Origin of the sequence: Micromonospora sp. NBC_01796, assembly GCF_035917455.1 — a bacterium.
In the GTDB taxonomy this organism is placed as follows: domain Bacteria; phylum Actinomycetota; class Actinomycetes; order Mycobacteriales; family Micromonosporaceae; genus Micromonospora_G.
The window spans coordinates 7,723,210-8,184,582 of sequence record NZ_CP109078.1; the positions used below are offsets into that span (position 1 = coordinate 7,723,210).

Consider the following 461,373-nt stretch of genomic DNA (forward strand, 5'->3'; position numbering starts at 1 on the left):
CGCGCCCTCCACCGGCAGGTCCAGCACCTCCTCGATCCGCTGCAACGCCCCCAGACCGGTCTGCAACTGGGTGTAGGCGTTCAGCGCCTGTCCCAGCGGGAGCACCAGGAAGAACAGGAACATGATGAAGGCGACCAGGTCACCGACGCTGATCGCACCGGTCGCCACCCGGGCGCCCCCGACACCGAGGACCACCAGGAAGGCGCCCTGGACGGCGGTCATGCTGACCGGTCCGATCAGCGCCTGTATCCGGGCGACCCGCAGACCGGCCGCGTACGCCTGGGTGGCCGCCGTACCGACCCCGTCGGTCTCGCGCTCCTCGGCCCTGCTGGCCCGGATGGTGCGGGCCGCGGAGATCGCCCGTTCCACCGCCGAGGTCATCTCGCCGACCCGCGCCTGCGCCTGCTCGGACAGGCCGCGCACCCGGCGGGCGAAGAAGAGTGCGACGCTCAGGCCGACCCCTACCCCGGCGAGGGTCACGCCGAACAGCAGCGGGTCGAGCAGGATCATCGCGGTACCGGCACCGAGCACCATGACAAAGCCGGTGACGGTCTCGAACAGGCCGGAGGTCACCACCGCCCGCAGCAGGGTGGTGTCGGCGCCGACACGGGACAGCAGGTCACCGGTGCGACGCTGGTCGTACTCGACGATCGGCAGCCGGAGCAGGTGTCCGGCGAGGCGGTGTCGGGTGCCCAGGACCAGTCCCTCGGCGGTGCGCTGGAGCAGATAGTCGCGTACGCCGTCGAGGGCCGCGCCGACGACGAGCAGGGCGACCAGCAGACCCACCAGCCGGGTGACCGGCTGCGCGGCGCCGATCGCGTCGAGCACCTCGCGGGTGAGCAGCGGTTGGACCAGCGCCGCCCCGGCGCTGAGCAACGACAGCACGGCGACGACGAACAGGGTGCCTCGGTGCGCCCGCAGGTAGGGCAGCAGCGCCGGCAGGCCGACGCGCCGGGCGGTGGGGGGCGCGGTCATGGACTCCACCGTAACCGGGCCGACCAGCCTCCCGGCCCGCGCGACGCGCCGCCGGAGGGCACGACCTGGCGCTCCGGTCGGGGTCAGCAGGCGAGCACGACCTGGAGTTCCTGCCGTCGGCCGGCGGCCAGGTCGGCGAGGAGGACGGGGCCGTCGTCGAACGGCACGATCGCCGACACCAGGTGCTCGGCGACGAGTTCGCCGTACGCCCGGAGCAGGGCGACGGTCTCGCCGGAGAGCCGCTCGCGGTCCCAGGTCGGTGCGAGCCCGCGCGGCACCCGGCCGATCTGCGCGCAGCGCAGGGTGAGCCCGTTGTGGTGGAACTCCTCGCCGAGCCGGACCTGCTCCGCGCCGGACTGGTAGAACGCCAGGTCGACCACGGTCCCCTGAGGGCGTACCAGGCGCAGGGCCAGCCGCAGCGCACCGCCCTGCCCCCGGCACTGGAACACCACGTCGGCGCCCCGGTCCCCCGGTCCGTGCGCCCATCGCGTCTTGAGCAGCACCGCCGGATCACCGAACCCCTGATCACTATCGGTCAGCGGGCCCGGGTCCAGCGTTTCCAGGCCGAGCGCGGCGGCCACCGCCCGACGCGTCGGGGTGGGATCGAGGACCACCACCGACGCCGCGCCGTGATGCCGGGCGAGCAACGCGGTGAGCAGGCCGACCACGCCGGCACCGGTGACCGCCACCCGGCGCCCGCGCACCCCGTCGCCGACGGTACGGACGTCCGGGCCGAACAGGTCCGCGGCGGCGTGCAGGAGCCCGTTCACGCAGATCGGACCCATGTGCGCGACGTAGATCCCGAGCAACGGGTCCAGGTCGCCGGGCAGTGGCACGAACCGGTCGACCAGCGGATCGGCCAGGTAGCCGGTGCGGTGCCCGTAGACCATCGCCCCGATGGTGCCCTCGGTGACCGCCGGGGTCCGGCTCTCGGTGACCTGGCCGACCTCCATGTAACCGAGCCGGTTCACCGGATAGGCGGCGGCGGGCTCACCCGGCTGGAAGAGCCCCAGGTCGGCGTTCCAGCCGGCCGAGAGGTACGGGTTGGTGCCCTTGACATAGCTCAGCTCGGTGCCGGCCGAGATCCCGGTGTAGAGGGTCCGGACCCGGTAGGTGTCGGGCCGCAGCGGCCCGGGTTCCTCCTCGCGGATCGCCACCTCACCCGGCCCGGACACCACGATCACCCGTTCAGGCATCGAGCCCTGATCCGACCCTGGCGCCGTGGGTGGCGGCCGCGAGCGCCTCGACCGCCGGGGCGATCCGTACCGGACGCCCGGTCGCCGCCGACCGCGCCACCGCGCACGCCAGCCGGTGGGTAAGCAACGCCTCCGGGTACGGGACCCGGATGTCGTCCCCGATGCCGCGTACGGCGTCGACGAAGGCCCGGTCCACCGCGATCCGGGCAGCCTCCGGATCGGCCGGCAGCCAACCCTCCCCGGCCCCGTCCCGCCACGCCAGGCCGTCCTCGCCGAGGGTCAGCACCAGCCCGTCCGCGACGATCTCCACCCCGGCCCGGTGCTTCCAGCCGAGGGTGCAGCCGGAGACCAGGGTGCCCACCGCCCCGGTCGTGAAGCGCAGACTCGCCGTGGTCACCGAGTCGATGTCGGCCCCGTCCACGTCCGGCGGGAAGCCGTCGCCGTACGCGCTCACCTCGGTCGCCTCCCCGGCCACCAGCCGGAGCAGGTCGAGCACGTGGGCGGCCTGCTCGACCACCGGGCCACCGGAGAGCTCCCGCCGGCTCCACCAGGACACCGGCGGCACCTTGTCCAGCCACGCACCGCCGACCATCCGTACCGGACGGCCGGCCAGCAGGTCCCACATCCGGTCCAGGACGGTCAGGTAACGCCAGTGGTGGCCGACCGCGGTGAGGATCCCCCGTTCGGCGACGAGGCCGGCGATCCGCTCGGCGGTCGCCAACTCGGCGGCGACCGGCTTCTCCACGAACATGGGCAGTCCGGCGGCGATCACCGCCTCCTCAGCCGGGCCGTGCGCGAACGGCGGAACGCAGACGTAGACCGCGTCCAGGTCCGCTTCCAACAGCGTGGCGACGTCCGGGTACGCCGGAGCGGCGTGCTGGTCGGCCAGGCGCTCGCAGGCGTCGGGCAGTACGTCGGTGACGCCGGTGAGGTGCACGTCGGCAAAACCGGCCAGGACCCGGGCGTGACGCTGCGCCACATTCCCCGCGCCGATGAGGCCAATACGACACCTGGCCATCAAACCGACCTCCGCTCAGGCCCCAGTGACATCATCGGACACCTGTTGCCACGACAGGGGCGACATCAAACGTTCATCGGGACGAGACAGGAAATAGCAGATTTTGGTGATCAATATGTTAGAGCGTCACCGGTTAGTCGGGTCCCCGTCCGGGAAATCCGCTAACGCTTCGATCGACTCATGACTTGGGGGTGGGCCTGTGCGGCACTCGCAAACGACCGTCTCACCCGTGGTGGAAGCCTGGTCCACGTACCGTACCGGCTCGGCTCGGCAGTGGACCGCGCATCAGCTCGGCCGGGCCAAGGGCGACACCACGGTCAGTGTGGTCATACCCGCTTTCGATGAGGAGGCGACCGTCGGCGCGATCGTGGCGACGATCCGCGAGCACCTGGTCGAACGGGTGGCACTGGTCGACGAGGTGATCGTGGTCGACTCCCGGTCCAGCGACCGCACCGCCGAGGTCGCCGCCGCCGCCGGGGCGCGGGTGGTCAGCCAGGACGAGGTGACCCGGGGGCTGCCCCGGCTCGACGGCAAGGGTGACGCCCTCTGGGCCGGCCTGGCCGCGGCGGCCGGTGACGTGATCGCCTTCGTCGACGCCGACCTGCGCGAGTTCCGTCCGCACTTCGTCACCGGGCTGCTCGGGCCGCTGCTCACCGACCCGTCGGTCTGCTTCGTCAAGGGCTTCTACCACCGTCCGCTGATCGAGGCGGGCACCGTCGAGCCGGACGGCGGCGGACGGGTCACCGAACTGATGGCCCGGCCCCTGTTCAACCTGTTCTGGCCGGAACTCGCCGGGTTCGTCCAGCCACTCGCCGGTGAGTACGCCGGCCGCCGCGAGGTGCTGGAGCGGGTCCCGTTCGTCTCCGGGTACGGCGTCGAGACGGCGATGCTGATCGACCTGCTCGAACTGGTCGGGCTCGACGCACTGGCCCAGGTGGATCTCGGCGAACGCCTGCACCGGCACCAGGACACGGCGGCACTGGGGCGGATGTCGGCCCAGATCATGCTGACCGCGTGGTCCCGGCTGCACCGGCAGGGTCAGGTCAGGTCGAAGACGCCGCCTGCCACCCTGCTCACCCAGTTCCGCCGGGGCGGCACGGAGACGCTGCCGAACCTGGAGCGGGAGATCGTGGTCAGCGACGTGTCGGTGCAGGAGCGCCCGCCGTTGATCCAGTTCCGCGAGACGATGCGGCGTTGGCAGGGCGAAGCGGTGCCGCAGTGAGCCGGGCCGGGTCCCGATGGGGCTGACCGTGCTGATGAACGCCGGACCGTGGCTGTCCGTACCACCACCGGGCTACGGCGGGATCGAGAACGTGGTCGCCACCCTCGTGCCCGAGCTGCGACGGCTGGGCGTACGGGTGGTGCTGGCCTCGGTCGGCTCCAGCACCCTGGCCGCGGACGAACGGCTGTCGGTCTTCGCCGACGGCCAGTTCCCGTCGTTGCAGCGGCCGTACAACCAGGTGTGCGGGATCGCCCAGGCGCACCTCGGCGGGGTGGTCCGGGCCGTACGCGGGCGCGACGACATCGACCTGGTGCACGACCACGTGGAGGCGGTCGGCCTGGCCACACTGGCGGCGATGGGCCCGGACGGGCCGCCCGTACTGCACACCCTCCACTGGGATCTGGGCAAGCACCCGGACCTCTACGGGCAGCTCGACGGCGGGGACCGGGTACGGGTCAACGGCGTCTCGGCAGCGCAGTTGGCCCGCGCCCCGGCGGCACTGCGCGCCCACTCGGTCGGTCACGTGCACCTGGCCACCCCGCTGGCCGTCGACGCGGACCGCCGGCCGGCGGTGGAGAAGGGCGAGCACGTGGTGGTGCTCGGGCGGATCAACCCGGGCAAGGGGCAGGACGTCGCCGCCCGGCTGGCCCACCGGGCCGGCTTCCCGCTGGTGCTGGCGGGACCGGTCGGCCCGTACCACCGGCCGGAGGACCTGGCCGCCGCGGACGAGCAGGCCCGCCAGAACCCGGACGTGCGGTACTGGGACGAGCGGGTGGCGCCGCACGTCGACGGGGTCCGGGTCCGGTGGGTCGGTACGGTCGCCGGCCGGGACCGTGACGACCTGGTGGCGAGCGCCCGCGCGACCCTGTTTCCGCTGCGGTGGGAGGAGCCGGGCGGGACGGCGGTGGTCGAGTCCCTGGCGCTGGGCACACCGGTGGTCGCGACCGCGCGCGGTTGCCTGCCCGAGCTGGTCGCGCACGGGCGGACCGGACTGCTCACCGACGACGAGGACGAGTTGGCCGACCTGCTGGTCGCCGCCAGCCTGATCGACCCGGACGAGTGCCGGCGGGAGGCGGCGCGCCGGTTCACCCCGGCGGTCATGGCGGAGCGCTACGTCGAGCTCTACCACCGGGTCCGGTCACTGGCCGGACCCGTACTGCGGGCCGCCTGAGCCGGCTGCGGAACAAGGGCAACACGGGCCGGCGGGGACGTTTGTCCGGTGGCGTACCGGGAATCCGGCCGGCCGGCGGACGGAGGTACGGCAATGGCCGGAGAGTTCCACGCCCCGACCGGCGGATCCACCGAGGCGACGCGCGGATCGTCCGGACCGGCGCTGGTCCGGATCTCGGCGGCGACGGTGGGAGCGGTGTTCCTGCTGATCGGTGTGCTCGGTTTCATCCCCGGTGTCACCACCGGGTACGACCGGCTCGGCTTCGCGGGGCACGCCTCCGGCGCCGAGCTGTTCGGGGTGTTCCAGGTGTCGGTCCTGCACAACCTGGTGCACCTGGCGTTCGGGCTGGCCGGGATCGCGCTGGCGCGTACGGTCGCCGGGTCTCGGGGGTTCCTGGTCGGCGGCGGCGCGGTCTACCTGCTGCTGTGGCTGTACGGCCTGGTGATCGGGCACGAGACCGCAGCGAACTTCCTGCCGCTCAACCGGGCCGACGACTGGCTGCACTTCGGCCTCGGGCTCGGCATGATCGGCCTCGGGCTGTTGACCACCCGCGCACCGGTCGACCGGTGACGGGGACCATTCTCCCCACCCGGCAGGTCCGAACGGGGACGGCCGGGGTCCGGTGTCGCCACGCCAGCCGGTCGGCGGGGCGGCACCGGAGGCCCGGTCCGGTGTGCCCTCCACCGGTTCACGGCCCGACGGTGCGATCGGGGCCCGACGGCTCGAAGATGCCGTCCCGAGGGGCGGCGTCCCGGTAGACCGAAATTTCCCGACCTGCCGGGTTTCGACCCGCGCAGACCGGGTAGCCACGCCCGTCCTTTCTGCGGTGATGACGGGGTGAGAAGCGATGCCGAAGCGGGTAACCACCGAGCCGGAACGCGAACGAGGGCCGATCGTGCTGGCACCGGCGCGCTTCGGCGGGTACCCCGGACCCATCAGGTCGTCGATCCGGGGCAGCCACCTGATCAAGCTGCTGGGCACCACGGACGCGAAGCAGATCGGCATCCTCTACCTGATCACCTCGTTCGTGTTCTTCATCCTCGGCGGCGTGATGGCGATGCTCATGCGGGCCGAGTTGGGTCGCCCAGGACTCCAGTTCCTCTCCAACGAGCAGTACAACCAGCTCTTCACCATGCACGGCACGATCATGCTGCTGCTCTTCGCGACCCCGCTGGTGTTCGCGTTCGGCAACTACGTCGTACCGCTGCAGATCGGGGCGCCGGACGTCTCCTTCCCCCGGCTGAACGCGTTCGCGTACTGGCTGTACCTGCTCGGCGGCTCGCTGGTGATGCTCGGTTTCCTCACCCCCGACGGGGCGGCCGACTTCGGCTGGACCGCCTACACCCCGCTGAGCCGGGCCCAGCACAGCCCCGGCATCGGACCCGACATGTGGGTGATCGGCCTGGTCGTCTCCGGCCTCGGCACCATCCTCGGCGCGGTCAACATGATCACCACGATCATCACCCTCCGGGCGCCCGGCATGACCATGTTCCGGATGCCGATCTTCACCTGGAACATCCTGCTCACCGCGGTCCTGGTGATCCTGGTCTTCCCGCTGCTCGCGGCCGCGCTGCTGGCGCTCTACGCCGACCGCCGGATCGACGCCCATGTGTACGATCCGGCCACCGGCGGCCCACTGCTGTGGCAACACCTGTTCTGGTTCTTCGGCCATCCCGAGGTCTACATCGTCGCGTTGCCGTTCTTCGGCATCATCACCGAGATCATTCCGGTCTTCTCCCGCAAGCCGATCTTCGGCTACAAGGGCATCGTCTTCGCCACCATCGCGATCACGGTGCTGTCGATGACGGTCTGGGCCCACCACATGTTCGGCACCGGGCAGGTGCTCCTGCCCTTCTTCAGCATCCTGAGTTACCTGATCGCCGTACCGACCGGGGTGAAGTTCTTCAACTGGATCGGGACCATGTGGAAGGGGCAGATCAGCTTCGAGACGCCGATGCTGTTCGCCATCGGCTTCCTGGTCACCTTCCTGTTCGGCGGGCTCACCGGCGTACTGCTGGCCAGCCCGCCGGTCGACTGGCACGTCACGGACACCTATTTCGTGGTGGCGCACTTCCACTACGTACTGTTCGGCACGATCGTGTTCGCGGCGTTCGGCGGGATCTACTTCTGGTTCCCGAAGATGACCGGGCGGATGCTCGACGAACGCCTCGGCAAGCTCCACTTCTGGACCATGTTCATCGGCTTCCACGGCACCTTCCTGGTCCAGCACTGGCTGGGCAACGAGGGCATGCCCCGCCGGTACGCCGACTACCTGCCCACCGACGGGTTCACCGTGCTGAACATGGTCTCGACGATCAGCTCGTTCATCCTCGGCGCCTCGACCCTGTTCATCATCTACAACCTGTGGAAGTCGTACCGGTTCGGTCGGATAGTGGCCGTCGACGACCCCTGGGGCTTCGGCAACTCGCTGGAGTGGGCGACCAGTTGCCCGCCACCGCTGCGCAACTTCGACCGGATGCCCCGGATCCGCTCCGAGCGCCCCGCCTTCGACGCCAAGTACGGCCCACTGGTGGCCGATCTCGGCCGGGATCTGCCGCAGCGCTCGACCAAACCGCCACAGGACATCGGGGACGAGTTGCACGCCGAGCAGCACCACGGCTCGGACAAGTCAAGCCCCGAAGGCGCGTACGGTGCCCGCGAGGCGACCCGCTGGCAGCCCGATCCGCGCTCGGGTGCCCGCCCGATCGAGGTCCCGGAGCCCGAGGAGGTACGCCGGCCGAGTTTCGAGCCGAGCGCGCCGGACGTGCACCTCGACAACGACCGGGGCGGCCCGAGCAGTGAGCACTGGCGTACCGGCCAACCGCCGGAAGAGGGCGGGAAGGGCTGAGTCGATGCCGGCGAGGTGGTGGCCCGGACCGGCGGGCGGTGGTGACGATCCCACCGCCCGGCGGTCACTCGTGCAGCGGTGCCAGTCCGGCCGAGGCGAGCGAGTGCCGTACGCCGGGCTGGGCCCGGGTCAGCTTCAGCGCCACGCCGCTGCGGGCGGCCGCGTCCCGGCCCGCGATCAGCGCCGCTATCCCCCCGGGCTCGAGCAGTCCCACGTCGACCAGGTCGACCACCACCTCGGTGGGCTGCCCACTGCTCACCGCATCGACGACCGCGCGGCGCAACTGGTCGCTGGTGTCGCGGTCGAGTTCGCCGCCGATCGCGATGACCGTACGATCACCGGACTGGCGGACCGACAGCCGGGTCTCCGGGGCGTCCGGATCCACTCCGCCGGCCTGCCAGGGTGCGGGGGCGTCGGCGAGCATGGCCTGGCGCAGCCAGGTGAGCGCGCGGGAGAGCAACCGGGAGACGTGCATCTGGGAGATGCCGAACCGGGCGGCGATCTCGGCCTGGGTCTGGTTGCCGTAGAACCGCATGGCCAGGATGCGCCGCTCCCGCCAGGGCAGCCGGCCGAGCAGGCCGCTGACGGTCACCCGGTCGTCCACCGACTCCAGGTCGGCGTCGGACTCCCCCACCAGGTCACCGAACTCGGCCGAGCTCTCCCCGCCGACCGGCGCGTTGAGCGAGGCCGGGCTGTAACCGGCGGCGGATTCGAGGGCCGCGAGGATCTCCTCCTGCGGGGTTTCGAGCCTCGCCGCCAGTTCGGCCACCGTCGGCGCCCGGGACAGTTCGCTGGTCAGCGCGGCGGTCGCCTGGCCGACCTCGAGGATCAGGTCGCGCAGCCGGCGCGGGACGTGCACCCCCCAGGTGCGGTCCCGGAAGTGCCGCTTGATCTCGCCGACGATGGTGATCGCGGCGTAGGCGGTGAACGAACCGCGTTCCGGGTCGTACCGGTCGACGGCGTTGACCAGACCGAGCCGGGCGACCTGTTCGAGGTCCTCCAACGGCTCGCCCCGCCCCCGGTAGCGGCGGGCCAGCCGGCCGGCGAACGGCAGCGCGAACCGGACCAGGTCGTCACGGGCCTCCTGCCGACGCTCGTCCGGCAGGCCCTCGATCCGTGCCGCGTACGCCAGCGCGGCCGCGTCGAGGTCCTCCAGCCCGCGCTCGTTCGGCGCGGGTGTGGGCGTGGTCGTGGGTGTGTCCGTGCTCGTGGTCGTACTCGCGTTCGTGGTCGTGCCCGTGCTGATCTGTCCGAACATCCGCGCCTCCCTCAGGAAGGTCCCCCACCCGGATTTACGGAACCGGCCAGTGACGCCCTCGCCACGGTGGACCGGACCGGAGCGCGAAGATCTGACCGGAAACAGCCCAACAGCGCCCGCTCACCATTTCGTCACGTAGCGCAGTCAACCGGTTGCAGTCAGCGACGTTCCCGCTCTGTAGGTACTCAATCACGGGACCGGACTTTCGCGGGATGTTTTGCCGGCGGACCCCCTCGACAGAACGGCGGATGCCCTCAACAGACCAACAGTCCGTGCGCGGTGCCGCTGGCCCGCAGACCGGCCAGGGCCTCCTGCACCCCGAGACGCGGCGGCGCCGGCAGGTCGTACGGCTGCCCGCGCAACACCTCGGTGGCGTGCCGGGTCGGTACCGAGGTGACCGGATAGCCCCGCGCCGCGATCCGGTCCAGGGCCCGGCGGCGGCGGCCGAACGACGCCACCGCCAGCCACTGCGGCAGTCCGGCCAGGGCCGGTGAACGCATGCCCGGCGGCTCGGGCAGCACGTCGACCGAACTGAACGCCGTACTGCCGGCCAGCCACCACTCCGCACCGGCCACCCGGCGACTGGTCGCGTTCTCGCACCAGTACGGCACCAGCCCCGCCCGGACCACCTGCCACGGGTCGATCAGCCGCCCGCACTCCACCACGCACCGGTCACCACTCTTGCCGGCGGCCCGCAGCCATCCCCGGTACACGTCCGCGGTCGACGCGCTGAGCGCCTCCGGCTCGGCGAAGAGCACCCGGTGCAGGGCGCTGTCGGCCTCCCGGACCCAGTCCAGCACGCTCTGCTCGAAGCCGGGCTCGATGCCGTGCTCGGCGTACCCCTGCGGACCGACCGGCGGTGGCGGTTCCCACCGCTGCGGATCGCCACCCGCGGTACGCAGCACCTGGTCCAGCGGCTCGCTGAGGATGCGGAAGTCGGCCGGCGTCATCCCGCTACCGGGACTGCCCAACTGGAACGCGTGTCCCTGCCCCTGGTCGGCGACCGGCCAGGTCCGTACGTCACGCAGCAGCAGCACGGGGGCACCCGGTGCCAGCCGCTCGTCGAGGAAGTTCCGGTACGCCTGCGGCAACTGCCGCCACCGCAGCACCAGGGACACGGTCGAACCGGCGAGCACCCCCCGTACCGCCGGGTCGTGCACCTGCCGGACCCGGATGCCCGGATTCGCCGCGACCAGCCGCTGCGCCACCTGGGCGCCGTACGCGTAGGACCCGGCCAGGTTGTCCACCGACCCCTGGGGCCACTGCACCGAGACCTCGAAACCGGCCGGAAGCCACGGCATGCCCAGGGCGGTGGCCAGGTGCACGGCGGCACCGCTGGGCGAACCGAGGACCACACCGGGAAACTCGCCGGCCGGATAGTGGTCCACCATCCACCGGGCCACCCACTCGGCGTCGACCTGCCCCACCTGGCGCACCGGCAGGGCCGCCCGACCGCCCGCGCGGGCCACCGCGGCCCGGCGTACCGCCTCCGGGGTGCCCGGAAACCGGGCCAGCATCGGCTGGTAGCCGAGATCGGCGCAGTCCTCGCCGCGCAGCGCCCGGGACGCCGCGGCGAGCAGCACCCGCGCCGGGCTGTCCAACGCCACTATCCGCCGCGGTCCGGGGACGTCGGGCCCACTCGCGGCCACCCATTCCTGCATCTCCCGCACCGGGACCCGCCCTTCATCCGTCCACTTGCCACACGCGGGCTTCCCGTCCGGATCGCGTTCAAACGACCTTTACGCAACCCTGCGTGACTAATCCGAGGACGGCACCCTTCTGGGCCACTGGCCCGTGAACGCACCGGCACGCCCCGGTCACCCGGTTGCGTACCGGGTGACCGCTTGCGTACCGCGCGTCGTCCCCGAACACGCGGGCGTGGAGTCGCCACCCGCACCCGCGACCCCGGTCAGGTCAGGTCGTCGCCGCCGTCGGCCCGCTCCCGGACCAGCTCGGCACGGGCCCGGCTGGCCACCTCGCCGCCGTCCTCCGCGCGGTCCGCCAGCAACCCGCGCAGGTCCGCGAACGGCTGGTCGGGCGGGGAGAGCGGCACCGAGGCGTCCACCACCGCCTCGATCAGGGTGGGCCGGTCGGCGGCGAGCGCCTCGTCCCAGGCCGCCCCCATCATCTCCGGCCGGTCGATGCGCAGCCCGTGCATGCCGAGCAGCCGGGCCCACCCCGCGTACGGGACGTCCGGCAGCCGCTGGGCCTCCGGCACCGCCACCTGTCCCGCCCCGCGCTGGGTCTGGCTCATCCCGGCCTGGTCACGGTTGTTCAGCACCAGCACGACAAACCGGGGATCGGCCCACTCGTGCCAACGGTTCGCCACCGTGACCAGCTCGGCCAGGCCGTTGAGCTGCATCGCCCCGTCACCGGCGAGGACAACCACGGGCCGGTCCGGCGCGGCCAACTTCGCCGCGATGCCGTACGGCAGGGAGCAGCCCGTGGCACCGAGGGTGCTGGACAGGTGTGCCGGCACACCCGGCGGCAGTTGCACGTGGCGGGCGTACCAGTAGGTCACCGAGCCGACGTCGACCGCGACCGCGCTGTCCCAGGGCAACCGGGGCGACAGCTCGCGCAGCACGTGCTGCGGGTTCATCGGCTCGGCCGGTGCGTCGGCCCGGGCCGTGGCATCGCTCCACCAGCGGTCGAAGGAGACCTCGATGGTCTCCCGCCACTCCCGGTTGGCCCGCTGCGGCACCCGGTCGAGCAGGGCGCGCAGCGTCTCCGCCGCGTCCCCGATCAACGGCACGTCCACCGGGTAACGGTTCGCCACCCGGCGGCCGTCGATGTCGATCTGGATCACGGCTGCCTGGCCGGGCATCGGGTAGTAGTCGGTCCACGGATCGTTCGTGCCGACCAGCAGGAGGGTGTCGCAACCGCCGAGCAGTTGCGCGCTCGCGGTGGTGCCCAACTCCCCCATCACCCCGGTGTGGAACGGCAGCCGCTCGTCGAGCACCGGCTTGCCGAGCAGCGAGGTGGTGATGCCGGCGCCGACCCGGTCGGCGAGGGCGACGATCTCGTCGGCCGCGCCGTAGCCGCCCTGCCCCACGAGCATCGCCACCCGCCGACCGGCGCCGAGCAACTGCGCCGCCGCGTTCAGGTCCTCCTCGTGCGGCATCACCCGGGCCGGGGGCAGCCCCGGCGCCATCGAGAACACGCCGTCCGACCGTGGCGGCAGATCGGGTACGGCGGCCGTCTGCAACTGCTGCGGCACGATCACGCAGGTCGGGCTCCGGGTCGCCACGGCGGTTCGGAAAGCCCGGTCGATCAGCGAGGGCACCTGCTCCGCGGTGCTCGCCACCCGGACGAACTCGCACACGTCGCTGAACAGGCGGAGCAGCTCGATCTCCCGGTACGCGGCGCCGTACGGGCCCTCCAACTGCTGGCCGACGATCGCCACCACGGGCTTGCCGTCGAGCTTGGCGTCGTACAGGCCGCCGAGCAGGTGGATCGCCCCCGGCCCCTGGGTGGCCAGGCAGACACCGACCCCGCCGCTGTACTTGGCATGCCCGGTGGCCATGAAACCGGCCGTCTCCTCGTGCCGCGCCTGGACGAAGGCGGGCTTGCCGCCGGCCCGTTGCAGCGCCGCGACGATCCCCTCGACGCCGTCACCGGAGGCACCGAAGACCCGCGGCACGTGCCACGCCCGCAGCCGCTCGACGAGCAGGTCCGCGACCACCCGGGTCGGCTCAGCCATCCGTCCTCCCCGGGGTGCTGGCGTCGGCGTACCGCAGGATCGCGCCCACGCCGTCGGGCAGTTCCGGCGCCTCGTCCGGCCCGAGTACGGTCAGCCCGGCGTCGGTGGCGACCAGTGCCCGGACCAGGGCGGCGTCGGCCCGTACGGGTTGCGGGTCGGCCACCGACATGGCGGTGAGCTGGTCCGGTCCGGTGGCGATGTCGGTCGGCTCCGGACCGATCCAGAGCTGGTCGGTGGAGGACGCGTCGTGGACCAGCAGCATGTTCTCGACCTGGCTGCGTTGCAGCGCGGTCACCACCGCGTCCATCCCGTTGCCGATCTGCTCCTGCATCCCGAACTTGTCCAGGGCGGCGTCGGCGTGCGCGGTCGCCACCTCGGCGATGGCCTGCACGGTCACGTCGTCGAGTGCGGAGTTGTCACTGCCGGCGGCCCGGAAACCCGCGTCGGTGTGCACGATCCGGTCCTGCCAGCGGGCCGGCAACTGGGCGGCGAGCATCGTCCGGGCCTGGGTGTCGCCTGCCACCACGACCACCTCGGCACCGACCGCGTCGGCGAGTTCGGCGGTGGCCGCCGCGGCGTCACCGGCGTTGCGTTTCCACGCGGTGAGGGCCGCCCGCTGGAAGTTCCCCTGCGACCATGCACCGGGCTTGACCCGACGGACCGGGAAGGTGTTGCCGCCGCCGACCTCGGCGCGTCTGGCCACCCCGCCGGCACTGACCCCGTCCACACTGGCTCCGGTGCGGTCGGCCAGTACGCGCACCCAGGGCACCTGTTCACCCCGCTGGGCGAGCAGCGGCATGGTGTGGGCCAGCGGTCCGTTCGCGGCGATGTCCTTCAGCGGCGGGGCGGACAGGTACTCGGTGAGCACCACCTCCCCGTCGGTGGCGAAGGCGGCGATGCCGTAGTCGCCCGCCATCGGGTCGTGTCCGCGTACCACGCTGTCGAGTGCCGCGACCGTCGCCGGGTCGGCCCGCTGCTGGGCCAGCCGTTCCCGCAGGGCGCGCCAGCGCAGGTCCAGCGCGGGCCGGGCGTCCTGACTGTCACGTGAGGCATCCAGGTAGACCGAGGCCCAGGGTCCCGGTCGGGCGTAGATCGGGCGCAGGAAGGACAGCTCCATGGTTGTCGACCCCTCTCCAACTCGCCGCTGGCATACCCGCGCCGTCCGGGTTGTCACCTGACCGCGATCACCGGAGGCGGGATTCACTCACTTTCCGCCCACCGGGGGCTACAGATACAATGCGTGAACCAAAGCGGACTCTCGGTGGTGAAAATGGACAGCGAGCTCTATCCCGAGCGAGTGGCGTACCGGCGTGGGCCGATCGTCACCGGCCGGGTCATCCGGTTGCTCGAGGGCTACTCACGCGAGATGCGGGTGCAGCAACCGATCGTCGTCGCGGTGCTCGCCACGGCCGGGGTGGCGCGGGTGATCCTGCTGCTGTTCGCCTCGCTGCTGCGGTCGGGGTCCGGAGCCGGGGCGCAGCGTCGCTGGAAGGAGCTGCGCAAGGGCCCGGAGTTCCTGGTCACGCCGTTGCGGATCCGGGACAGCGAGGGCGTGCTCTGCGAGATGGAGATCCACGGTCACCTGCCGCAGAGCGCCATCGAACCGGCCGACCACATCCAGGTGACCATCCGGCCGCAGAAGGACACGCAGCTCGCGCCGCGGGTGGAACGGATCGTGAACCTGACCACCGCGCAGCTGCTCACCCCGCGCCCACCGACCGTCTGGTCGCACCTGGGACCGGCGCTGCTGCTCCAGGCGATTTTCGGACTGCTGCTGATCGGTGCGATCGCCGCCTGCACAGTGGTCAACGGCTGACCGCGCCGGCCGAGCCGCCCGATGGTGACGGCGAGTCAGGCGACCGGAACCGGGGTCCGGGCCGGGGCGGGGTCGGACAGCAGGCCACGACGCCGGGCCCAGCGTTCGAAGCCGAGGGTGGCCAGCGGCGGGATCGCGCAGACCAGCGCCACCAGCGTCACCGACCAGCTCCATCGGCCCAGGCGGCTGACCAGCAGGACCAGTCCGACGTACGCGACGAAGAGTCCGCCGTGGATCGGGCCGAAGATCTGCACCCCGATCTCGTTCTCGGTGGGGCCGTACTTGAAGATCATCCCGGTCAGCAGCGCCAACCAGGAGATCGCCTCCGCGATCGCGGCCACCACGAACAGTTTCTGCGCCGTACGCCGCATCGACCCTCCTTCGACTTCCGACCCGTGATCGTACGCGAGCCCACGGTCGCCCCCGGCCGATACCGCCGTATCCGGGCTTCCCGCAGACCGGGAGGGGCCCGGTGGCGGGTGTGTCGGCTCGGTCCGGTCGGGGAACCATGTCGATCGAGACTTCCCTTGCGGCACCGGCCGTGCGAGGTTGGAACCACTCGGAGTAGCTGGATGGTGACCTGATGGGTGAAGAGGTTGGCCCGCGGACGTTCACGCGTGAGGACCGCGCGCGGTACCGGGAGAAGATCCGGCACTGCCTCGACGTCTTCGCCGAGATGCTGCGCGAGTCCCGGTTCGACGTCGACCGGCCGCTCACCGGGATGGAGATCGAACTCAACCTCGTCGACGACTACTCGATGCCCGCGATGCGCAACGCCGAGGTGCTGACCGCGGTCGCCGACCCGCAGTTCCAGACCGAACTGGGCCAGTTCAACGTCGAGATCAACGTCGCCCCGCGCCAACTCGCCGGCACCGGTACGGCCGACTTCGAATCCGACGTACGGGCCAGCCTGAACTCGGCGAACCTGAAGGCCCGTACGGTCGACACCCAACTGGTCATGATCGGCATCCTGCCGACGCTGCGGTCGGACCACCTCACCGTCGACGCACTGTCGGCGAACCCCCGCTACACCCTGCTCAACGAGCAGATCTTCGCCGCGCGCGGGGAGAACGTGGCGATCCGGATCGCCGGTGTGGAGCGGTTGGAGACCACCGCCGACACCATCACCCCCGAGGCCGCCTGCACCAGCACCCAGTTCCACGTACAGGTCAGTCCGGCCCAGTTCGCCGCGTACTGGAACGCCGCCCAGGCGATCGCCGGCGTCCAGATCGCGCTCGGGGCCAACGCACCGTTCCTGTTCGGCCGGGAACTCTGGCGGGAGACCCGGATTCCGCTGTTCGAGCAGTCCACCGACACCCGGCCGGAGGAAATCAAAGCCCAGGGCGTACGGCCGCGGGTGTGGTTCGGGGAACGCTGGATCACCTCGGTGTTCGACCTGTTCGAGGAGAACGTCCGCTACTTCCCGGCGCTCCTGCCGATCTGCGACGCCGAACAACCGGCGGCCACCCTGGCCCGCGGCGACATCCCCGCCCTGTCCGAACTGCGGCTGCACAACGGGACCGTCTACCGGTGGAACCGCCCGGTGTACGACGTGGTCCACGGGCGCCCGCACCTGCGGGTGGAGAACCGCGTGCTGCCGGCCGGGCCGACGGTGGTCGACACCATCGCCAACGCGGCCTTCTACTTCGGGCTGGTCCGCAGCCTGGCCGAGTCCGACCGCCCGCTCTGGTCGCAGATGTCGTTCAGTGCCGCCGAGGAGAACTTCCACACCTGCGCCCGGCAGGGCATCGCCGCCCATGTCTACTGGCCCGGTCTGGGCTACCTGCCGGTGACCGAACTGGTGCTGCGCCGCCTGCTGCCCCTGGCCCGCAGCGGCCTGGACCGGTGGGGGCTGGCGCCGGCCGAGTCCGACCGGCTGCTCGGCATCATCGAGCAGCGCTGCCTGACCGGGCGTAACGGCGCGACCTGGCAGGTGGCCACCCTGCACGAGCTGGAACGTGCCGGCGGACTCGACCGGTCGGCCGCGCTCTGCGAGGTGCTCCGGCGCTACATGCCGCTGATGCACAGCAACCAGCCCGTGCACGAGTGGCCGTACCCGGACTGACCCGGCTCAGGCCGTCAGGACCACCTTGTTGCAGTCCTTCTGCTTGTTCTTGAACATCTCGTACGCCTGCGGAGCCTCGTCCAGCGGCATCCGGTGGGTGACCACGAAGCTCGGGTCGATCTCGCCCCGGCGGATCCGGTCCAGCAGCGGCCGCAGGTAACGCTGGACGTGGCACTGACCGCTGCGCAGGGTCAGCGACCGGTTCATCAGCGAACCCATGGGAAACTTGTCGACGAACCCGCCGTAGACCCCGATGACCGAGACGATGCCGGCGTTCCTACAACTCATGATCGCCTCACGTAGCGCGTGCGGCCGGTCGGTCTCCAGCCGTACCGCCTGCTTGCCCCGGTCGTACGCGTTGATCGCACCCGACGGGTGGTGCGACTCCGTTCCCACCGCGTCGATGCAGGCGTCCGGCCCACGGCCGGCGGTCAGCTCCCGCAGCGCCTCGAGCACGTCGGTCTGCTCGTAGTTGATGATCTCCGCGCCGGTGTTCTCCTGAGCGATCCGCAGCCGTTGCGGGTACCGGTCGATGGCGATCACCCGCTCCGCGCCGAGCATCCGCGCGCTGGCCATGGCGAACTGCCCCACCGGGCCGGCGCCCCAGACCGCGATGACGTCGCCACGTTGGATGTCGCACATCTCCGCACCCATGTAGCCGGTCGGGAAGATGTCGGACAGGAAGAGCACCTGCTCGTCCCGGAAATCGCCCTCGATCTTGATCGGGCCGACGTCGGCGAACGGAACGCGGGCGTACTCGGCCTGCCCGCCGGCGAAACCACCGAGCATGTGCGAGTAGCCGTAGACACCGGCCGGCGCGTGGCCCATCACCATCTCCGCCAGAGCCGCGTTCGGGTTCGAGTTCTCGCAGACCGAGAAGAAGCCGTGCGTACAGGCGGCGCAGTGACCGCAGGCGATCGGGAACGGCACCACGACCCGGTCACCGACGCGCAGGTTGCGGACCTCCCGACCCAGCTCGACCACCTCGCCCATGAACTCGTGGCCGAGGATGTCGCCCTTCTTCATGGTCGGGATGTAGCCGTCGTACAGGTGCAGGTCGGAGCCGCAGATCGCGGTCGAGGTGATCCGGATGATGGCATCCCGATCACTGAGGATCCGTGGGTCCGGCACCTCGCGTACCTCGACGGTGTTGCGGCCCATCCAGCAGTTCGCTCGCATCGTGGCTCCCCCGTTCGCCGGACCGCTACCGATCCCTCATCCGGCCAGTGGCTGGGCCGGGCGCCGCATCATGTGTCGACGGAGATCCGTACCGTCCGGGCTGCTGTCCGACCGCACGATCTCGCCCGTCTCGATCACCTGCTTGAACCGGCGCAGATCATCCTTGACCTGCTGCGTCGGCTCCTCACCGAAGAGCTTGGCGACCATCCGTCCGAGCTTGCCGGCGGGCGGCGCGTAGCCCAGTTCCACCCTGACCTCGGTGCCCCGTCCACCGGGAACCGTGACGAACCGCACCCGGCCCGCGTTCGGCACCAGCGTGCCGGGCAGCGAGCGCCAGGCGAGCACCTCGGACGGCCGGTCCTCGACGATCTCGGCGTCCCAGTACACGCTGCGCCCCGCCGGCGCTTTGGCCGTCCACCGGGACCGCCCGTCGCCGCCCACCCGTACCGACTCCAGGTGGCGCATGAAGCGGGGCAGGTTGGCGAGGTCCCGCCAGAACCGGTAGACCTCGTCGGGGGGTCGGTTGACCGTCACCGACGCCCGCAGCCGCATCACCCGTCCGTTGGCCCGAGCGGCGCGGGTCGCCAACACAGCGGCGAAGAGGTCGAGCGCGGTGACGGCGCCGATGACGCCCGTGGTCACGCTCAGCCGCCGGCGCCGCTCGCGGTCGCCCGTCCTCAGGGCCAGACCGAGCACACTCAGGTCCATCGCGTCCCCGGCGACCCGGGTCCAGGTCCACAGCGCCGGCCGTCGCCCGCTGAGCAACCCGGCGGCACTGCCCAACTCGCGTGCCCCCACGCCTCGCAGGACGGTCTGGTGGTCCGGGAGGTGGTCCAGACCGGCGATCTCGGCGAGCCGGTCCGGTACGGCCAACAGCGCGACGCCGAGTCCGGCGCTGAGGACACCGAGCAACCGGGGCATCGGCCCCGTCCCCCTGGTGGCCACCTCGGGCGGTTCCTCCGCCGATCCGGCCCCGTCTGCGCCACCCACCCGTCACACCTCTCGCCGTGGCCCCGCTCGTCGAGCAGACCGACCCGGACGGCGGGTCGCCCGTGCTCGACGACCGCCGCCGTACGCCCTCACCACAAGCTAACCTGCGGTTCTTGGCGCGCCGGGTGAACGCGGAACAAGCACCCGACCGGGCCGGCGGCCATCCGGACCGGAGGTGGTCCACCCCCGCCGGTCATGGTCGAACGACGGTGGACGATCGACCCGATCGGAGGATGCTCGGTCACCACTGTGGAGGCGGTTGACGGACGCCCGGCCGAGGTGCCGGTGTCGTCGGTCACCTTCGGGCTTTTCGGGATGCGGATCCGGCCCGCGTGCACTTTCCTTGTACGTGGGGTCGCGTGCCGCGGTGTGGCGGTGGGACGGCCCGCCCGGCCGGTTCGGCCGCACCCCTTCCCGCTCTTCTTCTGCCGGCACCGGTGCCGGCATGCCCACTCTCGCTTGGACGGAGACGAATGTGACGCCCCGACGGGTCGGCGAGCACCTCGCGAACGGTTCAACCACCCCGGACCTCCCCTGCCGCCCCATCCCCACCTCGCGGCCGCACATCGGGCTGCCGACCGCCTCCGGCGGTCCGGTCGAGGGCCGGCAGCGGATTCTGATGCTCTCCTGGGAATACCCACCCGTCCTCGTCGGCGGACTCGGCCGACACGTCCACGCCCTCTCCGTCGCCCTCGCCGCCGCCGGCCACGACGTCACCGTCATCACCCGCCACGCCGACAACGCCCCCTACGAGGAATACGCCGACGGCGTCCGCATCATCCGCGCCCCCGAAGACCCCGTCACCTTCCCCCTCGCCACCGACTCCCTCCTCGCCTGGACCATGGCCTTCAACCACACCCTCACCCGCGCCGCCCTCCGCGCCAACAACACCAGCACCGGCTACGACGTCATCCACGCCCACGACTGGCTCGTCGCCCACACCGCCATCAACCTCAAAGAACACCTCGACATCCCCCTCGTCACCACCATCCACGCCACCGAAGCCGGCCGACACCAAGGCTGGCTCCCCGGCGACATGAACAAATCCATCCACTCCATGGAATGGTGGCTCAGCCACGAATCCAGCCGCGTCATCACCTGCTCCGGCTACATGCGCGACCAGGTCAACAACCTCTTCAACCTCCCCACCACCCAGATCGACGTCGTACCCAACGGGGTGGAGACGCACCGGTGGAAGGCGAGTGCCGCCGCTGTCGCCGCCGCCCGCAAGCGCTTCGCCGGAGACGGCCCGCTGGTCACCTTCGCCGGCCGCCTGGTGTACGAGAAGGGCGTCCAGCACCTCATCGCGGGACTGCCCCGGCTGCGCCGGGAGCACCCCGGACTGCGCCTGGTCATCGCCGGCGACGGCCCGTACCGGGGTGAGCTGGAGGCCGACATCGACCGGCTCGGGGTACGGGGGGCGGTCACCATGCCCGGCTTCCTCGGCGGATCGGACCTGCCCGCGATGATGGCGGCGTCGGACTGCTTCGCGGTGCCGAGCATCTACGAGCCGTTCGGCATGGTCGCGCTGGAGGGTGCGGCAGCCGGGGCCCCGCTCGCGGTCGCCGCCACCGGTGGGCTCGCCGAGATCGTCGAGACCGGGGTGACCGGGATGACCTTCGAGCCGAAGGACCCGGACGCGCTCGCGGACGCCGTACACGCCCTGCTGGCCGACAGTGACCGCGCGCGGGAGCTGGCCCGCCGGGCCCGGCGGATGGTGGCCGACGACTACGGGTGGGCGTCGATCGCACAGCGCACCGCCGCCACCTACGCCACCGCGATCGACAAGGCCTCGGCGTTCACCACCGAGCAGGCGGCGCACCGGTTGGCGCACGGCCGGCCGGTGCTGGACATCCCGGCGGGGAACCTGCTCGCCGCCGTCGGCGTGCGCTGACCGCAAAACGGTCCCGGTACGACTCCGGCCGCCGATGCCCGAGGGCGTCGGCGGCCGGTGGTGTCACGGCTCAGAGTTGTACCGGTGGCACCGTTCAGCGCTGGTCGACCGGGACGAACGCCCGCTCGCCGGCACCGGTGTAGAGCTGCCGCGGACGGCCGATCTTGGTCTCCGGGTCCGAGATCATCTCGCGCCACTGGGCGATCCAGCCGGGCAGCCGGCCGAGCGCGAAGAGCACGGTGAACATCTTGGTCGGGAACCCCATGGCCTTGTAGATCAGGCCGGTGTAGAAGTCCACGTTCGGGTAGAGCCGACGCGACACGAAGAAGTCGTCGGCGAGCGCGATCTCCTCGAGCTGCAGCGCGAGGTCGAGCAGCGGATCGGGCTTGTTCATCCGGGCGAGTACGTCCTGCGCGGCCTTCTTGACGATGGCCGCCCGCGGGTCGTAGTTCTTGTAGACCCGGTGGCCGAAGCCCATCAGCTTGACGCCCTGCTCCTTGGCCTTGACCCGGCGGACGAAGGCCTGAACGTCCCCGCCGTCGGCGCGGATGCCCTCCAGCATCTCCAGTACCGCCTGGTTCGCGCCCCCGTGCAGGGGACCGAAGAGCGCGTTCACGCCGGCCGAGACCGAGGCGAACAGGTTGGCCTGGCTGGAGCCGACCAGCCGGACGGTGGAGGTGGAGCAGTTCTGCTCGTGGTCGGCGTGCAGCACGAACAGCATGTCGAGGACGCGGGCGACAACCGGGTCGACCTCGTACTCCTCCGCCGGTACGCCGAACGTCAGCCGCAGGAAGTTCTCCACGTACCCGAGGGAGTTGTCCGGGTAGAGCTGCGCCTGACCGATCGACTTCTTGTACGCGTACGACGCGATCGTCGGCACCTTGGCCATCAGGCGCACGGTGGAGATCTCGACGTGCTCCTGGTCGAACGGGTCCAGGCTGTCCTGGTAGAAGGTCGAGATGGCGCTCACCGCCGAGGAGAGCACCGCCATCGGGTGCGCGTCGCGCGGGAACCCGTCGAAGAACCGCCGCATTTCTTCGTGGAGCAGCGAGTGCCGGCGGATCCATTCACTGAACTCGGTGAGCTGCTGGGCGGTGGGCAGCTCGCCGTAGATCAGCAGGTACGAGACCTCCAGGAACGAGGCCTTCTCCGCCAGCTGGTCGATGGGGTATCCGCGGTAGCGGAGAATGCCCGCATCTCCGTCGATGTAGGTGATCTCCGAGGAGCAGGCGGCGGTGTTGACGAAACCCGGGTCGTAGGTGACGTACCCGGTCTCCCCCAACAGCTTGCCGACGCCGATCCCGGACGGGCCCTCGACAGCGGGCCGCACCGGCATAGACAGTTGCCCGCCGGGGTGGTCGAGCTTGACATCCGTCATGTGGTTCCTCGCTTCGGCGGCAAAATCTTCGTTGAATTGCCTCTGTTCCTACGGTAATCGTGGCGCGGAACCAACACCTGGCCATGGTCGAGCGGTGAGGGATGCGTCACGCATCACCCCACTTGCGAAACTGTCGCCTTGAATGTCGCCTAAGTCACAGGCGTAACCGGCGCAACTCGGCACCGTCGCTGACCAGGAACAACTCCAGTTTGTTCGCACCGGGGACGAACAGCGACTCGTCGCTCACCAGGGCACCGAAGCGACGACCGTTCTTGTCCGGGTCGACCACCGGGACAACCGCCCCGATCCGGCCGTTGACCGCGACCGCGATCCTGGCGCCGGTACGCACCGAGTCCGGGACCGTGCCGCAGACCAGCGCGGGCAGCCGCCCGCCGTTCGGGTCGATGTTGTCGAAGGCGTCCCGATTGATCACGCTGACCCCGGTCCGGTCGTCGCTGACCGGCAGGTCAGCGACCCGACGCCCGATCAGCTCGGGTGACGGGGGCGCGGGCAGCTTCGGCCGGGCGGCGCCGCTGAGCACGTCGGCGAAGGTCTCGCCGGGGAGCTGCAGGGCGAACGTGGGCTGGTCGTGGAACCGTTTCTCCGTCCGCTCCCGGCTGACGTCCGGCGCGACCAGACCGTCGACCGACCAGGGAATCCGGACCTGCGCCCGGTCGGCGATGGTCGGCAGCAGGTCGACGTGCTCCCAGTTGCGGTCGTCGATCCGCCCGTCCCGCTGCCCCGGCTCCTTGACGAACAACGGTACCCAGGCCACCTCGCCGGGGGACCGGTCGATCGACGCCCGGCCCCGCCCCTGGACCCCGGGCGTGAAGCTGAGGCCGTGGTCGGCGGTCACCACCACCAGGGCGTCGTCGTAGAGCCCGGACTCACGCAGCGTACGGAGGGTCTCACCGATCAACCGGTCGGTGTACCCGAGTTGCAGCAGGTGACGCTGGCGGGCCAGTTCCACCCAACCGTCACCGTCGTTGGGCATGCCCGGCGGTGAGTCGTACCGCATGCCCGACGGGAGGTAGTTCCACGGGGTGTGCGGCATGAGCAGGTGCAGGAAGTGCAGCGTGGGCCGTTCGGCGGGACGCAGGTCGGCGAGGAACCGGGTGAACCGGGCCGGCTGGTTGACGTCCAGTTCTCCCCACCGGAACCTCGGGTCGGTCGGTGCCGGCTGTTGCTCCTGCTCCTCGAGTTCCGCCTCCTGGCGGGTGGCCTCCCGGTACGACGACTCCGGGTCGTCGGGTACGTCGACGGGCGAGACGATCTGGCGGAGCAGTCCGACGCTCTCCCGCAGCAGGACCTGGAGACCACCGCGGACCGGCGTTTCGCGCCGCGCACACTCGCTCGGCGGGCAGAGCTGGCTGATGCTCTCCTGGACCTTGAGGTCGTAGGTTCCGCCCAGCAGGGTGAACAGGTTGTCCGGGTACTGCGAGTAGTGCGGTGCCCGCGCCGACGACGGGTAGCGGCCGGTCAGCATCGCCGGCAGCGCGTACGGGGTCCACCCGCTCACCCCGGTGGCGTTGCGGTACCAGGTCGATCCGCCGGCCAGTGCGGCGAAGTTGGGGAACCGGGTCGCGTCGATCGTCCCGCCCTCGCCGAGCAGCGAGACCAGCGGCAACTCGTCCAGGACGAGCATCACCACCGGTGGATGGCTGGCCGACTCGTGCGCGGCGCCGGGACCCGAGCCGCGCTCGGCCGGCAGCACGACCGCCGAGGCCGGCGAGGCGAAGACGAAGAGCAGGACAAAAACCAGCGGGCCGGCGGCGGCGATCCGCAGTAGCTGTCCGGCCGCCCGCCAGCGCCGGTACGCGTACGCCCCGGCGGCGCCGACGAGCAGCGCGACCAGTGCCAACGGCAGCCCTCGCCAGGGCAGCAGGTGTTTGCCGACCTGGATCGCGAGCGCGGCGAGCAGCAGCCCCAGCGACACGGTGTGCACGACGCCCCGGACCACCGGCCCGATCAGCCGGGTGAGCGCGCCGACCCCCCAGACCAGCACCGGGATCGGGACGGTGAAGGCGGCCACCAGCAGCAGGATCTCCACCGGCCCGGCGCCGTAGAAGAGGAAGAAGTCGGGGCTGCGTCCGGTGACGTCGAGCAGCGGCTGGGTGATCACCAGCCCGCAGAGTGCCACGATCTCCAGGAACGCGGGAAGTTCCGAGCGCCACCAGCGGGACAGCCGGCCCCGGCTACGCGGGGTGGCCGGGTCAGCCACGCGGCACCCCGACGTAGAGCGTCCGGGTGCCCGACGGAAGTTCCTCCCGTGCGGTGATGTCGCACCGCCGGGCCAGCAACCGTTCGAACTCCTCCCGGCGGTAGTCCGGAAAGAGACCGGCCGGCTTGTTGGCCAGCAGCCGCCGGGCCATCGGGTCCTCCGGGTGGACGAACTCGGCCACCAGCCGACCGCGCGGACCGGCGGTCGCCAGGAATCCGACCAGCCAGTCGACAACCCGGGGCAGCGGCACGTTGCGGCCGATGGCCAGGTGGTGGATCACGGCCAGGGCGAGCACCGCGTCGACATCGGCGCGGGCCGCGAAGGAGGCCCGTTCGACACCGCCCCAACCCCCGCCGGGCGAGGGGTCGGCCAGGTCGAGCACCAGCGGCAGGATCCGCCGTTCACCGTCGGCCCGCAGGCGCCGGTAGAGGTGCTCGACCACCGCCGGATCGCTCTCCGCCGCCACCACGTACGCGGCGTGCCGGGCGGCGAGGCGGGAGTAGTCGCCGTCGTTGGCGCCCAGGTCGAGCACGAGTCGCGGGGCCGCCCCGGCCAGCGCCGACTCGACGAAACGCTCCTTGCGCTCCCGATCGGCGTCGGAGTAGCCACAGGTCTGGCGGTACTGCTCCCAGTGACTCGCCGGGGGCTGCCAGTCCAGCCGGCGGACCAGCTTCTCCACCGCCCGTACGCCCGACAGCACCAGGTCCCGCGAGAAGCCGGCGTCGCGCAGTTCGGCCCGGACCGTCCCGGTGCTCGCGTCGGCGTGCCGGGCCTGCATCGCGTCGTGCAGGTACACGTGCTTGAGGACGCCCGCGGAGAACCGGCGGGTGCCGCCGAAGACCCGGCGCATCTGGCCGGGTTCGACGCCGTCGATCCGGGATCGCAGCCAGGGCTGGAAGTCCAGGTCGAGGTGGGCCTGCAACATCAGCGGGTAGAGCAGGGTCTGGCAGAACTGCCGGTAGCCGGCCCAGGGCTCGCCGTCGCGCGCCCGTTCGAAGGAACCGATGTCGATGAAGACCGGCGTGGCGCCCCGCCACTGCAGGTTGTACGCCGAACCGTCCTTGGTCGTGAACCCGCAGTCCAACGCGGCGGTGAGGATCTCCAGGTGCAGCAGCGCCGCGTCCCGGAGCATCCCGAACGACCACTCGTACGGGTAGGAGACGAACGGTATCCGCTCGTGCCGCAGCACCGTGTCCCAGGAGGTGTCGTCGGGCATCGACAGGATGTCCCGGTCGACGGGTTCGGTGCCGCAGACCTTGCCGGCGGTGAGCAGGGGTGGGAAGAACTCGCTGGCCGCCAGCGCGTGCCAGTCCTCGGTGGCCCGCCGGTCGAGCCCGCGCAGCACCTGCCCGTCGAGGTAGAAGACCCGGTTGCCGGGGTCGCGGAACGAGCTCGGCTCCGCGCGTACGCCGGCCTCCGATGTGGAAAGTGGTGGCGGGGACATCTGCGACCGGGCCCCGCTCTCAGTCCTTCTCGGCCGGCTGCCGGCGCAACCGGCCGACCAGCCGGCGCCAGTACAGCTTGGCCGCGACGGCGACCCCGGCGGCACCACCGATCACCGCCTGCACGATGAGACTGCCGGATCCGGCATCCAGATAGGCCAGGTCCATCTCGGCCGCCCCTTTCATTTTCGTCCCGCATGTTGATACGTCGGACGGCACCACGAGCCCACCGCGCCGGCCGGGAGCCGTCCGCGTCGGCGTGTCGCGAAGGGTCGTCCAGTGCCGGCAACCCCCTGCTCATCTGGGCTTCAGGTGCCGTTAACCACACCGTACGCCGGAGATCGCCTGCTCGCACTCGCACTGCGGACCTGGTGCAGGGTGTCCGATTCGCACTCCACGAACGGGTGTCCGATTCCTTCAAGACCGGCGGCGACCGGCGACCCTAGGGTGGGGCAATGCCACCTCAACTGGATGTGATTGCCCTGGTCGTTGCCGACATGGGCCGCTCGCTGACCTTCTACCGCCGCCTCGGGTTGGAGATCCCGGCCGACTCGGACGGAGATCCGCACGTGGAGGCACTTCTTCCCGGCGGGCTGCGTCTGGCCTGGGACACCGCGGAGATGACCTCCTCGATCGACCCGAGCTGGTCCATGCCCACGGGCCACGGTCGGATCACTCTCGCCTTCCGGTGCGAGAACCCCGCCGAGGTCGACTCGGCGTACGCCGAGATGACCGAGGCCGGCTACACCGGGCATCTCAAACCCTGGGACGCCTTCTGGGGCCAGCGCTACGCCACCCTGCTCGACCCGGACGGCAACGGGGTGGACCTCTTCGCCCCGCTCACCTGACCGCGCCGAGAGCTCCAACCCGGTCTACCGCTCGCGGCTTCGGTGACCCGATCACCGGCACGATCCCGGGCGGCTAGGTGATCAGGTCGCGGGGTGGGACGCCGGTCAGCGCCCGGATCTCCCGGGACAGGTGCGGCTGGTCGGCGTAGCCGGTCCGTACCGCGGTGTCGGCGGCCGGCACTCCGGCCCGGAGCAACGCCACGGCCCGCTGCATGCGCAGGATCCGGGCCAGTGTCTTCGGCCCGTAGCCGAACAGCGCCCGGCTGCGCCGGTGGAGTTGGCGGGGGCCGAGGCCGAGGTCGGCGGCGGTGCCGGCCACGTCGTCACCGGCATCCAACCGGGCGACCACCGTACGGGCGATCGGGTCGGGGCCACCACCGTCACCCAGCCGGGCCGCCGCCACCGACTCCAGCAGGCGTTCGGGGCGGTCCGCGTACGCGACCCGCTCGTCGAGCTCACGGGTGCGGGAGTCGGACCAGAGCGCGGTGAGCGGGACCCGCTGGTCGCGCAGCTCGTACGCGGGCAGACCGAACACGGCTGGCCCGGTGCCGGGCGGGAACCGCAGTCCGACGTACCGCTCCCCCGTGGCGGTCCCGACCTGGGCGGTGGTGTCCGGCCCGGCCACCAGCAGCCCGTGCCGCTCCGACCAGATCAGGTCCATGCACCCGTCGGGCAGGACCCGGACCGGTGCCGCCCCCGGCGTCGCCGTGCTCCACCACAGGACGGCCCCGCGCACCAGCGCGGAGGTGGTCTCCCGGTACATGTCCCCCAGCCTGCCAGCACCGGCGACCGGCCTGGTCTGCGGCCCGCCGGGACCCGGCCAGGTGGGTCGGAATGCGGTGCTCGTGCCGCTGGTGCGTCTTCCGGCACTGCCGGTGTCCTGGAAGCCGACACTACCGAGGGTTACGGAGTGTCAGCCTGACAGCTATGACACGTTTCGCCGCGGGCAAGATTGAGGCCTTCGTCGGGCCGCCCGAACTCGGCGCCGCCGACGATCTCGAACAGGTCATCGTCGGGTTCATCGACGACGCCAGGGACTCCCTCGACGTCGCCGTACAGGAACTCGACTCCGAGCCGATCGCACAGGCACTGCTGGACGCCAGGTTCCGTGGTGTCGACATCCGGATCGTGCTCGAACAGGACTATCTCCGTACGGCCAAGGTGCCCAAGGTGGCGGCGCGCGCCGGCGAATCGGCGCAGGCCGCCCAGCGGCGGGTCCAGTGGGCGGCCGAACCCGGCGCCCGCAGTCTGGAGCCCAACCGCAAGATCATGGCCGCGCTCCTGCGCTGCGCCGTCGACGTCAAGGCCGACTACAACCCGGCGATCTTCCACCAGAAGTTCATCGTCCGCGACTACCGGAGACGGGCCGGAGCCACGTCGGCGGTGCTGTCCGGGTCGGCCAACTTCACCGGCACCGACTGCCACCGCAACCTCAACCACGTGGTGACCTTCCACGACGCCCGGATCTGCCAGGAGTACGCGGGCGAGTTCACCCAGCTCCGCGCCGGGCTGTTCGGTCGCGGCGCGCACGGGAAGGTGCCCCGGGCCTACAACCTCGGCGGGATACCGGTGAAGGTGCTCTTCGCGCCGGACCACGCGCCGGAGCTGGAGATCATGAAGCAGATGCTGAAGGCCACCGGCCGGGTGGACTTCGCCGTCTTCACCTTCGCCGGCTCGTCCGGCCTGGACGACGCCATGATCGCCCTGGCCGCCGCCGGCCGTACGGTCACCGGCGCGGTGGACCCGGGCCAGGGGGCGCAGCGGTGGGCCGCGACGCACGACCTGAACCGGGCCCAGATCGCCCTCTACGCCCCGATCAGGTCACCCGCGTTCGGCAAACTCCACCACAAGCTCATGACGATCGACGACAGTACGGTGATCGCCGGTTCGTTCAACTACACCGCACCCGCCAACCAGTACAACGACGAGAACATCTTCGTGCTCGGCAGCCCGTACCCGGATCTGCCCGCCAGCGAGGGCGGCCCGGTCGACCTCGGCCGGTGCGCCGAGCTGACCGGCTTCTTCCGGGCCGAGATCCAGCGGATCATCGACGCGGGCGAACGCTTCGCCGGGACGGGTTAGCCGGGACGGGTCGGGCGCTCCGGATCAGACGGTCACCTGGTCACGCCAGGAGTGCCGGGGCTCGTAGCCCAGCACCCGGCGGGCCTTGTCGATCGACATCAGGGTCTCGTTGCCGACGAGTTCGCGGGTCAGCGGGACCTCCGGGAAGAGTTCCGCGGCCAGTTCCGCGCTGGGACGGCTCATCACCGTGTCGGCGTTGGCGATCACAAAAACGTCGACCCCGGTCCCCTGGTGCTCCAGTCCGAGGCGGACCGCCTGGGCGCCGTCCCGGCAGTCGATGTACGACCACAGGTTCCACTTGCGCAGCCCGGGATCGGCGTCGAAGGCCGGGAAGGCGGCGTAGTCGGCCGGCTCCATCACGTTCGAGAACCGCAGGCCGATCATCTTGAGGTCCGGCTGCCACCGGCAGAGCTGCCCGGCGAGTTCCTCCTCCAGGTGCTTGACCAGCGCGTAGTTGCTCTCCGGACGGGCCGGGTACTCCTCGTCGATCGGGATGTACGGCGGCGGGGTGTCGAACGGCAGCCCGAGCAGCGTCTCGCTGGAGGCCCAGACCACGTTCCGGATCCCGACCGCGCGGGCGGCGGTGAAGACGTTGTAGGTCGCGGTGATGTTGTGGTGGAACGTCGCCGAGTTGGTCCGCAGGCCCGGTGCGGGGATCGCGGCGAGATGCACCACCGCGTCCACGCCCGCGTGCCGGTCGTCGATCGCGCTGAGCGCCTCGATGGTCTGGCCGTAGTCGGCCAGGTCCACCCTCGTGTACGGGCACCGCGATGTCGCGGGTGGCGCCGCGTCGAGGTTGACCACCTGGTAACCGTGGTCGAGCAGGTCGTCGACAACCGCCCGACCGAGCTTGCCGCTCCCGCCGGTGACCGCCACCCGGGTCACCACTGTGCCGCACCCAAACACGAGATCATGCGACCAACTTAGGGCCCGCCCCGCTGCTCCTGCGCCGGTGGGTTGACAAGAGCCGTCGACTTATCGATTATCGAGATATCGCTAATCGATAAGGTGGAGGTGTCTCATGAGATTCCGCAACCCTGACTGGCTAGCTGAACTGCAGGGTGTCGTGGTGGTCGCCCTGGTCGTCCTGGCCGGGATCATCGCGTTCAACGTCGTCACGCTCGCGGACGGCGGGCCCGTGACCGCCCGGGTTCCGGCCGATGCGGTAGCGGGCGTCGCCGATGCCACGGCTGGCCTGCGCGCCGGAGTCGTCGTCGACGGTGACGTCGAGGTGCGGGTCGCGGACCCCACACCGGGCCAGCTCGTGGCGTACCACCTGACCGTGCTGCCGATGTTGGCCGTCGCGGCGGCGGTGCTGGTCCTGCTCTGGACCGTGCTGCGCCGCGCCCGTCGCGGGGATCCGTTCGCCACCGGTACGGTCCGGCGGCTGCGCCGGATCGGTTGGGTCGCCCTCGTCGGTGGCGTCCTGGCGCAGCTCGTACAGCTGATCGCTTCGCTCGAACTGACCGCGCGGGTCACCGCGGACGGCGAGCAGTCCGCGACGCTGGACCTGACCCGGACCGGGTTGCTCCTGCTGCTGGGCTTCGGGTTCTTCGCCATCGCCGAGATCGTCAAGCGCGGACTGACGATGCGGACCGAACTGGAGACCGTGATCTGATGCCGCCCGAGGAGGATCACCGCGTCGACGTACATCTCGACAAGCTCCTGGCCGAACGCGGCCTGACCCTCACCGAACTGGCCGACCGGGTCGGCCTGACCCTCGCCAACCTGTCCGTCCTGAAAAACGGGCGGGCGCGGGCGATCCGGTTCAGCACCCTGACCGCGCTCTGCCACGAACTGGACTGCCAGCCGGGCGACCTGCTCACCGTCCGCCGATCCTGACGGGTAGCGGTCATCGGCCGCACCGGACCGCCATCCAGGACAGCCAATCGGCCGCCGGGGAAGGATCCCCGGCGGCCGATCGAGTGTGGCGCGGACGCTCAGAAGCCGAGCGCGGACCGTCCGCCGACCACGGGAATACGCAGTTCACTCTCGTTGGGCGCGACCCGCAGGCGGGTGCCGCCCAGCGGGAGCAGGGTGTACTCCTGGTCGCTGGAGAAGACCACCACGCCGATCCGGTGTCCGGCGGCGAAGATGTAGTCCTTGGGCTCCAGGGTCCACCTGTAGTCGTAGAACTTGCCCTGCTTGACCTTCTCGGTGCGGTCGGCGTCCTTGCGGTTCTGCGGATCCGTCCACCCTCGGGTCACCACGACGGGCGCGGCGGTCGACCCGGCCGGACCGTAGTCGACCAGGTAGGTGGTCAGGTTGGCGTCGGGTTTGTTGTCGATCGCCAGCCGCAGCCGCATCTCGGGCCGGCCGGAGAGCCGGACGTCCTGGGCGAGCACGGGCGAGGTGTAGGCCAACCGGTTCGGGCTGGCGGTGTCCGGCTGGGCCACCAACTGGGTCGGCGCGATGGTCCGCCCCTCGTCGACGAACCCCTGCTCGACCTTGCCCTTCGGCGGCTTTCCGGTGGTCAGGGTGCCGGGCTGGGTCGCGCTGGTCGCGGCGAGGCGCAGGTCGACCTCGCGTGCGCCGGGGTCGGGCCAGTTGGCGTACGTGGTGTAGGCGCGGTTCTCACGCTGGACCACCGCGGTCGGCTCGTCCATGATTCCGTTGCGCACCCCCCACAACCAGAAGTCGAACCAGCGGTTCTCGGTCTGCTTGTAGGTCCAGGACCTGCCGTCCGGCAGCGGTACGGTGGCGCCACTGCCGGGTCCACCGTGCCCGCCCTGGTGCAGCCAGATCTTGCGCGGTACGTCGTACCGGGCGAGCTGGTCCCACCAGCCGGCGAAGTTCTCGGTCTTGACGTTCCAGTCGTTGAGCCCGTGTACGACGAACACGCTGGCCTTCACGTCACGCGCGCCGCCGAGGTAGTCCCGCTCCTGCCAGAACCGGGTGTAGTCACCGGTGACCCGGTCCTGCTCCCTGGTGATCTCGGCGATCTCGTCGGCGCAGGTTCCCTCGGCTCGCGCCTGCCCGGCGGTGTACTGGGCCAGGATGTCGGCGTCCTCGCCCTGGTACGTGCCGGGGGCGACGACCAGGCCGTTGGCCCGGTAGTAGTCGTACCAGCTGCTGATCGCCGAGACCGGGATGATCGTCTTGAGTCCCTTCACCCCGGTGGTGGCGACCATGTTGGGCAGGGTGCCGTTGTAGGAGACCCCGGTCATGCCGACCGAGCCGGTGGTCCAGCCGGCGGTGACCGGAGCCCCGCTGGCGTCGAATCCCCTCGCCCGGCCGTTGAGCCAGTCGATGACGGCCTTGGTGCCGAGGGTCTCGGCCCGGTCGCCGCTGGTCGGGCAGCCGTCCGAGTCACCGGTGCCGATGCTCTGGCCGAGCACCACGGCGTAACCGCGGGGCACGTAGTAGTCGTCGAGCGATCCGGGGAGGTTGGCCTTCGCGATCGCGCGCTGGGCCTGCTCGCCGGCGGCCGAACGGGCACCGTTGCGGCCGGTCAGCCCGTTCTGCGGCAGCTCGTCCACCAGCACGCTCGGGTACGGCACGTCGTCCCAGGTGTCCTTGCGGTACGGGCTGTGCTCGAAGATCACCGGAACCTTGAAGCCCCTGGTGGCGGTCTCGGCGGGGCGGGAGATGTCGATCGCGACCCGGTCGAGGCGACCGTCGTGATCGGTGTCCAGCGGCGTCTGGACGAACACCCGCTCCTCGATCGCGTCGGCGAGCGAGAAGACCGGCTGGGTCATCCCGTCACTGACCACAATGGTCGGAGGGGGCGTACGGGTACCGGCGGCGGCGGGCGCCACGGGTGCGGTCAGGACCAGCGTGCCGGTCAGGATGGCGGTGAGCAGCACCGGGTGACGGGGTCGACGCATGGGCAGTTCCCTTCGATCGGGCTCGTGGCCGGAACCGGTCAGGGGGACGAATCGAGTTGGTTCCATCGGCCACACATGCTAGGCGCGTCGACGCCCGTAGTCGATCAATCGCGGGCGTACCGGGTTTCCGGTTGCCCGTACCGCAAGCGGGTACCCGGGACGGGAATCGCCGGTCCCGACGGGACCGGCGCGATGTCGGTGGCCACAGTGCACGGTCGGGCGGGGCCTACCGAAAAGCCGGGCGGTGAGGCCGGACGGGGTGGGCTCCCCGTCGGCTTCACCGCCCGGCGTACGTTCCGGCGGGGTCAGCCGCCGGGGTTCGACGGTGCCGGTGCCGGCGGCTGGTTGCTCGCCGGCGGGCCGCTGGGCGCGGGCGCACCGGCGGCGGCCGGCGGCGCGGCTGCCGGCTTCAGATCCTGCGGTACGGGCAGCGCGCTGCCCTTCACGTACTCGTCCCAGTCCATGTTCCAGGCGGTCCAGCCGTTGCCGTCCTCGAGCTGGACCTCGGTCCCGCGCACGGTCACCAGGTCACCGACCTGGGTTGTCCGCATCAGGAAGGCGGCGTTGGCGGCGGAGACGTTGGTGCAGCCGTGCGAGACGTTCGTGCTGCCCTGATCACCCTCGGACCACGGCGCCGAGTGGATGAACTCGCCGCCCCAGGTCAGGCGCTGGGCGTCCTGCACGGTGACGACGTACGGGTCGGCCGAGCCGGTCGTGTCGAAGACCGTCTGCTCGTGCTTCTCCATGATCACCATCTTGCCGCTGGACGTCGGGGTGCTCGACTTGCCGAGGCTGACCGGGATCTTGCGGACCAGCTTGTCGTCCTTGAACACCGACATCTGCTTGGTGTCGTTGTCGATGTCCAACGAGACCTTGCTGCCGATCCTGGCGGTGGCGGTCCGGTCGGCGTCACCGAACCCCTCCTTGCCCATCGGCACCCCGTCGAGCATGGCCTTGACGCTGATCGTCGTACCGGCCTTCCAGAAGTCCGGTGCCCGGTAGAAGACCTGCTGTCCGTCCTCGGTCCAGTGCCAGGCACCGGGCTGCGCCGGAGTGGTGGTGACAAAGAGCCGCTTCTGTACGTCGGCACGCTGTTCCTTGGGGACTCCCGGGTCGAAGTCGACCGTTACCGGCATCGCCACCCCGTACGTCCGTTTGTCCTGGAAATAAAGGGTGGAGAAGATTTCCCTGTCCGGCTTGCCCATGGTGGTGAAGTTGGTCGTCCGGGTCACTTCCTTGCCCGCGTCGTTGGTTGCGGTGACCTGCGCCGTATAGCGCTGTTTGTTCTTCAGCGCCTTGTCCGGCAGCCAGGACGAACCGTCCGTACGCAACGAGCCCGCGACCTTCCCACCCTTGTCGTCGGTGAGCGTTACCGCCGTGACCTTCCCGCCGGTGACGGTCAGGCCGACCTCGGTGCTGATCGGGAGGTCCTTCGCATTCGCCGCAGGACTGATCGCGAGTTGCGGCGGCGGAACCGCCGCCTTCGCGGCTTCCTTCTTGTCCTGCTCACTGGTGCACCCCACCAGGGCCAGTGACGCGGTAGCGACCATCGCCACCAGAATTGTGGCCCGACGCCTCTTTGTCATGATCCCCACCCCATTCCGCTAGCGTCTCGCCACATTGTGTAACGAGAGTCGCGGGCACCGCGTCGGTTCGGAACAGAAGAATCGAAGTGCGCATCGCGCATTCGAATTGATGCCGGACAGAACGCGTTGTTGCCGGACAGAACGCGGTTACCCGGTCCGGCGGCGGATAGACCAGTCGGATCCGGGTATGTCGGCGCGGTCCACGAGGCGGGATCACGGTCGGTCGGAGCAACCCGCCGACACGGGTGGGGCGGGATCGGGCACGATGGGCCTGTGACGGACGCGGTGATCTTTGACCTGGACGGCGTGATCGTGGACTCCGAACCGGTGTGGGAGGAGGTCCGCCGGCGCTACGTCGCCGATCACGGCGGCCAGTGGCAGCCGGACAGCCAACGCCGGCTGATGGGGATGAGCACCGGCGAGTGGGCCCGGTACCTCAGCACGGAACTCGGGGTGGACCGCTCACCACAGCAGGTCGCCACCGAGGTGGTGGACGAGATGGCCCGGCGTTACCTGGAGCACGTACCGCTGATCGCCGGTGCCGACGAGGTGGTACGCCGGCTCGCCGCGACCTGGCCGATGGGACTGGCCAGCTCGTCCCCGGCCCGGCTGATCGAGGCCGCGCTGCGGGCCACCGGGCTCACCGATGCCTTCTCGGTGACGCTCTCCACCGAACAGGTCCCGCGGGGCAAGCCGGCGCCCGACGTGTATCTGCGGGTGGCCGAGCGGCTGGGGTTCGACCCCACCCGCTGCGTCGCGGTCGAGGACTCCTCCAACGGCGTACGGTCGGCCAGCGCCGCCGGGACCCGCGTGATCGCGGTGCCGCACGCCTCGTACCCGATCGACCCGGACGCACAACAGCTCGCCACCCTGGTCATCCCGACCATCCGCGACCTGACCGACCAGGCCGTACGGGACGCGGCGCCGGGGGCGGGACCGAGCGACGCTTAAGGCGGATCGACCCTCCACCCCGTTGTAAACCGGATAATCTGCGCGTATTCGGAGAAACGGGGAGGTGCGATCGGTATGCCCGAGGAGACAGAGCGATCGTCGGTCACGTTGGCGGTGAACGGCCAGCAGCACCGGCTCCGGCTGGACAACCGGACCACCCTGCTGGACGCGCTGCGCGAGCATCTCGGGCTGATCGGGGCGAAGAAGGGGTGCGACCACGGCCAGTGCGGGTCGTGCACCGTACTGCTCGACGGGCGCCGGGTGAAGAGTTGCCTGATCTTCGCCGTGGCCGCGTCCGGGTCGGCGGTGGTGAGCGTGGAGGGCCTGGCCGACGGCGACGACCTGCAACCGCTGCAACAGTGCTTCATCGACCATGACGCGTTCCAGTGCGGCTACTGCACCTCCGGACAGCTCTGCTCGGCCACCGGCATGCTCGACGAGGTACGCAAGGGGTGGCCCAGCGTGGTGACCGGGGACCTCGCCGCCGGACCGGTCCGCCTCACCGAGGAGGAGATCCGGGAGCGGATGAGCGGCAACCTGTGCCGCTGCGCGGCGTACCCGCAGATCGTGGCGGCGATCCGGGCCACCGCCACGGCGGAGGCGGTGCGATGAGGACCTTCCGCTACCACCGGGCCACCGACCCGGCCGAGGCCGTACGGATGGTGGCCGGCGAGTCCGAGGCGGCGTACCTCGGCGGCGGTACGAACCTCGTCGACCTGATGAAACTGAGCGTGCAACGCCCCCGGCTGCTGGTCGACGTGACCCGGCTACCGCTCGGCTCGGTCGAGCCACTGTCCGACGGGGGCCTGCGGATCGGCGCGACCGTACGCAACAGCGACCTGGCCGCCCATCCCGTGGTCCGACGGGACTTCCCGGTGCTGACCCGGGCCCTGCTGGCAGCCGCCTCCGGCCAACTGCGCAACATGGCCACGGTCGGCGGCAACCTGCTGCAACGTACCCGGTGCGTCTACTTCCAGGACGTCGGCAAGCCGTGCAACAAGCGCGAACCCGGAACCGGGTGCTCCGCGCTGGAGGGCCAGAACCGGGACCTCGCCATCCTCGGCTGGTCGACGTCGTGCGTGGCCACCCATCCCTCCGACATGGCGGTCGCACTCGCCGCCCTGGACGCCCGGGTCGAGGTCCTGGAGCCGGACGGGGCCCGCGAGATCCCGCTGACCGAGTTCCACCGGCTGCCCGGCGACCGCCCGGACCTCGAGACGACCATGGCACCCGGTGGGCTGATCACCGGCGTACGCATCCCGGCTCTCCCGTACGCCCGGCACTCGACCTACCGCAAGGCACGCGACCGGGCCTCGTTCGCCTTCGCCGCCGGGTCGGTGGCGGCGGTGCTCGACCTGGACGGCGGCCTCGTCCGCGAGGTGCGGATCGCGTACGGCGCGGTGGCCCACCGACCCTGGCGGGCCCGGCTGGCCGAGGAGGCGCTGCGCGGTCAACCGGCCACGATGGAGAACTTCGGCCTGGCCGCGGACGAGGAACTGGCGGCCGCGCGTCCGTTGCCGAACAACGGGTTCAAGGTGTCGCTGATCCACAACCTGACCGTGCGTACGCTCGCCGACCTGGCCGAGGCGGCGACCCGGTGAGCGCCCCGACCGTCGGCCGTCCGCACACCCGGCTGGAGGGGCGGGAGAAGGTCACCGGCGCGGCCCGGTACGCCGTCGAGTACCCGGTCGACGGCGTCGTGTACGCCTGGCCCGTGCAGGCCGACGTGGTGCGGGCCGGGATCACCCGGGTCGGCGCCGACGCCGCCCTCGCCACACCCGGCGTGCTGACCGTGCTGTGGTACGCCAACGCGCCCCGGCTGCACTCGGAGACGAACGTCGACCTGTTCCTGTTGCAGCGACCCGAGGTGCACTTCCGTGGTCAGGTGGTGGCCCTGGTGGTGGCCGAGTCGCTGGAAGCCGCCCGGGAGGCCGCCGGCCTGGTCCACGTCGACTACGACACGCTGCCGCACAGCACCGTACTGACCGAGACGCATCCGGGCCTGTACTCACCCGACCACGTGAACCCGTCCTATCCCACCGACACCGCCCTCGGTGACTTCGAGGCCGGGTACGAGGCCGCGGAGGTACGGGTCGACCACGTGTACCGCACTCCGGCGTACCACAACAATCCGATGGAGCCGCACGCCGCGACCGCCCAGTGGCGCGACGGAACGCTGGTGGTGCACGACTCCAACCAGGGGTCCACGCCCGTCGCCCAGGTCCTGGCCGGGCTGTTCGACCTGCCAACGGACTCGGTGCAGGTGATCAGCAAGCACGTCGGCGGCGGCTTCGGATCCAAGGGCACACCGCGCTGCCAGTCCGTGCTCGCCGCGATGGCCGCCCTCGCGGTCGACCGGCCGGTCCGGCTGGCCCTTACCCGCCAGCAGATGTTCTCGCTGGTCGGCTACCGCACCCCGACCATCCAACGGATCCGGCTCGGTGCCGACGCGGACGGCCGGCTCGCCGCCATCGCCCACGACGCGATCAGCCAGACCTCCACCCTGACCGAGTTCGCCGAGCAGACCGCCGTCTACACCCGCGGCATGTACGCGGCCCCGCACCGGCGAACCACGCACCGGATCACCCGGTTGGACGTACCGACGCCGTCGTGGATGCGGGCACCGGGTGAGTGCCCCGGCTCGTTCGCGCTGGAGTCGGCGATGGACGAACTGGCGGTGGCCTGCGGGGTGGACCCGGTCGAACTGCGGATCCGCAACGACGCCCGGGTCGACCCGGAGGAGGGCATCCCGTACAGCAGCCGCAACCTGGTCGCCTGTCTGCGCGAGGGCGCGGAGAGGTTCGGCTGGGCGGACCGGGACCCGACCGTCGGCGTCCGGCGGCAGGGGCGCTGGCTGGTCGGTACCGGTGTGGCCGGGGGCAGCTATCCGGCCCGCGCCGGTGCCTCGTCCGCCTCGGCCCAGGCCAACCCGGACGGCACCTACGTGGTCCGGACCAACGCCGCCGACATCGGTACGGGAGCGCGTACCGCCCTCTGGCAGGTGGCCGTCGACGCGCTCGGCGCGCCCCCGGAACGGGTACGGATCGAGATCGGTGACAGCCGACTCCCACCGGCCCCGCTGGCCGGCGGCTCGACCGGCACGGCGTCCTGGAGTTGGGCCGTCAGCAAGGCCTGCCGGGCGCTGCGGGACCGGCTCGGCGACCGGCCGCCCACCCGGGAGGTACGGGTCGAGGCGAACACCACCCCGGAGACGAACGCCCTCTCGGCGGACCGCTCGTACGTGCGCTACGCCTTCGGCGCCCACTTCGTCGAGGTACGCGTCGACGTGGACAGTGGTGAGATCCGGGTCGGCCGGATGCTCGGCATGTTCGGGGTCGGGCGGGTGGTGAACCCGACCACCACCCGGTCCCAGCTCATCGGCGGCATGACCATGGGCATCTCGATGGCGCTGCACGAGGAGGGTCTGCTCGACCCCCGCTTCGGCGACTGGGTCAACCACGACTTCGCCTCGTACCACATCACCGCGAACGCGGACGTCGAGCGGATCGAGGCGGACTGGGTCGAGGAGGACGATCCGCATCTCAACCCGCTCGGGGTCAAGGGCGTCGGGGAGATCGGGATCGTCGGTTCGGCCGCCGCCATCGCGAACGCCGTGTACCACGCGACCGGCGTACGGATCCGCGAACTGCCGGTCCGGCTGGACAAGCTGCTGCCCCGGGTCACCGCGCTGCGGGGCTAGCGTCGGCGGGTGTCCGGCCACCGGCCGTCGTCACTGTCGATCGAGGTATCGATAACCACCAGTAGCGCGAATCCACCCGTTTCGCTACCATCCGTACCCGGAGCATGACCCGAGGTAGGTCTTGGTGTCGTGTCGCGCAACCGCACGTCATACGCGTCCCAAGCGAACGCGCCATCTGACGACAGGGAGCCCCCGGTGACGGAAATTCAGCAGGTGTCGAGCGCCCACGCCTACCCGTTCAACCCGCCCGAACGGCTGGACCTCGACCCGAAGTACGCCGAGCTACGTGAGCACGAACCGTTGACCCGGATCCGGATGCCGTACGGCGAGGAAGCCTGGCTGGCCACCCGCTACGCCGACGTACGGGTCGTCCTCGGCGATCCCCGGTTCAGCCGGGCCGCCGCCACGGCCCACGACGAACCCCGGAGCACGCCCCAGCGGCTGGCGACCGGCATCCTCAGCATGGACCCGCCCGAGCACACCCGGATCCGTACGCTGGTCGCCAAGGCGTTCACGGCCCGACGGGTGGAGCAGTTGCGGCCGCGTACGCAGCAGATCGCGGACGAGTTGGTCGACGGGTTGGTCCACACCGGTCCCCCGGCCGACCTGGTCGAGGACTTCGCCACCCCGCTGCCGATCCGGGTCATCTGCGAACTGCTCGGGGTGCCGGTCGCCGACGAGCACAAGTTCCACCTCTGGTCCGAGGCGATCGTGTCGACCACCTCGCTGTCCCCGGAAACCATCCAGGAGTACTACGGCAACCTGTACGCGTACATGGGTGGGCTGATCGCGCAGCGTCGCGAGGAACCCACCGACGACCTGCTCGGCGCGATGGTACGGGCCCGCGACTCCGACGAGGGGCGGCTGACCGAGGAGGAGATGGTGCAGCTCGCGGCCGGTCTGCTCGCCGCCGGACACGAGACGACCGTGACCCAGATCCCGAACTTCGTCTACACCCTGCTCCGTAACCCGCAGGAGCTGGCCCGGCTGCGGGCCGACCGGACACTGCTCCCCGGTGCGATCGAGGAACTGCTGCGCCACGTGCCGCTCGGCGCCGCCTCCGGCTTCGCCCGGTACGCCCTCGAGGACGTCGAACTCGGTGGTGTGCTGGTCCGCGCCGGTGAACCGGTGATCGTCGAACTCGGTTCGGCGAACCGGGACCACCGGGTCTTCGGCGACCCGGACCGGCTCGACCTCACCCGTGAGCACAACCCGCACCTGGGCTTCGGGCACGGCGTACACCACTGCCTCGGCGCGCAGCTCGCCCGGATGGAGTTGCAGGTCGCGATCGGTACGCTGCTCGACCGGCTGCCCGAACTGCGGCTGGCCGTGCCGGAGGCGGAGCTGCCCTGGAAGAGCGGGATGCTGGTCCGCGGTCTCAAGCACATGCCGGTCGAATGGTGAGCCCCGCCTGGCGGGTCCGGGTGGACTCGCGCCGCTGCATCGGCTCCGGGGTCTGCGCCGGGGCGGCACCGAAGCACTTCGTCCTCGTCGACGGGCTGTCCACCCCGGTCGCCGAGACGATCATCCCGGCCGACGAGGTCGCCGCCGCGGCCGACTCCTGCCCGGTGGAGGCGATCACCGTACGGGACTCGACCGACGACCGGTTGATCGCACCGGAGCCCTGACCGGCACCGCTCGGTGGGATCCGGCCGGTGGTACCGAGCCGGCCCGGATCCCACCGACGAGCGCTCACCGACCGACCGGTGTCTAGGCTGAGCCGGTGATCTACAAACTGTTGGCGGCGGCGGAATGGGCCGAAGCCGAGACCCGGGGTCGGTACGACGGTTCGGCGGTCGACCTCCAGGACGGTTTCATCCACCTCTCCGGCCGGGACCAGGTGGTCGAGACGGCGGCCCGGCACTTCGCCGGCCAGTCGGATCTCGTCCTGCTCACCGTCGACCCGGATCGGCTCGACCCCGACCTGCGCTGGGAACCGTCCCGGGGCGGCGCCCTCTTCCCGCACCTGTACGGACCGCTGCCGACCGGCGCGGTGGTGGCCGTCGCACCCCTGCCGGCTGACCTCCCGATCCCGGACGCGGTGGCCGCCCTGCTCACCTGAGCCCGGCCCGAGCCTGGCGCGCTGTCGGCCCGAGACCCGCTGGCCGAGCCTGGCGCGCCGCCGGCCCGAGACCCGCTGGCCGAGCCGGGTGGCGGGCCGGCGCAGCGGGACCAATCCACGTCAGCGCGTGGGTTGAGCGCCGCCGCGCAGGTCCTCCTCGATCCGCCGGGCGGTGGCGAGCAGCGGCGGCAGCAGTTCCCGGCGGATCACCTCGGAGGTGCCCCGGCTGGCGTGCGCCGACACGTTCAGCGCGGCGATGACCGAGCCGTCCTCGCCGTGGATGGGTGCGGCCAGCGACCGCAGCCCCTCCTCCAACTCCTGGTCGACCAGCGCGAACCCCTGGTTGCCGATCCGGGTCAGCGCGGCGCGGAGCTTGGCCGGGTCGGTGATCGTACGCCGGGTGAGCGGACGCAACTGCGCCGTGTCGAGGTAGCCGGCGAGCCAGTCGGCCGGCTGTCCGGCCAGCAGCACCCGCCCCATCGAGGTGGCGTACGCGGGGAACCTGGTCCCGACACTGATCGCCACCGCCATGATCCGCTTGGTCGGCACCCGGGCGACGTAGACCACCTCGTCGCCGTCGAGCACCGACATCGAGCAGGACTCGTGGACCTGCGCGACCAGCGCCTCCATGTGCGGCTGGGCCACCTCCGGCAGGCTCAGGCTGGACAGGTAGGCGTAGCCCAGTTCCAGCACCCGGGGCCGCAGCGAGAACAGCCGCCCGTCCGTACGCATGTATCCCAGCTCGACCAGGGTGAGCAGGAAGCGGCGGGCGGCGGCCCGGGTCAGCCCGGTCGCGCGGGCCACCTCGCTCAGGGTGAGCTGCGGGTGGACGGCGTCGAAGGCCCGGATCACCGCGAGCCCGCGCTCGAGGGACTGGACGAACTCCGGACTACGCGACGCCGTCTCGGTCGCCTCGGTCACCCATCCTCCTGTTGCAGAGTGCGCTGTGCGACCTTGAACGCCCGGTTCGCCGCTGGTACGCCAGCGTAGACGCCGACCTGCAGCAGGACTTCGAGGATCTCCTCGCGTGTCAGACCGTTGCGCAGCGCGGCGCGTACGTGCATCGCCAGTTCCTCCTCGTGCTGCAGAGCGGCCAGCATCGCCAACGTGATGCAACTGCGGGTACGCCGGTCCAGGCCGGGACGGGTCCAGATCTCGCCCCAGGCGTACCTGGTGATGAAGTCCTGGAAGTCGGCGGTGAACTCGTCGGTACCGGCGACGGCCCGGTCCACGTGCGCGTCGCCGAGCACCTGCCGGCGTACCGCCATGCCGGCCTCGTGCCGCTCACGGTCGTCCATCGGGCTCCCCCGGCGATCCGAAATGGTCCAGCAGCAGAGCGGTGACCGTCTCGGGCTGCTCGACGTTGGCCAGGTGGGCGGCGTCGGGCACCACCCGCAGCCGGGCGCCCGGAATCGTCGCGGCGATGAGTTCGGCGTGCGGCACCGGCGTCGCCGGGTCGTCGGCTCCGGCGACCACCAGTGTCGGAGCGGTGATCCGGGGCAGGTCCGGCCGCAGGTCCATCGCCCCGATCGCCTCGCAGCAGGCGGCGTACCCGTCGGCCGGGGTCGAGGTCAGCATCGCCCGGTGGGCGGCGACCACCTCGGGCCGCCGTACCGCGAAGGATGGGGTGAACCAGCGGGCGAGCACCGCGTCGGCAACCGCCCCGGTGCCGGCCCGGCGTACCGTCTCCGCCCGCTCCCGCCAGCCCTCCGGTGGGCCGAGCAGGGCCGAGGTGCAGAGCAGCGCCAGCCGTTCCACCCGCTGCGGGGCGTACGCGGCCAGCCACATGCCGACCATCCCGCCGAGGGACAGTCCCGCGTACGACACCCGCCGGATCCCGAGGTCGTCGAGCAGGTCCAGCAGGTCGGCGCCGAGACCGGCGATCGTGTACGGGGCGGACGGCGGTGCCGAGCCACCGTGACCGGCGTGGTCGTACCGGATCACCCGGAACCGTGACGCCAGTACGCCGACCTGCGGCCCCCACATCTGCCCGGTGGTCCCCAACGAACTGCCGAGTACGAGCACCGGCGCGTCTTCGGGACCGTCGATCCGGGCGTGCAGTCGACTCGTCATCGGCCTACCTCCCCTGGCGGGTCACCGGCCGGCCGCTGTTCCCGGTGCCGGGTCAGGGCGCGGTCGACGAAGATGCCCGCGGATCCCAACCACCGGTCCGGGTCGAGTGCCCGGTCGAGGTCGTCGTCGGTGAGCAGGGCGCGGACCGTCGGGTCGGCGAGCAACGCGTCCCGCAGCGTCGACCCGGAGCGGGACGACTCGGCGGCGGCTCGGGCGACCAGGTCGTGCGCGGCGGTACGCCCGACCCCGGATGCGAGTCGGGCGGCGACCGCCTCGGCCAGCACCAGGCCGCCGGTGGCGGCGAGGTTGGCCCGCATCCGGTCCGGCCGGACCCGCAGCCCGTCGAGCAGTCGCCGGGTCCGGAAGGCGACGCTGCCAGCGAGCCGGAGCAGGTCGAGCAGCGGTTCCCATTCCGCATGCCAGCCGCCGGCCGCCCGCTCGTGCTCCTGGATCGCGGCGGCGTACATCGTCGCGACCAGGTGTGGGGCGCGCCGGGCCGCCGCCGTGACGAGGATCGAGTCGACCGGGTTCTGCTTGTGCGGCATCGCCGACGAGCCGCCCCGTCCCGCCGCGCCGCCCTCGGCGACCTCCGCCACCTCGGACTGGGCGAGCAGGCCGACGTCGAGCGCGATCTTTCCGGTGGCCACGATCAGTCCGCCGAGCGCGGCGCTGAGGTCGAGCAGCGGTTGCCGTCGGGTGTGCCAGGGCAGCGGGGAGGTGGCCAGGCCGAGCCGGTGGGCGAGTCGGTCGGCCACCGCCGGACCGGCCGGTCCGAGGGCGGCCAGGGTGCCGGCCGCGCCACCGAGCTGCGCCGGCAGCCCGAGCCGGTCCGGAGGTTGACCCGGCCGGGCTTGCGGGTCGAGCCGGGTCCCCGCGTCGAGCAGGGGGTCGAGTCGGGTCCCGGCGTCGAGCGGCAGGTCGGGTCGGGTCCCGGCGTCGAGCAGGACGTCCAGCCGGGTCCCGGCGTCGAGCAGCGCGGTCAGCCAGCCGGCGGCCTTGAGCCCGAAGGTGGTCGGTGCGGCCTGCTGGCCGAGCGTCCGCGCCACCATGACGGTGTCACGGTGCTCGTGGGCGAGCCGGGCGGCGGCGTCGGCCGCGGCGTCGAGGTCCTGCCGCAGCGGCACCCCGGCCCGTACGGCCACCAGGACCTGCGCGGTGTCGAGCACGTCCTGGCTGGTCGCGCCGAGGTGCACCCACGGCCGGGCGTCGCGCGGTACGGCGGCGGTCAGCGCCCGGACCAGCGGGACCACCGGGTTGCCGGCGGCGTCGGCGTCCCGCCCGAGCGCGGCCGGGTCGAACCGGTCGGCGCGGCACTCCCGCCCGATCGCCCCGGCCATCGGTGCCGGCACGAGACCCTCGTCGGCCGCCGCCTCGACCAGGGCGCGTTCCACGTCGAGCATCGCCTGCAGCACGGCCCGGTCGGTCAGCTCGGCGTCCACCCCGGCTGCTCCGAACAACCCGCCGAACAGCGCGCCCCGGACCGGTGTCCCGGCCCCGTCGGCTTCGGCGCCGCCGGGCTCACCGGGTCGGTCCCCGGCCGGTACCGGGCCGAACTGCTCCCCGGCCGGTACGCCGCGCAGTCGCGCGGGTGGGCGGTCCTCAGACGGCGAAGAAAACGGTCTCATGCTCGCCCTGCAGGTGGATGTCGAAGTGGAACCCGTCGGGCGCGCCTCGGGCCACCAGGGTCGCACGGCGGTCCGGGTCGATACTCGCGAGCACCGGGTCGGCTTCGTTGCCCGCCGGTTCGTCGGGGAAGTAGAGCCGGGTCACCAGCCGGTGCAGCAGCCCCCGGGCGAAGACCGACAGGTTCAGGTGCGGCGCCTCGACTGTTCCATCGGGTCCGGGCAGCGGTCCCGGCTTGACCGTGCGGAGGGCGTACCGGCCGGAGGCGTCGGTGGGGCTGCGGCCGAAGCCACGGAAGCCGACGACCGTCGAACGGCGGGCACCCCGGGGGTCGTCCGGGTGGTCGAACCGGCCGTCCGGATCGGCCTGCCAGCTCTCGACCAGCGCGTCGACCACCGGTGCACCGGCACCGTCGAAGACCTGCCCGCGCACCCAGATCTCCCCCGGCGTGCCGGCCGGTACGACGTCGGGCCCGTCCGGCCAGAGCAGGCCGAGGTGCAGGTACGGCCCGACCGTCTGCGACGGGGTGGAGCCAGTCCGCTCAGTCATCGTCGTCGTCCCCGTCCTCGAAGGGCGTGCTGTCCCGGCCCCGCAGGACGATGTCGAACTCGAAGCCCAGCGCCCACTCCGGCTCGGAGACCGTGTGGTCGTACCGGGAGACGAGCCGTTGCCGGGCCTGCGGGTCGGGGATCGAGTTGAAGATCGGATCCTGGAAGAAGAGCGGGTCGCCGGGGAAGTACATCTGGGTCACCAGACGCTGGGTGAACGCCCGGCCGAACAGGGAGAAGTGGATGTGCGCCGGCCGCCAGGCGTTGAGGTGGTTGCGCCACGGGTAGGCGCCGGGCTGGATGGTGACGAACCGGTACCGCCCGTCGGCGTCGGTGATCACCCGTCCGACGCCGGTGAAGTTGGGGTCCAGCGGTGCCGGCCAGTTGTCCACCGCGTGCCGGTACCGGCCGGACGCGTTCGGCTGCCAGATCTCGACCAGGGTGTCGGGGACCGGGCGGCCGTCGCCGTCGCGTACCCGGCCGTGCACATGGATCCGCTGGCCGAGCGGTTCGCCGTCGTGCTGGCGGGTGAGGTCGTGGTCGAGCGGGCCGAGCCGTTCGGCGCCGAGCAGTGGTCCGGTGATCTCGGTGAGCCGCTGCGGGAGCAGGACCAGCGGCCGGGTGGGGGCACGCAACACGGTCGAGCCGTACTCGGGGCTGAGCAGCGGCGGATGCGTACGGTCGTCGTCCGGTCGGTACGTCGGCAGCACCAGGCCGGTCGGGCCGCGTCCGGTGGTTTCGGTCATCGGTCCCTCCTAACAGGCTTCGAGCACGACGGCCAGCCCCTGGCCGACGCCGATGCAGATGGCGGCCAGCCCGTACCCGCCGCCGCGGCGGTGCAGTTGCCAGGCGAGCGAGCCGAGGATGCGCGACCCGGACGAGCCGAGCGGGTGTCCCAGGGCGATCGCCCCGCCCTGCGGGTTGACCAGGTCGGGATCCAGTTCCGGCCACTGCGACAGGCAGGCCAGCGACTGGGCGGCGAACGCCTCGTTGAGTTCGACCACGGCCAGGTCGGTGAAGCCGATTCCGGCCCGGTCCAGCGCCCGCCGGGCCGCCGCCACCGGGCCGATGCCGAACAGTTCCGGTTCGATCGCGGTGACCGCCCGGGAGACGATCCGGGCCAGTGGCGCCCGGCCGATGGTGTCGAGCCCGGCTCGGTCGGCGAGGAGCAGGGCGCTGGCGCCGTCGTTGAGCGGGGAGGAGTTGCCGGCGGTCACCGTACCGTCGGGCCGGAAGGCCGGCTTGAGGCCGGCGAGCGCCGCGGCCGAGGTCGTCGGCCGCACGCTCTCGTCGCTCACAAGATCCGTTCCGGGTACGGCGCTGACCTCGTCGGTGAAGCACCCGTCCGCCCAGGCTGCGGCGGCCAACCCGTGGCTGCGCAGGGCGAACGCGTCCTGCGCCGATCGGGAGATCCGGTACCGGTCGGCCAGTTGCTCGGTGCACTCGCCGAGGCTGGCGGTCCACTGCGCCGGCATGTTCGGGTTGACCAGCCGCCACCCGAGCGTGGTCGAGTGCAGCGTCTGCGCCCCGGCGGGGTAGGCCCGTTCGGGCTTGGGCAGCACCCACGGGGCGCGGCTCATCGACTCGACGCCACCGGCCAGGCAGATCGAGGCGTCGCCGACCGCTATCGCCCGGTTGGCCGCGATGACCGCCTCCAGACCGGACCCGCAGAGCCGGTTGACGGTGGCGCCGGGCACCGACGGTGGCAGACCGGCGAGGAGTACGGCCATCCGCGCCACGTCCCGGTTGTCCTCCCCGGCGCCGTTGGCGTTGCCGAGCAGCACGTCGTCGATCCGGGCCGGGTCGAGATCCGGGCTGCGCCGCACGATCTCCCCCACCACGTGCGCTGCCAGGTCGTCGGGGCGTACGCCGGCCAGGGCGCCGCCGTACCGGCCGATCGGGGTGCGTACCGCGTCGACCAGGTACACCTCGCCGGTCATGGCGCACCTTCCAGGGTGGCGCTGAGGGCGCGCAGCGCGTTCAGTTCGGCCACGGTCGGCGCGGGTTCGGTGACGAGGTTGTCGGCGACCGCGAGCGGCCACCCGGTCGACGCGCGGGCCCGGTCGACGGTGGCACCGGGATGCAGCCGGGTCAGGGTCAGCTCCAGGGTGTCCGGATCGGGTTCCAGGACACCGAGATCGGTGATGACCAGGCGGGGCCCGCCGCCGCGCAGTCCGAGCCGTTCCCGGTCGCCCGGTCCGCGTCCGTAGCCGACCGAGGTGACGAAGTCGACCCGCCCGACGAACGTACGCGGGGTCTGCCGGACCACGACGATCACCTCGCGGCAGGAGGCGGCGATCTCGGGCGCGCCACCGGCCCCGGGCAACCGGACCTTCGGGTCGCCGTAGCTGCCGCCGATCACGGTGGTGTTCAGGTTGCCGAGGCGGTCGAGTTGGGCGGCCCCGAGGAAGCCGACGTCGATCCGGCCGGGCTGCAACCAGTAGTTGAAGACCTCCGGCACCGAGACCACCGAGTCGGCGGTGTCGGCGAGGATGCCGTCGCCGATCGAGAGCGGCAGCCGGTCGGGTTTGGCGCCCAGGCAACCGGACTCGTAGATGAGCATCAGGTTCGGGGCGTGCGTGGCGCGGGCCAGGTTCGCCGCTGTGCTCGGCAGTCCGATGCCGACGAAGCAGGACGTGCCGTCGCGCAGTTGCCGGGCGGCGGCGACGGTCATCATCTCGTCCGCCGTCCAGTCCGGATGTTCGGTCGTATCCAGGCCTCCACTCATTCCGACTCAACCGCTTCCAGCACGTGTCGCTCCATCCACTGGCGGAAGGTGTCCCGGTCCCGGCTGATCTCGTCCCAGCCGACGTAGAAGTTGTTGTCCCGGACCGAGTAGCCCTGGGCGTACGACGGGTGCGCGCCGCCGGGGACCTCGGCCACCGCGCCGACCACCCAGGCCGGCAGGATCACCTGACCCGGTACGGGTTCCAGCCGGTCGACGACCTCCTCGACGGTGACCAGGGACCGGCGGGCGGCCAGCACCGCTTCCTTCTGCACCCCGGTGATGCCCCAGAGCTGGACGTTGCCGGCCCGGTCGGCGCGCTGGGCGTGCACCACGGTGACGTCGGGCCGCAGTGCCGGTACGGCGGTGAGCAGTTCGCCGGTGAACGGGCAGCTGATGGTCCTGATGTTCGAGGTGTGCCGGGGCAGGTCGGTGCCGGTGTAACCACGCAGTACGGCGAACGGCAGGCCGGAGGCGCCGGCGACGTACCGGTTGGCCATTCCGGCGTGGCTGTGTTCCTCCAGGTCGAGCCGGCCCGGCCAGGAGTTCTGCACGGCGTCGCGGAACCGGTGCAGGGAGCCGACGCCGGGGTTGCCGCCCCAGGAGAAGACCAGCCGGTTCGCGCACCCCATGCCGATGAGCTGGTCGTAGATGACGTCCGGGGTCATCCGTACCAGGGTCAGGTCGCGCCGCCCCTGGCGGATGATCTCGTGTCCGGCGGCGAACGGGATGAGGTGGGTGAAGCCTTCGAGGGCGACCACGTCCCCGTCGTGCACCAGCTCCGCGATCCCCTCGGACAGCGAGACGATGTTCGCCATCGGCCTTCCGCCTCCTCGTTTCCGAGCCGCCGCCACGTGTTCGGCATGCGGACTGTCGTCCTCAATTCGAACGTAGCGGCCGGCGAGGCGTTCCGTCAACGAGGTCGCGACCCTCCCCAAGGGACGCCGGAGCCGTTGCGGAAATGTTGCCGCCGCAGGTCGGGATGAGGCCTTGACGTGAGGCTCACCACATGCCAAGTTCTAAATGAGAACAGCCGTTCGCCTTGCGAACACCACCACCACCGCTTCCGAACACCCTCGAGGGCTTCCGGTCGAGGCCCGCCCCCCTCGGTCCGTCCAGGACCACCGGACGCAGGAGCGACTCATGCGCCGTCTCATGGTCAGTGCCATCGCCGCCACCCTGATACTCGGCGTGGCCGCCTGCGGCTCCACCGAGGACACCGGCGACGACGGCGGGTCCGCCGGACCGGACAGGGTCAAGGTCGGCGCGATCCCCATCGTCGACGTGGCACCGCTCTACCTGGGCGAGGAAAAGGGTTTCTTCCGCGACCAGGGGATCGAGCTGGAGGTGGTCAACACCACCGGGGGTGCCGCGGCCGTGCCCGGCGTGGTCAGCGGCGAGTTCGACTTCGCCTTCGGCAACGTCGTCTCGCTCATCCTGGCCCGTTCCCAACGGCTGCCGCTGAAGGCGATCGCGGTCGGCAACTCGTCCACCGGCAAGGCCGACGCCGACTTCGGCGGCATCGTGGTACCAGCGGGCAGTCCGATCCAGACCGCGGCCGACCTCGCCGGCCGTACCGTCGCGGTCAACAACCTCAAGAACGTCGGCGACACCACCGTGCGCGCCTCCATCCGCAAGGCGGGCGGCGACGCCACCAAGGTGAAGTTCGTCGAGCTGCCCTTCCCCGACATGCCGGCCGCGGTCGCCGCCAAGCGGGTCGACGCGGCCTGGATCGTCGAGCCGTTCTTCACCGTGGCCCGCAACGAGGGCGCCCGGGTGGTCGCCTCGAACTTCGTCGACACCGCGCCGAACATGACGGTGGCGGCGTACTTCACCAGCGAGAACGTCGTCAAGGAGCGGGCGGACCTGACCCGCCGGTTCACAGCCGCGATCGAGACCTCGCTGAAGTACGCGCAGGAGCACCCGGACGAGGCCCGCAAGGTGCTGCTGAGCTACACCAAGATCGAGGCCGCGGTGACCGAGCAGATCACCCTGCCCGCCTGGCCCACCGAGATCAACCGCGAATCGGTGCAGGTCATGGCCGATCTGATGCTGACCGACGGGCTGATCAAGGAGAAGGTCGACATCTCGGAACTGCTCCCGTGAGTTCCGGATCGGGGCGCCGGGCCGGTGGCGGCACCACGCTGCTCGGCGTACTCGGGTTCGCGACCTTCCTGGCCGTCCTGGAGTTGGTGCCGCGCAGCGGGCTGGTCTCTTCCGACTACCTGCCGCCGCTGAGCCGGATCGCGGTCGCGCTGACCGACCTGCTCGGCGAACCGGATTTCTGGACCGCCGCCGGTGACACCGTCCGGGGCTGGTTCCTCGGTCTGGCCATCGCGGTCGCCCTCGGCATCGTGCTCGGCTTTGTCATCGGCACCGTGCCGGTGCTGCGCGAGTTCACCGCCTCGACGATCGAGTTCCTCCGGCCCATCCCGTCGGTCGCGCTGATCCCGCTGGCCGTCCTGCTCTTCGGCACCGACCTGCGCTCGGTGCTGCTGCTGGTCGTCTACGCCTCGTTCTGGCAGGTGCTGATCCAGGTGCTCTACGGCGTACAGGACGTCGACCCGGTCGCCCAGGACACCGCCCGTACGTTCGGTCTCGGCCGGTGGGCCCGGATCAGGTACGTCACCTGGCCGACCGCGCTGCCGTACCTGCTCACCGGGGTTCGGCTCGCCGCCGCGGTGGCGCTGATCCTGGCGATCACCGCCGAACTCATCATCGGCGCACCCGGCCTCGGCAACGCCATCGGTACCGCCCAGTCCGGCGGTGCGGTCGCCGAGATGTACGCCCTGGTCATCGTCACCGGACTGCTCGGGGTGGCGGTCAACGTGCTGGCCCGGCTGGTCGAGCGCTGGCTGCTCGCCTGGCACCCGTCGATCCGCAGCGAGGTAACAGCGTGACCGAGCGAAGCGAGGTGCCGGCGTGACCGAGCGAAGCGAGGTGCCGGCGTGAGTCTCGTACTCCGGATGGTCAGGGGGGTGTTGGCGGTGCTCGCCCTGCCGGTGGCGCTGCTGACACTCTGGTGGATCACCTCCGCCGACAGCACCACCTACTACCTGCCGCCGCTGTCGGAGATCCTGTCCATCTTCGACGACGTCTGGCTGCACTCCACCCGGCTCGCCGACGACGTACTGCCCAGTGTGCTGCGCCTGCTCACCGGTTTCCTCGTCGCGGTGGTGCTCGGCGTCGGGCTCGGCGTACTGATCGGCTCGTCCCGGGCGCTGCGCGCCTTCTGCGAACCGGTACTGGAGTTCCTGCGGGCGATCCCGCCGCCGGTCCTGATCCCGGTGCTGATGCTCTTCGCCGGCATCGGCGACTCGATGAAGGTGCTGGTGGTCGTCTCCGGCGCGGTCTGGCCGATCCTGCTCAACACGGTCGAGGGCGTCCGCGCGGTGGACGAGGTCCTCACCGAGACCTGCCGGTGCTACGGCATCCGCGGCCCGGCCCGACTCTGGCACCTGGTGATCCGCTCGGCCAGCCCGCAGATCGTCACGGGCATGCGCCAGGGCCTCTCGATCGGCATCATCCTCATGGTGATCAGCGAGATGTTCGCGGCCAGCAACGGGCTCGGCTTCACCATCATCCAGTTCCAGCGGTCGTTCGCGGTCACCGAGATGTGGACCGGCATCCTGCTGCTCGGCCTGCTCGGATACCTGCTCGCGCTGCTGATGCGGGTCTTCGAGCGGCGGGTCCTTCACTGGTACTTCGGGCTGCGTCAGGCGCAGCGAGGCGGGAGTCGATGAGCACCATGACCGAGACCCAGGCACAGGCACAGGCACAGGCCGACGGCGGTGTGCTGCTCGACGTACGCGGAATCCGCAAGGTGTACGACGGCCGTGGCCGGTCCGTCGAGGCCGTCCGTGACCTGACCTTCTCCGTCGGCCGGGGTGAACTGGTGTGCGTGGTCGGACCCTCCGGCGCGGGCAAGACCACCCTGCTCAAGTGCATCGCCGGACTGCTTCCGCCGACCGGCGGAGCGGTGGTCCTGGAGGGGAACACGGTGGCGGGTCCGCCGCCGGGCATGGCCGTGGTCTTCCAGGAGTACGGCCGCAGCCTGTTCCCGTGGATGACCGTACGGGACAACGTGGAGCTGCCGCTGAAGCAGAAGAAGCTGCCCCGTGCCCGTCGTCGGGAACTCGTCGAGGAGGCGCTCGCCGCGGTCGGCCTCGCCGACGTGCACACGGCCCACCCGTGGCAGCTCTCCGGCGGGATGCAGCAGCGGGTGGCGATCGCCCGCGCGGTCGCGTACGAGCCGCACATCCTGCTGATGGACGAACCGTTCGCGGCGGTGGACGCGCAGACCCGGGCCGACCTGGAGGACCTGGTCCGGTCGCTGTGGCAGCGACTCGGCGTGACGATCCTGTTCGTCACGCACGACATCGACGAGGCGGTCTACCTCGGCCAGCGGGTGCTGGTCCTGTCCAGCTCACCGACGGTGGTGCTGGACGACGTGGCAATCGACCTGCCGGCCGAGCGCGACCAGCTCGGCACCCGCTCGTCGCCCCGCTTCGCCGAACTGCGGGCCCACGTCTTCGGGCAGATCCAGCGGGCGAAGGACGGCCGGCCGGCCGAACCGCGATGACCACGGTCCGCGACGCGACCTGGGCGGTGCTGCGCGAGTACGGCATGCGCCGGATCTTCGCCAACCCCGGTTCGACCGAGGTGGCCTTCCTCGCCGACCTCCCCGACGACCTCGAGTTCGTGCTCGCCCTGCACGAGGGCTCGGTGGTCGGCCTGGCGACCGGGCACGCGATCGCCACCGGGGCGCCGGCCTTCGTCAACCTGCACACCACCGCCGGGCTCGGCAACGCGGTCGGCGCGCTGGCCACCGCCCGGGTCAACCGGGCGCCGCTGGTGGTCGTGGTCGGTCAGCAGGACCGCCGGCATCTGGCCCTGGAGCCGTTCCTCGCCGGACAACTCGACCGGCTCGCCGGACCGTACCCGGTCTGGGTGGACCAACCGGTGCTGGCGCAGGACGTACCGGCGGCGGTCCGTCGGGCCTGGCACGAGGCCGGCCAGCACCGGGGTCCGGCCCTGGTGGTGGTGCCGATGGACGACTGGTACGCCGACCTCGATTCGTCGCTGGGGCTGGCCGCCCCGACCGTCGTACGGCGATCGGGTTCGGCACCGGGTCCGGCCGCCGACGAGGTCGCCCGGCTGCTCGCCGACGCGTCCGCCCCGGTGCTCGTGGTCGGTGCCGGTGCGGACGACCGGGCGAGCTGGGACGCGCTGGTCGAGTTGGCCGACCGGCTGGACGCCCCGGTGTGGCAGGAGGCGTTCGGTGCCCGTGCCGGTTTCCCGCAGGACCATCCCCGGTTCGCGGGGCACCTGCCGGCCGGGCGGTCCCGCCTGCGTACGGTGCTCACCGGGCATGACGTCGCCGTGGTCGTCGGCACCGGCGCGTTCCGGCAGTACCCGTACGAACCGGGACCGTTGGTACCCGCCGGGATGCGGGTCGCGGTGGTTTCGGACGATCCGGCCGAGCTGCACCACAGCAGCGCCGACCTGGCCGTACTCGCCGACCCGGCGACGTTCTGCGCGGCCGTGGCCCGGCTGCTGCCGGACCGCCCGGTGGTGCCGGCGAGCGCGCGACCGGGGGGCGGCGACCTGCTCGACGCACCGGACGACGGGGAGCCGCTGCGGGCCGGGCACGTGTTCGCCGCGTTGGCCGCCCGGCTGCCGTCCGACGTGGTGCTGGTCGAGGAGACCCCGTCCACCCGCCCCCAACTGCACCGGATGTTGCCGGCCCGGCAACCCCGCGGTTTTGTCAGCGCGGCCATGGGCGGCCTCGGCTTCGGTCTGCCCGCCGCCGCCGGACTCCGCCTCGGCGACCCGAGCCGGCCGGTGGTGGCCGTGCTCGGCGACGGGTCGTCGCTCTACGCCATCCAGGGACTGTGGAGCGCGGCCCGGTACGGCTGCGGCGTGCTGTACGTGATCCTCTCCAACGGACGCTACGCGATCATGGATCGGCTGGCGGAGAAGCACGGCGGCAAGCCGCCCTGGCCGGCGTTCGACGAGATCGACGTGGCCGGACTGGCCCGCTCGTTGGGCTGCCCCGCTCGGCGGATCACCGCGTACGCCGACCTGCTGGCCGTACTCGACGAGGTGGTGCCGACGCTGGCCGACCGGACCGAGCCGCTGCTGCTCGACGTACAGGTGGCGACCGAACCGCACTTCGAACCCTGAGCCCGTTCCGGCAGGCCCAGCCCAGCCTGCCACCCGCGAGAAGGAGGACCCGGTGACTCTGCTCGACCCCACCACCACCTGGCACGGCAAGGTCTTCAGCGACGGCTGGGCCAAGGCCGACGGCGGCGACGCCGCGGTCATCGAGCCGGCAACCGGGGCCGAACTCGGCCGTACCGGAATCGCCTCGCCGGACGACGTGAGCCGGGCCTGTGCCCGCGCGTCCGCCGCCCAACGCGCCTGGGCGGCAACCGGTTTCGAGGAACGCGCGGCGGTGCTGCGCCGGGCCGGGCAGCTGTGGGAGCAGCACGCGGCCGAGGTCGGCGACTGGGTGGTCCGCGAGTCCGGGGCGATCCCGCCGAAGGCCGAGTTGGAGACACACATCGCGGCCCAGGAGTGCTACGAGGCCGCCGCCCTGCCGTCCCGCCCGCTCGGCGAGGTCATCCCGTCCACCTCGCCCCGGCTGAGCCTCGCCCGCCGGGTCCCGGTCGGTGTGGTCGGGGTCATCGCGCCGTTCAACTTCCCGCTCATCCTGGCTATCCGCTCGGTCGCCCCGGCCCTGGCCCTGGGCAACGCGGTGGTGCTCAAACCGGATCCGCGTACGGCCGTCAGCGGTGGGGTGTCGATCGCCCGGGTGTTCGAGGAGGCCGGACTCCCCGACGGGCTGCTGCACGTGCTGCCCGGCGGGGCGCAGACCGGCGAGGCACTGGTCGCCGACCCGCACGTACGGGTGATCAGCTTCACCGGCTCCACCGCCGCCGGTCGCGCCGTCGGCCAGGCCGCCGCCCGGCACCTCAAGCGCGCCCACCTCGAACTCGGCGGGAACTCGGCGCTGATCGTGCTCGATGACGCCGACCTGGACCTCGCGGTCTCCGCCGGTGCGTGGGGCTCGTTCCTGCACCAGGGGCAGATCTGCATGACCACCGGCCGGCACCTGGTGCACGAGAGCGTGGCGCAGCGGTACGTCACCGAGCTGGCCGAGCACGCCGACCGGCTGACGGTCGGTGACCCGGCCCGGGACCGGGTCGCCCTCGGCCCGATCATCGACGCGAACCAGCGGGACAAAGTACACGGCCTGGTGACGGAGAGTGTCCGGGAGGGAGCGACGCTGGCCGCCGGCGGCACGTACGACGGGCTGTTCTACCGGCCGACGGTGCTCGCCGGGGTCCACCCCGGCACGCCCGCGTTCGCCCGGGAGGTCTTCGGACCGGTCGCCCCGGTGATCAGCTTCGGCGACCTGGACGAGGCGGTCGCCCTCGCCACCGACACCGAGTACGGCCTATCGCTCGGCATCCTCAGCCGGGACGTGATGAAGGCCCTCGACCTGGCCGAGCGGATCCCCAGCGGGATCGTGCACATCAACGACCAGACCGTCGGTGACGAGGCGGTGGCCCCGTTCGGCGGCGTCGGGTCGTCCGGCACCGGGGCCCGGTTCGGTGGTGCGGCGGCGAACGTGGACGCGTTCACCGAGACCCAGTGGGTCACGCTGCAGGGTGCCATCACCCGGTACCCGTTCTGAGCCGCCGGGTCGCGCCGTGGCTGACGCTGCTCGGCGTACTCCTGCTGGCCCTCAACCTGCGGGCGGCGATCGCCGGCCTGTCCCCGCTGCTGCCCGACGTCCAGGCCGACCTGGACCTGGCGCGGGCGACGGCGGGGCTGCTGACCACGCTCCCGGTGCTCTGCTTCGGCCTGCTGTCCTCGCCGGCGGCGCTGCTCGGACGCCGCATCGGGGTGGAACCGGCGCTGCTGGCGGCCCTGGTCGGCGTCGTCGCCGGCAGCGTGCTGCGCGTATTCCCGGGAGTCCCCGCGATGATCGCCGGTACGGCCCTGATCGGTGCCGGGATCACCATCGGCAACGTGCTGCTGCCCAGCGTGGTGAAGCAGGACTTCCCGCACCGACAGGGCCTGCTGACCGGGCTGACCACGGCCGCGATGACCGGCGGGGCGGCGCTCGCGGCGGCGGTGACCGTCCCCCTGGCACACTCGGCCGGGCTGGGCTGGCGCGTGGCGTTGCTCGCCGTCGCCGCCCCGGCCGTGGTCGCCGCCCTGGTCTGGCTGCCGCAACTGAGTCACCGGCACGCCGCCCCGACGGTCACCGTCGGCGCCGCCGCGGTCCGGCGGGCACCGCTGACCTGGCAACTCGCCGCGTTCATGGCGATGCAGGCGCTGACCTACTACGGCGTGCTCGCCTGGCTGCCGGCGCTGCTGCGCGACCACGGGGTGTCGGTCGCCGGTGCCGGTTGGGGACTGGCGCTGTTCAACGTGCTCGGCGTCGGGACCGCGGTGCTCGCCCCGATGCTCGCCGTACGTCGGCCGGACCAACGCGCCCTGACGGTGGTCGTCTGCGCCGGCTGGGCGCTCGGACTGGCCGGGCTGCTGGTGGCACCGGGGGCGTACCCGGTGTGGTGCGCGATCGCCGGCCTCGCCCAGGGCGCCGGGATCGGCCTCGCGCTGACCCTGATCGTGCTGCGGGCGCGCACCCCCGAATCCGCCCGCGACCTGTCCGGCACCGTGCAGTCGGTCGGCTACCTCGTCGGGTCGACCGGACCGCTGCTGATGGGGCTGCTCCGGGACGCCTCCGGCGGCTGGACCCTGCCACTGCTCACCCTGCTGGTCGCGGTGGCGGTGATGACGTTCGCGGGTGCGGGCGCTGCCCGGGACCGACAAGTCTGAGCGAGGGACAGGGAGAAACCGATGCGTACCCAGGTTGGGATCGTGGGGGCGGGACCCGCCGGACTGATGCTGTCGCACCTGCTGCACCTGCGCGGGATCGACTCGGTGGTGATCGAACACCGTAGCCGGGACTACGTCGAACGCCGGGTCCGGGCCGGCGTACTGGAGCAGGGCTCGGTCGACCTGCTGCGCGACACCGGACTCGGTGACCGGTTGGCCCGGGAGGGAAGCCGGCACGAGGGGATAGAGCTGCGTTTCGCCGGGGAGGCGTACCGGGTGCCGATGACCGAACTGACCGGCCGGGCGATCACCGTGTACGGGCAGCAGGAGGTGGTCAAGGACCTGATCAGTGCCCGGATCGCGGCGGGTGGACGGATCGTGTTCGAGGTCGACGACGTCAGCCTGCACGGGCTCGACTCGTCGACACCGGTGATCCGGTTCCGGCAGGGCGGTCATGACGTGGAGTTGCACTGCGACTTCGTCGCCGGCTGCGACGGGTCGCACGGGACCAGCCGTGGCTCGGTCCCGGACGGGGTGCTCACCTCGTACGAGCGGGCCTACCCGTTCGCCTGGCTCGGCGTACTCGCCGCCGCCGCGCCGGCGGTCGACGAACTGGTGTACGCCAACCACGAGCGGGGATTCGCCCTGTACAGCCTCCGTTCCCCCGAGGTGTCCCGGCTCTACCTTCAGGTCGATCCGGACGAGCGGCTGGACCAGTGGCCGGACGAGCAGATCTGGGCGGAACTGCGTACCCGGCTGGAGACGGTGCCGGGCTGGTCGGTGAACGCCGGACCGATCCTGGAGAAGAGCATCACCCCGATGCGCAGCCTGGTGGTCGAGCCGATGCAGTGGGAGCGGCTGTTCCTCGCCGGGGACGCGGTGCACATCGTGCCGCCGACCGGCGCGAAGGGGATGAACCTGGCCCTCGCCGACGTGGCGCTACTCGGGGACGCGTTCGCCGCCTGGTACGCGAACGGCCGCGACGACCTGCTGCGCGACTACTCCCGTACCGCCCTGCGCCGGGTCTGGCGGGCACAGCACTTCTCCTGGTGGATGACCTCGATGCTGCACCGGCTGGACAGCCACGACCCCTACGAGGTGCAACTCCAACTGTCCACCCTGCGCTACGTCGCCACCTCCAGGTCGTACGCGACCAGCCTCGCCGAGAACTACGTCGGCCTGCCCGAGGTGTGACCGGCTGCCGCGGGGGCTCCCGGCGGGGTCTCCACCACCGATCGGCGGGTGATAATGCGACACGGGCCGAAAAAGGCACGCCAACTACGCCACACTGAACGCCATGAATGTGGCTCGTCCACATCCACATTCGTCGCGGAGGTGGCGCCATGGGTGAATCCGAGAACGCACTCGACGAACTCCGCACCGAACTCGCGGTCGGCGTACGGGCATATCTCGCCATGACCGACCACGGCTCGCCGGCCGGACACGAACGACTGCAACGGATCTGCGCCCAACTCGAATGGTTTCTCAACGGCCTGCTGCGGGACCACCCCGGCTGGACCCGCCACCGGTACGTCGACGGTCTGCTCCCCGAGTCCGTCGTGGTCACCTCCCCGCTCGGGCTGGAGATCCGGGCCATGATGATCTGGGGCAAGGGACGCAGCCAGTGGGTGGAGCCGTTCCTCGGCGCCCTGGGCGTGTCGCCCACGGTGGACCGGATCGAGTCGTACGAGTTCCGCTTCGGCGACGCGGGTCAGGGGCTCGGCAAGGTGCCGTTCCGGCCCCGCCGGCACCGGCCGGCCGACCCGGCGCGATGGCTGTTCACGCTGGCCGACGAGGCCGGCGCGGGCGGGCAGTAGTCGGACCGGCGCCGCCACCCGGCGCGCTATCGTTTCCGGGCGGTGGCCGGCTCGGCGTACCGCCGCTGCCCCCATACCGGCGGTGCTGGGCGGACAGCGGCCGACCGGCCGGGAGCAGGGACACGAACCCCGATGGGCGAACCGGACCGGGACGACCTCTCCGAGCGGCAACTGCTGGCGATCGCCGAGATGCTGGCCGTGGCCGAGCGGGAGCGGATCGAGGTCTGGCTGCGCGGCGGCTGGGCGATGGACTTCCTCCTCGGGTCACGGACCCGCACGCATGTGGACGTCGACTGGTTCTGCTGGGCTGCGGACGCCGACAGGTTGACCGACGCCCTGGCCGTGCTCGGCTTCCGCCCGACCGGCGGCGCACCCCGGGACCAGCAGCGTGACCTGGTCCGGGGCGACGTCGAACTGGGCATCGCCCTGCTCGACCGGGACGGTGCCGGTCGGGTGGTGGTGGCCGGCGGGCCCTATGCCGGTGAGCCGTGGCCTGCGGGCATGCTCGACGCGGCACCGGGCCGGCTCGCCGGTCTGACCTGTCCGGTCATCGCGGCGACGGCCCAGATCGAGATCAAGCGGATGATGCCGGTCTGGGTACCCGGCTTGGCCCGCCGGGACAAGGACCGTACCGATATCCTCCTGCTCCGCACGGCTCTCCCACCGGACTGACCGGCAGCACCCGCACCGATCGGCGCGCACCGTCGACGCCGACCGGCGTCCTCACCCATCACGAGGTACCCGTGGAACATCCGAACGTCGCCCTGCTCACCCGGTTCTACGCCGCCCTGGCCGCGGGTGACGGCGCCACGATGGGCGCCAGCTACTCCGACCGGGCCCGGTTCTCCGACCCGCTCTTCCCCGATCTTGACGCCCGGGAGGTGCGGGGCATGTGGTTGATGCTCACCGCGCGGGCGCGTGCCGGGGTCGAGGTCTCGGAGATCGTCGCGGACGACAGCGGCGGCTCGGCGCACTGGATCGCCACGTACCCGTTCGGCGGCCGGACCGTGCGCAACGACGTACGCGCCCGGTTCACCTTCGCCGACGGCCTGATCCTGACCCATCGCGACGAGTTCGACGTACGGCGGTGGGCGGCGCAGGCCCTGGGCCTCAAGGGACGACTGCTGGCGCTCACCCCGGCGGGCCGGCGGGTGCTGCGGCAGACCGGTCGGCAGCGGCTGGACGGGTTCCTGGCTGCCCGGGACTGAACCACCCGCGACGATGGGCACGCTCCCACGCATCCGTGTTACATTGACAGCCGTCACTGAATTGATGGTTGTCGTCGTAATTCGGGAGGGTGGAGATGAGAGGTCGCCTCGTTGTCGGGTTGGCCACCGCGTTCGGCGTCGGCGTCGCCGGGCTGGTCGCCGTGACCGCACCGGCAGCCGGCGGAGCCGGGGTCGCCGCGATCGGAGACTTCGACTTCAGCCGGCCCCAGGTGGTCGCCACCAACCTCCAGACACCATGGGGGATGGCCTTCCTGCCCGACGGAAGCGCGCTGGTCGCCGAGCGCAACAGCGCCCGCGTACTCCAGGTGCGCCCCGGGCAGACGCCCCAGCAGGTGGCCCTGATCTCCGGGGTCTCGGCGGGCGGTGAAGCGGGGCTGCTCGGGCTCGCCGTGTCGCCGACCTACGGCCAGGACGGGTACGTGTACGCGTACTTCACCTCCGCCAGCGACAACCGGATCGTCCGCTTCCGGCTCACCGCGGCACAGACCCAGCAACCGATCCTCACCGGGCTGGCCCGGGCGACCGTGCATGACGGCGGACGGATCGGGTTCGGTCCGGACGGGATGCTCTACGCCGGGGTCGGTGACGCCAACCAGACCGCCAGTGCGCAGGACCCGCAGAGCCGCAACGGCAAGATCCTGCGGATGCGGCCGGACGGGACCGTACCGCCGGACAACCCGACCGCCGGGTCGCTGGTCTACAGCCTCGGTCACCGCAACGTCCAGGGTCTGGCCTGGGACGCGCAGGGCCGGCTCTACGCCAGCGAGTTCGGGCAGAACACCTGGGACGAGGTCAACTACATCGTGCCCGGCGGGAACTACGGCTGGCCCACGGTGGAGGGCCGGGCGAACGACCCGCGCTTCCGCGATCCGATCGTCACCTGGACCACGGCCGAGGCCTCACCCAGCGGTGCCGCGATCGCGGGCAACCGGCTCTTTGTCGCCGCTCTGCGCGGTACCCGGCTGTGGACCGTACCGCTGACCGGCAACGGCGGCGCCGGCACCCCGGTCGCCCAGCTCACCGGTGCGTACGGCCGGCTGCGCACGGTGGTCTACGCCCCCGACGGCTCGCTCTGGGTGAGCACCAGCAACCGCGACGGGCGGGGTACGCCGGCCGCGACCGACGACCGGATCCTGCGCTTCCCGCCGCTGGACGCCACTCCTCCGCCCACCACCGCTCCCCCGACCACACCACCCACCACCGTCCCGCCGACGACGGCACCACCCACGACGGCGCCACCGACCACACCGCCACCGACCGGTCTCGGCTCCTGCACCGTCGGCTGGCAGACCAACCAGTGGGCCAGCGGATTCACCGCGAACCTGACCATCACCAACCGTGGCCCCGCCGTGAACGGCTGGACCCTGACCTGGGCGTTCGCCGGCACCCAGCAGGTCACCGGCGGGTGGAACTCGGTGATCACCCAGACCGGCCAGAACGTCAGCGCCCGCAACGCCGCCTGGAACGGCACCATCGCCACCAACGCGAGCACCACCTTCGGCTTCCAGGCGAACCACTCCGGCAACACTCCACGACCGGTCGAGTTCCGCCTGAACGGGACCCTCTGCGGCGCCGGCTGATCCGTCGTGCCGACTGATCCGTCGTGCCGGCCGGTCCAACGCCGGCACGACGGGCAGCCGTGTCCCGACGCACGCACACCGGCACACGAACCGAGAATCGGCCATTGCTGCACGCATGTCGGCCCGGTCCGGTTCGAATGATTCGAGAGACAACTATCACTGCTTTCATCGGGCTAGACCTATGCGATTGTTGACGAATGCGCGGCGGAAGATCAAACCGGCTGCTGCTGGTCGAGGATGACGCGGACCTCACGGAATTGCTCACCGAGACGCTGAGCGACGAGGGGTATGTCGTCGACCGCGCACCCGACGGTCAGCGTGGCCTGCATCTCGGACTGACCCGGCCGTACGACGTGATGGTCATCGACCGCCTGCTACCCGCGCTCGACGGGCTCGACCTGGTGGCCCGGCTCCGCTCACGGGCGGTCCCGGCGAGGACGCTGATGCTCACCGCGCTCGGTACGGTCGACGACCGGATCGCCGGGCTGGACGCGGGCGCCGACGACTACCTGGTCAAACCCTTCGACCTGGACGAGCTGAGTGCCCGGCTGCGGGCGCTGTGCCGGCGCACGTCCGACTCCACCGAGGTGCTGCGGATCGGCTCCGGGCTGCTCGACCTGGCACCGCGTGACGTCCTGCTGGCCGACGGCACCCGGGTGGCGCTGTCCTCCCGTGAGTTCGAGCTGCTGCGTGTGCTGGCGGCCCGGCCCAACGCCGTGCACCCCCGGAGCGAACTGCGCCGCCGTGTCTTCGACGAGGCCGCTGCCGCATCGATCGTGGACACCTACGTCTACTACCTCCGACGCAAGCTCGGCCGCACGGTGATCCGTACGGTGCACGGGTTCGGCTACCGACTCGGCACTCTCTGATGGAGTCGGCCGAGCGGATGATCGTCCGGCGGGCCCGGCTACGGATCGGCCTGCTGGTCGGCCTGTCCATCGGCGCGCTGCTGTTGCTGGGCGCAGGCATCTCGTACGCGGCCCTGGTCCAGAGCCAGGAGGCCCAGATCCAGCGTGAGCTCGAGTGGGGCACGACGTACGGCACGATCGCCGGCCCACCCGCCTGCAGTTGGATCTTCCGGTACGACGGCAGCACGGTGGACACCGGCACCAATCCCCCGCCCCCCGGCTTCCCGCTGCACGAGGCGCTGGACACCGTGGCCGCCACCGGGGCCACCGAGATCACCACCATCACCCGCAACGACACGGTCTACCATGTGCGTACGGAGGTCCGGGGCGACGCGGTGGTGCAGGCGGTGTTCGACGCGCGTTTCCAGCTCTCCGACCGGCGGCACCTGCTGCTCGCGTTCAGCCTCGCGGCGGCCGTCGGGCTGCTCGCCGCCGTGCTGACCGGTGTGCTCGTCGGCCGCCGGGCCGTGGCACCGCTCGCGGAGGCGCTCACCCGTCAACGCCGCTTCGTCGCGGACGCCAGCCACGAACTGCGTACCCCGATCGCCCAGGTGCACACCCGTGCCCAGTTGCTGGCCCAGCGGGCGCGTACCGGCGGAACGTCCACGGACCTGCACGACCTCGAACGGCTGGTCGGCACCACCCGGCGACTCGGCGAGATCGTGGACGACCTGCTCCTCTCGGCCCAGCTCGCCGCGGCTCCCAGCGGCCGGCGACCGAACCCGCCGGTCGACCTCACCACGCTGGTCGCGGCGACGGTCGCCGCGGAGACCGAACGCGCCGCCGAGCGCCAGGTCACGGTCACGGTCGAGACGCCCGACGGCCCACTGCCGGTACCGGGGGTCGAGTCGGCGCTGCGCCGGGTCGTCGGCGAGTTGCTCGCGAACGCGCTGATCCACACTCCCGCCGGTGGCCGGATCCGCCTGACGCTCCAGGCCGGCGACGGTTACGCCGAGATCGTGGTGGCGGACACCGGCGAGGGCTTCGACCAGGCGGACGCGCGGCGGATCTTCGACCGGTTCCATCGCGGGGCGGGTTCCGGCGACCACCGCTTCGGCCTCGGGCTGGCCCTGCTGCGGGAGGTCGTCACCAGCCACCACGGCACGATCGAGGCCGAGGGCTATCCGGGCCGGGGCGCGACATTCACGGTGCGGCTTCCCACGAGACGGTTCCCCGCGTCGGTACAGGGACAGCTTCGGGGCGTCCGGCGGCTTTTTGTGCGGCAACTCGGCGCCGACACGTAGCGGTTCGGCCCGTTCGTCGACGCGCCCGCGCAAAGTCACCCGGTGCGGCTGTCGAATGCCCACCGATGGTCTTCGCCATCGACGGCTTTGAAATCAATCTGAAAAACGACCTGTACAAAACTCCTATCCGCTGATCCGCGAGGAGGTCACTGTGCATTCCCTTCGTCTACCCGACCTGGTCACGTCCCTCTACCGGATAGTGGTCGGCCTGCTCTTCACCCTGCATGGCGCGTCGTCGCTGTTCGGCGTCTTCGGCGGCAGCCGTGGATCGGGTGACGCCATCCCGTTCGGCACCTGGCCCGGATGGTGGGCCGCGGTCATCCAACTGGTCGGAGGGCTGCTGGTGCTGGTCGGACTCGGTACCCGCCCGGCCGCCGTACTCTGCTCGGGCTCCATGGCGTACGCCTATTTCGTGGTCCACCAGCCGGACGACCTGCTGCCGCTGAACAACGGCGGCGAGTTGTCCGCGCTGTTCTGCTGGTCGTTCCTGCTGATCGCCGTGCTCGGGCCGGGACCGTGGTCGCTGGACCGCGGGCTGTCCGCCCTGCAGCGATCCCGTCGGTCGGAGCCTCAACCCGCGTCGGTGGCCTGACCCGGGGGACGGGCTCCGGTCGACCTCGTCGGCCGGCGGGCACCCCGGAGATCCCCGGATGTGCCCGCCGGCCCCGGTCAGCTCGGTTCGGACCGGCCGAACGCGCTCCCGGCGAGCACCACCGCCACCGCGAGCAGGACCGCCCCGGCGACGCCGGGCGCACCGAGCCGGTCATGCAGCAGAATCGCCGCCAGCAGGGCACCGGTCAACGGCTCCAGCAGCGCCACCACCACCGCCGTGCTGGCGCCCACGGTACGCAGGCCACGGAAGTAGAACGTGTACGCCAGCGCGGTCGGTGCGGCACCCAGGGCGACGAGCAGCCCCACGGTGAGCAGGCTCGGCTGGAAACCCAACCCGACCGTGGAGACGGCGAACGGTGCCAGGAGCAGTCCGCCGACACCGAATCCGAGCCCGACCGCGGCCTGCTCGTCCAGGCCGGCGACCGGCCTGGCGCCGAGTCGGGTGACGGTGGCGAAGCCTCCGGCGGAGAGGAGTGCCAGCCCCGCGCTGGCCAGTACGGCACTCGGTGCGTACCCGCCGGCAGGCAGGCCCACCAGCAGGCCCAGGCCGACGACGGCCAGGCAGACCGCGCCGATCATCCGCCGGCTCGCCCGACGCCGGGTGGTCGCCCAGTCCGCGGCCAGCACCAGCACCGGCGAGGTGCCGATGGTGACCAGGGTGGCCAGTGAGACCGAGGTCAGCGCCACCGCGCCGAAGTAACAGGCTTGGTAGAGGGCGAAGAGCATGCCCAGCACAACAATGCGGGACCAGGCCGGCCGACTGCGTGGCAACGGCCGACCGGACAACAGGAGCACGAGGACGAGCAGCACACCGCCCACCGCGAGGCGGTAGGTGGCGACCGCCACCGGGGACAGACCCGCGTGCCGGCCCAGCAGGCTGCCGAGCAGCCCGCCGGTTCCCCAGAGCACTCCGGCCAGGGCGAGATAGGACAGACCGACGCCGGTACGGTGGCGGGCGGCCGCCATCGGCGTTGACGAGACAAGCATGGGAAGACGCTCCTGCGACGAGAAGGAATTGGTCGCGGAAGCGGGGCACGACGAACCGGCCCGGATACGGGCGACGTCAGCTCAGAGGGCGTGACGTGGAGAGCGCACTGCCCCGCTCAGGAGCGGGGCGGCGGGGTGATCGGGAAGCGTCGGTGCACGGCGCCACTGTAACCGCAACCGCGCGCGGCGCGCATCCAACAAACCGCGCGCGGTCCGGTTGCCGGGCCGCGGATCACGTTCGACGGCATCGGGCGCCGCGTCGTCGGGGCGCCCGAGCCGGAACGGATCAGCGCAGTTCGGCCACGTCGAGGCGGCGCTGCATGCCACTCACCGCGTCGAGCGGGTCGAGGTCGGCGCGCGGCAGCACGTACCGGGCGGTCAGGGTGTCCACACCGGTGCCCCGAGCGCCGCTGGGCCGGTAGGTGACCGTGGCGGCGCCCGCCGAGGCAACCTCGACCACACCGGCGCGCCAGGTGCCGGAACGGAAGATCCAGACCGGGTCTGTCGGTTGGTAACTGTCGGTGGGTACCACGTCATGCGGGTCACGCTGGTTCGGGTCGATGGTCGGTGCGGCCATCTCTACCTAGCCTCCTGTCGTTGCGTGGCTTGTCGGGTGGTCAGCGCACGTGCGGGCTCGGTTGGCGGTAACCCCGAGCAGTTGTTTCGTCACGGGCCGACCCACCCTCCAATTACTAACCGTGAGTAACCGGGCACACCTACACAAGCGCTATCATGCTCGCTGTGCGATGCAGACGCAAGAGCAGATGCACGTGCAGATGACCATGCAAAGTGGTCGAGAGAAGGAGCGGTACCGCGCCGCCCACCTCCGCCCGGGAACAGGATCCCGGGCTGCGACCTGACCGACACCCGGCCTGTCCTGGCCGTTGAGAGAGACTTCGATGAATCAGCCATACAACGGGATCCCCGTCACCGAGCTACCGCCCATCGCCTGGCGGAAGAGCCGCCGCAGCAATCCCAGCGGGAACTGCGTCGAGCTCGCGGAGCTACCCGGTGGTGCGGGAATTGCGGTCCGTAACTCCCGGGACCCGAACGGTCCGGCCCTGATCTACACCTCGGCCGAGATCACCGCCTTCATCCTCGGTGCGCGCGACGGCGACTTCGACGACCTGATCACATGAGCGCCCGGACCCGGTGAGAATCGGGCTCTGCCGAGGGTGGGAGACCCGCTGATATTCGAGCCCTCCCGTTGATCCCGTACAGCACGCGGTCATGGCATGCTTACGCCGCAGTAAAGCCGGCCGTCCTGGCCGCGCGCAGTATCGGGAGGTAGGTGCATGACGACTACACGGCCCGACGGCGAGACCGCCACCGGTCCCACCGTGTTGCGCATGCTGCTCGGCGCACAGTTGCGCCGGCTCCGCGAGGCGAACGGGGTCACCCGGGAGGCCGCGGGCTGGGAGATCCGGGCCTCCGAGTCGAAGATCAGCCGGATGGAGCTGGGCCGGGTCGGCTTCAAGGAACGTGATGTCGCGGACCTGCTGACCCTCTACGGCGTACATGACGACGGTGAACGCGCGGTGCTGCTCGGGCTCGCCCGCGATGCCAACGAGCCCGGCTGGTGGCACCGGTACGGCGACATCCTCCCCCAGTGGTTCCAGTCCTATCTCGGGCTGGAGGCGGCGTCGTCGCTGATCCGTACCTACGAGGTGCAGTTCATCCCCGGCCTGTTGCAGAGCCGCGACTACGCCCGTGCGGTTGTCCTGCTCGGCCATCGGGCGGCCGCGAGCGAGGAGGTCGAGCGTCGGGTCAATCTGCGGATGGCCCGGCAGCAACTGCTCACCCGCCCGGATGCGCCGCAGCTCTGGGCGGTCGTGGACGAGGCCGCGCTGCGCCGGCCGATCGGTGGCCCCGAGGTGATGTGGGGCCAGATCAACGCGTTGATCGAGGCCACCAAACTGCCGAACGTCAGGCTCCAGGTGATGCCGTTCGCGTCCGGTGGGCACGCCGCCGCGGGCGGGGCGTTCAGCATCCTGCGTTTCCCCGACCGGGACCTGCCCGACGTGGTCTACATCGAACAGCTCACCAGCGCGCTCTACCTGGACAAGCGGGACGACGTCGACCACTACGCCGCGGCGATGGAGCGGGTCTGTGTGGAGGCCGAACCACCGGCCCGTACGCCGGACATCCTGGCCCGTATCCTGGCCGACCTCGACCGCTGAGCGACAACGAGCTGACGCGTTGGATCTGCCCCCCTCCGCCGCCGGACGACCGGCACTCACCGCCGCGGACCTGCCCCCGGCCATCCGCGACCACCTGCTGTCCCGTACGGGCGCGAGCGAGCCGGTCAGCGGCTACCTGTACGACCCGGCGGTGGCGATCCGTCGCGCCACCGAACTGCGGACGGCACTGCCCGACTGGGCCCGGATCTGCTACGCGGTGAAGGCCAACTCCTATCCCCCGCTGGTGCACGCGCTCGCCCCGTACGTCGACGGTTTCGAGGTCGCCTCCGCCGCCGAGGCGACCCTGGCCCGACACGTGCAGGCGACGCTGGACGGACAGGTGCCCTCGACCGGTTCGTCGGCGCGCGGTGACGGCGGGCTGATGGTCGCCGCCGGGCCGGCCAAGACCGAACGGCTGCTGCACCGGCTGGTCGACCTCGACGTCGACCTGGTCAACGTGGAGAGCGCGCTGGAACTGCACCGCCTACAGGTGGTGGCCGATCGGCTGGACCGCCGGGTGGACGTCGCCCTGCGGGTCAACCCGGCGACGGTGTCGGTCAGCGGCGCACTGACCATGGGCGGCTCGGCCACCCAGTTCGGCATTCCCGAGGCAGCGGTGCCGGACGTGTTGCGGCTGGCCGCGACCCTGCCCCGGCTGCGGGTGGTCGGCTTCCACGTACACGTGGTGGGCAACAACCTCGACGCCGCCGCGCATGCCGCGTACGTGGCCTGGTGCCTGGACTGGAGCCGGCGTACCGCCGAGGCGTACGGGTTGGACCTGCGTTTCGTGGACGTCGGCGGTGGGCTCGGGGTGCCGTTCGGTGGCGAGCAGCCGTTCGACGTCAAGGAGTTCGGCAGCCTGCTCGCGGATCTCGCACCGCCGCCGGACTGTCGGGTGCTCTTCGAACCGGGGCGCTACCTGGTCACCGACGCCGGCTGGTACGCCGCAGAGGTGGTCGACGTGAAGCAGGCGTACGGCACCTGGTTCGTGGTGTTGCGCGGGGGGATCAACCACTTCCAGTTGCCGACCTCGTGGGACATCCCGCACCGGTTCGCGGTCCTGCCGGTGGCCGACTGGCCGCATCCGTACCCCCGCCCCGAGGTACGCGAACAACCGGTCACCGTGGTCGGCGAACTCTGCACCACCGAGGACACCCTGGCCCGGGACGTGACGGTCACCGCCGTCCGTGCCGGCGACCTGATCGTCTTCCCCATGGCCGGCTCCTACGGCTGGGAGTTCGCCATGCCCTCCTTCCTCTCCCACCCCCCAGCCACCCGCACCCTCCTCCCCTGACCGCCGAACACCCCGTTGATCATGAAGTTAGCGACCCGCCAAGGGCCGGAACCCGTCGCTAACTTCATGATCAACGCAGTCAAGGGGGCCGGTGGGGGTTAGAGGCGTTCGAAGCCTCGGTGGCGTTCCCAGTCGGTGATCGCGTGGGCGAACTCGGTTAGTTCGGCGTGGGCGGCGGCGGCGTAGTGGGTGACCACTTCCTGGCCGAACGCGTCGTGGGCGAGGGAGCTGTTCTCCCACAGGTGAACGGCCTCGGCCAGTGATCCCGGCAGGCGGGGCAGGTCGGTGGCGGTGAAGGCGTTGCCGGACTGGGCCGGCGGCAGTGGCAGTTCCCGGTCGATGCCGTGCAGGCCGGCGGCGATGATCGCGGCAACCACCGTGTACGGGTTCGCGTCGCCGCCGGCCACCCGGTGCTCGATCCGCAGCGAGTCGCCCGTACCGACGACCCGGATGGGGCAGGTGCGGTAGTCCCGCCCCCATGCGACACCGGTCGGGGCGAACGCGCCCGGCGCCAACCGCTTGTACGAGTTGATGTTCGGTGCCTGAAGCAGGGTCAGCTCGCGCAGCCCGGCGAGTTGCCCGGCGACGAAGTGCTCCATCAGCGGTGACATGCCCGCCCTGTCCCCGGTGCCGTCACCGGCGAAGACCGGGGTGCCGTCGACGTGGCGCAGCGACAGGTGCACGTGGCAGGAGTTGCCCTCGCCCTCGTCGTACTTGGCCATGAAGGTGACGGCCAGGCCCTCCTGGGTGACGATCTGGCGTACACCGGTCTTGTAGAGCGCGTGGTTGTCGCAGGTGGTGAGCGCGTCCGCGTACCGGAAGACGATCTCGTACTGTCCGGGGTGGACCTCGCCGCGCGCGGACTCCAGTTTCAGGCCGGCCCGGGTCATCTCGCGCCGGATCCGCCGGAGCACCGGGTCGACCTCGGTGACCCCGGCGAGCGAGTAGTCCACGTTGTGCCGGGTGGCGGTACGCAGACCGCGGTAGTCCCGGTCGTGTGCCTCCTGGAAGCTGTCCCGGAACAGGATGAACTCCAGTTCCGTGCCGGCGTAGGCGGTCAGTCCCCGCTGCGCCAGCCGGTCGAGCTGGGTCCGCAGCACGTGCCGTGGCGCGAAACCGAGCGGCCGACCGTCGGGCCGGTGCGCGTCGGCGATCACCAGTGCGGTGCCCGGATCCCAGGGCAGCTCGCGCAGCGTACGGATGTCCGGGGTGAGGTTGAGGTCGCCGAAGCCGGCGGCCCACGGGTCGACGGCGTACCCCGGCCCGGTGTTCATCTCCACGTCCACGGCGAGCAGGTAGACGCAGGCGGCGAAGCCGTCCACGAGGACCCGCTCGCAGAAGTGTTCGCCGTCGAGCCTGCTCCCCTGCAACCGCCCCTGCAGGTCGGGTACGGCAACGATGACGTTGTCGATCCGACCGGCCGCCACCTCGGCCCGCAGCCGCTCGACCGGCATCGGGAACGGGTTCGGATCCGTGCTCATCGGGCCCGCTCCGGGTCCGACGGGGAGCCGGCAGAGGAGCCGGCCAAGAAGCCAGCCAGGGAGCCGGGCGGGGGCAGGTGCAGCGGGTTCGGGACCGGGGCGACGTCCAGGTGGAACGAGGCGTCCCGTTCGGCCCGGTCGTGGTAACCACCGGGCAGCAGACGTTCCCGGTTCAGGCAGACCCGGCCGAACTCGGCCGCCAGCAGGTCGAACCGGTCGAACCGGTCGGCAAGTTCCGGGAACCGGGCCTGGTACGCCACGATCTCGGCCCGCGCCAACCGCCAGAACTCCTCCTCCGGCACTTCGAGCTGCTCGGCGCAGAGCGGGGCGAGGTAACGGAAGTGGCACATCAACAACGACTTGACGATCGACCCGGACAGTTCCTCCGCACCGAACCGCATCAGTACACCGAGCGCCTCGGCCGGCAGGTCGGCGTACTCGGGCAGGTCCTCGTCGAGCAGTTTCATGTCGTCGACGAAGTCCTTCACCGCCAACCGGACCGGCACGTCGGCGTGGTCGTAGACGACGATCGCGTTCTCGCCGTGCGGGTTGAAGCCGATGCCGTACCGGTAGAGCAGGTGCAGCAGCGGGGGCAGCACGGCGGCGAAGAGGGCGGCCAGCCAACGCGTCGGCGCCAGCCCGGACCGTTCGACCAACTCCGCGACGAACGCCCGGCCGGCCCGGTCGACATGCAGCAGCGCGGCCAGCGTACGGGCCCGCTCACCCGGGTCCAGGCTGCCCGCCACCGGCTCCCGCCAGATCACCCCGAGCAGTTGCCGGTACCGGTACGGCGCCTCCGGCAACGCCTCGAACACCGGATGCCGGACCGCCACCGCGGCAACCTCGCCGGGCAGGATGACCCGGCACTCGTCCCGCAGGAACGGATCGGCGTCCCGGATGGCGTGGATCCAGGTGGTGCCGTGCGGGGCGGCGTGCACCAGCTCGGTGGGGATGCCCCGGTACACCATGGTGTTGAGGATGGACAGCGGCAGCTTGACGTCGAACCGGTCCGGCCGGGACACGTTGCCGAACGTACGGATCGACTGCTGCGCCCGGTAGGAGTCCGGTGCCTCACCCAGGGGCACGATCTGCCGCCGAGCCACCTCCGCCGCGAACAGCGGCAGCACCACCTCGTCCCACTGCCACGGGTGCACCGGGAGCCAGACGTACTCGGCCGGGTCGAGCCGCCGACCGGCGAGCAGGTCGGTGAAATGCCGCCGGGTCGGGCCGTCCAGTTCCCGCTCGCGCAGCGTCGCCTCGTCCAGCCCCGGTACGCCGTGGAAGCTGGCCAGGTCCCGGTGCACGGCCATCCAGTGCAGGGGATCGGCGTGGCGGGACTCGGGGGCGTACCGGGCCCGGTCGGCGTACGAGAAACCGACCCGGCCCTTGTTCGCGAAGATCCACGGGTGGCCGGTCTGGTGGCCCTCCAGTTCCAGGTGCGGCAGCTCGGCCAGTTCCGCGACCGGTAGCCCGGTCTCCAGCAGCCAGGCGTCGGCGGAGAGGGTCGCGCTCAGCTCGCCCACGGTCAGCGCGGTGACCGCCGGATCCAGCCCCCATGCCCCGTGCAGGTCCAGCAGCAGGCGGTACGGGTCCGCCGGCTCGTTTCCGTCGTCGGCGACCCGGACGAGGGAGTCGGGCTCGATCCGCCAGGAGTCCATCGCGGTCGGCCGGCCGACGAACTCGTACCCGACACCGGGTAGGACCGGCACCCGGTAGCGGCCGTCGCCCAGCGGCTCCGGGGTCAGTGCCTGCTCGAAGGCGAGTTCGGCGACCATCTTGGCGGCGAGCGTGCCGCAGACCCGTTGCCAGGTCCCGGGGGCCAGACCGGGTGGGATGAGCATGTCCATCTCAGTCTCCGTCGACTCGGGCCGGGTGCAGGGGGTTGGCCAGGGTGCCGTACATGACGTCGAACTCGGCGTCGCGTTCGGCCCGGTCGTGGAAGCCGCCGCCGAGCAGTTGCTCCCGGTTGAGCGCCACCCGCCCGAACTCCGGCCCGAGCAGGTCGAACCAGGCGAACCGCTCGGCCAGTTCGGGAAAACGCCGGTGGTAGGCGTCGATCGGTTCGCGTACCAGGGACCAGAACTCCCGCTCCGGTACGCCCAGATGCCGCTCCACGATGTCGGTGAAGAACCGGAAGTGCCCGGCGCAGATCGCCGACAGGATCGAGTGCGCCAGGTCGCCGGCCGGCCAGCGGTGCAGTCGGTCGCGGGCCTCGGCGGGGATGCGGGCGTACTCGGGCAGGTCGAACGGGAGCAGTTCGACGTCGGCGCCGAAGTCCTTCAGCGCGATCCGGCTGGGTCGCTCGGCCGCGTCGCTGATCAGCACCACGTTCTCCCCGTGCGGGGTGAACGAGGCGCCGTAGCGGTAGAGGTAGTGCAGCAGCGGCGGCAGCAGCGCACCCAGGTACGACCGCAGCCACTCCCCCGCCCCCAGACCGGAACGGTCGACCAGCTCCCTCACCACCGCCCGCCCGTCCCCGCCCTCCAGCAGCAGGGTGGCCATGGTCCGGGCCCGCTCCCCCGGCTCCAGGTAGCCGTGCACCGGCTCCCGCCAGATCGCCCCCAGCAACTCCTGGTACTTGTACGGGGCGTCCGGCAGATCCCGGTAGGTCGGGTGCGGCACGGTCACCGAGGCGACCTCGCCGAGCATCGCCACCCGGCACTCGTCGCGCAGGAAGGCGTCGCCGTCGCGCAGGTCCTGCAGCCAGGTGGTGAGCCGGGGCGCGCAGGTGGTCTGCGCCTCGGACAGGCCGCGCCAGACCAGGGTGTTGCGGATCATCAGCGGGACCTTGACGTTGCGCCGTCCGGGTCGGTCCAGGTTGGTCAGGGTGCGGATCGACTGCAACGGGCGGTACCGGTCGGCGCTCTCGCCGAGGTAGACCACGCTGCCGTCGGCGATCTGCCCGGCGAACAGCGGCAGGATCACCTCGTCCCACTGGAACGGGTGCACCGGCAGCCAGACGTAGGCGTCCGGGTCGCCGCCCCGGTCGCGTACCCGATCGGCGAACTCGGCGCGGGTGGTCGGGTCGAGTTCCCCGGCGAGCAGGGTCTCCCGGTCCAGCCCCGGTACCGAGCTGAACCGGGCGAGCGCGGGGGTGACCGCGAGCCAGACCAGCCGGAAGTCGCCGGCCGCCTCCGGGGTGAACCGGGCGGTGTCGGCAGCGGAGAAGCCGAGCCGTCCCTTGTTGAGGAACATGCACGGGTGGCCGGTCTGGTGCGCCTCCAGGTCCTCGTGGGACAGGTCCGCGAGGTCGGCGGCCGGAATCGCGCGGGCGTGCAGCCGGGCGTCGGCGGCGTGGGTGGCGGTGAGGTCGCGGATCAGGTCGGCGAGGACCGCCCGGGTCAGGCCGAGCACGTCGCCGGCGTCCACCACGAACCGGGTCGGGTCGGTCGCCGGTGACTCGTTCGCGCCGGCCCGCCGTCGCAGGCTCTCCGGCCGGATCCGCCAGGCGCCGAACGCGCCCCGGCGGGCCCGGAAGGCGTAGGTCACCCCGTCGGGCAGGTCGAGGCACCAGTTCTCCGCCGGGCCGTCGGGGCGCGGGGTGACCATTTCCTCGTACGCCATTTCGGCGATCGTGCGGGCCAGCAGCGTACGCCCGGCGGCGGTCCAGTGCTCCGGTACGAGGTGCGGCGGTGGTGCGGTGGCGGGCTCGACGGGCACGGCGCTCCTTCGTGGGGGCGGGTTCGGTGACCAGGGGTGGGCCCGGCGCCTACCGGTGGGTGGCGGCCGGCGGGCGGAGCTTCAGTGCGCCCGTGCGTCCGGCAGGTCCCGCTCGACCGCGTCCTCGGGTACGCCGAACCCGGTGTACGCGGTCCGGGCCGGCAGCCGGTACGCCTTCCCGCCGGTGACGGCGTTCAGGATGGTGGCGCTGCGCCAGGCGCCGAGCCCCAGGTCGGGTGTGCCGATCCCGTGGGTGTGCAGTTCGGCGTTCTGGACGAAGAGCGAGCCGGTGATCGCCGGGGTGAGCGACACCCGGTAGTCGGCGTCCACCCGGTAGCGCCCCTGGGCGTCCCAGAGCACCTGGTCGGCCAGGGGTTCGAGCAGCGCCGGCCGGCGGGCCCGGTAACCGGTCGCCAGGACCACCCGGTCCGTACGGAGGGTGAACGACCGTTGCTGGCGGGTCTCCCGGCAGGAGAGCAGGTAGCCGTCCTCGGTGGCGGTGGCGGACTCCACCGCGACGTTCGCGGTCAGCGCCACCTCGGGCCGGTAACCGCCGACGGACCGCTCGTACAGCAGGGTGTGGATCTCGTCGATGGTTTCGGCGCTGATCGCCTTGTAGAGCTGCCACTGCTCGGGGACGAGCCGGTCGCGGGTGGACTCCGGCAGGTCCCGGAAGTAGGCGGTGTAGTCCGGGGTGAAGTGCTCCAGCCCGAGTTTCGAGTACTCCATCGGGGCGAAGCCCGGCGACCGGGTGAGCCAGCGCAGCCGCCAGCCCTGCTCCGGCGCGCGGCGCAGCAGGTCGAGGAAGACCTCGGCGCCGGACTGGCCGGATCCGACCACGGTGACGTCGCGGGCACCGGCGAGTGCCGGCTGCCGGTCGAGGTAGTGCTCGGCGTGGAAGATGTGCTCGCCGACCAGGTGGGCCAGGGACTCGGGTACCACCGCCTCGGTGCCGACCCCGAGCACCACGTGTCGCGCGGTGATCCGGCTGGTTCCACCGGTCTCCGGGTCGGTCAGGTCGATCAGGAACCGTCGGGTTTCGGTGGACCAGCGCAGCCGGTCCGCCCGGGCACCGAACCGGCAGGAGGGCAACGATTCGGCGACCCAGCGGCAGTAGTGGTCGTACTCGCGGCGCGGCACGTGGAACCGCTCGGCGAAGTAGAACGGGAAGAGCCGGTCGTGCTCGCGCAGGTAGTTGAGGAACGACCACCTGTTGGTCGGGTCGACCAGGGAGACCAGGTCGGCGAGGAACGGCACCTGCAACTGGGCGCCCTCGAGCAGCAGGCCGGGGTGCCAGGCGAAGTCGGGGCGGGCGTCGACGAAGAGCGTACGCAGGCCGGCGATCGGTTCGGCCAGCGCGGCGAGTCCCAGGTTGAACGGCCCCAGGCCGATCCCGACCAGGTCGTATCCGGTGTCGACCGGATCGGGGTCGGTGACTGTCGGTACGGCGTCGGTGCTCATCGGCTGGCTTCCTCCGGGGTGTCGCTGGTCCTCGCCCTGGGGGCGACGGCGTTCGGTGCCGCTGCACCGGGTCGCCGCGTACCAGTCTGCTGCTCGGCGGCGGCCTGCTGCTCGGCGGCACCGGCCCGGATCACCAGGTCCAGCAACGCGTCCACGTCGGCACTGGTGGCGTGGGGGTTGAGCAGGGTGAGTTTGAGCCAGACCGCGTCACCGACCTCGGTGCGGCCGACCACCGCCGACCCGTCGGCGAGCAGGCGCCGGCGCAGGGCGGCGTTGACCCGGTCGCCGCGCGCACCGGCCCGGTAGCGGAACACGACGGTGGTGAGCACCGGCTCGGCGGCCAGTTCCAGGTACGGACTGGCGGCGATCCGGGCCGCCGCGTGCCGGGCCAGGTCGTGGCACGCGTCGACCAGCGCGCCCAGTCCGTGGCGTCCGAGGGCGCGGAAGGTGACCGCGAGCTTGAACGCGTCCACCCGCCGGGTGGTGCGCAGCGAGTGTCCGAGCAGGCTCGGGTAGCCGGCCGCCTCGTCGTCGGCCGGGTTGAGGTAGGCCACCCGCCGGGACAGCGGCGCCAGCGCGGCGGCGTCGGCGGTCAGGAACACCCCGGCGGCGACCGGTTGCCAGCCGAGCTTGTGCAGGTCCAGCGCGACCGAGTCGGCTCCGGACAGGCCGTGGAGCAGGCCGGCGAGTCGGTCGGAGAAGAGCGCCCCGCCGCCGTACGCGGCGTCGACGTGCAGCCAGGTCCGGTGGCGGGCGGTGATCTCGGCGATCTCCGGCAGCGGGTCGACGCTGCCGAAGTCGGTGGTGCCCGCCGTCGCCACCACCGCCGCCGGTACGCCACCGGCACGCACGGTTGCGGCCAGCCGGTCGGCGAGCGCCGCCGGGTTCATCCGGTACGCCCGGTCGACCGGCACCGGGACCACGGCTTCCTCGCCGAGGCCGAGCAGGGCGGCGTTGCGCCGTACCGAGAAGTGGGCGACCTCGCTGCAGAAGTAGCGCAGCCGCGAACCGACCGCGCCCAGCCCGACGGTGGCCGCGGTCGACCCGGTGGTGGCGAGCACCGCGGCGTCGCGGGCCAGCAGCAGACCCATCAGGTTGGACTCGGTGCCACCGGTGGTGATCACACCGCCCGAGCCGTCGGTCGGGTAGCCGACCAGCCCGGCCAGGGTGGCGATCACCAGTGGTTCGAGTTCGGTCGCGGACGGGCCCTGGTCCCAGGAGTCGAGCGACGGGTTCAGTGCGGCGGCGGCCACCTCGGCGGCCACCGCCACCGCCAGCGGTGGGCAGTGCAGGTGCCCGGCGCAGTGCGGGTCGGCCGGATCGGCGGTGCCGGCGGCGAGTTCGGTGGCGAGCGAGGCGAGCGCGGTACGCGCACCGGTCCCCCGGTCGGGCAGGAGTGCACCACCGGTCGCGGCGGCGACGGCACGGGCCACCTCGGCGGGCGTACCGGCGGGAAGCGGGCCGCCGCGGCGGTGCGCACCGAGCCGGAGCGCGTCGAGCGCCACGTCGACCAGGGGACCCAGGGCGGAGGGGCCGTCGGCACCGCCGGCCAGTGCCGTGTCCAGCGGGTCGTAGGAGGGCTGCCGCTGCTCGGTCATCGCCGGGATCCCGGGTAGCCGGAGCTGGCGACGCGGACGGCGTCGGCCAGCCGGGCGAGCACCGCGTCGACCTGGAGGTCGGTGATGGTCAGGGGCGGGAGCAGCCGGACCACGGCGTCGTGCCGGCCGCCGAGTTCCACCATCAGTCCACGGTCGAGGCACTCGGCGCGGATCCGGCGGGCGAGGTCGGGGGCGGCCGGGCGGGCGCCGATGGCGTTCGCCGCCGCGTCCGGCTCGACGATCTCCAGGCCGATCATCAGACCCCGCCCGCGTACGTCGCCGATCGCGGGCTGCTGTCCCTGCAGCAGCCGCAGTTCGCGCAGCATCCGGTCGCCGACCGTGGCGGCCCGCTCGACCAGTCCGGACTCCCGGACGTGGCGTACGGTCGCCGAGCCGGCCACCATGGCGAGCTGGTTGCCGCGGAAGGTGCCGGTGTGCGCGCCCGGCCGCCAGGTGTCCAGCTCCTCCCGGTACGCGATGACGGCCAGCGGCAGGCTGCCGCCGATCGCCTTCGACATCACCAGTACGTCCGGCACCACACCGGAGTGCTCGACCGCCCAGAACGCACCGGTACGGCCGACCCCGGTCTGCACCTCGTCCACGATCAGCGGAATCCCCTGCGCGGCGGTGATCCGGCGCATCTCGCGCAGCCACCCGTCCGGGGCGGGCACGGTCCCGCCCTCGCCCTGTACGGGTTCGAGGATCATCGCGGCCGGTGGCACCACACCGGAGTGCGGGTCGGTGAGCATCGTCTCGGCGTACCGGGCGGCGAGGTCGGCGGCCAACGTACCGCCGAGGCCGAACGGGCACCGGTAGTCGTACGGGAAGGGCAGCCGGGTGACCTCGATCGCGGCTCGCGGCAGCGGCGACTTGACCCCGACGTTGGCGCTGACCGCCAGCGCGGCGGCGGTCATCCCGTGGTAGCCGCCGGTGAAGGCGAGTACGCCGGAGCGTCCGGTCGCGATCTGGGTGAGCTTCAGCGCGGCTTCGACGGCGTCGGTGCCGGCCGGTCCGCAGAAGTGCAGCCGCCAACCGTCGGGTCCACCGGGCATCGTGTCCAGGAGCGTGGTGGTGAACTCGTCCTTCTCGAACGTGCCGAGGTCGAGTACGTGCAGCGGGGCACCGGAGTCGAGCAGTCGGCGGATCGCGTCGACGACCACCGGGTGGTTGTGGCCCAGCGCGAGGGTGCCGGCGCCGGAGAGGCAGTCGAGGTAGCGTCGGCCGTCCGCGCCCTCGACGACCATCCCGTCGGCGCGGACGGGCACGATCGGTAGCGTGCGCGCGTAGGTCCGGGCGGCGGACTCGCGATCCTGTTGGCGGCCCAGCACGTCGGCGACGGCCTGGGCGGCAGGCAGGGATGACGGGAGTTGCGAGACGACCACGATGCCTCCAAGGTTAGCCTCACCTAACTACCACATCATGACGACCGCAGGCATCTCGGACGGGCAGCTTTTCGGTAAATGTCCGAAAAGTCATTTGGAATCGCCCATCCCTCGTCACCCGGCTTCCGGTCGCCGGCAGCGGTGGACCGCCAGCTCCGACCCCGTCCCGGGTCCGTCCACTCGCGATCATGCGCCCATCCTGGCACGCCCTCCCCGACCGCGTTTCTCTCGGTTGTCCGTCGGCATCGGATCGCCGCTCGGGTCGGGCAGAAATGCACCGACGCGACGAAATAATGGCGAATACGTTGCAAAGCGTTCGACGATGAGCGAAACTCTGGGAGTCACAATGTACTCACCTATCAATTGCCCATGGGGGCGCCGAGATGGCCAAGCAGGTAATCACCGTACTCACCGACGACCTGGACGGTGGTAAGGCCGACCGCACCGTCGAGTTCGGTCTCGACGGGGTCAACTACACCATTGACCTGTCCGAGAAGAACGCGGGCAAGCTGCGTAAGGCACTGGACGGCTTCATAGCCGCGGGCAGTCGAATGGGCCGTAACGCCGTCGAGGGCCGGGGCGCAGGTCGCCGTGGCGCGCGAGGCACGACCCGGACCGATCGCGATCAGAACCGCGCCATACGCGAATGGGCCACCAAGAACGGATACGACGTTTCCGAACGGGGCCGGATACCGGCCGAGGTGGTGCGCGCGTACCAGAGTCATTGAGCTCGTACGGCGGCGATTAATCGTGTCCCGAGCGGCCGAGGACGAGGTCGGAATCCGACCCCGCCCCGGCCGGCCGGGGCGACCCACCGGGTGACACCATCCGGACGCGCAAGATTCGCTCAAGACTCCCGCCGTGGGCTTTCCCGTGGTGACCGGCCGATCCACGCTGTTGGAAACCGGCCCAGGTCCTGCGGGGAGCGAGTCGATGGCGACGATAACCCAGCTCGGTTCGACAACCTCGATCCGCGACAGCGTCAACCCGCCGTGGCTCGACTGGCCGGATCTGGTCGAGGCACTGGAGGTCGCGGCTCTCGTCCGCTGCACCCCCATCGGCACCACCCCGCAGGCCCGTCCGGCGGGAACGCACGGCGTACACGGGGTGCTGGTGGCCGAGTTCAACCAGCAGATCGCCGCGCACCGGATGGCGTACCTGCTCGGTCGCCTGGACCTGCCGGTCACCCGGGAGGCAACCGTCGCCGGGCTGCGCCGACGCTACCAACTGCACCGGCTCTACCTGCCGCACGATGATCGGGCCGCCTACGGGGCGTTGATGACGGCGGCCTGGAGCCAGGGCCGCGCGGCGATCCTCGACCCGACCGTCAGCGGCGGATCGAGCGCCCGCCAACTCTGGCGCCCCCGGCTCGCCGGGGCCGTCTGGCGCTCGGTGCTCACCGCCGCCGGACGCCACCTGCACAAGAACATCCTCGGCGTACGGGTCGCCGACCACGACCTCGCCGCCATGCTCATCCGGGGCGCGCAACTCCTCGATGCCCGAGCCGCCCTGCGCCGCCGGTCCGGCTGCTTCCTGATCAGCGTGGACGTCGGGCCGGACACCGAACGCCTGCTGGGCGCGGTGCGCTCGGGTGAGCAGTTCGACCTCGCGGTGTAGGGCGGTGGGTTGACCGTTCGGTCGGTATGCACGACGGATCCGGGTGGGCCAGACTTGCCGCGGCGACCCCTACTTCCGCCGGAGATTACGACCCGTGCCCCTCACCCCGCCGCCCCCGGACGGGTCTCCACGCTCGGCCCGGCGGGCCGTTTCCGCTGTCTGCGCCGCCATCCTGACGGTGCTCGCGGCCGGCTGCGCGGACGCGCCCGAGAAGCCGGTGCTGATCCGGATCGCCACCGGTAGCCCCACCGCGGTCTACTACGCGTTCGGCCAGTCGCTGGTGACGATCATCAACCGGGAGATCCCGGGCGTACGGGCGAGCGTGGTGGTCACCGCCGCCTCGGCGGAGAACGTCGAGCTGGTCTCCCAAGGCGGCGCCGAACTGGGCTTCACCCAGGCGGACACCCTGCCCGCGACGGCCGGCGCCTCCCCCGCCGTCCTCGGGGTGGCCCGGCTCTACGACGACCTCCTGCACCTGGTGGTCCGCGCCGACCGGCCCATCCGCCGGTTGGCCGACCTGCGCGGGCGCACCGTCTCGGTCGGCGCGCCCGGGTCCGGTACGGAGATCACCGCCAACCGGTTGCTGGACGTCGCCGGCCTGACCCCCGGTTCGGTGGACACCCGGCGGCTGGGGTTGGACGCCTCGGTCGCCGCACTGGAAAGCGGTGAGATAGACGGTTTCATCTTCTCCGGTGGCCTGCCGGTCCAGGCGGTGGCCGAGCTCGTCCGGCGGACACCCGCCCGGATCGTCGACCTGGGCGAGTGGACCGAACCGCTGCGCCGGGACTACAGCCAGGTCTACGTCAACCGCGACATCCCCACCTCCGTGTACGGGCTGCCGCCGGTCACCACCGTCGCCGACCCCAACTACCTGGTCGTCTCGGCCGACCTGCCGCAACACCTGGTGTACGAGTTGACCCGGTTGCTGATGGAACGGCGGATCGAGCTGGGGCGGGCCCATCCGGCGGCGGGACGGATGAGCATCCAGTCCGCGATCGCCACCGCGCCCCTGCCCCTGCACCCTGGTGCCGCCGAGTACTACCGCGCCAGCAAACCCTGATCCGCGCCTACGCCGGGTCGTCCGGCGTACGGAACCAGAGCGCCGCGTCCAGCCCGCGCGGGATCGCCTGCCGCATGGTGAGCCGCCCCCCGGAGACGTCCACCAGCACCGCGACGATGGTCAGGCCCAGACCCGCGCCGGAGATGTTCTGCGCGTCCGCAGCCCGCCAGAACCGTTCGGTGGCGTGTTTGAGCTGCTCCGAGGTCATGCCCCGACCGTTGTCGCGGACGTGGATCGCCACCCCGCCATCCAGCCGGTACACCGACACGTCGACCCGTCCGCCGTCGTCGGTGAACTTGACCGCGTTGTCGATCAGCGCGTCGAGGGACTGGTCCAGGGCGGTCGGCGCGGCGCTCGCGTACGCGGGGCCGCTCGGTATGTTGACGGTGAGCTCGATGGACCGGCGCCGGGCCAACGGCAGCCAGGCCGTCACCCGCGACACCGCCACCGCGGCCGCGTCTACCACCACCATCTTGTCCGCGCCCCGCTCGGCACGGGCCAGGGTGAGCAGGCCGTCGAGCACCTGCGCCAGCCGGTCGCTCTCCTCCAGGGCGAGCCGGTGCTCGGTCCGGCCGTCCTCGTCGGTGACGCTCGGCCCGAGTTCCTCCACCCGCAGCCGCAGCGCGGTGAGCGGATTGCGCAACTGGTGGCTGGCGTGCGCGACGAACGCCCGCTGCCGTTCCATCGCGTCGGAGAGCGCGTCGGCCATGTCGTTGAAGCTGGCCGCCAGCCGGCGCAGTTCCGGTGGCCCGACCCGATGCGGTGCCCGGGCGGCCCGGTCCCCGGCGGCGATCTCGTGGGTCACCGCGTCGAGTACGGTGACCGGCCGCAGCACCCAGCCGGCCAGCCGGAACGCGGTGAGTACGCAGGCGAGCAGGGCGAGCGCGCCGATCGCGGCCAGCGCCAGCCACCAGGTGAGCGTGGTGCGGCCGATCCGGGACGTCGGCGAGGAGATGATCACCGTGCCGAGCACCTCGCCGCTCTCGCTCACCGGCACCGAGACGACCAGCGGCTCGTCACCCCAGGGCCAGACCAGCCCCGGCGCGGCGGACTGCTGTCCGGCCAGCGACGCCCGGGTGGCGGACTCCACCAGTTGCGCGTCCGGGCGGTACTGCGGGGTACGGATGACCACCGTACGGTCCCGGTCGACGAGTGCGGCGTGCAGGCCGTACAGCTCCGCGTATCGGTCCAGTTCCGCGCTCACCCCGCCGGTCGCCCCGCCGCGCAGGGCCGGCCCGGACAGGGACGAGAACCGGGTCGCGTCGGCGAGCCGGTCGGCCCGGACCCGGTCGGTCTCCGCGGAGGCCAGGGTGAAGGCGAGCGGGATCTCCAGCGCGACCAGCACCAGGACCATCAACAGCAGGTAGCTGAAGACCAGACGGCGACGCACGGCAGCTCCCGGTTACCCGACCCGGAGCCGGTAGCCGACGCCCCGGACGGTCTCGACCAGGCCGGGGTCACCGAGCTTGGCGCGCAACGAGCCGACGTGCACCTCCACGGTGTGCCGGCCGGTCCAGGTGGTCTGCCAGACGTCGAGCAGGATCCGGTCGCGGGGCACCACCAGTCCGGGCTGGCGGGCCAGCGACATCAGGATGTCGAACTCCTTGCGGGTGAGCGCCACCGGCACCCCGTCGATCTCGGCCGACCGGGCGGTCACGTCGATCCGGATCCGGCCGGCCTCGATGACCGTACGCTCCGGGGCCGTGTACGCGCCCCGGCGCAGCACCGCCTCGATCCGGGCGTGCAGTTCCGCCATCGAGAACGGCTTGACCACGTAGTCGTCCGCGCCCACGCGCAACCCGAGCACCCGGTCGCGCTCCTCGCCCCGGGCGGTGACCGCGATGATCCCGATCTGGGGGCTGCGCTGGCGCAGTGTCCGGCACACCTCCACCCCGTCGCCGTCGGGCAGGGTGAGGTCGAGCAGGACCAGGTCGCACGGGGCCGCCGCCAGCGCCGCCGCAGCCGTGGCCGCCTGTTCGATGTCGAACCCACGGCGGGTCAGCGCCGAGGCCATCGCCGCGGCGACCCGGCTGTCGTCCTCGACCAACAGGATGCGCACACGCCCTCCCTCACGCCGACTGCCCGCTATTGTGCCGGTCCGCCGGCCGGGCGTTCGCCCCCGGCCGTCACCGACAAACCGGATGCCGCTGATAAACGCGCACCGGCCGGGTATGTGTGGCCGGTGAAGACGACGCGGCGGCCCCGGTGACCGCCGCCGTTCCCGCCTGGGCCTGGCCGGCGCTGGCGGTCGTCATCGTGATCATGCTCGCGGTGGACCTGCTGCTGCACCGGGACAACCACGTCGTCGGCCTGCGCGAGGCGGCGATCTGGAGCGGGATCTGGGTCGGTGCCGGTGTCGCGTTCGGCGTACTGCTGTGGTGGTGGCAGGGATCCCGGTCCGGCACCGCGTACTTCGCCAGCTACCTGATCGAGAAGACGCTCTCCATCGACAACGTTTTCGTCTTCGCGCTGATCTTCACGTATTTCGCGGTACCCGCCGCTTACCAGCACAAAGTCCTGTTCTGGGGAGTCGTCGGCGCGCTCGGCTTCCGGCTGGCATTCATCTTCGCCGGCGCCGAACTGCTCCGTACGTTCTTCTGGACCGCGTACATATTCGGCGCGTTTCTGATCTACACCGGCTATCAGATGGGGTTCAAGCACGATCGGAAGATCCAGCCCGAACGGAATCCGGTGGTCCGCCTGGTTCGCCGGATCCTGCCCACCGATGCCAGCTACCACGGCAGCCGGTTCGTCACCCGGCACGACGGTCGGCGTCGGGTCACGCTGCTTTTCGTGGTGCTGGTCGCGATCGAGGCCAGTGATCTGATTTTCGCGGTCGACTCGATCGCCGCGATCCTGGCCATCACCACCGACACGTTCGTGCTCTGGTCGGCGAACGCGTTCGCCATTCTCGGCCTGCGGGCGCTGTATTTCTGCCTCGCCGGCCTGCTGCGCCGGTTCAGCCGCCTGCACTACGGTCTGGCCGTGCTGCTCGCCTTCGCCGGGGTGAAGCTCATCCTCGCCGAGACCCCGGTCGGAAAGCTGCCGATCTGGCTGACCCTGACGGTGATCGTGGCGACCATCGCCGCCTCGATCGGGTGGAGCCTGCTGGCCGGCCCGCACGGGTCCCGGCCGGTGCCGCCCACCAATCGGGACGGCCACCGGTGAGCGGTCGAGCCGGACCTGCATAGAGGAAGATCACATACCTGGGCCGGCAGCCCGTACGGAGAAACGCTGGCAGCATGGTCACCGACGTCGGACCGAGGGAGAGAACATGGCGGAACAGGAAGCGTTCGGAAAGCCAGCGGCGGGCAGCGCCCAGATCGGGGTCACCGGACTCGGCGTGATGGGGCGCAACCTCGCCCGCAACCTGGCCCGCCACGGCTATCCGGTGGCGGTGCACAACCGCTCCGCCGACCGTACGCGGAGCCTGATCGCCGAGCACGGCGACGAGGGCGAGTTCGTGCCGGCCGAGTCGATGGCCGACTTCGTGTCGTCACTGTCCCGCCCGCGTGCGGTCATCGTGATGGTGAAGGCCGGCGGCCCGACCGACGCGGTCATCGAGGAACTGATCCCGCTGCTCGAGACCGACGACATCGTCATCGACGCCGGCAACGCCCACTTCGCCGACACCCGGCGCCGGGAGGAGACGCTGAAGGCGCACGGGCTGCACTTCGTCGGCACCGGTGTCTCCGGCGGCGAGGAGGGCGCGCTGCTCGGCCCGAGCATCATGCCCGGCGGTTCGGTGGAGGCGTACGCCAAGCTCGGACCGATCTTCGAGTCGATCGCCGCGCAGGTCGACGGCGTGTCCTGCTGCACCCACGTCGGACCGGACGGTGCCGGGCACTTCGTGAAGATGGTCCACAACGGCATCGAGTACGCCGACATGCAGCTCATCGCGGAGGCGTACGACCTGCTCCGGGACGGGTTGTCCGCGACGCCGGGTGAACTCGCCGAGATCTTCCGCACCTGGAACGAGGGGGACCTGGAGTCCTTCCTCATCGAGATCACCGCCGACGTGCTCGGTCACACCGACGCCGCCACCGGCAAGCCCTTCGTCGACGTGGTGCTCGACCAGGCGGAGCAGAAGGGCACCGGGCGGTGGACCGTACAGAGCGCGCTGGACCTGGGCGTGCCGATCACGGGTATCGCCGAGGCGACCTTCGCCCGCTCGCTGTCCGGGCACGCCGACCAGCGGGCCGCCGCCCGTGAGCGGTTTGCCGACGCCGGTGGCAAGGCGAGCATCGGTGACCGGGACGCGTTCGTGGAGGACGTCCGCAAGGCGCTCTACGCCTCGAAGGTCGTCGCGTACGCGCAGGGCTTCGACCACATCCAGGCCGGCAGCGACGAGTTCGGCTGGAACATCGACCGGGGCGCGATGGCCACCATCTGGCGGGGCGGGTGCATCATCCGGGCCCGGTTCCTGAACCGGATCCGGGAGGCCTACGACGCCGACCCCGAACTGCCCACGCTCCTGGTGGCACCGTACTTCGCGGACGTGGTGTCGGACGCGATCGAGAGTTGGCGCCGGGTGGTCCGGTACGCCACCGAGGTCGGCATCCCGACCCCGGCGTTCTCCTCGTCGCTGGCGTACTTCGACGGGCTGCGTCGGGGACGGCTGCCCGCCGCCCTGATCCAGGGTCTGCGGGACAACTTCGGCGCGCACACGTACCAGCGGGTCGACCGGGAGGGTTCCTTCCACACGCAGTGGGCCGGCGCCCGTACCGAATCGGCGTCCTGACCTCGACGGCCCGCCGGTGTCGTGATCTCACGGCACCGGCGGGCCGATCGTCTCTCCGCTACCCGCCTGGGCGTTCCTCCACCAGGTAGCCGTTCTGCAGCAGCCAGTTCACGCTCAACGGGGCGGGTGCACCGGGTACGTGCCTGGACTCCAGCTTGTACTGCAGGCCGAGGCCGAGTTGTTCGAACCACGGCGCGATCGGCCCGGAGTCGACCTGGAACGCCCGCAGTACGCAGTAGAGGTGGTAGTTGCTCGCCGGGGTCCCGGTCGGGGTGTTGAGGTTCTGCGGTGGCAGTGCCCGCTGGAGGAACAGCGTCCGGGCCGGTGCCAGGTAGGCGCCGCCGGGGTAACCGAACCGGTCCACCCGGCTGCCCGCCCGCAGGGTCTGCACGAACCGGACCGGCTCGCCGTGGACCACGAGGAAGCCGTCGGCGGGCGGGTACGTCCAACTCCCGCCGCTGCGGTACCTGGCCACGAAGTCGGGCTCGCTGAGCCCGCCGAACCGCCGGTAGCCGAACAGCAGCGGACCCACCGGACGGTCCTCCGGCAGCGCGGCCGGTCCGAGTTCCGGACGGGTGGGGTCGTGGAACTGCTGGGTGGGTGGTGCCTGGTCGGGTGTACCCGGCCGGCAGGCCGAGGCGGCGGGGGCCGTGCCGGCGTACGCGGGCAGCGGCGGCGCGTTGACCAGGAGGACCGCGACGAGGGCGGCGGAGGCAAGCGAACGGATCTTCATAAACCCCCCAAACCGGGCTGACATCGCGGTCAGTTAACTGGACGATCACCCAGGGTCGTCCAGTGAACTATCGGATTACCGTCAATTCGCCCATCATGGAGGCAGCTGTGGTTGCCTGCGCACTGAGCCGCAGGGGCAGCTTCAGCGGAAGCGGCGCCGCAGGCTGCGCCGGTTCAGCCCCGGCGCGGTGGTCTCCAACCGGCGCCGGAGCAGGTCCCACTCCCGCCGACGCTCGTCGGTGACGTCGCGCAGGGTGATCGACACACCGGGCGGGCCGGGCTCCGCCCGCAACGGCCGGCATTTCACCTCGACCAGGACCCGGCTGCGGTCGGCCCGGCGCAGGGTCCACTGCACGACCGTCCCGGCCGGGTCGTCGTCCGCGCGTACGCCGCTCAGGGCGCGGTCCACCTGGTCGTGGTCGTCCGGGTGGATGATGTCCCGCCAGGTGGCGAACGCCTGCGACTCGATGCCGAGGAGCCGCCAGAGCGCCGGGTTGGCGTAGTTCACCCGGTCGTCGTCGCCGACGATCAGGACACCGTCGTTGGTGTTACCGGCCACCAGGTCCAGATACCGGTCCCGGTCCTGCCGGTGGGCCGCGCCGGTCACCGCCAGCCGTTGCAGGGCGAGCGTGGCCTGACCGGCGGCCACCTCGATCACGTCCCGCGAGACGGCGAGGGTGTCCCGGTCGGCGGCCACCAGGAGGGCCGCGCCCGCGCGACCGACCACCGACTCGGCACCGGGGGTCAGCGATGCCACGATGGTGGCCGGCAGACCGCCCAGCGGCTCGACCAGCACGGCGGGCAGCAGCCGGGTCTCGAGCAGCAGGCTGCGCCGCCGGGTGTTGTTCGTCGGCAGCGGCTGGTCCAGATCCACCCTCGGCGACCAGACGAAGTCGATGTCGTCGGTCCGGCGGCCCGGCGGCCGGTACAGCGCGAAGACGAGACGGTGCGGGGTGCCGGCCGGCATCATCTGCGCGACCATCACCCGCAGCGCCTCCCCTACCTGGGCACTACCCGTCGCGCCGACCAGGCTGGTGCAGGTCTCCCGCAGGTGCCGCTCCCGGCGTACGGCGTGCCGGTGCTTGTTGCGGGCGTCGACCACACGGGTCACCACCAGGACCGTGCTGAGCCCGGCCACCACGGCGATCACCACTCCGTCGAGGACCGCACCGGCGACCGCCTCGGCGAACAGAACCACCGCGGCGGTCAGACCGGCCAGTGCGACCAGGCCGACCCGGGTCCCGGCGGTCTCGTCCGGCGGCACGTCGACCCGCGCGGTCAGCCGGGTCATCGAGGGATGCAGCGCCGCGGCACCCCAGGCGAGGTAGTGGACCAGCCAACCCAGCTCCGCCGGCCCACCGGGCCGCCACCCCGAGCCGAGCTCGGCGACGGCGTAGGCGGTGTCCGCGGCGAGCAGCCCGGCCGCTCCCACGGCGAGCAGCAGGACCGCCACGTTGCGCGGCGCCGCGACCGCCAGCCGCACCATCACCACCAGCACGAGCAGACCGCCGAGTACGTGACTGACCAGCACACACTGCTCGACCCGGGAGAGGTCGGTGCCGGGCAGCGCCGGTGCCACCACCTGGGTCCAGCCGACCAGACCGACGGCGAGCACCACCGCGAGCAGGTCGGTCAGGCCGGAGCGGTCACGGATGACCGCGCTGCTGCGGGTGAGCTGCACCAGGGCAGCGGTGAGCAACGGGAACAGGGCCACGTACAGACCGTCGGCGAGCAGGGTGGCGACCTGCCCGGAGGAGGTCGCGGCGACCGCGTACGCGACGTCACCGGCGGCCAGGACGGCCAGGCCGGACCCGAGCAGCAGCCACGGCGCGGGTCGCGCGGGCCGGTGCCGGCGGATGCCGTACGCCACGGCGGTCACGCTGGCCGCGCCGATGGTTCCCCAGAGCATCGCCGCCGCGGCGGGGAGCAGGAAGACACCCAGCCCGAGGGCGGCGGTCAGCGTGACGAAGCCGATGATGCGGCGCTGCGGCAACCGGAATCCTCCCACCCGCGCCGCCGGGCAGCCGCCCAACCGCGGTACACGTGTTGCACCGGCCTCGACGGCGGGCTGTGGCGTACGCATCCGTTCCCCCGCGGCACCGACTATGCCGTACGGGACGCAGTGGGTGGAAGGAACGCGCCGGAGCGAAGTTCGGCACCTCGTGTCGGGTGTGGAGCGTGCCCACGCGCACCGTCGCGCCGAGTACGCGCGTACACGTGTCGATGATCCACCAGATATCAGTGAGTGGAACGTGGTTCGGCGTCCTGGGCCTCGCCCCGACTTTCCCACGGCGGACCGATCGGTCCACATTAGATGATCGATTCTGGCCGACCTTGCCCAGGTCATTGGCCTTTGATCTCCACCTACCCAACAGAAATAGCGGGGTGTTATGGATCAACATCAGACGGTAGTGTGCCCGATGAGCGGCATGAACACCCTTACATGGCATTAGTTCTTATTGTTGTCATCATCCTGTCCGAGCCTTGTCACGACCCGGAGGATAAAATGGTGGATACGGGACAGTCTCCAAGTGCAGCCCCCACGCCCGTGCCGGATCCACCACCATCGAACCGAGCGACCCGGTTCCGGCGGACCCTGCTCCGCCACGACCTGCCCGCGTCGTTCGTGGTCTTCCTCGTCGCGGTCCCGCTCTCCCTGGGCATCGCGGCGGCCTCCGGCGCGCCACTGCTCGCCGGCATCATCGCCGCGGTGGTCGGTGGAATCGTGGTCGGCGCCCTCGGCGGCGCTCCACTACTGGTCAGCGGTCCGGCCGCCGGGCTCTCGGTGATCGTGGCGGACCTGGTGCTCCGCCACGGCTGGATGGCCACCGCCGCCATGGTCACCCTCGCCGGCCTGGTCCAGATCGTCCTCGGCCTCAGCCGGTTCGGCCGGGCCGCGCTGATGCTCTCCCCCGCGGTGGTGCACGGCATGCTCGCCGGCATCGGAATCGTGATCGCCCTGAGTCAACTGCACGTGGTGCTCGGCGGCGCACCGCAGCGCTCGGTCTGGGAGAACCTCCGTGAGCTGCCAGCCCAGCTCGTCGGCTACCACGACGCCGCGGTGCTGGTGGGTGTGGTCACGGTCGCCGTACTGCTCGTCTGGCCCCGGCTGGTCCGGGTGTCGTACCTGCCCGCGCCGCTGGTCGCCATCGCCGTGGCCACCGCGATGGCCACCGGCCTGGGGCTCGATCTCACCCGGGTCGCCCTGCCCGACGATCCACTCAGCTACCTGACGCTGCCCCGATGGCCGGACGCTCCGCTGACCGACGTGCTCTCCGGGGTGTTCCTGCTCGCCGTGGTCGCCAGCGTGGAATCCCTGCTCTCGGCGGTCGCCGTGGACCGGCTGCACGACGGCCCACGGGCCAGGCTCGACCGCGAACTGATCGCCCAGGGGGTGGCGAACTCCGCCTCCGGGGCACTCGGCGGGTTGCCGGTCACCGGCGTGATCGTCCGCAGCTCGGCGAACGTGGAGGCCGGTGCCCGTACCCGCGCCTCGGCGATCCTGCACGGGCTGTGGATCGCCATCTTCGCGCTGCTCCTGGCCAGCGTGCTGGAGCTGATCCCGATGTCCGCCCTCGCCGGAGTCCTGGTGATCGTCGGGCTACGGCTGATCAGCGTGGCCCACGTACGCGACCTGATGCGGCACCGGGAGTTCCCCGCGTACGCGGTCACCGTGGCCGGGGTCGTCTTCCTCGACCTGGTCACCGGCGTACTGCTCGGGATGGCGGTGGCCCTGGTCTCGGCGCTGTACCGGCTCACCCACTGGCGCATCGACGTCGACCGGCGGGGTGCCGACGACTGGCTCGTGCAGATCACCGGCACCCTGCTCTTCCTCGGCGCCGGACGGCTCAACCAGGAACTGCGCCGGCTACCGCCCGGTGCCCGGGTCCACCTGGAACTGCGCCTGGACTTCCTCGACCACGCCGCCTTCGGGGTGATTCAGCAGTGGCGGGCCGGCTACGAACGCAACGGCGGTCAGGTACGGGTGGAGGAGTCGCTGAACGGCTGGTTCGACCGGGCGGTACGCGACCGACTCGGCAACCGCAAGAGCCTGCCGGAACGGCTGCCGCGCTGGCTCGCCCCCTGGTCGCACTGGCAGGCCGGGGCCCCAGCACCCGCCCGCCCCGAGACCGGGCACCCGGCCGGCTCGTCCGAAACCCCCGCCACCGGCGAGATCGGCGGCAACATGCTGGTGGGCGTACGGGAGTTCCAGCGCCGGGTCGCCCCGCTGGTCCGGCCCTACCTGACCGAACTGGCCCGGGACGGGCAACGCCCCGACGAACTCTTCATCACCTGCGCCGACTCCCGACTGGTGCCCAACCTGGTCACCGCGAGCGGGCCGGGCGACCTGTTCTGCCTGCGCAACATCGGCAACATCGTGCCCCGGCACGGCACCCCCGGCGACCACAGCGTCGGCGCCGCGATCGAGTACGCGACCGACGTCCTGCAGGTCTCCACCATCACCGTCTGCGGGCACTCCGACTGCGGTGCGATGCGCGCGGTCCTCCAGGGCGGAGTGGCTCGGGAGTCGCACCTCGGTTCCTGGCTCAGCCACGTACGCCTCGGTGGGCGACGCGACGACCGGCGTGGGCCCGGGGTGCCACCGCCCCGGGACGCGGCCGGCCCGCCCCACGATCCGGCCGCGCTGGAACGCCAGGCCCTGGCCAACGTCGCCCAGCAGCTCGCCAACCTCCAGACCTATCCGAGTGTCCGAAGGCGGCTCGACGCCGACCGGCTCACCCTGGTCGGTCTCTACTTCGACCTGCACGAGGCACGGATGTACCTGGTGGACGCCGGCAACGGTGCCCGGCGTCCACTGCCTCTCTGAACGGTCCGACTCTCTGAACTGTTTCGCTGGATCAACCACGGCGCCCGGGGCGGCGTACCCGGCGAGCCGACCGCCGGGGGGATTGGCGGAGGACGCTCACCGGGTACGCCGCACGGGCGAACCGCCCGCAGGGCACCTGTGATCAACACAAGCACGGCGGGACGGCGGTCGGCACCGGTCTTGACGTGATCACTACGTCGCCGGCCCCGGCGCTGACGCCGCCACCACACCCGCGTCAAGAAGGCGTCGGGATCACCGGGCCGGGCGTGGTGAACGCGTGAAGATCCGCGACCCGACCCCGTCGGAGCGCCACGATCGGCACATGCACAGCCCGACCCTGCCCCGCCGTACCGCGACCACCGATGGCGGCGGGACCGCACGGCCACGACCGGTGGACCTGCTCACCCGGACGCCGTCCCGGATCGAGGCGCTGGTCTGCGTACGGCTGGCCGCCAGCACCGACGGTGGCCGGTTCGCCCGACACCTGCGCACCGACCCCCGGGTGGTCGCCGCGTGGTGGGTGGCCGCCGACATCGACCTGATGGTGCGGCTGTCCTGCGCCGGGCTCCCCGAGTTGAACACCGCCGTCGCCGACCTGCGGCTGCGCGGCGGGGCCTCGGAAACCGTCACCCACCTGCTCCTGCGCCCGCTCGACATTCCCGAGCAGGCCACCGCCGACCCCGAAGGCGAACCGTCATGACCCTGGCCGAACTCATCCCCTCGCTGCGTACGTCACTCCCCGCCCACCTGCACGGCGACGTGTGGCCCTCGATGGCCCACCGCGACGAGCACGGCGAGATCTCGGTCGGGGAGGTGCATCTCGGCGAGCTCGCCGAACGGTTCGGCACCCCGGCGTACGTCCTGGACGAGGCGGACGTACGCCGTCGCTGCCGGGAGTACGCGGGCGCGTTCGGCCCCGCCAACGTCGTGTACGCGGCGAAGGCGCTGACCTGCCGGGGCGTACTGCGGTGGATCGCCGACGAGGGACTGTCGCTGGGCGTGCACTCGGCCGGGCAGCTCGCCACCGCCGCCGCCGTCGGTTTCCCGGCCGACCGGATCGTGCTCCAGGGCGACGCCAAGAGCCCCACCGACCTGGCCGCCGCGCTGGACTACGGTGTCGGCACCATCGTGATCGAGTCCGGTTCCGAGATACCGCGTCTGGCCGCGCTGCTGCGCCGCCGGCAACGGGTGCTGCTGCGGGTGCTCCCCGACTGGGACAACGGCCGGGTCGAGACGATGTCGATGCTGCCCGCGGCACCGGTCGCGGACCGGTTCGGGGTGCCGGCGGCCGGCACCAGCCTGGACGAGATGGTTCGCCGGATCACCGACCAGCCGATGCTGGAGCTGGTCGGGCTCGACTTCTTCCTCGGCTCGCAGACCTCCCGGTTCGGCGGCTACGAACGGGCGATCCACCACCTGGTGGCGACCATGGCGACCCTGACGCAGCGGCACGGCACCCAGCTCACCGAGATCAACATCGGGGGTGGGCACGCCGTACCGGGCACCGACGCCGACGGGCAGTTCGCCCTCGACGCGTTCGCCTCCCGCGCCCGCAAGGTGCTCCGGGTCGCCTGCGACGAGCACGACCTACCCGTACCGCGCCTGGCGGTGGCGCCCGGTCGGGCCATCGTGGCGCGAGCCGGCGTGGCGCTCTACCGGGTGCTCGCCGTACGCCGTGACCCGGACGGGCACCAGCTCGTCGCGGTTGACGGCGGGCTGAGCGACAATCCCCGCCCGGCCCTCTACGGCGCCCGGTACACCGCCGTCCTGCTCGGCCGGCTCAGCCGCGCGCAGGACCAGCGGACCACCGTCGTCGGACGGCACGACGAGCCCGGGGACGTGCTCGTACGCGACGCCCCACTGCCGGGTGACCTGCGCCCCGGCGACCTGCTCGCGGTGCCCTGCTCCGGGGCGTACCAGCTCAGCCTGGCGTCGAACTACAACCTGGTGCCCCGGCCGCCGCTGGTGGCGGTCAACAACGGCCGGACCCGGCTGCTGGTACGGGCCGAGACGGTGGACGACGTACTCGCCCGCGACCTCGACTCCCCCGGCACGGACTGAGTGCCGTCGGCCAACGGTGGCACACCCTGCCACCGTTGGCCGATGCCGTGTTTCAGCGGGTGGCGACCGTCAGGCTCCGGTGTGGACGGTGTCGGTGCTCGGGGCGGACTCCCCCTGCGGTGCACCGGACGCCGCCTCGGCCCCCGCCGGTTCCGGGTCGGCGAACGCCTCGACCGGGATCCCCGGCCAGCGGGCGAACGCGGTGTCGAGGAAGTACTGCTGCCCCGGATCCCAGGTGTGGCCGGACTCGCGCCGGTGGTAGACGTACCCGAACGGGTGGGTCCGGTAGATCACCGCGCCGTCGCGCCGGAGCCGCTCGATCACCCCGTAGTCGACCGACCTCGGCACCGGCCGCCAGCCGCCGACGGCTTCGAGATCACCCCTGGCCAGCAGCATGGTCCCGCCGGCCACCATCTCCCCGGTGGACTCCGGCACCCCGGACGGACGCCGTACGGTGACGCCGAGGGTCTCCAGGAAGACGAACTCGGTGCCCTTGCCGACCAGCGTGGCCCCGGAGTAGTGCCGGGCCAGCACCAGGTCCCAGACGTGCTCGATGCCGTAGCTGTCGTCGTCGTCGAACTTGGTCACCAGGCTGCCCCGAGCCCGCCGGGTCGCCTCGCCGAGCGCCGCACCGAACCCGGTGCTGCCGGGCACCGGCACGATCTCGTACGGGCGGCCGGACTCGGCGAGCATGGTCGCCACCTCGGCCGGCAGTTCGATGCCGTGCAGGCAGAGGATGAGCTCCAGCTCGGGATAGGTCTGGTCGATGATCGCCTTGACCGCACCGGCCAGCATCTCCGCCCGGCGGGTGGCCAGGATCGCGCTGACCGACGGCGGGCGCCGCAACTCGGGCAGGGCGTCGGCGGTCACCCGGGGCAGTGCGAAACCGGCGGCGTGACCGCGCATGGCGGCCCGGCGCTGCCGTACGCTGCGCGACTCCAGGGCCAGCGGGTCACCGGTCGGCAGTGGCGTGGTCAGCAGCTCCCGCAGCTCGGGCTGGATCAGCCCGGCGACCCGTGGCGGCAACTCCGGTACGCGCAGCAGCGCCCCCGTCATCGCCAACTGGACCAGCAGCGCGGCGGTGTCGACCGGCCGCTCGTCGGTCAACGGCGGGCAGTCCACCCCCTTGACCAGTCGCAGGGCGGCCAGGGTCGCCGCGTCCAGGCCGGCGCCGCCCAGCGGGTGCCGGTCGGCCTCGCTGCGCGCCCGTCGGGCCCGCCCCCGCGCTTCCAGTTCGAGCCGCAGGGTTGCCGCCTCGGGCTGATAGGAGCTGGCCCGCCGCCCCCTCGGGTTGATCCGGCGGGCGTCCACCAGGACCACCGTCCCGCCGTCGGGGCCCTGTACGTCGTGCCGACCGGCCGGCACCGCCACCGCGTACGGGTGGTCCTCGGCCGGCTCGCCCGGCTGCGCCACCCTCGGGTCGCGCAGCACCACGTCATGTGCCCGGATGTCGGTGCTCAGCGGCAACTCGCCGGCCACCACGGCCGCGCCGAGCTGCCCCGGCAGGTACGCCGGCAGCCCGCCCTGGCTGGTCAGGCTCGCGCTCACCGGTGCGGGCAGCGGTCGGGCCGGGCCGAACGCCTCCACCGAGGCGCGCACGATGTCGCGCAGCGGGACGGGTCTGCGCAGCCGGACCCGGACGGTGGCGGGGCCGCGTCCCAGCCGGGGCAGGGCCACCCGCTGCCGGACCAGGTGGTCCAGCGGGCCGATCCGGCCGGACCAGCCGCTGCGCGGCGAACGCCAGTAGGCGACGACGATCCGGGCTCGGCTGGTCGGGGTCAGCGTCTCGGGGTACTCGGTCAGGAGATCGCGCAACCGGTCCAGCGTCCCGGCGAGGACCAGCACCCCACGGGAGCCGGGGATCCTCAGCGTCCGCAGGCCGACGAGGCGGCCCAACCGCTCGCTGAGCACCGGCGGTGGACCGTTGACCAGTCTCCACGTACCGCCTGCGTTGGCGCCCCGCGACTCAGTTGTGGCTTTCGGCATGCCTCATCCTGTTTTGATCGGTGACCGTCGAACCACTCTACGCGGCGCGGGAGAACCCGCCTGCGGGCGCCGTCCGGTCAACCGTTGCCGTACCTGCCACGCCGTCATGAGCAGCTCGAACAGTTGGTACGCGCCGATCGCGACCAGGCGCTGCTTCAACCCGTCGTTGCCGGCCGCCACCGGTGCACCGCCCGCAGGCAGGTGCCGGCGGTACTGCGCGGTGATCCGGGCGAAGAACGTACGGCGCATTTTTCCGGGCACCCGGCTCGCGTGTCCGAGGACCTGGAGGCAGTGCCAGATCATCCGCTGGAAGATCACCGGGCGCAGGGTGGTGAAGTCGCCGGGGCGGGAGTCCATGTACTCGAAGACCCGGTCCCACTGGTCGAACACCTCGAGGTGACGGTCGCTCACCGTACGCGTGATCGCCCCCTGCTGCCGCTGCCGGTACGCGTAACAGTCCCGGTCGAGCAGGCTGATCCGTTCCGAGGCGAGCATCAGCGGCAGGATGAACGCGACGTCCTCGTACCAGCCGGGGCCGAAGGTGATGCCGGTCCGTACCAGGAACTCCCGCCGGATGACCTTGTTGCAGGCGATCCAGAGGTGGTTGAGCAGGCCCGGAACCTCGGCGAAGGTGAAGGTCTCCGGCACCGGTCGCCCGCCGTGCACGGCGGTCACCGGATGGTCCTCGACCCGGCCGTCCCAGTAGACCCGGGCGTACCCGGTGACGAGGAGGTCGGGTGTGGTCCGGGCGAGCCGGTCGGCGACCGCCTGCAGGGTGCCCGGCGGCAGCCAGTCGTCGCTGTCCACGCACCAGACGTAGGTGCCGGTGGCCTGCCGCAGGCCGGTGTTGCGGGCCGCGCCGAGTCCGACGTTGCGGGGCAGGGTGACCACCCTGATCCGGCTGTCCAGGGCCGCGTAGCGGGCGAGGATCTCGGCGGAGCCGTCCGGTGAGGCGTCGTCGACCGCGATCACCTCGAAGTCGGTGAACGACTGGTCGAGCAGGGAGTCGAGGCACTCCGCGAGGTACTCCTCGACCCGGTACACCGGAACGATCAAGCTGAGCAGGGCCACCGCTGTCCACCTCCGGGTGCATGGGGCGGACCCAGCCTCAGGTAGCCGGAAGGCGCGGCAGCGGACAGTACGTTAACGCGGGGTGACCAGGTAACGACGGCTGACCGGCCGGTGAACCCGGCTTGCCGGAATCCGGGTCATTCCGGCCAGTGTCCGCTCGGGCCGGTCGGTCGCCGGATCTCCCGCTCAGGCCGGTCGGTCCGGGCGCCGGGCGAGCAGCGGCAGTGGTTTCGGCTCGACCAGCGGGGGCGGGTTGGCCGAGGCGGCGGTCCGGGTGAGCAGTGCCGCCAGCCCGGCCCTGGTGGCGACCACCAGCAGGCGGTCGGTGCGGACCAGCGGTCGTCGGTCCGGCAGCGACCAGAGGGTCTGCCCGACCCGTCCGGTCCGGACCGCGATCAGCCGTACCTCGTGCGGCCGGCTGACCTCGGGGCAGAACTCGCCCTCGAGCGCCGACCCGGCGCCGACCGGTATCTCGGCGACCAGCAGAACCCGCCGCCCGACCGAGACCGTGTCGATCACCTCGCGGCCGAGCAACGCCGCGGCGAAGGCCGGCGCGGCCAGGTAGGAGACGCTGCGCGAGATGTTGATCCCGAACGACCGCCGGATCCGACCGGCGAACTCCTCGTCGAACAGCCGCAGCACCACCCGCAGCGGCGGTCGCGGGTCCGCCACCGGTCCGCCCCGGTCCTGGTCCGCCCGGTGTACGGAGCGCGCCAGCAGCGCGGTCTCCAGGTTCGTCACGTCGTCGGCGCAGAGCACCACCAGCGCCCGGCAGGTCTGCACCGACGCCGCCCGCAGCGTCTCGGCGCTGTTCGCGTTCCGGATCAGCACCGGGATGTCGAGGTCCCGTGCGACCTGCACGCCTCGGGCGTCGGCGGTCCGGTCGATGGCGACCACACCGATCCCGAGGGCGTGCAACTCCTCGACCACCCTGGTACCGATGTTGCCCAGCCCGACCACCACCACGTGACCGGAGATCGGCTCGGTGAGTACGCCGGCCGCGAGCGCCAGCCGGACGTTCACCACCAGCCCGACCAGCAGCACGGTGACGGTCGGGATCAGTGCCACCCCGGCGAGGACGAGGACGAGCTGGACGACCTGCTCCCCGGCCGACCCGGTGAGGTCGGCGTCGGCCCCACCGAGGGCGGTGACGGCGGTCAGGTAGGCGGCCTGCCAGAAACTCAGGTCGCGCAGCACGGTGAGGGTGCCTGTCCCGACGAGCAGCAGCCCGGCCACCGAGCCGAGGGCGAGTCGCAGCTTGCGGTCGAGCAGCAGCCTGGTGGTCCGCAGCGGGCGCCGCCGACGCCGCTTGACCGGCCGAGGTCGGGGACCGGTGACCCGCGCGAGTACGAGGTCCGCGTCGCCGTCCCGCTCCGGCAGGGTCACCGGTCCGGCCTGCCCGCCGGTGACCGCCAGCCCGCAGAGGATGTCGTCCGGATCGGCGACCCGGTCCCGGTTCACCGCCATCAGCAACTCGTCGGGCAGCCGCACGTACCGTGGGGTGTCGTCGCCGAGCGCGGCGGCGACGAAGGCCGGCGCGGCGATCTCCGACCCGGACAGCACCTCGCAGTCGCCGAGCATCGCCGCGACGCCCTCACCGAGCACCGGGTTGAAGATCCGGACCACGATCCGGACGGTCGGGCTGACCTCGCGGGCCATCATCGCCGCGTCGACGTTCTCGATGTCGTCCCGTCCGACCAGCGCGAGTGCGGCGGCATGCTCCACCCCGGCGTGCCGGAGCACCTCCTGGCTGAGCCGGGGCGCGACGACAACCACCGGGCGCAGCGCCGGGTCGCCGTTCTCCGGGCGGAGCCCGGCGATGTCCGGCGCCTGGCCGGCGGACATGGATCCGAGGATCACGGTGACCGGCGCGTGGTAGGTGTCCATCAGCTCGGCGACCAGTCGGCGGGCGAGCGGATTGTCGCCCCAGACCACGAAGTGTCCGGCCCGCGCGGGCCCGGCCGGCTCCGGGGGCGCGCCGGTCCCGGACGGCTCCACTGCGGGCGGCGGGTCACCGGACACGGGTCGATGATAGGCAGGCCGGGCACGAGGTCCGGTCGGTCCGTCCACCGAGGATCGTGCCGATCCGGAGTGTCATTTCGAGTTCGGGCCCCGGTCATCAGCCGGGTGAGAGGTGTTCAGCGCCGCCCGTGCTCCGCTCAGGATCTGCGGGCGGGGAGCCGATCCGTGCCGTCGTAGGCGGTCCGGGCCTGCTCGACCCGGCCCAGGTTCGCGTCGGACCACTGGGCGAGGGTGTGGAACAGGGGGGCCAGGCTGCGCCCGAGTTCGCTGATCTCGTACTCCACCCGGGGCGGAATCTCCGGGTGGTACGTCCGCACCACGAGACCGTCGCGTTCCAGTTGCCGCAGCCGCTGGGTGAGGACCTTCGGGGTGATGGTGGCGATCCGGCGTTCCAGCTCCACGAACCGCTGCCGGCCGTGCTCGTTGAGGGTCCAGAGGATCGGCGTGGTCCAGCGACTGAAGACGATGTCGACCACGGGCCCGATCGGGCAGGCCAGCTCGGGATCGCTCGCCGCGTTCGGGCGGGTGACGTCGCCGCCCATGCCGGGCCGTGCGTCGCCGGAGCCACTCATTGGATTCCCCCAGGGTAGTCACTTTCCTGTAGGTACCTACTATACCGAGGCTGTTAGCTTCGCTGGGTCACGGCGATGACCTGGGTCTTCGCCGCTGATCCGGCGCCGCCCACCGGTGGTGTCGGCACCCGAACGGGGAAGACTGGGAGCTGTTCATGATCGTGGTAGCGGGAGCGACCGGAAACGTCGGCCGACCACTCGTAGCGGCACTGAGCGCGGCCGGTGAGCAGGTGACGGCAGTCTCGCGGGGCACGGCCGATCCGGCAACACCCCCGGGGGTACGTCACCGAGCGGCCGACCTGGCCGAACCGGAGACCCTCCGACCGGTGCTGGACGGGGCCGACGCGCTGTACCTCCTCGTCTCCGGCGCCGGGGCGCACCTCGACCCGTACAAGATCCTCGACGTCGCGAAGGCGGGCGGGGTGCGTCGCGTGGTCCTGCAGTCCTCCCAGGCCGCCGGCACCCGACCGGCGTCCGTGTCCCATGCACCGCTGCTGCGGATCGAGGACGCGCTGCGGCAGTCGGGGCTGGACTGGACCATCCTGCGACCGGGCGGCTTCGACTCCAACGCCTTCGCCTGGGCCGACGGGATCCGGGACCGGCGGACGGTAGCCGCCCCGTTCGGCGACGTGGGGCTGCCGACCATCGACCCCGTCGACATCGCCGAGGTCGCGGCCGTGGTGCTGCGCGACCGCGGCCACACCGGTCGGACGTACGAGCTGACCGGGCCGGCACCGGTCTCGTCCCGCGAGCGGGCTCGGGCGATCGGTGACGCGCTCGGTACGCCCGTACGGTTCGTCGAACAGAGCCGGGACGAGGCGCGGGCCCAGATGCTGCGGTTCATGCCCGAGCCGGTCGTGGACGGGACCCTCGCCATCCTCGGCGAGCCCACGCCCGCCGAGCAGCAGGTCAGCCCGGCCGTCGAGCAGGTCCTCGCCCGAAAGCCCCGCACCTTCGCCGACTGGGCCGCCCGCAACATCGACGCGTTCCGCTGACCCACCCGCCCTTCCCGAAGACGCTCCCGCACCGGACGGGTACCCGACGACCGCTCGTCCGGTGCAAGAGTGGGCGCATGGCGATCACCATTCGGGAGGCCGTGCAGGCGGATCTGCCGGCACTGCTGGCCCTGTACGGGGAACTGCATCCGAACGACACCCCGCTCCCGCCCGATCGGGCCGGGTCGATCTGGCGGGAGATCACCGCACAGTTCGGGCGTACGGTCCTGCTCGCCGAGGTGGACGGGGCGCCCGCCGGCACGCTCGACTGCACGGTGCTGCCGAACCTGACCCGGGGCGGGCGGGCGTTCATGCTGGTGGAGAACGTCGTGGTGGCCGCGTCCGTACGCCGTCTGGGGGTCGGCCGGGAGTTGCTCGCGGCGGCGGTCGACCGGGCCCGGTTGGTCAACTGTTACAAGATCCAGTTGCTCTCGCGGCTGAGCCGGGACGAGGCGCACGTCTTCTACGAGTCGTGCGGGTTCCGGCAGATCGCCGCGGGTTTCCGCCGATACCTGGACTGAAACGGCCGGTTGCGGGGGCGTGAACGGGACACCGGGGATCCAAGGGTCGGGACGGAGCGGACGACCCGTCGGAGCAACTCGACGCTGGACTAACCTTGGCCTCTGGTCGGGCTCTATGGCGCGCTCGCCGCTGATCAACGCAACGGACCGCAACGGACGGAACAAAGATCATGATCGACCAGGCCAAGACACGCGTCCTGCTGCTGGAGAACATTCACCCCGACGCGGTCACCCGGCTGGAGTCGGAGGGATTTCTCGTCGAGTCGCTGCGCAACGCGCTGGACGAGGACGAGCTGATCGCCCGGATCGAGGGCGTGCACCTGCTCGGCATCCGCTCCAAGACGCAGGTCACCGCCCGGGTGCTGGCCGCCGCGCCGCAGCTCGTCGGCGTCGGGGCGTTCTGCATCGGCACCGACCAGATCGACCTGGCCGCCGCCTCCGCGGCCGGCATCGCGGCGTTCAACGCCCCGTTCTCCAACACCCGCAGCGTGGTCGAGCTGGCCCTGGCCGAGATCATCATGCTGGCCCGGCGGCTGCCCGAGAAGAACGCCGGCATGCACGCCGGGGTCTGGGACAAGGCGGCCAACGGCAGCCACGAGGTCCGCGGCCGGACGCTGGGCATCGTCGGGTACGGCAACATCGGCGCCCAGTTGTCGGTGCTCGCCGAGAACCTCGGCATGCAGGTCTACTTCTACGACACCGCCGACAAGCTCGCCCTCGGCAACGCCAAGCGCTGCGACAGCCTGAACGAGCTGCTGGAGGTGGCCGAGACGGTCACCCTGCACGTGGACGGCCGGCCGGGCAACAGCGGCTTCTTCGGCGAGGAACAGTTCGCCCGGATGCGCCCCCGCAGCCTCTTCCTGAACCTGTCCCGGGGCTTTGTCATCGACTACGCCGCCCTGCGCGACCACCTGGTCAGCGGGCACCTGGCCGGCGCCGGCATCGACGTGTTCCCGCACGAGCCCAAGGGTCGGGGCGACGAGTTCACCTCGGAGCTGCGCGGCCTGCCGAACGTGATCCTCACCCCGCACATCGGCGGGTCGACCGAGGAGGCGCAGGCCGACATCGGCGGGTTCGTGGCCAACAAGCTGGCCCAGTTCGTCAGCGAGGGCAACACCACGCTGAGCGTGAACCTGCCCGCTATCCAGCTCCCGGCGGCAACCGGGACCCACCGGATCGCCCACACGCACCACAACATGCCGGGTGTGCTCGCCCAGGTGAACAGCATCCTGGCCGAGCACGCGGTGAACATCGAGGGCCAGCTGCTCGGCACCCGGGGCGAGTACGGCTACCTGCTCACCGACCTCGGCGCCGGTTACACCGAGGACGTCGTGCTGCAGTTGCGGGCGATGAGCCAGACGATCCGGCTGCGGGAACTGTCGTGAGCGACCTCGAAGAGGACCTGAGGGCCATCGTCGGGCCGGCGCACCTGCTGGTCGACCCGGACCTGCGCGACGCGTACGAGACGGACTGGACCCGCCGGTTCTCCGGGACCGCGCGTTGTGTGGTCCGCCCGGCGGACACCGCGCAGGTGGCCGCCGTGGTCCGGACCTGCTCGGCGGCGGGTGTGCCGATCGTGGTCCAGGGCGGTAACACCGGCCTGGTCGGCGGCGGCGTGCCCGGCGGCGGCGAGGTGCTGGTCAGCCTGACCCGGTTGACCGGGCTGGAACCGGTCGACGACATCGAGGGCCAGGTCACCGTCGGTGCCGGCGTCACCCTGGAGAAGCTCCAGGCGCACGCCCGCCCGGCCGGACTGGACGTCGGCGTCGATCTGGCCGCCCGCTCGTCGGCGACCATCGGCGGCATGGTCGCGACCAACGCCGGTGGCATCCGGGTGCTGCGCTACGGCAGCATGCGCGACCAGCTCACCGGCCTGGAGGCGGTACTCCCCGACGGCACGGTGATCACCAGGCTCGCCGGCCTGGCCAAGGACAACACCGGGTACGACCTGACCCAGTTGCTCGCCGGCAGCGAGGGCACCCTGGCGATCATCACCCGGGTACGCCTGCGCCTGGTCCCGCTGCTGCCCGCCCGGGCGGTGGCCCTGGTCGCCGTCGACGGCACCGACGCCGCGCTCACCCTGCTCGCCGCCGCCCGCGGTCGCCTCTCGACCCTCGCCGCGGCCGAGATCTGCTTTCCCGAGGGCATGGACCTGGTCCGGTCCTATGGCCGCCTGCCCGCCCCGTTCGACACCGACTATGCGGCGTACGTGCTGCTGGAGTGTGCCGGGCACGCCGATCCGACCGACGAGTTGCTGGACATGCTCGGCGACTGCGCGGCCGTCGAGGATGCCACGGTGGCCTCGGACGCGGCCGGTCGGGCGCGGCTGTGGGCGTACCGGGAGACGCACACCGAGGCGATCAACACGGCGGGTGTGCCGACCAAGCTCGACATCTGCGTACCCCTGCGCGAGTTGGCCGGGTTGGTCGCGGTCCTGCCGGAGACGGTCGAAGCGGTCGCGCCGGGTGCCCGCACGATCCTCTTCGGTCACCTCGGTGAGGGCAACCTGCACGTCAACGTGCTGGGCGCGGGTGACCTGGCCGAGCAGGTGACGGACGCGGTGCTCCGGCAGGTCGCGGCCCGGCGCGGCAGCATCAGCTCTGAACACGGTGTCGGTCGGGCGAAGGCCGAGTGGCTGTCGCTGTCCCGCTCTCCCGAGGAGATCGACGTCCTGCGCCGGATCAAGTCCGCCCTGGATCCGGCCGGTCTGCTCAACCCCGGCGTCCTGCTCTCGAAGTAGCGCAGACCGTGGCGAACCGGTTCCTGCACCTGGCCCGGCACGGCGAGGCGATCGACGAGGGCCGGCTCACCGAGGCCGGGCAGCAGCAGGCCAGGTTGTTGGGACGGCGGTTGGCGAACGTGCCGCTAACCGCCATCCACCACAGCCCACTCCCCCGCGCGGTCCACACCGCCGAGTTGATCGGTGAGTCCCTTCCGGACGTACCGTTGTGCGCCGAGGACGTGCTCGGCGACTACATCCCGCCGGTCCCCGACCCGGACGCGCTGCCCGAGGTCTACACCCGTTTCCTCGACGGCGTCACCCCGACCGAGTACACCGACGGTGCCCGCCTCGCGGCAGCCGCGATCGAGCGGTACGCGCTGCCCGCCGTGTCCGAGCCAGCCGGGTCGGACACGCACGAGCTGATCGTGACGCACAACTTCCTGATCGGGTGGTTCATCCGGCACGCCCTCGACGCCCCCGACCACCGCTGGCTCGGACTCAACCAGAGCAACTGCGCCCTGACCACGATCCTCTACCGCCCGGATCGCCCGCCGGCCCTGGTCCGCTTCAACGACATGTCCCACCTGCCGGCCGAACTGCGCTGGACCGGATTCCCGTCGGACCTGAACATCTAGCTGTTGTCGCAGCTCTCGGCGGCTTTCCGCTCGAAGGTCCGCCGCGACATGATCTCCGACTCGCGCCGGCTGACCGGGGCGAGCACGTCGTCCGCGCCGATCCGGCCCAGGTCATCGGTGGTGAAGTGCACCGGCGCCGAGTCCCGGCCACTGTGCCCGCTCAGGCTGTACCGGACTCCGGGTGTCAGCTCGGTCAGCGACACGGTCCGGGCCGACTGCCCCTCCGGGGGTTCGGAGGTCGGATCGCCGGTCTGCCACCCGACCGGGGGCGTACCGAACAGCGGCGCCTCGACCACCTCGCCGGCCGGTTCGCCGCTGACCCTCCACTCGACCAGCGTGTCGACCCTGCCCGTCGGGGTCGGCCGCGCGGTCTCGTCGTTCCGGTAGACGCTGATCTGGGCGAAGTCACCGCCGCAGGTCACCAGGATGGCCAGTGGTCGATCGTCGCGCATCGCGAGCGCGGCCACCGGCTGCGATCCCGGTGTGCATGCCGTGAGCGTGCCGACGAGCAGTGCCGGCACCATCATGAGCTTTATTCCCCGCATGGTTCAACGGTGCCGACGTGAGATCACGACCGAACCTCGGCCCGGCGTCACTGACGACACACGAACATGGACCGTGTCGGACCTGCTCACCGGAAACAGGCTACGTACGGATGTCCGAGTCTCGCCGGCGCAACCAGTACGCCACCACGGCAGCGCCCAGCAGAGGGCCCCACACCGGGAACGGGAACAGCAGCAGGCCCAGCAGAACCCCACCGAGGCCGCTGCCATTGCCGTCGCTTTCCACGCTGCTCAGTACGAACCCCGGCGACGCCATGCACGCCGCTGTGGCCACCAACCCGCCCGGCACAACCGCCACCATCGGCGGCACGCGACGGCCACCGAGCCATGGCGCCCACCTCGGGACCACCTCTCCCCACCGGCGGATCAGGCCCAAGGTCAGCACCGTGCCGACAACCGCTGCCAAACCGAGCGACGCGCCGTGCACCCGGACGGCGGATTCGTCGAACCGTGGGTCCAGGTCAACCGGCCAAGGAGTCAGCCAGGTCATACGCAGCAACGCGTACGGCAATGGACACAACGCGGCGCCGATCGTGGCCACCCTGCCCCACCGCCGCACGCTCTCCGGCTCCGTCCACGCCGGCCGGGCCGGGTCGCCGCCACCCAAGGCCGCCGCGTGGCGTAACAGCCGGTAGGCGACCCAGCCCCAACCGGCCGCCACGGCCGCCATGCCCAGTCCCCACCCGATCCGCACGTTGTACGAGGCAAAAGCGCGGATGACATTGCCCGCGTAGCGGGGCAGGGTGCCGGGCTCCACCACGCCGGTCATCACACCGACGACCGCCGCAGCCCCAGTCGCGGCCGCAGCCACGTAGCCGCCCCGATGCCCACGCACGCTGGCGATCACGACAGCGGCCACCACAACCACGGGGCCGACGAGCGCGATCCCGTAGCCCAGCGAGGTCATCAGCGACACGTCCGACATCACCAAGGCGAAGAACACCGCCTCGGCGACGGCGACCATTCCGGCCACCCGCACCGCGGCGACGCGGGAGCCGGCGCGCGCCACGACCGCTGCAACGAGCAGACCGACCACCGCTGCGGCCAGCAGCATCGCACCGGACGCCCGATGCTCGATGAGGTGCGTCACCGACACCTTGACCCGGTCGGCCGAGCCGAACGGGAAGCTCGACGGGCGGGCGCTCCACAACGCGCCCACACCAGCGGCTAGCAGCGAGACAAAGGCGGCCACGGCAACCGGCCAGCCGACATCACGGACACGAACGGCACCGGCGTGAGCTGCGCTCCACTGTGCATCCATACCCGCCACGCTAGGAGCGCCGATGCGTCAATTCCTCCCCCGCCGGAGGGAGCCGGATCCCCCGGAATCGCGAGACGGTGGCCGTACCAACCGCCCCGGTCCTGGCCGGGGATCGCAATCAGCACGTCCGGTACCGCGCTGACGAGACGAATCGCGGTGTGATCAGGCGTGGCCCGGGTCGCGTCCGGCGAACGCGGCAAGGCGGTCGTACACCGGGGCGTCGTCGGGCACCGTGACCTCGGGTCCGAAGGCCCCGCCGTCCGCCTCGGTGCCCCGGAACTGTGGCCGCAGCGCGTCTCGGATCCAGCTCAGTGCGAGCTGCCCGATCTCCGGGTCGAGGTCGGTCGACTGACCGGTTGCCCTGGCCAGGTCCCAGGCGTGCATCGCGAACTCGGCGATCTGCTGGTCGACCGGAAAGCTGGCCGGTACCTCGCCCATCCCGGGCAGTGTGATCGTCCCGGTCAGGTCGCCCGCACCACGCCACGCGTCGAGCAGTTCGGCGGCCCCCTTGCCGAAGACCGCACCCCGGTCCTGGGTCACCACCGGGGCCACTTCGGACCAGTCCGGCTTGCCACCGGTCGCCGTCAGGGTGAACTGGTGCAGGTCATGCACCACGTGGTCGCCGAGCTGCGCCACCGTCCACGACCGGCACGGCGTCGGCAGATCCTGCTGGTCGTCGCGCACCCGGCCGAGGATCTCGCCGACCTGGTCCAGCGCTCGCGACAGCAGGACAATCGGCTCGTTCTCCGTCGCCATGAAAAATCTCCCTGGTCGTGATGGGTATCTACCGAGAGTCAGACAACCACATCCGTACGACAGGGAGGGCCCCGCGCGTCTGGCACAGTTTCGCTATGGCAGAACGAAGGTCACCGTTGATAGTCGCTGTCGCGTGGGGGGAGATCGAGGTCGAAAATCTGGGTACGTTCAAGGACGTCAAGCTCTACCCGGGTGGCGGTCGCGCGTGGGACTGGTCCGAGACGGGCACCAGCCACTCACCCGGAATCCGACCGGCCGACGTGGCGGAGCTGATCGACAACGGCGTAACGGTTGTCGTCCTCGCCAGCGGGATGGAAGAACGGCTCGGGGTGACGGACGAGACGCTCGACCTGCTGAGGAGCAGGGGCATCGGCGTACACGTCCTGGAAACCCGGGCGGCGGTGCGCACGTACAACGAGCTGGCGGCGTCGGTCCCGGTCGGGGCGCTGTTGCACTCGACGTGTTGAGCCCTGCACACAGAAGGGCGTACGCCCTGGGACCGGTGCTGTCGATTCCGGTCCGGTCGTTCGTCGGAGGAGTGAGGACGAACCATATCCGATTGGAGAATCCCATGGCGCAGTACGCGATCCTGCTGTTCGCGGACGCCCCCGCCGACGCCTCGGACCTGACTCCGGAGGAGCAGGAGGCACACCAGCGGCACGGCGAGGACGTGGAGAGGTTCGGCGGCACCATGCTGGCGGCGTTCGCGCTGCAGCCGAGCACCACGGCGACCTCTGTCCGCGGTGACCTCGTGACCGACGGTCCCTTCCTCGACACCAAGGAGGTCATCGCCGGCGTCTACGTGATCGAGGCCCCCGATCTGGACGCCGCCCTGGAGATCGCCCGGCGCAACCCCGCCACCCGGCAGGGTGGCGGGGTCGAGGTGCGCCCGGTCGCGAACGGTTTCGTCGGTCCACCGACCGCCGGTGGCTGACGGACCGGGTCAGGACAGGGGTCATCGGGCACCGGCTACGTTCACCGGCAGACGACCCCCACGCATCCGTTCAGGTCGCCGGTGGAGACGTTGCCGCCGCCGTCGCGCACGCTGCCGACCGGCAGCGCCTCGATGCCGTGGTCGGCATTGCTCTGGGTACGGTTCCCGGTGACCACGATGTCGCTGCCGACCGGGACGTTCGTGTGCAGCCCGTCGTCGTTGGGGCGGCCGGCGGCGTCGTTCTCACCGGAGGCGTAGCCGTTGGCCGTGAACCGGTTCCCGGTGACGCTGATCCGGGCCGGCGACCCTCCGATCGCGGGGGCCTCGAAGAACAGCCCGTTGCCCCCGTTGTCGGTGAAGGTGTTCCGGGCGACGGCCAGTCCGTCGATGACCGCGAGGAGGCCCACCCGCACGTACATTCCGTAGAAGTGGTTGGTGAACTCGTTCTCGATCACCCGCGTGTTGCGCGCGGGCCCATCGATCACCAGCCCGAACTCGGATGCCCGCAGGCGGTTGCGCTGGACGGTGACGTCTTCGACGGCGATGCCGAGCTGGATGGTGCCGCCGGTGAGGTCGTTGCCGGTGATGGTCACCGCATTGGACTCGGAGACCCGAATCCCGCTCTGGGTGAGGTGGTTGTCGCGCACCACCGTACGGTTCGCCTCCGATGCGGTGACGCGGCCGCCCCGGAAGATGTTGTCGGCGATCAGTGATCCGTGGGTGTTGATGCTCAGGTCGATCCCGCCGTGCACCCTGACACCGCGAATGGCGATCCCGGTGGAGTTCGTCGCCACCACTGCCGGCGTACCGCTCGCAACCGCTTCTATGGCACCGTCGTCGATCCGCAGACCGGAGACGGACTCGGCCTGCACACCGCCGTCGTCCCCCGGTGAGTCGGAACCGTTGCGGAGCAGGCGTACGTTCTCGATGACCGTGTTACGGGTGGAGTCGAGGGTGACCCCCCACGCGAAGTCGATGATCGCGCCGTTGCGGATGCGAAGTCCACTTCGCTGGGTCGCGGTGATACCGACACCGCTGGTACGCGGGCCGCTGATGACATGCTGGTTGAGGTCCACGGTGACGCCGTTCGCGCCGATCACCAGGGCGTCGCCGGTGCAGCGCAGATCGGCCCGCAGGGTCACGTCCCTGGTGATGGTGTCACCGCAGCGTACGGGCGGGGCCGCCACGGCCGACGCAGGCGTGGCCGACACCGTCAGACCTGCGGCGAGGAACAGGATCGTTCCGGTATGGAGCAGCTTTCGAACACTGAACATCTCTCTCACCTGCGCAAACTCGGAGGGGCCAGAAGAGAGAGATTAGTTACGCTCAGTGATCGAGTGGTGACTCAGTCGTCTAGCCGACCGCAACGGGCCGGACCACATCTTCACAGCGCCCGCACCCGACCTGCACCATCGACCGATCGGGCCTCCATACGATCTGATCATGCCGTTGACGCTGCCCACCCATCCCGTCGTCGTTGTCCTTCTGAAACGGTGGCGACCTCGCTGGTTCGACGGGGTGGCTCTGACAACCGGTGCGATCGCCCCCGATGTCGCCTTCGCCGCCGACGGTTACGGTCTGACGATCCACAGCCACGCGTGGCACGCCCCGCTGTGGTGGGCGCTGCCGCTGGCCCTGGTCGCCACCCGGCTGATCCGCTGGGCGGCGCCGACCGTCGCCGCACACCTGCCGGCGGGCGACCTGCTGGCGCTGCGCGACTACGGCGTACTCGGCCTGGTGCGTCATCGGTGGTGGGTCAGCGCGACCTCGGCGCTCGTCGGGGCGGCCAGCCACATCGGGTGGGACGCGTTCACCCATCCGAGCGTCGACCGGGGTCGCGTCGCCTTCCCGGTCCTCCACACCCAGGTATGGTCGGGCGTCCCCTGGTGGGAGTTCCTGTCCACCGCCTCCGACGTCTTCGGATTCATCGTGGGCGTGGCACTGCTCATCCACATCGGCCGGTCACGTCTACTGCGACGTTGGCACGGGTCGCCGCCGTCGATCGCGCCACGGCCCGTTCCGTTCTGGTCCGTCGTGGCCCTGGTGTTCATCCTCGGCCTGGCCCTACTGCCGATGCAGCCGGTCCGGTTGTTCCACGACCAGGCCGTACGGGTGATGCTGATCGCCGTGATCGCACTGCTGGCGGGTGCCGGGGCGACACAGGTCCGTACGGCCGAACGGGGTACGGCGACCGGGTGACCCGGTCGCCGTACCCGATGGTCACTTGCCAGCGTTGCGAATACGGCGGATCGTGTCGCGGTACCAGAGGGCGCTGGCCTTGGGCGTACGGACCTGGGTGTCGTAGTCGACCCGGATGATCCCGAACCGCTTGTCGTAACCGTAGGCCCACTCGAAGTTGTCCATCAGGGACCAGGCGAAGTAGCCGCGGATGTCGGCACCCTGCTGGCGGGCGAGGGCGACCGCGCCGAGGTGCGACACGAAGTAGCCGATCCGGTCGTCGTCCTGGACGAATCCCTTCTCGTCCGGCTCGTCGTCGAAGGCGGAACCGTTTTCGGTGATCACCATCGGCAGGTCGGGGTAGTCGCGGCTGAGGCGTACCAGCAGCTCGGTGAAGCCCTCGGGGACGATCTCCCAGTCCATCGCGGTCCTGGGCCGACCGAACGGCACCTCGCGGCTCACCGGCAGTCCGTCGGCGTCCTCGGTGCGTCCCTGCTCGTCCACCCCCGAGTGCTGGGTGCTGAAGTAGTAGTTGACGCCGAGCACGTCGATCGGGGCCGAGATGATCTCCAGGTCACCGTCCTGGACCGGCAGCTCGATCCCGCGCGCGGCGAGGTCGGCGACGATGTCCTGCGGGTAGCGGCCGTGCCGCAGCGGGTCGAGGTAGATCCGGACGCCGAGCCCGTCCGCCCGGCGGGCGGCGTTCACGTCCGGCTCGCTCTCGGTCGCCGCGACCGAGGTGCTCATGTTCAGCGTGATGCCGAGGTCGATCGGGCCGGGCGCCGCCGCCCGCATCCGCTGGGTGGCCAGCCCGTGTCCGAGCAGAAGATGGTGTACGGCGTGCATCCCGGCCTCGAAGTCCCGCTTGCCCGGGGCGTGCCGCCCGTACGCGTAACCGAGCATCGCCGAGCACCACGGCTCGTTCAGCGTGGTCCACGTCCGTACCCGATCCTTGAGCTGGTCGAAGACGAGCATCGAGTAGTCGGCGAACCGGTAGGCGGTGTCCCGCGCCGGCCAGCCGCCCGCGTCCTCCAGCTCCTGCGGGAGGTCCCAGTGGTAGAGGGTGACCCACGGGTCGATCCCCTGGGCCAGCAACTCGTCCACCAGCCGGTCGTAGAACGCCAACCCGGCCGGGTTGGCCGGCCCACGGCCACCCGGCTGCACCCGTGGCCAGGCCACGGAGAACCGGTAGGTGTCCACCTCCAGGTCGCGCATCAACCCCACGTCGGAGGGCATCCGGTGGTAGTGGTCGCAGGCGATGTCGCCGTGCTCGCCCTTGTGGACGGCGCCGGGGACCCGGCAGAACGTGTCCCAGATCGAGGGGGTACGCCCGTCCTCGGCGACGGCACCCTCGATCTGGTACGACGAGGTCGCCACGCCCCAACGGAAGCTGGCGGGCAGGCTGTCGATCGGGTCGGGTTGACCGCTGGCGACGCGGGCAGGATCGAGTGTCGAGGCGGTCGTGTCCATGGCTCTCCTGATCGGGTGTGAGTACTGGTGTCGGGCTGGTGGGTGCGCGGCAACCGGTGACGGTGGGCCGCGCGCGGCGCGACGGGGAACAGTCGGCACCGCCCGGTCACCCCCGGCGGACCACGACGGATTCACGGGTGGGATGCAGCCAGCAGGCCACGTTCCGGTCGGCGGCCGTACCCTCCTTCGGCACCCCCAGCACCGGGATCTCGGTGGCGCACGGGTCGAACGCCTTCGGGCAGCGCGGGTGGAACGAGCAACCGGTCGGCATGCCGCGCAGGTCCGGCGGCGAACCGGGGATGCCGCTCAGTTCACGGCGCGGTCCGCGCAGCGCCGGGAAGGAGTTCAACAAACCCTCGCTGTACGGGTGCAGCGAGTCGCGGTAGAGCGCCGCCGCGGGCGCCTCCTCGACGATCCGTCCCCCGTACATGATCGCGATCCGGTCGGAGAACTCGACCAGCAGGGACAGGTCGTGGGTGATGAACAGCACCGAGAACCCGAGCCGTTCGCGCAGCTCGACGAGCTGCCCCAGGATCTGCCGCTGCATCACCACGTCGAGGGCGGTGGTCGGCTCGTCCATGATGACGATCTGCGGCTCCAGCGCGAGCGCCATCCCGATCATGACCCGCTGGCGCATGCCGCCGGAGAGCTGGTGCGGGTAGCTGTCCAGCCGGTCGGCCGCGATCCCGACGAGTTTGAGCAGTTCGCGGGCGCGGGCCAGCCGCGCGGCGGGACTCGTCGTCGGCTCGTGCGCCTTGATCACGTCCATGAGCTGGGTGGAGACCTTGTGCACCGGGTTGAGCGAGTTCATCGCCCCCTGGAACACGATCGAGGTCTCCGCCCAGCGGAACCTGCGCAGTTGCGCCGGGCTGAGGGTCATGATGTCGATCGGTTCGCCGCTCGGCGGATGGTAGAGGACCGAGCCGCCGCTGATCACACCGGGCGGGGGCAGCAGCCGGGTCACCCCGTACGCCAGGGTGGACTTCCCGCTGCCGCTCTCGCCGGCCAGTCCCAGCACCTCGCCCCGGTGCAGGGTGAGGTTGACGTCCCGGACCGCGCGTACGGCCTGGTCGCCGAGACCGTAGTCGACGTTCAGGTTCTTGATCTCCAGCACGGGTCGGCTCATCGCCCGGCCGCCTTTCCCTCGGCGTTGCTCAGCACGGCGGCACCCCGGGGCGCCGGTGGCGGACTCGGCGGTGCGGCGAGTACCGGGGTGAACCCGACCCGCATCCGGACGACTCGACCGTCGGCCGTACGCACCTTCGCCTTGCCGCTGCTGCGCAGCCGGGGACTGACGAACTCGTCGATGCCGAAGTTGACCAGCGACAGCGCGGTGCCGAGGATCGCGATCGCCAACCCGGCGGGTACGAACCACCACCAGGCGCCCTGGGCCAGGGCCTGCTGGCTCTGCGCCCAGAACAGGATGGTGCCCCAGTTCCACTCGGAGATGGTCGAGATCCCGATGAAGGCCAGGGTGATCTCGGACATGACGGCGAAGATGACCGTGCCGACGAAGTTGGAGGCGATGATCGCGGTCAGGTTCGGCAGGATCTCGAACCCGACGATCCGCCAGGTGCTCTCCCCGCTGGCGCGGGCCGCCTCCACGTAGTCGCGTCTGCGCAACGAGAGCGTCTGGGCGCGCAGCACCCTGGCTCCCCAGGCCCACGAGGTCAACCCGATGACCAGGGCGACAACCAGGTCACCGGCGGAGGAGATGGTCGAGGCGACGATGATGACCAGCGGCAGCGCCGGGATCACCAGGAACACGTTCGACAGGGCGGACAGGCTCTCGTCCGCGGCCCCGCCGAGATATCCGGCGGTGACCCCGATGACCACCGAGAGCACGGTGGCGACCACTCCGGCCAGGAAGCCCACGAAGATGACCCCGCGGGTCCCGACCAGCACCTGGCTGAAGATGTCCTGGCCGAGGTGGGTGGTGCCGAACCAGTGCGCCCCGGACGGCGGCGCGACCAGGTCGGGTCCGCGCCCGGACGGGTCGTACGGTGCGATCCACGGGCCGATCACCGCGATCAGCAGGAAGATGCCCAGGATGACCAGCCCGGTCGCGGCCTTGGGATTGGCCACGAACCGGAACTTGCGGCGACGGGCGGCGGGCGGCGGCGTGGCGTCGGTCACCGCGCCGGTGGGGATGACGGCGTCGATGCTGCTGGTGGGGATGGCCATCGCTCAGCCCTCCTTGCGGGTTCGGGGGTCCAGGGCCAGGTACGCCAGGTCCGCCAGCAGGTTCGCCAGCAGCACGGAGAGCGTGATGATCAGGAAGACGCCCTGCATCAGCGGGTAGTCCTTGGCGCCGACCGCCTGGAAGAGCTGGAAACCGAGGCCGGGGTAGGAGAAGACGATCTCGACCAACAGGGTCCCGCCGACGATGAAACCCAGTGACAGCGCGAAGCCGGAGACGTTCGGCAGCAGCGCGTTGCGGGCGGCGTAGCTGACCGCGACCCGGCGCTCCGACAGGCCCTTGGCGTGCGCCACGGTGATGTAGTCCTCGGCGGCGACGGTGACCATCATGTTGCGCATGCTCAGGATCCACCCGGAGACCGACGAGATCAGGATGGTGAACGCGGGCAGCAGGCTGTGCTGGATCGCGCTGCCGATGAAGTACTGGTCGAACGCCGGCACCAGGCCGGGTTCGTAACCACCGGAGGACGGGAAGAAGCTGCCCGGTCCGGCGAGCAGGGCGATCGAGATGAGCCCGAGCCAGAAGTACGGCACCGACGACAGGAACGTGGTCGCGGGCAGCAGGCCGTCGATCCACGAGCCGCGCCGCCAGCCGGCCACCACACCGAGCATGGTGCCGGTGAGGAAACTGATCACGGTGGTGATGCCGACCAGGGCCAGGGTCCAGGGCAGGCTGTCCGAGAGCACCTGGGAGACCGGCGCCGGGAAGAACGTGAACGACAGCCCCAGGTCACCGCGGAAGAGCTGGCCCCAGTACTCGACGTACTCCTGCCACATGCTCTTGTCCTTGTCCAGACCGAACAGGACGTAGAGCGACTGCATCGCCTGGGTGCTGATCTGACCCTGGTAGCGGGAGATCAGCGACTGGACCGGGTCACCGGGGATCATCCGGGGGATGAAGAAGTTGATGGTGATCGCGGCCCACGCGGTGAACAGGTAGAACGCGATCCGTTGCAGCAGGAATTTCACGAGACCACCGTCCGTACCTCGCGCGCGGCCGAACCGGGCGTCTCGGTGTTCTCCGGGTCGTAGAGCCAGCAGGAGGCCCAGTGGCCCGGCTCGCCCTGCACGGCCAACCGGGGCGGCAGCGTGGTGGAGCACCGGGGCATGGCGCTGGGGCAGCGGGGATGGAAACGGCAGCCGGGCGGCGGGTCGATCAGGCTGGGCGGCTCCCCACCGCCACGGTCCTCCGGGGTGGCGGCGGCGGCCTCCGTGGGCGAGCCCTGGATCCGGTCCGGGTCCGGCGCCGAGGCGATCAACAACCGGGTGTACGGGTGTGCCGGCCGCTGCGTCACCGTTTCGCTGTCGCCGCCCTCCACCATCCGGCCGGCGTACATGACCAGGGTGTCGTCGGCGAAGTAGCGGGCGGAGGCGATGTCGTGGGTGATGTAGAGGATGGCCAGGTTCAGCCGTTCCTTCAGATCGCGCAGCAGGTTCAGCACACCCAGCCGGATAGACACGTCGAGCATCGAGACCGGTTCGTCGGCGAGCAGCACCTCGGGGTCGGCGCCGAGGGCGCGGGCGATCGCCACCCGCTGGCGCTGGCCGCCGGAGAGTTCGTGCGGGAACTTGTCGATGTAGCGCTCGGGCGGGGTGAGGGCCACCCGGCCGAGCAGCTCGTGCAGCGCCTGTTCCAACTCGGCCCGGGTGTTGCCGCCGTGGCCGTGGATGCGCAGCGAACGGGTGAGGTGGTAACGGACGGTGTGTACGGGGTTCAGCGAGGCGAACGGGTCCTGGAAGGTGAGCTGCACCCGTCGGGCGTACGCCCGGAACCGCCGGCCGCCGTGCACGGTGGTCGACTCGCCGTGCAGCCGGATGTCGCCGGAGGTGCGGCGGTAGAGCTGGGCGAGCAGTCGGGCCACGGTGGACTTGCCGGATCCGGACTCGCCGACGAGCGCGGTGACCCGGCTCCGGCGAAGCACCAGGTGCACGTCGTCGACCGCGTGCACCACCCGCCGCTCGCGGGAGAGGAGGTCCCGGACCCGCCGTCGGACCGGGAAATGTTTGGTCAGGCTTTCCGCCTCCAACACCACCTCGGTCAGGGCAGGGGTGGAGGTCTCGCTCGTGGTCATGCCGGAGCTCCTGTCGAAGAGAGCTGATCCCCGCGCGGTACTGCTCCCCCGCGCGGCTGCGCCGCCTCCCGGGTGCCCTGTACGGCACACCCGGGAGGCAGCGCGGACGGATCAGGAGTTGGGCTTGAGGTGCAGGACGACGTCGACCGCGTTCGGTTGCGTCGGCTGCGCCGGCGCGTACGGGTTCTGGTCGTCCGGCCAGCCCACCCAGTTCTTCGTGACGTAGGCGCCACCGGCGTTGTCCGCGCCGACCGGGATCATCGGCATCTGCTCGACGAAGATCTTCTGGAGCGTGTTCATCGCGGTGGTACGGGCGGCGTCGTCGGGGGCGCTGGCGTAGTCCTCCAGTGCCTTGGTCGCCTCGGGGCTGTTGAACCGACCGAAGTTGCCCTGCGGCGACGCGGTGCCGATCGGCTTGAGCAGCCGACCATCCATGATCGTCTGGTAGATGTCGTACGGGGTGGCGCCACCGTTGGTCCAGCGGAAGCTGGCCTCGAAGTTGCCCTCCTCGACCGAGGTGAACCAGGCGTCCTGGTTGGCCTTCTCCACCGTCGCGGCGATGCCGATCTGGGAGAGGTTGTCCTTCACGATCTCCAGGCTGGTGATGTAGTCGGACCAGCCGGCGGGGTCGCTCAGCTTCAGGGTGACCGGCTTGCCGGTCGGGTCCTTCAGGACGTTGCCCTCGAGCTTGAAGCCGGCACCGGTGAGCAGCGTCTTGGCACCCTCGACGTCGACCTTGTGGGTCTGGCCCTTGTACTCCGGGGCGATGAACGACTCGCCGGCCGGCAGCGGGATGCCGGTCACCGAGGTCACCTCGGGGTGGAAGTACGCCGCCTCGGCCTGGACGAAGATGTCGTTGCGGTTGATCACCATGTTCATCGCCCGGCGCAGGACCGGGTTGTCGAACGGCTTGCGGGTGACGTTGATGTAGAGACCGTGGATGCCCAGTACGGACGCCGGCCACACCTTGTTGAACTCGGGGTTCTTGTCCACGTAGACGGTCTTGTAGTTCGGGATGAAGACGAAGCTCCACTCCGACTCGCCGTTGGCCAGTGCGGTGGTCTGCGCGTTGTTGTCGTTGTACGACGTGTAGCGCAGCTCCTTGACCTTGGGCAGCTCCTGCCAGTAGTTGTCCCGCACCGTCAGCGTGGTGGTCTGCGGCGTGAACGACTTCAGCGTGTACGGGCCGGTACCGACCGGGTTCTTGTTGATGTCGGTGGCCGGGTCGGCGATGGTCGACCAGATGTGCTTGGGCACCATCGGGATGGTGGTGAGGATCTTGTGCTGGTTGACGAACTGCGGCGCGCCGAAGTTCACCGTGACCGTGTTACCGCTGGTCGTGATGTCCTGAAGCGGCAGGGCGTTGATGTTCAGCGCCTCGGTCTTCTTGATCAGCTCCCAGGTGAACGCGACGTCCTCGGCGCTGAACGGCTTGCCGTCGGACCACTTGACGCCGTCGCGGATGGTGAGCGCGAGGGTCTTGTAACCGTTGGTCCACTCCGCCTTGGTGGCCAGCCACGGCTTGCCCGCGTCGGACGGGCGGATCAGGTTATCCATGATCAGCGGCTCGTAGATCATCCAGCGGTAGCCGAGGGACGCGGCGGACGCGGAGGTCAGGAACGGGTTGTGGTTCTCGGTCTGCGGACCGTTGGGCATGCCGATATTCAGTACGGACGGGGCGTTGTTCCCGTCCCGGTTCGCGTTCGGGCTGTCGCCGCAGGCGGCGAGCACACCGACCGCCATCACGCTGGCGAGGGCGACCGCGAGAGTGCGCCTGACGTGCATGTATTCCTCCCTGTGTCGTGGTGGTGAGGGTGGTCATGGGATGAGCGGGAAAGGCGTTCTGACAGGTGCCGGCCGATCGGTAGAGCGCTCTCACGATCGGGTAGGCGGGTCCGGAGGATCTTGGTTGCGGTGGGGGGTGAGGTGGGGTGGAGCCGGTGGGGTGGTCCGGTGGAGCCGGGCGGACCGGTCGGGGGTGGGAACCGGTCGGGGTCGGGTGGGGTCAGGCGGGAACCATGGTGGAGGCTCGGACGATCAACGTGGTGGGTAGCACGTGCGGGGCGTCGGGCAGCGGGGTGCCGTCGAAGTACGCGAGCAGCATCCGCGCCGCCGCCTCGCCCATCTGACGCATCGGCTGGTGCACCGTGGTCAGCGGCGGATCGGTGTGCGAGGCGTACGGGATGTCGTCGAAGCCGACCAGTGCGACGTCCTCCGGCACCCGACGGCCCGCCTCCCGGATGGCCAGCAGGGCACCGGCCGCCGACAGGTCGTTGTGGGCGAACACGGCGTCGAACTCGACCCCGTCGGCCAACATCTGCTTGACCACCGCCCGACCCCGGTCGAAGGTGAAGTCACCCTCCACCACGAGCCTCGGGTCCAACGGCAGGCCCGCCTCGGCGTAGACGTCACCGAACCCGGCCATCCGCTCCTGGGTGCAGCCGAACGGTTCGATGCCGGTGATGACCAGCGGCCGGCGTCGGCCGAGTTCCAGCAGGTGGCGGGCTGCGGCGGCGCCTCCGCTGCGGTTGGTGGTGGCCACCGAGGGGAAGAGCGGCTGGTGGCCACGGTCGTCGATGAGCACCACCGGCAGGCCGCGGGCGTGCAGGTCGGTGATGTAGTCGAGGGTGCCCTCGGGCTCGATCACCAGCAGGCCGTCGAACGACTTCGCGGAGACCTGCGAGGCGAACTGCCGCATCGACTCCTCACCCCGGTTGCAGGTGAACAGCAGCAACCCGTAGCCCTCGGTCTCCACCACGTCCACCGCGCCCTGCAGCACCTCGCCCATCCAGGGCCAGGTCAGTGACGGGACCAGCATGCCGACCACCCGGGTACGACCCCGGGCCAACCCGACCGCCCGCGCGCTCGGTACGTAGCCCAGTTCCTCGATCACCCGGCGCACCCGCGCCGCCGTCTGCACGTCGAGTTCACCCTTGCCGTTGAGCACCCGGGAGACCGTGGTCTTGCTGACCCCGGCTCGGGCCGCGACGTCGGCGATGGTGATCGGCACTGGGTGCCCCTTCGTGTCGGGACGGTTAACGGCTGGTTCGGAACCGGTTGCGGAAGCGGTTCCGGGCCGAGTCAACCGGAGTGACGAGGGCCACGTCAATCACGGTCGCGTAACAAAACTGATTTCTAAACAAACCTTGCAGTTAGCTGGACGGGCGTGTTACCTCTTCATCACCGTCGATGCGCGCAGCCGCATCACGGGCTCCATCCCGACGACCACGGGCATCGCACCCCGGCCGACCAGCGCTTGCGTCCCCACCGGCCGTGGCCCGTCCTCGTCGGCCGGGCGGTGACCGCCCGCGTCGAACGGGCGCGGTGCGCCCCACCGTCCGCCGAGAAAACTCCTCGCGGAAGGGGAAATTCTGTGCCATCGACAGCGACTCCACCGCTCGTCGCACCCACCCGCCCCACCGGACCGACCCGCCGACGCGCGATCCAGGCCACCCTGCTGGCCTGTTGCCTGGTCGCCACCGGGCTGGCCGTGCTCCGGGCACCCGCGGCCTTCGCCGCCGGCGAGCAGGTCAACATCTGGCTGACCACGACCTCGGACGCCCGTGGTCGTACGGTCACCCGTGGCCTGCAACCGCAGACCCCGATCGCCTTCGCCGCCAGCAGCGGCACCGGCAACCAGACCCTCACCGTCAACGAGAACACCACGTACCAGCAGTTCGAGGGGGCGGGGGCCTCGTTCACCGACACCGCCGCCTGGCTCATCAACGGCAGCGGGGCACTCAGCCAGAGCACCCGGGACACCGTGATGCGCCAACTCTTCGACCCGGTGAACGGAATCGGCCTCAGCTTCACCCGCAATCCGATGGGCGCGTCCGACCTGGCCCGGTTCAGCTACTCGTACGACGACACGTGTTGCGATCTCAACGACTTCTCGCTCAGCCGGGACAGCGACGTGATGGCGTTGACCAAGCAGGCCAAGAGTCTCAACCCGGCACTGAAGGTGATGGCGTCTCCCTGGAGCGCGCCGGGTTGGATGAAGGACAACAACAGCATGACCCAGGGGTGGCTGCAGTGGCAGCACTACCCGACCTACGCCCAGTACTTCGCCCGGTACGTGCAGGGCTACGCCGCCCAGGGCGTGAAAATCGACTACGTGACCGCGCAGAACGAACCGACCTGCTGCGCGGGTTACCCCTCGATGCAGTGGAACGCCGCCGGGTTGCAGGAGTTCACCAAGAACCACCTCTACCCGGCGTTCCGCAACGCCGGGATCAACACCAAGGTGCTGGTGCACGACTGGAACTGGGACGGTTACCAGGAATGGGCCGCCCCACTGGTCAACGACCCGGCGATCCGCAACGACCCGCTCTTCGGCGGAATCGCCTGGCACGGGTACGGCGGGAACGTCAGCACCCAGACCACGGTGCACAACCAGTTCCCGAACGTGAACGCGTACATGACCGAGCACTCGGGCGGCGACTGGATCGCCAACCAACAGACCGAGGACATGCTGAACCTGGTCGACTACACCCGCAACTGGGACCGTAGCTGGATCAAATGGAGTCTGGCGCTGGACCAGAACCAGGGTCCGCACAACGGCGGTTGCGGTACCTGTACCGGCCTGGTAACCGTGCACAACGGGGACAGCCGGCACGGCCAGGTCGACTACACGATCGAGTACTACACGATGGGGCACCTGACCAAGTTCGTGAAGCCGGGCGCCTACCGGATCGACTCCACCGGCAACGCTTCGGTGCTGAACGTGGCCTGGAAGAACCCGGACGGTTCGAAGGCGCTGATCGCGTACAACAACACCGGCAGCACCCAGAACGTCAAGGTGAACTGGGGAAACCAGTCCTTCACCTACCCCCTGCCGACGAAGACCTCGGCCACCTTCACCTGGGGCGGGACGCCCGGCACCGGGCCGACCACTCCCCCGCCCTCGGGCCCGACCGGACAGATCACCGGGCTCGCCGGAAAATGCGTCGACATCGCCGGCGCCAGCTCCGCCGACGGCACGGCGGTGCAGTTGTACGGATGCAACGCAACGACCGCCCAGCGGTGGACCCGAGCCGCCGACGGAACCCTGCGCGCACTCGGGAAATGCCTCGACATCAGCGCCGGGTCGACGGCCAACGGTGCCCGCGTGCAGCTCTACACGTGTAACGGCTCCGGTGCCCAGCAGTGGACCTGGACCGCCGGGCGGGACCTGGTCAATCCGCAGGCGAACAAGTGCCTGGACGTGACGGGTAACACCAGCGCCGACGGCACGCCGCTGCAGATCTGGAGCTGCACGGGCGCCGGAAACCAGAAATGGACCCTCCCGGCTTAGTAAGCGCGGAGCACTTCGTACCGTACCGGCAGCCGCCGGCGCCCACCGAACCGGGAGGGCGTCGGCGGCTTCGCTTATGCCGGTCGGAGGAGTTTCCGGGCCGCTCCGGACGCCCGCGCCACTCGGGCAATGGGGGGAACGTTGCGAAATCAGTGATTGATGAGTCAAACTCATCACCTGGAACCCCATTGTTCACGTGGAGTGATCAACCATGGCTAAAAAGGTAATCACCGTCCTGACCGACGACCTCGATGGCGGCGAGGCCGACCGCACCGTCGAGTTCGGGCTCGACGGCGTCAGCTACACCATTGATCTGTCCGAAGAGAACGCGGGCAAGCTCCGCAAGGTGCTCGACCCGTACATCGCGGCAGGAACCCGCGTCGGTCGCGGCGGCGTGGAAAGCCGTCGGCCGGCTCGGCGCAGCGGCAACGCGGCACCGACCCGCAGCGACCGCGACCAGAACAAGGCGATCCGCGAATGGGCGTCGAAGAACGGCTACGACGTTTCCGAGCGCGGCCGGATTCCGGCTTCCGTGGTCGAGGCCTACAACAACCACTGAGCGGGCGGCTCAGGAGGTACGGATAACACGGGAGATGCCCGGCGGGGCATCCCCCGATATCGACCGCCTCCGGAGTCGGGCCCGGCCTACCCATCGTCGGTGAGCCGGGCTCGCAAGCCCATGCGCTGGAAATTGCACCACACCAAAGATCCCCGACGACGGTTCCGTACGCACTGCGACTCCACCCGTCGTCACCGCAACCGGGCATACGCGGCGTAACGAACCGAGACTGAAACCCGACGGTCGCATGCCGGGTACGCATCCCGCGACGGTTACCCGGCGGCAGATCACGGGCACGTTGACCAGGCATTCCTGCCGTTCTGAGGCAGCGCCATTCGGCCCGTTTGCAGTAGAACGACATCCCGGTGACCGGGCACACAATGTCACCTTGCCGACCCGGTATTCGCTATCCCGGCAACGGAAGCGGCTCCTGACTCGAGTGCACACCACTCATTGAAGGGAGTCGACCTTGTCTGCCAAGGAACCGACCGGGGAAGCATCTTGCTCGGCGCAAGCCGCCGAGGGAGCTGCGCTATCCGGAGGTGGTCGGTCCGCCGCTTGACCCGCGACCGTGGTCCCGACCAGCATGGACGGATGCGCGCGGTCGTCTTCGACTTCTTCGGCACCCTGACCGATCCGGCGGCCGAGTCCGAGCGCCGGGCGGCCTTCGGCGACACGGCGGCGGCGCTCGGCGTACCGGCCGAGGTGTTCTGGGCCCGGATGGGCAGCACGTTCACCGCACGCGCCACCGGCCGCTACGGGGGCACCGCCGCGACGCTGCGCGCGATCGCCCGCGAGTGCGGAGCCGACCCCGACGACAACCAACTGGACCTGGCCGTACGCGTACAGCACGACGGTGCGGGGCGGGTCCGGCGTCCCCGTACCGGTGTTCTCGACCTCCTCGGCGAACTGCGCATCCGAGGTTTCCGGCTCGCCCTGCTCAGCGACTGCGCCAGTGAACTGTGCGAACGGTGGGACGACACCCCGTACGCGCCGTATCTCGACGCCACCGTCTTCTCCTGGCAGGAGGGCTGCCGCAAGCCGGATCCACGGCTGTACGCCACCGCCGCCGCCCGGTTGGGCGTACCGGCGGACGGGTGCTGGTTCGTCGGGGACGGTGGCAGCCGGGAGCATTCGGGCGCCCTCGCCGCCGGTATGCGGCCGGTGCTGGTGACCAATGCGCTGGTGCCTTCCTCGGCCGGTCACCGCGACGACCCCGATCCGGTCCGGCCGGAGCATGTCGTCGACGATCCGGCCGAACTGCCCGCGCTGCTCGGGTGGCCGACGTCCGGGGTCCACGCCGGCCGGCAGCCGGACCCGGTGGGCTGAGCCAGCCCGCCACCGGCGCCCGACGGTGTTACGTCAGCGGGTCGGCAACGAGATCACGGCGAGGAGCAGTCCGTGGTCGACCAGCCAACGCCCGCTGAACCCGGTGAGCGGCACACCGTCGACCAGCGGACCGGGCACCAGCAGTACGGCGGTGAAGGTGCCGGCCGGGTCGACCTCGATCTCGGCCTCGTGGAAGTCCAGCCACCGCCGGGCGAGCGGGAACCAGGCCTTGTAGACCGCCTCCTTGGCACAGAAGAGCAACCGGTCCCAGCAGATCGACGGATAGGCCCCGGCGAGTTGTGCCAGCCGGGCGACCTCGGCCGGCAGCGCGACCGCGGCGAGCACCCCGGACGGCAGCGGCTGGTGGGGTTCGGCGTCGATGCCGATCGTCACCAGGTCGGTGGTCCGGGCCACGGCCGCGGCCCGGTAGCCGTCGCAGTGGGTGATGCTGCCCACCACACCGGCGGGCCAGCGCGGTTCGCGTTGCGGGCCGGGCAGCAGTGGCGCCGGTGGAAAGCCCAGTTCGGCGAGGGCCTGGCGGGCGCAGCGGCGGGCAGTGACGAACTCGTTGCGTCGCTTGTCGACGGCGTTGGCCAGCAGTGCCTCCTCCTCGGGAAAGAGGAGTCCGGGCAGGCTGTCGTCGAAGGCCTCCACGGCGACCACCGGCGCGGAGAGCAGTCGTTCGATCACCGGGGCGACTGCCCGTCGCCGAGCAGCCGGACCGGTATCCGCGGCGGCTGCTCGCGGCGCTGCCATTCGCGCGGATAGCCGAGCGAGACCTCCTCGAACCGGACCCCGTCGTGCCAGGTGGTACGCGGAATGTGCAGGTGGCCGTAGACCGCCACCGCGGCCCGGAAGCGCAGGTGCCAGTCGGCGGTCCGGTCGGTCCCGCACCACTGCGCGAACTCGGGGTACCGCAGCACGTCGGTCGGCTCGCGGACCAGCGGATAGTGGTTGACCAGGACGGTCGGGATGTTCGGGTCGCAGGCGGCGAGCCGGCGTTCGGTCTGCTCGACCCGCGCCCAGCACCACTGTTCCCGGCTCGGGTACGGGTCGGGGTGCAGCACGAACTCGTCGGTGCAGACCACACCCACCTCGTACGCCCGCGCCAGCGACGCCTCCTTGGTGTGCAGGCCCGGCATCCGGAACGAGTAGTCGTAGAGCAGGAACAGTGGCGCCACGGTGACCGGACCGCCGGTGCCGCGCCAGACCGGGTACTCGTCCTCGGGGGTGACCACGCCGATCGACCGGCACATCCGTACCAGATGCTGGTAGCGCGCCTCGCCGCGAAGCTGGACCGGATCCTCGGCCGGTGTCCACAGTTCGTGGTTGCCGGGCGCCCAGATCACCTTGGCGAACCGCCCGGCCAGCCCGGTCAGGACCGACTCGATGTCGGCGGCCATCTCCCCCACGTCGCCGGCCACGATCAGCCAGTCGTCGTCGGACTCCGGCCGCAGCTCGTCGGAAATCCGGCGATTTTCCTTGTAGGCGACATGAAGGTCACTCACCGCGAAAAGGTGACCGGTCACCGGCATGCTCCACTCTTCACCGCACCAGCCTCGCATCCCGGCGGCACGAACGCGATATTGACGCGAGTCAGGTCACGCGGGCGCGGCTCGGGGGTGCCCGGACGCCCCGCCGGCCGGATGTCACGATGGATGGGTGCGTCAGCTGCCCGCCGGGTCCCGGCAACCGCGAACGCTCCGACCGGAGCCGCAGCGCCCCGCCACCCCCGGCCCGAACCGGTGGGCGGGCCGTCATGCCTGAGCGGACGGGCGGGCGCCGTTGGTCGACGCCGAGCGGCTGCGCGTTGACCGTCTGTCGCGGCTGCTGTTGCGGCTCCGCGCGCAAGCATCCGGACGTCGACCACGCCCGCCAGGTCGTCCGGCTCCGGGCCGAGGTCGGTGCCGAGCATCGGGTACGCGTCACCGACGACTGCCTCGACGCGTGCGAGCGGTCGAACGTGGTGGTCGTACATCCGTCACCGGCGGGGCGGGCGGCCGGTGCCCGTCCGGTCTGGTTCGGCTTCGTGCTCGACGACACGGCGGTGGACGACATCGCCGCCTGGGTACGCGCCGGTGGCCCCGGCGTCGCCCCGCTCCCCGCCGTCCTGGAGCTGTACGCGGTCGCGCCTCCCGGTCCCGCCGCCCGGCGCTGACCCGGGCGCACGGAACTAGCGGTCGGACTCCCGGCCGGCCGGGTGGATGCCTGCCGCCGCCAGCAGGGCCGAGGCGGTGAGCAGGCTCAGTCCGTCCAGCCCGGTCGCCCGTACGACGCTGCGGGCTGCCGCCCCGTCGTAGACGATGGTCAACTGCTTGGCCAGCGTCTCCGGGTCGGTGGCGCCCGCGACCCGCGCGTGCGCCTCGAAGTAGTCGGTCATCATCTGCTTGAAGCGGCCGGCGACCAGGCTCGCCGGGTGGATCGGGTCCCGCAGTTCGGCGGCGGCGCTGACGAACGGGCAGCCGAAGAAGTCCGGTTCCGCCGCCAGTTTCTCGAGGTGCTCGAAGACGTGCAGGATCCGCTCGCGCGGGGTGAGGTCGGCGGCGGGGTCGGCGAAGTAGCCCGCGACGCTGGCCGGTCCGCAGGCGGTCAGGCTCTCCGTCAGCAGCTCGTCCTTGGTGGCGAAGAACTGGTACATCGACTTCTTCGAGATCCCGGCGGCCTGGCAGAGCTTGTCCACCCCGGTCGCCGTGATGCCTTCGCGGTAGAACAGGTCGGCTGCGGCCCGGAGCAGCCGTTCACGCGGGGCGAGCTTGGCGGTCGAGGTCATATCCGCAGCCTACCCGCCATCTCGGCAACTGCAAACCGATCGGTTTGCAACTGGAAACAGATCGGTTTATAGTCGGGAAACAGATCGGTTTCCTCGCCTCAGGGAGTACCACCATGAAGATCCAGGACTCAGTAGTCTTCGTCACCGGCGGCAACCGTGGCCTCGGCAGGTCACTCGTCGAACAGGCCCTCGCCCGCGGCGCGAGCAAGGTCTACGCCGCCGCCCGCGACCCGAAGACGATCACCAACCCGGACGTCGTCCCGGTGGCCCTCGACATCACCGACCCCGAATCGGTCACCGCCGCCGCCCGCCTGGCCGGTGACGTCACCATCCTGGTGAACAACGCTGCCATCGCGATCAGCGCCGGGTTCCTCGACTCCAGCGTCGACGAGGTCCGCCGCGAGTTCGAGACGAACTTCTACGGCCCGCTCCATGTCACCCGCGCCTTCGCCCCGCTGCTCGTCCGCAACGGAGGCCACCTGCTCAACATCCACTCCGCGCTCTCCTGGCTCGCGATCAGCGGCTCGTACAGCGCCTCCAAGGCGGCCCTCTGGTCGATGACCAACTCCCTGCGGCTGGAACTGCAACCGCAGGGCGTCGGCGTCACCGGCCTGCACGTCGCGTACGTCGACACGGAGATGGCCGCCCACATCACCGGTCCGAAGACCTCCCCGGCCGAGGTGGCCCGGCAGGCGTACGACGGGATCGAGGCCGGGGCCGCCGAGATCCTCGCCGACGACGTGACCCGCAGCGTCAAGGCCGGCCTCGCCGCCGACCTGACCGCGCTCTACCCGCAGCTCGCCGGCGCCTGACCTGGTGGCCCCGCCGGGTCAGTAGTTCTCCACCGCGTTGACCCTGCCGGGCCAGTACCGCTGACCCGGGGCCGCCCGGTAGTGCTCCCACCGGGGCGAGTCGCCCTGCGGGTGGTCACCGAGAATGGTGACCCGCTGGCCGCGCCGTGGCTCGGTGTAGTCGTTCACCGCGTAGTGCATGGTGACCCGGTTGTCCCACACCGCGACGTCACCGGCCCGCCAGCGGTAGCGGCAGGTGAACTGCGGTCCCTCGGAGAACTCGAACAGGTACTGCAGCAGCGCGTCACTCTCGTTGCGGCTGAGCTGCGGGATGTGCGAGGTGAAGAGGCGGTTGACGTACAGCGACCGGCGGCCGGTTTCCGGGTGTACGCGTACGACCGGGTGTTCGGCCCGGCTGGTGAACTCGTTCCCGATCCTGATCACGTGGATCGCGGTCAGCCCGTCGAGCAGTTGCCGGATCGGCGCGGAGAGCTGCTCGTAGGCGAGGTACTGGTTGGTCCACATCGTGTCGCCGCCGGCACCCGGAGACTTCACCAGGTGCAGGATCGAGGCCAGCGGCGGGCTCTGGTGGAAGGTCATGTCGGTGTGCCAGACGTCGACCTTGCCGCCGTTCTCGGAATCGATCACGACGATCTCGGGCTGGCCGTCGAGCCGGGGCAGGTACGGGTGCAGCTCCACCTCACCGAACCGGCGACCGAAGGCGACGTGCGCCTGCGGCGTCAGCCCAGTCTGGCCGACGACGAAGATGACCAGGTGTTCCAGCAGGAGCCGGTGCAACTCCGCGAAGAGTTCGTCGGTCAGGTTCGTCAGGTCGATGCCGTGGATCTCCGCGCCCAGCGCGCCCGCGATCGGCCTGACGTCGAGCGTGGTCCCGGCTGAAACCGACATGTCCGCCTCCGGCCTCGAAGAACGTCCCCCGTTCGATCGACGAATCATTCCACGGCATCGGGCCACCCGCCAGAGGATCGTGATCCAGATTGGACGGTCCAGGTAGCGGGGTCGGGGACCTTGACGGCGGTCCGGGTCCGGTGCAGCATCGGATCTCCGCGCCGGGGACGTACCAGCGGAACGAGGACGGGGAAGCCGTGCGCATCCTGCTGACCAGCCAGCCGATCTACTCGCACCTGGTACCCGCACTCGTACCGCTGGCCCGCACGGCACAGGCACTGGGGCACTGCGTCGCGGTGGCCACCGCCGGTTCGATGGCGGACGAACTCGCCCGGCACGGCGTACCGCACCTGCCGCTGCCCAATGTGGCCGGCCAGGATCGGCTGCGCAACGATCCCCGCCTGGCCGAGGAGTTCGGCCTGCCGCAGCGCCTGCTGACCGAACGGCGGACCGTCGATCCGGTGGCGGCGGAGCAGATCGCGCGGGCGTACGCCGGGCCGATCGCGCTGCGTTTCGCCCATGACCTGTTGGACGTGGCCCGGTCCTGGAAGCCGGACGTGATCGTGCACGAGCCCGCCGAGTACGGCGGATACCTGGTCGCCGAACTGCTCGGCATCCCGCACGTGACGCTCGACATCTCGCCGTACGCGATGCGCGAGCTGCCCCTGGTGAGCGCGACTCTCGACGCGCAGCGCGAGGCGCTCGGGCTGGCCCCGACCGGCGACCCGCTGCACCCGCACCGGTACCTGCGCGCCGGCCTGGTGCCCGAGGGTTGGTACCCGGACGAGCTGCGGCTGCCCACGGCCCGCCACTACCGGGCCCCGGCGGGCGAGGACGCACCGCTCGATCCGGTCATCGCCGCGCTGCCGGCGGACCGGCCGGTGATCCTGGCCAGCCTCGGTTCACTGGTGCTGACCCTGCCCGGCATGGCGGAACTGCTGCCGCCGCTGGTGGCGGCCCTCGGCTCGCTGCCCTGTCACACGGTGCTGACCCTCGGCGGCCGACCCGAACTCGCCGACCTGGTCGGCACGCCACCGGACAACGTCCACCTGACGCCGTTCGTGGCGCAGCGGACGCTGCTGCCGGCGGTGGACCTGTTCCTGACCCACGCCGGTTTCAACGCCGTCCACGAGGCGGTGGGCGCCGGGGTGCCGATGGTGGCGTTGCCGGTCTTCGCCGACCAGCCGGCCAACGCGGACCGGATCGCCGAACTCGGCCTGGGCGAGCGGCTCGACGTGGCCGAACTGGCGGTGTCCGATCTGGTCGAGACCTGCACCAGGGTGCTCGACGACCCCGGCTACCGGTGGCGGGCCCGGGCGATGCAGCGGCGCCACCTCGGCAGCCCCGGCTTCGACCAACTGGTCGCGGACCTCACGGAGCTGGTCGGTCGGTAACGCCCGGTGCCCGCCGGCGACCCGTCGGCGGGCGGGCCCGGTGCGTACCCGAAATCGGCCGTCACCAGGTCGGGCAGCGACCGCCGGTGCGCCCCGGTGTGCAGTTCCGGATGACCCGGGTACGCCTGCGACAGGGCCCGATCATAACGCTCCGGATAGGGGACGACGCTTTCCGGACGCCGGATTCGACATTGGCTCGGACGCCGATCCGTTGACCTATCAGGGCTCCGAACTGGGATGTTCCGATTCGATCAGAGAGTGTGGATCTTGCCTGATTTGGACAGAGAGGAGCCATTAACCAAGGTCATACGCACTTGACCCGGACAGCCGCCAATTATTGCGAGATCTCGGTGTTGATACTGGTTTGTTACGGACTCAATACCATCGAGAAACTTCTTTACCCGATGCAGGGCCGGTGGTACGGTCGCCGTAATTCAATTGATCCACAACGGACACAGCCGCGATCCCGCTAGCAAGGAACATCAGCCCATGACCGCCATTGCCGGTACGGATCCGCGCGACTTCCTGAAGGACCTGGCCTCCGGTCGCGCCGGGCAGCTCCTACGTGACGCACTAGATCACAGATGGCCAGCGACGACAGACCCCATGGACCGGTTGTCGACTATACATCGTTACGCTCTGCTGCCGGCGGGAAAACTGATCCGGCCGATAATGATGCTGGAGTCGGCGGGTGCCGTGGGTGGTCGACCGGAGGATATTCTCCCCGCCGCACTCGGTCTGGAATACCTGCACGTCGCAACGCTGGTCCACGACGACATCATCGACGCCGACGAGGTCCGGCGCGGTCGTCCCGCCGTTCCCTCGGTATACGGAATGCCGGACTCGATCGTGGCCGGGGACGCGCTCATCTTCACCGCCTTCGAGGCGATTACGGAATGTCGCGCCGCCGGGGTGTCGGACGCCGCGATCGGGACCGCGGTCGCGATCCTCGCCCGGGCCGGCACCGACCTGTGCCGAGGTCAGGTATTGGAGGCCCAACTGGTCGGTGATCCCGGCGTGGCGGTGGAGACCTACGTGGAGATGGTCCGCCTCAAGACCGGTGCGCTGTTCCGGGCGGTCTGCCAGATCGGCGCCACCCTCGCCGGTGCCGACCCCACCCGCTGCGCGGAACTGGCCAGCTACGGCGAACACCTCGGCATCGCCTTCCAGATCCGTGACGACCTGCTGGCGTACACCACCCCGGCGAACGAGTCCGGCAAGTCGCCCGCGAACGACCTGGCGAACGGACGGCCCACGTTACCGGTGCTGCTGGCCTACCGGGCCGGTGACCCGGACCAGCGCCGGAGACTGGTCGAGGCGTTGAAACGGCGGTCGGCCGACCCGGCCGCACTGGCGGGCTTCCACGAGCTCCTGCACGAGACCGGGGCGCTGGACAGCGCCCCGGAGCACATCGCCGTACACCTGGACCGGGCCCGAGGAGCGCTGTCCACACTGGAGTCCTCACCCAGCGTCTCGGTGCTCGCGGGCATCACCCGGTGGGCCACCGCGCGGGAGTGGTGAGGACGCCATGGCCACCACAACCGGCCGCCGGCTACGCGGCGCCCTGCTCGCGCACGTACAGACCTGGCGGCCGTACACCCTGTGGTACGTCGGGCTGCTCGGACTCGCCGGCGCGGGGCTGACCGGCGCCCGGCACGACTGGCGGTGGCTGCTCGCCGCCTGGGCCGCACCGACGATCGGCTGGCTCGGCGGGCACTACCTCGGCGACTGGTTCGACCGGCGACTCGACGCGATCGGCAAACCGCACCGGCCGATCCCGTCCGGCAGGCTGCACCCGACCGTCGCCCTGGTCTGCGGAATCGGCTGCCTGACCGTGGTGGGTGCGCTGGCCGTGGCGGGCGGGCCCCGTACCGAACTGGTCGCCCTGCTGGCCGCGGGTGGGATCGTCGCCTACAGCCGGGGGCTGAAGGCGCGGGGGCTGGCCGGAAACCTGGTACGGGGAGTGCTCGGCGCGCTGGCCCTGCTCTACGGGGCGTTGCTGGCGCCCGGACCGTACCTGTGGGTGCTGGTGCCGTTCATCGTCGCCATCTGGTCCCACGACACCGCGTCCAACCTGGTCGGCACCCTCCGCGACGTGGTCGGTGACCGGGCCGGTGGTTACCGGACCCTGCCGGTGCAGCACGGCAACCGGGTGGCGATCAGCACCGCCACCGGCTTCTACCTGCTGACCCTGGCCGCCGCACTCGTCGGTGGTCTGGTCGCGCCCGCCGGTGCGATCCATCCGGACGGCCGGGTGCTCTACCTCGGTCTGCTGGCGGTGATCGCCGTGGCCGGCCTGGCCATCTTCCGCACCCTGCACAAGCACCGGACCGACCTGCCGGTACGCACCGCGCTGCGCGCCCACGAACTGCTCGTACTGGAGCGGATCGGGCTGGCCGGGGCGCTGGTGGCGCTCGGCTTCGGGGTGGTCCGGACCGCGGCGCTCCTGCTCCCGATCCTGGTTCTCACCTGGTGGACCCAGGCCAGGATGCGCGTCGGTTACGAACTCGGGCCCGTACCGGTGGGGGCAGCGACAGCGGACCCCGATCCGGCAACATCAATGCCGCCGGCAGCCGCCGGTCCCGGCAAGGCCCAGATCGACCTCGTGGCCCTGCCCCACCTACCGGAACACAGCTGAAGGAAGCCCGCATATGCAATCGGTCCACATCGACCAGATCACCCGTGCCATCTCCGCCGGAGCCGAGGAGATGTTCCGGCGCCAGCGCCCGGACGGTGCGTTCACCGACTCGCCGCCCGGTTCCGTACTCGGCACCTCGGGGTCCATCGCCGCACTGCACGCCGCCGACCCGACCGGCTCGGCCGCGCTGATCGAAGCCGGTGCCGAGTGGTTACGCCGGCAACAGCGACCCGACGGCGGCTGGGGCGGGGTGGCCGGCGCCGACACCGAACTGGTGCCCACCATCATCGCCACCGCCACCCTGCACCACGTCGCTCCACAGCGCAGCGAGGAGGCGGTCGCCGCCGGCCGGCGGCGACTGGCCGAACTCGGCGGGGTGGCGGTCATCGACGACCTGGCGGTGACCGCCATGTGCAAGCAGTTCCTGGCCCTCGCCGGGCTTCCCGAAGCGGGCCAGTTGCGCCGGCTGCCGCTGGAGCTGGTCCTGTTCGACAAGGTACGCCGGGAGCGGATGTCGTTCCGTACCGCGCCGTTCATCGGGATGGCGCTGCTGCAGACCCGTACCCTGCCGCCGCCCGGTCCGCTGCGCCGGGCGACCCGCCGGCTCGCCCTGCCGACCGCGCTGCGCCTGCTGGAGACGATCCACCGGCACGAGGGGCAGACCGGTGTGCTCAGCGAGGACCCGTGGCCGGCCGCACTGGTCAGCCTCGGTCTGACCCACGCCGGTGAGGCCCCGCACCTGGTCACCGCGATCACCGGTTTCCTCCGCGAGGCGGTCCGCCCGGACGGGTCGTGGGACGCGGTCGCCAACCTCGACCTGACCCGCTCCGGTTTCGCCGCCACCGGGCTGATCGCGGCCGGCTACGGCGACGACCCCCGGCTGGCCACCACCCGCGAACTGTTCCACCGCAACCAGCAGGCCGAACCGTTCACCGTGCTCGGGGTGCCGGCCGGCGGCTGGAGCTACTCCGGCCCACGAGGCTGGCCGGTCACCCTGGAGTCGGCCGAGATCCTCTCCGCGCTGGCCCGGCTGCCCGGCCACGACGGCGACCCGGTGCTGCGTACGGGCCTCGACTGGCTGGTCGATCGGCAGGACCAGCGCGGGTCGTGGAGCCTGTGGGTACGCGACACCAAGCTGCCCAACGACGGGCCCTGCCCCGGCATCACCAGCCAGGGCATCATCGCCCTGCGCGACGCCGGTCACGCACCGGACAGCCCCCCGGTGGTGTCCGCCGCCCAGTGGCTGCTCACCCAGCAACGCCCGGACGGCTCCTTCCACAACCTCTGGTACCGCGACTTCACCACCGGCACCGCGATCGTGCTCGACGCGCTGGTCCACGCCGGACTCGGCGCCGACCCGGTGGCCGTACGGGCAAAGGAGTGGCTGCTCCGGGCCCAACTGGCGAACGGGTCGTGGGGTTCCGGCGGGGCGACCGACGACGGTTCGGTCGAGGAGACCGCCTGGACCCTGCCGGCCCTGCTCGCCGCCGGTGTGCCCGCCGGCGACGAGGCGATCCGGCGCGGGATCGGCTGGCTGCTGGCCGCCCAGGAGCCGGACGGCATCTGGCGGCCGAGCCGGATCTGCGCCTACATCCGGAACTACATGTACTACCCGAACGGTGCCATCGCCCAGTCGCTGGCGCTGCGGGCGCTGGGCACCTACCGGGCGGCGGTCGGGGCGGCTGCGCGTTGAGCTACGACGTGGTGGTCTGCGGCGCCGGGGTCGGCGGCCTGGCCAGCGCGCGTGCGCTCGGCGCCCTCGGGCTGTCGGTGCTGGTGCTGGACCGGCAGGCGGCACCGGCCGAGGTGGCCAAGGGTGAACTGCTGCAACCGGAGTCGGTCCGCATCCTGCACGACTGGGGTGCCCTGCCGGCACTGCTCGACGGCGGCGCGGTCCCGGTGAGCCGGCTCGCGATCCGGGACCCGCACGGCCGGATGCTGCTCGGCCTGGACTACGACGCGCTGCCCGGTGCGTACCGGCAGATCCTCTGCACCGGCTACGCCAACGTGCTGCGCGCGCTGGCCGGCACGCTCGACCCGAAGGTGGAGGTCCGCCGGGGGGTCCTGGTCGAGGAGGCGCTGCGCGACCCGACCGGCCGGGTGACCGGGGTACGGGTGCTCGACGACGGCAAGCCGGTGGAGATCCCCGCCCGGTTGGTGGTCGCCGCCGACGGGCTCTCCTCCCGGCTGCGCAAGTCGGTCGAACTGCCCGGTGAACGGCACGACTACGACCACAAGCTGCTCGCCTTCGACCTGCCCGGCGTCGAGGTGGCCGACGAGGTGAGCGCCTATCGCGGCGAGCACGGTCTGCGGCTGGTCTACCCGCTGCCCGGCGGCCGGTGCCGGCTCTACGTGCAGATCCGCGCCGACGAGATGCGCGGGCTCGGCGCGGACGACCTGGCCGCCTGGTGCGACCGGGTGCTGGCCGGGTTGCCGGCGCTGGCGCCGCTCGCCGGGGCGCTGCGGGCGAACCTGCGGCACCGGCAGATCCTCGCCGTCTACCGGCTCCGCGCGCCCCGGCTGGCCACGGCCGGACTCGCCCTGGTCGGTGAGGCGGCGCACGCCGTCCATCCGATGGCCGCCCAGGGCATGAACAGCTCCCTCGGCGACGCCGAGACCCTGGCCGACCTGGTCGGGAAGGCGGGCGGGAACGACGCCGGTGCGGTGGACCGGGCCCTGACGCAGTACCACCGCACCCGGCTGCGCCGGCTCGACCACACCGCGACGGTCAGCCACAACGCGGCCCGGATGCTGACCAGCACCACCGGGGTGGCGCGCCTGCTCGGCGGGCGGATGATGCGGCACACCGCCGGCAACCCGCGCCTGCTCCGGCTGACCACCGGCAATCTCGCCGGGGTCGACCTGCACCGGTTGACCCCGGTCGACCGGCTCTACCAACTCGGACTGCTCAGCGACCGGCGCGCGTACGCCGGCACGGGGCAGCCCTCGGCGAACGGCGGTACGACACCATGACCAGCACAGTGGACTCGAGCCGGGCCGGGCAGGCCACCGACGCGACAGGCGGGGCCGACCCGGCCGCACCGGCGCCGGAGGACCTCGCGATGAACGAGACGCCCTATCCGCCGCTGCCCAGCGTGCTGCGCGTGGTGCAGGAGGGGGCCCACCGGCTCAACCGGTACCCGGAGCACACCGCCGGCACCCTGGTCGCGGCGCTGGCCCGGCGGTTGGACGTACCACCTGCGGAGGTGCTGGTGGGGCCGGGCTCGGCCGGGTTGAGCCAGCACATCGTCGCCTCGCTCGGGCGCGACCGTACCGAGGTGGTGTATCCGGCGCTCTCCTTCGAGGGCTACCCGCTGATCGTCGCCAACGCCGGGTGCCGGCCGGTGCCGGTCCCGCTCGACGGTTACCGGCACGACCTGCCGGCGATGGCCGCCGCGGTGACCGACCGGACCCGGTGCGTGCTGATCTGCAACCCGAACAACCCGACCGGGGCGGTGCTGGGCCGCGCCGAGCTGGAGGACTTCCTGGGCAGGATCCCGCCGGAGGTGGTGGTGATCATCGACGAGGCGTACCGGGAGTTCGTCACCGATCCCGACGTACCGGATGCCCTCGATCTGTACCGGGAGCACGACAACGTCTGCGTCCTGCGTACCTTCTCCAAGGCGTACGGCCTGGCCACGCTGCGGGTCGGCTACGCGGTGGCGGCCCCGGCGATCGCGGCGGCGGCCCGGATGGTCGGGTTGGTCTTCTACCCCGGCGGACTCGGGCAGGCTGCGGCGCTGGCGTCCCTGGACGACGCCGCGGGTGCGGAGCTGGCCAAGCGGCGCGACGACCTGATCGCGGCCCGCACGGCACTGCGCGACGAACTGCTGGCGGCCGGTCTGCCGGTCGCGCCGAGTGAGGCGAACTTCCTCTGGCTGCCGCTGGGGCCGGCGGCGGTCGAGTTCGCCGCCCGGTGCCGGCAGGCCGGGATCCTCGTCCGCCCCTACCCCGACCAGGGCGTACGGATCACCGTCGGCTCGGCGGAGGCGAACGAACGACTGCTCGCGGTGGCCCGCGCCGCCGCCCCGGAGGTCTCCGGTGAGTGACCGACCGACCGGGGCCGTTCCGGCGGTGAGCGTGGTGGTGCCGGTGCTCAACCACGGGCACCTGCTCGACATCACCCTCGACGGATTCACCCGGCAGACCCTGCCCACCGACCGGTTCGAGGTGATCGTCGTCGACGACGGCTCGACCCCTTCGCTGGAACCGCTGGTCACGCCGTACGCGGACCGCCTGGACCTGACCTTCGTCCGGCACGACGAGAACCGGGGCCGGTCGGTCGCCCGTAACCGGGGCCTGCGGGAGGCTGGCGGTGACGTGGTGGTGTTCGTCGACGCCGACCACTGCCCGCACCCCGACCTGCTCCGCCGCCACCTGGACTTCCACACCGGACGCGACCACCGTCCGGGTGTCCTGCTCGGCCGCAGTGTGGCCGTCGACTGGGCCGCGATCGGGGCGCTGCGGGCGGGTCGCACCCCCGACGAGGCGATGGTCGGCGACTACCGGGAGGACGTCCGGGACTACCTGTTCGCGGCCGAGAACCACCGCCGCGACTTCCCCCGCGCCCCCTGGCTGTACGGGCACACCAACAACGCCTCGGTCGACCGGGCCACCCTGGAGGCGATCGGCGGCTTCGACGAGACGCTGGTGACCTGGGGCGGCGAGGACAACGACCTGTTCTACCGGATCTTCCACCAGTACGGCCGGTCCCGGGACACCTTCGAGTTCGGGGCGGACGCGCTCTGTTACGCGGTTCCGCACTTCCGGGCCTGGCCGGTGCTGATGGCGCAGCTCGCCGAGAACTACCGGTACCTCGCCGCCAAGCACCCCCGGTACGACATGGAACTGCTCGGCTACCCCGGCAACTGGGCCACCCTCGTCCGGCGGATCGCCTGGTTCGAGGACGCTCTGGAGGTCTGCCGCGAACACGGCCTCGGCCGGGTCGGCGATCTGCCCCCGGCGCTGCTGGACCGGATCGAGGGCGGCAACAGTCTCCTGGTCGGGTTCGGCGCGACCAAGCCTCGACTCGGTCCGGGCGCGGTCACCTTCGACTACGACGCCCCGCTGGGCGAGCGGAATCCGCACCTGATGGGCCTGCTGACCCCGTACGCCGAGCGGCAGTTCGACCGGGTGGTGAACGTCGACGTGTGGCGCTTCCTCAACCCGGAGGACCTCGGCGGTTACCTGCTGGAGTCGTTGCGGGTGGCGGGGCGGGTGGAACTGGTCCGTACCGAGGACCGGCTCCGGGCCGCCGACCTGCTCCCGCTCCCCTTCGTCGACGAGCTGGACTTCCTCCGGACGACGGTCGAGCCGTACTTCCCGGTGGAGATCAGCACGGTCGACGGGGTGACCGTACTCGCCATCGGCGGGGCCTGATGGTCACCGTACGGCGCCGGTAGGCGGCATCGGTGCGGGTGCTGATGACAACCTGGGGCTGGCGGTCGCACTTCTTTCCGCTGGTCCCGCTCGGCTGGGCGTTGCAGGCCGCGGGTCACGAGGTCCGGGTCGCCAGCCGGCCGGGACTGGTCGACGCGATCACCACGGCCGGGCTGACCGCCGTACCGGTCGGGGTGGACCTCGACTTCGCGGCGGTGTTCAGCGGGCAGATCGGCCGGGTCGCCGCACGGTCCGCCGGCCAAACGACGGATCCTCGCCGCCGACCAGATCCTGGCCCCGCCGCGACCGGCGCCGGGATGAAGCCGGAGATCACCCCGGATGGCGGGGTGGTCCGGTACGCCGACGCGATGCTGGACGACCTGGTGGCCTTCGGTCGGGTGTTCCAGCCGGACCTGGTGGTGTACGAGCCGTTCAACCTGGCCGGGGCGATCGCCGCGACGGCGCTCGGCGTACCGGGGGTGCGGCATCTGTGGGGGCCGGACTCCGGCAGCGAACTCGACCTCGACCCGGAGACGGTGATCGGGCCGTTGGCCGGCCGGTTCGGCGTGGACGTCGACCGGGTCAACCTCGACGGCGCCCTGACGATCGACCCGTGTCCTGCCCCGATGCAGGTGCCGTTGGGGGTGTCGAGCCGGCCCTCCCGGTTCGTGCCCTACAACGGAGTGTCCACGGTCCCGGACTGGCTGTGGGCGAACGACGCGGTCGGCGGGCGCGGGCGGGACCGGGTCTGTGTCACCTGGGGAACGATGATGGCCGGCGCCGAGCTGACCGGGTTCTTCGGTGCGCCGCAGGTGGTGGAGGCGATCGCCGCGCTGGACGTGGAGGTGGTGGTCGCACTGGACGCCTCCCAGCACGGCCGGCTCGGCGAGCTGCCGCCCAACGTACGGCTGGCCGCCGCGCCGCTGGCCCTGCACCTGCTCCTGCCGACCTGCCGGGCGCTGGTGCACCAGGGCGGCGCCGGGACCACCATGACCGCGGCGGCGGCCGGCGTACCCCAACTGGTCCTGCCCCAGGTCAGCGACCAGCACTTCAACGCCGGGCGGCTCGCCGTCACCGGTGCCGGCAGCTACCTCGCCGACGGGTCGGTGAGCGGCCCGGAGATCCGTGACCGGGTGGCCGACCTGCTGCGGGCCGATCACTGGGCCGAGGCGGCGGGGCGGTTGCGGGGCCGGATCGAGTCCCGCCCCACACCGGCAGACCTGGTCCCGGTGCTGCAACGACTCGCCGCCGACGCGCAACCGAGCAAGCAGGTGGTGAGCGCGCCGCCGTGAGCCGTCGGTGGCAGACCTTCGTACCCGCACCGTATCCGCAGCTCAACCCCAGGGCAGGTTACCGATGACCGACCAGCAGACGCCTATCCCGTACCCGTTCGCGGCACCGCCGACGATCTTCCACCCGTCCCCGCAGCTCGCCGAGCTGCGCGAGCACCGGCCGGTGGTGCCGGTGACCATGCCCGACGGCAGCCCGGCCTGGCTCGTCAGCCGGTACGCCGACGTCCGCCGGGTCCTCACCGACGCCCGGTTCAGCCGGGCCGCCGCGGTCGGGCCGGGCGGGCCGCCGAAGGAACTCGGCGTCCTGGAAACCGAGTCGCTGATCGGGATGGACCCGCCGGACCACACCCGGATGCGCCGGCTCGTCGCCCGCGCCTTCACCCCGCGCCGGGTCGAGCAACTGCGCCCGTGGGTGGCGAAGCTGGTCGACGAGCTGCTGGACACGGTCGAGGCGCAACCTCGTCCGGTCGACCTGGCCAGGCACTTCTCCACCCCGTTCCCGATCGCGGTGATCAGCGAACTGCTCGGCGTACCGGAGCACCTGCGGTATCTCTGCAAGACCTGGTCGGACACCATGATGGGCGACTGGAGCAAGGACCCGGAGGGCACCCAGGCCGCTTTCGACAGCTTCGCCGAGATGATCGACGCCAAGCGCGCCGAGCCGGGCGACGACCTGATCACCGCCCTGATCAGCGCCAGCGACGACGAGGACAAGCTCACCGAACGGGAACTCGTCTCGGTCTGCGTCGGTGTGCTCATCGGTGGTCACGAGACCACCACCAACCAGATCAACATGTTCCTGCTGACCCTGCTGCACCACCCGGAGGAGTTCGCCCGGCTCCGCGCCGACCTCGACGCGATCCCGCAGGCGGTGGAGGAACTGACCCGGTTCATCCAGCTCGGTGAGACCGGCGTGATGCTGCCCCGGGTCACCACCGAGGAGGTCGAACTGAGCGGGGTGGTGCTACCGGCCGGCTCGGCGGTGCTGCCGGCGTTCGTCGCGGCGAACCGGGACCCGGCCGCGTTCGCCGACGCCGACCAACTCCGGCTGTCCCGTACCGAGAACCCGCATCTGGGCTTCGGCGGCGGCATCCACCACTGTCTCGGCGCGCAGCTCGCCCGGATGGAGTTGCAGGAGGCGCTGGGCGGGCTGCTGCGCCGCTTTCCGAACCTGCGGATCGCGGTGCCGACCGACGAGTTGCGCTTCCGTCAGGGCATGGCCGTACGCACCCTGGAGACCCTGCCGATCACCTGGTAGCGGCAAAGGGCCCCTTGTCATACGGCAAGGGGCCCGGCCCTGCTACTCGGAGCCGTCGTCCTCGAGGTCGCCCTCGGTCTGGACGTAGAGCTCCCGGAGGGCGTCGAGGGTGGCCTGCTCGGGGTGCTCCCAGAGGTGCCGGTCGGCCGCTTCGAGCAGCCGCTCGGTAATGCCGTGCAGTGCCCACGGGTTCGACTCGGTGAGGAACTTCTGGTTCTCCGGGTCGAGCACGTACGTCTCGGCCAGTTTCTCGTACATCCAGTCGGCGACCACACCCGCCGTGGCGTCGTACCCGAAGAGGTAGTCGACGGTCGCGGCCAGCTCGAACGCGCCCTTGTAGCCGTGCCGGCGCATCGCGGCGAGCCAGCGCGGGTTGACCACCCGGGCGCGGAAGATCCGGGCCGTCTCCTCGCTCAACGTACGGGTACGCACCGCGTCCGGCCGGGTGCTGTCCCCGATGTACGCCGCCGGTGCCTTCCCGGTCAGCGCCCGTACGGTGGCGATCATGCCGCCGTGGTACTGGAAGTAGTCGTCGGAGTCGGCGATGTCGTGTTCCCGGGTGTCGGTGTTCTTCACCGCCACCGCGATCCGCCGGTACGCCGTCTCCATGTCCCCGCGCGCGGGGACCCCGTCCACGCCCCGGCCGTAGGCGTAACCGCCCCAGACCGCGTACACCTCGGCGAGGTCCGCGTCGTCGCGCCAGTTCCGGCTGTCGATCAGCGGCAGCAGTCCGGCACCGTACGCGCCCGGCTTGGAGCCGAAGATGCGCATGGTGGACCTTCGCTCGTCACCGTGCTCGGCCCGGTCGGCGAGGGCGTGTGCGCGTACGTAGTTCGACTCGGCCGGCTCGTCCAAGCCGGCGACCAGGCGTACCGCGTCGTCGAGCAGGGCCACCACGTGCGGGAACGCGTCCCGGAAGAAGCCGCTGATCCGCATGGTGACGTCGATCCGGGGTCGGCCCAGTTCGGCCGGGTCGATCGGTTCCAGGCCGGTGACCCGGCGGGACGCCTCGTCCCAGCGCGGCCGTACGCCGAGCAGCGCGAGGACCTCGGCGATGTCGTCACCGGCGGTCCGCATGGCGCTGGTGCCCCACATGGACAGTCCGACCGAGCGCGGCCACTCGCCGTTGTCGGCCCGGTAGCGGGCCAGCAGCGAGTCCGCCATCGCCTGCCCGGTCTCCCAGGCCAGCCGGCTCGGCACCGCCTTCGGGTCGACGGAGTAGAAGTTGCGGCCGGTGGGCAGCACGTTGACCAGGCCACGCAGCGGTGACCCGCTCGGGCCGGCGGCCACGTAACCGCCGTCGAGAGCGTGCAGCACCGCGGTCATCTCGTCGGTGGTCCGGTCCAGCCGGGGCACGATCTCGCCTGCCGCGAACTCCAGCACCCGGACGACCGGTTCGTGGTCGGCAACGGAGTCGCCGAGCACCCGCTCGCACACCTCGGCGCCGACGCCGGGGGTCCAGTCCCGCTCCTCCATCGCCAGCACCAACGCGCGGGCGGTCTCCTCGATCCGGTCCACCTCGACCCGGGCGGCGGTGCCGTCCTCGGTCAGGCCGAGCGCCTCGCGCAGGCCGGGCAGGGCGGCGACCTGACCGGCCCACATCTGCCGGGCGCGGAGCATGGCGAGCACCAGGTCGACCCGGTTCTGCCCGCTCGGCGCCACCCCGAGGACGTGCAGCCCGTCGCGGATCTGGACGTCCTTGACCTCGCAGAGCCAGCCGTCGACGTGCAGGATGAACTCGTCGAACTCGGCGTCGTGCGGCCGGTCGGCGAGGCCGAGGTCGTGGTCGAGCTTGGCGGCCTGGATCAGGGTCCAGATCTGGGCCCGGATCGCCGGTAGCTTCGCCGGGTCCAGGGCGGCGATGTTGGCGTGCTCGTCGAGGAGCTGCTCCAGCCGGGCGATGTCGCCGTAGCTGTCGGCGCGGGCCATCGGCGGGATCAGGTGGTCGACCAGGGTGGCGTGCGCCCGCCGCTTGGCCTGGGTCCCCTCACCGGGGTCGTTGACCAGGAACGGGTAGATCAGCGGCAGGTCGCCGAGGGCGGCGTCGGACCCGCAGGCGGCGGACATGCCGAGCGTCTTGCCGGGCAGCCACTCCAGGTTGCCGTGCTTGCCGACGTGCACCATCGCGTGCGCGCCGAACTCGTCGGCCAGCCACCGGTACGCGGCCAGGTAGTGGTGGCTCGGCGGCAGGTCCGGGTCGTGGTAGATCGCGACCGGGTTCTCCCCGAAACCGCGCGGCGGTTGGACCATCACCACGGTGTTGCCGGACCGCAGCGCGGCGAGCACGATCTCGCCGTCGGGGTCGCGGGAGGTGTCGACGAACAGTTCACCGGGCGCCGGTCCCCAGTGCCGTTCCATGCCCTCGCGCAGCTCGGCGGGGAGGGTGTCGTACCAGGCCCGGTAGCGGCTGGCCGGGATCCGGATCGGGTTGGCTTCGAGCTGTTCCTCGGTGAGCCAGTTGAGATCCTGACCACCGGCGGCGATCAGCGCGTGCACCAGGGCGTCACCGTCACCGGCGGTCACTCCGGGGAACGCGTCGGGTCCGTCGGCGGGGCCGATGTCGTACCCCTGGTCGCGCATGGCGCTGAGCAGCCGGACGACGCTGGCCGGGGTGTCGAGGCCGACGGCGTTGCCGATCCGGGCGTGCTTGGTCGGGTACGCCGACAGCATCAGGACGATCCGGCGGTCGGCCGGGGGGATGTGTCGCAGCGACCCGTGCCGGACCGCGATGCCGGCGACCCGCGCGGACCGTTCCGGGTCGGCGACGTAGACGGTCAGCCCGTCGGCGTCGATCTCCTTGAACGAGAACGGGACGGTGATGATCCGGCCGTCGAACTCGGGGATGGCGACCTGGGTGGCGGTGTCCAGCGGGGAGAGGCCGTCGTCGTTGTCCGCCCAGACGGCGCGGCTGCTGGTCAGGCAGAGCCCCTGGAGGATCGGCACGTCGAGGGCGGCGAGTGCGCCGACGTCCCACGCCTCGTCGTCGCCACCGGCACCGGCGTCGGCCGGGCGGGTGCCACCGGCGGCGAGCACGGTCACGACCAGGGCGTCCGCCTCGCCGAGGGTCTCCAGCAGGGCGGGTGCGGGGCTGCGTAGCGACGCGCAGTAGACCGGCAGCGGCCGACCACCGGCGTCCTCGATCGCGGTGCAGAGCGTCTCGACGAACGCGGTGTTGCCGGCGACGTGGTGGGCCCGGTAGTAGAGGACCCCGATCACCGGCCCGTCGCTGTTGCGGGCCGCGCGCTCCAGCCGCCCCCACTCGGGGGTCGGCACCGGCGGGGCGAAGCCGTACCCGGTGAGCAGGATCGTGTCGGAGAGGAACCGGTGCAGCTCGGTGAGGTTCGCCGGGCCGCCGTGCGCGAGGTAGGCGTGGGCCTCCGCGGCCACCCCGGCGGGCACGGTCGAGCGGCGCATCAGCTCCGCGTCCGGTGCCTGCTCACCACCGAGGAGTACGACCGGCAGCGCCCCGGCCAGCAGCGCGTCCAGCCCCTCCTCCCAGGCGCGGTAGCCACCGAGGATGCGTACGACCACGAGGTCGACGCCGTCGAGCAGGGCGGGCAGGTCCTCGACCGAGGTACGGGCCGGGTTGGCCAGCCGGAAGTCGGCGCCACTGGCCCGTCCGCTGAGCAGGTCGGTGTCCGAGGTGGAGAGGAGCAGGATCATCGGGCACCGCGCAGGGCGTGGCGTGACATGGTGGTTCCTCCCTCGGGGTCCGCGCCCCGGGTTCGTCGGTTGCGGCTCGGGGCGGGCCCGGACGGGTCCGCTCGATGCCGCGCGGTGACCCGGAGTCTCCTGGCTCCCGGATCGTCGCTCGCCCCGGTCTTCCCGCCCGTGTGGGCCGTGACCGTGTCGGGGTCCGCTCCCCGGTAACAGTGGCGGGACCGCGCCGGGATCACACCGGCTTCCTCCACCTGTCGCCGCGTTCAGCGGTTCTCACTCTCACGAGTCGGACCCCCGTTCGTCAAGCGGTACCCGACAGGGGTGAAGCTGCGCAGGCCGTAGTATCCGCCGGGTGTGGTCACCACGAGGGCGGTCGGCACCGGACGCCTGTCCGGGGACGAGACGCGTACATGCCGCCGCCGACGGCAACCTGGCCCGGGTACGGGTGCCCGGTGGGCGGCTGCACGCCGACCAGCTCGACGCGCTGGCCGCCGCCACGACCGAACTCGCCGACGGCGCCCTGGAGCTGACCTCACGCGGCAACGTCCAGCTCCGTGGCCTGCGGGCGGGTGCGGAGCGGGAGCTGGCCGCCCGGTTGTACGCCGCCGGGCTGCTGCCGTCGGAGAGCCACGAACGCGTACGCAACGTCATCGCTTCCGTACTCAGTGGTCGGGTGGGTGGGGGTCTGGTCGACGTCCGGGCGCTGGTCGACGCGCTGGACGAGGGGCTCTGCGCCGATCCGGCACTGGGCGGGCTGCCCGGTCGTTTCCTGTTCACCATCGACGACGGTCGGGGCGACGTGACCGGGTTCGGGGCGGACGTGGGGTTGCTCGCCGTACCCGGGGGTGCGGTGGCGGTGCTCCTGGCCGGCACCGACACGGGAGTACGGGTGAGCCCACCGGAGGCCGCCTCGACCGCCCTGCTAGCCGCCCGGTTGTTCCTCGCCGAGTCCACCGCGCAGCACAGCACCGCCTGGCGGCTGGCCGAACTCGACGACGGCGTACCGAGGGTCACCGCCCGCCTGCGTGCGGCTCTCGACCCGGCGCTCCTGGTGCCGCCCGGCGACCTGACCATCCCCGAGGCGCCGACGCGGGCACCGGTCGGGCCGGTGGCCCAGGTCGACGGGCGGGTGGCGCTGGCGCTGGTGGTGCCGCTCGGCCGGCTCACCGGAGCCCAGCTCGCCGCACTCACGGCAGCCGCCGGTACGGGCAGCGACGAGATCAACATCACTCCGTGGCGGACCGTCGTGGTACCCGATCTGAGCACCGGCGAGGCTGAGCGCCGGCTGGCGACACTTGCCGCCGAGGGTCTGGTGGCGGATGCCGCCGCCGGTTGGGTCGGGGTGACCGGCTGTGCCGGGCAGCCCGGCTGTGCGAAGGCACTCGCGAACGTACGGACCGACGCCACCCTGGTGCACGCCTCGGCGTCGCCGGGCGCGGGTGACCTGCCGGTGCACTGGGTCGGTTGCGAGCGGCGCTGCGGACGGCCGGCGGACCGGCATGTCGAGGTGCTGGCCAGCATCGAGGGTTACCAGGTCAGCCTGGACGGCCGACCGCGCCCGCGGTCGGCGACGCTGGAGGAGACCGCTGCCGCGATCGCGGCGGCACGGAGGGGTAAGTGATCGACTACATCCGCGACGGTGCGGAGATCTACCGCCGGTCGTTCGCCACGATCCGCGCCGAGGCGGACCTGTCGGGCCTGCCCGACGACGTCGCCGCGGTGACCGTACGCATGATCCACGCTTGCGGCATGGTCGACCTGCCGGCGGACGTCGACCACTCCCCCGGCGTGGTGTCGGCGGCGCGGGCGGCGCTGCGCGCCGGGGCGCCGATCCTCTGTGACGCCGAGATGGTCGCCTCCGGGGTGACCCGGACCCGGCTGCCCGCCGACAACGAGGTGATCTGCACTCTCCGTGACCCTCGGGTGCCGGCCCTGGCGACCGAACTCGGCACCACCCGCAGCGCCGCCGCACTGGAGTTGTGGGGCGACCGGCTCGACGGCGCGGTGGTGGCCGTCGGCAACGCCCCGACCGCGCTGTTCCGCCTGCTCGAGATGGTCGACGCGGGAGCGGGACGGCCGGCGGCGGTGCTCGGCATCCCGGTCGGTTTCATCGGCGCGGCCGAGTCCAAGCGGGCGCTCGCCGACCATGCCGGTGGGCTGGAGTACCTGGTCGTGCACGGGCGACGCGGTGGCAGCGCGATGACCGCGGCGGCGATCAACGCCATCGCCAGCGAGAAAGAGTGACCAGCGTGGACGGCGGCATGCCCGTGGACGAAACGGAACCGGGCCGCGTCACCGGACGGCTGTACGGAGTGGGGCTCGGACCGGGTGACCCGGAACTGGTGACGGTGAAGGCCGCCCGGCTGGTCGAGCGGGCGGACGTGATCGCGTACCACAGCGCCCGGCACGGGCGGAGCGTGGCGCGGACGATCGCCGAGCCGTACCTGCGGGACGGGCAGATCGAGGAGGCGCTGACCTACCCGGTCACCACGGAGAAGCCGGAGCACCCGGACGGCTACCGGGCCGAGATCGAGGAGTTCTACGCGGCGAGCGCGGCCCGGCTCGCCACGCACCTGGACGCCGGGCGGAACGTGGTGGTGCTCTGCGAGGGCGATCCGTTCTTCTACGGCTCGTACATGCACATGCACAAGCGGCTCGCCGGTCGGTACCCGACCGAGGTGGTGCCGGGCGTGACCTCGGTCAGCGCGGCTGCGGCCGTACTCGGGCGTCCGCTCGTGGAGCGGGACGAGATCCTGACCGTGCTGCCGGGCACGCTGCCGACCGAGGTTCTGGCGGAGCGGTTGACGGCCACCGACTCGGCGGCGATCATGAAGCTGGGTCGGACCTTCGGCAACGTCCGCGCGGCACTCGCGCAGGCGGGCCGGCTGGACGAGGCCTGGTACGTCGAACGCGCCACCACGGATCGTCAGCAGTCGGCCAGGCTCGCCGAGGTGGATCCGGAGACGGTGCCGTACTTCTCGCTGGCGTTGCTGCCGAGTCGGGTGCACGAACGTACCCGTGCCGAGTTGGCGGGTGCGGTGGCCTCCCCTGCTGCCGCCGGGCCGGTCGGTGTTGCCGGAACGGTGGGTGTCGCCGAGTCGGTAGGTGCTTCCGAGCTGGTGGCGGCCGGGATGGGTGAGGTCGTCGTGGTCGGGCTCGGTCCGGCCGGGCGGGAGTGGTTGACCCCGCAGGCGCAGGACGCGCTCGCCGTCGCCGACGACCTGGTCGGTTACGGGCCGTACCTGGACCGGGTGCCGGCCAACCCGCGCCAGCGCCGGCACGCCTCGGACAACCGGGTGGAGGCGGAACGGGCCGAGTTCGCCCTGGACCTGGCCCGGCGCGGCCGGCGGGTGGCCGTGGTCTCCTCCGGTGACCCGGGCGTGTTCGCGATGGCCGCCGCCGTCCTGGAGGTGGCCTCCGAACCGAAGTGGACCGACATTCCGGTACGGGTGTTGCCGGGTCTGACCGCCGCCCAGGCGGTGGCGAGCCGGGTTGGTGCCCCGCTCGGGCACGACTACTGCGTGCTGTCGCTGTCGGACCGGCTCAAGCCGTGGGAGATCATCGCGAAGCGGTTGAGCGCCGCCGCCGAAGCGGACCTGGTGATCGCGATCTACAACCCGGGGTCGAAGAGTCGTACCTGGCAGGTGGCTGCGGCGAAGGACCTGCTGCTGGCGCACCGGTCACCGGAGACCCCGGTGGTGCTCGGGCGGGACGTCGGCGGCTCGGGCGAACGCGTACGCGTGGTCCGGCTCGCCGACCTCGACCCGGCCGAGGTCGACATGCGTACGCTGCTGCTGGTCGGCTCGTCCACCACGCAGGTGGTGGAGCGGGGTTCCGGCGATCCGGTGGTCTTCACGCCCCGGCGGTATCCGGCCTGAAGCGGTTCCGGGATCACCGATCGGTCGGGGGGTTCGCGCGCGAGGTGCGGCCGGCCGATCGGTAACCCGTCGTGGCACTCAGGACAGCAGATCGCCGTCGGCGGCCCGTACCTGCTTGTGGAACCGCCAGTGCACGTAGAGCTTCTCGTGACCCACGCTTATCTTGGGCCAGATCCCCTTGACCGGTCCGAGCTGACTGTGCCGGGGGTGCCGGGCCAGCACCTTTGTCGGTTTGGTGCCGTTCAGGTTCGTTTCCAGGACCACGATCGCGTGATCGGTCACCGCGACGATGCGCCGCTTGGCCAGGGCGATCAGGCCGATGGCACCGAAGGAATTGGCTATCCAGGGATTCAGGCCACCCTGGGCCAGGAACGTGTGTCGCGGGATTTCGCCGGGTTCGAGAAACGGCGCCACCCGCGGACCGAGTTTGTCACTCAGTGCCATATTCATTGCCTTCTCTTCAAGATCCACTTGGGCGAGCATCGTATCTGATCAAGGCGTCGAGCTGGCATTCTCGCTACCGATGCCGGTGCCGGGCTCGGTAATCTGAGCCGATGACGGACCAGGTGACGTACCGGCGCCGATCGGCACGGGTTCTGCTTTTGGACGCCGCCGGTCGGGTCCTGCTCCTGAAATACCTGACCGATCCCGACAAACCCGGTCTCGGCCACTACTGGTGCACCCCCGGCGGTGGGGTGGACGAGGGTGAGTCACTGGGGCAGGCGGCAGCCCGCGAACTCCACGAGGAGGTCGGGCTCGCGGTCGACCCGGACCAGCTCGGCGACCCGGTCGCCTACACCGGCGGGTACGCCGACCTCGGCTGGGCTGCCGGCAACTTCCGCGACGACTTCTTCCGGCTCCAGGTCGAGTCGCACGAGGTCGACATGAGCGGGATGGCCGCGTACGAACTCACCGCGCAGGTCGGGCACCGGTGGTGGCCCGTGGACGAACTGGCCGCCTCCGGTGACACCGTTCATCCGATCGGACTCGCCGGATTGCTAACCGACCTGCTCACAGAGCCGCACCCGCGCGAAACCCACCAACTCCCCTGGCACCACGCCGAGGATGTCCGCTGAACGGTCGGCAATCCCGTCACCCTCACCGTTGAGCCCTCGATCGAGGTGTCCACCAGGTCGATTCCCTGGCGAGCACCGGCGGCACGGGCCGCCGATGCTCGCCACCCATCGGTCCATCTGGGAGGAGCCCCTGTCAGTGGGCCCTGGTCGCGGCCTTCGATCCTCACAGCGACGGCTAGCGCAGGCCCGACGGTGCCGCAGGTGTTGACAGAGCTCTCTGATTTCCAAGGCTAATCGACATCTGTAAGAGTCAATCTGAGATAGGGATTCACACTCTGTCGGACACCATGACTGCCTGCCGACGGAAGATCGTGCTGACGGCGGTGTCGGAGAGCGCGCCCTGATACAGCTCCAGGTCGTCGAGGCCGCCGTGCAGCCACTCCGTCGGACCCGCCGGGGTGGTCGCCCGTCCCACCAGCATGGAACCCGACGCCTGCCACGGCTTCCACGCCTGGTTGAGGTTCACCGTTTGGGCGAGCACGCCGTCCACGTACAGGCGGGCCTGGGACCGGGTGGCGTCGAGTACGCCGACCAGGTGGTGCCACACCGTCGGATCCGGGGCGGGCGCGACCGCGTACGTGGTCTTCGTGTCCGGGCCGTCGGCGTTCGACCGGACCTTGAACACCCACTCCCCGCCGTTGTCCGGCCGGTACGCCACCTGGAAGGCGCTGGAGCCGGTCGAGTCCTGCGACACCAGCGTCTGCGCGCCCTGGCCCTGGTCGACCTGCCCCCACACCGACACCGAGTACGACTGGTCGGTACGCAGCACCGGACTGTCCTGCCAGACCGGGTTACCGTCCTCGCCGATATTGGTCTGCGACCAGCCGTACTCTTTGGTCGCCAACCCGTAGTACGGGTCGGAGGGGTCATCGATCCAGTGGACGCCGTCGAGCCACAGCCCGTCGCGGTTCTGTCGCCAGTCGCCGGAGGTGCCCTGGGTCAACTGGAGGTGTCGACCGAACACGGAGTAGTCCGGCTCATCACAGCTGTAGGGCTCATCGGTCTGCTCGTAACAGTACGTACCCACGAAGTCCCACGTCCCCACCGTGAGCGGGTGCAGCAGACCCGACGCGTCCACACCGCCGGAATAGGGGTCCGAGGCGCGCTGGCCGAAGAAGTCCACCTCGCTGAGAGCGCGGTCGTACACCAGCACGTCGGCAAGGTTGCCCTGCCACCACGTGGACTCCGAACGCCCGAGCCGGAACTCACCCTGCGGGTCGTTGAAGCCGGCAGCGTTGGCGGCTGTCCCCTCCAGGATCCCGTTCACATAGAGCTTGAGCGTCTGGTCGGCGGTGTTGTACACCGTCGCCAGATGGGTCCAGAGGCCCAGCTTCGGGACCGAGGTGGACCGCGCCTTCGTCCACTTGACCTGCGGGCCTGCGGCCTTGGACGGCATCTGCACGGACCATCGGTTGATGTCCTTGCGGTAGCCGAAGGACAGCGAGTCGAGCCCACTGCTGTCCTTGCTGACGAGGGTCCGGTCCTGGGACTTGTCGCTCAGCCGGACCCAGGCCGCGATGGCGAAGGTCCCGGAGGTGTCCAGCGCGGCCGGCGACGCGCTCAGGTACGACGACTGCCCGTCGAAGTCGACCGCCTCCGCACCGATCATCCGGACGTCGTCCGCCCAACCGATGTTGACTCCGGTGAGCGGAGTGTCGAGCACCGCGCTCTGATCCTGAAGCGCCTGTGCCCGAGTCGCCCCGGGATACGCCTGCAGACTCCACAGCGCCGTCGGCGAAGCGGGACTGGGCACGGTCAAGTCGATCGAGCTGTAGCCCTCGTTGTAGTTGTTGTCGACGGCCGACACGTAGAGGGTGTTGATGCCGTAGTGCGGCACGATGATCGTCACCGTGGCCGAGCGGACGGTGGTGCCGATCGCGGCGACCTCGTTGGTGCGAGCGGTCCAGCCGTAGCGGAAAATCGTCACCGTCGGTTCGGTGGAGGAGATGGTGAACGTAGCTGGTCGGCCCGGACCAGCCGGCAGCGAGTCGATCGTCACCGTCACCGGCGGGACCAGGTTCGACGGCGGCGGATCCGCCAGTGCCAGGGTCGGCGAGCCCAGCACCACCGCCATTACGGACGCGACGATCGCGCCCCACCAGTACGTCGGACTTGCCGAACTGCGTGCACGACTGAACACCAAGACACTCCCCGTGAGGTCGACGATTGGGTCGATCGACGGTCGGCCGTCCCGCCAACCGTCATGATCGCGGGGACAAGTGTCACAGGCCTCGACGCCCGTACACCAGCGAATTCAGCGAACACATTGGACTGATCCCTAGCGGGTTTCGAGACCGCCGGCCGCGATCACTTCCCGGTACCAGTGGGCGCTGTCCTTGAGGGTGCGGGCCTGGGTGGCGTAGTCGACGTGGACGAGGCCGAACCGCTTGCTGTAGCCGTACCCCCACTCGAAGTTGTCCAGGAGGGACCAGACGAAGTAGCCGCGCAGGTCCACCCCGGCACTCATCGCCTCGTGCACCGCGGCGAGGTGGGCGTGCAGGTAGTCGATCCGTTCCGGGTCGGGGACCCGGCCGTCCGGCGTGACCCGGTCGACGTACGCGGCGCCGTTCTCGGTGACGTACATCGGGATGTCGCCGTAGTCGCGGCGGATCCCGAGCAGGACCTCCCGCAGCCCGGTCGGGTCAATCGACCAACCCATGTCGGTCACCGGTCCGGGGGTCGGGTGGAAGACGATGTCCTGCGCGGTCGGATACGGCGTGCCCGGGTCGGACTGCCCGGCGGGTGCCGCGCCGACCAGGTCGGGTTGGTAGTAGTTGATACCGAGGGCGTCGATCGGGGTGCTGATCACGGCGAGGTCGCCGTCCCGGACGAAGGACCAGTCGGTGATGCCGGCGGTGTCCGCCTGGATGTCGGCCGGATAGGCGCCGCGCAGCAGTGGGTCGAAGAAGATCCGGTTGAGCAGCCCGTCGATGCGACGGGCGGCGTCCAGGTCGGCGGGGGCGGTCGACACCGGTCGTACCCGGCCCGCGTTGAGGGCGATGCCGACCTGTCCGGTGGTCGCGGCGGCGCGCAGTGCCCGGGTGGCCAGACCGTGGGCGAGCAGCAGGTGGTGGGTTGCGGTCAGGGCGTCCCGGTGACTGGTCCGGCCCGGCGCGTGGCCGCCGGAGCCGTAACCGAGGAAGGCCGAGCACCACGGTTCGTTGAGGGTGTTCCACAGGCGTACCCGGTCGCCCAGCCGGCCGGCGACGGCGGACGCGTAGTCGGCGAAGTGGCCGGCGGTGTCGCGGTTGGTCCAACCGCCCGCCTGTTCCAACTCCTGCGGGAGGTCCCAGTGGTAGAGGGTGGCGACCGGGGTGATCCCGGCGGCGAGCAGCGCGTCGACCAGGCGGTCGTAGAAGTCGAGCCCGGCGGTGTTGACACCGGCGCCGCCGGCGGAGCGGATCCGGGGCCAGGCGACCGAGAACCGGTACGCGGCCAGGCCGAGTTCGGCCATCAGCGCGACGTCCTCGCGGTAGCGGTGGAAGTGGTCGGTGGCGGTCTCGCCGGTGCCGCCGTCCTCGATCCGCCCCGGTGTGGCGGTGAAGACGTCCCAGATGGACGGCGTACGGCCGCCCTCGGTCACCGCGCCCTCGATCTGGTACGCGGCGGTCGCCGCCCCCCACCAGAAATCTACCGGGAACCGTAGGTCGGCCCGGCGGTCGCCGGTCAGCGTCTCCGTTGCCCCGAGGATGGTCATCCGATCTCCAGCTTCTACGACGACGGACGTTCTACGACGACGGGCACGAGATTCCCGCACCGGAGAGCGCTCTCCGGCCGCTCTCGCCAGAGTCCCCGGAGCCGCCCTCGATGTCAAGAAGGGCCGGGCAGACATCGACGGATCTCTTGACATGCCGGAAAACTCGGCGTAACACTTCGAGCAACGGAGAGCGCTCTCCAATGAAAGCACCGATCCCACCCCCGCCGCGACCCCGTTGTCGTCGAGAGGCAGGAGTCCACCGTGTACCCGGTCCCCCCAGCCCCACCAGCCGGGCCGACAGCCGTGCCCCGACGCTGGCAGGTCCTGCTCCCGGCCGCCCTGCTCGCGCTGGTCGCGGCCTACCTGTTCGTGGCACCACCACCGGCCAGCGCTGCCGACGTCCTGCTCTCCCAGGGCCGTCCCGTCGTGTCGTCGTCCGACCAGGCCGCGGACACCCCGGCCACGGCGGCGGTCGACGGGAACCTCGCCACCCGCTGGTCGAGCCAGTGGTCCGACCCGCAGTGGATCCGGGTCGACCTCGGCGCCACCGCCACCATCAACCAGGTCGTCCTGCGGTGGGAGGGCGCGTACGGCAGCGCCTTCCAGCTCCAGACCTCACCGGACACCGTCACCTGGACCACTGTCTACTCCACCACCACCGGCACCGGCGGAACCCAGACCATCCCGGTCACCGGCACCGGCCGCCACCTGCGGCTGTACGGCACCGCCCGGTCCAGCGGCTACGGGTACTCGCTCTACGAACTCCAGGTGTACGGGACCACCGGCACCACCCCCACCCCGAACCCGACCGGCGGCTGCGGCACCGACAACGCCGCCCTCGGCCGTCCCGCCACCGCCTCGTCCGCCCAGGCCGCCGACACCCCGGCCGGTGCCGCCGTCGACGGCAACCCGGGCACCCGCTGGTCCTCGGCCTGGTCGGATCCGCAGTGGCTCCAGGTCGACCTCGGCACCGTACGGAGCATCTGCCAGGCGGTCCTGCAGTGGGAAGGCGCGTACGCCAGCGCGTACCAGATCCAGACCTCGACCGACGCGACCACCTGGACCACCGCGTACGCCACCACCACCGGCACCGGCGGCACCCAGACCATCCCGCTCGCCGCCAGCGGCCGATACCTGCGGATGTACGGCACCACCCGGGCCACCGGCTACGGGTACTCCCTCTACGAACTCCTGATCCGCACCGGCGGGACCAGCACCCCGCCTCCCACCACTGCGCCCCCGACACCGACCCCCACGGACCCGGTCCCCGGCAACTGGACCACGCTCTGGACCGACGACTTCACCGGGCCGGCGAACTCCAGCCCGTCGGCGGCGAACTGGCTGCTCCGGACCGGGACGCAGTACCCCGGTGGCGCCCCGAACTGGGGCACCGGCTCGGTCGAGACCGCGAGCGCGTCGACCGCGAACGTGCACCTCGACGGCGCCGGCCGGCTCAACCTGCGGGCGATCCGGGACGGTGCCGGCAACTGGACCTCGGGCCGGATCGAAACCCAACGGGCCGACTTCACCCCCCGCCCCGGTGAGCTGCTGAAGTTCAGCGCCGTGCTCAAGCAACCGGACGGGACGAACGCGCTCGGGTACTGGCCCGGCTTCCGGGCCACGGGTGCTGCGTACCGGGGCAACTACAACAACTGGCCGGGGGTCGGCGAGACGGACATCATGACCGACGTCAACGGACGCAGCCAGCTCTCCCAGACCCTGCACTGCGGCACCGCGCCGGAGGGGGTGTGCAACGAGTACAACGGCCGGACCAGCGGCCTGGCGAGCTGCACCGGATGCCAGACCGGCTACCACGAGTACGCGCAGGTCATCGACCGGACGAAGACCGACGAGGAGATCCGGTTCTACCTCGACGGCCGGCAGACCTGGGTGGTCCGGGAGAGCCAGGTCGGTGTCACCGCCTGGCAGGCCGCCGTGCAGCACGCCTTCTACCTCCGGTTCGACCTGGCCGTCGGCGGGTCGCTGCCCAACGCGGTCGCCGGGCAGACCACCCCGACCCCGGAGACCGTCTCCGGCGGCACGCTGAGCGTCGACTCGGTGACGGTCGCCCGCGCCACCGGGACCGTCCCGGCCGCGATGACCGACCCGGCCACCCCGGCCGGACCGAGCGTGGTCCGGGTGACCGGCACCCAGGGCAACTGGCAGCTACAGGTCAACGGCGCGCCGTACGAGGTGAAGGGGCTCACCTACGGTCCGCCGCAGGGGGCGGCCGACGGTTACATGCGCGACCTGAAGAACACCGGGGTCAACACGATCCGCACCTGGGGGGTGGACGACACCCAGACCCCGACGCTGCTCAACCGGGCCGCGCAGCAGGGCATCAAGGTGGTCGTCGGGCACTGGCTCAACCAGGGCGCGGACTACGTCAACGACACCGCGTACAAGACCGCGGCCAGGAACGAGATCGTGGCCCGGGTCAACGCGCTCAAGGGCTACCAGGGCGTCCTGATGTGGGACGTGGGCAACGAGGTCATCCTGACCATGCAGGACCACGGGTTGCCGGCCGCCGAGGTCGAGGCGCGCCGGATCGCGTACGCCCGGTTCGTCAACGAGATCGCGGTGGCGATCCACGCCGCCGACCCGAACCACCCGGTCACCTCCACCGACGCGTGGACCGGGGCGTGGCCGTACTACAGGACGTACTCGCCGGCGCTGGATCTGCTGGCGGTCAACGCGTACGGCGCGATCGGCACGGTCAAGACGGACTGGATTGCCGGCGGTTACACCAAGCCGTACCTGGTGACCGAGGCCGGGCCGGCCGGCGAGTGGGAGGTCGACCCGGACGCCAACGGGGTCGCCAAGGAGCCGTCGGACCTGGAGAAGCGGGCCGGCTACACGGCGAGCTGGAACGCGATCAAGGCGCATCCGGGAGTGGCGCTGGGCGCGACCGAGTTCCACTACGGACTGGAGAACGACTTCGGCGGGGTCTGGCTCAACGTCACCACCGGCGGTTGGCGCCGACTCGGCTACCACGCGCTGCGGCAGGCGTACACCGGTCAGGCGTCGGCGAACACCCCACCGGAGATCACCGCGATGACGGTCGGTTCGCCGACCTCGGTGCCGGCCGGCGGGCAGTTCACCGTCGAGGTGGCCGCGACCGATCCGCAGCAGGACCTGATCCGCTACAACCTCATGGTCAACAGCAAGCACATCAACGCCAACCGAGGGTTCGACCACGTCAGCTTCACCGAGACCGGCAACGGGCGGTTCACCGTACGGGCGCCGGAGCAACTCGGGGTCTGGCTGGTCTACGTGTACGCGTTCGACGGTCACGGCAACGTCGGCATCGAGCAGCGCTCGTTCCGGGTGGTCCCGCCGACCGTACCCGGCACCAACGTGGCGCTCGGCAAACCGGCCACCGCGTCGTCGTACCAACCGACCGGGCCGAGCGGGCCGCAACTGCCGTCGTACGCGGTGGACGGCAACTTCGGCACCCGCTGGGCGAGTGAGTGGGTCGGGGCGGCCTCGATCCAGGTCGACCTCGGTACGGTCACCACCTTCAACCACGTACAACTGGCCTGGGAGGCGGCGTACGCGAAGGCGTACCAGATCCAGACCTCGACCGACGGGGCCACCTGGACCACGGTCTACTCGACCACCAGTGGCAACGGTGGATTCGACAGTCTCGCCATCTCCGGCACCGGCAGATACGTACGGATGAACGGCACGGAACGGGCCACCGCCTACGGCTATTCGTTGTGGGAGTTCGGCGTCTACCGCTGACGTTTCCTCGGGGCATGGAAGGGATGGCGGGTGCCGGTGGGGCGCCCGCCATCCCCGCGTCGACCCGGATCGATGGGAAAGCGCTCTCCGTTCGCTGTGCTATAAATGCCGGCATGAGCATCGGTGCCGCGCTCGATGAGCGGTGAGATCCGGGCCGGTGCCCGGCTGCCCACCCTGGAGGACGTTGCCCGGGTCGCCGGTGTCTCCCGAGCCACCGTCTCGCGGGTCGTCAACGGGATCCGCAACGTCGACCCGCAACTGCACGAGGTGGTCTGGCACGCCGTCGAGGTGACCGGGTACGTGCCGAACCGGGCGGCCAGATCCCTGGTCACCCGTCGCACCGGCACCGTCGCCCTAGTCGTCTCCGACAACGAGGACCACGACGACGACCCGTTCATGAGCCGGTTCTTCGCCGACCCGTTCTTCGGCCGGGTCGTCGGCGGCCTGCTGAGCGTGCTGCGACCGCTCGGCATCCAGCTGGCGCTGCAGCTCGTCGGCACCCAGCAGGCCAGGGTCCGGCTCGTCGGCGACCTGCGACAGGGCCAGGCCGACGGGGCGGTGGTCCTGTCGCTGCACCCCGAGGACACCCTGCCCGCGCTGATGACCGAGGCCGGGCTGGCCGCCGTACTGGTCGGCCGGCCGGCGACCCCGCTGCCGGTGAGCTACGTCGACGTCGCCAACGACGCGGGCGCCGCCCTCGCCGCCGATCATCTGGTCGGCCGGGGCTGCCGACAGGTCGGCATGATCAGCGGCCCGGTCGACGTGCCGGCCAGCCAGGACCGGATCGCCGGCTTCCGCCGGGCGATGGCCCGGCACGGCCACCCGTACGTGCCGGCGGTCGCCGGGAACTTCACCCACGACAGCGGTGAGCAGGCGATGTACCAGCTCCGCCGGGAGCACCCGGGGCTGGACGGGGTGTTCGTCGCCAACGACCTGATGGCCCAGGGGGCGCTGATGGCGCTGCGTGAGGCCGGGTGCCGGGTGCCGGACGACGTCGCCGTCATCGGCTTCGACGACAGCTCCGCCGCCCTGGCCGCCCGACCGCCGTTGACCACCATCCGGCACCCGCTGGAGGACATGGCCGCGGAGAGCGCACGGCTGTTGCTGGCCCGGATCGACGACCCCGAGCAGCGCGTCACCTCGGTCATCTTCGACCCGGTCCTGGTCCACCGCCAGTCGGCATAACCCTCCCCCCTCCCACCCTCTCTCCCACCCTCTCTCCTCGTCGATCTAGGGCAAATGGTGGTGATCAGAGATCAATCAGCGACCATTTGCCCTAGATCGACGAGGAGGGGTGTGCGGCCAGCCAGGGTAGGGCGTCCTCGATCCTGGTGACCTGGTCGCTGGGCGGGGCGGAGGGACGGTCGACCATCACCACCGGGAGACCGAGCCGGCGGGCGGCGTCCAACTTCGCCGCGGTCATGGTGCCGCCGCTGTCCTTGGTGACCAGCACGTCGATGCCGTACCGGCGCAGCAGGGCCAGCTCGCCGTCCACGGTGAACGGGCCACGGTCCAGCACCACCGTGAGGCGGCGCGGCAACGGCGGCTCGGGATGGTCGACCGAGCGGACCAGGAACCAGTGCCGGTCCAGGTCGGCGAAGGCGGCCAGGCTCTGCCGGCCGGTGGTGAGGAAGACCCGCTCCCCCATCCCGGCGACGGTTTCGGCGGCGGCGGCCAGCGACGGGACCCGCCGCCAGGCGTCACCTGGCTGCGCGGTCCACCCCGGTCGGCGTACGACCAGCAGCGGCACCCCGGTCTCGGCGCAGGCACTCACGGCGGAGGCGCTCATCGTGGCGGCGAACGGGTGGGTCACGTCCAGCACCGCGTCGACCCGTTCCCGGCGCAGCCAGTCGACCAGCCCGGCCGGGCCACCGAAGCCACCGATCCGGACCTCGCCCTCGGGCAGCGCGGGGTCGGCCACCCGACCGGCGAGCGAGGTCACCACCCGCCACCGGGGCCGGTCCCGCACCAGCAGGGCGGCCAGGCGACGCGCCTCCCCGGTGCCGCCGAGCAACAGGACGGTCAGGTCCGCCACGGCCACCACCGCCTCTCCGATACGCGCGGTCGTACCCCCGGGTCGGTGACCGTCCGGGCGGCAGGCATGCTGAGCTGGTGACCAGCGGCAGGACCCCGACCCAGCTGCGGTACGGCTGGACGACCGGTGCCTGTGCCACCGCGGCGACCACCGCCGCGTACACGGCCTTGCTCACCGGCTCCTTCCCGGACCCGGTGGAGATCACCCTGCCGAAGGGACAGCGACCGGCGTTCGCCCTGGCCCGCGAGGAACTCGGCGACGGGCGGGCGTTCGCGGGGGTGGTGAAGGACGCCGGTGACGACCCCGACGTGACCCACGGGGCCCTGGTCTGCGCCACCGTACGCCCGGCCCCGGCCGGCGCCGGCGTGGTGTTCCAGGCCGGCCCCGGAGTCGGCACGGTGACCAAACCCGGCCTGCCGCTGCCGGTCGGCGAGCCGGCGATCAACCCGGTCCCCCGGGACATGATGCGCCGGGCGGTGACGGAGGTCGCCGACCGGCACGGCGGCACCGGGGACGTGCTGGTGGAGATCTCCGTCGAGGGCGGCGAGGAACTCGCCCGGCACACCTGGAACCCCCGGCTGGGCATCCTCGGCGGGCTGTCCATCCTCGGCACGACCGGCATCGTGGTGCCGTACTCCTGCTCGGCCTGGATCGACAGCATCCGGCGCGGCGTCGACGTGGCCCGCGCCGCCGGGCACCGGCACGTGGCCGCCTGCACCGGCAGCACCTCCGAGCGGGTCGCCACCGAGCTGTACGGGCTGCCCGACGACGCGCTGCTGGACATGGGCGACTTCGCCGGGGCGGTGCTGAAGTACCTGCGCCGGCACCCGATTCCCCGGCTCACCGTGGCCGGCGGCATCGGCAAGCTCACCAAGCTGGCCAACGGTCACCTCGACCTGCACTCCGGCCGGTCGCAGGTGGACTTCCGGGCCCTGGCCGAACTGGTCGCCGGGGCCGGCGGCGGTCCCGACCTGGTCGAGGGCGTACGCGGGGCGAACACCGCGCTGGACGCGCTGCGCCAGTGCCAGGCGGCCGGGCTGCCGCTCGGTGACCTGGTCGCCCTCGGTGCCCGCAACACCGCCGCGGAGGTTCTGCGCGGCGCCCCGGTCGAGGTCGACGTGGTGGTCATCGACCGTGCCGGCACCATCGTCGGCCGCACCCCCTGACCCGACCCGGTCGCCGGTTCTCCCGACCCGGCCCACCGACGGATCAGACACGGCAGCGGGTGGTCGAGTAGAGGTGGCTGTCGGGGAACGTGGCGGCGGTGAGGACGTCACCGACGATCACCACGGCGGTGCGGACGATGCCGGCGTCGCGTACCTGCTCGGCGATGTCGGCCAGGGTGCCGCGCAGGACCAGTTCGTCGGGGCGGCTGGCGCGGGCGACCACGGCGACCGGGCAGTCCGACCCGTAGTTGGGGACGAGTTCGTCGACCAGTTCCGTGATCCGTTGCACGGCCAGGTGCAGGACGAGGGTGGCCCGGCTGCGGCCCAGGGTGGCCAGGTCCTCCCCCGGCGGCATCGGGGTGGCGCGGGCCGCGGTGCGGGTGAGGATCACCGTCTGACCCACCCCCGGCACGGTCAGCTCCCGGCCGAGCGCCGCCGCGGCGGCGGCGAACGCGGGCACTCCCGGCACCACCTCGTACGGCACGCCGAGGGTGTCCAGCCGGCGCATCTGCTCCGCCATCGCGCTGAACACCGACGGGTCACCCGAGTGGAGGCGGGCCACGTCCAGGCCGGCGGTGTGCGCGGCGAGCAGTTCGGCCACGATCTGGTCCAGGTCCAGGTTGGCCGTGTCCACCAACCTGGCCCCGGGCGGGCAGTGGTCGAGCAGTTCGGCCGGCACCAGGCTGCCGGCGTAGAGGCAGACCGGCGCCGCCGCCAGTCGATCCCGGCCCCGGACCGTGATCAGATCCGCGGCGCCCGGACCGGCGCCAATGAAGAAGACCGTCATCGTTTTGCCACCGTCCACTGGGTCACCGGCAGCATCGGCCGCCAACCGGTGAAGTTGCCGACCGGCGCCGCCCGCTGGACCGCCAGCCGGATCAGGTCACCGCCGAGCCGGTCGTACGCGTCGGTCACCACCCGCTCCGACTCCAGGGTGACCGCGTTCACCACCAGCCGGCCGCCCGGCCGCAGCGCCTGCCAGCACCGGTCGAGCAGGCCCGGCACGGTCACCCCGCCACCGACGAAGATCGCGTCCGGTGGCTCCAGCCCGGCCAGCGCCTCGGGCGCGGCACCGCGTACGACATGCAGCTCCGGGACGCCGAGCGCGGCGGCGTTGACGGCGATCCGGTCCGCCCGTGCCGGCTCCCGCTCGATCGCCACCGCCCGGCAGGACGGGTGCGTACGCAGCCACTCGATCGCGATGCTGCCGGCGCCCCCGCCGACGTCCCAGAGCAGTTGGCCGGGGATCGGCGCCAGCCGGGCCAGGGTCACCGCGCGGATCTCCCGCTTGGTCAACTGCCCGTCGTGCTCGTACGCGTCATCCGGCAGGCCGGGGACCAGCGGGCGTACCGCCGTGTCCGGGTCGGCGTGGCAGTGCACCGCGACGATGTTCAGCGCACCGGTCGGCTCGTCCCATCCGGACGCGGTGCCGACCCGGATCCGCTCGTCCGGCCCACCGAGCGACTCCAGTACGGTCAGCGCGCTGCCGCCGTAGCCACGGTCGGTCAGCAGAGCGGCCACCGCCGCCGGAGTGGCACCGTCGGCGCTGAGTACGAGCAGCCGCCGGTTCGGGTGCACGGACCGGTGCAGCCGGTCCACCGCCCGCCCGACCACGCTCACCACCTCCACCTCGTCGGCGGGCCAGCCGAGCCGGGCACAGGCGAGCGAGACCGACGACGGGTGTGGCAGGACCCGTACCCGCTCGGGTCCGAGCAGCCGGGTCAGCGTCGTACCGACGCCGTAGAACATCGGATCACCACTGGCCAGTACGCAGACCGCCCGTTCCCCGTGTGCGTCGAGCAGGCCGGGCAGGGCGGGCAGCATCGGCGACGGCCAGGCGATCCGTTCCTGGTCGAGCGGCGCGGCGGCGGAGGCGCCGACCGAACCGGAGAGGTCCACGGGGAGCAGGGCGAGTTGCCGGGTACTGCCGAGCAGCACCTGGGCCGAGCGGATCGCGGCTCGGGCCGCCCCGGTCAGCCCCGCCCAGCCGTCCGCGCCGATCCCGACGACCGTCACCACCTCGGCGCGCTGGTCAGACATTGCCGAGCACGCGGGTGACCCGGATCTCGATGACCACCCGCTCCGGGTTCGGACGCGGCTGCCGGTAACGCTCGGCGTAGCGGCGCTCGGCGTCGGCCACCGACGCGGGGTCGTCCCGGATCACCGCGTGGCCTTCGAGGGTCGACCAGCGGCGGCCGTCGACCTGGCAGACCGCGACCGGGCCACCGGCAGCCGCCAGGTGGACCACCTTGCGGGAGGTACGCGAGGAGATCACCCTGGCCAGGCCGGTCTCGATGTCGTACGTGACCCCGACCGGCACCACGTGCGGGGTGCCGTTGGGCCGGATGGTGGTGAGCGTGCACAGGTGGCGTTCCCGCCAGAACTCCCCGAGCGCGCCGCCGCCCGGTTCGACCCGGTGATCGACCTTCCCGCCGGTCCGCTCCGTCATCTCGTCTCCTCGCTGTGCCGATCCCCGCCGTGCCGATCCACGTCATGCCGATCTTCGCCGCCCCGGTCCACGGCGGCACGGTGGTGACGGTACGTGTCCGGGTCGCCGGCCGGGGCGGCGACCGCCACCGTGGCCGTACCGTCGGTGTGCTTGGTGACCAGCAGGATCGGCTGCGCACCGGTGTCCCGTACGGCACGCAGGGCGGCGGCTTCCGCCACGCTCGGCGTACCGACGGTGACCTGTGCCAGGGCGGACGGGTGCGGCACCCGCTCGCCGGCCAACGCCTCCGCCGGGTAGCCCAGCAGGGGCCAGCCCCGGCGGGCGGCGACCTCGACCAGGGCCGGCGACGCGGCCCGCCGATCCACGGTCGCCAGGGCGGTCACCCGGGCCGGGTCCAACCCGTTGCCGGCGAGCGTCGCACCGATCAGCGTGTCGAGGTCGTCGGCGTGCACCGCCGACCGGGCCCCGACACCGACGATCAGCGACACGCGGCGACCAGGTTCCGGGCCAGCGACGGCTGACCCGCCCAGTGCAGATGCAGGTACGAGGCGTGCACTCCCCCGGCGACGAAGCCCTCCGGTGCCGCGTCCCGCCACGCCCAGGCGGGCGCCCGACCGGCTCGGGGGGTGATCGTGGTCCGGTGGAACTCGTGCCCGGTGACCCGGGTGCCGGTCGGCGCCAGCACACTGTCGGTCAGCGCGACCGCGTCCCGGTAACCCAACGTGAGCCGGCTGGTCATCACCGCCTCGGCGTCCAGGACCCCGCACATCGGTGCCCCGTCCAGGCTGCGGCAGAGCCAGAGCAGGCCGGCGCACTCGGCGGCGATCGGGGCGCCGGATGCGGCCAGCCGGGCGACCTCGGCGCGCAGCGGGGAGTTGGCGGTGAGCTGTTCGGCGTACACCTCGGGGAAGCCGCCGCCGACGACCAGGGCCGCCGTGCCGGGGGGCAGCGTCTCGTCGTGCAGCGGGTCGACCACGGCTACCTCGGCACCGGCCGCGCGCAGCAGTTCGGTGGTCTCCGCGTACCCGAAGCTGAAAGCCGGACCACCGGCGACCGCGACCACCGGGCGCGGCCCGGTCACGGCGACCGTCGGCGGCTCCCACGGTTGGACGGCCAGCGGCGGCGCGCTGCGGGCCACCCCGAGTACGGCGTCCAGGTCGACGCTCTCCGTGATCAGGCTGGCCAGCGCGGCCACCGATTCGAGTGCCTCGGCCCGCCGCTCCACCGCCGGCACCAGCCCGAGGTGGCGGGACGGGGCGGCGATCACCGCGTGTCGACGCAGCACCCCCAGCACGGGCGTGCCGACCTCGGCGCAGGCGTCCCGGAGCAACTCCTCGTGCCGGTCCGAACCGACCCGGTTGAGCAGGACCCCGGCGATCCGGATCGCCCCGGTCGCGGCCGAGCCGAAGGAGCGGAAACCGTGCACCAGGGCGGCCACCGAACGGGCCTGCGCGGAGGCGTCGACGACCAGCAGCACCGGCGCGTCGAGCAGGGCGGCGACGTGTGCGGTGGAGCCGAAGTCTCCGGCGCCGACCCGCCCGTCGTACAGGCCCATCACGCCCTCGACCACGGCGAGGTCGGCACCGGCCGCACCGTGCGCGAACAGCGGCCCGACCAGGTCCTCCCCGACCATGACCGGGTCCAGGTTGCGCCCGGGTCGGCCGGCGGCGAGGGTGTGGTAGCCGGGGTCGATGTAGTCCGGACCGACCTTGAACCCGGCCACCCGCACACCCCGTGCGGCGTACGCGGCCAGCAGCCCGGTCGCGACGGTGGTCTTGCCGTGCCCGGAGGCGGGTGCCGCGATGACCAGTCGGGGAACCGTCACCACTCGATGCCCTGCTGGCCCTTGCGGCCGGCGTCCATCGGGTGCTTCACCTTGGTCATCTCGGTGACCAGGTCGGCGAGGTCGACCAGATCCGGGTGTGCGTCCCGGCCGGTGATCACCACGTGCTGGTTGCCCGGCCGATCACGCAGCGTGGCGACGACGTCGTCAATGTCGATCCAGCCCCACTTGATCGGGTACGTGAACTCGTCCAGCACGTAGAAGCGGTACGCCTCGGCGGCCAGGTCGCGTTTGATCTGGGCCCAGCCCTCGGCCGCCTCGACCGCGTGGTCACGCTCGGTGCCGGGGCGCTGGATCCAGGACCAGCCCTCGCCCATCTTGTGCCAGACCACGGTGCCGCCCTTGCCGCTCTCCCCGAGCGCCCGCAGCGCGGTCTCCTCGCCGACCTTCCACTTGGGGCTCTTCACGAACTGGAAGACGGCGATCGGCCAACCCGCGCTCCAGGCCCGCAACGCCATCCCGAACGCGGCGGTCGACTTGCCCTTGCCCTGACCGGTGTGCACCGCCGTGACCGGCTGGCGGCGCCGCTCCCGGGTGGTGAGACCGTCGTCGGGGACCTGCTCCGGCTTGCCCTGGGGCATCTCAGGCCGCCTTTCCGAGAGTGTGCAGCGCGTCCAGCGGGACGCAGTCGGCGTCGAGCGCGGTGGCGAGCCGCCGGGCCAGCCCGAGCCTGATCGGCCCCGACTCGCAGTCGACCACCACGGAGGCGACGTCGGCCAGCGACGGCACGACGGTCAACGGGTCCGGACCGCTGGTCGCCCGACCGTCGGTCACCACCACCAGCAGGGGCCGGCGGCGCGGGTCGCGGCGGCGTTCGGACTCCAGGGTCCGGGCCGCCTGGCGCAGGCCGGCGGCGAGCGGGGTACGGCCACCGGTGCGCAGTTCGGCCAGGCGCAGCACACCGACCTCGTGGCTGGCGGTCGGTTCCAGCACCGTGCTCGCCCCGGTACCCCGGAACGTGATCATGCCGATCTTGTCCCGCCGCTGGTAGGCGTCGCGCAGCAGGGACAGGACGGCGGTCTTCACCACCCTCATCCGGCGGCGGGCCGCCATCGACCCGGAGGCGTCCACCACGAAGAGCACCAGGTTCGCCTCCCGCCCGACGTGCACCGCCTCGCGCAGGTCCGCGGCGCTGACCGTGCGGGCTCCGCGCCGGGCGGTGGCCAGCAGGGTGGCGGGCAGGTGCAGGCTGGTCAGCCGGCCGGCCGGCAGCCGGGCCCCGACCACCCGACCCCGCCGGGCGTACGCCGGGGAGCGGCGGCCGGTGTGCGCGCCGGTCCCCCGTCCGCGTACGGCCAGGGCGCGGGTCCGGTACGGGCTCGTCGCCGCGACCGTCGGCTGGTTCCCGGCGGTCGGCTGTTCCGTCGTCTGCTCCTCCGTCCGCTGCTCCGGTACGGGTTGTTCGGCCGGGTCGGTCTGCTCCGGTCCGGTGGCCTGCGGGGGCGGCCCGTCGGATGTGTCCGGCCCCCGGTCGGGTCCACCCGGTGGCGGGCCACCGTCGGGTCCCTCCGGCGGACCGTCGGGCGGCCCTCCGTCCGGGTCGTCGTCGGGTCCGGCCGGCGGGTCGGGCTCCGGATCGGCGTCCGCGCCGTGCTCCCGCAGCAACTCCTCGAGTTTCTCCTGGTCGGCGCCGGGCGGGTCGAGCGGGTCCCGGCGGCGGCGGTGCGGCAGGGCGAGCCTGGCCGCGGCGGCCACGTCGTCGGCGGTCACCACGTCCCGGTCGTGCCACGCGGCGAGCGCCACCGCCGTCCGGGCCACCACGATGTCGGCGCGCAGCCCGTCCACCCCGTACGCGAGGCAGATGGTGGCGATCCGGTCCAGTTCGTGGTCGGGCAGCCGCACGCCGGGCAGCCGTCGGCGGGCGACCGCGATCCGCTCGGCGAGTACGGCATCCTCGTCGATCCAGCGCGCCGCGAAGCCCACCGGATCCGTCTCGTACGCGAGCCTCCGCCGGACCACCTCGGCCCGGGGAGCCGTCTCGCGGGGCGCGGTGACCGCGACCACCAGCCCGAACCGGTCCACGAGCTGGGGGCGGGGTTCGCCCTCCTCCGGGTTCATCGTGCCGACGAGCAGGAACCGGGCCGCGTGCTTGACCGACACCCCGTCGCGTTCGACGTGCGCCCGACCCATCGCGGCGGCGTCCAGCAGCAGGTCCACCAGATGGTCCGGCAGCAGGTTGACCTCGTCGACGTAGAGCACCCCGCGATGGGCGGCGGCGAGCAGCCCCGGCTCGTACGCCTTGATCCCGTCGGCGAGGGCACGTTGCAGGTCGAGGGTGCCGACCACCCGGTCCTCGGTGGCGCCGACCGGCAGCTCGACCAGGGTGGCGCGGCGCCGCTGGCCGACCGCCCCCGGTTCGTGCGGGCCGTCCGGGCAGTCCGCGTCCGGGTTGGCCGGGTCGCAGGCGAACCGGCAGCCGGGGACGACGTCGACGTCGGGCAGCAGCGCCGCGAGCGCCCGGACGATGGTCGACTTGGCGGTGCCCTTCTCACCCCGGACCAGCACCCCGCCGATCGCCGGGGAGACCGCGTTGAGCAGCAGGGCCAGCCGCAGTTCGGCCAGGCCGACGACGGCGGAGAACGGGTACGGCGGGGTCATCGCCCGCTCAGGCGCGCAGAAGCCATGCTCAAGTCCCTTCCGCGGGTGTCCACGCCCGCGTGTGGCTGGGTGTCACCGAGCGGTCGGAGTCTCCTGACTCCCGGATCGACGCTCCCCCTCGACCTTCCGGCCGCTCGGCCGTGGCCCGTACGTGAGGGGTCGCTCCCCGGTCACAGTGGCGGGACCGCCCCGGACTCGCACCGGGTTCCTCCGCGCACCGCTCGTGCAGGCCATGCTGTCCCACCGACCGGTCCGCCGTCAACGTGACCACCGCGACCGCGCCGCGACCGGTTCGTCTTCCGTACCGACCGGGTAATCGATGGCCATGGCATTCTTCGGGGAACGTCGGCGGCCACCGGTGCCGCTCTTCGTCGGTACCGGGATCGTGGTGATCGTCGGGTTCGCGATCGCCACGGTCCAGGTGTGGCGCAACGACAACGCGTTGCGGGATCACGGTGAACGAACCACCGCCCGGGTGGTGGACGTCGGTGCGGGCAGGGCCAACCGGACCGAGGTCGAGTTCCGTACGCCCGACGGCCGGCAGGTGCGGGCGCTGATCGGTCAGGGCGACGAGGCACCCGGTCCCCGCCCCGCGCTCGGCGACGAGGTGCCGATCGTGTACGACCCGCAGGACCCGGAAGCCGACGTCAACGACGCCCGCGCCGGTGAGAACCACGACACGGCGTACCTGTTGCTGGGAGTGACCCTGTTCGGCGGGATCGGGGTGCCGCTGGCAACCTGGGCGCTGGTTCGGGCGAACCGGCGGGACAGGGTGGGCTGATGGTGGGGGGCGGGGCGCCGCCGGCCGAACTGCCGGGCCGGCCGTCCTCGGGTGAGCCGGCCTCCGACCCGTCATGGATCATGGGCCCGCAGCGGGCGCCGGGGCATGCGACCTGCCGGAGGTCGAGCACCGGGACGGGGAGACGGATTGAGCCGCGGAAGCATCCTGAGACTGGGCCTGCTCGCGCTGATCTGGGGGTCCGGCTTCCTCTGGATCAAGCTGGCACTGGACGGGTTCACACCGGTCCAGCTCGTCCTGTTCCGGCTCCTGCTCGGAGTCGCGATACTGGCACCCATCGCCCTGGTACGGAGGCTGCCCTTCCCGACCCGTCGCGTCATCTGGGCGCACCTGGCCGTCGCGGCGCTGTTCGCCAACGCGATTCCGTACACGCTCGTGGGTTTCGGCGAGCAGACCGTGGGCTCGAACGTCGCGGGTGTGCTCAACGCGACCACACCACTGTGGACGGTGCTGGTGGCCGTACTGGCGGGGACGGACCGGACGGTCAGCGTCGGACGCGGGGTGGGCATCGCACTCGGTTTCGCCGGGACCGTGCTGATCTTCACACCCTGGGAGTCGGCCGGCGACATCGCGAGTTGGGGCGGGCTGGCCTGCCTCGCCGCCGCCGCGAGCTATGGCGTCAGTTTTGTCTACATGGGCCGTCATCTCACCGGCCGGGGCATTCCCCCGATCATGCTCGCGACCTGCCAGCTCGCCGCCGGCGCGGCGCTGCTCACGCTCGCCCTGCCCTTCGGTGGCCTGACCGCGCCGACGTGGGGCGTGGTGCCGGTCGGCAGCCTCCTGCTGCTCGGGACCGCCGGGACCGGGCTCGCCTACGTACTCAACTACCGCCTCATCAACGACCTCGGATCAACCGCCGCGTCCACGACCACCTACCTCCTCCCCGTCGTGGCAGTCCTGCTGGGCGCCCTCGTCCTCCACGAACCCGTAACCCTCCCCACAATCACCGGCACAGCCCTGGTCCTAACCGCCATCTCCCTGGTCCAACGACGCGTCGATCATGAAGTTAGCGACGCCGCCGAGGCCGAAAACCCGCGCTAACTTCATGATCAACGAGGTGGGGTGGCGGGGTGGGTGGGGAGGCCGGGGGTTTGGGTGTCGATCGCCAGGAGGGCGCCGTCGAGGGGTGGGCGGGGGGTTAGGGCGTGGTGGGCGGTGGTGATGAAGAGGCGGGTCAGGGTTGGGCCGCCCAGGCAGACGCTGGTGGGTTGGGCGGTTGGTAGGCGCAGTTCGTGGTCGAGGGTGCCGTCGGGGCGGTAGCGGCGGACGGCGTACCCGCCCCAGAGGGCCACCCAGAGGTGTCCGGCGGCGTCGACCGTCATGCCGTCCGGGGCACCCTCGGCGGGGGCGAGCCGCAGGAACGGTTCCCGGCCGGAGAGGTCACCGGTGCGCGGGTCGACGGTGAACCGGTCCACCTCGCCACGGGGCGTGTCGGCCAGGTACATGGTGGTGCCCGCGGCGTCGAACGCGGGCCCGTTGGCGATGGTCAGGCCGGTGACGACGGGGACCGGCGCGCCCGAGCCGGCGTACCGGTAGAGGGTGCCGGCGCCGGGAGTGGTGTCGTACGCCATGCTGCCGGCCCAGAAACGGCCGTGCGGATCCGCGACCGCGTCGTTCATCCTGGCAGGTGAGGGGTTTGCGCTCTCCAGGTCGGCGACCTGACGGTAGCCGTCGGTGCCGGTGAGCGCGGCGATGCCGGTGCCGGTCGCGGCGAGCCAGCCGCCGGGCTGCCCGGCGATCGGCGCCACCGCACCGAGCGGGGCGTCCAGCCGGCGGAGTTCACGCAGCGGTGCGGGTGCGTCGCCGGTGGTCTCCAGCAGCCGGCCGGCGAGCAGGTCGACCAGGACCAGCCGGCCGTCCACCCAGCGGGCTCCCTCGCCCAACTCGAACCGGTCGTCGCTCCACGGGGTTGGCTCGGTGAGCCGCATCGTTTCCTCCACAGGGGTGCTCAGCGGATGGCGGGGACAGGCTTGCTCGGCGAATGGCTGGTCAGCGTACGGCGCTGCCGGGCGCGTGGTCGAGCAACGACAGTTCGGTACGGGTGGGCAGTCCCTCCCAGTCGCCCCGGGTGGCGACCGCGAACGCGCCGGTGGTGACGGCCCGGTCGAGCCGGCCGGCCACGTCGAGCCCGTCGAGCAGCCCCGAGAGCAGCCCGGCCACGAACGCGTCTCCGGCGCCGACGGTGTCGACCACCGGCACCGTACGGGCCGGGGCGTGCACACTGTCCCGTCCACCGTGGCTGGTGGCGCCCCGACCGCCGTGTTTCACCACCACCTCCGGCACTCCGGCGGCCAGCAGTGCGGCGACCGGATCCGGGTCGTCGGTCAACACGCCCAGTTCGTCGTCGGAGGCGACCAGGAGGTCGATCGAGGGCAGCAGTGGACGCAGCGCGGCGGCTGCCGACTCGACCGACCAGACGCGCTGCCGGTGGTTGACGTCGAGGCACACCGTGGCCCCGGCGGCTCGGGCCGCGTCGACCGCCGCCACCACCGCCGCGTACGGCTGGGTGCCGAGCCCGGCGGTGATGCCCGTGACGTGCAGGATCCGGGGTGTCGAGGCGGCATCGGCGAAGGCCGGCGACACGTCCTGCGGGCTCAACCGGGAGCCAGCCGACCCGGTCCGGTAGTAGCTGACCCGGCTGATGTCGCCGACCCGCGCCTCGAACAGGATCAGTCCGGTCGGGGCGTCCGGGTCGATCCGGGCCAGTCCCAGGTCGACGCCTTCGGCGCGCAGCGTACGGCGGATCAGCTCGCCCGGTTCGTCGGCGCCGGTCACCCCGATCCACCGCACCCGGTGGCCGAGCCGGGCCAGGCCGATCGCCACGTTCGACTCGGCACCGGCAACCGACAGCGAGAGCGTGCCGCCCAGCCGCAGCGGTGCCGCCGCCCGGAACGCCGCCATCGTCTCCCCGAGCGTCAGCACGTCGAACCGGGGAGAGTCGTCGGACGACGCGTCGAAGCCGGAAGCGGGGGCATCGGTGCCGGGTATCGGGGTGCCGGTCACGATGCGCCGCCGGCCGGGGCGATCGCCGTCACGGCGAGGAAGTCGGCCGCCCGTTGCCGGAGGGCGGCGAGGTCGCCGCCCCGGACCGCGTCGCCGACCAGGGGCGAGCCGACACCGACCGCGATCGCGCCCCGGTCGAGGTAGTCGCGGGCGCGGGCCGCGTCGACCCCGCCCACCGGTACGAACGGGGTCTGCGGGAACGGGTCGCGCAGGGCGCGCAGGTAGTCGGGGCCACCGACCGAGGCGGGGAAGAGCTTGACCGCGGCCGCCCCGCCGGTGGTCGCCTGGACCACCTCGGTCGGGGTGAGCGCACCGGCCAGCACCGGCAGCCCGAGCCGGGCGGCCTCGGCGAGGCTGGGCGCGAGTGCCGGGGTCACCAGGTAGGTCGCACCGGCCTCGGCGGCGTCGGCGGCCTGCTCGGCGGTGAGGACGGTGCCGGCGCCGAGGCCGTACTCGGTGCCGAGGGCGGCGCGGGCCCGGCGCAGCACCCCGAGGGCGTCGGTGCTGGTCAGCGAGACCTCGATCAGGTTGATCCCGCTGTCGGCCAGGGTCAGTACGGTCGCCAGCGCGGCGTCCGGGTCGCTTCCCCGGACGATCGCCAGCAGCCGGTGGGTACGCAGGGAGTCGAGCAGGTTCATCGGTGGTCGCCTCCGGGCGATCGACGGACAGAAGTGGATCAGTGGGCAGAGCTGGATCGATGGGCGGAGATGGTGAGCCGCCAGTTGACCTCGCCCCCGGCCGGCACCACCGCGACATCCACTCCGACACCGCCTTCGAACGGATCGGAGACTTCCGCACCGGCCTCGGAGCGGTCGAAGACGCTGCCGAGCATGGGTTCGACGCCGATGCTGCGGTACGGGCGGTCGGCGGGCCAGCCGCGCAGGTTGCGCCAGAGGGCGGTGGACCGGGGCTGGTCGGCGCAGTCGAGTCGCAGGGTGAGGATGTCCGTGCCGTCGACCACCCGTACCTCGGCGCAGCCGACGAGTACGGCGCCGACGGCGGTGCCGTCGTCCGGGCCGAGCCGGTCCAGCGGCAGTCCCGCCGGTTCGGGCCAGGCGGCGGTGTGCCACGGCCGGCCCGCCGGCCATCCGCCGTCGCCCGGCGGGGCGCCGGGACCATCCGACACCGTCGGGCGGACCAGCTCGGCGGCTTCCGGGTAGAGCCGGGTCAGGGTGCCGGCGGGCGCCACCAGCCGGGCTTCGGGGCCGAGGTCGAGCAGGGCGTGCGCGGCCCAGACGAACCGGTATCCGGCGGCGGCTCGCAGCCGGTAGTCGGCCACCACCACGCCGCCCTCGTCGGTCAGTCGGCGGGTGAGGGTGAAGTCGGGACAGTCGACGGTGGCGGTCCGGGCGTCCGTCATACGCCAGGGGCGGGACCAGGCGTCGCCGTGGTCCGGTATGCCCCGCACGGTCGGCACGCACTCCTCCAGCCCGCCAGCGTCCACGAACGGGCCGCCGGGAATGACCTGGTCACGACCACTGTCGGGGCCGGTCCAGAGCCACTGCCGGCCTCCGCCGGTGAGGCTGGTCCACCGCCCGCCGAGGCGGTGGTCGTACGCGACCCGCAACGGGATCGGTGCTGCCGGGAGCGATGGGCCGGTCACCATTCGGCGAAGGATCCGTCGTCGTGCCGCCACACCGGGTTACGCCAGGCGTGCCCCTCCCGGGCGGCGGACCGGACCGCCGCCTCGTCCACGGTGATGCCGAGCCCGTGCCCCTCCGGTCGGCGGATGTGCCCGTCGACGAACCGGAACGGCTCCGGGTCGATGACGTAGTCGAGCAGCTCGGCGCCCCCGTGGTAGTGCATGCCGATGCTCTGTTCCTGGATCAGGAAGTTGGGGGTGGCGAAGGCGATCTGGAGGCTGGCGGCGAGCGCGATCGGGCCGAGCGGGCAGTGCGGGGCGAGCACCGCGCCGTACGGCTCGGCCATGGCACCGATCCGGCGTACCTCGGAGATGCCTCCGGCGTGGGACAGGTCCGGTTGCAGCACCGCGACCCCGGCCTGGAGCGGGGTGAGGAACTCGGCCCGGCCGAAGAGCCGTTCCCCGGTGGCTACCGGGACGGGGGAGGCGGTGACGACGTCGTGCAGCAGATGCCCCTGTTCGGGCAGGAGGGGCTCCTCGACGAAGAGGGGGTGGAACGGGGCGAGTTCCGGCAGGATGCGGCGGGCACCGGCGGCGGTGGCCCGGCCGTGGAAGTCGATGGCGACGTCCCGGTGTTCGCCGAGCACCTCCCGGGCGGCGGCGACCCGGCGGACCACCCCGGCCACCTCGGCGGCGGTCGGGATGGCGGAGAGCTGGCCGGAGGCGTTCATCTTCACCGCGGTCATGCCGGCGGCGACCTGGGCGGCGATCGCGTCGGCGACCTCACCCGGGTCGTCCCCACCGACCCAGGAGTAGACCCGGACCCGGTCCCGGACCGGGCCGCCGAGCAGGGCGTGCACCGGGGCGCCGTACGCCTTGCCTGCGATGTCCCAGAGTGCCTGGTCGAGTCCGGCGACGGCGCTGGAGAGCACCGGCCCGCCCCGGTAGAAGCCGCCCTTGGTGAGCACCTGCCAGTGCTGTTCGATCCGCAGCGGGTCCTCACCGATCAGGTACTCGGAGAGCACCTCGACCGCGCTGCGTACCACTTCGGCGCGCCCCTCCACCACGGGCTCGCCCCACCCGATCAACCCTTCGTCGGTCTCCACCCGGCAGAACAGCCACCGGGGCGGGACGAGGAAGGTCTCGATTCGGCTGATCTTCACCGGGTGCCTTTCTGTTGACGTACCTTTTCGACGTCCGCGACGGCCTTGTCCAGCAGTCCCCGCATGGCCTGTTCGGCGGCGGCACTGTCCCCGGCGCGGATGGCGTCGACGACCGCGCGGTGGCTGGGTACCGGGTCGTCGTACTGCTCGACGCCGTGTACGAGGCGGTCACGTTCGGCGAGGCCGGTCTCCATCACCACCTCCATCCGCACCAGCAGCTCGTTGTGGGTGGCGGCGAGCAGCGCGCGGTGGAAGGTGAGGTCGGCGCCGACCGCGGCCACCGGGTCACCGTCGGCGGCGGACATCTCGGCCAGGGCGCTGTCGAGGCTGTCCAGGTCGGCGTCGACGGCCCGGGTGGCGGCGAGCCGGGCGGCGGCCGGCTCGATGATGCTGCGCACCTCGTGCAGGGCGTCGAGCAGGCGCGGGTCGGCACCGTCGGCGAACTGCCAGCGGATGACGTCGCCGTCGAGCAGGTTCCAGTCCGACCGGGGCCGGACGAAGGTGCCGCGCTTCTGCCGGGCGTCGACCATGCCCTTGGCGGTGAGCACCTTGAGCGCCTCGCGCAGCACGGTGAGACTGACGTCGAGCTCCTGTTGGAGGGCGGCGAGGTTGAGGGTCGCGCCCTCGGCGATCTCGCCGGCCAGGATGCGTCGGGCCAGGACCTCGACGGTCTGGCCATGGATGCCGCGGCGTGCGTACTGTGCCAATGCTCTGGGTGCCTTCTCGCTCGTCAGGGTCGATGGTTCAGGCCGAGGCTTTCACCGCGGTCCAGCCGCCGTCCACCACCAGGCTGGTGCCGGTGACGTAGGCGGCGTCGGGTGAGGCGAGGAAGGCCACGGTGGCGGCCACCTCGTCCGGGGTGCCGAACCTGCCGGCGACCGTCTGGGCGACGCTACGCGCTCTGTCCTCTTCGGACACACGATCCCACGCGGCGGTGAAGATCGGTCCGGGCAGCACGGTGTTCACCCGTACGTCCGGGCCGTACTCCACGGCGAGCTGGCGGCCGAGGGAGACCAGGCCGCCCTTGGCCGCCGCGTAGGCCGGATGTCCGGGCAACCCCACGAGCGCGTGTACGGAGGAGACGATCACGACCGCGCCCCGGTTCGCCCGCAGGTCGGGCAGGCAGGCGCGGACGCCGAGGAAGGTGCCGGTCAGGCAGACCGCGATCTGCCGGTCCCAGGATTCGCGGCTGGTCTCGTGCGCGGGTGCCACCTCGTTGAGATGGGCGTTGCTGACCAGGATGTCCACCGGCCCGAGCCGGTCGCGTACGGCGGCGACGGCGACGATCCAACTGTCCTCGTCGGCCACGTCGGAAATCACCGAATGTGCGCGCCCACCGGCCGCTCTGATCTCCTCGGCGAGGGGCTCCGCGTCACGCAGGTCGGTGAGTCCGACCGCCGCTCCTTCGGCAGCAAGCCGCCGGGCGACAGCCGCCCCGATGCCGCCAATTGCACCTGTGACCAGGGCAACCTTGCCTTCAAGCCGTCGCATATGCTGGCTCACCGTCCGCCGAACCTCGATGATCAAATCATTAATTACGAAGAAATCTTGACAGTCGCGGGCCCCAGATGCAACCTTCTGATCACACCGTTTACAGGACCGACACACCGCGATCCGTGACGCACCGTGTCGTTGAGGAAGGGACACACCCCCGTGAGCGACTTCGACCCCAGTCGTCGCCGGTTCCTTGGGCACGTCGGCCTCGCCGGCCTGGGCGTGCTCGGAGCGGGCAGCCTGGTCGGCTGCGCCAGTTCCGCCAGCAGCCCCGGCGGAAGCGGTAGCGCCACCGGCCCGATCACCCTCCAGTCGAACCTCTCCTCCCCGCAGGCCAAGGCCGCGATGGAGAAGATCATCGAGAACTTCAACAAGCAGGGCAAGGGCACCGCGACGCTGAACACCATCGCGTCCGAGACCTACCGCACCCAGCTACCGACGTACCTGACCTCGGCCAACCCGCCGGACCTCTACACCTGGTACGCCGGCTCCGTCGCCAACGACTACGCCAGCAAGAACCTCCTCCTGGACGTCTCCGACGTGTGGCAGGGGATGTCGGACTACCCCGAGTCGCTGCGGACCCTCTCCACCGACGCCTCCGGCAAGAAGATCTTCGTCCCGATGAACAACTACTGGTGGGGCTTCTTCTACCGCAAGTCGAACTTCGCCAAGTGGGGCGTACAGGAGCCGAAGACCTGGGCCGAGTTCATCACGCTCTGCCAGACCCTCCAGAGCAAGGGCATCCCGCCGATCGGCATCGGCCTCGGCGACACCCCGTGGGTCGCGTCGGCCTGGTTCGACTACCTGAACATCCGGATCAACGGGGCGCCGTTCCACCGCGAACTGCTCGCCGGCAAGCAGCGCTTCGACGACCCGAAGGTCAAGGCGGTCCTGGAGAAGTGGCGCGAGGTGCTGCCGTTCTTCGACCCGAAGGGCAAGGCGTACCCGTTCCAGGAGGCGACCACCGCGCTGCTGGCGGGCAAGACCGGGATGTTCCTGATCGGCACCTTCTTCGCCGACGCCGCCCCGAAGGACGCCCTCGGCGACCTCGACTTCTTCCGGTTCCCGATCATCGACCCGGCGGTCCCGGTGGCCGAGGAGGCGCCGACCGACGGCTTCTTCGCCAGCGCCAAGGCGGGCAACCCGACCGGCACCAAGGCGCTGCTCACGTACCTGGCCTCGGCCGAGGCGCAGGAGGCGTACGTCGCCGCCAGCTCGGGGATCGTGCTGCCGGCGAACCCGAAGGCCAAGGCGTCCGACTCGCCGCTGGTGGTGAAGGGCAAGGCGATGCTGGACAGCGCCAAGGAGCTGACCCAGTTCTTCAACCGGGACTCCAGCGACGCCCTCCAGCCCACCGCTGACACCGCACTGACCAAGTTCATCGACAAGCCCGACCAGATCGACGCGATCCTGCGCGAATGGCAGGCCGGAGCCGAGAAGGTCTTCAAGGGCTGATGACTTCCGTCGACGAGCGGGTGCTGGCGCCGGACGCGCCGGCACCGGCCAGCACCCGCCGGCGGCGGCGACGGGGCAAGCCCCTGTCGCCGCTGCTGGTGGCCTTCGTACTCGTACCCTTCGCGGTCGAGAGCATCTGGGTGTTCTGGCCCGCCCTGCAGGGATTCTGGTTCTCGCTGACCCGGTGGGACGGACTGGAGCCGCCCACGTACATCGGCTTCGACAACTACGCGGAGCTGGCCGGCGACGCGACCTTCCGGGGTGCGCTGGTCAACACCGTGCTCTGGCTGGTGCTCTTCGGGGGCCTGTCGGTGCTCGGCGGGTTCGGGATGGCGCTGTTGTTGCAGCGGGAACGGCGCGGGGTCGGGTTCTACCGGGCCGCGCTGTTCACCCCGGTCGTCTTCTCGCTGGTGGTGACGGCGCTGGTCTGGCGGGTCTTCTACCAGCCGGACGGGGTCGCCGACGAGCTGTTGCGCGCGGTCGGGTTGGAACACCTGATCCGCCCCTGGCTCGCCGACCCGGACACCGCCCTGTACGCGGTGATCCTGCCTGCCCTGTGGCGGCAGATCGGCTACGTCATGGTGCTGTTCCTGGCCGGACTGAAGGCGATCGACCCCGCCCTGCACGAGGCGGCCAAGATGGACGGCGCCAACAACTGGCAGCGGCTGTGGAACGTGACGATCCCCCAGTTGCGCGGGGTCAACGCGGTGGTGCTGTCGGTCATCGTGATCGACTCGCTGCGGTCGTTCGACATCGTCTGGGCGTTGACCCGCGGTGGGCCGTACCACTCGTCGGAACTGCTGAGCACCTACATGTACTCGACCGCGTTCCAGAGCCTGCGGCTGGGTTACGCGTCCGCGATCGCCGTCGTCATCTTCGTGCTCGCGCTCGCCGTCATCCTCGGCTACCTGGTACGCGCGTTCCGGGAGGACGCATGATCCGCGCACTGCGCACCGGCTCGTTCCACCTCGGCATGAGCCTGCTGTCGCTGCTCTGGCTGGCCCCGATCCTCTGGGTGGTGGTGATGTCGACGCGTACGTTCGACGACATCGCCGCCAACGGGGTCGGCAGCCTGCCGCACTCGTTCACGCTGGACACGTACCGCCAGGCCTGGACCGACGGCGGTGAGCTGCGCGCCCTGATCAACAGCATGCTGGTCACCGTGCCGGCGGTCACCCTCAGCCTGGTCCTCGCGGCGCTGGCGGCGTTCGCGCTGGCCCGCTTCCGGATCCCCGGTCGGCGCACGATCCTGCTGCTGATGCTCGCCGGAAACCTGCTCCCACCGCAGATCCTGCTCATCCCGGTGAGCAAGTTCAGCGAGCTGACCGGGACCTTCGACACCCTGTACGCGCTGATCGCGGTGCAGGTGGGCTTCGGGCTCGGCTTCTACACGTTCGTGCTGCACGGCTTCATGCGGGACCTGCCGAACGAGATCCAGGAGGCGGCGACCATCGACGGCGCCGGGCCGGGGCAGATCTTCGCCCGGGTGATCCTGCCGCTGACCCGACCGGCCCTCGCCGCACTCGGCGCGCTCTCCTTCACCTGGATCTTCAACGACCTGCTCTGGGCGATCACGGTGCTGCGTACGGACGACAACATGCCGGTCACCCCGGCCCTGCTCGCGTTGCAGGGGCAGTTCGTGTCGTCCTGGAACGTCATCGCCGCCGGTACGGTCATCGCCGCGGTGCCGACCCTGCTGGTCTTCCTGCGCTTCCAGCGCCACTTCGTGTCCGGCCTCGCGATCGGAGCGGTGAAATAATGAACCGGAATTGGTGGGCACGGCGATCGTGGGCTCGGCGGGAGACCCGATGAGCCGCGGTGATCAGACCCGGCGGGTGTGGACGCTACGGGGGGCGAGCACGGAGTACACCGTGGCGGTGCCGGAGGTCCCGGAGCACGGACGCTGGCTCGAACTCGTCGCCTGGGGTCCGCACGGCGTCAGCGACGGCCCCTCCCCCGTCGGCTACGACGGACCGACCCCGTTCCTCACCGCCGGTGACGCCGCCCCGATCGAGTACGCCACCGACGCCAACCGCCCGTTCACCGGACCGGATCTCGTGGTCGAGACGGCCACCGGCGACCGCCGGGTCTCCTGGCGTTGGAGCCACACCGAGGCCGACGCCGACCAGCGGCAACTCACCGTCGGCTTCGCCGACCCGGTCACCGGGCTGCGCGCGGTGATCCGCTACGAGATACCGGCCGGCACCGACGTCGTACGCCGGTGGGTCGAGCTGACCAACGACGGCCCCGCGCCGCTGCGACTGGTCCGGGCCGGCTCGGCCGGGTTCTGCGTACCCACCCCGCACGGTGCCCGGCTGAGCTACCAGTGGGGGCAGTGGGCCCAGGAGTTCCAGCTCGACCACGTCGACCTCGGCCACGGGGGCTTCACCATCGGCAGCGCCCAGGGTGTGCCGGGACACCTCTACGTTCCGTGGCTCGCCGTCCGGGACAACGCCGAGCCGGACGGCCCGACCTGGGGCATGGCGCTGGCCTGGACCGGTTCGTGGGAGATCACCGCCGACCGGGACACCGGTGGCCTGACCCGGGTACGGGTCGGCCGGAACCTGCCCGACGGCCCGTTGGACCTGCCCGCCGGTGCCAGTCTCACCCTGCCGGTGGCCGCCGGTGCCTACAGCCCGGACGGGTTGGACGGGCTGGCCCGGGTCTGGCACACCTACCAGCGTCAACTCGCGGGCGAGCGGCTCTCACCCCGGCCGGTGCTCTACAACTCGTGGGAGGCGACCTACTTCGCGGTCGACGCGGACAACCAGCTCGCGCTGGCCCGGATCGCGGCCGACCTGGGTGTGGAGACCTTCGTGGTCGACGACGGGTGGTTCGTCGGGCGCCCGGACGACCACGGCGGGCTGGGCGACTGGACCCCGGATCCGGCCAAGTTCCCGGCCGGCTTCGACAACTTCGTCAAAGAGGTACGCGCACTGGGCCTGAACTTCGGGCTCTGGGTCGAACCGGAGTGTGTCAGCCCCCGCTCGAAGCTCTACGCCGAACACCCCGACTGGGTGTACGCGATCGACGGTCGACCGATCACCCCGGTCCGCAACCAGTACCTGCTCGACCTCGGCCGGCCCGAGGTCGCCGAGTTCGTCCACTCCACCGTGGACGGTCTGCTGCGCCGGCACGACATCGGCTACCTGAAGTGGGACTTCAACCGGCCGCGTACGGAACCGGGGCGGGGCGGCGCGGGTGGTCGGGTGGACCTGGACGGGGCCCACGTGGCGAACCTGCACCGGATCTACCGGGACCTGCGCCGGGACCACCCGCACGTGGTGATCGAGGCGTGCGCCGGTGGCGGTGCCCGTACCGACCTGGCGATGGCGGCACTGTCCGATGTGTTCTGGCCCAGCGACAACACCGGCCCACTGGACCGGCTGGCGATCCAGTACGGCTTCCTGCACGCCAACGCGCCGCACCTGCTCAGCTCGTGGGTGACCGACTCCCCCGGACTGTTCGACCCGCGTCCCCGGTCGCTGGCGTTCCGGTTCGTGCTGGCGATGGCCGGGGTGCTCGGCATCGGGGCCGACATCCGGCACTGGAGTCCCGAGCAGCGTACGGAGGCCGCCGCCTGGATCGCCCGCTACAAGGAGATCCGCGAGATCGTCATGCACGGCACCGTGCACCTGATCGGCGGGCCGGACCAGTCCCGCTGCGCGGTGCAGTACACCTCCCCCGACGGCGGCACGGTTGTCGTGCTGGCCTGGCACACCGGCCGGCTCGACGGTGCGGGACTGCTGCCGTCCCGCCCGGTCCGGTTGCCCCTGCGCGGGCTCGACCCGGCGGCCCGCTACCGGCACGACGAGCGGCACTACTCCGGCAGTCATCTGCAGTCGGTTGGCCTTCCGGTGCACTGGACCGCGACCCACGACGCCGAACTGGCCGTCCTCCAGCGCGTCTGACGGGGGCGGCAAGGGCTCCCTCCCGTACGGGTGGGAGCCCTTGCCACTCGTACCCTCGTGCCGGAACGAGAGAAACGCTCGCGATCGGCCGGGAGCCGCGTGGCCGGGCCAATTTGATCGCGAATTTCCGGGCGTGTCCCTTGAGGATTGCCCGAATAGGAACCAATATAGGTGGTTTGAGACGGCAATCGGGCAGGAATCCGCGACGTTCCGTCGAACTAGTCGTTGGTACGGGTGAATCGGCTCACGCCAACAGGCGATCCACGGCGTGAGCGCCTAGCGTCCGGAACGGCCCTCATCACGGCCGGAGCACTTCCATACCGCTTTGCCCGGTACTTCGGGCCTGTGGCCGGCAGTTCAGGCCGCACCGCCCGAGATACGCATGTGAGCACCGGGCCGACATTGGAGCGATCCTGAACGTACGGCATCCGCTGCACCGATTCGCAGCTGGTACCACCGTCCTGACCGTCACCGCCCTCTGGCTCCCGCCGGCAGCCATCGGGGCCCGACCCGAACCGGAAGAACGCTCGACAGTCGAGACCAGCGCCGCTCTGGAGGCCTCAGCCGAGGCCCGACTGCTCGCCGCCGAACGCGCCGATCGCGCGGACCGGCTACCCAGGATTCCACCGGCACTCCCCGCCACACCGACGGCCACGGCGACGACGCCACCGAAGGCGAAGGCAACCAAGGAGAAGGCGAAGACCCCCAGCAGGGGCACCGCCAGTACGCCGAAGAGCACAAACTCCACCGCGCCGGCGCGGAAGAAGTCCACCGGCACCCCGAAGCCGGGTACCACGGTGAAACCCCCGTCCGGCGCCGCCGGAACGGTCGTCTCGTACGCGCTGGCCCAGGTCGGCAAGCGCTACGTCTACGGAGCGTCCGGCCCGAACAGTTTCGACTGCAGTGGCCTGGTCGCGGCAAGCTACGCCCGGGTCGGCATCAAGTTGCCGCACCAGAGCGGAGCGATCGCCAGCCGCGGCCGGCGTGTCCCAGCCGGGCAGTGGATGCCCGGAGACGTCATCTACACACCCGGTCACGTGGCCATCTACCTGGGCAACAACAGGATGGTCGCGGCGACGAAGCCCAGCACGGGGGTACGGATCGGCACGGTCCGGGGCGGAACCGCGTACCGGTTCCTGTAAAGCCCGGTAGGCCGATCGGCAAGACGGACCAACACGTGGTGCCCGGAGCAGTGCTGCTCCGGGCACCACCCCGTTCCCGGCCCGTGACACCAGGAGTGGCGGGCGCCGGTGATCCGGCGGGCCCGCCACGACCACAAAGACCACAACGAACTCCGCGACCGCAATCGTGACCCGAGTCACTCGGACCGGAAGCATCTACGCAACCCAGTGGAAACGCTGCGGCAACAGATGCCGATCCCGGCCGAGGAGACAACGATGACAGACGTTCGAGGCACGGCGGGACTCCGATCCCGTGGCGGCCCGTACTCACCCGGCCGTGGATCGGCGGTCCGGCGCCGCGCCGCCGCGCTGGTGTGCGTACCGCTGCTGGCCCTCGGGACCGTCGGCTGCGCCAAGGACGGAGACGACGCCGGCTCGGACGCGGCGGTGAAGTACCCGACCAGCACCCTGGAGCTGATGGCACCGGCCGCACCCGGCGGCGGGTGGGACAGCACCGCACGGTCGCTGCAGAAGGCGCTGACCGACAGCAAGCTGGTCACCGAGTCGGTCGAGGTCTACAACGTGCCCGGCGCCGGTGGCACGCTCGGCCTGTCCCAGCTCGTCACGAAGAACAAGGGTGACTCCCACCAGCTGATGGTCACCGGTCTCGTGATGATCGGCGGCGTGGTGACCAACAAGTCGCCGGTCAAGCTGAGCCAGGTCACGCCGATCGCCACGCTCACCGCCGAGCAGGAGGTGATCGTCGTCCCGACCGACTCGAAGTACACCACCCTGCAACAGCTCATGGCCGACGCCAAGTCGAACCCCTCGTCGATCAACTGGGGTGGCGGTTCGGCCGGCGGCACCGACCAGATCCTGGTCGGCCTGCTCGCCAAGGCGGCCGGCGCGGATCCCAAGGCGATGAAGTACATCGCCTACTCCGGCGGCGGCGAGTCCAAGGCGGCACTGCTCTCCGGTGACCTGACCGCGGCCGTCTCCGGCGCGAGCGAGTACTCCGACCTGGTCGCGGCCGGCAAGCTGCGCGCCCTCGCGGTCTCCGGCCCGACCGGCATCGACGTCGGCGCCGGCAAGCCGACCCCGACGATCAAGGAATCCGGGTACGACGTGGAGCTGATGAACTGGCGCGGGCTGGTGGCGCCACCCGGGATCAAGGCCGGTGAGCGGGCCGCCATCATCAAGCTGATCGACGACCTGCACTCCTCGGCGCAGTGGAAGCAGACCCTCACCGACCAGAAGTGGGAGGACTTCTACCGCAGCGGGGACGAGGCCAAGGCGTACTTCGAGAGCGAGAACACCCGGATCACCACGGTCCTCAGCGAGATCGGCCTGGCCGGTTAATGGCTCTGCCGACAACTGACGCACAGGGGAGGGTGGACCCGCGGGTCGCCCTCCCCCGGGCGCCGTGGGGACCCCGGATCCTCGGCGCCGTCCTGCTGGTGGTGGGACTGTTCCTCGCCTGGACCGCGTACGACTCGGCCGAGGGCGACTTCTCGGCGGACGGACCATGGCTGGCGCCACTGGTGGTGACGGCCGGCTGGGTGGTCCTGTCCGCCTGGTACCTGGTCAGCCAGTTCGTCCGCCCGGCAGGCTCGGCCGACGCCACCCCGACCACAGTGGAATCGACCGACGGCGTGGATCCGGCGCTCCGAACGGAAACGGTCCGCGAGCCGGCATCGGCCGACGGAACCGGTCCGGCCGACAAGGAACCGGGCGCCGGTACGGAACTGGCCGACGGTACGAACCTGCCCGACGGTACGGAGCTGGTCGACGAGACCGAGGCGACCGGGCCGGTGCAGGGGCTCACCCCGGTCCTGCTCGGCGTGGCGCTGCTCGGTTACGTGTTCGTCCTCGACCCGGTCGGCTTCGTGCTCGCCTCGGCGGTCTTCTTCGTCGCCGCCGCCCGGATCCTCGGCAGCCACCACTCGGTCCGGGACGTGCTGGTGGCGGTGCCCCTGGTCCTCGCCATCTATCTCGGCTTCACCCAACTGCTCGAGATCTCACTGCCGTCCGGAGTGTTGCCGCTGTGAACGTCTTCGGAGACCTGCTCAGCGGCTTCGGCACCGTGCTGGAGCCGCAGTACCTGCTCTACGCCGCGATCGGGGTCACCCTCGGCACCTTCGTCGGGGTACTGCCCGGCATCGGTCCGGCGCTGACCATCGCCCTGCTGCTGCCGGTCACGTTCAGCCTGGACGACCCGATCGGGACGTTCATCATGTTCGCCGGGATCTACTACGGCGCCATGTACGGCGGCTCGACCACCAGCATCCTGCTGAACACCCCGGGTGAGTCGGCCTCGGTGGCCACCGCCATCGAGGGTTACCAGATGGCCAGACGGGGTCGGGCCCGTGCCGCCCTGGCCACCGCGGCGATCGGCTCGTTCGTCGCCGGGACCATCTCCACCCTGCTGCTCACCCTCTTCGCCCGGCCGGTGGCCGCGCTGGCGGTCGAGTTCCGGGCGGCGGACTACTTCGCCCTGGCCCTGCTGGCCATGGTCGCGGTCACCGCACTGGTCGGCCGTTCCCTGGTACGGGGGCTGCTCTCGCTCAGCCTGGGGCTGTTCCTCGGGCTGGTCGGGCTCGACGGTCTCACCGGCCAGGCCCGGTTCAGCTTCGGCACCCTGGAACTGCTCGACGGCATCGACGTCGTGGTGATCATCGTCGGGCTCTTCGCCATCGGCGAGACGCTCTACGTGGCGAGCCGGCTGCGGCAGCTGCCCGAGCACGTCACCCCGCTGGAGCCGGGTCGGGGCGGCTTCGGCTGGCTCAGCCGGTCGGACTGGTCCCGCTCCTGGCGCCCGTGGCTGCGCGGCACCGCGGTCGGCTTCCCGTTCGGCGCCCTGCCGGCCGGTGGCGCCGACATCCCCACCTTCCTCTCCTACACCTTCGAGAAGTACCGCTCGAAGAACAAGGCGGAGTTCGGCAAGGGCGCGATCGAGGGGGTGGCCGGTCCGGAGGCGGCGAACAACGCCGCGTTCTCCGGCGTACTCGTGCCGCTGTTGACCCTGGGTATTCCGACCTCGGCCACGGCGGCGGTGATGCTGGCCGCGTTCCAGATCTTCAACCTGCAACCCGGCCCGCAGTTGTTCGACAAGTCACCGGAGTTGGTCTGGGCGCTGATCGCGTCGCTCTACGTCGGCAACGTGCTGCTGTTGGCGCTGAACCTGCCGCTGATCCGGCTCTGGGTGAAGGTGCTCCAGATCCCCCGCCCGCTGCTGTACGCGGGCATCCTGGTCTTCGCCACCCTCGGTGTGTACGCCGCCTCGAACGACATCACCCAGGTGCTGATCGCGTACGGGATCGGGGTGATCGGGTTCTTCATGCGGCACTACGACTTCCCGATCGCACCGGTCATCCTCGGCGCCATCCTCGGCCCGATGATGGAACTCCAGTTCCGCCGCACCCTCGTGCTCAGCAACGGGGACCTGAGCGTCTTCGTCACCCGCCCGCTGACCGCCGTACTGCTGTCGCTGGTGGTCCTGGCGGTGGTGGTCCCGTACCTGCCGAGGATCATCGCTCGGCTGCGGGGCAGGTCGGCCAAATCGGTGCAGCGTCTGGCCTTCGGCGAGGACGACTGAGACGGCACCGCCTCAGGCTCCGCCGGTCCACCGGTAGCGACGTTCCGGTCGGCCGGCGGAGCCGTACCGGAGGCTCACCCCGGCCTTGCCCGTACCGACGAAGTGCTCCAGGTAGCGGCGGGTGCTGACCCTGGACAGCCCGACCCGCTCGGCGCACTCGGTGGCCGACAGGTCGCCGTCGGCCTTGCGGAGCGCCTCGGCGACCAGGTCGGCGGTGGGCCGGGTCAGCCCCTTGGGCAGTTCGACCGGGGGTGCCGGGCGGAGCGCCACGAAGAGCCGGTCGACGTCGTCCTGGGCCACCTCGCGGGACCCGGCGAGCCCGTGGTGGGCGACCGCGTACCGCTCCAGCCGGTCGCGCAGGGCGTCGAAGCTGAACGGCTTGATCAGGTAGTGGACCACTCCGCTGCGCAACGCGGTCCGGATGGTGTTGACGTCCCGCGCCGCGGTCACCGCGAGTACGTCCACCACCGCGTCCCCCTCGCGCAACCGGCGCAGCACCTCCAGGCCGGAGACGTCCGGCAGGTAGATGTCGAGCAGGACCAGGTCCGGCCGGAGCCGGTCCACCTCGGCGAGCGCCTCGGCACCGGTGTGCGCCACCCCGACGACGGCGAAGCCCGGCACCCGGGTGACGAACCCGCACTGCACCTTCGCCACCATGAAGTCGTCGTCGACCACCAGCACCCGGATCATGCCGACACCCCTACCACCAGCGGCAGCCGGGCCACGAACGACGACCCGCGTACCTGCACACTGCCGCCCCGGTGCTGGCAGATCAACCGGATCAGGGCCAGGCCGAGGCCGTGGTGACCGAGCGACTCGTCCTTGGTGCTGTAGCCCTGCCGGAACACCTCCTCGACCAGCTCCTCCGGTACGCCCGGCCCGGAGTCGCTGACCGTCACGTGGACCTCGCCGTCGTGCACCCGTACCCCCGCCTCCACCCGGCCGCCCGGCCCGATCGCGTCCAGCGCGTTGTCGATCAGGTTGCCGATCACCGTCACCAGGTCACCGGCGAGCCGTTCGTCGACCACCGGGAGGTCCGAGTCGGCGGCGATCACCAGTTGCACACCCTGCTCGGCGGCGAGGCTCGCCTTCGCGATCAGCAGGGCGGCCAGCGCCGGATCCCGGATCAGGCTGGTCACGTCCCGGTTGAGCGCCTCGTGCACCTGGCTGGCCCGGGTGATGTAGCGGACCACCTCGTCGTGCTCGCCCAGCTCCACCAGCCCGGCGATGGTGTGCAGCCGGTTGCTGAACTCGTGCGCCTGGGCCCGGAGGGTGTCGGTGGTGTGCCGGCTGACGTCGAGTTCGCGGCGCAGCGCGGTCAGCTCGGTCCGGTCCCGCAGGGTCGTCACCGAACCGACCCGGCGCCCCCGTACCAGCACCGGCCGGCGGTTGAGCACCAGCACGCGGTCGTCGCTGAGCACGATCTGGTCCACCCCGCTGACCCGCCCGGTGAGTACGTCCCGCAGCCGGGGCTCCATCGGCTGGGCGTGCAGCGACTGCCCGACCGGCGAGGCCGGCAGCCCGAGCAGGCGTACGGCCTCGTCGTTGACCAGGGTGACCCGGTCGGCGGCGTCGGTGCCGAGCACACCTTCCTTGATGCCGTGCAGCATCGCCTCCCGGTGCTCGACCAGGCCGGTGATCTCGTCGGGTTCCAGGCCCAGCGTCTGCCGTTTCACCCGACGGGCCAGCAGCAGCGACCCGGCCACCCCGAGCACCCCGCCGAGCAGCAGGTAGGTGAGCAGGTTGGTGACCCCGGCGGCGAGCTGTTCGGGCAGCGTGGGGTAGACGTGGCCGACCACGATCAGGCCGAGGAAACCACCGTCCCGCTCGTCGAGTACGGGCACGTGCGCGACCAGCGCCTTGGACCCGTCGTCGACCACACCGACCCAGGACCGGCCGGCAAGCCCGTCGCTGGTGCCGAGGACAGCGGGTGTGCCCGCGTCCGGGCCGGTGACGAGTTTGCCGGTGGCGTCGGTGATCAGCACGTACGAGGCACCGGAGACCGCTCGGGCGCTCTCCGCGACCGAGGCCAGCGCCTCCTGTCCGGTCGGGTCGCCGAGCCCCAGCCGCACCGTACGGTTGATCGCCGCGTTCTCCCCCACCGACCGCAGCCGGGCGCCCTCCTCGCGCCGGAACGCGGCGTCGGACTCGGCGATCGACACCGCCGCGACCGCGCCGACCACCAGCAGCACGATGCCGAGCTGGAGCAGCAGGAACTGGCCGGCCAGGGACATCCGCTGACGCATCGCTCCTCCTCCGCCGGGGGGTCGGGCACGCACACGACGCCGGGACGGGCTGGGCCGGACCCGGATGGGCGTGGTGGGAAGCGTCCGCCCGACCGGCGCCGGAGTCAACCGCAAACTACCCGAGGCCCGGCTGGTGACAACCGGCCGTCGGACGAGCAGGATCGTCAGGTACCTCCGCCGGACGTCAGGTATCCGCACCGGACGGCTCACCGGCGGGACGAACCGGCAGAGGAGGATCGAAATGCGACGGCTGAGGCGCTCGGTCGCGTTCGGCCTCGCCGTGCTGCTGGTCGGCGTACCGGGGTGCGGCACCGGGCGGCCCGCCGGTGAACTGTCCGAACTGCGGGTGCTGGTGCCCAACGCGCCGGGCAGCGGCTACGACGTCACCGCCCGGATCGCCGCGAAGGCGCTCGAGGACGCCGGGGTGATCCGCGGGGTGGAGGTGTTCAACCTGCCCGGCGGCGGGGGCGTGGTCGGGCTGCGACGGCTGGGTTACGAGCGCGGCAACGGCCGGCTGATGATGCTGATGGGGCTCGGGGTGGTCGGCAGCCAGTACACCGGAACCGCCCAGGTGACGCTCCAGGACACCACGCCGATCGCCCGGCTGATCGAGGAGCCGGCGATCGTGGTGGTCACCCGCGAGTCGCCGTACCGGGACCTGGCCGAGCTGATCACGGCCTGGCGGGCGGACCCGGCGGCCGTACCGGTCGGTGGCGGGTCCTCGGCCGGCGGCCCGGACCACCTGGCCCCGATGCTGGTCGCGGACGCGGTCGGCATTCCACCCCGCAGGGTCTCCTACCGGCAGTACGACGGTGGCGGCGACCTGCTCGCGGCGATCCTGCACCACCAGGTCGCGTTCGGTGTCTCCGGGCTGAGCGAGTACGCCGACCAGATCACCTCCGGGCAGCTACGGGTCCTCGCCGTCACCAGCGAACACCGGATCCCCGGCATCCTCGCCCCGACCCTGCGGGAGCAGGGGGTCGACGTGGTGTTCAGCAACTGGCGGGGCATCGTCGCCCCGCCCGGACTGGCCGAGCGCGACGTGCTGGCGATGCGGGACGCGGTCGCCCGGTTGCACGACTCGGCGCAGTGGCGGACCGCCCTGACCAGGTACGGCTGGACCGACGCCTATCTGGACGGCGACGCCTTCGGCGACTTCCTGCGTACGGAGAACGACCGGCTCGACCACCTGCTGGGCGGGCTCGGCCTCACGGGCACCCGCACCGGCTGAGGGCTGACCGGTCAGTCGCTCACCACCGGACCGTCGTCGGTGGTGTCATCCTCTCTGCCCGGCCCGATCCGCATGCCCTGGTCGTCCTCGGACTCGACGCTGTCCGGGCGGTAGGGACCGATGCCGGAGAACCGGCCGGCACCGTGCCTGCGCAGGATCGCCTGCTCCACCACGTTCACCACGATGATCACGGCGGACAGGGTGACCAGCGCCGCCAGGGAGGGAATCAACGTGGCGACGGGGAAGAAGACCAGGCAGGCACCGGCGGCCAGCAGCCGACGCCAGGCCACGGTCCGGTGCAGTCGCCAGTGGGTGTAGGCGAAGGTGCCGAGGAACAGCGCGGATCCGCCGTAGAGCAGCGCGGCGTCTCCCATCCGCATCCCGGTCTCCGGCGTCCGGACCACCTCCGCCAGGCCGACGGAGATGACGATGATCCCGCAACTGAACCCCAGGTGCGCGTAGAGGAGGATCGCCCGCCGTACGTCGCTGCTCCCCTCGGACTGGACCACGGCCCGGCGGAACGCCCAGAGACCGTGGATGAAGTAGGCCCACCAGAGCCCGCAGGCGAGCGCGTACGACCCGGCGACCGCCAGGATCCGGTACCAGGTCAACGGCAGGCTGGAGGCGACCGCGCCGACCTGCACCACCGATTCGCCGAGTACGAGGATGAGCAGCAGCCCGTACCGGTGGGTGTAGTGCACGGGCCGGACCCGGAACCTGGCCAGTTGCCGGCGCAGCGCCAGCGGGCTGAAGATGTCCATCGCCGAGGCGGTCGCCCAGAGCACGATCCGGGCGGTGCCGTCGACGATCCCGCCGATCAGCAGCAGCGGCCCGGCGATCACCGCACCGACCCCGTACGGGCCGACGAAGAAGCCCCGCCACTCCCGGAAGTTGTTGAGCGCGAAGCCGGCGAGCAGCGCCCGGATGATCAGGTAGCTGACCCCGTAGAGCAGCCCGCGGTCGTCGAACGCGCCGGGGATGGCGAGGGCCAGGACGAGATTGCCGAAGCCGAGCGTGAAGATGACCACCCGGTCGCGGACGTTGCCGATGTCGCGCTGGTTGGCGTAGATGGTGACGCCGACCCACGCCCAGTACATCGAGATGAACAGGATGAGCGCCTGGGCGACGCCCAGCAGGTCGTGGTCGCGGAACAGTTCGGCGGTGATCTGGGTGACCGCGAAGACGAAGGCCAGATCGAAGAAGAGTTCTTCCCAGGTCACCCCCTTGTCCGACTGCCGCTGCCGCACCGAATCAACATACCGATCACGGTGCGTCGTCGGAGCCGGAGCGATCAGATCACTATCGTGGCGGGATGCCCGAACGAGACCCGTCCGTCGATCCGTCCGAGGGTCGACCCGACGGCCCGGCCGGTGGCCCGCTGCACGGTGTACGGGTGGTGGAACTCGCCGGGATCGGGCCGGGCCCGTTCGCCGCGATGATGCTGGCCGACATGGGCGCGGACGTGGTCCGGGTGGACCGGGCCGCCGACGTGCACCCGGAGCGGTTCGGCACCCCGCATCCGGACGTGCTCAACCGGGGGCGCCGCTCGATCGGGCTGGATCTGAAGGCCGACGGCGCCCGGGAACTCGTACTCGATCTGGTGCGTGGCAGCGACGTACTGCTGGAGGGGTTCCGTCCGGGGGTGACCGAGCGGCTCGGCCTCGGTCCGGCCGACTGCCACGGGGTCAACCCGCGCCTGGTCTACGGGCGGATGACCGGCTGGGGGCAGGACGGTCCGAACGCCGGGTACGCCGGACACGACCTCACCTATCTCGCGCCGACCGGGATCCTGCACGCCATCGGCCGGGCAGGCGAACGGCCGGTGCCGCCGCTCAACCTGATCGGCGACTTCGGTGGCGGCGGGATGATGCTCGCCTTCGGGGTGGTCTGTGCCCTGCTCGACGTACGGGCCGGCGGTGCCGGGCAGGTGGTCGACGCCGCCATCGTCGACGGCGCCACCCTGCTATCGACCGCCCTGCACGGGTTGCGCGGGCTCGGGATGTGGCGCAACGAGCGGGGCGCGAACCTGCTCGACGGCGGGGCACCCTTCTACGACACGTACGAGTGCGCCGATGGCCGGTTCGTTGCCGTCGGTGCGCTGGAGCCGCGGTTCTACGCCGAGCTTGTCGCCCGTACCGGCTTCCGGCCGCCGTCCGGGACCCGGCAGGACCGGTTCGATCCGGCCTCCTGGGCGGTTGACCGGGCGGCCTGGGCGGAGCTGTTCCGCAGCCGGACCCGGGACGAGTGGGCCGCGCTGCTGGAACACGGCGACGCCTGTGCCGCCCCGGTGCTCGACTGGGACGAGGCACCGGACCATCCGCACCTGGCCGCGCGCGGGGTGTTCGTTACCCACGCCGGTGCCGTCCAGCCCGCTCCGGCCCCCCGGTTCAGCCGTACGCCCGGCGCGATCCGCCGCCCGCCGCCGCACCCCGGCGAACACACCGACGAGATCCTCACCGACCTGGGCCTGCACCCCACCGCCATCGCCCACCTGCGCGAGGCCCGGACGGTCGCCTAGCTCGGCAAGGGGCCGGGCAGCGGTACGGCGGTGCCGGTGACGGCGATCCCGGAGGTGGGGTCCGCCGGGATGCCGACCGTGAGCACGCTGGGGCGGCCGAGGTCGGCGCCCTGGTAGACGGTGACCATCGCGGGCACGGTGACCAGCCCCAACTCGCGCAGGTAACCGCCGAACGCGGCCGCGGCGGCACCGGTGGCCGGATCCTCGAACACCCCGCCCGGCGGGAACGGGTTGCGCGCGTGGAACACCTCCGTCGACTCCCGCCAGACCAGGTCGACCGTGGTCCAGTCGTGGCGTGCCATCAGGGCGGCCAGCGTGGGCAGGTCGTAGTCCAGGTCGGCGAGCCGCTGCCGGGTCGCCGCCGCGATCACCGGGTGCCGGGCACCGGCGTACGCGACCCGTGGCGGCAGGGTCGGGTCGAGGTCGGCCGGATCCCAGCGCAGGGCCGCGAGCAGTTCGGCGAGGTCGGTGGCGTCGATCGGATCGGTACGCGGGGCGACGCTGATCAACGTCGCCGTGGTCGTACCGTCCGGGGCGGCGGCGGTGGTCACGTCGACCCGACCGGCGCGGGTGTCGAGGTGCATCCGTCCGGTGCCGTGCCGTTGGGCGTACGCGGCGGCGGTGGCGATGGTGGCGTGGCCGCAGAACGGCACCTCCGCCAGCGGGCTGAAGTAGCGGATGTCGAAGTGGTCGTCCCCGCGCGGCAGCAGGAAGGCGGTCTCGGAGTAGCCCACCTCGGCGGCCACCCGGAGCATCTCGGCACCGTCCACGCCGGTCGCGTCGAGCACCACTCCGGCCGGGTTGCCGCCGCTCGGGCTGGTGCTGAAGGCGGCGTACCGCTGGATTTCCATGATCGCGACCCTACGCGCGGGGTACGGGAGCGGCGACGGCCAATCGCCGTCCACTGGCTCGACGGACCCGCCCGGCAACCGGCAAGGATCCCCTGCTCGCGCCGCCGATGCCGGTGAGTACGAGAATGGTTCATTTTCACTCATCGTCTACGTTGCGAACACACCCCGGATTGTTGACAAACTTGAATGTATCGGGGGCCGTCGGTGGTCACTCCCAACCGATGCCGGCGGTCGCCGGACGACGACCGCGGGCAGGCAGATCACCGATCACGAGTCAACCCCGAACCCCTCCGTAGGCACCCATCCGCAGCCCTGGTGACGCCCGCCCCACGGCAGTCGGCTCCCATCCGCGTCAGCCTCCTTCCCTACCGCGACAAGTTCGGTTCGGACGGCACCACGATGGCAGTTCTCGCCGCACGCCTAAGGAGAGACACCATGCGGCTGATCCTCTTCAACACCCTGATGGGCGCTTGCGCCGGCATCGCTCTGCTCCTCGTACCGCGCTTCTGGGCGGTGGTCCGGGGTGAACGACCCCCGCTGCTGCTGCTCGGCAACCAGCCGGTCAGCCCGAGCGGCTGGGCGGCGACGTTCGGCATCCTCGGATTTGTCCTCACCTCGCTCGGCTTCGTCACGACGGTCTGGCATCCCTCCGCCCCCGCCAAGGACTACATCGACACGATCTTCGGCGAGCCGACCCTGCTGCTGGGCGTCATCCTGCTGGCCGCCGCCTGGTATCTCGGCCGGCGGCCGGACGGCGAGGAACTGGACCCGGTGGCGCTGCGGGCGGTGCTCGCCCCGGTGAGCTGGGTGGTGTTCTGGCTCGGCGTCATCCTGGTCTGGTGCACCCTGGCCATCATCCGGTTCAACGTCGTCGGCGCCGCTCCGGCGGAGGAACCGATCACCGGGCTGTTGCACGACTGGCCGATGGTGGAGAACCTCTTCTTCGCCCTGCTGCTGTACGGCCCCGCCGCGATCGGCTGTCTGCTCTTCCCCGTCGCCGTACGCGGCAACGGCCGGGTCTCCTGGCTCATCCTCTACTGGTGCTGGACCGTCGCCGGTTTCGGATTCGCCCTGTTCAGTGCGATGAACTTCTACACCCACACCGGAATGTTGATCAACCTCGGCACGGAGGGCGCCGACTACCGGTGGTGAGCGGCACCGACCCCGCGTGAACGCCCGGGGGCCGCCGGGTTCGCCCGGAGGCCCCCAGGATCGGTTGATCTAGCTGATCTAAGCTGGCCGAATCCGGGCCGGAATACCGGCCAAGGTACGGCGAATACGCGGAAATCGGGAGCCACCATGTACGACGCGATGCTCGCGGAGACGGTCACCCTCGCCGGGGCGGACGGGGACGAGATCGAGGCCTATCTGGCCCGCCCGCTGGGCCCCGGCCCGTACGGCGCGGTGGTGGTGATCCACCACATGCCCGGCTACGACGAGGCGACCAAGGAGATGACCCGTCGCCTCGCCCACCACGGTTACCTGGCCGTCTGCCCGAACCTGTACAGCCGGGAGGCGCCCGGCGCGAGCCCGGACGACGCGGCCGCCGCCGCCCGCGCCAACGGCGGGGTGCCGGACGTACGGCTGGTCGGTGACGTGGCCGGCGCGGCTGCGTACCTGCGGGGGCTGACGTCCAGCAACGGCAAGGTCGGCGTGATCGGGCACTGCTCCGGGGGCCGGCAGTCGTTCCTGGCCGCCTGCCAGTTGCCGCTCGACGCCGCGGTCGACTGCTACGGCGCGTTTGTCGTCGGTACGCCCCCGGAGGGCATGCCGGCGACGTTCCAGCCGCTGCTGGGCATGGCCGACCGGCTCTCCGCCCCGCTGCTCGGCCTGTTCGGTGCGGAGGACAAGTACCCGTCGCCGGAGCAGACCGAGGAACTGGAGCGGGAACTGACCCGGCTCGGCAAGACCTTCGAGTTCCACACGTACGAGAACGCCGGGCACGCCTTCTTCGCCACCGACCGGCCCAGCTACCGCCCCCAGGCGGCGGTCGACGGCTGGCAGAAGATCTTCACCTGGTTCGACCGCTACCTGAGCGCCTGAGGAGCCGGACATGTGCACCTACGTCACCGAGAAGATCGAGATCGACGGCAGCGGAAAGGGACCGACCGGCTGGTTCGGTCTCACCGGCGCCACCGTGTACGTCGACCACCCCGTGCACGCCCCGTACGAGCACACCGTGAACATCGATCTGGTGAATCCGGCCGCCGGTCCGGGCGCCCGGGTGGCGGTGGAGTTGACCGAGGAGTCGGCGCTGGCCCTGATCGCCGCGATCCAGGCGGCACTGGCCAGCGCCCCGCCCGGACTGGCCAGCGCGCCGCGTCCGGCGTCCTGATCCTCGGGAAGGGTCGGATCCGGTGCGGCGGAGCGGCGCAACCCGGAAAGTAAGCTTTTCCGCAGGCCTCGCCGCCGCGACCGGACGATCCGCGCTGATCGCGACCTATTGATCCGAACTGATGAGGACCCGGTGACCCAGACTGTCGACAACACCGCACAGGATCCCGCGGCTGCCGCCGCCCCGCTCTCCGCGCAGACCGGGCCGTACTTCGGCCGGTTCGGTGGGCGGTTCGTGCCCGAGGCGCTGATCGCGGCGCTGGAGGAACTGGACGCCGCGTACACCACGGCACTGGTGGATCCGGAATTTGTCGCCCAGCTCGACGAGCTGCACCGCAGCTACTCCGGCCGGCCGAGCATCCTGACCGAGGCGCCGAGGTTCGGCCAGCACGCCGGTGGTGCCCGGATCATCCTCAAGCGCGAGGATCTGAACCACACCGGATCACACAAGATCAACAACGTCCTGGGTCAGGCGCTGCTGACCGTACGGATGGGCAAGACCCGGGTGATCGCCGAGACCGGCGCCGGACAGCACGGGGTCGCCACCGCGACCGCCGCCGCCCTGCTCGGCCTCGAAGCCGTGATCTACATGGGCGAGGAGGACACCCGGCGACAGGCGCTGAACGTGGCCCGGATGCGGTTGCTGGGCGCCACCGTCATCCCGGTCACGGCGGGCTCGCGCACGCTCAAGGACGCGATGAACGAGGCCATGCGCGACTGGGTCACCAACGTGCACAACACTCACTACCTGATCGGTTCGGTGGCCGGGCCGCACCCGTTCCCGTCGATGGTCCGCGACTTCCAGAAGATCATCGGGATCGAGGCCCGGCAGCAGGTGCTCGACCTGGTCGGCCGGCTGCCCGACGTCATCTGCGCCTGCGTCGGCGGCGGGTCGAACGCGATCGGGATCTTCCAGGCCTTCCTCGACGACACCGAGGTCGAACTGGCCGGGTTCGAGGCGGGCGGCGACGGCGTCGACACCGGCCGGCACGCGGCGGCGATCAGCGGCGGCGCGCCCGGAGTGCTGCACGGCAGCCGCTCCTTCATCCTCCAGGACGAGTTCGGCCAGACCGTGGAGAGCCACTCGATCTCGGCCGGGCTCGACTATCCGGGCGTCGGTCCGGGGCACTCCTGGCTGCACGAGATCGGTCGGGGCCGCTACGAGGCGGTGACCGACGCGGACGCGATGGAGGCGTTCCTGCTGCTCTCCCGTACCGAGGGGATCATCCCGGCGATCGAGAGCGCGCACGCGCTGGCCGGTGCGCTCCGCGAGGGGCGCCGGCTCGGTCCGGACGGGGTCATCCTGGTCAACCTCTCCGGTCGCGGTGACAAGGACGTCGACACCGCCGCCCACTACTTCGGTCTGCTGGACGGCGCGCCCGCGCCGGACGCCACCTCCGCACCGGCCGGGTCGGCCGACGCGGCGCACGGAGAGGACGCGGCCAAGTGACCGTCCGTACGACCATCGAGAAGGCTCGGGCCGAGGGCCGCGCCGCACTGATCGGTTACCTCCCGGTGGGTTTCCCCGACGTCGAGACCTCCGTTGCCGCGATGCGGGCGATGGTGGCCGGTGGGGTGGACATCGTCGAGGTGGGCCTGCCGTACTCGGATCCGCTGATGGACGGTCCGGTGATCCAGCGGGCCACCGAGGCGGCGCTCGCGGCCGGTACGCAGACCGGGGACGCGTTCACCGCCGTACGCGGGGTGGTCGACGCCGGTGCGCCGGCGCTGGTGATGACGTACTGGAACCTGGTCGACCGGTACGGCGTGGACCGGTTCGCCACGGACCTGGCCGCCGCGGGCGGCTCGGGGCTGATCACGCCGGACCTGATTCCGGACGAGGCCGCGCAGTGGCAGGAGGCCTCGGACGCGCACGACCTGGACCGGGTCTACCTGGTGGCGCTGACCTCCACCCCGCAGCGGCTGGCGATGACGGCGAACGCGTCGCGCGGTTTTGTCTACGCGGCGTCGTTGATGGGTGTGACCGGTGAGCGCAACTCCGTCGGTGCGGGCGCACGGGACCTGGTCGAACGGGTGAAGGCGGTCACCGACGTACCGGTCTGTGTCGGGCTCGGGGTCAGCAACGGTGTCCAGGCCGCGCAGGTCGCCGCCTTCGCCGACGGCGTCATCGTCGGCTCGGCCTTCGTCCGCGCCCTGATCGACGCGCCCGACCGCCAGTCCGGCATCGCCGCCGTGGAAGCCGTCGCCAGGGACCTGGCCGAGGGCGTCCGCTCGGCCTGACCCCTCGCACGTGGGGTCGAAGGTCGGTGATCCACCGCCCTTCGACCCCGGCATGCAACTCAGGGCTCCCGCTTCGCTACCCGGGTCCAGCCGGTCCAACCACGCTCGGCGATCAACTCCCGCAGCCGCGCGACGGCGGGATGGGAGGCCTCGGCGAACGAGTCCATCAGGCCGACGAACGCCGCGTCGGGCGTGACCTCGTCCTGCCGGTCCAGGTCCCCGTTGGCCGCGGCCTCCTCGAACAGCTCGCTCATCAGGTCGGCGGTCTCGCGCAGCAACTCTTCGTCCTTCCAGTTCTCGGCGATCCGGGCGATGAGCCGGTAGAGCCGGAGGACTTTCGGGTCGGCCAGTTGGGCCACCTTCTCGGCTATCACCACCGGGATCACTTCCGGTCGTCGTGCCGCCATCAGGATCCACGCGTCGCGTTCAGCCTCGATGAGGGCGGTCGGCGCGCCGGTGGCACGCAGGCGGTCCAGGTAGTCGACCACCTCCTCGGGGACCGCCAGGGAATCGCCGGAGCCCAGCCGCGCGATCCGCCGCCGGTGCTCCTGCAGCGCGCGGATCTGCGTACGCAACTGCCGGTCGACCTCGGCGGTCGCGGCGGCAAACGTCTCGGGGTCGGCGTCGAGCAGCTCCCGGACCCGGGCCAGTGGCACGCCGGCCTCGGCCAGGGTCCGGATCCGGATGAGCCGCACGACCTCGACCACGTCGTACGTCCGGTAGCCGGAGGCGTCGCGCTCCGGCTCCCGAAGCAGTCCGATCTGGTGGTAGTGCCGCACCGCACGGATGGTCACGCCGGCGTAGGACGCCAGCTGTCCGATCGTCAGCATGGCTTCAGCCTGCACCAGGAGGACGCATTCTCAACTGATCCTGCGCCGGTAGATGGCCATGGCGACGCCGTACGCGACGACGAGGAGGCCGGCACACCAGGCGAGGGCGATCCAGACGTCCCCGCCGACCTGCTGCCCGGCGAACAGGCCCCGGATCGTGTTGACGATGGACGTCACGGGCTGGTTCTCGGCGAACGCGCGTACGGGGCCGGGCATGCTCTCCGTCGGTACGAAGGCCGAGCTGACGAACGGCAGGAAGATGAGCGGATAGGAGAACGCGCTCGCGCCGTCCACCGTCTTCGCGGTCAGGCCCGGGATCACGGCGAGCCACGTCAGGGCCAGCGTGAACAGCATCGTGATGCCGGTGACCGCCAGCCAGCTCAGCACGCCGGCTCCGGACCGGAAGCCCATGACGAGGGCGACCAGGACAACCACCACCAGCGAGATCAGGTTGGCGATCAGCGAGGTCAGCACGTGCGCCCACAGCACGGACGAGCGCGCTATCGGCATGGACTGGAACCGCTCGAAGATGCCGCCCTTCATGTCCAGGAAGAGGCGAAATGCGGTATAGGCGATTCCCGAGGCGACCGTGATGAGCAGGATGCCGGGCAGCAGGTAGTTCACGTACCTGCCCGACCCGGTCTGGATCGCACCGCCGAACACGTAGACGAACAACAACATGAATGCGATCGGCATGATCGCGGTCGTGATGATGGTGTCCGGGCTGCGGCTGATGTGGCGCAGGGACCGCCCGAGCAGGACGGCGGTGTCGCCGATAAAATGCTTGGTCATCAAGGGTCCTCAGCTGTTCGTGCCGTCGGGGCTGGCGGCGCCTACCCTGCTGTCAGTGCCGTGATCACCGACGATGGCGAGGAAGACGTCCTCGAGGGTCGGCTGCTTCTCGACGTACTCGACGGTGGCGGGCGGGAGCAGTTGCTTGAGCTCGGCGAGGGTGCCGTTGGCGATGATGCGCCCCCGGTGCAGGACCGCGATCCGGTCCGCGAGCTGTTCGGCCTCGTCGAGGTACTGCGTGGTGAGCAGCACCGTCGTGCCCTGCCCGGCGAGTTCCCGGACGGCCTGCCACACCTCGAGACGCGCCTGTGGGTCGAGCCCGGTCGTCGGTTCGTCGAGGAATATCACGGGCGGGTTCCCGATGAGGCTCATCGCGATGTCGAGCCGGCGGCGCATGCCACCCGAGTACGTCGACGCCTTCCGGGTGGCCGCGTCGGTCAGCGAGAAGCGGGCCAGCAGGTCATCCGCGATCCGGCCCGGTTCCCTGAGATGCCGCAACCGAGCGACCAGCACCAGGTTCTCCCGCCCGCTGAGGATCTCGTCGACGGCCGCGAACTGTCCCGTCAGGCTGATGGACTCCCGCACGCTCGCCGCCTGCGTGGCGACATCGAACCCGTTGACGGCGGCCGTCCCCGCGTCCGGCTTGAGCAGCGTGGACAGGATTCTCACGACCGTGGTCTTGCCCGCCCCGTTCGAGCCGAGCAGGGCGAAAATGCTCCCCCGCGCCACGTCGAAGTCCACGCCGCGCAGCACATGCAGATCCTTGTATGACTTCTCCAGGCCCTGGACCTGGATCACAGGCCCGCGAATTTGCTCGATCGTTGTCTGAACATCTCTGGACATGACGCCAGCATGCGGGGTTGACGCTGCGTCAGGGTCAAGCCCGAAAGCAGGTCAGGTCGTCTGCTCAGGTCCGGCTGCGGAGGCTCCGTGCCAGCGTGGGGATCATCACCGCCGCAGGGACGAGGTGTAGCGCGAGCAGCGCGGTGGTGGTCGCGGCGTTTGCCCCGACGAGAAGGGGCGGGACCAACGAGATCGCGGTCAGCGACACCGCCGTCCACACGAATCGCTCGGCGGGGCGAGCGCTCCAACGAAGAAGGACGACGGCAATGACGACGCCCACGATCGAGAAGACTCCGGTCACCACGGCGAACCCGGACAACGGGATCGTCTCGCCACCATCGGGGATCTCGAAGTCGACGCCGACGGCCTGGGCGAGCGCGGCGGCTAGGGTGGTGGTCAGCATCGCCGCGAGCGTGGCGACGAAGCCGGTGCCGGCGAGCCCGCCGAGCCGGTGGGTGCGCCTGGTCCGGCCCGATGCCGGGCCCGCGACGACCCCGGTGTCATCCATGCTGCTCATGCCGCTCATGCCTCCGTGCCGAGCGCCGGCAGGCGTTCCGGCAGCCCGAGCCGCGGGAACTGGTCGTCGTGGAACGTGACGATCTCGGTGATCGCCCCGCCGGTGACGCGCAGAACGTCGATCGTCAGCGGCAGGTACGCGCCCTCCTGCTCCCGCCACAGGTAGAAGGCGACGGTGGGCTGGCGGTTCACGGCGGTGGGGACGGCGCGCAGGTGCCCCAGGTCCTCGAAGCCGTCCGCGATCCAGTCGTTCACCACCGCGTCACGGCCGACGCACAGGCCCGGCGTGGGCGGCATCGAGCAGCGGACGTCGTCCCGCAACAGTGCGGCGAGCCCGTTCACGTCCGTGGCCACGCTGGCGTCGGTGAAGCGGCGTACCAGCTCACGCGTCCCGGCGTCCTCCTCGCCGCCGGTCCAGTCCTGCCGCTCGGCGGGCAGGTGCTCCCGCATCCCGGCGCGGGCCCGCTGCAGGGCGCTGTTCACGGAGTTGACGGAGTCCCCGAGGAGCTCCGCGACGTCCTTCGCCGGCCAGCCGAGCACGTCCCGCAGGATCAACACCGCCCGCGGGCGCGGCGCGAGGTGCTGGACCGCCACCAGGTACGCCAGCTCGATCGTCTCCCGCGCAACGGCGACGCTCTCCGGCTCGTCCGCGTCGCCCGCGGGCAGCTCGTCGAGCAGCCGGTCCGGGTAGGGCTGCAACCACAGCACCTCGCCGCCGGTCGCAGGCTCCGGGCGGCACCTGGCGAGCAGGTCCAGGCAGGCGTTGGTGGCGATCCGGTACAACCAGGCCCGGAACGTCGACCGCCCCTCGAAGGTCTCCCGCCGCCGCCAGGCACGCAGGAACGTCTCCTGCACGGTGTCCTCGGCGTCCTCGAACGACCCGAGCATCCGGTAGCAGTGCACGTGCAGCTCCCGCCGGTGCCGCTCCGCCAACCCCGAGAACGCCCGCTCGTCGACCTCACCCAGACCGCTCACGCCCAGACCGCTCACGCCCAGGTCCTCCAGCCGCGTGTCCGCACCCATCACATCATCCTTCCGTCTCGTCATGCCCCGTCGTACATATGACGGGGGCGAGCGGAAAAACTCATCACCAGGGTCGGGCGGGCCAAGCCATTCAGACGCTGCGTACCGCGGGCTCGCCGGCCTCCCACCACGCGAGAACTCGCAGCGCTCTGAGGGTGTTCCAACGGCTCGGCAGCCCCTTGCCCTCGTCGAGGGCGAAGTGGACGCGACCGGGGTGGACGTGGTCGAGCAACCAGCGCCCATCCGGCAGTTGCTTCGACCGCACCACTGCTATGGCCTCGGACATGCGGATGTCCGGCTCGGTGCCGGCGCGCCGGAAGTAGTCGAGCGCGCGGAGAACGTCATAGTGCCAGTAGTACGGAAAAGCGAACTCCGGATAGGCGGGCTGCACGACCTCGCCGGTGCTTCGCCGCCGGAACAGGCTCCGTTCGAGCAGGTAACTCTCGGCACTGCGTCGTGCCTCGCGTACTGCGGCGGACCCGCCGGTCGCGCGTTCGAACCCGAGCAGTCCGTCCAGCACGTTGATGGTCGTGTCGAACGACGAGCGCACCGACCCGTTCTCGGCCTCGCAGTTCCATCCTCCGTCCGCGAGCCGCTCCTTCAGGATCCGATCGACGATCGGCGCCACGTCCACCCCGAAGTAGGCGCCGGTCTCGATCGTCCGGCCGTTGATGCACGGCTCGACCTCACCGTCGAAGAACCGCTGCCCGGCGTGCTCCCACCGCGCGTGCTCGGCAACGAGCGCGACAGCCCGCCGCGCCGCCTCGGACGTCGGATCGAGCCCGAAGATCTGCAGGGTCTGCAGGGTGTGCATCGTCGTGGTCCACGGTTGACCCGGTTCGTCGCCGGTGTAGGACGCCGGGAAGAGGGCGCCGCCGTCCCACAACCCGTCGGCGCCGGCCAACTCCAGCAGGCGAGCACCCCATCCCTCGTGGGCCACCTGCGCCCGTTCACCGGCCACCTCCCGAGGTGACGCGTCGGTCAGATCGGACAACACCTGCCACCGCACCGCAGGATCGGAATCGAGCAACCAGTCGAGCACGTCCACGAGCCATAACTCCTTACTCGATGCCGGAAACACCCACTCCGCCAACCGGTCACGTCGCGGCTACTCGGAGGTCAACTGCTGCGTCAGCCGATCCAGGCCACCCTTGATCAGCCGTCCGTACTCATCATCACCAAGCACGGTCGCATTCTGCCCCAGGACCATCGACGGAGCAGACCCCGCGCCGGAGCTGAAGGAGCCAGGCGGCAACCGGACCGGGACGGCGCGATGCCGGCCCGGACCGTGCTGGTCCGGGCCGGCAGCGTGGGGTCAGACGGTGGCGTAGACCTCCAGCTCGGAGAGCTGGGCGGCGGGCCAGCCGGTGTTGGCGGTGAAGACCACGCGGACGTACCGGGCGGTGGTCGCGGGGAGCGGGACGGTCGCGGTGTTGCCGCTGGCGGGGTTGAAGGTGACGCTGCTCGGGCCGGCGACGGACGTGAAGGTCGAGCCGTTGGTGCTGCCCTGCACGGTGACGGTCTGGTTGCGGGTCGCCCAGGCCGATGACGGCGGCAGCTTCAGCACGACCCGGCGGACCGGGGTCGCCGTACCGAGGTCGACCTGCACCCACTGCGGGAAGGCGTTGCTGGGGCTCTCCCAGTAGGTGTTCGGGTTGCCGTCGACCACGTTCGACGAGCCGTAGACCTGGACGTGCCCGCTTTCGGCGGTGGGCCGGTTCGCCGCCAGGTTCGTGGTGGGCGGCGGGGCCGCGTCGGTGGTGACGGACACCGTGTTCGACGGCGACGAGACGTTGTTCGCCCCGTCCAGCGCGACCACCGAGAAGCTGTACGCGGTGGCCGGGCTCAACCCATTCACCGTGTACGACGTACCGCTCGGCGAGCCGACCACGGTGCCGCCCTGGCGTACCTGGTAGCCGGTCACCCCGATGTCGTCGACGGAGGCGGTCCAGGCGAGCGAGACACTGGTGGCGGTCTTGGCGGTGACGTTCAGCCCGCCCGGTGCGCTCGGCGGGGTGCCCGGCTCGCTGATGACGCCGCCGTACACCTCCACCTGGGAGAACTGCGCCGCCGGCCAGCCGGTGTTGGCGGAGACGGTGAGCCGCAGGTACCGGAGGTTGGCGGTGGCGAAGTTGACGGTGACCGTGTTGCCGGTGCCGGGGTTGAACAGGTAGCCGGTGGGGCCGACGACGGTGGAGAAGGTGGACCCGTTGGTGCTGCCCTGCACGGTGATGGTCTGGGTACGGCTCTCCCACCCGGTCGGCAGCCGCAGCACCACGCGGTTGACGCCTGCGGCGGCACCGAGGTCGACCTGGAACCACTGCGGCAGGCTCCCGCTGCTCTCCCAGTAGGTGGACGGGTTGCCGTCCACCGCGTTGCCCGGCGGGTACGGGCCGTTCTGGCTGCTGGCGGTGGTCGGCTTGCCGGCGGCGAGGTTGATCGGTCCGGGGCCGGGACCACCGCCGACAACCGGCTGGGTCGGGCGGACCGGGGTGAGGGCGAGCTGCCCCTTGAGCATCCGGCCACCGTCGGCGGTGATCCGCAGGTAGTAGTCGGAGGAGCAGGCCGTGCCGTCCTCGTCGAGTGCGCGGATGCCGGTCCCGGCCGGCACCCAGGCGGCTGTCTCGGCGGTCTTGGCGATCTGGTTGCCCTCGTTGTACTCGTCGAACATGGAGACGTAGAGGCCCTGTGCGCCGACCCGGATCATGTTGTAGAGGTGTCGCCAGTAGAAGTCGCCGTGGTAACGGTGCCCGGAGGACAGGTCACCGGGCATGACGCAGGGTTGGTAGTCGATCCCGTGGGCGTTGCAGTCGGCCTGGTCGGGGACGTTGACGTTGTTGTAGAACCAGTCCAGCCCGTCCAGGGTGCCGGTCCGGCCGACCATCCACGGCGAGATCATGTTGAAGGCGTGGTAGACGTCGAGGAAGCCGGGCCGGGAGTCGTTCACCCCGGTACGCCAGTAGGTCGGCACCCCGCCGATCACGTAGCAGCCCTGTGCCTTGAACCAGTTGATGACCTCGAGGCAGGGTGCCGGCGGGAACGGCCGGCCGCTGTCGTTGAAGCCGAAGCCCCAGATGCAGACCACCGGCTTGCCGTTCTGCCGCGCGTACGCCGGTGACGCGGTGAGGGCGGACATCTTCGTGGTCCAGTCGGTTTTCAACTCGGACTGGAAGTTCGTCCAGCTCGTCACGTCGTACATGATGTAGAACTTGCGACCGAACCGTTCCGCCGCGCTGCGGACCTTGACCGCCATGGCGTCGCGGGTGGGGCCCTCGTCGCCGAACGGGTTGAAGCGTTGCAGGGCGGCGGTGTCGCAGTTGTGTTCCTGCATCCACCGGAAGTGGGTGTCGACGGTCTGCTGGTCGTAGGAGGAGAACAGCGCCGCCGGCTGGCCGTTGCCGAGGTTGGGGTACGCGGTGTTGTAGGTCCGGGTGTACTCGCGGTTGTCCGGCCAGGACACGATAGTGGTGTTGCTCGGCGACGGGGACTGGAACCGGTCGCGGCTCCAGTGCCACCAGCCGCCGATCGGCGCCCCGTCGCCGGGGGCGGAGAACCAGCCCTGGTAACCCACGGAGATCTTGCCGACGACGTCGCCGGGCGGGCTGGCCGCGTACGCCGGCCGGGCGGCGGCGGCGAGCAGCTCTGACGTGGATACCGCGGCCAGCGCCGAGCCGGCCACGACCGATGACATGAACCTGCGGCGGGAGACTGCCATGGGTGCACTCCCTTTCGTGAAGGAGCGGGATCGGTACCGCGTCGTACCGGGGCGAGGGTGAGACAGGCGCGCGCCGGGGTGCCGGCCGCGGGGCGTCCGCCCACGGGCCGATCACGGTCATCCTGCCAGCTTTGTTCACATGACCGCAATACAAGGATCGATGTATGAAACATTTGGACGGGGTGGAGCAAAATCACGACCATCACCGTCCCTCGTGGCCGCCGGACGGCGACCCGCGATGCCGGGGGTGCAACATCGATGAATATTTACCCACGTCTTGTTTCTTCGGCATGATGCTCGTAACCTGCGATAAACATCGGATGCCTACCCGCCTTGGCCAGGGCTAATACACCGGATCGCCGCGATGCGGGCCGCCCTGGGCAGCGGGATAGCTCGGATGACTGGCGCGCGAGGAAGGTGACCCACCCGCCCGACCCACCCGTCCTCCTGGGGAGCAGACCGTGACCATGAGCAGATCATCGGCGGCCCGCCGCCGGATGTTCGCCGGTGTCGCCGCGGCGACGCTGGCACTCGGCATGACCGCCTGCGGCAACGACGACAGCGCCGACTCGACCGACCAGTCGGTGACCATGTGGACCTTCAAGAACACGCACGTCGCGGCCCTGCAGCAGGTCGCCACGGAGTTCAAGACCAAGACCGGGATCACCGTCAAGGTCGAGGCGTACACGCCGGACGACGTCTTCACCAGCAAGATCCAGAGCGCCGCGCAGACCGGCGACCTCCCGGACGTCTTCGAACTGCACGCCGGTGGCGAGGACCTGCGGATCGGCGGCGCCGGACTGCTCGGCGACCTTGCCCCCGACTTCCCGGAGTCGGCGCTGCAACGGTTCCTGCCCAACACCCGGGCGGCCGGCCTGGTCACCGAGAAGCGCCGGGCCGAGCAGGAAGAGGTCAAGGACGCCAAGGTCGGCAGCCTGTTCAGCGTGCCGTTCACCGCCGGCACCTTCGGCATCGTCTACGGCAACCGGGAGAAGATGAAGGCCGCCGGGCTCGACCCGGACAAGCCGCCGCGCACCTGGGAGGAGTTCATCGGCTACCTCGGGGCGACCGGTGCCGCCGACCCGAAGCAGGGCGGCCTGTCACTGGGCCTGAAGGTGAGCCAGACCGGTTTCAACTGGATCTACGAGCAGCTCGCCTTCGCGTACCTCGGCCAGGCCGGGTTCGAGGCGCTGTTCGACAAGGACCCCGCGCAGGGCTTCGCCAGCCCGGACGGTATCCGTACGCTCCAGCTCTACCAGCAGCTCAAGCCACACTGGATCGCCGGGGTGAGCGCGCTGGGCATCGACGAGGCCGACATCGCGTTCGCCCAGGGCAAGTCCGCGTTCAACGTCGGCGGCACCTTCACCCTCGCCTTCCTGGCCCAGAACGGGATGCCGGCGGAGAACCTGGTCACCTTCCCGATCCCACCGGCGACCGGCGGCAAGGTCACCGACCTGCGGCTCGCCCCGCTGGCCCTGACCGGTCTGTCGCTCAGTTCCCAGACCAAGAACCGGGCGGCGGCGGTCAAGTGGATCGACCACCTGACCTCCCCGGAAGGGTCGGGCGCGTTCGCCAAGGCGTCGCTGGACCTGCCGGCGACCGACCTCGGCGCCGAGGCCGCCGCCCTGCTGGGGCCGAAGCTCGCCGCGCTGCAGCAGTACTTCACCGGGCCGCCGGAGGCCACCTATGACGCCGCCAACAAGGGCTTCCGGCCGCCGGACTACGACGAGGTCCAGGTCGGCGACCCACTGGTCAAGTTCTCCCCGCTCGGCGAGACCGACCCGGCGGCCACCGCCGCGCAGCTCGACAAGGTGATCACGGCCATGTGGCAGAAGTCCGGCTAGGACGCACCGTGGCCATCCTGAACACGATCGACCCGTTGGGACGGCCCGGCGCCGGGCCATCCCAACGGCAACGCCGCCGCACCCGCCGGGCCGGCCGCCGGTCCCGGCGGCAGTGGCTGATCGGGTACGCCTTCGTCGCACCCGCCGTCCTGCTCTTCCTGGTGATGGGGCTCTACACCGTCGGCTACAGCGTCACGCTGAGCTTCGCCAAGTGGAACGGCTTCACCCCGAACTGGGAGTGGGTCGGGCTGGACAACTACCGCGACCTGCTCTACCGCGACCCGACCCTCGCGCCCGAGCTGCGGGCCGCCGCCTGGCACACCGCGATCGCGATGCTCGCCGTACCGCTCGGCACGGTGGCGGTGGCGCTGCCGTTGGCCGTACTGCTCAACACCATCCGGCGGCTGCGCGGCCTGCTCCGGTCGGTCTACTTCCTGCCGTACGTGACCACCGGGATCGCGGTCTACTACGCCTGGCGGTACGTCCTCGAACCGGACGGGGCGATCAACCTGCTGCTCCGCTCGGTCGGTCTGGGCAGCGTGGCCCGTCCCGAGGGCTGGCTCGCCGACCCGGACACCGCACTCGCCACCCTCATCGTGATCATCATCTGGGGCGGCGTGCCGGTGGCGATGCTGCTCTACCTCGCCGGGCTGCAGGCCATCGACCCGCACCTGACGGAGGCCGCGCAGCTCGACGGCGCCGGGGGCGTACGGGTGGTCCGGCACATCACCTGGCCACTGCTGGTGCCGATCACCGCGGCGATCACCCTGCTCGGGATCCGGGACACCATGCAGGGCTTCCAGATCTTCCTGCTGATGACCAACGGTGGACCGGGCGGGCACACCGACGTACTCGGTCTCCAGGCGTACCAGCTCGCCTTCTTCCAGAACCTCTCCCCCACCCTCGGCGTGGCCAGCGCGCTCGGTTGGCTCATCTTCCTGGCCGCCCTGCTGCTCACCGTCGTCAACGCCCGACTGCTGCGGAGCAGCCAGTGACCGTCATCCGACCGGCCGTACGCCGGCGCCCCTCCGTCGGCCACCTCGTCGCGTACGCCGCTCTCGCGCTGTACGCCGTGGTCAGCCTCTACCCGTTCGCCTGGATGGTGTCCGGGGCTCTGAAGAACCGCGACGAGATCCTGCGCGGGGGTCACCTGGTGCCCCGCCAGCCGACCTGGGACACCCTGGTGGAGACCTGGAGCCGGCTGCACTTCTTCGACTACCTGCTCAACAGCCTCCGGGTGACCGGGTTGACCGTGGTCGGCGTACTGGTCGTCTACAGCCTGGCCTCGTACGCCTTCGCGGTGCTCGACTTCCCCGGCCGCCGGTTCCTGTTCTGGTTCTTCGTCGCGCTGCTCTTCGTACCCGGCATCACCGTGCTGCTGCCGCTGGTGATCCTGGAGAACAAGCTCGGCATCCTCGGCACCCACCTGGGACTGGTCCTGCCGTTCGTCAACGGGACCGCCCCGCTGACGGTGTTGCTGCTGACCAACGCGTTCCGGTCGATCCCGCGCGAGCTGCACGACGCCGCCCGGGTGGACGGGGCCGGCGAGGGCCGCATCTTCTGGCGGGTCTACCTGCCGCTGAGCCGTCCGGCTCTGATCACCATCGCGGTGCTGACCGCCGTGCCCACCTGGAACGAGTACGTCCTGACCCGGGTGTCGCTCAACGACGAGTCCCGCTACACCCTGCCGTTGGCCCTGGAGATGCTCGCGTCGGGCAACGTGCCCCGGTACAACGAGATCATGGCCGGCTCACTGATCCTGGTGGTGCCGGTCATCGTGCTCTTCCTCGTCGCCCAGCGCTATTTTGTCAACGGCCTGACCGGCGCCGTGAAGGACTGAACTCCGGCGCCGGTCACACTCGACCGGGTCAACGCTTGATCGCCACACCCACCCAGGCCGGCGTTCCCTTGGCCCGCTCGACGTCGGCGGGCTCGACCAGGTCCTCCGGCTCGGGGCGCCAGAACGGCGGCTGGACCAGTCCCGGCTCCAGCAGGTCCCAGCCCTCGAAGAGGCGCTCGACCTGCTCGCGGGTACGCAACGCCACCGGCGCGGTCCGCTCGCTGTAGTCCTTCTCCGCCCGGACACCGGCGTCGGTGAGCTGCGGCGGCCGGGAGGCGTGCGAGATGACCACATAGGACCCGGCCGGTACGGCGTCGCGCAGCCGGGCGAGGATGCCCTCCGGGTCGTCCGAGTCCTGGACGAAGTGCAGCACCGCGACCAGCAGGATCGCCACCGGTCGGGTGAAGTCCAGACCCGCCTCGGTGGCCAGCCGCACCACCTCGGCCGGGTTACGCAGGTCGCCCCGGAACGCCGAGACCAGGGGCTGGTCACGCAGGATCTCGTTGGCCTGGGCGACCACCACCGGATCGAGGTCCAGGTAGAGCACCCGGGCGTCCGGCGCGACCTGGGCGGCGATGTCGTGCACGCTGCCCGGGGCGAGCAGACCGGCGCCGACGTCGAGCACCTGCCGGATCCCCGACTCGAACACGAACCTGGCCGACCGGGCCAGGAACGCCCGGTTGGTACGCACCCAGTACGCCAACTCGGGCTGCACGGTCAGCAGTTGGTTCGCCATCTCCCGGTCCGCACCGAACGTGTGTGTGCCACCACCGATCGCGTTGTAGACCCGGGCCAGGTTCGGTCCGGTCGGGTCCACCTCGTCCGGCATCCACTGCTTCTCCTCGGACCGCCCCATCGCTCCTCCTCCGGTCGACCGGATTGATCCCCGTCGCGGAAGACCATCGACCCGGTCGTTGGGAAGCCATCATCATGCCTGTCCGATGCCAGCGACAAAATCCGTCCCCGGCAACAAAATCCTTACTTGGCAACAAGTCCGGCAAGCCCTACCGGCGGGGCCGGTTGACGACCCCCATCGGGGTCGGGTTAGGTTAGCCATACCTTAGGAAAGAGGGAGGCTACCGTGACCCAGACCGCCGAGCGACCCACTTCGATCCAGCCGTACCGCGTCTTCGGCGTCGAGGTGTTACACGCCCGGAGGCTGAGTCCGAGTTTCCTGCGGGTGACCTTCACCGGGCCGGACCTCGGCGCGTTCGCCGACAACGGCTACGACCAGCGGATCAAGCTCATCCTGCCGCTGCCGGAGACCGGGCTGGCCGACATGCCGGACGGCCCGGACTGGTACCCGCGCTGGCGGGAGCTGCCGAACGAACGGCGCAACCCGATCCGGACGTACACCGTCCGGGCGGTCCGGCCACGGATGGCCGAGGTCGACGTCGACCTGGTGCTGCACGGCGACGGCGGACCGGCCTCACGGTGGGCCGTCGCCGCCCGGCCCGGTTCGACCGCGGCACTGCTCGGCCCGGACGCCGGTTACCCCGGCGTGCACGGCGGGCTCGAGTTCCACCCGCCGGTCGGTACCGACCGCCTCCTGCTGGCCGGCGACGAGACCGCCGTACCGGCGATCGGCTCGATCCTGGAACGGCTGCCCGCCGACGCGTACGGCGAGGCGCTGCTCGAGGTCCCGGACAGCGGCGACAACTTCCCGCTCACCGGGCCGCCCGGCGTACGGGTGACCTGGTTGCCGCGCGACGGCGCCGAACACGGCAGTCAGCTCGTTCCGGCCGTACGGGCGGCGGCCGGACGGCTGCGCGCCGGCTCGGCGACCCCGGCGCCCGTGGTCGAGTTGGAGGACGTCGACGTCGACACCGACATCCTCTGGGAGGTGCCGGTCGACGCCGACGACCATCGGCAGACCGGCGACGGCGACGTCTACGCCTGGTTGGCCGGCGAGGCGGGTGTGGTCAAGACGCTGCGCCGGCAACTGGTCGGCGAGTACGGGATGGACCGCCGGGCGGTCGCGTTCATGGGCTACTGGCGCCTCGGCCGTACCGAGCAGAACTGACACCGCCGGGTGACGGGAGGGCATCCCGTCACCCGACCGGTCGGCTGTCAGAGCAGGTGGATCCGTTCGGTGCCGCCGTCGCGGTTCTGCAGGGTGAGGCTCCCCCCGCCGCGTTCCATCAGCTCCAACACCAGGTTGTAGACGACCAGCGCGCGGTTGATCGTGTCGGTCTTGGTGTCCCTGGTACGCGTACAGGCCAGGTCGAGTGCGTCCACCGCGCGCGGGGTGAGGTTGACGGTGACCTTCACCAGTGACCGGCTGCCGTCACCGGCACCCGGTCCCGCTTCCCGTCCCCCGGCCACGGGTCCGTCACCGGTCGCACCCGCCTCGGACACCACCGGCCCGGCCAGCAGGGGCGGTCCCCCGAGGATCCCGCCCGGTCCGTCGGCCACCGCTCGCTCGTCAGCCACGCTTCGCCCATCAGTCATGGTTCGTCCGTCGGCTACCCGCGTCACGGGCACCGTCCTGCACCGGGGCCCCGGTCGCGAGCTGGCTTCCCAGTGCCGCCCCTGGTCGCCACAGCGCACTCCCCCGGTGTGATCACGGTTGTCCCCTCGATGACGACCGGTCCGACCATCGGACCGAGTTGGACCGTCCCCGGCGGCGATCGCCCCCACTCTCGCTCCCGCGGCGGTCGCCGGAGGTTATTCCCGCTACTGCGAAGTCTGCTGTCAGGAACACGACTAGTGGGACACATAGGACCCCGATTGACGTACCGGGTGTGCGACATCCACATCGGAGGTTGACAGCTATCACTGCGGCGTACTCATTGCGCCATTCCGTGGGTCACTCACACCGGCTGCGACGGCGGCCATTTCACCAGATGATCCCATCCCACGATCTTTATACCGAATTGCCGGGACACACTCGCCTCAACAGCACGGAGATCGGGGATTCAACCAGTCAATGTATGGTCTGTAGCGTCACGGTCACCCTAGGTGATCTTGACGAAACCGCACCTGGCCCACAAGCCTCCCTACAACCGAAAAGGAATCAAAGGGTGACCCAGCAAGACGGAGCGAGCCCCCGAGACGGTGATGACCCGACCAAGGCATCAGATCCGGAGGACGCACCGAGCAACCGGGGGTACGCGATCGACATCCAGATCAACAGGGACCTGGAGGTCGAGGTGGACACCGAGGCCGTACGGCACCTGGCCCCCGAGGACGACGACGACAACCCGGAAGGTCGGCATGCCGAACCCAGCAGACCAGCGCTTTGATTCCATGGTGGACCGACAGCGACGACTGAGGAGGATCAGGCGCAACGCCGGCCGCCATCCGGTCGGACAGATCACCCTCCGCCGGGACATCTATCGCAACCTGTCCACACGGTCGGGGGACATCGGACCGACCTGGACGCCCTGACCGGACCGGGACATCGGTCGCTCATTTGGGGAGGGTGAGCGACCGATTTTCTTCGTCACCGGGCATCCGTGACACCAATGCACCGCACCCGATGTACGTCTTTCGTCATCCTGGCCACTTACCGGCATCCTCGTTTTGACTGGTCCACTGAACCGGGCAGAACAGGTGCCCACGGTCGGCACCGAGCCGCACGAGACGGGATCGTCGATGCGCACCGACGACGACCGCGCGATCCACGTCACGGCCACCGCCCACGGGTCGAGGACCGGCGGAGCAGCGCAGACAGCGGCGGAGCCGGGAGGTCGCGTACCCGCGATCCGGTGGTAATTCCATCTCGGTCGACGGCCGTGACGCACGACATCCGGTTGCCGAAGGTCGCCGTGGGCGGCTTGTCCAGTCGACATTCGGGCCGCATTTGAAATGGCAATCATACCGACATAACCGGGCACCCGAGGCAATCGGAATGACGACTCAAAACATAGTCGCCGATCTGTGCCATACAGTAATTCCGCCGACCCCGCCACCCATCCGGGCAGCGTTTGTCGGACCCACTCCACCACCAATCGGAGGGAATTACCATGGGCACCGCACGACAGAATGCCCGACGCTCAGGGCCACGACTGATCGTCGGAACGGTGTTGGCGACACTGCTGACCCTGACCACCGCCGGCGCCGCCCTGGCCGGCTCGACGACCGACGGGGCCACGGTGGCGGCGCGTACCGACGCCTACATCCGGGACGTCGCCGGTGACGTCGGCACGGAACCGCACTACCTCAACCCGCTGTGGGCCAGCCCGGACATCAAGGTCTGCCCGACCGCGATCGAGTGCGCCACCAGCCAGAACCCGATCGTCGGCGTAACCAACTACGTCTTCGTCAAGCTGAACAACCCCGGCCCGTACGGCTCCGGAGTCAGCAACGGCACGCTGGAGCTCTACCGTACGACTCCGGGCGGCGGCGCGACCTGGCCGATCCACTGGACGCTGATCGGCGCGACCCCGGCGAGCGCGGCGCCGGGCGTCACCACGGTGACGATCCCGTGGAACGGCGTACCCGGTCCCGGGCACTTCTGTCTGCTGGCCCGGTGGGTGTCCCCCACCGACCCGATGACCTCCGAAGGTCCCAGCCACAGCATCAACGTCCAGTACAACAACAACCTGGCGTGGCGCAACGTCGACTCGGTCAACCCGGCCCCCGGAAGCCCCGCCGTGCGTCCATTCGCGATCGGCAACGAGACCGAGGTGCCGACCAGGAACGACCTCGTGTTCAACCAGCGGGGGGAACCATTCCAGAATGCCGGCGGCCGGATCGTCGCCGACCTGGGTCCGGTTCTGTTCGAACGGTGGGTACAGGCCGGACGGCCGGGCACCGGCATCCGCGAGGTCGGCCGCAACCAGGTGGAGATCGTGGCGGCGAACGCCAAGATCAGCGATCTGCTGCTGAACCCCGGTGAACGACCGGCGTTCAGTCTGATCTTCTCCACGACGACCGTGTCGTCGAGGCTCTTCACCGTCGACGTGGTCCAGTTCGGACCGGCCAAGGCCGGTGGGCCGAAGACCGACGTGGGTGGCGTGCAGTACCTGGTACGCACCGCGCAGCGGTAACGACAACAGCGGCGGGCCGGACGCGGAGCGGTGCTCACCCCAACCGGGGTAGGTCACCGGTCCCCCGTCCGGCCCTTCCGTACGCGCTCAGTCGCCGTCGGGTGCCTGGGTCTCCAGCACCCGGCCGTCGGAGAGCCGCAGCCAGCGGTCCACCCCGATCTCGGCGAGGAACCGTTCGTCGTGGCTGACCACCACGAACGCGCCCTCGTACGCGTTGAGGGCGCTCTCCAACTGACCGACGCTCACCAGGTCGAGGTTGTTCGTCGGTTCGTCCAGCAGGAGGAGCTGCGGCGCCGGTTCGGCGAACAGGACGCAGGCCAGGGTGGCCCGCAGCCGCTCGCCGCCGGAGAGCACCCCGACCGGCAGGTGGATGCGGGAGCCCCGGAACAGGAAACGGGCGAGCAGGTTCATCCGCTGCGCCTCCGCCATCCCGGGCGCGAACGCGGCCAGGTTCTCCGCCACCGTACGGTCCAGGTCCAGCAGGTCCAGCCGCTGCGACAGGTACGCGATCCGACCGTCGGCCCGTTTGATCTCGCCGCCCTCCGGCTCCAGGTCACCGTTGACCAGCCGCAGGAGAGTGGACTTGCCGGCGCCGTTGGGACCGGTCAGCGCGATCCGCTCGGGGCCCCGGATCGTCAGGTCGGCGCCGTCGCCGGCGAACAGGGCCAGGTCGCCGTAACGGACCCGCATCCGCTCGCCCAGGAAGACCGTGCGTCCGGCCGGAACCTTGGTGTCGGGCAGTTCCAGCACGATCCTCTGCTCGTCGCGCAGTGCGCGGCCCGCCTCGTCGAGCCGCGCCCTGGCATCGCTGACCCGCCCGGCGTGTGTCGTGTTCGCCTTACCCGCCGACTCCTGTGCGCCCCGCTTCATCGTCCCGGCGAAGATCTTCGGCAGACCGGCGTTCTTCAGGTTCTTCGAGGCGTTGCTGGCCCGCCGGTCGGCCCGCTCACGGGCCTGCTGCATCTCCCGCTTCTCCCGCTTGACCTCCTGCTCGGCGTTGCGGATGTTCTTCTCGGCAACCTCCCGCGCCGCGCGCACGGCCTCCTCGTACTCGGTGAAGTTCCCGCCGTACGAGCGGACCTCACCCCGGTCGAGTTCGAGGATGCGCTCCATCCGGTCGAGCAGGGACCGGTCGTGGCTGACCAGCAGCAGGCAGCCCTTCCACTCCTCGATCACGCCGTAGAGCCTGCGACGCGCGTCGAGGTCGAGATTGTTGGTCGGTTCGTCGAGCAGCAGGACGTCCGGGCGTTTGACGAGCTGTGCCGCCAGGCCCAGGGAGACGACCTGGCCACCGCTGAGGGTGTGCAGGCGCCGGGTGAGGTCGACGTCGCCGAGACCGAGGTGGTCCAGCTCCGCACGGGTACGCTCCTCGATGTCCCAGTCGTTGCCGATCGTGGTGAAGTGCTCCTCGCTCGCGTCGCCCGACTCGATCGCGTCCAGGGCCGCGAGCACCGGGGCGATGCCCAGGACCTCCGCCACGGTCAGGTCACCGACCAGCGGCAGGGTCTGCGGCAGGTAACCGAGCATCCCGTTGACGGACACGGAGCCGGTACCGGGTGTCAGCTCCCCGGCGATCAACTTGAGCAGGGTGCTCTTACCCGCGCCGTTCGGTGCGACGAGGCCCGTACGGCCGCCGCTGACGGAAAAGGACAGGTCCTGGAAGACCGGGGTGTCGTCGGGCCAGGAGAAGGAAAGGTTCGAGCAGACGATGAACGCATCGGACATGCGAGTGCCTTAGATGGTGATGCGGGCGTACCGGGGCCGCCCGGCGGGGAAACGGGGAAGGATCGAACGACAAAATGGCCACGTCGGCGCTGCTGGGCGCCCACCGGTGGCCGATCACTTCCGGGTATCACCCGGAGATGTCGTCGTCACCCACCATGTCTTCGTCTCCCTGGTTCCTGATCACTCGTAGGCCACTCTACCAGCCGGGGAGCTCCGCTCAGGGCGTGAGCGGTTGCCCGGCGACAGGGGCCGGTGCCGGGGCGAGCAGCCCGGACACCCTGAGCGGGTCCTCGACGTGGGCGTTGTGGCCGAGGCCGGGCAGGGTCACCGCCGAGGGCGACAGCACGGCCAACTGTTCCGCGGTGACCATCGGGTCGTGCTCTCCCCTGGCCAGCACCACCCGACCACGGGCCGCCGCGAGCAGGCCGGGCAGGTCGGGCTCACCCACCCCGAAGGCGGCGGGATCCAGCGCCAGTCGCCACCGCCCGTCCTGCGCCACCACCCCGGTCGAGATCGCCGGATCGTCCGGCGGCAGCAGACCGGCCAGCCCGGAGACCTTCAGGTGACGGTCGGCCGCCGCCTCGTACGAGTCGAACCAGGTGACCGGGCGTCGGGCGAGCGCACCGGCCCGGGCCAGTTCGTCGGCGCTCCACCGCACCTTGATGCCCAACCCGATCGCGGTCCGGACCCGTACGCCGAACCAGCCGCTGGCCAGGGCGAGTGCCAGCACCCCGCCGAGCGAGTGCCCGAGCACCACCACCGGCCGGTCCCGGTCGAGCAGGTCGGCGAGACCGCCGGCCAGGGCGCCGAAGGTGTAACGCGGCAACGGCTTCGCACCGCCGTGGCCGGGCAGGTCCGGCGCCAGCCAGCGGTCCGGCCAGTGCTCGTCGAGGTAGGGGCGCCACCGGTCCCAGACCGCGCCGGTCGCGCCGAGCCCGTGCACCAGCAGCAGCGTCGGCGCCTCACCGTTCTCGCCCGGGTCGCGCTGGTCCAGCCGTACGTCACCCATGCGCGGCAGTGTGCCATCCGCCCTCCCCCGCCGCCCGCTGCCGCTCTTCCCGCAGCATGGCGGCCACGGTGGGAGGTTGAGACTCCAGGGCGAGTCGCAGATTGCCGACCATGATCCCCGGCGCCCGCTCGAACCGGCGGGGCTCCTGAATGAGCTGTCGAACCAACAGCAGCCGCTGCCGACTGGCGAGCAGTTCGGCGTCCACCCGTCTCAGGGTCTGCTCCAACGTCGTTATCCGCTGCTGCATCTCGGCCACGTTCACGTGGCGTCCTTCGCAGCGCGCTCAGCTCGCTCCGATTCCCGGATGAGCATGGCCAGCGACTGCGGGCCGCAGTTCAACGCCAACCGCACCATCCCCGGCACCGAGTTGACGGACTCGGCCAGTCGCTTCGGGTGCTCGATGATCAGCCGGATGATGGCCAACCGCTGCCGGGCGATCAGCAGTTCCTCCGACACCTCCCGGTGCGATTTTTCAAGCCTCTCCAACTCGGTCTTCATGGCTGGTCCTCCCGCCCGGCCGCCCCCAGCGGGCTGCCGTCCTGTCATGGTGCGACTACACCTACTGAGGTGTCAAGATGGGCAGTCCCGCATGGGCAGCGCCCAAACGGGTACTCCCGATCATGCATACTCTGCCGGGCATGGCTGAGGTCCCTGGTCCGCTCGTCGGTCCATACGAGATCCAGCAGATGCTTGGCGTCGGCCGGACCCGCTTTAAGCAGATCGCCCTGCGGCCCAGCTTCCCGGAGCCGTTCCAGCGGCTCCACGGCATGCAGGTGTGGCTACGGGCCGACATTGAAGCGTGGATCGCCGAATACCGCCCGCAGCAGGCAGCCAGCGAGGACGACGAGTAGCCGGGGCGATGCGCGCCCCGTCGCCCCGTCGTCACGCCGGAAGCCCTGCCCCGGTATTGACTGCACGCCCGGACACGGCAGAGCCGCGCGGAACGACAGGCCTCCGTCTGGAACGTATGACGCGGCAGACTCGTACATCATCAAAGATGTAGATACATCAAAGAAGATGTACGTCCAGATCGAGAGTGCCTGCCCCGGCGACGGAGGCATGCTCGCCGTCAGGGTGTCACGGCCGCCCTCGGCGCCGACGGTCGCCCGCTACTGAGCGGCATCGCGTCATAGCCCCTCCCCGGCCGCAGCCCCGCAGCAAAGACGGCGAGGGCGCCCCACCGAAGTGGAGCGCCCTCGCATCGATCGCCCGGGACCATGGGCGATCTCAGGTGTTACGCCACCGCGAGCGCCGGACCGTCCAGCGTCTGCGCGTCTTCGACCTCCTCGGCCGGCCGCAGGGCCAGCGCGAGTACGTCCGCCACGTCGGCCAGGGTGTGCACGGTCAGCGCCTCGCGCACCTCGGTCGGCAGGTCGTCCAGGTCCGGCTCGTTGCGCGCCGGGATGATGACCTCGGTGAGGCCGGCCCGGTGTGCGGCGAGCAGCTTCTGCTTCACCCCACCGATCGGCAGCACCCGACCGGCCAGGGTGACCTCACCGGTCATCCCGAACTCCGGGTGTACCGGCCGACCGGAGGCCAGCGAGGCCAACGCGGTGACCATGGTGATGCCGGCACTGGGGCCGTCCTTGGGCACCGCACCCGCCGGTACGTGCAGGTGGATCCGGCGTCCGGCCAGCGCGTTCGGGTCGAGCCCGAACTTGCGGCCGTTCGAGCGCAGGTACGACAGGGCGATCTGCGCCGACTCCTTCATCACGTCGCCGAGTTGGCCGGTCAGGGTCAGCCCCGGCTCGCCCTCCATGCTGGTCGCCTCGATGAAGAGGACGTCACCACCGGCACCGGTCACCGCCAGACCCGTCGCCACGCCCGGTACGGCGGTGCGCTCGGCCGACTCCGGGGTGAACCGGGGTCGTCCCAGGTAGGTCTTGAGGTTGTCGGTGTCGACCCGTACCGGTTCGTCGGTCGTGGCCAGCGCGACCGCGACCTTGCGCAGGATCCGGGCCAGGGCCCGCTCCAGTTGCCGTACCCCCGCCTCGCGGGTGTACTCGGCCGCGACCTGGCCCAGGGCCTCGTCGCTGACGCTGAACTCCTCGGCGGTCAGGCCGGCCCGCTCGAGCTGCCGGGGCAGCAGGTGGTCACGGGCGATGGCGACCTTCTCCTCCTCGGTGTAGCCGTCGAGCGTGACCAGTTCCATCCGGTCCAGCAGCGGGCCGGGGATGGAGTCGACCACGTTGGCGGTGGCCAGGAAGAGCACGTCCGAGAGGTCGAGGTCGACCTCCAGGTAGTGGTCCCGGAAGGTGTGGTTCTGGGCCGGGTCGAGGACCTCGAGCAGGGCGGCGGCCGGGTCACCGGCGTAGCCCGCGGAGATCTTGTCGACCTCGTCCAGGAGCACGACCGGGTTCATCGAACCCGCCTCGCGCAGTGCCCGAACGATCCGGCCGGGCAGCGCACCGACGTAGGTGCGCCGGTGACCCCGGATCTCCGCCTCGTCACGGATTCCACCGAGCGAGACCCGGACGAACTTGCGGCCGAGCGCACGGGCGACGGACTCGCCGAGGCTGGTCTTGCCCACTCCGGGCGGACCGGCCAGGGCGAGCACCGCACCGGAGCCACGGCCACCGACCACCTGCAGGTTGCGGGCGGCCCGACGGTTGCGCACCGCCAGGTACTCCAGGATCCGGTCCTTCACGTCGCTCAGTCCGGCGTGGTCGGCGTCGAGCACCTCACGGGCCGCGGCCAGGTCGGTGTTGTCGTCGGTCCGGGTCGTCCAGGGCATTTCCAGTACGGTGTCCAGCCAGGTCCGGATCCAGCCGGCCTCCGGGGAGGCGTCACTGGCCCGTTCCAGCCGACCGACCTCGCGCATGGCCGCTTCGCGTACCTTGTCGGGCAGGTCGGCGGACTCGACCCGGGACCGGTAGTCGGCCGAGCCGTCCGGCTCGTCCTCGCCCAGTTCCTTGCGGATCGCGGCGAGCTGCTGGCGGAGCAGGAACTCGCGCTGGGACTTCTCCAGACCCTCCCGTACCTCCGAGTTGATCTGCTCGGTGACCTCCTGCTCCGCGACGTGGTCGCGGACCCAGCCGACGAGCAGTTCCAGTCGGGTGGTCACGTCGGGCGCGGAGAGCAGTTCGGTCTTCTGGGCCAGGGTGAGCCACGAGGCGTACCCGGAGGAGTCGGCGAGCTCGGACAGGTCGGTCATCCGCTCGAGGGCGTCGATGACCTGCCAGGCGCCGCGCTCCTGGAGCAGCGACGTGGTGAGGGCCTTGTACTCGCGGGCGAGTTCCTTGGCCTTGCCGGTCGGCGCGGGCTCGTCGAGCTCGGTCGCCTCGACCCAGAGCGCCGCTCCCGGTCCGGGCACGCCGGAGCCGATCCGGGCCCTGGACATGCCACGGACCACGGCAGCAGGCTCACCGCTGGGCAGCCGACCGACCTTCTCAATCAGGGCGATAACGCCCATGGAGCCATATTCCCCGTCCACCCGGGGCACCGCAAGAACTTTCTTGTCACCCGCCGCGCGAGCGGCGTCGACGGCAGCCTGGGTGCTCGGGTCGAGGGTCACCGGGATGACCATCCCGGGCAGCAGGACTGCGTCGGTCAGGGGCAGAACCGGAAGAGTTGCCATCGAACACCTGCCATCGTTTGAGTTGAGCCTGTACGACTCAAGTAACAAACCGTGCCCCGTGTTCCGCGTTGTGGCGCAGGCCACATCCGGGCCGGCGACGACCGGTCTGATCGTTCCCGGACGCCTCGACAGCCATCGGCCGGCTTCGCTGAGCGCACCTGTAACCTGCTCTGGTGAGCCAGCCGCCCCTCGACAACCAGCGGCAGGAACCCCGCGCGTTCGCGTACGGGCGAGGTAACCAGGCGGCGGGCCGCTACCGCTCGGCGGTCCCCCGCCCGGCGGACCCCTCGCCCACCGCCGCCGCACCTGTCCGGATCGGCGCCAACCGCCGACGCATCTGGCTCCTCGCGTTGCTGCTGGTCCTGACGTTGGGGGTGGGAGCGGCCACGTTGAGCGCCGTATTCGCCGGTCAGACCCCGACCGCGCTGGCACCGGACGGTGCCGCCAGGGCGCCGGTGCAGGTCGCGCCGCCGGCACCCCCCACACCCCGGACGACAACCCGACCGACCACCCCCGCACCGCCGACCCAGCCCCGGACCAAGACCGGAACCACCCGGAGCGCGACCGTGGCCACCACCTCGCCCATCGCTCAACCCGTCGTCGCACCGACCCCGGAGCCCGGCCAGGGCGGCGCCGTCGTCGTCTACCGGAACTGCAACCAGGCCCGCCGGGCGGGTGTCACGCCGCTGCACCGGGGCGATCCCGGCTACTCGGCCAAGCTGGACCGGGACGGCGACGGCATCGCCTGCGAGAAGAACAGGGACTGAGCCGGCCCGTACGGCATCGGCCCGGCCACCGGACGGTGCAACGCCGGTCGACGATCCGCTGCCCAGCGGCTCCGATCGGCTGTTTGTTGACCGCCCGTCCGACCGTCTCTAGGGTCCATAGAGGAATCCATCTTCACGATTCGCACGGGGTTGGCCGGAAGCTACGTGTTTTCGGCCGGATCGGGAGCACCAGATGCGTAGGAAACTTGCCGTTGTCCTGGCCGCCGCCATGTTGCTCACCGCCTGCGGCGGTGGTGGAGACGGCGAGAGCACCGACAGCGGGGCCGGGGACCAGGCCACGAAGATCACCGTCGGGGTGATTCCGATCCTGGACGTGGCACCGATCTACCTGGGCGTCCAAAAGGGATTCTTCGCCGACCGCAAGCTCGAGGTCAAGCTCGAACTGGCCCAGGGCGGTGCCGCCATCGTCCCGGCCGTACTCTCCGGCCAGTTCCAGTTCGGGTTCAGCAACAACACCTCGCTGCTGCTCGCACAGACCCGCGGGCTCCCCCTCAAGATCGTGGCACCGGGTCCCTCCTCCACCGGCACCCCGGGCAAGGACTTCGCCGGGGTGGTCGTGCCGGAGAGCAGCCCGATCAAGTCGAGCGCCGACCTGTCCGGCAAGTCCGTGGCCATCAACACCCTCAACAACATCAGCGACACCGTCGTACGCGAGGCGGTCCGCAAGGCCGGCGGCGACCCCAAGACGGTGAAGTTCGTCGAGCTGCCGTTCCCGGACATGCCGGCAGCGGTGGCAAACGGTCGGGTCGACGCCGCGTTCATCGTCGAGCCCTTCCTGACCATCGCCCGCAACCAGAAGGGCCGGGACATCTCCTCGGCCTACGCGGAGGCGACCCCGAACCTCTCGGTGGCCACGTACTTCACCTCGGAGGCTCTGCTCAAGTCCGACCCGGACCTGGTCCGGGCGTTCACCGACGCGATGGTGGAGTCGCAGGCGTACGCCTCGGCCCACCCGGACGAGACCCGTCAGGTCCTGTCCACGTACACCTCGATCGGGGCCGAGATCATCCCCACCCTGACGCTGCCCTCCTTCCCCGCGGAGATCAACCGGCAGTCCATCCAGGCGCTGGCCGACCTGGCCCTGCGCGACGGCCTGGTCACGAAGGCGCCGCAGGTGGACGCGCTCTTCCAGTAACCCGGAACGGAACCGTTCCCCGTCGCGCAGCCCGCGCGGCGGGGCGGTGGGAAGGAGACCGGAGATGGAGTTCGTCAGGAACCAGTGGTACGTCGCGGCCTACGGCAGCGAGATCGGGCGGGACCTGTTCTCCCGTACGGTCTGCGGAGAGTCGATCCTGTTCTGGCGTACCGAGGCCGGTGCGGTGGTCGCGATGACCGACCGGTGTGTGCACCGCCGCTTCCCGCTGTCCCAACCGCCGAGCCACCTGGTCGGTGACACCGTGGTCTGCGGTTACCACGGCTTCACGTACGGGGCGGACGGGATCTGTGTGGCGGTGCCGGGTCAGACCCGGGTGCCCCGGGCGGCGAGGCTGGGCTCGTACCCGGTCAAGGAGCAGGACTCCTTCGTCTGGGTGTGGATCGGCGAGCCGGCCGGTGCCGACGAGTCGACCATCCCCCGGGCACCCTGGCTGGACCTGGACGGTTACACAGCCGTGTACGGGATGGAGCCGCTGGCCGCGCGGTACGACCTGCTGGTGGACAACCTGCTCGACCTCTCGCACGAGACGTACCTGCACGGCGGCTACATCGGCACCCCGGAGGTCGCGAACACGCCGATCACCACGGAGGTCGACGAGGAGCGGGGCGTCATCTACGTCAGCCGGCACATGGACGACGCCGAGTGCCCGCCGTTCTACTCCCGCTCCACCGGGATCGAGGGCCGGATCGTCCGGTGGCAGGACATCGAGTACCACCCACCCTGCCTCTACCTGCTGCACAGCCGGATCGCCCCGGTCGGGGTCTATCCGGAGCCGGACGGCACCGACGAGCGCGCGTTCCACGTCGAGGTCGTCTACGCCATCACCCCGGAAACCGAGACCACTACGCACGACTTCTGGGCGGTGGCCCGCGACTTCGCCCTCGACGACCGGGAGGTCTCGGACTTCCTCGAGAACAGCAACCGGACCGTGGTGTTGCAGGACGTCACCGCGCTCAACCGGCTCGAACAGGTCATCGCCACCGAGCCCGAGGGCTTCCGGGAACTGAGCATAAACATCGATACCGGCGGGCTGGCCGCGCGCCGCATACTGAGGCGAATGGCGGCGGCGAGTGCACCCCAGGCGCAGGCAGCGGCGCGATGACCCCGGAGCCGACCAGGCTCACCGGTACCGGGATCTACCGCATCGTCTGGTTGCCCGGCTCCGACCGGCTGCGTGGCTACTGCTGGTGCGGGACGTCGCAGGAGGCCGAGGACCCGGTCGAACTCTGGGACTGGCTGCTGGGCCATCCCGAGCAGCACGGCAACGGCCCCGACCCGGACCGCCCGGTCCCACCCGTCGGTCGGCTCCCGGCCGGGATGCGGGCGTGAGGCACCAGGAGGAGCGGACATGGGCAGCACCGGCGCCGAGGAGGAGCTCGACCTGGTCGTCCGGCACCGGGAGCGGGCCGCCGAGGGAGTCGTACGGCTGACCCTCGCCGCGCCCGACGGTCGCGTGCTGCCCGACTGGAGCGCGGGCGCCCATATCGACGTGATCCTCGACGACGGGTCCACCCGCCAGTACTCGCTCTGCGGCGACGTCGACGAGGCACGGCAGTGGACGATCGCGGTCCTGCTGGAGCCGACGTCCCGGGGCGGATCCCGGTTCATGCACGACAACCTGGCGGCCGGCGACACCGTACGCGTGCAGGGCCCGCGCAACCACTTCGCGCTCGAACCGGCACCGCGTTACGTCTTCGTCGCCGGCGGCATCGGGATCACCCCGATCGTGCCGATGCTCGCCGCCGCCGAGTCCGCCGGTGTCCCCTGGCGGCTGGTGTACGGCGGCCGGACCCGCTCCTCGATGGCCTTCGTCCGCGAGTTGACCGAGCGGTACGGCGACCGGGTCGCGGTCCGGCCGCAGGACGAGACCGGCCTGCTCGACCTCGACCGGATCCTCGCCGACCCGGACCCGGCGACCCTGGTCTACTGCTGCGGGCCGGAACCCCTGCTGCTGGCGGTGGAGGCGACCTGCCGAGATCGGCGGCCGGGCACCCTGCGGGTGGAACGTTTCGCCCCGAAAGAGCAGGGAGCGCCGGTCCGGGCGGGTTCCTTCGAGGTCGAACTCGCACAGTCGGGCCTGGTGCTGACCGTTCCGCCCGACCGCTCGGTGCTGGAGACGATCGAGGACGCCGGGGTGGACGTGCTCTACTCCTGCACCGAGGGGACCTGCGGGACCTGTGAGACGAGCGTGCTCGCGGGGGAACCGGACCACCGGGACTCGCTGCTCACCGACGAGGAGCAGGCGGCCAACGACACGATGTACATCTGCGTCTCCCGGTCCCGGGGCCCGCGCCTCGTACTGGATCTCTGACCGGGAGCGGGCGAGTCACTCGTACGGGTGACGACGGTGATCCGGGAGGGTCACTGATTCCCCCTGGTCGGGGCGTCGCGGGGTGTTCTGATGGTGCTGGTGGTCGGACGCCGACCACCGGTTGCGGCACCAGCCACAGCACCTGCCCGACGAGGGGACGAGATGCGCAGACCCGTCCGAGCCGACGTGCGCCGGACCGGCGGCGGCGCGCGGGTGCGCCCACCGACCGGCACCGGCTGACCGGGGCCTCCGGGTGGACCAGCTCACCGACATCCTGTCCGACCTGTCCGGCTGGCCGCTACTGGTGCTGGTCGGGCTGCTCGCCTTCGGCGAGTGCGCCGCCTTCATCGGGTTGATCCTCCCCGGCGAGACGGCCCTGCTGATCGGCGGCGCGCTCGCCGCCACCGGACGGACCAACATCGCGGCGCTGGTCATCGTCGCGGCGGTCTGCGCGGTCGTCGGGGACAGCGTCGGATACGAGATCGGCCGGCGGACGGGGATGCCGCTGCGCCGCAGCCGGCTGGGCCGGTGGGTCGGCGAGGAGCGCTGGCAACGGGCGGAGACGTTCATCCAGCGCCACGGTCCGGCCGCGGTCATGCTCGGCCGCTGGATCGGCGTACTGCGGGCGCTGGTGCCGGCGCTGGCCGGGATGACCCGGATGCCGTACCGCCGGTTTCTGGCGTACAACGTGGTCGGCGGGGTGACCTGGGCGACCACGGTTGTCCTGATCGGGTACGTGCTCGGCGCCTCCTGGAAACGGGCGCAGGGATACCTCGGGGCGGCGAGCATCGGGATCGCGGCGGTTGTCGTGTTGGCGGTGATCATCCGCTGGATCGTCGTACGGCGCAGGCGCCGGCACGGCCGCTGACCGCCCCGACCCGGTGGCCTGCCCCGGCCACGCCGGCCCGTTCGCGTGACCTCGGTGACGGGTCGGCGACGCCGGGATGACATCTCGTCGACAACCTGGCGTCATCGGCGTGCGGTGACCGCCGACCACCCCTGGCCAGACGACTGCGGCCCTGGTCAACCCCCTCCTGCCGACTGACCCGCCGGTAGCCGCGCACTGCTACCAAGAACCCGTTCGGAACAGGATCTCCATACGGGAAATGGGGCACGGGTGCGATTCAAGGGACTGGCCGGTACCGCACTGGCGGTGGTGCTGCTCCTCACCGGCTGTACCGAAGACGGGCCACCGGACCCCGGCGCGTCCGCCGCGTCCGGCCCGGCCGGTACGACGCTGCGGATCGTGGCCGGGTCCGAGCAACAGTCGGTGATCGACACCATCGTCAAGCCCTGGTGCGACGCCAGGGGCTACCGGTGCCCGGTGACCTTCATGGGTTCGGTGGACCAGGCCCGGCAACTCGCCGCCGGTTCCGGCGAGTACGACGCGTACTGGTTCGCGAGCAGCGTGTTCCTCCAGGTCGGCGACCAGCGCAACACCCTGCAGGACGTCAAGCCGATGTTCCTGACCCCGGTGGTGTTCGCCGGCTGGCGCGGTGAGATGCAACGACTGGGGTTCGCCGGGCGTACGGACGTGTCGATCGCGGAGATCCTGACCGCGGTCGAGTCCGGGCGGACCCGGGTCTGGATGACCAATCCCACCCAGTCGAACTCGGGCGCGACGGTGCTGTTCGGCTTCCTGAACCACTTCGCCGGCAACGGCCCCCGCAAGCCGTTGACCCAGGACCAGCTCGACTCGCCCGCCGTGGTGCAGGGGGTGACCCGGCTGATCAAGGCGATGGAGCAGACCCCGCCGTCGACCGGCACCCTGATGACCGACTGCCTGGCCCGGCCGGACGACTGCCGGACCATGTTCACCTACGAGGACCTGGTGATCGAGAAGAACCAGGAGCTGGTCAAGGCGGGCCGGGAACCACTGGTGGTCGCCTACCCGCGCGGGTCCCTGGCGATCAGCGACGCGCCGCTCGGCTTCCTGCCGCACGGCAACGGCGACGACGCCGTCAAGCGACAGCTTCTCACCGAGTTGCAGGCGCACGTGCTCTCCTCGCCCGACGCGCAGGCGAAACTGCGCGGCCTCGGACGGCGACCGGCGGCGAGCATCGGTCTCACGCTGGACAACCCGGACCTGTCGGTGTTCAACCCGGAATGGGGCATCCAGGCCACCATCAACGAACAGGGAATCCAGTTCCCGGTGGCAGCCGTGATCGAGTCGGCGCTCAACCGCTACCAGACCAGCTACCGCAGGCCGGTCGCGGTGCACTACTGCCTGGACGGCAGCGGGTCCATGCAGGACAACGACGGGTGGACCGGGGTGAAGCAGGCCGCGGCGCAGGTCTTCGACGCCGAGCAGGCCGCCCGCAACTTCCTGCAGACCCACCCGCAGGACGTGACCAGCGTGACGATCTTCAACGGCGGCATCACCGGTGGTAGCCCGTTCACCGTCAGCGGCAACGATCCCGGTCAGCTGCACGGCCTCACCGAGGCGATCAACCGTTACCGCCCCGACGGCGAGACCAATCTGTACGGGTGCCTGCTCCGCGCCTCGGCACAGCTCGCGGATCCGTCGCTCGGTGACCGCAAGCGGCTGGTGGTGCTGATGACCGACGGGAAGTCCAGCCAGGGCGAGCGACCGCCGGCGCTCGACGCGCTCCGGAGGACCGGGGTGCCGGTGATCGCCATCGCGTTCGGGAAGGACGCCGACCCCAGCCAGTTGACCGAGGTCGCCCAGGCCACCTCCGGCGCGTTCTTCGAGCAGAACGACCTGGTCGCCGCGTTGCGTCAGGCCGCCGGCTACAAGTAGGGCGGGCCGGTGCGACACAAACTCGCCGCCCCGGCCGGGCTGGCCACCGGCGTCCTGGTCTTCGTCGGAGTCCTGCTCGCCACCCGGTCGGTGCTCTGGCCGGCACTGCTCGCCGTCGCGGGGGCGATCGGCGTCTACCTGATGGTCGACGACCGGTCCCCGGCCGAGGCGGCGGGTGACAGCTACCTGGACGAGGCGAACGCGAAGGTCGGGGAGGCGCTGCGCACGCTGCGCGACGTACGGCGGCTCAGCCGGGAGGTGCGGGCACCGGCGGCCCGCGCCAGCCTGGAGACCGCCTGCCGGCACGTACCCGAGCTGTTCGACCGGGTACGCGGCACCTCGCCCAACACCCTGTACTCGACGGCGAGCCAGATCGGCGCGCACCTGGTCTCCCTCGACGGGGCCGTACGCAGATACCTCGACATCCAGGGCTCACCACTGCTCTACCGGGACGCGGACGCGCTGCTGACCAGCGGGGACCAGGCGTTCCAACGGTTCGCCGACTTCACCCTGGAGAGCGTCCGGCTGGTCAACCAGGGCGACATCGGACAGTACGTGGCGAACCTCGACACGGTGGCCCCGCCGCGAATGCCGGAGGTGACCTAGTTGACGTCGTCACCAACGCGTCCCAGCGGTTCAATCGAGAGGAAGTTGACGTGAGACTGCCGAGTCTGCGGTTTTTCATCGGGCTGGGCGTGGTGATCGTGGTCGGTGTGGTGGCCGGCGTGCTGTGGCTGCGGTCCGGTCAGCCGGCGGCACCGGGTCAGGCCGCACCGGTGGCGATCACCTGCCTGGGCGGCTCGGAGAAGTCGGAGCTGATGGCCGATCCGACCGTCACCCGGATCCTGCGGGAGCGGTACGGCCTCACCGTCGACTTCCAGCATCTCGGGTCGTACGACCAGGTGCAGCTCTCCACCGACGAGCTGAAGGCCCGGAAGATCGGTTGCCTGTGGCCGTCGAGTTCGAGCGCGCAGAGCGTCTTCGAGGCGGGCCACCAGGGCGCCTTCGAGGCGTACCGGGCGGAGAACGTGCTGCAGTCACCGGAGGTCCTCTACGCCGGTCCTCGGGGCACCGAGGCGCTGGTGAAGCTCGGTCTGGTCGAGCAGCGGGACAACCGCTACTACCTGATCGACATGAAGTCGCTGCTGCTGGACTACGTGCTCAAGCACCGGACCTGGGACTCGGTCGGCGCCGAGGGGCTACGTGGGCCGATCTCGGTGTCGAGCACCGATCCGGCGAAGTCCAACAGTGGCTTCACGCTGGCCCAGTTGCAGTTGGCGATCGTGGCGACCGCTGACCCGTACGCGGCACCGAACCTGGCGCAGGCGCGTACCGCCCTGCCGACGATGCGGCAGATCTACGACGCGCAGGGCCTGCAGTCGCGTACCTCCGAGACCGGGTTCCGGGAGTGGCTGACCCAGGGTGGCGAGTTCAAGGCGCCGATCTACGCCGGTTACGAGAACCAGGTGATCCAGCAGGTCGTACGCGACCCGTCGGCCGCCGGGTCGCTGCTGAAGAACATTCGGGTGCTCTATCCCGACCCGACCATCTACAGCGACCACCCGATTCTCGCTCTGGATGCCGACAGCGCCCGGTTCATCGAGGCGATGAAGGACCCGGAGGTCCAGACGGTGGCGTGGCGCAGCTACGGCTTCCGGTCGGCGATCCAGCTCGGACTGAGCGACGTGGCCGATTTCCCGGACATCCCGCTGGCCGAACAGATCCGGGTCACCCCACCCCCGGCCGCGGACGTGACGCTGGCCCTGCTGGCCTGCGTCAAGGACGCCAAGACCTGTGCCTGACGGGGGCATCGACCCCGATGACGCACCCGAACGGGCGAGAAGCCCGATGACGCACCCGAACGGGAGAGGAACACGATGACGCAGGGCAGTGCCCTTCAGATCGACTTCGGCACCATCGTCGGTGGACCGGCCGACCCGCCGGCCGGCGCGGCCGACAGCGCCGTGGCCACCGCGCTCGCCTCGACCGAGCCACGGGCCCTGGTCTGCGCGGACCTGCTCAGCCCGGAGCAGCGGGCACAGGCCCGGGTGGTCGCGGAGAAGCTCTACCCGACGATGCTGGCCAGCACCAACGAGCTGGCGAACTTCGGCAGCGCCGCGATCGAGCAGGTCAACGCCCAGGTGACCCGGATCTTCCGGGAGGTCGGGCGGGTCGACATCCCGGAGCTGACGTCGATCATGCGTCAGCTCAACGACCGGATGCGGGGCTTCCGCCGCAAATACGACCCGTCGGACCCGAAGGTACGGGAGGCGTTCGACAAGTTCGCCGACTCGATCCGTGGGCTGTTCCGCAAGGGGCGCAACCTGCTGGAGATGCTCTTCGAGGAGGCCCGTACGGTGGAGCGCCAGCTCGACCTGGTCGCGGGCCAGCTCAGCGAGAAGCAACTCCAGTTGCGCCGCAACGTGGTGCTCTGCGACGAGTTGTACAAGGCCAACGAGGCGGCGATCGGGCAGCTCATCGGCGCGATCGCGGTGATGGAACTGGTGCGGGACGCGGCGGTGGCGGACGCGCAGTCGATCACCATCGACCCGGACGACATCCACCGGCGGGACTCCGAGGAACGGCTGTCCCGGGTGACCGAGTTCATCTCCGCCCTCGAGGTGCGGATCAACGAGTTCCAGCAGCGGCTGTTCGTCGCGTGGTCGACCTCACCGCAGGTCCGCAACATCCGTACGCTCAACTACGGCCTCGGGCAGCGGCTGGCCCTCCTGATCAACCTGACCATCCCGACGATGAAGCTGACCATCGCCCAGTGGGGTCTGCTGCTGCAGGCCAACCAGGCCGCCGGCATGCAGCAGGCGGTGGCCGACGGGGCGAACGACGTGCTGAGCGCGTACGCCGCCGCGTCCAGGACGGCGGTACCGCAGATCGCCAAGGTGATCCAGACGCCGACGATCCGGCCCGAGACGATTCTCGAGGTGGCGGACTCGATCGACGCCCAGGCGCGCGGAATCGAGGAGGCGGTCCGGTACGGCCAGGAGAAGCGGGCCGAGGTGGCGTCCGCGATCGTCGAGGCGAACGAGTCGATGTCCGCCTCGGCCCAGCGGCTGAGCCGGATCGTGGTGGACCTGGTCGCGAAGGCCCGCGACCCGCTGGTCCTGCCGGCTACGCCCGACCTGTAAGGGCGGCTCGGGTGGCCGCACCAGGCCACCCGAGCCACCACCGCACCGCGCCGTCGCCGAGCCACCACCGCGCCGAGCCGTACGGTCCACCGCGCTACTGGTCGTGACGGCGGGACAGGACGCACTCCATCGAGGCGTTGCGGAAGAAGTCCCGGGCACCCTGCGGGGTGGCCATGTCCCGGGGAACGGCGAGATGCTCGTGCAACTCGCGTTCGAACTCGCGTACCGCCTCCTGCTTGCTCATGTGCGCGGCGACCAGACCGAGCGGGCCCTCGACCTCGATCACCCGTACGGCCATCTCCCGGCCGACGAAGGCCATCGTGCCGAGCAGCCGCCCGACCAGCCGCCCGTCGTCGCCGAAGATCTCGAACTGTGGTCGCCCACTGATCCGGAACAGCTCCTTGACCTTCTCCTCGCTCCCCGGCTTGAGCGGGTAGTAGAGCGCGTGCCAGTTCGAACTCATCCGTTCTTCCTTCCTCGGTCGGCGCGGCGGCATCCCGGTCAGACCTCCGCCGTCACCGTCTCCATCTCCTCGTCCGCCCAGTCCCCGGACCCGTTCCGCTCGGGCGTGGGGTTGCGCGCCGAGGTCTGCTCGTGGACGACGAACCGCATCGACCGGGCCTCGGTCATGCACTCGCGCATCGGCTTGACCAGCTCCCGGTGGTCACTGCCGCGTTCCCAGTCCTCGAAGTGCTCCAACGACAGCCACTCACTGGTGATCAACCACTGCTCCGGGTCGGTGGTCGAGCGGCAGACCTGGTCCACCAGGTGTCCCGGCACCCCCTCGGCGACCTGGTAGCGGATCCGCTCGTACGCCCGGAGGAACTCGTCGGTCCGCTCCGCCGGTATCCGGATGAGGAACACCACCCGTCCCTTGCCCGATACACCCATCGCCGTCCCCTCCTGGCTCACTGGTCGCCACCGGCACGTTGTCCCGGCGGCTGGTAGGCACGGATCAACACGGAACTGTTGAAGCCGTCGAAGCCCCGCGCCCCGACCAGCGCGGTACGCACCGGCTGGGTGCGGGTCTGCCGGACGAAGTCCAGTTCGCAGCCGGGCGCGGGGCGGTCCAGCCCCGCGGTCGGCGGCAGCACCTGGTGACGCAGGGCGAGCAGGGCATTCGCCGCGTCCAACGCCGAGCCACCCTGGTGGGCCCGCCCGACCAGCGGTTTCTGGGTGGTCACCGGCGGGGAGTCAGGGCCGAACACGGTACGCAGCGCGGACGCCTCGGCCCGGTCGTAGCGCGGCACACCCAGCGCGTCGGGGAACACCACGTCCACCTCACCGGGTGCGCAGTCGGCCCGTTCCAGCGCCAGCCGCAGCGACCGGGCGTACTGGGTACCGTCGGCGGCGCCGACCCGTACGGTGTGCTGCCCGTCGTGGGTGGCGGCCCAGCCGGCGATCTCGCCGTAGATCGTGGTGACCCCACGGGCCAGGGCGTGTTCGAGTTCCTCGACCACGAAGACCGCGCCCCCCTCCGCCGGAACGTAACCGGAGGCGGCGACGTCGAACGGCCGGTACGCCCGCTCCGGGTCGTCGCTGTCGCTGAGCAGTCCGTTGCGGATCTGGCAGGCCAGGGCGTACGGGCTCAGCGGGCACTCGGTCCCGCCGGCGATCACCACCGGGGTACCCCGACGGATGATCCGGGCGGCGTGGGCGAGGCTGTCCAGCCCACCGGCCGCCTCGGCGACCAGGACCCCGCACGGTCCCTTGAACTGGTGGTGGATGGAGACCTGGCCGACGCTGGCCGCGTAGAACCAGGCGATCGACTGGTACGCCCCGACGGTGCGCGACGGCTGCCCCCAGAGCCGTTGCAACTCGCGCTGGCCGAACAGGTTGCCGCCGGAGGAACTGGCGAGGGTGACCGCGTACCCGTACGGGTCGGTGGCCACCTCCGGCAGACCGGCGTCGACGAGGGCGAGCCGGGTGGCGGCGAAACCGAGGTGGGTCCAGCGGTCGGTCTGCACCAGCCGGCGGTTGTCGGCGAAGGTGGCGGCGTCGAAGTCGGCGACCTCACCGGCCAGGGTGGTGGGATAACGGTCCGGGTCGAACAGGGTGATCCGGCCGATCCGGTTCTCCCCGGCCAGGACGCTCTTCCAGTGCGCGTCGGTGCCGATCCCGCTCGGCGCGACCACACCGATGCCGGTGATCACCGCCCGGGGCGTCACCGGTCCAGCTCCCGCAACCGTTTGAACACCATCGCCGACTGGAAGCCGCCGAAGCCGCTGCCGACCGACAGGGCCACGTCGACCGGCAGGTCGCGGGCGGTGTTCGGGATGTAGTCGAGGTCGCACTCGGGATCGCGGTTGGCCCAGTTCGCGGTCGGCGGGACCACGCCGTACTCGATCGCCAGCGCGCAGGCGGCCATCTCGATCGAGCCGATCGCACCGAGCGAGTGCCCCACCATCGACTTGATCGAGCTGATCGGCACCTGGTACGCGGCCGGGCCGAGCGAGCGCTTGAACGCGGCCGTCTCGTGCCGGTCGTTCTGCCGGGTCGCCGACCCGTGCGCGCTGATGTACGAGATCTCGTCCGGGTTGACCCGGGCCTGGTCCAGGGCCGAGCCGATCGCCAGCGCCATCTCGGCCCCGTCGGGCCGCAGACCGGTCATGTGGAAGCCGTTGCTGCGGTTGGCGTACCCGGCGACCTCGCAGTAGACGTGGGCGCCCCGGCGCCGGGCGTGTTCCAGCTCCTCCAGGATCAGCACCGCCGCTCCCTCGGCGAGGACGAACCCGTGCCGGTCCCGGTCGAACGGGCGGGAGGCGTGTGCCGGGTCGTCGTTGTCCGGGGTGGTCGCCTTGATCGCGTCGAAGCAGGCGACGGTCACCGGCGAGATCGGGGTGTCCGACGCACCGGTCACCACGATGTCCGCCTCGCCGTCGGCGATGAGCTGGTACGCGTACCCGATGGAGTCGATGCCGGAGGTGCACCCGGTGGAGATCACCTGGGCCGGTCCGTGCAGCCCGTGCCGTACCGCCACGTCCGCGGCCAGGCTGCTCGGGACCAGCGCCTGGTAGAGGTACGGTCCACCGCACTCGTGGTCGACCAGCCAGTCCGTGCCCGAGTTGCTGGCCACCACGTACTCGTCTTCGAGGGCCATGGTGCCGCCGACCGCCGAGCCGAGCACCACTCCCGTACGCAACCGGGTCGCGTCGGTCAGGTCGAGTCCACTGTCGGCCATCGCCTCGATCGAGCCGGCCAGCGCGAACTGGACGTACCGGTCGGCGCGGCGGCGTTCCCTCGGGGTGAGGCCGGCGACGACCGGGTCGAAGTCGCACTCGGCGGCGATCTGGGAGCGGAACGGCGACGGGTCGAAGAAGCTGATCCGCCGGGTGGCCGTCTGGCCGTCGGTGATGGTGGCCCAGAACTGTTTGCGGGTCGGCCCGCCCGGTGCGACCACCCCGATGCCGGTCACGACGGTGCGGCGTCCTGTCATGACGCGAACTCCGGCCGGGTCGGCGGGATGGCGGCGGATTCGGTGTCGACGTGCCCCAGTTCGGGGCGGGGCGCGAGCGGGCCGAGTTGGAAGACCACCTCGGCCGGCTCGTCGCCGGTGTTGCGCAGCCGGTGGCGGGTGTCGACCGGGATGAACAGCGCCTCGCCGGCGGCGACCGGTACGGGTCGGTCGTCGAGGTCGACGGTGATCGCGCCCCGGGCGACGTAGAGGAACTCTTCGCTGTACGGGTGGTAGTGCTCGGCGATCCGCTCGCCGGGTGCCAGGGTGGCCACTCCCATGAATCCCGAGGTGGCGCCGACGGTCTTCGGGCCGAGCAGCACCCGCAGTTCTCCCCCGCGTCGCTGGTCCGGTGGCACGTCCCGGGCGGCCACCACGTACGGCTTGCGCTCACTCATCGTCGCCCCCGGCGCGTACGTCGACGGCCCGCTCCCGCGCGGCCGCTTCGATCTGGTCACGGATGATGTTCATCTGGATCCTGCTGTTGCTGTTGATCCGCTCGGTCATCTGTGCGTTGTCGACCGGGGCGGTGGGTTTCATGGCGAAGTCCTGCACCCAGGTCATCCGGGTGCCGGCGGACACCTCGTCGTAGCGCCAGTAGATCCGCATGTACGCGAACGGCCCGGTCTCCACCCGGCGGGCGTGCACCTCGTACGCGGTCGGGTCCATCGTGCGTTCGCTGACCCAGCTCCAGGCGGTGCCGTTCTCGTCCGGGAACATGGTCAGCCGGAACAGCACCCGGTTCCCCCGCTGTTCGAGCACCTCCGCCAACTGGTACTCGGTGAACAGGGTGGGCCAGGTGGTGACGTCGTTGGTCAGGTCCCAGACCAACTGGCGGGGTGCGGCTATCACGATGCTGTTCTCCGTGTGCCCCGGCGGGTCCGTGCCGACGGAACTGACCGGCTCGATGGTGGTCACCCCTGCCGTGCCGACGGCGGACTCCGTGGTGGGTGCGGCGTCGACGTCCGGAGGCTCGGCGTCGGATCCGGTCGACTGCTCGGGCACGGTGGCCGGGTCCACCTGGCGGTCCACCAGTTCGGCGATCTCGGCGATGGACAGGTGCTTGACCTCCTCCGGGATCTGCACCTGGTACCGGTCGTTGACGACGGCCTGCAGTTCGAGCAGGGCGAGGGAGTCCATGCCGAGTTCCTCCAGGGACGCGGTGGGTGCCGCGGCGGCCGAGTCGGCGTTGAGTCCGCAGTTGCGGACGAGGATCGAGGTGATGTCCTCGGCTGTGGCCAGCCGCTTGTCCGCCCTCTGCACGGTCATCTGGGTCTCCTTGAACTCGACGAACGGGACTGGTCAGGTGTCGGAACTGGTCGGGAGTGGAGCGGGATCGGTCGGCCGTGGGGCCGGCCCGGTCAGGTGTGTCCCGTGCCGCCGGGGGTACCGCCGTCGCGCAGCAGGCGGTCGACGAGGTCGGTGGAGTAGCTGCCCTTGCGGAACCGGGCGTCGTCGAGGACCCGCCGGATGAACGGGATGGTGGTGTGCACTCCCGGTCCGGCGATGTCGAACTCGTCCAGTGCCCGTTCCATCCGGTCCAGGGCCAGGGCCCGCTCCGGCGCCCAGACGATGACCTTGGCGAGCAGCGAGTCGTAGTGCGGCCCGACCACGTACCCCGGCAGGCCGTGGGTGTCGACCCGGGTGAACGGGCCGCCGGGCGGTTGGAACCGGTCCAGCCGGCCGGGGGTGGGCAGGAAGTCCCGGTCCGGGTCCTCCACGTTGACCCGACACTCGATCGCGACCCCGCGCGTCTGGACCTCGTCCTGGCTGATCCGCAGCGGTACGCCGCTGGCGACGTAGAGCTGTTCGTGGACCAGGTCGACTCCGGTGATCATCTCGGTGACCGGGTGCTCCACCTGGATCCGGCAGTTGATTTCCATGAAGTGGAACCGTTCGGCCTCGTCCACCAGGAACTCGACCGTGCCGGCACCGCTGTAGCCGACACTCAGCGCGCCGCGCAGCCCGGCCGCCGCGATCGCCTCGAGGGTGGCGGCCGAGAGTGCCGGGGCGGGCCCCTCCTCCACCAGCTTCTGGTGGCGGCGCTGCACCGAACAGTCTCGGGTGCCCAGGTGCACCCCGCCGCCGTGCCCGTCGCAGAGCACCTGCACCTCGACGTGGCGGGCCTGGGGCAGGTACCGCTCCACGTACACCCGGTCGTCGGAGAAGACGGCCCGCGCCACGATCCGGGTGTGCGCGTACGCGCGGGCGAAGTCGGCACCGGACCAGACCACGGTCATGCCCCGACCACCACCACCGGCGGCGACCTTGATGATCACCGGATAGCCGATCTCGTCCGCGACCGCGCGGGCCTCCCCCACCGTGGCCAGGGTCTCGACGCTGCCCGGAAGCAACGGCAACCCCGCCTCCTGCATCAGCGCCCGGGCCCGGGACTTGTCCCCGAGCGCGGCCATCACCTCGGGTCGCGGGCCGACGAAGGTCAACCCGTTGTCGGCACAGATCTCGGCGAAGTCGGGGTCCTCGGAGAGGAACCCGTAGCCGGGGTGGATGGCTTCGGCACCGGTCTGCCGGGCCGCCTCGATGATCGCGGCGGCGTTGAGGTAACTGTGCCGGCTGGCCGCCGGTCCGATGCAGACACTCTCGTCGGCGTACCGGACGACGGCCGAGTCCCGGTCGGCGGTCGAGTGGACCGCCACCGTACGGATGCCCAGTTCACGACAGGCCCGGGCAACACGCAGGGCGATCTCGCCCCGGTTGGCGATCAGCAGCTTTTCGAACATCGGACACCGTCCTCGGCGTCAGGCGGATACCAGGGCGATCAGCGGTTGGTTGAACTCCACCGGTTCGCCGTTGCCAACGAGCACCTCGGCGACCTTGCCGGCGTGCTCGGCCGTAATGTGGTTCATCAGTTTCATCGCCTCGACGATGCCGATCACCTGCCCGGGCTCGACCAGGTCACCGACCTCGACGAAGGGCGCCGCACCGGGCTCGGCGGCCCGGTAGAACGTGCCGACCATCGGTGCGACCACCCAGTCGGGGGACTCGCGGTCGGCGGCGGTCACCACCGACCCACCGGCGACGGCGGACACCGCGAGCGTGGTGGGGCCGGCAGCAGACCCGTTCGGTGCCGGAGCACCGTGCCACTCGATTTCGAGTACGGCGCTGCCGCTGCGCATCCGGATCCGGCGCAGCGGCCCGTCCACCTCGGCCACCAGCCGGCTCGCCTGCTCACGCAACTGCGCCAACAGGTGCTCGTCGTCGGTCGTGTCACCCGTCATCGCGTGCCCACCGGCGGCGGGACCCGGCGGTTGCCGGCACCGAAGCTGCGGAAGCGTAGCCGGCGCTGGCGTACCAGGGTCTCCGCCGGTAGCCGCAGCAGCGGGGTGAGTGTCTCGACGACGGCCCGGCGCAGCAGGTCGGCGGCGGCCGCGGGATCGGTGTGCGCCCCGTGCGGCGGCTCCGGTACGACGCCGTCGACGACGCCCAGCCGGAGCAGGTCGGGTGCGGTGACCCGGAGCGCCCGCGCGGCACGCGGGGTGGCCGTCGGGTCATTCCAGAGGATGGCCGCGCACCCCTCCGGACTGATCACCGAGTAGACCGCGTTCTGCAGCATCAGTACCCGGTCGGCGACCCCCAGCGCGAGCGCACCGCCGCTGCCGCCCTCCCCGGTGACCACCGCGACGACCGGTACCGGGAGACCGGTCATGGCCAGGATGCTGTCCGCGATCGCGGCCGCCTGACCCTGTTCCTCGGCCTCGATGCCGGGGTACGCACCGGGGGTGTCGATCAGCGTCACGATCGGCAGCCCGAGCCGGACCGCCAACCGCATCACCCGTTGGGCCTTGCGGTAGCCGGCCGGGCTGGGCATGCCGAAGTTGCGGGTCAGCAGGTCCTTGGTGTGGTGTCCCTTCTGGTGCCCGACCACGACCAGGTGCTGGTCGCCGAGGCGGGCGAGGCCGGCGACGATCGCCGGGCAGTCGGCGCCGAGCCGGTCGCCGTGCAGTTCGGTGAAGGCGTCGAACGCGGTGGCCAGGTAGTCCAGGGTGGTGGGCCGGTCCAGGTGGCGCGCGGCCTGCACGGCCCGCCAGCCGTCCGGCTCGGCGAGCCGGTCCGGGTCCCGGATCAGCACCGACGATCCCGCCCCGTCGCCGGGTGCCAGTCCGGAGCCGGCCGGACCCACCCAACTGGGCGAACCGCCGGCCGAGTGGGACGCGTCGGCACCTTCGGCCCGGCGTACGACGGCGGACCGGGCGGCGTGTGCGGCGGCGAGCAGCGGCCGGAGCCGGGCGCGCAGGCCCCACCGCTCCACCACCATGTCGGCCTGACCGTGCCTGAGGAGGAACTCCGCGGTCTGGAAGCCTTCCGGCAGCGGCTGCCGGATGGTCTGGTGGATCACCCGGGGACCGGCGAAGCCCATCCGCGCGCCGCTCTCCACCACCACCAGGTCGGTGTTGGTGGCGAACGAGGCGGCCACGCCGCCGAAGGTCGGGTCGGTGATCAGACTGATGGTGAGCAGTCCCGCCTCGCGCAACGCGGCGATGGCCTGGCTGACCGTGGCCATCTGCATCAGCGACAGCACGCCCTCCTGCATCCGGGCGCCGCCGGAGGCGGTGACCAGCAGCAGCGGCAGTCCGCGGTCGAGCGCCCGCTCGGCGGCCCGGGTGATGAGTTCGCCGACGACCGAGCCGAGGCTGCCGCCGAGGAACCGGAAGTCCATCACCGCGAGGACCAGCGGGTGCCCGTCGATCCTGGCCTCCCCGCAGACGACGGCCTCGTCCAGGCCGGTGTCCGCACGGGCGGCGGCGAGCCGCTGCGGGTACGGCACCGAGTCGACGAACTCGATCGGGTCCACCGGGGCGACGTCACCGGGCAGTGCGGTGAAGCTGCCCGGGTCGACCAGTTGCCGGATCCGGTCGGGCGCGGCCAGCCGCTGGTGGTCGCCGCACTCGGGGCAGACGTCGAGGTTGCGGCGCAGCCGTTTGCGGTAGAGCAGCGAGGAGCATGACCGGCAGCGGGTCCAGAACTGGTCCGCCACGGCGTCGGTGGTGGTTGCGGTCATCGTCCGCTCCCGGTCACCGGGACCGACGCGTCCCACTGGTAGAAGCAGCCGGCGACCGCGTCGCGGGGCGAGCGCCAGGTCGACAGGTACGGCGAGATGTGCGGTCGCAGCCGCTCGCTCACCCGGACGAACTCGGGGTGCTGGCTGGCTGCCATCAGCCCGGCCGCGACCGGCTCCTCCGTCTCCAGCAGGTGCACGTAGAGATCGTCGAGGCGGTACAGGGATCGGTGTCGTACGCCGACGATGCCCGGCAGTTCCGTCTCGTCGGACTCGCCGAAAATCCGTGCCACCTCCGACTCGGCTCCGGGCATGATCTTGGCGACGATCAACGATCGGTGCATCTGCGACCTCCCAACAGTCAGTGCCCCGTGCCCAGCTCGGTTCGAGGGCGGGACGTGATGTGCGCGGAGTGCGATCGGACCATCGGGGCGTTTCCGGTCGCCGCCGCTGCGGAAGCGACGGCGCGTCCACAGAAACGCTGGTCACGATGCTCCGAGGACCGTCAACGTGATGTCACGGAGGTGGACCGCCCGGTGACCGGATCCGGTGACGTTGCGGTGACGCCGCGGTGGCGTGACCGGCGGATGCTGGATCGGGTACGGCGGTCGTACCGGGGCCAACGATTCGGGGCCCGGCCCAACGAGTCGACGGCACACCACGGCGCGCGGAAGTCAAAAGATCGCCGCTACGATTGACCGAGCATATGGGCAATTGCTACTCTTCGTCACACTTTCGGGGGCATGGAACAGTTCAACGACAGAGCCGTTGCATCACGGTCATGCCCAGCCACCCCGGGGGCACCATTCCCGGCCAGCGCGGTTCGGGACAAGGTTCCGGTGCAGGGGGTTCGACCATGACCTCTGACAGCAGCATGGCGCCCACCGTGCTCCGCCAACCGGTCCCCGGCCAGCACTCCGGGGCCGGGACCGTCCAACTCTTCCTGCTCGACGGCTTCCGCCTGCTGCACGGCGGGGCACCCGCGGTCGTACCACGCGGGCTGCAACGGGTCGTCGCGCTGATCGGGCTGCGGCCGGGCGCCACGCGTACGCACCTGGCCGGGTTGCTGTGGCCGGACACCCCGGAGGAACGCGCGCTGTCCCGGCTGCGTACGGCACTGTGGCGGCTGCGCCGCAACGGGAGCTGCCCGGTGCTCACCTCCGGCGGCGCGGTACGTCTCGACGCCCGGGTCGAGGTGGACGTGGACGACCTGGTCCGCGCCGCCGCCCGGGTACGCGAGGGCGGTGACCCGCGCTGGGCCGAGGGGGTGCTGATCGCCGGCCGGCACGACCTGCTGCCCGGCTGGTACGACGACTGGGTGCTGGTGGAGCGGGAACGGCTGCGTCAGTTGCGGCTGCACACGTTGGAGCAGATCGCCCGGGCGTACCTGCGCGCCGGCCAGCACGGTGAGGCGTTGCAGGCGGCGTTGGAGGCGATGCGGGCCGAGCCGCTGCGGGAGACTCCGCACCGGCTGGTGGTGCAGGTGCACCTCGCCGAGGGCAACGCGTACGAGGCGCTGCACGCGTTCTACGCGTACCGCCAGTTGATCCTCAGTGAACTCCAGTTGGAGCCGTCGGTCGCGATGCGGGCCCTGCTCGACGACATCCTCGCCCCGATCGGCGGCCCGACGCCAGGGCGGTACCCGTACTCCGCGCACCACCCGCCCCCGCCGCCGGAGCCCCGCCAGCCGCGCCCCGGCCCCGCGTAGGAAGGGGCCCTTCCTGTGCGGGATGCGACAGGAAGGGCCCCTCTTCCGCGATCAGGCGGAGGAACCGGTGGGGGTGCGGCGGGTCAGGACGATGCCGGTGGCGGCTGCTGCCGCGAGCATGGTCACCCCGGCCGCGGTCAGCACCGGGTCGGTGCCGTCCTTGCCGCCGTCGCCGGTGTGCGCACCGCCCTTGGGCGCCTGTCCGACGAAGAACGGGAGCATCATCTCGTTGTCCTCGTGCTCCAGGATGTGGCAGTGCCAGACGTACCGGCCGGGCAGGTCGAACTTCGCCTTGACCCGGGTGAGGTGGCCGGGCAACGTGACAACCGTGTCCTTGAAGCCGGACTCCGACGGGTCCGGGGGCGTCTGGCCGTCCGGCCCCCGACCGAGCACCTGGAACTGGACCTGGTGGATGTGCACCGGGTGCGCGTGCGGGGTGAAATTCCGGAACTCCCAGATCTCGGTGGCTCCCAGGCTCGGCTTGTCCCGGATCGGGTCGTGCCAGCGCAGCGGCTGCCGCGCGCCGGCCGCGTCCACCCCGCCGGCAAGGTGCGCGACCGTGCCAGCGGCCGGCACCACGGTCGAGTTCTGCACGTTGAGCGAGAACTGCCGGGTGCCCGACTCCTTGCCCAGCGGGGCGAACGCGGGCAGTTCCAGTTGCTCCGGCGGAAGGCTCCCGTCGGGTGCGACGAGCGAACCGACCAGGAACTTCATCACCTGTCCGGTGGTCGCGGGGTTGGCCACCGCGTAGTCGGTGCCGGGCGTACCGCCGCTGAACTCGTGGTCCGGCCCCTCGTTGACCAGGTACAGCGCGGTCCCCTCGGCGATGCCGGTGAAGTCGACGACCACGTCCACCCGCTCGGCGTTGCCGATCACCAGTTGCTCGTGCCGCACCGCCTTGGGCAGGAACCCGCCGTCGGACCCGATCTGCCAGATCGGTACGGCGGTGGCGGCCGGCCGGGCGGTCGCGTCCCCGGCGATCCTCAGTACGAGGAAGCGCGAGTTGCAGGCGTTGAGCAGGCGGAACCGGTAGCGGCGGGGCTCGACCTTGAGCACCGGCCAGGTGTTCCCGTTGACCACGATGGTCTCGGCGAAGAACGTCTGGTTGAACATCGGCGACACGTCGCTGTCCGGGATGTACGGCCCGTCGAACCCGTCGATCGCCGCCACGCTCGGGTACGACAGCGACCCGTCCTCGTTGAACGTACGGTCCTGGATGACCAGCGGAATCTCGTAGTACCGGGAGCCCGGCGGGTCGTTCAACGCCGGTGCCGGTCCGGGCAGGACACCCGGCGCGACGTCGGCGGGGCCGCCGCGCAGCAGGTAGAACCCGACCGGTCCGGCGTAGATGTTCAGCCGGGTCATGCCGAGGGTGTGGTCGTGGTACCAGAGCGTGGTGGCCCGCTGGTCGTTCGGGTACTGGAAGGTGGCCGAGCCGGCCTTCCAGGCCGCCTTGTGCTGCCGGGCGAAGGTCTCGTGGAACTCGTCGTAGAACTTGCCGACCGGGGCGTACCCGTCGGGGATGTTCCTGGCGGCGGGCAGGTACCACGCCTCGGGGTAACCGTCGTTCTCCGGGGTGGTGTGCGCACCGTGCAGGTGGGTGATCATCGGGACCGGGCCCTTGTACGCCTCGGGGGCCGAGGTGAAGGTGGGGCGGTGGTCCCGGTGTTCGATGCCGCCGCCCGGGTTGGCCCAGTGCAGGGTGGGGTCGACGGTCAGCAGGTGCGGCAGGAAGTTGCCCTTGTCGTCGACCAGTTCGTTCGCCCAGGTGATCCGGACCGGGCGACCGACCTTGGCCTCGACGGTGTACGCCGGCCAGGAGAAGGTGTTGCCGTGGCCCGGTGAGCCGTAGCTCCAGACCGTCGTCTTCGGGTAGCTGGGCGGCAGCACCTGCTGCTGGAACTGTCGTACGGCGATCCGGTACTCGTCGAGGGCGTGCTGCCCGCTCTGGGCCAGCGGTGGCATCACCGGTGGGATCACCAGGTCGGTGACGTACTTCGGGATGGTCGTGGGATTCAGCGCGGACACGGACCGGACGCTCGCGTACGCGCTCGCCGGGCGGCTCGCCGCCGGGATCACCAGTGCGGCACCACCTGCGGCACCGGCCGCGAGAAGTTGCCTTCGTGCAACCATGAGCCTTTCCACCTTCCGCCACTTCTTCGACACCATTTGGTTGGCAACAGCCCGTCCAAGGTCAATGTCCGACTTGGGCGAATCTTCCGGTTGAAAGTAACCGAGGAAGACTCGCGGTCAGCCACCTATCGGTGGATTCACCCCGAAGGCTTGAAGATGCGGAAAACCCGGCCATCGGCGGCACAAAAGGGCTCCACCAAACAACCCTGGGTCGCCGTCGGGACCCCAAACCCGGCACCGAACCCGGTTGACCCGGGCCACATCGCGGGTTAAGTTACTCTCGATCTGAGAAACACTCAGTTAGAGAATGATAGGCCGGAGGCAGGGCATGACCACCGAGCAGGAATTCCTCGACAACTACGACCCGCGTGCGTTCCCGGCGCTGGCCGTCACCGTCGACGTGGTCACCCTGACCATCCGCGACGGGGGCCTGCACGTACTGCTGGTCACCCGCGGGGCACCGCCGTTCGCCGGGCACCGTGCCCTGCCCGGCGGATTCGTCCGGGACGAGCCGCTCGAGGCGGCAGCGGTCCGCGAGCTCGCCGAGGAGACCGGACTGCATCCCGGCGAGGGCGCACTCGCCCGGCTGCACCTGGAGCAGCTCGCCAGCTACGGCGACCCCGACCGGGACCCGAGGATGCGGATCGTGTCGGTCGCCTACCTGGCGTTCGCACCCAGCCTGCCCGACCCGCAGGCCGGCTCCGACGCCGCCGCGGCGGCCTGGGTCCCGGTCGGCTCGGCCGGCGCCCTCGCCTTCGACCACACCGCGATCCTCGCCGCCGGACTGGAACGGGCCCGGTCCAAGCTGGAGTACACCCCGCTGGCCACCGCCTTCCTCGGCGAACGGTTCACCATCGGCGAGCTGCGCGCGGTCTACACCTCGGTCTGGGGCGAGGAACTGCACGCCGGGAACTTCCACCGCAAGGTGCTGTCCGTACCCGGCTTCGTGGAGAGCACCGGCGAGACCACCAGCCGGGGCGGCGAGCGCGGCGGACCCAGGGCCCGCCTCTACCGGGCCGGCGACGCCAAACTGCTCCACCCGGCCCTGCTCCGGCCGTCCCGAGAGGACGGTGTGCGATGACGTTCGCCGAGGCCGTCGCACTGGTCGACGCCGCCCGTACGCCGGGCGACCTGTTCCGTGGTGAGGACGCCGGGCCGACGTACCGGAAACTCGCCCGGCTGCTGCACCCGGACGCCGCACCGGCCGGTCGGACGGCGACCGCGACGGCCGCCTTCGCCCGGCTCGCCGGACTCTGGGCCACCCACCAGGGCCGGGGGGACGCGACCCTCACCACCCGGCGACACCGTTACACCCTCGGTGAACGGTTCGCCACCGGTGACCTGGCCAACCTCTACCGGGTCCGCTACGACGGCAAAGAAGCCCTGCTCAAACTGCCCCGCCAACCGGGCGCCAACGACCTGCTCGAACGGGAGGCGACCGCGCTCGCCACCCTGCGCCGCGACGGCGACCCGCAGCACCGGGCCTACGCGCCGGACCTGGTGGAGAGCTTCCGGCACGAGGACCCGACCACCGGCGTACGCCGCACCGCCAACGTGCTGTCCCACTCCCCCGGCCTGGTTCCGCTCACCGAGGTGGCACGGGCCTACCCGGACGGGCTCGACCCGCGCGACGCCGCCTGGATCTGGCGGCGCCTGCTGGTCGCGCTCGGCTGGGCGCACCGGGCCGGGGTGGTGCACGGCGCCGTCCTGCCCGAGCACGTGCTGATCGAACCGGACCAACACGGGGTAGTCCTGGTCGACTGGTGCTACTCGGTCACCACCGACGGCGGCTCGGTGCCGGCGCTTGTCGCCCACCGCCGCGACTGGTACCCGCCCGAGGTCACCAAGCGGGCACCGGCCACCCCGGCCACCGACATCCACCTGGCCACCGGCTGCATGCGCTGGCTGATGGGAAGCCGGGCGAACAACGCCCTGTTCCGCTTCACCCGCGGCTGCACCCAACCCAACCCGCGCAGACGTCCCCAGGACGCCTGGCAACTGCTCGGCGAACTCGACGAACTGCTGGAGAAGCTCTACGGCCCGCGCCGGTTCCGGCGCCTGCTCCTACCGACAACACCTGCCTGAGACACGACGAAAAGGAGAAAGATCATGGGTAGTGGACGCTGGTCAACCGACGTGTACGGCGCCGCCGCGAGCTACCGCGCGGCCACCGGACGCAGCGCGTTCGCGTACAGCGACAGTGGGGCGCGGAAGGTGCACGAACGGCTCGACCCGCGCGGGGTGGACGTACGGGAGAGCCGCGACAGCGACGAGCACCCCCGGTCGACCCCGATCGCGGTGCTCTTCGACGTGACCGGCTCGATGGGCAACGTGCCCCGTACGCTCCAGAGCAAGCTGCCGGAGCTGTTCGGCCTGCTGCAACGCAAGGGGTACGCGGCCGATCCGCAGATCATGTTCGGCGCGATCGGCGACGCCACCTGCGACCGGGTGCCGTTGCAGATCGGCCAGTTCGAGTCGGACAACCGGATGGACGACGACCTGGGCGCCATCGTGCTGGAGGGCGGCGGTGGCGGCCAGCGCACCGAGTCGTACGAGCTGGCGATGTACTTCATGGCCCGGCACACCAGCCTGGACAGTGTCGAGCGCCGGGGTCGGCGCGGCTACCTGTTCCTGATCGGTGACGAGCTGCCGTACCCGCAGGTGAAGCCGGCCGAAGTGCGGCGGTGGATCGGCGACGACCTGGCCGAACCGATCTCGGTCGCGGCGATCGTGGCCGAGCTGCGCCAGCGCTTCGAGGTCTACTACATCCTGCCCAGCGGGGCGAGTTACGCCGGTGACCCGGAGATCCTCGGTTACTGGCGGCGGCTGCTCGGCCAGCACGTGATCGAACTCGACGACCTCGACGCGGTCTGCGAGACGATCGCGCTCACCGTCGGCCTGGGCGAGGAGGCGATCGACCTGGCCGAGGGGCTGACCGACCTGGAGGACGTCGGGTCCACCGCGACCGGCTCGGTCGGCAAGGCACTGGCCACCATCGGTTCGGCGCGCGGCAGCGTGGTCCGTACCGATCTGCCCGGCGCCGGTCTGGACACCGACGGCCCGGACGACGGGCTGATCCGGCTGTGACCGGCGACGGCCGGCACACGATCGTCGTCGACCTCGGTTACGGCGACGCGGGCAAGGGCACCGTGGTCGACCTGCTCTGCGCGGACGGGCCGGTCGGCGCCGTGATCCGGTTCAACGGGGGCGCGCAGGCGGCGCACAACGTGGTGACGCCGGACGGGCGGCACCACACCTTCGCCCAGTTCGGGTCGGGCACCCTGCACGGGGTGCCCACCCACCTGTCCCGTTTCACGGTGGTCGACCCGCTCGCGCTGGCCGCCGAGGCGGAGCAGCTCAACGCGCTCGGCGTACCTGACCCGTTCGGGCTGCTCACCATCGACGCAGAGGCGCTGCTCAGCACACCCTGGCACGTCGCGGCGAACCGGCTGCGCGAGCTGGGTCGGGGCGCCGGGCGGCACGGCTCCTGCGGCATGGGCGTCGGCGAGACCACGGCGTACGCGCTGCGCCACCCCGACGCACCCCGGGCCGGTGACACCCTCGACCCGGCACGACTGCGCCACCGGCTGGCGGCCGTACGCGACCGCCTCACCGACGAGCTGGGTGAGCTGGGAGGACCGCCGCTGGACGAGGTGGTGTCGGTGTTCCGGGCGTTCGGCTCGATCGTGTCGATCGTGGACGGCGGGTCGACCCGGAAGCGGTTGCTCGACGCGGGGCGGTGTGTGTTCGAGGGGGCACAGGGGGTGCTGTTGGACGAGTGGTTCGGTTGGCACCCGTACACGACGTGGTCCACCACGACCTTCGAGAACGCGGAGACCCTGCTGGCGGAGGCGGGGCATGAGGCAATGCGGTTGGGGGTGGTCCGGACGTACACCACCCGGCACGGCGCCGGGCCGCTGGTGACCGAGGACGCCTCGTTGACCGCCGCGCTGCCGGAGCGACACAACGGCACCGGACGCTGGCAGGGACCGTTCCGGGTGGGTCACTTCGACGCGGTCGCCCACCGGTACGCGGTCGAGGTGACCGGTGGTGTCGACGCGCTCGCCATCACCCACCTGGACGCCCCGGACCGCGTTCCGGAGCTGGCCATCTGCCCCGCGTACACGCTCGACGCCCCGTCCGGGCCGACGCTGGGTCGCCTGGTGCCGGGCGGGCGGGGCGACCTCGCGTACCAGGAACGGCTGACCGCCCTGCTGGGCCGCGCCCGCCCGGCGCGGCTCGACCGGCCCGCACACTGGGCGTCCGCGATCGGCGCACTGCTCGACGCCCCCGTCCTGATCGAGTCGTACGGCCCGAGCGTGACCGACAAACGCGTGCTCGGCGGCGCGTTGGCCGCTTGATCGGGTCGTTTCGACTGTTCGGCCAGCTTGTCAACGGTCGATGTTCGGATAGACGATGGTCGCAGCACCGCCACGAGTCGAGGAGGGCGCGATGCCAGAGGTCATTCACCACCCACGGGTGGCATGGGACACCGCTCGGGTCGTCGTGGCCGCCGCCGAGGCCGACGAGGTGTTCGGTTGGCTCAGCGGGGAGGTCGCGACGATCCTCGGCCCCGAGCACCGACGGGAGCTGACCGACACCCGCGCCCGCCTCCGGTGGCCGACCGGGACGAACGCCGAGGCGGTCGAGGCCGGACGCTGGCGGGCCCGCCTCCAGGACGCTCTCGACGTCCACCCGGAGGCGGCCGAACCACTGCGTCGGCTGGCCACCACCGCCACCGCCCGCCTACGCGGCGGCTACTCCCGCTGAGGAAGCGTCCTCGGCCCGCACCACCGATTCCCTCGCCGATCTTGCACTTGTGGCGCCCGGATCAGGGCACTCATCCGGATTTGCGCGCCACCACAAGTGCAAGATCGTCACGCTTGCACGGTGGACGTGGCTGGAGGCACTGGGACAGGATGCGGGGATGCGATCTCGGATGGCCGGCATGTGGTGGGGTACCGCTGTCGAAGCGCCCGACCCCGGTGCCCTGGCGCGGTTCTATTCGGAACTGCTCGACTGGCCCATCGGCCACGAGGAGCCGGGGACGGCGATCGTCGCGCCTCCCCAGGGATCGGTCTATCTGGTGTTCCAACAGGCCACCGATTACCAACCTCCCGTCTGGCCGCCGATCGACGGCGAGCAACGCCCGATGATTCATTTCGACTTCCAGGTCGGCGACCTCGACTCGGCCGTCGCCGACGCGATCGCCCTGGGAGCCACGCTGGCCTCGGCCCAGCCGCAGGAGAACGTACGGGTCCTCCTCGACCCGGCCGGTCACCCCTTCTGCCTCTGCCTCGACCAGGAGTAGGTCCCCATGGCCATCGCGTGGAACGTACCGGGCCTGCCCTTCACCCTCTCGCCGTCGGCCGAGGCGGCTTGGACGATCACCGAGGCGCCCGCCACGGTGACGGGCTCGGCGGCACCCCAGAGCGACATCTTCATCGACCCGGGAGCCGACACCCCGCACGACGCCGCTTCGACGCTCAACGCGGTGACCCTGCTCGGCGTCCCGCCGGACGGTGATTTCCAGTTCAGCGCCCGCGTCACGGTGGAGTTCGCCGCCACCTACGACGCGGGTGTGCTGCTCCTGTGGATCGACAAGCACCACTGGGGCAAACTCTGCTTCGAGTTCTCCCCCGACGACGAACCGATGGTCGTCTCCGTGGTCGCCCGTGGCGTCGCCGACGACGCCAACGCCTTCGTTGTCGACGGCCGTACGGTGTGGCTGCGGGTGTCCCGGCTCGGCCCCGCCTTCGCGTACCACGCCTCGCTCGACGGCAAGGTCTGGCGGATGATCCGCTACTTCGCCATCAACGGCGCGTCCACGTCCGTCTCGATCGGCTTCGAGGCACAGTCCCCGACCGGTGACGGTTGTGCTGTCACCTTCGACAACATCCGGTTCACCCGCGAACGCCTGAGCGACCTCCGCAACGGCTCCTGAACCAGCGCGCGTCCTGGCAGTCCAGCGGTCGTACGTCGACGAACGTACGCTTGCCGAGTGGATCTCGGAGATCGGGCGCAGAACCTCGTTATGCCCCTGCTTGCCGGCCCTCTGCCCCGACGTTGGAGTCACGTGCGTGCCGTCGCGACCAAGGCGAGTGCCATCGCGGAAGTCCTACCGGAGCAAGACCGGTCGGTACTGATCGCGGCGGCGTGGCTGCATGACATCGGATACGCTCCGACCCTGGTCGACACCGGGTTTCATCCGCTCGACGGCGCTCGATGGCTCAGGTCGGAAGGCTTTGACGAACGCGTGATCTGCCTGGTGGCTCACCACACCTGCGCCCTGCTCGAAGCCGAGGAGCGAGGCTTGGCCCGTGAGCTGTCCGAGGAGTTCAGACAGGAAGAGTCAGCTACCGCCGATGCGCTCTGGTACTGCGACGCCACGACAGGGCCGGACGGACAGGACTTCGATGTCCTCGACCGACTCGAAGAGATCAGGACGCGCTATGGCCCTGGGACGTTGATTGCCCGCTTCATCGACCGGGCACAGCCGGAGATCATTGCTGCCGTCGAGCGAACGACCACGAGGCTGGCAAGGCTCTAGTTCTCAACTGCCGCAGGTGGTTACTCTGCGGGGGTGGGCCTGCCCCGTTTTGACGGACATCCGAGATCAGGGGACCTGGGGTCTCCGGGAGGATGTCCAGCATCATGGAGAGCATGGGAAAGAAGCGGCCGCGGCCTCGGCGTTCGTTCACGCCGGAGTTCAAGGCCGAGATCGTCGAGTTGTGTCAGCGTGGTGACCGCACGCTCCGGCAGGTCAGCCAGGACTTCGACCTGACCGAGACGGCAGTGCGTGAGTGGGTCAAGCAGGCCGAACTCGACACCGGCGTCCGCGCCGATGGGCTGACCACCGACGAACGGGCCGAACTCGCACAGCTGCGCAAAGAGAACCGCAGGCTGCGCGAAGACGTCGATGTGCTCAAACGGGCAACGGCTTTCTTCGCGAAGGAGACCCGGTGAACGTCTTCCCGTTCATCGCCGCGGAGCAGGCCGGCAAGCACAACGTTAAACGTGCCTGCGAACTGCTCGAGGTCTCCCGATCCGCCTACTACCAGCAGAAAACCGGCACCCAGTCGCAGCGCGAGCGGGTCGATGCCCGGCTCACCGACAAGATCACCGTGCTGCACGAACGGTCCAAGGGCACCTACGGGGCGCCGCGGATCCACGCTGACCTCACCGAACAGGGGCTACGGCACGGCCGCAAACGCGTCGCCCGGCTGATGCGCATCGCCGGACTCGCCGGCAAGAGCCCACGCCGCTGGCGCACGACCACAATCCCGGATCCGGCCGCCGGGCTCCGACCTGACCTGGTCGGCCGCGATTTCCGTGTTGATCCTGGCGTAATCGATACCCGCTGGTGCGGCGACATCACCTACATCAACACGTGGCAGGGCTGGCTCTACCTGGCCACTGTCATCGATCTCGCATCACGCCGGGTCGTCGGCTGGGCCGTGGCCGACAACCTCAAGACCGACCTGGTCGACGCCGCCCTCGCCGACGCTGTCGCACGCCGCCGACCCGAGCCCGGGCTGGTGTTTCATTCCGACCGTGGCACGCAATACGTCAGCGCCCAGCACACCCGCCTGGCACACCGTCACGACATCCGCCTGTCCGTCGGCCGGCGCGGACAGTGCTGGGACAACGCAGTCGCCGAGTCGTTCTTCGCCACCATCAAAACCGAACTCCTGCACCGCCAGGCCTGGCCCACCCACCAAGCCGCCCGCCAGGCCATATTCGAATACATCGAGGGCTGGTACAACACCCGCCGCCGACACTCAACCCTCGGCTACCTCAGCCCTGCGGCCTTCGAGACCACCAGCTCACAACCGCTACCGATCGACCGAGCCGCCTAACTAAGATCAACACAACGACCCTGTCCGTCGAAACGGGTCAAGCCCAGGGATATCCCGGCATCCCTGAGTACGTCCAGGTAGGCCTCGACTTCGGCTTCCAGCGCGGCAGACAGCGTCGCGGCATCCGAAAGGTAGTGTCCGATGCCGTCGAGCCTGATCATCCGGACCAGCAGTTGTCGATCGTCCAACGCGTCCGCGAGTTCGCTGACGTCGCCAATCGGGGCGACGGGGTCCTCGACACCGTGGATGAGCAGCACCGGACGCAGGACCTTCGTTGCCGCCACCTTGGCATCGCCACCGGCGAGAACGGCCGCGTGCGGTCGCTGGAATCGGGGCGCGGTGACCGTCCAACGCTCCGGGTCGACGATCGCCGACCGGGCGACAGCGAGGGTGAACGGCCCGTCCTCGCACACGGCCCGCAACGCCGTATAACCGCCGGCGCTGGCACCGGAGATGAAGACCGCATCGCGTCGCGCCGAACCGTTCTCGATCAGGTGTAGCGCGACGGTCCGGCAGTCCTCCACGTCGAAACGGCCCCAGTTGCCGTCCAATGCCTTCCGGAACTCCCGACCGTAGCCGGTACTCCCCCGGTAATCGACATCCACGACGGCAAACCCCCGGCTCGTGAAGAACTGCACCTCCCAGTCCAGCCGCAAATTGCTCTGGTGTGTCGGTCCGGGATGCGGCCTGACGATCAACGGCGTGGGGGCGCCACCGCTCGCAGCCGGATAAAGAGCCCGGTTACCTCAGTTCCGGCGGAACTGAAGCGCATGACCTCGGGTATCGAGAGCACCGCCGCCAGGTCCGCCCGGTCGGTGCCGGCTCGAATTATCTCGATCTTGTCCGAGCCGTCGGTTTCGACCAGTGCGACCTCCTGCGCGCGGGTCGGCGACGAGCCGATCAACGCGATCCGGCTGCCGAGGGCGGCCAGGTAGGGCTTGATCGAGGTGTACGGCAGTTCGATCCGTACGACCTCGCCATCTGGTTCTACGACCACGAGGTGGTGTGATGGGCCCCGTTGGACGACCATGCCAATGCGGTTCTCCGGCAGCAGGACGTAGTCGGCGTAGGTGGACTCCCAGGGCGCCCTGGCACAGTCGGCGTCCATCGGGGCGAGTGCTTCCGTGCCGCCCGCACTCCACCGGTAGAGATTCCACCAGCCGCTCCGGTCGCTGAGAAAGTACAGCCTGCCGTCCTCGCCCCACCGCGGCTGAACCGCCGACTCGCCCGGACCTCCGGCGACGCGTAGGGGCCGACTGATAGAGCCGTACGCCGTTCTGTCGGCGACCCAGACCTCGCTGGAATCCCACGGCATCACATCCCTGTCCCACTGCACCCACGCCAGCCGATCCCGGCCAGGGGTCGGCGAGGCGAGGAAGCCATCCGTCGCTCGCAACACTCGGCATGTCCCCGTCGCCGGCTCGATCGCAACCAGCTCGTCGCCGTCGTCGTCCTCCCGTACGCAGAGCAGCTCATCGCCGGAGCTGGCGAGGTCGCCGTACGAGTGAGCGGTCGCGGGGAGCCCGGTCGTGCCGTGGAGCTGTCCGGTCGAGGCGTTCACCATGACCATCCCGTACGACGGCAGCCAGCCATAGGGCATGCCGCCGTACGCGTGCAGCCTGCTGCCGACGCTGTCCGCCGGCAAATCGGAGACACGGGTCCGGGAGCCCGATGACGGCCGCCAACTCGCCACCACCACCTTGCCACTCTTCGGCGAGGACTCCACCCAGTGCAGGCCGCCAGCGAAACCGGCAAGCCAGTCGTAGGACGTGCGGCCCCTGGCCACCTCGTCTGCGGTGAGTGGCATCGCTGCGCTCATGACCTTCGCCCCTGCCTGCCAAGCTGCCCCGACCACAATACGGCCGTCGGGTTGGATGCGACGCGACCAGACGCACCGCTACCCGAGGTGGGGAGTGTCGCGATGTTGGGTGTAGTGATGCAGTCGCAATCGGACCGTGTCATGAATGGGAATGCGGTCGAATTCGATGGGATCGACATAGCGAACCTCAGTCGACTCGTCGCTGACCTTGATGGTGCCACCGATGGCGTGGCCGAGATAGGTGAGATTGAACTCCTGGCGGATCTCACCGTCGGCGTAGGCGATGACGTGGGCGGGATCGGTGTATACGCCGAGTAAGCCGGTAATCTCGATGTCGAGCCCTGTCTCTTCCTTCACCTCGCGGACCACGCACTGTTGCAGGGTCTCGCCGATATCCATCGTTCCGCCCGGCAACGACCAGTTGCCCGAATCCGAGCGGCGCTGCATCAGTATCCGGCCGCGCTCATCCGCGACGAGGGCGGAGCCGCCGGGGACGAGGCTGTTGGCCCTGGGGGCGGCGGGGTCCCGGTAGTAGTCGCGTCGACCTGTCACCTGTCCTCCGTCGGGTAGCGGGTGGTGGTCTGCCAGACCTGCTCGAACTGGTCGGCAAACGAGGCGAAGATGCCGTGCGGGGAGAGCTCGCGCAGGTGCAGGGCGGGGTGCTGGTAGCCGCGTGCCCTATAGAGATGTGGGGTGACGATCGCCTGGTGATCGAAGCGGAACACCGAGTTGTACAGGTGCACGGAGTGCAGCCCGATTTCGACGCCGGGCACGTCGTGCAGGGGTTCAAGAAAGTTCAGGGCATTGCGGATGCGTCCGGGCAGGGTCCCACCGATCTGTTCGAGATTGTCGCGCTCCATAACGTGGGCACAGTCCGGGTCGGCAAAGGCCAGGCGGACGCGAGCACCGGCGGCGCACTTGTCGGCGATACGAGCCATGGTGTCGGGCAACAGTTCCAGGATGAAGGGATAGGCGTACCCGAGTAGATCGATGCGCTTGGTGGCGCCGACCAACAGCGACGTCCAGAGGTGCTGGGGGATGTCGGCCCGGTGGGCGTACCCACCGATGATCTCTGCGGTTGCTTCGGCTCCGGGGGTGAGATCGGGGCGCGCTTGGGGCCACAGCTCGGCCTCGGTTTCACCCAGGGCGTCGGCGACGGCCAGGCGCGTGCGTTGGTGTGGAAGCCGGCCGTCATTGAGCCACCGGTTGACGGTCTTCACGTCGACGCCGACTGTTGCCGCCAGCGCGGCCGAATCGAGTTGGGCGCGCAGCATCGCCGTACGCAGCCGGTTGCTCATACGGCTCACGGTATCGGACGCAGCAGGGACATTTCGAGGTCAGAAAAGTGTCTGCCCAAGTGGCATTCGGGACGTTTGAGCGCCAGGTTGTCGTTCGTAGGGTCCACGAATGATGTTGCATCACCCGGCACGGCCGGGCTGGACCTGCAAGGACTGCGGTTTGGAATGGCCGTGTCCGCCCCGTCGAAAGCAACTCCTCGCGGAGTACGCCAGCAAACGGATCCCCTTGATGTTGTACCTGGCGGAGCGCTTCATCGAGGGCTGCGAAGACATGCCCCACGAGCCGGCGAGCAAGCTGTACGTGCGATTCCTTCGCTGGCCGCACTCCTCGAACGTGCCGAGCCCGCTCTCGCAGAACAACGGCGGAGAGGCTGGAGGAGCGTGTGTGGGTTCCGGAGCCGGGTGACGTGCTGCGGATCGACCGGCGGGCGTCCGTGCAGTTCGCCGGATCGCCCCCGCTGGTGTTCCGGGTGATCTCGGTGAGTAAGAAACCGACCTACGACGGCTGGGCTTGGATCACCGGATACGTCCTGGACCGGAAGGGTGCGGCGGTCGAACGGCGTGAGCTGTTCGTCCAGCCCGCAGGCGTCCAGTTGATCCCGCCGGCCACGGTCGCGGCACCGGCGCGGAGGCTGCGTGTTTGACATCCGGGTGCGGCTCGGCGCGGTACTGCGGATCGAAGCGGAGGACCGGTTCCGGCCGAGCGACGGGCCGGTGGCGCTGCGGGTCACCGGCGTGCGACTGGTGGCGAACCGACCCGAGCGGCACGAGTGGGTCTGGCTGGAGGGGGTCCGGATCCTGCCCGACGGCCGCTCCGGCGACCAGACGCAGATCCTCGTCCGGGCCAGTCTGCTGCCGGTCGAGCGACAACCGAACTGAGCGGTCAACCCGAGAAGGAGCGAAGTTCATGGGTACGTCGGAGACGTACGGATGCCGGTCGTGAGCGCGCGGGCGGTGGGTGTGACGCGTGCCGTACGACGGTTGTCGCGTCTGCGGCCCGAGCAGGTGCGGGCGGTGCGCTTCGGTCGCACCCGGCTTGGTCGGCGGGGGCTGGCCGAGGAGCAGGTGTACGCCTTCGTGCGGCAGGTGGTGGATGAGCTGATCGCCCGGGACGCCGCCGAGGCCAGTCTCCGCGAGGAGAACACCCGCTTGAAGGGGGCGCTGCGGGAGTGGCAGGCGCGGCATTCCAGGAGTCATCCGGACAACGCGGGGCACTGGACGGATTCGCGTTGACGGTGCACACCACGCGCTCGATGATCCACGCGCTCCTAGCTGTCGAATGGGCACCTCTGGGAACAGCTGAGAGCGCGTGGATCATGCTTCACTGCGGGCGCCGGCTAGCCGGTGGTGTCGCGGGCCCAGGGTAGGAGCAGGGTTTCCACCGCTACCACCAGGTAGTAGAGGGCGACGCTGAGCAGGGCGAGCAGGGCGATGGCGGCAAACGCGAGCGGGGTGTCGGCCGAGGCGGTGGAGAGTGCCACCACCGCGCCGAGCCCTCGGTCGGGGTTGTAGACCTCGGCGACGACGGCACCGATCGGGGCGAGCGAGATCGCGACCTTCAGCCCAACGAAGATCTGCGGCAGGGCCCACGGGATACGGAACTTGCGGTAGGTCCGCCACCAGGAGGCGCTCAGTGAGCGGGCGAGTTCGGTCAGCTCCGTCGGGGTCGACGCCAGCCCGGACATGGCCGAGACCACGAGCGGGAAGAAGCAGATCAGCGCCGCCAGGAAGATCTTCGGCTTGGGGCCGTAGCCGAGCCAGAGCACCAGCAGCGGTGCGATGGCGACCTTGGGCACCGAGTTGAGCGTGATCAGCAGGGGCAGGGTGGCCCGTTCCAGCGCGGGTGCGGCGGCCAGTACGAGGGCGAGGATCAGCGCGAAGACGACGGCGATGCCGTACCCCGCGAGGGTCCCGACCAGGGTCGCCCATGCCTCGCGCATGAGGTATTCGGGCTGTTCCAGGAAGCGGTCGACGATCTGCGGCGGTGAGGGCAGGAAGAACGACCGGATGTCGAAGACGATGGTCGCGCCCCACCAGGCGCCGATCGCGCCAACCGCGCCGAGCAGCGGGAGCCCGAGAAAGGCGAAACGCGTACGGGCTTGGCCGGTGCCGGTGCTGCTCATCCGGGAGCCCGGTCACGCCAGCCGACGGTGGAGTAGGTCAGGTGGCCGCGTACGACCAGCCGGGGATCGTGGACCAGCCGTTGCAGGGTCTCCAACTGCGGTTCGGTGAATCCCCGGGTCAGCATCTGGGTGCGTACCTGTGCGACGTTCGCCGCGACGAGCAGGGCGCCGGCGGTGCCTCCCGGCCAGGATCGGGAGTGGATGACCGTGTCCACGTCCACCAGACCTTCCGCGAGCATGACCGAGTGGATGTGCGCCGCCCAGGTCGAGTCGGTGCCGTTGCCGGTCAGGACCTGCCCCACCAGAGTCTCCTGGTAGGCGTCGATCAGGGCCTCGGCCTCGTCGTCGGGCGCGGCCAGGACCAGTTTTCCCGCCGAGGTCAGCCAGTCCTCGATCACCAGCACCCCGCCGGGCGCCAGGGCGTCGACCAGCCGGCGCATGACCTCCCGCCGCTGGGGCACGTGCATGAGCACCAGCCGTGCGTGGACGAGGTCCCACGGTCCGTCGGGCAGCGGGTCCTTGAGGTCGTGCCGGAGCACCGTGTAGCCGGGGTCGTCGGGGATGTGGCGAGGATTGAGATCGGTCGCCACCACCGTGCCGGTGGGACCGGTCCGGGCGGCCAGCCAACGGGCCACGCTACCGCCGCCGGCACCGAGTTCGAGGCAGCGACGACCGGTCAGGTCCCCCAGTTCGGAGAGCCGGGCGAAAGTGGGTTCGTCGAGCATCTCGGCGAGGAAGTTGTGCCGGTCGGCCGCCGCCGGGTCGTTGTTGTCGAAGGAGTACGAGGGTTTGTCCCCGTGGGGCGGCACCGACGGCCGGGTGGAGGTGGTCATGCGTACTCCCCGTTCAGGCTTTCGGAGTGAGGTTGAAGTCGACCACCGCCTGTGGCGCCAGGGCCTCCTTGACCAGCCCCAGATCGTGGATGACGGCGAGAGCCGACGTCACCCGCTGCTCGTCCATGGCGCCGAGTGGAGCCCCCGCAGCCGGCGCCACGTACGGCGTCATCGACGTGATCTCGGCCTTGGCCGCGTCGACGTTGGCCGCCGGCTGGGCCTTGAACAGGATCTGCGCCGCCTCGTCGGGGTGGTCGATCGTGTACCGCAGGCCCTTCATCAGCGCCTCCCGGAACCGCTTGCACAGCTCGGGATCGTCCTTGATGACCCGGTCCGACGCCAGGATGCCGTTGCCGAACAGGTCGGGCAGGTAATCGTTGTACGGCAGCAGGACCGTCTTCTTTCCGGCGGCCTTCTCGATCCCGGCACGGCCGATCAGAAACGTGCTGACCGCGTCGACCTGACCCGAGGCGAGCAGGGCCGGCACCTGCGCGGGGGCCGCGTTCACCCACTTCACCCCTGCGGCGTCAACACCGGCGAGCTGCGCGTACGCCGGAAAGAGCAGTTGGTTGACGGAGCTGGTCGCGGCGCCGATCCGCTTGCCGGCCAGGTCCTTCGGTGAGGTGATGCCGCCGCCCTCCAGGGCGAGGATGGCGACCAGGGTCTGCTGGTGCACGGCGGCGATGGCCCGGAACTGGTCCTTGTACTCGGCGTTGGTGCCGGCCAGGATCCAGGCGCCGATCAGGTCGATGTTCACGAACTGGGCTCGGCCTCCGACCAGCGCCTTGACGTTCTCGCCCGACGCCTGGCCGAGCTCGATCTCGGCATCGATGCCGGCCTCCCGGAAGAAGCCCTTCTCCTTGGCGACGAAGGCGAAGGCGTCGCGCCCGGAAGCACCGAACGCGGTCAGGTAGGTCACCTTGTCCGGTTCGTCGTTGCCCGCCACCCCGCTGTCGCCGCCCTCGGCGCCGGAGCAAGCGGTGGTTGCCAACAGGGTCAGGACCAGCAGACCGCTGGCCAGCGCACGGCTGTGTCGGAACATTCGTCTCTCCCCGCTACAGAACCCCGATGGCCTCGTGTCGTCTGTGTGGGCGGCGGCGTCCCTTGTCGAGCGCTCAGCAGGGAGGTGTACACCCGTACGGGGCAGGCACGAGGCAGCTATAGAGATATAGGGTATTCGATATCTTGGTCCTTGGGCGTCCCGAATGAGACTCCGCTCGGAGTTTCGGCCCGCTCACCACAGGGTTCCCTGACCCGGATGGGCGAGGTCCGGTGTGCGTAGTGCGTCGGGCGGGAGCGGAGAGGGCCAGATGTCGAGCGTGGGTGGGTTGGCCGATCGGTAGTGGTCGAGGTACCCGCGTACGACCGGTGACAGCGCATCCCACTCGCAGTCCTGGTCGACAACCTCGTACCACGCCACGTGCTCGATCCAGTACCGGTACAGGAACTGCTCGAAGTCCGGCGCGACCCAGCGCGTCTCGCCCAGGAAGTCGGTCAGGCCCGTCTCCCCAGCCTCCTCGCCCTCCTCCGGTTCGTGGTCCGAAGGGCTGCAGAGCACCGGTCCGGTGCCGTCCGACCCGAGGTAGAGGTACCAGTACAGGCATCCCTGCGAGTCGTGCATGAATCGCACGAGGTAGGCATGCTTCTCGATCGGGCTGGGAAAGGGTGTGGTCACCCGCCACTCGTTGCCGAGCGAGGGCACGGCGTGTTGCAGCCGAGCGCTGCCGATGAACGTGGCGAACGCAGCGGGCAGGACCAGGCCGTCCTTGGCCAGCAACCGGTTGAAGACCCGGACCGCCTCGGCCGTCAGGGGGTTGGGCGCCAGGTGGTAGTCGTCCGGTCCGGCCGCTCCCGTGCGAATCGCATCGCCGCACCCTACCCACCCGCCTTCGGCCACGAGCGGGACGCATAGACGGTGGGCCCGTCGGGTAGGGCTGGTGCATGGGCTCAGCACAACCACGGACAGATGAACATTCGGCAAAGAGAGGATGGTGGACGCGGCGACTCGATCCGGACCGCTCACTGGGGCTGCGGCTGACGCTCGCCTCGGTCGCGGCGGTGCTCGTACTCGTGCCGTTCTCGGTGCTGTCCCTGCTGGTCATCTCGGCCTGGTGGCCGCTGCGCAGCGTGGACGAGGGACTGGCCGAGTCGCTGCACGAGGAGGCGGTGACAAATTCGGGCTGGACCTCGGCGATGCAGATCTGGACCGACGTGTTCGGCCCTGGGCCGCTGCGGGTGCTGGTCCTGGCGGTGGTGGTCTGGTTGTGGTGGCGGGGCGCCCGCCGGGTGGCGCTGTGGGCGGTCACGACCATGATCGCCGGTGGTCTGTTGGGCGCCGGGCTCAAGCTGCTGTTCGGCCGGGGGCGGCCCGAGTTGCTCGATCCGGTGGAGCACGCGGCCGGCTACTCCTTCCCGTCCGGTCACGCGCTCACGGCGGCGCTGGCTGCGGGCGTACTGGTGCTGGTCTTCCTGCCCTTTGTCGGCGAGATCGATGAAACCCGGCGGCGGCGCGCGGCCCGCTGGGGGATCTGGGCCGCCGCCCTTGCGGTCACGGCGGTGACCGGACTCAGCCGGATCGCGCTGGGTGTGCACTGGCTCAGTGACGTGCTCGGTGGTTGGGTACTCGGGGCGGCGGTGGTGGCGGCCACGACGGCGGCGTTCGCCACCTGGCGGGGCCGGGTCGGACATCGCCCGAGCGACCCGTTGACCGAGGGAGTGGAGGAGGAACAGCACCCGGCCGGGTACGGCCAGGCGTAGTTTCGGCCTGCACCGGGTAGCTGAGGGGCCATGTCGATCGCGGCGATACCCCATGTACTTCGGCAGTTCACCACTCGCCTCCTGCTCCCGGTGGCCGTCCTCTACGGGGTGATGGTCGGCCTGGGGCTGCTGGTCACGAAGGTGCTGGACGACGTCTGGCCGCTCACGGTCGAGGACACGGTCAACCGACAGTTGGAGGCCGAGCGCAGCGGGACCGCGAACGGCGTCTCCCTGGTGTTCAGCACGATCGCCAGCACACCGGCGATCATCGCGGTGACCGCGGTGGTCGCCTGCGTCCTCGCGCTGACCCTGCGCCGGTGGCGGGAGCCGGCATTCCTGATCGGGGCGGTGACCGCACAAGCCCTGATCTTCCTGTTCACCACGTTGGCGATCGACCGGCCACGCCCGGCGGTCGAGCACATGGACGTGTCCCCGCCCACCTCCAGTTTCCCGTCCGGGCACACCTCGGCGGCCGTCGCGCTCTACTGCGGCCTGGCCCTCGTGCTGGCGCTGCGCGCCCGGCGTACGTCGACGAAGGTCGCCTGGTGGTCACTGCTGGTGGCGGTGCCGATCGGGGTGGCCCTAACCCGGATGTACCGGGGAATGCACCATCCCAGCGACGTGGTCGGTTCGTTCGTCAACGCCGGCACCTGCATCGTCATCATGGCGCGGGGCGTCCTGGACCGGACGGTCCGGTGGGGACGTGAGCACGTGCCGGGCAGGCGCACCGCCCGCAACCGCCAGCGGGTGAGCGCCGGGACCACGTAGCGCGTCCGTCCCTTGTAGGCTTCCGGCCGCTCGAAGTTGGTTCTGAGAGAGGCTGACGTTGCTCGCACATCTGCTGCCCGGCTTTCGAGAGGTGCGCGCACCTCTGATCGCGGGATACGTCTGGGTACTGGCGGTCTGGATCGCCGTCGGCGAGAGCATTCTCGACCTTCAGCCGTACCCGCCGGCGCTGGAGAGCCTGGTCCAGCTCGGTAACTGGCTCGGCAAGACGGTCCTGCTCGGCGCGGTCAGCGTCTGCGCGTACATCATCGGAATCATCTCGAACACGACAAACAGGTTGCTGGAGCCCCGGCTTCTGGCATCCGGTTGGGACCACCGGAAGGTCGTCGCCCTGGCTCGCGGCAGCGCGCTGCGCCGGATCGACTCCAGTACGCGCTGCCCCGGTCCCCGCTCGGTCAGTCGACCGCTGTTCGAGATGTTCCGCAAGCGGGCGATCGAGCGCTACTCCATCGCCGTCGACTACCGCGACCAGTGCCTCCAACTGGTCGACAGGGCGCGGCAGACCCTGCCGTCGCGGCACCCCGGCCGGGCGGTGCTGGTACCGGCGACGGTCACGACCGCCGACCTGGTGCAGCAGTACCCCGGACTGGACCACGCGATCGCGGAGTCGATGTACGGCATCGAACGCAAGGTCGCACTGGTGTTGCGGGATCTGGAGCCGACGGTGGAGCGCCTGATCGGTGCCGAGCCGGAGTTGCACGGCGAGTTCGACCGGTGGGTCGCCGAGGCACAGTTCCGCATCTCGCTGTTCGTACCCACCTGCGCGCTGGTGGGGATCCTGAGCTGGCGCTTCTCCCCGCTCTACCTGGTCGGCCTGGTCGCACCGGTCGCCCTGCTCCTGGTCGGTCGGCGCGAGCTGGTCAACGCGTACGCGAAGATCGCGATCTGGCTCTCGGCGGGCCGGGTGGGTTCGCCGGTCCTGGACGACATCCTGGCCCAGGTCGACCAGCACGACCCGCAGGCGGAGTCTTCTCCGGCCGCGGACCGTTTCGTGCTGCGTAACCTGCTCGGACCCGAGCCGGTCGGGGTCAATCCCCTCGCCTGGGCCAGAGCCCTGATGCCACGGGCCCGTCGCGGGTACGGCTACGAGTTCGACTAGGCCTGTATCGGAGTCACAGGTTCGCCCGCAAATCCGGCGACATCGGAGACCATCCCCGCCAGGATGGCCGGTATGGAAGAGGTTGAGGTCGTCGTCGCCCACAGCCAGCGCGCGACGCTGCGCGTCGGCGACGTGTTCCTGAAGGTCGACGGCGACCCGGCCCACGCCGACGTCGAGGTGCGGGCGATGGCCATGGCGCCGATACCGACCCCGGCGATCCTCTGGCACGAGCCGCCCGTGCTCGCGATCGCCGCCGTGCCGGGCAAGGCACTCGGCGTCCTCGGCGAACCGTCGGCCGCGTCGCCGGCGGCGTGGGCTGCGGCGGGTGCCGCCATACGGCGACTGCACGATGCGCCGTTGCCGCCGTGGCCGGGCCCGAGGCTCGACGACGTGGCGGCGGAACTCGACGGCGAGTGCGCGTGGCTGCTCGCCAACGCCGTCCTACCCGCCGAGGTGATCCGGCGCAACCGCGAGATCGCCGAGGCCGCGCTCCGGCCGTGGAAACCGGTGTTCATCCACGGCGACCTGCAGATCACCCACGTGTTCGTCGACGGCGACGAGGTCACCGGCGTCATCGACTGGTCCGAGGCCGCCCCCGGCGATGCCATGTTCGACCTCGCCACCCTGACGCTCGGGCACGAGGAACGCCTGGACGACCTGCTTGCCGGCTACGGCGCCGACGCGGACCGGGACGTGATTCGCGCCTGGTGGTCACTGCGCAGTCTGGTGGCGTCGCACTGGCTGATCGAGCACGGCTTCGATCCGGACGCGCCGGGATGCGAATTCGACGTGCTCAGATCCCGGATGCAGGAAACCTAGGGCCTGTATCAGAGCTGGGCCACGCCGCAGCCCGGCCTCGGCTTCGACACAGACCCCGGAACCCGTCCGGCGGTCAGGGCGCGCAAATCAGTGGCGCGGCGCCGCCGCGCGCCATTACCGTGCTGCCGAACCGAGTCGTCCAGTGAAGGACATGCCGTTGTACATCGCGTGAGACCTCCCAAGCGCTGATTTGTCGCGCGTCGCGCCTGTGCGCCGCGCTCCTTCTTGCTGCGGACTTCTCACTGAAACCGGTGTACCTCTGTGCTCAAAAACTGGATGGTCGTGCCCACCCGCCTGCCCCTTGTTCGCCGCCGTTGCCACGCGTGCGCGTCCGAGTTCTTCCGGGCAAGCGGCAAATTTCGCGTCAACGCAAACCACAAGCTCCTCGACGCCTGGCTCCTCGTGCTCTGTACCGCCTGCGGGGAAACCGCAAAGCTCACGGTCCTGGAACGGATGACCGTGCGGTCCGTACGACCCGACCTGCTGGATCGGCTGCACGACAACAACCCCGGCCTGACAGCCGAACTGCTCCAGGATCCCGTCGTGCAGCGACGCAATCGCATCGCCCTCGACTGGGACGACGCCTGGTGTCTCGACACCGGCGGGTCGGATCACCTGGACCACGAGGTGGTCGACGTCTCGGTCCGCTTCGCGGCGCGGATCCCGGTCCGGCCGGTGCGACTGATCGCCGAGGGTTTCGGTCTCTCCCGGGCCGAGGTCGAACGACTGATCGCCGAGGGGAACCTCGTTTCGGCGGTCCGGCTGAGCGGCAAGCTCTCCGGCGACTTCACCTTCACGCTCAAACGCTGAGCCCTGCGTGGGTCCTCGGGCCTGTCCGGCACGGTCGCCGGACAGGCCCGGGTGGCGCCGCGCTGACCAGCGCAGATCTTTGACATGCAGCCATCTGGCTGCCTATTCTTTGGGCAGCCGGATGGCTGCTTGTCCGGGGGAGGGCGAGGTGGCGCGTGGACGAGGTGTTCAAGGCGCTGGCGGATGCCAGCCGTCGCCGGCTGCTCGACAGCCTGAACGCCCGCAACGGCCAGAGCCTGCGTGAGCTCTGCGCCGGGCTGGACATGGCCCGCCAGTCGGTGAGCAAGCACCTGGCGGTCCTGGAGTCGGCCAACCTGGTGACCCCGGTGTGGCGCGGCCGGGAGAAGTTGCACTACCTGAACGCCGCTCCGATCAACGCGATCACCGAACGCTGGATCAGTCAGTACCACCGCGAGCGGGTGCACGTGCTCGCCGACCTGAAGAGGGCACTGGAAGAGGAACCCATGAGCGACCTGGAATTCGTCTACACCAACTACATCAGGACCACCCCGGAACGGCTCTGGCAGGCGCTGACCGATCCGGCCTTCACCAGCCGCTACTGGGGGGTGACGTTCGAGTCCGAGTGGCAGGTCGGTTCGACCGTCGCCTGGAACGTCAACGGCGTACGGATGGCCGACCACGCCCAGGTCGTGCTGGAGGCGGACCCGTACAGCCGGTTGTCGTACACCTGGCACACGATCACGCCGGAGTTCGCCGCCGCCTACGACATGAGCGACGAGTTGGTGGCCAAGATGGCCGGCGAACCGCGTTCGAAGGTCACCTTCACCATCGAACCGGTCGGCGAGATGGTGAAGCTGACCGTCACCCACGACGGTTTCGAGCCCGGCAGCGCCATCCGCGAGGGCATCCAGCAGGGCTGGCCGGAACTGCTCTCCAGCCTGAAGAGCCTGCTGGAGACCGGCGATCCCCTGCCCTCCCCCGACCAGGCCGCCACCCAACCGGCCTGACCGGGAGAGTCGGTCACCTACCCGGCCTCACCGACCGGCGGCAGGTCCGTCGCGACGGGCAGGACCAGGGCGGACGGGAAGTGGACGGAGATCCGCGTCGGCACCAGCCGGGTCGCCGTCGCCGCCGGCTCACCGCTGCCGGTGTTGCGGTTGAATCGCGGGTGGGCACCGCCGCTGATTTGCAGCCGGATCCGGTGCCCGACCGCGAAACGGTACGCGGTGGAGCTCATCGCGACGGTCACCGCCACCGGCCCGGTGGCGCCGGCCGGCAGGCGTACGAGCCCGTCGCAGACGTTGCGGGAACGTCCGCGTACGTCCACGTCGCAGAGCCGGGCGAAGATGTCCGCGTACCCGGTGTCGGTGCCGACCGCCAACTCGGCCGAGACGGGTCCGAGGATCTCGACCGGTTCGGTCAGCGGTTCGGTGGTGAACAGCAGGACGTCGGCGCGGGCCTCCAGGGCGCTGTTGTCCCGCGAACCACCGTCGCGGTTGAGCACCTGGCCACCCCGTGACGGCGTCGGGTCGGACGGGTCGTACCGGAACGACAGCGGCGCCGCCGTCTCCGTCGAGGCCCCGGTGTCCAGCCGACCGTCGGGGTGCAGGTACCAGTGGCGGCCGGGTCCGACCGGGGGCGGCCAGTCGGGCAGGTCGCGCCACTCGTCCGCACCACCGACGTGTACGCGTACGCGGGTCGGGCGCAGTCCGCTCCGGTCCCCGGTGAGATGTGCTCGCAACCAGGCGAGACTCTCCGGGTAGACGTGCGGCCAGCCCTGGTCGAAGGCGGAGGTGTGGGTCCACGGGCCGATGAGCAGGGACGCATCGCAGCCGGCCCGCCGCAGCCGGACGTACTGCTCGATGGTCTGGTCCAGGCAGAGGTCGTGCCACCCGCCCAGGAGGTTGGTCGGCACGGTCAACCGGTCGATAGCGCCGCCGAGGCCGGTCCCCTGCCAGTGTGGATCGTCCCGCTCCGGATGGGTCAGCGGCTCCTCGACGACCGGGGTCCGCTCGCCGACCGCGGGCACGTACGCGTCGATCAGCGGCAGGGTACGGGTGACCTTCCGCAGCCGTCGGGTCAGCCGCAGGGTCGCCCGGAGGAATGCGGATGTCCCCCGGCTCTGCCAGGCCAGGCCGACGCCCGCGACCAGCGCCGTCTCCAGCGCGAAGACGCCGCCCGGCCAGGCGGTGCGGTACGGGTCGTGCGGCGCCACCTGCACCACCATCGCCCGCAGCTCCGGTGGCGGGTCCACGGCCAGGGCCCACTGGGTGTAACCGAGATAGCTCGCGCCGACGGTGCCCAGCACACCGATGAACCAGGGTTGCCCGCGTAACCACGCCACGGCGGCCTGACCGTCGGCGGGCTCGTTGCGCCACCGGGCGAAGTCCCCGGCCGATCCGCCCGATCCACGACAGCTCTGCAGGACGACGTGGAAACCCTGTTCGGCGAAGCGGGCCCCGTACATCGCCGCCCAGGGGAAACCGCGCCCGTACGGCGTACGCAGGAGCAGGGTGGGGAAGTCGCCGTCGGCGAGCGGGAACCAGTGGTCGGCCGGGAGCGGGGTCCCGTCGGCGGCGGGCACCATCAGTCCGGGCTCGTACGCGATCTCGTACGGGGCCGGCGGCAGCCCGCGTTTCAGCATCTTCCGGGCGTACCAGGGTGGTCTGCGTCCGGTGTGTGCGTACGTGTTGGTCGGCACGGCGCCTCGTTTCCACTGGTCGAGGGGGACTTCTCGCAGGTGGGAGCGGTGATGGATTCCCGTACAACGTACTAGAATAGTGGTTGACCATAATGGGCGCCAGACCGCTCGGAGGGAGACACGATGGGCCGCGCACGTACGACCGGCGCAACCCGCGCGGTCGACCCCGAGACACTGTGGCTGCCACCCACCGGCACCCGGCTCGGTCGCCGGCCGACCCACAGCCGGGCCGAGATCACCGCCGCCGCCGTCACGATCGCCGACACCGAGGGTCTGACCGCGCTCACCATGCGCCGGCTCGCGACCGAGGTGGCCGTCGGCGCGATGTCGCTCTACACCTACGTGCCGGACAAGGAAACCCTGCTGGAGCTGATGATCGACCAGGTGGCCGGCGAGCACGATCTCCCCCCGCCCGGCGGCGACTGGCGGGACGACCTGCGCCGGCTCGCGCACGTGCAACGCGACATCATGCGCCGGCATCCCTGGCTACCGTCGGCGCTGGCATCCCGGCAGACCCTCGGGCCGAACACCCTGGCCTCCCTGGAGTACGCGCTCACCGCCCTGCAACCCACCAACCTCGACGGACAGCAGAAGATGGAAGCGTTCGCCCTGCTCACCGGCTTCGTGGCGAGTTACGTCTCGAACGAGGTCGCGCAGGAGCTGAACAGTCGTCGTACCGGCCGGGACCCGCAGGAGACACTCGCCGCCCAGGGCCGCTACCTGCACGCTGTCGTACGCGGCGGCGCGTATCCCCGGCTGGCCGAGGTGCTGGGTACGCTCAGCGGCGGAACGGTGTCCAGCTTCGACCGACTGCTCGACCAACTGCTCAACGGGCTGGTCCCGGTCGGTTGAAGCACCAACGCGACGTGGACATCGACGGGTCAACAACATGACGACCGGGCCGGTAGGCTGCGTCGGTGATTGCCTCGGTAGCCAATCCTGCGGTCAAGCTCCGGTGGGTCGGCCCCCTGGTGTCGATCCAACTGCTCGTCATCGCGGCCTACCTCTACGCCGCCGTCGCGTACCTCGTCAGCGACGCCGCGTACTTTCCGGAACAGTCGCCACCGGGCTGGTCCTGGCCGGCGGTCATCGCCGTCGGTGTGGGTTTTGTCCCGGCCATCATCAGTCTCGCGGTGGCGAGGCCGATCCTGATGTCGCCGCAGTCGCGTCGGGGCGGGTGGACGCCCCTCGCCGTCACCAGTGCCGCGACCCTGCTGATGTTGCTGGTCATGGCCACCCCGCCCGGCTGGGCGCTGTTCGACTGGTACGTGAGCTGAGCACAGCGGCGACCTCACGTCCTTCGGCAGCATTCCCGTACGGCGCTTGACTGAGTCCTGGGAGCGCTCCAGGATCGACCGGGGTCCGCTGCGGGGCGGACGATCGAGCGGGGTGGTGGGCAGATGCTGGCGGCGTTCGGGCTGACCGAGCTGGCGGAGCGGATCTACCTGGAACTCGTGTCCGGGCGGCCCGGCACCCTCGCCGAACTGGCCGGGCGGCTGGGCGTCGACCGGACCGAGGTGTCCCAGGCGTTACGGACCCTGGAGCAACCCGGCCTGGTGCACACCGTCGACGGTCGGTCCGAGGCGACCTCGCCGGACCTCGCCATCGACTCGCTGGTCATGCAGCGGATGCGGGAGCTGCAGGAGGCACGGACCGGGTTACGGGAGTGGTTGCAACGGCAGCGCGCCGCCGAGCCGGTGGACCAGGGCGTACACATGGTGGTCGGCGGGGCGGCGATCGGCAGGACGTTCGACCAGTTCCTGCGCGGGGCGCAGGAGGAGGTGCTGGGCTTCGACCGCCCGCCGTACACGGCCGAGTTCCACGACAACCCGACCGAACACGAGCTGCTCGGCCGGGGCGTACGGTTCCGGGTGGTCTACGACCGGCGGGCGTTGGAGCGGCCCAACGCCAGCGCGCACATCGGCGGCCTGGTCGCCGCCGGGGAGCAGGCCCGGGTCGCGCTCGACGTACCGGGAAAGCTCGCCGTCGCGGACCGTCGGGTCGCCCTGCTCTCCTTTCCCGGACGCACCGGGACCATCGAGCCGTGGGCACTGGTGGTACGCGGAGCCGCCTGGGTCGAGGTGCTGGTCGCCCTCTTCACCGAGGTGTGGGAACGGGCCACCCCGTTGCGGCTGGCGCCGGCGGCGGACGCCCTCGACGACGTGGACCGGTGGAGCATGCCCACCGCCACCGACCGGCAGATCCTCTCCCTGCTGATGACCGGGCTGCCGGACAAGGCGGTCGCCTCGCAACTCGGCATGTCCCTGCGTACGGTGCAGCGCCGTCTGCGGCAGCTGATGGACGTCACCGGCAGCGCCACCCGGATGCAGCTCGGCTGGTTCGTCGCCCGCAACGATTGGTTGTGAACCGCCCCGCCCCCACACGGCGGGGCGGTTCACGTCCTGGGGTGCGGTTGTCAGCCGCGCGGGGTGACCGTGACCGAGATCGTGATCGGTGCGGTCGTGGTCTTGGCGCTGTCACTGCTCACCAGCACGGTGGCGGTGTAGGTGCCCGGAGCCAACCCCGTGGTGTCGACCGTGAGATCGAGCTTGCCCTTCTCCCCCGGATTGACCTGCCCGGACTGCGGGGTCGCCGCCAGCCAGGGCACGTCGCTGTACGCCATCGACCCGTCCACGTGGTAGACGGCGGCGCGGTACGGCTGCCGGTTCGCCTGTCCGACCAGCCACAGGTCACCGTTGTTGTCGAGTTCGATCCCGGCACCGCTGAGCGGGTCCGGATCCGGGTCCGGGATCGAACCGATCGTGGCGCAGGTGTCCGGGTTCATCGCCCAGATCGCCTCGGTGCTGTCCTGGTTGATCCCCCAGAGCACGTTGCGCTGCTCGTTGAGGGCGAGACCGGTGATCCACGGGGTGGTCGGCACGCACTGGCCGAGCACCGCGCCCGGTTCGGCGTGCGACAGCCCGGCCAGGTGCTGGATCTTCCCGTCGCCGGCGAGGTAGAAGGTGTCGTCGGCGGACCGGTAGGCCAGCCCGTAGTAGAGCTTGCCCGCCCACGGGCCGGTGATCGTCTGCTTGACCTCGTAGGTGTCGGGGTCGAAGCAGACGATCGGCAGCGGGTCCACGATGGACATGCTCGGCCCGCACATCAGGTCCTTGCCCGGCACGTACGCCAGGTCGGAGGGCCAGCCGTTCATCGTCACGACGCCCTTGCCGAGTGACCTGCCGGCGGTGTCGAAGCGCTGCATCTGGCCCCAGAAGTAGCTGTCGGAGACCAGCAGTTCGCCGTTGCGGTAGCCGACCCCGTAGGCGTTGTAGAGGTCGGGTATCGGGAACGAGCCGAGCATCCGGCCGGGGGTGGTGACCGGTGGCGTCGGGGAGTCGATCTCCCTGGCGGTCCAGTTCGCCGGCAGACCGCCGTGGTTGTTCAGGTTGACCGACACGCTCCGGGTTCCACCGGCCGGCGCGGTCACCGCCACGCTGCTCTTCGCGGCGAGCAGCAGCGGGGTACGCAACGCGAGATCCTGCTTCTGCATCACCGCCTCGGCGACCGTGAGCGTCACCGCCGGCAGGTCGTACCCGGACCTGGCGGCACCGACCGACACCTCACCGGCCGGCACCTCCACCTGGTAGAAACCGTCCGCGTCGGAGGTCGCGGTGACCGGAGCCGCCCCGGCCGGGCTGATCCGTACGGTCGCGCCGGCCAGCGGTTGACGGTCGTTGGCGTCGGTGACGGTGCCGCGTACCAGGCCGGTGCCGGGGACGCGGAAGGTGACCGCTGCGGCCTCGTCGAGCACCGGGGCGTCGACCGAGTACGTCAGCGCCGCACCACCGGCGGCGTCGGAGATGCCCACGGTGGCGCCGGCGCCCGTACCCGCCGTGCCGAGCTTGCGGTACTGGAGGGTGACGGTGCCGTTCTCGCCGAGCAGCAGTTGGAAGTCGACCCGGGTCTGCGGTGCCTTCTTCAGCGCCGCCCTGGTCCAGCTCACCAGGAACTGCCGGTTCGGGGCGCTGCCGGTGACCCGGGTGCGGACCGTGGACTGGTGGTCGAGCACCAGGTCGTCCCAGTACGCGTAGACCGCCGCCGCCGGGACCGCCGGTGCGGGCAGGGCGGTGTTGTCGCCGCCGCCGGTCGCACCGAAGGCGACGTACCCGTTGCTGCTCACGGTGAGCTTGCGGTGCGGTTGACCGTAGAAGGTCACCGCGAACGGCAGGTCGACCGCACGGCTGGCCTCGTCGCCGGTGAGCGGCAGGACGCTGCCACCGGTCACCCAGGCAGCGGGGGCCACGCCGGCGGCGTACCCGTGGCGGTCGGTCTTCGCGGCGAGACTGACGTCGAGCGTCTCCTCGCCGTCGACGGTGAGCGGGACGGTCTTCGGCGCCAGCCAGCGGCCGTAGTCGACCAGGACGTCGTAGTCGGCCTCGGGGAGCATCCCGGCGTAGCCGCCGTCGGCCCCGGTGACGAAGGCGGGGAAGGTCTCCCCGGCCAGCGCCACCGTGGCGCCCGCGACGGGCTGACCGGCCGGATCCCGGACGATTCCGTGTACGGGGTGCCACGGCGCGCTGTCGGACAGGTCGACCGTGGCGGTGGCCGTCCCGTCCGCCGTCACCGTGAGCGTCTGCCGCTGCGTACGTTGCGCGAAGACGCTCGCGGTGAGCGTGTAGTCGCCGGCCGGGACCCGTCCCAGCTCGACCCGTCCCTGCCCGTCGGTGTGCCCGCTGCGGGTGAGCACACCGGAGGCGAGGGTGACCCTGGCGCCCGGCATCGGGCCGCCGGACCGGGTGGTGGTCACCACGACCCCGCCGACCTGTCCGGCCGGTGCCTGACTGACCAGCGCGTACGCGTCGAGCCGGCCCTCGCCGTAGACCCCGTTGTCGACGGCGGTACCGCCACAGCTCAGGTCCTCGACGTCGTGCGCGGTACGGTCCAGCAGCTCACGGGTGGTCGCCACGTCCCGGCGCAGGTTCGGCACCGCCGACCAGAGCAGCGCGATCGCACCGGTCAGGTGCGGTGAGGCCATCGAGGTGCCGTCGGCGGAGCCGTACTGGCTGCCGGGGAGGCTGGAGACGATCCCGACCCCGGGCGCGGTGATGTCGGGGCGGATCGCACCGTCGCGCGCCGGTCCCCGGCTGGAGAAGTCGGCGATGGTGCCGGTGCTGTCGGTCGCACCGACCGCGTACGCCAGCGGGCTGGTGCCGGGGTAGCCGGCGGTGCCGCAACCGGCCCGGCCCTCGTTGCCGGCGGAGAAGGACGGGAAGATGCCGGCGGCGACCCAGGTTTCGAGGATCTCCTCGTAGAAGTGGTTGCCGTCGTCGGCCCCGCCCCAGGAGTTGTTGATCACGTCCGGGGCGAGGTCCGGGCGGGGGTTCTCTCCGTTGTGGTCGGTCGGCGCGACCATCCACTGACCGGCGGCGAGCAGGGCGGCGTCGGAACAGGTATTGATCTCGCATCCCTTTGCCGCGATCCACTTCGCGCCGGGTGCGACACCGGTGACCGTACCGGCGCCGTCGTCGCCGAGGACGGTGCCGACGGTGTGCGTGCCGTGGCCGTAGTTGTCGCAGGGGGTCGAACCGCCGCAGAGGCCGGTCGGGTCGAACCAGTTGTAGTCGTGGGTGAAGCTGCCGTCACCGTTGTTGCCCCGGTACTGGCGGACCAGGGCCGGGTGGTCGTACTGGACACCGGTGTCGACGCTGCCGATGACGATGCCCTCGCCGCGTACGCCGTAGGAGTCCCAGACCTTGTCGGCGCCGAGCTGGGTGAGGTTCCACGGGAGCGTGCCGGCTGCGGTGGTGCTGCCGGCGGTCTTCACCGGGTCGGTCAGCCGGGTCACGCCGACCGGGCTGATCCGGGCGACCTCGGGCCGGGCGGCCAGTTCCGTCACCAGGGACAGGTTCCCGGTCACCTCGATCGCGTTCGCGATCCAGTACGGGGTGAAGCTGCTCCCCCGCTCGCGCAGCAGCGTACGGAGTCCACGCTGGGTCTTCTCCGCGTGCGCGACCTTGGTCTGGTAGACCTTCGTCGTACGGGCGACCCGACCGGCCCGGCCGGCGGTCCCGCGCTCGATCCGGGTCAGCTCCGCCTCGTCCAGTTTCGCCTCGTCGGCGAGCCGCACGAGGAAGGTCGTGCTGCTGCCGTCCGACAGCGACCGGAGCACCGGCACGTCCACCTTGCGGTTCGCGTCGGGTGCACTGGCCGGCGCCACGGTGACCGGCGGAGCGGCCACCGCCCCGGTGGGCAGCGCGAGCAACGCGCTCAGCCCGATCGCGGCCCCGCACACCCATCGTGGTGTGCGGCCTCTGAACCTACCCATCGACCTTCTCCTCCTCGGGCGGGCCGCACGGAGCGGGACGCCGCCGTCGCCGATTCTGGGCCGGTCGGCGCCCGGTTCGCGGGCGTGACCCATGGCGGATCAAGGACATGGCGGAACCCCGCCAGATTTGTGACGGGCAGGGACATCGGATCGCGGCGGAATCGGCCGACCCGTCACACGCCGGCAACATTGGCGGGCGGTCCGGACGCACCTGGACTCGCGCGGCCCTCGCTGGCGGGGTCGTCATCGGCAGCCGTCCGGCAGCCGGGCTTCGCTGGCCGACGTCGCGCCGCGCCGGAGGTCTCACCACCCGTGCCGGGGCGCCGACGGGGGCCGTACGCTGCTGGTCGTGCTGATCCTGCTGCCACCGTCGGAGGGGAAGACCGCGCCCCGGTCCGGCCGCCCGTTGAACCTGGACACGCTCACCCTTGGCGAGCTGAACCCCGGACGGGAACGGGTCCTGGACGCGCTGGTCGAACTCTGTGCCTCCGACGACCGGGAGCGGGCGCGTACGGTCCTCGGGCTGAGCGCGGGGCAGGACGGGGAGATCGACCTCAACGCCCGGTTGCGGACCGCAGCGGCCCAACCGGCGGCGAAGGTCTACACCGGGGTGCTCTACGACGCCCTGGACACCGGCAGCCTCACCGGGGCGGCCCGTACCCGGCTGCGGCGGTCGGCGCTGGTCTTCTCCGGCCTGTGGGGCGTGGTCCGGGTGGACGACCGGATCCCGGCGTACCGGTGCGCGATCGGGGTCGGCCTGCCGGGGGTGGGCGGGCTCACCCCGTACTGGCGGGGGCTGCTCGAACCGGTGATCACCGACGCCGCCGACAGCGGACCGATCCTCGACCTGCGCTCCGGCGCGTACGCGGCGATGTGGCGGCCGACCGGGCGTACCGCCGAGCGGACGGTCGCCGTACGGGTGCTGCACGAGCAGGTCGTCAACGGGGTGACCAGCCGATCCGTGGTGAGCCACTTCAACAAGGCCACCAAGGGGCGACTGGTCCGCGACCTGCTACTCGTCGGTGCGGCGCCCCGGACCCCGGCGAAGCTGGTGGAGGCGCTGCGCGACCTGAAGTACACCGTCGAGGAGCAGCCCGCCGCCGCCGGCAAGCCCCGCCAGCTCGACATCGTGGTCAGCGAGCTGTAACGCCGGCCCGCGAGAACAGCCTGGTCAACGAGCTGTGACGCCGCCGGTTCTCGACAACACCCTGGTCAGTGAGTTGCGGCGCCGATGGGCGTCAGTAGCGCCTCGATCCGCCGAGCGGCCTGGTCGACCGAGGTGGTACCGACGGCGGCGCGCAACCTGACCGCCCGGTCCCGGTAGCCGCGCTCGTCGAGCAGCCGACGCATCAGCGCAGCCGCCCTCGGTGGGTCCCACTGGGTCGACGGCAGCCACTCCCCCACCCCGAGCCGGCGCAGCCGGGCCCCGGTGTCCGGCTGGTCGAAGCTGTGCGCGAGCACCAGTTGCGGCACCCCGGCGGCGAGACACTGGGCGATCGTCCCGGTGCCGCCGTGGTGGACGACCACGGCCACCCGGGGCATCACCTCCCGGTACGGCAACCAGCGGAACCAGTGCACGCCGGTCGGCAAGGTCGCCGGGAGCAGTTCCCGGTACGGCGTCACCAGCAGCACCGTACGGCCGGCGTCGAGCGCGGCGGGCACCGATGCGGCGTAGAAGTCGTGCAGCAGCATCTGCCCGCTGCTCCCGGCGACCAGGACCGGTCGCACCTCGCCGGCCAGCGCCTCGGCCACCTCCGGCGGAAGCGGTGCCGGGTCGACGGGACTGGCCGGGTCGGCGGCTTCGGCGTCGAGCAGGAAGCCGACCTTCGCCACCCGGTCGGGGGTGGGGTCACCGGCGGCGTCGAACCAGCGCGGCCAGAGCCCGAGTTGCAGGTCGGCCGAGCCGAGCCAGGCGGTCCAGTCGTCCACCGGCGCCAGCCCGAACTCCGCCCGGAGCTGGTCGATCGGCCCGGCCAGGGCGGTCCGGTGCAGGTGTTCGGTGACCGGCAGCAGCAGATGCTGGGCCGGGGTCATCGCCGCCCAGGCCACCGGCAGGCCGAGCAGTTCCGCGGCGATCAGCGTCGACAGCCCCGAAGTGTGCCGGCCGACGAGCACGGTCTGCCCCGGTACGGCCAGCTCGCGCAGGGTCTCGATCTCCAGCCGGAGTTGGCCGAACAGGTTCGTCCGCCGGTAGTGCGCGAGCAGGTCCGGTGGGCTCGGCGACCCGACCCGGTCGAGCAGGATCCGGCGGGCGTCCTCGAGGTAGGCGGCGTACTCCTCGGGGGTGTCGATCGGGACGTATCCGAGACCGGCCCGGCGTACGGGCTCGGCGTACGGAGCGTGGGTGAGCAGGGTGACGTCGTGGCCCCGGCCGCGTAGCCCGGCCCCCAGGTGGATCATCGGCCACACGTCGCCATGGGTGCCGTGACTGACCAGCAGGACGGTTGCCACCGCGCGGCCTCCTCGTCGGTGCGGGGGCGGGACCCACCCGCCCGACACGTCGGTCCACGGTCCCCGGCGGCGCCGCGGACGCCACGTTACGTCCCACCCCACCCTGCGTCGATCGGCCTACGGGCTGCCGACCCGTACCCGGTTGTCCCATTGGCGGCCACCGCCGCCGCCCTGTCACCCTGGATCAGCCCACTGAGCAGGTGTTCCGCCACGTGGTGGCGCGGTCGGCGGTCGGCTCCATTCGGCTGCATCGGCTACATCGGCTACAACCGAAACGGCCGGCCAGCGCGTTACCGGGCAGGGTTTCATCGCGGCGGCACTCGGGCGAGGAGGGAGAAACAGCCATGGGCCAGGTCCGGCGCATGTTGGACGAGGACCTGGCGAATCATCCGGCGCCGCCGCTGGGCGACCTGATCGAGCAGGCGATGAAACAGGGCACCCGGATCCGGCGCCGCCGTCGGTACGCGGCGTGGGGAGCCGGCAGCGCGACGCTCGCCCTGCTGCTCGCGTTCGTACTGGCCCTCGGGCCGTTGGACCTCCGCACCCGGCAGTCGCGGTCGGCGGGCACCCCCGACCTGCCCTGGCAGCCGACCACGACGGCGAGCACCGCCCCGAAGACGAAACCGGCGCGGACGCCGGACCCCGTGGGCCCGACGACCCTGCAGCCGCCGCCGCGCGTTGTCGGTCGCGTCGGGATACCGCCCCGACCCGGTGGGCAGTGGCTCACCGCGACACCGGCGGGTCTGCTGGAACTGCTGACCCGGCTGCTCCCCGAGGGCACGACCAGCGGGTTCGCGGCGTCGACCACGGTGGCGAACTACGTGCAGGTGTACCTGGACCGGGGTGACGGACCGGGGATGTTGCGGCTGGAGGTCTTCCACCTCCCCGCGGGCGACGCCGAGCCGGTCGGGACGGCCCAACTCCAGGAGACCCCGAGCAACTGCGTCCAGGACAGGTACGTGTGGATCAACCACGGCGACGGGGTCGGGGTGTCGCTGGCGATCGCCACCTGCCTGGCGGCGGACGGGTCGGACAATCCGCCGGGCGTGGCCGCGCTCACCACCGACGAGGCGGTCGCGATCCTCGCCGATCCCCGCTGGGGGACGGAGTTGCCGGCCGAACTGGTGACCGCCGGAGCCGCCCGGTTCCCCGATCTGGCGCCGCTGCGATGAGCGACGACTTCGTGGAGTTCGCGCGGGCCGCCGCCGGTCGCCTGCGCGACACCGCATTCCTGATGTGCCGGGACTGGCACCTGGCCCAGGATCTGACCCAGATGACCCTGGCCAAGGTGTACGCGTCCTGGCGGCGGGTACGGGCGGCGGACAACCCGCACGCGTACGCGCGCACGATCCTCGTACGGCTCGTGATCGACCAGCGGCGACGGCACAGCTCGCGGGAGACGGCACTCGTCGTCCCGCCCGAGCAGGGCGTGACGTATCCGGCGGAGTTGCGGCTGACCCTGCTGGACGCGTTGGCGACGCTCCCGGCCCGGGACCGGGCGATCGTCGTCCTGCGCTACTGGGAGGACCTGAGCGTGGAGACGGTCGCCGACATGCTCGACGTCTCCACCGCCGTGGTGAAGACGCAGAGCATGCGGTCGCTGACCCGGTTACGTGAACTGCTCGGCGACAGCCGGCTCGAACTCTTCGCCGAGGACCGGCGCCAGCCGTTGCACCCGGTACGGTCCCACCCCCGAAGTGGACCGGCCTCGGGTGTCGGCTAGTTCCAGGTGAAACCGGTCCTGGTGCGCGGCCCGGACTCCTTCTTCGTGAGCCGGTCGGTGATCACGACACTGATGGCGATGCCTTGACGGTCCATGACGGCCTTCCCCCCTCGACTGCCGGGACGCGCAACTCGACGTCCCTGCCCATCAGGAGAAGGCCCGGCTCAGACAAGACGCTGAACGCCCGCTGAACATGTCGTACAGTCCGGGTCGGCCCGGTCCGGCACGCCGAGTACGGCGAACGCGTCGACCGCCGCGCGCCAGGCGGGTACGGCAACGTCGTGTCGCCCCAGCGCGCACTGTGCTCGGGCGGTCCCGTGCAGGGCGCGGGCCTGCTGGTAACGGTCGTCGACCCGGCGGACGTGCTCGAACTCCCGCAGTGCCGACTCCGGTTCGCCCGTGGCCAGCCGCAGCAGTCCGAGACCGTGGCGTACCTCCCCGCGCAGGGTCGGGTCGTCCACGACGGCACTGATCGCGAGTGCCTCGTTCAGGAGGTCGTTCGCCTCGACGAACTCTCCCCGCCCGGTACGGACCAGCCCGAGCCCGCACAGCGCCTCGCCCTCGTACCGCTGGTCGCCGAGGGGGCGGAACCGTTCGATCGCGTCCCGGAAGTGCCCGTCGGCGGTGTCGAGTTCGCCGAAGTGCCGGCGGACGTGCCCGAGGTTGAGCGTTGCCGCCGCCTGGCCGTAGCGGTAGCCGAGCTTGTCGAACAGGGCCAGCGCGCGTTCGGTGTGCTGGAGTGCCTGGGCGGCGTCGCCGAGACGAAGGTGGAATCCGCCCAGGGCGTTGTGCGCCACCGCCTCGCCGAACACGTCGTCGAGGTCCTGGCGCAGCGTGAGGGTCCGCAGGCCGTGCTCGACCGCGTCCCGGTAACGGCCGGCGAGGTAGTGCACGATCGCGATGTTCATCAGCGTCCGGGCCGCGCCCGCCTGGTCACCGAGCCCGTCGCGCAACACCACTGCCTGCTCGTAGACGGCCAGTGCGGCGGTGTAGCGGCGGGCCGTGTAGTGGGCCGCGCCGAGGCTGTTGAGCAGGTCGGCCTGGGCAAGGGTGTCACCGGCGAGGCGGGCGGAGGCCAGGCCCGTCTCGTGGGTCGTGGTCAGGTCGTCGACCAGGCCGAGGGCGAGCCAGTGCCGCCACACGGTGTTCGGCAGCCGCCATGCGTACTCGTGCAGGCCGAGGGCGGCGGCGAACCGGGGAACGGCGCCCAGGACGGGTCGTTCGACCTCCAGCCAACCGGTGGCGTCGCGTTGGTCGGCGAAGTCACCGCCGGTTTTGTCGTCGCCGGTGTCGGTTTCCAGGAGTGCGACGGCGGCGCTGGCGCGTGCGAGGTACCAGTCGAGGACCCGTACGGCCGCCTCGCGGCGCTCCTGCCCGGTGGCGAGACCGGCGGCGTAGACCCGCAGCAGGTCGTGCAGCCGGTAGCGGTCGATCGACGTCTCCTCGACCAGGTGACCGGAGACCAGGATGGCGAGCGGTTCGTCCAGGTTCGGGTCGTCGCCCGCTTTGGCTGCGGCGTGGACGTCGAAATCGTCGCCCGGCATGGCGCTGAGCCGGCGGAACAGGGTCGCGGCGGCCGGCGGTAGAGCCAGGTATGACCAGGAGAACACCGCCCGGACGGCGGTGGACGGGTCGTCGGGCGGGGAGAGCAGGTCGATCCGCCGCGCCTCGTCGGTCAACTGCTCGGCCAGTGCCGTCAGGGTGAACCCGGGCCGGCGTACGGCACGGTGCGCCACCACCCGCAGCGCGAGCGGCAGGCCGGCGCAGAGGTCGACCAGCCGACCGGCGGCCTGCGGTTCCGCGTCGACCCGCCGGTCGCCGACGATCCGGCGGAGCAGGGCCAGCCCCTCCTCGGTGGAGAGCGGCACCACGGCGACCGGACGGGCGCCGTCGCGGGCGGCCAGCCCGGCCAGTTCGGCCCGGCTGGTGACCACGACCAGGCAGCCGGCCGTGCCGGGCAGCAACGGTCGGACCTGTTCGGCCGACCGGGCGTTGTCGAGCAGGAGCAGCATCCGGCGACCGGCGAGCAGCGACCTGAACAGGGCCGACCGTTCCGCCTCGCTGTCGGGCACCTGTTGCGGGTGTACGCCGAGGGTGTGGAGGAACCCGGCGAGCACCGTACGCGCGTCGACCGGCTTGTCGGGTGCGTGGCCGCGCAGGTCGACGTAGAGCTGGCCGTCGGGGAACCGCTCGGCTACGGAGTGCGCCCAGCGCAGCGCCAGGGTGGTCTTGCCGACCCCCGGTGGTCCGACCAGCGTGACCAGCACCGGTGCCCCGGTCGCCTCGAGCAGGTCGTCCAGCGCGGCCAGGTAGTGCTCACGCGCGACGAGTTCGGCCGGGGCGGCGGGTAGCTGCCGTGGCACCGTCGGCCGCACCACCACGGCCGCGCTGGCGTTCCCGGTTGCCGCGGCGCTGTCGTTGAGCAGGAGCTGGTGCAGGTGCCTCAGGTCGGCGCCCGGTTCCACGCCCGCCTGTTCCACCAGCAGATCACGCAGGTCCCGGTACGCCTCCAGCGCCTCGACCCGCCGCCCGCACCGGTGCAGGGCGAGGATCAGCGCTCCGGTGAGCCGTTCCCGCCCCGGATGTTCGGCGACCGCTGCCGCCAGTTCCGCCATCACGTCGTGGTGGCGGCCCAGTTCCAGGTCGACGTCGAGCCGGTCCTCCAACGCGGCGAGCCGTTCCTCGGTCAGCGCGACGACCAGGCGGTCCCGCAGCGGGCCGGTCGCGGTGTCGGCGAGGGCGCCGCCCCGCCACTCGGCGAGCGCGGCGGTGAGCAGCCGCCGCCGGACGGCCACGTCGGCGCTGTCGCGGGCCTCGCGTACCAGGGCGCGGAACCGGTGCAGGTCGACGTCCTGCGGGTCGATGTCGAGCCGGTACCCGCCGCCGGAGTGGAGCAGGGTGGTGTCCGGCGTGGTGAACAGCTTCCGCAGCCGGGACACGTAGACCTGCAGTACGCTCCGCGCGCTCGTCGGGGGTTCGTCCCACAGGGCGTCGACCAGCCGTGCGACCGGCACGGTTCGTCCCGCCTCGGACGCCAGGACCGCCAGTATGCACCGTAGCTGCGGCCCCGGCACGGCAACGAGCCTGCCCCCGTCGCTCAGCTCGACCGGCCCCAGCATCGCCACCCGCACTACGCCTCCCTGATGACTCGCGTGCCCGACGGCATCCGCACCTCAGAATTGTCCATGCTGGAGTCCACCGGCCCGTTCTACCGAACGGCACCGACACATCCCAAGGCTCGGGACCGCTACTGGGCGTCCTCTTCGGCGAGCAGGAGTTCGATCTCGTCGTCGGAGAGTCGGTCGAGTTCGGCCAGGAGGTCGGTCAGCTCGGTTTCGTCGGCACCGTCGAGCTGGCGCCGACGGATCTCCCGGGACACCTCGGCGACCGTGAACGCCGGGGTGAACAGCAGGTCGACCGGCAGCTCGACCGCGAAGACCTCCCGTACCCGGGCCATGAACTGGACCAGTTGCAGGGACTGCCCGCCGAGGGCGAAGAAGTTGTCCTCGGGTGTGGCGGGCCGGACCGCCAGCAGTTCCGCCCAGATCTGCATCACCCTGGCCTCGATCGGGTCCTCGACACCCGTCGCCGCCGGCCCGCGGTGGCCGGCGAGGACCGCCGCCCGGACCGCGGACGGGTCGGTGAGGGTGGTGGCGATCCGCTCCACCACCCGCCAGGCTTCACGGTTTGTTGCGGGGGTCGCCCGGTCGGGCTCCACCAGGGGTGGGCGGTCGGTGGCGTCCGGGGGCCGCGCCGGCTGGTCGGATCCGCCGGGCCGATGGTGTACGCCGGCAGCCGCGCCCGCCGGCAGCAGGTAACCGATCCGGGTCGACCCGTCGGGTTCCGCCACTGGGGAGGTCCCGTCGTCGGCCGGCTCGGCGGCGATCTCGGCGAGGAAGTCGCGAGCGGGACCGTTGCGGGCGGTCGGAATGAGCGACAGCTCGACCGTGGTGGCACCCCGGTGCAGGGCCAGCTCGCCGAGGTGGGCGAGCATCCGGTGCTCGACTCCCCGGCCGAGCGCCCGGCAGCTCAGCAGGAACGTATCGACCCGCAGCAGGTCGCCGTCGAGCGCGTACCGCATCGCGCCGACCAGGCCGTACTCGCCGAACCGGTCCGCCACGGTCACCACCAGGCACTCCGGGTCACCGGAGCGCAGGTCGCGCACGTCCAGGCGTACGGGGGCGAGGTTGAACTGGTTGGTCCGGTGGGTGAGTTGGGCGACCCGCTCGTGCTGGTCGGGCCGGGCCGGGGTGATGTCGACCCGCAGTGCCAGGTTGGCGTGGAAGTCGGCCAGCGACATGCCGCTCTCGCGCAGTGCCCGGCGCTGGTTCTCCTGCTCGTAACGCGCGCTCCGCTGGCGGTCCTCGTCGGTCACCCGGTCGGTGTCCAGCGGCCAGCAGTGCCGCAGGAACGCCAGGGCCCGGCCCGCGTCGGCCGGGACCGTCAGCGCGAGCACCTCCGGGTGGGCGGCGCGGACCTCGGCGACCTCGATCGGGCTGTCGTCGAGGAAGACGAAGCTGTCCAGACCGAGGTTGAGTTCCTCGGCGAGCGACCGGAGGTTGTCCGACTTGGGCTGCCAGTCGACCCGGCTGGCGGTGAGGTGCTCGGGTCGGAGCACCATCTCCGGGTGGCCGGCGAGTACCGCGTCGACGTCGGCGGCGTTGTTGCGGCTGCACAGGCAGAGCAGCCGGCCGGCGTCCCGCTGGTCGACCAGGAGTTGCTGGAGCGCCCGGCGGTCCCGGTCGACGGTGATGCCACCGATTCCGTCCTCGCCGACGATTCCGGTCCACAGGGTGTTGTCGGCGTCGACCACGACCACCTTCGGCCGGGGGCTGACGATCGTGTGCACCGTACGGGCCAGCGCGGTTCCCAGTGCGGCGAAGAACTCGGGTGTGTACGGCACCCGCCCGAGCCGGTCGGCGTAGCCGTCGTGCGCCTCGGTAACCGGGTAGGTGCGGGTCAGGTGGGCCAAGCCGAGCAGGCGCAGGTGGGTGGTGCCGGTGACGCCGTCGCGTACCGCCCGCTCGGCGGCGTCACTCGTCCTCGGGTCGGTGCCGGGCGGGTCGGGGCAGATGGCGAGCAGCAGCGGGACGGTCGTCTCCCGGTCGGCGGCCCGCAGTGCGGCCACGAACCCGTCCGGGTCGGCGAGGTCGGTGGGCCGGACCGCGACGACGTTGACCCCGTCGCGGTTGGCCCGCAGTGCACCCTCGGGATCGAGCAGTTGCTGGAACACCTGACCGTACGGCGCGAAGCTGACCGCCATCGGCAGCGCCAGTTCCCCGGCCCAGAACCGGAGCACCTCGGCCAGCGGTTCGGCGGTGAACGAGGCGGCGACGCGTACCGTCAGCACGCGCGGGTCATCCAGAGGTGGCGGCGATCCGGGCGCGCAGCGACGCCGGCCGCATGTCGGTCCAGACCTGGTCGACGTACTCGAGGCACTCGCGCTTGGTGCCGGCCTTGCCGACCTGGCGCCAGCCGGCCGGCGGCGGGGTGCCGTCGCGCCAGATGGAGTACTGCTCCTCGTCGTTGATCACCACGACGTAGCTGGTGGTGTCCTCGTCTTCGTCGTACATCGCTTGCTCCGCCTCGAATCCAGGGGGTGAACGGGGCATGACCATCGGTACGGATCGCTGTGGCTGTGCACGTTTTCACTGCGGCCCGATGCCTGTCAAGTGTCTGTCGGCGGGTCGGAAAAACGCCCGAGAGCGAACCCAACTGTTAGGACAGTGATCTCTACTGTTAGGACTAATTACATATCGACGAAGTGCTCGTTACGGTGGGTGCCACGCGGGGGCGGCAGACGACCAGCACCAGGTACGCAGACGAGAGGGCGCCATGTTGACCCATCCGGTGCGCACCGACACCACGACCGTACCGGCGTTGCTCGATGCCCGTGCGGAGATCGAACCGGACCGGATCGCCCTGGTTGTCGACCACTCGGGGGAACCGGACGGCGGGCCGGACCGGTTGACTTTCGGGCAGTGGCGGACCCGCGCCAACTCGGTCGGGCACGGGCTGCTCGCCCGGGGAGTCCGGCGCGGTGACCGGATCGGCCTGCGGTTCGACGGGTCCGACTGGGTGGGCTTCGCGGTCGCGTACGCGGCGGTCACCTCGGTCGGCGGGGTCGCCGTACCGCTGCCCGAACGCGGTACCCCGGCACAGCTTCGGGACCTGCTCGACCAGTGCGGGGCCAGCGGCCTGATCCAGGGCACCGAGGGCGATCCCCGGCCACGGTACGGATGGACGGCCACCCTGGACGAGCTTGACCGGGGTCCGGCGGAACCGGTCGGCGGCCTGGTCGAACCGGCCGACCTCGCCCAGATCATCTTCACCTCCGGCACCACCGGACGACCGAAGGGAGTGACGGCCAGCCACGCCAACCTGACCTTCGGCCTGCTCCCCCGCCCCCGCCGACGACCGCTGGCCCACTCGCGACACTTCCTGCACGCGTTCCCGCTGGGCACCAACGCCGCCCAGACGATGCTGCTGCACGCCCTCGCCGCCCAACCGGCGGCGCTGGTCCTGCCCCGGTTCGAACCGGAACGGTTCGCCGCGCTCGTCGCCGAGTACCGGGTCGGGACGGTGTTCGTCGTGCCGGCGATGGCGATCGAGCTACTCAACACCGGCGCCCCGGAACGCCACGACCTGTCCAGTGTGCTGCTGCTCGCCTCGACCGCCGCGCCGCTGCCCGGCGCGGTCGCCCGCGCGCTGTGCGCCGCCCTGCCCGACGCCACCATCGTCAACAACTACACCTCGACCGAGGCTGCCCCGGCGCACACCACCGTGGTCTTCGACCCGGACCGACCGGCGGCGCTGGGACGTCCGGCCGCCGGGGCCGAACTCCTGATCGGCGACCCGGACGGCGTACGCCTACCGCCCGGCACCGTCGGCGAGGTGTACCTCCGCTCGGACACCCTCCCCCGCGCCTACTACGGCGACGAGGACGCCAGCGCGGCGGTGTTCCGGGACGGGTGGGTACGGATGGGCGACCTCGGCTACCTGGACACCGACGGCTACCTGCACCTCGTCGACCGGGAGAGCGACGTGGTCAAGTCCGGTGCGTTCAAGGTCTCCACCCCGCACGTCGAGGCGATCCTGCACGAGCACCCGGCGGTCGCCGACGCGGCCGTGGTGGGCGTACCGCACCAGACCATGGGGACGATGCTCGCGGCGGCGGTGGTCGCCCGTACCCCGGTGGAACCGGCCGACCTGCGCGTCTGGCTCGCCGAACGGCTCGCCCCGCACGAGCGGCCGACCCGGCTGCTGCTGGTCGACGCGCTGCCCCGCAACGACGGCGGCAAGCTGCGCAAGACCGAACTTCGGCAACTGTTCACCGCCGCCGTGGCACCGGAGCACCGGACACCGCCCGCGACACCGACCGAGGTGACCCTCGGTGCGCTCTGGGCCAGGGTGCTGTCGGCGGCTGAGGTCGGGCGGGACGACGACTTCTTCGCCCTCGGCGGGGACTCGTTGCGGGCCACCCAGCTCGCCACCCTGGCCACCGAGAGCTTCGGGGTGGCCGTACCGGCGTCGCTGGCCTTCGACCAGCCGGTCCTGAGCGCACAGGCTCGGTGGCTCGCCGACGCCACCCCGGCCGCACCCGCCGAGCCGATCGGTACGGACACCGTCATGGCGTACGACGAGGTGCCGCTGAGCGCGCAGCAGGAGAACTTCTTCAACTGGATGTACGCCACCGACGAGCCCCGTGACGTCGGCCCGATCAGCGTGGCGATCCGGATCCTCGACGACTTCGACCCCGAACTGCTGCGGCGCAGCCTGGACCTGCTGGTACGCCGGCACGAGTCACTGCGTACGGTCTTCGCCGACGCCGAGGGTAGGGCCGGCAGGGCGGGCGGGCAGCGGGCGTACGTCCGGCCGGACTGCCCGCCGAGGGTGACGGTCGTCGCGGCCGACGGCGCGGACGCCGAGGCCCGGCGGGCGGACGCCGCCACGATCGTCCGGACCGACCGGGAACACGGCTTCGACCTGACCACCGGTCCCCTGGTCCGGGCGGTGGTGGTCCGGCTCGACGCCGACGACCACGTGCTCGGCCTGGCCGTGCACCACCTGGTCTTCGACGGCTGGTCGATGGGGGTGCTGCTGCGCGAACTCGGGCTGGTCTACTCGGCGCTGCGCGCCGGCCGCCCGGTGGTGCTGCCGCCGCTGCCGGTGCCCTACCCGGAGGCGGTCCGGTGGACCCGCGAGCAGTGGCCCCGGACCCGCGAGTTCTGGTCCGGCCGACTCGACGGGGCGCCGACCGGGGTCGAGCCGTTTCCGGGCCGGCGGCGGGCGGTCCGGCTGCGCAGCGACTCGCTGGAGTTCCGGCTCGACCGGGAGGCCGCCGACCGGCTGCGCGGGTTCGCCCGCGACCGGGGCGCGAGCACGTTCATGGTGGTCGCGGCGGTCTGGGTGGCGGTGCTGTCCCGGTTCACCGGCGCACCGGAGATCATGCTGATGTCCCCGGTGCCGGGCAGGACCAGGCCGGAGTTCGAACCACTGCTCGGCTGTCTGGTGCAGTCGCTGCTGCTGCGGATCGACGCCCGCGCCGACCCGACCTTCGACGAGCTGCTGGACCGGGTACGCGGAACCGCGCTGGACGCGATCGACCACCAGTACTACCCGTACGCCGAGTTCTATCCCCGGTTCCCGAACTCCGCCTGGCTGCGGTTCGAGAGCTGGGGCGGGGTGACCCACTTTCCGGGGCTGGACTCGGAGCCGTTCGAGCTGCCGCGTGCGCTGGACGCCGACTGGCCGACCCCGAACGGGGAGCCGGATCTGGGGGTCCCGGAGTTGGCGATGCTCGAACAGCCGGACGGGTCGATCTCCGGCTGGCTGCTCTGGAACTCGTACGCCTTTGATCGGTCCACAATGGAGCGTTTGGCTGAGATGCTGGTCCGGCTGGGCGCGTACGCACCGGACCGGTCCGGTCGGCGGCTGTCCCAACTGACGGAGGCGATGTGACCACGGTGCAGATCCCCCGGCGCAACCGGCGCCCGGCCACCACCGCCCAGCACGGGATGTGGTTCACCGAACGGCTGGGTACGGCCGGTTCGGCGTACCACATGCCGGTGCCGATCCGGCTCGACGGCGAACTCGACGTGCTGGCGCTGATCGACGCCTGCGCGGCGCTGGTGGCGCGGCACCCGGTCCTCGGCAGCTCGTTCGAGGAACACGACGGTGAGCTGTTCTCCATCCCGGCACTGATCAGCCCCCGGGTCACCCTGACCACGGTCCCCGCACCGGAGCCGGAGGCGGAGGAGGAACTCGCCGAACTGGTCCGGGCGGAGACCCTGCGGCCGTTCGACCTGCGGCACGGGCCGCTGACCCGGTTCACCCTGTTCACCTCGGGACCCCAGCGGCACCTGCTGCTGGTTGTCGCCCACCACCTCGTCTTCGACGGCGAGTCCAAGGACATCCTGGTCCGCGACCTGGGCGAGCTGTACCGGGGCTTCGCTGACGGCCGTACCCCGGACCTGCCGCCGCTGCCCGTCTCGTACGCCGAACATGCCGGCGCCGAATCGGCCCGGCTCTCCGCCGAACTGGCCCCGGCCGGCGAGTTCTGGGGGCGGCACTGGCACGAGCCGGCACCGGTGGTCCTGCCGGGCCTGCGCCACCAGCAGCCGGCGGCGGCGCCCGGCGACACCGTGGACCACCTGTTCGACCCGTGCCTGCGGGTGGCGCTGGCCGGCACCGCAGACCTGCTCGGCGCGACCCGGTTCGAGGTGCTGCTCGCCGCGGTGCAGGCACTCCTGCACCGGTACGGCAACACCGAACCGACCGTCGCGGTGGACCTCGGCACCCGTACCCCGCTGACCCGCGAGTGTGTCGGCCTGTTCGTCAACGAGGTCCCGGTCACCGGCGCACCCCGACCGGACCAGACGTTCCGTGACCTGGTCGCCGCGACCCGGGCGGCGCTACGGGACCGGTACCCGTTCCGGACGGTTCCGGTGGCCCGGGCCACCGCCGGGGTGAAACCACGGATCGCCCTGGCACCGGTGTCAATCAGCTACCGGCGGCGACCCAGCCGCCCGCCGTTCGCCGGGCTGACCGCCGACGTCGAGTGGTTGGCGTTCAACCACACCGCCCGCAACGCCCTGCACCTGCAACTGCTCGACAGCCCGGAGCAGCTCGCCCTGCGCCTCCAGTACGGTCGGGACACCCTGGACCGGGCCGACGCGACTCGGATCGCCGGGCACTTCACCACCCTGCTCGCCGCCGCGACGGCGGCACCGGACACCCCGCTGGCAGACCTCGACCTGCTCGACGACCACGAATCCGACCTGCTGAGCGCCTGGTCCCGCCCCGCCCCGGTCGACCGGGGCCCCGCCGCACCGACCGGCACGCCACCGAGCCATCGCACAGAAGGCACCCTGCCCGAGCTGTTCGCCGCCCGGGCAGCGGCTGCACCCGACGATCCGGCGGTCATCTCCGGAGACCGAACCTGGACGTACGGGCAACTGTCGGCCGCCGTGGACCGGCTCGCCGCACGCCTGCGCGGGTACGGCGTCCGCCCCGGCGACCGGGTGGCCGTGCTCGTACGCCGGACACCCGCGTTGCCGGTCGCCCTGCTCGGCGTCCTCCGGGCCGGTGCCGCATACGTGCCGCTGGACCCGGACCACCCCGCGGCCCGGCTGGACGCGATCCTGGCCGACGCCGCACCGACGATCCTGGTCACCGACCAGCCGTCGACCGGCCTGTCCCACTCGTGCCCCACCCTCGCACCGCTCACCGACGACGAGCCGGAGCACGCGGGTGCCGACCTTCCCCCGCCGCACCCGGACGACCTGGCCTACCTGATCTACACCTCCGGTTCGACCGGGCAGCCGAAGGGCGTGCAGATCGAACACCGGGCGCTGGCGAACCTGCTGCTCGGGATGCGGGACCTGCTCGGCTCGGAGCCCGGCCACGGCTGGCTGGCGCTCGCCTCGGCCGCGTTCGACATGTCCAAACCGGAACTCTTCCTGCCCCTGGTCACCGGCGGCCGGATGGTCCTGGCGACCGAGGCCCAGACCAGGGACGGAACCGCGCTGCACCGGCTCGTACGCCGGCACGGGGTGACCCACGTGCACGCGACGCCGTCGACCTGGCGGCTGCTGCTGGACGCCGGTTTCGACCAGCCGGACGTGGTCGGGCTCAGCGGTGCCGAACCCCTGCCGCCGGCCCTGGCCCGGGAGGTGCGCAACCGGGTGGGCCGGCTGTGGAACCTGTACGGCCCTACCGAGGCAACCGTCTGGTCCACCGTCGGGGAGCTGCCCGAGGAGGTGGACACCGTCGGTATCGGCGAACCGATCGCCAACACCCGTCGGTACCTGCTCGACGGCCGGCTGAACCCGGTCCCGGTCGGCATCGCCGGCGAGGTCTGCCTCGGCGGGAGCGGACTGGCCCGGGGTTACCTGAACCGTCCCGCGCTGACCGCCGCACACTTCGTCCCCGACCCGTACGGGCCGGCCGGGTCGCGGCTCTACCGCACCGGCGACCTGGCCCGTTACCGGCACGACGGCGAGGTCGAGTTCCTCGGCCGGATCGACAACCAGGTCAAGATCCGGGGGTACCGGGTCGAACTCGGCGAGATCGAGGCGCACCTGGGCCGGCACCCGGACGTGCTCGACTGCGCGGTGGTGCTGCGCGACCGGGAGGGGACCGGCCCGGTGCTGGTCGCGTACGTGGTCCGGCGGGCCGGGGGCGGGGATCCGACGCCCGCCCGGCTGCGCCAGCACCTGGGCGGGACGCTGCCGGCGTACCTGTTGCCGAACCTCTTCGTCGAGCTGCCCCGGCTGCCACTGACCGGCAACGGCAAGCTCGACCGGCGGGCGCTGCCCGATCCGCCCGCCGACACCGGCACCGCCCCGGACCCGGCGGACGGGAGCCAGCCGGGTTACACCGGTGTGGCGCGGGAGATCTTCGAGATCTGGCGGCAGGTACTGCGGATCGACGACATCGGCCCGGACGACGACCTGTTCGACCTCGGCGGGCATTCGCTGACCGTCACCCAGATCGCCGCCCGGATGCGCCGACAGCTCGGCATCGACCTGCCCCTGCACGTCTTCTTCGACTCGCCGACCATCAACGGCCTGGTCGCCGCGTACGCGACGTCGACACCAGCGACGAGTTAGCGGCCGGAACGCCGCAGGAACCCACCACCGATCGCACCGTCCAACGAGGAGGCAAAGTCGTGCCATCCACCGCCGACCCTGACGCCGGCACATCGACGGCACCGGCGTCGCGTACCAACCTGGAGAGCGTGGTCGCGCTGTCGCCGCAGCGGCAGGCGCTGCTGGCCCGCCGGCTCGCCCAGCGGGGGTTGGCGGCGGTGACCGAGCCGGTCATCGCCCGGCTGCCGCGTACCGGGCCGGACCAGTTGTTCACCTGCTCGTCCGGGCAGCAGCGGATGTGGTTGGCCAGCCAGTTCGACCCGTCGGACCCGTCCTTCCACGTGTCGATGTCCCAGCGGTTCGGCGGTCGGCTCGACGTCGCCGCCCTGCGTCTGGCCCTCACCGACCTGGTCGACCGGCACGAGGTCCTGCGCACGGTCTATCTCGGCGCCGACGGTGCGCCCCGCCAGCTCGTCCGGCCGCCGGAGCCGGTCCCGCTACCCGAGGTGGACCTGCGTGACCTGCCGGTCGCCGACCGGGAACCGCAGGCCCGCCTGCTGGCCCGGCACGCCTTCGCGGAGCCGTTCGACCTGGCCACCGGGCCGGTGCTGCGGGCGACCCTGTACCGGCTGGCCGACGACGACCACGTGCTGATGATGACCAGCCACCACATCGCCATCGACGGCTGGTCGATCGGCAACGCGCTGCGCGAGCTGGCCGCCCTCTACACCTGGCGGCGCTCGACGCCCGAGTCCGGACCCGGCACGTCGCCCCCCGCCGGTCCGCCGCTTCCCGCGCTGCCGATCCAGTACGCCGACTACGCGCACTGGCAGCACGATTCCCTCAACGAAGGCGAGTTGGCCGACGGGTTGGAGTTCTGGCGCCGTCAGCTTGCCGCACCCCGTACCGATCCCGAGCTGCCGATCGCCCGCCGACGCGACCAGCCCGGCGACGGTGCCGGTGCCGGTACGGGTGGCAAGGTCAGCCTTTCGATCGGTCCGGAACTGCTCGACGGGCTGCGGGCGGCGGCCGGCGCGACCCGGGGGACCACCCCGTTCGTGACCCTGCTGACCGCGCTCAAGGCGCTGCTGGCCCGCTACCTCGGGCAGAGCGACGTCACCGTCGGTACGCTCGTCGCCGCCCGTACGCACGTCGAGCTGGAGCCGTTGATCGGCTACTTCGCCAACCCGCTGGCGTTGCGTACCCGGCTCGATCCCGAGCTGACCTTCGCCGAGGCGGTGGCCCGGGTACGCCGTACGGTCATCGACGGGTTCGCGTACCAGAGTGTGCCGTTCGACCTGGTGGTGCAGGAGCTGGCGCCACGGCGGGACGCCCAACGGCACCCGTTCTTCCAGGCCGCGTTGATCCTGCACAACTTCTCCGAGGGTTCCCGGCCGGACTGGCCCGGCCTGGACGTGCGCTGGTGGGACAGCGAACTGGACGACATGCTGTTCGACCTGACCCTGGTCGCGGTGCCGCAGCCCGACGGTGGGCTGGAGGCGACGTTCTCGTACCGGACCGAGGTCTTCGACGCCGCCGACGTGGAACGGCTCGCCGCCGGGTTCCGTCAGCTCCTGGTCGGGATCGCGGCCGATCCGGGGCAACGCCTCGGCGACGTGGCGCTGCTGACCCCGGCGGATCGGCAGCGGGCGCTGGTCGACTGGCAGGGGCCGATCCGGGAGCTGCCGCCGGAGGCGTCCACCTTCCCGGCGCTCTGGGCGCGATCGTGTGCCCGCTATCCGGAGGCGGTCGCGGTGGCGGCCGAAGACGGGGTGCTGTCGTACCGGGAACTCGACCGGCGGGCGAACCAGCTCGCGTACCGGTTGCGGGCCGGCGGGGTCGGGCCGGAGACCCCGGTCGGCATCTGCCTGGACCGTACGTCGGACCTGCTGGTGGCGGTCCTCGGCGTGTGGCGGGCCGGTGGCGCGTACGTGCCGCTGGACCCGGCCTTCCCCGCCGGCCGGCTGCGGATGATGGTCGACGACGCGGCCGTCCGGGTCCTGGTGACCGAGCAGGGGGTGGCCGACCGGATGGGCGAGCTGTGCGACGCGGTCCCCGAGCTGGTCCGCCTGGACCGGGATCGGGCCGAGTTGGACGGACTGCCGGACGATCCGCCGGCCGCGGACCCGCACCCCGACCAGCTCGCGTACACGATCTTCACCTCGGGCTCGACCGGCCGACCGAAGGGGGTCGAGGTCAGTCACGGCGCGGTCGGGAACCTGCTGCTGTCCTTCGGCGAGTCGCTCGCGCTTACCCCGGCCGACCGGCTGCTCGCGGTCACCACCCTCTCCTTCGACATCTCCGTGCTGGAGTTGCTGCTGCCTCTGGTGTCCGGGGCACGGGTGGTGGTCGCCACGAACGCGGAGGTCGTCGACGGCGCCGCGCTGCTGGCGCGGGCGCGGTCCAGTGGCGCGACCGTCCTCCAGGGCACCCCGGCGACCTGGCGGATGCTGCTCGCGGCCGGCGAACTGCCGACCTCCGTACGGCACCGGCTCTGCGGCGGCGAGGCGTTCTCCCGCGACCTGGCCGAACGGCTGGCCGGCGGGATCCTCTGGAACGTGTACGGCCCGACCGAGACCACGGTCTGGTCCGCCGCCGGGGTGGTCGACCCGGAGCCATCCGCCGGTTCGGCGCCGGTGACGATCGGGCCGCCGATCGTGAACACCCGGATCTACCTGCTCGACGGGCGGGGACAGCCGGTGCCGATCGGTGTCACCGGTGAGGTGCACATCGGCGGGGCGGGTGTGGCCCGTGGCTACCGGGGTCGACCGGGGCTGACCGCGCAACGGTTCCTGCCGGACCCGTTCGGTAGCGAACCGGGCGGACGGCTCTACGCCACCGGTGACCTGGCCCGGCACCTGCCCGACGGCCGGATCGAGTTCCTCGGGCGCGGCGACCAGCAGGTGAAGATCCGTGGTTTCCGGGTCGAGCTGGGCGAGATCGAGGTGGTGCTCCGCGAGCAGGAAAACGTACGGGACGCGGCGGTAGCCGCCTGGACCGACGGCGGCGACGGTGACGCCCGGCTGGTCGCGTACGTGGTGCCGGAGGCGGCAACCGACGCGGCACAGCTCTGGAGCCTGCTCCAACCCCGGTTGGTGTTGCGGCTGCCGGCGTACCTGATCCCGGCGACGCTGGTGGTGCTCGACGCGCTGCCACTGACCCCGAACGGCAAACTCGACCGGGCCGCACTGCCCGCCCCGACGTGGGGCGCGACCGACTCCACCCCGTACGTCGCCGCCCGTACGCCGGTCGAGGCGGCGATCGTGGGGATCTGGGAGGAGGTCCTCGGGGTGGAACCGATCGGGGTGGACACCGACTTCTTCGCCCTCGGCGGGCACTCGCTGCTGGCCGAACGGGTGCTGTCCCGGCTGCGCGCGTACTTCCAGCTCGCGGCGCCGACGCGGGTGCTGTTCGACGCGCCGACCGCCGCCGGGCTCGCCGCCGCGCTGATCGAGCTGGAACCGGTCCCCGGTCAGGTCACCGCCATCGCCGAGGTACGGGCCGAGATCGAGGCGATGTCACCGGAGGACGTGGCGTTGCTGCTCGGCGACGGTGGGGCCGGATGACCGGGCGGGCAGACGAGCTGCTGGCCGTCCTGCTGGCGCGGCGGGGTTTCGCGTTCACCGCGAGCCAGTCCATCCGCCCCGGTCCACGGGGACCGGAGTTGCCGCTCTCCCCCGCACAGCAGCGGATCTGGTTCCTCGACCGGCTCGGGGTGGGTGACTCGGCGTACCTGATGTCGGCCGCGTACCGGGTCGGCGGGGTGCCGGACGTCCCGGCGCTGACGGAGGCGTTGCGCCGGCTGGTCCGGCGGCACGAGCCGCTGCGTACCGCGTTCGTGGACCGGGACGGGCACGGGGTGCAGGCGATCCGGCCGGCCGACGACCCGGACGTGGTGGTGGCGCTGCCGGTGGTGGACCTCGGTGACCTGCCGGAGGAGGCGCGGGAGCGGGGGCTGCTGCGGCTGGCCCGGCACGAGCTGGCCCGCCCGTTCGACCTCGGCCGACCACCGCTGGTCCGGGGCACGTTGGTCCGGCTGGCGCCCGACGACCATCTCCTGCTGCTGGTCCTCCACCACATCGTCTGCGACGACGTCTCCCTCGACCTGCTCACCGGTGAGCTGGCCGCCACCTACAACGCGCTGGTCACCGGCCGCGAGCCGGCGCCGGCACCGCTGCCGGTCCAGTTCGCCGACTACGTACGCTGGCTGGCCGACCGTGATCCGGAGGTGCTGCGGGCGCAGGAGTCGTACTGGCGCGAACACCTCACCGGCGCGCCCGCCCTGCTGGAGTTGCCGACCGACCGGCCCCGTTCGGCACAGGTCGACGCGCCCGCCGGCAGTGTCCGGTTCACCCTGCCGGCGGAGGTGACCGTGGCCGTCGAGCGGTTGCGCCGGGACACCGACTGCACCCTGTTCACGGTCCTGCTGGCCGCGTTCACGGTGGTGCTGGCCCGGCAGAGCGGCCAGTCCGACGTGGTGGTCGGCGTACCGGCGGCGAACCGGTCGCTGCCGGAGCTGGAGACGATGGTCGGGATGTTCGTGAACACCCTGGCCCTGCGGACCGACCTGTCCGGTGACCCGACGCTGCGGGAGGTCCTGGACCGGGTCCGGCGTACCTGCGTCGGCGGGCTCGGGCACCGCGAGGTCCCGCTCGAACGGGTCACCGAGATCGTCGCCCCGGACCGGAGCGCCGGGCACCATCCGCTGTTCCAGGTGATGTTCGTCCTCAACTCCGGCGGCGGCGACGCGGCCGGTGGGCTCGCCCTGTCCGGGTTGACCGTCCGGCCGGCCGGGATCGGGAACGGCACCGCCCGGTTCGACCTCACCCTGGTCGTGGACGCGGGCGGCGACCGGCTGACCGGCCAACTCGACCACAACACCGGCCTGTACGACCGAACCACGGTCGAACGACTGGTCGACCGGCTCGAGCAGGCCCTGCGGTTGCTGACCACCGCACCCGACCGACGCCTGTCCGAGGTGGACCTGTTCACCGGCGCCGAGCGGCAACTCCTGCTCGGTGGCCTGCATCCTTCGCCCCCGCCGCCGGCCCAACCGGGGTTCGCCGACGACCTGGTGGCGGCGCAGGCGTCCCGTACGCCGGACGCCCCGGCCGTGTACGGCGACGGCGGCTCGGTCACCTACGCCGAACTCGACCGATGGGCCGACCGGATCGCCCGACGGTTGCGGGCGACCGGTGTCGGGCCGGACGTCCCGGTCGGGTTGGTGTTACCGGCCGGTCCGGCGGGCATCGCCGGGCTGCTCGGCATCCTCCGGGCCGGTGGCGCCTACCTGCCGCTCGACCCGAAGCACCCGCCGGAACGGCTGGTCGACCTGCTCGCCGACGCCGGTGCCACCGTCCTGCTCACCGCCGGCCCGTACGCGGACACCGTCGCCTCCTTCGCCGGCACGGTGATCCGGGTGGACGACACCACCCCCGCCCCGACCGACGCCCCTCCCCCACCGGCCCGGCGCCCGGAGCAGCTCGCGTACGTCATCTACACCTCGGGCTCGACCGGGCGGCCGAAGGGCGTGATGGTCACGCACGACACCGTGACCAGGTTCGCGGTGGCGTTCCGGGACGTGCACGGCTTCGGTCCCGGACAGCGGATCCTGATGATCCCCCCGCTGACCTTCGACGCCTCCGTCGGTGACATCTTCCCGGCGCTGGTCAGCGGCGCGGCCCTGGTTGTCCACCCCGAGCCGGCCGCGCTCACCGGACCGGCCCTGCTGGACCTCTGCGTCACACAACGGATCACCGCGGTCGACGCTCCCTCGGCACTCTGGCAACGCTGGGTGGACGACCTCTCCGGCCATGAGGTGCCGGCCGACCTGCCGTTGACCGTGATGATGGTCGGCGGTGAACGGGTGCCGGCAGACAAGGTCGCCGAGTGGAACCGCCTCACCGGTGGCCGGATCAGATTCTTCAACCACTACGGACCGACCGAGGCGACGGTCTGCGCCACCGTCCACGTCGCCGGCCAACCGGGCACCACGGTCGCGGCACCGGACGAGTTGCCGATCGGCCGACCGCTGCCGCACGTACGGGCCTACGTGCTGGATCCTGGCGGTCGGCTGCGACCGGTCGGCACTCCCGGTGAGCTGTACCTCGGCGGCGACTGCCTGGCCCGTGGGTATCTCGGCCGCCCGGAGCTGACCGCACGGGCGTTCGTACCCGACCCGTTCTCCGGCACACCGGGGGCGAGGCTCTACCGCACCGGCGACCTCGCGAAGGTACGCGCCGACGGTGAGCTGGAGTTCCTCGGCCGGGTGGACCGGCAACTCAAGATCCGGGGTTACCGGATCGAGCCGGCCGAGATCGAATCGGTGCTCGGCCGGCATCCCCTGGTCGGCGAGACCGTGGTGGTGACCCGTGACCAGCGCCTGGTCGCGTACGTGGTGCCGCGCGCGGGTGCCGCCGTACCGGATCCCGACGAGTTGCGTACCTTCCTCCGGGGCCGGTTGCCGGACTTCCTGGTGCCGGCCGGGTTCGTGCCGCTGGACCGGTTGCCGCTGACCGCGCACGGCAAGGTCGACCACCACCGGCTGCCGGCACCGGATCCCGAATCTGCGCACCCGTTCGTCCCGGCCGGTACGCCGACCCAGGCCCGGCTGGCCCCGCTCTGGGCCGCCGCGCTGGGCCGGGACCGGGTCGGCGCCCGGGACGGCTTCTTCGACCTCGGTGGGCATTCGCTGCTGGCCGCCCCGCTACTGGCCCGGATCAACCGGGAGTTCGGCGTCGAGCTGCCGCTACGTACGCTCTTCGACGCCCCGCACCTGGACACCTTCGCCGCCGTCATCGACTCCGCCCTCGCCGTCAGTGGGCGGCCAGGTCCGGTCGTCACCCCCTCGAAGGCGGACAGGGTCGACCTGTGGGCCGAGGCCGTGCTGCCGGACGACGTCTGCGCCGATCTCGGGCAGCTTCCGCCGGCCGACCACGATCCGGCGCACGTTCTGCTCACCGGGGCCACCGGGTTCCTCGGGGCGTTCCTCCTCGACGACGTGCTCCGGCACACCACCGCCGAGGTGCACTGCCTGGTCCGGGCCGGTTCGGTCGGCGCGGCCATGGTCCGGGTCGAACACAACCTGCGCCGGTACGGACTCTGGCGCCCCGAGTACGCGGCCAGGATCGTCCCCGTCCTCGGTGACCTGACGCAACCGCGACTGGGACTGTCCGCACCGGCCTTCGCCGCCCTCGGTGCACAACTCGACGTGATCTACCACAACGGTGGGGCGGTGCACTTCGTGCATCCGTACCAGCGGTTGAAGGCGGCGAACGTGGGCGGAACGGTCGAGGTGCTGCGGCTGGCCGGGCTGGGTCGGGTGAGCGCCGTACAGCACGTGTCGACGCTCGGCGTCTACCTCGGCCCGGTGGACGGGTCACGGACGGTCACCGAGGCCGATCCGCCGGACCGGCCGGACGGGTTGTGGGGCGGTTACAACGAGAGCAAGTGGGTGGCGGACCGGTTGGTGCAGGCGGCTCGGGAGCGGGGGCTGCCGGTGTCGATCCACCGGCCGGCGCGGGTCACCGGTCACGCCGGCACCGGTGCCGGCAACACCGACGACTACCTCAGCCGCCTGTTGAAGACGTTCGTCCAGGTGGGAGCCGTACCGGCGCTCGATTTCGAGGAGGATCTGGCGCCGGTCGACTACGTCGCCGCCGCGATCGGGCACCTCTCCCGCCGCACCGGCACCGCCGGCCGCGACTTCCACTTCTACAACCCCCGGACCATCGGGTACGCGGAGATCGTCGACGTCCTGCGCGAGCGGGGTTACCCGGTCCGGTCCCTGCCGTACGAGCGCTGGTACGCCGAGGTGGTCGAGGCGGCAGAACATTCGGCGGAGATCGGCCTCGGCCCGTTCCTGGCGGGGCTGCCGCCGACGATGGGTCCCCGGGAGCACCCGACGTTCGACTGCACCGGCACCGAACGGGCGGTGGCGTCGGCCGGGATCCACTGTCCGCCGGCCGATCGCGTACTGCTCGGGCGGTATGTCGACTTCTTCGTCCGTACCGGATTCCTGCCCGGACCCGGCTGACCGCCTGCGGCTAGACCTCGGCGTCGACCGGTTGCTCGAAGGAGATGTGGGCGAAGGCGAAGTCGGTCGCCAGTTCGTCCTGGCGCAACCGCAGCTCGGTCAGGTCCCGGCCGAGCTGTTCGCGGGCGTACAGCACGGGTTCGTCGTTGCCGAGCCGCTTGAGCTGTTCGCCGATCGCCGCCGCGGCCAGGTCCTCGGCGAGCTTGCCGGGGTCGACGCCGCAGGAGAAGCCGTGCTGCCAGACCCGGACCCGTTCGAAGAAGAACTGGTCGGCCCGCACCTCGAGCCAGGCCCAGCCCTCGGCCGGGCCGTCCGCCCAGCTCACGTGCAGGCTCCGGATGATCGGGTCGAAGACCTGGCGGCTCGCGTACGCGTCGACGGCGGCGGATCGGGCGACGGCGCCGAGGTCGTTGACGTACCCGCTGCGGCCGTCCGGGAGGCGGCCGATGATGTCCCGGTAGGTCTGCGGAGCCGGGTCGGTCGGGTCGCCGTCGTCCGCTCCGGTGACGTCCCCGAAGGCACGGGCGTCGAGGACGTAGTCGAGGATCCGGCGCCCGTTGCCGCCGTCGCCGAGGGTCGGCGACTCGATCCGCAGCAGTTGCAGGCCGACCGCGGCGCAGACGGCGTTGGTCATCCGGTCGTCCCGGCTGGCCTCGGGGCCACGGCCGACGCTCGCGCTCAGTTCGACCGCGAAGGTGGGGGCGACGCTGCGCTGGTCACCGACGACAAACGCGAACTGCGTACGGATCGCGGAGCTCCACTGGTGCGCGGTGATGCCCGGCGGACGACGGCGGGTGATCTGGCTGAGCTTCCAGTCCGGCTGCACCACGCAGCCGGCCCGCTCGAACGCTTCCCCTCGGGCGACGCGGGCCGCGTACTCGGCCGGGGGGAAGATCGGACGCAGCCACAGATCGTCGTCGATGCCGGTGTCTACCATGTATGTCGATCCCAAGTGTCGCAGCCGGGACGCCGTCCACCGCGGATCGGGTGGACAGCCGGTAACCATGCTAGGAATCCTCTCCCGTACGGGCGGCGGCAGGTTCGCAACCCGCCGAAGGGTCCCAGGTCAGCCGGCCCCGAGCAGCTTCTTGGCGACCTTCCCCATGGCGTTGCGGGGCAACTGGTCCACCAGGTGCACCTGACGGGGACGCTTGTGTACGGACAGTTGCCCGGCCACGAAGTCGATGAGCTGCTGGCCGTCGACCCCGTCCGCCACCACGTACGCGGTGACCTGCTCGCCGAGATCGGCGTGCGGGGTGCCGACAACGGCTGCCTCGGCCACCGCCGGGTGCGCCAGCAGGGCGTCCTCCACCTCACCGGCGCCGATCCGGTAACCGCCGCTCTTGATCAGGTCGGTGGAGGCCCGCCCGACGATCCGGTGCCACCCGTCCGGCCCGATCACCGCCACGTCCCCGGTGGCGAACCAGCCACCCTCGCCTACCCCGGCCGTCCCCGCACCGGCCGTCCCCGCACCTGCCGGCACTGCACCTGCCCGGGACGGCGGAGCACCGTCCGCGCGCAGGTAGCCGTCGAACAGGGTCGGTCCGCTCACCTGGAGTTCGCCGATGGACTCGCCGTCGGGCGGAAGCACCGCGCCGTTGTCGTCGACGAGCCGGGTCCGTACCCCGGTGACCGGGAGGCCGACCTGACCCGGACGCCGTTCACCGGCCGCCCGGCCACTGACCGTGATCAGGGTTTCGGTCATCCCGTACCGCTCCAGCGGCGGTTGTCCGGCCAGGGCGGCGAGCCGGTGGAAGACCGGCACCGGCAGGGCCGCGCTGCCGGAGACCAGCAGCCGGGCCGAGCGCAGCGCCCGAGCAGCACTCTCGTCACCACTGATCCGGGACCAGACCGTCGGTACGCCGAAGTAGAGCGTCCCACCCGCTGCCGCGTACGCCTCCGGGGTGGGTCTGCCCGTGTGTACCAGCCGGGAGCCGAGTCGCAGCGGCCCGAGCACCCCGAGCACCAACCCGTGTACGTGGAACAGCGGCAACCCGTGCACGAGAGTGTCGTCCGGCGTCCACTGCCAGGCGTCGGCGAGGGCGTCCAGGTCGGCGGCGATCGCGGCACGGCTGATCAGGGCGCCCTTCGGCGGCCCGGTGGTGCCACTGGTGTAGAGCACCAGCGCGGTCCGTTCCGGCGGGGGCTCGGGATACCGGGTGTTGGACCGGGTGGTCCGGCCGATCGGCAGCACCGCCGGACGGGGTGCCCCACCCGGCAGGGCGGATCGTTCGCCGCCGGGCAGGTTGTCAAGCAGGTCGGGCCGTTCGGTGAGGACCAGGTCGGCGCGCGAGTCGCGGAGCAGGTGGGCGAGTTCGGCCGGGCCGGAGTCCGGCGGGAGCGGCACCACCGGCACGCCGCTGATCAGCCCGGCGAGGACGCCGACGACGGTTTCGACGGTCGGGGTGGCGTGCACCGCGACCATTCCCGCGCCCCGGATGTCGCCGGCAACCGCCGTCGCCCAGCCGATCAGCTCGTGCCGGGACAGCCCGCGCCCGGCGACCACCAGCGCGTCGGAGTCGTCGGACGTTTCCGTGAGCAGGGCGTCCAGCAGCACCGACCGACACTCCTCGCCGCTTCGACTGACAGTGGTGCGGACAGTCGGCGGGTTGTCCCCGACTGTGCATCGCCGCAGCCAGGTGGGATGGGCAACTGGCAAGAGCGTAGTTCACATCCGGGAGCGACTGCCGGTAGTGCTGCCTGCGCGGCGGATGGCGCCTCCAGGAAAACCAACGCCTTCGACTCGTACATCTTCTTCGATGTAGGAACATCAAAGACGATGTAAGAGAATTACGCGTCATGCCTCCCGGCCGGGTGACGGTCGCCCACGGAGAGCGACGAGCACTAGCGGAGTCGGGGCAGGAGTTGCCGGGCGACGTCCAGGGCCCGACCGCCGCCCGTGGCACCGCCCTCGGCGTCCCACACCTCGGAGAGCACGCAGAGCACGAAGCCCCAGGCGATCACCCGTTCCACCGGTAGCGCCAGCCCGTCGGCGAGCTGTTCGATCCGGGCAGGTACGAGGGCGAGCAGGTCGTCGTCCCGCCGGGCCGGGTCCGGGTTGTAGAGCCACGGGCCGACCTCTGATCCGGGGTCGCCGACCACCCCGTGCGGGTCGATGGCCAGCCACGGTTCCCGTTCGGCCCGGAGGATGTTGTCGTGGTGCAGGTCGCCGTGGAGTACGACCCGTTCGGCGGCACTGGCGCACAGCTCGTCGAAGATCCGCCCGGCCCGTTCCACCAGGTGCCGGGGCAGCACCCGGTCGTCCGGGTACCGCCGCAGGTGGGCCGTGAACGCCTCGCCACGGGTCACGAGTTCGGGCAGCGGGCAGTCGGCCGGCGGGGTCCGGTGCAGTCGCCGGGTCAGCGTGACGAAGGCCGCCGTCGCCTCCTCGTCCCGCTCGGGTACGAGCACCCTGGCCTGCGTACCCGGGGCAGCCCGTTCCAGCAGGAGCGCTCCCCGTTCGGCGTCCCGGTCGAGCAGGCGTACGGCACCGCGCCCGTCGAAGGAGGTCAGCGCCGCCGCCTCGTGGAAGAGATGGTCGGACTCCGGCACCCCGAGCTTCAGCACGGCGGGTGTGCCGTCGCCGCGCCGGACCGGGGCGACCCAGTTGAAACTGAGCGCGTACGGGTCGCCGACCTCAAGGTCCCAGTCACGGGTGATCGCGGTGACGAGTGACGGCAGCTCGGTGAGCCACCGCTGCCCGGCCTCGCCCCATACTTCGCTGACCTTGCGCCGGAACACCGGTGGGATGGTCATATCGCGGAACATGCCGCAAATCCTGCCAGGCACCCGGTGGGACGCACCCCTGTCCGGACCGACGTCGAGTGTGGACCTTACCGTTCGGCCGACCGCAGGGCTTGTTTCCTCGATGTTCAATCCGTAACCTGCCGATTAAACATCCGATGCCTGTCGGGCACCTTACTGTCATTAGTCCGCTTTTATCCACCGACCGATAACCACCACCTCTTAGTACCTCGGATGATTCCGGAGGCCCCGTTGACACACCACCCCCGAAGAAGACGACTCGTCCCCCGTACGCTGCTCGCTGGCGTACTGGCCGCGGCTGTGGCCGTACCCGTGCCGGCCTTTGCCGGGCCGACGCCGCTGGCGGCCCCCGAGACCGGCCCCGCCGCGGCCGGGTCCGACCCCCTGACCCTCTGGTACGACGAACCGGCCGCCGACTGGGAGACCCAGGCGCTGCCGATCGGCAACGGCGCGCTCGGCGGCATGATCTTCGGCCGGGTCGCGAACGAGACCGTGCAGTTCAACGAGAAGACCCTGTGGACCGGTGGACCGGGCGCGCCCGGTTACAACTTCGGCAACTGGACCTCGCCCCGACCGAACGCCATCGCCGACATCCAGGCGCTGATCAACCAGAACGGGCGCATCTCCCCGCAGGAGGTGGCGAACAAGCTCGGCCAGCCCAAGAGCAGCTTCGGTTCCTACCAGAGCTTCGGTGACCTGTCGCTGCGGCTGACCGAGGACCCGGGCACGGTCCAGGAATACCGTCGCGAGCTGAACATCGGCACCGCGCTCGCCAAGGTCTCCTACGTCGACGAGGGTGTCCGCTACACCCGCGAGTATTTCGCCAGCAACCCGGACAACGTGCTGGTGGTCCGGCTCAGCGCCGACCAGCCCGGCAAGGTCGGCTTCACCGCCGGGGTGACGGCGGCGAACAACCGGTCGAAGACGACCACCGCCACCGGCGGCCGGATCACCTTCGCCGGGGCGCTCAACGACAACAAGCTCAAGTACGAGTCGCAGATCCAGGTCAACAACGACGGCGGGACGCGTACCGACGGGACCGACGGCACGGTCACCGTGGCCGGGGCCAACTCCGCCACCCTGGTTCTCGCCGCCGGCACCGACTACGCCGGTCAGTACCCCACCTACCGGGGCACCGACCCGCACGCGGCGGTCACCGGTCGGGTCGACACCGCCTCGGCGAAGTCGTACGCGGATCTGCTCGCCGCCCACCAGGCCGACTACAAGGCCCTGTTCGACCGGGTCAACCTCGACCTCGGCCAGGTGATGCCGAACATCCCGACCGACGAGCTGCTCACCGGCTACGACAAGGGCAACGCCGCAGCGGACCGCGCCCTGGAGAGCCTCTTCTTCCAGTACGGCCGCTACCTGCTGGTCGCCTCGTCGCGGGGCGGGTCGCTGCCGGCGAACCTCCAGGGCGTGTGGAACAACTCCACCAACCCGCCCTGGGACGCGGACTACCACGTCAACATCAACCTCCAGATGAACTACTGGCCGGCGGAGGTCACGAACCTCTCCGAGACCACCGCCCCGCTGTTCGACTACGTCGACGCGATGGTGGCGCCGGGCAAGGTCACCGCCCAGCAGATCTACGGTAACCGGGGCTGGGTGGTCAACAACGAGACGAACCCGTGGGGCTTCACCGGCCTGCACAACTACCCGCAGTCGTTCTGGTTCCCGGAGGCGGGCGCCTGGCTGGCGCAGTCGTACTTCCAGCACTACCAGTTCACCAAGGACGAGAAGTTCCTGCGTGAGCGGGCGTACCCGATGATGAAGGAACTGGCCCAGTTCTGGATGGACGAGCTGGTCGTCGACCCCCGTGACGGCAAACTGGTGGTCTCCCCCAGCTACTCGCCGGAAAACGGTGACTTCACCGCCGGTGCGTCGATGTCGCAGCAGATCGTCTGGGACCTGTTCACCAACACCATCGAGGCCGGCAACATCCTCGGTGGCGACGGCGCGTTCCGCAACGAGGTCAAGGCCGCCCTGGCGAACCTCGACCCGGGCATCCGCGTCGGCTCGTGGGGTCAGCTCCAGGAGTGGAAGCTCGACCTGGACAGCCCGACCGACACCCACCGGCACGTGTCGCACCTGTTCGCCCTGCACCCGGGCTCGCAGATCTCCCCGACGAAGAACCCGGAGATCGCCGAGGCCGCCAAGGTGTCGCTGACCGCACGCGGCGACGGTGGCACCGGCTGGAGCAAGGCCTGGAAAATCAACTTCTGGGCCCGGCTGCTCGACGGCGACCACTCGCACAAGATGCTGAGCGAGCAGCTCAAGGGCAGCACCCTGGCGAACCTGTGGGACACCCACCCGCCGTTCCAGATCGACGGCAACTTCGGTGCCACCTCGGGCATGGCCGAGATGCTGTTGCAGAGCCAGACCGGCGAGATCCAGGTCCTGCCTGCCCTGCCGAGCAAGTGGGCCAACGGCTCCGTCAGCGGCCTGCGGGCCCAGGGCGACAACACCGTGGACGTACGCTGGTCCGGCGGTGCCGCCGACGAGATCAAGGTGACCACCGGTCGCGCCGGCAAGGTGAGCCTGCGCAACTCGATGTTCACCGGCCCGTACACGCTGGTGGACGCGGCCAGCGGACGGAAGATCACCACCACCGGTGGCGGCGAGAAGATCACCTTCGAGGCCGTCAAGGGCCACACCTACGTGGCCACCTCCCAGGTCGACATCGCCATCGCGGCGCCGGCCACCCTGGAGGTCGGCCAGACCGCGCCGGTCACCGTCACCATCAAGGCATCGGGTACGACCACAGTCCCGGCCTCCTCGGTCAAGCTCGCCGTGCCGGAAGGCTGGACCGTACGACCCGGCCAGATCGCCACCCCGAAGCTCCGCCCCGGAGACTCGCAGGTCTACACGTTCACGGTCGCACCGACCCGGGAAGCCGAACCTGGCCCGTCCCGGATCGAGGCACGCCTGATCAACGACGCCTGGCGGGCCACCGCCAGCACCTCGATCGCCCTGCCGATCCCGCCGCCGTGCGACGTGCCGAACCCGGCCAACCCGCTCGTCGCCTGGGACCCAAGCTCGGGCAACACCATCGCGGACCGCTCCCCCAACGGGCGTACCGCGACGGTCCAGACCGGAGCCGAGTACGTCGCCGCCGGCCCCACCGGCAGCGCGCTGGCGCTCAACGGCCAGCGTTACCTGCGTACGACCCCGACGACGCTCGGCTACCTGAACACGGCCACGTTCGCGGCCGAGGTGAAGGTGACGACCACCGGTAGCTACCGCCGGCTGTTCGACTCCCAGCCGGGCGGCAACCCCGGCACCGACGGGATCCTGATCGACCTGACGCCGAGCAACCAGGTCCGCTTCATCGGCGCCGGCAACGGCGTGACCACCACGGCGACCCTGCCCACCGGCCGGTTCCTCGACCTGGTCATCACGATGGCCGACGACGGCGCGATCACCGTCTACGTCGACGGTCAGGTCGCCGGTACGGCGAAGGTCCCGGACGGCGGCATCATCGGCTGCGCGACCCGTGAGCTGCGGTTCGCCGCAGACCAGGACGGCGGCCAGCGGCTGACCGGTGAACTGGACCGGGTGGCCATCTTCCCGACGGCACTCCCCGCTGACCAGGTGGTCGGCTGGCAGGCCCGCGCCTTCGGCTAGGGCGCGTTTCATAAAGCACGGTGGGCAGGTTGAGGTCACGGCGTGGCGGTGATCGATAGACAACGAGGTCTCCGGTACTTGGTACAACGACCAAGAAGCACCATGCACCGGAGACCTCGTGGCCACCCTAGCGGTGACGAGGCGGCACGACCTGACCGACGCGCAATGGGCGGCGCTTGCCCCGTTGCTACCCGCTGCGCCGGTTCGGGGTCGTCCGCCGAAGTGGACAAGAAGGCAGCTGATCGACGGGATTCGGTGGCGGATCCGGATCGGTTCACCCTGGCGTGACGTCCCGGCCGAGTACGCGCCCTGGCCCACCATCTACGGCCTGTTCCGCCGCTGGCAGCGCGACGGCACCTGGGAGAAGATCCTCGCCGGGCTACAGGCCAGCGCTGACGCGGCCGGCCGGATCGAGTGGGACGTCAGCATCGACTCGATGACCAGCCGCGCCCACCAACACGCTGCCGGTGCCCGCCGGGACGGGCATCTGCAGAGAGAACCACCCGGCGGCATCCACGACGAGCCCGTCGATCACGCGCTCGGGCGGTCGCGAGGCGGGCTGACCACCAAGACGCATCTGGCCTGTGAACAAGGTCAGAAACCCCTCGCCCTGATCCTCACGGCCGGTCAACGCGGCGACAGCCCGCAGTTCATCCCCGTCCTACGCAAGATCCGGGTGGGCCGGCCCGGCGGTGGGCATCCCCGGACCCGTCCGGACCTCGTCCTGGCCGACAAGGCCTACACCTCGAAAAGCAACCGAGCCCACCTGCGTTCCCGCGGGATCAAGGCCTGCATCCCGAGCAAAGCCGACCAGGACGCCCACCGCAAAGCCAAGGGATCGAAGGGCGGTCGCCCACCCCGCTTCGACCCGGTCGTCTACCGGCAACGCCACGCCGTCGAGTGCGGCATCAACCGCCTCAAACGCCACCGCGGCGTCGCGACCCGATACGACAAACTCGCCGTCCGCTACCAGGCCGTCCTGACCATCACCGCCATCGGAGAGTGGCTCCGACCGGACTTATAAAACGCGCCCTAACCACCACCAGCACCAGCAGTACGCACACAGGGCTCCTGCCGACTCCCGTACCGGGAGCCGGCAGGAGCCCTGGATCATTCATAACGATTGTCGCCCGAGGAGATGTTCAAAAGACCGGCATACAAGGCGAACTTGCGCCCGAACCGATCCCATGATCGGGGACAGTATTCCCAGGAATATCCAACAAATAGTACATTTCCTCGCCGCTCGCCACTTACGACACCCCACACTTATGGGATCATGGCACCGTGAAGCACCTACAGGCAGTGCGTCAGAAACCAGACATTGACCTTGCTCTAGCCGAGGTTCACCTACAGTATGACCTCTTCTGTTTCGGCTAAAAATGAAGGCGGAGGGGCCTTTTGTGAGCGACAAGTTGGAGCCAAGATCCCGTCAACAAAAGGTGATCTCAGCTCTTGGCCGCGGGCGCTGGGCACTTCTAGTTCTGCTGCCAGCAGTAGTTGCGGCCTTCGGCGGATTCGCCGGAATGAAGACTGGCCAAACACGAGTATACTTCATTCTTATCACTATATTTGCGGCTTTGTCCCTCGCCTTCTTGAACGTCTGGAAAGAGATTCAGGCCAAGCGAGCACGGTCCTCTGCAGTCAAGGCGAAGGGTGCCCTGGCTGACGCACTAAGCCAGGCAGGAAAGCCACTAGTAACCGTACTAAGCAAGGTAGCCGACGCCGATGGCGAAGAGCGAAAAGCCCACGTCGGAACCCTAATGACGCTCACGCTTCAGATTGCCGCCAGTCAATGTGGCAGATTAACGAACAAAAAGTGCAATATACGGAGTGTAATCTACCAGTTCACTGAAGATGGGAGGCTGGTACGCGCCGAATGGCACGGACGACAAGGGAAAGCGCCACGCCTTGACTTCGAGGCCAGCAGAGGAAAAAACGACCGAGAAGTAATCGAGATTGCACAGGGCGAAGACTTCGTCCTGTGTTACAACATCGACAAGGACGCCCCTAGCCATATCGACGGCAAAGAATCACGGCCCTACAAATCCTTTCTTCAGGTCCCAATTCGAACAGAGCGCCGGAGCTTTGGCTTCTTATCTGTCGACTCAGACGTGCCCTACACCCTAACTACTGCCGACGTCGGATATGTGACGCTAATGGCACGAATAATAGCCTCAGCCCTCGCATTACTTGAGAGCAACACCACGAAACCAACGGAAGCCCGCAAGCCGACAGTTCCAAGCCAGCTAGTAAGGGGATCGAATGTCTAGGCAGCTACGCGATCGAAACCCCTCATCAACCACCCTCGCCCGGCGCCGGAGAGGTTCACGAGTACTCGTGGGGCTCGGCAGCTCGGCATCCGGCACGGAGGTCAAGCCCATAGTTTCCGCCGAGGAGCGTCAATTCCTTGAGGGCACGATTACCGGCGATGAATACATCCGTATTGGCGAGGAGAGGTCCGAGGAATTGATTCTCCAACTCCAAGACGAGCGAAGCAGAAGACCGACTCGGCTAATTGAATCTTTCGCTGCAGCGGCCGGCCTCGTATATGCACTTGTAGCGCTAGTCTCTTTCATCTTCGACTCTGCAGCGACAACCATTGCCGCAATGATCATCAGTAGCGTGTTCATAGCCGCCACGACTTTAGTTCGAAGTCTCAAATAGGAAAACCCAAACCGACGTTTTCAAGTTGCCCTGGATAGAAGCCACCCACAGATCGAGAATGTAAGCCATCAGGGCTGACCTTGGCGCGACAAAAGCTGATATATTGGCCGGGGATTACCATGGTTGGACAACCGAGCGACACAACAAACGATGCGTCCATCTACTGCAGTTACTAACTCGGAGCCAACCCGCAACAAGACCGCTACCGACCTAGACGGAAATGTCCCCTCCTGCTGGTCCTTCCCCCTGCTTAAAGCGGTTGGCCGCCTCCTGTGTCACTGCGTGCTCGAAGGTGCCATATTGTAAGCGGCGCCATCTCTGGATACGCAGCACCGCCATTACTTGACGGGCCTTACTACTGCAGCGACTTGTTGCCTTGCTCCATCTGCAGGTTTTCTCCCGACTAGGCGAGGCCCGTGTTCAAGTGTAACTTTCGGATCGAACGGTCGATCAGGGCGCCGTTGGGTCTAAGCCGAAAGCGAATACACGCCCCACGGCCCCATTGGCTCGATCACCCGAATCTCGTAGACGGACCCCACGTTTAGCATCAGCTCGCTCGTACCCAGGCGCAACTGACCGACGTACTGCGCGTCCTGCGCATCAACCAGGCGGTACTCGTGTCGCCCGAACAGATCGTTGTGGACTCGCCAGCCGGTGCCGTCGTGCTCTAGGCGGTACGTCTCGCCGCGGAGCATCCAGTGACGGAAGATCCCGTCGTTCCGCAGGGGCACACCGGTCGGCTGGTACATGGTGCGCGCGGCCATGTCGGTCCGGTATCCGGAGTCGTAGACGGGAACTTCCTCAACCGCCAGCACGCCCAGCATCGTTTGCGTAGCCATCACGCCGTCCCTTCGTAGATGATCTCGTTGCGGTCGCCAGGTAGTGCGGTGACAGACACCGCCACAACCTTGCCGTCTGCGGCCCTGCGGACCCTCGTGTGTTCGGTAACCGCGACGCCAGGGTCCAGGCCGAACAAGTCAAGCTCTGCGGCTGTGGGTGGCCGGGACCTGAGAGTGTCGCGCCAGGTCCGCCACCCGTGGCCAGCCGCTTCCAAGATTGCATACGTTCCTGGCAGCACGTCGGCCGGCAACTCGATCATTGTCCCAGCCACAAGGGAACGTGGGTAGTAGCTGTCCGACGTGGTGTGGAGTTGCCGATCGACGTACCGCAGTCGCCTACGAACGGTCACTGGCTCGCCTGGCGGCAGTTCGAGGAAGTCCGCGATGCGGCCGGAGGCGAGAATCGTCTCGGTGGTGATGACCTCGTTCGGTTCGCGTCCCTGCGCCCGGATCCCGTTGGACCAGGTGTCGGCCGGCGACGTGTCGATACGGGTGTTGCGCTCCGGCTCGGAGGCCACCCAATCCAGGGTTCGCTGGTCGCGAGTGGACCAACCCTGGCCCTGCGTGGAGACGATGAGCCCTTCCCTGGCAAGGGTTTGCAGGGCGGTCCGAACGGTCTGCCGGGAGACCTTGTAGCGCTTGGTGAGGTCGTGTTCGCTGGGCAGCTTCTGCCCGGCCGGCATCTGGACAACATCGCGGCGCAGGTCGTCTGCGACGCGGCTGAACAGGGTCACGGTCATCAGAGCTTCCGATCCGGTCGTCCTGTACGAACAACAATACGTACGGTGATGGCCTTGTGGCTGCGCTCACACCAATCCTAACCTCAAGTTACGTCCTGTCCGACAAGTTGTCACGGCTGACAGGACGTGAAGGGGTGTCCGATTCTCGGCTCCATCAGCATCGAGCCCACGCGGTCGCGACGCCCCTACCCAGTCCGGATGCGGTGACCTGGCGTACCCCCATTGCGTCAGGTCACCGCGTCCGCCGGAGCGGGTGCGGCGGTCGGTGAGGGAAAGTGAATCCCGGCCGCCGCGCCTCCAATCGCGAGGGGGCAACGGATGGCGTGCGAGCAGATCCAGCAAGTCCACCAGGCGAAACACGGCCCGCCGAGTCATTCCGGGCGGCAGCAGGCGTCGACCGACACCCGAGGACGGTCCTGAATGGGCAGGTGGCGGTGGTTCTGCGACGCGTATGAGCCGGATGACGACGGGATCGGTCCTGCGACTCAGTATCCAGAGCGAGCCGGCTACAAGCACCGGGAACACGAGCCGGTCACGGGAATGGGCTCCTCGCCGGATGGGCAGCCAGAGTCCCCGGTGGATCCCGAGGACATGAGGCTGGCTCGGCTGCGCGGCAATCGGGGTTGCCGGTTCCGCTACGGGTACAGGCAGCGACCGTGACTAGGCCCGCTGGGCTGCCGGAGGTGCCGGTCGGCACCGTACTTCGGCTCGGGGTTGGCGAGTGGTCGCACTGCCGTGACCTGCCGCCGAGTGCGGCCGTGGATGTGGTCGTGGTGCGGGTGCATCTGGACCGGCTGCACGTCCGGTCGGATGAGGTGTGGGTGACCGGGCACGCGCCAGAGTGCGCGTGGGAGTCGTCCGACTGCACGACCCCGTGCATCGAACTCCTGGTGCAGGTGACCGCGATCGTCCGCCAGGTGGCGACGCAACTGAGCAGCGAAAACAGTCCATCAGATGCAGTAACCGAGGAGGAGCAGGGGTGAGTACGCATAATCCGATGGGGCGTACGTGGCTTTGCACGGGTTGTGGGGGTGACTGGCCGTGTGCGACTCGGCGGCGGGAGCTGCGGGCCGAGTTCGATGGCAGTCGGGTGTCGCTCGGGCTCTACCTGGGTCAGTATTTCGTCGTCGCGGCCGAGGATCTGCGGCACGTGCCCAGCGGCTGGCTGCACAACCGCTTCGTCGGCTGGATCCGGCACGACGAGCAGGCGGTCCCGTACACCGCGGTTGATGTTTTGATCAGCTCTTATGAGCTGGCCAAGGCCCACTCCCCCGACCCCGGCGGACGCTGCCCCACCTGCGGCGAACAGACCGAGTGCTGGGTACGCATCGCACCCGAGGGACCGGGCTTTCTCCTCCCGCTCCCCTGATGTTCGGCCCGCTGCCCGAACCCGGCGACATCCTCCTGATCGGGGAACGCGCCAGCGTCCAGTTCGCCGGGGACCGGGCACTCACCCTTCGCCTCATCTCCCGCTCCCGGGAACCGACCTGCGACGGCTGGATCTGGCTCACCGGCTACGTCCTCGACCAACGCGGAAAAGCAACAGAAAAACGCGAGGTGTACGTCCAACTCGCCGGCCTCCGACCCCCACCGACCTCGGCGACCAAGCCTGTACGAGCGGCTGACCGGCGAGGTCGGCCGGATCGCCATCTTCCCGACGGCGCTCCCCGCTGACCAGGTGGTCGGCTGGCAGACCGCTAACCGCCACCAGCGGTACGCCTACAGGTCCTGCCGACTCGCGTAGCGGGAGCCGGCAAGAGCCCTTCGGGTTCAACCTCGTTGGTGGTCAAGCCGTCACCAGTGCATCGCATCGCTGATCGAGTACCCGCCCTGACGGACAGAGAAGAACGGCGGCGGGGCGGTGCACATCCGCAGCTCCGGCGAATCGTCCGGGTACGGACTCTGCACACCGGTGAACCCGACCAGAGTCCGCCGCCCCATGTCCGCAACGCTGAACCCGATCCGGGTGTCCATCAGCTCCTGAGCGTTTTCCGACGCGTCCACGACTCTCCCGGTGACCGTCGCCTGGTCGCCCGAGGCCATCATGCAGTCCACCTTGATCGAATACCAGACAACTGCGTCCTGCTCGACGAAATGGTGCCGCAGGTGCGCCGTGCCCCACGACTCGGTCGGGTACGGGCCGGGGTTGTCGTGGCGGGCGTGCGCGTCCACCGTGAACCGGATCTCGTCAGCCGCCGCCGGTGGAAACGCAATCAGCGCCGACCCGCGCAGGTGGGAGATCTCCGCGTCGGGTGCGGCGCTCGCCGCGACTGGCAGACACAGCACCAACACCATCCCGGCGGCAACAGCTACGGCTTTCCCTGACACCAACATCGCTTCCTCCGTAAGGATCTGATCGTTGTGCCTCCATCCTCCAAACGTGTGCTGTGACCGGACTGAGTACCACTCAGTTTTCGCTCAGATGACACAGAGGACGACACCCTTACTCCGCTGCCCGTACAAATGCCGATTTGCACATTCGCTGTGCCGCGCTACTGATCGGTTGCGGCTGCTCGGGTTTCGGACGGAAAGGCCGAGGGTAGGTAGCCGAGGTCTAGAGCAAGCGGCTTCTGGGGAGAACGTGATCATGGCCCGAACCGCGACCGTTACCGGGGCTGGCAATGGATTGGGGCGCGAGATCGCGCTTGGCCTCGCCGAAGCCGGTTACGGCATCGGCGTAGCCGACTCCGATGAGCCGGCCGCGAAGGGGCGAAGCGCTTCAGGTAGCTCGCGCGATCACGCCTCGGACCCCTGACTGCCGGACGTCTCCTGCCCGATCGGCGAGGCGGAGTCCTCCATCGGCCGCTGCCGGCCTCGCAACGCGTCGAACAGCGCGACCAGGGCCAGCACTCCGGCGACCACGCTCAGTCCGACCATCGGCGACCAGCGGGCCAACACTGTCGTGAGCAGCAGCAGGACCACCAGGCCGATCATCCGCGACCAGGAGACCCGGCCGAAGACCTGGTACTCCAGCCACACCCGGGCGGCGAGGAAGATCGCCGGACCGCCCACCAGGAACAGAAGCCACGTCGGCCGCAGCAACCCGTACGGGTCAGTGATCACCAGCTCGTAGCTGGCCGCGGTGACGAGCACGCTGAGCACGATCAACCCGTGCGTCCGTTCCGACGCCGCACCCAGGTGGCCGGGCATACGCGCCCGCCCCAACGCCTCGGTCAGCAACCGACCGGCGCGGTAGAAGTAGATCCGCCACAGCAGCACGCTGGTGGCGAACGCGACCGTGAAGGCGGCAGCCCGCACCGAGGAGTAGCTCGCGCCACTGAACACGGCGGCGATGACAATGATCGTCTCGCCGAGCGCGATGAGGAACATCTGCTGGTGACGTTCGGCCAGATGCTCCCCGGCGATCCGCCAGCGACTCACCGCCGCAGCCCCCAGCCACGGCAGCGGCCAGCCCAGAGCCCAGGCGACATAGTCCACGGTGAGCGCGGCAGCCCACAGCGGCAGGCGTAGCTGTTCCGGGCCCAACGCGCCGACCAGCCAGAGCGGTGCGGCCGCCGCAGCCCATGCGGCGAGCCGAAACGGCACCAGCCGTCGTGGATGGCCACGCAGTGCGGCAGCGACCACCAGCGGCCGCACCACCATCACCACCAGGTACGCGACCGCGAACGGCAACGCCCGCTCCTCCACCGCGCGCGGCAGCGTCACCGCCATCACCAGGGCGGCGAACATGGTGCCGACCACGACCGCCTGGATGACCGGCCGCTCCGGCTCGTAGCGACTGGTGATCCAGATGGTGTGCGACCAGATCAACCAGAGCGCCAGGAACAGCAGCAGGGTACGACCGAGCCCGGCGACGAGGGTCCAGCCGGTGTCGCCGCCGAGGTCGGCGAACCGTTGCGAGACCCGGGTGAGGGCGACAACAAAGGCCAGGTCGAAGAAGAGCTCCAAAAATGTGGCACGCCCCGAGCTCATCCCAGAGCGCAGCAGTGTGTCACCGCGTCCCGCCACCATTGTCCGCCCCCGTCTGCCCCTCGTGGCACCAACGAGTCGGCCGTCGACAGGTTGCGTAGGCCCCTGCCGACTCCGTATTCGCAGTCGGCAGGAACTCAGCCGTTGGCTCACGTTCTCGGCGACGCCCTCCGGCGGAGGGCCGTCCGCTCGCTCAGGCTCCGGCGGTGGCCAAGCCGGGCATCACCGGGGCGGCCGGCGTCCCGCGCCCGATTCGGATGTCCTGGGCGGCCGACACCTGGTTGATCAGCTTGATCAGGGACACGCCGGCCACCGCGCCGAGCACCGCCGGCACCAGGGTCGACGGCACGGCAGAAAAGTAGTAGTAGTCGACGTGCTTCTGATAGTCGTCGGGGCCGTCGAGGTCGGTCGGCAGTGCCAGGAAGTTCCAGATGTCGAAGATTGGGAGGGCCACTCCCGCGATCCCGTAGACCACCCAGCTACCGATCCAGATCCGTACCAGGGTTTGCGTTTTCGACGTCCACACGCTCTCCCGGACGATGTTCGCCACTACGCGCGGTGGAACGACAAGGTATACGAACGGCACCAGCCAGCCGGCGATCGCCCAGCCCTTGTGCAGTGTCGGCACGGCACCCGGGAACGCGTCCAGGTTGACCCGCGCCAGGTAGCACCAGACGATCATCAGCACAGCGGCGGCGGTCAACGGAACAACGAACAGCAGGCCGACCAGGCCCGTGCTGAAAAGAGCGCTGTCGATCGCGTCCGGGTCGAGGTCTCGCTTGGCGCGCTCAACCAACTGACTGTCCACGATCATCATGGCAGCGAGCAGCAGGTGAGCCACCACCGCGAGACCGAGCGCATTCGATGTCGCCCGTCCGACGCCGCTCAGACTGTACGTACGCGCCCAGGGAATGACCGCCGGGGCACCCGTCGGAGTGCGACAGACCGCGCACGACACGGTGGTCGACGCCTGTTCGGTATGACAGGTCTGACAGCGCATGCAGTGCCCTCCAATGTGGTCGGTCGCGTCAGCCTACGGACCCTCCGGAGCACCCCGACCCCCGCACCGCCGCTGACCGATTCCGCCGACGATCTTGCAGTTGTGGCGCCCCGAATCATGGCACTCATCCGGAATTGCGAGCCACCACAACTGCAAGATCGTCGCGCACTCAGCCGGGGTGGAGAGGGTGAGCAGGGTTTAGGGGGTTGTTGTGTTGTGCTTTGCGAGGAGGGTCGGGAGTTCGTCCAGCGAGTCGATGCGGAACAGGGACTGCTCGGCGACGGCTGGTAGGTCGAGGATGTAACCCCACGGGCCGCGCCGGATCAGGCACGTGTGCATACCGGCCTCGATGGCTGGGCGTACGTCGTTGTCGGGGCGGTCGCCGACGTACAGGATCGAGGACGCGTCGCCACCGCCGGCGCGGACGACGTGCTCGAAGAAGGCCGCCGATGGCTTCGCCACGCCCCAACCGGCAGACGTGCCGATCACGTCCACGGGAAGGTCGAGGGCACGGAGCATCGTCTCGGCATGAGCTGGTTGGTTGCCGGCCAGGCCCACGAGCAGGCCCTGATCCCTCAGGGAGGTCAGGCACGATCGCGCGTCCGGGTAGAGGTCTTCTTCGCCGAACGTCTCCGGTTTGCCGGCAGCCGCCCGAAGTTCGAGCTCGGTCGCGAGATCGAAACCGGGTCGGAAGACCCGGAACGGTTCCTGCCAGTCCAGACCCCGGGCGATCGCCGCGCCGAAAACCGCCGAGAACGTGTGCCGTGGAACGCCGAACCAGTCCGCCCACATCGCGAACTCGCGGGACTCGTCGAGAATTGTGCCGCCGATATCGAAAAAGACCGCGTCGATCACTGTCGTTCCCCCCGTTGGTCGTCGGCCATCAACCACTCGCCGGGCAGTGCCTGCCGTACGCGGGCTATCCCTTCGGATGAGGCCGCCCGCGCCCACAGCCACGTTGCGGCGTCGTCGCGCAAAACCACCCCGTCGCCGCCGAACCACCTCATCGGCCGTCCGTCCGGGTCCGCCCACAGCGGGTAGTCGGGCAACGGCAGCCGCCGGAACCCCCGCTCCAGGGCATCGATTGCCTGGTCGTCGAGTTCCCGGTTGTCCGCGAAGACCTCGCCGGACAGCATCCACTCCGACAGCACCATCTCCACGCACGCCATCGAGACCCGGTCCATGAACGGCCGCCAGAGTCGCTCGGCCGATCCGGACACCTCCGGGCGGAACACCGCCGGTGGATCGGGGTCGGCGAGGGCGGGCAGCGGGACGCCCCACTGCGCGCCGTGCTGGTTCTCCACCCGGAAGACCAGGACCTGGCCCGTGTCGTCCAGGTGCAGTTGCCCCGGGGCGAGCAGGTGGTCCTGCACCCGCGTCAGGTCGTCGCGCCTGCCGATCAGGGCGTACACCGCGTGCAGCGACGCCGGCAGCGGGAACCCCAGCCGGGCCTCAGCCGCCCCCAAGTCGTCCTGGTCACACCCGTCGCCGTCGACAACCGGATTCGCGTACGCCTCGGCGAACTCCCGGACGAACCGGCATGCTCCGGTGGCGTCACGAACGGCGGCGGCAATTCCCTTGTGGAGGTCGAAGCCGCTGTTCACGCCGCACACCATACCGAAGCAGGTGGGGCTGCCCGATCCGCCGTGACTCAGCCCGACGCACCTGCTCAGCCTGGCGCCGGCATCGAACGATGTGTTCGATCGACGTTAGGCGACGTAACTGATCCAAACGGGTGGGGCCGGTCCCGCAATTCCCTGGATACAGTTCCTTGACGATCTATTTCGCCGCAGATTGTCTTGAGCCTATTAGGAGCGTCTCATGAGCGACGAATCCGACAAGGTAGACGGCCAGCGAAAAGCCATCCGCGACCATATCGAGAAGTACAAGCGTTTCACTGTGCCGTACGAGAAGCAGACGGCGCGCAAGACGATCGAGCTGGCCCAGCGGGAGATCGGCAACCTGAGAAGGCGCAAGCCGAGCATCAGGGAATCGTGGGAGGACAACTGGCGCCCGTGAGCGGTCGGCACGGCGCGTCCGTCGTTGTTCGGCGAATCGACAAAGGGGATGAGCAAGATGGGGATTTTCAGCAAGAAGAAGAATGCTGCGACCGGCGCGGGCGAGATCGGCACCTTCACCTCGCCCCACTCCCTCGCCGACACCCTGGTGGTGGCCTACGGCGGGGTCGCGTCCCAACTGAGCGTCGCCGAACGCGAGATCCAGGCGCCGGGGCTCGCCGCCTCCATCTATCTCAGCCGCCTGGACGCGACGGGTCTCACCGTCACGGCGGGCAACAAGATCGAGACCTACTTCCAGTTCCGTGTCGATCTACAGGCGCAGGGCGACGGCTGCAAGGGTCACGCCACCTTCGACCGGCCGATGTCGGAGATCAACAGGTGGATGGGTAACGCGATCAAACTGACGTTCGGCCTGCGGAGCGCACTGACCGAGTGCAGCGTCCAGGTCGAGAACTGGCGGACCGGCTGAAGGCGGTGCTGGCCACCACTCGGGCCTGACCGAGATGACCCGCAGGACGCCCCGGCCCGCGGAGACCGCAACCCTGGCCGGGGCGCTCTCCTTCGTACGGAGGTCGATCACCATCTCGGGGGTGAGTGCCTTGCTCTGATCGTCTCACCATTCCCTCACTCCGGACCGACCCGGATAGTAGTTTCGATATACGAATGGTCGGGGGTGGCAGGGAGGTCGGCGTTTCCATGGGTGGCGAGCGGACGAACATGGAACTCATGCAGACGTTGGACGACGCCTGGAACAACCAGGATCTCGAAACGTTCAACAACCGCCACCACGAGGACGTGGTGGTGAGATGGCCTGGCAAGCCCGAAACCCATGGGCAGCACAACCACGAGGCCGAGGCGATCCAGTTCTTCAAGGCGTTTCCGGATCAGCACCTGGACAACCGCCCGTACAAGGTCCTGTTCGCCGATGGCGACTGGACCTGCTCGATCGCGCACTGGACCGGGACCATGTCCGGGCCGATGCAGGGCCCGGACGGCAAGGAGATTTCTCCTACCGGTAAGTCCTTCGCCGTCGACTTCTGCACGGTGGCACGGTGGGTGGACGGGAAAATCGCCGAGGAGAACCTGTTCTACGATCTGACGACCTTCATGAAGCAGATCGGGCTCGCCTGACGACCTTCGCCCGCAGCGCGTTCCCGAGTCAGGACTGTCCGCGCCGATCGAAATCCTCGGCGCTCGATCCGCCCGGCAGGCGGGTCTGGAAGTCGAGCACTCCGACCCAGGTCGGGCGGACCGCGATGCGGACCATTTTTGCACCGGGATGGTCGACCGCGGCGACGTTGGCGGCCCCCTGCTCGGGCCCGGCGTAACGGAGCTGGGCGAGTGCGTACTCCGGCACTATCCCGTCGACGTCGGTGACCTCCGCCCGGCCCCGGACCAGCAGCACCTCCGGCGGGGTGGAGGCGGCGTCGATGGTGACGGCCACCGCCGGCCTGGCCCGCAGGGCGGCGACCTTGGCTCCGCCGAAGGTGGACAGCACCACCTCGGTTCCGGTCCAGTGGAACAGCATCGGGAAGACCCGGGGTGTCCCGTCGGCGGCCACGTACGCCACCCGGGCCAGCTCGGTCGAGACGAGCAGGCGCTGCGCGACCGGGCTGTCCAGCAGACGTACGTCTCCCTGGGGGAGGCTCATCACCTGGTCGGCGTGCAGGACGGTCACCGGTTCGGTGCCGTCGAATCGGCGCTGGTGCCGGTCAGGTGTTCGGCCATCCGCTCGAAGGAGCTGGACCACCCCTCCTCCAGCCCCGCGCTCTCCGGACCGGCGGCGATCCCGGCGAGGTGGAACGTCATCTCCGTCTTGTCGCCGAGATCGGCGAAGGTGACGGTCACCAGCGCCTCTTCGGTTTCGGCCCGCGCGTCGTCCGGAACGGGTACGGCGAGCACCAGCCGCTCGGGGGCGACCACCTCCCGGCAGGCGAAAACCACCGGGTATTCGGCGCCGTCCTCGTCGCCGATCATGCGCAGGCGCCACTGCCCACCCGGTCGGACGTCCATGTCGATCGTGGACAGGGGTGTGGTGAGCCCGCGTGGCCCGAACCACCGGGCGACGTGTTGCGGGTCGGTCCACGCCTGGAAGACCAGGGCTCGTGGTGCGTCGAAGACCCGGGTGATCGTGAACTCCCGGGTCGGTTGACCGCTGTGGCTCGTGGTCTCAGTCATCCGTACCGTCCTTCTGTATCTCTCGCAGATGGTCGGAGAGGCGGTCGAAACTGCCCTCCCAGAACTGCCGGTAGTCCGCCAACCAGTCGGTGACCTCGCGCAGGGGCTCGGGGCGCAGCCGGCACGGACGCCACTGGGCGCTGCGGCCACGGGTGACGAGTCCGGCCTGTTCGAGCACCTTGAGGTGCTTTGAGACCGCCTGGAGGGTGAGCGGCAACGGCTCGGCCAACTCGTTGACGGTGGCCTCGCCCCTGGCCAGCCGGGCGAGGATCGCACGGCGGGTCGGATCGGCCAGGGCCGCGAAGGTGGCGCTGAGCTGCTGACTGGTGTCCATACCCTACTCAACCAAGTAGCTAATTAACCGACGGGTTGAATATACAGGCCAACACCGGTACGTCAAGGAGAACGAACAGAAGGATCAGGCTCCGACTACGCCGCGTCGCGGCTGAACAGTTGGACCCAGGTGCGGTGGGTGAAGCGCCAGCCGGCCTCGGTGCGGACGAATCGGTCGTGGTCCTCGCCGATGTTCCAGGGGGTGCTGATCGGTCGGCCGTCGGCGTCGTTGAGATACACGGTCAGCACGGTCACCCCCTCGGCGGTGTCGCGGCCGTCGGCGTCGACCCCGGTGGCGACGAAGCGCATGTTGGACGCGAGGTGTCGGATGCCCGGGAAGGGGTTGTTCCGTTCGAGTTCCTCGCCCCAGGCGCGGATCGCGTCGCGACCCTGGGCAGGCTGGCCGATGTCGAGTACGCCGTTCTCGGTGAAGAGTTCGTGCAGGGTGCTGGCCTGACCGGCGTCAACCCGCCAGCCGCTTTCGCCGACGAGGCGGGACAGGCTCAGATGGTCGGCGTCGCTGACGAGGCCGGGCAGGTGGGATTGTTGGTCCCTCATGTCGCTCACCACGTCTGTGCCGCTGCTCGGACGAGCATCTCGTTGACCGCGACGCGTCGCTCCCTGGTGACCATGTAGGCCACGGCGTCGGCTACGTCCTGTGGGCGTAGCGGCTCGATGCTTGCGATTTGCTGCATGACAGCCTCCCGTATGCCATCGCGCAGGTGCGTGGCCAGCTCGGTGTCGACCGTTCCCGGCGCCACCACACCAACCCGCACCCGCTTCGGTTGCAGTTCCTGTCGTATTGCCTCGGAGAACGCGTTCACCGCGGACTTGGTCAGGGCGTAGACCGCCTGCCCCGGCCGGGCGAAGCGACCAGCGGTGGAGCTGATGGTGACCAGATCCGCGACCCGCCGCGGTGAGTCCTGCGCGGCGTTGACCAGGTGCGGCAGCGCTGCCCGGGTCACATGCAGCACGCCCTCGACGTTGACCGCGATCATCCGGTCCCACTCCTGCGGCGGCGCGTCCTCGATCGGGCCGACGAAGCTCGCCCCGGCGTTGTTGACAACGGTATCCAGACGACCGAGATCTGCGACAAGCTGCTCGACTGCCGCCTTTGCCTGCTCCGGGTCCGTGATGTCCGCTTCCAGTACCAGTGCGGCACCACCGTTCGCCTTGATCTCGTCCGCGAGAGCACGCAGGCGTTCACCCCGGCGTCCCAGCAGCGCGACAGCGGCGCCGCCCGCCGCCAGGGTTTGCGCCGTCGCGGCGCCGATCCCACTGCTCGCCCCGGTTACCAGGGCCACAGTGCCGTTCAACGACTCGGTCATCGTTCGTCCTCCGTTAGCATCGTAGAAGCGGAGCACCGTCCGCATACCCTGAAGCATAAGCGGAGCATGCTCCGCTTGCGACCGCGTGGAGGCTTGTGTGACCGGAACAACAGGTAGCCACCTACGTGCAGACGCGAAGATCAACCATGATCGCGTCCTGGACGCCGCCCGGCGCGCGTTCGCTCGCGACGGCGCCGACGCCTCGCTAAGGGAGATCGCCAAGGACGCGGGCGTGGGTATCGGCACGCTCTACCGGCGCTTCCCCACCCGCGAGGATCTGGTCTGGGTTGTGTACCGCAGCGAGGTCGACCGGCTGTGCGGCACCGTTACCGACCTGTTGGTCCAACATCCGCCGGCCATCGCGCTGTACACCTGGATGCAATCCTTCCTCGATTTCCTCGCCACCAAGCGAGCCATGGCCGACGTACTCAAAGTCGCACTCGCCCGTGACGAAGACCAGCGGCTGGAGGTACGGGAAAGAGTCACCACCGCGCTCGCAACGCTGCTCGCTGCTGGCGCCGCGCAAGGATCCATCCGGGCGGACATCGCTGCGTTCGACGTGGTGATGGCGCTCGGCGGTATATCACTGATCGCCGGCGAGGCGGACCAGCGGGCGCAGGCCACCCGTCAGTTGGACCTCCTGATGGCCGCCCTCCGCCCCGTTCCTTCCGGGCCGCCTGCTGGCCGGCGATGAGCCGAGGTCGGATCGGGGCAGACTCCCGCGCTCCCGTGGCGGAGCGCTAGCGCAGTTCCTCCTGGCGTCTCCTCAAGAGCGCCGGGAACAGCCCTACCGTTCGTGTCGCTCCGTAGGACCCTCGCCGGCACCCTGCGGCGCTCGCTTGGCGGAGTCACGGCGGATCGCGTCGAGCAGTGGCGGGGAGTCCCAGGCCGGTTCCCCGCTGAACCAGCGTTGCAGCGCCGGAGACGGCGGACGTACGCCACCCAGCGTGTAAAGCGCGATCGCGAGCAGCGTTCCGCCTGCGGCCAGCCCGAAGCAGACCCAGAGAGTCATCTGGACTCCTGCCGCAGGGTTCTTCCCGACGGTCGCGGCGACATACAGCAGGATCGGCGCGATCATGAACGCGGCCACCGCCCGCAGCAGCTCGACGATCGCGAACACCCGCTGGAGAGCGGCGTTGCGCAGTGAGAAGCCGGCAATGAACAGTGCCGGGGTGACCGTGGCGCCGACGCCGGCCCCGATCAGTCCCGTTCCGATCAGCGTACGGATGGTGGTGGGTGGAACAGCGAAGGCGATGAGCGCGATGCCCGCGATGAGCGAGAGCGTCCCAGCCAACGCGAAATAATGGATTGCCCGCGTGGTGAACACCTTCGCGAACACGATCGCCGCGATCACCGCCCCACCGAACTCGGGGAGATAGAGCAGTCCCAGGTCCAGCGGCGAGTGTCGGTCCCGGAGCACGACGCCCGTCAACGCGATCGCGGGCAGGGAGGACGCCGCCGCGGACATGGCCACCACTATCCCGGCCACCGGTAGCGTGCTCGTCAGGGGACGCACGATCAACAGCGGACGCCGGGCCCGGTACTGCTGCACCAGCAGGATGATGATCAACGCCACCCCCACAGTCAGCGGCGCCAACGCGGTGGCGTCGAGACTTCGGTGAGGCAGGAACTGTGAGGCTCCGTAGAACGCGGACACACAGCCGGCGGTGGCCAGCACGACGGCAGTCGGGGAACGCGTGGCCGTAGGGTCGGCGGGCGGCACGTCCTGGAAGGTCAGCAGCGACAGCACCAGCGCCACGACGGCGATCGCCGCGATCACCCAGAACAACGGCCGCCAGGCGTTGGCCTCGGCTTGGATGCCGGCGATCAGCGGGCCGAGCGTGACCGCCCCGAAGATCGACAGGTTGAGGACCACCGCCGTCGGGCGGAGCTTCCCCGGTGGGAATCCCGTGACGAGCGGCGGCACGGCGGCGATCAACAAGAGACTGGTGCACAGGCCCTGAAGTACGTGCCCGACGATGAACAACGCCGGCCCGGTCGCCGCCGCCGCGAGCACCGAGCCGATCACGAGGATCGTGGTGTAGATGATCAGCATCCGGCGCTGGGGCAGATGCTGGGCGAGCTGCACCGACAGTACTGTGCCCAGCGCGTACCCGGCGTTGGCCAGGCCCTCGGCGAGACTCGTCTGCGCCGCGCTCATGCCGATCTGCCGGGCGATGATCAACATGAGCGGATCCAACGCGGCCGAGAGCACCAGGTACGGAACCAGCGCGGCGACGACCATCGCTGCCACCGCAGGGTAATGGCCGGCCAGCGGACCTTTCCTCGTCATCCGGCAGCCTCACCATCGGTCCCGGGGGCAGAGCATCACCCAGCACGGTCGATGGAGGCCACCCGACGTTCGCTAACCCGTGCCGGCGGCACCGATCATCCCATTCAAGATACTGTGCAAAAGGGTCGCGCGAATGGAATTGCGACGAGACGTGCACAACCAGCGGCAAATCCAGCTACCCACTGGCCTCGCCCGACGTGACGTCGCGTCGAGTAGGGGCTCAGTCGGCCTTCGAGCCGTCGCGTGCCCCGGTGACCGCGTCGGCGATGGCACGTTCGACCTTGCGTCCGGAGGCAACCTGTTGACTTAGGTAAACCTAAGTTGCACCATGAGCGAAGGCGCTACCCAGGAGGCACCGTGTCAGCACCGCTCTTCTCGTCGGTCATCCGTACCGCCAGTCAGGGCCCGCACGCCGAGGTCAACAACGCGGCGTTCATGACCAACCTCCTCGGTGGCCACCTCGGCGTGGACGCCTACGCCCGCTACACGGAGCAACTGCTGTTCGTGTACCGCGCCCTGGAGAGTGCCGCCGACCCGCTGGAGGACGACCCGGTCGCCGGGCCGTTTCTCCGGCCGGAACTGACGCGGGTGCCCGAACTGGAGCGCGACCTGGCGTACCTCCTGGGCGAGGACTGGCGTGACCGGGTCGCGCCACTGCCCGCGACCCGGCAGTACGCCGCCCGCATCGTCGAGGTCGCCTCGACCTGGCCGGCCGGGTACGTGGCACACCACTACACCCGGTACATGGGCGACCTGGCGGGCGGGCAGGTGATCCGGAGCATCGCGGAGAAGAGCTGGGACCTGGACCGCAAGGGCGACGGTGTCCGCTTCTACGTCTTCGAGGGGATCGACAATCCGGCGTCCTTCAAACGCGAGTACCGGGCGCTGCTCGACGCCCTCCCGGTGGACGAACCGGAGAAGCAGCGGGTCATCGAGGAGTGCCACGCCGCGTTCACCCTGAACGGCGCCGTCTTCGCCGAACTCGGCGCCCTCTTCCCGCTCGGCGTACGAGAGGCCGCCTCGCCGCCGGTCAGCACGGCCGTCTGATCCGGATCAGTCGGCGCGACCGCGGCCCGCTCGGGGTTTCGCCGAGCGCGGTGGCGCGGCGCGCATGTGGTCGCGGACGCGGCCGAGGATAGCGCCGAGGGCACCCAGGTCGCGCTGTTCGAGCGCGTCGAGCAGCAGCCGCCGGACGACTTCGATGTGGCCGGGCAGGACCTGCGCCACGAGCGCGCGGCCAACGTCGGTGACGGCCACGACAACACTCCGCTCGTCCTCCGCGGCGGGCGACCGGGTGACCAGTCCACGCTTCTCCAGCAACCCGGCCTGGTAGGTCAGGCCGCTGCGGCTGTAGACGAGACCGTCGGCGAGATCGGTCATCCGCAGTCTGCCTCCGGGCGCCTCGGCGAGGCGGGCCAGGATCTGGAACTGGACGTTGCTGAGGTCGCCGTCGGCCCGCAGGTGCCCGTCGACGGCGTGCTGTAACAGGCTGCTGACCTCCATGAGGGCGAAGTAGGCGCCGAGCTGCTCGGCATCCAGGGGCGCTGTCTCATGGCTCACTCCCACATTCTACTTGCTTCGAATTCGAAGCAGGCTGTAGTCTGCAACTGCTTCGAGTTCGAAGCAACTTCCAGAGAGGAAGCGTCATGAAGGTCGTCCGTTTCCACCGGTACGGCGATGCCGGCACCCTGCGCGTCGAGGAGATCGAGCAGCCCACCCCCGGTCCCGGGCAGGTGATCGTGCAGGTGGCCGGCACGTCGTTCAACCCGGTCGACGCCACCATCCGCGCCGGCCACCTGCGGCAGGTCTTCCCGGTGACCCTGCCGTTCACCCCGGGGATCGACGTCGCCGGCACCGTGACGGCGCTCGGCGAGGGCGTCACCCGGTTCGAGCCCGGCGACCGTGTTGTCGGGCTGCTGCCGATGACGGTCGACGGCGCCTCGGCCGAGTACGTGGCCGCCCCGACCGAGGTCCTGGCCGCCGCGCCGACCACGGTGCCGCTGGCCGACGCGGCAGCGCTGCCGGTCACCGGGCTCACCGCCTGGCAGGCCCTGTTCGAGCACGCCGCCGTCCAGCCGGGGCAGCGGATCCTGGTCCACGGTGCCGGTGGTGCGGTCGGTGGTTACGCGGTGCAGCTCGCCGTCCAGGCCGGCGCCACCGTCGTGGCAACCGCCGGACCGCGCAACACCGACCGGGTACGCGGCTACGGCGCCGACGTACCCGGTCGCGACATCGACGGCGTCACCGGGCAGTTCGACGCGGTGCTCAACTTCGCCCCGGTCCCACCGGAGGAGATGGCCGCCCTTGCCGGTCTGGTGCGCGACGGCGGCGTACTGGTCACGACCGCCACGCCCGGCCCGCAGGACGATGCGCGCGGAGTACGTTCGAGCAGCGTGTTCGTCCGTGCCGACGCCGAGCAACTCGGGACGCTGGTCGACCGGGTCGACGCCGGCAAGCTGCACATCCACGTCGCCGACCGGGTCGGCCTGGACGAGCTGCCCGAGGTCCACGCCCGCAACGACGCCGGAACGCTGACCGGCCGGACCGTCATCATCCCCTGAGCTCCCGCCCCACCCGTCCGCACGGACCCTCGGCCAGCGGGGCTCCCGTCGACTCCACAGCGGAGTCGACGGGAGCGCCGAGCCGTAGTGGCGTACGGCACTCGGTAACGGGCCCACCGGTAGGTGCGTGAGATTTTGCACTGACAGTGCACTTGCTTTGGTTTTCGGTCCTGTCTAGCGTCGGACCATGGCTGCCTCCTGGACATTCGCCGTGGCCCGTGACGACCTGGCCCGGACCACCCTGGTCGAGGGGGTGACGCCCGCCCCGTCCGAGGGCGAGGCACTGTTGCGGGTGGACCGGGTCGGGCTCACCGCCAACAACGTCACCTACGCGGTGCTCGGCGAGACGATGCGGTACTGGCAGTTCTTCCCGCCCGGCCCCCGGGGTCTCGGACCGCAGTGGGGACTTCCGCCGCTCTGGGGTTTCGCGGAGGTGATCGAGTCGACGGTCGCCGGGGTCGCACCGGGGCAGCGGGTCTACGGCTACCTTCCGCCCGCGGGTCACCTGGTGGTACGACCACAGCGGGTGGACGCGTCCGGGTTCCGGGACGCGAGCGAACACCGGGCCGACCTGCCCTCGCCGTACAACGTGTACCGGTCCGTCACCGGCGACCCGGCCTACCGGCCCGACCAGGAGGATCTGCTGATCCTGCTCAGGCCGCTGTTCTTCACCTCCTTCATGCTGGCCGACCAGGTCGTGGACAACGGCTTCCACGGCGCGACGACGGTGGTGCTGTCGTCGGCGTCCAGCAAGACCGCGTACGCCGCCGCGTTCGAGCTGCACGGTCGCGGCCCACGCCTGGTGGGGCTCACCTCACCCGGCAACCTCGCGTTCACCCTCTCCCTCGGCTGCTACGACGCCGTGCTTCCGTACGACGAGGTGGACAGCCTGGACGTGGTGCCGACCGTCTATCTCGACCTGTCCGGTGCGCCCTCGACCCGAACCGCCCTGCGGCAGCACCTCGGTGACCGGCTCGTCCGGGACATCGCGGTCGGTCTCACCAACCAGACCCCGAACGCCGACGCCGCCGGAGAGGTCTTCTTCGCACCGACGCAGATGCGCAAGCGCAGCCTGGACTGGGGCCGCGACGGACTCGACCGACGGTTCACCGAGGCCTGGCAGCGGTTCGCCGGGCTGGTCGGCGGGTGGCTCGATGTCCGGGTCGGTTCCGGCCCGGACGACCTGCGGCGGGCGTGGCTCGACGTCCTCGCCGGTCGTACGCCACCACGGGTGGGCGAGGTTGTCCAGTTGTGAGCGGTGCGCCCCCGGACCCCGGCTTCACTGAAGTCCGGCGCCCCGGATGTCCGTCTTCGTAGAATCGCCGCATGCCCAAGATCGTCCAGTTGCTGGCCTCGCCCGTGCATCGCTATACGGGACGTCCGGCCGACGGTCCGGCACCGGCGCCACCGTGCGAACTGGTCGAGGAGATCCGGATTCGGGAGGGTCTCGGGATCGTCGGCGACCGGTACTTCGGCAAGCCCGCGCACCGCGACGCGAGCATCACCGTGATGGCGCAGGAGTCGTTGCCGCCCGGCGCCGACCTCGTACAACTCAGGCGCAACATCCTCGTCTGCGAGGTGCCCGTCGATGACCTGGTCGGATCCGTACTGGTGTTGGACTCGGGCGACGGTCCGGTGCGGCTGCGGGTGAACCGGCGGGCCCACCCGTGCGCCTGGATGGACGCGACCGTCGCCCCCGGCACGTGGCGGGCGCTGCGGGGAAAGGGCGGCGTCCGCTGCACCCCACTCGACGACGGCATTCTGCGGATCGGCCCGGTCCGGGTCACGATCGAGAGCTAGCCGGCAGGGTGGCGCGGCGACCGTTCGGCCGCCGCGCCACCGTGCGGTTTTCCCGGGGTACGGACTCAGCTCGGGCTGCAGGAGACCGTCGGCCAGGTCCAGTTCCCGTTGGGCTGGATGGTGACGCCCCAGTTGTTGCCGCTGCCGTTGGGCGTGGCGCTCAACACCTGGGCGCTGGGATAGGTGGCGTTGACATTCCAGGTGGAGAGGACCCTCGCCGGGGACGGGACGTTCATCGTCACGGTCCAGGTGTTGGAGCCGGACACCGAGACGTTGAGGTTGTAGCGGTCGCTCCACTGCTGACCCGCGGACAGCGTCGCGGTGCAGCTTCCGCCGCCGCCACCACCGCCGCCTCCACCACCGCCGGAGCCGCCCAGCGTGATGTTCGAACTGCCGCTGCTCTGGTAGCCCTCGGTCGCCATGATCATGTAGTTGTGGTTGCCGAGACTCATTCCGTTACGGGCCCACGCGTCGAAGTGGTTGCCGGAGGTGATGGTTCCACCCGTCTTCTTCGACTGCCGGACACTCCAGTACTGGTAGAACGTTGCCGTACCGATGATCGAGGGCTGGTTGACGCGCTGCGTCTGGTAGATGTCGTACGTGCCGCCGTCGCTGCTGACCGTGCCCTTGTACGTGCCCGTCGGCCGGTAGGTGCCCCAGTTGTCGACGATGTAGTACTCGATGAGCGGGTTGGTCGTCCACCCGTAGAGGGTCAGGTACGCGTTGCCGGACGGGTTGAAGCTGCCCGAGTAGGTCACGCTCCGGCGTCCACCCGTACTCCAGCCCTTGCCGGCGACGAAGTTCCCGGTGTTGCGCCACGAGGTGCTGTAGTTGCCACCGGATCCCAGCTCCATGGAGACCGATCCGGGGCTGTCGGTCCAGAACGAATAGAAGTAGCCGTTGTTGGTGCCGGTCTGATTCGAGGTGATGGCCGCGTACGCGATGCCGGGCAGCATCGCGTTGGCCGCCATCATCGCTACCGCGCAGGCACCGCCGACGAGGAGCCGGGCGAGACCACGTCTGCGCGTTGTCGGGTGGGACGGGACGTCGTTCATGGGCGTGCTTCCTCCTCATGAGGGCTGGCGGGGAGACCAGGCAGCGCGGTACGACCGGCGGGACTCTGTCGGTGGCCGGGGACACGGCCACCGCGTCGGCGTCGTACAACGCGGGTGGGGTGGGCCGGTCGTCGTGCACTGGACGACCGATGGAGCGGGTCGCGGTGCGGGTGGTACGGATCGACGCTTGTCGACGTCAATCGATGGCGCCAGTATTGGTACGACCCTGTCGGATTGTCAACAACTTCCGGAAACATTACGGAAATCTGATCTTGGCTGGGTGCGAAGACAGGGAAAGCCCCACCTGCTCGTCGTTGGGATCAGAGTCAGGGGGTGAGCGAGAGACTCCCCCACTCGAAGGATCTGGATTCGCGTGTGTGGGCACCGAAAGTTCCGGAGACTTTCCGGGCCACACAAAGCCGAACGGCCCGCTCGATCCCTGTCCTGTGTGGACGGGGTGAGCGGGCCGGGTCGGGGTGCGGGTGCCGGTGGGGTCAGTCGAAGTTGAACACCAGCGGGAAGACGAGGATGACCGCCCAGGCCCAGACCGCGTACACCAGCACGTACCGGGTCTGCCAGCGTTCGAGGCGGGCGAAGGGCATGCGGCCACGTACGAAACCGAGGAACAACCAGGCCGACCACGCCAGGTTGGTGAGCAGGATGAGGTTCTCGCCCAGGGCCGCGGTCTTGTTGGGACTGAAGCCCCACTCGGTGATCCGGCCGGTGATCGCCACCAGCACCAGGACGTCGATGACCAGGGCACTGACCACGAGCGCGAGCTGCAGGCGGTCGAAGAGACCGGGCCGGGCCGTGAGGTCACGGGCCGAGATGGCGTACAGGAGCAGGCCGAGCACGACGACGAGCAGCAGGTCGAAGAGGATCAGCGCGTCGCGCTCGACGTCGATCCCGTTGGTGGTCCAGACGATGGCGACCAGGAAGGCCAGCAGGGTGGCCGCGAACAGGGGCGTGAAGACGCGGGTCAGCACCGGCGCCATGTTCTCGATGACGCTCTGCTTGGCCTCCACCAGCCAGGCCGCCACGATGATCGCGGCCATCGCGCCGCACGGCAGCAGCCACCCCTCGATGAAGCCCTCGGCGTTGAGACCGATGGCCCGGAAGGTCCCCGCCGTGAAGGCGGTGAGCACACCACCACCGAGTCCGATGAGGGCAAGGTAGATCAGCCACTCCCCGGTGAACCGGATGAAGTCCATCCGTCGCCGGTCCGAGCGCCAGTCGCCGCCCACGTAGGCGACGCCGACGACCAGCCACAGCGCGAGCGGCAGATGGATCGCCGTGAGCACGAGACTCTGCGAGTCGTCGGCCATCGGGTACGCGTTCACGGCGACGCCGCCGAGCACGAACAGCAACGCGAGCACCCCGACGGTCCGGGGTGCGACCCGGCGTTGCCAGACGAAGTACGCGGCCAGCGCCGGCAGCGCGAAGAGGCTGAAGTTGCGTACGAAGAAGGGGCCGTCGTCGTCCGAGATGTCCAGCCCGAACAGGGCCGGCACCTTGATCGCGAGCGCCGCGACCGCCGCACAGAGCACCATGACCGGCAGTTCGCGACGGGTACGGGCGGCGGCGGGCGCATCCGGCTCACCGGGCAGTACGAGCTGCTTCCACAACCGCTCGGAATGCTCCCGGGCGAACTCCCGCGACAGCTCGTCGAGGCTGCCCATGCGTTTGACCGCGATGAGGAACGCCTCGTCCGTGTGCAGGCCCGCCTCGGTCAGCTCGGTGACCCGGCTGCGCAGATGGTCCTCCAGCTCCTCGGCATCGGTGCGGTGCAGCTCCCGACGGCGCTGCATGTACGCCCGCCACTGCGCGATCTGGCCTTCCAGGTCGTTGTCGCTCTCGGCGATCACAGTCCCGCCTCCCACGCCGGGGCCGGGATCGGCCGGATGGACTGCGTCGCGCTCCAGACCCCCCGCAGGGCGTCGACAACCGCGGCCCACTGGAGGCGCTGCTCGGCGAGTTCGGACCGGCCCTGGTCGGTGATGCGGTAGTACTTGCGGCGGCGACCCCCGGGTGGGGTCTCCCAGGCCGAGTCGACGTGCCCCAGCCGCTCCAGCCGGTGCAGCAGCGGGTAGAGCAGACCGTCGGTCCACTCCAACTGCCCGCCCGACAGCTCGTTGACCTGCTTGAGGATCGCGTAGCCGTAGCTCTCGCCCTCCGCGAGGATCCCCAGCACGAGCGGCGTCGCCGAGGCCGCGACGAGGTCCTTGGTGATGTGCATGTGACCCCCTATACCTAGAACTGCAATGCATAGTAGTTCTAGGTATAGCAGCCGCGCAATCCCCGCCCACCTCACCCTCGGACTACGACTCGGCTGACAGCCCGACCAACTGGCGGCCGGCTTCGCGCTGCTCGGCGGTAGAGAGATCTGGAGCTGACGACGTCCTTCAGCGGCCGTACGGCCTGCGTGACCATCTGCGGACGATCGACGGGAGCGGCGGCGGCCTCCACCATGCCGGCTCGACCGGGCGGCATCCCAGGCGGCCGTCGGACCAGGACCGGAGTGCCCGGTCGAGCCGCTTGGGCCGCGCGCCGGGGCAGACCTCGAGGTTGACCGCGAGCGGGGTGCCGAACCAGCGGAGGTTCTCGCTGATCCGCCGCTTTGCCCGGGTGGCGATCCCCATCCTGGGCACGGCCGGACAGTAGCCCGCAGCCGCCACCCCTGACACGGGTGGGGGCTGGTCCCGCGCCTCAGCGAGCGGACCAGCCCCCACCGACCGACGCCCGATCCGGGCGCCGGGTCAGGCCGGAGTCGGCAGGTCCTCGAACTCGACGACCTGGCGCACCTCGACCTCGACCTCCTCGAACAGGTCGGCGTACCGCTGGGCGAACTCGACGGCCTCCGCCCGGTTCGCGAAGTTGAGCAGCGCGAACCCGCCGATGACCTCCTTGGCGTCGATGAAGGGACCGTCGGTCGCGGTCATCGCCCCACCCCGGGCCTTGCGGACCAGGGCGCCCCGCTCCGACGGGTGGACGCCCTCGGCCATTATCAAGATGCCCTTCTCGACCGAATCCTGGATGAACGCGCCCATCTTCTCCATGAACTCCTGGCTGGGGTTCCATGCCTCCGGCGCACGCTCGTCGAGCCGGTGCATCATCAGAAACCGCATTGCCACTCCCTTGCCATCTCCGGCTGAGGTCCGGTCAGTTCCCGGACGCGATGACCAGCCGTCTCATACCCGTCGAACGACGATCCGCCGATTCGACACCCCACCGAAAAAATTTTTCCCCGCGCCGGTACGCCGGGTCCTGGAGGTCACAGACCCGCGGTCCCGGTCAGGATGTGCCGGTCGAGCCGAAGATCATGTCGAGGTGGGCGTCCAGGACGTTCAGGGCCCGCTCGGCGGTGTACTGGCCGCCGAGCAGGTAGACGCCCAGCCCCTCCATCAGCGCAAGCAGGCCGGCCGCGGTGTCCTCGGTGTTCGTACCGGGCAGGATGCCGGCGAGGAAGCCGACCATCTGCGCGGTGTCCTCGCGCAGGCCGGTGGCGGCGGCCGGGCGTACGGCGGTGTAGGCGAGGAACGCCAGTGCCACCCGCCCGTCGTCGCGGGTGTGCTCGTCGAGTGGCAAGACAGCCGCGATGATCGTACGCAGCAGCGCCCTCGGGGACGGTTCCTCGCCCAGCCGGGCCACCGCTTCGGTGACCCGTACCTGGTTGCGCTCGCGTACGACCGACAGCGCGAACGTCATCATCTCGTCCTTGGTGCGGAAGTAGTGCTGCACCAAACCCGAGGAGACGCCGGCCTGGGCTGCCACGTGCCGCAGACTGACCGCTTCCAGCCCCTGCTCCGCGGCGACCCGCATCAGCGCGTCCGCGATGAGCGTCCGCCGCTCCTGGTGGTCGACCTTCTTGGGCATGGAATCGATGCTTTCACAGTGCCGTTTTGTCGGCGCTGACCGTACGCGCCTTCCGGACGAAGGCGTCGGGATCGTCGGCGTAGAGGCGCAGTTCGTCGACCGGTTCGGTCTCGCCGCCCGGCAGTACGAAGGTCAGCGGACGACGCAGCCGGACGTCGACGCTGGTCTGGCTGCCGACCACGATGTGCAGGACCCGGCGGTCGCCCACCTCCTCGACCTGGACCGACCTGCCCGAGGGCATCGAGCGGTAACTCCTGCTCACCGTCTCGATCTCCTGCCGCGGGACCGTGATGTCGATCCCCGCACCCACCCGCACCCGGATGCCCGTGTCACCGATAACGTGCGGGTGGATCTTGATGCTGGCAAAGAAGCCGATCATCCAGAGCAGGCCCCAGACGCTCAGCCCGAGCATGATCCACCGGGCCGGCTCCCAGGGCACGACGTTGCGGACGATCAGGTCGAGGATCGGTATCTCGACAACCGACAGGCCGATGAAAACCCCGAGGATCGGCTTGATCACCCCGAGGTAACCGAACGGTTCGTCGCCCGGAGCCAGCGGCAGCGGCCGACGCAGCGCCCACATGTACATGCTGCGCCACATCGCGGCCTCGGTCACCGCTGCCCGGCGCAGCAGCGCGCCGGCCTTTCCCCTGGTCGGGGTCCTGGTGTCGGTCGGGGTCCTGGTGACGGTCATGGTCGTCGTCCTCACTGCGGTGGCGGGTCTCGGGGTTCTGTCCGGTGCGGCGGGGTCGGTGCCCGGTCGGGTTCGGGTGGCGGGAGACGTCGTCGGTCACTCGACGGTGACCGTGCCGGCCACGCCGTCCACGGTGACGGTCTGACCGGTGGCGATCTTCCGGGTGGCGTCGGGGACGCAGATGACCGCGGGGATGCCGTATTCGCGGGCAACGGTCGGGCCGTGGGCCATCACCGCCCCGGTCTCGGTGACCAGCCCGCCCGCGGTGAGGAACAGCGGTGTCCAGCCGGGGTCGGTGGTCGCGGTGACCAGGATCTCGCCGGGTTCGACGTACGCGGTCGCCGGGTCGTGGACCACCCTGGCCGGCCCGGACACCCGACCCGGAGCAGCACCGACACCGGTGAGTACGCCGTCCGCCGCCGGTGCCACCGGCAGTACGGTCTCGACATCCGTGCCGTCGGACAGCAACGCCACCGGTACGGTCCTGCGGCGCGACTCCCGCCGGTGCACCGCCCTGCGGGAGATCACCGTGTCCCGGTGGTCGACGTTGCGGTGTACGGCGGCGTGCACCTCGTCGACGGTGAGGAACATGATGTCGTCCGGTGACTCCAGCAGTCCCGCGCCGGTCAGGTCGGCACCGATGAGCAGCAGTTGCCGGCGTACCTCCCGCAGCCGGTACAGGCCTGCGAACTTGCCCGCCTCCCGCAGACCGGCCAGGGAACGCGCGCGGCGCAGCAGGAATCCGGCCAGCCGGCCCCGTACCGGGCGACGGCGGCGGACCCGCGCGACGAGTTCGCGGAGGGTGGCCTCGGCCGTCGCGGCGGCACGTTCGAATCGCCTGTCGGGTGCCTGCTCGGCATCGGTGACCCGCAGGTAGTTGGCGATCACGGCGAAGACCGGGGTCGGATCCTCCTCCCACCGGGGAACACCGAGGTCGACCTCGGCGGCGCCACGGTGACCGTACTGTTCCAGGAACGCCGCCAGGCCGATGTCCGGGAGCGTTCCGCGTACGTACCGGGCGGTCAGTTCCTCCGGGGGCGTACGCAGGAGCAGCTCACGATGTTCACCGGCGCGTTGGGCGAGCCGCCACAGTGCCAGGTCCATCTCGATGGTGACGTTGTACGGCATCCCGCCGAGGACCGTGTGGATCTCGTCGGGGCGGGCGACACCCTTCAGGAGCTGGGCCGGCAGCGCGGCGGTGAGCATGCCGGTCACGACCGGCCAGATGATCTCGTCGGAGACGTCCGTCTGGTCGTGTGCCTGCACGAAGCTCAGCCGCTCGGCGGCGGTCCGCACCCCGTCCGGCGCGGCCGACCGGAGCCTGAGCCGCTCGATGGCGTCGAACATCCTCAGCCGTGCCGCGTCGGGCCGGGCCAGCGTCCGTACGATTCCGACCACCGCCCGCACGGCCGTACGCAGGGGTGGAGCACCGGCCCCGCGCGGACCCTGCGTGCCGTTGCCCTGCCCCGCGGCGAACCGGGGATCGGCCAGGATGTGTTCCATCGCCGCCTGCGCCCGGGGACCGAAGTCGACCGCCATGAGCTTGACCAGGCGTTTACGGGTGGACCTGCCGCGCGCCAGGTCGGTCAGGTCGCCGTAGAGGCGCCCGCCGATGTCGACGATCTCGACCCGCATCCCGAGCGCGGCGACCATCGCCGCGACCGTCGACTTCAGGGTCGACATTCCCATCGGGGTGACCGGTTGCAGCATGCCCTGGACGTGGCCGAACTCCAGGTAGACCCGGGGCTGGGGCCGGTCGGTCGGCGGGGGCGGCGGGAACAGCGTGGTGATCGGCCGCGACTGCAGCAGCCACAGGGTCCCCTCCCGGTCGAACGCCCACTCCACGTCCTGCGGGCGGCCGAAGTGACGCTGGAGCCGCTCCCCCGCCGCCCACAGGTCCGCCAACTGCGCTGGGGTCACGCAGCCCGTGGCGTCCTGCTCCGACCCGTCGAGAACGTAGTGGTCGACGTCGGTGACGCCGTCGACCACGGCCGTGCCGAGGCCGGGGGCCGCGTCGACCATCATCTCCGTACGTCTGCCGGTCAGCGGGTTCGCGGTGAACAGGACACCCGCCACCTCGGGGGCGATCATCCGCTGCACGACAACCGCCATCCGTACCGGCTCGTGGTCGACGTCGTGGGCGTCGCGGTACGCGACCGCGCGGGCGCCGTGCAGCGAGTCCCAGCATTTCGTGATCGCGGCCAGCAGTTCGGGAACGCCGGTGACGTTCAGGACGGTGTCCTGCTGCCCGGCGAAGCTCGCGTCCGGGAGGTCCTCGGCGGTCGCACTGGACCGCACCGCCACAAGACCCCCACCGAGCCGCTCGTACGCCTCGACGATCGCCGCCCGCGGGAGTACGCCCAGCCGGTGGGCCTCGGTGGTGACGCAGAACCCCGGCGGCACCCGTTCACCCCGCCGGATCATCTCCCCCAGACCGGCCGCCTTGCCCCCGACCAGATCGACCAGGTCGGCGGTGGCCTCAGCCAAGGCAAGCACGTGCATCTGCGGCCTCCCCTCTTCGCAATGCGACTGCATTGCATCCCACGATAACCGACATGGCAATGCGACTGCAACGCAAAAGAGGAGCGGAAACACCGCCGCCCACGGTGACGTGGACCGCAGGGTCGAGCCGTACCGTCTCGCGACCGCACACCGACGGTCGCGAGACGGGCTATCGGCTACCGGCTATCGGAAGGATGCGGCGTGGTCCACGGCCCACTGGGCGAAGGTGCGGGCCGGGCGGCCGGTCAACCGGGGCACCACGGCGGCCCACTCCTCGTTGACCGGGGCGGGCTCGCGGGCGGACCTGGCCCAGACCTCGAACATCCAGTCGACGAAAACGGCCGGATAACCGTCCCGGATCCACTGCTCACGGGCCTGCACCGGGTCGTCCTCCTCGAACCTGACCTCCTCACCGAGAGCCGCCCCGATCAGGCCCACCTGCTCGACCGTGGTGAGCGCCTCCGGCCCGGCGAACGTGTACGTCACCCCGGCGTGGCCCTCCCGGATCAGCGTCGCCGCGATCACCGCCGCGACGTCCGACTCGTGGACCGGCTGGGTCACCGCGTTGCCGTACGGGCGGCGTACCAGCCGCTCCGCGCGTACGGACGGGGCCCAGCCGAGCCAGTTTCCGGCGAACTCCCCCGGACGGACGTGCGTCCACTCCAGACCGGACCGCTCGGCGGCCCGTTCGACGGCCAGGTAACCGCGGGCGCCCCAGGCGTCATCGTCGGCAGCCGCACCGGAGAGCACCACCATCCGGCGTACGCCGGCCGCCCTCGCCAACGCGACCACCTCCTCCGAGGTCTCCGGAGCCGCCGGGACCAGGTACATCCTGTCCACCGACCGGAGCGCGTCCCGGATCGTCTCGGGCTGCCCCAGGTCGCCCGCGAACAGTTCCACCCCGTCGGGCAGCCCGGCCGTTGCCGGCGTACGGGTCAGCGCGCGGACGGGCTCGCCGGCCAGGAGCAGTTCGTCGACGATCCTCCGCCCCATGAAACCGGTGGCACCGGTCAGCAGGATCGTCATCCGGCTTCTCCCGTCCGTGCCAGCGGGCGGAAGTCGGTGGCGTGGTCGAGGGCCCACTGGGCGAAGGTGCGCGGTGGGCGTCCGGTGATCCGCTGGTAGGTGTCGGTGGGTGGCAGCAGGTCCGGCCCGTCGACGGCGGCGGCCAGCAGCTCGATCAGCCACTCGGCCGTCTGCCGGTCGTAGCCGTCGTCCAGCCACTGCGTACGGGCCTGTTCCGGGGTCAGCTCCTCGAAACCGACCGGGGTGCCGATCGCCGCCCCGATCGCGGCCACCTGCTCCGCCCGACTGACCTTCGCCGGCCCGGTGAGCGTGTACGCCGCGCCGACGTGCGCATCATCGAGCAGGGCCGCCACGGCCACGTCGGCGATGTCGGCCTCGTGCACCCACGGGAAAGCCGCTGCGGCGTACGGCGCACGCACCACCCGCTCATCCCGGATCCGCCCGGCCCAGTCCAGGGCGCCCACCGCGAGCAAACCCGGCCGTACGTGGGTCCACTGCGCGCCACTGGCCTCCACCAGCCGTTCGACCGCCCGATGGGCGAGCCGTTCCTCGGCGAGGTGTCGCCGCAGCGCGCTGATGTCGGGATCGTCCGGGGCGTCGTCGGAGTCGAAGTCGGCCGCAGCGGCCGAGTGCACCACGAACCTGCGTACGCCGGCCCGAACCGCCAGGTCCACGAACCCGGCGCCGGGCTCGCTGTCGACCTCGACGAAGGGAAACAGGTAGACCCGCTCGACTCCGGCCAGGACAGCCGGCCAGGTCTCGGGTCGCGTGAAATCACCCTCGACCGTCTCGACCCCGGTTCGCGGCGGGGCGGCCGACGGTCGGCGGGTCATCGCCCGCACCGGCCTGCCTGCGGCCACCAACCGGTCCACCACCTGACGACCTGTGTTCCCGGACGCGCCGGTCACTAGGATTGTCATGTTGCTCCTTTCCGGATCCCCTGAATGGCGCAATGGACCGCCGCCGTACCCGGCCAAGGTTCACGGCGGCGGTCATCCGGACGATAGGCGGATTTCCGCGACCTCGCACATAGCACATGTGTGCTAATGAGCGCCCGAGGTCGGTCTCGACAACCCCGGCGCGTGTTCGCGAGCCGCATCGGTGGAGACGGGTCGACGGGCCCCTGCTCCTGCTAGCGTCGTCACGTGAGTTCCGTGGTCAGGCAATCGGTGTCGGTGACGTTCACGCGTCGTCGGCGCCTATCGTGGCCGTCGGGGGTGCGAGCGGTCGGCTGGGTGCCGACGCGGCCCGCCGGGGTGATGCGGCATCCGGGTACGAACGGGTGGCTGTCGTCGTGGGGTACGAACGCGCACGGTGAGATCGCGGGTTGTCCGCCGGGAGACGACGTCCGCTGATCGCGGATGTCGCTGCGACCACCACCGGTGGTCGCCTTTCCCCTGTTCCGCCTCCCCCGTCATCGGATCGACACCGCCCGGCCGTGGCTGTCGCCGCCGTGCGGGGCGGTTACCCCATCACTCGCGAAGGTGCCTGGTTGATGCGCTCGCCACTTCCCCCCGTTCCCGGTCCACCGGCCACATCCGTGCCCACCGTCCCGGCATGCCGGTGACCGCCGTGGTGGTGACCCGGCTGAGCCGGGTGCTGCGCGGCGACGCCGTCGGTGGCGGGCTCCTGATCGTCGCGGCGGTGTTCGCCCTGGTGTGGGCGAACTCGCCGTGGGTCGGCGCGTACGAGTCGCTGCGGTCGGTCACGTTCGGCCCGTCCGGGCTGCACCTCGACCTGTCGCTGCACGCGTGGGCGGCCGACGGGCTGCTCGCGGTGTTCTTCTTCGTCGTCGGGAACGAACTCAAGCAGGAGTTCGTCGGCGGGGAACTGCGTGACCCTCGTCGGGCGGTCCTGCCGATCGTCGCGGCCCTGTCCGGGGTCGTCGTGCCGGCGGGGATCTTCGCACTCGTCACCCTGGGCAGGGGCGAGGCGGCGGCCGGTTGGGGCATTCCGATGGCCACCGACATCGCGTTCGCCGTGGCGGTCCTGGCCGTTGTCGGCCGCGGCCTGCCCGCACCGCTGCGTACCTTCCTGCTGACGCTCGCGATCGTCGATGACCTGGTCGCGATCATCGTCATCGCCGTGTTCTACTCCGCCGGTCTGGCGTGGCTGCCGCTGATCGCGGCGATCGCCCTGCTGGCCGTGTTCGGTCTGCTCCAGGCCGGACGCGGCCCGGCCGGCAGGCTGTGGACCGGTCCGGTGCCGGGTTGGGTGATCTTCGTGCCCCTGGCCGTGGTGATCTGGGCGTTGATGCACGCCAGTGGCGTACACGCCACCATCGCCGGGGCGGCGATGGGCCTGCTCATGCGTACGCGGGCCCGGCCAGGCGAGCGCATCGATCCGAGTCACCGTGTCGAGGAGGTGCTGCGACCGTGGACGAACGGCCTGGTCCTGCCGGTCTTCGCACTGCTGTCGGCCGGGGTCGCGTTCGGCTCACTCGGCGACCTGGTCGGTGAGCCCGTCGCGGTCGGGGTGTTCCTCGGCCTGGTCGTCGGGAAGGTGGTCGGGATCGCCGGGGGCGCGTGGCTGGCGACGAAGGTGTCACCGGCGCAGCTCAACCCGAGCCTGGGTTGGCTCGACATCATCGGCATGGCCCAACTCGCCGGGATCGGCTTCACCGTCTCGCTGCTCATCAGCGAGCTGTCCTATCCCGGCAACAGCCGGCTGGTCGACGACGCGAAGAGCGCGGTCCTGCTCGCCTCCGCCGTCGCGACCATCCTCGCCACCGTCATCCTGACCTGGCGTGGCTCCCACCATCGGGGTCGCCCGGCGCACGGCGGGCGGGTCGAGACGGCGGCCCGGTACGGCCCGGCCGACGGCAACGGGGCGCGGAGGTAGGTTTTCTGCTGGTAGGAGGAGACTGTGCCCGAACCCGACGCCACACCCGTCGACCCGGACGTCGACCCGCGCCTGCCCGACGAACACCGAGCAGCGCGCCCCGGCCCGTGGCCGGTCCTCGCGGTGATCGCAGTCGGCGGGATCATCGGGGCGGAGAGCCGGTTCGGTCTGCAACACGCCTTTCCGCACCCGCCGGGCGGGTTCGCCTGGGCCACCTTCTGGATCAACATCTCCGGATGCCTGCTGCTCGGCGTCCTGATGGTCCTGGTGACCCGGGTCTGGCCCGGCCGGGCACTGCTGCGCCCGTTCCTCGGCGTCGGAGTGCTGGGCGGATTCACCACGTTCTCCAGCTACACCCTGGAGGTGCAGCAGGCCGTCGCGGCCGACCACCTCCAGACCGCCGTGGCGTACGCGATCGGCACCCTGGTCGCCGGGCTGCTGGCGGTCTGGATCGGCTCGACCGTCACGACCGCGGCGGTACGACGGCTCGGGGAGGGACGATGACCGCTCTGCTCGTCGCCCTGGGTGCAGCCGCCGGAGCGCCGTTGCGCTACCTCACCGACCGCTGGATGCAGAACCGATTCGGTACCCGGTTCCCCTGGGGGACCCTGGTGGTCAACCTCGCCGGCTCACTGGTGCTCGGTTTCGTTGCCGCCCTGCCGGCCGCCTCGGCTCTCATGGCCTTCGCGGGAGTCGGGTTCTGTGGCGCGCTGACCACCTACTCGACCTTCAGCTACGAGACGTTACGGCTGTACCAGGAGGGCAGTCGCGTCGCGGCGCTCACCTACACCGGAGTCAGTGTCATCGGCGGCCTCGGCGCCGCATTCGGCGGTGTCGCCCTCGGCCAGACCTTGTCCGGGTAGCCGGAACCGACCACTCGACGACCGCGCCCGCTGACGAACATCGACGCCAAGGGTCGGGTCAGTCGCGTACCGCCAACGCCTGCTCCCGTAGGGCCTCCGCGTGCTCGTCGGCGGACGGCTGGTGCAGGTCGGCGACGAAGACGGCCACCGCCACCCCGTCCGGTCCGAGCACGTCGTGCAGCCGTCGCCACGCGAAAAGGTTGGGATGCTCGTACGCGGTGCACGCCTCGGCGGGGGCGAGCAGGTCGATCGCCCGCCGGAGCCCCTCCCGGTCGAGCCGGTAGGAGGCGGACCCGGCGCTGTGGCCACAGACCGTGGCGAGGACCGAAGCCGGCAGCGGATGGGCACCGACGTTGATCCGGACGAACTCGACCCGGTCACCGACCAGATGCCCGATGCCGTACGCCTTCGGGGTGACCCAGCCGGGGATCCCCGCCTCGAACCGCCGCCGCGCCGAGGCGATCTCCTCGACCGTTTCCCATCGTTCGGTCATGCCGGCCGGCCCTCCGAAAGGTCGAATCGTTGCGCGAACGCGGACATCTGGTCCCGTTGCTCCTGCGGATCGGCCGAGGCGGGACTGATCACGATACGGGTCACGCCCTGCGCGGCGAGCGCGGCGACGCCTTCGAGTGACATGTCGATGGAACCCCAGCGGGTGTATTCGAGGGTCTGCGGGTCGCGGCCGGACCGGGCGGCGGTCGACCGGACGAGGTCCCACTGGATCGCCCGCTCCTGCGCGGTGAGGGCACCGCCGGGAAAGTAGCCGTCGCCCCGGACCCCGGCCCGGCGAGCGGCCGGGCGGCTCGATCCCCCGACGTGGATCGGCAGGTGGGTGACGCCGAGCGGCTTCGGGTAGCTGCTCAGGTCGTCGAAGTCGAAAAACTCGCCGTGGAAGCCGACTCCCCTGTCGTCGCCTTCCCAGAGCAGTCGCAGCACGTCGATCGCCTCGTCGGCCCGCCGGCCCCGGCTGGCGAAGTCCACACCGAGCGCCCGCGCCTGACCGGGGAGGGTGCCGAGGCCCACGGTCAGCAGTCGCATCCGGCCCCCGGAGAGCACGTCGATGGTGGCGAGACGTTTCGCGAGCAGTACCGGGTGGTGGTACGGCAACAGCAGGACACCCGTACCGAGCAGGATTCGTCGGGTGTGCGCGGCGACGAAGTTCAGGCAGTCGAGCGGGTCGGCGTACGGCAGCGACGGCGGCACCGGCATCGCCCCGAACGTCGCCCCGGGGTAGAGGACAACGTGCTCCGGCAGGTACAGGGCCTCGAACCCGCACGCCTCGGCGTGCTGCGCGAAACCCACTATCCGGTCGGGGTCCACGCCGTAGAACGGAGTGCTGTAGCTGATCGCGAACTTCATGGTCATCCCTCCACCGGTCGCAGCGACGCTAAACCCTGCCGCCGGTGTCAAGGCAACCCACTGCTGCCGCCCGGACGGATGCGTACGGGCGGACAGATCCGGGTACCTGGCTGACAGCCGGCACGGGTGTGCGTACGCCTGCGACGATTCAGACAGATCCAGGGGGTGCACATGTTTCTGATCTTCGGCTTGCGCACGAGGGCCCAGCGGTTGGGGACGGTGCTGATGGCCTGCCGGGCGTGCGGACAGCCCGGGAACCTGCTGGTGATCCGCGAGGTCACCAAGCTGAGCCTGTTCTTCGTCCCCCTGATCCCGGTCAGGACGAAGTACGTGGTCCAGTGCGCGAATCCGTACTGCGGTGACCGGACGAAGGTGAGCGGTGGGGAGGCGCGCAGGCTGCTCGCCACCGGTGTCGGTTCGGCGCACTGAGCCTGCTCCGCCGACCGGTGCCGGTCAGTCCTCCGGGATCGAGTCGATCACCGAGACCAGTACGCCGCGCGCCTGCTCCAGATCGCGGATCATCCCGTCGACCCGCGCCTTCTCGACCAGCAGACTGGACCGGAGCGCGGGCGACGGCCGGCCCTCGAAGCAGGGCAGCAGTTCGGCGATCTTCTCGCTGCACAGAGCCGCCGAGTACAGCCGCTGGATCAACTCGACCCGGCCCACCGCGTCGTCGTGATAGCGGCGCTGCCCACCGGAGGTCCGTTCGCTGGCGAGCAAACCCTGCTGCTCGTAGTAGCGCAGCGAACGAACGCTGACACCGCTCGCGGTGGCGAGTTCACCGATCCGCATCGTCGCTCCGATCCCACACTTGCACCTGACACCGATGTCAGGTTCTAACATACGCGGCATGCCCGAGAACACAGGATCGAACGAGGTACGTCAACTCCGCGTGGTCGTCGAAGCGGCGGACTACGAGGCCGCCGTGACGCTGTACCGGGATGTGCTGGGGCTCCGGCCGGAAGCCGCCTTCGCGGGCGAGGGCGACGCTCGCGTGGTCATCCTCGACGCGGGCCGGGCCACCCTGGAACTCGCCAACCCGGCGCAGCGAGCGATGATCGACAGTGTCGAGGTCGGACGTCCGGTCAGCCCGCACATCCGCCTCGCCTTCGAGGTGGACGACACGACCACCGCGACGGACGCCCTGGTGGGAGCCGGCGCCGAGCTTGTCGCCCCGCCGACCCGGACACCGTGGAACTCGCTGAACTCACGGCTCGAAACCCCCGGCGACCTCCAGATCACCCTGTTCCAGGAACTCGGCGGGCCGCGTACCCGGAACGCGTCGCGGGGCGACGTGCCGTTCGCGCTGGTGGACGTGTTCGGCGACGCCCCGCTCACCGGAAACCCGCTCGCGATCGTGGACCTCACCGACTGGGATCAACCGGTGGACGAGTCCTGGTACCCGACCGTGGCCCGGGAGCTCAACCAGTCCGAAACCACGTTCATCCTGCCCGGCCGGGACGGCGCCGTACGGGAACTGCGTTCGTTCACCGCCGGCGGGGTGGAGGTCTTCGGCGCCGGTCACAACGCACTGGGCGCCTGGTGGTGGCTGCTGGACTCGGGGCGCCTGACCCACACCGAGCCCGGTACGGAGATCATCCAGCGGATCGGGGGCCGGAACCTACCGGTGGTGGTCAGGGACGACGGCCAGCTCGACATGCGTCAGACGGCACCCCGCTTCGGCGCGTACGCCGATCCCGATCTCGTCGCCCGCGCCGTCGGCCTCGGCCGGGACGACATCTCCGAGGTGCTGGCACCGCAGGTGGTGGACACCGGGGCGAACCATCTCATGGTGATCCTGCGGGATGGCGGGGCGCTGGCCGCTGCCACACCGGACAAGCCGGCGCTGATCGCGGTCGCGGAAAGCGTCGCGGCGCAAGGGGTCTACCTTGCCTGGCTGGACGGCACCGAGCCCCGGCCGACCGCGCACGCGCGGTTCTTCAACCCGGGGGTGGGACTCGACGAGGACCCGGCCACCGGCAGCGCGGCAGGGCCGCTGGCCGCGCTGCTGCACCGTCACGAACTGCTCGACGCCGACGAGGAACTCGTCATCGTCCAGGGCGAGACGATGGGACGCCGGAGCACCATCCGCGCGACCGTCGGCCGCGACAACGTGGTCACCGTCGCCGGTCGCGGTTTCGTGACCGTACGCGGAAGCATCCACCCGCCGGGTCCGGTCCGTCCGTAGCCGCCGGTGTCCTCGACCGGGGTTGCACGGAGGCAATACGATCGCATCGGGGCGCGATCGACGGGGGTCACAGTGCCTGACGGAGTCACGGATTCGGGGTCGGCGGACAGGATCGAGCGGTTACGGCGACCCTGGCGGCGGTGGCGGACCCACCGCTACGAGCGCGGCGCCCTGGGCTACAGCTCGTCCGGATTCCATCCGTACGCCATCCACCTGGCGAACCGGTCCGTGGACAGGTGGCGCCCGTTCGCCAGCAGGTACCCGGCCCGGTTGGCGCGTGCACTGGCGGTACAGGCGGCGTGCCTGCACGCACGCGGGCGGACCGGGGAGGCGTCGAGCGCCCTCGACGAATGCCTCGTCCTCTGCGCCCGTGCGCACGGACCGGCAGCCTCACCGGACCTGCGGCGCGCCGCCTATCTGCTGGCCAGGACCGGCCGCCCCGATGACGCGCTCACCCTGATCGAGCGGGTGGTCGGCGAGGCCCGGTCGGGTCCGCCCGGCGAACTGACCCACGCCCTGGTCGAGTACGGCCGTCAACTGGTGCTCCACCAACGGTTCGGCGACGCGGTCACCGTTTTGCTGGAGACGGTCACCCGGGACGTCCCGGGCAACGGTGCCGAGACCCAGGGGCGCTACCTCCTGCTCGTCGCGCTCGGCGAGTCCGGCAGGTACGACGAGTTGGAACGGTACGCCGCACGGGATCTGCCGCAGTTCGCCAAGCTCGCCCGGCTGAGCGTGATCGAGCGCAAGCGCTACGTCAGCCTGCTCGCCGCGCTGGCCCGCTACCGGTCGGCGGCCGGCGGCGAGAGCCAGGGCCGGGACACCGAAACGGTTCTCCGGACCCAACGGGACATCCTGCACCGGCAACTGGCCCGCCGGACGTCGATGTGGCGGGGAATCGGCACGCTCCTGCGACAGAAGCCGGACCGAAACACGCGGCTGGCGAACCAGGCGGAGCGGCTGGAGGCGGCGGTTGCCGCCGAGGTCGCCGAGGTGCGGCGGCTACGGGAGGCCGGCGACAGTCCCGCGCTCGCCGACGCACTGGCCGCGCTCGCCGAGGCCCGATGGCGTACGGGCGGGCAGCGCAGCGAGGCGCTCACCGTACAGCGGGAGGTGGTGGACCTGACCCGTCGCCTCGCCCGGCAGGAACCCGCCGGGTCGGCAGTGCCGCTGGTCGACCGACTGCGCCGATTCGCCGAGTGGGCCGAGGTGGTGGGGCTGCACGGCGACGCCCGAGCGGCACGGGACGAAGCCGACTCGTGGTCCGCCGGGGACCACCGGGCAGGAGACTCCTGAACGACCGGAGGAGCGCCCACGATCGGACGCTCCCCCGGTTGCCTGGTCATCCACTGCCGACCGGTGCCCCGACACCGATCCGCAGCGCCACTAACGGAACTGGACGTACGTTCTGAACTGCTTGCCGTCGTCGAGCGAGAGGACAAACTCGCGGCAGGTTCCGGCCCAGCTCCGATCCGTCTTCCACGGATAGGTGTAGCGGCCGTGTCCGCCCGCCGAGAGCTTCGAGTGGCCGGGCGTCTCCGCCTTGACCGGCAGCGGCCCCGGCGTCACCGTCCCATCCGGATTCACGGTTTCCAGGGTCGCGCAGTCGACCAGCCGGGAGTACGGCGAGTTGCTGGCGAGAAGGTCCCGATCGCGGTCATGGTCACCGCCGCGATCACGATCGTGGTTTCGGCCGAGGTCGAACTGCATCGGTGCGGTCGAGCCGGCCTTCACGCTGTTGAGGGTCGGCTTCGCGGACCGGTTGGTGAAGGGGCGCTCACATGCCGGGTGGGTGTCGTACGCACCGGAGTTGTCGTCTCGGCCGGTGGTGCCCTGGACCGCGCTGTAGCCGAGGCCACGGCGGGCGAACGAGGCCCACAGGGTGCAGTTGTTCTCGCCCCCGGTCAGCGCCGCGTCGGCGGCGATGATCGCGTCCCGGCCGACCACGAATCCGGGTGCACAGCCCTGGATCTTCAACCCGTCGATCACGAGTTGCATGGCGAGGTTGTTGCCGCCGGTGTCCCAGCGTCCGTACGCGTTGCGGTTGAGACCGTGCCGGTCGATCAGGTCCCAGGTCATGTCCCACAGCACGGCGGCCCAGCCGTGGCCGATCCCGTGCGGCGCGGCCAGCGAGGTGCCGTCGAGCCAGGCGCCGGTCTTGATGCTGTCGTAGGTGAACGGCTGGATCTCCATGTTCCGCGAGTACGGCCGCGGCCGGAAGCCGTCACCGGAACGGCTGTCGGCGAACTGGGCGTACTGGCCGTAGCCGCGCGGGCCTTCGGGGTCGTCGAGATCCGGGTTGATCAGCGACACGATCGCGAGGAAGTCGCTCCACCCCTCGCCCATCTGTTCCTGCCCGCTGAGGCAGTTGACGTTCGGGCCGCCGGTCAGCCGGTTCGAGACGCCGTGACCGTACTCGTGGAAGATCGTCTCCGACCGGAAGGCGGCGTCGCGCATCGCCGGGCGGTCGACGTTGCGGTGCACCCGCCCGGACGCCGGGAGCGCCGCCCGCAGGGTGCCGCCGTCGGCCTGGCTCACCATCACGGCGGGGATGCCGACCGATGGGCTCATCGAACCGTTCATCACCACCGGGGCGCCCGTCGCGTTGTTCACGACCACCACCGCGACCGCACCGGCGGTTTCGGCGTTGACCACCTGCGTGTAGTAGTTGCAGACGCTGGTGCGGTCGACCAGGGCGATCGACCCGGCCGGCAGGCTGTACGCGGTGCACCCGTCGCCCACCGCGTCGACGCCGTCGTCCACCGCGACAACCTGGCCGTTGAAACCGGCGTTGGTGGGCGCGGGGGTGAAGCGGGCGTACTCGGCCTCGTAGGTGGTGGCCCCGGCGCCCGAGCCGATCGTCACCGCGTTCGGGAGCCCGAACTGGTTGCCCGGCCACAGGAACATCTGCATCCGGGGTGCACCCCCGTCCTGGGCGGGGGTGGAGAAGTTGGCGTTGTTCTGGCCGGAGCCGTCCTGCGCCTCGCACCGGACGTCGTCACCGCCGACGCCGCCGCGTTCGTAGTTGTTGACCTGGAAGTTGCCGCCGACCTCGTTGAAGCCGTACCGGTAGGTCAGGTCGTGCACGATGTTGCACCAGTAGAAGAGGTTCGCCACCGCGGCGTCGGTGTAGGTCTGCGGCTGCTGGTTCAGGTCGGCCGGGAAGTTGAAGTCGAGCTCGGGGCCGCCGTCGGGCACGCTGTTCGGGTCGGGCTGGTTGTTGGCGTCGCGATCGGCGTACGCGCGGACGTTGTTGCCCTGCGTCGTACTGGCCTCCGCGCCCGCCACCCCGTCGGTGTCGTGCCAGCCGTACGGGGAGGCCGTCGCGTCGGCCGGGTTGGTCACCAGGCTGCGCGGCCCCTCGTTCGGGTCGTTCTTGGGGAACGTGAAGACGCGGTAGCTCGAACCGTCGTTGACCCGCTTGGGCGGGAACTGCGGCCGGACGTCGACCGGGCGGGTGGGTCCGTTCCCGGTCGGGCCGGTACGGCGCCCCAGGGTGCTGGCCAACTCCTCCGGCGCGTCGTGGGTGGTCCAGTCGTCCACGTTGAGCAGTGCGCCGGTCGTACCGTCGACGGTGGCGTTCCAGAGGTGGGCCTCGTCGGAGTCGTCGATCACCAGTTGCCAGGCGAGGCGAAGGCCGTCGTCGGTCCGCTGCCAGCCGAGCCGGGCCGGGATCGGCTGCCCGGAGATGCCGCTGCCGGAGACCACCGTGCGTCGGGCGGGTCCGGCGCCGCGGTCGAGCACCTGCGGGGCGGCCGTCGCGGGCAGGTCGAGGGCCTCGGCGGCGGCCTGCACCGCGGCGGGTGCGTCCAGGACCGCGCTGCCGGTGGGACGGTCCGCCAGGCTGGGGGTCAGGGTGTGGCCGACGAAGACAACGCTGCCGTCGCGGGCGAGGCTGACCGTGGCCGTCGCGCCGAAGACCTCCAGTTCCTGGAACCGCTGGGACAGGTTGACGTGGGTCACCCCGTTGTGCTCGCTGGTGTAACTGGAGGAGACGACCAGGTCACCGAGGTCGGCTGCGGTCACCCCGTACCGGGTGGGGTGCGTACGGAGGTAGTCGATCGCGATGCTCTCGGGCTTGCCCTGGTTCGGGCCGGTGAGGAACAGGGCGTTGCGGCCCTCCGTACCCGTTTCGCCCGTGGTGTTGTCCGGTGCGGCCGAGGCAGGCTGTGCCGCCATCGGTGTCAGTACCGCGACCAGCGCGGTGACCAGCAGAGATGCGGTGTGGCGACGGACCGGAGTGGGGTGTGGACTGAGTGGCACCGGTGCTCCATTCGTTGCGCGGGTACGAGGGCGCTGGAGATCACAGAGTGGGTTTTGACTGACAGTACGGATCACTTCACGGTCGGTCGTCCGACGGATGTTCAAAATCATCAATGTCCTCTGCTACGGCTGTCGGACCCGCCGCCCTCCGGACCCGACACTTCGCTCCGCGTCGGCCTTGACCCCAAGTCCTGTTGAGGTTTTAGCGTGGTTACCGATCGGCAGAGCCAGAGCCAGGGCCGGGCCGAACCGGGCCACGGTGGATCGAGAGGACGACACTGATGACCGGCAATTCCGCGACCACCGAGGCGCCACCGGCCGTGACGGTGCTCGGCCTGGGTGAGATCGGCTCCGCACTGGCGAGCGCCTTCCTCGCCGGCGGGCACCCGACGACGGTGTGGAACCGTACGCCGGGAAAGGGTGACGACCTGGTCGCCCGGGGAGCGCGGCGGGCCGCGACCGTCCACGACGCCGTCGCCGCCAACCCCCTCGTGGTGGTCAGCGTCAAGGGCAACACCGCCGCGCGCGAGATCCTGGAATCGGCCGGTGACGCGCTTGCCGGCCGCGCCCTGCTCAACCTGACCGACGGTACGTCGACCGAGGCGAAAGCCGTCGCGGGGTGGGCTGCGGAGCAGGGTGCGGAGTACCTCCACGGGCAGATCATGACGATCGCCCCCGGCATCGGGCACCCGGACAGCGTCGTGTTCTACGGCGGAGCCGACACGCTCCATGACCGCTACCGGTCGACGCTCCGGCTGATCGGTGGCCGCGGCACCCTGGTCGGCGCCGACGCCGGTCTACCCACCCTGTACGGAATGGCCGTGCACGGAACCATGTGGGGAACGCTCAACGGATTCCTGCACGCCGCCGCACTGCTGTCGAGCGAGGGCGTCGAGGTGAAACGGTTCCTGGAACAGGCCGGCGCCTCGGTCTCCGCGCTCCTGTCCCACCTGCCGTCGATCGCCGACGAGATCGACCGCGGCGAGTACGCGACCCCGTACGGCGGGCTCCGGCATCACCTGCCGTCGGTCGACGACCTGGTCCGGGAGAGCCGGGCGCGGGGTGTCGACGACGGGTTGCCCGACTACACCCGGACCCTGGTGGCCTCGGCGATCGACGCGGGCCACGCCGACGACAGCTACTCCCGCCTGGTCGAGCACTTCAGGAAGCGGTGAACAACGCCCGTTGTCGGCCGACGCGGACACGCGTGCTCGGCGACGGGCCGCTGCCCGCCGCCGAGCACGCGCCGGTTGACTGCTACTTGGCCAGGAAGGCGAGCAGAGCCTCGTTGACCTCTTCGGCGTGGGTCCAGAGCAGACCGTGCGGGGCCCCTTCGAGCTCGACGTAGTCGGCGTCGGGCAGGAGCTTGTGGAACGGGCGCGCGGTCGCGTCGATCGGGAGGATGTTGTCCGCCGTGCCGTGCAGGATGAGCACGGGTACGTCGATCTTCGGGATGTCGGCCCGGAAGTCGGTGATCCAGGTCGGTACGGCGGCGCTGGAGGCGTACCAGGAGGCTCCGGCGGCGACGTTCCAGCTGTTGCGCAGCGCCTCCTCGGACAGCCGGGTGCCGAGGTTCTCGTCGGTGTTGTAGAAGGACTTGTAGAAGTCCGTGAAGTAGGCGTACCGGTCCGCGGTCACCGCGGCGAGGATGCCGTCGAAGAGTTCCTGCGGCGCCCCGGTCGGGTTGTCCTCGGTCTTGAGCAGGAACGGTTCCAGCGACGCGAGGAAGGCCGCCTTCGCGATCCGCCCCGAGCCGTACGTCCCGAGGTAGCGGCCGACCTCGCCGGTGCCCATCGAGAATCCGACCAGCACGACATCGGTGAGGTCGAGCGTGTCGAGCACGGTGTTCAGGTCCGCGGCGAAGGTGTCGTAGTCGTATCCGGTGGTGGGCTGGCTCGACTGGCCGAAGCCGCGGCGGTCGTAGGTGATGACCCGGTAGCCCGCCTTGAGCAGGGCGGCGCTCTGCTTCTCCCACGAGTGCCCGTCGAGCGGGTAACCGTGGATGAGGACAACCGGCTGACCCGCACCGTGGTCCTCGTAGTAGAGGTCGATGCTGGTGCTGTTCTCGGAGCCGACGGTGATGAAGGGCATCTCTGCCTCCGATGATCCTGTGATCCTGCTGAGAACGGTCGTTCTCACCTCGTGGTAGTAGCCTAGACAACGATCGTTCTCCGCGCACCATCCGGAACGGGGTCGATCGGGTGAGAGGTGTCACCTCGAGCGAGGGAAGAGGAAGACGGTGACCGGAGAGAGCCAGCGGCCGGACGACGACGCCGTACGGGCGAAGGTGCTGGAGACCGCGGACCGGCTGTACTACACGTACGGCGTTCAGGCGGTCGGGATGGACACCCTGCGCGCCGAGTCCGGCGTACCGCTCAAGCGGCTCTACCGCCTGTTCCCCTCGAAGGAGTCGATCGTCGAACAGGTCCTGCTCGGCCGGCACGAGGTGTGGAACGCGCTGGTCGAGAGCGCGATCGAGACCGGCGATCCCCGTCAGCGCCTGCTGGCGATCTACGACATGCTGTCCCGCTGGTTCGACCAGGACGACTTCCGCGGGTGCATGTTCATCAACTCGTTCGGCGAACTCGGGTCGACCGCTCCCCGGATCGCCGAGATCGTCCGGACACACAAGGAGGGTTTCCAGGTACGCCTGGCCGAGATCGTCGCCGAGGCCGGGGCACCGCCCTCACTCGCCCCCCAACTGGCGATCCTCGCCGAGGGAGCCCAGACGACCGCCGCGATCGCCGGCACCAGCGAGGCCGCGACACACGCCCGCCAGGCCGCCGAGACACTCATCGACGCGGCCCTGCAGACCGGCAGGACCACCACCGGGTAGTCCGCCCGGACGACAGCCGGACGTCGGCGGCCCTGAGTTTCGGCGGCCATGACGGTGGACGGCCCCGGCGTGCGGCCCTCCCGGCTGTCAGATGGCGGGGTGCTGGTCGCGGACCGGGCTCAGCGACTCCAGCAGCGAGGCGATGTACAGGATCGTCGATTCCGCGTGCCAGTTGGCCGCCACCTGCACCCCGATCGGCATACCCTCGCTGCTCGTGCCGAACCGTATCGACAGGGCGGGAAGTCCGGTCAGGTTGAACGGAACGGTAGGCGTCATCAGCCGGAAGGCGTCCACGGTCTGGCCGTCGACGGTGAACTGCGTGAGTGCGTGCGCGTGTGCGGGGATCGATGTCACCGGGAGCAGCAGCGCGTCATACCGCTGGAAGTACTCCGCGAAACCGTCCCGCAGCCGCTCGACACCCTGCTCGGCCCGGACGTAGTCCTGCACCGGCGTGTCGGGTGTCGAGATCATGGTCTTCGAGTACGTGAACCTCTGGTCCTCGTGCCCCGCGGTGGCCTCCTGCATCGCCGGTTTCATCTCCATGACGTGCTGCCGGGCGAAGAGGTCGAAAGGGTTGTCCCGTTCGAGTGCCGGGATGGTCACGGCGTCGACTCGCATCCCCGCTCCCCGTAGGGCGTCGGCGGCCGCCTGCACCGTCGCGGCGGTCTCCGGGTCGATCGGGCCGAGTCCCGAGTCGACCAGCCAGCCGACGCGGACGGGCCGGTCCGGCGAGGCACCCAGGCCGGTGTCGAAGTCGTACGGAACGATGGAGAAACCGTCGGCACCGTCAGGACCGGCCAGCAACGAGTACGCCAGTGCGAGGTCGCGGACGGTCCGGGCCATGGGCCCGGCGTGCCAGTCACGACGCGGCTCCCGTGGCCAGGTCCCCGTCATCGGGATGCGCCCGTGCGTTGGCTTGAGGGCCACGACACCGGTGTCGGACGCCGGCCCGCGCAGCGAGATGGACAGGTCGCTGGCGAGGCCGAGTGGCGACATCCCGGCCGCGATCGCCGCGGACTCCCCGCCGCTCGAACCGCCGGAGGAGCGGTCGAGGTCCCAGGGGTTGTTCGTCCGGCCCGTCAGGAGGTTGTCGGACTCGATCCAGTACGCGAACTCCGGGAGATTGGTCTTCGCCAGGAGGATCCCACCGGCGCGCTTCAGCCGCGCCACGGCGGTGGCGTCGGTGTCCGGGACACGCCCCGCGAAGATCGGCGAACCGCGCTGGGTGAGCACCCCGGCGGTGTCGAACGAGTCCTTGACCGTGAAGGGCACGCCGTGGAGCGGCCCCACCTCCGCCCCCGACGCGAGTTCCTCGTCCGCCGCCCTCGCGGCGTCCAACGCACCGTCGGCGAGCGTGACCACGGCGTTGATCTTCGGATTCGTGGCCTTGATGCGGTCGAGGTGCGCCTGAACCACCTCGACCGAGGAAGCTCTCCCGGTGCGGATGAGCTCGGCGAGCTCGGTCGCGTCACAGCGGTTCAGGTCCGTGGTCATGATGGATTTTGGGGCGGAACCGAACCCGAGCAGGCACGTCGAGGCAGAATTTCGCCTCTCCGGGTGAATGCCGTCGCCTTTGGCGATGTCAGTCCTGGCTTTGTGCCATCACCGGGAGGTGGGGCCGGAACAAGGGTCAGCCACGCAGCAGGGCGATTGCGAGGGCGGCCATGAGTGCGGCGACCAGGCCGTCGACCACCCGCCAGGCGCCGGGACGCGACAGGGCGGGGGCGAGTCGGTGCGCACCGTAGCCGAGGGCGGTGAACCAGACCACGCTGGCCAGGACCGCGCCCGATCCGAACAGCCACCGGTTGTCGTACTGGTTGGCGACCGAACCCAGCAACAGCACCGTGTCCAGGTACACGTGCGGGTTCAGGTACGTGAAGGCAAGGCACATGGCGATCGTCGTACGCAGCGGAACCGGGCGGTGGTCGGTCGGCGTCAGCCTGTCGGGGCGCAACGCCCGCCTGGCCGCGAACAGCGCGTAACAGATCAGGAACGCGGCACCCACCCAACGAACAGTGCCGGCGACCGCCGGGCGGTCCGCGATCGCCGCGCCGAGGCCGGCGATCCCGACGGAGATCAGCAGCGCGTCCGACGCCGCACAGGTCAGCACCACCGGGAGCACGTGCTGGCGGCGCAGCCCCTGACGGAGGACAAAGGCGTTCTGGGCGCCGATGGCGGCGATGAGGGCGATGGAGGCGGTGAAGCCGGCGAGGGTCGAGGTCAGCACCGACCCGACGCTACGGTTCGGCCGGATCACACTCCAGCTAAAGATTTTCGTGCCCGATTAGCATCTCTTAACATGGCGCTCGACTCCGGCCAGTTGGCCGCACTCCAGGCGGTGGTGGACGAGGGCAGCTTCGAGGCCGCCGCCCGCGCACTGCACATCACCCCGTCGGCGGTCAGTCAACGGATCAAGGCACTCGAACAGGCCGCCGGACAGGTCCTGGTCCGGCGTACCCGACCCTGCCAGCCGACCGAGGCGGGTCGGCCCCTGGTCAGACTGGCCAGCCAGCTCGCACTGCTGGAGCTTGAGGCACTGGACGCCGCGCGTGGCCCGCTGACCGGGCAGCAGACCCGTACCCGGATCGCGGTGGTGGTCAACGCCGACTCGCTCGCCACCTGGTTCCTGGGCGCGCTGGCTCGACTGCCGAGCGACCTCGCGTACTGCTTCGACCTGCAACAGGACGACCAGGACCACACCGCGGACCTGCTCCGCGACGGGTCGGTGATGGCGGCGGTGACCGCGCAGCGGGTCGCCGTGCAGGGCTGTCGCGTGCACCGGCTCGGCGCCATGCGCTACCTGGCCATGGCCTCGCCCGAGTTGCACCGCGCCCACTTCGCCGCGACCGACATCACCTCGGCGCTGGCCACCGCGCCCATGCTCCGGCTCGACCGCAAGGACGAGTTGCAGCACCGCTTCGTCAACAAGGTCACCAGACGGCGGCTCGACCCGCCGGTTCACTACGTTCCGGCGGTGTCGGCGTTCATCGAGGCGGTACGGCTCGGACTGGGCTGGGGCCTGGTGCCCGAGCGGACCGCCCGCGAGGACCTGGCGGCCGGTCGGCTGATCGAGATCGCCCCCGGGCGGCACCTCGACACACCCCTCTACTGGCAGTCCTGGCGCCTGGAGTCGACCGTCCTGGCCACCCTGACCAGCGCCGTGCAGGCAGCGGCGGCGACGGCACTGCGCTGAGCCACCGCCCTGCCGTCGACGACGCGGCCCGGCGGCCGGGCGCTACCCGTTCCGGTCAGGGGTGCAGGCCGAGGTAGGTGATCGGACCGGCGTCGGTGACGTCGATGGGGTGGAAGCCGAGCCGGTCGTAGAACACCCGCGCGTTGGCGTTCGCGGTGACCATCCCGAGATGCAGGCCCGGTACGCCGGCCCGGCGCAGCGCCGCGGTGAACGTGTCGATCAGGGCCCGCCCGTGACCGGTGCGCTGGTACGCCGGCAGCACGTCGATGTGCAGGTGCGCGGGGTACCCGGCCAGTTCGGGCAGGACCATGCGCTCCGGGGTGTGCAGGAGGTGCGCCATGACCTCGTCCGGCGTGGTCGGCTCCCCCGCCGGTGGTGGATAGTCGTCGCCGACCCGGGGCAACCACTCGGTCCGGAACCGGCGGACGAACACCCCTGTGTCGGCGGTGCCGAGGACGTAGCCCACGGCCCGCCCGTCGTGGTCGAGCACGAACGCCAGGTCCGGCTCCAGATACGCGTACGGGTGGGCGAAGATGTTCGGCAGGACGCTCGGATCGGCGTACGAGCCGGTGGCGTCCTGTCCCGCGTCTGCCGTACGGATGCAGATGTCGTGCACCGCGTCGAAGTCACCGGGCCGGTACGGGCGGATCAGCATCGTCGCAACCTGCCGTTTCGCACAGACGGTCGAACCACCGGACGCCGGACGCCGGGTCGAGGTTTGTCGAACGGCCATCGTACGGTCCCCGGGTACGAGGCGCGGGACTCGTTCGCCCGGCCGCTGTCGATCAGGAGAAGCGCTCGATCGTCACCGGGATCAGCCCCTGTTGCCGCATGACCGCCGTCAGCCCCCGCAGCACGGGTCCGATCCGGTCCGCGCGCCTGCTTCCCAGATCTGCGGTCAGGTCCAGGCACCAGGCGACACCGGGACCGACCCGGCGAAGATCCCACCTGAAGTGGTCGTCGGCCACCCGAAGTTCGGCGCTGCCCGCCACCCGCGCCCGTGGATCGTCGGCGTCCGGAGACACTCTCATCTGCCACCGGGCCCGCAGCCTCGCCAGGCCGTCATCGGGCAGGTCGTTGACGAAGAGGATCCGGTAGAACCGAGTGCTGTGAAAGCCCTCGGGGACCTCGCCGGCCCCCAGCCGCAGCGGCGGTGCGGTCGCCAGCGATTCGGCCGCGCCGAAATGGGAGCGCAGCCTCTGTTCGTCAGGCAGGTCACCGCCACCGAGCCGGCGGTAGACCTGCACGACCTCGTCCCGGTCCGCCGTGGCGATCCGGCTACGAAGACCCGCATCCGTCCGTACGCGCCGACTGAAGGGTGCCGCACCCACCCAGCCGTCCAGGACTGTCCACCTCGCACTACCCAGGGCGAGCGCCGTGTGGTCACTGGCGAGTTCGAACTCCTCCACGAGGACTCCGACCGGCGCGGCGGGGGTTTCACCGTGGTGTTTCTCGGGCTGGATCAGGTAGTAGTCCAGGAACAGGTGCGACGAGGATGCGGGGACGTCGGTCCTCCGCGGTCGGCGTACGTCGGTCTCCATCGCCGCAACGTACTCCCGCCCGGACCGGTCACCACGACATGGCGACAGACCGACACAGACGCCGCTATCACCGCGGACCATGGTGATAGCGGCACCGGTCGTTCGTCGGACATCGGGATGCCTACGCCGCCAGAGCGAGCCCCTGCCAGCGAAGACTCCACATCCAATGAGTACGGCTCAATTGCTAGCAATGATCGATGAAGCTCTGCACATGCCCCGAGTCGAGGTAGTAGTCGCTCACATATCGCGGAGAGCCGATAGGGCTGTAGAGCAGGACCCAGATGTTGTAGCCGAAAACGGACGTGCCCGTAGTCCAGCAATCCATCTGCACAATGGTGCCATTGGGGAGAGTGTCGACGATACTAGCGCCGGTGCTTGGCGCCGAGCGGACGTTCAGGTTACCCGAAACGCCTATGATCTTGGCGCATCTGGCGCCGGAATCCCACCAGCAAGGTTCTGTCGCGGCGGAGGCCGGTGACCCGAACAGCAGGGTGGAACAGAGTGCCGCCACGACTGCGGACACAAAGAGGACAGAGCGTCTGGACATGATTCATCTCCCTGGGTGTGGCTGGAATGGCGTCATTCGTTGATCAGTGCGAGGTGCACCATGGACCCGACAACCAGGCCGCGCGTGGATCACGATCACCTCTGTCATCACGGACACAAGAAGTGCCGCGACCGACACCCGCAGACGCCTGAAACTCATCCATACCTCCAATACGCTCGACCACGAAGAAGCTTGGTACGAATGTGTTACGGACAGGACCACCGACACCGCAATGTCCACGGCCATGACCAACACGCGACGGCTCGGGCACGGCGGGCAGCATCACCCCGTCGCTCCTACGAGCGGATGCTGACCTCCGAACTCCCACCCCTTTCGCGTCTTGAAGAATCTTCGAGTTGTCGGCTACATTTCCGCTACAACGCGGACAGTGATCCCGCGTCGGCAGGGTGCGAGTACCGGGCACCACGGCGTTCCGGGGGCGCGGGTGGAGTTTCAGGTGCTCGGTCCACTGTCGGTGAACCGTGCCGATGGGCCGGTCGACCTCCATCACGGCCACAAGCCGATGCTGCTGCTGGCGATCCTGCTGGCCCGCGCACCCCAGGTGGTATCGGTCGACGAGTTGCTGATCGGCGTCTGGGGTGACCGACCGCCCCGATCCGCACGGCCCAACATCCACCAGTACGTCCATCGGCTACGCCTCGCGCTCGGCCCCGAGCGCATCTGCCGGCACCCGTCCGGGTACGCACTGCAGATCGCGGACCACGAATTCGACGCTGCCCGGTTCCGAGCGCTCGCGGCACGAGCCAAGGTCGATCTCGGCGACGCTCGTACCGAGGAAGCCAACCTGAGCCTGCGGTCGGCACTCGACCTCTGGCGGGGACCCGCGTTCGACGGTTTCCTCGACTGCGAGCTGGTGGCGGCAGAGGCCACCCGACTCGAGCAGCAGCGGTGGTCGGTCCGCGAGCGATGGACGGAGACCGAGCTGGCGCTCGGTAGGCACCGGGAGATGGTGGACGTCCTCAGCGAACTCGTGGACGCCCAGCCCTACCGGGAACTGCCTCGGGCCCAACTGATGCTCGCCCTGCACCGCAGCGGCCGGCGGTTGGACGCGCTGGACCTGTATCGCCGCACCCGGAACCTGTTCGTCACCGATCTGGGAGTGGAGCCCGGCGAAGCGTTGCGACTACTACACCAGCGGATCCTCGTCGGAACACCGACCGCCGGTGGCGGCGCCATCGGGAAATCGCAGAATCTCGGCACCCTGAACCAGTTGCCGCCACTGTCGGTCTCCTTCGTCGGTCGGGTCGCCGAACGGGCACAGCTCGTCGAGGCACTCATGGCCGGATCCGCCACGTCCCCGGCGGTGATCGGAATCTCCGGCCTCGGTGGACTCGGTAAGACGAGCATCGCGGTCTGGGCGGCACATTCCGTACTGGATGCCTACCCGGACGGATGCGTCTTCGCCGACCTGCGTGGCACCGACACAAGACCGCCGTCCCATCATGCCGTGCTCGGCGCGTTGCTGCGCGCCCTCGGAATCCAGGGCACGGAGTTGCCGCAGGGACGTACGGCGCGACTCGGCCTGTTCCGGGCGATGACGGCCAACCGTCGCCTGCTTATCGTGCTCGACAACGCCGACAACGAGGCACAGGTCCGTCCGCTGATTCCCGGCGGCCCCGGATGCGGGGTGATCGTCACGTCACGGCGCTTCCTGGCCGGGTTGGAGCGGACCCACACCCTCGAACTGGATCCGCTCACCGACAGCGAGAGTGCCGAGCTGCTACGGACGCATGCCTCCCCACATGCCATCGCAGACAGCACCGGTGTGGCGGACCTGATCCGGTGGTGTGGCGGGCTGCCCCTGGCGATCCGCATCGTCGCGGGTCGGCTGCGGTCACGGAACGCACTCAGCCCGAGTCACCTCGTCCGTCTCCTGCAGGGGGCCGGCAACCCGGTGGACGAGTTGCACCTCGGGGATCTCAACATCCGCAGCACGTTCATGCTCAGCTACCGGCGACTGGGGCCGGCCGCCGCCACACTGCTGGCCCATCTCGGCCGGCTGGGGTACGCGCGTTTCACCCTGGACACCTGCCTGCCGCTGGTGGACGAGACGCACGGGCGGGTCCTCGACGCGCTGGCCGAACTGGACCACGCTGGCCTGATCACGGGTGAGCATCCCGCTCGAGCCATCGGGGCCGCCCGTTACCGGATGCACGATCTCGTCCGGTCCTTCGCCGCCGCCCAGGCTCCGACCGGGTCGGGCGACGCCTACCGTGGCGCTCTGAAGCGACTGACGAGTCACTACATCGCGAGATTGTGCTCCAGCCGGGACTTCGTGCATGGCGGATCGCTGCACCACCTTCCGATTGTGGTTCCGCCCTCGCGACCCTTTCCCGACGAGGCCGCGGCGCTGGACTGGCTCGACGCCGAGGTGGACAACATCCTCGCGGCGATGCCGGCCATCGGCGAAGCGGGACTCCACGAGGAGGTCTGGCAGGTCGCCTACCTGTTGCGCCCGTACCTTCGCCTCAGGCACCGCTCGGATGACCGGCACACGGTCGGCAGGGCGGGCGTGGAAAGCGCTCGTCTCATCGGGAACCAGCTTGCCGAGGCTCTACTGCTCGAATGCCTGGCGACGGCACACCATGACGACGATCTCAAGAATCCGTCGGCCAAGCTGCACTACGAGCAGGCGCGACAACTGTTCCGTGCGGTCGGAAGCAACATCGGTGTGGCGACGTGCGAGGACCAACTCGGCACCTACTATCAGAACATCGGCGAACTGGAGCTGTCCGAGCAGCACCACCGCAGGGCGCTCGCGGTTCCGGAGTACACGAGCGACCCGGGCAACGGTTGCCGATCTCACATCAGCCTCGGCACCCTGTACGGCCGGCAGGAGCGATACCCCGACGCCGAGCGCGAGTTCACCACGGCGCTCACGCTCGCGATGGATGCCCACGACCAGTACATCGCGTGTTTCGCCCATCACAACCTCGCCTACCTCTACCGTCTCCAGGGACGGCGGGACGAGGCTCTGCTTCACGCGCACGCAGAAATCGAACTGGCGGTCTTCATCAGGAACAAGCTGCGCGAGGCACGCGCACGGGAATTGCTGGGTGACATCCACGGCGAGCACGACCCGAACTCGGCCACGACGGCGTGGCAGCGGGCGGTGGAGCTGTACGAGCAGCTCGGTAGCGATCGGGCCGACGAAGTGCGGTCCCGGATGCAAAGCACCGGGTAGGTCAGTCGTCGGCAGTATCGTTCACCGATCTGCTGGCCGCGGTGACGATCGGGGACGTGGTGGAGACAAAGCTGCTGGCGGCGGCGCGGTCGGGTGATCCGGATGCGTTCGGCCAACTGGTCGATCCGTTCCGAAACGAGTTGCAGACGCACTGCTACCGGATGCTCGGGTCGATGCACGACGCCGAGGACGCGCTACAGGAGTCGCTGGTACGCGCCTGGCAGGCCCTGGGACGGTTCGACGACCGTGGCTCGATCCGGCCGTGGCTGTACCGGATCGCGACCAACAGGTGCCTGACCCTGATCGAGCGTCGCCGTCGCCGGGAGCTGCCGACCGATCTCAGCCCCGGCGCCGTACCACCGGCGGAGGTCGCGTGGCTGGAGCCGTACCCGGATGCCAGGCTGGGTTGGGCGGACCAGGGGCCGGAGGCGCGCTACGTCGCCCGCGAGGGAGTGGAGCTGGCATTTGTCGCGGCGCTCCAGCACCTGTCGGCCGGGCAGCGAGCGGTGCTGATCCTGCGCGAGGTGCTCGGGTTCTCCGCCCGCGAGGTCGCCGACCTGCTGGACACCACGGTCGCGGCCGTCAACAGCGCGCTGCAACGGGCGCGCCGGGTTCTCGACGGTCGGCTCCCCCGGGTCACCCAGCAGGCGACCCTCGGGGCCCTCGACGACCGGACCGTACGGCGGCTGGCGGACCGGTACGCGACCGCGTGGGAGAACGGCGACGTCGACGCGATCGTGGCGATGCTCACCGACGACGCCAGGTACGCCATGCCACCGCTGCCACAGTGGTACGAGGGACACGACTCGATCAGGGCGTTCCTGCTCGAAAGGCCACTGACCGTGCGGTGGCGTTTCCTGCCGGCGTACGCGAACGGCCAGGTCGCGTACGGAACCTACCTGTGGGACGACGAGCGGGGAGTCTTCGTGGCGGCGGGGCTCGACCTGGTCGAGTTCCGGGGAACGAAGATCGCCGAGGTGATGTCGTTCCTGATGCCGGAGATCTTCGACCGGTTCGGTCTGCCCGACGAGGTTCCCGAGTAGTCCGCCGACGATGTTCCGGGAATTCTGCGCCACGCACTACGGGTTGCCCGCGGACAGGGCGGCGATCATGGTGCCGGGTTCGATGACGGCGGGCCGGTCACTGACCTGCCCGTCGCCGAGCTCGATCACCCGCCACACGCCGTCCGCCCGCAGCGCCAGGTCGACGGTCACGAACGGCAGACCCAGACCGGAAACCAGCGGTACGACCGCAGCCAGGTCAACCTCCCGGGCAGGTGCCTCGTCCGGGGTGTCCGGGTGCGGCCCCACCAGTACGCACACCCCGTCGACCCACCAGGTGCGTACCTCGGCGGTGGTGAACCGTTCGAATCGGCGCAGGACAAAACCGCCGACGAAGTCGTCCTCACGCAACCGGAGGAACCGGCTCGCCACCCGCCACGCGGCCACACCATCGGAGATGTCGGGAATGTAGGCCGCCTCGTGCCAGTGGTGCTTCATCGACTTCGTGTAGTCCCGGAGCACCGCCGGCCCCGCCCCCAACTCGGCGCGTACCCGGTCGAAGTCCGCCCGGTCCGTGCCCGTGGTCCAGGCCGATCGCGGCGTGACCTCGGCCAGCGCCGGATACCAACCGGGTAGCTCGTGTGCCCGCCGGTACTGCTCGCCGGTGGTCCGCAGGGTCACCCCCCTCCCGGCCAGCGCGTCGGCGAACGCGGCGTACCGCTCGCCGCGCAGCATCCAGCCCCGGTAGACCGCCGTACCGCCGCCCTTCACCGAGGCGACGGCCCGCTCGACCTCCTCGCCTCGGGCGAGTGCGTCGTGGTCGACCAGGCCGACATCGAGCCCGGCGGCTCGGGCGGCTTCCGCCTCCGGGGCGAAGTGTTCGTCCGGACGGCGGGGACGGAGAGGGTTCGCGGGCACCAGCAGCATCACGGGCACATTCTTCCGGTGACGGGCACCGGGTCTCCAACCGATATCGGCGGGGTCGGTCAGGCGATCGGGATGCCGCGTCCTCCGGTTGTTCCGGCACCGACAACACCGCCGGCTTCGACGGGTGCGTCAGTGGCGGTCGAGGCGTCGAAGCTGGCGTGGGCCCGACGGATGTCGGTGTCGTGGTCCACGGCCCACTCGCCGAGCGCGATGACGAGCGGGAGCAGTGACCTGCCGAGGTCGGTCAGGCCGTACTCGCTCCCCTGCCACTGCTGCACGGCGGCGGTCCGCCGGACGAGTCCGTCCCGTTCGAGCAGGCGGAGCGTACGGGTCAGCATCCGGCGACTCAGTCCGTGGATGGTGCGGTCGAGCTCGTTGAAGCCGTAAGCACGCTGGGCGAGCAGGGCGAGTACGAGCACGCTCCACTTCTCGCCGACCCGGCGCAACACGTCCGTCGCCGCGCACGCCGCCCGGTCATCCGCCGTGACCGGCAACGGAATGATCGCCGCCGTCCCGTCGGCCCCGCCCCGTCCGGGGAACATCGATGTGCCTTCTTCTCCGCCGCTGCCCACTCCAGCCATGGTGGTCAGGGTACGGCGGGATCACGGAGGGACAGCGATGAAGACAGTCCTTGTCAGCGGCGGCACGAGAGGCATCGGCAGGGGGCTTGTGCTGAGTCTGCTGGGTAGCGGTGACCGGGTGATGGCGGTCGGCAGTGGTGCCGCCAACGGTGCGGCGCTGGTGGACGAGGCCACACGTCTGGGGATGGCGGACCGGCTCTCGTTCATCCGGGCCGACCTCAGCTCGGTTGCCCGTACGGTGACGCTGATCGACGAACTGGTCGCAACGGAACCGGAGTTGGACGCCCTGGTACTCGGCGCGTTCCGCTACAACCCGCGTCGGATCATCACCGCCGAGGGCTTCGAGCACACGTTCGCGCTCTATGTGCTCAACCGGTTCCTGCTCGCCCGTGGTCTGCTACCGGCCCTGGAGCGGGCCGCCGATCCGGTGATCGTCAGCCTCTGCGGGACCGGTGGCATCCCCGTCGGGCGGATCCACTGGGACGATCTCCAGCTCAGCCGGCGCTACAGCGGATTACGCGCGACGATGCAGGCTGCCAGGGCCAACGACCTGCTCGGTGTCGGATTCACCGGCCGGCACCCGGACACCCGGGTCCGGTACGTGCTGTACAACCCGCTGTTCGTCGACACCGCCCTCGCGGATCCGTTCACCCAGCCCACCCGGGCACTGGTCAAGGGGCTCTCCCGCCTGTTCGCGGCACCGGTTGCGCAGGCCCTGCCGCCGATCCTCGGACTGCTGGCGACGCCGCCGGACGAGCCGCTGTCCGCGTACCGCCGGGGGCGCCGGGTCCGGCTGTCCGGATCGGCCTTCGCCCCGGACACCGCCGCCCGCCTGCACCGGGTGCTGGACGGGCTCAGTCCCGGGTAGCGGCGCGTACGGGGAAGCGTTACCGGGCTTCCAGTTGAGCGCTGGCGTACGTCGGTGGGCCAGCCCGAGGCGTCGGCCGGACCGGGCACCGGGCGAGGATCCGCCGCCCCGACGTGGTCACCCGCCGACCGGCTGCGGCTCTCGTTCGGCCGTGAGTTGCCGGGCACGCCGGACCTGCCGGATGCCCACGAGGATCAGGGTGATCGCCGCGACCGTGAAGGCGATGTCGCTGATCAGCTCCTCCGTCGCGGAGACGGGTCGCCACGGGGCCAGGTAGAAGCCGTCCCAGGCGTGGGTGAGCAGGGCACCCCCGGCCAGCGCGAGCCGGTGTCCCTGGTCCCAGCGTGGACTGCGGGACCAGCGCAGGACCAGCCAGGCCATCCCGGTGAGCACGGCGAGGCTGATGGCGACCCCGAGCCAGTTCTCCGGCATCCAGAGCAGGCGGGACGCGACGAGGGCGAGCAGCAGGACCAGTACCCGTCGCTCGGGCGCTCCGGCGCCGGGGCGGGTCGGGCGGTCCGGTACGCGGAACGCGGTCACGATGAAGGCGAGCGCGAGAACGGCGGCCACGGTGAGCTGGACCGCGCTGGCGCTGAAGCCCTCGGTCTCCTGGAGGTCGGCGTAGATGATGGCGCCGCCGAGCAGGTACAGACCAGCGGTCGCCACCAGACCGGGCGTACGCAACCACGGGGTCGTGCTGCGGCGGGGAAACAGGGACTCGATGACGGCGATCGGTACGCCGATGCTCCAGATGGCGTGTCCGGCGACGAACATCAGTCCGAAGTAGCCGCTCATCCGCAGGCCGGGGATGTGGGCGATGCTCTGGAAGTCCACCCCGGCGTAGTCGGGGTTGAACAGTGACTGGTCGAACAGGCCGGCCTCGATGACGCCGTAGGCCAGCCCGAGCAGCAGCATCGTCGCCCAGCCCCGGCCGGTACGGCGGGCCAGCTCGCGGATCAGCAGCGCGCCGCCGCCGTACATCGGTACCAGGAAGATGATCAGCGGCAGGTCGCGGACGGTGTGGCTGCCCATCACGTACTCGCCCACCCAGGGCGCGAGCAGGGCGAGCCCGAGAACGGGCAGCATCCGCCGACCGAGCCGGGGCGGCGGGGCCGGATCGACCGGCGGGGACTGCTGGGTCATACCGACGAGTCTGGATTCCTCGCGGTGACGCGCACTACGAACCGAAGTCTCGTACCGCCGCGACTTCGGTCTACCGCCCGGTCTGTGCGGCGTGGGATCGACGGCGGCAAGCCGGGACATCGTGACGGCGACGGATGGGGAACAATGTCGGGCGTGGAAGCCCTACGCCTGGTGTTGCTCTATGTCCACCTGATCGGTTTCGCCCTGTTGCTGGGCGGTTCGATCGCCCAGTACGTGAGCGGCGTGCTGCGGATCAATCCGGCGATGCTCTGGGGTGCGGGCATCCAACTCCTCTCCGGCCTGGGGCTCGCGGCACCGCTGCGCGACGGTGACGAGCCGTCGCCGGCCAAACTCCTCACCAAGCTGCTGATCGCCATCGCGATCTTCGTGATGGTGTTCTTCTCCCGCAAGCGGGACGCCGTCAACCGCGGCCACTTCCTCGGCATCATCGTGTTCACCCTGGCCAACGCGGCCGTGGCGGTGTTCTGGCGATGACAACCGGGCGCCAGCGCACGGCGACCCGATGACCGTGCTGCGGGTTCGCGGCCGGCTCGTCCGGCGCTGGTAGCCGCCCCGGCGTCGCCCCACTTCCGCCTGTCGCCGGTGCGGGTGACCGGCCACCTGGCAAACTGCCGGTCATGGATCGGGAGCGGGTGACCGAGTGGGTTGCGGCGTACGAGCGGGCGTGGCGTACGCCGGGGACCGACCCGCTGGCCACGATCTTCACCGCCGACGCGAGTTACCTGCAGGGGCCGTACCGGCAACCGGTGCTGGGGCTGCCCGCCATCGCGCGGATGTGGGAGGCCGAGCGCGAGGGGCCGGACGAGGCGTTCCGGATGACCAGTGAGGTGGTCGCGGTCGACGGTGACACCGCGGTCGTACGCGCCGAGGTGCACTACGGCGAGCCGACCAACCAGGAATTCCGCGATCTGTGGATCCTGCGTTTCGCCGACGACGGCCGCTGCCGTGCGTTCGAGGAGTGGCCGTTCTGGCCGCCGAATGCCGGGAACACGTCGCAGGAATAGCTCACCGAATACCGTCGAATCCGTGCCCGCGAATTCGATCGTATTCGTCGACCATTGCACGGTGGGTACCGGGACAAGATAATGGTGCCCGACCGGCCCGGCGACCCCCTCTGCGACCGGCGGTGATTCCGGTCAGTCGGCCGACACGGTGCCGATACCTCGCACAACCACCACTCCAGCGCCGATCGTTCCACTGGACAGCGCCGTACGTTCATCGGGGCTTTGATTTGGCACGGTGGTCAACCGATTGCGGCCGGGCATGATGTTCGGGGCCAGTCATGAGCGTACAACTGCCGAAAAGGCGCAGTCCGTGCTGGCCGAACGCCGAACCGGCGTAGAAGGAGGAAGTGTGCGAATCTCGGTTGCCCGAACAGTTGCGCTACTGGCGGCGTCCAGCGCGGCGCTTGCCATTACCGCCTGTGCGCCCCCGGAGAAGGAAAGCGCCGCGTCGAACAGCGACGCGGCCAAGGCCGTGAGCGTGAGCGACCTCGGTGGGCTCGACAAGCTCGTCGAGGCCGCCAAGAAGGAGGGGCAGCTCAACGTGATCGCGCTGCCGCCGGACTGGGCCAACTACGGCGAGATCATCAAGGCGTTCAACACGAAGTACGGCATCAAGGTCAACTCCGCTCAGCCGGACGCGTCGAGCCAGGACGAGATCAACGCGGCGAACCAGCTCAAGGGCCAGGACGGCGCCCCGGACGTGTTCGACCTCAGCGGCGCGGTGGCGTCGGCCAACACCTCGATGTTCGCCCCGTACAAGGTGGCGACCTGGGACGACGTGCCGGCGGCGCTCAAGGACGCCAACGGCACCTGGGTCAACGACTACGGCGGCTACATGTCGATCGGCTACGACGCGAGCAAGGTCCCGGCGCCGCAGAGCGTCGCGGACCTGCTCAAGCCGGAGTTCAAGGGCAAGGTGGCGCTCAACGGCGACCCGACCCAGGCCGGTGCGGCGTTCAGCGGCGTTGTCATGGCGGCGCTGGGCAACGGTGGCTCGGCCGACGACGTCAGCAAGGGCATCGACTTCTTCGGCCAGCTCAAGAAGGCCGGCAACTTCCTGCCGGTCGACCCGACCTCGACCACTGTCGAGTCGGGCCAGACGCCGGTCGTCATCGACTGGGACTACCTGAACGTCGCCCAGGGCGCCAAGCTCCAGGGCAAGCTCGACTGGAAGACCGTCGTACCGTCGAACGCGGTTGTCGGCTCCTACTACGTGCAGGCGATCAGCAAGGACGCCCCGCACCCGGCCGCAGCGCGGCTGTGGCAGGAGTTCCTCTACTCCGACGAGGGCCAGAACCTGTGGCTCGGCGGTGGCGCGCGTCCGGTACGGGCCGACGCCATGGTCAAGGCCGGCACCCTCGACCAGGCCGCGTACGGCAAGCTCCCCGTCACCAGCGGCGAGCCGGTGTTCCTGACCGACCCGCAGACCGCGAAGGCCAAGGAGAGCCTGGCGGCCAACTGGGCGAAGGCAGTGGGCTGACCGACGATGACCGTCGTTACGCCCCACCCGGACCCCGTGGCGCCCGCGCCCGGGGTCCGGCCCGCCCCGGCCGCCCGGCGCCGGATCAGCCTGCCGGGCCGTGACCTGCTCGGCGTCGTACCGTTCTTCGCATTCATCGTGCTGTTCCTGGCGATCCCCACCCTGGTGGTGGTGATCGGCGCGTTCACCGGCGACGGCGGCGGCTTCACCCTCGACAACCTGTCGGCGATCGGCACCTCGTACATCATGGAGGCGTTCGGGCGCAGCATCCTGCTCTCCGCCGTCACCGCCGCGATCGGCGCGGTCCTCGGCGGGCTGCTCGCGTACGCGTTGGTCACCGCCAAGCCCGACGGCGTCCTGCGCCGGGTCGTCACCTCGGCGTCCGGTGTCCTCGCCCAGTTCGGCGGGGTGACCCTCGCCTTCGCGTTCGTCGCCACCATCGGGCTGAGCGGGTTCGTGACGGTGTTCCTCCGGGACCACCTCGGCATCAACATCTACGCCCACGGGGTGTGGCTGTTCGAGCTGCCCGGCCTGCTGCTGGTCTACACCTACTTCCAGGTGCCGCTGATGGTGATCGTGTTCCTGCCCGCGCTGGACGGCATCCGTCCACAGTGGCGGGAGGCGGCGGAGAGCCTGGGCGGGTCGACCTGGCAGTACTGGCGAATGGTGGCGATGCCGCTGCTCGCCCCGCCGTTCCTCGGCTCGACGCTGCTGCTGTTCGCCAACGCCTTCTCGGCGTACGCGACCGCCGCGGCGCTGGTCAGCCAGGGCAGCCCGATCATCCCGCTGCAGATCCGGGGCGCCCTGACCAGCGAGGTGATCCTCGGCCAGCAGAACCTGGGCAAGGCGATGGCCCTCGGCATGATCGTGGTGGTCGCGCTGGTGATGTGGCTCTACGCGGTGCTACAGCGAAGGAGTTCGCGATGGCTGGGGTGACCCGACGCCGCGCCCGACGCCAGCGGGCCTTCCGCTGGACGATCGTCACCCTGCTCGGCATCTTCTTCCTGCTGCCGCTGGTGGCGATGCTGGAGTTCACCACCCGTGGCCCGAACGGCACGTACACCCTGGAGACCTGGAAGCTGCTGGTCGACTGGGGTCAGCTCGGCGAGACCTACCCGGATCTGGCGACCGGTGTCGTGAACTCGTTCGGGCTGGTGCTGCTCACCGTCGCGCTCACCCTGCTGCTGCTGGTGCCGACCGTCGTCTGGGTACGGCTGCGCCTGCCCCGGCTGCGCCGGCTGGTGGAGTTCCTCTGCCTGCTGCCGCTGACCATCCCGGCGATCGTGCTGGTGGTCGGGCTCGCCCCGGTGTACGCGTGGGTCACCTACTTCCTCGGCGGTTCGGCGCTCACGCTCACGTTCGCGTACACGATTCTGGTGCTCCCGTACGCGTACCGGTCGATCGACGCGGGACTGTCCGCGATCGACGTACGGACCCTGGCCGAGGCGTCCCGGAGTCTCGGGGCGAGCTGGGCGACGGTGATCTGGCGGGTGGTGCTGCCGAACATCCGCTCGGCGGTGCTGTCGGCCGCGTTCCTCACCGTCGCGCTCGTACTGGGCGAGTTCACCATCGCGTCCCTGCTCAACCGCAGCAACCTCCAGGTCGCGATCAACCTGCTCGGCAAGAGCAGCGCCACGATGTCGGTCGCGGTCTCGCTGACCGCGCTGGTGCTCGCATTCGTCCTACTGATGCTCTTGTCCCTCGTCGGCGGCGGCCGACGCCGGACTTCCCCGAAGGAGACACGGTGACCGGTACCACCAGCGTCGCCGCCGCGCCCGGCGAGCGCGACGGCGCCCGGCAGGGCGTCACGGTACGACTCGAATCGCTGCACCGCCGGTTCGGCAACACCTCCGCCCTGGACGGGCTCGACCTCGAACTCGCCCCCGGTGAGCTGGTCGCGCTGCTCGGTCCGTCCGGCTGCGGCAAGACCACCGCGCTGCGGGTGCTCGCCGGTCTGGAGGAGGCCGACTCGGGGCGGGTCCTGGTCGACGGCGAGGACATCACCAACCGGCCGGTGAACCGGCGCGACATGGGGATGGTCTTCCAGGCGTACAGCCTGTTCCCGCACCTGACCGCGCGGGAGAACGTGGAGTTCGGGCTGCGCCTGCGCGGCCGACCCGCCGCCGCCCGGCGGGAGCGGGCCGGCGACATGCTCGACCTGGTCGGCATCGGCGGTCACGCCGACAAGTACCCGCACCAGCTCTCCGGTGGTCAGCAACAGCGGGTGGCGCTCGCCCGCGCGCTCGCCATCCAGCCCCGGGTGCTGCTGCTCGACGAGCCGCTGTCGGCGCTCGACGCCAAGGTCCGGGTCCAGTTGCGCGACGAGATCCGCCGGATCCAGATCGAGGTCGGCACCACCACCCTGTTCGTCACCCACGACCAGGAGGAGGCCCTGGCGGTGGCCGACCGGGTCGGGGTGATGCGCGGTGGGCGGCTGGAGCAGTTGGGGCCGCCGGCGGAGATCTACCTGCGTCCGGCGAGCGCGTTCGTGGCCGACTTCGTCGGCCTCAGCAACCGGCTGCCCGGCCGGGTCGACGCCGACACGGTGGAGGTGCTCGGCGCCACCCTGCCACTGGTGGAGCCGGCCGACGCGCCGTCGGACAAGACCGTGCCGGTGACCGCGCTGGTCCGCCCGGAGGCGGTCGACGTGGTCGCCGATCCGGACGGCAGCGGGCGCGTACTCGCGGCCAGCTTCCTCGGCCCGATCAGCCGGGTGACGGTGACGATGCCGGACGACACCCTGGTGGTCGCCCAGGTCTCCAGCTCCCGCCTGACCGAGTTCACCCCCGGCACCCCCGTCCGCGTCACCCTCCACCCCTCCCCCGTCGCCCTAGCCCGCTGACCCGCGCTTCCCGCGCTTCCAGCGCTTCCCGCGCATGGGGCTCTTGTAGAGAAAGAGTGGCTATTCCGAGCTGGGTAGCCACTCTTTCTCTACAAGAGGGTGCACCTCAGGGGATGGTGATGACGATCTTGCCTCGGCCGTGGCCGGTTTCCATGGCGCGGTGGGCGTCGGCGGCGCGGGAGAGGGGGAAGGTTTCGCGGATGTGTAGGCGGAGCAGGTTGCGGTGGTGCAGGTCGACCAGTTCGGCCAGCCGGGCGGCGGAGCGCAGGGCGGGGGTGACCAGGATGCCGAGCGGTTCCGCCTGGTCGTGCTCGACCAGGGTGAGGATCCGCTTGCGGTCGGGCACCAGCTCCAGCGAGACCCGCAGCGCGTCGCCGCCGGCCCCGTCGAGCGCGGCCGAGACACCGCTGGGCGCGAGGGCCCGGACCCGGTCGGCCAGACCGTCCCCGTACGCGACGGGGGTGGCGCCGAGCCCGCGCAGGTAGTCGTGGTTCTCCTCGCGGGCGGTGCCGATGACGGTGGCGCCCCACAGTTGGGCGAGTTGCACCGCCACGGTGCCGACCGCGCCGGCCGCCCCGTGGACCAGCAGCACGTCCCCGGGACCCACGCCCAGGGTCTGGAGGGCGATGTGGGCGGTCTGCGCACCGGCGGTGAAGCCGCCCGCGACTGTCCAGGGCAGGGACTCCGGCTTGGGCGTGATCTGGTCGGCGGGGATGACCAGGTATTCGGCGTAGCAGTTGAGCTGGCCGAAGCCGAGCACCTCGGCGCCGACGGTCACCCCGGTCACCTCCGGCCCGACCTGGTCCACGATCCCGGCGAACTCGTTGCCGGGCACCCGGGGGAAACCGGGCCCGATACCGGGCGGGGTCCAACCGGCACGGACCGCGCAGTCGTACGGCTGCACCCCGGCCGCCTTTATCCGGACCCGTACCTGGCCGGTGCCCGCCTGCGGGGTCTCCAGTTCCATCAACCGGAGCACCTCCGGGCCGCCGAACTCGGTGAACGCGGCTGCTCTCATCGCCACACATCCTCTCCTCGTGGAGAGGACAGTCTCCGACCTCAACATTGGTTGAGGTCAAGCGTCGCGGACACCGCTGTCCCGCCCGGGCCGGAGCATCGCCGGATGCAACAGGGAGGCCTCCCCGCGCCGGTACAGCACCGCCGGCCGACCCGTCGGCGGAATCCGCCGCTCCTTTGTGGCCACCACGAAGTCGTCGACCCCGGTGACCTTGCGATGGAAGTTGCGCGGGTCGAGCCGTACGCCCCAGACCGCCTCGTAGACCGCGCGCAGGTCGCTGATGGTGAACAGTTCCTGGCAGAACTCGGTGGCCAGGGGCGAGTACTCCAGTTTGGCGCGGGCCCGGTCGGTGGCGTCGCGCAGCAGCACATGGTGGTCGAAGGCGAGCCGGCCGGGGCTGAGCAGATCGTCGTCGACCGGCGCCCACCGGGCCGTCGCGGCGTCCGTACCGGCGACCGGTATCGGCAGGTCCGGTGCGATCGCCAGGTACGCGACCGACGCGATCCGCCCACGCGGGTCCCGGTCCGGGTGCCCGTAGGTACGCACCTGCTCCAGGTAGAGCCGCCGACCGTCGATCCCGGTCTCCTCGGCGAGCTCGCGTACGGCGGTGTCGTCGAGATCCTCACCCGCCCGGACGAACCCGCCCGGCAGGGCCGGTTGGCCCTTGAACGGCTCCTTGCCCCGCTCGATCAGCAGAACGTGCAACCGGTCCTGACGGATGGTCAGGATGACCAGGTCGATGGCGATCCGGAACGGGCTCGGTGGACGGGCAGGCACAGTGCGAGGGTAACCATAGAGTCCGCCCGTACCCGTCAGGCGGTTCGCGGCCGGTGGGTGGGACGGACCCCGGTTCGCCCGAATCGGACCGGTCCGACCGCTCGACCGGCGCGGTCCGGCGGCGGCGGTCATGCCGGGCCCGTGCCGATCCCGCGCGGCCCGCCGCTGATCGGCGCCGGCTGCCCACTGGCCCAGATCAGGTCGAACTCGCTGGCGAAATGGCGGTACCAGATCGGATCGCGGCCGGCGTTGAGGGTGATCACCGCCTCCGGGCCGGCCGGCCGGTGGGAGTAGATGTCAACGGAGATCCGGCCGTCCACCTTCGCCGGGTCGACCAGGGTCAGGCCGAACGCCGGGACGAACTGGAGGAAACGCACCTCCAGCCGGCCGGTCACGTCGAGGCCGGCGGCCAGATGCTGCAACAGGTCGATGGTCGGTTGCAACCGGTGTTCGAAGACCCGCGCGTTGTCCGGTACGGCGTTGCGGCGGGCCGCCTCGCGAGGGCCGGGGCCGTCCGGGTCGAGGATGGCGACCCGGATCGACGCCCCGGCCGCCAGTCGCCGCTCCAGGTCGTGCAGGTGGCTGCGGATGGTCCGGCTCAGGGTGACCCCGACCAGGCGGATGTCCTCCGCGTCGTCGATCCGCAACACGGTTCCCGGGCCGGCGGCGGTGATCAACCGGTCGACGGACTCGGTCAGGCCCACCCTGCCCAACGACTTCGCCAGGTCCCGGATCGCGGAGTCGAGTCGGCGCATCCGCCGGCGGCCGGCCAACAGGTCGAAGACGATCAGACCGAGGATGGACAGGGTGGCGGCCGAGACGATCGCCGGGCTCGCCACGTCGAGAAGGCTGAGCAGGCCGACGGCCAACGCCAGGCTCGCGGTGAGGTACGCCTCCAACTCCCGACCCGCCAGTCGAAACCACCACGACCTGCGGGCGGGCGTACGCAACTCCTCCCGTCCCGGTCGCGGGCCGCCGGCCGGCCTCACTGTCCGGCCCCGGTCAACCAGAGGTACGGCAGCAGCCGTTCCATCACCGCCGCGGCGTGCCGGGCGGCGAGGTCGTGATGCTCGTGTCCCTTGTTCCGGTCGGCCAGATCCGAGATGCCCCGGATGGTCAGCCACCCGCGCAGCGTCTGGTCGACGTTGATCTCCTCGTAGAACGCCTGGGCCACACCGCCCGCCTCGGTCTCCACCGCGAGCGTCCGTTCGTTGAACCGCTCCAGGTAGATCCGGATGTCCGAGTCGGCATCGGTGATCACCGCGTCGCCGGACCCGACCGGACCACGGTGGATCCGGAAGTGCTCGTCCGGGTCGAGTTGGACGGTTCCCCGGTGCCGTACGAAGAACTCGTTGAGCCGGTGCAGCAGGACCGGCGCCATCGTCTGCGCCTGTCCCCGCCGCAGGATCCCGGTCGGTGTCTCCTTCCGGGCGTCGTAGTAGATCACCTCGTCGGAGATCACCACGTCGCCGATGTCCAGCCTCGACCTGATCCCACCGGCGATGCCGACCAGCAGGACGATCGGCGGCCGGTAGTGCTGGCGCAGGTCGCGGTAGGCGAGCGCGGCGGACCGTGGGCCGTGTTGCAGGGTCTGCATGGCGACCGTACGGAGGGTGCCGTGGTCGGTACGGACCGACGCCTCGTGCACCTGTGCCCCGCCGAACATCTGGTACGACGCGTAGTCCGTCATCCGGCCCAGCACGTCGACCACCGCCGACATCTCCTCCGGCAGGACGGTGAGGATGCCGATGTCGGCCCGCTGCCCGCCACCTCCCCGGTCTTCCCGGCCATGGCCGGCGGCCCGATGCCGGGGCGGTTCCGGCTCATGGTGGATCGTCTGGTTGCCGACGGCGGAACCACCGACGGTGATGCTGCCCGATCCGGTGACCAGCGCCCCGATGTTGCGGGTGCCGTCGCGGTCCTCCGTCTCCCCTCCCATCAGGCACCCGCGCCGGGTACGGGTGCCGGTGCTGCACCCTCCTGCTGCTGGGTCCCGATCGCGTCGCCGTACACGTTGATGCTGCCGCTACCGGTGACCACCGCACCGGCGCTGAGCAGGGTCATCGCCCGCTGCCGGTACTCGCTGGTGTCCACGCCCCGGCTCTGGAGGAAGTCGAGGATGGCGGCCAGGACCCGGCGTTCGATGACCCGCTGGTACTTCACGATGTCCTGGCTCTGGGTGTGGTTGCGGGTGTCCGGTGCGGTGCCCATCTCCCGGACGCTGGAGTTGGCCCCGTAGTCGTAGCCCAGGGCCAACTCACCCGCGGCGGGCGCGCTCGTCCGGGCGAACGAGGCGACCAGGCTGTCGTATCCGGCGCGGATCAGGTTGAACGGGGCCAGCGCGACGGTCAGCGGACTCCCGACGATGCCGCCGAGGATCCCCTTGACGTAGGCGGTCGGTCCGGTGCCGTCCACCTGGTCGACGATCCGGTACCGCTCGTTGCAGGGTGGCAGGGCCATCGAGGTCAGTTCGGTGTAGAGCGACTTGCCCTGCACGGCGAAGTGGACGTAGACGGTCGTGACCAGCTCACCGTGCCAGGAGACCACCTGGCAGACCAGGTAGTGCCGGGCCGGCGCGGTCGGGTACCGGACGACCTGGTCGACCTGTTCCTGCGGCAGGTACGGAACCAGCCGGCTGGCCTCCGTTCCGGCGAGGAACACCCGGTCGGAGACGGTGAGCCCCGGCAGTTGCTGTTCCGGGTTGGCGGTCCCGATCAGGCCCCGCAGGTGGTCCCGTACGTACTCGATGATGTCCTGCGCCTTGAACGGCGGCTGCTCGAACTCCCGTTCGGCCTCCGGCCGGTGCCGGCCGAGCGGGTCGGCGCCGCGGACCAGCCGCTGGGCGAAGCCCCAGGACTTCAGGATGTTGCCCGAGCCGATGAACGGCCAGTATCCGGCGTAGATGACGACGTTCCCGCCGCCCTGACGGTGGATCTCGTCGAAGCGCGGCGACGGCGCGGTGGTGGCGATCGGCTGCCCCGGCGCGAGCCGGTCGAGGTGCCACTGCCGCCACGCGCTCATGGCGACCGGCACCGCGATCAGCAGGGGCAGCAGGATAAAAACGCCCAGGGTCAGGAAGGTGTTGGCGGCGTAGGTTTCCTCGATGTCCTCGCCCGCAGCGAGGGAGGAGAGGATGAAGGGGAGGCTGAGCACCATCAGCGCGATCGTGGCGACCGTGTACTGGAGGAACAGCGTGAGGATCCGGCCGAGGACGGCCAGGCCGCTGGACGGTTTGTCGCTCTGCATCTCCACCGCGGTCTTGCGCAGGACCCGCCAGGTCGCGACCCCCAGGTGGATGAAGAGCAGCACGTTCAGGGCGGCGAGCGCGGCGAACGGTGCGGCACAGAAGGAGATGACCAGCAGGCCGACGATGATCGCGTCGCGGATGTTCGCCATCTTCGCCGCGCGCAGGCAGTGATCGAGGACGGTGATGACGTCGTATCCGTACGACGGTGCGACCAGTCGCCTCACCTGGTGGTAGACCTGGTTCAGGCTCGCCCGACGGAAGCGGTCGTCGAGGTACGCACCGGCGCTGAGGTGCCGGGTGGCGCTGGAGACACGGTGCACGGGTGCCGGGCCACCGTTGGTGGATCCGTCGGGGTAGGCGCCGGGTGGCGCGGGTGCGGCCCGGAACTGGTCGGAACCGGTCGCCTGGTGCGGGAGTTCTGGATTCGTCATGACGTCCATCCATCGACTGTCGATTGTGCCGGGAGGCTTGCCGGACCTGCGTCGTGGAGCTGGCGTTGCGCGGTCGTGCCGGACGACGGAGCGGTTGACGGTCGATCACCCGACCATTTTCGTCAGACTGACACTAAGTCGAAGGTAGAAGCCGATCCGAGTTCATGTCAAGTAGACGATTAGGTGTCGACCAGCGACAACAACCCCGGCCGGGTCAGCGATGCGCGATAACGTAACCACCGACAGTGATCGACTGCGTCGGGTGGGCGGTCGCCCGCCGACCCCGACAAGCCGGCGACCGGGTCCACTGTGCCGGTTCCGACCGGCTGATCGACGCACCCGGACGTGCCGGTCGGACACCGCCCCACCTCGGTCGATGGCGGAAACGATCCGTCCGCAAGGGACGCCGGCACCCACCTCCGGACCACCGTCCACCGCCCGTACCGAGTACGGCGCCGAGAATCCCCGCCATCGGTCTCCACCGGTCCGACCAGGCCAATTTCACACTTGACCGATCGGAATTGCCCGGATCCGGTCGGATCACCGACAGAACCACGTGGATCGATCGTTGACGGCGAGCGCCAGGCGTGGTCTGATCGCGGTCGCGAAGATATCTCGCATTCTGCGAGCCAGCAGGGAGGACAACACATGTCCATGTTCCGTCGTACCGCGCTCGTGGTCGCCCTCGTCGCGACCCTGAGCTCGGTCGATGCGCTGTCGGCCACCACCACGGCCCGATCCGGCGCGGCAGCCAGACCGGTCGCGGAGGTCGCGGCCCTACCGACCGCCGCGGTGGCGCTCGGCGACAGTTTCATCAGCGGCGAGGGTGCCGGGGCGTACACCCCGGTGGTCGACGTCAACGGCGTGGCCCAGGGCTTTCCGGGCTGGTCGGCGCCGAACAACAACGCGTTCTTCTGTCATCGGTCCGCCAACGCCTCGCTCAACCAGGCGAACCTGCCCGGCATCCAGAGCCGGTTCAACCTCGCCTGCTCCGGCGGCCAGCCGTACGACATCGCCACCGCCTCGGTCAACCGGGCGAAGGGCCGTACCGTCGCCTCGCAGCTCGACCAGCTCCGCGCGGTCGCGCAGACCCACGACATCGACCTGGTCCTGATCGGACTCGGCTCGAACAACAGCTCCTTCACCTTCGGCGACGTCGCGTCGAAGTGCGCCAACCGGTTCGTCGCCGACGCCTGGACCGGCTGGTGGGAGTTCTGGGCCTACCTCGGTGGCCCGGTCGAGCAGGCCCCGTGCAGCTCCGGTGACCTGGCCACCCCGGCACAGGTCAGCGCCGCCACCGCCGAGACGACCACCGCCGTACGGCAGTTGCTCAGCACCCTCGACCAGATCGACCCCGACGGCCAGCACCGGGTCGTCTTCCAGGACTACACCAACCCGCTCCCGTTCGACCTGGAGTCCAGGTTCCACGAGGAGGACGGCCGCGACGACAGCCGGGACAAGTTCCGTGACCTCGGCGCGGAGCGGTACGCGGCCGGCTGCCCGATCCACCGCGCCAGCCTCGCCGCCGGTCACCTCTTCTCCGGCAACCTCGGCTCGCTGGTCCAGTCGGTGCACAACACGATGCGGGCCGAGTTCCCCGGCGACGACCTGGTGTACCTCAACGTCCAGCGGGCCTTCGACGGCGCCCGGCTCTGCGAGGCGGCGAACAGCCCGGCCGGTACGCTCGCCACCCCGATCCGGCTCCAGGACGGGCCGACCGGCGTCTTCCTGCAGAGCCTCTCCGGGTACGACAAGATCGCCATCCAGCGGATCGCGAACAGCTGTGTGTCGTACTTCCAGACGTGCCAGGAGTCGTGGCACCCGAACGCCGCCGGACACGCGGTCCTCGGGCAGTGCCTGACCGGGGCAGCCGCCACGGTCAACCGCACGGTGGCCTGCGTACGGTCCAGCAACGGGGCGATCAGCGTCTCCTGATCGCTTCCCACCTCTGCGACGGCACCGGCCGCCGCCTCCCGCGACTTCACGGGGGACGGCGGCCGGTGGTGTTCAGGACAGTCCGGTCAGCTCCACGGGTTGGCGGGCTGGTCGTTGATGTGGACCCAGAACCGGGTGTTGGCCGCGCGGGGTCAGCCGGCCGTACCGGAAGTCCGGCCGCCCAGCGCCCGCGCCCGGTGCGCCGCGTCGGCGACGAGCCGCCGCAGCAACCCCGGCTCCACCCCCGCCCCGGCCACCACCGCCGGCAACAGTCCGTCGGGGTCCAGCTCCGGCAGACCCGGCGGTACGGGCGGCAGCGCGGCCACCGGCAGCGCGAACGCCTCCGTCGCGGCGACCCCGACCGGCCCCGCCCCGAACCCCGGCAACGGGCTCGGTGGCTGCCGTCGCAGGTCCCCGAGCAGCTCGGCGGCGCCCCGACCGCGCAGGAGCAGCAGCACGAACGGATCCGCGTCGATCAGCCACGCCGACTGGTAACAGAGCGCCGCCGCGTGCCGGCACGGGAACTCCCAGTCCGGGCAGGAGCAGTGCGGTTGCAGGTCGCCGATTCCGGGCAGCAGCCGTACGTCGACGTCGTGTGCCGCGTCGACCAGTTCCTGCGGGACGTCCCCGTCGAGCAGGGCGGCGAGGTGACCCGCCTTCGCCGTGATCGCCCCGAGCAGCCGCTCCCACTCCGGGCCGGTGAGCCGCTCCACCTCCACCACCGTCCGGTACGAGCCGCCCGCGTCGTCGTACACGGTGGCGGCGAGCCGCCCCGGGCTGACCGTGATCGAACCGACGTGCCCCCCGTACGCGAACCGCCGCCCCTTGCGGAGCTGGATGCTGTCCAGCGCGGTCTCCTCCATCGCGGTCAGCCAGGCCCGTCCCCACCACGACCGGGCGAAGCGCGGGATCCGACGCAACCCCTTCGGGAACGCCGGAAAGCCCAGCACCTCGCCGCCGCCACTGCCGCCGTCGGTCATGCCGTCTCCCGCAGGGTCACCAGTTCGGCCAGTTCGTCGTCGGTCAACTCGGTCAGCGCCGCCGCGCCACCGGCCAGGACCGCGTCGGCCAGCCCGCGCTTGTCGGCGATGGTCCGGGCGATCAGGTCCTCCACCGTGCCCTCGGCGATCAGCCGGTGCACCTGCACCGGCCGGGTCTGCCCGATCCGGTACGCCCGGTCGGTGGCCTGGTCCTCGACCGCCGGGTTCCACCAGCGGTCGTAGTGGATCACGTGGTCGGCGCGGGTCAGGTTGAGCCCTGTCCCGGCGGCCTTCAGCGAGAGCAGGAACACCGGGACCTCGCCGGCCTGGAACCGCTCCACCAACTCCTCGCGCCGGTGGACCGGGGTGCCGCCGTGCAACAGCCGGGTGGTGATCCCGCGCCCGGTGAGGTGCCGTTCGAGCAGCCGGGCCATGGCCACGTACTGGGTGAAGACCAGGGCCGCTCCCCCACCGGCGAGGATCGTGTCGAGCAGCTCGTCGAGCAGTTCCAGCTTGCCGGACCTGCCGCGCAGCCGGGGCTCCTCCTCGGCCAGGTACTGCGCCGGATGGTTGCAGATCTGCTTCAACGCGGTCAGCAGCGCCAGCACCAGACCCCGACGGGCCATCCCGGTGCTGAGCCGGATCTGCTCCAGGGTCTCCCGGACCACCGCCTCGTAGAGCCCCGCCTGCTCCGGTGTCAGGGTCACCGGCCGGTCGGTCTCGGTCTTTGCCGGCAGCTCCGGGGCGATCCCCGGATCCGTCTTGCGCCGGCGGAGCAGGAACGGGCCGACCAGCCGGGCGAGCCGGTCGAGGTCGGCCGCGCCGTCCGGGCGCACCCATCGCTCCCGGAACGCGGGCAGCGGGCCGAGCAGCCCCGGCGTGGTCCAGTCGAGGATCGCCCACAGCTCGGTCAGGTTGTTCTCCACCGGTGTGCCGCTCAGCGCCACCCTGGCCCCGGTGTTGATGGTCCGCAACGCCTTGGCGGTGTCCGACGCCGGGTTCTTGACGTGCTGGGCCTCGTCGGCGACGACCATCCCCCAGCGCTGACCGGCCAGCCGGGCGGCGTCCAGCCGCATGGTGCCGTACGTGGTGAGGGTGAACCCGTCGGCCGGGTCCAGATCCCGACCGGTCCCGTGGAACCGGCGTACGGGCACACCGGGGGCGAACCGGCGGATCTCCCGTTCCCAGTTGCCGAGCAGCGAGGCCGGGCAGACGACCAGGGTCGGCCCGGCGGTCTCCGGATCCCGGCTGCGGTGCAGGTGCAGGGCGATCAGCGTGATGGTCTTGCCGAGTCCCATGTCGTCGGCGAGGCAGGCGCCCAGGCCGAGCGAGGTCATCCGGGTCAGCCAGCGCAGACCGCGAAGCTGGTAGTCGCGCAGGGTCGCGGCCAGTCCGGCGGGTGCGGGCAGCGGCTCGGAGCCGCCGTCGGCGTCGACGATGCGCCGCCGCAGGTCCTCCAGCCAGCCGGTCGACCCGACCCGCACCGACCGCCCGTCGATCTCGACCGTGCCGGTCAGCGCGGCGCCGAGGGCGGCGACCGGGCTCAGCGCCGGCAGAACCCGTTGCCGGGCCCGGCGTACGGTCTCCGGGTCGACCAGGACCCACCGACCGCGCAGCCGGGCGATCGGCCGGTGCGCCTCGGCGAGTTGGTCCATCTCCGCCGCGCTCAGCGGGGTCCCGCCGAGGGCCACCTGCCAGTTGAACTCCAGCAGCCGGCCGTCGCCGAACAGCCCGCCGCTGCCGGCCGGCAGGTCCCGGCCGCCACCGAGCAGCGCGGTGGTGCTCAACTCGGCGGCCAGTTCGCGGGGCCAGTGCACCGCCACCCCGGCCGCCGCCAGCCGAGCGGCGCCGCCGCCGAGCAGGTCGGTGACCTCGTCGTCGTCGAGTACGAGGGTGTCCGGCACCGCGTCGTCGAGCAGGCGCCCCAGCGGCGGGAACACCCGCCCGGCGCGGCGTACGGCCAGGCTGGTGTCGGTACGGGCACTGTCCGACCGGCCCGCCCACGATCCCGCCCCGCCCGTCGGCGTCCAGAGCGCACGGGCGTCGACCAGCGAGCCGGGGTCGCCCCGGTCGGCGACCTGGAGCACCGCCCGCAGCGGCTGGGTGCCGACGTCGTCCGGATCGGCCTCGATCCGCAGCGACAGCCGGATCCCGGTGTCCACCGCGGCGATCTCCCCGGCCCAGTCGCGCAGTTCCGCGGCGGGTTGTGGTGCGTCGGCGGCGTAGGCACCGGTGGCGTCGGGGCGCCGGGGCAGGGTGTCGGCGACCGCGTCGAGGAACCGGCGTACCAGCGTCACGGCGTCGGGGAGCCGGGGCGGGTCCTGCTCGGGCAGTGGTATCGCCCGCGCGGTGGCCGGCATCGCGGCCCCGAGTGCGGCGACCCGCTCCAGGTCGGACTCGTCGAACGGGCCGATCCGCCAGGCGTCGAACCCGTCCGGGGAGATCCCCGGCAGCAGCCGCCCCCGGCCGACCAGGTGCAGGGCCTCGTCGGCGGCGGCACCCCAGAACACCGCCGCCGGGTGCGCCGTACCGTCGTCGCGGCGGGCCCGTACGAGCAGCGGCAGGGCGTCGCGTACGGGCAGCCGGCGGGCCTCGACCGTACGGGTGGTGACCGCCGTCGGGTCGGCCGGATCCGGGGTGAGCACGGTGAGCTTGCCCGGCTCGCCCACCGGCTCCGGTGCACCCTCGGCGGTCCAGAAGGCCACCGTCCCGGCGCGGGGCGGGTCGGCCGGTTCGAACAGGACGGCGCACCGGGTCAGCTCGACCCGGGGCCCCTCCCCGGTGGGATCGCCCGCCGCGACCAGCCCGCCGGTCACGCGCCCAGCCTGCGGTAACGGCGTACGGCGAGGGGGAAGAAGACCACGATCAGCAGGGTAGGCCAGAGCACCGCCATCAGCAGGGCGTGCTGGGCGATCCAGGAGTCACCACCCCACCCGGGGTTGCCGAACAGCTCCCGGGTCGCGGCGACGGTCGAGGAGAGCGGGTTCCACTCGGCGATCGCACCGAGCCAGCCCGGCATGGTCTGCGGCGCGGCGAAGGTGTTGGACAGGAAGCCCAGTGGCCACACCAGGATCTGTACGGCAACCAGCGCCTCCGGGCCCTTGGCCAGCAGGCCGAGCCAGATGCCGACCCAGAGCAGCGCGAAGCGCAGCAGCAGGAGCAGTCCGATGGCGGCGGCGGCGCGTACCGGGCCCTGGTGCCAGGACCAGCCGACGGCGAGCCCGCAGCCGATCATCAGGGCCAGGCCGACGACCGAGTTGAGCAGGTCGGCGGTGCCGCGACCGACCACCACCGCCGACGGTGCCATCGGCATCGACCGGAACCGGTCGGTGACGCCCCTGGCGGCGTCGGTGGCGACCGCGGCGAACGTCGTCTCCAGCCCGAAGACCATGGTCAGGGCGAACATTCCGGGCAGCAGGAACTCCCGGTAGTCGCCGCCGCCCGGCACGGTCATGCCGCCACCGAGCAGGTAGCCGAACATGAGCACGGTCAGCACCGGGAAGAGCAACGCGATGACGATCTGCCATGGCTGCCGGGCCCAGTGGGAGAGGTCCCGGTGGGTGATCGTCCAGCCGTCGGCGACGGCCCAGCGCAGCCGGCCGAGCACCGACCGGGCCGGGGGCGGGGCGAGGGTCGTCACGCGGTCACCTTCTTTTCGTCGGAGGCGGCGGTGCCACTGTCGGCGGTGGTGGCCGGGCGCCCGGTCAGGTGCAGGAAAACCTCGTCGAGGGTGGGGCGGCGCAGCGCGATGTCCTCGGCGTCGACCCCGGCGGCGTCGAGTCCCCGGACGACGGCGGTGAGCGCGGGGACCCGGTCGGCGACGGGTGCGCTGATCCGCCGGGTGTCCGGGTCGACCTTGGGCTCGGCGCCGGTGATCCCGGCGATCACCGAGGCGGCCACGGGCAGTTGGGCGCCGTCGGTGACCACCACGTCGATCCGGTCCCCGCCGAGCCGCGACTTGAGCTGGTCGGTGCTGCCCTCGGCGATGCTCCGGCCGTGGTCGACCACCGAGATCCGGTCGGCGAGCTGGTCGGCCTCGTCCAGGTACTGGGTGGTGAGCAGGACCGTGGTGCCGCCCGCGACCAGGCTCCGGACGGCGTCCCAGACCTCGGCCCGGCTGCGCGGGTCGAGCCCGGTGGTCGGTTCGTCGAGGAAGAGCACCGGTGGGGCGAGGATCAGGCTCGCGGCGAGGTCGAGCCGCCGGCGCATGCCGCCGGAGTAGCGGCCGACGGGTTTGTCGCCGGTGTCGGCGAGACCGAACCGGGCGAGCAGTTCGTCGGCCCGGCGCCGGGCGGTGGCGGCGGGCAGGTGGTAGAGCCGGCCGAACATGACCAGGTTCTGCCGGCCGCCGAGGATCTCGTCCACCGCGGCGTGCTGGCCGACCAACCCGATCTGGGTGCGTACCGCGACCGGGTCGCGTACGACGTCGTAGCCGGCGACCAGGGCCCGGCCGGCGTCGGGTCGCAGCAGTGTGGTGAGGATGCGTACGGCGGTGGTCTTGCCGGCGCCGTTCGGCCCGAGCAGGCCGTGCACCGTGCCGGGTTGTACGGAGAGGTCGAATCCGTCGAGTGCGGGGCGCCCACCGTAGCGCTTGACCAGACCCTCGACCTGTACGGCTGCCGCTGCCACTGCCATCCGGACCCCTTAAGATCGTACGGTGTACGGAGCAGACCGTACACCGTACGGTTGGCGAGTGCCAACCCGAATCGCGAGCGTCCCCGGGAGCGGCCATGACCACCGAGTACACCGGCAGCGGAGACCCGGCCCGGAGCATGGCCCTGCTCTGGCGCGGACCGGAGAAGCCGGCGCCCCGCTCCGGGCTGACCGTCGACCGGATCGTCGACACGGCGATCGAACTGGCCGACGCCGAGGGCCTCGCCGCCCTGTCCATGCGCAAGCTCGCCGAACGGCTCGGCGTCGGGGTGATGTCGCTCTACACGTACGTGCCGAGCAAGGCCGAACTGGTCGACGTCATGCTCGACGCGGTGCTGGGGCGGATGGACCGGCCGGACGAGGGTGACCTGGACTGGCGGACCCGGCTCGAACACATCGCCAGGGAGAACCTGACCACCTACCAGCGACATCCGTGGATGCTCGAGGTCGCCGTCCAGCGACCCCCGATGGGCCCGCACCTGATCGCCAAGTACGACTACGAGCTGCGGGCGCTGTCCGGCATCGGGCTGACCGAGGTGGAGATGGACTCGGTGCTCACCCTGCTGCTCGGGTACGTCGCCGGGGCGGCCCGGGGCACGGTGGATGCGGTCCAGGTCGAACGCCGGACGGGGATGACCGACGAACAGTGGTGGGCCGCCCAGGCCCCGCTGCTGGAGCAGGTCCTCGACCCGGACAGCTACCCGGTCGCGAGCGCGGTCGGCAGCGCGGCGGGCGAGGCGAACCAGGGCGCGTACGACCCGAACGGGGCCTTCGAGTTCGGCCTGGAGCGGGTGCTCGACGGGATCGAGGTCTTCGTCCGACGTACGGACCACTCCGCCGACCGAGGCCAGCCGGCGGAGTGAGGTCCGGGAACAGGTGGTCCTACCAGGGCAGGTCTCCGTGGCGATCGGAGAAGGTCCCGGTGGGTCCGTCCGGGCCGATGGTCGCCAGCCGCACGATCGCGTCGGTGCCCTCCTCGACCGTCTGGAGTCCGTGCCCGGTCATCCCGTGCAGGTCGGTGGTGCTGAAGCCGGGTTCGACGGCGTTGATCCGGATGTCCGGCAGGCCCTTGGCGTACTGCACGGTCAGCATGTTCACCGCCGCCTTGGCCGAGGCGTAGATGGGGAGCGCGTACGCGTGCTCGCCCCGTTCGGGGTCGTGCACCATGCCGAACGAGCCGAGCCCGCTGCTGACGTTGACGATCACCGGTCTGTCGGAGGCGTGCAGCAGCGGTAGGAACGCGTGCGTGACGCGTACGAGGCCGATGACGTTGACCTCGAAGACCCGCTCCGTCCGGGCTGCGGTGGCGTCGTCGGGCTTCACCATGCCTTCGAAGACCCCGGCGTTGTTCACCAGGACGTCGAGCCGGCTCTCCCGGCGGCTCAGCTCCGCCGCCGCGACGGTGACGGAGGCGGCGTCGGTGACGTCGAGTTGGAGGAACCGTGCGCCGAGTTCGTCCGCCGCCATCCGGCCGCGCAGCGGGTCGCGGGAGCCGATGTAGACGGTGTGTCCGAGGGCGACGAGGCGGCGGGCGGTCTCCCGACCGAGGCCCTTGTTACCGCCGGTAACGAGCGTGATGGTCATGGATCGTCTTCCTTCACGAGGTGGTGCCCGGCGCCGTCGGTGGGTCCACCGCGCCGGTGAGGGGTGCCGGTGCGGCTACCGGCCGATGGTGTCGAGTTCCGCGACCGCGTCGGCCGACAGCTCCAGGTCGGCCGCGGCGATGTTCTCCCGCAGGTGGGCCAGGGACGAGGTGCCGGGAATGAGGACCATCGCGGGTGACCGCTGGAGCAGCCACGCGAGCGCGACCTGCTGCTCGGAGGCTCCCAGCCGGGCGGCGACGTCGACGAGCGTGTCGTGCTGCAACGGGGTGAAGCCGCCGAGCGGGAAGAACGAGGCGAAGGCGATGTTCTCGGCGGCGCACCGGTCGAGCAGGTCGTCATCCTGGCGCCTGGCCACGTTGTAGAGGTTCTGCACGGTGACCACCGGCGCGATCGCCTGCGCCTCGGTGAGCTGGCCCGGGGTGACGCCGCTGAGCCCGAGGTGACGGATCAACCCTTCCTGGCGCAGCTCGGCCAGGGCGCCGAACTGCTCGGCGAGGGGTTCGTCGGCGGTGTCCTCGGCCGTGCCCACCCGCAGGTTGACCACGTCGAGGACGTCCAGGCCGAGGTGCTGGAGGTTCTCCCGTACCTGGGCCTTGAGGTCCTCGGGGTCCAGCGACGGGATCCAGGAGCCGTCCGCACCCCGGCGGGAACCGACCTTGGTGACGATCCGCAGGTCGGCCGGGTACGGGTGGAGGGCTTCCCGGATGATTTCGTTGACGACCACCGGACCGTAGAAGTCGGCGGTGTCGATGTGGGTGACCCCGAGTTCCACCGCCTCGCGCAGTACGGCGATCGCCTGGTCGCGGTCCTTCGGGGGGCCGAAGACGTGGGGTCCGGCCAGTTGCATGGCCCCGTAACCCATCCGGCTGACGGTGAAGCCGTCGATGCCGGTGAAGACGCCTCCGGTAGCAGTGCGGGTCATGTCGCCTCTTTCACGTCGAAAAGTACATTCAGGCTATCGACCCCAATAGCGGCCAGCTCGGTGTCCGCGCTACTGGGGTCGGCCCGTGTGCTCTTCGACTGTGCGCCCTCGCGGACGCGGGTGACTGAGTCCCGGTTTTCCTGGGAGTGGCAGGGCCACCCAAACCCGTCTAGTCCTGCCGTCCCTGCCACTTCGCGAGGAAGATGCGACCGAGGTAGCCGGTGATGATCCAGGCGCCGATCGCCGGGAGCAGCCGGAACTCCATCGCCCCGACGATCATCGCGATCGTGACCCCCAGCGCCACCGCCCCGACCACCAGGGTGACCAGGCCGAGGGCACCGGCCTGGAGCCGGTTGGCGGTGACCCGCCCGCCGGACGCCGCCGCGCCGGTTGAGGGCGCCGCCGTTCCCGGTCGGGGGATCTGCTCCGCGTCACGGGCGGGCAGGTCGACCCGCAGCTCTGCCGGCACCCGCTCGTCGATGTTCAGCGCCTCCGCGCCCCGGTACAGGGTGGGCTCGATCCGGACCGCGATCGCGTCGGTGCCGATGAGCTGACGCCCGCCGTCCGGCCAGGCCAGCAGGATCGCGCACTCGTCGAACCGTACGGTGTCCGGCTCGCCCTCCTTCGGTACCAGGCTGACCCCCGACTCCCCCACCACGAGCCGCGACGACACGTTGCCCAACCCCTGGTACGTCGTGCCGCGTACCGCCTCCTCGGAGCCGGTCGGCGCGGCGGTGAAGCCGGCCCAGTCGGCGGTACGCCCGTGCGGTGTCATCAGCAGCGCCGAGCCGAGCGCGACCCCGGTCACCTCGTGCACCTGCTCGACCGTCACCGCCTTCAGCTCCCGCACCAACTCGTCGCCGGAATGCAACGGGTGGCCGGTGAGCAGGTTGAACGCGGCTCCGGGCAGACGTGCGGCGTCGGCCTCGCCGGTGGCGAGCGACTCGGTGGACTTGCCGACCACGGCGGTCACGTCCGCCTCGTCGATCCGCCCCACCCGCAGCTTCGCCAGGACGTCCACGAACCCGCCGAGCACCGCGTCCTGCTTCTCCGGCAGCGCGTCGGCGATCGCGGTGATGACGGCGAACCCGTCGCCGCGCGGGTCGTAGTTCGCCGCCGCCGTGTAGGACAGCCCGCTGCGCTGGCGCAGGCTGCGGAACAGTTCCCGTTCGAGTACGCCGGTGAACACGGTGGCGGCGGCGGTCCTCGGCACCACCGCGTCCCACGCGGTCGCCCGCGACGAACCGTGGAAGAAGGCCGGGGTGACCGGCAACGCCGAGGACGCCACCGGTACGGTCTGCCGCTGTCCCGACGGCAGGTCGAGCGTCAGGCCCGGCGGCACGTCGTCGCCGGCGATCCAGAGCACCGCGTTCTCCCGGGTGAAGTACCGGGCCACCCAGTCCCGCAGGTCGTCGGCGGTCAGCCCGGACAGCCCCCACTCGGGATAGCTGAGCAGGCCGTAGTCGCGGGCGCCGTGCCGCCACAGCGACATCTGGTCGGTCGCCGAACCGTTCCGGCTGCTCCACTCCGTACGCAGGATGGTCTTCTCGGTCTCCAGCCGGTCGGTGGCGAGGTCCCGCAGGGACCGGCAGACCCCGACCAGGAAGGCGGTGATGTCGGCGGCCGACCCCTGCATGTGGAAGTACGTGATGACGCTGCCGGTGGCCCCGTTGTAGTGGTAGTCCGCGGTGCCGACCGGGAAGAGCACCAGGTGTTCCAGCAGGTGGGTGATGCCCCGACGGGCGAGCGTCTCGTCGGCCTGCCCGACCCGGAACATCAGCCCCGCGTGCATCGGACCGGTGGTTCCGGCGAGCAGGGTCGGTACGCCGTCGACCTCGGTCTGGCGGATCATCGCGCGCCACCCTTCTTCATCGCCCGGTCACGGAACTGGGTGAACAGGTCCACCGGGCTACCGAGGTAGACCCACGGTGTTTCGCTGGCCAGCGGTCCGAGCCCGGTGAAGATCCGGGCGGCCGGAACGTAGTCGTCCATCATCGTGAGCATGAAGGCGAAGGTGTTCTCCACCGCGACCCAGCCGACCGTCCTTCGGTACGCCGGATGCAGGATCGACCGGGCGGCCGCCTCCTGCACCTGCTCGCGTACCTCGGGCTTGCGGAAGTAGCGGGCCCGTTCGTCGCCCTTCAGCTCCAGCAGCGCGTGTTCGATGTGCGCCTCCAGGACGAGGACCGCGTTCGGTGCCCCTTCGGGCGCGGCGAGCATCTCCGTACGGGCGAAGCCGTGCATCTCCTCCAGCGTTCCGCTCCACTTCGGAGCGAGCTGTTGCAGGAGTTGGGACTGCGCGGGCAGGTGGTGCGGGTCGTGTTCGGCGAGCCGGTCGTACCGGCGGCGGGCTTCCGACTTGCCCAGTTCCAGTCCTCGGGCGGTGATCAGGCGCTGGGTCCAGATCGCCGCGTCGCTCGGGTCGTACGCGGCGGCGTCGATGAGTACCTGTTCGGCTTCGCGGAGGATCTCGTGGAAGCGGATGAACTGGAGCCGGCTGACGTTCTGTGCGCGTGCCCCGGTACGTACCTTCCAGGCCTGCTCGATCAGCCGGGAGCCCAGCAGTCCGGCGGCGAGGGTGTCGGACGGATCGGCGCCGAGCCGCTCCCGGGACAGTTGGTCGGCCGCCTCGGACTCTCCGGCGAAACGGATCAGCCGGGTACGTCCGGCCGTTTCCTGGTCGGCGAGGATCGCGGTCACACCGTCCCAGTCCCGGCTTTGCAGGGCGGTACGGAGGCGGGGCAGTTCGGGGTAGGCGGCGGCCGGATCCGCGGTGACGGCCAGGGGTGGGGCGGCGGGCATGGCGAAGATCATAAGCAGTACCGCCCCGATCCGGTGGCCCCGGGCATGACGCCCGGAGCGCGTCCCGGATCCGCGGTTCAGAGGGTCACGGGCAGGGCCGCGAGGCGCCAGGTGCCCGGATCGGGCAGCCGGCCGGACCCGGTAGGTGTGTCGGCGAGCGCGAGGTCCGGAAAGCGGTCCAGCAGCCGGGTGAGCGCGACCTCGGTCTGGGTCCGGGCCAGCGCCGCCCCGAGACAGAAGTGCGGCCCGTGGGCGTAGCCGAGGTGGGCCGACGCCTCGGTGGGACGACCGAGGTCGAGTGTTTCCGGGTCGGTGAAGGCGCGCGGGTCGCGGTTGGCGGCGGCGATCACGGCGGTGACCGGTTCACCCTTGCCGACCAGCACACCGGCGATCTCGACGTCCTCGCGGGCGTACCGGGGAATGGTTATCAACTGCGGCCCGGACCAGCGGGTCAGTTCCTCCACCGCGCGCGGCATCAGATCGGGTTCCCGGCGCAGCACCGCGAGTTGCTCGGAGTGGGTGAGCAGCGTCTGCACCGCGTTGGCGACGAGGTTGGTCGGGGTCTGGCCGGCGAGGACGAGGTGCCAGACCAGGGTGACGAGTTCGGTTTCGCCGAGCCGGTCGCCGTCGGTGTCCCGGACCTGGACGAGTTCGGAGATCAGGTCGTCGGCGGGCTCGGCCCGGCGCAGCGCGACCGCGGCTTGGGCACCGGCCATGATGTGCGGGATCGCGTCGGCGAACGCCTGCCCCCAGCCGGTGGCGACGGCGGCACCCCACTCCCGCCACTGTGGACGTTCGGTCTCCGGGATGCCGACCAGTTCGCAGATGACGTCCATCGGCAGCGGCCGGGCGAAGTGCAGGATCAGGTCCACCGGCCTGCCCCCGGCCCGTGCCGCGTGCTCGGCCAGGTTGTCGAGGAGCCGGTCGACGATCGGCTCGATCCGGGGCCGGAACCCGGCCGCGCGCCGCGCGGTGAACGCGGGCGACACCAGCCGGCGCAGCCGCAGGTGCTCCGGGCCGTCCATCTCCTGCATGGTCCGCATATAGGCCAGGCAGTGCTCGGGTACGTCGGGACGGGTGTAACTGTCGGCGGTCAGCTCGAACCTCGGGTCGGCGAGCATCGCCCTGGCCTCCTCGTGCCGGGTCAACGCCCAGACGGGTCCGAATCCGGGTGCCTGGATCCGCGCCAGCGGTGACCGTTCGCGCACTTCGCCGTACGCGGCGAACGGGTCGTGCAACACCTCGGCGTCGGTCAGGTCGATCTCCGGTACGCCGGGGCCCTCTTGTCCGGTACGGGTCACCACAACTCCCAATCTCAGATGTTCGCTTCATATGTTCACACCATCTGAGTGGTGACGGTATCTTGAGTCGGTACGGATGGCAACGCCGCGATGTGGGGGAACGATGGGCCGGCTCACCAGGGCGGAAATGCAGGAGCGCAACCGCGCGAAGGTGCTCACCGCCGCCCGGGACGAGTTCGTCGAGCGCGGCTTCCGGGACGCGAAGATCGACAACATCGCCGAGCGCGCCGAACTCACCCGGGGCGCGGTCTACTCCAACTTCCCCGGCAAGCGGGCGCTGTACTTCGCCGTCCTGGCCGCCGACGCCGAGCGGGTGTCGGAGCCGGTGTACCGGAGCCAGGGCAGCACACCGCGTACGGCACTGGGCGAGTTCGCCCGCGCCTGGCTCACCCGACTGCCGCTCGCCACCGACTCCTCCGGCGCCGCCCGACTCGGTACGGACCTGCTCCCCGAGATCCTCGCCGACGAACGGACCCGACTGCCGTACACGCAGTTGGTGCACCTCGACGCGATCCTGCTCGGGCTCGCCCTCGAACGGCTGCACCGCGCCGGCACACCTGCCCCCCGCCGGGTACGGGTGGCCGAGACCACGCTCACCACCCTGCACGGTGCGAGCCAGCTCGCCGCCGCCGCGCCCGGCTTCGTGGAGCCGTTCACCGTGGTCAGCGCCTGCGAGCAGTTCGCCGACCTCGCCCCGGACGACACCTGGGACGCCCCGCACCTGACCCAGGTACCGCCGCCCCGCACGGTCGACGAGCCGTGGGCCCCGCCCGTCGCGGTCGACGCCCTGCGCGACGCACCCGCGCGGTTGACCGGCGACGGGGTGGTGGCGGTCCTCGGCCTGCACCGGATCTCCGCCATCGAGGAGGCCGTACGCGCTGCACCGCCCGACGCCGAGGTCACGGCGGTCCTGGTCAGCGGCACCCCCGACGAGTTGATGGCACTGGCCCGACTGACGGTCGCCGAGTTCCGCGCCTGCCTGAGCCAGTCCTTCCCCTCGTCGAGCTGGCCACGGCTGCAGGTCGTACACGACCAGGACGGCACCCTCGCGGCAGCGGCCGGCGTACCCGCGGTCAGCGACGCCACCGAGACCGCCGTCGCCGTCCACGCCGGCCGGATCGTCGCCCGCGCGGAGGGCTGGGGCGCCTGCCACGCCGCCGCGTCGAGCCGCCGGCGGTAGGCACGGCCCGCTACCAGTTGATGCCCCGCCGTCACGGGCGGCGGTGGTCACGCCGACGGTGACACCGGGCGGCAGCCTGCGGTAGACGGATCGGCGTGGTCGATCTGCCGCCGGTGAATCTGCCGGTTCTGCCGCCCACGCTCCAGGTGCCATGGTCAGGGCGCGGCGAGGGCTGCCGCCCGGAGTAGTCGCGGGTGAGCCCCGTACAGCAGTGGTTTTCCTAGGCTTCGGCCACACCGGATCGACCGGTGCCGAACACGGGAGCAAGCATGCTGAGACTGCACCGCAGGGGGCGAGGACGGGTGTCCTCCATGATGGCCGGACTGACACTGTCGCTGCTGATCCCGGTGGGGGTGGTGGCGATCACGGGACAGCCCGCCCACGCCGCTCCGATCACCCGGGTCGGCGACTGGAACGGCGACGGCAGGACGGACGCGGGGACGTTCCGCCCGGCCAACGGCTACTGGTCCGTCGCGTACACCGGTGGAAGCAGGGTCAACCCGCTGCGGTCCGGCTGGGGCATCTACGGCGACGAGGTCGTCAACGGCGACTACGACGGCGACGGCCGGGCGGACGCGATGGTCTTCCGACCCAGGGACGGTAGCTGGTCGGTGGCATTCACCGGTGGCACCACCACCGCCGTACTCAAGGTCGGCTGGGGCATCCGGGGCGACATCCCCGTTCCCGGCGACTACAACGGCGACGGGCGCTCGGACATGATGGTGTTCCGCCGTACCGACGGCAGTTGGTCCGTGGCGTACGCGGGGGGCGGCACGGCGGTACTGCGCAACGGCTGGGGCATGGCGGGTGACATCCCCGTGTCGGGCGACTACAACGGTGACGGGCGGGCCGACATGGCCGTCTGGCGTCCCCGCGACGGAAGCTGGTCGGTGGCCTACAGTTCCGGTGGCAGCGCGGTCATCACGCCCGCCTGGGGGTCACTGGGTGACATCCCGGTCCCCGGCGACTTCAACGGCGACGGCAAGAGCGACGCCATGTTCTTCCGCCCCTCGACCGGAAGCTGGTACGTCTGGTACACCAGCGGCGGATACTCCTTCCCGCTCAAGGCCGGCTGGGGCATCGCCGGTGACCAGCCCGTTCCGGGCGACTTCGACGGTGACGGACGCACCGACATGGCGGTCATGCGCCCCTCGGACGGTAGCTGGTCCGTCGCCTACAACCGGCCCGGCGGCGGCACCGCCGTACTCCAGCAGGGCTGGGGCGTCTCCGGTGACGTGGCCCTACCGGCCGCGACCATCGCGGGAGTGCCCGCCCGCACCTACGGCGCCGACAAGACGGTCCTGTTCGTCCACGGCTATGACCTGCAGGGCTACCACGACTGCCTGGACTACTGGGGTGCGGCGATCAACGCCTACCGGGCCCGGGGCTGGGCCAGCCAGTATCTCCAGACGGTCGGCTACTACGGCGGGGACACCCGGTGCGACCGGGCAACCGGCACCGCGGCCGGGCGGAACACGCACATCGACGACATCGGCCGGGACTTCGCTTGGATGATCTACAACAACTTCTCCCGCTACGGCCGCCCGGTCGACGTGGTGGCGCACTCGATGGGTGGCCTCATCACCCGGGTGGCGATCGCCGGCATCGGGCGCGGTGACTTCCCGCCCTACCTGTTCGTCGAGGATGTCAGCACCCTGGCCACCCCGCACGGCGGCGCGTTCGACGGCATGCCGTGTATCGACAACCAGTGCGGCGACATGGACCCGGACTCGCCGTTCTACGCCAACTGGATCCGGCCCTACCCGAACCCGCAGGCGACCGGCGCGACGGACTGGACCGCGATCGGTTCGCGCGACGACGTCCTGGTGCTCGGTGACAGCGCGATGGACCTGGGCTCGTCCTGGCACCTGGGGCACAAGACCCTTTACCTGGCCGGCCAGGGAGTGACCCACAGCGCGATCACGGATCTCAGCACCGGCGGCTACGCCGCGGTGTCCTGTGACTGGACCGCCAGCTGCAACATGTCCAACTACTCGGGCTGGACGATGAGCTACAGCAAGCCGGCTCCGGTGCAGGTCGCGGCGTCGGGCAGCTTGGACCCGAGCACCGCATAGGCATTTCACCCGGGGGTACGGGGGTGCGCGGGCCGTGGCGGCACGATGCCACGGCCCGCGCAACACGTCGTACGCGCCGCGCCCAGCCGTCGGGCCTCCGGTCAGGCTCGTGTGCGGAACGGGGCAAGGGTCGCACGGATCTGGTCACCCGCGCCCCAGTCGTCGTCGAACTGGGCCAGCACGGCGAGGTGTTGTCGTAGCTGGACAATCGGCATGCGGGCCCGCCAGTCGGCATCAAGCGAGGTCAGGTCCGCATAAACGTCGAAGAACCGGTGCGCCTCGGGCGGGGGCGAGGTGGACCACACATGGGCGAGGTCGACCTCGGCCCACATGTAGGACACCGCCGGGTCGATCAGCGCGGGCTGCCCGTCCGCGGTGGCCAGGATGTTCTGTGCCCACAGGTCACCGTGCGTCAGACAGGCCGGGCGATCCGGCAGCAGGTCGGGCAGCCGGTGACACAGCCGCTCCAGCGCCGCTCGGTCCCCGCGGTCGAGTGCCGCCTCGACGCGCGGCTGCCCGAGCCATCGAAGCAGCCGGTGCTGCGCGAAGAAGGCATAGCCGTCGTCGTTCCAGGTATTGGTCTGACGGCGGCGGCCCAGCCAGTTGTCGCGGTGCCATCCGAAGCGAGGGTGGGTCGTGCTCGTGTGCAGGCGGGCGAGCAGGTGCGCGAACTGCTCCCAGAAGATCTCGCTGCGCGGCCTCGGCCGCAGCACCGACAACACCAGCAGTTCCCGGTTCGCCAGGATCACTTCGGGTGTCGCCACGCCGCCGAGCTCACGCAGGGCTGCCAGCCCTTCTGCCTCCGCGACGAAGACATCGTCGGCAGGCGCGTCGGTGAGGGCCTTGACGAACACCGGCGGCGCGTCCCGGCGGGTGGCTATGCCCGCGAGCGCCGCGAGCCCGCCCGTCGCCGGCTCCACCGTGACGACCTCGCGGATCCCGGCCCGGAGCAGGCTCTCACGCAGGAACGTCGTCGAGCGTGTCACGACGGACTCCTCCCGTCCGGGGTGCTTGCTCGCCAGCTCCGTCTTCTCCGTGGGCGGCAGCCACCGCCGCATCCGCTGGGACCCGACGGTGGCTGCATACTCCCACGAGCAAAACCCCCACGAGCAGGACCCACGTCACCACAGGTCCGGACGGATCTCCTGTTGGAGCCTAGGACAGGTGGGTGGGCTCCACCGGCGGCAGCGGGTCGGAGTAGACGACCGTGAGCGAGGTGTTCGCGGGGGTGAACCGCTTCCACTGGGTCTGGTTGGTCTCGCTCGCGGCGCGCAGCCCGACGGTGGCGGTGGTACTGGACGCGGACGCGCCCTCCTGGATCAGGTTACGCAGGGCGGCGCCGCCGAACGCCACGGTCCGCGGCGACTGCCCACACCCGCTGTACGCGGATGCGCTGACCTGGCCGAGCTGCGCCAACCAGGGCCCCTGGGTGCTCCAGGTCGTCGACGGGCTGATCGGGGCGGTCTGCCAGAACTGCACCGGGGTGGGCTGGCACGACCACGAGTGGTTGAGGAGGATCTGGAAGGTGGCGTTCTCGATGACCTTCCCCTGCAACGCCGCCGTGTCGAACTGGAACAGCGAGCGCCACACCCCGGTCGAGCCGGCGTCGGAGAGGTAACCGACCCTGGCCACACTGTCCAACCAGTACGGCTGGTTCGGGTACTGGCTGCTCACCGAGGTCCAGCTCGCCGAACCCAACCAGTTCTGGCTGAGTGCCGCGGCGTCGCCGGTGGGCAGCGAGAACACCGCTCGCCGGGTCCCGTCCGGGTTGGCGTAGACCCGCTGGGTGGCCGTACGCCATCCGACGATCTCCACCGACGCGCCGGTGGCCCGGGCGCGTGCCGCCTCGTCGGCGCCGGCCGGGGATGCCGCGGATCCGGCCGAGGCCGGTGCCGCCACCAGACCGAGCAACAGACCGGCCAGCACAGTGGACGTACCGAGCATCCGGCTCAGACTGAACTTTCGCCCCCGCATGGACATCGCCTCCAGGACATCTCTGCATCGGCGTCCACCGGTCGCGGGCGCCCGAGCGTGGAGCCTAGGGACGGGGTCGGCGGACCGGAAGGGTGGATCGACACGTTGACGCCAGAATGTCAGGCCGCTTGACGGACGAAACATCACAATCGATGATCTAGGCATCGGCGGTCGGTGACCAACAAACCACCGACAGGCAGACATGATGACCTACGGGGAGGTTGCCATGCCGGACGACCGCGGCCCGATCAGCGACCGCGAGCGCCGGATCGTCCACCTGATCATCGCCGACTACAGCGACGAGCAGATCGCCGCGGACCTCTTCGTCGCCGTACGGACCATGCAGCGCCAGTTGCGCCGCCTGATGGATCGGGTGGGGGCGCCGAACCGCTGTGCGCTCGGTGCGATCGCGGCCCACCGGGGCTGGCTCACGCCCGAGGCCCTCGGCGAACCCGACTCCCCGCACCGGCCGGAACACGCGCCGACGGCAACAACCCTGGCCGCCTGACGTACGCCGAGGCTCTCCCTCCCGGCGATCCCACCGCGCCCGCAACCTGGCGATGGCGGGCCGGAGAACCGGCCGGGTGAGGGTACGACCTGATGTGGGCAACCTTCGGCACATGGCCGGGTCGCGCCGCGGCACTGTTCCAGCCGGACGGGTGGACGAGAAGCCGGACCTGACCTGACCCCTACCGGCAGCGGTCAGCTACCGGCGCCGGCCTTGTCCACGATCGTGCCGAGCAGCGCGGCGAACTCCTTCGGGTGGGAGTAGAACGGGGCGTGGTTGCCCTCCGCGTGGTAGACGGCTCCCGCCCGCGCGGCCATCCGCTCCTCGACCAGGGCGACCACCGAGAGTTCGTCGTCCGGGATGACGTAGCTGCTGGAGATGGTCTTCCAGCCCACCTGCGTCACCGCCTCGAAGTCGGCGCGGATGGTCTGCGGGACCAGCCGGGCGCTGGCCAGCGCGGTGTCGGGGTTGTCCGGGTTCCCGTCGAAGAACGTGGCGGGCTGGTTGTTCTCCGGGTTCACCGGCGACCGCAGGCCCGCCAGGGAGTCCGGGGTCGGAACGCCGTGGATGGGGAACATCGCCTCACCGAGGTCGGGCATGTAGGCCGCCACGTAGACGAGGTGCACCACGTTGGGGGCGCCCGCGGTGGCCTGGGTGACCGGCATGCCCGCGTACGAGTGGGCGACCACCACCACGGGACCGTCGATGGCGTCGATCGCCGCCCGGACCACCCGCGCGTCGTCGAACATCCCGGGCAGCGGCTCAGGCCGGGACTCGTCCCGCACCGCGCTCGGCAGGTCGACCGTCTCGGTCCGCCAGCCTTCGGCGCCGAGTTCGGCCTGGAGCTTCTCCCAGACCCAGGAACCGTGATGACCGCCGTGTACGAGCAGGAGCGTCGGGCGGTCGGTCGGGAACGGCGTACTCATGATCTTGCCTCTCGGGGTGGGAGGTATGTCACTGATAGTCAGGTTTATGGCAATCGGACGCTGCGTCCGATCCGACTATACATACTTTCCCCGGCACACCCGCTGCCACTACAAGACGGCTGCGGTCGGGCAGAGCGCCCTACGATTGCCCGATGACCTCCACCCGCCGCCCAGCCGCGTCCCCGGAGCGTCGGGAGTCCATCGAGGCGGGGGTGATCGCCGCCATCGAGCGCCTGTTGAAGCAGGGCGCCAGCTTCACCGAGCTGACCATGCAACAGATCGCGGCCGAGGCGGGAGTCGCCCGATCCACCCTCTACCTGTACTTCCAGGAGAAGACCTCGGTACTGATCCCGATGTCGACCAGGCTCGGCGACGGCGCGTTCGACATCATCAACGGGTGGGACCCCCGCGAGCCCAGCGGTCTCGACGGGCTCACGGAGGCCCTGCTCAGGGTGATCGCCTACTACCGCGAACGCGCACACGTACTCGCCGCGATCACCGAGGTCTCCGGCTACGACCGGACCGTACGTGAGCACTGGCAGGCCGAACTCGGCAAGTTCATCGACCTGTCGCAGACCTGGCTGCGTACGGAGCAGGAAGCCGGGCGTACCTCCGCCGACCTTGACCCGCGCACCGCAAGTCAGGTCATCGTCCACGGCGGCAACCAGGCCATCGCCGACCACGTCGCCAACGGCGACCCCGCCCGCGACCGCATCGTGGCGCAGGAACTCGCCGCCAACCAGTGGTTCGGCGGCCTGCGCCGCTCCCAACCGTCGCCGTCATGACGCCACGTCACGCGGGCGGGCACGTCCTCAGGAGCTGAAGTCCTGCGCGGTGAAGATGCCCTTCCTCGCCAGGACAACGGGCTTGTGGAGCCTGCTCACGGTAAGGAACGGGATGAAACCCGGGTCGTAGAAGTCGCCTTGCGGATCGACGTTCTTGACCGCCCGGGACCCCGGCGCCGAGTTGCGCTGGAGCGCGTACCACTGGTCGATGACAAAGGCATCCGGACCCCAGGTCGAATGGTCACCCAACGCGCTGCCCTGTGCCCGGTCCACCACGATCAGAGCATGCGACGCCTCCCCCGGAGTGGCCATGAAACACACCTCGATAGTGCTAGTCGGGTTGAACAACTCCCTGAACATCGAGCCCAGATGTGCCACCACCAGGCAACAGATGTCCACGCACGTCCCCAGGCACACCCCCTTCTTCGCCGCGAGAAGGCGCTCCTTACCGACCCGCAGGTACGCCTTCCCCATGGCGGCGTAGATCTCGGCATCGGTCTTGTCCCGAAGTCCGGGGTCCAACCCGAGCTTGATCTGGGCGCCCAGGGGTTTCAGCTGCGCCCCCGGGCCCACGAGGCTCGGCGCCCAGGCGGTATACCCGCTCTGCGTCACCAGGTTGTTCTGGTTCAGCGTGTTCCACGGGTTGGCCACCACCACACTCGCCAGTACGGAGGAGCTGATCGCCTCCTCCACACCCGCCATGATCTGCGCCTTCGTCTTCACTACGGTGTGAACTGCCTCGGTCACGGCGAACTCCTCAGTCAGCACGGTTCGGGGAGGGGCGCCGCGCTCAACCTTCCAATGTGAACGCGGCTCAGGTATGTATACCGTCACCACTCGTGGCGACACCCTCACAAGTCGTATGAGAGACACCGACTGCGGACCGCCCGGACCTCCTCTCACCCGAGTTCGATGGCTTGCAGGTCCTGGGCGACGAACTGCACCGCCAGGTCCGGATCGTCTCCGGCGCGCTCGATCAAGCCTTCCACCGACCACAGCGCCGGCTGGCCGCCGTCCGACCCGGGGAAGTCGACCTCCAGGTGCAGGCCAAGCTCGAAACGCTCGGCGTACAGCGCGATCTCGGCTTCGGGCAGACGCGCGTGCAGGGCGTCGAACAGTTTGATGGCGAACGCGTCCCGGCGGGCACGAAGGACCGGATCACACTCGCGTAGCGCCTCCTCCACACCCCGGTCGGCAGGATCGAATTTTCGCAGCAGCGGCAGCAACGCGGGATCACCCAGGAAGGCCGCCGCGTCGAAACTGAAGACGTGGGCGCTCGCCTCGGCCAGCAAACCGGCCAGCAGCGGAAGCGCTCGGTGGTCCCGCCGCTTGGCCAGGCCCCGGATACCTTCCTCACGCGCCTCGCTGTAGCTGTCGCCGGTGCGCTCCCAGAGGGCCTGCCGGACAAAATCTCCGTCAGCATTGGTCTGCCAGCCGAGCCCGAACGTCGCCCAGTTGCGTACCTCCCGGTCGGGGTCGGCAGACAAAACGATCAACGCGTCCACGCCGGGACCGTCGACAGCGTCACCGATCACCGCAGGCAGGGAACACGCAACCCGATGACGTACGTCGGAATCGTCGTGCCGGGCTAGCGTGACCAGGACCGGCACCGCACGGGGATCGCAGGTGGCACCCAGAGCGCGGGCGATGGACCAGTGCACGTCGCCGTCGACCTCGGTGTCCGCCATCGAAATCAGGATGGTCGCCGCGCTTGCGCGGATCTGCTCGTGCCTCTCGCTCACGAGGCCGAGCAGGTCGCAGGCCGTGGCCCGCACCGTGGCGTCGGGGGAGGTCACCTGTGTGCCGGCCAGCTCGGCCGCTACCCGTTCCACCCCGGCCGCGCGGTCCAGCACCTCCCACACACCGTCGTAGTCCTCGGGGCAGGTGACCGTGCGCGCGATCCGCACCGCCTTGTCGAAGAGTTCGGCAACGTCGACGCCGTTCACCGCCGAATCGTGCCACAACCGGGTAGAACGGGTCCCTCCCCGCCCGGCGGGTGGAAAGTCACGCAGGTTGCCGGGCAATTCCACAGCGCGCCCGGCTTGACCTTGACACAGTGACAAGGTCTTCACTGGGGTCAGGGAGGTGGTCCCGATGACCATGCCAAAACAGGACACGGATGCGAATCGAGCCCTCCGGGGGCTGGAGCACAGCAGCTCGTCGGTACGGCTGCGGGCAGCGCTGGCGGTCGGCACGACACCCGACCCCCGGTTGATCGACAAGCTCATCGAGCGGTGCGCGATCGAGCCCGAGTTTTACGTACGCGAAATGCTCACCTGGGCACTCACCCGCCAATCAGCATCGCTGGCGGTCCCGAAGCTGATCGACGAACTCCGCTCGGAGCGTACGCAGGCACGAAGCCAGGCGTTGCACACGCTCTCCAAGATCGGGGATCGGCAGGCGTGGCCGGCGATGACCCGGGCGCTGCTGACCGACGCCGACGACGAGGTGGCGCGGAGCGCCTGGCGGGCAGCGGTCATACTCGTGCCCGCAGGCGAGGAACCCCAGTTGGCCGGAGTGCTGGCGACACAACTCGGGCGCGGCAACCGTGAAACGCAGTTGAGCCTGAGCCGGGCGCTGATCGCGCTCGGCGAGGTGGTCATGCCGACGCTGCGCGCAGCGATGACGGATCCCGACCCTCGGGTACGTCAGCACGCGATCGCCACGGAACGGCTGTCGCGCGACCCGGATGCCGGATTCGAGTACGCCGTCGATGAGGCGAAGCGCGTCATGGCCCTTGGTGGGACCGGTCAGGAGGGGTGACAGGCAGTGTTGATCGGTGATGTGGCGCGACGGTCCGGGGTCAGCGCCCGCATGCTCAGGCATTACGACACGCTGGGCCTGGTACGCCCGACGGGTCGTACCCACGCCGGCTATCGGGAGTACTCCAGTGAGGACATCCGCCGGATCTTCCACATCGAGAGCCTGCGGTCACTGGGGCTGTCGCTGCGTGAGGTCGGGCGCGCACTCGACGAGCCCGGCTTCACGCCCTCGGTCCTGGTTGACGACCTCATCGGGCAGACCCGGAAGCGCATCGCGGCTGAGACGGAGCTGCTCACCCGACTCCAGCGGATCGGTGCCGCGGAACCCGCCGGCTGGGAGGAGGTCCTCCAGATCGTCGCGCTGCTCCACGCGTTGGGGTCGGAGAGCGCCGGGAAGCGCCAGCAGGCCGTCCTGTCCTCCGTGGTTCCGGTGCCGGTGGAGGCACTGGTCGAGGCGGTGCTCAACGAGACGGACCCGAACGTCGCCGGAGCCCTCCGATGGGCGTTGGCGCAGTCGGGCGATGCCGGGTTGGCACCGCTGGCGCAGGGCCTCGGCGCACCAGCAGCCGACGTACGCAAACGCGCCGTTCAGTCCATCGCCGAGATCCCGAGCGGTGACGCGACCGTAGTGCTCCGCAACGCCCTCGCGAACTCCGACGTCGTGGTCCGCAGGTACGCGGCCCTGGCGCTCGGGGCACGCGGGGTGGCCGACGCGGTCCCCACGCTCGTGGACATGATCGTCGAGGAGACGAACGACGTCGACGCGGCCGACGCGCTGAGCACACTGGCGAGTGATCCCGCGTTGGCGGACCAGATCGCCACCAGGCTCGTTGACCGCCTCGCCCCCGGCACCGTCGAACCGCCCGCACGTCTACGGCTGACCCAGGCGCTCGCGGACATCCCGGGGACCACGACAACACGTGCGCTCGCGGATCTGTCGAATGACGACGACCGTGCCGTCGCCCTCACCGCCACGTACATCCTCAAACTGCGCGACACACGCTAACGAAGCTTCCCCGGACCACCATCCCAATCATCGGGACGATGCCGCTGACGCTGTGGCGGTCCACTGCCCCCAGAGGGGCAGCAAACCGTCACAGCCGGCGTGGGCGTCGGACGAAGTCGGTCAGTGGTGCTTGGCGAGGGTCACGAAGGCGCGCCACGCGTCCGGGACGAAGGTCAGCGCCGGACCGGTCGGGTCCTTGCTGTCCCGCACACCGACAACACCGGGAAGGTTCTTCGCCACCTCGACACACGTCGAGCCCCCGTTGTTACTACGGGTCGACTTCCGCCAGATGGCACCGGTCAGGTCCATAACGCTGCCGCCTTCCTGATCGCCTCGGGGGATCACCTAGTGGCAAACGCGTCCACGCTCGGCCGACTCAAGACCGCTTGGCAAGGAGTACGAACGCGCGCCACGCGTCCGGACCGAAGCTCAGCGTTCCACCATCGCGGTCCTTGGTGTCGCGCACCAACACCCGGCCGAACAGGTTGTCGGCAACCTCCAGACAGTTGCCGCCGTTCGTGCCCGACCTGGTCGACTTCCGCCAGACGGCACCAGTCAGGTCCATCACGCAACCGCCTTCCTGATCGGTTCGACTGATCACCCTGCGGCAGACGCGTCCACGCTCGGCCGGCTCACGGCCGCTTGGCAAGGGTCACGAAGGCGCGCCACGCGTCCGGGACGAAGGTCAGCGCCGGACCGGTCGGGTCCTTGCTGTCCCGCACACCGACAACGCCGGGAAGGTTCTTCGCCACCTCGACACACGTCGAGCCCCCGTTGTCACTACGGGTCGACTTCCGCCAGACGGCACCGGTCAGGTCCATGTCTTCGCTACTTCCTCGATAAGGTCTACGGTCTCCCGGCGGGGTACCGCATCGCTTCGGACACTCTCCCACCTGTCCTGAAGCATATCCAGATCCACGGCGCGGTCGGTGACGTGCGCACGCAACGGATTGTCCAGGTGCGCGGCCTCACCCTCGGGCCCCTTGGCCAGGATGAAGGCACCGGCAAGACCGGCGTGCATGCCGACCGATTCCGGGATCACGTGCAGGTGAACGTGCGGCATGTTCGCCATCTCGCGCAGGTGCTCGAACTGCTCCACCATCACGGCGGCCGGTCCGATTGCCCGCCGCAGCACCATCGCGTCGATCACGGCGATGAACTTGGGCGGCTGCTCACGGTGCAGGATCGCCTGCCGCTCCATCCGGGAGGCGAGACGCTGAGCGATTTCGTGCTCGGAGTACCGCCCGCCCATGCTGAGCACCCCGCGGGCGTACGCCTCGGTCTGGAGTAGTCCGGGAACCAGCGAGGGCTCGAACCATCGGAGCAACGTCGCGGCGCGCTCGTACTCGATCCACTCAAGCAACCAGGTCGGCGCGGCGCCGTCTTTGACGAGGTCGTCCCACGTGCGTACGAGCCGGCCTCGGGCGCCTACCGCGTCGTCGACGAGTTGAACGAAGTCGCCGGTCAGCGGGGCGCGGCCGGTCTCGACGGCGCTGACCTTCTGGGCCGAAAAGTGGATCCGCTCACCTAGTGCTTCCTGGGTCATCCCAGCGTCCATACGGGCCTGACGCAGTTCACGAAGGAGGAATTCGTAGGTAGACACGCTCACGTTCTCGACCTCTCTTGTCTTTTTAGATCAACTCGGGGTGGACACACGGACCGCCCGACAATCCTCGGTCCGGGCCGGAAGCATTCCGACAGTAAGCCCATCCACAGCAGAGTGTCACTAGCGGAACTGCTCGGAGCTGTCGGCAAAAGCCCGGGTGGGACTGCGGGGCCGCCCCGCGCCTTCCCCCAACCCGTATGTGCGGCGGGGCGGCCCCTTCCATTCCGGAGAGGAGACACCAATGCAGAACCACAACGATGATCAGCCGGCTGCGCCCGTACCGCCGCCGCGTGAAATGCCCCCGGACCTTCCGCCGGCCCCCGGCACCCGGCGGCGTCCGCGAAACGCCGGCCGATTTGGTACGGCGGACAATGCGTTGCCGAACGAGTTCTTCGCGGTCGGGGTTTCCGGCCGCGTCCGGCTCGACCGCACGGTCTGAGAGGTGGAGGAGTTACCGGTCGGTCGGCGGGTGGCCTACTGGCGGGGGCGGCGGAAGATGTCCCAGCAGCTTTTCGCCGACCGGATCGGTAAGTCCAAGAGTTGGGTCGACAAGGTGGAGCGCGGCGAACGCCGGCTGGACAGCCTTTCGACGCTCCACCATTTGGCGACGGTCCTACAGGTAAGCGTCGAGGCACTGCTCGACCGCACGGCGCACACCGCCCGCGTCAAGCCGGCCGGCTCGATCGACCTCGAAGCGGTCCGGATGGCACTCGCCCGCTTCGCCCCGGCAGCCGCCGGGACGGGTGGGTCCGGTACCGGTCCGCCGCTGGACGAGGTGAGCCGCTCGGTCGGGCACGCGTGGTTGACGTTTCAGCATGCCAGGTACGACACCCTGGTCAGCGTGCTGCCGAAGCTGCTGCGGGATGCGCGGGCTGCCGAGACGGGCCACGTCGGGAACAGTGCACTACGCGCCGCGCACCTGCTCGGGGAGGTCTACCAGGTGATCTCTTCGGTGACGCGGAAGCTGGGCGCGGTCGACCTGGCGCGGCTGGCCGCCGAACGGTCGATCGCCCTCGCACAGCGCGCGGACGATCCGCTGCTGGCCGGCACCGGGACGACCAGGTTCGCCAACGCGCTCCTGGCGGCCGGCGACAGTCGAGCGGCGTTCGAGGCGAACGTCGTGATGGCGCACCGTCTTGCGCCGAACGGCGCCACCTGGTCAGATCCGGACCGGGTCTCGGTGTACGGGTCGCTGCTGTTGCAGGGGGCGATGGCGGCGGCTCACATGGGCGACGATGCGAGCGTAGGAGAACTGCTCAGGGAGGCGAAGGTGGCTGCCGACAGGTTGGGCACCGACGACAACCGGTACCGGACGTCGTTCGGGCCGACGAACGTCGAGCTGCACCGCGCGGCAGCGGCGGTCGAGTTGGGCGAGGGTCGGCGGGCGGTGGACATCCACTCCCGACTTTCCCGGCGGGCCTTCGACCGGCTGCTGCCCGAGCGCCGGGCGCAGCACCTCCTCGACGTCGCGCGTGGCCACCTCATGGTCGGCGACCTGACCAGCGCCGGGGAGGCACTGTTGGAGGCCGATCGGCACGCGCCGGCCGAGATCCGGGGTCGGCCGGTCGCACATGACGTGATGACGGAGATCCTTCGACAGACCAGGGGCGTACCGCCCGCACTGGTGACGGAGTTGGCCGACCGGATGGGAGCACTGGTGTGACCGACGATCACGACCTCGGCGACGATCCGATGGGCGCCCCACACCGGCCGGGCGAGGACTGGCGTTGCCGGGACGACAACGAGGAATGGCCGTGCCAGGTCTTCCGCCGACGGATGTGGACGCTGTACCGGCACAACCGGCGCCAACTGGTCGAGGTGATGGGGCGTTTCCGGGACCGCGCGGTGGACGACCTGGACGACCTGAGCCGGGAGCAGGCCGACGCCCGGTTTCTCGGCTGGGTCGCCGATCCCCCGGTCCGACGCCGGTTGAGATCGGTCTGAGGCCGACGATCGACGGTCCACGGGATGTCTGCTGCGTGTCGGTGGCCTGTTGTACGTTCCCGCCCATGCTGGAAGGACTGACCCGGATCCGATGGGACGAGTTGGAGCACGCGTACGGCTCCGCCGAGGACGTGCCCGACCACCTGATCGCCCTGCGTTCACCGGACCCCGACGTACGGGAGAAGGCACGCTGGCACCTCTACGGCAACATCTTCCACCAGGGCACCCGGTACGAGGCGACCGCCTACGCGGTGCCATTCCTGCTGGAGCTGCTGGCTGACCCGGCCACTCCGGAGCGATCCGCCATCCTGGAACTACTGACCTCACTGGCGATCGGTTACGACGAGACCTGGCTCCCGGAAGGTTTCCCGATCGCGTCGTACCGGCAACGGGCCGCCGGCGGAGAGCTGCTGCTGGGCGCGGCACCGGAGCTGGACGACGACGAGGACAACGAGGGTCGCTACACCTACTACGGATCGCTCTCCGACGAGGACCAGCAGCGCTTGTTCGCGTACATCGAGTTGGCCGTACACGACGCGGTCCGGGTGGGGGCGCCGCTGTTCCGGGCCCTGCTCGGCGACGACGCGACCGAGATGCGCGCGGCGGCGGCGTACGCCCTGGGTTGGTTCGGGGAGGACGGGCCCGGCAGCGTGCCGGCGTTGGCCGGTGCGGCGGGCGACCCGGAGGCCGAGGTGGCGGCAACCGCCCTGGTCGCGCTCGGGTTGGTCGGCACCGGCAACGCCGACGCGGCCCGGACCGTCCAGGCGGCGCTGGCCGACCCGCGGGATGTGGTCCGTTGGGGTGCGGCGGTCGCCGCCGCCCGGCTGCACGGTCCGGCCGCCGATCCGCAGGTGGCCGCCGAGTTGCTGAGCTGGACGGGCGGGCAGAGCGACCGTCGGGCCGGCGTCCCGTTCCACGAGGGTGACCTGGCCGGGTACGCCGGCCTGGCGCTGCGGCAGCTCGGCGACGCGCAGGCCGACTCGGCCTTCGACGCGCTGCTTGCCCGGATTCCGGCGGTTTCGGGACCGGAGGCGCTTCCGGTGGTGAATGAGGCGCTGCGTTGGGCGTTCCCGGCCGGTGCGCTCGCCGGGGGCACCCCGGTCGAGCAACTCGACGACCGGCAGCGGCGCCTGCTGCGGGTGCTCGCCGACTCCCCCGGCACCTGGCGGTGGGGCGAACACGGGACGTTCGCCAACTTCACCATGATGCTCGGCGCGTACGGTCTGCCGCGCGACGTCGAGGCGATGCGCGGTTACCTGGCGTGAGCGGCGCGGGCCGCCGGGATGCGTGGCAGGGTCACCCGAGATTGACGTAACGTCACGGTATGTGGGATATGGGGTGGTGGCGGCGTACGGCCCGGTTTCACCCTTACGCCCTTGATGCCGCCGCGGCCGTCGGGCTGTTCGCGATCAGCATCGGCGAACCGCTGGTGGACCCCTCCCCCACCCGGATCGAGCTGAGCGCCGGCGAGATCGCCTTCAGCGCCATGGTCTGTACGGCTGTCGCGCTGCGTCGCCGCTGGCCGCTGCCGGTGTTGGCGTTCTGTAGCGCCGCCACCGCGGCCTCGATCGCGTTCGGCGCCGCCCGCAACCTCTCCACGTTCGCGGTCGTGATAGCCGTCTACACCGTCGCCGCGACCACGAACCGGGCCACCGCGGTCGTCGCCGGCACGTTCACCGCGCTGCTCCTGGTCGCCGGTGCCATCTACTCCTCGTCCAACGGCTCCTGGCTCGACTCCGAGAAGATCGTGCTCGCCCTCTGGAGCGGGCTGGCGACCGCCGTCGGTGACGCCGTGCGCAACCACCGGGACTACATCGTCGCGGTCGAGGAACGCGCCACCCGGGCGGAGCAGAGCCGGGAGGAGGAGGCGCGGCGGCGGGTCGCCGAGGACCGGCTGCGCATCGCCCGCGACCTGCACGACGTGATGGCGCACAACATCGCCCTGATCAACGTGCAGGCCGGGGTGGCCGGGCACGTGCTGCGTACCAACCCGGAGGCGGCCGAGCAGGCACTCGGGCACGTACGGCAGGCGGGCAGGGCGGCGCTCGACGAACTCGGCACCGTGTTGGGCGTACTGCGCCAGTCCGACGACACCGCCGCCCCGACCGAGCCGACGCCCACCCTGAACCGGCTTCAGGAGCTGGTCGACTCGTTCCACCGGACCGGGCTCGCGGTCAAGTGGCGGCTCTCCGGTCAGCCGTACCCGCTGGCTCCGGCGGTGGACCTGGCCGCGTACCGGGTGGTGCAGGAGTCCCTGACGAACGTGCACAAACACGGCGGCGAGTCCGCGCAGGTACGACTCGGGTACCAACCGGACGAGCTGACCATCGTGATCGAGAACGACGCGCCACCGGGTGAACCGGCCGCCGATCCGGTCGCGGGGACCGGGCACGGCCTGCTCGGTATGCGGGAGCGGGTGACCGCCGTCGGGGGCACCATGCACGCCGGGCCGGTGCCGGGCGGGTTCCGGGTCCGGGCCGTCCTGCCCGCGCGGCAGGAGAAGACGCCATGACCATCCGGGTGCTGCTCGCCGACGACCAGAACCTGATCCGGGCCGGGTTCCGGGTGCTGGTCGACTCCGCCCCGGACCTCGAGGTGGTGGGCGAGGCGACCACCGGCGTGGAGGCCGTCGCCCTGGCCCGGACAACCCGGGCCGACGTCGTCCTGATGGACATCCGGATGCCGGATCTGGACGGCCTGGGCGCAACCCGGCAGATCACCGAGGACGAGAGCCTGTCCGGCGTACGGGTGCTGATCCTGACCACCTTCGAGGTGGACGAGTACGTCCTCCAGGCGCTCCGGGCCGGTGCCAGCGGCTTCCTCGGCAAGGGCGTGGACCCGGCCGAGTTGCTGGACGCGATCCGGGTGGTGGCCCGGGGTGACGCGCTGCTCTCCCCGGTGGCCACCAAGGGGCTGATCGCCCGGTTCCTGTCCCAACCGGAGGATTCGGCCGCCACGGTGCCGGCACAGCTAGACCTTCTCACCGAACGTGAGCGCGAGGTGCTGATGCTGGTGGCCGCCGGGCTCTCCAACGATGACATCGCCGAACGGCTCGTACTCTCGCCCCTGACGGCGAAAACGCACGTCAACCGGGCGATGACGAAGCTCGGCGCGCGGGACCGGGCGCAGCTCGTGGTGATCGCGTACCAGAGCGGTCTGGTACGCCCCAGCGAACCCCCATCACGTTGAGTAGTCGATCCGATATACCACCTCTGTAGTACGTCAGGTGTCTACGGGCAGACGACGACGCGCACCCCGAGCAAAGGCGATGGTTGTTGCCATGCGCCGCTGGGTGCGGCACCGCCCCGACAAGGAGCACCCGACATGATCGAAGTGAAGAACCTGGGCAAGCGGTACGGCGAGAAGGTCGCCGTCGACGATCTGAGCTTCACCGTGCGGCCAGGCATCGTCACCGGCTTCCTGGGACCGAATGGTGCGGGCAAGTCCACCACCATGCGGATGATCGTCGGTCTGGACGCACCCACCTCCGGCAGCGTCACCGTCAACGGCCGCCGGTACGCCGACCACCCCGCGCCACTGCACGAGATCGGCGCGCTGCTGGAGGCCAAGGCCGTGCACACCGGTCGGTCCGCCTACCACCACCTGCTCGCCATGGCCGCCACCACCGGCATTCCCAAGCGCCGGGTGGACGAGGTTATCGACCTGGTCGGGCTGCACGAGGTCGCCCGCAAGCGGGCCGGCGGCTTCTCCCTGGGCATGGGGCAGCGCCTCGGCATCGCCTCCGCCCTGCTCGGCGACCCGGCCACGGTCCTGCTCGACGAGCCGGTCAACGGGCTCGACCCCGAGGGCGTCCGGTGGATCCGCAACCTGCTCAAGGACCTGGCCGCCGAGGGTCGTACCGTCTTCATCTCCTCGCACCTGATGAGCGAGATGGCGTTGACCGCCGAACACCTGGTCGTGGTCGGCAAGGGCCGCCTGATCGCGGACGTGCCGATGGACAAGTTCTGCGGCCTCTCCTCCTCCACCCGGGTACGCGTCCGCTCCCCCCAGTCGCACCGGCTCAGCGAGTTGCTCGTCGGCCCGGAGGTCGAGATCAGCAGCGCCGAGCGCGGCGTACTGGAGGTCTCCGGACTCAGCACCGAGCAGATCGGCGAGCGGGCCGCGCTGGCCGGCGTGACCCTGCACGAACTCTCGGTCCAGCAGGCCTCGCTGGAAGAGGCGTTCATGGAGCTGACCCACGACTCGGTCGAGTACTCCGCGACCACCCCCGAGCCCGTACTCGCCGGAAAGGCGGCCTGATGAGCACCGCGACCCTCGAGACCACCCGCTTGGTCTCCACCCCCGCCCCCCGTACGCGCACCCCCCGAACCGGACGGGTCACCCTCGCCCGGGTCATCCGCTCCGAGTGGATCAAGCTCCGGTCACTGCGGTCGACGGTGGTCAGCCTGCTCGCCACCATGGGCGTGGTGATCGCGCTCGGGCTGCTGTTCGCCGGTGTGGTCTCCGGTCGGATCGGCGGGGAGTCGCTGGGCATCGGCGCGGGCAGCACCGCTGACCCGGTCGGCGCCAGCCTCGGCGGGGTGCAGCTCGGACAGTTGATCATCGGCGTGATCGGGGTGCTCCTGGTCGCGGGCGAATACACCACCGGGATGATCCGGGCCACGCTCGCCGCCGTACCCCGGCGGTTGCCGGTGCTGTGGGGCAAGACCATCGTGTTCGGCGGCGTCACCCTGGTGGCGATGCTGGTCGCCACGCTCGCGGCGTTCTTCGGCGGCCAGGCCCTCCTGGGCGAGCACGGCGTCAGCCTGTTCGACACCGGTGTGCTCCGCGCGGTCGTCGGTGGGGCCGTCTATCTGACCGGGGTCGGCCTGCTCGGCCTGGCCCTGGGCGCGCTGCTGCGGGCCACCGCCGCCGCGATCGGCGCCCTGTTCGGCGCCATGCTGGTCGTACCCGGTCTCTTCCCGCTGCTGCCGAGTAGCTGGAACGACGCGGTCGGACCGTACCTGCCGTCGCACGCCGGGGAGTCCTTCATGGCGGTCACGCCGAGCGCCGGGATGCTCGGCCCGTGGGCGGGACTCGCGGTCTTCGCCGGTTACGTCGTCGTCGCCCTGGCCGCCGCCGCGATCATGCTCAAGCGCCGGGACGCCTGACGCCCCGCCACTGACGGGGCACCGAACCCGACCGAGCACCGCCTGCCACGACCACGTGGCGGGCGGTGCTCGTTTTTGTGCGAGCAGCCAGGCGCCCGTTGATCCGCAGCTCTCAATACATAATCAACCATCAATGCCACCAACCCGGACATCCTTTCCTTAAGCATCACATCAACTTTTGGTTACAGGTACAAAAGTTTTACGACTGGGTACGTAACTTTCGCTTTACATGACCGTCATCAATGCCTAGTCTTCGATGCCAAGGGTCGCCGGATGCGGGGGTGGCGCGGATGACGGACGCAGACGCAACGCCGATCGACAACGCATCCGACCAGGTCATGCTGCGGATGACCGGCATCACCAAGCGCTTCTTCGGGGTGACCGTGCTCGACCGGGTCGACCTCGACTGCCGCCACGGCGAGATCCACGCTGTGATGGGCGAGAACGGCGCCGGCAAGTCGACATTGATGAAGATCCTCGTCGGGGCGTACCAGCCGGACGGCGGGCGGATACTGATCGACGGCACCGAGGTGCAATTCGGCCACCCCCGGCAGGCCCTGGAAAAAGGGGTCAGCATCGTGCACCAGGAACTCAACCTGCTGCCCGAACGGACCGTCGCCGAGAACATCTTCCTCGGCCGGGAACCACGCCGGCGGCTCGGCGTCGACCGGCGCGCGATGGAGACCGCCGCCACCGAACTGCTCGCCACCCTCGGCGCCGACGACGTCATCGGAGCGCGTACGCCGGTCGGCCGGCTGCCGGTGGCCCAGCAGCAACTGGTCGAGATCGCCAAGGCGCTCTCCTTCGAGCCCCGCATCCTGGTGCTGGACGAACCCACCGCCGCGCTCTCACCGCACGAGGTGGACGCGCTGTTCACGCGCATCCGGCGGCTGCGGGACAACGGCCTGACCGTGCTCTACATCTCGCACCGGCTCAAGGAGATCTTCGAGCTGACCGACCGGATCACCGTCCTCAAGGACGGCCGGCGGGTCGACACGGTGGACACCGCACGGGTCGACACCCGCCGGCTCGTACAGCTCATGGTGGGGCGGGAACTCGACCACTACTTTCCGCCGAGGGCGACGCCGGAGCAGGTCGGGGAACCCCGGTTGACCCTGCGCGGCGGCGGCGCCGGGATCCTGCACGACGTCGACCTGGAACTGCGGGCCGGCGAGATCGTCGGCCTGGCCGGTCTGGAGGGGTCCGGGCGTACCGAGCTGGCGAAGCTCCTGTTCGGCGCGACCCGACTCACCGCCGGCACCCTGAGCGTCGGCGGGCGGACCCGGACGCTGCGCTCGCCCCGGCACGCGATCCGCCACGGCATCGGCCTGCTCACCGAGGACCGCAAGAGCGAGGGACTGGTGCTGCCGCTGTCCGTACGCGACAACAGCCTGCTCGCGATCCGGGCGATGGGGACCGCCGGTCGGCGCGGCGCCGGTGGGACCGGGGCGACCACGGCCGGCGTACGGGACCTGCTCGACCGGGTGCAGTTGCGCGGCGGCGCCCCGCACCGGGAGGTCCGTTACCTGTCCGGCGGCAACCAGCAGAAGGTGGTGCTGGCCAAGTGGCTGGCCACCGGAGCCACCGTACTGATCTTCGACGAACCGACCCGGGGGATCGACGTCGGCGCCAAGGCGAGCATCCACGAGCTGATGCGGGAGCTGGCCGCGGGCGGGGTGGCGATCCTGATGATCTCATCCGAGCTGCCCGAGGTGATCGGGATGGCCGACCGGATCGCGGTGATGCGACACGGCACCATCGCCGGCTGGCTGCCGCCCGGTGCCAGCGAGGCCGAGATCATGCTGCTCGCCACCGGTGAGCCGGACCCGACCGGGGCGGCCGACGCCGCCCGGGTGGCCGCCATCGCCGGGGCCCGGGACACCACCCAGGACGGTACGACGGAAGGCGCCGCCCGATGACCGCGCAGACCCTCTCCCCCACCCTCGGCCGGACCGGGCTGCCCCGCACCGGTTTCGCCAGCGCCCCGGTCTGGCTCGTCTTCGGCGGTGTCTTCGCCGTCGCCTGGTTGCTGGTCGAACTCGACGGCGGCGACTTCATGACGGTCAGCAACCTGCAGAACATGGCCGTCCGGTCGGTGGCGCTCGGCCTGGTCGCGGTCGGCCAGACCATCGTCCTGATCGGCGGCTCGCTGGACCTGTCGGTGGCGTACACCGTCGGTGTCACCGCCGTCGCGGCGTCCTTCGTGATGCAGGGCGACCCGGACCGGATGGTCCTCGGGGTGCTGGTCACCCTCGCCCTCGGGGTCGTGATCGGACTGGTCAACGGCCTGGTCATCACCGGGCTCAAGGTGAACGCGTTCATCGCCACGCTGGGCACCTCGCTGGTGATCAGCGGCATCCTGAACGCCCTGTTCACCAACTTCACCGGGTCGGTCCCGCGCGCCTTCCAGGGGCTGGGCTACAACGCCGTCGGGCCGGTGCCGGTCTCGGTGATCCTGCTGCTGGCCGTGGTCGGCGGCGCGTGGTGGGTGCTGCGGCACACCCGGTTCGGCTACCACCTCTACGCGGTGGGCGGCAGCGAGGAGGCCGCCCGGCTCTCCGGCGTACGGTCCGCGCGGGTGATCGTCACCGCACACGTGCTGTGCAGCGTCACCGCCGTACTGACCGGGCTGTTCCTGGTCAGCCGGCTGCGGTCGGGCGCACCGTGGGTCGGCACCGACGGCGGGTACGACCTCGAGTCGATCGCCGCCGCGGTCGTCGGCGGTACGGCACTCGCCGGTGGCCGGGGCACCGTCGCCGGCACCCTGGCCGGGGTGCTGATCCTCGCCGTCATCGACCAGGTGTTCAACCAGTACGAGGTGAACGCCTTCCTCAAGACGCTGATCCGGGGCGTCATCATCGTCGGTGCGGTCGCGCTCTACGCGCTTCGTACCCAGCGGGACGAGGCGGGGCTGTGACGATCACCGAGGAACCGGCTCCGGTCGTACCCCCGAAGGACGCCGCCGGGCGACGGGCCTGGACCGCGCTGCGGGCCGTGCCCCCGATCTGGATCATCCTGGTGGTGGTGATCGCGGTCCTGACCTGGCGCAACCCGGTCTTCATCGAGCCCGACTCGTTCGTCAACTTCCTGCGCCGATCGGCCCCGCTGGCCATCCTCGCCGCCGGCCAGGTCTACGTGATCATCTCCGGCGAGTTCGACCTGTCGGTGGGAGCGCTGGTCACCGCGGTCGTCGTGATCGCCGCCCGCCTCTCCGACGGCGAGGCCGCCAACACCTGGTGGCTGATCCTCCTCCTGCTGGCCGGCGGCGTGCTGGTCGGGCTGGTCAACGGCCTGGTCACCACCCGGCTGCGGGTGCCGTCGTTCATCGCCACGCTGGGCATGCTGCTGGTGCTCAACGGCGCGGTGTTCCTCTGGTCCGGTGGCGCCCCCAGGGGATCGCTGGCGGACAACTTCCGGCAACTGGGCCGGCGCGGCATCGAGGGCCTGCCCGGACTGAACATCCTCCCGTACGCGCTGCTCATCCTGATCGCCGTCGGGGTCGGGCTGTGGCTGCTACTGGGACACAGCCGCTTCGGTCACCAGGTCTACGCGGCCGGCGGCAACCAACGGGCCGCCGCCCTGTCCGGCGTGGACGTACGCCGGGTGCGTACCACCGCGTTTGTCATCTCCGCGCTCTGCGCGGTGGTGGCCGGGATCCTGCTCGGCGGCGCCACCGGCGTCACCGCCGAGGCCGGGGTCGGGTACGAGTTCCAGGCCATCGCCGCCGTCGTGCTCGGCGGGGCGGTGCTCGGCGGAGGGCGGGGCAGCGTGGGCGCGGCGATAGCCGGCGCGCTCACCCTCCAGGCCCTCTTCTCACTGCTCAACCAGTTCGGCCTTGCCCAGTCGCTCCGGCAGGTGGTGCAAGGCGTGATCATCATCGGCGCAGCCGCGTACGCGGCACGCAGGATGCGCCGCTCGGGCTGACCATCGGCGGGGTCAGGTCCATTCCACCGTTCTCTTTCGAAGAACTCCGCGTTCCCGAATCGGAAGGAGAAAGGCCCGATGCGTTCACCCACCACACTGCGCCGCCTCGCGCTCGGCGCGGCAGCGGTGCTGGCCCTGGCCGGCTGCAATTCCACCGCACCGGAGGACGGAGCGGAGGGCGACGGCGGACCGGCCGGCAGCGGCACCGGCAACCAGTCGTCGTTCTTCGTCCAGGCCGACTACGACGAACAGGTCAAGCAGCGGGACATGGCCGCGACCGGCCCGGCCGACTCACCGTGGTTGCAGGCCATCGCCCCGCAGCTGACCGACACCGCGAAGTTCACCAAAGCCGGACCGCACAACATCTGCTTCTCCAACGCGGCGGTGAACAACCCCTGGCGACAGGTCGGCTGGACCACCATGCAGGCCGAGGCGAAACTGCATCCGGGCGTCACGCTCACCGCGGTCGACGCCGAGGGCAAGGACGAGAAGCAGATCAGCGACATCGAGGGGCTGATCGCCGGCAAGAGGTGCAGTGCGCTGATCGTGTCGCCGAACACCACCAAGGCGCTCACCCCGGCGGTCGAGAAGGCCTGCGCGGCCGGGCTGCCGGTGGTGGTCTTCGACCGGGGTGTGGAGACCGACTGCGCGACGACGTTCATCCACCCGATCGGCGGCTACGCGTTCGGGGCAACCGCAGCCGAGTTCCTGGTCGGGAAGGTCAAGAAGGGCGGCAAGATCCTCGCCCTGCGCATCCTGCCCGGGGTCGACGTACTGGAGACCCGCTGGTCGGCAGCGAAGGTGATCTTCGACCAGGCGGACGCCAACGTGGTCGGGGTGGAGTTCACCGACGGGGACGCGGCCAAGGTGAAGACCATCGTGAACGACTACATCGAGCGGTTCGGCTCGATCGACGGTGTCTGGATGGACGCCGGGGCCACCACGGTCGCCGCGATCGAGGCGTTCGAGGACGCCGGTGCGGAGATCCCACCGATCAACGGCGAGGACCAGCAGGACTTCCTGAAGATCTGGCAGGACAAGAAACTGACCGCGATCGCGGCCACGTACCCGACCTACCAGTGGCGTACGCCGGTGATCGCGGCGGTGGACATCCTCGCCGGCAAGCAGGTGCCGAAGGAGTGGGTGCTGCCGCAGCCGACCATCACCGACGCCAACCTCGCCCAGTACGTCCTGCCGGACATGCCGCCGCTGCACTACGCCCTGTGCGGCTGCGAGAAGATGCCCGGCTTCCCCGCCGACTGGGGCGGCAAGTAACCGCGTCGTCGACCGGGGCCCGGCGGTGCCGCCGCCGGGCCCCGACCCACCGGAAGGAGCAGCGTGTACGGCATCGGCGCCAACACCTGGATCTGGGTCTCCCCGCTCACCGACGAACGGCTCGCCGCGCTCGCCCCGCGGATCGCCGGCTGGGGCTTCGACACGATCGAACTGCCGATCGAGTCGCCGGGCGACTGGGATCCCGGACGTACCGCGGACCTGCTGGCCTCGCTCGGGCTGGGCGCCACCACCTGCGCGGTCATGCCGCCGGGGCGGGACCTGGTGACCGACGACCCCGACGTGGCCGCCGGCACCGCCGACTACCTGCGAGCCTGCGTACGGGCGGCGGCCCGGATCGGCGCCCGGGTGGTGGCCGGGCCGATCTACGCCCCGGTCGGGCGGACCTGGCCGCTCGACCCGATCGGCCGGCGGGCGACGATCCGGCGGCTGGTCGACCGGTTGCGCCCGCTCGCCGACGAGGCGGCGGCACATCGGGTCACGCTCGCCCTGGAACCGCTGAACCGGTTCGAGACGAGCCTGATCAACACCGTGGAGCAGGGTCTGGAGGTGGTGGCCGCGGTGGACAGCCCCGGTCTGGGGCTGGCCCTGGACACGTTCCACATGAACATCGAGGAACGTGACCTGCCCGCGGCGCTGCGTACCGCCGGCCGGTGGTTGGCGCACGTGCAGGTCTGCGCGAACGACCGGGGAGCGCCCGGCAGTGACCATCTCGACTGGCCCGGCATCATCGACGCGCTGACCGAGGTGGGCTACTCGGGGCCGCTGTGCATCGAGTCGTTCACCTCGGAGAACCGTACGATCGCGACCGCGGCGGCGATCTGGCGACCCCTCGCGCCGAGCCAGGACGAGTTGGCGACCGCGGGGCTGGCCTTCCTCCGGGCGCTGCTGCTGGGGCGGGAGACGCCGGCTCGGGCCGGACTCTGACCGGCTCCCGACGCACCCGACGACAGTCCCCGCCGGGTGGCTGCCACCTGCCCTTTTCCTCGTATCCGCAATGCCAATTCAGACATTGACTTATATCGATGCTTGACGGCAACCTGTTGTTGCAAAACGAATGCGTGGGGGACGGTCCCCCGATCGGCGGCGCATTCCAGCGGTACCACCACCACCGCTGCCCGTCGAGAGGAGACGGCATGCGTCGCCGTTTCTCAGTGTTGGTCACCCTGTCCGCCGTCGTCCTGACGTTCCTCGTACTGCCGGCCCGACCGGCCGCCGCCGCGCCGTTCCGCGCGCTGCTCTTCTCCGAGACCGCCGGCTACCGGCACGACTCCATTCCGGCCGGCATCACCATGTTCAACCAGCTCGCGGCCGAGAACGGCTTCACCGTCGTCGCCTCCGAGGACTCGGCGGTCTTCACCCCGGCCAACCTGGCCACCTTCGACGTCGTGATCATGTTCCAGACCTCCGGCATGGTCTGGGACAACGAGGCCCAACGCCAGGCGATCCAGGGCTACGTCGCCGCCGGAGGGGGCATCGCGGCCATCCACAACGCCACCGACATGGGCATCGAGGCCACCTATCCCTGGTGGGACAACCTGGTCAACGGCGGCGCGCACATGCCCGCGCACTCCCCCGGCGTACTGCCGGGCACCGCACACGTCGCGGACAAGGCACACCCGTCGACCGTCGGCCTGCCGGACCGGTGGAACCGCAGCGAGGAGTGGTACAACTTCGACCGCAACCCGCGCGGCGACGTACACGTGCTGGTCACCGCCGACGAACGGACGTACGACCCGGGCGGCGCGGCGATGGGCGCGGACCACCCGATCTCCTGGTGCCGCGAGGCCGAGGGCGGGCGGGTCTGGACCACCGCCATGGGTCACGCCGCCTCGTCGTACAGCGAAACGCTGTTCCGCCAACACCTCCTCGGTGGCGTGCAGTGGGCCGCCGGTGACAAGCCCGGCGACTGCGGCGGCACGATCTGGGGCAACTTCGAGAAGGTCGCCCTGGACGAGAACACCGCCGACCCGATGGCGCTCGACATCGCCGCCGACGGCCGGGTCTTCTACGTCCAGCGCGCCGGACAACTGAAGATCTTCAAGCCGTCGAACAACTCCACCGTCACCTCCGGCACGCTGAGCGTCTACACCGGGGGTGAGGACGGCCTGGTCGGGATGGCACTGGACCCGAACTTCGCGACCAACAAATGGATCTACCTCTACTACTCGCCGTCGGCCGCCACCACCGACATCAACCGGCTGTCCCGGTTCACCGTCAACGGCGACACCCTCGACCCGGCCAGCGAACGGGTGCTGCTCGACGTCCCGGCGTACCGGTCGCGGACCAATCCGGAACCGGGCCACACCGGCGGGTACGTCGCCTTCGGCCCCGGCGGCAACCTCTACCTGTCGGTCGGCGACGACACGCCCCCGAACTACGACCCGGCCTGGCAGGGTTACGCCCCGCTGGACTGGCGGTCGGGCAGGTCGTTCCTTGACGCGGCCCGCTCCGCCGGCAACACCAACGACCTGCGCGGCAAGATCCTGCGGATCCACCCCGAGGCCGGCGGCACCTACACCATCCCGAGCGGCAACCTCTTCTCCCCCGGCACGGCGAACACCCGGCCGGAGATCTACGCGATGGGCTTCCGCAACCCGTTCCGCTTCCAGGTCGACCCGCAGACCGGCTGGATCAACATGGCCGACTACGGACCCGACCGGGGCGGTCCGACCACCAACCGGGGACCGGAGGGGCTGGTCGAGATCAACGTGATCAAGCAGGCCGGCAACTTCGGCTGGCCGTTCTGCCACGGCAACAACCAGGCGTACGCGCCGTACAACCCGGACACGGGGGTGGTCGGGGCGAAGTTCAACTGCAACGCCCCGGTCAACAACTCGCCGAACAACACCGGTCTCACCACCCTGCCCCCGCTGGTCCAACCCCAGGTCTGGTACGGCTACGGCGTCTCGCCGCAGTTCCCGGAGCTGGGTGAGGGCGGAGCGGCCCCGATGGGCGGGCCGGTCTACCGGTACAACGCCGCGTCCACCTCACCGACCAAGTTCCCGGCCTACTACAACGGGGTGCACTTCTTCTACGAGTGGGCCCGCAACTACGTCAAGGAAATCCACTTCGACTCCACCGGCGCCCTGGTGAAGATCAACCCGTTCCTGCCGACCGCCTTCTTCAACAAGCCGATGGACATGCGGTTCGGGCCGGACGGTTCGCTCTACGTGCTGGAGTGGGGGGCGAACTTCGGCGGCGGGAACAACGACTCCGGGCTCTACCGGATCGACTACTCCAGTGGCGACCGCTCACCGATCGCCAAGGCCACCGCCACCCCGAACAACGGCCGTACGCCGCTGACCGTGCAGTTCTCCAGCGCGGGCTCGTACGACCCGGATCCGGGTGACGTCATCACGTACGCCTGGGATCTCGACGGGAACGGCACGACCGACTCGACGGCGGCGAACCCGTCGAGGGTCTACACCGCCAACGGCAACATCACCGCCCGGTTGACCGTCACCGACAACACCGGCAAGAGCGCCTTCGCCAACGTACCGATCACGGTCGGCAACACCGCACCGACGGTCGCCATCACCGGACCGCCCAACGGCGGCATGCTCGACTTCGGTCAGCAGGTCGCGTACACCGTGTCGGTGACCGATCCGGAGGACGGTGCGGTCAACTGCGCCCAGGTGTTCATGAACCCCGCCCTGGGGCACGACGACCACCAACACCCGACCAGTGACTACGCCGGGTGCTCCGGCAACGTCTCCACCGAGCTGCTCGGCGGACACCCCGACGGGGCGAACCTGTACTACGTGCTCAACGCCCGCTACCAGGACAACGGTGCCGGTACGGTGGCCCGGCTGACCGGTTACGCCAACTCGATCCTGCAACCGAAGCACAAGCAGGCGGAATACTTCACCGGCCAGTCCGGCACCCGGGTGGTCGACCAGGCCGGGGCGGAGAGCGGCAAGCGGATCGGCGACGTCAGCAACAACGACTGGGTCATGTTCGATCCGATGAGCCTGCAGGGCATCACCTCGGTCAGCTACCGGCTGTCGAGCCCGACCGGCGGTGGCTCGATCGAACTGCGGGCAGACTCGCCCACGGGTCAACTGCTGGCAACCGCGCCGGTGGCGAGCACCGGAGGCTGGGACACGTACGTGAGCCAGCCCGCCGTACCGGTCAGCGCCCTGTCCGGTACGCACAAGCTGTACATGGTGTTCAAGTCGTCGGTGGACAACAACTTCGACCTCGACTCGTTCACCTTCGGCGGCGCCGGTGTCGGCACCACCCCGTCGGGTGGCATCGCCGGCCGGACCTGGACGCTCACCGCGACGTCCAGCGGCAAACTCGCCGACGTCAACGGGCAGTCGACGGCCGACGGTGCGGTGGTGCACCAGTGGGCGGCGACCGGTGGCACCAACCAGCGCTGGCAGGCGGTCGACGCCGGTGGCGGCACGGTGCAGCTCAAGGCCGTACACAGCGGCAAGTGCATGGCGGTGACCGGCGGCTCCACCGCCACCGGCACCGGGATCACCCAGGTCACCTGCGGCACCGCGGCGAACCAGCGGTGGCAGCCGGTGGCGACCTCCACCGGCGTCTACGAACTCAGGGCCGCGCACTCCGGTCTCTGCCTGGACGTCAACGGCAACTCCCTCGCCGACGGCGCGACGCTGATCCAGTGGACCTGTAGCGGTGGCGCCAACCAGAGGTGGCGACTGACCCAGGTCGCCTGAGCCCTGCCCCCGTCCCGGGCGGTACGCGTCCCCGTACCGCCCGGGACATCCCACCGATCGAGCCCGGCACGGCAGCACGATCCGGACACGGGCGAGAAAGGAACCGACACGGGAACTCGGCCGGTCGAGCTCCCTCGTCGTGCCGAGTTAGCTTTCGCTGGCCCGGGGTATGCGCGTGGTCATGATCGGTTCAAGGAGTCGTCGCGGCGTGTTGATCGCCCTGGACACCGGATCGTGGACGGGGTCCGTGCGGTCGAAGCCGGGTCCGGGTTCGACCCGGATCTCCGGGACCGGGACGACCACACCGCATTCCTGGCAGCGTCCCTCGTGGTCGAGCGGACCTCGGTCCTGATCGTGGCTGAGGGTGCGTTTCACTCCCGCCGGGGAGTAGAACTCGTCCCCCCAGTTCATCAGCCCGTGGACGATCGGCCACAGTGCGATGCCCTTGGTGGTCAGCCGGTACTCGACGGTTCCGGCCACTTCATCGTCACGGGTGAGCACACCCTCCTGCACGAGGGACTTCAGCCGGCTGGTCAGGATCGCGCGGGGAATCCCGAGTTGGGTGGCGAAGTCGCCGAAACGGCGTACCCCGTAGAACGCGTCGCGGACGATGAGAAGGGTCCAGCGCTCCCCGATCACCTCCAACGTTCGCGCGAGCGAGCAGTTGCGGTCCGCGTAGGTGCTGGGGAGAGGCATGTTCCCACCCTACCTCACTAGTTCAACCATTGAACCGTGCGCGTGCTACGGTGAACCAGTTCAACCACTGAACCGGTTCGGGCTCACCCTGCGGTGATGGCACCAGGCCCGGTCGGTGACGTGTCCTGGCATCAGATCAAGCTAGAGAGGCTGCCTCATGTACCAGTTCCTCGTTTCCTTCACCGTCCAGCCGGAGCACCGCGACGACTTCGTCCGGGTCGCCAAGAAGACCGGGCGTGACTCCCTCGCCAACGAGCCCGGCTCCCGTCGGTTCGAGGTCCTCGCGGACGAGGAGAACCCGAACGTCTTCTACCTGAACGAGGCCTACGCGGACGCCGACGCCTTCAACGCCCACGCCAGCGGTCCCTACTTCAGCGCGTTCTTCGCCGAGGCCAGCACCTACGCCGAAGGCCCGACGTGGCTCATGAAGGGAAACCTCGTCGGCGAAGAGGTCACCGCCTAGGCCACGACCGGCGGCGACCCGCGATCACCGCGGGCCGCCGCCTCGGATCGACACGACCCGTCGACCGGGAACAGCGCTAGCGCTGCCGCAACATCGCGCCGGCGGGACCCGCCGGTGCCGGTACGGCCTCGTCCACCTCGACCGCCGGCTGCGAGAACTGCGCGTGGTAGAGCCGGTGGTACGCCCCCTCCACGGCCAGCAGCTCCGCATGGGTGCCCTGCTCGACGATCCGACCGCTCTCCATCACCAGGATCAGGTGCGCGTCCCGGATGGTCGACAGCCGGTGCGCGATCACGAAACTGGTCCGGTCCGAGCGCAGCGCGGCCATCGCCCGCTGCAACAACACCTCCGTACGGGTGTCCACCGAACTCGTCGCCTCGTCCAGGATCAGCAACGACGGGTTGGACAGGAACGCGCGGGCGATCGTGATGAGCTGCTTCTCACCGGCGCTGACGTTGCTCCCCTCCTCGTCGATCACCGTGTCGTAACCGTCGGGGAGGCTGCGTACGAACCGGTCGACGAAGGTCGCCCTGGCCGCCGCGAGGATCTCCTCCTCGCTCGCCTCCGGATTGCCGTACGCGATGTTCTGCCGGATCGTGCCGCCGAACAACCAGGTGTCCTGGAGCACCATGCCGATCTCGGAGCGCAGCGTGTCCCGACTCAGGTCGGTGAGATCGACCCCGTCCAGGGTGATCCGGCCACCGTCCAGCTCGTAGAAGCGCATGACCAGGTTGACCAGCGTGGTCTTGCCCGCACCGGTGGGTCCGACGATCGCCACCGTGTGACCCGGCTCGGCCACCAACGACAGGTCCTCGATCAGCGGCTTGTCGTGCTCGTACCGGAAGGAGACCCGTTCGAACTCGACCCGGCCGTGCCGGTCGGTGAGCGGGGTCGGTCGCACCGGGTCGGGGCTCTGCTCCTCGGCGTCGAGAAGGTCGAAGACCCGCTCCGCCGAGGCGACCCCGGACTGGAGCAGGTTCGCCATCGACGCCACCTGGGTCAGCGGCTGGGTGAACTGCCGCGAGTACTGGATGAACGCCTGGACGTCACCGAGGCTCATCGCGCCCGAGGCGACCCGGAGGCCGCCGATCACCGCGATCGCCACGTAGCTCAGGTTCCCGATGAACATCATCGACGGCATGATGATGCCGGAGACGAACTGGGCGCCGAAGCTCGCCTTGAACAGCTCGTCGTTCTTCGCGGCGAAGGACGCCTCGATCTCGCGCTGCCGGCCGAACACCTTGACCAGCTCGTGGCCGGTGAACGCCTCCTCGATCTGGCCGTTCAGCGCCCCGGTGTGCTTCCACTGGGCGACGAACTGCTTCTGCGACCGCTTGGCGATCTGCTTGGTCACCCAGACCGACAACGGCACCGCGACCAGCGCGACCACCGCCAGCAGGGGCGAGATCACGAACATCATGACCACCACGCCGACCACGGTCAGCAGTGAGGTGAGCAACTGGCTCAGCGTCTGCTGCAGGCTCGTCGAGATGTTGTCGATGTCGTTGGTCACCCGGCTGAGCAGTTCACCCCGGGGCTGCTTGTCGAAGTACGGCAGCGGCAACCGGTTGAGCTTGTCCTCGACGTCGGACCGGAGCCGGCGGATGGTCCGCTGCACCACCCCGTTGAGGATGTAGCCGGCCAGCCAGGAGAGCAGGCTGGCACCGGCGAAGAGGATCATCACCAGCAGGAGCACCCGGCCGAGCCGGTCGAAGTCGATGCCCACCCCGGGCACCACGTTCGCCTTGGCGATGATGTCGGCGAACGAGTCGTTGCCGGCCGCCCGTGCCCCCTCGACCGCCTGCTCGGTGGTCGTCCCCGGCGGCAACTGCTTGCCGATCACGCCGGAGAAGATGATGTCGGTGGCGTGGCCGAGGATCTTCGGACCGATGACGCTGAGGCTCACGCTGGCGATCACGAGCGTGATCACCCCGATGAGCTGCAACCGGTGCGGCCGCAGCCGACCCATCAGCCGCTTGGCCGAGGGCAGGAAGTTCATCGACTTCTCGGCCGGCATGCCCGCGCCCATCCAGGGCGGGCCGCCGCCGCGCCGTCCGGCCTCGGGCAGCCGGGCCGGCGCGGTACCGGTGGTCTTCTGGCTCATCCCCGTACTCCGTGTCTGGTCTGGTGCCGGCTGGCTGGTCACGCGACCGCCGCCACGCTGAGCTGGGATTCCACGATCTCGGCGTACGTGGGGCAGGTGTCGATCAGTTCCTGGTGGCGGCCGACCCCGACGATCGCCCCGTCCTCCAGGACGATGATCCGGTCGGCGTCGACGATGGTCGAAACCCGCTGCGCCACGATCACCACGGCGGCGTCCGAGGTGACCGGCCGCAGTGCGGCCCGCAGCCGGGCGTCGGTGCCGAGGTCGAGCGCGGAGAACGAGTCGTCGAAGAGGTAGATCTCCGGCTTGCGGACCAGCGCGCGGGCGATCGCCAGCCGTTGTCGCTGGCCACCGGAGAGGTTCGTCCCGCCCTGGGCGATCGGTGCCTCCAGTCCCTCCGGCAGCGCCTCGACGAAGTCGCGGGCCTGTGCGATCTCCAGGCTGGTCCAGAGGTCGTCGTCGGTCGCGTCCGGGTTGCCGTAGCGCAGGTTGCTCGCGATGGTGCCGGAGAACAGGTACGGGCGCTGGGGCACCAACCCGATCCGCTGCCACAGGATGTCCGGCGAGAGTTCGCGTACGTCGACGCCGTCCACCAGCACGGTGCCGCCGGTCGCGTCGAAGAGTCGGGGCACCAGGCCGAGCAGGGTGGTCTTGCCCGCTCCGGTGCTGCCGATGATCGCCGTGGTCTGGCCGGCGTGGGCTCGGAACGAGATGTCCCGCAGGACCGGGGCCGCCGCACCCGGGTACTGGAACTGGACGTCGCGCAGTTCGAGTTCGCCGTGGGTGGTGACCTCGGTGACCGGTTGCGGTGGCGGGACGACCGAGGAGTCGGTGTCGAGCACCTCGACGATCCGCTCGGCGCAGACCGCGGCGCGCGGCACCATCATCAGCATGAAGGTCGCCATCATGACCGACATCAGGGTCAGCATCAGGTAGCTCAGGAAGGCGGTCAGCGCGCCGATCTGGATCTGGCCCGCGTCGATCCGGGAGGCCCCGAACCAGAGCACCGCGACGCTGGAGGCGTTGAGCACCAGCATCACGATCGGGAAGATCAGTGCCATCAGCCGGCCCGTACGCAGCGCGGTCGCGGTCAGGTCGGCGTTGGCGGTGTCGAACCGGCGGGTCTCGTACGGCTCCCGGACGAACGCGCGGACGACCCGGATGCCGGTGATCTGCTCGCGCAGCACCCGGTTGACCGTGTCGATCCGGGTCTGCATCAGCCGGAACTGGGGCACCATCTTGCGGATGATCAGCCCGATGGACAGCACCAGCACCGGTACGCAGACGACCATCAGCCAGGAGAGGCCGATGTCCTCGCGCATCGCCATGATCACACCGCCGACGCAGGTGATCGGAGCCGCGACGAGCAGGGTGCAGCTCACCACGACCAGCATCTGCACCTGTTGCACGTCGTTGGTGTTCCGCGTGATCAGCGATGGTGCGCCGAACTGGCCGACCTCGCGGGCGGAGAAGCTCATCACCCGGCCGAAGATCGCCGTGCGTACGTCCCGGCCGAAACTCATCGCGGTCCGGGCGCCGAAATAGACGGCCGCGATCGAGCAGGCGATCTGTACGCCGCTGACCAGCAGCATCCAGCCGCCGGTGTGCAGGATGTAGCCGGTGTCGCCCCGGGCGATGCCCTTGTCGATGATGTCGGCGTTGAGGCTCGGCAGGTAGAGCGAGGCCATGGTGCCGACGAGTTGCAGCAGCACCACGTAGGTGAGCGGTCGTCGGTACGGCTGCAGGTAGGTACGGAGTAGACGAGTCAGCATCGGTGACCCCCCGAATCAGAGATGCGGCGGCCGGTCATGACGGATCCGGCTGGTGTTGGCGAACGCCATCGAGCAGTACGGACACGATCTGCTCCGCGGTCATCGGATCACCATCGGTGATCATGGGATGGGAGCCGGAGAAGGCCAGCAGCCGGAGTAGCCGGGCCACCTCCCCCACGGTGAAACGAAACTGGTCACCGTCTGGTTCGACAATCCGGGCGATCTCGGCCTGGATCCGCTCGTTGGTCGACCGGACCGTGGCGCGGTGGGCCTCCCGGTCGGGCGGCTGGCTGTGCGGGCCGAGGGCGGTGACGAGGTTGATCACCCTGAGCAGCCGCCGTTGGATGATTCCGGTCGCCTCGACCAGCCGTTCGCGTAGCGGCAGGGTCGAATCGACCTTGGCGAACTCCGTCCAGTCAGGCTCCGGGTCCAGCGCGGCGGCGACCGTCGCCTCGATGAGGGCCCGTTTGTCCGGGAAGACACGGAAGATCGTCCCCTCGGCGACGCCCGCGGCCTCGGCGATCTGCCGGGTGGTGACCTTGGTGCCGTACTCGCCGACCAGCGGCAGCGTGGCGGCGATCAACGCGGCGCGGCGCTCGTCCGGTGGCAGCGGCCGGGCTCGACCGGAGCCGGGACCGCACTGTGGCGGTTGGCCCGGCTCGGACGAGATCCCGCTCGGGGAGGTGTTCACGGGGCGACCTTAACTGAGTGAGCAACTCACTCACAAATGAAATGGCACTCACTCAGGGTCGGAACCGCCCCGATTCCGACCCGGAGCCGCCCGGCCCACCGGGACCCTGCTGTCACCGGGCAGTCTGGCGCAAAGGGAAGCACATCTCGAAGCAATTAATTCGGATGAAAGATGCCAAAAGCTCAGCTCCCGAGGCTGGTACGGAGCTGGTCCAGCACCAACCGGGCAGCGGTCGGGCCGGCGTTCAGGTACCAGGGGTCGTCGTCGACCGCGACCGCCCGCTTCGCCACGACCGCCTCGAGGGTCGGCCAGATCGGCGCCCGGGTAAGCGCATCGGCCTTCGCCGCGCCGCCCTGCACCCCGTAGAACAGCCAGTCCGCGTCCGCCAGGTCGAGCTGCTCGTTGCTGATGTCCTGGGAGGTCTTGTCGAACTGCTGGCTCTTCGGCCGGGCCAGGCCGGCGTCCTCGGCGATGCTGCCGGTGAACGAGGCAACCCCGAAGATCCGGGTCCGGTCGCCGTTGACCCTCAGGAACGAGACCGTCGCCGACTTGCCCAGCGACCGGCCGAGCCCGGCGGCGTCGGTGTGGAAGGTGTCCAGGATCCCCTGCGCCTGCGCGGACCGCCCGGCCGCCGCCGCGATCAGCAGGAAGTCCTGCTTCCAGTTCACCCCGGTGCCCTCGGTCACCACCGTCGGCGCGATCGCGGACGCCGCCTTGTACACGTCGCCCTTGAGGACCGAGGAGTTCATCAGGATCAGGTCCGGCTTGACCTGCGCCACCGCCTCCAGGTTCGGCTCGCCCCGACCGCCGACGTCGCTGATCTGCGCGACCTGCGCGGCGTACTGGGGGAAGGCGGTGGTCAGGTAGGCGGGCACCAGGGCGGCGTCGTCACCACGGGTGGCGGCAACCGGGACGACCCCCAGGGTCAGCAACCCGTCGAGCTGCCCGGTGGAGAGCACCACGACCCTGGCCGGCTGCCGGGGGACGGTGGTGCTGCCGGCGAAATGCCCGACCGTACGGGGAAAGACGCCGTCGGCCGCGTCACTGCCCATCCCGGCGGGGACCGTACGGGGTGCGGTGAAGGTGGTCGGCGCAGCCGCCGGGGCAGCGCTGTCCGCCGTCGCCTCCGAATCGGGCGAACCGGCGCAACCGGCGGCCAGAGCAACGGCGACAACTCCGGAAAGGGCGGCGAGCGAAAGGGCACGGGCCCGCTTGCGAGTGCTGGAATTCATCAAGATCACCAGGTTAGCTTAGCCTAACCTCGGCCCGTGATATTTTCTGGCCGTGCCCCCTGACCTCAGCAGATACCCGGGCGCCGGCACGGCGACTCCCCACCGGGCCGACATCGACGGGACCGTGCCACCGAGCCGGCCGCCCGCTCCACGGCCGCCGGAACCGGTCGCCGGAGGGTCGTCACGACGACTCTGGAGCGGCCGGATCGCGGGGCTGCTCGTCGCCGTCGCGGTGCTCGTCCTGCTGGTGACGGTGAGCGTGGCGCTGGGCTCCCGGACGATCGCCCTGCCGGACGTCTGGCGCGTGCTCTGGCATCCCGACGGCAGCCGGGACTCCATCGTGGTCTGGCAGCTACGGATGCCCCGTACGATGCTCGGGGTCGCGGTCGGCGCGGCGCTCGGACTCGCCGGCGCCGTGATGCAGGCCCTGACCAACAACCCGCTGGCCGATCCGGGCATCCTCGGGGTCAACGCCGGCGCCGCCTTCGCGGTGGTGACCGCGATCGCCGTCTTCGGAGTCACCCAGGTCACCGGCTACGTCTGGTTCGCGTTCCTCGGCGCGGCACTGGCCGCCCTGGTGGTGTTCGGCCTCGGCGGGCGAAGTGCCGGACCCGCCGGTCAGATCCGGCTCGTACTGGCCGGCGCCGCACTCTCGGCCAGCCTCGGCGCCTGCACCGGCATCATCACCATGTTCAACTCCACCGCCTTCGACTCCTACCGGTTCTGGGTGGTCGGCTCGCTGGACAGCCGCGACGCGCAGACCCTCGGCCGGATCGCACCGTTCCTGGCCGTCGGTGTGCTGCTCGCCCTCACCCTGCCCCGGCAACTCAACGCGATGGCACTCGGCGAGGACGTCGGCCGGTCACTCGGCGTGCCGGCGGTACGGATGCGCCTGGTCGCCTTCACCTCGGTCACCCTGCTCTGCGGCGCGGCCACCGCCGCCGCCGGCCCGATCGGGTTCGTCGGGCTGGTGATCCCGCACGCCGTACGGCTGGTCGTGGGAGTCGACCAACGGTGGGTGCTGCCGTACTCGCTGCTCACCGCGCCGATCCTGGTCCTGGGCAGCGACATCCTCGGCCGGGTGGTGGCCCGGCCCGGCGAACTCGAGGTCGGCATCGTCACCGCGTTCGTCGGCGCCCCGGTGCTGCTGGGACTGGTCATGCGCCGCCGGGCCGGTCGAGCGTGACCGCGCCCCGGGTGCTCCGCGGCCCCGGCCGGATCGCGATCCGCTACCACCGGCGGTCCGCCGCCACGGTCGCGGCGCTGCTGCTCGCCTGCGCGGCGATCTGGGCCGTCACCATGGCCACCGGCGAGTACGCGCTCGACCCGGCCCAGGTGTGGCACGTCCTCACCGGCGGCGGGGACCGCACCAGCCGCCTGATCGTGCTCGACCTGCGGCTGCCCCGTGCCGTCGCCGCACTCCTGGTCGGCACGGCGCTGGGGCTGTCCGGCGCCATCTTCCAGAGCCTGTCCCGCAACCCGCTCGGCAGCCCGGACATCATCGGCTTCACCACCGGATCGGCCAGCGGTGCCCTGGTGGTGATCCTGGTCGTCGGCGAGACCTCCGGCACCCTGGTCCTCGGTACGCTCCTCGGCGGGTTCGCCACCGCCATCGCCGTCTACATGCTCGCGTACGCACAGGGCATCCACGGGCAACGGCTGATCCTGGTCGGCATCGGGATCGGCGCCATGCTCGCCTCGGTGAACGACTACCTGCTCACCCGGGCCGAACTGGAACAGGCGCAGGCGGCCAAGACCTGGCTCTTCGGCAGTCTCAACGCCATCGCCTGGCGAAACGTCGTACCGCTGGCGGTCGCGCTGGCCGTACTGGTGCCCGTCACCATGGTTCTCGGGCCCCGGCTGCGTGCCCTGGAACTCGGCGACGACATCGCCGCCGGACTCGGCGTACCGGTCAACCGGAGCCGGCTGATGCTGCTGCTGTGCGGCGTGACGCTGGCCGCCGCCGCCATCACCGCAGCCGGCCCGATCGGCTTCCTGGCCCTGGCCGCGCCTCAACTGGCCCGCCGGCTGACCCGAGCGCCGAGCATGCCGCTGATTCCCTCGGCGATGATGGGCGCGCTGCTCCTGCTCGGTGCGGACCTGCTCGCCCAGCGGGCCCTGGCCCCGTTCCAGATCCCGGTCGGCCTGGTCACCGGGGCGCTGGGCGGCGGCTATCTCATGTGGCTGCTCACCCGCACATCCACCCGGCGGCCGTAAGTACGTCTTTCCACTGTGGATGACCCTAGGTGATCAAGCGCGCGGTCACGCAGAGGTGTCCTGGCCCGGTGGCAGCGGTCCCCGGCCGCCACGCAGGCCCGTACGCCGGGATGATCCTCAGCCGGTACGGGTGGCACCTTCGGATGATCTATGGTCCCGCGCACGGACACCTCGGTACCGACGATCGGCCGCTGGCCAGAAATTGATCAATCGGCGAGCCATCAATGAATCTTGACAACCGATGCGAGGCACAACACACTTCGGCCAACTGCGTGATCTTCCCGTACCGCCCCGGTAATCGACCTGCCGTGGGCGGTTTCCGTGCACGCCTCGACCGGAGGAACCTCTCATGAGGAGTATCAGAAAACCGGCCAGAGTCAGTCGGCTGGTAGCACTACTCACCGTGCCCGCAGCCCTCGTCCTGGGCGCCCTGCCCAGCCTCGCCAACTCCGCCGACAACGGACAGGTGGAGCCGACCCGGAAGTCCAGCACCGAGCAGAACGGCGTCGCGCTCATGCGCATCGTCGCCGCCGACAAGGGTGAGGTCGACAAGCTCGCCGACCTCGGGGTCGACCTCGTCGAGTACAGCAAGCCGCTGGACAACGGCATCGAGGTGCACGCCGTGCTGAGCCCGGAGGAGACCGAGGCCCTGCGTGGCCTGGGCTTCGACGTCCAGGGCAAGATCTCCGACCAGGACGACTACCGGGCCAACGTGGCCGAGCGCAAGGCCGCGATCGCGGCCACCGAGGCGCTGGCGCTCGAAGCCGACTCGCTCACCGTGCTGCGGGCGGAGTGGTTCACCAGCCTCGACGGCAACCGCTTCCTCTCGTTCGAGATCAAGTCCGACGCGGGCGCCGACTCCGCCACCGTGATCAGCGCGAGCTGGGACACCGGCATGAACACCCCGCCGGCCTCCGGTGGCACCGCCACCATGTCCCGGTTCACCGATGCCGGCGAGTACATGTACCACCGGTTCACCTCCCCGCTGGCGCTGAACACCCCCGAGCCGAACAAGGTGACCTTCACCAGCAGCAAGGGCGGCACCGTCAAGGCTTCGGTGACCCAGTGGCTGGGCAAGCCGAAGGAGGCGCCGGGCGAGCACTACGTGTCGGACTTCGTCGACCACTACATGGACCCGACGGAGATCACCGAGCGGATCACCGGGCTCGCGGCCGAGTTCCCGAACATCACGCAGATCATCGACCTGCCGAACCTGACCAACGGGTACCGTCGCCAGGCGCAGGCCCAGTTCGGCACCGCGGCGGCGAGCACCTTCTACGTCACCACCAAGGCGTGGGGGCACGAGGGCGGTAACGACACCACCGTGTCGCTGGTGAACCCGGGTGCGGCCAACCAGTCGCTGACCGTACTGGTCGCCGGCAAGACCGTGATGGTCTCGCTGGCCACCGACGCCGCCGGGGCCCCGAGCAGCACCGCCGCCCAGGTGGTGGCCGCGCTGAACGCGGACGCCGCCGCCTCCGCCCTGCTGACCGCGAGCACCTACCGCGGCAACGCCGGCACCGGCCTGGTCGCCGCCGCCGGGGTGACCCGGCTCAGCGACAACCTCCAGGCACCGGCGAGCATCTCCCGCGAGCCGTTCCAGATGAAGGCGCTGCGGATCGGCCGGGCCAAGGACGGCTCCAAGCCGGGCGTGTACCTCTACTGCCAGCAGCACGCGCGGGAGTGGGTCACCCCGATCACCTGTCTGGAGACCGCCGAGCGGCTGCTGCGCAACTACGAGCGGGACACCAAGACCCGCAACCTGGTCAACGGTCTGGACATCTTCATCCTGCCGGTGGTCAACCCGGACGGCGCGCACTACAGCATGTACGACTTCAACTCGCAGCGTAAGAACATGACCAACCACTGCCCCGTGAACGCCGCCGACCCGGCCAACCGCAACTCCTGGGGCGTCGACCTGAACCGCAACCAGAACGCCGGTTCGCTGTTCGACGGCTACAACGGTGCGTCGTCGAGCTGCACCAGCGGCACCTACGCCGGCCCGAGCGAGCAGTCCGAGCCGGAGGCCAAGAACGAGGACTGGCTGATCAACACGTACCCGAACATCAAGTTCTCGATGAACACCCACTCGTACGGTGGGTACTTCATGTGGGCGCCGGGTGCGTACAAGACCGCCGGTCGTGAGGTGCTCCCCCGGACCGACTTCGGTACCGAGAACTACTTCTGGAACGCCTCGTCGAAGATCCTCAACGCGGTCCAGTCCCACCGGGGTACGGCGATCTGGCCGGGTCGTACCGGTCCGACCACCGACGTGCTCTACTCGGCGGCCGGTAACAGCGCCGACGCGCACTGGTACAACAAGGGCATCATCGCCTGGAACTTCGAGGTCGGTGCGGACAAGTACAACCCGGCCACCAACCGTTGGGACGCGGTCGGTTTCCAGCCGGACTTCAGCGAGGGTCACGAGGAGGCCATGGAGTTCTCCAGCGGCCAGATCGCGATCCTCGAGGTGGCCAAGGCGTACGCGGCGGACAAGTCCAAGCCGACGGCCGAGCTGGTCGTGAAGAGCAAGGGCGCCGGTACGACCGACTTCACCTTCACCACCAGTGAGGCGGCGAACGTCTACTACACCCTGGACGGCAGCGAGCCGACCACGTCGTCGCTGAAGCTCGGCTTCGCCGGTTACCGGGAGGGTCCGGAGCGGATCACCATCACCGCGAAGACCACCGTCCGCTGGCTAACCGTCGACATCGCCGGCAACACAGGCACGGTGCAGGAAAAGACCCTGAACGTCCCCAAGAGCTAACCCCTCACCACCCCCGTGTGGCCGCCGCCCCTCCCAGGCCGGCGGCCACACCCCAACCACCCGACCAACCGCGTTGATCATGAAGTTAGCAACCTCCCAGGGCCCTCCAGGCGTCGCTAACTTCATGATCAACGCGGTTGGCGGCGGGACCTGAGCAGGATGGCGGAGTTGTAGATGCATTTGCATGGACGGGTGGGAGAGGCGGGGGCTGCGGGGGCGCCGGGGCGGCGGGTGTTTGTGCTGCTTGCGGTGGTGCTTGCGCCGTTGGCGGTGTTGACACTGGTCGGGCTGGTGCTGCTCTGGCCGGGGGGCAAGCAGGTGTCGGGTGCGAGTCCCGGCACCGCGGGGCGCGACCTCAGCCATCCGGAGGCGACGGTCCAGACCGTCGCACCGTACGAGTGCCCGGCGCCCGGACAACGTACCGGCCCCGAATCCGGTCCCCGCATGGTCACCTGCGCCACCGTGCAGGCACGACTGGAGACCGGTCCGGAACGCGACGGCATCGTGACCGTGGAGGTGCCGGCGGAGTCGTACCGCAGCGGGCTCGAACCCGGCGACCGGATCAAGGTCGTACGGGTCTTCAACCACCAGACCGGCCCGGCCATGTACGCCTTCTACGACTTCGCCCGTACCGTCCCGATCGGCATCCTCGCGGCGGTGTTCGCGCTGCTCGTCGTCGCGGTAGCCAGGATGCGGGGGCTGAAGGCACTGATCGGGCTCGGCGTCGCGTACCTGGTCATCGTCAAGTTCATGCTGCCCGCGCTACTGGTTGGCGAGTCCGGCCTGCTGGTCGGCCTGGTCGGCGCCGCGGCGATCATGTTCGTCGTCCTCTACCTGGCGCACGGCTTCTCCGCGCGCACCACCACCGCGCTGGTCGGAACCCTGTTCGGGCTGCTGGCCACGGCCGGGATCGGGCTGTGGGCGGCGGGCGCGGCGCACCTGACCGGGCTCGGTGACGCGGACGGAGTCGCACTTGCCGTCTACAACGGACAGGTAGACCTCTCCGGGATCGTGCTCTGCGGCATCATCGTGGCCGGGCTGGGCGTGCTCAACGACGTCACGATCACCCAGTCGTCGGCGGTCTGGGAGCTGCACCAGCTCGCCCCGGACCGATCGGCCCGCAAGCTGTTCACCAGCGCCATGCAGATCGGCCGTGACCACATCGCGTCGACCGTCTACACGATCGCGTTCGCCTACGCCGGCGCCGCGTTGCCGATCATGCTGCTGATCAACGCGTACGACCGGCCGGTGCTCGCCGTACTGACCAGTGCGCAGATCGCCGAGGAGATCGTCCGTACGCTGGTCGCCTCGATCGGCCTGGTGCTGGCGATTCCGCTGACCACGGCGGTGGCGGTGGCCGTGGTGAAGGCGGTCGGACACCCCGGTCCCCCGGCACCACTGCCGGCACTCCCCGACGACGACAGGAACGACGGCGGCGACAGCGACGCCGGGGAGGTCGCCGAGGATTCGGGGCGGAGCAGGGCGGAGGTCACCAGCCAGGGGTGAGGTACGGGCGGCGGGAACCGGCCGTCGGAGCGCTCGGGTACGGTGACCACCGTGCTAAGTGGACTGGACGACGTCGCCTGGGATGAGCTCGACCACGCCTACGGGGAGGCGACGGACGTACCCGGGCTCCTGCGTGATCTCGCCGGGGGTGACGACGACGCGCTCGGGGAGCTGTTCGGCACGATCTGGCACCAGGGCACCGTGTACGAGGCCACCGCGTACGCCGTGCCGTTCCTGGTCGAGTTGCTCGACGCCCCGGGCACCGACACCACCGGCCTGTTGACCCTGCTGGCGGCCATCGCCCAGGGCACCTCGTACGCCGAGGTCCACCAGGACTACGAACCCGCCTCGATCCGGGACAGTCCGGAGCTGTCCGCCCGGATCGAACGGGAGCTGGAGTGGACCCGGGCCGCCCGAAAGGCGGTGGCCGAGGGCGCGCCGACCTACCTGCGGCTGCTCACCTCGGCACCGGAGGAGGAGGTGCGCAGCCATGCCGCGTACACCCTGCGGGCCTGCGTCGAGGGGACCGATCCGGCCGCGACGACGATCCTGCACCGGATCGAGGCGGAGGAGAGCCCGGTCGTCCGGGCCGCGCTGATCCTGGCCTCCGGTGGGCTGGAGACCGCCACCCCGCCGCTGATCACCGGTTGGCTCGCCGACCCGGCCGCCCCGCCCCGACTGGCGGCGGCGCTGGTGGCCGTTCACCTGGCGACCGGTTCCTCCGTTCCGCTGCCCGACGGCGTCGCCGAGGTGCTGGAACGCGACACCCCGTTGTCGCTCGACGCCCTGTCGACACTGCCGTGGAGCGCGCTCGGCGACGACCCGCTCCGGTGGGTGATCGAGCAGCTCGACGACCAGTGGGACCTGCGGATCCGGCTGCTGCGCGGCTGGATGGGGCACGACAGCGCCGACGTACGCAAGGGCGCGGTGTTCGCGGCCGAGCACCCGATCCTGATCTGGCGGCCGGCTGCGGCCGAACTCGGGCCGGCGCTGGCGGCCCGGCTGTCCGACCCGGACCGTGACGTCCGGTACTGGGCGGCCAGCCTGCTGGCGGACTCCGGCCACGCCGCCGTGACCGCCACGGACGAGCTGTGGGCGCTGGTGACCAGGGAACCGGTCCGGCACAACGAGCCGGCCGCCTTCGCACTCGCCGCGCTGTGCCGGTTGCACGATCCCCGCGCCGCGACCTACCTCGCCGAACGGCTCGCCGCCGACCCGGTGGACCTGTCCGGGCTGGACGCGGCCATCACCGCGATCGGACCGTGGGCCGACGCCTGCCGCGCACCGCTGCTCCGGCTCGTCCCGCTGGCACCGGCCGGGAACACCCGGATCGGGCTGATCGACGCGTTGGGTCGGCTGTACGCCGGCACCGACAACCCGGCCGCCGAGATCGTCCCGTTGCTCCGCCAGGAGTGCGCGACCCATCCGCACATCGCGACCCGGGTCCTCGGCGACCTCGGCCCGGACGCGGTCGACGCGTTGCCCGACCTGTATCCGATGCTGACGCACGACGAGCCGTTCGTCCGGGTCAACGCGGTCCGTGCGATCTGGCGGATCGGGGGCGACCCGGCCCCGCTGCTCCCGGTGCTTCGGGAGATCATCGAGACCGGCGGCCGGGCCGAGCGCGTCCACGCGCTCGAACTGCTCCCCGAGTTTGGGCCGGCCGCGCTGGCCCTGTCCGACCTGCTGCCCCCCTTGTTCGGGGCCGATGACGACTGGCTCTCGGTGCGGTCGGCGATCGCCTACTGGCACCTGACCGGCGACCCGGCAACGGTGGTGCCGGCACTGCTGCCCCACCTGCGTACGGGACCGCACGGACGTGCCGCGCTGCGGTGCCTGGCCGATATCGGACCTGCGGCGGGTGCCGCCATTCCGGTTCTCCGTGAGGAGGCGGCCGAGGAGCGGCACGGGCCGACCGGCGGCGGTTCCCCGACCGACGGCGACGAGGAGGACTGGCCCACGGCGTGCGCCAGAACGCTCGCGCTCATCGACGTCGCGCCGGTGAACTAGCGGGACGTACCGACAGCGAACCGGTGGAGCGGGCGGCGTCCTGGACGTACGGGTGCCGCTCGGCTCACCGGTCGGACCGCCCGTCGCGCAGAAGATCACGTTCGGCGTCACCGGGTCCGGCCAGCGGTACGGTTCCGGGCGGTATGCGGAGGAATCATCGGGGTCGGCGTAGGTAGCCGCCCGACGTGGAACCCCGCACGGTGACTCGGAAATGAGGTGTCACGTGCCATTTCTGTCGGCGCTCGACCGCGCTCGCACCGTCGCACCACCCGGCTACAGTCGCTGGCTCATCCCTCCCGCCGCGCTCTCGGTCCACCTGTGCATCGGGCAGGCGTACGCGACGAGTGTCTACAAGAACTCGTTGATCACCCACTTCGACACCAGCCAGACCGCGATCGGCATCATCTTCAGCATCGCCATCGTGATGCTCGGCCTGTCCGCGGCGGTCGGCGGGACGTGGGTCGAGGCGAACGGGCCGCGCAAGGCCATGTTCGTCTCCGCGTGCTTCTGGGCCGCGGGTTTCCTGGTCGGCGCCCTCGGCATCGCGACCACGCAGCTCTGGCTGGTCTATCTCGGCTACGGTCTGCTCGGCGGGATCGGGCTCGGGATCGGCTACATCTCGCCGGTGTCCACTCTGATCAAGTGGTTCCCGGACCGTCCGGGTCTGGCCACCGGCCTGGCCATCATGGGCTTCGGTGGCGGGGCGCTGCTGGCCAGTCCGCTGTCCCGGCAGCTCCTCTCGTTCTACGACCCCGACTACAACCCGGCCAACGCCAGCTCGGTCGCCTCCGGTGGCGCCCTGGTCGGGCTCTTCCTGACCCTCGGGATCGGCTACTTCGTCATCATGATGTTCGGCGTGGTCAACGTCCGGATTCCGGCGCCGGGTTGGCGACCGGCCGGCTTCGATCCGGGTACGGTGGCCGCCCGGCCGCTGGTGACCACGGCAAGCGTGTCGGCCGCCAACGCGGTGCGTACGCGGTCGTTCTGGCTGCTCTGGGTGGTGCTGTTCTGCAACGTCACCGCCGGCATCGGAATCCTCGAACAGGCCAGTCCGATGATCCAGGACTTCTTCCGGGAGAACGGGGTCTCCACGGTCGCGGTGGCGGCGGCCGGCGGATTCGTCGGGCTGCTGTCGTTGTTCAACATGGCCGGGCGGTTCGTCTGGTCGTCCACCTCGGACCTGATCGGGCGCAAGCCGATCTACCTGCTCTACCTCGGTGGTGGCATGGTGCTCTACGCCCTGCTCGCCGCCGTCGGGCACGCCTCGACCGCGCTCTTCGTACTGCTCGCCTGCGTCATCCTGTCGTTCTACGGCGGTGGTTTCGCGACCGTCCCGGCCTACCTGCGGGACCTGTTCGGCACGTTCCAGGTCGGCGCGATCCACGGTCGGCTGCTGACCGCCTGGTCCGCCGCCGGTGTCGCCGGCCCGCTGATCATCAACGGTTTCCTCGACGCCCAGGGCAAGCCCGGCACGCTGACCGCCGAGGCGTACCGGCCCGCGCTGTTCACCATGGTCGGCGTACTCGCGATCGGGTTCGTGGCGAACCTGCTCATCCGCCCGGTGCCGGAACGGTTCCACGAGGCCGCCGGACCCACCACCGATGTCCCCGTCGAGGAGAAGGAGCCGAGCCGATGACCGGGAACGAGAACCACCCGACGGTCGGCCGGCAGCGACTGCGCCTCTGGGCGTCCTGGTTGCTCGTCGTCGTCCTGCTCGGCTACGGGGTGGTGCAGACCGCGCGTACCGCGGTGAATCTCTTCACCCACTGAGCGGCGGCCCGGCCGCTCGGTCCGGCGCTGGTGGACGGCGTGACCTCATGCCGTCCACCAGCGCTCAATCGACGACGGCCGGGGCCGGTCGGTCGACGGTGGCCGGGGTGCTAGCCGCCGGGGGCGGGAGGGCGTCGCCGAACAGGGCCAGGGCGTTCCGCTCGCAGATCGCGTCCCGGACCGCCGGGGACACCCCGAGCCGGTCGACCAGGTCGAGGATGGCACCGGGCTCGGTGTGCGGCAACGGCGGCGAGTCGGTGCCGAACAGCACCCGGTCCGGGCCGAAGGTCCGCAGCGCCAGGTCGATCGCGGTGGCGCTGGGTGTGGCGGTGTCGACCCAGATCCGGCGCAGGTAGCTGCTGGGTGGCTTGGCGAGTGCGGTCAGCCGGCGCATCAACCGGGGCGGGCCCGGTGGGCCGCCTGGTCCGCCGGCACCGCTGGGTCCGCCGGGACCGGATGCTGCCGGGCCGGCGTCCCAGTGGCTCGGTGCCATGATCCGGTCCAGCTTCTCGGCGAGCAGCCCGAGCGCGCCACCGGCGGTCGGGCCGATCAGCTTCAGCCCAGGAAAACGGTCCAGCCAGCCCGCGAGCACGCAGCAGGCCAGCCCGATCGTGACGTCGCTGAACCGACCCAACTGCTCGATCAGCAAGAGGTGGTCCAGGCCCGCACCGGCCGCCGGCATCGCGGGCGGATGCAGCAGTACGGGTACGTCAGCCTCCGCCGCGAGCGCGAAGAAGTCCTCCGCCTCTGGGGCGTCCAGGTAGCGGCCGGCGACGCTGGTGTTGGCGATCAGCCCGACGAACTGCGGTTCGCGTACGGTCTGGGCGACCCGGGCCAGGTGTGCGGCGCCGCCGAACGGGTTGACGTACACGTAGGCCCGCAGCCGCTCCGGGTGCTGGTCGACCAGTCCAGCCAGCCAGGCGTCGTGCCGAACCAGGTCGCTCTCGCTCTGCGCGTAGTTGTCGACCCCGGCCACCGGCACCATCGCACCACCACCGACGGGGCTGCCGATGATGGTGGTCCGTACGCCACGAGCCAGCTTTCCGGAGATCATCTCCTCGACCTGCCCGAGCGTACGGGGCATCGGATAGCGTCGCCTGGACTCCGGCGGGCTGATGTGTCCGTGCACGTCGATCGTCACACGGTCAGCGTTATCCGGCTGGCGTCACCGTACCGTCACCATCCGTGCCGTCAGTGGCGGTGACCGGTGTCGGCGTACGGCGGACCTGCCGGAACCGGCGCCAGGCCAGCGCGGCCCCGATCAGCGCGAGTGGTAGCGACGGCACGGTGTAGCGGGGGTCGATCGCCGACGTGGCGACGCTCCCGACGACCATGCCGAACGCCAGCGCCACCCACGCCAGCGGGTCGAGATTGTCCCGCCAGGTCGAGGCGCGGGGGCGGTAGAACGCCAGGACCAGCGCCAACAGGAAGCAGAGCGCGACCACGGTCGTCGGCACGGTCGCCACCGCCGAATAGCGGTGCAGCGGGCCCATCAGCGGATGGTCGTAGTCGCCGGCGAGACCGGCGAACCGGCGCGCGGCCGGGTTCTCCGGTGCCAGGTACGGCACGCAGGTCCCGTCGCCGCTGGCCGGGAAGTCCCAGATGCTCGCCACGCAGGCGACCCGTTCGTTCGGGTACGGGCCCGGCCGGACCGCCCGCCACGTCTCCAGCGCGACCGTGGCCAGGTAGTCCCCGGGCTGGCCGAGGATCGCCTTGGTGGCGAAGGAGCCGAACACCGCGTCCGGCATCTCCACCCACTCCTCCTTGCTCCCGTCACCCCACAGGTACAGGTCCGGCGGAAGTCGCTGGCCGAGTGGCTGGTCGGGGCAGAGCCGGCGCTCCTCGGCGGTCAGGTCGAGCTGTTCGCAGTCGACGAAGGTCATCGTCCGGGACCAGAGGAAACGGGAGCCGTAGGTGCCGAACGAGTACTGGCCGTGGTAGCTCTGGTACCAGACCAGGTAACCGCCGAGGGCGATCACGACAACCGCGACGAAGGCACCCGTACGGCGCCAGTTCACCCGGCGCAACAGCAGGTAGAGGACCGGGACCGCGAGTGCGGCCAGACCGATCGAGCGGCTGAGGGCAGCCCAGGAGAACGCCCCGCCGGCCACCAGCACACCCACCCAGCCGGGGGTCTGCCGCCAGGTCAACGCCAGCATTCCGATCAGGACCAGGCTGGTGAACAGCGTCTCGGCGAGCAGGAAGTGCTCGACGGAGACCGTACGGGCGTCCAGCAGCAGCGGGGTCACGGCGAGCGTGGACACCAGCCGGGACACGCCACGGCGTTGCAGGAAGGCGTAACCGGCGACGACCATCGCGAGTCCCATGAGGTGCTGGATCGCGATGATCCGGCGGACCGAGTGCAGGTCCACCAGCAGGCTGAGGAAAAAGCTGTAGCCGTACGGGCGGACGGTGCCGGGCTGGTGCGAGTAGGCCAGCCCCAGGTAACTCTGACTGTCCCCCTGGTACCAGAGGGCCGGGTTGTAACCGACCATGACCAGCACCCGCAGGGCGCCGCCGACCACCAGGAGCAGCACCAGCACCCAGTGCCGGCGGAGCAGGTGGCCGGCGTCGCCGGGCACTCGCCCCAACCGGTCCGTCGTCCAGCCTCGCAGGCGTTGCATTCGCGGGGCGGGCGGGGGCGGGGCGAGGGTGGTCACCGAGCCGGCTGCTTCGGCAGTACGGGCGCGGCCCGACCGGTGCCGTGGTCCCCGGAACCCGAACCGGACCCCTTTTCCTCGTGGTACTCCTCCTCGACGTTGACCTGCCACACGTCGTGGGTGGTGCCGTCGAGGATGTTCTCCGCGGTCAGCATCGCGGTAAGCATCGAGTGGTCCTGGTTGTTGTACCGGTGCATGCCGTTGCGGCCGACCGGGTGCACGTTCGGCACCGCCTCGGCCAGCCACCCCCGGATCGTGTCGACGGCGTCCTCGTACCCCTCGTCGTAGACCGGGTACGCCTTCGGCATCCGGACCACGTACCCGGCGCTGACCGCACCCGGTGCAACCAGGCGCAGCCGCTCCAACTCCTCGGTGCCGAGCTTGACGAGGTCGTCGTCGGCCATCTCCCAGAGGTCGTCGCCCTCGTTGACGAAGTACTCCAGGCCCAGGCAGGTGAAACCGTCCTGCACCAGGTACGGCGACCAGGAGCCGAAGTTCTGGATCCGGCCTACCCGTACGCCGGGGGTGTGCACGTAGATCCAGTTGTCCGGGAAGCCGGCGGCCTCGGGCACCACCAGGGCGATGGTGAGGAAGTCGCGGTAGCGCAGCGCGTCGGCGGCGGCCCGTACGTGGTCCGGGGCCGGCGGGTCCATCACCTTGATCAGCTCGGAGATCGGCATGGTCGACACGACGTGGTCGGCCTCGACCCGGCGCTCGTCGTCGGTGTCGGCCACGGTCACGGCGACCGCCCGGCCGTCCTCCCGGTGCACGGTCTTCGCCCAGGTGTTGAGGGTGACAACCCCGCCGGCCTTGGCGACGTGCTCGGCGGCCCGCTCCCACATCATGCCGGGGCCGAACTTCGGGTACTGGAACTCCTCGATCAGGCTGGTGATGTCCTTCTGGTTCCGCTTGGGCATCAGCGCGTTCACCACCGCGTTGGCCAGCGAGAGGTTCTTGATCCGCTGCGCCGCCCAGGTGGCCTGCAACTCGGTCGCGGGGATGCCCCAGAGCTTCTCGGTGTACGTCTTGAAGAAGATCGAGTAGAGCCGCTTGCCGAACCGCGCGGTGACCCAACCCTCGAAGTGGCTCTGGTCCTTCGGCGGCCGGACCTGGGCCCACAGGTACGAGCCGACGCACCGGACCGCCTCGAAGATGCCGAGGTTGCCCAGTGCGTTGCTGGCCTTCAGCGGGTAGTCGAACAGCTTCTCGCGGTAGTGGATCCGGCTCATCCGGGGTCGGAGCAGGAAGTCCTCGTCCGGCAGGATCTCGTGCCAGAGCGCCTCCACCTGGGAGACCTTGGTGAAGAACCGGTGTCCGCCGATGTCGAAGCGCCAGCCCTCACGCTCCACCGTACGGCTGATCCCACCGACCTGGTCGTCGGCCTCGAAGACCTCGACCGAAGCCTGACGTTTGGTCAGCTGGTACGCCGCAGTCAGGCCCGCCGGACCCGCCCCGATGACAACGGTATGAGGGGAACTTGTCATGCGCTGATTCATCACCTTCGACATATTGTCGGCCACCACTCTGCGGCCGTCCGCCACTCATCGCCGACAGGACGGCGTTTTGGCAGCAGGGGGCGCGACGACCATGACGACCGTCACGAAAGGAGGACAAGGACGCGCGGAATCTAGCATGTCGCCGCTCGGTGCGAGGACCGCCTTGATGACCAGGATGTTTCTCCGTGAGGCATCGGCCAGGGATTACCGATCAGGGCGTCGGGGTATCGCACGGCCATCCGGATCCACTCGTTACGGGACCCGGACAGATCCGGATATGTCAGCAAGCGGTATCCCCGTTGAACTGGAGTCTCGATGGAGCTGAACGAAAACGCGGAGATCGACACCAGTCAGGTGGATGACCGGCGTGGGTCCGGCGGATCGGGCGGATCGGGCGGGTTCTCGCTCGGCGGTGGCGGCGGGCTGGTCGGCGTCATCGTCACCGTGCTGGTCGCGCTGGTCGGCGGCGGTTTCGGACTCAACGCGCTGACCGGTGGCGACGAGCAGGGCGACAACACCGCGATCGAGCAGCGGTGCGAGGCTCCCGACGCGTTGCAGCAGCTCGACTGCCGCAACACGCTGTACGTCAACTCCATCCAGAGCTGGTGGCAACGCGCGATGCCGGAGAAGTTCGACAAGCCGTACACCGAGTCGGACACTGTCTTCTTCGAGCAGGCGGTGAACACCGGTTGCGGTGCGGCCGACTCGGGCGTCGGACCGTTCTACTGTCCGGCCGACGATCTGGTCTACATCGACCTTTCCTTCTACCGCCAGTTGGCCGAACAACTCGGCGCGAGTGGCGAGTTCGCCCAGCCCTACGTCCTGGCCCACGAGTACGGACACCACGTGCAGGACCTGCTCGGCACCGAGGCGCAGATGCGCCGGCAGCAGGCCAGCAATCCGGGCCAGGCGAACGAACTGTCGGTGGCGCTCGAACTGCAGGCCGACTGCTATGCGGGCGCCTGGGCGAAGAACGCCACCGGGACCGCCGACGACCGGGGCGAGAAGATCTTCACCAGCATCTCCGACCAGGACATCAAGGAGGGCCTCGACACCGCCGCCGCGATCGGTGACGACGCCATCCAGGAGCGCTCGGGCGGCCAGATCGACGAATCCTCCTTCACCCACGGCAGCTCGGCCCAACGCCAGGAGTGGTTCCGCAAGGGTTACGACACCGGCGACCCCACCGCCTGCGACACCACCACCGGCCGCTAACCCGTCCCCCTTCCCCCGGCGATCTTGCACTTGTGGCGCCCGGATCGGAACACTCATCCGGATTTGTGTGCCACCACAAGTGCAAGATCGTCGAGGTGTCAGCAGCGGCCGAGGTCGCGCCACTGGGCGGTCAGGCCGGGCTCGGAGCCCTGGGTCCACCAGTTGGCCTGCCACAGGCGCCCGTTGTGCTTCACCCGGGCGCCCTCCAGGTAGACGGTCCCCCAGTTCCAGGCCGGAGCGGCGGCACAGTTGGCCGGCGGCGCGGTCGTCGGCGGGGGTGTGGTCGGCGGTCGAGTGGTCGGGGGTGTGGTCGGGGGCCGGGTGGTCGGCGGTGTGGTGGTGCAGGTGCCACCGGCGCCCACCGTGTCGACGTGGTTGGTGCCCGCCGCGCGGTACGCGGTGACCCGGTTCCTCGCCTCGGCGGTGGTGATCACCTCGCGGTCGGCGTAGTAGAGGTAGTCGACCTGCTGGATGTACGTGGCCAGCCCGGTGCCGGTACGCCCCACCAGGTCGATGAACCACAGGTTGAAGTTGATCGACATCGGGGTTTCCGGGTAGTAGCGGTCCCCGTGGTCGGCGACCTGCTGACCGTCGACGAAGTACTTCACCCGGCCGTCGGCGACCGTGAAGTCCAGGTCGTGCCACCCGTTGAAGCTGGCCCGCTGCTCGGTGTGGGTGTTGTCGGCCTGCCACGGCTCGTTCTGGTACGTCTCCCAGGTGGTCTGGTAGAAGATCGGCCCCTGCTCACCCCAACCCCCGTTGGGCAGGTACTCGAAGTCGATCTCGCCGTAGTTCGGGTCGAGGGGTCGGTCCAGCGGGGTGATGGTGAAGAACGTCTCCACCAGGTGGTCGCCGTCCGGTCCGGACTGGGGCGCGTCGGTGAACCGGACCCGGCTGGCGTAGGTGCCCTCGAAGAACTTGCGCTGGTGAAGGAACTCGGCCTGGCTGGTGCCGCCGGCCGTACCGTCGGTCTTGGCGGTCAACTGGAGCACCTTCTGGCCGCCGTCGGTGGGGAAGCTGACGTTCGCCGCCGGCCAGGCCGCGCCGGGCACGCCCGGTCCGCCGGAGTTGGTGCGTACGGTCCAGTTGCGGGCGGCGATCGCCGGGTCCGACGAGGACGAGTAGGCGAAGTCGTCGAAGAGGACGCCGCAGTTGGCGGCGATGGCTGGCGCGGCCGCCGGGGCGGTGCCGGCCGAGGCGGTCGCGGTGAGGCCGGCGAGGGTTCCGGCGGCCAGCACGGCCGCCGCACCGGCCGCGAGACTTCTCACGGTGGGTTTCGTGGACACGGGGTCTCCTCACGGTGGATCAAAGGATGGGTACGGCCGGACGACGATCGTCGGCCGTGGGGGTGCCGGACGGGAGAGCCGGGCGGGCGTGACCTCACCGCCCCGGCGGTGAGGGGAAGCGGGTGCTACCGCACCGCACCGGCGGTGAGGCCGGAGCGGATCTGACGCTGGAAGAGCACGTAGGCGGCGAGGACCGGCAGCATGGCGATGGTCAGACCGGCGAACAGTCCACTCCAGTCGCTGCGGTAGCCCTGGCTGACCGACAGCGCGGCGAGGCCCTGGGCGAGCACGTACCGGTCGGGGTCGGGGTTGAGTACGAGGGGCAGCAGGTACTGGTTCCACAGCCCGAGAAAGTTGAAGATCCCGATGCTGACCAGCCCCGGCCGGGCCAGTGGCAGCATCACCCGGAAGAACACCCCGGCGTGCGAGCAGCCGTCGATGAAGGCGGCCTCGGCGATCGCCGTGGGCAGCGTACGGAAGAACGAGTGCAGGAAGAACACGGTGAACGGCAGCGCGTACGCGGTGTAGACCAGGATCAGCCCCGGATAGGTGCCGAGCAGCCCGAGTTGCTCGACCACGAAGAAGAGCGGCACCAGGGCGAGGAAGACCGGGAAGAGGATGCCTGCGACGAACAGGTAGTAGAGCAGCCGGTTGCCGGGGAAGGTGTACCGGGCGAGCGCGTACGCCACCAGCGAGCCCAGCAACATGGTCAGTACGAGTGCGGTGCCGACCACGATCGCGCTGTTGACGAAGTAGCTCCCGATCGACGCCTCGGTCCAGGCCCTCGACCAGTTGTCGAACTGCGGCTGCGCCGGCAGGGTCCACGGGCTGGTCAGGATCTCCCGGTCGGTCTTGAGCGAGCTGACCACCGCCCAGAGCAGCGGCACGGTGACCAGCACCGCCCAGCCGACCAGGAACAGGTGGGCTGCGACGTCTCCGGCCCGCCCGGTTCGGGACGCCGGTTTGGGCTGATCGACAGGGGTGACCGGCCGGGCCGGGCGGTCGACGACAGCGGTCATGACAGCTCCACCCGTTCCCGTCGGCTGGCCCGCAACGCGATCACGGCGAACGCGAGGGTCAGGAAGAACAGGGTCACGCCCATGGCGGCGGCGTAACCGAACTTGCCGTACGTGAAAGCACTGCGGTAAAGGCCGAGCCCGATGACCTCGGTGGCACCGTCGGGTCCGCCCGGTCCGGCGGTCATCACCTGCACCACCGCGAACCCGTCGAGGGCCAGTACGCCCAGGTAGACGAAGGCGACCTGGACGTTGTCCCAGAGCAGCGGGACGATGATCCGGCGCAGGGTGGCGAGCCGACCGGCTCCGTCGAGTACGGCGGCCTCCAGCACGTCGCGCGGGATCGACTCCATCGCGGCCGAGAAGAGCACCATGTAGAAGCCGACCGACGACCAGACCAGGACCGCCATCACCGCCCAGAGCGCCAGCGCGGGATCACCGAGCCAGGCGTGGGCCAGCGCGTCCAGGCCGACGGCGCGCAGGAAACCGTTGAGCAGTCCCTCGTTGGGGTGGTAGACGAACTGCCACAGCACCGCGACGATCGGCAGCGAGAGCAACTGCGGGAAGAAGTAGGCGATCTTGTAGAACTCGCCGCCCCGGATCCCGGCGAGTGCCGTGCTGCCGCGCCGGCCGCCGAAGTTGACCAGCGCGGCGAGCAGCAGCCCGAGCAGGATGGTGGCCAACGGTACGACCAGCAGCATCAGCCCGTTGTTGCGCAGTGCCGACAGGAACAGCCGGTCGTCGAGCAGCCGCCGGAAGTTGTCCAGCCCGACGAAGTGCGCCTCGCCGGACACCCCGGTCCAGTCGGTCAGGGACAGATAGAACGCCTGCGCGTACGGGGAGAGCACGAATACCGCGTACAGCAGCAGCCCGGGCAGGATCGCGCCGGCCAGGAACCGGTATTTGCCGTGCCGCATGGCTGCCATGACCGCCCCTACCGGGAGTACTTGGCGACGGTGGTGTCCCTGGCCAGCGCGTCGGCGGCCTGCTGGATCCGGTCGGCCCACTGCGACGGGGTGACCCGTCGGGTGGCCAGCTCACCGGTGGCGTCGTCGACCGCCTTGGCCAGCGGGGCGTACCAGGTGCGGAACCGGTAGGTGAAGGTGTTCGCCCCGGCGGCCTGTACGGCGGACCGGACCGAACCGAGCCCGGTGCTGACGGTCAGCCCGTCGGTGGCCCCGGCGACACTGGGCAGGGTGCTGTTGAGTTCGGCGAACCGGCGGGCGGCCGGCTGGGAGAAGAGGATCCGGAGGAACTCCAGCCCGCCGCGCGGGTTCTTCGCCTTCGCCGGTACCAGGAAGGACTCGCTGCTGGCCGCCTGCAAGGCCCCGTACGGCAGCTTGTCGCCGGCCCCGAGGGTCGGCACGGCCGCCATCACCATGTCGAAGCCGTCCGGGGTGACGCCCTTCTGTTCGGCCTCCAGCCACGACCCGCACGGGATGATCGCCGCCTTGCCCTGGGACCAGGCCGCCTGCGCCTCGGTGTGCGAGAGCGCCTCGGACCCGGACAGGAGGTAGCCCCGCCCGGCCAGTTCGGCGACGGCGGTGGCCGCGTCGAGCAACGGTTGCTGCTTCCACGCGCCGGGCTGGAGGTTGTCGACCGCCTTGACCAGGTCCGGCCCGCCGGCCTTGGCCGCCATGGCGAGCAGCGGGTCGTTCAGGTACTCGGGGTACTTGCCCTGGTAGGTCCAGGGCGCGATACCGGCCTTCTTGATCTCGGCGCAGAGCGCGAGCATGCCCTCCCAGGTGGTCGGGTACGTCCAGCCGTGCCGGTCGAACAGCGGCTTGGAGTACCAGAGGCCCCAGGTGGTGTAGGTGAAGTTGAGCGCGTACACCTTCCCGTCGAGGGTGCCGTCCTCGATCACGCCCGGCAGGAGGGTGTCGCGTACCTTGCGGGCGGGGTCGTGCAGCGACGGTGCGTCGAGCAGCTCGGTCAGGTCGGTGAGCTTCTTCGCGGCGACCAGGGTGGCGAGGTCGAGCCGGCCGGCGCCGGTGTTGTCGACCACGTCCGGCGGGGTGTCGGCGACGAACCGGGGCTGCAACGCCTCGCCGACCTTCTGGATGCCCTTGTGGTCGACAGTGGAGCTGGGAAACCGCTGCTGGTAGAGCGTTTCGGCGTTGATCGCGTACTCGTCGCCGTACCCGCCCTTGAAGATGACCACTTCGAGCGGGGCCTTGTCGGGTGCACCGAGCGGGTTGTCCGCGCTGGTCGGGCCCTTGTTGTCAGCGGAGGGACTCTCGTCGCCGCTGCTGGTCACGCACCCGGTCAGGGCCGGGGCGGCCAGGCCGATGGCGGCGGCCTGTAGGACGGTGCGTCGGTTGGGACGGCGTACGACCGGGGTGGAAGAGGGGTCCATGGTCGGCGGCCTCGCCTTCTGTTAGGCGGTGCGTCGGATACGCCCGGCGTACCGCGCCTCGAGTGCGTTGTTGTGGGTGTCGCCGCCGGGAACGTTCGCCGACAGGTAGATCGGCGGGGTCTGGCCGGCGGCGAGCAGGTGCGCGACGACCTCGGTGACGATCTGCTGGGCGAGCAGCGCTCCGGTGATCGACGAGATGGCTCCGACGGCACCGCCGCCGGGAATGGGCAGGGCGGCATCGCCGTACGGCGCGCCGTTGTCGAGTACGACGTCGGCGATGTCGGCCAGCCGCCGTCCCGAGGGATGCCTCGACTCGACGCGGCTGGTGTGGTCGAGCGAGGTGATCCCGATGAGCCGGTGCCCCCGATCCTTGACCAGGAGGGCGAACTCGACGATGACGCCGTTGACCCCGGAGTTCGAGGTGAGTACGAAAACGTCGTCGGGCTTGACCGGGGCCAGCTCGTACAGCCGGTGGGCCACCGACGGGTCCCGTTCGAGCAGCGGATCGTCGAGTACGGCCCGGTCGGCGCCGCCGTAGAGGACGAGGTCCCGCAGTGCGATCTTGTTGGTGGGTACCAGACCACCGGCCCGTCCGGCGATCTCCATGGAGAGGGCCTCGGAGTGCCCGCAGCCGAACGCCTGCACCACCCCGCCCTGGTCGAGGGCGGTGGTGATCAGGTCGGCCGCGGCCCGTACGCCGTCGGCCTGGGTCCGGGTGACCCGTTCGATCGCCGTGGTGACGGCGGCGAGGTAGGCCGGTGCGCTGATGGTGGTGGTGGTCATGACCCCTCCGTGGTTTTGACGCGTCGACGGGCCGCCCGTTGCGACTCGTCCGGCAGCCGGTGGGCGTCGACGGCGCGTGCCGTGACCTCGAACGCCTCGGTGGTCCGCTGGTACGTCCGCTGCGCGACCGCGACGTAGATCAGGTCGAGCACCAGCAGTTGGGAGTGCAGGGCGGAGAGTGCGGCCAGCCGGAACGTCGTCTCCTGTACGGCGGTCGTCATGACCACGTCGGCGACCTCGGCCAGCGGCGAACGGGGAAACGAGGTGACCGCCACGGTGAGCGCCCCGTGGTCGGCGGCCTCGGACAGGACCTCGATCACCTCGCGGGTACGCCCGCTGTGCGACAGCCCGATCGCGACGTCGCCGGGACCGAGCAGGGCGGCGTTGGTCAGCGCGCTGTGTGCGTCGGCCCGGTGCCAGACCGGGATGCGGATGCGTTCGAGCCGGAAGGCCATCTCCCGGGCCGCGTTGCCGGAGCTGCCGAAGCCGAACAGGTCGACCCGCTGGGCCTGCGCCACGGCGGCGGCGACCCGGTCGACGGCGGCGAGGTCGACCTGACCGGCGGTGTCCTGGATGGCCCGCGCGTCGGCGCTGGCGACGACTTCGAGGAGGTGGTCGAGGGGATCGTCGGGTCCGATCTCCCGGTCGATGTCGGTGTCCCACCGGGCCTGGGCGGCCCGTCCGGTCTCGGTGGCGATGGCGACCCGGAGTTGGGCGTAGCCCCGGTAGCCGAAGACCCGGCAGAACCGGGTGACGGTGGCGGTGGAGGTGCCGGCGCGCTCGGCCAGGTCGATGATCGTCGCCCGGGCGGCCTCCTCCGGGGCGATCAGGATCTGCTCGGCGACCCGCTGCAGGGCGACCGGCAGCGCGCTCAGCTCGGTGCGCACCCGGCCCAGCAGTCCACTCTCCTCCATCAACATTCCTTTCACCGTTACGTGTTGGTGAGAAAAACTATGACCACAGTGGCGCACACGTCAATACCTTTAACTTTTTCGATCCGTACCCTTGTGGTCGACGACCGCCAGCCCGCACCATCGGCAGGGTGACCACTCCCCTCGTCCTCGGCGTCGACGCCGGGGGCACCGCGACCCGCGTGGTCGTCGCGACCCTCGACGGCCGGATCGTGGGCCGGGGCCGGGCCAGCGCCGGCAACCCGATCGCCACCGACCCGGCGGACACCGCCGCCGCACTGGGCACCGCGATCGGATCCGCGCTCGCCGGCCACGACCCGAGCAGGGTCGTGGCCGGGGTGGTCGGGCTGGCCGGGGTGTCGAGATTGGACGATCCAGCGGTCGCCGCCGGATACGCCGGCCACTGGTCCCGAGTCGGGTTGACCTGCCCGATGCGGCCGGTCGGCGACGCCGCGGTGGCGTTCGCGGCCGGCACCCCGGCCGACACCGGCACGGTCCTGATCGCCGGCACCGGCGCGGTGGCCGCCGTGGTGCGGGAGGGCGCCGTGACCCGGACCGCAGACGGCCTCGGGTGGCTGCTCGGCGACGAGGGCTCCGGATACTGGCTCGGCCTGACCGCCCTCCGGGCAACCGCACGAGCGCTCTACCGGGGCGAACGGGTCGAGCCGGGAACCCTGAGCGGGGCCATCTGCGACCGGGTCGGCGTGACGGCGCCGAACGCCTTCGTGACCAGGGTCTACGAACTCGGCCGTGACCAGGTCGCGGAGATGGCACCGGCGGTGACCGACAGCGCCCGGTCCGGGGACCCGGTCGCCGTCGACATCGTGGAGACCGCCGCGCGCCGGCTGGCCGACACCCTGGTGTCGCTGCACCCGGCCCCCGGGCCGGTGGTGCTCGCCGGTGGCGTACTCACCGGGGTGCCGGAGATCCGGGCCGGCGTCCAGCAACGGTTGGCCGCCTGGCTGGGCAGACCCGGCGTGATCGCCGGTGACGGCGCGTCCGGCGCCGCCTGGCTCGCCCTCCGCCAGGCCCTCCCCCGGTACGCCCCCAGCCAGCCGCAGAACCCCGAAGCAGCGGAGCACACCCACTCCAGGCTGCTCGGAAGTACGTGAACCGCTACCCCGCCGGGTCCCGCCTCGCTCTGGCCGACCGCGCGTGCGAGCGGCTGCGCTCGACGTACTGCTCGGCGGTGCGCCGCAGGTCGGCGCGCTCCGGGTCGGTCAACGACCGGCGGACCTTCGCCGGCACTCCGGCGACCAGTGAGCCGGGCGGCACGACCGTTCCCGCCAGCACGACCGCCCCGGCGGCGACCAGCGACCCGGCACCGATCCGGGCACCGTTGAGTACCACCGCGCCCATTCCGACCAGCGCGTTGTCCTCGACCACGCACCCGTGCAGGACTGCCCGGTGGCCGACCGAGACGCCGGTGCCCACGATGGTGGGGAAGCCCGGATCGGCGTGTACCACGCAGCCGTCCTGGATGTTGCTGCCCGCCCCGATGGTGATCTGCTCGGTGTCGCCCCGGAGTACGGAGCCGTACCAGACGCTCGCGTCGGGAGCGAGGTGGACCGAGCCGATCACCGCACTGCCCGGCGCTACCCAGGCGGTCGGATCGATCTCGGGACGCCGGTCGAGGTAGTCGTACACCAACGGCTCACCCGACACGGTTTCCTCCCTGGCCGGTCGCGGCGAGGCACCGCCACCAGGGCGGAATCGTATCGAACCCCGCTGGGCACGCCGCCGACCAGCGGGTCCGACCGTACGCCGGAAGCGCGGCACCCGATCGGCGCAGGAAACGGCATCGCCTCGCTGGCACACTTGCGGACATGGTCGACTGGTTCACTCAGACCGAGGCGGGTAGTGGCGTCATCCGGATCTCGGAACCGCACGTCAACGAACTGTTGTCGGCGAACTTCTGGTGGTTGCGCGGCAACGATCGTGACATCGTGGTCGACGCCGGGCTCGGCGTCGTCGCCTTGCGGGAAGCGATTCCGAGCATGTTCGAACGCGATCCGATGGTCCTGCTCACCCACGCGCACCTGGATCACGTCGGTGGGGCACCTGAGTTCGCCGACCGGGCCGCCCATTCCGCAGAGGCGGGGCTCCTGGCGGCGGGTGTACCCGCGAGCCTGTACGGCGCGGAACTTTACGACAAACTCGGGATCGACGCAGCGGGAGAACCCGTCCCGGAACTCATGATCGATGTCCTGCCCCGTCCCGGCTACGACCCGGCCGCGTACCGCATCGAACCTATGACCCTGAACCGCACGCTCGACGACGGCGACCGAATCGACCTGGGCGGGCGGGTGCTGACCGTGCTGCACCTTCCCGGCCACACACCGGGAAGCATGGCCCTGCTGGAGGAGCGCACCGGGACCCTGTATTCCGGCGACATCATCTACGACGGTGCCCTGATCGACGACCTGCCGAACTCCGACGTGGCTGCCTACCGGCGAAGCATGGAGTTCCTCGCCGACCTCGACGTGTCCGTCGTCCATCCCGGCCACGGGCACAGCTTCGACAGGACACGCCTGCGCCAGTTGGCCGAGACCTACCTGCGCAGGAAAGCGTAGGGCTGCTCCTCCGTCACAGCGTTCGCGATCGCCAGCGGAGTCGCGCTGCCGCTGCGTCCCGCCTCCTCGACACGAGCCGTGCTCGTCCCTCGGGCAGAATCGGTCATCTGCTCACCTGGTCGCCGGCGCGGTACACGCCGGGCGGGCGACGCAGGAGCGTGATGTCGCTCGTCGGGTCGCCGTCCACGATCAGTAGGTCGGCGTCGAATCCGGGGCGGATCCGCCCCTTGCGCTGCCCCAGGCCACACACCTCAGCGCCGACCGAGGTGGCCGCGGCGAGGGCTGCGGTGGCTGGGATGTCGCAGGCGACGTACTCGACGAGCGTCTCCGGCAGGATCCCGTGCGGCTTCGCTGGGCCGAGGCCCGCGTCCGAGCCGGCCACCAGGCGGACCCCGGCCCGGTGCAGGGTCGCGGCGCCGTCGCGCAACGCGGCCTCGCTGAGCCCCGCCCGCGCCGCCATCGCCACCACCTCCGGCGGCGTGACCACGGCCGGGTCGGTGCCGAGCGTGGCACAGACCGCCACCCCGGACGCGGCCAGGCGGTCCGCGATCGCGTCGGGGACGTGGGCGCCGGTCGCGGTCACGCACGTGCAGTGCTCGATGCCGTCGACACCGACGCGCAGCGCCTGCTCGACCGCGCTGAGCGCGTGCGCGTGCGCGGTCACCGGTAGGCCCAGCTCGTGCGCCCGGGTCACCGCGGCGGTCAACTCCTGGTCGGTGAACTGCGGCCGGTTGACGTCGCTGCCGGGGGTGAACACCCCGCCGCTGGCCATGACCTTCACCAGGTCGGCGCCAGCCGCCGCGAGCAGCCGTACGGCCTCACGGATCCCGTCGACGCCGCTCGCCTCACCCCCCATGGACGAGCAGTGTCCGCCGACGCTGGTAACCGGCGCACCCGACCCCACCACCGTCGGCAGGTCGTCGCGTACCTCCCGGTCCCGCCACCGGAGCACGGCGCCGCGCCGGTCGCCCAGGTCCCGTACGGTGGTGACCCCGGCCGCCAGGTGCGCGCGCAGCGACGCCTCGACGACCGCGTCGAGGTCGGTCTCGGGACGCCCGGCGAGCCGGCCGAGCGCGTCGGGCCCGGCATCGGCGCACAGGTGCACGTGCGCGTCGACCAGGCCGGGCAGCACGGTGCCGTCCGGCTCCTCGCGTACGGGCCAGCCCTCCGGCGCCTCGACCCAACCCCGGTGCACGTCGGCGATGCGCTTCCCGTCCAGCAGGATCAGCACCCCGCCGTCCACCAGCCGCTCGCCGTCGAACATCCGCGCCGCCCGGACAGCATGCTTCGCCATCGACCCTCCCCCGTTGCACACAACCGTTCCGGCCAGACTGTCAGCTGACGGCGCTCCGCGCACGGAACCCTGGTCGGCCCGGGCGGATTTCGTCGGTGCACGGTGGCGTGACCGCCTGGTCCTAAACTCCTGCCGTGTTCGAGTACCACGGGTGGATCACGCTTCGCTCGACGGCTGAAGCTGTCGACGACGATCCGCCGCTCCGCTTCGAGGAGATTCAGGACCTGGTGAACGACCTCGCCGGCCATGGGTTGACGGACCTTCGGCCGATCAACGGCGAGTATTACGTCCACCTCGGCGGGTTCCCCAACCACCGCGGCACGCGAGGTTCTGAGGTGATCGATCTGTTCACGAAGGTCGGGCAGCTTGCCCCCGGGTCGTATGGGCTGCTGTACATCCACGACGACGAAGATCCAGAGCACGAGCTGAACTTCCGCGTCTTCCGGCTGGTCCGAGGAACTGTCACGGAACATCCGGACCACCTCCTGTCGCCGGTCATCCCCACCTTGAAAGATGAGTACATCGGCTGACCGCCTCGCGCGGCCGGATGGGTAGACATGATCTTGGTTCATGCGCATGGCTGTCGACCAGGCGCTCGCCGCGAACCGCGCCAACTGGGACGAGCGGGTCCCGTCGCACCTCGTCGCGTACGGGGTGGACGAGTTCGTGACGGATCCCCGGCGACTGACCCCGGTCATGCAGGAGGATCTAGCGCTCCTGGCACCGCACCTGCCCGGCAGCACACCAGCCGGCAGATCGGTCGTTCACCTGCAGTGCCACCTCGGACTGGACACGCTGTCATGGGCGCGGTGCGGCGCGGCGGCAACCGGGATTGACTTCTCTCCGGCCGCCATCGAGGCAGCCCGAGGAATCGGTGATCGCGCCGGCGTACCGGCGCGGTTCATCGTGAGCGATGTCGACAACGCGGCACGGGTGTGCGGCGAGCGGTACGACATCGTGTACACCGGCGTCGGCGCGCTGTGCTGGCTACCCGACCTGGATGCCTGGGCACATACCATCGCCGACCTGTTGCGGCCTGGCGGTGTGTTCTACGTGCGCGATGCGCATCCCATGCTCGCCACGGTGGACCAGGGACGTTCGAGTCGCGAGCTGGTCGTTACGCAGCCGTACTTCGGCACCGGAACTCCGCTGCGCTACGAGGACGGCACCACCTATGCCGACGACCGGGTCCGGCTGAGCAACGCCGTCACCTTCGAATGGCCACACTCCATGTCCGAGATCATCCAGTCTCTGCTCGACGCGGGATTGACCCTGACCTCCCTGGCCGAACACCGGCACATGCCCTGGCAGGCACTGCCCGACATGGTGCGGACCGAACGCGGGTGGGCTCTGCCCGAGCACCGTGAGCGTCTGCCGCTCACCTTCTCGTTGGTCGCGACCAAACCCGCCTGACCGGTACCGCAATGCACAACCGGATCCGCTATGACGTGACGACAACTCCGCCAATCCCGGTGCGCCCGGCCGGCGTGCCTACGAGCTCGACCGTGACACCGGCGCGCACTCGTTCCCCGAAGATGTCGACGATGGCGTCCGTGACGCCGGAGACGAGGCGGGCAACGATCTCGTCGGCGTCGGGTCGACTGAACGCCGCCTCCTTGATGCCGAACATGACGCTGGGCGAGGGTGCCTCTGCCGGCACGCCGCCGATGCCCCATCGGTCGGGCGGCAGGCCGATCAACTTCACCACCGCGATGCTTCGGGCCCACTCCCCGTAGACGGCGACGACCGCGTCGGTCAGTTTCTGAATCAGTGCGGTCTCACGGCCGGCCAGGTCGCTCTCCAGCACGTGGACGCTGAGGTGGGGCATACGATCCTCCGTGGACGGCTTTGACTGCAAATCATCTTTGAGAACAAAGCTATTGGGGGAGGTGGTCGGATGTCAACGCCCGACACCACGGACGACACGGTCAGGGAGTTGCTCCTGGTGATGCCGAGGCTGGTCGGCAGGGTCAAACGTCTGCCGTTGCCGGAACAGCTACGGTCACTAGACCTCGCGCCGAGGCACTTGTCGATGCTGTCCCTGCTCCTGCTCGACGGCCCGCTGAGCGTCTCTCAGCTGGCCGGGATGCTGGGTGTGGCACCGACCACGGTCAGCTTGATCGTGAGCGATCTGAGCCGCAAAGGAGTCTTGGTACGGCGCGAGGCCGACGCCGACCGACGACGCCGCATCATCGACATCAGCCCGGACAGCCGTCCCGCCATCGCCCAATGGCTGTCCCCGGGCGCCCAGGCATGGCGACACGCGCTCGCGCCGCTGAGCCCAGCACAACAACGGATATTCGTCGACACCCTGCTCCGGTACGAGGCTGCCGTGGCAACCCCCACGCAGGCGGCACCAGGGCGCGGTTAGAAGCGCATCGCGTACGGAAGACTCCGAGGTTTGCCCACGATGCGCGACAGATCCCGCTAGCCCCACTGTTTCAACGTGAAGATCACGGTCGTGGTGAGCGGCGATCACCGGGCTGGCGCAGCGCCAGTGGTCGTGTGTGGTGTGGGTGTGTCGGGTGGCCGGGATTACGGTGTCGGGGTGACTCAACGGACTGGTATCGGCGCGTCTGCGGACCTGAATCCTGTGGTGATCGAGCCTGCGGCTGAGGTTGACCTGCCCGGGATCGTGGAGGTCCTCAACTACGTGGCGGCGAACTCGCACGTGTCCTTCGATACCCAGGGCGTCGGTTCCTTGTTGTATCGCGCACTGTTCGAGTGTCTGGCAGACGAGCCGGTTCACGTCTTCCCGGCCGGTATAGCCATGCCCAACGACGCGTCGGTGGCGCTGCATCGAAAGTTCGGCTTCACGGAGGTCGGCACGTTCGGTGAGTACGCCGTCAAGAATGGTCAGTACATCAACTCGCTGTGGATGCAGCGTCTTTCACCAACTGCTGATCAAGCTGGTTGAGCTGGTTGATGGTCCTTGTTCGCTGGGCGTGTGGGCGGGGTGGTGACCCAACAAGGTCGGTTGGGGCTCCTCCAGGTCCCGGTCGAGGCGGTCGGTAAGGCTGCGGGTCAAGTGACCGGTTGGGGTCGGACAAGGACGTGCGGGACTACATCGAACCGACCTGCGCCCCGCCGAGTTCAGACATTGATGTCCTTCTCGATGCCGAGACTGCAGGCGGCGTGATCGCGCCTACCTCTGAGTCCTTGAGAGCACAGCGGCGCACCCTAGCGGGTTGGCGGCTGACGCCACCAACCCGCAGCGCAGGGGCATGACCAGCGACTACGACCCGCGAGCCCTCAGCGGATCGTGAAGCGGATGTCCTGCTGGAATGCTAGGCGGCATCCCGCTGGTCCAGCCACTTCAGAATCGCCTCGGTCGTTTCCTGCGGCATCTCCTGCTGGATCCAATGACCGCAGTCCAGACTGACCACTTCCACATTCGGCACGAATTCCGTCAGTCTTCCAGCCCTCGCGACCGTGTCACGGTCGCCGTAGATCATGAGGGTAGGCTGTCGGATGATCGGGTCCACGTCCGCCAGCAGGCGCCAGTTGCGGTCCAAATTTCGGTACCAGTTGATTCCGCCCGTGAACCCTGTTGATTCGAAGGCGGAGACGAAGACAGCCAGTTCGCTGTCACTCATGACGGGGTCACCGAGGGGGGTTTCCGCTCTAGCGAGGTTAATCAACGCATTGCCCGGCTGAGGCGCTGCGAGGGGCACGTTCTTCCGGTACAGGTTCCGAAGGAACTGGAACGTGTTCTCCCCGAACACGGCGTCGGCGATCCCCGGCTGCCGGTTGAAGTGGACGAAGTAGAAGTCGGCGCCGAGCACGGCCTCCATGACCTCGATCCAGGGCATCTGTCCGCGCTCCTGGTAGGGCACGCTCAGCGCGACCACGCCGTTGACCCGGTTCGGGTGCAGCAAGGTCAGGCCCCAGACGACGAACGCGCCCCAGTCATGGCCGACGAAGGTGGCATCCTCGTAGCCGTAGTGATCGAGGAGGGCGACGAGGTCACCCGACAGGTGCTCGATGTCGTAGTCCGTCACTTCGGCGGGACGGAACGAGTTGCCGTAACCCCGCTGGTTCGGGACGATGACGTGGTAGCCCGCCGCGGCCAGGGCCGGCACTTGATAGCGCCAGGAAAAGGCGTGCTCCGGCCAGCCGTGACAGAGCACGATGGGCCTTCCGGCATTTTCTCGGCCCGCTTCGAAGACTTCGAGTTCCACACCGTTGACCGAAATGAGGGTGGGCTCGGGAAAATCGATTGTCATGCCGGCATCATGCCGACCGATACCGGTCACCTCCTGACCGGTTTTGTGTGGGAGTGTTGCCGACGTGCGAGCTGACCGGTTGATGGCCATCCTCCTCCTGCTGCAACACCGCGAACAGGTGACCGCAGCGGAGGTCGCCCGGGAGTTGGAAATCTCCGAGCGCACCGCCCGCCGCGACCTCGACGCCCTGGGCATGGCCGGCGTGCCCGTGTACTCCATGCAGGGCCGGGGCGGCGGTTGGCGCCTCGTGGGCGGCGCCCGCACCGACCTGTCCGGGTTGACCGCGGGTGAGGCCCGCGCCCTGTTCCTGGTCGCCGGCCCTGCCTCGTCTGTCACGCCAGCCGTGAAAGCGGCGCTGCGCAAGCTCGTCCATGCCCTGCCGGAACCGTTCCGGGTGCAGGCCGAGGCGGCGGCGTCGTCGCTCGTCATGGACCCGCAGCGATGGGGGTCGAGCCGGGTCGAGCCTCGACCGCCTCGCTTCCTCGACGAGCTCCAGGACGCGGTGATCCGCGGCGTCCAGGTCCGGCTCGGCTATGTCGACCGCGAAGGCACCGAAACCGAGCGAACCGTCCACCCGCTGGGCATCGTCGCCAAAGGCCCGTCGTGGTACCTCGTCTCCAGCACTGACGCCGGTCGGCGGACCTTCCGGATCGACCGCGTGTCGTCCGTCACCCCGACCGGCGAACCCGTGCAACGACCCGATGACTTCGACCTTGCCGAGAGCTGGCGCGCGATCGCGGACGAGGTCGAACGCAAGCGAACACCCTTCGAGGCCCGGGCGATGTGCGCGCCCCATGGGATAGGCGTGCTCCGGATGGGGTTCGGCGGTCGGCTCGAGGTGGGAGGTTCCACGACCGACGGCCGCATCGAGGTCGTGATCCGCGGCAACGATGAGTACATACTCGCCGGCGAGCTTGCCGGGCTGTTCGAATGGATCGAGGTGACCGGTCCTCCGGGTGTGCGGGACCATCTGGCCTCGATCGGCAACGCGCTCGTCGAGCGATACGGCTCAGACCGGCACGGACGTCGCACGGCAGAACGATAACCGAGGTCATCAGGTTCCACAGCACCGATGAACTCCGACTGCCCGCACGACACTAAGTGAGTGTTTGCGAGTGGTGTCAGTCGGGCTGGTTGAAGGTGCGTCGTTGCTGTCGCCGGGCTGGGCCTCCTCGGGTGAGTCGGCGGATCATCTGGTTGATCGCGGCCCACCAGATCAGGGCTTCGGACACCGCCGGGTCACGTTCGTAGTCACGGGCCAGGCGCCGGTACGACGTGAGCCACGCCAGGGTCCGCTCGACCACCCACCGCCTCGGATGAACAACGAACCCTTCCTGGTCGACCGGCTTCCGCACGATCTCAAGATGAGTGCGGAGAACGTCGCGGCACCAGCCGACCAGGCGGCCGGCGAAGCCCTGGTCGGCGAACACGAACCGGATCGGCGTGCCAGCATAGGCCGCCAGCAGGGCACCCTTCGCCCCGTCGCGGTCCTGCCACGACGCGGCGAGGACCCACACGCAGACCAGCAGACCGAGGGTGTCGGTCACGACGAACCGCTTCCGGCCGTTGATTTTCTTCCCTTCGTCGTAGCCGCGAGTGTCCCAGCCAACGGTGTCGGCACCTTTCACCGATGGGAGTCGACGATCCCCGCCGACGGATGCGGGTTCCGGCCCTCGACCAGGCGGACCTCCTCCCGTAACAGGTCAAGGACCCGCTCCGTGACGTGGCGTTTCTCCCACTGCTTGAACTGCCAGTACACCGTCTGCCACGGCGGGAAGTCCACCGGCAACTGCCACCACGAACACCCGGACCGCACCATATACAAGATGGCATCGACCACGTCCCGACGCGGATGCTTCGGCACCCGACCAGGCTCCTTGATCAACGGCAGCAACGGCTCGACCAGATCCCACTGGGCATCGGTCAGGTCAGAGTCATACGTCCGCGTCCGCTCCACACAGGAACCTCCAACGAAAATCCACTAACCCGACGGACACGCCGTGCGACGCACTCTCAAACACTCACTCAGGGATCCGCGTTGCGGGTTAGTCGTAAGCTGCGGGCATGACGCCGGGGCGGGCCAGTGGAATGACTACGCCACAGGGCAATTTCCTCCATGCCGTACTGCTCGGCGATCGTGCGTTGGTACGTCGGCTGCAATCGCGGGCGAACCAGGACGCGAGGGCTTTGACCGCAGTGCCAGAGGGCGCGTTCGTCGTGGTGCTCGGCCGGCTGAGTCAGAATCGGTTCGGCCCTGTGGAGATTCGCCGGTTCTCCGAGCGGGTGACGGAGCGTGTCGAATACGACTACGGCGTCACTGCGGATGAGGTGTCGCGGATCATCCACGACGAGCTGGGAGGCGTGGCTACCGGGGATGACGTCCTCCCGGCGCAATCGAATCGCGGTGCGGTCGGCGGTAATCGTTACAGCTGCAAACGAACTCGAGCTCACACCGCGCAAGATTGACGGCATGATCAGCAAGTCAGAGTCGCTCGCGAAGCAGTGGGGTTTCGAACTCACGCCCTTCCGGCCCAGCCTGGTTATGCGCTGGCGCTTCGAGCTTGCGGAGGCCCGATGGTACGGGTCCTCTGGCCGAGACCGATGGAGCGCCGAGCGGATGGGGAGCTTCGTTGCCTGGCTGGGTGGCACCCGAGCGTGAGCGCCGGCCGGGTTCGCCACCCGCCGGAGCGCGCGTACGACGAATCGCGCTTTACCGGCACGCACTCAATTCGGCACGACCGGACGTTCTAGCACCTGAATGTACAACCGCTGACGGTTACCAAAGGGACGGCCGCCCTTGTGCCCACGTGCACGATCGGCGGCAGATCCGGGTACCTGATCCGGTCGGGATGACGAGGAAGATGTTCGTATGCCTGCTGAAGATCTCCGTCCGCTGTTCACGGCGCTTAGCGCAGCCAAGGTTCACGCCGGCCTGACAATGCATGTGGTCGATCAAGTTCCCCGCCTTGCCCTGGACGCGGACACGATCGGGCTGCTCCGTGATGGGCTGGGGTTCTTCGACATGGAGATCCGGTGGGTGGCCCAGCTCGATGACTCCGACGTGCTCCGGCTCTGGCGATCATGGACCGGCTACCAGGTCTATGAAGCTCAGGTCGAAGTCGACCGTTCACGGACTAGGGCGAGCTTCACCTACTTGAAAGTGGAGCAGCACGCGGATCGTTACAGCGGACGTCTGCCAGAGGAATCCAAACTGTTCGAGCGTGTGCTGATCTCGACGGTCAACCACCTCAGATACTTCCGGGCCGGCCACACGCCGTACGGACCATCACCAAACGCCGGACCCGCGCCAGTCCCGTGGCCATGACAGCGGGGCCCGCGTAAGGTTCGTCAGCACCGAACTGGACAGCTCTAGCCGGGCGGTCACGAGCGGATCGCGGCAGAAGAGGATGCTCGCCGAGTACAGTGCACCGGTGATCCCGAACTGCCCTGAATGCGGTGGAGCAGGTGTGCCCCTGCTGTTCGGTCTGCCTGTTCCGGCAGCGGTCGACGCCGCCATGAACGGGAGTCTGGCGCTCGGCGGTTGCCTTCGTCCCGATCCGACACCGCACTGGCAGTGTCCTCAGCAGCATCGATGGAGCGACGCTGACGAGGCCGTCTGGGATGAACAGCTCTGGGCCGCGCTGTCAGCCCATGGATACCACGAGTCAGAGGAGCAGCTCAGCTGATCGGGCTGCCAGAGTGCGCGACATCTCGGCAAGGACCCAACAGTGGACATCGACCTGGTCGTCGAACTGACGCTACGTCACAATCGGCGGCAGACCGGATGGATGCTTGAGGTTCAGGCACGGCGCTCAGTGGCTCCTGGAGTCGCTTATGGTTGTCGTACCTTGTCTGCGGTGCGAGGTCGCGGTACCCCATCGACGGCAGTACAGATCCCGTAGACGCGGGCGTAGCTCGTCCAGCCGTTGACGCGGCCCTGGTTGTTGCTGATCTGCACCCGGCCGGTATCGGTATTGACGGAGGAAACCAGATGTAGGTAGGTCGTTCCCGCGACCCGTACCAGGACGATGTCTCCGACTTCGACCTTGGTCGGGTCGACCGGAGCAACGGTTACCAGTTGACGGCTCCGGATCAGCGGGACCATGGAGGAACCGCTCGGGCGGAACTCGACCACGCGTCCATCAGCAACACGTGCGGCGTGCGCGTCCAGGGCTCCCATCGAGCAGAGCATCGCGCAACGCCGGCCATGGCGCCACCGGATTGTTCCGCGCTGCCCGATCTGACAGGCAGATCGGGGCGCATCGCGCTCGGGTGGATATGGCTGGCCGCGCGCAGCGGCCCGACCACACGGAAGGCGACCTCCGCCGCAGGGGCAGGCACTTCCCTAGGCAGTTCAGGATGTCGACACCACGGGACGCGCAACACCGGGCGTGACGGCTCGTCGTCCGCCTGAGCGCACGACCAGCGGGAAAAGAGTACGGGCGAGTGTCAGCCGCTGCATGATCGGCCGGTGGATATGGAAGCGCAGGTTGATCTGGCCAACCTCACGCCGGTCGAACGAGAACTGCTTCGCCTCGGCGTCAAGGAGTGGGAGCGTACGGGAGGCGACAGGGACGTGGTGGTCCACCTCCTCGGCTACGGCGATCGCCGCGAACTGCACGGAGATGTGCCACGGCTCGCCGGTCTACTCGAACGTCGCGCCCTATGTCGCGTCGTGATTGCCGCCGTCTCCTGCTTGCCACCGAGCTGGCCTTCGCCAGCGAGACGTTGGGCTGGTCACGTGACTGGACGTCCGACACGGGATTCACTGATCGTGACACCACTAGAGTGTTGCGTGGCATCCAGGAGAGGTTGGCCGGCATAGTCCACGGATCCGACGACCGACGACCGCGTGTCCGGGGCCGCATCAGCTCAGCCTACGCGGGAGCCGATCCCCATGGAGACCGATGAGGGGTACTGGACTTCCTTCGACCAGCGTTTCGGCTTCCGACCCGGCATGCGATCCTGGCCCGCGATCAGGGAGCCGCGACCTTCGGTCACCCTCGACCTCGGACCAATTTTCGCCGGCGACCATGTGCAGTTCGCTGCCGGTGCGGACGTGGTCAACAGCCTTGCCTTGGTGGCCCTGGTTCGGGCGCTGGACCGCGAAACCGGCGTAGTGGTGCTGGACTGGCAGCATCAACCGTACAGGTTTTGGCCCCACTTGTTCGCCTGCCAACCAGATCAGCAATGGCTTACACCCGTGTTCCCGAACGGCGACTACTACATCTTCCTCGCCGAGGATATGAGCACTGGCACATTCGGCCATCCATGGGAACAGACACTGTGCGTTTTCGGGGCACCATTGGTGTCCGCCCTCGTGCCGATGCTGGCGAGCTGGCTCCCGGTCAAGCGCAGCAACCGACAGTAGTGTGTCGGCCTACCATTGCCCTGGAGCCAAGGAGCAGTAACGTCCGACGGCCCTCACTTCGGCACGCCCGGACGTCCTTCCAAGTGGGCGTAGCAGCATGGAGGGCTACCGAGGGTGATGGACGCTCTGGCGCGGGACGCGCCCGGTCGGCGGCAGATCAGCGAACCTGGTAGCGTCCGCGATCCGGCGCCGAATGCTCAGGCGTCCTAGGGTAGGACGCCCCGTTCCTTTCAGGGAGACGACCATGTCCGACTCCATCCGGCTCGCCTCGGTCACTCTGGACTGTCTCGACACGGAGCTGATGGCGACCTTCTATGCCGAGATCACCGGTGGCACGGTTACCAATCTGGATGAGCACTGGGCCACGGTCATCTGCCCGACCGGCCGCATGGACTTCCAGCGGGTGGTCGGATACACGCCCCCGATGTGGCCTGACCCCGCATCGTCCGCCCAGGTACACCTTGAGTTCTATGTCGAAGACCGGACTGCCGCGGAATTGCGCGTGTTGAAGGCGGGAGCGACGAAGTACGAGTTCCAGCCCAACAGCGAGCAATGCTACGTGTACGCAGATCCGGCGGGTCACCCGTTTTGTCTCACGACATGGGTTGACATGAGGCCCCAGACGAGCGGGTCAGGCGCATAAGCGGCGAGCTCTTCTCGACAGGTCCGGAAGCCGACCGACACCGGCGGACCTGCACGGAATGTGACGGCTTTCGCCAAAGGGCGACGTGCCTGGTCGGCGGCATGAGCGGATGCCCAGTACCTGGCGTCGGCGACCGCAGGCAACGCGGAACCGCGGGCGCATTCGGCGCCCGGGTTTCTACTCGCTGAACTCGGTCACGGAGAACCCCTTGTCCAGTCGGCCGGCGGCCAGGTCGTCGTGGCGGATCACCAAACTCCCGGAATAGAACTCGTCGGCCACGGGAAAGCGGGCGAGCGACACCCACTCACCCGTCAGCCGGCGCTTTTCCTCCTCCACATGGGAATACCATTTCGCCACCGGAATGACGATCTCGCCGGCCTTCTCGCGCCCCGCGAGGGTCTGCTCCGCGATGCTCGTGATCACCTCGTCGTCGACATACCCGCCGATGTAGGCGCTGGCGAGCCCTTCGTCAGTCGGCCAGAGATCGTGGGCCAGAGCGCAGAGCTCGTCCAGGTGCGGCACGTCACGCTCCAGGTCACGGGCCGGTTGCTGCTGGAAGGGCGACAGGTCGTCCTCGTCCTCGTCCTCATCCTCGTCGTCGTTCGACGCGAACCAGTTGGGGAACTCCGCAAGGAGCGAGGCGCTCACGTCCCACTGCTCCCCGACGATCTCGGGGTTGAGGGGTTCTGCGACTGCGGTGTCAGTGCCGGCCGGTACGTACACGACTCGCGCGTACTCATGATCCGCGGCGCCACCGGCCAGGTAGTCGTTTTCGTGGTCCAGGAAGAACAACAGCGCGCCGTCCGCCGGCAGGCCAAAGCCGTCGACCCTCGGCAGCGCCGCACAGTCGACGGAAAAGATGAACGGCAACTGACCGACCCGACCGGACGGCCAGTCCTCATCCACCGGCAGCCGGGGCAACCCACCGAACTGTCCGACCAGAACTCCGCCGGAGCCCCCGCTCAACCGGATCGACAGCCGGAGGTACGTGATGAACCTGCTGATCTCGTCGTCCGGTACGCCCAACGCTAGCGCCGCACCACGAAACCGCCCCTGATGATCCATGGTCCAGCATGGTGCCACGAAGCACCGACGATACGGCGAGCCCCGCGACGGGTGGCCCACGGCCAGCACACGCCGTTGTCGCCATCCCCGCCGTGATCGGGTACGCGAACATCGGCACACCGGGACGTCCTCCTGCCTGAACTCGACTGTTCACGGCTACCGACAGTGACAGCCTTCCCCTCGTGTTTGGCGCCCTACCGACATCACCTCGTTCCCTGCCCGAGCCTGACCGGCTACCTCGTCGCGACGAAGCAGGGACAACCGCATCGCCGAACGGCCCGTATATCCAGCGCTGCTCGGCACTCCGTCGGGATGAATCCCCTGCACCCGGGTCATCGGCATGTCCAGACGTCCTCCCACCCCGGCGTACCAGCATCAAGGGCTACCGAGGTGAGGTCCGCACCCTCGCAGTACCCGGATCACCGCCGATGGATCGGCTGGGCGGCGTTGCGTTCTGGGCCATCAGCCGATCGGATGACCGAAGGCGATGATCGGCTATTTCCATGTGCGATGGACCCCCTGCGACGCCTAGGAAGGAGGCATGACCAACGAGCGGACCGTTCCCCTGCTGCCGTGCGCATCCATTGACGACATCGAAACCTTCTACGGAGTTCTCGGCTTCCGCACCACCTACAAGCAGCGCAAGCCCAACGCGTGTGTGGGGGTGCAGCGGGAAGACCTGCATCTGCAGTTCTTCGAGATCGCCGGATTTGACCCGGAGCAGTCCTATGGCTCCTGTCTCGTACTCACCGCGGACATCGAGGGACTACACCGGGCATTCGCAGCCGGCATGCGCGTCGCGTACGGCAAGGTACTGGTGTCCGGAACCCCGCGGATGACCCGGCCCAGGGCGCGGAAGAACGTCGACGGGTTGGGCGGGTTCAGCGTCATCGACCCGGGTGGCAACTGGATCCGCGTCTTTCGGGACGCCGCCACCGCGCCCATGCCGTCCGCCACGCCTGCCGGACGGCTGGCCAAGGCCCTAGCGAATGCTGTCGTGCAGGCCGATTCCAGGGGAAGCGTCGGACAGGCCGTTCGGATCCTCGACAGCGCGTTGGCCCGCCCGCAAGCCGACGACGACCCGGTCGAGCAGGTAGAGGTCCTGGTCTACCGCGCCGAACTCGCGATGGTGCTGCACGATCCGAAGACTGCGGCCGAGATGCTGGCCCGCGTCCAGTCCGTCACGCTCACGGGAGACGAATCCGAAAGGGCGGCACCCGCCTTCGACAACGCCGCGGATCTCGCAGCAGCACTGCGGTGACTCACCATACAGATCTCGACGGTTCCGGACATCCACCGGCCGGCAAGCGTAGTCACCAAGCGTGACTGCTTCTGCTGTGGGCGGCGCGCAGGTCGGCGGCGATGCGGACGTCGTACGCAGCCGTCAACGCCATAATGGTCAGCGTGCCTGAGCAGCAACCAGATCTTCGTCCTGTGGCAATACCGCGGGTCGCGGTCCGTCATGTCGTTGAGGCCGACCGACCGCGTTTCGTAAAGCTCTTCTGCGACCAGGGCTTCATGGCCTTCTCGGACGGTGTCCTGTCACTCAACGAGGCCGAGGAGCGGTTCGACCGGATGATCGCGCGATGTGCGGAGGTCTCGTTCGCCAAGCAGGCGATCGTTGAACTGTCGTCCGGCATTGTCGTCGGCTACACCGGAGTCGATTGGATCGATCTGGATGGTCACCGATGGCTGGAGTGGGGCTACAGACTCGTTCCAGCGGCTCGCGGCAAGGGTTACGCGACCGAGGCGACCAAGGCGCTCCTGACCAGAGCTGCCGTCGAGTACAGCGGCGACCTACTCGCGATCATCCACCCGGATAACCAGCCATCGCAGAACGTCTGCCAAAAGCTGGGCTTCCGGTACTGGAAGACGGCCAGAGTGAACGGGGAGCTGCGCAACATCTACAGGATGCGACTGCATGCGGCAGGGAGCTAGGCGCTCAACAACCAGCGGGATGCCCGACCGGGGCCCCGCGCCCTCAGGAGGGTAGGTGGCCGCATGCTCTGGCTCGTAGCCGAGACCAAGCGCCTGCTGCTCGCTTCGCGAGCGGAGGCGATGAGGCCGTGGGTGACTGGGTCGGCGCGTGCTCGTCAAGGCCGTCGTGCAGACGCCTGACGACGGTGGCCGAGAGGACGAGGCTCGGGGCCGGGTTCGAGCCGGGACGAGAGATGCATAAAGCCTTCATATAAAAGTGCTATGCTTCGACCATGAGCCGACAAGACGCCGCTCGTGGCACTACCACTGAGATCGGGTCAGCCCTCTACGGGTTGGCCACCAGAACCGTGAGACGTCTTCCACGTGACATGAGCATCACCTCCGCGGCCACCCTGGCCACCCTGGATCGGACCGGTCCGCGACGGATCACCGACCTCGCCGTGATCGAAGGCGTCACCCAGCCCGCGATGACTGTCCTGGTTCGGGTGATGGAGGAATCTGGGCTGGTCGAGCGGAGGGGCGACCCGTCCGACAAGCGGGTCACGCTGGTGTGTCTGACCGGGGCGGGCGCGTCCTATGTTCGGGCGCGCCGCCGGGCGGGCGTCGAGGCGTTTGCGCGATTGATCGACGAACTCACAAGGGAAGAAGTCAACGCCTTGAAGGCGGCCCTCCCAGCGCTGCTGCATCTGGCCGAGCTCGAAGACCAGGATCGCGAAGGGGCGAAGCAGTGACCCTCGCAGAGCATTCCAAGGCGCGCCTACTGGTCCCCGCCCTGATGTTCATAGCACTGGTCGTCGCGGCGGTCGGCAGTCTGGGGACGCCGCTCATCACCAGCGTGGCCACCACCTTGCACGTCTCGCTCGACAGTGCGCAGTGGACCTTGACTATCGCGCTGCTGAGCGGCGCCGTCGCTACGCCCGTCCTCGGCCGGCTCGGCGCCGGACCACACCGGCGGACCACGATTCTCGCCACGCTGGCGGTCGTTGTCGCTGGCAGCACGCTCACCGTGCTGCCGCTGCCCTTCGCCTGGCTGCTTGCCGGCAGGGCGGCTCAGGGCGTCGGGCTCGGATTGACGGCGCTGATGATGGGCGTAGCCCGTGACCATCTTCCCGAGGGGCGCAGCGCGGCTGCGATCGCCCTGATCTCGGTGGTCTCGATCATCGGGGCTGGCGTAGGTTACCCGCTCGCCGGTCTGCTCGCCGAACTCGGCGGTGTGCGAGCGGCCTACAGCCTCGGCCTGTTCGTCACCGCTGCCGCATTCCTGGCCGCGTGGCGCTCTATCCCCAAAGCTCCCGAAGGCCGCTCCGCTCGCGTGGACGTCTCGACCGCGCTC

Annotated in this window: 420 protein-coding genes, 1 pseudogene and 2 riboswitches (2 of these 423 cut by a window edge); of the genes and pseudogenes, 215 read left to right on the top strand and 206 right to left on the bottom strand. The window is 70.5% G+C overall.

Annotation, left to right across the window (positions count from 1 at the left end):
* The 3 genes from OIE47_RS34310 to OIE47_RS34320 all read right to left on the bottom strand — a co-directional run.
* Positions 1-975 carry the 5' portion of an ABC transporter ATP-binding protein gene (locus tag OIE47_RS34310; RefSeq protein ID WP_326558696.1) on the bottom strand. Its footprint begins 783 nt before the window's first position, so the window shows 975 of its 1,758 coding nt (coding positions 1-975); the start codon lies at positions 973-975; its stop codon lies beyond the left edge, outside the window.
* An 83-nt stretch (positions 976-1,058) separates the two neighbouring features.
* A complete protein-coding gene (locus tag OIE47_RS34315) occupies positions 1,059-2,171 on the bottom strand; it encodes a zinc-dependent alcohol dehydrogenase (RefSeq protein WP_326558697.1) in 1,113 nt (370 codons plus the stop codon).
* Positions 2,164-3,189 (bottom strand): Gfo/Idh/MocA family protein, encoded by a 1,026-nt coding sequence (locus tag OIE47_RS34320; protein ID WP_326558698.1) that lies wholly within the window; start codon positions 3,187-3,189, stop codon positions 2,164-2,166. Before OIE47_RS34320 ends, OIE47_RS34315 begins: the two co-directional genes overlap by 8 nt.
* Before the next feature lie 229 nt (positions 3,190-3,418).
* Here OIE47_RS34320 and OIE47_RS34325 point away from each other — a divergent pair, with 229 nt between their 5' ends.
* From OIE47_RS34325 to ctaD, 4 genes are all read left to right on the top strand, one after another.
* Positions 3,419-4,411 (top strand): glucosyl-3-phosphoglycerate synthase, encoded by a 993-nt coding sequence (locus tag OIE47_RS34325; protein ID WP_442792023.1) that lies wholly within the window; start codon positions 3,419-3,421, stop codon positions 4,409-4,411.
* Positions 4,412-4,427: 16 nt separating this feature from the next.
* Positions 4,428-5,582 carry a glycosyltransferase gene (locus tag OIE47_RS34330; RefSeq protein ID WP_326558700.1) on the top strand — a complete coding sequence of 385 codons (1,155 nt, stop codon included), beginning with the start codon at positions 4,428-4,430 and terminating at the stop codon, positions 5,580-5,582.
* A 93-nt stretch (positions 5,583-5,675) separates the two neighbouring features.
* Positions 5,676-6,152 (top strand): DUF4383 domain-containing protein, encoded by a 477-nt coding sequence (locus OIE47_RS34335; protein WP_326558701.1) that lies wholly within the window; start codon positions 5,676-5,678, stop codon positions 6,150-6,152.
* Between the two features lie 277 nt (positions 6,153-6,429).
* Positions 6,430-8,430, top strand: a complete 2,001-nt coding sequence (ctaD, locus tag OIE47_RS34340) for an aa3-type cytochrome oxidase subunit I (RefSeq protein WP_326558702.1) — start codon at positions 6,430-6,432, stop codon at positions 8,428-8,430.
* Positions 8,431-8,494: 64 nt separating this feature from the next.
* On the opposite strand, the gene OIE47_RS34345 is transcribed toward ctaD, so the two are convergent.
* The 4 genes from OIE47_RS34345 to OIE47_RS34360 form a co-directional block, all read right to left on the bottom strand.
* The gene (locus tag OIE47_RS34345; protein ID WP_326558703.1) at positions 8,495-9,688 is read right to left on the bottom strand and encodes a SigB/SigF/SigG family RNA polymerase sigma factor; all 1,194 of its coding nucleotides are present in this window, start codon (positions 9,686-9,688) and stop codon (positions 8,495-8,497) included.
* 254 nt (positions 9,689-9,942) lie between these two features.
* The gene (locus OIE47_RS34350; protein ID WP_326558704.1) at positions 9,943-11,349 is read right to left on the bottom strand and encodes a hypothetical protein; all 1,407 of its coding nucleotides are present in this window, start codon (positions 11,347-11,349) and stop codon (positions 9,943-9,945) included.
* A gap of 248 nt (positions 11,350-11,597) precedes the next feature.
* Complete coding sequence (locus OIE47_RS34355; RefSeq protein ID WP_326558705.1) at positions 11,598-13,388, bottom strand: thiamine pyrophosphate-requiring protein; 1,791 nt, start codon at positions 13,386-13,388, stop codon at positions 11,598-11,600.
* Positions 13,381-14,505, bottom strand: a complete 1,125-nt coding sequence (locus tag OIE47_RS34360) for a baeRF2 domain-containing protein (protein ID WP_326558706.1) — start codon at positions 14,503-14,505, stop codon at positions 13,381-13,383. Before OIE47_RS34360 ends, OIE47_RS34355 begins: the two co-directional genes overlap by 8 nt.
* A gap of 144 nt (positions 14,506-14,649) precedes the next feature.
* On the opposite strand from OIE47_RS34360, the gene OIE47_RS34365 reads away from it, so the two are divergent.
* Complete coding sequence (locus tag OIE47_RS34365) at positions 14,650-15,204, top strand: hypothetical protein (RefSeq protein WP_326563319.1); 555 nt, start codon at positions 14,650-14,652, stop codon at positions 15,202-15,204.
* A 35-nt stretch (positions 15,205-15,239) separates the two neighbouring features.
* On the opposite strand, the gene OIE47_RS34370 is transcribed toward OIE47_RS34365, so the two are convergent.
* The gene (locus OIE47_RS34370; RefSeq protein ID WP_326558707.1) at positions 15,240-15,575 is read right to left on the bottom strand and encodes a DUF3817 domain-containing protein; all 336 of its coding nucleotides are present in this window, start codon (positions 15,573-15,575) and stop codon (positions 15,240-15,242) included.
* A 212-nt stretch (positions 15,576-15,787) separates the two neighbouring features.
* Between OIE47_RS34370 and OIE47_RS34375 the strand changes: the two genes are divergently transcribed.
* A complete protein-coding gene (locus OIE47_RS34375; protein WP_326558708.1) occupies positions 15,788-17,269 on the top strand; it encodes a glutamate--cysteine ligase in 1,482 nt (493 codons plus the stop codon).
* 6 nt (positions 17,270-17,275) lie between these two features.
* Here the strand turns inward: OIE47_RS34375 and OIE47_RS34380 are convergent, their stop codons facing one another.
* Together OIE47_RS34380 and OIE47_RS34385 are read right to left on the bottom strand one after the other, a co-directional pair.
* Entirely contained in the window at positions 17,276-18,448 is a 1,173-nt protein-coding gene (locus OIE47_RS34380; protein WP_326558709.1) for a zinc-dependent alcohol dehydrogenase, read from the bottom strand.
* Between the two features lie 36 nt (positions 18,449-18,484).
* Positions 18,485-19,438, bottom strand: coding sequence for an SRPBCC family protein (locus OIE47_RS34385; RefSeq protein ID WP_326558710.1), 954 nt, complete (start codon positions 19,436-19,438; stop codon positions 18,485-18,487).
* 475 nt (positions 19,439-19,913) lie between these two features.
* Here OIE47_RS34385 and OIE47_RS34390 point away from each other — a divergent pair, with 475 nt between their 5' ends.
* Positions 19,914-21,332, top strand: a complete 1,419-nt coding sequence (locus tag OIE47_RS34390) for a glycosyltransferase family 4 protein (protein WP_442792202.1) — start codon at positions 19,914-19,916, stop codon at positions 21,330-21,332.
* 94 nt (positions 21,333-21,426) lie between these two features.
* Here the strand turns inward: OIE47_RS34390 and OIE47_RS34395 are convergent, their stop codons facing one another.
* The 4 genes from OIE47_RS34395 to OIE47_RS34410 all read right to left on the bottom strand — a co-directional run bounded on the left by OIE47_RS34395 (position 21,427) and on the right by OIE47_RS34410 (position 26,541).
* Entirely contained in the window at positions 21,427-22,710 is a 1,284-nt protein-coding gene (locus OIE47_RS34395) for a citrate synthase (RefSeq protein WP_326558711.1), read from the bottom strand.
* Between the two features lie 154 nt (positions 22,711-22,864).
* Positions 22,865-24,931 carry a sulfatase-like hydrolase/transferase gene (locus OIE47_RS34400; protein WP_326558712.1) on the bottom strand — a complete coding sequence of 689 codons (2,067 nt, stop codon included), beginning with the start codon at positions 24,929-24,931 and terminating at the stop codon, positions 22,865-22,867.
* Positions 24,924-26,375 (bottom strand): class I SAM-dependent methyltransferase, encoded by a 1,452-nt coding sequence (locus OIE47_RS34405; RefSeq protein WP_326558713.1) that lies wholly within the window; start codon positions 26,373-26,375, stop codon positions 24,924-24,926. The genes OIE47_RS34400 and OIE47_RS34405 overlap by 8 nt, the downstream gene beginning before the upstream one ends.
* A 19-nt stretch (positions 26,376-26,394) precedes the next feature.
* Positions 26,395-26,541, bottom strand: coding sequence for a hypothetical protein (locus OIE47_RS34410; RefSeq protein WP_326558714.1), 147 nt, complete (start codon positions 26,539-26,541; stop codon positions 26,395-26,397).
* 287 nt (positions 26,542-26,828) lie between these two features.
* Between OIE47_RS34410 and OIE47_RS34415 the strand changes: the two genes are divergently transcribed.
* On the top strand, positions 26,829-27,221 hold the full coding sequence (locus OIE47_RS34415; RefSeq protein ID WP_326558715.1) for a VOC family protein: 393 nt from the start codon (positions 26,829-26,831) through the stop codon (positions 27,219-27,221).
* 73 nt (positions 27,222-27,294) lie between these two features.
* On the opposite strand, the gene OIE47_RS34420 is transcribed toward OIE47_RS34415, so the two are convergent.
* Positions 27,295-27,984 (bottom strand): helix-turn-helix transcriptional regulator, encoded by a 690-nt coding sequence (locus OIE47_RS34420; RefSeq protein ID WP_326558716.1) that lies wholly within the window; start codon positions 27,982-27,984, stop codon positions 27,295-27,297.
* Positions 27,985-28,148: 164 nt separating this feature from the next.
* On the opposite strand from OIE47_RS34420, the gene OIE47_RS34425 reads away from it, so the two are divergent.
* Positions 28,149-29,303 carry a phospholipase D-like domain-containing protein gene (locus OIE47_RS34425; protein WP_326558717.1) on the top strand — a complete coding sequence of 385 codons (1,155 nt, stop codon included), beginning with the start codon at positions 28,149-28,151 and terminating at the stop codon, positions 29,301-29,303.
* A 24-nt stretch (positions 29,304-29,327) separates the two neighbouring features.
* Here OIE47_RS34425 and OIE47_RS34430 read toward each other — a convergent pair whose 3' ends face one another.
* Complete coding sequence (locus tag OIE47_RS34430) at positions 29,328-30,191, bottom strand: NAD-dependent epimerase/dehydratase family protein (RefSeq protein ID WP_326558718.1); 864 nt, start codon at positions 30,189-30,191, stop codon at positions 29,328-29,330.
* A gap of 133 nt (positions 30,192-30,324) precedes the next feature.
* Here OIE47_RS34430 and OIE47_RS34435 point away from each other — a divergent pair, with 133 nt between their 5' ends.
* The gene (locus OIE47_RS34435; protein ID WP_326558719.1) at positions 30,325-30,921 is read left to right on the top strand and encodes a DUF2975 domain-containing protein; all 597 of its coding nucleotides are present in this window, start codon (positions 30,325-30,327) and stop codon (positions 30,919-30,921) included.
* A complete protein-coding gene (locus tag OIE47_RS34440) occupies positions 30,921-31,145 on the top strand; it encodes a helix-turn-helix domain-containing protein (protein WP_326558720.1) in 225 nt (74 codons plus the stop codon). The genes OIE47_RS34435 and OIE47_RS34440 overlap by 1 nt, the downstream gene beginning before the upstream one ends.
* 98 nt (positions 31,146-31,243) lie before the next feature.
* Here the strand turns inward: OIE47_RS34440 and OIE47_RS34445 are convergent, their stop codons facing one another.
* Both OIE47_RS34445 and OIE47_RS34450 read right to left on the bottom strand, forming a co-directional pair.
* Positions 31,244-33,130 (bottom strand): Xaa-Pro dipeptidyl-peptidase, encoded by a 1,887-nt coding sequence (locus OIE47_RS34445; protein ID WP_326558721.1) that lies wholly within the window; start codon positions 33,128-33,130, stop codon positions 31,244-31,246.
* A 305-nt stretch (positions 33,131-33,435) separates the two neighbouring features.
* Positions 33,436-34,716 carry a L,D-transpeptidase gene (locus OIE47_RS34450; protein ID WP_326558722.1) on the bottom strand — a complete coding sequence of 427 codons (1,281 nt, stop codon included), beginning with the start codon at positions 34,714-34,716 and terminating at the stop codon, positions 33,436-33,438.
* A 273-nt stretch (positions 34,717-34,989) separates the two neighbouring features.
* On the opposite strand from OIE47_RS34450, the gene OIE47_RS34455 reads away from it, so the two are divergent.
* The 7 genes from OIE47_RS34455 (at position 34,990) to OIE47_RS34485 (ending at position 41,429) form a co-directional block, all read left to right on the top strand.
* Entirely contained in the window at positions 34,990-35,667 is a 678-nt protein-coding gene (locus OIE47_RS34455; protein WP_326558723.1) for an HAD family hydrolase, read from the top strand.
* A gap of 75 nt (positions 35,668-35,742) precedes the next feature.
* A complete protein-coding gene (locus OIE47_RS34460; RefSeq protein WP_326558724.1) occupies positions 35,743-36,279 on the top strand; it encodes a 2Fe-2S iron-sulfur cluster-binding protein in 537 nt (178 codons plus the stop codon).
* Positions 36,276-37,268: an FAD binding domain-containing protein gene (locus OIE47_RS34465; protein WP_326558725.1), complete on the top strand. Its 993-nt coding sequence runs from the start codon at positions 36,276-36,278 to the stop codon at positions 37,266-37,268. The genes OIE47_RS34460 and OIE47_RS34465 overlap by 4 nt, the downstream gene beginning before the upstream one ends.
* On the top strand, positions 37,265-39,367 hold the full coding sequence (locus OIE47_RS34470; protein WP_326558726.1) for a xanthine dehydrogenase family protein molybdopterin-binding subunit: 2,103 nt from the start codon (positions 37,265-37,267) through the stop codon (positions 39,365-39,367). Before OIE47_RS34465 ends, OIE47_RS34470 begins: the two co-directional genes overlap by 4 nt.
* A gap of 195 nt (positions 39,368-39,562) precedes the next feature.
* On the top strand, positions 39,563-40,771 hold the full coding sequence (locus OIE47_RS34475; protein WP_326558727.1) for a cytochrome P450: 1,209 nt from the start codon (positions 39,563-39,565) through the stop codon (positions 40,769-40,771).
* Positions 40,765-40,995, top strand: a complete 231-nt coding sequence (locus OIE47_RS34480; protein ID WP_326558728.1) for a ferredoxin — start codon at positions 40,765-40,767, stop codon at positions 40,993-40,995. Before OIE47_RS34475 ends, OIE47_RS34480 begins: the two co-directional genes overlap by 7 nt.
* 95 nt (positions 40,996-41,090) lie before the next feature.
* On the top strand, positions 41,091-41,429 hold the full coding sequence (locus OIE47_RS34485; protein ID WP_326558729.1) for a DUF952 domain-containing protein: 339 nt from the start codon (positions 41,091-41,093) through the stop codon (positions 41,427-41,429).
* 120 nt (positions 41,430-41,549) lie between these two features.
* Here the strand turns inward: OIE47_RS34485 and OIE47_RS34490 are convergent, their stop codons facing one another.
* From OIE47_RS34490 to OIE47_RS34530, 9 genes are read right to left on the bottom strand one after another with little or no spacing between them, the layout of a single operon-like run.
* Positions 41,550-42,350: an IclR family transcriptional regulator gene (locus OIE47_RS34490; protein WP_326558730.1), complete on the bottom strand. Its 801-nt coding sequence runs from the start codon at positions 42,348-42,350 to the stop codon at positions 41,550-41,552.
* Positions 42,347-42,727 carry a 4-carboxymuconolactone decarboxylase gene (pcaC, locus tag OIE47_RS34495; protein WP_326558731.1) on the bottom strand — a complete coding sequence of 127 codons (381 nt, stop codon included), beginning with the start codon at positions 42,725-42,727 and terminating at the stop codon, positions 42,347-42,349. Before pcaC ends, OIE47_RS34490 begins: the two co-directional genes overlap by 4 nt.
* Positions 42,714-43,502: a 3-oxoadipate enol-lactonase gene (pcaD, locus tag OIE47_RS34500; RefSeq protein WP_326558732.1), complete on the bottom strand. Its 789-nt coding sequence runs from the start codon at positions 43,500-43,502 to the stop codon at positions 42,714-42,716. Before pcaD ends, pcaC begins: the two co-directional genes overlap by 14 nt.
* Complete coding sequence (locus tag OIE47_RS34505) at positions 43,499-45,127, bottom strand: class-II fumarase/aspartase family protein (protein ID WP_326558733.1); 1,629 nt, start codon at positions 45,125-45,127, stop codon at positions 43,499-43,501. Before OIE47_RS34505 ends, pcaD begins: the two co-directional genes overlap by 4 nt.
* Complete coding sequence (gene pcaG / locus OIE47_RS34510; RefSeq protein ID WP_326558734.1) at positions 45,102-45,674, bottom strand: protocatechuate 3,4-dioxygenase subunit alpha; 573 nt, start codon at positions 45,672-45,674, stop codon at positions 45,102-45,104. The genes OIE47_RS34505 and pcaG overlap by 26 nt, the downstream gene beginning before the upstream one ends.
* The gene (pcaH, locus tag OIE47_RS34515) at positions 45,667-46,419 is read right to left on the bottom strand and encodes a protocatechuate 3,4-dioxygenase subunit beta (protein WP_326558735.1); all 753 of its coding nucleotides are present in this window, start codon (positions 46,417-46,419) and stop codon (positions 45,667-45,669) included. Before pcaH ends, pcaG begins: the two co-directional genes overlap by 8 nt.
* A 9-nt stretch (positions 46,420-46,428) precedes the next feature.
* A complete protein-coding gene (locus tag OIE47_RS34520) occupies positions 46,429-47,613 on the bottom strand; it encodes a thiolase family protein (protein ID WP_326558736.1) in 1,185 nt (394 codons plus the stop codon).
* A complete protein-coding gene (locus OIE47_RS34525; protein ID WP_326558737.1) occupies positions 47,610-48,401 on the bottom strand; it encodes a CoA-transferase subunit beta in 792 nt (263 codons plus the stop codon). Before OIE47_RS34525 ends, OIE47_RS34520 begins: the two co-directional genes overlap by 4 nt.
* Positions 48,398-49,216 carry a CoA transferase subunit A gene (locus OIE47_RS34530; protein ID WP_326558738.1) on the bottom strand — a complete coding sequence of 273 codons (819 nt, stop codon included), beginning with the start codon at positions 49,214-49,216 and terminating at the stop codon, positions 48,398-48,400. Before OIE47_RS34530 ends, OIE47_RS34525 begins: the two co-directional genes overlap by 4 nt.
* 325 nt (positions 49,217-49,541) lie before the next feature.
* Here OIE47_RS34530 and OIE47_RS34535 point away from each other — a divergent pair, with 325 nt between their 5' ends.
* From OIE47_RS34535 to OIE47_RS34605, 15 genes are all read left to right on the top strand, one after another.
* The gene (locus OIE47_RS34535) at positions 49,542-50,504 is read left to right on the top strand and encodes an ABC transporter substrate-binding protein (RefSeq protein WP_326558739.1); all 963 of its coding nucleotides are present in this window, start codon (positions 49,542-49,544) and stop codon (positions 50,502-50,504) included.
* Positions 50,501-51,298 carry an ABC transporter permease gene (locus OIE47_RS34540; protein ID WP_326558740.1) on the top strand — a complete coding sequence of 266 codons (798 nt, stop codon included), beginning with the start codon at positions 50,501-50,503 and terminating at the stop codon, positions 51,296-51,298. The genes OIE47_RS34535 and OIE47_RS34540 overlap by 4 nt, the downstream gene beginning before the upstream one ends.
* Positions 51,299-51,346: 48 nt before the next feature.
* On the top strand, positions 51,347-52,141 hold the full coding sequence (locus tag OIE47_RS34545; protein WP_326558741.1) for an ABC transporter permease: 795 nt from the start codon (positions 51,347-51,349) through the stop codon (positions 52,139-52,141).
* Positions 52,138-52,980, top strand: a complete 843-nt coding sequence (locus OIE47_RS34550) for an ABC transporter ATP-binding protein (RefSeq protein WP_326558742.1) — start codon at positions 52,138-52,140, stop codon at positions 52,978-52,980. The genes OIE47_RS34545 and OIE47_RS34550 overlap by 4 nt, the downstream gene beginning before the upstream one ends.
* A complete protein-coding gene (locus OIE47_RS34555) occupies positions 52,977-54,584 on the top strand; it encodes a thiamine pyrophosphate-dependent enzyme (RefSeq protein WP_326558743.1) in 1,608 nt (535 codons plus the stop codon). Before OIE47_RS34550 ends, OIE47_RS34555 begins: the two co-directional genes overlap by 4 nt.
* Before the next feature lie 52 nt (positions 54,585-54,636).
* On the top strand, positions 54,637-56,100 hold the full coding sequence (locus tag OIE47_RS34560) for a benzaldehyde dehydrogenase (protein WP_326558744.1): 1,464 nt from the start codon (positions 54,637-54,639) through the stop codon (positions 56,098-56,100).
* Positions 56,058-57,254: a CynX/NimT family MFS transporter gene (locus OIE47_RS34565; RefSeq protein ID WP_326558745.1), complete on the top strand. Its 1,197-nt coding sequence runs from the start codon at positions 56,058-56,060 to the stop codon at positions 57,252-57,254. The genes OIE47_RS34560 and OIE47_RS34565 overlap by 43 nt, the downstream gene beginning before the upstream one ends.
* A 21-nt stretch (positions 57,255-57,275) precedes the next feature.
* Positions 57,276-58,448, top strand: coding sequence for a 4-hydroxybenzoate 3-monooxygenase (locus OIE47_RS34570; RefSeq protein ID WP_326558746.1), 1,173 nt, complete (start codon positions 57,276-57,278; stop codon positions 58,446-58,448).
* A 149-nt stretch (positions 58,449-58,597) separates the two neighbouring features.
* A complete protein-coding gene (locus OIE47_RS34575; protein WP_326558747.1) occupies positions 58,598-59,071 on the top strand; it encodes a hypothetical protein in 474 nt (157 codons plus the stop codon).
* 132 nt (positions 59,072-59,203) lie between these two features.
* Entirely contained in the window at positions 59,204-59,743 is a 540-nt protein-coding gene (locus OIE47_RS34580) for a nucleotidyltransferase domain-containing protein (protein ID WP_326558748.1), read from the top strand.
* Positions 59,744-59,814: 71 nt separating this feature from the next.
* Positions 59,815-60,279 (top strand): nuclear transport factor 2 family protein, encoded by a 465-nt coding sequence (locus OIE47_RS34585; RefSeq protein ID WP_326558749.1) that lies wholly within the window; start codon positions 59,815-59,817, stop codon positions 60,277-60,279.
* Positions 60,280-60,374: 95 nt separating this feature from the next.
* Positions 60,375-61,880 (top strand): PQQ-dependent sugar dehydrogenase, encoded by a 1,506-nt coding sequence (locus OIE47_RS34590; RefSeq protein WP_326558750.1) that lies wholly within the window; start codon positions 60,375-60,377, stop codon positions 61,878-61,880.
* A 197-nt stretch (positions 61,881-62,077) separates the two neighbouring features.
* A complete protein-coding gene (locus tag OIE47_RS34595; protein ID WP_326558751.1) occupies positions 62,078-62,749 on the top strand; it encodes a response regulator transcription factor in 672 nt (223 codons plus the stop codon).
* The gene (locus OIE47_RS34600) at positions 62,749-64,032 is read left to right on the top strand and encodes a sensor histidine kinase (RefSeq protein ID WP_326558752.1); all 1,284 of its coding nucleotides are present in this window, start codon (positions 62,749-62,751) and stop codon (positions 64,030-64,032) included. Before OIE47_RS34595 ends, OIE47_RS34600 begins: the two co-directional genes overlap by 1 nt.
* A gap of 151 nt (positions 64,033-64,183) precedes the next feature.
* Positions 64,184-64,624, top strand: coding sequence for a DoxX family protein (locus tag OIE47_RS34605; protein WP_326558753.1), 441 nt, complete (start codon positions 64,184-64,186; stop codon positions 64,622-64,624).
* A 77-nt stretch (positions 64,625-64,701) separates the two neighbouring features.
* Here the strand turns inward: OIE47_RS34605 and OIE47_RS34610 are convergent, their stop codons facing one another.
* Together OIE47_RS34610 and OIE47_RS34615 are read right to left on the bottom strand one after the other, a co-directional pair.
* Complete coding sequence (locus tag OIE47_RS34610; protein WP_326558754.1) at positions 64,702-65,631, bottom strand: EamA family transporter; 930 nt, start codon at positions 65,629-65,631, stop codon at positions 64,702-64,704.
* Positions 65,632-65,917: 286 nt separating this feature from the next.
* Positions 65,918-66,208 carry a hypothetical protein gene (locus tag OIE47_RS34615; RefSeq protein WP_326558755.1) on the bottom strand — a complete coding sequence of 97 codons (291 nt, stop codon included), beginning with the start codon at positions 66,206-66,208 and terminating at the stop codon, positions 65,918-65,920.
* Between the two features lie 322 nt (positions 66,209-66,530).
* Here OIE47_RS34615 and OIE47_RS34620 point away from each other — a divergent pair, with 322 nt between their 5' ends.
* From OIE47_RS34620 to OIE47_RS34630, 3 genes are all read left to right on the top strand, one after another.
* On the top strand, positions 66,531-66,770 hold the full coding sequence (locus OIE47_RS34620) for a DUF397 domain-containing protein (RefSeq protein ID WP_326558756.1): 240 nt from the start codon (positions 66,531-66,533) through the stop codon (positions 66,768-66,770).
* A gap of 210 nt (positions 66,771-66,980) precedes the next feature.
* Positions 66,981-67,811, top strand: a complete 831-nt coding sequence (locus OIE47_RS34625; protein ID WP_326563321.1) for a helix-turn-helix domain-containing protein — start codon at positions 66,981-66,983, stop codon at positions 67,809-67,811.
* A gap of 19 nt (positions 67,812-67,830) precedes the next feature.
* Positions 67,831-69,105, top strand: coding sequence for a type III PLP-dependent enzyme (locus OIE47_RS34630; protein ID WP_326558757.1), 1,275 nt, complete (start codon positions 67,831-67,833; stop codon positions 69,103-69,105).
* Between the two features lie 98 nt (positions 69,106-69,203).
* Here OIE47_RS34630 and OIE47_RS34635 read toward each other — a convergent pair whose 3' ends face one another.
* From OIE47_RS34635 to OIE47_RS34660, 6 genes are all read right to left on the bottom strand, one after another.
* A complete protein-coding gene (locus OIE47_RS34635; protein WP_326558758.1) occupies positions 69,204-70,586 on the bottom strand; it encodes a glutamine synthetase family protein in 1,383 nt (460 codons plus the stop codon).
* Positions 70,583-72,433 carry an IucA/IucC family protein gene (locus OIE47_RS34640; RefSeq protein WP_326558759.1) on the bottom strand — a complete coding sequence of 617 codons (1,851 nt, stop codon included), beginning with the start codon at positions 72,431-72,433 and terminating at the stop codon, positions 70,583-70,585. The genes OIE47_RS34635 and OIE47_RS34640 overlap by 4 nt, the downstream gene beginning before the upstream one ends.
* A gap of 1 nt (position 72,434) precedes the next feature.
* Positions 72,435-74,246, bottom strand: a complete 1,812-nt coding sequence (locus OIE47_RS34645) for an IucA/IucC family protein (RefSeq protein ID WP_326558760.1) — start codon at positions 74,244-74,246, stop codon at positions 72,435-72,437.
* 81 nt (positions 74,247-74,327) lie between these two features.
* Complete coding sequence (locus OIE47_RS34650; protein ID WP_326558761.1) at positions 74,328-75,707, bottom strand: lysine N(6)-hydroxylase/L-ornithine N(5)-oxygenase family protein; 1,380 nt, start codon at positions 75,705-75,707, stop codon at positions 74,328-74,330.
* Positions 75,704-77,305 carry a pyridoxal phosphate-dependent decarboxylase family protein gene (locus OIE47_RS34655; RefSeq protein WP_326558762.1) on the bottom strand — a complete coding sequence of 534 codons (1,602 nt, stop codon included), beginning with the start codon at positions 77,303-77,305 and terminating at the stop codon, positions 75,704-75,706. The genes OIE47_RS34650 and OIE47_RS34655 overlap by 4 nt, the downstream gene beginning before the upstream one ends.
* Positions 77,302-78,687 (bottom strand): diaminobutyrate--2-oxoglutarate transaminase family protein, encoded by a 1,386-nt coding sequence (locus OIE47_RS34660; protein WP_326558763.1) that lies wholly within the window; start codon positions 78,685-78,687, stop codon positions 77,302-77,304. Before OIE47_RS34660 ends, OIE47_RS34655 begins: the two co-directional genes overlap by 4 nt.
* 383 nt (positions 78,688-79,070) lie before the next feature.
* Between OIE47_RS34660 and OIE47_RS34665 the strand changes: the two genes are divergently transcribed.
* The 3 genes from OIE47_RS34665 to OIE47_RS34675 all read left to right on the top strand — a co-directional run bounded on the left by OIE47_RS34665 (position 79,071) and on the right by OIE47_RS34675 (position 81,364).
* Positions 79,071-79,415 (top strand): histone-like nucleoid-structuring protein Lsr2, encoded by a 345-nt coding sequence (locus OIE47_RS34665; protein WP_326558764.1) that lies wholly within the window; start codon positions 79,071-79,073, stop codon positions 79,413-79,415.
* Positions 79,416-79,620: 205 nt separating this feature from the next.
* Positions 79,621-80,304, top strand: a complete 684-nt coding sequence (locus tag OIE47_RS34670) for a hypothetical protein (RefSeq protein ID WP_326558765.1) — start codon at positions 79,621-79,623, stop codon at positions 80,302-80,304.
* 94 nt (positions 80,305-80,398) lie between these two features.
* A complete protein-coding gene (locus OIE47_RS34675; RefSeq protein ID WP_326558766.1) occupies positions 80,399-81,364 on the top strand; it encodes a TAXI family TRAP transporter solute-binding subunit in 966 nt (321 codons plus the stop codon).
* 7 nt (positions 81,365-81,371) lie between these two features.
* Here the strand turns inward: OIE47_RS34675 and OIE47_RS34680 are convergent, their stop codons facing one another.
* Together OIE47_RS34680 and OIE47_RS34685 are read right to left on the bottom strand one after the other, a co-directional pair.
* Positions 81,372-82,754, bottom strand: a complete 1,383-nt coding sequence (locus OIE47_RS34680; protein WP_326558767.1) for a sensor histidine kinase — start codon at positions 82,752-82,754, stop codon at positions 81,372-81,374.
* A gap of 12 nt (positions 82,755-82,766) precedes the next feature.
* Positions 82,767-83,423 carry a response regulator transcription factor gene (locus tag OIE47_RS34685; RefSeq protein ID WP_326558768.1) on the bottom strand — a complete coding sequence of 219 codons (657 nt, stop codon included), beginning with the start codon at positions 83,421-83,423 and terminating at the stop codon, positions 82,767-82,769.
* Positions 83,424-83,569: 146 nt separating this feature from the next.
* On the opposite strand from OIE47_RS34685, the gene OIE47_RS34690 reads away from it, so the two are divergent.
* Positions 83,570-84,532, top strand: a complete 963-nt coding sequence (locus tag OIE47_RS34690) for a TerC family protein (protein WP_326563322.1) — start codon at positions 83,570-83,572, stop codon at positions 84,530-84,532.
* Positions 84,533-84,638: 106 nt separating this feature from the next.
* Positions 84,639-86,105, top strand: a complete 1,467-nt coding sequence (gene gndA / locus OIE47_RS34695; RefSeq protein ID WP_326558769.1) for an NADP-dependent phosphogluconate dehydrogenase — start codon at positions 84,639-84,641, stop codon at positions 86,103-86,105.
* Between the two features lie 58 nt (positions 86,106-86,163).
* Here the strand turns inward: gndA and OIE47_RS34700 are convergent, their stop codons facing one another.
* Together OIE47_RS34700 and OIE47_RS34705 are read right to left on the bottom strand one after the other, a co-directional pair.
* Entirely contained in the window at positions 86,164-86,838 is a 675-nt protein-coding gene (locus OIE47_RS34700; protein WP_326558770.1) for a TNT domain-containing protein, read from the bottom strand.
* 141 nt (positions 86,839-86,979) lie between these two features.
* Positions 86,980-88,830 carry a PAS domain-containing protein gene (locus OIE47_RS34705; RefSeq protein WP_326558771.1) on the bottom strand — a complete coding sequence of 617 codons (1,851 nt, stop codon included), beginning with the start codon at positions 88,828-88,830 and terminating at the stop codon, positions 86,980-86,982.
* Positions 88,831-89,385: 555 nt separating this feature from the next.
* Between OIE47_RS34705 and OIE47_RS34710 the strand changes: the two genes are divergently transcribed.
* The 3 genes from OIE47_RS34710 to lysA all read left to right on the top strand — a co-directional run bounded on the left by OIE47_RS34710 (position 89,386) and on the right by lysA (position 93,726).
* Positions 89,386-91,665: a bifunctional SulP family inorganic anion transporter/carbonic anhydrase gene (locus OIE47_RS34710; protein ID WP_326558772.1), complete on the top strand. Its 2,280-nt coding sequence runs from the start codon at positions 89,386-89,388 to the stop codon at positions 91,663-91,665.
* A 277-nt stretch (positions 91,666-91,942) separates the two neighbouring features.
* Positions 91,943-92,365, top strand: coding sequence for an Lrp/AsnC ligand binding domain-containing protein (locus tag OIE47_RS34715; protein WP_326558773.1), 423 nt, complete (start codon positions 91,943-91,945; stop codon positions 92,363-92,365).
* The gene (lysA, locus tag OIE47_RS34720) at positions 92,362-93,726 is read left to right on the top strand and encodes a diaminopimelate decarboxylase (protein ID WP_326558774.1); all 1,365 of its coding nucleotides are present in this window, start codon (positions 92,362-92,364) and stop codon (positions 93,724-93,726) included. Before OIE47_RS34715 ends, lysA begins: the two co-directional genes overlap by 4 nt.
* Before the next feature lie 69 nt (positions 93,727-93,795).
* Here lysA and OIE47_RS34725 read toward each other — a convergent pair whose 3' ends face one another.
* The 4 genes from OIE47_RS34725 to OIE47_RS34740 all read right to left on the bottom strand — a co-directional run bounded on the left by OIE47_RS34725 (position 93,796) and on the right by OIE47_RS34740 (position 99,377).
* Positions 93,796-95,712, bottom strand: a complete 1,917-nt coding sequence (locus OIE47_RS34725) for a glycosyltransferase (RefSeq protein WP_326558775.1) — start codon at positions 95,710-95,712, stop codon at positions 93,796-93,798.
* Positions 95,713-95,715: 3 nt separating this feature from the next.
* On the bottom strand, positions 95,716-96,783 hold the full coding sequence (locus OIE47_RS34730; RefSeq protein ID WP_326558776.1) for a glycosyltransferase family 2 protein: 1,068 nt from the start codon (positions 96,781-96,783) through the stop codon (positions 95,716-95,718).
* A 186-nt stretch (positions 96,784-96,969) separates the two neighbouring features.
* Positions 96,970-98,805 (bottom strand): potassium channel protein, encoded by a 1,836-nt coding sequence (locus OIE47_RS34735; RefSeq protein WP_326558777.1) that lies wholly within the window; start codon positions 98,803-98,805, stop codon positions 96,970-96,972.
* A 137-nt stretch (positions 98,806-98,942) separates the two neighbouring features.
* Positions 98,943-99,377 carry a winged helix-turn-helix transcriptional regulator gene (locus OIE47_RS34740; protein ID WP_326558778.1) on the bottom strand — a complete coding sequence of 145 codons (435 nt, stop codon included), beginning with the start codon at positions 99,375-99,377 and terminating at the stop codon, positions 98,943-98,945.
* Between the two features lie 155 nt (positions 99,378-99,532).
* On the opposite strand from OIE47_RS34740, the gene OIE47_RS34745 reads away from it, so the two are divergent.
* From OIE47_RS34745 to OIE47_RS34765, 5 genes are all read left to right on the top strand, one after another.
* On the top strand, positions 99,533-100,372 hold the full coding sequence (locus OIE47_RS34745; protein ID WP_326558779.1) for an NAD(P)H-binding protein: 840 nt from the start codon (positions 99,533-99,535) through the stop codon (positions 100,370-100,372).
* Between the two features lie 77 nt (positions 100,373-100,449).
* On the top strand, positions 100,450-100,893 hold the full coding sequence (locus OIE47_RS34750) for a GNAT family N-acetyltransferase (protein ID WP_326558780.1): 444 nt from the start codon (positions 100,450-100,452) through the stop codon (positions 100,891-100,893).
* Positions 100,894-101,063: 170 nt separating this feature from the next.
* A complete protein-coding gene (serA, locus tag OIE47_RS34755) occupies positions 101,064-102,278 on the top strand; it encodes a phosphoglycerate dehydrogenase (RefSeq protein WP_326558781.1) in 1,215 nt (404 codons plus the stop codon).
* Positions 102,275-103,633: an FAD-binding oxidoreductase gene (locus OIE47_RS34760; RefSeq protein ID WP_326558782.1), complete on the top strand. Its 1,359-nt coding sequence runs from the start codon at positions 102,275-102,277 to the stop codon at positions 103,631-103,633. Before serA ends, OIE47_RS34760 begins: the two co-directional genes overlap by 4 nt.
* Positions 103,634-103,641: 8 nt before the next feature.
* Complete coding sequence (locus OIE47_RS34765) at positions 103,642-104,250, top strand: histidine phosphatase family protein (protein ID WP_326558783.1); 609 nt, start codon at positions 103,642-103,644, stop codon at positions 104,248-104,250.
* Here the strand turns inward: OIE47_RS34765 and OIE47_RS34770 are convergent.
* The 3 genes from OIE47_RS34770 to OIE47_RS34780 form a co-directional block, all read right to left on the bottom strand.
* Positions 104,247-104,795, bottom strand: a complete 549-nt coding sequence (locus tag OIE47_RS34770; protein WP_326558784.1) for a hypothetical protein — start codon at positions 104,793-104,795, stop codon at positions 104,247-104,249. The two genes, OIE47_RS34765 and OIE47_RS34770, sit on opposite strands and share 4 nt — an antisense overlap.
* A gap of 100 nt (positions 104,796-104,895) precedes the next feature.
* Positions 104,896-106,074, bottom strand: coding sequence for a hypothetical protein (locus tag OIE47_RS34775; RefSeq protein WP_326558785.1), 1,179 nt, complete (start codon positions 106,072-106,074; stop codon positions 104,896-104,898).
* Between the two features lie 162 nt (positions 106,075-106,236).
* Positions 106,237-106,830: a TIGR03086 family metal-binding protein gene (locus OIE47_RS34780; RefSeq protein WP_326558786.1), complete on the bottom strand. Its 594-nt coding sequence runs from the start codon at positions 106,828-106,830 to the stop codon at positions 106,237-106,239.
* 95 nt (positions 106,831-106,925) lie between these two features.
* On the opposite strand from OIE47_RS34780, the gene OIE47_RS34785 reads away from it, so the two are divergent.
* Both OIE47_RS34785 and OIE47_RS34790 read left to right on the top strand, forming a co-directional pair.
* Positions 106,926-107,297 (top strand): Mth938-like domain-containing protein, encoded by a 372-nt coding sequence (locus tag OIE47_RS34785; RefSeq protein WP_326558787.1) that lies wholly within the window; start codon positions 106,926-106,928, stop codon positions 107,295-107,297.
* A gap of 104 nt (positions 107,298-107,401) precedes the next feature.
* Positions 107,402-107,764 (top strand): YciI family protein, encoded by a 363-nt coding sequence (locus OIE47_RS34790; RefSeq protein WP_326558788.1) that lies wholly within the window; start codon positions 107,402-107,404, stop codon positions 107,762-107,764.
* Between the two features lie 41 nt (positions 107,765-107,805).
* Here the strand turns inward: OIE47_RS34790 and OIE47_RS34795 are convergent, their stop codons facing one another.
* Positions 107,806-109,038 (bottom strand): right-handed parallel beta-helix repeat-containing protein, encoded by a 1,233-nt coding sequence (locus tag OIE47_RS34795; RefSeq protein ID WP_326558789.1) that lies wholly within the window; start codon positions 109,036-109,038, stop codon positions 107,806-107,808.
* Positions 109,039-109,207: 169 nt separating this feature from the next.
* Here OIE47_RS34795 and OIE47_RS34800 point away from each other — a divergent pair, with 169 nt between their 5' ends.
* A complete protein-coding gene (locus OIE47_RS34800) occupies positions 109,208-109,963 on the top strand; it encodes a DUF4184 family protein (protein ID WP_326558790.1) in 756 nt (251 codons plus the stop codon).
* Positions 109,964-109,984: 21 nt separating this feature from the next.
* Here the strand turns inward: OIE47_RS34800 and OIE47_RS34805 are convergent, their stop codons facing one another.
* The 7 genes from OIE47_RS34805 to OIE47_RS34840 form a co-directional block, all read right to left on the bottom strand.
* Positions 109,985-111,412, bottom strand: a complete 1,428-nt coding sequence (locus tag OIE47_RS34805) for a GH1 family beta-glucosidase (RefSeq protein ID WP_326558791.1) — start codon at positions 111,410-111,412, stop codon at positions 109,985-109,987.
* Positions 111,413-111,518: 106 nt separating this feature from the next.
* Complete coding sequence (locus OIE47_RS34810) at positions 111,519-112,538, bottom strand: ABC transporter ATP-binding protein (protein WP_326558792.1); 1,020 nt, start codon at positions 112,536-112,538, stop codon at positions 111,519-111,521.
* Positions 112,535-113,596 carry an ABC transporter permease gene (locus OIE47_RS34815; protein WP_326558793.1) on the bottom strand — a complete coding sequence of 354 codons (1,062 nt, stop codon included), beginning with the start codon at positions 113,594-113,596 and terminating at the stop codon, positions 112,535-112,537. Before OIE47_RS34815 ends, OIE47_RS34810 begins: the two co-directional genes overlap by 4 nt.
* Positions 113,597-113,599: 3 nt before the next feature.
* Positions 113,600-114,580 carry an ABC transporter permease gene (locus tag OIE47_RS34820; RefSeq protein ID WP_326558794.1) on the bottom strand — a complete coding sequence of 327 codons (981 nt, stop codon included), beginning with the start codon at positions 114,578-114,580 and terminating at the stop codon, positions 113,600-113,602.
* Positions 114,577-115,683, bottom strand: a complete 1,107-nt coding sequence (locus OIE47_RS38100; protein WP_442792024.1) for an ABC transporter ATP-binding protein — start codon at positions 115,681-115,683, stop codon at positions 114,577-114,579. Before OIE47_RS38100 ends, OIE47_RS34820 begins: the two co-directional genes overlap by 4 nt.
* Positions 115,684-115,794: 111 nt before the next feature.
* On the bottom strand, positions 115,795-117,468 hold the full coding sequence (locus tag OIE47_RS34835; protein WP_326558795.1) for an ABC transporter substrate-binding protein: 1,674 nt from the start codon (positions 117,466-117,468) through the stop codon (positions 115,795-115,797).
* Between the two features lie 220 nt (positions 117,469-117,688).
* On the bottom strand, positions 117,689-118,693 hold the full coding sequence (locus tag OIE47_RS34840) for a LacI family DNA-binding transcriptional regulator (RefSeq protein WP_326558796.1): 1,005 nt from the start codon (positions 118,691-118,693) through the stop codon (positions 117,689-117,691).
* A 363-nt stretch (positions 118,694-119,056) separates the two neighbouring features.
* Between OIE47_RS34840 and OIE47_RS34845 the strand changes: the two genes are divergently transcribed.
* The 3 genes from OIE47_RS34845 (at position 119,057) to OIE47_RS34855 (ending at position 122,864) form a co-directional block, all read left to right on the top strand.
* Positions 119,057-120,976, top strand: a complete 1,920-nt coding sequence (locus OIE47_RS34845) for a ricin-type beta-trefoil lectin domain protein (protein ID WP_326558797.1) — start codon at positions 119,057-119,059, stop codon at positions 120,974-120,976.
* A 211-nt stretch (positions 120,977-121,187) separates the two neighbouring features.
* The gene (locus OIE47_RS34850) at positions 121,188-121,535 is read left to right on the top strand and encodes a histone-like nucleoid-structuring protein Lsr2 (RefSeq protein WP_326558798.1); all 348 of its coding nucleotides are present in this window, start codon (positions 121,188-121,190) and stop codon (positions 121,533-121,535) included.
* Positions 121,536-122,129: 594 nt separating this feature from the next.
* Positions 122,130-122,864 carry an HAD family hydrolase gene (locus OIE47_RS34855; RefSeq protein ID WP_326558799.1) on the top strand — a complete coding sequence of 245 codons (735 nt, stop codon included), beginning with the start codon at positions 122,130-122,132 and terminating at the stop codon, positions 122,862-122,864.
* A 33-nt stretch (positions 122,865-122,897) separates the two neighbouring features.
* Here the strand turns inward: OIE47_RS34855 and OIE47_RS34860 are convergent, their stop codons facing one another.
* Both OIE47_RS34860 and OIE47_RS34865 read right to left on the bottom strand, forming a co-directional pair.
* Positions 122,898-123,554, bottom strand: coding sequence for a 4'-phosphopantetheinyl transferase family protein (locus OIE47_RS34860; RefSeq protein ID WP_326558800.1), 657 nt, complete (start codon positions 123,552-123,554; stop codon positions 122,898-122,900).
* Positions 123,551-124,399 carry a metallophosphoesterase family protein gene (locus tag OIE47_RS34865; RefSeq protein ID WP_326558801.1) on the bottom strand — a complete coding sequence of 283 codons (849 nt, stop codon included), beginning with the start codon at positions 124,397-124,399 and terminating at the stop codon, positions 123,551-123,553. The genes OIE47_RS34860 and OIE47_RS34865 overlap by 4 nt, the downstream gene beginning before the upstream one ends.
* 275 nt (positions 124,400-124,674) lie before the next feature.
* Here OIE47_RS34865 and OIE47_RS34870 point away from each other — a divergent pair, with 275 nt between their 5' ends.
* Positions 124,675-125,022, top strand: a complete 348-nt coding sequence (locus tag OIE47_RS34870; RefSeq protein ID WP_326563324.1) for a hypothetical protein — start codon at positions 124,675-124,677, stop codon at positions 125,020-125,022.
* A gap of 15 nt (positions 125,023-125,037) precedes the next feature.
* On the opposite strand, the gene OIE47_RS34875 is transcribed toward OIE47_RS34870, so the two are convergent.
* Positions 125,038-125,634: a TetR/AcrR family transcriptional regulator gene (locus OIE47_RS34875; RefSeq protein ID WP_326558802.1), complete on the bottom strand. Its 597-nt coding sequence runs from the start codon at positions 125,632-125,634 to the stop codon at positions 125,038-125,040.
* A gap of 113 nt (positions 125,635-125,747) precedes the next feature.
* On the opposite strand from OIE47_RS34875, the gene OIE47_RS34880 reads away from it, so the two are divergent.
* Complete coding sequence (locus tag OIE47_RS34880) at positions 125,748-126,446, top strand: SDR family oxidoreductase (protein ID WP_326558803.1); 699 nt, start codon at positions 125,748-125,750, stop codon at positions 126,444-126,446.
* 18 nt (positions 126,447-126,464) lie between these two features.
* Here the strand turns inward: OIE47_RS34880 and OIE47_RS34885 are convergent, their stop codons facing one another.
* Positions 126,465-127,334, bottom strand: coding sequence for a TauD/TfdA dioxygenase family protein (locus tag OIE47_RS34885; RefSeq protein ID WP_326558804.1), 870 nt, complete (start codon positions 127,332-127,334; stop codon positions 126,465-126,467).
* Positions 127,335-127,531: 197 nt separating this feature from the next.
* Here OIE47_RS34885 and OIE47_RS34890 point away from each other — a divergent pair, with 197 nt between their 5' ends.
* The 9 genes from OIE47_RS34890 to OIE47_RS34930 all read left to right on the top strand — a co-directional run bounded on the left by OIE47_RS34890 (position 127,532) and on the right by OIE47_RS34930 (position 139,295).
* On the top strand, positions 127,532-128,728 hold the full coding sequence (locus OIE47_RS34890; RefSeq protein WP_326558805.1) for a glycosyltransferase: 1,197 nt from the start codon (positions 127,532-127,534) through the stop codon (positions 128,726-128,728).
* 489 nt (positions 128,729-129,217) lie between these two features.
* Positions 129,218-130,249, top strand: coding sequence for a polyprenyl synthetase family protein (locus OIE47_RS34895; protein WP_326558806.1), 1,032 nt, complete (start codon positions 129,218-129,220; stop codon positions 130,247-130,249).
* A gap of 7 nt (positions 130,250-130,256) precedes the next feature.
* Positions 130,257-131,366 carry a UbiA family prenyltransferase gene (locus tag OIE47_RS34900; protein WP_326558807.1) on the top strand — a complete coding sequence of 370 codons (1,110 nt, stop codon included), beginning with the start codon at positions 130,257-130,259 and terminating at the stop codon, positions 131,364-131,366.
* Between the two features lie 13 nt (positions 131,367-131,379).
* Positions 131,380-133,059, top strand: coding sequence for a prenyltransferase/squalene oxidase repeat-containing protein (locus tag OIE47_RS34905; RefSeq protein ID WP_326558808.1), 1,680 nt, complete (start codon positions 131,380-131,382; stop codon positions 133,057-133,059).
* Entirely contained in the window at positions 133,056-134,339 is a 1,284-nt protein-coding gene (locus tag OIE47_RS34910) for an FAD-dependent oxidoreductase (RefSeq protein WP_326558809.1), read from the top strand. The genes OIE47_RS34905 and OIE47_RS34910 overlap by 4 nt, the downstream gene beginning before the upstream one ends.
* Positions 134,336-135,415, top strand: a complete 1,080-nt coding sequence (locus tag OIE47_RS34915) for a histidinol-phosphate transaminase (RefSeq protein ID WP_326558810.1) — start codon at positions 134,336-134,338, stop codon at positions 135,413-135,415. Before OIE47_RS34910 ends, OIE47_RS34915 begins: the two co-directional genes overlap by 4 nt.
* Positions 135,408-136,745: a glycosyltransferase family 2 protein gene (locus tag OIE47_RS34920; protein WP_326558811.1), complete on the top strand. Its 1,338-nt coding sequence runs from the start codon at positions 135,408-135,410 to the stop codon at positions 136,743-136,745. Before OIE47_RS34915 ends, OIE47_RS34920 begins: the two co-directional genes overlap by 8 nt.
* Positions 136,746-136,789: 44 nt before the next feature.
* Complete coding sequence (locus OIE47_RS34925) at positions 136,790-138,037, top strand: nucleotide disphospho-sugar-binding domain-containing protein (RefSeq protein WP_326558812.1); 1,248 nt, start codon at positions 136,790-136,792, stop codon at positions 138,035-138,037.
* A gap of 64 nt (positions 138,038-138,101) precedes the next feature.
* The gene (locus OIE47_RS34930) at positions 138,102-139,295 is read left to right on the top strand and encodes a cytochrome P450 (RefSeq protein WP_326558813.1); all 1,194 of its coding nucleotides are present in this window, start codon (positions 138,102-138,104) and stop codon (positions 139,293-139,295) included.
* A 42-nt stretch (positions 139,296-139,337) separates the two neighbouring features.
* Here the strand turns inward: OIE47_RS34930 and cobN are convergent, their stop codons facing one another.
* Positions 139,338-142,958: a cobaltochelatase subunit CobN gene (cobN, locus tag OIE47_RS34935; RefSeq protein ID WP_326558814.1), complete on the bottom strand. Its 3,621-nt coding sequence runs from the start codon at positions 142,956-142,958 to the stop codon at positions 139,338-139,340.
* Positions 142,959-143,081: 123 nt separating this feature from the next.
* Positions 143,082-143,202, bottom strand: a riboswitch (cobalamin riboswitch).
* Positions 143,203-143,307: 105 nt separating this feature from the next.
* On the opposite strand from cobN, the gene cobG reads away from it, so the two are divergent.
* From cobG to OIE47_RS34950, 3 genes are read left to right on the top strand one after another with little or no spacing between them, the layout of a single operon-like run.
* Positions 143,308-144,576 carry a precorrin-3B synthase gene (cobG, locus tag OIE47_RS34940; protein WP_326558815.1) on the top strand — a complete coding sequence of 423 codons (1,269 nt, stop codon included), beginning with the start codon at positions 143,308-143,310 and terminating at the stop codon, positions 144,574-144,576.
* Complete coding sequence (locus OIE47_RS34945; RefSeq protein WP_326563325.1) at positions 144,576-145,199, top strand: precorrin-8X methylmutase; 624 nt, start codon at positions 144,576-144,578, stop codon at positions 145,197-145,199. The genes cobG and OIE47_RS34945 overlap by 1 nt, the downstream gene beginning before the upstream one ends.
* 17 nt (positions 145,200-145,216) lie before the next feature.
* On the top strand, positions 145,217-146,833 hold the full coding sequence (locus OIE47_RS34950; RefSeq protein WP_326563326.1) for a precorrin-2 C(20)-methyltransferase: 1,617 nt from the start codon (positions 145,217-145,219) through the stop codon (positions 146,831-146,833).
* Between the two features lie 78 nt (positions 146,834-146,911).
* On the opposite strand, the gene OIE47_RS34955 is transcribed toward OIE47_RS34950, so the two are convergent.
* Positions 146,912-147,304: a hypothetical protein gene (locus OIE47_RS34955; RefSeq protein WP_326558816.1), complete on the bottom strand. Its 393-nt coding sequence runs from the start codon at positions 147,302-147,304 to the stop codon at positions 146,912-146,914.
* An 83-nt stretch (positions 147,305-147,387) separates the two neighbouring features.
* On the opposite strand from OIE47_RS34955, the gene OIE47_RS34960 reads away from it, so the two are divergent.
* Complete coding sequence (locus OIE47_RS34960) at positions 147,388-147,909, top strand: NUDIX hydrolase (protein ID WP_326558817.1); 522 nt, start codon at positions 147,388-147,390, stop codon at positions 147,907-147,909.
* 268 nt (positions 147,910-148,177) lie between these two features.
* Here OIE47_RS34960 and OIE47_RS34965 read toward each other — a convergent pair whose 3' ends face one another.
* Both OIE47_RS34965 and OIE47_RS34970 read right to left on the bottom strand, forming a co-directional pair.
* Entirely contained in the window at positions 148,178-150,049 is a 1,872-nt protein-coding gene (locus OIE47_RS34965) for a LamG domain-containing protein (protein WP_326558818.1), read from the bottom strand.
* A gap of 138 nt (positions 150,050-150,187) precedes the next feature.
* Positions 150,188-151,606 carry a GH1 family beta-glucosidase gene (locus OIE47_RS34970; protein ID WP_326558819.1) on the bottom strand — a complete coding sequence of 473 codons (1,419 nt, stop codon included), beginning with the start codon at positions 151,604-151,606 and terminating at the stop codon, positions 150,188-150,190.
* Between the two features lie 261 nt (positions 151,607-151,867).
* On the opposite strand from OIE47_RS34970, the gene OIE47_RS34975 reads away from it, so the two are divergent.
* Both OIE47_RS34975 and OIE47_RS34980 read left to right on the top strand, forming a co-directional pair.
* A complete protein-coding gene (locus OIE47_RS34975) occupies positions 151,868-155,350 on the top strand; it encodes a discoidin domain-containing protein (RefSeq protein WP_326558820.1) in 3,483 nt (1,160 codons plus the stop codon).
* 135 nt (positions 155,351-155,485) lie between these two features.
* Complete coding sequence (locus OIE47_RS34980; protein WP_326558821.1) at positions 155,486-156,535, top strand: LacI family DNA-binding transcriptional regulator; 1,050 nt, start codon at positions 155,486-155,488, stop codon at positions 156,533-156,535.
* A 91-nt stretch (positions 156,536-156,626) separates the two neighbouring features.
* Here the strand turns inward: OIE47_RS34980 and OIE47_RS34985 are convergent, their stop codons facing one another.
* The gene (locus OIE47_RS34985) at positions 156,627-157,394 is read right to left on the bottom strand and encodes a cobalt-precorrin-6A reductase (RefSeq protein WP_326558822.1); all 768 of its coding nucleotides are present in this window, start codon (positions 157,392-157,394) and stop codon (positions 156,627-156,629) included.
* A 68-nt stretch (positions 157,395-157,462) separates the two neighbouring features.
* Between OIE47_RS34985 and OIE47_RS34990 the strand changes: the two genes are divergently transcribed.
* Positions 157,463-158,551 carry a cobalt-precorrin-5B (C(1))-methyltransferase gene (locus tag OIE47_RS34990; protein WP_326558823.1) on the top strand — a complete coding sequence of 363 codons (1,089 nt, stop codon included), beginning with the start codon at positions 157,463-157,465 and terminating at the stop codon, positions 158,549-158,551.
* Positions 158,552-158,594: 43 nt separating this feature from the next.
* On the opposite strand, the gene cobM is transcribed toward OIE47_RS34990, so the two are convergent.
* From cobM to OIE47_RS35025, 7 genes are read right to left on the bottom strand one after another with little or no spacing between them, the layout of a single operon-like run.
* Positions 158,595-159,338 (bottom strand): precorrin-4 C(11)-methyltransferase, encoded by a 744-nt coding sequence (gene cobM / locus OIE47_RS34995; protein ID WP_326558824.1) that lies wholly within the window; start codon positions 159,336-159,338, stop codon positions 158,595-158,597.
* On the bottom strand, positions 159,335-160,591 hold the full coding sequence (cbiE, locus tag OIE47_RS35000) for a precorrin-6y C5,15-methyltransferase (decarboxylating) subunit CbiE (RefSeq protein WP_326558825.1): 1,257 nt from the start codon (positions 160,589-160,591) through the stop codon (positions 159,335-159,337). Before cbiE ends, cobM begins: the two co-directional genes overlap by 4 nt.
* Positions 160,584-161,000 carry a pyridoxamine 5'-phosphate oxidase family protein gene (locus OIE47_RS35005; protein ID WP_326558826.1) on the bottom strand — a complete coding sequence of 139 codons (417 nt, stop codon included), beginning with the start codon at positions 160,998-161,000 and terminating at the stop codon, positions 160,584-160,586. The genes cbiE and OIE47_RS35005 overlap by 8 nt, the downstream gene beginning before the upstream one ends.
* Positions 160,997-161,488, bottom strand: a complete 492-nt coding sequence (locus OIE47_RS35010) for a cobalamin biosynthesis protein (protein ID WP_326558827.1) — start codon at positions 161,486-161,488, stop codon at positions 160,997-160,999. Before OIE47_RS35010 ends, OIE47_RS35005 begins: the two co-directional genes overlap by 4 nt.
* A complete protein-coding gene (locus OIE47_RS35015; RefSeq protein ID WP_326558828.1) occupies positions 161,479-162,828 on the bottom strand; it encodes a cobyrinate a,c-diamide synthase in 1,350 nt (449 codons plus the stop codon). Before OIE47_RS35015 ends, OIE47_RS35010 begins: the two co-directional genes overlap by 10 nt.
* Complete coding sequence (gene cobO, locus OIE47_RS35020) at positions 162,822-163,424, bottom strand: cob(I)yrinic acid a,c-diamide adenosyltransferase (RefSeq protein WP_326558829.1); 603 nt, start codon at positions 163,422-163,424, stop codon at positions 162,822-162,824. Before cobO ends, OIE47_RS35015 begins: the two co-directional genes overlap by 7 nt.
* A 1-nt stretch (position 163,425) precedes the next feature.
* Entirely contained in the window at positions 163,426-165,441 is a 2,016-nt protein-coding gene (locus tag OIE47_RS35025) for a VWA domain-containing protein (protein ID WP_326558830.1), read from the bottom strand.
* Between the two features lie 87 nt (positions 165,442-165,528).
* Positions 165,529-165,651: riboswitch (cobalamin riboswitch) on the bottom strand.
* A gap of 115 nt (positions 165,652-165,766) precedes the next feature.
* Here OIE47_RS35025 and OIE47_RS35030 point away from each other — a divergent pair.
* Together OIE47_RS35030 and OIE47_RS35035 are read left to right on the top strand one after the other, a co-directional pair.
* Positions 165,767-166,222, top strand: coding sequence for a DUF3592 domain-containing protein (locus tag OIE47_RS35030; RefSeq protein ID WP_326558831.1), 456 nt, complete (start codon positions 165,767-165,769; stop codon positions 166,220-166,222).
* A gap of 147 nt (positions 166,223-166,369) precedes the next feature.
* A complete protein-coding gene (locus OIE47_RS35035) occupies positions 166,370-167,281 on the top strand; it encodes a DMT family transporter (RefSeq protein WP_326558832.1) in 912 nt (303 codons plus the stop codon).
* A gap of 8 nt (positions 167,282-167,289) precedes the next feature.
* Here the strand turns inward: OIE47_RS35035 and OIE47_RS35040 are convergent, their stop codons facing one another.
* The 7 genes from OIE47_RS35040 to OIE47_RS35070 form a co-directional block, all read right to left on the bottom strand.
* Positions 167,290-168,168 (bottom strand): SMP-30/gluconolactonase/LRE family protein, encoded by an 879-nt coding sequence (locus OIE47_RS35040; RefSeq protein ID WP_326558833.1) that lies wholly within the window; start codon positions 168,166-168,168, stop codon positions 167,290-167,292.
* Between the two features lie 61 nt (positions 168,169-168,229).
* Complete coding sequence (locus OIE47_RS35045; protein WP_326558834.1) at positions 168,230-169,243, bottom strand: sugar kinase; 1,014 nt, start codon at positions 169,241-169,243, stop codon at positions 168,230-168,232.
* Positions 169,240-169,881, bottom strand: a complete 642-nt coding sequence (locus OIE47_RS35050; RefSeq protein WP_326558835.1) for a bifunctional 4-hydroxy-2-oxoglutarate aldolase/2-dehydro-3-deoxy-phosphogluconate aldolase — start codon at positions 169,879-169,881, stop codon at positions 169,240-169,242. Before OIE47_RS35050 ends, OIE47_RS35045 begins: the two co-directional genes overlap by 4 nt.
* Positions 169,882-169,919: 38 nt before the next feature.
* A complete protein-coding gene (locus OIE47_RS35055) occupies positions 169,920-170,849 on the bottom strand; it encodes a hypothetical protein (RefSeq protein WP_326558836.1) in 930 nt (309 codons plus the stop codon).
* Positions 170,843-171,988 carry a galactonate dehydratase gene (gene dgoD / locus OIE47_RS35060; protein ID WP_326558837.1) on the bottom strand — a complete coding sequence of 382 codons (1,146 nt, stop codon included), beginning with the start codon at positions 171,986-171,988 and terminating at the stop codon, positions 170,843-170,845. Before dgoD ends, OIE47_RS35055 begins: the two co-directional genes overlap by 7 nt.
* A complete protein-coding gene (locus tag OIE47_RS35065) occupies positions 171,985-172,695 on the bottom strand; it encodes a FadR/GntR family transcriptional regulator (protein WP_326558838.1) in 711 nt (236 codons plus the stop codon). Before OIE47_RS35065 ends, dgoD begins: the two co-directional genes overlap by 4 nt.
* Positions 172,696-172,732: 37 nt before the next feature.
* Positions 172,733-173,479 (bottom strand): SDR family NAD(P)-dependent oxidoreductase, encoded by a 747-nt coding sequence (locus tag OIE47_RS35070; protein ID WP_326558839.1) that lies wholly within the window; start codon positions 173,477-173,479, stop codon positions 172,733-172,735.
* A 162-nt stretch (positions 173,480-173,641) separates the two neighbouring features.
* Here OIE47_RS35070 and OIE47_RS35075 point away from each other — a divergent pair, with 162 nt between their 5' ends.
* The 8 genes from OIE47_RS35075 (at position 173,642) to OIE47_RS35110 (ending at position 183,564) form a co-directional block, all read left to right on the top strand.
* A complete protein-coding gene (locus OIE47_RS35075; protein WP_326558840.1) occupies positions 173,642-174,937 on the top strand; it encodes an ABC transporter substrate-binding protein in 1,296 nt (431 codons plus the stop codon).
* Complete coding sequence (locus tag OIE47_RS35080) at positions 174,937-175,875, top strand: carbohydrate ABC transporter permease (protein WP_326558841.1); 939 nt, start codon at positions 174,937-174,939, stop codon at positions 175,873-175,875. Before OIE47_RS35075 ends, OIE47_RS35080 begins: the two co-directional genes overlap by 1 nt.
* Positions 175,872-176,696, top strand: a complete 825-nt coding sequence (locus OIE47_RS35085; protein WP_326558842.1) for a carbohydrate ABC transporter permease — start codon at positions 175,872-175,874, stop codon at positions 176,694-176,696. Before OIE47_RS35080 ends, OIE47_RS35085 begins: the two co-directional genes overlap by 4 nt.
* A gap of 49 nt (positions 176,697-176,745) precedes the next feature.
* Positions 176,746-178,848, top strand: coding sequence for an alpha-galactosidase (locus tag OIE47_RS35090; protein ID WP_326558843.1), 2,103 nt, complete (start codon positions 176,746-176,748; stop codon positions 178,846-178,848).
* A gap of 797 nt (positions 178,849-179,645) precedes the next feature.
* Complete coding sequence (locus OIE47_RS35095; protein ID WP_326558844.1) at positions 179,646-179,990, top strand: C40 family peptidase; 345 nt, start codon at positions 179,646-179,648, stop codon at positions 179,988-179,990.
* 255 nt (positions 179,991-180,245) lie between these two features.
* On the top strand, positions 180,246-181,328 hold the full coding sequence (locus OIE47_RS35100; protein ID WP_326558845.1) for a Bug family tripartite tricarboxylate transporter substrate binding protein: 1,083 nt from the start codon (positions 180,246-180,248) through the stop codon (positions 181,326-181,328).
* Positions 181,329-181,360: 32 nt separating this feature from the next.
* Entirely contained in the window at positions 181,361-182,017 is a 657-nt protein-coding gene (locus OIE47_RS35105) for a tripartite tricarboxylate transporter TctB family protein (RefSeq protein WP_326558846.1), read from the top strand.
* Positions 182,014-183,564 carry a tripartite tricarboxylate transporter permease gene (locus tag OIE47_RS35110; protein ID WP_326558847.1) on the top strand — a complete coding sequence of 517 codons (1,551 nt, stop codon included), beginning with the start codon at positions 182,014-182,016 and terminating at the stop codon, positions 183,562-183,564. The genes OIE47_RS35105 and OIE47_RS35110 overlap by 4 nt, the downstream gene beginning before the upstream one ends.
* Positions 183,565-183,576: 12 nt before the next feature.
* Here the strand turns inward: OIE47_RS35110 and OIE47_RS35115 are convergent, their stop codons facing one another.
* A complete protein-coding gene (locus OIE47_RS35115; protein WP_326558848.1) occupies positions 183,577-184,254 on the bottom strand; it encodes a response regulator in 678 nt (225 codons plus the stop codon).
* Complete coding sequence (locus OIE47_RS35120; protein ID WP_326558849.1) at positions 184,251-185,810, bottom strand: sensor histidine kinase; 1,560 nt, start codon at positions 185,808-185,810, stop codon at positions 184,251-184,253. The genes OIE47_RS35115 and OIE47_RS35120 overlap by 4 nt, the downstream gene beginning before the upstream one ends.
* Positions 185,811-186,051: 241 nt before the next feature.
* Between OIE47_RS35120 and OIE47_RS35125 the strand changes: the two genes are divergently transcribed.
* Positions 186,052-187,041: a Bug family tripartite tricarboxylate transporter substrate binding protein gene (locus OIE47_RS35125; RefSeq protein WP_326558850.1), complete on the top strand. Its 990-nt coding sequence runs from the start codon at positions 186,052-186,054 to the stop codon at positions 187,039-187,041.
* Between the two features lie 11 nt (positions 187,042-187,052).
* Here the strand turns inward: OIE47_RS35125 and OIE47_RS35130 are convergent, their stop codons facing one another.
* Positions 187,053-188,288 (bottom strand): low temperature requirement protein A, encoded by a 1,236-nt coding sequence (locus OIE47_RS35130; protein ID WP_326558851.1) that lies wholly within the window; start codon positions 188,286-188,288, stop codon positions 187,053-187,055.
* Positions 188,289-188,353: 65 nt separating this feature from the next.
* Between OIE47_RS35130 and OIE47_RS35135 the strand changes: the two genes are divergently transcribed.
* Entirely contained in the window at positions 188,354-189,559 is a 1,206-nt protein-coding gene (locus OIE47_RS35135) for a CaiB/BaiF CoA transferase family protein (RefSeq protein WP_326558852.1), read from the top strand.
* Here the strand turns inward: OIE47_RS35135 and OIE47_RS35140 are convergent.
* The gene (locus OIE47_RS35140) at positions 189,556-190,410 is read right to left on the bottom strand and encodes a PhzF family phenazine biosynthesis protein (RefSeq protein WP_326558853.1); all 855 of its coding nucleotides are present in this window, start codon (positions 190,408-190,410) and stop codon (positions 189,556-189,558) included. The genes OIE47_RS35135 and OIE47_RS35140 overlap by 4 nt on opposite strands.
* 435 nt (positions 190,411-190,845) lie before the next feature.
* Between OIE47_RS35140 and OIE47_RS35145 the strand changes: the two genes are divergently transcribed.
* From OIE47_RS35145 to trpA, 5 genes are all read left to right on the top strand, one after another.
* The gene (locus OIE47_RS35145; RefSeq protein ID WP_326558854.1) at positions 190,846-191,562 is read left to right on the top strand and encodes a DUF981 family protein; all 717 of its coding nucleotides are present in this window, start codon (positions 190,846-190,848) and stop codon (positions 191,560-191,562) included.
* A gap of 147 nt (positions 191,563-191,709) precedes the next feature.
* On the top strand, positions 191,710-192,453 hold the full coding sequence (locus OIE47_RS35150; protein ID WP_326558855.1) for a dienelactone hydrolase family protein: 744 nt from the start codon (positions 191,710-191,712) through the stop codon (positions 192,451-192,453).
* A gap of 10 nt (positions 192,454-192,463) precedes the next feature.
* Complete coding sequence (locus OIE47_RS35155) at positions 192,464-192,745, top strand: DUF6295 family protein (RefSeq protein ID WP_326558856.1); 282 nt, start codon at positions 192,464-192,466, stop codon at positions 192,743-192,745.
* Positions 192,746-192,877: 132 nt separating this feature from the next.
* Complete coding sequence (gene trpB / locus OIE47_RS35160) at positions 192,878-194,194, top strand: tryptophan synthase subunit beta (protein WP_326558857.1); 1,317 nt, start codon at positions 192,878-192,880, stop codon at positions 194,192-194,194.
* Positions 194,191-194,985, top strand: a complete 795-nt coding sequence (gene trpA / locus OIE47_RS35165; RefSeq protein WP_326558858.1) for a tryptophan synthase subunit alpha — start codon at positions 194,191-194,193, stop codon at positions 194,983-194,985. Before trpB ends, trpA begins: the two co-directional genes overlap by 4 nt.
* Positions 194,986-195,044: 59 nt before the next feature.
* On the opposite strand, the gene OIE47_RS35170 is transcribed toward trpA, so the two are convergent.
* The 7 genes from OIE47_RS35170 to OIE47_RS35200 all read right to left on the bottom strand — a co-directional run bounded on the left by OIE47_RS35170 (position 195,045) and on the right by OIE47_RS35200 (position 202,704).
* Entirely contained in the window at positions 195,045-195,815 is a 771-nt protein-coding gene (locus tag OIE47_RS35170; RefSeq protein ID WP_326558859.1) for a MerR family transcriptional regulator, read from the bottom strand.
* Between the two features lie 30 nt (positions 195,816-195,845).
* Positions 195,846-196,607, bottom strand: a complete 762-nt coding sequence (locus OIE47_RS35175; protein ID WP_326558860.1) for an ABC transporter permease — start codon at positions 196,605-196,607, stop codon at positions 195,846-195,848.
* A 9-nt stretch (positions 196,608-196,616) separates the two neighbouring features.
* Positions 196,617-197,450, bottom strand: coding sequence for an ABC transporter ATP-binding protein (locus OIE47_RS35180; RefSeq protein ID WP_326558861.1), 834 nt, complete (start codon positions 197,448-197,450; stop codon positions 196,617-196,619).
* 64 nt (positions 197,451-197,514) lie between these two features.
* A complete protein-coding gene (locus OIE47_RS35185; protein WP_326558862.1) occupies positions 197,515-197,976 on the bottom strand; it encodes a DUF6069 family protein in 462 nt (153 codons plus the stop codon).
* Positions 197,973-198,989, bottom strand: coding sequence for an RNA polymerase subunit sigma-70 (locus OIE47_RS35190; protein ID WP_326558863.1), 1,017 nt, complete (start codon positions 198,987-198,989; stop codon positions 197,973-197,975). Before OIE47_RS35190 ends, OIE47_RS35185 begins: the two co-directional genes overlap by 4 nt.
* Positions 198,990-199,080: 91 nt before the next feature.
* Positions 199,081-200,037 carry a hypothetical protein gene (locus tag OIE47_RS35195; RefSeq protein ID WP_326558864.1) on the bottom strand — a complete coding sequence of 319 codons (957 nt, stop codon included), beginning with the start codon at positions 200,035-200,037 and terminating at the stop codon, positions 199,081-199,083.
* Between the two features lie 267 nt (positions 200,038-200,304).
* The gene (locus tag OIE47_RS35200; RefSeq protein ID WP_326558865.1) at positions 200,305-202,704 is read right to left on the bottom strand and encodes a discoidin domain-containing protein; all 2,400 of its coding nucleotides are present in this window, start codon (positions 202,702-202,704) and stop codon (positions 200,305-200,307) included.
* 467 nt (positions 202,705-203,171) lie between these two features.
* On the opposite strand from OIE47_RS35200, the gene OIE47_RS35205 reads away from it, so the two are divergent.
* From OIE47_RS35205 to OIE47_RS35215, 3 genes are read left to right on the top strand one after another with little or no spacing between them, the layout of a single operon-like run.
* Positions 203,172-204,548, top strand: a complete 1,377-nt coding sequence (locus OIE47_RS35205; RefSeq protein WP_326558866.1) for an ABC transporter substrate-binding protein — start codon at positions 203,172-203,174, stop codon at positions 204,546-204,548.
* An 8-nt stretch (positions 204,549-204,556) separates the two neighbouring features.
* Positions 204,557-205,543, top strand: coding sequence for a carbohydrate ABC transporter permease (locus OIE47_RS35210; RefSeq protein WP_326558867.1), 987 nt, complete (start codon positions 204,557-204,559; stop codon positions 205,541-205,543).
* A complete protein-coding gene (locus OIE47_RS35215; protein ID WP_326558868.1) occupies positions 205,540-206,388 on the top strand; it encodes a carbohydrate ABC transporter permease in 849 nt (282 codons plus the stop codon). The genes OIE47_RS35210 and OIE47_RS35215 overlap by 4 nt, the downstream gene beginning before the upstream one ends.
* Before the next feature lie 28 nt (positions 206,389-206,416).
* Here OIE47_RS35215 and OIE47_RS35220 read toward each other — a convergent pair whose 3' ends face one another.
* Complete coding sequence (locus OIE47_RS35220; protein WP_326558869.1) at positions 206,417-207,244, bottom strand: SAM-dependent methyltransferase; 828 nt, start codon at positions 207,242-207,244, stop codon at positions 206,417-206,419.
* A 225-nt stretch (positions 207,245-207,469) separates the two neighbouring features.
* On the opposite strand from OIE47_RS35220, the gene OIE47_RS35225 reads away from it, so the two are divergent.
* Entirely contained in the window at positions 207,470-208,411 is a 942-nt protein-coding gene (locus tag OIE47_RS35225; RefSeq protein WP_326558870.1) for a siderophore-interacting protein, read from the top strand.
* A 47-nt stretch (positions 208,412-208,458) separates the two neighbouring features.
* Here OIE47_RS35225 and OIE47_RS35230 read toward each other — a convergent pair whose 3' ends face one another.
* Entirely contained in the window at positions 208,459-208,821 is a 363-nt protein-coding gene (locus OIE47_RS35230; protein ID WP_326558871.1) for a hypothetical protein, read from the bottom strand.
* A gap of 590 nt (positions 208,822-209,411) precedes the next feature.
* Between OIE47_RS35230 and OIE47_RS35235 the strand changes: the two genes are divergently transcribed.
* Together OIE47_RS35235 and OIE47_RS35240 are read left to right on the top strand one after the other, a co-directional pair.
* Positions 209,412-209,633, top strand: a complete 222-nt coding sequence (locus tag OIE47_RS35235) for a hypothetical protein (RefSeq protein WP_326558872.1) — start codon at positions 209,412-209,414, stop codon at positions 209,631-209,633.
* Positions 209,634-210,413: 780 nt separating this feature from the next.
* The gene (locus OIE47_RS35240) at positions 210,414-211,382 is read left to right on the top strand and encodes a hypothetical protein (protein WP_326558873.1); all 969 of its coding nucleotides are present in this window, start codon (positions 210,414-210,416) and stop codon (positions 211,380-211,382) included.
* An 87-nt stretch (positions 211,383-211,469) separates the two neighbouring features.
* Here OIE47_RS35240 and abc-f read toward each other — a convergent pair whose 3' ends face one another.
* The 4 genes from abc-f to OIE47_RS35260 all read right to left on the bottom strand — a co-directional run bounded on the left by abc-f (position 211,470) and on the right by OIE47_RS35260 (position 214,614).
* The gene (abc-f, locus tag OIE47_RS35245; protein WP_326558874.1) at positions 211,470-213,107 is read right to left on the bottom strand and encodes a ribosomal protection-like ABC-F family protein; all 1,638 of its coding nucleotides are present in this window, start codon (positions 213,105-213,107) and stop codon (positions 211,470-211,472) included.
* Between the two features lie 217 nt (positions 213,108-213,324).
* Positions 213,325-214,116, bottom strand: coding sequence for an alpha/beta fold hydrolase (locus OIE47_RS35250; protein WP_326558875.1), 792 nt, complete (start codon positions 214,114-214,116; stop codon positions 213,325-213,327).
* Positions 214,109-214,378, bottom strand: coding sequence for a hypothetical protein (locus OIE47_RS35255; protein ID WP_326558876.1), 270 nt, complete (start codon positions 214,376-214,378; stop codon positions 214,109-214,111). The genes OIE47_RS35250 and OIE47_RS35255 overlap by 8 nt, the downstream gene beginning before the upstream one ends.
* Positions 214,375-214,614, bottom strand: a complete 240-nt coding sequence (locus OIE47_RS35260) for a hypothetical protein (RefSeq protein WP_326558877.1) — start codon at positions 214,612-214,614, stop codon at positions 214,375-214,377. Before OIE47_RS35260 ends, OIE47_RS35255 begins: the two co-directional genes overlap by 4 nt.
* 140 nt (positions 214,615-214,754) lie before the next feature.
* Here OIE47_RS35260 and OIE47_RS35265 point away from each other — a divergent pair, with 140 nt between their 5' ends.
* Positions 214,755-214,967 carry a helix-turn-helix transcriptional regulator gene (locus OIE47_RS35265; RefSeq protein WP_326558878.1) on the top strand — a complete coding sequence of 71 codons (213 nt, stop codon included), beginning with the start codon at positions 214,755-214,757 and terminating at the stop codon, positions 214,965-214,967.
* Positions 214,968-215,350: 383 nt separating this feature from the next.
* Here the strand turns inward: OIE47_RS35265 and lon are convergent, their stop codons facing one another.
* Entirely contained in the window at positions 215,351-217,693 is a 2,343-nt protein-coding gene (gene lon / locus OIE47_RS35270) for an endopeptidase La (protein ID WP_326558879.1), read from the bottom strand.
* Between the two features lie 173 nt (positions 217,694-217,866).
* Between lon and OIE47_RS35275 the strand changes: the two genes are divergently transcribed.
* The 10 genes from OIE47_RS35275 to OIE47_RS35320 all read left to right on the top strand — a co-directional run bounded on the left by OIE47_RS35275 (position 217,867) and on the right by OIE47_RS35320 (position 227,852).
* A complete protein-coding gene (locus tag OIE47_RS35275; RefSeq protein WP_326558880.1) occupies positions 217,867-218,460 on the top strand; it encodes an excalibur calcium-binding domain-containing protein in 594 nt (197 codons plus the stop codon).
* Positions 218,461-218,653: 193 nt separating this feature from the next.
* On the top strand, positions 218,654-219,616 hold the full coding sequence (locus OIE47_RS35280) for an ABC transporter substrate-binding protein (RefSeq protein WP_326558881.1): 963 nt from the start codon (positions 218,654-218,656) through the stop codon (positions 219,614-219,616).
* Positions 219,617-219,680: 64 nt separating this feature from the next.
* Positions 219,681-220,739, top strand: a complete 1,059-nt coding sequence (locus tag OIE47_RS35285; RefSeq protein WP_326558882.1) for an aromatic ring-hydroxylating dioxygenase subunit alpha — start codon at positions 219,681-219,683, stop codon at positions 220,737-220,739.
* A complete protein-coding gene (locus OIE47_RS35290) occupies positions 220,736-220,966 on the top strand; it encodes a hypothetical protein (RefSeq protein WP_326558883.1) in 231 nt (76 codons plus the stop codon). The genes OIE47_RS35285 and OIE47_RS35290 overlap by 4 nt, the downstream gene beginning before the upstream one ends.
* 19 nt (positions 220,967-220,985) lie before the next feature.
* Positions 220,986-221,948, top strand: coding sequence for a PDR/VanB family oxidoreductase (locus OIE47_RS35295; protein WP_326558884.1), 963 nt, complete (start codon positions 220,986-220,988; stop codon positions 221,946-221,948).
* Between the two features lie 253 nt (positions 221,949-222,201).
* The gene (locus tag OIE47_RS35300) at positions 222,202-222,816 is read left to right on the top strand and encodes a DedA family protein (protein ID WP_326558885.1); all 615 of its coding nucleotides are present in this window, start codon (positions 222,202-222,204) and stop codon (positions 222,814-222,816) included.
* A gap of 249 nt (positions 222,817-223,065) precedes the next feature.
* Complete coding sequence (locus tag OIE47_RS35305) at positions 223,066-224,709, top strand: vWA domain-containing protein (protein ID WP_326558886.1); 1,644 nt, start codon at positions 223,066-223,068, stop codon at positions 224,707-224,709.
* 9 nt (positions 224,710-224,718) lie between these two features.
* Positions 224,719-225,315: a hypothetical protein gene (locus OIE47_RS35310; protein ID WP_326558887.1), complete on the top strand. Its 597-nt coding sequence runs from the start codon at positions 224,719-224,721 to the stop codon at positions 225,313-225,315.
* 50 nt (positions 225,316-225,365) lie between these two features.
* Positions 225,366-226,511 carry a hypothetical protein gene (locus OIE47_RS35315; protein WP_326558888.1) on the top strand — a complete coding sequence of 382 codons (1,146 nt, stop codon included), beginning with the start codon at positions 225,366-225,368 and terminating at the stop codon, positions 226,509-226,511.
* Between the two features lie 75 nt (positions 226,512-226,586).
* Positions 226,587-227,852 carry a toxic anion resistance protein gene (locus OIE47_RS35320; RefSeq protein WP_326558889.1) on the top strand — a complete coding sequence of 422 codons (1,266 nt, stop codon included), beginning with the start codon at positions 226,587-226,589 and terminating at the stop codon, positions 227,850-227,852.
* Between the two features lie 94 nt (positions 227,853-227,946).
* Here the strand turns inward: OIE47_RS35320 and OIE47_RS35325 are convergent, their stop codons facing one another.
* From OIE47_RS35325 to OIE47_RS35370, 10 genes and pseudogenes are all read right to left on the bottom strand, one after another.
* Complete coding sequence (locus OIE47_RS35325) at positions 227,947-228,315, bottom strand: SchA/CurD-like domain-containing protein (protein ID WP_326558890.1); 369 nt, start codon at positions 228,313-228,315, stop codon at positions 227,947-227,949.
* 122 nt (positions 228,316-228,437) lie between these two features.
* Positions 228,438-228,743: pseudogene (locus tag OIE47_RS35330) on the bottom strand (antibiotic biosynthesis monooxygenase family protein); the annotation flags it as partial.
* A gap of 17 nt (positions 228,744-228,760) precedes the next feature.
* Positions 228,761-230,020, bottom strand: a complete 1,260-nt coding sequence (locus OIE47_RS35335; RefSeq protein WP_326558891.1) for a beta-ketoacyl synthase N-terminal-like domain-containing protein — start codon at positions 230,018-230,020, stop codon at positions 228,761-228,763.
* A complete protein-coding gene (locus OIE47_RS35340; protein ID WP_326558892.1) occupies positions 230,017-231,288 on the bottom strand; it encodes a beta-ketoacyl-[acyl-carrier-protein] synthase family protein in 1,272 nt (423 codons plus the stop codon). Before OIE47_RS35340 ends, OIE47_RS35335 begins: the two co-directional genes overlap by 4 nt.
* The gene (locus OIE47_RS35345; RefSeq protein WP_326558893.1) at positions 231,285-231,704 is read right to left on the bottom strand and encodes a cupin domain-containing protein; all 420 of its coding nucleotides are present in this window, start codon (positions 231,702-231,704) and stop codon (positions 231,285-231,287) included. Before OIE47_RS35345 ends, OIE47_RS35340 begins: the two co-directional genes overlap by 4 nt.
* Positions 231,697-232,575, bottom strand: a complete 879-nt coding sequence (locus tag OIE47_RS35350; RefSeq protein WP_326558894.1) for an SRPBCC family protein — start codon at positions 232,573-232,575, stop codon at positions 231,697-231,699. The genes OIE47_RS35345 and OIE47_RS35350 overlap by 8 nt, the downstream gene beginning before the upstream one ends.
* A 92-nt stretch (positions 232,576-232,667) precedes the next feature.
* On the bottom strand, positions 232,668-234,047 hold the full coding sequence (locus OIE47_RS35355) for an acetyl-CoA carboxylase biotin carboxylase subunit (protein WP_326558895.1): 1,380 nt from the start codon (positions 234,045-234,047) through the stop codon (positions 232,668-232,670).
* Positions 234,048-234,065: 18 nt separating this feature from the next.
* Positions 234,066-234,545 (bottom strand): acetyl-CoA carboxylase biotin carboxyl carrier protein, encoded by a 480-nt coding sequence (accB, locus tag OIE47_RS35360; protein WP_326558896.1) that lies wholly within the window; start codon positions 234,543-234,545, stop codon positions 234,066-234,068.
* Positions 234,542-236,326 (bottom strand): acetyl-CoA carboxylase carboxyltransferase subunit alpha, encoded by a 1,785-nt coding sequence (locus OIE47_RS35365; protein WP_326558897.1) that lies wholly within the window; start codon positions 236,324-236,326, stop codon positions 234,542-234,544. Before OIE47_RS35365 ends, accB begins: the two co-directional genes overlap by 4 nt.
* On the bottom strand, positions 236,323-236,667 hold the full coding sequence (locus OIE47_RS35370; RefSeq protein WP_326558898.1) for a TcmI family type II polyketide cyclase: 345 nt from the start codon (positions 236,665-236,667) through the stop codon (positions 236,323-236,325). The genes OIE47_RS35365 and OIE47_RS35370 overlap by 4 nt, the downstream gene beginning before the upstream one ends.
* A 530-nt stretch (positions 236,668-237,197) precedes the next feature.
* Here OIE47_RS35370 and OIE47_RS35375 point away from each other — a divergent pair.
* Positions 237,198-238,031: an AfsR/SARP family transcriptional regulator gene (locus OIE47_RS35375; RefSeq protein ID WP_326563327.1), complete on the top strand. Its 834-nt coding sequence runs from the start codon at positions 237,198-237,200 to the stop codon at positions 238,029-238,031.
* A 51-nt stretch (positions 238,032-238,082) separates the two neighbouring features.
* On the opposite strand, the gene OIE47_RS35380 is transcribed toward OIE47_RS35375, so the two are convergent.
* Positions 238,083-240,164 (bottom strand): multicopper oxidase family protein, encoded by a 2,082-nt coding sequence (locus OIE47_RS35380; protein ID WP_326558899.1) that lies wholly within the window; start codon positions 240,162-240,164, stop codon positions 238,083-238,085.
* Between the two features lie 328 nt (positions 240,165-240,492).
* Here OIE47_RS35380 and OIE47_RS35385 point away from each other — a divergent pair, with 328 nt between their 5' ends.
* The 10 genes from OIE47_RS35385 to OIE47_RS35430 all read left to right on the top strand — a co-directional run bounded on the left by OIE47_RS35385 (position 240,493) and on the right by OIE47_RS35430 (position 248,023).
* On the top strand, positions 240,493-241,245 hold the full coding sequence (locus OIE47_RS35385; RefSeq protein WP_326558900.1) for an NUDIX hydrolase: 753 nt from the start codon (positions 240,493-240,495) through the stop codon (positions 241,243-241,245).
* Entirely contained in the window at positions 241,242-242,249 is a 1,008-nt protein-coding gene (locus tag OIE47_RS35390) for a molecular chaperone DnaJ (RefSeq protein ID WP_326558901.1), read from the top strand. Before OIE47_RS35385 ends, OIE47_RS35390 begins: the two co-directional genes overlap by 4 nt.
* Before the next feature lie 24 nt (positions 242,250-242,273).
* Positions 242,274-243,251: a hypothetical protein gene (locus OIE47_RS35395; RefSeq protein ID WP_326558902.1), complete on the top strand. Its 978-nt coding sequence runs from the start codon at positions 242,274-242,276 to the stop codon at positions 243,249-243,251.
* Positions 243,248-244,525, top strand: coding sequence for an adenylosuccinate synthetase (locus OIE47_RS35400; protein ID WP_326558903.1), 1,278 nt, complete (start codon positions 243,248-243,250; stop codon positions 244,523-244,525). The genes OIE47_RS35395 and OIE47_RS35400 overlap by 4 nt, the downstream gene beginning before the upstream one ends.
* A 91-nt stretch (positions 244,526-244,616) precedes the next feature.
* The gene (locus tag OIE47_RS35405; protein WP_326558904.1) at positions 244,617-244,934 is read left to right on the top strand and encodes a hypothetical protein; all 318 of its coding nucleotides are present in this window, start codon (positions 244,617-244,619) and stop codon (positions 244,932-244,934) included.
* Between the two features lie 157 nt (positions 244,935-245,091).
* The gene (locus OIE47_RS35410) at positions 245,092-245,475 is read left to right on the top strand and encodes a VOC family protein (RefSeq protein WP_326558905.1); all 384 of its coding nucleotides are present in this window, start codon (positions 245,092-245,094) and stop codon (positions 245,473-245,475) included.
* Between the two features lie 6 nt (positions 245,476-245,481).
* Complete coding sequence (locus OIE47_RS35415; protein WP_326558906.1) at positions 245,482-246,108, top strand: DUF1349 domain-containing protein; 627 nt, start codon at positions 245,482-245,484, stop codon at positions 246,106-246,108.
* A gap of 57 nt (positions 246,109-246,165) precedes the next feature.
* Positions 246,166-246,714 (top strand): HD domain-containing protein, encoded by a 549-nt coding sequence (locus OIE47_RS35420; protein ID WP_326558907.1) that lies wholly within the window; start codon positions 246,166-246,168, stop codon positions 246,712-246,714.
* A 113-nt stretch (positions 246,715-246,827) separates the two neighbouring features.
* On the top strand, positions 246,828-247,130 hold the full coding sequence (locus OIE47_RS35425; RefSeq protein WP_185755210.1) for a transposase: 303 nt from the start codon (positions 246,828-246,830) through the stop codon (positions 247,128-247,130).
* Positions 247,127-248,023 (top strand): IS3 family transposase, encoded by an 897-nt coding sequence (locus OIE47_RS35430; RefSeq protein ID WP_326556611.1) that lies wholly within the window; start codon positions 247,127-247,129, stop codon positions 248,021-248,023. Before OIE47_RS35425 ends, OIE47_RS35430 begins: the two co-directional genes overlap by 4 nt.
* Here the strand turns inward: OIE47_RS35430 and OIE47_RS35435 are convergent.
* The 4 genes from OIE47_RS35435 to OIE47_RS35450 all read right to left on the bottom strand — a co-directional run bounded on the left by OIE47_RS35435 (position 248,020) and on the right by OIE47_RS35450 (position 251,116).
* On the bottom strand, positions 248,020-248,721 hold the full coding sequence (locus tag OIE47_RS35435; RefSeq protein ID WP_326558908.1) for an alpha/beta hydrolase family protein: 702 nt from the start codon (positions 248,719-248,721) through the stop codon (positions 248,020-248,022). The genes OIE47_RS35430 and OIE47_RS35435 overlap by 4 nt on opposite strands.
* The gene (locus OIE47_RS35440; protein WP_326558909.1) at positions 248,718-249,842 is read right to left on the bottom strand and encodes a hypothetical protein; all 1,125 of its coding nucleotides are present in this window, start codon (positions 249,840-249,842) and stop codon (positions 248,718-248,720) included. Before OIE47_RS35440 ends, OIE47_RS35435 begins: the two co-directional genes overlap by 4 nt.
* A 78-nt stretch (positions 249,843-249,920) precedes the next feature.
* Positions 249,921-250,394, bottom strand: coding sequence for an NUDIX domain-containing protein (locus tag OIE47_RS35445; protein WP_326558910.1), 474 nt, complete (start codon positions 250,392-250,394; stop codon positions 249,921-249,923).
* Positions 250,391-251,116 (bottom strand): XRE family transcriptional regulator, encoded by a 726-nt coding sequence (locus OIE47_RS35450; protein ID WP_326563328.1) that lies wholly within the window; start codon positions 251,114-251,116, stop codon positions 250,391-250,393. Before OIE47_RS35450 ends, OIE47_RS35445 begins: the two co-directional genes overlap by 4 nt.
* Positions 251,117-251,523: 407 nt before the next feature.
* On the opposite strand from OIE47_RS35450, the gene OIE47_RS35455 reads away from it, so the two are divergent.
* The 3 genes from OIE47_RS35455 to OIE47_RS35465 are packed head-to-tail and all read left to right on the top strand — an operon-like array spanning position 251,524 to position 252,373.
* Positions 251,524-251,784: a hypothetical protein gene (locus tag OIE47_RS35455; RefSeq protein ID WP_326558911.1), complete on the top strand. Its 261-nt coding sequence runs from the start codon at positions 251,524-251,526 to the stop codon at positions 251,782-251,784.
* Positions 251,777-252,019, top strand: a complete 243-nt coding sequence (locus tag OIE47_RS35460; RefSeq protein ID WP_326558912.1) for a hypothetical protein — start codon at positions 251,777-251,779, stop codon at positions 252,017-252,019. Before OIE47_RS35455 ends, OIE47_RS35460 begins: the two co-directional genes overlap by 8 nt.
* Before the next feature lie 60 nt (positions 252,020-252,079).
* Complete coding sequence (locus OIE47_RS35465; RefSeq protein ID WP_326558913.1) at positions 252,080-252,373, top strand: DivIVA domain-containing protein; 294 nt, start codon at positions 252,080-252,082, stop codon at positions 252,371-252,373.
* Positions 252,374-252,477: 104 nt separating this feature from the next.
* Here OIE47_RS35465 and OIE47_RS35470 read toward each other — a convergent pair whose 3' ends face one another.
* The 4 genes from OIE47_RS35470 to OIE47_RS35485 all read right to left on the bottom strand — a co-directional run bounded on the left by OIE47_RS35470 (position 252,478) and on the right by OIE47_RS35485 (position 255,993).
* Entirely contained in the window at positions 252,478-253,263 is a 786-nt protein-coding gene (locus OIE47_RS35470; protein WP_326558914.1) for an ABC transporter permease, read from the bottom strand.
* Positions 253,260-254,096, bottom strand: coding sequence for a class I SAM-dependent methyltransferase (locus OIE47_RS35475; RefSeq protein ID WP_326558915.1), 837 nt, complete (start codon positions 254,094-254,096; stop codon positions 253,260-253,262). Before OIE47_RS35475 ends, OIE47_RS35470 begins: the two co-directional genes overlap by 4 nt.
* 13 nt (positions 254,097-254,109) lie before the next feature.
* Positions 254,110-255,138, bottom strand: a complete 1,029-nt coding sequence (locus tag OIE47_RS35480) for an ABC transporter substrate-binding protein (RefSeq protein ID WP_326558916.1) — start codon at positions 255,136-255,138, stop codon at positions 254,110-254,112.
* Between the two features lie 192 nt (positions 255,139-255,330).
* Positions 255,331-255,993: a hypothetical protein gene (locus OIE47_RS35485; protein WP_326558917.1), complete on the bottom strand. Its 663-nt coding sequence runs from the start codon at positions 255,991-255,993 to the stop codon at positions 255,331-255,333.
* 44 nt (positions 255,994-256,037) lie between these two features.
* On the opposite strand from OIE47_RS35485, the gene OIE47_RS35490 reads away from it, so the two are divergent.
* The 6 genes from OIE47_RS35490 (at position 256,038) to OIE47_RS35515 (ending at position 261,335) form a co-directional block, all read left to right on the top strand.
* Positions 256,038-256,853, top strand: coding sequence for a phosphatase PAP2 family protein (locus OIE47_RS35490; protein ID WP_326558918.1), 816 nt, complete (start codon positions 256,038-256,040; stop codon positions 256,851-256,853).
* A 90-nt stretch (positions 256,854-256,943) separates the two neighbouring features.
* Entirely contained in the window at positions 256,944-257,621 is a 678-nt protein-coding gene (locus OIE47_RS35495; RefSeq protein WP_326558919.1) for a phosphatase PAP2 family protein, read from the top strand.
* Between the two features lie 91 nt (positions 257,622-257,712).
* The gene (locus tag OIE47_RS35500) at positions 257,713-258,738 is read left to right on the top strand and encodes a hypothetical protein (RefSeq protein WP_326558920.1); all 1,026 of its coding nucleotides are present in this window, start codon (positions 257,713-257,715) and stop codon (positions 258,736-258,738) included.
* Between the two features lie 72 nt (positions 258,739-258,810).
* Positions 258,811-259,557 (top strand): phosphotransferase family protein, encoded by a 747-nt coding sequence (locus tag OIE47_RS35505; protein WP_326558921.1) that lies wholly within the window; start codon positions 258,811-258,813, stop codon positions 259,555-259,557.
* 276 nt (positions 259,558-259,833) lie between these two features.
* Complete coding sequence (locus OIE47_RS35510) at positions 259,834-260,367, top strand: DUF1062 domain-containing protein (protein ID WP_326563329.1); 534 nt, start codon at positions 259,834-259,836, stop codon at positions 260,365-260,367.
* A 155-nt stretch (positions 260,368-260,522) separates the two neighbouring features.
* Entirely contained in the window at positions 260,523-261,335 is an 813-nt protein-coding gene (locus tag OIE47_RS35515) for an ArsR/SmtB family transcription factor (protein WP_326558922.1), read from the top strand.
* A gap of 17 nt (positions 261,336-261,352) precedes the next feature.
* On the opposite strand, the gene OIE47_RS35520 is transcribed toward OIE47_RS35515, so the two are convergent.
* Entirely contained in the window at positions 261,353-263,029 is a 1,677-nt protein-coding gene (locus OIE47_RS35520) for a CocE/NonD family hydrolase (protein WP_326558923.1), read from the bottom strand.
* Positions 263,030-263,152: 123 nt separating this feature from the next.
* Between OIE47_RS35520 and OIE47_RS35525 the strand changes: the two genes are divergently transcribed.
* The 3 genes from OIE47_RS35525 (at position 263,153) to OIE47_RS35535 (ending at position 265,395) form a co-directional block, all read left to right on the top strand.
* A complete protein-coding gene (locus OIE47_RS35525; protein WP_326558924.1) occupies positions 263,153-263,881 on the top strand; it encodes a TetR/AcrR family transcriptional regulator in 729 nt (242 codons plus the stop codon).
* A gap of 65 nt (positions 263,882-263,946) precedes the next feature.
* Positions 263,947-264,306: a hypothetical protein gene (locus OIE47_RS35530; RefSeq protein ID WP_326558925.1), complete on the top strand. Its 360-nt coding sequence runs from the start codon at positions 263,947-263,949 to the stop codon at positions 264,304-264,306.
* A gap of 123 nt (positions 264,307-264,429) precedes the next feature.
* Positions 264,430-265,395 (top strand): helix-turn-helix domain-containing protein, encoded by a 966-nt coding sequence (locus OIE47_RS35535; RefSeq protein ID WP_326558926.1) that lies wholly within the window; start codon positions 264,430-264,432, stop codon positions 265,393-265,395.
* Between the two features lie 50 nt (positions 265,396-265,445).
* On the opposite strand, the gene OIE47_RS35540 is transcribed toward OIE47_RS35535, so the two are convergent.
* The gene (locus OIE47_RS35540) at positions 265,446-269,297 is read right to left on the bottom strand and encodes a S8 family serine peptidase (RefSeq protein WP_326558927.1); all 3,852 of its coding nucleotides are present in this window, start codon (positions 269,295-269,297) and stop codon (positions 265,446-265,448) included.
* Positions 269,298-269,646: 349 nt separating this feature from the next.
* Here OIE47_RS35540 and yaaA point away from each other — a divergent pair, with 349 nt between their 5' ends.
* On the top strand, positions 269,647-270,444 hold the full coding sequence (gene yaaA / locus OIE47_RS35545; RefSeq protein ID WP_326558928.1) for a peroxide stress protein YaaA: 798 nt from the start codon (positions 269,647-269,649) through the stop codon (positions 270,442-270,444).
* Positions 270,445-270,509: 65 nt separating this feature from the next.
* Here yaaA and OIE47_RS35550 read toward each other — a convergent pair whose 3' ends face one another.
* Positions 270,510-271,748: a glycosyltransferase gene (locus tag OIE47_RS35550; protein ID WP_326558929.1), complete on the bottom strand. Its 1,239-nt coding sequence runs from the start codon at positions 271,746-271,748 to the stop codon at positions 270,510-270,512.
* 344 nt (positions 271,749-272,092) lie between these two features.
* Between OIE47_RS35550 and OIE47_RS35555 the strand changes: the two genes are divergently transcribed.
* Both OIE47_RS35555 and OIE47_RS35560 read left to right on the top strand, forming a co-directional pair.
* Positions 272,093-272,920, top strand: coding sequence for a hypothetical protein (locus OIE47_RS35555; protein WP_326558930.1), 828 nt, complete (start codon positions 272,093-272,095; stop codon positions 272,918-272,920).
* Positions 272,917-273,471 carry a SigE family RNA polymerase sigma factor gene (locus OIE47_RS35560; protein WP_326558931.1) on the top strand — a complete coding sequence of 185 codons (555 nt, stop codon included), beginning with the start codon at positions 272,917-272,919 and terminating at the stop codon, positions 273,469-273,471. Before OIE47_RS35555 ends, OIE47_RS35560 begins: the two co-directional genes overlap by 4 nt.
* A 164-nt stretch (positions 273,472-273,635) precedes the next feature.
* Here OIE47_RS35560 and OIE47_RS35565 read toward each other — a convergent pair whose 3' ends face one another.
* From OIE47_RS35565 to OIE47_RS35575, 3 genes are all read right to left on the bottom strand, one after another.
* Positions 273,636-276,590, bottom strand: a complete 2,955-nt coding sequence (locus OIE47_RS35565; protein WP_326563330.1) for an AfsR/SARP family transcriptional regulator — start codon at positions 276,588-276,590, stop codon at positions 273,636-273,638.
* Between the two features lie 128 nt (positions 276,591-276,718).
* Positions 276,719-278,821 (bottom strand): HAD-IIIC family phosphatase, encoded by a 2,103-nt coding sequence (locus OIE47_RS35570; RefSeq protein ID WP_326558932.1) that lies wholly within the window; start codon positions 278,819-278,821, stop codon positions 276,719-276,721.
* Positions 278,822-278,828: 7 nt separating this feature from the next.
* Positions 278,829-279,044 (bottom strand): MbtH family protein, encoded by a 216-nt coding sequence (locus OIE47_RS35575; protein WP_326558933.1) that lies wholly within the window; start codon positions 279,042-279,044, stop codon positions 278,829-278,831.
* Positions 279,045-279,306: 262 nt separating this feature from the next.
* Between OIE47_RS35575 and OIE47_RS35580 the strand changes: the two genes are divergently transcribed.
* From OIE47_RS35580 to OIE47_RS35595, 4 genes are read left to right on the top strand one after another with little or no spacing between them, the layout of a single operon-like run.
* Positions 279,307-282,432, top strand: a complete 3,126-nt coding sequence (locus OIE47_RS35580) for an AMP-binding protein (protein WP_326558934.1) — start codon at positions 279,307-279,309, stop codon at positions 282,430-282,432.
* Positions 282,429-285,584 (top strand): non-ribosomal peptide synthetase, encoded by a 3,156-nt coding sequence (locus OIE47_RS35585; protein WP_326558935.1) that lies wholly within the window; start codon positions 282,429-282,431, stop codon positions 285,582-285,584. The genes OIE47_RS35580 and OIE47_RS35585 overlap by 4 nt, the downstream gene beginning before the upstream one ends.
* A 59-nt stretch (positions 285,585-285,643) precedes the next feature.
* Complete coding sequence (locus OIE47_RS35590; RefSeq protein ID WP_326558936.1) at positions 285,644-289,129, top strand: amino acid adenylation domain-containing protein; 3,486 nt, start codon at positions 285,644-285,646, stop codon at positions 289,127-289,129.
* Positions 289,126-293,598 carry a non-ribosomal peptide synthetase gene (locus OIE47_RS35595; protein WP_326558937.1) on the top strand — a complete coding sequence of 1,491 codons (4,473 nt, stop codon included), beginning with the start codon at positions 289,126-289,128 and terminating at the stop codon, positions 293,596-293,598. Before OIE47_RS35590 ends, OIE47_RS35595 begins: the two co-directional genes overlap by 4 nt.
* A gap of 10 nt (positions 293,599-293,608) precedes the next feature.
* Here OIE47_RS35595 and OIE47_RS35600 read toward each other — a convergent pair whose 3' ends face one another.
* From OIE47_RS35600 to OIE47_RS35610, 3 genes are all read right to left on the bottom strand, one after another.
* A complete protein-coding gene (locus OIE47_RS35600; protein WP_326558938.1) occupies positions 293,609-294,535 on the bottom strand; it encodes a DUF2726 domain-containing protein in 927 nt (308 codons plus the stop codon).
* A 129-nt stretch (positions 294,536-294,664) separates the two neighbouring features.
* Positions 294,665-296,155, bottom strand: coding sequence for an acyl-CoA synthetase (locus tag OIE47_RS35605; RefSeq protein WP_326558939.1), 1,491 nt, complete (start codon positions 296,153-296,155; stop codon positions 294,665-294,667).
* Between the two features lie 287 nt (positions 296,156-296,442).
* Positions 296,443-297,354, bottom strand: a complete 912-nt coding sequence (locus OIE47_RS35610) for an aminoglycoside phosphotransferase family protein (protein WP_326558940.1) — start codon at positions 297,352-297,354, stop codon at positions 296,443-296,445.
* A gap of 240 nt (positions 297,355-297,594) precedes the next feature.
* Here OIE47_RS35610 and OIE47_RS35615 point away from each other — a divergent pair, with 240 nt between their 5' ends.
* The 3 genes from OIE47_RS35615 to OIE47_RS35625 all read left to right on the top strand — a co-directional run bounded on the left by OIE47_RS35615 (position 297,595) and on the right by OIE47_RS35625 (position 303,260).
* Positions 297,595-300,990: a glycosyl hydrolase family 95 catalytic domain-containing protein gene (locus tag OIE47_RS35615; protein ID WP_326558941.1), complete on the top strand. Its 3,396-nt coding sequence runs from the start codon at positions 297,595-297,597 to the stop codon at positions 300,988-300,990.
* Positions 300,991-301,123: 133 nt separating this feature from the next.
* The gene (locus tag OIE47_RS35620; protein WP_442792132.1) at positions 301,124-302,014 is read left to right on the top strand and encodes an IS5 family transposase; all 891 of its coding nucleotides are present in this window, start codon (positions 301,124-301,126) and stop codon (positions 302,012-302,014) included.
* 376 nt (positions 302,015-302,390) lie between these two features.
* Entirely contained in the window at positions 302,391-303,260 is an 870-nt protein-coding gene (locus OIE47_RS35625; protein ID WP_326558942.1) for a GAF domain-containing protein, read from the top strand.
* Between the two features lie 861 nt (positions 303,261-304,121).
* On the opposite strand, the gene OIE47_RS35630 is transcribed toward OIE47_RS35625, so the two are convergent.
* Together OIE47_RS35630 and OIE47_RS35635 are read right to left on the bottom strand one after the other, a co-directional pair.
* Positions 304,122-304,493: a hypothetical protein gene (locus OIE47_RS35630; RefSeq protein ID WP_326558943.1), complete on the bottom strand. Its 372-nt coding sequence runs from the start codon at positions 304,491-304,493 to the stop codon at positions 304,122-304,124.
* Positions 304,493-305,233 carry a GntR family transcriptional regulator gene (locus tag OIE47_RS35635; RefSeq protein ID WP_326558944.1) on the bottom strand — a complete coding sequence of 247 codons (741 nt, stop codon included), beginning with the start codon at positions 305,231-305,233 and terminating at the stop codon, positions 304,493-304,495. The genes OIE47_RS35630 and OIE47_RS35635 overlap by 1 nt, the downstream gene beginning before the upstream one ends.
* Before the next feature lie 656 nt (positions 305,234-305,889).
* On the opposite strand from OIE47_RS35635, the gene OIE47_RS35640 reads away from it, so the two are divergent.
* The 3 genes from OIE47_RS35640 (at position 305,890) to OIE47_RS35650 (ending at position 306,907) form a co-directional block, all read left to right on the top strand.
* Positions 305,890-306,216: a hypothetical protein gene (locus OIE47_RS35640; protein WP_326558945.1), complete on the top strand. Its 327-nt coding sequence runs from the start codon at positions 305,890-305,892 to the stop codon at positions 306,214-306,216.
* A gap of 107 nt (positions 306,217-306,323) precedes the next feature.
* Positions 306,324-306,602: a hypothetical protein gene (locus OIE47_RS35645; protein ID WP_326558946.1), complete on the top strand. Its 279-nt coding sequence runs from the start codon at positions 306,324-306,326 to the stop codon at positions 306,600-306,602.
* Positions 306,602-306,907: a hypothetical protein gene (locus tag OIE47_RS35650; RefSeq protein ID WP_326558947.1), complete on the top strand. Its 306-nt coding sequence runs from the start codon at positions 306,602-306,604 to the stop codon at positions 306,905-306,907. Before OIE47_RS35645 ends, OIE47_RS35650 begins: the two co-directional genes overlap by 1 nt.
* Positions 306,908-307,027: 120 nt before the next feature.
* On the opposite strand, the gene OIE47_RS35655 is transcribed toward OIE47_RS35650, so the two are convergent.
* The 5 genes from OIE47_RS35655 to OIE47_RS35675 all read right to left on the bottom strand — a co-directional run bounded on the left by OIE47_RS35655 (position 307,028) and on the right by OIE47_RS35675 (position 311,767).
* Positions 307,028-307,519: a hypothetical protein gene (locus OIE47_RS35655; RefSeq protein ID WP_326558948.1), complete on the bottom strand. Its 492-nt coding sequence runs from the start codon at positions 307,517-307,519 to the stop codon at positions 307,028-307,030.
* Between the two features lie 450 nt (positions 307,520-307,969).
* Positions 307,970-309,142 (bottom strand): low temperature requirement protein A, encoded by a 1,173-nt coding sequence (locus OIE47_RS35660; RefSeq protein WP_326558949.1) that lies wholly within the window; start codon positions 309,140-309,142, stop codon positions 307,970-307,972.
* A 214-nt stretch (positions 309,143-309,356) separates the two neighbouring features.
* Entirely contained in the window at positions 309,357-310,163 is an 807-nt protein-coding gene (locus OIE47_RS35665) for a DUF4328 domain-containing protein (protein WP_326558950.1), read from the bottom strand.
* Positions 310,164-310,361: 198 nt separating this feature from the next.
* Positions 310,362-311,018 (bottom strand): HAD family hydrolase, encoded by a 657-nt coding sequence (locus OIE47_RS35670; protein ID WP_326558951.1) that lies wholly within the window; start codon positions 311,016-311,018, stop codon positions 310,362-310,364.
* Positions 311,015-311,767 (bottom strand): hypothetical protein, encoded by a 753-nt coding sequence (locus tag OIE47_RS35675; protein WP_326558952.1) that lies wholly within the window; start codon positions 311,765-311,767, stop codon positions 311,015-311,017. Before OIE47_RS35675 ends, OIE47_RS35670 begins: the two co-directional genes overlap by 4 nt.
* Before the next feature lie 217 nt (positions 311,768-311,984).
* On the opposite strand from OIE47_RS35675, the gene OIE47_RS35680 reads away from it, so the two are divergent.
* The 3 genes from OIE47_RS35680 to OIE47_RS35690 all read left to right on the top strand — a co-directional run bounded on the left by OIE47_RS35680 (position 311,985) and on the right by OIE47_RS35690 (position 313,312).
* Entirely contained in the window at positions 311,985-312,182 is a 198-nt protein-coding gene (locus OIE47_RS35680) for a hypothetical protein (protein ID WP_326558953.1), read from the top strand.
* 57 nt (positions 312,183-312,239) lie between these two features.
* Positions 312,240-312,650, top strand: a complete 411-nt coding sequence (locus tag OIE47_RS35685; protein ID WP_326558954.1) for a hypothetical protein — start codon at positions 312,240-312,242, stop codon at positions 312,648-312,650.
* A gap of 227 nt (positions 312,651-312,877) precedes the next feature.
* The gene (locus OIE47_RS35690; RefSeq protein WP_326558955.1) at positions 312,878-313,312 is read left to right on the top strand and encodes an ester cyclase; all 435 of its coding nucleotides are present in this window, start codon (positions 312,878-312,880) and stop codon (positions 313,310-313,312) included.
* Positions 313,313-313,340: 28 nt separating this feature from the next.
* Here the strand turns inward: OIE47_RS35690 and OIE47_RS35695 are convergent, their stop codons facing one another.
* From OIE47_RS35695 to OIE47_RS35715, 5 genes are all read right to left on the bottom strand, one after another.
* Positions 313,341-313,859 (bottom strand): pyridoxamine 5'-phosphate oxidase family protein, encoded by a 519-nt coding sequence (locus OIE47_RS35695; RefSeq protein WP_326558956.1) that lies wholly within the window; start codon positions 313,857-313,859, stop codon positions 313,341-313,343.
* The gene (locus tag OIE47_RS35700) at positions 313,856-314,359 is read right to left on the bottom strand and encodes an SRPBCC family protein (protein ID WP_326558957.1); all 504 of its coding nucleotides are present in this window, start codon (positions 314,357-314,359) and stop codon (positions 313,856-313,858) included. Before OIE47_RS35700 ends, OIE47_RS35695 begins: the two co-directional genes overlap by 4 nt.
* Positions 314,352-314,693: an ArsR/SmtB family transcription factor gene (locus OIE47_RS35705; protein WP_326558958.1), complete on the bottom strand. Its 342-nt coding sequence runs from the start codon at positions 314,691-314,693 to the stop codon at positions 314,352-314,354. Before OIE47_RS35705 ends, OIE47_RS35700 begins: the two co-directional genes overlap by 8 nt.
* 95 nt (positions 314,694-314,788) lie before the next feature.
* Positions 314,789-315,250, bottom strand: a complete 462-nt coding sequence (locus tag OIE47_RS35710; protein WP_326558959.1) for a nuclear transport factor 2 family protein — start codon at positions 315,248-315,250, stop codon at positions 314,789-314,791.
* Positions 315,251-315,255: 5 nt separating this feature from the next.
* Positions 315,256-316,020 carry an SDR family NAD(P)-dependent oxidoreductase gene (locus tag OIE47_RS35715; RefSeq protein WP_326558960.1) on the bottom strand — a complete coding sequence of 255 codons (765 nt, stop codon included), beginning with the start codon at positions 316,018-316,020 and terminating at the stop codon, positions 315,256-315,258.
* A gap of 97 nt (positions 316,021-316,117) precedes the next feature.
* On the opposite strand from OIE47_RS35715, the gene OIE47_RS35720 reads away from it, so the two are divergent.
* Positions 316,118-316,714, top strand: a complete 597-nt coding sequence (locus tag OIE47_RS35720; RefSeq protein ID WP_326558961.1) for a TetR/AcrR family transcriptional regulator — start codon at positions 316,118-316,120, stop codon at positions 316,712-316,714.
* A 93-nt stretch (positions 316,715-316,807) separates the two neighbouring features.
* Here the strand turns inward: OIE47_RS35720 and OIE47_RS35725 are convergent, their stop codons facing one another.
* A complete protein-coding gene (locus OIE47_RS35725; RefSeq protein WP_326563331.1) occupies positions 316,808-318,265 on the bottom strand; it encodes an MFS transporter in 1,458 nt (485 codons plus the stop codon).
* A gap of 405 nt (positions 318,266-318,670) precedes the next feature.
* On the opposite strand from OIE47_RS35725, the gene OIE47_RS35730 reads away from it, so the two are divergent.
* Positions 318,671-319,360, top strand: coding sequence for a biliverdin-producing heme oxygenase (locus OIE47_RS35730; RefSeq protein WP_326558962.1), 690 nt, complete (start codon positions 318,671-318,673; stop codon positions 319,358-319,360).
* Positions 319,361-319,366: 6 nt separating this feature from the next.
* Here OIE47_RS35730 and OIE47_RS35735 read toward each other — a convergent pair whose 3' ends face one another.
* The gene (locus tag OIE47_RS35735; RefSeq protein ID WP_326558963.1) at positions 319,367-319,873 is read right to left on the bottom strand and encodes a MarR family winged helix-turn-helix transcriptional regulator; all 507 of its coding nucleotides are present in this window, start codon (positions 319,871-319,873) and stop codon (positions 319,367-319,369) included.
* Between the two features lie 86 nt (positions 319,874-319,959).
* Between OIE47_RS35735 and OIE47_RS35740 the strand changes: the two genes are divergently transcribed.
* The 3 genes from OIE47_RS35740 (at position 319,960) to OIE47_RS35750 (ending at position 322,674) form a co-directional block, all read left to right on the top strand.
* Positions 319,960-320,874: an NADP-dependent oxidoreductase gene (locus OIE47_RS35740; protein WP_326558964.1), complete on the top strand. Its 915-nt coding sequence runs from the start codon at positions 319,960-319,962 to the stop codon at positions 320,872-320,874.
* Positions 320,875-321,061: 187 nt separating this feature from the next.
* The gene (locus OIE47_RS35745; protein ID WP_326558965.1) at positions 321,062-322,129 is read left to right on the top strand and encodes a DUF2855 family protein; all 1,068 of its coding nucleotides are present in this window, start codon (positions 321,062-321,064) and stop codon (positions 322,127-322,129) included.
* Positions 322,130-322,200: 71 nt separating this feature from the next.
* Positions 322,201-322,674: a molybdenum cofactor biosysynthesis protein gene (locus OIE47_RS35750; RefSeq protein WP_326558966.1), complete on the top strand. Its 474-nt coding sequence runs from the start codon at positions 322,201-322,203 to the stop codon at positions 322,672-322,674.
* A 65-nt stretch (positions 322,675-322,739) separates the two neighbouring features.
* Here OIE47_RS35750 and OIE47_RS35755 read toward each other — a convergent pair whose 3' ends face one another.
* From OIE47_RS35755 to OIE47_RS35800, 10 genes are all read right to left on the bottom strand, one after another.
* Positions 322,740-323,729, bottom strand: coding sequence for a glycoside hydrolase family 11 protein (locus tag OIE47_RS35755; RefSeq protein ID WP_326558967.1), 990 nt, complete (start codon positions 323,727-323,729; stop codon positions 322,740-322,742).
* A 494-nt stretch (positions 323,730-324,223) separates the two neighbouring features.
* Positions 324,224-325,594 (bottom strand): permease prefix domain 1-containing protein, encoded by a 1,371-nt coding sequence (locus tag OIE47_RS35760; RefSeq protein WP_326558968.1) that lies wholly within the window; start codon positions 325,592-325,594, stop codon positions 324,224-324,226.
* Positions 325,591-325,965, bottom strand: a complete 375-nt coding sequence (locus OIE47_RS35765) for a PadR family transcriptional regulator (RefSeq protein WP_326558969.1) — start codon at positions 325,963-325,965, stop codon at positions 325,591-325,593. Before OIE47_RS35765 ends, OIE47_RS35760 begins: the two co-directional genes overlap by 4 nt.
* Before the next feature lie 166 nt (positions 325,966-326,131).
* A complete protein-coding gene (locus tag OIE47_RS35770) occupies positions 326,132-326,377 on the bottom strand; it encodes a hypothetical protein (RefSeq protein WP_326558970.1) in 246 nt (81 codons plus the stop codon).
* A gap of 108 nt (positions 326,378-326,485) precedes the next feature.
* Entirely contained in the window at positions 326,486-326,854 is a 369-nt protein-coding gene (locus OIE47_RS35775; RefSeq protein WP_326558971.1) for a YciI family protein, read from the bottom strand.
* Positions 326,855-327,020: 166 nt separating this feature from the next.
* Complete coding sequence (locus OIE47_RS35780; protein ID WP_326558972.1) at positions 327,021-327,602, bottom strand: TetR/AcrR family transcriptional regulator; 582 nt, start codon at positions 327,600-327,602, stop codon at positions 327,021-327,023.
* A gap of 13 nt (positions 327,603-327,615) precedes the next feature.
* Positions 327,616-328,296, bottom strand: coding sequence for a hypothetical protein (locus tag OIE47_RS35785; RefSeq protein WP_326558973.1), 681 nt, complete (start codon positions 328,294-328,296; stop codon positions 327,616-327,618).
* Between the two features lie 96 nt (positions 328,297-328,392).
* Positions 328,393-330,798 carry a PEP/pyruvate-binding domain-containing protein gene (locus tag OIE47_RS35790; protein WP_326558974.1) on the bottom strand — a complete coding sequence of 802 codons (2,406 nt, stop codon included), beginning with the start codon at positions 330,796-330,798 and terminating at the stop codon, positions 328,393-328,395.
* A 183-nt stretch (positions 330,799-330,981) separates the two neighbouring features.
* Complete coding sequence (locus OIE47_RS35795; RefSeq protein WP_326558975.1) at positions 330,982-331,824, bottom strand: NAD(P)H-binding protein; 843 nt, start codon at positions 331,822-331,824, stop codon at positions 330,982-330,984.
* Positions 331,821-332,744 carry an NAD(P)H-binding protein gene (locus tag OIE47_RS35800; protein WP_326558976.1) on the bottom strand — a complete coding sequence of 308 codons (924 nt, stop codon included), beginning with the start codon at positions 332,742-332,744 and terminating at the stop codon, positions 331,821-331,823. The genes OIE47_RS35795 and OIE47_RS35800 overlap by 4 nt, the downstream gene beginning before the upstream one ends.
* A gap of 637 nt (positions 332,745-333,381) precedes the next feature.
* On the opposite strand from OIE47_RS35800, the gene nhaA reads away from it, so the two are divergent.
* The 3 genes from nhaA to crcB (OIE47_RS35815) are packed head-to-tail and all read left to right on the top strand — an operon-like array spanning position 333,382 to position 335,528.
* Positions 333,382-334,665, top strand: a complete 1,284-nt coding sequence (gene nhaA, locus OIE47_RS35805; protein WP_326558977.1) for a Na+/H+ antiporter NhaA — start codon at positions 333,382-333,384, stop codon at positions 334,663-334,665.
* 24 nt (positions 334,666-334,689) lie between these two features.
* The gene (crcB, locus tag OIE47_RS35810) at positions 334,690-335,169 is read left to right on the top strand and encodes a fluoride efflux transporter CrcB (RefSeq protein ID WP_326558978.1); all 480 of its coding nucleotides are present in this window, start codon (positions 334,690-334,692) and stop codon (positions 335,167-335,169) included.
* Positions 335,166-335,528 carry a fluoride efflux transporter CrcB gene (crcB, locus tag OIE47_RS35815; protein ID WP_326558979.1) on the top strand — a complete coding sequence of 121 codons (363 nt, stop codon included), beginning with the start codon at positions 335,166-335,168 and terminating at the stop codon, positions 335,526-335,528. The genes crcB (OIE47_RS35810) and crcB (OIE47_RS35815) overlap by 4 nt, the downstream gene beginning before the upstream one ends.
* 58 nt (positions 335,529-335,586) lie before the next feature.
* Here the strand turns inward: crcB (OIE47_RS35815) and OIE47_RS35820 are convergent, their stop codons facing one another.
* Entirely contained in the window at positions 335,587-336,021 is a 435-nt protein-coding gene (locus OIE47_RS35820) for a hypothetical protein (protein WP_326558980.1), read from the bottom strand.
* Entirely contained in the window at positions 336,018-336,893 is an 876-nt protein-coding gene (locus tag OIE47_RS35825) for an LLM class F420-dependent oxidoreductase (protein ID WP_326558981.1), read from the bottom strand. Before OIE47_RS35825 ends, OIE47_RS35820 begins: the two co-directional genes overlap by 4 nt.
* A gap of 183 nt (positions 336,894-337,076) precedes the next feature.
* Between OIE47_RS35825 and OIE47_RS35830 the strand changes: the two genes are divergently transcribed.
* Positions 337,077-337,316, top strand: coding sequence for a zinc-ribbon domain-containing protein (locus OIE47_RS35830; protein ID WP_326558982.1), 240 nt, complete (start codon positions 337,077-337,079; stop codon positions 337,314-337,316).
* Between the two features lie 24 nt (positions 337,317-337,340).
* On the opposite strand, the gene OIE47_RS35835 is transcribed toward OIE47_RS35830, so the two are convergent.
* Positions 337,341-337,679 carry a MerR family transcriptional regulator gene (locus OIE47_RS35835; RefSeq protein WP_326558983.1) on the bottom strand — a complete coding sequence of 113 codons (339 nt, stop codon included), beginning with the start codon at positions 337,677-337,679 and terminating at the stop codon, positions 337,341-337,343.
* 58 nt (positions 337,680-337,737) lie between these two features.
* Between OIE47_RS35835 and OIE47_RS35840 the strand changes: the two genes are divergently transcribed.
* A complete protein-coding gene (locus OIE47_RS35840) occupies positions 337,738-339,075 on the top strand; it encodes a PhzF family phenazine biosynthesis isomerase (RefSeq protein ID WP_326558984.1) in 1,338 nt (445 codons plus the stop codon).
* A gap of 72 nt (positions 339,076-339,147) precedes the next feature.
* Positions 339,148-340,371 (top strand): hypothetical protein, encoded by a 1,224-nt coding sequence (locus OIE47_RS35845; RefSeq protein WP_326558985.1) that lies wholly within the window; start codon positions 339,148-339,150, stop codon positions 340,369-340,371.
* A gap of 90 nt (positions 340,372-340,461) precedes the next feature.
* Here OIE47_RS35845 and OIE47_RS35850 read toward each other — a convergent pair whose 3' ends face one another.
* Positions 340,462-343,338: a M36 family metallopeptidase gene (locus tag OIE47_RS35850; protein WP_326558986.1), complete on the bottom strand. Its 2,877-nt coding sequence runs from the start codon at positions 343,336-343,338 to the stop codon at positions 340,462-340,464.
* Positions 343,339-343,619: 281 nt separating this feature from the next.
* Between OIE47_RS35850 and OIE47_RS35855 the strand changes: the two genes are divergently transcribed.
* Positions 343,620-344,513, top strand: coding sequence for an NAD(P)-dependent oxidoreductase (locus tag OIE47_RS35855; protein ID WP_326558987.1), 894 nt, complete (start codon positions 343,620-343,622; stop codon positions 344,511-344,513).
* Positions 344,514-344,595: 82 nt separating this feature from the next.
* On the opposite strand, the gene OIE47_RS35860 is transcribed toward OIE47_RS35855, so the two are convergent.
* On the bottom strand, positions 344,596-345,429 hold the full coding sequence (locus OIE47_RS35860) for an alpha/beta fold hydrolase (RefSeq protein ID WP_326558988.1): 834 nt from the start codon (positions 345,427-345,429) through the stop codon (positions 344,596-344,598).
* A 148-nt stretch (positions 345,430-345,577) separates the two neighbouring features.
* On the opposite strand from OIE47_RS35860, the gene OIE47_RS35865 reads away from it, so the two are divergent.
* Entirely contained in the window at positions 345,578-346,174 is a 597-nt protein-coding gene (locus OIE47_RS35865) for a TetR/AcrR family transcriptional regulator (RefSeq protein ID WP_326558989.1), read from the top strand.
* 87 nt (positions 346,175-346,261) lie between these two features.
* Here OIE47_RS35865 and OIE47_RS35870 read toward each other — a convergent pair whose 3' ends face one another.
* Both OIE47_RS35870 and OIE47_RS35875 read right to left on the bottom strand, forming a co-directional pair.
* Positions 346,262-347,668: an amidase gene (locus OIE47_RS35870; RefSeq protein WP_326558990.1), complete on the bottom strand. Its 1,407-nt coding sequence runs from the start codon at positions 347,666-347,668 to the stop codon at positions 346,262-346,264.
* 136 nt (positions 347,669-347,804) lie between these two features.
* Positions 347,805-348,401 carry a LysE/ArgO family amino acid transporter gene (locus OIE47_RS35875; RefSeq protein ID WP_326558991.1) on the bottom strand — a complete coding sequence of 199 codons (597 nt, stop codon included), beginning with the start codon at positions 348,399-348,401 and terminating at the stop codon, positions 347,805-347,807.
* A gap of 72 nt (positions 348,402-348,473) precedes the next feature.
* On the opposite strand from OIE47_RS35875, the gene OIE47_RS35880 reads away from it, so the two are divergent.
* Positions 348,474-349,367, top strand: coding sequence for a LysR family transcriptional regulator ArgP (locus OIE47_RS35880; protein ID WP_326558992.1), 894 nt, complete (start codon positions 348,474-348,476; stop codon positions 349,365-349,367).
* A 55-nt stretch (positions 349,368-349,422) separates the two neighbouring features.
* Here OIE47_RS35880 and OIE47_RS35885 read toward each other — a convergent pair whose 3' ends face one another.
* The 3 genes from OIE47_RS35885 to OIE47_RS35895 form a co-directional block, all read right to left on the bottom strand.
* The gene (locus OIE47_RS35885; RefSeq protein ID WP_326558993.1) at positions 349,423-350,100 is read right to left on the bottom strand and encodes a GNAT family N-acetyltransferase; all 678 of its coding nucleotides are present in this window, start codon (positions 350,098-350,100) and stop codon (positions 349,423-349,425) included.
* Positions 350,101-350,152: 52 nt separating this feature from the next.
* Complete coding sequence (locus tag OIE47_RS35890; RefSeq protein ID WP_326558994.1) at positions 350,153-350,908, bottom strand: hypothetical protein; 756 nt, start codon at positions 350,906-350,908, stop codon at positions 350,153-350,155.
* A 184-nt stretch (positions 350,909-351,092) separates the two neighbouring features.
* Complete coding sequence (locus OIE47_RS35895; protein WP_326558995.1) at positions 351,093-351,455, bottom strand: SH3 domain-containing protein; 363 nt, start codon at positions 351,453-351,455, stop codon at positions 351,093-351,095.
* 457 nt (positions 351,456-351,912) lie between these two features.
* Between OIE47_RS35895 and OIE47_RS35900 the strand changes: the two genes are divergently transcribed.
* Together OIE47_RS35900 and OIE47_RS35905 are read left to right on the top strand one after the other, a co-directional pair.
* Entirely contained in the window at positions 351,913-354,660 is a 2,748-nt protein-coding gene (locus tag OIE47_RS35900; protein ID WP_326558996.1) for an AfsR/SARP family transcriptional regulator, read from the top strand.
* Between the two features lie 47 nt (positions 354,661-354,707).
* Complete coding sequence (locus OIE47_RS35905; RefSeq protein ID WP_326563332.1) at positions 354,708-355,703, top strand: sigma-70 family RNA polymerase sigma factor; 996 nt, start codon at positions 354,708-354,710, stop codon at positions 355,701-355,703.
* Positions 355,704-355,739: 36 nt separating this feature from the next.
* On the opposite strand, the gene OIE47_RS35910 is transcribed toward OIE47_RS35905, so the two are convergent.
* Positions 355,740-356,588 (bottom strand): ATP-grasp domain-containing protein, encoded by an 849-nt coding sequence (locus OIE47_RS35910; RefSeq protein ID WP_326558997.1) that lies wholly within the window; start codon positions 356,586-356,588, stop codon positions 355,740-355,742.
* Positions 356,589-356,647: 59 nt separating this feature from the next.
* Positions 356,648-357,169 carry a winged helix-turn-helix transcriptional regulator gene (locus tag OIE47_RS35915; protein WP_326558998.1) on the bottom strand — a complete coding sequence of 174 codons (522 nt, stop codon included), beginning with the start codon at positions 357,167-357,169 and terminating at the stop codon, positions 356,648-356,650.
* A gap of 37 nt (positions 357,170-357,206) precedes the next feature.
* On the opposite strand from OIE47_RS35915, the gene OIE47_RS35920 reads away from it, so the two are divergent.
* The gene (locus tag OIE47_RS35920; RefSeq protein ID WP_326558999.1) at positions 357,207-358,037 is read left to right on the top strand and encodes an SDR family NAD(P)-dependent oxidoreductase; all 831 of its coding nucleotides are present in this window, start codon (positions 357,207-357,209) and stop codon (positions 358,035-358,037) included.
* A 117-nt stretch (positions 358,038-358,154) separates the two neighbouring features.
* Here OIE47_RS35920 and OIE47_RS35925 read toward each other — a convergent pair whose 3' ends face one another.
* Entirely contained in the window at positions 358,155-359,180 is a 1,026-nt protein-coding gene (locus tag OIE47_RS35925; protein WP_326559000.1) for a hypothetical protein, read from the bottom strand.
* A 153-nt stretch (positions 359,181-359,333) separates the two neighbouring features.
* Between OIE47_RS35925 and OIE47_RS35930 the strand changes: the two genes are divergently transcribed.
* The 6 genes from OIE47_RS35930 (at position 359,334) to OIE47_RS35955 (ending at position 364,527) form a co-directional block, all read left to right on the top strand.
* On the top strand, positions 359,334-359,675 hold the full coding sequence (locus OIE47_RS35930; RefSeq protein WP_326559001.1) for a hypothetical protein: 342 nt from the start codon (positions 359,334-359,336) through the stop codon (positions 359,673-359,675).
* A gap of 143 nt (positions 359,676-359,818) precedes the next feature.
* Positions 359,819-360,205 carry a YybH family protein gene (locus OIE47_RS35935; protein WP_326559002.1) on the top strand — a complete coding sequence of 129 codons (387 nt, stop codon included), beginning with the start codon at positions 359,819-359,821 and terminating at the stop codon, positions 360,203-360,205.
* A 349-nt stretch (positions 360,206-360,554) separates the two neighbouring features.
* A complete protein-coding gene (locus OIE47_RS35940; protein WP_326559003.1) occupies positions 360,555-361,685 on the top strand; it encodes an ABC transporter substrate-binding protein in 1,131 nt (376 codons plus the stop codon).
* A gap of 6 nt (positions 361,686-361,691) precedes the next feature.
* A complete protein-coding gene (locus OIE47_RS35945) occupies positions 361,692-362,621 on the top strand; it encodes an ABC transporter permease (protein ID WP_326559004.1) in 930 nt (309 codons plus the stop codon).
* On the top strand, positions 362,609-363,433 hold the full coding sequence (locus OIE47_RS35950) for an ABC transporter permease (RefSeq protein ID WP_326559005.1): 825 nt from the start codon (positions 362,609-362,611) through the stop codon (positions 363,431-363,433). Before OIE47_RS35945 ends, OIE47_RS35950 begins: the two co-directional genes overlap by 13 nt.
* The gene (locus OIE47_RS35955; RefSeq protein WP_326559006.1) at positions 363,430-364,527 is read left to right on the top strand and encodes an ABC transporter ATP-binding protein; all 1,098 of its coding nucleotides are present in this window, start codon (positions 363,430-363,432) and stop codon (positions 364,525-364,527) included. The genes OIE47_RS35950 and OIE47_RS35955 overlap by 4 nt, the downstream gene beginning before the upstream one ends.
* Before the next feature lie 106 nt (positions 364,528-364,633).
* Here OIE47_RS35955 and OIE47_RS35960 read toward each other — a convergent pair whose 3' ends face one another.
* The 5 genes from OIE47_RS35960 to OIE47_RS35980 all read right to left on the bottom strand — a co-directional run bounded on the left by OIE47_RS35960 (position 364,634) and on the right by OIE47_RS35980 (position 370,000).
* Positions 364,634-365,545: an NADP-dependent oxidoreductase gene (locus tag OIE47_RS35960; RefSeq protein WP_326559007.1), complete on the bottom strand. Its 912-nt coding sequence runs from the start codon at positions 365,543-365,545 to the stop codon at positions 364,634-364,636.
* A gap of 57 nt (positions 365,546-365,602) precedes the next feature.
* Positions 365,603-366,322, bottom strand: a complete 720-nt coding sequence (locus OIE47_RS35965; protein ID WP_326559008.1) for an NUDIX hydrolase — start codon at positions 366,320-366,322, stop codon at positions 365,603-365,605.
* 128 nt (positions 366,323-366,450) lie between these two features.
* Positions 366,451-367,311 carry a hypothetical protein gene (locus OIE47_RS35970; RefSeq protein WP_326559009.1) on the bottom strand — a complete coding sequence of 287 codons (861 nt, stop codon included), beginning with the start codon at positions 367,309-367,311 and terminating at the stop codon, positions 366,451-366,453.
* On the bottom strand, positions 367,308-368,261 hold the full coding sequence (locus OIE47_RS35975; RefSeq protein WP_326559010.1) for a 5'-methylthioadenosine/S-adenosylhomocysteine nucleosidase family protein: 954 nt from the start codon (positions 368,259-368,261) through the stop codon (positions 367,308-367,310). Before OIE47_RS35975 ends, OIE47_RS35970 begins: the two co-directional genes overlap by 4 nt.
* Positions 368,261-370,000 (bottom strand): hypothetical protein, encoded by a 1,740-nt coding sequence (locus OIE47_RS35980; RefSeq protein WP_326559011.1) that lies wholly within the window; start codon positions 369,998-370,000, stop codon positions 368,261-368,263. Before OIE47_RS35980 ends, OIE47_RS35975 begins: the two co-directional genes overlap by 1 nt.
* 648 nt (positions 370,001-370,648) lie before the next feature.
* On the opposite strand from OIE47_RS35980, the gene OIE47_RS35985 reads away from it, so the two are divergent.
* Complete coding sequence (locus OIE47_RS35985; RefSeq protein ID WP_326559012.1) at positions 370,649-371,935, top strand: hypothetical protein; 1,287 nt, start codon at positions 370,649-370,651, stop codon at positions 371,933-371,935.
* A gap of 152 nt (positions 371,936-372,087) precedes the next feature.
* Here OIE47_RS35985 and OIE47_RS35990 read toward each other — a convergent pair whose 3' ends face one another.
* Genes OIE47_RS35990 through OIE47_RS36005 form a run of 4 tightly spaced genes read right to left on the bottom strand, consistent with a single transcriptional unit; the run spans position 372,088 to position 377,550 of the window.
* A complete protein-coding gene (locus OIE47_RS35990; RefSeq protein WP_326559013.1) occupies positions 372,088-372,915 on the bottom strand; it encodes an SWIM zinc finger family protein in 828 nt (275 codons plus the stop codon).
* The gene (locus OIE47_RS35995) at positions 372,912-375,731 is read right to left on the bottom strand and encodes a DEAD/DEAH box helicase (RefSeq protein ID WP_326559014.1); all 2,820 of its coding nucleotides are present in this window, start codon (positions 375,729-375,731) and stop codon (positions 372,912-372,914) included. The genes OIE47_RS35990 and OIE47_RS35995 overlap by 4 nt, the downstream gene beginning before the upstream one ends.
* Positions 375,728-376,555, bottom strand: a complete 828-nt coding sequence (locus OIE47_RS36000) for an ABC transporter permease (protein ID WP_442792025.1) — start codon at positions 376,553-376,555, stop codon at positions 375,728-375,730. Before OIE47_RS36000 ends, OIE47_RS35995 begins: the two co-directional genes overlap by 4 nt.
* Positions 376,552-377,550, bottom strand: coding sequence for an ATP-binding cassette domain-containing protein (locus tag OIE47_RS36005; protein ID WP_326559015.1), 999 nt, complete (start codon positions 377,548-377,550; stop codon positions 376,552-376,554). The genes OIE47_RS36000 and OIE47_RS36005 overlap by 4 nt, the downstream gene beginning before the upstream one ends.
* 95 nt (positions 377,551-377,645) lie before the next feature.
* On the opposite strand from OIE47_RS36005, the gene OIE47_RS36010 reads away from it, so the two are divergent.
* Entirely contained in the window at positions 377,646-378,431 is a 786-nt protein-coding gene (locus OIE47_RS36010) for a TetR/AcrR family transcriptional regulator (protein WP_326559016.1), read from the top strand.
* A gap of 19 nt (positions 378,432-378,450) precedes the next feature.
* Here OIE47_RS36010 and OIE47_RS36015 read toward each other — a convergent pair whose 3' ends face one another.
* From OIE47_RS36015 to OIE47_RS36035, 5 genes are all read right to left on the bottom strand, one after another.
* Positions 378,451-379,152 carry an SDR family NAD(P)-dependent oxidoreductase gene (locus tag OIE47_RS36015; protein ID WP_326559017.1) on the bottom strand — a complete coding sequence of 234 codons (702 nt, stop codon included), beginning with the start codon at positions 379,150-379,152 and terminating at the stop codon, positions 378,451-378,453.
* A gap of 75 nt (positions 379,153-379,227) precedes the next feature.
* A complete protein-coding gene (locus OIE47_RS36020) occupies positions 379,228-380,094 on the bottom strand; it encodes an oxidoreductase (protein ID WP_326559018.1) in 867 nt (288 codons plus the stop codon).
* Between the two features lie 169 nt (positions 380,095-380,263).
* Positions 380,264-381,946, bottom strand: a complete 1,683-nt coding sequence (locus tag OIE47_RS36025; protein WP_326559019.1) for a M16 family metallopeptidase — start codon at positions 381,944-381,946, stop codon at positions 380,264-380,266.
* Positions 381,943-382,896, bottom strand: a complete 954-nt coding sequence (locus OIE47_RS36030; RefSeq protein WP_326559020.1) for a hypothetical protein — start codon at positions 382,894-382,896, stop codon at positions 381,943-381,945. The genes OIE47_RS36025 and OIE47_RS36030 overlap by 4 nt, the downstream gene beginning before the upstream one ends.
* A gap of 77 nt (positions 382,897-382,973) precedes the next feature.
* Positions 382,974-384,197, bottom strand: a complete 1,224-nt coding sequence (locus OIE47_RS36035; RefSeq protein WP_326559021.1) for a cytochrome P450 family protein — start codon at positions 384,195-384,197, stop codon at positions 382,974-382,976.
* Positions 384,198-384,273: 76 nt separating this feature from the next.
* Between OIE47_RS36035 and OIE47_RS36040 the strand changes: the two genes are divergently transcribed.
* Together OIE47_RS36040 and OIE47_RS36045 are read left to right on the top strand one after the other, a co-directional pair.
* Positions 384,274-385,377: a TetR/AcrR family transcriptional regulator gene (locus OIE47_RS36040; protein WP_326559022.1), complete on the top strand. Its 1,104-nt coding sequence runs from the start codon at positions 384,274-384,276 to the stop codon at positions 385,375-385,377.
* A gap of 311 nt (positions 385,378-385,688) precedes the next feature.
* On the top strand, positions 385,689-387,452 hold the full coding sequence (locus tag OIE47_RS36045; RefSeq protein ID WP_326559023.1) for an FG-GAP-like repeat-containing protein: 1,764 nt from the start codon (positions 385,689-385,691) through the stop codon (positions 387,450-387,452).
* 101 nt (positions 387,453-387,553) lie between these two features.
* Here OIE47_RS36045 and OIE47_RS36050 read toward each other — a convergent pair whose 3' ends face one another.
* Together OIE47_RS36050 and OIE47_RS36055 are read right to left on the bottom strand one after the other, a co-directional pair.
* Entirely contained in the window at positions 387,554-388,438 is an 885-nt protein-coding gene (locus OIE47_RS36050) for a fructosamine kinase family protein (protein WP_326559024.1), read from the bottom strand.
* Between the two features lie 169 nt (positions 388,439-388,607).
* A complete protein-coding gene (locus tag OIE47_RS36055) occupies positions 388,608-389,426 on the bottom strand; it encodes a DNRLRE domain-containing protein (protein ID WP_326559025.1) in 819 nt (272 codons plus the stop codon).
* A gap of 226 nt (positions 389,427-389,652) precedes the next feature.
* Between OIE47_RS36055 and OIE47_RS36060 the strand changes: the two genes are divergently transcribed.
* Positions 389,653-389,934, top strand: a complete 282-nt coding sequence (locus OIE47_RS36060) for a helix-turn-helix transcriptional regulator (RefSeq protein ID WP_326559026.1) — start codon at positions 389,653-389,655, stop codon at positions 389,932-389,934.
* A 194-nt stretch (positions 389,935-390,128) separates the two neighbouring features.
* Here the strand turns inward: OIE47_RS36060 and OIE47_RS36065 are convergent, their stop codons facing one another.
* Complete coding sequence (locus OIE47_RS36065) at positions 390,129-390,860, bottom strand: alpha/beta fold hydrolase (RefSeq protein WP_326559027.1); 732 nt, start codon at positions 390,858-390,860, stop codon at positions 390,129-390,131.
* A 152-nt stretch (positions 390,861-391,012) separates the two neighbouring features.
* Here OIE47_RS36065 and OIE47_RS36070 point away from each other — a divergent pair, with 152 nt between their 5' ends.
* Positions 391,013-391,645, top strand: a complete 633-nt coding sequence (locus OIE47_RS36070) for a TetR/AcrR family transcriptional regulator (protein WP_326559028.1) — start codon at positions 391,013-391,015, stop codon at positions 391,643-391,645.
* Between the two features lie 27 nt (positions 391,646-391,672).
* Here OIE47_RS36070 and OIE47_RS36075 read toward each other — a convergent pair whose 3' ends face one another.
* Entirely contained in the window at positions 391,673-392,392 is a 720-nt protein-coding gene (locus tag OIE47_RS36075) for a hypothetical protein (protein WP_326559029.1), read from the bottom strand.
* A gap of 152 nt (positions 392,393-392,544) precedes the next feature.
* Positions 392,545-393,591, bottom strand: a complete 1,047-nt coding sequence (locus OIE47_RS36080) for a HEAT repeat domain-containing protein (RefSeq protein WP_326559030.1) — start codon at positions 393,589-393,591, stop codon at positions 392,545-392,547.
* Between the two features lie 148 nt (positions 393,592-393,739).
* On the opposite strand from OIE47_RS36080, the gene OIE47_RS36085 reads away from it, so the two are divergent.
* A complete protein-coding gene (locus OIE47_RS36085) occupies positions 393,740-394,408 on the top strand; it encodes a HEAT repeat domain-containing protein (protein ID WP_442792026.1) in 669 nt (222 codons plus the stop codon).
* 6 nt (positions 394,409-394,414) lie between these two features.
* Entirely contained in the window at positions 394,415-395,413 is a 999-nt protein-coding gene (locus OIE47_RS36090; RefSeq protein ID WP_326559031.1) for a MerR family transcriptional regulator, read from the top strand.
* A 120-nt stretch (positions 395,414-395,533) separates the two neighbouring features.
* Here the strand turns inward: OIE47_RS36090 and OIE47_RS36095 are convergent, their stop codons facing one another.
* The 4 genes from OIE47_RS36095 to OIE47_RS36110 all read right to left on the bottom strand — a co-directional run bounded on the left by OIE47_RS36095 (position 395,534) and on the right by OIE47_RS36110 (position 397,022).
* Positions 395,534-395,722 carry a DUF397 domain-containing protein gene (locus OIE47_RS36095; protein ID WP_326559032.1) on the bottom strand — a complete coding sequence of 63 codons (189 nt, stop codon included), beginning with the start codon at positions 395,720-395,722 and terminating at the stop codon, positions 395,534-395,536.
* Between the two features lie 67 nt (positions 395,723-395,789).
* Positions 395,790-395,978 (bottom strand): DUF397 domain-containing protein, encoded by a 189-nt coding sequence (locus OIE47_RS36100; protein ID WP_326563335.1) that lies wholly within the window; start codon positions 395,976-395,978, stop codon positions 395,790-395,792.
* 67 nt (positions 395,979-396,045) lie between these two features.
* A complete protein-coding gene (locus OIE47_RS36105; RefSeq protein WP_326559033.1) occupies positions 396,046-396,234 on the bottom strand; it encodes a DUF397 domain-containing protein in 189 nt (62 codons plus the stop codon).
* On the bottom strand, positions 396,225-397,022 hold the full coding sequence (locus OIE47_RS36110; RefSeq protein WP_326559034.1) for a helix-turn-helix domain-containing protein: 798 nt from the start codon (positions 397,020-397,022) through the stop codon (positions 396,225-396,227). The genes OIE47_RS36105 and OIE47_RS36110 overlap by 10 nt, the downstream gene beginning before the upstream one ends.
* A 439-nt stretch (positions 397,023-397,461) precedes the next feature.
* Here OIE47_RS36110 and OIE47_RS36115 point away from each other — a divergent pair, with 439 nt between their 5' ends.
* The 13 genes from OIE47_RS36115 (at position 397,462) to OIE47_RS36175 (ending at position 413,979) form a co-directional block, all read left to right on the top strand.
* Entirely contained in the window at positions 397,462-398,682 is a 1,221-nt protein-coding gene (locus OIE47_RS36115) for a helix-turn-helix domain-containing protein (protein WP_326559035.1), read from the top strand.
* Positions 398,679-398,963 carry a hypothetical protein gene (locus OIE47_RS36120; RefSeq protein ID WP_326559036.1) on the top strand — a complete coding sequence of 95 codons (285 nt, stop codon included), beginning with the start codon at positions 398,679-398,681 and terminating at the stop codon, positions 398,961-398,963. Before OIE47_RS36115 ends, OIE47_RS36120 begins: the two co-directional genes overlap by 4 nt.
* Positions 398,964-399,028: 65 nt before the next feature.
* Positions 399,029-400,228, top strand: coding sequence for a HEAT repeat domain-containing protein (locus OIE47_RS36125; protein ID WP_326559037.1), 1,200 nt, complete (start codon positions 399,029-399,031; stop codon positions 400,226-400,228).
* 59 nt (positions 400,229-400,287) lie between these two features.
* Positions 400,288-401,475 (top strand): sensor histidine kinase, encoded by a 1,188-nt coding sequence (locus OIE47_RS36130; RefSeq protein ID WP_326559038.1) that lies wholly within the window; start codon positions 400,288-400,290, stop codon positions 401,473-401,475.
* Positions 401,472-402,152 carry a response regulator transcription factor gene (locus OIE47_RS36135; RefSeq protein WP_326559039.1) on the top strand — a complete coding sequence of 227 codons (681 nt, stop codon included), beginning with the start codon at positions 401,472-401,474 and terminating at the stop codon, positions 402,150-402,152. The genes OIE47_RS36130 and OIE47_RS36135 overlap by 4 nt, the downstream gene beginning before the upstream one ends.
* A 135-nt stretch (positions 402,153-402,287) precedes the next feature.
* Positions 402,288-403,223, top strand: a complete 936-nt coding sequence (locus OIE47_RS36140) for an ABC transporter ATP-binding protein (RefSeq protein WP_326559040.1) — start codon at positions 402,288-402,290, stop codon at positions 403,221-403,223.
* Entirely contained in the window at positions 403,223-404,074 is an 852-nt protein-coding gene (locus OIE47_RS36145) for an ABC transporter permease (RefSeq protein WP_326559041.1), read from the top strand. Before OIE47_RS36140 ends, OIE47_RS36145 begins: the two co-directional genes overlap by 1 nt.
* 290 nt (positions 404,075-404,364) lie before the next feature.
* Positions 404,365-405,993, top strand: a complete 1,629-nt coding sequence (locus tag OIE47_RS36150; protein ID WP_326559042.1) for a sugar ABC transporter ATP-binding protein — start codon at positions 404,365-404,367, stop codon at positions 405,991-405,993.
* Entirely contained in the window at positions 405,990-406,991 is a 1,002-nt protein-coding gene (locus OIE47_RS36155; protein ID WP_326559043.1) for an ABC transporter permease, read from the top strand. Before OIE47_RS36150 ends, OIE47_RS36155 begins: the two co-directional genes overlap by 4 nt.
* Positions 406,988-407,998, top strand: a complete 1,011-nt coding sequence (locus OIE47_RS36160) for an ABC transporter permease (RefSeq protein ID WP_326559044.1) — start codon at positions 406,988-406,990, stop codon at positions 407,996-407,998. Before OIE47_RS36155 ends, OIE47_RS36160 begins: the two co-directional genes overlap by 4 nt.
* A 78-nt stretch (positions 407,999-408,076) precedes the next feature.
* A complete protein-coding gene (locus OIE47_RS36165; RefSeq protein ID WP_326559045.1) occupies positions 408,077-409,273 on the top strand; it encodes an ABC transporter substrate-binding protein in 1,197 nt (398 codons plus the stop codon).
* Positions 409,274-409,336: 63 nt separating this feature from the next.
* Positions 409,337-410,218, top strand: coding sequence for a sugar phosphate isomerase/epimerase family protein (locus OIE47_RS36170; RefSeq protein WP_326559046.1), 882 nt, complete (start codon positions 409,337-409,339; stop codon positions 410,216-410,218).
* Between the two features lie 209 nt (positions 410,219-410,427).
* A complete protein-coding gene (locus tag OIE47_RS36175) occupies positions 410,428-413,979 on the top strand; it encodes a ThuA domain-containing protein (protein WP_326559047.1) in 3,552 nt (1,183 codons plus the stop codon).
* A gap of 147 nt (positions 413,980-414,126) precedes the next feature.
* Here OIE47_RS36175 and OIE47_RS36180 read toward each other — a convergent pair whose 3' ends face one another.
* On the bottom strand, positions 414,127-414,675 hold the full coding sequence (locus OIE47_RS36180) for a winged helix-turn-helix transcriptional regulator (RefSeq protein WP_326559048.1): 549 nt from the start codon (positions 414,673-414,675) through the stop codon (positions 414,127-414,129).
* Between the two features lie 157 nt (positions 414,676-414,832).
* Here OIE47_RS36180 and OIE47_RS36185 point away from each other — a divergent pair, with 157 nt between their 5' ends.
* Complete coding sequence (locus OIE47_RS36185; RefSeq protein ID WP_326559049.1) at positions 414,833-415,138, top strand: putative quinol monooxygenase; 306 nt, start codon at positions 414,833-414,835, stop codon at positions 415,136-415,138.
* Positions 415,139-415,214: 76 nt separating this feature from the next.
* Here the strand turns inward: OIE47_RS36185 and OIE47_RS36190 are convergent, their stop codons facing one another.
* The 4 genes from OIE47_RS36190 to OIE47_RS36205 form a co-directional block, all read right to left on the bottom strand.
* Entirely contained in the window at positions 415,215-417,242 is a 2,028-nt protein-coding gene (locus tag OIE47_RS36190) for an ABC transporter ATP-binding protein (RefSeq protein WP_326559050.1), read from the bottom strand.
* Positions 417,243-417,280: 38 nt separating this feature from the next.
* On the bottom strand, positions 417,281-419,014 hold the full coding sequence (locus OIE47_RS36195) for an ABC transporter ATP-binding protein (RefSeq protein WP_326559051.1): 1,734 nt from the start codon (positions 419,012-419,014) through the stop codon (positions 417,281-417,283).
* Positions 419,015-419,048: 34 nt separating this feature from the next.
* Positions 419,049-419,705 carry a TetR/AcrR family transcriptional regulator gene (locus OIE47_RS36200; RefSeq protein ID WP_326559052.1) on the bottom strand — a complete coding sequence of 219 codons (657 nt, stop codon included), beginning with the start codon at positions 419,703-419,705 and terminating at the stop codon, positions 419,049-419,051.
* A gap of 182 nt (positions 419,706-419,887) precedes the next feature.
* The gene (locus OIE47_RS36205; RefSeq protein WP_326559053.1) at positions 419,888-420,937 is read right to left on the bottom strand and encodes an iron-siderophore ABC transporter substrate-binding protein; all 1,050 of its coding nucleotides are present in this window, start codon (positions 420,935-420,937) and stop codon (positions 419,888-419,890) included.
* A gap of 232 nt (positions 420,938-421,169) precedes the next feature.
* Between OIE47_RS36205 and OIE47_RS36210 the strand changes: the two genes are divergently transcribed.
* The 7 genes from OIE47_RS36210 (at position 421,170) to OIE47_RS36240 (ending at position 431,207) form a co-directional block, all read left to right on the top strand.
* Positions 421,170-422,123, top strand: coding sequence for a FecCD family ABC transporter permease (locus OIE47_RS36210; RefSeq protein WP_442792203.1), 954 nt, complete (start codon positions 421,170-421,172; stop codon positions 422,121-422,123).
* Complete coding sequence (locus OIE47_RS36215; protein WP_326559055.1) at positions 422,120-423,154, top strand: FecCD family ABC transporter permease; 1,035 nt, start codon at positions 422,120-422,122, stop codon at positions 423,152-423,154. The genes OIE47_RS36210 and OIE47_RS36215 overlap by 4 nt, the downstream gene beginning before the upstream one ends.
* 403 nt (positions 423,155-423,557) lie before the next feature.
* The gene (locus OIE47_RS36220) at positions 423,558-425,921 is read left to right on the top strand and encodes a M14 family zinc carboxypeptidase (RefSeq protein WP_326559056.1); all 2,364 of its coding nucleotides are present in this window, start codon (positions 423,558-423,560) and stop codon (positions 425,919-425,921) included.
* Between the two features lie 231 nt (positions 425,922-426,152).
* Entirely contained in the window at positions 426,153-427,427 is a 1,275-nt protein-coding gene (locus tag OIE47_RS36225; RefSeq protein WP_326559057.1) for a YibE/F family protein, read from the top strand.
* 51 nt (positions 427,428-427,478) lie between these two features.
* Complete coding sequence (locus OIE47_RS36230; protein WP_326559058.1) at positions 427,479-429,437, top strand: hypothetical protein; 1,959 nt, start codon at positions 427,479-427,481, stop codon at positions 429,435-429,437.
* A 223-nt stretch (positions 429,438-429,660) separates the two neighbouring features.
* Positions 429,661-431,073, top strand: coding sequence for an OFA family MFS transporter (locus OIE47_RS36235; protein ID WP_326559059.1), 1,413 nt, complete (start codon positions 429,661-429,663; stop codon positions 431,071-431,073).
* Positions 431,070-431,207, top strand: a complete 138-nt coding sequence (locus OIE47_RS36240; RefSeq protein WP_326559060.1) for an MFS transporter small subunit — start codon at positions 431,070-431,072, stop codon at positions 431,205-431,207. Before OIE47_RS36235 ends, OIE47_RS36240 begins: the two co-directional genes overlap by 4 nt.
* A 64-nt stretch (positions 431,208-431,271) precedes the next feature.
* Here OIE47_RS36240 and OIE47_RS36245 read toward each other — a convergent pair whose 3' ends face one another.
* From OIE47_RS36245 to OIE47_RS36255, 3 genes are read right to left on the bottom strand one after another with little or no spacing between them, the layout of a single operon-like run.
* On the bottom strand, positions 431,272-432,348 hold the full coding sequence (locus OIE47_RS36245; protein ID WP_326559061.1) for an amidohydrolase family protein: 1,077 nt from the start codon (positions 432,346-432,348) through the stop codon (positions 431,272-431,274).
* Positions 432,349-432,358: 10 nt separating this feature from the next.
* Positions 432,359-433,867, bottom strand: a complete 1,509-nt coding sequence (locus OIE47_RS36250) for a hypothetical protein (RefSeq protein WP_326559062.1) — start codon at positions 433,865-433,867, stop codon at positions 432,359-432,361.
* The gene (locus OIE47_RS36255; RefSeq protein ID WP_326559063.1) at positions 433,864-435,351 is read right to left on the bottom strand and encodes an NAD(P)/FAD-dependent oxidoreductase; all 1,488 of its coding nucleotides are present in this window, start codon (positions 435,349-435,351) and stop codon (positions 433,864-433,866) included. Before OIE47_RS36255 ends, OIE47_RS36250 begins: the two co-directional genes overlap by 4 nt.
* Positions 435,352-435,678: 327 nt before the next feature.
* Between OIE47_RS36255 and ypfJ the strand changes: the two genes are divergently transcribed.
* Positions 435,679-436,578: a KPN_02809 family neutral zinc metallopeptidase gene (gene ypfJ, locus OIE47_RS36260; protein WP_326559064.1), complete on the top strand. Its 900-nt coding sequence runs from the start codon at positions 435,679-435,681 to the stop codon at positions 436,576-436,578.
* Positions 436,579-436,676: 98 nt separating this feature from the next.
* On the opposite strand, the gene OIE47_RS36265 is transcribed toward ypfJ, so the two are convergent.
* The 6 genes from OIE47_RS36265 to OIE47_RS36290 form a co-directional block, all read right to left on the bottom strand.
* Positions 436,677-437,864, bottom strand: coding sequence for a carbohydrate-binding protein (locus OIE47_RS36265; protein ID WP_326559065.1), 1,188 nt, complete (start codon positions 437,862-437,864; stop codon positions 436,677-436,679).
* Between the two features lie 125 nt (positions 437,865-437,989).
* Positions 437,990-438,883 (bottom strand): carbohydrate ABC transporter permease, encoded by an 894-nt coding sequence (locus OIE47_RS36270; RefSeq protein WP_326559066.1) that lies wholly within the window; start codon positions 438,881-438,883, stop codon positions 437,990-437,992.
* The gene (locus OIE47_RS36275) at positions 438,880-439,806 is read right to left on the bottom strand and encodes a carbohydrate ABC transporter permease (protein WP_326559067.1); all 927 of its coding nucleotides are present in this window, start codon (positions 439,804-439,806) and stop codon (positions 438,880-438,882) included. Before OIE47_RS36275 ends, OIE47_RS36270 begins: the two co-directional genes overlap by 4 nt.
* 8 nt (positions 439,807-439,814) lie before the next feature.
* The gene (gene ngcE, locus OIE47_RS36280; protein ID WP_326559068.1) at positions 439,815-441,236 is read right to left on the bottom strand and encodes an N-acetylglucosamine/diacetylchitobiose ABC transporter substrate-binding protein; all 1,422 of its coding nucleotides are present in this window, start codon (positions 441,234-441,236) and stop codon (positions 439,815-439,817) included.
* A 21-nt stretch (positions 441,237-441,257) separates the two neighbouring features.
* Positions 441,258-442,019, bottom strand: coding sequence for an SIS domain-containing protein (locus OIE47_RS36285; protein ID WP_326559069.1), 762 nt, complete (start codon positions 442,017-442,019; stop codon positions 441,258-441,260).
* Positions 442,016-442,933, bottom strand: a complete 918-nt coding sequence (locus OIE47_RS36290; RefSeq protein ID WP_326559070.1) for a MurR/RpiR family transcriptional regulator — start codon at positions 442,931-442,933, stop codon at positions 442,016-442,018. The genes OIE47_RS36285 and OIE47_RS36290 overlap by 4 nt, the downstream gene beginning before the upstream one ends.
* Positions 442,934-443,061: 128 nt before the next feature.
* Between OIE47_RS36290 and OIE47_RS36295 the strand changes: the two genes are divergently transcribed.
* Entirely contained in the window at positions 443,062-444,042 is a 981-nt protein-coding gene (locus OIE47_RS36295; protein ID WP_326559071.1) for an N-acetylglucosamine kinase, read from the top strand.
* Positions 444,043-444,046: 4 nt separating this feature from the next.
* On the opposite strand, the gene OIE47_RS36300 is transcribed toward OIE47_RS36295, so the two are convergent.
* Positions 444,047-444,595 carry a gamma carbonic anhydrase family protein gene (locus OIE47_RS36300; RefSeq protein ID WP_326559072.1) on the bottom strand — a complete coding sequence of 183 codons (549 nt, stop codon included), beginning with the start codon at positions 444,593-444,595 and terminating at the stop codon, positions 444,047-444,049.
* A gap of 161 nt (positions 444,596-444,756) precedes the next feature.
* On the opposite strand from OIE47_RS36300, the gene OIE47_RS36305 reads away from it, so the two are divergent.
* The gene (locus OIE47_RS36305; protein ID WP_326559073.1) at positions 444,757-445,503 is read left to right on the top strand and encodes an MBL fold metallo-hydrolase; all 747 of its coding nucleotides are present in this window, start codon (positions 444,757-444,759) and stop codon (positions 445,501-445,503) included.
* 103 nt (positions 445,504-445,606) lie between these two features.
* On the opposite strand, the gene OIE47_RS36310 is transcribed toward OIE47_RS36305, so the two are convergent.
* Positions 445,607-446,797, bottom strand: a complete 1,191-nt coding sequence (locus OIE47_RS36310; RefSeq protein ID WP_326559074.1) for an amidohydrolase family protein — start codon at positions 446,795-446,797, stop codon at positions 445,607-445,609.
* A 134-nt stretch (positions 446,798-446,931) separates the two neighbouring features.
* Between OIE47_RS36310 and OIE47_RS36315 the strand changes: the two genes are divergently transcribed.
* Both OIE47_RS36315 and OIE47_RS36320 read left to right on the top strand, forming a co-directional pair.
* Positions 446,932-447,327 carry an Imm7 family immunity protein gene (locus OIE47_RS36315; RefSeq protein ID WP_326559075.1) on the top strand — a complete coding sequence of 132 codons (396 nt, stop codon included), beginning with the start codon at positions 446,932-446,934 and terminating at the stop codon, positions 447,325-447,327.
* Positions 447,328-447,367: 40 nt separating this feature from the next.
* Entirely contained in the window at positions 447,368-448,210 is an 843-nt protein-coding gene (locus OIE47_RS36320) for a class I SAM-dependent methyltransferase (RefSeq protein WP_326559076.1), read from the top strand.
* Between the two features lie 28 nt (positions 448,211-448,238).
* Here OIE47_RS36320 and OIE47_RS36325 read toward each other — a convergent pair whose 3' ends face one another.
* Positions 448,239-448,604, bottom strand: a complete 366-nt coding sequence (locus tag OIE47_RS36325) for a tautomerase family protein (RefSeq protein ID WP_326559077.1) — start codon at positions 448,602-448,604, stop codon at positions 448,239-448,241.
* 90 nt (positions 448,605-448,694) lie between these two features.
* On the opposite strand from OIE47_RS36325, the gene OIE47_RS36330 reads away from it, so the two are divergent.
* Together OIE47_RS36330 and OIE47_RS36335 are read left to right on the top strand one after the other, a co-directional pair.
* On the top strand, positions 448,695-449,168 hold the full coding sequence (locus OIE47_RS36330; RefSeq protein ID WP_326559078.1) for a MarR family winged helix-turn-helix transcriptional regulator: 474 nt from the start codon (positions 448,695-448,697) through the stop codon (positions 449,166-449,168).
* 75 nt (positions 449,169-449,243) lie between these two features.
* The gene (locus OIE47_RS36335) at positions 449,244-449,714 is read left to right on the top strand and encodes a GNAT family N-acetyltransferase (RefSeq protein WP_326559079.1); all 471 of its coding nucleotides are present in this window, start codon (positions 449,244-449,246) and stop codon (positions 449,712-449,714) included.
* A gap of 370 nt (positions 449,715-450,084) precedes the next feature.
* On the opposite strand, the gene OIE47_RS36340 is transcribed toward OIE47_RS36335, so the two are convergent.
* Complete coding sequence (locus OIE47_RS36340) at positions 450,085-451,023, bottom strand: alpha/beta fold hydrolase (protein ID WP_326559080.1); 939 nt, start codon at positions 451,021-451,023, stop codon at positions 450,085-450,087.
* 82 nt (positions 451,024-451,105) lie between these two features.
* Here OIE47_RS36340 and OIE47_RS36345 point away from each other — a divergent pair, with 82 nt between their 5' ends.
* A complete protein-coding gene (locus tag OIE47_RS36345; RefSeq protein WP_326559081.1) occupies positions 451,106-452,068 on the top strand; it encodes a helix-turn-helix transcriptional regulator in 963 nt (320 codons plus the stop codon).
* 76 nt (positions 452,069-452,144) lie between these two features.
* Here the strand turns inward: OIE47_RS36345 and OIE47_RS36350 are convergent, their stop codons facing one another.
* Both OIE47_RS36350 and OIE47_RS36355 read right to left on the bottom strand, forming a co-directional pair.
* Positions 452,145-452,651, bottom strand: coding sequence for a transposase (locus OIE47_RS36350; RefSeq protein ID WP_326559082.1), 507 nt, complete (start codon positions 452,649-452,651; stop codon positions 452,145-452,147).
* Positions 452,648-452,980 (bottom strand): transposase, encoded by a 333-nt coding sequence (locus OIE47_RS36355; RefSeq protein WP_326559083.1) that lies wholly within the window; start codon positions 452,978-452,980, stop codon positions 452,648-452,650. Before OIE47_RS36355 ends, OIE47_RS36350 begins: the two co-directional genes overlap by 4 nt.
* Positions 452,981-453,087: 107 nt before the next feature.
* Between OIE47_RS36355 and OIE47_RS36360 the strand changes: the two genes are divergently transcribed.
* From OIE47_RS36360 to OIE47_RS36370, 3 genes are all read left to right on the top strand, one after another.
* On the top strand, positions 453,088-453,489 hold the full coding sequence (locus OIE47_RS36360; protein WP_326559084.1) for a hypothetical protein: 402 nt from the start codon (positions 453,088-453,090) through the stop codon (positions 453,487-453,489).
* A gap of 403 nt (positions 453,490-453,892) precedes the next feature.
* Positions 453,893-454,348, top strand: coding sequence for a hypothetical protein (locus tag OIE47_RS36365; RefSeq protein ID WP_326559085.1), 456 nt, complete (start codon positions 453,893-453,895; stop codon positions 454,346-454,348).
* A gap of 82 nt (positions 454,349-454,430) precedes the next feature.
* On the top strand, positions 454,431-454,709 hold the full coding sequence (locus OIE47_RS36370) for a hypothetical protein (protein ID WP_326559086.1): 279 nt from the start codon (positions 454,431-454,433) through the stop codon (positions 454,707-454,709).
* Positions 454,710-454,855: 146 nt separating this feature from the next.
* On the opposite strand, the gene OIE47_RS36375 is transcribed toward OIE47_RS36370, so the two are convergent.
* A complete protein-coding gene (locus tag OIE47_RS36375; RefSeq protein ID WP_326559087.1) occupies positions 454,856-455,203 on the bottom strand; it encodes a hypothetical protein in 348 nt (115 codons plus the stop codon).
* Between the two features lie 174 nt (positions 455,204-455,377).
* Positions 455,378-455,644: a hypothetical protein gene (locus OIE47_RS36380; RefSeq protein WP_326559088.1), complete on the bottom strand. Its 267-nt coding sequence runs from the start codon at positions 455,642-455,644 to the stop codon at positions 455,378-455,380.
* 276 nt (positions 455,645-455,920) lie between these two features.
* On the opposite strand from OIE47_RS36380, the gene OIE47_RS36385 reads away from it, so the two are divergent.
* Complete coding sequence (locus OIE47_RS36385; protein WP_326559089.1) at positions 455,921-456,394, top strand: DUF2716 domain-containing protein; 474 nt, start codon at positions 455,921-455,923, stop codon at positions 456,392-456,394.
* Between the two features lie 244 nt (positions 456,395-456,638).
* Positions 456,639-457,037 (top strand): VOC family protein, encoded by a 399-nt coding sequence (locus OIE47_RS36390; protein WP_326559090.1) that lies wholly within the window; start codon positions 456,639-456,641, stop codon positions 457,035-457,037.
* 177 nt (positions 457,038-457,214) lie between these two features.
* Here the strand turns inward: OIE47_RS36390 and OIE47_RS36395 are convergent, their stop codons facing one another.
* Positions 457,215-458,102 (bottom strand): DUF1963 domain-containing protein, encoded by an 888-nt coding sequence (locus OIE47_RS36395; protein WP_326559091.1) that lies wholly within the window; start codon positions 458,100-458,102, stop codon positions 457,215-457,217.
* Positions 458,103-458,643: 541 nt separating this feature from the next.
* Between OIE47_RS36395 and OIE47_RS36400 the strand changes: the two genes are divergently transcribed.
* The 4 genes from OIE47_RS36400 to OIE47_RS36415 form a co-directional block, all read left to right on the top strand.
* Positions 458,644-459,363, top strand: a complete 720-nt coding sequence (locus OIE47_RS36400) for a VOC family protein (protein ID WP_326559092.1) — start codon at positions 458,644-458,646, stop codon at positions 459,361-459,363.
* Between the two features lie 143 nt (positions 459,364-459,506).
* On the top strand, positions 459,507-460,040 hold the full coding sequence (locus tag OIE47_RS36405; protein WP_326559093.1) for a GNAT family N-acetyltransferase: 534 nt from the start codon (positions 459,507-459,509) through the stop codon (positions 460,038-460,040).
* Positions 460,041-460,408: 368 nt separating this feature from the next.
* Positions 460,409-460,771 carry a MarR family winged helix-turn-helix transcriptional regulator gene (locus OIE47_RS36410; protein WP_326559094.1) on the top strand — a complete coding sequence of 121 codons (363 nt, stop codon included), beginning with the start codon at positions 460,409-460,411 and terminating at the stop codon, positions 460,769-460,771.
* Positions 460,768-461,373, top strand: the beginning of a protein-coding gene (locus OIE47_RS36415; protein WP_326559095.1) for an MFS transporter. It continues 894 nt past the right edge of the window; the window shows 606 of its 1,500 coding nt (coding positions 1-606); its start codon is at positions 460,768-460,770; the stop codon falls past the right edge of the window. Before OIE47_RS36410 ends, OIE47_RS36415 begins: the two co-directional genes overlap by 4 nt.

Coding starts and splice junctions, on each gene's coding strand:
- OIE47_RS34315 (WP_326558697.1), bottom strand. CDS start 2,171: ATGCCTGAACGGGTGATCGTGGTGTCCGGGCCGGGTGAGGTGGCGATC.
- OIE47_RS34320 (WP_326558698.1), bottom strand. CDS start 3,189: ATGGCCAGGTGTCGTATTGGCCTCATCGGCGCGGGGAATGTGGCGCAG.
- OIE47_RS34330 (WP_326558700.1), top strand. CDS start 4,428: ATGGGGCTGACCGTGCTGATGAACGCCGGACCGTGGCTGTCCGTACCA.
- OIE47_RS34335 (WP_326558701.1), top strand. CDS start 5,676: ATGGCCGGAGAGTTCCACGCCCCGACCGGCGGATCCACCGAGGCGACG.
- ctaD (WP_326558702.1), top strand. CDS start 6,430: ATGCCGAAGCGGGTAACCACCGAGCCGGAACGCGAACGAGGGCCGATC.
- OIE47_RS34345 (WP_326558703.1), bottom strand. CDS start 9,688: ATGTTCGGACAGATCAGCACGGGCACGACCACGAACGCGAGTACGACC.
- OIE47_RS34350 (WP_326558704.1), bottom strand. CDS start 11,349: ATGCAGGAATGGGTGGCCGCGAGTGGGCCCGACGTCCCCGGACCGCGG.
- OIE47_RS34355 (WP_326558705.1), bottom strand. CDS start 13,388: ATGGCTGAGCCGACCCGGGTGGTCGCGGACCTGCTCGTCGAGCGGCTG.
- OIE47_RS34360 (WP_326558706.1), bottom strand. CDS start 14,505: ATGGAGCTGTCCTTCCTGCGCCCGATCTACGCCCGACCGGGACCCTGG.
- OIE47_RS34370 (WP_326558707.1), bottom strand. CDS start 15,575: ATGCGGCGTACGGCGCAGAAACTGTTCGTGGTGGCCGCGATCGCGGAG.
- OIE47_RS34375 (WP_326558708.1), top strand. CDS start 15,788: ATGGGTGAAGAGGTTGGCCCGCGGACGTTCACGCGTGAGGACCGCGCG.
- OIE47_RS34380 (WP_326558709.1), bottom strand. CDS start 18,448: ATGCGAGCGAACTGCTGGATGGGCCGCAACACCGTCGAGGTACGCGAG.
- OIE47_RS34395 (WP_326558711.1), bottom strand. CDS start 22,710: ATGACGGATGTCAAGCTCGACCACCCCGGCGGGCAACTGTCTATGCCG.
- OIE47_RS34405 (WP_326558713.1), bottom strand. CDS start 26,375: ATGTCCCCGCCACCACTTTCCACATCGGAGGCCGGCGTACGCGCGGAG.
- OIE47_RS34410 (WP_326558714.1), bottom strand. CDS start 26,541: ATGGACCTGGCCTATCTGGATGCCGGATCCGGCAGTCTCATCGTGCAG.
- OIE47_RS34415 (WP_326558715.1), top strand. CDS start 26,829: ATGCCACCTCAACTGGATGTGATTGCCCTGGTCGTTGCCGACATGGGC.
- OIE47_RS34420 (WP_326558716.1), bottom strand. CDS start 27,984: ATGTACCGGGAGACCACCTCCGCGCTGGTGCGCGGGGCCGTCCTGTGG.
- OIE47_RS34425 (WP_326558717.1), top strand. CDS start 28,149: ATGACACGTTTCGCCGCGGGCAAGATTGAGGCCTTCGTCGGGCCGCCC.
- OIE47_RS34435 (WP_326558719.1), top strand. CDS start 30,325: ATGAGATTCCGCAACCCTGACTGGCTAGCTGAACTGCAGGGTGTCGTG.
- OIE47_RS34440 (WP_326558720.1), top strand. CDS start 30,921: ATGCCGCCCGAGGAGGATCACCGCGTCGACGTACATCTCGACAAGCTC.
- OIE47_RS34445 (WP_326558721.1), bottom strand. CDS start 33,130: ATGCGTCGACCCCGTCACCCGGTGCTGCTCACCGCCATCCTGACCGGC.
- OIE47_RS34450 (WP_326558722.1), bottom strand. CDS start 34,716: ATGACAAAGAGGCGTCGGGCCACAATTCTGGTGGCGATGGTCGCTACC.
- OIE47_RS34460 (WP_326558724.1), top strand. CDS start 35,743: ATGCCCGAGGAGACAGAGCGATCGTCGGTCACGTTGGCGGTGAACGGC.
- OIE47_RS34465 (WP_326558725.1), top strand. CDS start 36,276: ATGAGGACCTTCCGCTACCACCGGGCCACCGACCCGGCCGAGGCCGTA.
- OIE47_RS34480 (WP_326558728.1), top strand. CDS start 40,765: ATGGTGAGCCCCGCCTGGCGGGTCCGGGTGGACTCGCGCCGCTGCATC.
- pcaC (WP_326558731.1), bottom strand. CDS start 42,727: ATGGACGACCGTGAGCGGCACGAGGCCGGCATGGCGGTACGCCGGCAG.
- pcaD (WP_326558732.1), bottom strand. CDS start 43,502: ATGACGAGTCGACTGCACGCCCGGATCGACGGTCCCGAAGACGCGCCG.
- OIE47_RS34505 (WP_326558733.1), bottom strand. CDS start 45,127: ATGAGACCGTTTTCTTCGCCGTCTGAGGACCGCCCACCCGCGCGACTG.
- pcaG (WP_326558734.1), bottom strand. CDS start 45,674: ATGACTGAGCGGACTGGCTCCACCCCGTCGCAGACGGTCGGGCCGTAC.
- pcaH (WP_326558735.1), bottom strand. CDS start 46,419: ATGACCGAAACCACCGGACGCGGCCCGACCGGCCTGGTGCTGCCGACG.
- OIE47_RS34520 (WP_326558736.1), bottom strand. CDS start 47,613: ATGACCGGCGAGGTGTACCTGGTCGACGCGGTACGCACCCCGATCGGC.
- OIE47_RS34525 (WP_326558737.1), bottom strand. CDS start 48,401: ATGAGTGGAGGCCTGGATACGACCGAACATCCGGACTGGACGGCGGAC.
- OIE47_RS34530 (WP_326558738.1), bottom strand. CDS start 49,216: ATGGCGAACATCGTCTCGCTGTCCGAGGGGATCGCGGAGCTGGTGCAC.
- OIE47_RS34535 (WP_326558739.1), top strand. CDS start 49,542: ATGCGCCGTCTCATGGTCAGTGCCATCGCCGCCACCCTGATACTCGGC.
- OIE47_RS34550 (WP_326558742.1), top strand. CDS start 52,138: ATGAGCACCATGACCGAGACCCAGGCACAGGCACAGGCACAGGCCGAC.
- OIE47_RS34555 (WP_326558743.1), top strand. CDS start 52,977: ATGACCACGGTCCGCGACGCGACCTGGGCGGTGCTGCGCGAGTACGGC.
- OIE47_RS34570 (WP_326558746.1), top strand. CDS start 57,276: ATGCGTACCCAGGTTGGGATCGTGGGGGCGGGACCCGCCGGACTGATG.
- OIE47_RS34575 (WP_326558747.1), top strand. CDS start 58,598: ATGGGTGAATCCGAGAACGCACTCGACGAACTCCGCACCGAACTCGCG.
- OIE47_RS34580 (WP_326558748.1), top strand. CDS start 59,204: ATGGGCGAACCGGACCGGGACGACCTCTCCGAGCGGCAACTGCTGGCG.
- OIE47_RS34590 (WP_326558750.1), top strand. CDS start 60,375: ATGAGAGGTCGCCTCGTTGTCGGGTTGGCCACCGCGTTCGGCGTCGGC.
- OIE47_RS34595 (WP_326558751.1), top strand. CDS start 62,078: ATGCGCGGCGGAAGATCAAACCGGCTGCTGCTGGTCGAGGATGACGCG.
- OIE47_RS34600 (WP_326558752.1), top strand. CDS start 62,749: ATGGAGTCGGCCGAGCGGATGATCGTCCGGCGGGCCCGGCTACGGATC.
- OIE47_RS34610 (WP_326558754.1), bottom strand. CDS start 65,631: ATGCTTGTCTCGTCAACGCCGATGGCGGCCGCCCGCCACCGTACCGGC.
- OIE47_RS34615 (WP_326558755.1), bottom strand. CDS start 66,208: ATGGCCGCACCGACCATCGACCCGAACCAGCGTGACCCGCATGACGTG.
- OIE47_RS34620 (WP_326558756.1), top strand. CDS start 66,531: ATGAATCAGCCATACAACGGGATCCCCGTCACCGAGCTACCGCCCATC.
- OIE47_RS34625 (WP_326563321.1), top strand. CDS start 66,981: ATGCTGCTCGGCGCACAGTTGCGCCGGCTCCGCGAGGCGAACGGGGTC.
- OIE47_RS34635 (WP_326558758.1), bottom strand. CDS start 70,586: ATGAGCACGGATCCGAACCCGTTCCCGATGCCGGTCGAGCGGCTGCGG.
- OIE47_RS34640 (WP_326558759.1), bottom strand. CDS start 72,433: ATGGACATGCTCATCCCACCCGGTCTGGCCCCCGGGACCTGGCAACGG.
- OIE47_RS34650 (WP_326558761.1), bottom strand. CDS start 75,707: ATGAGCACCGACGCCGTACCGACAGTCACCGACCCCGATCCGGTCGAC.
- OIE47_RS34655 (WP_326558762.1), bottom strand. CDS start 77,305: ATGACCGAGCAGCGGCAGCCCTCCTACGACCCGCTGGACACGGCACTG.
- OIE47_RS34665 (WP_326558764.1), top strand. CDS start 79,071: ATGGCCAAGCAGGTAATCACCGTACTCACCGACGACCTGGACGGTGGT.
- OIE47_RS34670 (WP_326558765.1), top strand. CDS start 79,621: ATGGCGACGATAACCCAGCTCGGTTCGACAACCTCGATCCGCGACAGC.
- gndA (WP_326558769.1), top strand. CDS start 84,639: ATGGCGGAACAGGAAGCGTTCGGAAAGCCAGCGGCGGGCAGCGCCCAG.
- OIE47_RS34700 (WP_326558770.1), bottom strand. CDS start 86,838: ATGAAGATCCGTTCGCTTGCCTCCGCCGCCCTCGTCGCGGTCCTCCTG.
- lysA (WP_326558774.1), top strand. CDS start 92,362: ATGACCCTGGCCGAACTCATCCCCTCGCTGCGTACGTCACTCCCCGCC.
- OIE47_RS34725 (WP_326558775.1), bottom strand. CDS start 95,712: ATGCCGAAAGCCACAACTGAGTCGCGGGGCGCCAACGCAGGCGGTACG.
- OIE47_RS34740 (WP_326558778.1), bottom strand. CDS start 99,377: ATGAGTGGCTCCGGCGACGCACGGCCCGGCATGGGCGGCGACGTCACC.
- OIE47_RS34745 (WP_326558779.1), top strand. CDS start 99,533: ATGATCGTGGTAGCGGGAGCGACCGGAAACGTCGGCCGACCACTCGTA.
- OIE47_RS34750 (WP_326558780.1), top strand. CDS start 100,450: ATGGCGATCACCATTCGGGAGGCCGTGCAGGCGGATCTGCCGGCACTG.
- serA (WP_326558781.1), top strand. CDS start 101,064: ATGATCGACCAGGCCAAGACACGCGTCCTGCTGCTGGAGAACATTCAC.
- OIE47_RS34770 (WP_326558784.1), bottom strand. CDS start 104,795: ATGCGGGGAATAAAGCTCATGATGGTGCCGGCACTGCTCGTCGGCACG.
- OIE47_RS34775 (WP_326558785.1), bottom strand. CDS start 106,074: ATGGATGCACAGTGGAGCGCAGCTCACGCCGGTGCCGTTCGTGTCCGT.
- OIE47_RS34780 (WP_326558786.1), bottom strand. CDS start 106,830: ATGGCGACGGAGAACGAGCCGATTGTCCTGCTGTCGCGAGCGCTGGAC.
- OIE47_RS34785 (WP_326558787.1), top strand. CDS start 106,926: ATGGCAGAACGAAGGTCACCGTTGATAGTCGCTGTCGCGTGGGGGGAG.
- OIE47_RS34790 (WP_326558788.1), top strand. CDS start 107,402: ATGGCGCAGTACGCGATCCTGCTGTTCGCGGACGCCCCCGCCGACGCC.
- OIE47_RS34795 (WP_326558789.1), bottom strand. CDS start 109,038: ATGTTCAGTGTTCGAAAGCTGCTCCATACCGGAACGATCCTGTTCCTC.
- OIE47_RS34800 (WP_326558790.1), top strand. CDS start 109,208: ATGCCGTTGACGCTGCCCACCCATCCCGTCGTCGTTGTCCTTCTGAAA.
- OIE47_RS34805 (WP_326558791.1), bottom strand. CDS start 111,412: ATGGACACGACCGCCTCGACACTCGATCCTGCCCGCGTCGCCAGCGGT.
- OIE47_RS34810 (WP_326558792.1), bottom strand. CDS start 112,538: ATGAGCCGACCCGTGCTGGAGATCAAGAACCTGAACGTCGACTACGGT.
- OIE47_RS34815 (WP_326558793.1), bottom strand. CDS start 113,596: ATGGCCATCCCCACCAGCAGCATCGACGCCGTCATCCCCACCGGCGCG.
- OIE47_RS38100 (WP_442792024.1), bottom strand. CDS start 115,683: ATGACCACGAGCGAGACCTCCACCCCTGCCCTGACCGAGGTGGTGTTG.
- OIE47_RS34835 (WP_326558795.1), bottom strand. CDS start 117,468: ATGCACGTCAGGCGCACTCTCGCGGTCGCCCTCGCCAGCGTGATGGCG.
- OIE47_RS34850 (WP_326558798.1), top strand. CDS start 121,188: ATGGCTAAAAAGGTAATCACCGTCCTGACCGACGACCTCGATGGCGGC.
- OIE47_RS34855 (WP_326558799.1), top strand. CDS start 122,130: ATGCGCGCGGTCGTCTTCGACTTCTTCGGCACCCTGACCGATCCGGCG.
- OIE47_RS34865 (WP_326558801.1), bottom strand. CDS start 124,399: ATGCCGGTGACCGGTCACCTTTTCGCGGTGAGTGACCTTCATGTCGCC.
- OIE47_RS34875 (WP_326558802.1), bottom strand. CDS start 125,634: ATGACCTCGACCGCCAAGCTCGCCCCGCGTGAACGGCTGCTCCGGGCC.
- OIE47_RS34880 (WP_326558803.1), top strand. CDS start 125,748: ATGAAGATCCAGGACTCAGTAGTCTTCGTCACCGGCGGCAACCGTGGC.
- OIE47_RS34885 (WP_326558804.1), bottom strand. CDS start 127,334: ATGTCGGTTTCAGCCGGGACCACGCTCGACGTCAGGCCGATCGCGGGC.
- OIE47_RS34895 (WP_326558806.1), top strand. CDS start 129,218: ATGACCGCCATTGCCGGTACGGATCCGCGCGACTTCCTGAAGGACCTG.
- OIE47_RS34900 (WP_326558807.1), top strand. CDS start 130,257: ATGGCCACCACAACCGGCCGCCGGCTACGCGGCGCCCTGCTCGCGCAC.
- OIE47_RS34905 (WP_326558808.1), top strand. CDS start 131,380: ATGCAATCGGTCCACATCGACCAGATCACCCGTGCCATCTCCGCCGGA.
- OIE47_RS34915 (WP_326558810.1), top strand. CDS start 134,336: ATGACCAGCACAGTGGACTCGAGCCGGGCCGGGCAGGCCACCGACGCG.
- OIE47_RS34925 (WP_326558812.1), top strand. CDS start 136,790: ATGACAACCTGGGGCTGGCGGTCGCACTTCTTTCCGCTGGTCCCGCTC.
- OIE47_RS34930 (WP_326558813.1), top strand. CDS start 138,102: ATGACCGACCAGCAGACGCCTATCCCGTACCCGTTCGCGGCACCGCCG.
- cobN (WP_326558814.1), bottom strand. CDS start 142,958: ATGATCCTGCTCCTCTCCACCTCGGACACCGACCTGCTCAGCGGACGG.
- OIE47_RS34950 (WP_326563326.1), top strand. CDS start 145,217: ATGCCCGTGGACGAAACGGAACCGGGCCGCGTCACCGGACGGCTGTAC.
- OIE47_RS34960 (WP_326558817.1), top strand. CDS start 147,388: ATGACGGACCAGGTGACGTACCGGCGCCGATCGGCACGGGTTCTGCTT.
- OIE47_RS34970 (WP_326558819.1), bottom strand. CDS start 151,606: ATGACCATCCTCGGGGCAACGGAGACGCTGACCGGCGACCGCCGGGCC.
- OIE47_RS34980 (WP_326558821.1), top strand. CDS start 155,486: ATGAGCGGTGAGATCCGGGCCGGTGCCCGGCTGCCCACCCTGGAGGAC.
- cobM (WP_326558824.1), bottom strand. CDS start 159,338: ATGACGGTCTTCTTCATTGGCGCCGGTCCGGGCGCCGCGGATCTGATC.
- cbiE (WP_326558825.1), bottom strand. CDS start 160,591: ATGTCTGACCAGCGCGCCGAGGTGGTGACGGTCGTCGGGATCGGCGCG.
- OIE47_RS35005 (WP_326558826.1), bottom strand. CDS start 161,000: ATGACGGAGCGGACCGGCGGGAAGGTCGATCACCGGGTCGAACCGGGC.
- cobO (WP_326558829.1), bottom strand. CDS start 163,424: ATGCCCCAGGGCAAGCCGGAGCAGGTCCCCGACGACGGTCTCACCACC.
- OIE47_RS35025 (WP_326558830.1), bottom strand. CDS start 165,441: ATGACCCCGCCGTACCCGTTCTCCGCCGTCGTCGGCCTGGCCGAACTG.
- OIE47_RS35030 (WP_326558831.1), top strand. CDS start 165,767: ATGGCATTCTTCGGGGAACGTCGGCGGCCACCGGTGCCGCTCTTCGTC.
- OIE47_RS35040 (WP_326558833.1), bottom strand. CDS start 168,168: ATGCGGCTCACCGAGCCAACCCCGTGGAGCGACGACCGGTTCGAGTTG.
- OIE47_RS35050 (WP_326558835.1), bottom strand. CDS start 169,881: ATGAACCTGCTCGACTCCCTGCGTACCCACCGGCTGCTGGCGATCGTC.
- OIE47_RS35055 (WP_326558836.1), bottom strand. CDS start 170,849: ATGGTGACCGGCCCATCGCTCCCGGCAGCACCGATCCCGTTGCGGGTC.
- OIE47_RS35070 (WP_326558839.1), bottom strand. CDS start 173,479: ATGCGACGGCTTGAAGGCAAGGTTGCCCTGGTCACAGGTGCAATTGGC.
- OIE47_RS35080 (WP_326558841.1), top strand. CDS start 174,937: ATGACTTCCGTCGACGAGCGGGTGCTGGCGCCGGACGCGCCGGCACCG.
- OIE47_RS35085 (WP_326558842.1), top strand. CDS start 175,872: ATGATCCGCGCACTGCGCACCGGCTCGTTCCACCTCGGCATGAGCCTG.
- OIE47_RS35090 (WP_326558843.1), top strand. CDS start 176,746: ATGAGCCGCGGTGATCAGACCCGGCGGGTGTGGACGCTACGGGGGGCG.
- OIE47_RS35100 (WP_326558845.1), top strand. CDS start 180,246: ATGACAGACGTTCGAGGCACGGCGGGACTCCGATCCCGTGGCGGCCCG.
- OIE47_RS35115 (WP_326558848.1), bottom strand. CDS start 184,254: ATGATCCGGGTGCTGGTGGTCGACGACGACTTCATGGTGGCGAAGGTG.
- OIE47_RS35120 (WP_326558849.1), bottom strand. CDS start 185,810: ATGCGTCAGCGGATGTCCCTGGCCGGCCAGTTCCTGCTGCTCCAGCTC.
- OIE47_RS35125 (WP_326558850.1), top strand. CDS start 186,052: ATGCGACGGCTGAGGCGCTCGGTCGCGTTCGGCCTCGCCGTGCTGCTG.
- OIE47_RS35135 (WP_326558852.1), top strand. CDS start 188,354: ATGCCCGAACGAGACCCGTCCGTCGATCCGTCCGAGGGTCGACCCGAC.
- OIE47_RS35140 (WP_326558853.1), bottom strand. CDS start 190,410: ATGGAAATCCAGCGGTACGCCGCCTTCAGCACCAGCCCGAGCGGCGGC.
- OIE47_RS35145 (WP_326558854.1), top strand. CDS start 190,846: ATGCGGCTGATCCTCTTCAACACCCTGATGGGCGCTTGCGCCGGCATC.
- OIE47_RS35150 (WP_326558855.1), top strand. CDS start 191,710: ATGTACGACGCGATGCTCGCGGAGACGGTCACCCTCGCCGGGGCGGAC.
- OIE47_RS35155 (WP_326558856.1), top strand. CDS start 192,464: ATGTGCACCTACGTCACCGAGAAGATCGAGATCGACGGCAGCGGAAAG.
- OIE47_RS35170 (WP_326558859.1), bottom strand. CDS start 195,815: ATGCTGACGATCGGACAGCTGGCGTCCTACGCCGGCGTGACCATCCGT.
- OIE47_RS35175 (WP_326558860.1), bottom strand. CDS start 196,607: ATGACCAAGCATTTTATCGGCGACACCGCCGTCCTGCTCGGGCGGTCC.
- OIE47_RS35180 (WP_326558861.1), bottom strand. CDS start 197,450: ATGTCCAGAGATGTTCAGACAACGATCGAGCAAATTCGCGGGCCTGTG.
- OIE47_RS35185 (WP_326558862.1), bottom strand. CDS start 197,976: ATGAGCGGCATGAGCAGCATGGATGACACCGGGGTCGTCGCGGGCCCG.
- OIE47_RS35190 (WP_326558863.1), bottom strand. CDS start 198,989: ATGGGTGCGGACACGCGGCTGGAGGACCTGGGCGTGAGCGGTCTGGGC.
- OIE47_RS35200 (WP_326558865.1), bottom strand. CDS start 202,704: ATGGCAGTCTCCCGCCGCAGGTTCATGTCATCGGTCGTGGCCGGCTCG.
- OIE47_RS35205 (WP_326558866.1), top strand. CDS start 203,172: ATGAGCAGATCATCGGCGGCCCGCCGCCGGATGTTCGCCGGTGTCGCC.
- OIE47_RS35220 (WP_326558869.1), bottom strand. CDS start 207,244: ATGGGGCGGTCCGAGGAGAAGCAGTGGATGCCGGACGAGGTGGACCCG.
- abc-f (WP_326558874.1), bottom strand. CDS start 213,107: ATGTCCGATGCGTTCATCGTCTGCTCGAACCTTTCCTTCTCCTGGCCC.
- OIE47_RS35250 (WP_326558875.1), bottom strand. CDS start 214,116: ATGGGTGACGTACGGCTGGACCAGCGCGACCCGGGCGAGAACGGTGAG.
- OIE47_RS35260 (WP_326558877.1), bottom strand. CDS start 214,614: ATGAAGACCGAGTTGGAGAGGCTTGAAAAATCGCACCGGGAGGTGTCG.
- OIE47_RS35265 (WP_326558878.1), top strand. CDS start 214,755: ATGGCTGAGGTCCCTGGTCCGCTCGTCGGTCCATACGAGATCCAGCAG.
- lon (WP_326558879.1), bottom strand. CDS start 217,693: ATGGCAACTCTTCCGGTTCTGCCCCTGACCGACGCAGTCCTGCTGCCC.
- OIE47_RS35280 (WP_326558881.1), top strand. CDS start 218,654: ATGCGTAGGAAACTTGCCGTTGTCCTGGCCGCCGCCATGTTGCTCACC.
- OIE47_RS35285 (WP_326558882.1), top strand. CDS start 219,681: ATGGAGTTCGTCAGGAACCAGTGGTACGTCGCGGCCTACGGCAGCGAG.
- OIE47_RS35290 (WP_326558883.1), top strand. CDS start 220,736: ATGACCCCGGAGCCGACCAGGCTCACCGGTACCGGGATCTACCGCATC.
- OIE47_RS35295 (WP_326558884.1), top strand. CDS start 220,986: ATGGGCAGCACCGGCGCCGAGGAGGAGCTCGACCTGGTCGTCCGGCAC.
- OIE47_RS35320 (WP_326558889.1), top strand. CDS start 226,587: ATGACGCAGGGCAGTGCCCTTCAGATCGACTTCGGCACCATCGTCGGT.
- OIE47_RS35325 (WP_326558890.1), bottom strand. CDS start 228,315: ATGAGTTCGAACTGGCACGCGCTCTACTACCCGCTCAAGCCGGGGAGC.
- OIE47_RS35340 (WP_326558892.1), bottom strand. CDS start 231,288: ATGACAGGACGCCGCACCGTCGTGACCGGCATCGGGGTGGTCGCACCG.
- OIE47_RS35345 (WP_326558893.1), bottom strand. CDS start 231,704: ATGAGTGAGCGCAAGCCGTACGTGGTGGCCGCCCGGGACGTGCCACCG.
- OIE47_RS35350 (WP_326558894.1), bottom strand. CDS start 232,575: ATGACCGTGCAGAGGGCGGACAAGCGGCTGGCCACAGCCGAGGACATC.
- OIE47_RS35355 (WP_326558895.1), bottom strand. CDS start 234,047: ATGTTCGAAAAGCTGCTGATCGCCAACCGGGGCGAGATCGCCCTGCGT.
- accB (WP_326558896.1), bottom strand. CDS start 234,545: ATGACGGGTGACACGACCGACGACGAGCACCTGTTGGCGCAGTTGCGT.
- OIE47_RS35365 (WP_326558897.1), bottom strand. CDS start 236,326: ATGACCGCAACCACCACCGACGCCGTGGCGGACCAGTTCTGGACCCGC.
- OIE47_RS35370 (WP_326558898.1), bottom strand. CDS start 236,667: ATGCACCGATCGTTGATCGTCGCCAAGATCATGCCCGGAGCCGAGTCG.
- OIE47_RS35375 (WP_326563327.1), top strand. CDS start 237,198: ATGGCGCCCACCGTGCTCCGCCAACCGGTCCCCGGCCAGCACTCCGGG.
- OIE47_RS35380 (WP_326558899.1), bottom strand. CDS start 240,164: ATGGTTGCACGAAGGCAACTTCTCGCGGCCGGTGCCGCAGGTGGTGCC.
- OIE47_RS35385 (WP_326558900.1), top strand. CDS start 240,493: ATGACCACCGAGCAGGAATTCCTCGACAACTACGACCCGCGTGCGTTC.
- OIE47_RS35390 (WP_326558901.1), top strand. CDS start 241,242: ATGACGTTCGCCGAGGCCGTCGCACTGGTCGACGCCGCCCGTACGCCG.
- OIE47_RS35395 (WP_326558902.1), top strand. CDS start 242,274: ATGGGTAGTGGACGCTGGTCAACCGACGTGTACGGCGCCGCCGCGAGC.
- OIE47_RS35405 (WP_326558904.1), top strand. CDS start 244,617: ATGCCAGAGGTCATTCACCACCCACGGGTGGCATGGGACACCGCTCGG.
- OIE47_RS35410 (WP_326558905.1), top strand. CDS start 245,092: ATGCGATCTCGGATGGCCGGCATGTGGTGGGGTACCGCTGTCGAAGCG.
- OIE47_RS35415 (WP_326558906.1), top strand. CDS start 245,482: ATGGCCATCGCGTGGAACGTACCGGGCCTGCCCTTCACCCTCTCGCCG.
- OIE47_RS35425 (WP_185755210.1), top strand. CDS start 246,828: ATGGGAAAGAAGCGGCCGCGGCCTCGGCGTTCGTTCACGCCGGAGTTC.
- OIE47_RS35440 (WP_326558909.1), bottom strand. CDS start 249,842: ATGAGCGCAGCGATGCCACTCACCGCAGACGAGGTGGCCAGGGGCCGC.
- OIE47_RS35450 (WP_326563328.1), bottom strand. CDS start 251,116: ATGCTGCGCGCCCAACTCGATTCGGCCGCGCTGGCGGCAACAGTCGGC.
- OIE47_RS35470 (WP_326558914.1), bottom strand. CDS start 253,263: ATGAGCAGCACCGGCACCGGCCAAGCCCGTACGCGTTTCGCCTTTCTC.
- OIE47_RS35475 (WP_326558915.1), bottom strand. CDS start 254,096: ATGACCACCTCCACCCGGCCGTCGGTGCCGCCCCACGGGGACAAACCC.
- OIE47_RS35480 (WP_326558916.1), bottom strand. CDS start 255,138: ATGTTCCGACACAGCCGTGCGCTGGCCAGCGGTCTGCTGGTCCTGACC.
- OIE47_RS35490 (WP_326558918.1), top strand. CDS start 256,038: ATGGGCTCAGCACAACCACGGACAGATGAACATTCGGCAAAGAGAGGA.
- OIE47_RS35505 (WP_326558921.1), top strand. CDS start 258,811: ATGGAAGAGGTTGAGGTCGTCGTCGCCCACAGCCAGCGCGCGACGCTG.
- OIE47_RS35510 (WP_326563329.1), top strand. CDS start 259,834: ATGGTCGTGCCCACCCGCCTGCCCCTTGTTCGCCGCCGTTGCCACGCG.
- OIE47_RS35525 (WP_326558924.1), top strand. CDS start 263,153: ATGGGCCGCGCACGTACGACCGGCGCAACCCGCGCGGTCGACCCCGAG.
- OIE47_RS35535 (WP_326558926.1), top strand. CDS start 264,430: ATGCTGGCGGCGTTCGGGCTGACCGAGCTGGCGGAGCGGATCTACCTG.
- OIE47_RS35540 (WP_326558927.1), bottom strand. CDS start 269,297: ATGGGTAGGTTCAGAGGCCGCACACCACGATGGGTGTGCGGGGCCGCG.
- OIE47_RS35555 (WP_326558930.1), top strand. CDS start 272,093: ATGGGCCAGGTCCGGCGCATGTTGGACGAGGACCTGGCGAATCATCCG.
- OIE47_RS35560 (WP_326558931.1), top strand. CDS start 272,917: ATGAGCGACGACTTCGTGGAGTTCGCGCGGGCCGCCGCCGGTCGCCTG.
- OIE47_RS35565 (WP_326563330.1), bottom strand. CDS start 276,590: ATGCTGGGGCCGGTCGAGCTGAGCGACGGGGGCAGGCTCGTTGCCGTG.
- OIE47_RS35575 (WP_326558933.1), bottom strand. CDS start 279,044: ATGTACGACGAAGACGAGGACACCACCAGCTACGTCGTGGTGATCAAC.
- OIE47_RS35580 (WP_326558934.1), top strand. CDS start 279,307: ATGTTGACCCATCCGGTGCGCACCGACACCACGACCGTACCGGCGTTG.
- OIE47_RS35595 (WP_326558937.1), top strand. CDS start 289,126: ATGACCGGGCGGGCAGACGAGCTGCTGGCCGTCCTGCTGGCGCGGCGG.
- OIE47_RS35600 (WP_326558938.1), bottom strand. CDS start 294,535: ATGGTAGACACCGGCATCGACGACGATCTGTGGCTGCGTCCGATCTTC.
- OIE47_RS35610 (WP_326558940.1), bottom strand. CDS start 297,354: ATGACCATCCCACCGGTGTTCCGGCGCAAGGTCAGCGAAGTATGGGGC.
- OIE47_RS35630 (WP_326558943.1), bottom strand. CDS start 304,493: ATGGCTACGCAAACGATGCTGGGCGTGCTGGCGGTTGAGGAAGTTCCC.
- OIE47_RS35635 (WP_326558944.1), bottom strand. CDS start 305,233: ATGACCGTGACCCTGTTCAGCCGCGTCGCAGACGACCTGCGCCGCGAT.
- OIE47_RS35650 (WP_326558947.1), top strand. CDS start 306,602: ATGTTCGGCCCGCTGCCCGAACCCGGCGACATCCTCCTGATCGGGGAA.
- OIE47_RS35665 (WP_326558950.1), bottom strand. CDS start 310,163: ATGCGCTGTCAGACCTGTCATACCGAACAGGCGTCGACCACCGTGTCG.
- OIE47_RS35680 (WP_326558953.1), top strand. CDS start 311,985: ATGAGCGACGAATCCGACAAGGTAGACGGCCAGCGAAAAGCCATCCGC.
- OIE47_RS35685 (WP_326558954.1), top strand. CDS start 312,240: ATGGGGATTTTCAGCAAGAAGAAGAATGCTGCGACCGGCGCGGGCGAG.
- OIE47_RS35690 (WP_326558955.1), top strand. CDS start 312,878: ATGGGTGGCGAGCGGACGAACATGGAACTCATGCAGACGTTGGACGAC.
- OIE47_RS35700 (WP_326558957.1), bottom strand. CDS start 314,359: ATGACTGAGACCACGAGCCACAGCGGTCAACCGACCCGGGAGTTCACG.
- OIE47_RS35705 (WP_326558958.1), bottom strand. CDS start 314,693: ATGGACACCAGTCAGCAGCTCAGCGCCACCTTCGCGGCCCTGGCCGAT.
- OIE47_RS35710 (WP_326558959.1), bottom strand. CDS start 315,250: ATGAGGGACCAACAATCCCACCTGCCCGGCCTCGTCAGCGACGCCGAC.
- OIE47_RS35715 (WP_326558960.1), bottom strand. CDS start 316,020: ATGACCGAGTCGTTGAACGGCACTGTGGCCCTGGTAACCGGGGCGAGC.
- OIE47_RS35725 (WP_326563331.1), bottom strand. CDS start 318,265: ATGGTCGTCGCCGCGCTGGTTCCGTACCTGGTGCTCTCGGCCGCGTTG.
- OIE47_RS35740 (WP_326558964.1), top strand. CDS start 319,960: ATGAAGGTCGTCCGTTTCCACCGGTACGGCGATGCCGGCACCCTGCGC.
- OIE47_RS35745 (WP_326558965.1), top strand. CDS start 321,062: ATGGCTGCCTCCTGGACATTCGCCGTGGCCCGTGACGACCTGGCCCGG.
- OIE47_RS35750 (WP_326558966.1), top strand. CDS start 322,201: ATGCCCAAGATCGTCCAGTTGCTGGCCTCGCCCGTGCATCGCTATACG.
- OIE47_RS35755 (WP_326558967.1), bottom strand. CDS start 323,729: ATGAACGACGTCCCGTCCCACCCGACAACGCGCAGACGTGGTCTCGCC.
- OIE47_RS35765 (WP_326558969.1), bottom strand. CDS start 325,965: ATGCACATCACCAAGGACCTCGTCGCGGCCTCGGCGACGCCGCTCGTG.
- OIE47_RS35775 (WP_326558971.1), bottom strand. CDS start 326,854: ATGCGGTTTCTGATGATGCACCGGCTCGACGAGCGTGCGCCGGAGGCA.
- OIE47_RS35780 (WP_326558972.1), bottom strand. CDS start 327,602: ATGCCCAAGAAGGTCGACCACCAGGAGCGGCGGACGCTCATCGCGGAC.
- OIE47_RS35785 (WP_326558973.1), bottom strand. CDS start 328,296: ATGACCGTCACCAGGACCCCGACCGACACCAGGACCCCGACCAGGGGA.
- OIE47_RS35790 (WP_326558974.1), bottom strand. CDS start 330,798: ATGCACGTGCTTGCCTTGGCTGAGGCCACCGCCGACCTGGTCGATCTG.
- OIE47_RS35795 (WP_326558975.1), bottom strand. CDS start 331,824: ATGACGATCCTGCTGACCGGTGCCACCGGTTTCATGGGGCGGAGGATC.
- OIE47_RS35800 (WP_326558976.1), bottom strand. CDS start 332,744: ATGACAATCCTAGTGACCGGCGCGTCCGGGAACACAGGTCGTCAGGTG.
- nhaA (WP_326558977.1), top strand. CDS start 333,382: ATGCCGGTGACCGCCGTGGTGGTGACCCGGCTGAGCCGGGTGCTGCGC.
- crcB (WP_326558979.1), top strand. CDS start 335,166: ATGACCGCTCTGCTCGTCGCCCTGGGTGCAGCCGCCGGAGCGCCGTTG.
- OIE47_RS35820 (WP_326558980.1), bottom strand. CDS start 336,021: ATGACCGAACGATGGGAAACGGTCGAGGAGATCGCCTCGGCGCGGCGG.
- OIE47_RS35825 (WP_326558981.1), bottom strand. CDS start 336,893: ATGACCATGAAGTTCGCGATCAGCTACAGCACTCCGTTCTACGGCGTG.
- OIE47_RS35835 (WP_326558983.1), bottom strand. CDS start 337,679: ATGCGGATCGGTGAACTCGCCACCGCGAGCGGTGTCAGCGTTCGTTCG.
- OIE47_RS35840 (WP_326558984.1), top strand. CDS start 337,738: ATGCCCGAGAACACAGGATCGAACGAGGTACGTCAACTCCGCGTGGTC.
- OIE47_RS35855 (WP_326558987.1), top strand. CDS start 343,620: ATGACCGGCAATTCCGCGACCACCGAGGCGCCACCGGCCGTGACGGTG.
- OIE47_RS35860 (WP_326558988.1), bottom strand. CDS start 345,429: ATGCCCTTCATCACCGTCGGCTCCGAGAACAGCACCAGCATCGACCTC.
- OIE47_RS35870 (WP_326558990.1), bottom strand. CDS start 347,668: ATGACCACGGACCTGAACCGCTGTGACGCGACCGAGCTCGCCGAGCTC.
- OIE47_RS35880 (WP_326558992.1), top strand. CDS start 348,474: ATGGCGCTCGACTCCGGCCAGTTGGCCGCACTCCAGGCGGTGGTGGAC.
- OIE47_RS35885 (WP_326558993.1), bottom strand. CDS start 350,100: ATGGCCGTTCGACAAACCTCGACCCGGCGTCCGGCGTCCGGTGGTTCG.
- OIE47_RS35890 (WP_326558994.1), bottom strand. CDS start 350,908: ATGGAGACCGACGTACGCCGACCGCGGAGGACCGACGTCCCCGCATCC.
- OIE47_RS35895 (WP_326558995.1), bottom strand. CDS start 351,455: ATGTCCAGACGCTCTGTCCTCTTTGTGTCCGCAGTCGTGGCGGCACTC.
- OIE47_RS35910 (WP_326558997.1), bottom strand. CDS start 356,588: ATGCTGCTGGTGCCCGCGAACCCTCTCCGTCCCCGCCGTCCGGACGAA.
- OIE47_RS35915 (WP_326558998.1), bottom strand. CDS start 357,169: ATGGCTGGAGTGGGCAGCGGCGGAGAAGAAGGCACATCGATGTTCCCC.
- OIE47_RS35920 (WP_326558999.1), top strand. CDS start 357,207: ATGAAGACAGTCCTTGTCAGCGGCGGCACGAGAGGCATCGGCAGGGGG.
- OIE47_RS35925 (WP_326559000.1), bottom strand. CDS start 359,180: ATGACCCAGCAGTCCCCGCCGGTCGATCCGGCCCCGCCGCCCCGGCTC.
- OIE47_RS35935 (WP_326559002.1), top strand. CDS start 359,819: ATGGATCGGGAGCGGGTGACCGAGTGGGTTGCGGCGTACGAGCGGGCG.
- OIE47_RS35945 (WP_326559004.1), top strand. CDS start 361,692: ATGACCGTCGTTACGCCCCACCCGGACCCCGTGGCGCCCGCGCCCGGG.
- OIE47_RS35950 (WP_326559005.1), top strand. CDS start 362,609: ATGGCTGGGGTGACCCGACGCCGCGCCCGACGCCAGCGGGCCTTCCGC.
- OIE47_RS35960 (WP_326559007.1), bottom strand. CDS start 365,545: ATGAGAGCAGCCGCGTTCACCGAGTTCGGCGGCCCGGAGGTGCTCCGG.
- OIE47_RS35975 (WP_326559010.1), bottom strand. CDS start 368,261: ATGGGAGGGGAGACGGAGGACCGCGACGGCACCCGCAACATCGGGGCG.
- OIE47_RS35980 (WP_326559011.1), bottom strand. CDS start 370,000: ATGACGAATCCAGAACTCCCGCACCAGGCGACCGGTTCCGACCAGTTC.
- OIE47_RS35985 (WP_326559012.1), top strand. CDS start 370,649: ATGTCCATGTTCCGTCGTACCGCGCTCGTGGTCGCCCTCGTCGCGACC.
- OIE47_RS35990 (WP_326559013.1), bottom strand. CDS start 372,915: ATGACCGACGGCGGCAGTGGCGGCGGCGAGGTGCTGGGCTTTCCGGCG.
- OIE47_RS36005 (WP_326559015.1), bottom strand. CDS start 377,550: ATGGCAGTGGCAGCGGCAGCCGTACAGGTCGAGGGTCTGGTCAAGCGC.
- OIE47_RS36010 (WP_326559016.1), top strand. CDS start 377,646: ATGACCACCGAGTACACCGGCAGCGGAGACCCGGCCCGGAGCATGGCC.
- OIE47_RS36015 (WP_326559017.1), bottom strand. CDS start 379,152: ATGACCATCACGCTCGTTACCGGCGGTAACAAGGGCCTCGGTCGGGAG.
- OIE47_RS36020 (WP_326559018.1), bottom strand. CDS start 380,094: ATGACCCGCACTGCTACCGGAGGCGTCTTCACCGGCATCGACGGCTTC.
- OIE47_RS36025 (WP_326559019.1), bottom strand. CDS start 381,946: ATGATCCGCCAGACCGAGGTCGACGGCGTACCGACCCTGCTCGCCGGA.
- OIE47_RS36030 (WP_326559020.1), bottom strand. CDS start 382,896: ATGCCCGCCGCCCCACCCCTGGCCGTCACCGCGGATCCGGCCGCCGCC.
- OIE47_RS36040 (WP_326559022.1), top strand. CDS start 384,274: ATGGCAACGCCGCGATGTGGGGGAACGATGGGCCGGCTCACCAGGGCG.
- OIE47_RS36045 (WP_326559023.1), top strand. CDS start 385,689: ATGATGGCCGGACTGACACTGTCGCTGCTGATCCCGGTGGGGGTGGTG.
- OIE47_RS36055 (WP_326559025.1), bottom strand. CDS start 389,426: ATGCGGGGGCGAAAGTTCAGTCTGAGCCGGATGCTCGGTACGTCCACT.
- OIE47_RS36060 (WP_326559026.1), top strand. CDS start 389,653: ATGCCGGACGACCGCGGCCCGATCAGCGACCGCGAGCGCCGGATCGTC.
- OIE47_RS36065 (WP_326559027.1), bottom strand. CDS start 390,860: ATGAGTACGCCGTTCCCGACCGACCGCCCGACGCTCCTGCTCGTACAC.
- OIE47_RS36070 (WP_326559028.1), top strand. CDS start 391,013: ATGACCTCCACCCGCCGCCCAGCCGCGTCCCCGGAGCGTCGGGAGTCC.
- OIE47_RS36085 (WP_442792026.1), top strand. CDS start 393,740: ATGACCATGCCAAAACAGGACACGGATGCGAATCGAGCCCTCCGGGGG.
- OIE47_RS36095 (WP_326559032.1), bottom strand. CDS start 395,722: ATGGACCTGACCGGTGCCATCTGGCGGAAGTCGACCCGTAGTAACAAC.
- OIE47_RS36100 (WP_326563335.1), bottom strand. CDS start 395,978: ATGGACCTGACTGGTGCCGTCTGGCGGAAGTCGACCAGGTCGGGCACG.
- OIE47_RS36105 (WP_326559033.1), bottom strand. CDS start 396,234: ATGGACCTGACCGGTGCCGTCTGGCGGAAGTCGACCCGTAGTGACAAC.
- OIE47_RS36125 (WP_326559037.1), top strand. CDS start 399,029: ATGCTGGAAGGACTGACCCGGATCCGATGGGACGAGTTGGAGCACGCG.
- OIE47_RS36130 (WP_326559038.1), top strand. CDS start 400,288: ATGTGGGATATGGGGTGGTGGCGGCGTACGGCCCGGTTTCACCCTTAC.
- OIE47_RS36135 (WP_326559039.1), top strand. CDS start 401,472: ATGACCATCCGGGTGCTGCTCGCCGACGACCAGAACCTGATCCGGGCC.
- OIE47_RS36140 (WP_326559040.1), top strand. CDS start 402,288: ATGATCGAAGTGAAGAACCTGGGCAAGCGGTACGGCGAGAAGGTCGCC.
- OIE47_RS36145 (WP_326559041.1), top strand. CDS start 403,223: ATGAGCACCGCGACCCTCGAGACCACCCGCTTGGTCTCCACCCCCGCC.
- OIE47_RS36150 (WP_326559042.1), top strand. CDS start 404,365: ATGACGGACGCAGACGCAACGCCGATCGACAACGCATCCGACCAGGTC.
- OIE47_RS36155 (WP_326559043.1), top strand. CDS start 405,990: ATGACCGCGCAGACCCTCTCCCCCACCCTCGGCCGGACCGGGCTGCCC.
- OIE47_RS36165 (WP_326559045.1), top strand. CDS start 408,077: ATGCGTTCACCCACCACACTGCGCCGCCTCGCGCTCGGCGCGGCAGCG.
- OIE47_RS36175 (WP_326559047.1), top strand. CDS start 410,428: ATGCGTCGCCGTTTCTCAGTGTTGGTCACCCTGTCCGCCGTCGTCCTG.
- OIE47_RS36180 (WP_326559048.1), bottom strand. CDS start 414,675: ATGCCTCTCCCCAGCACCTACGCGGACCGCAACTGCTCGCTCGCGCGA.
- OIE47_RS36185 (WP_326559049.1), top strand. CDS start 414,833: ATGTACCAGTTCCTCGTTTCCTTCACCGTCCAGCCGGAGCACCGCGAC.
- OIE47_RS36190 (WP_326559050.1), bottom strand. CDS start 417,242: ATGAGCCAGAAGACCACCGGTACCGCGCCGGCCCGGCTGCCCGAGGCC.
- OIE47_RS36195 (WP_326559051.1), bottom strand. CDS start 419,014: ATGCTGACTCGTCTACTCCGTACCTACCTGCAGCCGTACCGACGACCG.
- OIE47_RS36205 (WP_326559053.1), bottom strand. CDS start 420,937: ATGAATTCCAGCACTCGCAAGCGGGCCCGTGCCCTTTCGCTCGCCGCC.
- OIE47_RS36240 (WP_326559060.1), top strand. CDS start 431,070: ATGACCGGGAACGAGAACCACCCGACGGTCGGCCGGCAGCGACTGCGC.
- OIE47_RS36255 (WP_326559063.1), bottom strand. CDS start 435,351: ATGACAAGTTCCCCTCATACCGTTGTCATCGGGGCGGGTCCGGCGGGC.
- ypfJ (WP_326559064.1), top strand. CDS start 435,679: ATGGAGCTGAACGAAAACGCGGAGATCGACACCAGTCAGGTGGATGAC.
- OIE47_RS36270 (WP_326559066.1), bottom strand. CDS start 438,883: ATGACCGCTGTCGTCGACCGCCCGGCCCGGCCGGTCACCCCTGTCGAT.
- OIE47_RS36275 (WP_326559067.1), bottom strand. CDS start 439,806: ATGGCAGCCATGCGGCACGGCAAATACCGGTTCCTGGCCGGCGCGATC.
- ngcE (WP_326559068.1), bottom strand. CDS start 441,236: ATGGACCCCTCTTCCACCCCGGTCGTACGCCGTCCCAACCGACGCACC.
- OIE47_RS36285 (WP_326559069.1), bottom strand. CDS start 442,019: ATGACCACCACCACCATCAGCGCACCGGCCTACCTCGCCGCCGTCACC.
- OIE47_RS36290 (WP_326559070.1), bottom strand. CDS start 442,933: ATGGAGGAGAGTGGACTGCTGGGCCGGGTGCGCACCGAGCTGAGCGCG.
- OIE47_RS36305 (WP_326559073.1), top strand. CDS start 444,757: ATGGTCGACTGGTTCACTCAGACCGAGGCGGGTAGTGGCGTCATCCGG.
- OIE47_RS36310 (WP_326559074.1), bottom strand. CDS start 446,797: ATGGCGAAGCATGCTGTCCGGGCGGCGCGGATGTTCGACGGCGAGCGG.
- OIE47_RS36320 (WP_326559076.1), top strand. CDS start 447,368: ATGCGCATGGCTGTCGACCAGGCGCTCGCCGCGAACCGCGCCAACTGG.
- OIE47_RS36330 (WP_326559078.1), top strand. CDS start 448,695: ATGTCAACGCCCGACACCACGGACGACACGGTCAGGGAGTTGCTCCTG.
- OIE47_RS36340 (WP_326559080.1), bottom strand. CDS start 451,023: ATGACAATCGATTTTCCCGAGCCCACCCTCATTTCGGTCAACGGTGTG.
- OIE47_RS36345 (WP_326559081.1), top strand. CDS start 451,106: ATGGCCATCCTCCTCCTGCTGCAACACCGCGAACAGGTGACCGCAGCG.
- OIE47_RS36360 (WP_326559084.1), top strand. CDS start 453,088: ATGACGCCGGGGCGGGCCAGTGGAATGACTACGCCACAGGGCAATTTC.
- OIE47_RS36365 (WP_326559085.1), top strand. CDS start 453,893: ATGCCTGCTGAAGATCTCCGTCCGCTGTTCACGGCGCTTAGCGCAGCC.
- OIE47_RS36370 (WP_326559086.1), top strand. CDS start 454,431: ATGCTCGCCGAGTACAGTGCACCGGTGATCCCGAACTGCCCTGAATGC.
- OIE47_RS36375 (WP_326559087.1), bottom strand. CDS start 455,203: ATGGGAGCCCTGGACGCGCACGCCGCACGTGTTGCTGATGGACGCGTG.
- OIE47_RS36385 (WP_326559089.1), top strand. CDS start 455,921: ATGGAGACCGATGAGGGGTACTGGACTTCCTTCGACCAGCGTTTCGGC.
- OIE47_RS36390 (WP_326559090.1), top strand. CDS start 456,639: ATGTCCGACTCCATCCGGCTCGCCTCGGTCACTCTGGACTGTCTCGAC.
- OIE47_RS36395 (WP_326559091.1), bottom strand. CDS start 458,102: ATGGATCATCAGGGGCGGTTTCGTGGTGCGGCGCTAGCGTTGGGCGTA.
- OIE47_RS36400 (WP_326559092.1), top strand. CDS start 458,644: ATGACCAACGAGCGGACCGTTCCCCTGCTGCCGTGCGCATCCATTGAC.
- OIE47_RS36410 (WP_326559094.1), top strand. CDS start 460,409: ATGAGCATCACCTCCGCGGCCACCCTGGCCACCCTGGATCGGACCGGT.